This is a genomic window from Micromonospora vinacea, from assembly GCF_015751785.1.
GTDB lineage: Bacteria > Actinomycetota > Actinomycetes > Mycobacteriales > Micromonosporaceae > Micromonospora > Micromonospora vinacea.
This window is the reverse complement of sequence record NZ_JADOTY010000001.1, coordinates 3,646,967-4,108,339: the sequence shown is the minus strand read 5'-3', so window position 1 is coordinate 4,108,339 and position 461,373 is coordinate 3,646,967. Positions and strand designations below refer to the sequence as shown.

Annotated in this window: 413 protein-coding genes, 6 tRNA genes, 5 pseudogenes and 1 riboswitch (2 of these 425 only partly in view); of the genes and pseudogenes, 212 read left to right on the top strand and 212 right to left on the bottom strand. The window is 70.8% G+C overall.

Annotation, left to right across the window (positions count from 1 at the left end; genetic code table 11):
• From IW249_RS19445 to IW249_RS19430, 4 genes are all read left to right on the top strand, one after another.
• Positions 1–1,354 carry the 3' portion of a class I SAM-dependent methyltransferase gene (locus IW249_RS19445; RefSeq protein WP_196922062.1) on the top strand. The gene continues 473 nt to the left of window position 1, outside the view, so the window shows 1,354 of its 1,827 coding nt (coding positions 474–1,827); its start codon lies off the left edge, out of view; the stop codon is at positions 1,352–1,354.
• Positions 1,351–2,124: a cytidylyltransferase domain-containing protein gene (locus IW249_RS19440; protein ID WP_307788638.1), complete on the top strand. Its 774-nt coding sequence runs from the start codon at positions 1,351–1,353 to the stop codon at positions 2,122–2,124. The genes IW249_RS19445 and IW249_RS19440 overlap by 4 nt, the downstream gene beginning before the upstream one ends.
• Complete coding sequence (locus IW249_RS19435) at positions 2,121–3,224, top strand: PseG/SpsG family protein (protein WP_196924856.1); 1,104 nt, start codon at positions 2,121–2,123, stop codon at positions 3,222–3,224. The genes IW249_RS19440 and IW249_RS19435 overlap by 4 nt, the downstream gene beginning before the upstream one ends.
• A gap of 111 nt (positions 3,225–3,335) precedes the next feature.
• Positions 3,336–3,971 (top strand): alpha-ketoglutarate-dependent dioxygenase AlkB, encoded by a 636-nt coding sequence (locus IW249_RS19430; protein ID WP_196922061.1) that lies wholly within the window; start codon positions 3,336–3,338, stop codon positions 3,969–3,971.
• Positions 3,972–3,983: 12 nt separating this feature from the next.
• Here the strand turns inward: IW249_RS19430 and IW249_RS19425 are convergent, their stop codons facing one another.
• The gene (locus tag IW249_RS19425) at positions 3,984–6,731 is read right to left on the bottom strand and encodes an AfsR/SARP family transcriptional regulator (RefSeq protein ID WP_307788637.1); all 2,748 of its coding nucleotides are present in this window, start codon (positions 6,729–6,731) and stop codon (positions 3,984–3,986) included.
• A 415-nt stretch (positions 6,732–7,146) separates the two neighbouring features.
• On the opposite strand from IW249_RS19425, the gene IW249_RS19420 reads away from it, so the two are divergent.
• Positions 7,147–7,719, top strand: coding sequence for a peptidoglycan-binding domain-containing protein (locus IW249_RS19420; protein WP_231392577.1), 573 nt, complete (start codon positions 7,147–7,149; stop codon positions 7,717–7,719).
• Positions 7,720–7,841: 122 nt separating this feature from the next.
• On the opposite strand, the gene IW249_RS19415 is transcribed toward IW249_RS19420, so the two are convergent.
• From IW249_RS19415 to IW249_RS19405, 3 genes are all read right to left on the bottom strand, one after another.
• Entirely contained in the window at positions 7,842–8,360 is a 519-nt protein-coding gene (locus tag IW249_RS19415; RefSeq protein WP_307788636.1) for a TrmH family RNA methyltransferase, read from the bottom strand.
• Positions 8,361–8,564: 204 nt separating this feature from the next.
• A complete protein-coding gene (locus IW249_RS19410) occupies positions 8,565–11,048 on the bottom strand; it encodes a DNA gyrase/topoisomerase IV subunit A (protein WP_196922059.1) in 2,484 nt (827 codons plus the stop codon).
• A 38-nt stretch (positions 11,049–11,086) separates the two neighbouring features.
• Positions 11,087–13,144 (bottom strand): DNA gyrase/topoisomerase IV subunit B, encoded by a 2,058-nt coding sequence (locus tag IW249_RS19405; protein ID WP_196922058.1) that lies wholly within the window; start codon positions 13,142–13,144, stop codon positions 11,087–11,089.
• A 277-nt stretch (positions 13,145–13,421) separates the two neighbouring features.
• Here IW249_RS19405 and IW249_RS19400 point away from each other — a divergent pair, with 277 nt between their 5' ends.
• From IW249_RS19400 to IW249_RS19390, 3 genes are all read left to right on the top strand, one after another.
• On the top strand, positions 13,422–14,120 hold the full coding sequence (locus IW249_RS19400; protein WP_196922057.1) for a hypothetical protein: 699 nt from the start codon (positions 13,422–13,424) through the stop codon (positions 14,118–14,120).
• Between the two features lie 198 nt (positions 14,121–14,318).
• Positions 14,319–15,575 carry an SGNH/GDSL hydrolase family protein gene (locus IW249_RS19395; protein WP_196922056.1) on the top strand — a complete coding sequence of 419 codons (1,257 nt, stop codon included), beginning with the start codon at positions 14,319–14,321 and terminating at the stop codon, positions 15,573–15,575.
• 134 nt (positions 15,576–15,709) lie between these two features.
• On the top strand, positions 15,710–16,573 hold the full coding sequence (locus IW249_RS19390; RefSeq protein WP_196922055.1) for an alpha/beta hydrolase family protein: 864 nt from the start codon (positions 15,710–15,712) through the stop codon (positions 16,571–16,573).
• Positions 16,574–16,606: 33 nt separating this feature from the next.
• On the opposite strand, the gene IW249_RS19385 is transcribed toward IW249_RS19390, so the two are convergent.
• Positions 16,607–16,777, bottom strand: a complete 171-nt coding sequence (locus IW249_RS19385) for a hypothetical protein (protein WP_196922054.1) — start codon at positions 16,775–16,777, stop codon at positions 16,607–16,609.
• Positions 16,778–16,974: 197 nt separating this feature from the next.
• On the opposite strand from IW249_RS19385, the gene IW249_RS19380 reads away from it, so the two are divergent.
• Both IW249_RS19380 and IW249_RS19375 read left to right on the top strand, forming a co-directional pair.
• On the top strand, positions 16,975–17,604 hold the full coding sequence (locus IW249_RS19380) for a hypothetical protein (RefSeq protein WP_196922053.1): 630 nt from the start codon (positions 16,975–16,977) through the stop codon (positions 17,602–17,604).
• Between the two features lie 199 nt (positions 17,605–17,803).
• Positions 17,804–18,175, top strand: coding sequence for a hypothetical protein (locus IW249_RS19375; protein WP_196922052.1), 372 nt, complete (start codon positions 17,804–17,806; stop codon positions 18,173–18,175).
• A 36-nt stretch (positions 18,176–18,211) separates the two neighbouring features.
• On the opposite strand, the gene IW249_RS19370 is transcribed toward IW249_RS19375, so the two are convergent.
• On the bottom strand, positions 18,212–19,117 hold the full coding sequence (locus tag IW249_RS19370; protein ID WP_196922051.1) for a DUF72 domain-containing protein: 906 nt from the start codon (positions 19,115–19,117) through the stop codon (positions 18,212–18,214).
• Between the two features lie 134 nt (positions 19,118–19,251).
• Between IW249_RS19370 and IW249_RS19365 the strand changes: the two genes are divergently transcribed.
• Positions 19,252–19,755, top strand: coding sequence for a DinB family protein (locus IW249_RS19365; protein ID WP_196922050.1), 504 nt, complete (start codon positions 19,252–19,254; stop codon positions 19,753–19,755).
• Between the two features lie 51 nt (positions 19,756–19,806).
• Here the strand turns inward: IW249_RS19365 and IW249_RS19360 are convergent, their stop codons facing one another.
• Positions 19,807–21,864 carry an amylo-alpha-1,6-glucosidase gene (locus tag IW249_RS19360; RefSeq protein ID WP_196922049.1) on the bottom strand — a complete coding sequence of 686 codons (2,058 nt, stop codon included), beginning with the start codon at positions 21,862–21,864 and terminating at the stop codon, positions 19,807–19,809.
• Positions 21,861–22,268, bottom strand: a complete 408-nt coding sequence (locus tag IW249_RS19355; protein ID WP_196922048.1) for an SCP2 sterol-binding domain-containing protein — start codon at positions 22,266–22,268, stop codon at positions 21,861–21,863. The genes IW249_RS19360 and IW249_RS19355 overlap by 4 nt, the downstream gene beginning before the upstream one ends.
• Before the next feature lie 161 nt (positions 22,269–22,429).
• Here IW249_RS19355 and IW249_RS19350 point away from each other — a divergent pair, with 161 nt between their 5' ends.
• Positions 22,430–23,476 carry an NAD(P)-dependent alcohol dehydrogenase gene (locus IW249_RS19350; protein ID WP_196922047.1) on the top strand — a complete coding sequence of 349 codons (1,047 nt, stop codon included), beginning with the start codon at positions 22,430–22,432 and terminating at the stop codon, positions 23,474–23,476.
• Positions 23,477–23,485: 9 nt separating this feature from the next.
• On the opposite strand, the gene IW249_RS19345 is transcribed toward IW249_RS19350, so the two are convergent.
• On the bottom strand, positions 23,486–23,995 hold the full coding sequence (locus tag IW249_RS19345) for a mycothiol transferase (protein ID WP_196922046.1): 510 nt from the start codon (positions 23,993–23,995) through the stop codon (positions 23,486–23,488).
• 78 nt (positions 23,996–24,073) lie between these two features.
• On the opposite strand from IW249_RS19345, the gene IW249_RS19340 reads away from it, so the two are divergent.
• On the top strand, positions 24,074–24,589 hold the full coding sequence (locus IW249_RS19340; protein ID WP_196922045.1) for a 2'-5' RNA ligase family protein: 516 nt from the start codon (positions 24,074–24,076) through the stop codon (positions 24,587–24,589).
• Between the two features lie 209 nt (positions 24,590–24,798).
• Complete coding sequence (locus IW249_RS19335; RefSeq protein ID WP_091401337.1) at positions 24,799–24,984, top strand: hypothetical protein; 186 nt, start codon at positions 24,799–24,801, stop codon at positions 24,982–24,984.
• Between the two features lie 16 nt (positions 24,985–25,000).
• Here the strand turns inward: IW249_RS19335 and corA are convergent, their stop codons facing one another.
• Entirely contained in the window at positions 25,001–26,131 is a 1,131-nt protein-coding gene (gene corA / locus IW249_RS19330) for a magnesium/cobalt transporter CorA (protein WP_196922044.1), read from the bottom strand.
• A 172-nt stretch (positions 26,132–26,303) separates the two neighbouring features.
• Between corA and IW249_RS19325 the strand changes: the two genes are divergently transcribed.
• From IW249_RS19325 to IW249_RS19305, 5 genes are all read left to right on the top strand, one after another.
• A complete protein-coding gene (locus IW249_RS19325; RefSeq protein ID WP_307788635.1) occupies positions 26,304–28,244 on the top strand; it encodes an amino acid transporter in 1,941 nt (646 codons plus the stop codon).
• An 86-nt stretch (positions 28,245–28,330) separates the two neighbouring features.
• A riboswitch (SAM riboswitch) is annotated at positions 28,331–28,442 on the top strand.
• Between the two features lie 32 nt (positions 28,443–28,474).
• Entirely contained in the window at positions 28,475–28,615 is a 141-nt protein-coding gene (locus IW249_RS19320) for a hypothetical protein (RefSeq protein WP_196922042.1), read from the top strand.
• 99 nt (positions 28,616–28,714) lie between these two features.
• A complete protein-coding gene (locus IW249_RS19315) occupies positions 28,715–29,596 on the top strand; it encodes an ABC transporter substrate-binding protein (RefSeq protein ID WP_196922041.1) in 882 nt (293 codons plus the stop codon).
• Between the two features lie 39 nt (positions 29,597–29,635).
• Positions 29,636–30,409, top strand: a complete 774-nt coding sequence (locus tag IW249_RS19310) for an amino acid ABC transporter permease (protein ID WP_196922040.1) — start codon at positions 29,636–29,638, stop codon at positions 30,407–30,409.
• Complete coding sequence (locus IW249_RS19305; RefSeq protein WP_196922039.1) at positions 30,406–31,149, top strand: amino acid ABC transporter ATP-binding protein; 744 nt, start codon at positions 30,406–30,408, stop codon at positions 31,147–31,149. The genes IW249_RS19310 and IW249_RS19305 overlap by 4 nt, the downstream gene beginning before the upstream one ends.
• Positions 31,150–31,191: 42 nt before the next feature.
• Here the strand turns inward: IW249_RS19305 and IW249_RS19300 are convergent, their stop codons facing one another.
• Positions 31,192–32,769 carry a Na+/H+ antiporter gene (locus tag IW249_RS19300; RefSeq protein ID WP_196922038.1) on the bottom strand — a complete coding sequence of 526 codons (1,578 nt, stop codon included), beginning with the start codon at positions 32,767–32,769 and terminating at the stop codon, positions 31,192–31,194.
• A 112-nt stretch (positions 32,770–32,881) separates the two neighbouring features.
• Positions 32,882–36,244 carry an ATP-binding protein gene (locus IW249_RS19295; protein WP_196922037.1) on the bottom strand — a complete coding sequence of 1,121 codons (3,363 nt, stop codon included), beginning with the start codon at positions 36,242–36,244 and terminating at the stop codon, positions 32,882–32,884.
• A gap of 138 nt (positions 36,245–36,382) precedes the next feature.
• On the opposite strand from IW249_RS19295, the gene IW249_RS19290 reads away from it, so the two are divergent.
• The 3 genes from IW249_RS19290 (at position 36,383) to IW249_RS19280 (ending at position 38,455) form a co-directional block, all read left to right on the top strand.
• On the top strand, positions 36,383–37,261 hold the full coding sequence (locus tag IW249_RS19290; protein ID WP_196922036.1) for an alpha/beta fold hydrolase: 879 nt from the start codon (positions 36,383–36,385) through the stop codon (positions 37,259–37,261).
• 352 nt (positions 37,262–37,613) lie between these two features.
• Entirely contained in the window at positions 37,614–38,063 is a 450-nt protein-coding gene (locus IW249_RS19285) for a hypothetical protein (protein ID WP_307788634.1), read from the top strand.
• On the top strand, positions 38,060–38,455 hold the full coding sequence (locus tag IW249_RS19280) for a hypothetical protein (RefSeq protein WP_196922035.1): 396 nt from the start codon (positions 38,060–38,062) through the stop codon (positions 38,453–38,455). The genes IW249_RS19285 and IW249_RS19280 overlap by 4 nt, the downstream gene beginning before the upstream one ends.
• Before the next feature lie 14 nt (positions 38,456–38,469).
• Here the strand turns inward: IW249_RS19280 and IW249_RS19275 are convergent, their stop codons facing one another.
• From IW249_RS19275 to IW249_RS19265, 3 genes are all read right to left on the bottom strand, one after another.
• Positions 38,470–40,638, bottom strand: a complete 2,169-nt coding sequence (locus IW249_RS19275) for a hypothetical protein (RefSeq protein WP_196922034.1) — start codon at positions 40,636–40,638, stop codon at positions 38,470–38,472.
• Between the two features lie 9 nt (positions 40,639–40,647).
• Positions 40,648–41,850: a low temperature requirement protein A gene (locus IW249_RS19270; RefSeq protein WP_196922033.1), complete on the bottom strand. Its 1,203-nt coding sequence runs from the start codon at positions 41,848–41,850 to the stop codon at positions 40,648–40,650.
• 97 nt (positions 41,851–41,947) lie between these two features.
• On the bottom strand, positions 41,948–42,889 hold the full coding sequence (locus IW249_RS19265; protein ID WP_196922032.1) for an SDR family NAD(P)-dependent oxidoreductase: 942 nt from the start codon (positions 42,887–42,889) through the stop codon (positions 41,948–41,950).
• A 131-nt stretch (positions 42,890–43,020) separates the two neighbouring features.
• Here IW249_RS19265 and IW249_RS19260 point away from each other — a divergent pair, with 131 nt between their 5' ends.
• A complete protein-coding gene (locus IW249_RS19260; protein WP_196922031.1) occupies positions 43,021–43,842 on the top strand; it encodes a helix-turn-helix transcriptional regulator in 822 nt (273 codons plus the stop codon).
• Between the two features lie 28 nt (positions 43,843–43,870).
• Here the strand turns inward: IW249_RS19260 and IW249_RS19255 are convergent, their stop codons facing one another.
• The 3 genes from IW249_RS19255 to IW249_RS19245 form a co-directional block, all read right to left on the bottom strand.
• Positions 43,871–44,638 (bottom strand): TetR/AcrR family transcriptional regulator, encoded by a 768-nt coding sequence (locus tag IW249_RS19255; RefSeq protein WP_196922030.1) that lies wholly within the window; start codon positions 44,636–44,638, stop codon positions 43,871–43,873.
• An 81-nt stretch (positions 44,639–44,719) separates the two neighbouring features.
• Complete coding sequence (locus tag IW249_RS19250; protein ID WP_196922029.1) at positions 44,720–46,354, bottom strand: MFS transporter; 1,635 nt, start codon at positions 46,352–46,354, stop codon at positions 44,720–44,722.
• The gene (locus tag IW249_RS19245; protein ID WP_196922028.1) at positions 46,348–47,043 is read right to left on the bottom strand and encodes an SDR family NAD(P)-dependent oxidoreductase; all 696 of its coding nucleotides are present in this window, start codon (positions 47,041–47,043) and stop codon (positions 46,348–46,350) included. Before IW249_RS19245 ends, IW249_RS19250 begins: the two co-directional genes overlap by 7 nt.
• Before the next feature lie 162 nt (positions 47,044–47,205).
• Between IW249_RS19245 and IW249_RS19240 the strand changes: the two genes are divergently transcribed.
• The 4 genes from IW249_RS19240 to IW249_RS19225 all read left to right on the top strand — a co-directional run bounded on the left by IW249_RS19240 (position 47,206) and on the right by IW249_RS19225 (position 51,093).
• The gene (locus tag IW249_RS19240) at positions 47,206–48,498 is read left to right on the top strand and encodes a sensor histidine kinase (RefSeq protein WP_196922027.1); all 1,293 of its coding nucleotides are present in this window, start codon (positions 47,206–47,208) and stop codon (positions 48,496–48,498) included.
• Complete coding sequence (locus IW249_RS19235; RefSeq protein ID WP_196922026.1) at positions 48,486–49,151, top strand: response regulator transcription factor; 666 nt, start codon at positions 48,486–48,488, stop codon at positions 49,149–49,151. Before IW249_RS19240 ends, IW249_RS19235 begins: the two co-directional genes overlap by 13 nt.
• A 95-nt stretch (positions 49,152–49,246) precedes the next feature.
• A complete protein-coding gene (locus IW249_RS19230) occupies positions 49,247–50,308 on the top strand; it encodes a Gfo/Idh/MocA family oxidoreductase (RefSeq protein ID WP_196922025.1) in 1,062 nt (353 codons plus the stop codon).
• Positions 50,309–50,544: 236 nt separating this feature from the next.
• On the top strand, positions 50,545–51,093 hold the full coding sequence (locus IW249_RS19225) for a DUF1062 domain-containing protein (RefSeq protein WP_196922024.1): 549 nt from the start codon (positions 50,545–50,547) through the stop codon (positions 51,091–51,093).
• Positions 51,094–51,266: 173 nt separating this feature from the next.
• Here IW249_RS19225 and IW249_RS19220 read toward each other — a convergent pair whose 3' ends face one another.
• The 4 genes from IW249_RS19220 to IW249_RS19205 form a co-directional block, all read right to left on the bottom strand.
• The gene (locus IW249_RS19220; protein WP_167492920.1) at positions 51,267–51,425 is read right to left on the bottom strand and encodes a hypothetical protein; all 159 of its coding nucleotides are present in this window, start codon (positions 51,423–51,425) and stop codon (positions 51,267–51,269) included.
• Positions 51,426–51,552: 127 nt separating this feature from the next.
• Positions 51,553–51,804 carry a winged helix-turn-helix domain-containing protein gene (locus IW249_RS19215; RefSeq protein ID WP_124815697.1) on the bottom strand — a complete coding sequence of 84 codons (252 nt, stop codon included), beginning with the start codon at positions 51,802–51,804 and terminating at the stop codon, positions 51,553–51,555.
• A gap of 458 nt (positions 51,805–52,262) precedes the next feature.
• Positions 52,263–52,484, bottom strand: coding sequence for a hypothetical protein (locus IW249_RS19210; RefSeq protein WP_030335934.1), 222 nt, complete (start codon positions 52,482–52,484; stop codon positions 52,263–52,265).
• 202 nt (positions 52,485–52,686) lie between these two features.
• Positions 52,687–53,781: a PIN domain-containing protein gene (locus IW249_RS19205; protein ID WP_196922023.1), complete on the bottom strand. Its 1,095-nt coding sequence runs from the start codon at positions 53,779–53,781 to the stop codon at positions 52,687–52,689.
• Positions 53,782–54,000: 219 nt separating this feature from the next.
• Here IW249_RS19205 and IW249_RS19200 point away from each other — a divergent pair, with 219 nt between their 5' ends.
• Positions 54,001–56,037 (top strand): glycosyl hydrolase family 28-related protein, encoded by a 2,037-nt coding sequence (locus tag IW249_RS19200; protein ID WP_196922022.1) that lies wholly within the window; start codon positions 54,001–54,003, stop codon positions 56,035–56,037.
• 45 nt (positions 56,038–56,082) lie between these two features.
• Here IW249_RS19200 and IW249_RS19195 read toward each other — a convergent pair whose 3' ends face one another.
• From IW249_RS19195 to IW249_RS19180, 4 genes are all read right to left on the bottom strand, one after another.
• Positions 56,083–56,718: a CG0192-related protein gene (locus IW249_RS19195; protein ID WP_196922021.1), complete on the bottom strand. Its 636-nt coding sequence runs from the start codon at positions 56,716–56,718 to the stop codon at positions 56,083–56,085.
• A 13-nt stretch (positions 56,719–56,731) separates the two neighbouring features.
• Positions 56,732–57,826 carry a cellulose binding domain-containing protein gene (locus tag IW249_RS19190; RefSeq protein ID WP_196922020.1) on the bottom strand — a complete coding sequence of 365 codons (1,095 nt, stop codon included), beginning with the start codon at positions 57,824–57,826 and terminating at the stop codon, positions 56,732–56,734.
• A 68-nt stretch (positions 57,827–57,894) separates the two neighbouring features.
• On the bottom strand, positions 57,895–58,944 hold the full coding sequence (locus tag IW249_RS19185; RefSeq protein ID WP_196922019.1) for an NAD(P)H-dependent flavin oxidoreductase: 1,050 nt from the start codon (positions 58,942–58,944) through the stop codon (positions 57,895–57,897).
• A gap of 29 nt (positions 58,945–58,973) precedes the next feature.
• Positions 58,974–60,086, bottom strand: a complete 1,113-nt coding sequence (locus IW249_RS19180; RefSeq protein WP_231392576.1) for an NHL repeat-containing protein — start codon at positions 60,084–60,086, stop codon at positions 58,974–58,976.
• A gap of 145 nt (positions 60,087–60,231) precedes the next feature.
• On the opposite strand from IW249_RS19180, the gene IW249_RS19175 reads away from it, so the two are divergent.
• The 3 genes from IW249_RS19175 (at position 60,232) to IW249_RS19165 (ending at position 64,079) form a co-directional block, all read left to right on the top strand.
• Positions 60,232–61,197, top strand: a complete 966-nt coding sequence (locus IW249_RS19175; protein ID WP_196922018.1) for a hypothetical protein — start codon at positions 60,232–60,234, stop codon at positions 61,195–61,197.
• A gap of 131 nt (positions 61,198–61,328) precedes the next feature.
• Positions 61,329–63,632, top strand: a complete 2,304-nt coding sequence (locus tag IW249_RS19170) for a M64 family metallopeptidase (RefSeq protein ID WP_196922017.1) — start codon at positions 61,329–61,331, stop codon at positions 63,630–63,632.
• 174 nt (positions 63,633–63,806) lie between these two features.
• On the top strand, positions 63,807–64,079 hold the full coding sequence (locus tag IW249_RS19165; RefSeq protein WP_196922016.1) for an Rv3202a family protein: 273 nt from the start codon (positions 63,807–63,809) through the stop codon (positions 64,077–64,079).
• A 190-nt stretch (positions 64,080–64,269) separates the two neighbouring features.
• Here the strand turns inward: IW249_RS19165 and IW249_RS19160 are convergent, their stop codons facing one another.
• The gene (locus tag IW249_RS19160) at positions 64,270–65,538 is read right to left on the bottom strand and encodes an Nramp family divalent metal transporter (RefSeq protein ID WP_231392574.1); all 1,269 of its coding nucleotides are present in this window, start codon (positions 65,536–65,538) and stop codon (positions 64,270–64,272) included.
• A gap of 250 nt (positions 65,539–65,788) precedes the next feature.
• Here IW249_RS19160 and IW249_RS19155 point away from each other — a divergent pair, with 250 nt between their 5' ends.
• The 3 genes from IW249_RS19155 to IW249_RS19145 all read left to right on the top strand — a co-directional run bounded on the left by IW249_RS19155 (position 65,789) and on the right by IW249_RS19145 (position 68,158).
• Entirely contained in the window at positions 65,789–66,196 is a 408-nt protein-coding gene (locus IW249_RS19155) for a GntR family transcriptional regulator (RefSeq protein ID WP_196922015.1), read from the top strand.
• A gap of 85 nt (positions 66,197–66,281) precedes the next feature.
• Positions 66,282–67,172, top strand: a complete 891-nt coding sequence (locus IW249_RS19150) for an ABC transporter ATP-binding protein (protein WP_196922014.1) — start codon at positions 66,282–66,284, stop codon at positions 67,170–67,172.
• Positions 67,169–68,158 carry an ABC-2 membrane transporter-related protein gene (locus tag IW249_RS19145; protein WP_196922013.1) on the top strand — a complete coding sequence of 330 codons (990 nt, stop codon included), beginning with the start codon at positions 67,169–67,171 and terminating at the stop codon, positions 68,156–68,158. Before IW249_RS19150 ends, IW249_RS19145 begins: the two co-directional genes overlap by 4 nt.
• Positions 68,159–68,206: 48 nt before the next feature.
• Here IW249_RS19145 and IW249_RS19140 read toward each other — a convergent pair whose 3' ends face one another.
• The 8 genes from IW249_RS19140 to IW249_RS19105 form a co-directional block, all read right to left on the bottom strand.
• Entirely contained in the window at positions 68,207–69,295 is a 1,089-nt protein-coding gene (locus IW249_RS19140) for a DNA glycosylase AlkZ-like family protein (RefSeq protein ID WP_196922012.1), read from the bottom strand.
• Positions 69,296–69,365: 70 nt separating this feature from the next.
• Positions 69,366–70,196, bottom strand: a complete 831-nt coding sequence (locus IW249_RS19135; protein WP_196922011.1) for an ABC transporter permease — start codon at positions 70,194–70,196, stop codon at positions 69,366–69,368.
• On the bottom strand, positions 70,193–71,161 hold the full coding sequence (locus IW249_RS19130) for an ATP-binding cassette domain-containing protein (RefSeq protein ID WP_196922010.1): 969 nt from the start codon (positions 71,159–71,161) through the stop codon (positions 70,193–70,195). The genes IW249_RS19135 and IW249_RS19130 overlap by 4 nt, the downstream gene beginning before the upstream one ends.
• Before the next feature lie 147 nt (positions 71,162–71,308).
• On the bottom strand, positions 71,309–72,571 hold the full coding sequence (locus IW249_RS19125; protein WP_196922009.1) for an ROK family transcriptional regulator: 1,263 nt from the start codon (positions 72,569–72,571) through the stop codon (positions 71,309–71,311).
• Positions 72,572–72,683: 112 nt separating this feature from the next.
• Complete coding sequence (locus tag IW249_RS19120) at positions 72,684–73,787, bottom strand: substrate-binding domain-containing protein (RefSeq protein WP_196922008.1); 1,104 nt, start codon at positions 73,785–73,787, stop codon at positions 72,684–72,686.
• Positions 73,788–73,839: 52 nt separating this feature from the next.
• Entirely contained in the window at positions 73,840–75,138 is a 1,299-nt protein-coding gene (mmsB, locus tag IW249_RS19115) for a multiple monosaccharide ABC transporter permease (protein ID WP_196922007.1), read from the bottom strand.
• Positions 75,135–76,682 (bottom strand): multiple monosaccharide ABC transporter ATP-binding protein, encoded by a 1,548-nt coding sequence (gene mmsA, locus IW249_RS19110; protein WP_196922006.1) that lies wholly within the window; start codon positions 76,680–76,682, stop codon positions 75,135–75,137. The genes mmsB (IW249_RS19115) and mmsA (IW249_RS19110) overlap by 4 nt, the downstream gene beginning before the upstream one ends.
• 543 nt (positions 76,683–77,225) lie before the next feature.
• Positions 77,226–78,404, bottom strand: coding sequence for a glutathione-independent formaldehyde dehydrogenase (locus IW249_RS19105; RefSeq protein WP_196922005.1), 1,179 nt, complete (start codon positions 78,402–78,404; stop codon positions 77,226–77,228).
• Positions 78,405–78,544: 140 nt separating this feature from the next.
• On the opposite strand from IW249_RS19105, the gene IW249_RS19100 reads away from it, so the two are divergent.
• Entirely contained in the window at positions 78,545–79,129 is a 585-nt protein-coding gene (locus IW249_RS19100) for a TetR/AcrR family transcriptional regulator (RefSeq protein WP_196922004.1), read from the top strand.
• Complete coding sequence (locus IW249_RS19095) at positions 79,126–79,959, top strand: alpha/beta fold hydrolase (RefSeq protein ID WP_196922003.1); 834 nt, start codon at positions 79,126–79,128, stop codon at positions 79,957–79,959. Before IW249_RS19100 ends, IW249_RS19095 begins: the two co-directional genes overlap by 4 nt.
• 104 nt (positions 79,960–80,063) lie before the next feature.
• On the opposite strand, the gene IW249_RS19090 is transcribed toward IW249_RS19095, so the two are convergent.
• A complete protein-coding gene (locus IW249_RS19090; RefSeq protein ID WP_231392572.1) occupies positions 80,064–80,789 on the bottom strand; it encodes an SDR family NAD(P)-dependent oxidoreductase in 726 nt (241 codons plus the stop codon).
• Between the two features lie 68 nt (positions 80,790–80,857).
• Here IW249_RS19090 and IW249_RS19085 point away from each other — a divergent pair, with 68 nt between their 5' ends.
• The 3 genes from IW249_RS19085 to IW249_RS19075 all read left to right on the top strand — a co-directional run bounded on the left by IW249_RS19085 (position 80,858) and on the right by IW249_RS19075 (position 84,731).
• Complete coding sequence (locus IW249_RS19085; RefSeq protein WP_196922002.1) at positions 80,858–81,478, top strand: TetR family transcriptional regulator C-terminal domain-containing protein; 621 nt, start codon at positions 80,858–80,860, stop codon at positions 81,476–81,478.
• A 111-nt stretch (positions 81,479–81,589) separates the two neighbouring features.
• Entirely contained in the window at positions 81,590–83,275 is a 1,686-nt protein-coding gene (locus IW249_RS19080) for an ABC transporter ATP-binding protein/permease (RefSeq protein WP_196922001.1), read from the top strand.
• Entirely contained in the window at positions 83,265–84,731 is a 1,467-nt protein-coding gene (locus IW249_RS19075) for an aminotransferase class V-fold PLP-dependent enzyme (RefSeq protein ID WP_196922000.1), read from the top strand. The genes IW249_RS19080 and IW249_RS19075 overlap by 11 nt, the downstream gene beginning before the upstream one ends.
• Positions 84,732–84,749: 18 nt before the next feature.
• Here the strand turns inward: IW249_RS19075 and IW249_RS19070 are convergent, their stop codons facing one another.
• Entirely contained in the window at positions 84,750–85,148 is a 399-nt protein-coding gene (locus tag IW249_RS19070) for a hypothetical protein (RefSeq protein ID WP_196921999.1), read from the bottom strand.
• A 378-nt stretch (positions 85,149–85,526) separates the two neighbouring features.
• Between IW249_RS19070 and IW249_RS19065 the strand changes: the two genes are divergently transcribed.
• The 4 genes from IW249_RS19065 to IW249_RS19050 all read left to right on the top strand — a co-directional run bounded on the left by IW249_RS19065 (position 85,527) and on the right by IW249_RS19050 (position 89,723).
• Complete coding sequence (locus IW249_RS19065; RefSeq protein ID WP_196921998.1) at positions 85,527–86,786, top strand: glycoside hydrolase family 16 protein; 1,260 nt, start codon at positions 85,527–85,529, stop codon at positions 86,784–86,786.
• Positions 86,787–86,951: 165 nt separating this feature from the next.
• Positions 86,952–87,974 (top strand): DUF4331 family protein, encoded by a 1,023-nt coding sequence (locus tag IW249_RS19060; RefSeq protein WP_196921997.1) that lies wholly within the window; start codon positions 86,952–86,954, stop codon positions 87,972–87,974.
• Between the two features lie 203 nt (positions 87,975–88,177).
• A complete protein-coding gene (locus tag IW249_RS19055) occupies positions 88,178–88,723 on the top strand; it encodes a hypothetical protein (protein WP_196921996.1) in 546 nt (181 codons plus the stop codon).
• A gap of 76 nt (positions 88,724–88,799) precedes the next feature.
• Positions 88,800–89,723, top strand: a complete 924-nt coding sequence (locus tag IW249_RS19050; protein ID WP_196921995.1) for a COG1361 family protein — start codon at positions 88,800–88,802, stop codon at positions 89,721–89,723.
• Positions 89,724–89,899: 176 nt separating this feature from the next.
• Here IW249_RS19050 and IW249_RS19045 read toward each other — a convergent pair whose 3' ends face one another.
• From IW249_RS19045 to IW249_RS19035, 3 genes are all read right to left on the bottom strand, one after another.
• Positions 89,900–92,908, bottom strand: a complete 3,009-nt coding sequence (locus IW249_RS19045; protein WP_196921994.1) for a fibronectin type III domain-containing protein — start codon at positions 92,906–92,908, stop codon at positions 89,900–89,902.
• 160 nt (positions 92,909–93,068) lie between these two features.
• Complete coding sequence (locus tag IW249_RS19040; RefSeq protein WP_196921993.1) at positions 93,069–93,299, bottom strand: DUF2188 domain-containing protein; 231 nt, start codon at positions 93,297–93,299, stop codon at positions 93,069–93,071.
• A gap of 73 nt (positions 93,300–93,372) precedes the next feature.
• Entirely contained in the window at positions 93,373–94,032 is a 660-nt protein-coding gene (locus IW249_RS19035) for a M23 family metallopeptidase (protein WP_196921992.1), read from the bottom strand.
• 122 nt (positions 94,033–94,154) lie between these two features.
• Between IW249_RS19035 and IW249_RS19030 the strand changes: the two genes are divergently transcribed.
• The 7 genes from IW249_RS19030 to IW249_RS19000 all read left to right on the top strand — a co-directional run bounded on the left by IW249_RS19030 (position 94,155) and on the right by IW249_RS19000 (position 103,920).
• Positions 94,155–96,596 (top strand): PEP/pyruvate-binding domain-containing protein, encoded by a 2,442-nt coding sequence (locus IW249_RS19030; RefSeq protein WP_196921991.1) that lies wholly within the window; start codon positions 94,155–94,157, stop codon positions 96,594–96,596.
• Positions 96,593–97,258: a hypothetical protein gene (locus tag IW249_RS19025; RefSeq protein ID WP_196921990.1), complete on the top strand. Its 666-nt coding sequence runs from the start codon at positions 96,593–96,595 to the stop codon at positions 97,256–97,258. Before IW249_RS19030 ends, IW249_RS19025 begins: the two co-directional genes overlap by 4 nt.
• Positions 97,259–97,309: 51 nt before the next feature.
• Positions 97,310–97,876: a TetR/AcrR family transcriptional regulator gene (locus tag IW249_RS19020; protein ID WP_196921989.1), complete on the top strand. Its 567-nt coding sequence runs from the start codon at positions 97,310–97,312 to the stop codon at positions 97,874–97,876.
• 59 nt (positions 97,877–97,935) lie between these two features.
• A complete protein-coding gene (locus tag IW249_RS19015) occupies positions 97,936–99,120 on the top strand; it encodes a low temperature requirement protein A (protein WP_196921988.1) in 1,185 nt (394 codons plus the stop codon).
• 94 nt (positions 99,121–99,214) lie between these two features.
• The gene (locus IW249_RS19010; RefSeq protein ID WP_196921987.1) at positions 99,215–99,862 is read left to right on the top strand and encodes an ABC transporter ATP-binding protein; all 648 of its coding nucleotides are present in this window, start codon (positions 99,215–99,217) and stop codon (positions 99,860–99,862) included.
• A 78-nt stretch (positions 99,863–99,940) separates the two neighbouring features.
• Complete coding sequence (locus IW249_RS19005) at positions 99,941–102,979, top strand: FtsX-like permease family protein (protein WP_196921986.1); 3,039 nt, start codon at positions 99,941–99,943, stop codon at positions 102,977–102,979.
• Positions 102,976–103,920 carry an ABC transporter ATP-binding protein gene (locus IW249_RS19000; protein WP_196921985.1) on the top strand — a complete coding sequence of 315 codons (945 nt, stop codon included), beginning with the start codon at positions 102,976–102,978 and terminating at the stop codon, positions 103,918–103,920. Before IW249_RS19005 ends, IW249_RS19000 begins: the two co-directional genes overlap by 4 nt.
• On the opposite strand, the gene IW249_RS18995 is transcribed toward IW249_RS19000, so the two are convergent.
• The 4 genes from IW249_RS18995 to IW249_RS18980 all read right to left on the bottom strand — a co-directional run bounded on the left by IW249_RS18995 (position 103,907) and on the right by IW249_RS18980 (position 109,172).
• Positions 103,907–105,223, bottom strand: coding sequence for a hypothetical protein (locus tag IW249_RS18995; protein ID WP_196921984.1), 1,317 nt, complete (start codon positions 105,221–105,223; stop codon positions 103,907–103,909). The genes IW249_RS19000 and IW249_RS18995 overlap by 14 nt on opposite strands.
• 16 nt (positions 105,224–105,239) lie before the next feature.
• The gene (locus IW249_RS18990; RefSeq protein ID WP_196921983.1) at positions 105,240–106,766 is read right to left on the bottom strand and encodes an alkaline phosphatase D family protein; all 1,527 of its coding nucleotides are present in this window, start codon (positions 106,764–106,766) and stop codon (positions 105,240–105,242) included.
• A 115-nt stretch (positions 106,767–106,881) separates the two neighbouring features.
• Complete coding sequence (locus IW249_RS18985) at positions 106,882–107,865, bottom strand: TolB family protein (RefSeq protein WP_196921982.1); 984 nt, start codon at positions 107,863–107,865, stop codon at positions 106,882–106,884.
• Positions 107,862–109,172: an MFS transporter gene (locus IW249_RS18980; protein WP_307788633.1), complete on the bottom strand. Its 1,311-nt coding sequence runs from the start codon at positions 109,170–109,172 to the stop codon at positions 107,862–107,864. Before IW249_RS18980 ends, IW249_RS18985 begins: the two co-directional genes overlap by 4 nt.
• A gap of 220 nt (positions 109,173–109,392) precedes the next feature.
• Here IW249_RS18980 and IW249_RS18975 point away from each other — a divergent pair, with 220 nt between their 5' ends.
• Positions 109,393–110,769, top strand: coding sequence for a CBM96 family carbohydrate-binding protein (locus IW249_RS18975; protein WP_196921980.1), 1,377 nt, complete (start codon positions 109,393–109,395; stop codon positions 110,767–110,769).
• Between the two features lie 49 nt (positions 110,770–110,818).
• Here IW249_RS18975 and IW249_RS18970 read toward each other — a convergent pair whose 3' ends face one another.
• From IW249_RS18970 to IW249_RS18875, 20 genes are all read right to left on the bottom strand, one after another.
• Positions 110,819–111,928 (bottom strand): DUF3103 family protein, encoded by a 1,110-nt coding sequence (locus tag IW249_RS18970; RefSeq protein ID WP_196921979.1) that lies wholly within the window; start codon positions 111,926–111,928, stop codon positions 110,819–110,821.
• A 180-nt stretch (positions 111,929–112,108) separates the two neighbouring features.
• Complete coding sequence (gene mmsB / locus IW249_RS18965; RefSeq protein WP_196921978.1) at positions 112,109–113,359, bottom strand: multiple monosaccharide ABC transporter permease; 1,251 nt, start codon at positions 113,357–113,359, stop codon at positions 112,109–112,111.
• A complete protein-coding gene (gene mmsA, locus IW249_RS18960; protein WP_196921977.1) occupies positions 113,356–114,894 on the bottom strand; it encodes a multiple monosaccharide ABC transporter ATP-binding protein in 1,539 nt (512 codons plus the stop codon). Before mmsA (IW249_RS18960) ends, mmsB (IW249_RS18965) begins: the two co-directional genes overlap by 4 nt.
• Positions 114,895–114,977: 83 nt before the next feature.
• Positions 114,978–116,120, bottom strand: a complete 1,143-nt coding sequence (gene chvE, locus IW249_RS18955; RefSeq protein WP_196921976.1) for a multiple monosaccharide ABC transporter substrate-binding protein — start codon at positions 116,118–116,120, stop codon at positions 114,978–114,980.
• 312 nt (positions 116,121–116,432) lie between these two features.
• Complete coding sequence (locus tag IW249_RS18950) at positions 116,433–118,088, bottom strand: glycoside hydrolase family 27 protein (RefSeq protein ID WP_196921975.1); 1,656 nt, start codon at positions 118,086–118,088, stop codon at positions 116,433–116,435.
• Between the two features lie 322 nt (positions 118,089–118,410).
• Positions 118,411–119,397, bottom strand: a complete 987-nt coding sequence (locus IW249_RS18945) for a LacI family DNA-binding transcriptional regulator (RefSeq protein WP_181539476.1) — start codon at positions 119,395–119,397, stop codon at positions 118,411–118,413.
• A 411-nt stretch (positions 119,398–119,808) separates the two neighbouring features.
• Positions 119,809–121,914 carry a family 43 glycosylhydrolase gene (locus tag IW249_RS18940; protein WP_196921974.1) on the bottom strand — a complete coding sequence of 702 codons (2,106 nt, stop codon included), beginning with the start codon at positions 121,912–121,914 and terminating at the stop codon, positions 119,809–119,811.
• 338 nt (positions 121,915–122,252) lie between these two features.
• On the bottom strand, positions 122,253–123,755 hold the full coding sequence (araA, locus tag IW249_RS18935) for an L-arabinose isomerase (protein WP_196921973.1): 1,503 nt from the start codon (positions 123,753–123,755) through the stop codon (positions 122,253–122,255).
• A gap of 26 nt (positions 123,756–123,781) precedes the next feature.
• The gene (yjfF, locus tag IW249_RS18930; RefSeq protein WP_196921972.1) at positions 123,782–124,771 is read right to left on the bottom strand and encodes a galactofuranose ABC transporter, permease protein YjfF; all 990 of its coding nucleotides are present in this window, start codon (positions 124,769–124,771) and stop codon (positions 123,782–123,784) included.
• Positions 124,768–125,838 (bottom strand): ABC transporter permease, encoded by a 1,071-nt coding sequence (locus IW249_RS18925; RefSeq protein WP_196921971.1) that lies wholly within the window; start codon positions 125,836–125,838, stop codon positions 124,768–124,770. The genes yjfF and IW249_RS18925 overlap by 4 nt, the downstream gene beginning before the upstream one ends.
• Complete coding sequence (locus IW249_RS18920; RefSeq protein ID WP_196921970.1) at positions 125,835–127,376, bottom strand: sugar ABC transporter ATP-binding protein; 1,542 nt, start codon at positions 127,374–127,376, stop codon at positions 125,835–125,837. Before IW249_RS18920 ends, IW249_RS18925 begins: the two co-directional genes overlap by 4 nt.
• A gap of 187 nt (positions 127,377–127,563) precedes the next feature.
• Complete coding sequence (locus tag IW249_RS18915; RefSeq protein ID WP_372432980.1) at positions 127,564–128,568, bottom strand: ABC transporter substrate-binding protein; 1,005 nt, start codon at positions 128,566–128,568, stop codon at positions 127,564–127,566.
• A gap of 129 nt (positions 128,569–128,697) precedes the next feature.
• Positions 128,698–129,390 (bottom strand): L-ribulose-5-phosphate 4-epimerase, encoded by a 693-nt coding sequence (locus IW249_RS18910; RefSeq protein ID WP_196921969.1) that lies wholly within the window; start codon positions 129,388–129,390, stop codon positions 128,698–128,700.
• Complete coding sequence (araB, locus tag IW249_RS18905; protein WP_196921968.1) at positions 129,387–131,069, bottom strand: ribulokinase; 1,683 nt, start codon at positions 131,067–131,069, stop codon at positions 129,387–129,389. The genes IW249_RS18910 and araB overlap by 4 nt, the downstream gene beginning before the upstream one ends.
• 768 nt (positions 131,070–131,837) lie before the next feature.
• Entirely contained in the window at positions 131,838–132,626 is a 789-nt protein-coding gene (locus tag IW249_RS18900) for an ABC transporter permease (protein ID WP_196921967.1), read from the bottom strand.
• Positions 132,623–133,600: an ATP-binding cassette domain-containing protein gene (locus IW249_RS18895; RefSeq protein WP_196921966.1), complete on the bottom strand. Its 978-nt coding sequence runs from the start codon at positions 133,598–133,600 to the stop codon at positions 132,623–132,625. Before IW249_RS18895 ends, IW249_RS18900 begins: the two co-directional genes overlap by 4 nt.
• A gap of 50 nt (positions 133,601–133,650) precedes the next feature.
• Positions 133,651–134,493: a DUF4097 family beta strand repeat-containing protein gene (locus IW249_RS18890; protein WP_196921965.1), complete on the bottom strand. Its 843-nt coding sequence runs from the start codon at positions 134,491–134,493 to the stop codon at positions 133,651–133,653.
• Between the two features lie 70 nt (positions 134,494–134,563).
• The gene (locus IW249_RS18885; protein WP_196921964.1) at positions 134,564–135,088 is read right to left on the bottom strand and encodes a hypothetical protein; all 525 of its coding nucleotides are present in this window, start codon (positions 135,086–135,088) and stop codon (positions 134,564–134,566) included.
• Positions 135,089–135,178: 90 nt separating this feature from the next.
• Entirely contained in the window at positions 135,179–136,327 is a 1,149-nt protein-coding gene (locus IW249_RS18880) for an FUSC family protein (protein ID WP_196921963.1), read from the bottom strand.
• 57 nt (positions 136,328–136,384) lie between these two features.
• Positions 136,385–137,353, bottom strand: a complete 969-nt coding sequence (locus IW249_RS18875) for an SDR family NAD(P)-dependent oxidoreductase (protein ID WP_196921962.1) — start codon at positions 137,351–137,353, stop codon at positions 136,385–136,387.
• A gap of 84 nt (positions 137,354–137,437) precedes the next feature.
• On the opposite strand from IW249_RS18875, the gene IW249_RS18870 reads away from it, so the two are divergent.
• Both IW249_RS18870 and IW249_RS18865 read left to right on the top strand, forming a co-directional pair.
• The gene (locus IW249_RS18870; protein ID WP_196921961.1) at positions 137,438–138,409 is read left to right on the top strand and encodes an AraC family transcriptional regulator; all 972 of its coding nucleotides are present in this window, start codon (positions 137,438–137,440) and stop codon (positions 138,407–138,409) included.
• A gap of 142 nt (positions 138,410–138,551) precedes the next feature.
• Positions 138,552–140,777: a hypothetical protein gene (locus tag IW249_RS18865; RefSeq protein ID WP_196921960.1), complete on the top strand. Its 2,226-nt coding sequence runs from the start codon at positions 138,552–138,554 to the stop codon at positions 140,775–140,777.
• A 9-nt stretch (positions 140,778–140,786) separates the two neighbouring features.
• Here IW249_RS18865 and IW249_RS18860 read toward each other — a convergent pair whose 3' ends face one another.
• Positions 140,787–141,533, bottom strand: a complete 747-nt coding sequence (locus tag IW249_RS18860) for an SDR family oxidoreductase (RefSeq protein ID WP_196921959.1) — start codon at positions 141,531–141,533, stop codon at positions 140,787–140,789.
• Between the two features lie 118 nt (positions 141,534–141,651).
• Between IW249_RS18860 and IW249_RS18855 the strand changes: the two genes are divergently transcribed.
• On the top strand, positions 141,652–142,302 hold the full coding sequence (locus tag IW249_RS18855) for a class I SAM-dependent methyltransferase (protein WP_196921958.1): 651 nt from the start codon (positions 141,652–141,654) through the stop codon (positions 142,300–142,302).
• Positions 142,303–142,319: 17 nt separating this feature from the next.
• On the opposite strand, the gene IW249_RS18850 is transcribed toward IW249_RS18855, so the two are convergent.
• Positions 142,320–143,170, bottom strand: a protein-coding gene (locus IW249_RS18850; RefSeq protein ID WP_372432978.1) for an IS5 family transposase whose coding sequence is annotated in 2 segments (ribosomal slippage) — positions 142,320–142,832 and positions 142,835–143,170 — 849 coding nt in all. Because the reading frame shifts where the segments join, the coding sequence is not laid out codon by codon here.
• A gap of 364 nt (positions 143,171–143,534) precedes the next feature.
• Between IW249_RS18850 and IW249_RS18845 the strand changes: the two genes are divergently transcribed.
• Positions 143,535–144,647, top strand: a complete 1,113-nt coding sequence (locus IW249_RS18845) for an ice-binding family protein (RefSeq protein WP_307788632.1) — start codon at positions 143,535–143,537, stop codon at positions 144,645–144,647.
• Positions 144,648–144,818: 171 nt separating this feature from the next.
• On the opposite strand, the gene IW249_RS18840 is transcribed toward IW249_RS18845, so the two are convergent.
• The gene (locus IW249_RS18840; RefSeq protein ID WP_196921956.1) at positions 144,819–145,349 is read right to left on the bottom strand and encodes a P-loop NTPase family protein; all 531 of its coding nucleotides are present in this window, start codon (positions 145,347–145,349) and stop codon (positions 144,819–144,821) included.
• A gap of 171 nt (positions 145,350–145,520) precedes the next feature.
• Here IW249_RS18840 and IW249_RS18835 point away from each other — a divergent pair, with 171 nt between their 5' ends.
• Positions 145,521–146,708 (top strand): RNA ligase RtcB family protein, encoded by a 1,188-nt coding sequence (locus IW249_RS18835; protein WP_196921955.1) that lies wholly within the window; start codon positions 145,521–145,523, stop codon positions 146,706–146,708.
• Positions 146,705–147,319, top strand: a complete 615-nt coding sequence (gene prfH / locus IW249_RS18830; protein WP_196921954.1) for a peptide chain release factor H — start codon at positions 146,705–146,707, stop codon at positions 147,317–147,319. The genes IW249_RS18835 and prfH overlap by 4 nt, the downstream gene beginning before the upstream one ends.
• 4 nt (positions 147,320–147,323) lie before the next feature.
• On the opposite strand, the gene IW249_RS18825 is transcribed toward prfH, so the two are convergent.
• Positions 147,324–148,229: an alpha/beta fold hydrolase gene (locus tag IW249_RS18825; RefSeq protein ID WP_196921953.1), complete on the bottom strand. Its 906-nt coding sequence runs from the start codon at positions 148,227–148,229 to the stop codon at positions 147,324–147,326.
• Positions 148,230–148,391: 162 nt separating this feature from the next.
• Here IW249_RS18825 and IW249_RS35040 point away from each other — a divergent pair, with 162 nt between their 5' ends.
• From IW249_RS35040 to IW249_RS18805, 4 genes are all read left to right on the top strand, one after another.
• Entirely contained in the window at positions 148,392–149,762 is a 1,371-nt protein-coding gene (locus IW249_RS35040) for a bacterial Ig-like domain-containing protein (protein WP_196921952.1), read from the top strand.
• A gap of 23 nt (positions 149,763–149,785) precedes the next feature.
• Complete coding sequence (locus IW249_RS18815) at positions 149,786–150,607, top strand: PIG-L family deacetylase (protein ID WP_196921951.1); 822 nt, start codon at positions 149,786–149,788, stop codon at positions 150,605–150,607.
• Between the two features lie 352 nt (positions 150,608–150,959).
• Positions 150,960–152,153: an endo-1,4-beta-xylanase gene (locus IW249_RS18810; RefSeq protein ID WP_196921950.1), complete on the top strand. Its 1,194-nt coding sequence runs from the start codon at positions 150,960–150,962 to the stop codon at positions 152,151–152,153.
• A 190-nt stretch (positions 152,154–152,343) separates the two neighbouring features.
• Positions 152,344–152,685 (top strand): ArsR/SmtB family transcription factor, encoded by a 342-nt coding sequence (locus tag IW249_RS18805; RefSeq protein ID WP_030333934.1) that lies wholly within the window; start codon positions 152,344–152,346, stop codon positions 152,683–152,685.
• 21 nt (positions 152,686–152,706) lie between these two features.
• On the opposite strand, the gene argS is transcribed toward IW249_RS18805, so the two are convergent.
• A complete protein-coding gene (argS, locus tag IW249_RS18800) occupies positions 152,707–154,425 on the bottom strand; it encodes an arginine--tRNA ligase (protein WP_196921949.1) in 1,719 nt (572 codons plus the stop codon).
• A gap of 341 nt (positions 154,426–154,766) precedes the next feature.
• Between argS and IW249_RS18795 the strand changes: the two genes are divergently transcribed.
• Positions 154,767–155,531, top strand: coding sequence for a hypothetical protein (locus tag IW249_RS18795; protein WP_196921948.1), 765 nt, complete (start codon positions 154,767–154,769; stop codon positions 155,529–155,531).
• Positions 155,532–155,710: 179 nt separating this feature from the next.
• Positions 155,711–156,223: a nitroreductase/quinone reductase family protein gene (locus tag IW249_RS18790; RefSeq protein WP_196921947.1), complete on the top strand. Its 513-nt coding sequence runs from the start codon at positions 155,711–155,713 to the stop codon at positions 156,221–156,223.
• On the opposite strand, the gene IW249_RS18785 is transcribed toward IW249_RS18790, so the two are convergent.
• Positions 156,202–156,585, bottom strand: a complete 384-nt coding sequence (locus IW249_RS18785; protein WP_196921946.1) for a hypothetical protein — start codon at positions 156,583–156,585, stop codon at positions 156,202–156,204. The genes IW249_RS18790 and IW249_RS18785 overlap by 22 nt on opposite strands.
• A 418-nt stretch (positions 156,586–157,003) precedes the next feature.
• Between IW249_RS18785 and IW249_RS18780 the strand changes: the two genes are divergently transcribed.
• Positions 157,004–157,438, top strand: a complete 435-nt coding sequence (locus IW249_RS18780) for a DUF6223 family protein (RefSeq protein ID WP_196921945.1) — start codon at positions 157,004–157,006, stop codon at positions 157,436–157,438.
• Positions 157,439–157,537: 99 nt separating this feature from the next.
• On the opposite strand, the gene IW249_RS18775 is transcribed toward IW249_RS18780, so the two are convergent.
• The 4 genes from IW249_RS18775 to IW249_RS18760 all read right to left on the bottom strand — a co-directional run bounded on the left by IW249_RS18775 (position 157,538) and on the right by IW249_RS18760 (position 161,962).
• Entirely contained in the window at positions 157,538–158,200 is a 663-nt protein-coding gene (locus IW249_RS18775; protein ID WP_196921944.1) for a response regulator, read from the bottom strand.
• Positions 158,197–159,330, bottom strand: a complete 1,134-nt coding sequence (locus IW249_RS18770; protein ID WP_196921943.1) for a sensor histidine kinase — start codon at positions 159,328–159,330, stop codon at positions 158,197–158,199. The genes IW249_RS18775 and IW249_RS18770 overlap by 4 nt, the downstream gene beginning before the upstream one ends.
• 53 nt (positions 159,331–159,383) lie before the next feature.
• Entirely contained in the window at positions 159,384–161,252 is a 1,869-nt protein-coding gene (locus IW249_RS18765; protein ID WP_196924849.1) for an ABC transporter ATP-binding protein, read from the bottom strand.
• A gap of 218 nt (positions 161,253–161,470) precedes the next feature.
• Positions 161,471–161,962, bottom strand: a complete 492-nt coding sequence (locus IW249_RS18760; RefSeq protein ID WP_196921942.1) for a MarR family winged helix-turn-helix transcriptional regulator — start codon at positions 161,960–161,962, stop codon at positions 161,471–161,473.
• Between the two features lie 109 nt (positions 161,963–162,071).
• Between IW249_RS18760 and IW249_RS18755 the strand changes: the two genes are divergently transcribed.
• The 3 genes from IW249_RS18755 to IW249_RS18745 are packed head-to-tail and all read left to right on the top strand — an operon-like array spanning position 162,072 to position 164,885.
• On the top strand, positions 162,072–163,121 hold the full coding sequence (locus IW249_RS18755) for an LLM class flavin-dependent oxidoreductase (protein WP_196921941.1): 1,050 nt from the start codon (positions 162,072–162,074) through the stop codon (positions 163,119–163,121).
• Entirely contained in the window at positions 163,114–164,142 is a 1,029-nt protein-coding gene (locus IW249_RS18750) for an LLM class flavin-dependent oxidoreductase (RefSeq protein WP_196921940.1), read from the top strand. The genes IW249_RS18755 and IW249_RS18750 overlap by 8 nt, the downstream gene beginning before the upstream one ends.
• Before the next feature lie 26 nt (positions 164,143–164,168).
• The gene (locus IW249_RS18745) at positions 164,169–164,885 is read left to right on the top strand and encodes an NADPH-dependent F420 reductase (protein ID WP_196921939.1); all 717 of its coding nucleotides are present in this window, start codon (positions 164,169–164,171) and stop codon (positions 164,883–164,885) included.
• Here the strand turns inward: IW249_RS18745 and IW249_RS18740 are convergent.
• Positions 164,882–165,601 carry a tetratricopeptide repeat protein gene (locus IW249_RS18740; RefSeq protein ID WP_196921938.1) on the bottom strand — a complete coding sequence of 240 codons (720 nt, stop codon included), beginning with the start codon at positions 165,599–165,601 and terminating at the stop codon, positions 164,882–164,884. The genes IW249_RS18745 and IW249_RS18740 overlap by 4 nt on opposite strands.
• Positions 165,602–165,646: 45 nt before the next feature.
• A complete protein-coding gene (locus IW249_RS18735) occupies positions 165,647–166,408 on the bottom strand; it encodes a GNAT family N-acetyltransferase (RefSeq protein WP_196921937.1) in 762 nt (253 codons plus the stop codon).
• Positions 166,409–166,616: 208 nt separating this feature from the next.
• Between IW249_RS18735 and IW249_RS18730 the strand changes: the two genes are divergently transcribed.
• The 5 genes from IW249_RS18730 (at position 166,617) to IW249_RS18710 (ending at position 170,418) form a co-directional block, all read left to right on the top strand.
• Entirely contained in the window at positions 166,617–167,063 is a 447-nt protein-coding gene (locus tag IW249_RS18730; protein WP_196921936.1) for an iron chaperone, read from the top strand.
• 119 nt (positions 167,064–167,182) lie between these two features.
• On the top strand, positions 167,183–167,698 hold the full coding sequence (locus IW249_RS18725) for a hypothetical protein (protein WP_196921935.1): 516 nt from the start codon (positions 167,183–167,185) through the stop codon (positions 167,696–167,698).
• A 30-nt stretch (positions 167,699–167,728) separates the two neighbouring features.
• Positions 167,729–168,526: an inositol monophosphatase family protein gene (locus IW249_RS18720; RefSeq protein ID WP_196921934.1), complete on the top strand. Its 798-nt coding sequence runs from the start codon at positions 167,729–167,731 to the stop codon at positions 168,524–168,526.
• A 114-nt stretch (positions 168,527–168,640) separates the two neighbouring features.
• A complete protein-coding gene (sodN, locus tag IW249_RS18715; protein WP_091401080.1) occupies positions 168,641–169,045 on the top strand; it encodes a superoxide dismutase, Ni in 405 nt (134 codons plus the stop codon).
• A gap of 95 nt (positions 169,046–169,140) precedes the next feature.
• Positions 169,141–170,418: a radical SAM protein gene (locus IW249_RS18710; RefSeq protein WP_231392571.1), complete on the top strand. Its 1,278-nt coding sequence runs from the start codon at positions 169,141–169,143 to the stop codon at positions 170,416–170,418.
• A 100-nt stretch (positions 170,419–170,518) separates the two neighbouring features.
• Here IW249_RS18710 and IW249_RS18705 read toward each other — a convergent pair whose 3' ends face one another.
• Complete coding sequence (locus IW249_RS18705) at positions 170,519–172,081, bottom strand: pectate lyase family protein (RefSeq protein WP_196921932.1); 1,563 nt, start codon at positions 172,079–172,081, stop codon at positions 170,519–170,521.
• Positions 172,082–172,495: 414 nt separating this feature from the next.
• Between IW249_RS18705 and IW249_RS18700 the strand changes: the two genes are divergently transcribed.
• Positions 172,496–173,809, top strand: coding sequence for a hypothetical protein (locus tag IW249_RS18700; RefSeq protein ID WP_196921931.1), 1,314 nt, complete (start codon positions 172,496–172,498; stop codon positions 173,807–173,809).
• A gap of 60 nt (positions 173,810–173,869) precedes the next feature.
• Here IW249_RS18700 and IW249_RS18695 read toward each other — a convergent pair whose 3' ends face one another.
• The 8 genes from IW249_RS18695 to IW249_RS18660 all read right to left on the bottom strand — a co-directional run bounded on the left by IW249_RS18695 (position 173,870) and on the right by IW249_RS18660 (position 185,294).
• A complete protein-coding gene (locus IW249_RS18695; protein WP_196921930.1) occupies positions 173,870–174,949 on the bottom strand; it encodes a WxL protein peptidoglycan domain-containing protein in 1,080 nt (359 codons plus the stop codon).
• Positions 174,950–175,008: 59 nt separating this feature from the next.
• Positions 175,009–175,641: a hypothetical protein gene (locus IW249_RS18690; RefSeq protein WP_196921929.1), complete on the bottom strand. Its 633-nt coding sequence runs from the start codon at positions 175,639–175,641 to the stop codon at positions 175,009–175,011.
• 27 nt (positions 175,642–175,668) lie between these two features.
• Positions 175,669–178,089, bottom strand: a complete 2,421-nt coding sequence (locus IW249_RS18685) for a family 43 glycosylhydrolase (protein WP_196921928.1) — start codon at positions 178,087–178,089, stop codon at positions 175,669–175,671.
• A 171-nt stretch (positions 178,090–178,260) separates the two neighbouring features.
• On the bottom strand, positions 178,261–180,726 hold the full coding sequence (locus IW249_RS18680; protein ID WP_307788631.1) for a glycoside hydrolase family 43 protein: 2,466 nt from the start codon (positions 180,724–180,726) through the stop codon (positions 178,261–178,263).
• Between the two features lie 283 nt (positions 180,727–181,009).
• Positions 181,010–182,164 carry a serine hydrolase domain-containing protein gene (locus tag IW249_RS18675; RefSeq protein WP_196921927.1) on the bottom strand — a complete coding sequence of 385 codons (1,155 nt, stop codon included), beginning with the start codon at positions 182,162–182,164 and terminating at the stop codon, positions 181,010–181,012.
• A gap of 3 nt (positions 182,165–182,167) precedes the next feature.
• Positions 182,168–182,992 (bottom strand): carbohydrate ABC transporter permease, encoded by an 825-nt coding sequence (locus IW249_RS18670; RefSeq protein WP_196921926.1) that lies wholly within the window; start codon positions 182,990–182,992, stop codon positions 182,168–182,170.
• The gene (locus IW249_RS18665) at positions 182,989–183,942 is read right to left on the bottom strand and encodes a carbohydrate ABC transporter permease (protein WP_196921925.1); all 954 of its coding nucleotides are present in this window, start codon (positions 183,940–183,942) and stop codon (positions 182,989–182,991) included. The genes IW249_RS18670 and IW249_RS18665 overlap by 4 nt, the downstream gene beginning before the upstream one ends.
• Complete coding sequence (locus IW249_RS18660; RefSeq protein WP_196921924.1) at positions 183,939–185,294, bottom strand: ABC transporter substrate-binding protein; 1,356 nt, start codon at positions 185,292–185,294, stop codon at positions 183,939–183,941. The genes IW249_RS18665 and IW249_RS18660 overlap by 4 nt, the downstream gene beginning before the upstream one ends.
• 371 nt (positions 185,295–185,665) lie before the next feature.
• Between IW249_RS18660 and IW249_RS18655 the strand changes: the two genes are divergently transcribed.
• Both IW249_RS18655 and IW249_RS18650 read left to right on the top strand, forming a co-directional pair.
• Positions 185,666–186,691, top strand: coding sequence for a LacI family DNA-binding transcriptional regulator (locus IW249_RS18655; protein WP_196921923.1), 1,026 nt, complete (start codon positions 185,666–185,668; stop codon positions 186,689–186,691).
• A 54-nt stretch (positions 186,692–186,745) separates the two neighbouring features.
• A pseudogene (locus IW249_RS18650) lies at positions 186,746–187,705 on the top strand (family 43 glycosylhydrolase); the annotation flags it as partial.
• A gap of 63 nt (positions 187,706–187,768) precedes the next feature.
• On the opposite strand, the gene IW249_RS18645 reads toward IW249_RS18650, so the two are convergent.
• From IW249_RS18645 to IW249_RS18620, 6 genes are all read right to left on the bottom strand, one after another.
• Entirely contained in the window at positions 187,769–190,162 is a 2,394-nt protein-coding gene (locus IW249_RS18645) for an RICIN domain-containing protein (protein WP_196921921.1), read from the bottom strand.
• An 80-nt stretch (positions 190,163–190,242) separates the two neighbouring features.
• Positions 190,243–191,094 carry a sugar phosphate isomerase/epimerase family protein gene (locus IW249_RS18640; protein ID WP_196921920.1) on the bottom strand — a complete coding sequence of 284 codons (852 nt, stop codon included), beginning with the start codon at positions 191,092–191,094 and terminating at the stop codon, positions 190,243–190,245.
• Between the two features lie 6 nt (positions 191,095–191,100).
• Positions 191,101–192,285 (bottom strand): substrate-binding domain-containing protein, encoded by a 1,185-nt coding sequence (locus IW249_RS18635; RefSeq protein WP_307788630.1) that lies wholly within the window; start codon positions 192,283–192,285, stop codon positions 191,101–191,103.
• Between the two features lie 13 nt (positions 192,286–192,298).
• Complete coding sequence (locus IW249_RS18630; RefSeq protein ID WP_196921919.1) at positions 192,299–193,282, bottom strand: ABC transporter permease; 984 nt, start codon at positions 193,280–193,282, stop codon at positions 192,299–192,301.
• A 2-nt stretch (positions 193,283–193,284) separates the two neighbouring features.
• Positions 193,285–194,256, bottom strand: a complete 972-nt coding sequence (locus tag IW249_RS18625; protein WP_196921918.1) for an ABC transporter permease — start codon at positions 194,254–194,256, stop codon at positions 193,285–193,287.
• Positions 194,253–195,764: a sugar ABC transporter ATP-binding protein gene (locus IW249_RS18620; RefSeq protein WP_196921917.1), complete on the bottom strand. Its 1,512-nt coding sequence runs from the start codon at positions 195,762–195,764 to the stop codon at positions 194,253–194,255. Before IW249_RS18620 ends, IW249_RS18625 begins: the two co-directional genes overlap by 4 nt.
• A gap of 522 nt (positions 195,765–196,286) precedes the next feature.
• On the opposite strand from IW249_RS18620, the gene IW249_RS18615 reads away from it, so the two are divergent.
• Entirely contained in the window at positions 196,287–199,835 is a 3,549-nt protein-coding gene (locus IW249_RS18615) for a ThuA domain-containing protein (protein WP_196921916.1), read from the top strand.
• Between the two features lie 89 nt (positions 199,836–199,924).
• Here the strand turns inward: IW249_RS18615 and IW249_RS18610 are convergent, their stop codons facing one another.
• The 8 genes from IW249_RS18610 to IW249_RS18575 form a co-directional block, all read right to left on the bottom strand.
• Positions 199,925–200,914, bottom strand: coding sequence for an aldo/keto reductase (locus tag IW249_RS18610; RefSeq protein ID WP_231392570.1), 990 nt, complete (start codon positions 200,912–200,914; stop codon positions 199,925–199,927).
• On the bottom strand, positions 200,914–201,786 hold the full coding sequence (locus IW249_RS18605; RefSeq protein ID WP_196921914.1) for an amidohydrolase family protein: 873 nt from the start codon (positions 201,784–201,786) through the stop codon (positions 200,914–200,916). Before IW249_RS18605 ends, IW249_RS18610 begins: the two co-directional genes overlap by 1 nt.
• On the bottom strand, positions 201,783–202,544 hold the full coding sequence (gene kduD, locus IW249_RS18600; protein ID WP_196921913.1) for a 2-dehydro-3-deoxy-D-gluconate 5-dehydrogenase KduD: 762 nt from the start codon (positions 202,542–202,544) through the stop codon (positions 201,783–201,785). Before kduD ends, IW249_RS18605 begins: the two co-directional genes overlap by 4 nt.
• The gene (locus IW249_RS18595) at positions 202,541–203,566 is read right to left on the bottom strand and encodes a zinc-dependent alcohol dehydrogenase (protein WP_196921912.1); all 1,026 of its coding nucleotides are present in this window, start codon (positions 203,564–203,566) and stop codon (positions 202,541–202,543) included. The genes kduD and IW249_RS18595 overlap by 4 nt, the downstream gene beginning before the upstream one ends.
• A gap of 105 nt (positions 203,567–203,671) precedes the next feature.
• The gene (locus tag IW249_RS18590) at positions 203,672–204,895 is read right to left on the bottom strand and encodes a mandelate racemase/muconate lactonizing enzyme family protein (protein WP_196921911.1); all 1,224 of its coding nucleotides are present in this window, start codon (positions 204,893–204,895) and stop codon (positions 203,672–203,674) included.
• 1 nt (position 204,896) lies between these two features.
• Entirely contained in the window at positions 204,897–205,724 is an 828-nt protein-coding gene (locus tag IW249_RS18585) for a carbohydrate ABC transporter permease (protein WP_196921910.1), read from the bottom strand.
• On the bottom strand, positions 205,724–206,704 hold the full coding sequence (locus tag IW249_RS18580) for a carbohydrate ABC transporter permease (protein WP_196921909.1): 981 nt from the start codon (positions 206,702–206,704) through the stop codon (positions 205,724–205,726). The genes IW249_RS18585 and IW249_RS18580 overlap by 1 nt, the downstream gene beginning before the upstream one ends.
• Positions 206,705–206,708: 4 nt before the next feature.
• The gene (locus IW249_RS18575; protein WP_196921908.1) at positions 206,709–207,971 is read right to left on the bottom strand and encodes an ABC transporter substrate-binding protein; all 1,263 of its coding nucleotides are present in this window, start codon (positions 207,969–207,971) and stop codon (positions 206,709–206,711) included.
• Positions 207,972–208,118: 147 nt separating this feature from the next.
• Between IW249_RS18575 and IW249_RS18570 the strand changes: the two genes are divergently transcribed.
• Positions 208,119–208,889: a FadR/GntR family transcriptional regulator gene (locus tag IW249_RS18570; RefSeq protein ID WP_196921907.1), complete on the top strand. Its 771-nt coding sequence runs from the start codon at positions 208,119–208,121 to the stop codon at positions 208,887–208,889.
• 72 nt (positions 208,890–208,961) lie between these two features.
• Here the strand turns inward: IW249_RS18570 and IW249_RS18565 are convergent, their stop codons facing one another.
• The 3 genes from IW249_RS18565 to IW249_RS18555 form a co-directional block, all read right to left on the bottom strand.
• Complete coding sequence (locus tag IW249_RS18565; protein ID WP_196921906.1) at positions 208,962–210,359, bottom strand: RICIN domain-containing protein; 1,398 nt, start codon at positions 210,357–210,359, stop codon at positions 208,962–208,964.
• Between the two features lie 426 nt (positions 210,360–210,785).
• Complete coding sequence (locus IW249_RS18560; RefSeq protein WP_196921905.1) at positions 210,786–212,252, bottom strand: endo-1,4-beta-xylanase; 1,467 nt, start codon at positions 212,250–212,252, stop codon at positions 210,786–210,788.
• Positions 212,253–212,720: 468 nt separating this feature from the next.
• Positions 212,721–213,707, bottom strand: a complete 987-nt coding sequence (locus tag IW249_RS18555) for a PaaX family transcriptional regulator (protein WP_196921904.1) — start codon at positions 213,705–213,707, stop codon at positions 212,721–212,723.
• 250 nt (positions 213,708–213,957) lie between these two features.
• On the opposite strand from IW249_RS18555, the gene IW249_RS18550 reads away from it, so the two are divergent.
• Positions 213,958–215,307: an extracellular catalytic domain type 1 short-chain-length polyhydroxyalkanoate depolymerase gene (locus tag IW249_RS18550; protein ID WP_196921903.1), complete on the top strand. Its 1,350-nt coding sequence runs from the start codon at positions 213,958–213,960 to the stop codon at positions 215,305–215,307.
• An 82-nt stretch (positions 215,308–215,389) separates the two neighbouring features.
• Here IW249_RS18550 and IW249_RS18545 read toward each other — a convergent pair whose 3' ends face one another.
• A complete protein-coding gene (locus IW249_RS18545; protein ID WP_196921902.1) occupies positions 215,390–216,964 on the bottom strand; it encodes an arabinofuranosidase catalytic domain-containing protein in 1,575 nt (524 codons plus the stop codon).
• A 185-nt stretch (positions 216,965–217,149) separates the two neighbouring features.
• Positions 217,150–218,985, bottom strand: a complete 1,836-nt coding sequence (locus tag IW249_RS18540; RefSeq protein ID WP_196921901.1) for an RICIN domain-containing protein — start codon at positions 218,983–218,985, stop codon at positions 217,150–217,152.
• Between the two features lie 299 nt (positions 218,986–219,284).
• Between IW249_RS18540 and IW249_RS18535 the strand changes: the two genes are divergently transcribed.
• The 4 genes from IW249_RS18535 to IW249_RS18520 all read left to right on the top strand — a co-directional run bounded on the left by IW249_RS18535 (position 219,285) and on the right by IW249_RS18520 (position 224,103).
• On the top strand, positions 219,285–220,523 hold the full coding sequence (locus tag IW249_RS18535) for a sugar ABC transporter substrate-binding protein (RefSeq protein WP_196921900.1): 1,239 nt from the start codon (positions 219,285–219,287) through the stop codon (positions 220,521–220,523).
• Between the two features lie 150 nt (positions 220,524–220,673).
• Positions 220,674–221,513 carry a carbohydrate ABC transporter permease gene (locus tag IW249_RS18530; protein ID WP_307788629.1) on the top strand — a complete coding sequence of 280 codons (840 nt, stop codon included), beginning with the start codon at positions 220,674–220,676 and terminating at the stop codon, positions 221,511–221,513.
• Positions 221,510–222,334 (top strand): carbohydrate ABC transporter permease, encoded by an 825-nt coding sequence (locus IW249_RS18525; protein ID WP_196921898.1) that lies wholly within the window; start codon positions 221,510–221,512, stop codon positions 222,332–222,334. Before IW249_RS18530 ends, IW249_RS18525 begins: the two co-directional genes overlap by 4 nt.
• A gap of 56 nt (positions 222,335–222,390) precedes the next feature.
• Positions 222,391–224,103, top strand: a complete 1,713-nt coding sequence (locus tag IW249_RS18520; RefSeq protein WP_196921897.1) for an amylo-alpha-1,6-glucosidase — start codon at positions 222,391–222,393, stop codon at positions 224,101–224,103.
• 10 nt (positions 224,104–224,113) lie between these two features.
• On the opposite strand, the gene IW249_RS18515 is transcribed toward IW249_RS18520, so the two are convergent.
• Positions 224,114–225,127, bottom strand: coding sequence for a LacI family DNA-binding transcriptional regulator (locus tag IW249_RS18515; RefSeq protein WP_196921896.1), 1,014 nt, complete (start codon positions 225,125–225,127; stop codon positions 224,114–224,116).
• Positions 225,128–225,332: 205 nt separating this feature from the next.
• Between IW249_RS18515 and IW249_RS18510 the strand changes: the two genes are divergently transcribed.
• Positions 225,333–226,808: an arabinofuranosidase catalytic domain-containing protein gene (locus tag IW249_RS18510; RefSeq protein ID WP_196921895.1), complete on the top strand. Its 1,476-nt coding sequence runs from the start codon at positions 225,333–225,335 to the stop codon at positions 226,806–226,808.
• 254 nt (positions 226,809–227,062) lie between these two features.
• Here the strand turns inward: IW249_RS18510 and IW249_RS18505 are convergent, their stop codons facing one another.
• Positions 227,063–228,010 (bottom strand): alpha/beta fold hydrolase, encoded by a 948-nt coding sequence (locus IW249_RS18505; protein WP_196921894.1) that lies wholly within the window; start codon positions 228,008–228,010, stop codon positions 227,063–227,065.
• Between the two features lie 261 nt (positions 228,011–228,271).
• Here IW249_RS18505 and IW249_RS18500 point away from each other — a divergent pair, with 261 nt between their 5' ends.
• Entirely contained in the window at positions 228,272–228,868 is a 597-nt protein-coding gene (locus IW249_RS18500) for a VanZ family protein (RefSeq protein ID WP_196921893.1), read from the top strand.
• 29 nt (positions 228,869–228,897) lie between these two features.
• Positions 228,898–229,851, top strand: a complete 954-nt coding sequence (locus IW249_RS18495; RefSeq protein ID WP_196921892.1) for a hypothetical protein — start codon at positions 228,898–228,900, stop codon at positions 229,849–229,851.
• Between the two features lie 7 nt (positions 229,852–229,858).
• Here the strand turns inward: IW249_RS18495 and IW249_RS18490 are convergent, their stop codons facing one another.
• Genes IW249_RS18490 through IW249_RS18475 form a run of 4 tightly spaced genes read right to left on the bottom strand, consistent with a single transcriptional unit; the run spans position 229,859 to position 232,775 of the window.
• Positions 229,859–230,638 carry a MerR family transcriptional regulator gene (locus IW249_RS18490; RefSeq protein WP_196921891.1) on the bottom strand — a complete coding sequence of 260 codons (780 nt, stop codon included), beginning with the start codon at positions 230,636–230,638 and terminating at the stop codon, positions 229,859–229,861.
• 45 nt (positions 230,639–230,683) lie between these two features.
• Positions 230,684–231,445 carry an ABC transporter permease gene (locus IW249_RS18485; protein ID WP_196921890.1) on the bottom strand — a complete coding sequence of 254 codons (762 nt, stop codon included), beginning with the start codon at positions 231,443–231,445 and terminating at the stop codon, positions 230,684–230,686.
• Positions 231,442–232,239, bottom strand: coding sequence for an ABC transporter ATP-binding protein (locus tag IW249_RS18480; protein WP_196921889.1), 798 nt, complete (start codon positions 232,237–232,239; stop codon positions 231,442–231,444). The genes IW249_RS18485 and IW249_RS18480 overlap by 4 nt, the downstream gene beginning before the upstream one ends.
• A gap of 56 nt (positions 232,240–232,295) precedes the next feature.
• On the bottom strand, positions 232,296–232,775 hold the full coding sequence (locus IW249_RS18475) for a MarR family winged helix-turn-helix transcriptional regulator (protein WP_196921888.1): 480 nt from the start codon (positions 232,773–232,775) through the stop codon (positions 232,296–232,298).
• Between the two features lie 102 nt (positions 232,776–232,877).
• Here IW249_RS18475 and IW249_RS18470 point away from each other — a divergent pair, with 102 nt between their 5' ends.
• Both IW249_RS18470 and IW249_RS18465 read left to right on the top strand, forming a co-directional pair.
• Positions 232,878–233,759 (top strand): NmrA/HSCARG family protein, encoded by an 882-nt coding sequence (locus IW249_RS18470; protein WP_196921887.1) that lies wholly within the window; start codon positions 232,878–232,880, stop codon positions 233,757–233,759.
• Between the two features lie 108 nt (positions 233,760–233,867).
• Positions 233,868–235,322 (top strand): alkaline phosphatase PhoX, encoded by a 1,455-nt coding sequence (locus IW249_RS18465; RefSeq protein WP_196921886.1) that lies wholly within the window; start codon positions 233,868–233,870, stop codon positions 235,320–235,322.
• Positions 235,323–235,364: 42 nt separating this feature from the next.
• On the opposite strand, the gene IW249_RS34770 is transcribed toward IW249_RS18465, so the two are convergent.
• Entirely contained in the window at positions 235,365–235,487 is a 123-nt protein-coding gene (locus tag IW249_RS34770) for a hypothetical protein (protein WP_269215278.1), read from the bottom strand.
• 107 nt (positions 235,488–235,594) lie between these two features.
• Entirely contained in the window at positions 235,595–238,285 is a 2,691-nt protein-coding gene (locus IW249_RS18460; protein WP_196921885.1) for an RICIN domain-containing protein, read from the bottom strand.
• A 558-nt stretch (positions 238,286–238,843) separates the two neighbouring features.
• Here IW249_RS18460 and IW249_RS18455 point away from each other — a divergent pair.
• Positions 238,844–239,905, top strand: coding sequence for a LacI family DNA-binding transcriptional regulator (locus IW249_RS18455; RefSeq protein WP_307788628.1), 1,062 nt, complete (start codon positions 238,844–238,846; stop codon positions 239,903–239,905).
• Here IW249_RS18455 and IW249_RS18450 read toward each other — a convergent pair.
• Both IW249_RS18450 and IW249_RS18445 read right to left on the bottom strand, forming a co-directional pair.
• Complete coding sequence (locus tag IW249_RS18450; RefSeq protein ID WP_196921884.1) at positions 239,902–240,318, bottom strand: VOC family protein; 417 nt, start codon at positions 240,316–240,318, stop codon at positions 239,902–239,904. The two genes, IW249_RS18455 and IW249_RS18450, sit on opposite strands and share 4 nt — an antisense overlap.
• Before the next feature lie 89 nt (positions 240,319–240,407).
• On the bottom strand, positions 240,408–240,782 hold the full coding sequence (locus IW249_RS18445; protein ID WP_091400980.1) for a cupin domain-containing protein: 375 nt from the start codon (positions 240,780–240,782) through the stop codon (positions 240,408–240,410).
• 187 nt (positions 240,783–240,969) lie between these two features.
• Between IW249_RS18445 and IW249_RS18440 the strand changes: the two genes are divergently transcribed.
• Positions 240,970–241,485: a GNAT family N-acetyltransferase gene (locus IW249_RS18440; protein WP_196921883.1), complete on the top strand. Its 516-nt coding sequence runs from the start codon at positions 240,970–240,972 to the stop codon at positions 241,483–241,485.
• Between the two features lie 32 nt (positions 241,486–241,517).
• Here the strand turns inward: IW249_RS18440 and IW249_RS18435 are convergent, their stop codons facing one another.
• Positions 241,518–242,015 carry a YcxB family protein gene (locus IW249_RS18435; protein ID WP_196921882.1) on the bottom strand — a complete coding sequence of 166 codons (498 nt, stop codon included), beginning with the start codon at positions 242,013–242,015 and terminating at the stop codon, positions 241,518–241,520.
• A gap of 21 nt (positions 242,016–242,036) precedes the next feature.
• Between IW249_RS18435 and IW249_RS18430 the strand changes: the two genes are divergently transcribed.
• The 4 genes from IW249_RS18430 to IW249_RS18415 all read left to right on the top strand — a co-directional run bounded on the left by IW249_RS18430 (position 242,037) and on the right by IW249_RS18415 (position 245,976).
• Positions 242,037–242,987 (top strand): PaaX family transcriptional regulator, encoded by a 951-nt coding sequence (locus IW249_RS18430; protein WP_307788627.1) that lies wholly within the window; start codon positions 242,037–242,039, stop codon positions 242,985–242,987.
• A gap of 246 nt (positions 242,988–243,233) precedes the next feature.
• Positions 243,234–244,427, top strand: a complete 1,194-nt coding sequence (locus IW249_RS18425) for a cellulose binding domain-containing protein (protein ID WP_196921881.1) — start codon at positions 243,234–243,236, stop codon at positions 244,425–244,427.
• Positions 244,428–244,513: 86 nt separating this feature from the next.
• Positions 244,514–245,104: a DinB family protein gene (locus IW249_RS18420; RefSeq protein WP_196921880.1), complete on the top strand. Its 591-nt coding sequence runs from the start codon at positions 244,514–244,516 to the stop codon at positions 245,102–245,104.
• Positions 245,101–245,976, top strand: coding sequence for a DUF4253 domain-containing protein (locus tag IW249_RS18415; RefSeq protein WP_196921879.1), 876 nt, complete (start codon positions 245,101–245,103; stop codon positions 245,974–245,976). Before IW249_RS18420 ends, IW249_RS18415 begins: the two co-directional genes overlap by 4 nt.
• A 26-nt stretch (positions 245,977–246,002) precedes the next feature.
• Here the strand turns inward: IW249_RS18415 and IW249_RS18410 are convergent, their stop codons facing one another.
• Positions 246,003–247,040, bottom strand: a complete 1,038-nt coding sequence (locus tag IW249_RS18410) for a serine hydrolase domain-containing protein (protein ID WP_196921878.1) — start codon at positions 247,038–247,040, stop codon at positions 246,003–246,005.
• Between the two features lie 99 nt (positions 247,041–247,139).
• On the opposite strand from IW249_RS18410, the gene IW249_RS18405 reads away from it, so the two are divergent.
• Together IW249_RS18405 and IW249_RS18400 are read left to right on the top strand one after the other, a co-directional pair.
• On the top strand, positions 247,140–248,009 hold the full coding sequence (locus IW249_RS18405) for a fructosamine kinase family protein (protein WP_196921877.1): 870 nt from the start codon (positions 247,140–247,142) through the stop codon (positions 248,007–248,009).
• A gap of 127 nt (positions 248,010–248,136) precedes the next feature.
• A complete protein-coding gene (locus IW249_RS18400) occupies positions 248,137–249,387 on the top strand; it encodes an MFS transporter (protein ID WP_196921876.1) in 1,251 nt (416 codons plus the stop codon).
• Between the two features lie 357 nt (positions 249,388–249,744).
• Here IW249_RS18400 and IW249_RS34320 read toward each other — a convergent pair.
• A pseudogene (locus tag IW249_RS34320) lies at positions 249,745–250,566 on the bottom strand (MFS transporter); the annotation flags it as partial.
• 108 nt (positions 250,567–250,674) lie between these two features.
• Here IW249_RS34320 and IW249_RS18395 point away from each other — a divergent pair.
• Entirely contained in the window at positions 250,675–251,517 is an 843-nt protein-coding gene (locus IW249_RS18395; protein WP_196921875.1) for a LysR family transcriptional regulator, read from the top strand.
• Between the two features lie 28 nt (positions 251,518–251,545).
• Here IW249_RS18395 and IW249_RS18390 read toward each other — a convergent pair whose 3' ends face one another.
• Entirely contained in the window at positions 251,546–252,001 is a 456-nt protein-coding gene (locus tag IW249_RS18390) for a hypothetical protein (protein ID WP_196921874.1), read from the bottom strand.
• Complete coding sequence (locus IW249_RS34315; RefSeq protein ID WP_231392567.1) at positions 251,998–252,399, bottom strand: DUF6069 family protein; 402 nt, start codon at positions 252,397–252,399, stop codon at positions 251,998–252,000. Before IW249_RS34315 ends, IW249_RS18390 begins: the two co-directional genes overlap by 4 nt.
• Positions 252,400–252,530: 131 nt before the next feature.
• Between IW249_RS34315 and IW249_RS18380 the strand changes: the two genes are divergently transcribed.
• Together IW249_RS18380 and IW249_RS18375 are read left to right on the top strand one after the other, a co-directional pair.
• Positions 252,531–253,691: a sensor histidine kinase gene (locus IW249_RS18380; RefSeq protein WP_307788626.1), complete on the top strand. Its 1,161-nt coding sequence runs from the start codon at positions 252,531–252,533 to the stop codon at positions 253,689–253,691.
• A gap of 50 nt (positions 253,692–253,741) precedes the next feature.
• Positions 253,742–254,341 (top strand): response regulator, encoded by a 600-nt coding sequence (locus IW249_RS18375; protein WP_231393725.1) that lies wholly within the window; start codon positions 253,742–253,744, stop codon positions 254,339–254,341.
• A gap of 12 nt (positions 254,342–254,353) precedes the next feature.
• Here the strand turns inward: IW249_RS18375 and IW249_RS18370 are convergent, their stop codons facing one another.
• Together IW249_RS18370 and IW249_RS18365 are read right to left on the bottom strand one after the other, a co-directional pair.
• Complete coding sequence (locus IW249_RS18370; protein WP_196921872.1) at positions 254,354–254,824, bottom strand: VTT domain-containing protein; 471 nt, start codon at positions 254,822–254,824, stop codon at positions 254,354–254,356.
• Complete coding sequence (locus IW249_RS18365) at positions 254,821–255,414, bottom strand: CDP-alcohol phosphatidyltransferase family protein (RefSeq protein ID WP_196921871.1); 594 nt, start codon at positions 255,412–255,414, stop codon at positions 254,821–254,823. Before IW249_RS18365 ends, IW249_RS18370 begins: the two co-directional genes overlap by 4 nt.
• A 138-nt stretch (positions 255,415–255,552) precedes the next feature.
• Between IW249_RS18365 and IW249_RS35035 the strand changes: the two genes are divergently transcribed.
• The 4 genes from IW249_RS35035 (at position 255,553) to IW249_RS18345 (ending at position 258,871) form a co-directional block, all read left to right on the top strand.
• Entirely contained in the window at positions 255,553–256,659 is a 1,107-nt protein-coding gene (locus IW249_RS35035) for a sensor histidine kinase (protein WP_196921870.1), read from the top strand.
• Entirely contained in the window at positions 256,656–257,303 is a 648-nt protein-coding gene (locus IW249_RS18355; RefSeq protein WP_196921869.1) for a response regulator transcription factor, read from the top strand. Before IW249_RS35035 ends, IW249_RS18355 begins: the two co-directional genes overlap by 4 nt.
• Positions 257,304–257,372: 69 nt before the next feature.
• A complete protein-coding gene (locus IW249_RS18350) occupies positions 257,373–257,918 on the top strand; it encodes a DUF6000 family protein (protein WP_196921868.1) in 546 nt (181 codons plus the stop codon).
• 89 nt (positions 257,919–258,007) lie between these two features.
• Positions 258,008–258,871, top strand: a complete 864-nt coding sequence (locus IW249_RS18345; protein ID WP_196921867.1) for a TIGR03620 family F420-dependent LLM class oxidoreductase — start codon at positions 258,008–258,010, stop codon at positions 258,869–258,871.
• Positions 258,872–258,938: 67 nt separating this feature from the next.
• On the opposite strand, the gene IW249_RS18340 is transcribed toward IW249_RS18345, so the two are convergent.
• Positions 258,939–259,862 (bottom strand): SDR family NAD(P)-dependent oxidoreductase, encoded by a 924-nt coding sequence (locus IW249_RS18340; RefSeq protein WP_196921866.1) that lies wholly within the window; start codon positions 259,860–259,862, stop codon positions 258,939–258,941.
• 55 nt (positions 259,863–259,917) lie between these two features.
• On the opposite strand from IW249_RS18340, the gene IW249_RS18335 reads away from it, so the two are divergent.
• Both IW249_RS18335 and IW249_RS18330 read left to right on the top strand, forming a co-directional pair.
• The gene (locus tag IW249_RS18335) at positions 259,918–260,361 is read left to right on the top strand and encodes a MerR family transcriptional regulator (RefSeq protein ID WP_196921865.1); all 444 of its coding nucleotides are present in this window, start codon (positions 259,918–259,920) and stop codon (positions 260,359–260,361) included.
• A 216-nt stretch (positions 260,362–260,577) separates the two neighbouring features.
• The gene (locus IW249_RS18330; RefSeq protein WP_196921864.1) at positions 260,578–261,873 is read left to right on the top strand and encodes a GAF domain-containing protein; all 1,296 of its coding nucleotides are present in this window, start codon (positions 260,578–260,580) and stop codon (positions 261,871–261,873) included.
• A gap of 69 nt (positions 261,874–261,942) precedes the next feature.
• Here the strand turns inward: IW249_RS18330 and IW249_RS18325 are convergent, their stop codons facing one another.
• Positions 261,943–263,142, bottom strand: coding sequence for an MFS transporter (locus tag IW249_RS18325; RefSeq protein WP_231392566.1), 1,200 nt, complete (start codon positions 263,140–263,142; stop codon positions 261,943–261,945).
• 347 nt (positions 263,143–263,489) lie between these two features.
• Between IW249_RS18325 and IW249_RS34310 the strand changes: the two are divergent.
• Positions 263,490–263,579, top strand: a pseudogene (locus IW249_RS34310) (transcriptional regulator); the annotation flags it as partial.
• A gap of 3 nt (positions 263,580–263,582) precedes the next feature.
• On the top strand, positions 263,583–264,248 hold the full coding sequence (locus tag IW249_RS18320) for an MmyB family transcriptional regulator (protein ID WP_307788625.1): 666 nt from the start codon (positions 263,583–263,585) through the stop codon (positions 264,246–264,248).
• Positions 264,249–264,266: 18 nt separating this feature from the next.
• Here the strand turns inward: IW249_RS18320 and IW249_RS35030 are convergent, their stop codons facing one another.
• Entirely contained in the window at positions 264,267–265,109 is an 843-nt protein-coding gene (locus IW249_RS35030; RefSeq protein WP_196921862.1) for a helix-turn-helix transcriptional regulator, read from the bottom strand.
• A 70-nt stretch (positions 265,110–265,179) separates the two neighbouring features.
• Entirely contained in the window at positions 265,180–266,181 is a 1,002-nt protein-coding gene (locus IW249_RS18310; RefSeq protein ID WP_196921861.1) for an aldo/keto reductase, read from the bottom strand.
• 204 nt (positions 266,182–266,385) lie between these two features.
• On the opposite strand from IW249_RS18310, the gene IW249_RS18305 reads away from it, so the two are divergent.
• The 3 genes from IW249_RS18305 to IW249_RS34305 all read left to right on the top strand — a co-directional run bounded on the left by IW249_RS18305 (position 266,386) and on the right by IW249_RS34305 (position 268,378).
• Positions 266,386–266,736, top strand: coding sequence for an ArsR/SmtB family transcription factor (locus tag IW249_RS18305; RefSeq protein WP_307788624.1), 351 nt, complete (start codon positions 266,386–266,388; stop codon positions 266,734–266,736).
• 124 nt (positions 266,737–266,860) lie between these two features.
• Positions 266,861–267,868 carry a zinc-dependent alcohol dehydrogenase family protein gene (locus IW249_RS35025; RefSeq protein WP_196921859.1) on the top strand — a complete coding sequence of 336 codons (1,008 nt, stop codon included), beginning with the start codon at positions 266,861–266,863 and terminating at the stop codon, positions 267,866–267,868.
• Between the two features lie 312 nt (positions 267,869–268,180).
• Positions 268,181–268,378 carry a hypothetical protein gene (locus IW249_RS34305; protein ID WP_231392565.1) on the top strand — a complete coding sequence of 66 codons (198 nt, stop codon included), beginning with the start codon at positions 268,181–268,183 and terminating at the stop codon, positions 268,376–268,378.
• Between the two features lie 127 nt (positions 268,379–268,505).
• Here the strand turns inward: IW249_RS34305 and IW249_RS18290 are convergent, their stop codons facing one another.
• The 3 genes from IW249_RS18290 to IW249_RS18280 form a co-directional block, all read right to left on the bottom strand.
• The gene (locus tag IW249_RS18290; protein ID WP_196925111.1) at positions 268,506–269,108 is read right to left on the bottom strand and encodes a hypothetical protein; all 603 of its coding nucleotides are present in this window, start codon (positions 269,106–269,108) and stop codon (positions 268,506–268,508) included.
• Positions 269,109–269,192: 84 nt separating this feature from the next.
• On the bottom strand, positions 269,193–270,332 hold the full coding sequence (locus IW249_RS18285; RefSeq protein WP_196921857.1) for a glycoside hydrolase family 53 protein: 1,140 nt from the start codon (positions 270,330–270,332) through the stop codon (positions 269,193–269,195).
• Positions 270,333–270,341: 9 nt separating this feature from the next.
• Positions 270,342–271,511 carry a cellulose binding domain-containing protein gene (locus tag IW249_RS18280; protein WP_196921856.1) on the bottom strand — a complete coding sequence of 390 codons (1,170 nt, stop codon included), beginning with the start codon at positions 271,509–271,511 and terminating at the stop codon, positions 270,342–270,344.
• Positions 271,512–271,706: 195 nt separating this feature from the next.
• On the opposite strand from IW249_RS18280, the gene IW249_RS18275 reads away from it, so the two are divergent.
• Positions 271,707–273,467: a DUF1996 domain-containing protein gene (locus IW249_RS18275; protein ID WP_196921855.1), complete on the top strand. Its 1,761-nt coding sequence runs from the start codon at positions 271,707–271,709 to the stop codon at positions 273,465–273,467.
• Between the two features lie 131 nt (positions 273,468–273,598).
• Entirely contained in the window at positions 273,599–274,426 is an 828-nt protein-coding gene (locus tag IW249_RS18270; protein ID WP_196921854.1) for an SAM-dependent methyltransferase, read from the top strand.
• An 88-nt stretch (positions 274,427–274,514) separates the two neighbouring features.
• Here IW249_RS18270 and IW249_RS18265 read toward each other — a convergent pair whose 3' ends face one another.
• On the bottom strand, positions 274,515–274,922 hold the full coding sequence (locus tag IW249_RS18265; RefSeq protein WP_196921853.1) for a nitroreductase family deazaflavin-dependent oxidoreductase: 408 nt from the start codon (positions 274,920–274,922) through the stop codon (positions 274,515–274,517).
• A gap of 191 nt (positions 274,923–275,113) precedes the next feature.
• Between IW249_RS18265 and IW249_RS18260 the strand changes: the two genes are divergently transcribed.
• From IW249_RS18260 to IW249_RS18250, 3 genes are all read left to right on the top strand, one after another.
• The gene (locus tag IW249_RS18260; protein WP_196921852.1) at positions 275,114–275,704 is read left to right on the top strand and encodes a hypothetical protein; all 591 of its coding nucleotides are present in this window, start codon (positions 275,114–275,116) and stop codon (positions 275,702–275,704) included.
• Between the two features lie 9 nt (positions 275,705–275,713).
• A complete protein-coding gene (locus IW249_RS18255; RefSeq protein WP_196921851.1) occupies positions 275,714–276,097 on the top strand; it encodes a hypothetical protein in 384 nt (127 codons plus the stop codon).
• Between the two features lie 143 nt (positions 276,098–276,240).
• Positions 276,241–276,663: a GNAT family N-acetyltransferase gene (locus IW249_RS18250; protein ID WP_307788623.1), complete on the top strand. Its 423-nt coding sequence runs from the start codon at positions 276,241–276,243 to the stop codon at positions 276,661–276,663.
• A 199-nt stretch (positions 276,664–276,862) separates the two neighbouring features.
• Here the strand turns inward: IW249_RS18250 and IW249_RS18245 are convergent, their stop codons facing one another.
• A complete protein-coding gene (locus IW249_RS18245; RefSeq protein ID WP_196921850.1) occupies positions 276,863–277,495 on the bottom strand; it encodes a hypothetical protein in 633 nt (210 codons plus the stop codon).
• A 188-nt stretch (positions 277,496–277,683) separates the two neighbouring features.
• Here IW249_RS18245 and IW249_RS18240 point away from each other — a divergent pair, with 188 nt between their 5' ends.
• Positions 277,684–278,181, top strand: coding sequence for a hypothetical protein (locus IW249_RS18240; protein ID WP_196921849.1), 498 nt, complete (start codon positions 277,684–277,686; stop codon positions 278,179–278,181).
• Positions 278,182–278,730: 549 nt separating this feature from the next.
• On the opposite strand, the gene IW249_RS18235 is transcribed toward IW249_RS18240, so the two are convergent.
• Positions 278,731–278,919, bottom strand: a complete 189-nt coding sequence (locus tag IW249_RS18235) for a hypothetical protein (RefSeq protein ID WP_196921848.1) — start codon at positions 278,917–278,919, stop codon at positions 278,731–278,733.
• Between the two features lie 81 nt (positions 278,920–279,000).
• A complete protein-coding gene (locus IW249_RS18230; protein ID WP_196921847.1) occupies positions 279,001–279,240 on the bottom strand; it encodes a hypothetical protein in 240 nt (79 codons plus the stop codon).
• Between the two features lie 243 nt (positions 279,241–279,483).
• Between IW249_RS18230 and IW249_RS18225 the strand changes: the two genes are divergently transcribed.
• From IW249_RS18225 to IW249_RS18210, 4 genes are all read left to right on the top strand, one after another.
• Positions 279,484–279,945, top strand: coding sequence for a hypothetical protein (locus tag IW249_RS18225; protein ID WP_196921846.1), 462 nt, complete (start codon positions 279,484–279,486; stop codon positions 279,943–279,945).
• Positions 279,946–280,045: 100 nt separating this feature from the next.
• On the top strand, positions 280,046–280,648 hold the full coding sequence (locus IW249_RS18220; RefSeq protein ID WP_196925110.1) for a hypothetical protein: 603 nt from the start codon (positions 280,046–280,048) through the stop codon (positions 280,646–280,648).
• Between the two features lie 1,393 nt (positions 280,649–282,041).
• On the top strand, positions 282,042–282,167 hold the full coding sequence (locus tag IW249_RS35230) for a hypothetical protein (protein ID WP_372432974.1): 126 nt from the start codon (positions 282,042–282,044) through the stop codon (positions 282,165–282,167).
• A 358-nt stretch (positions 282,168–282,525) separates the two neighbouring features.
• Positions 282,526–282,774: a hypothetical protein gene (locus tag IW249_RS18210; RefSeq protein ID WP_196921845.1), complete on the top strand. Its 249-nt coding sequence runs from the start codon at positions 282,526–282,528 to the stop codon at positions 282,772–282,774.
• Positions 282,775–282,869: 95 nt separating this feature from the next.
• On the opposite strand, the gene IW249_RS18205 is transcribed toward IW249_RS18210, so the two are convergent.
• Both IW249_RS18205 and IW249_RS18200 read right to left on the bottom strand, forming a co-directional pair.
• Positions 282,870–283,490: an HAD-IA family hydrolase gene (locus tag IW249_RS18205; RefSeq protein WP_196921844.1), complete on the bottom strand. Its 621-nt coding sequence runs from the start codon at positions 283,488–283,490 to the stop codon at positions 282,870–282,872.
• A gap of 459 nt (positions 283,491–283,949) precedes the next feature.
• Positions 283,950–284,345, bottom strand: a complete 396-nt coding sequence (locus tag IW249_RS18200) for a CPCC family cysteine-rich protein (protein WP_196921843.1) — start codon at positions 284,343–284,345, stop codon at positions 283,950–283,952.
• Between the two features lie 290 nt (positions 284,346–284,635).
• Between IW249_RS18200 and IW249_RS18195 the strand changes: the two genes are divergently transcribed.
• The 3 genes from IW249_RS18195 (at position 284,636) to IW249_RS18185 (ending at position 287,301) form a co-directional block, all read left to right on the top strand.
• A complete protein-coding gene (locus tag IW249_RS18195; protein WP_196921842.1) occupies positions 284,636–285,184 on the top strand; it encodes an aspartyl/asparaginyl beta-hydroxylase domain-containing protein in 549 nt (182 codons plus the stop codon).
• A gap of 111 nt (positions 285,185–285,295) precedes the next feature.
• Complete coding sequence (locus IW249_RS18190) at positions 285,296–286,669, top strand: serine hydrolase domain-containing protein (RefSeq protein ID WP_196921841.1); 1,374 nt, start codon at positions 285,296–285,298, stop codon at positions 286,667–286,669.
• Positions 286,670–286,890: 221 nt separating this feature from the next.
• Complete coding sequence (locus tag IW249_RS18185) at positions 286,891–287,301, top strand: hypothetical protein (protein ID WP_196921840.1); 411 nt, start codon at positions 286,891–286,893, stop codon at positions 287,299–287,301.
• A gap of 370 nt (positions 287,302–287,671) precedes the next feature.
• Here the strand turns inward: IW249_RS18185 and IW249_RS18180 are convergent, their stop codons facing one another.
• The 3 genes from IW249_RS18180 to IW249_RS35020 all read right to left on the bottom strand — a co-directional run bounded on the left by IW249_RS18180 (position 287,672) and on the right by IW249_RS35020 (position 288,919).
• On the bottom strand, positions 287,672–287,845 hold the full coding sequence (locus IW249_RS18180; RefSeq protein WP_196921839.1) for a hypothetical protein: 174 nt from the start codon (positions 287,843–287,845) through the stop codon (positions 287,672–287,674).
• Positions 287,846–288,530: 685 nt separating this feature from the next.
• Positions 288,531–288,704 carry a hypothetical protein gene (locus IW249_RS18175; protein WP_196921838.1) on the bottom strand — a complete coding sequence of 58 codons (174 nt, stop codon included), beginning with the start codon at positions 288,702–288,704 and terminating at the stop codon, positions 288,531–288,533.
• A complete protein-coding gene (locus tag IW249_RS35020) occupies positions 288,701–288,919 on the bottom strand; it encodes a flavin reductase (RefSeq protein ID WP_307788621.1) in 219 nt (72 codons plus the stop codon). The genes IW249_RS18175 and IW249_RS35020 overlap by 4 nt, the downstream gene beginning before the upstream one ends.
• A gap of 416 nt (positions 288,920–289,335) precedes the next feature.
• Here IW249_RS35020 and IW249_RS18170 point away from each other — a divergent pair, with 416 nt between their 5' ends.
• Positions 289,336–289,575 (top strand): winged helix-turn-helix domain-containing protein, encoded by a 240-nt coding sequence (locus IW249_RS18170; RefSeq protein ID WP_088948848.1) that lies wholly within the window; start codon positions 289,336–289,338, stop codon positions 289,573–289,575.
• Positions 289,576–289,760: 185 nt separating this feature from the next.
• Here IW249_RS18170 and IW249_RS18165 read toward each other — a convergent pair whose 3' ends face one another.
• Entirely contained in the window at positions 289,761–290,081 is a 321-nt protein-coding gene (locus IW249_RS18165) for an immunity protein CdiI family protein (RefSeq protein WP_196921837.1), read from the bottom strand.
• A 361-nt stretch (positions 290,082–290,442) separates the two neighbouring features.
• Between IW249_RS18165 and IW249_RS18160 the strand changes: the two genes are divergently transcribed.
• From IW249_RS18160 to IW249_RS18140, 5 genes and pseudogenes are all read left to right on the top strand, one after another.
• A complete protein-coding gene (locus IW249_RS18160; protein ID WP_196921836.1) occupies positions 290,443–291,666 on the top strand; it encodes a PIN-like domain-containing protein in 1,224 nt (407 codons plus the stop codon).
• Positions 291,667–292,305: 639 nt separating this feature from the next.
• Complete coding sequence (locus IW249_RS18155) at positions 292,306–292,623, top strand: hypothetical protein (protein ID WP_196921835.1); 318 nt, start codon at positions 292,306–292,308, stop codon at positions 292,621–292,623.
• A 542-nt stretch (positions 292,624–293,165) separates the two neighbouring features.
• Positions 293,166–294,725 (top strand): replication initiator, encoded by a 1,560-nt coding sequence (locus tag IW249_RS18150; protein WP_196921834.1) that lies wholly within the window; start codon positions 293,166–293,168, stop codon positions 294,723–294,725.
• A complete protein-coding gene (locus IW249_RS18145) occupies positions 294,722–294,919 on the top strand; it encodes an excisionase family DNA-binding protein (RefSeq protein ID WP_089001262.1) in 198 nt (65 codons plus the stop codon). Before IW249_RS18150 ends, IW249_RS18145 begins: the two co-directional genes overlap by 4 nt.
• Positions 294,919–295,909: pseudogene (locus IW249_RS18140) on the top strand (tyrosine-type recombinase/integrase). The gene IW249_RS18145 and the pseudogene IW249_RS18140 overlap by 1 nt, the downstream one beginning before the upstream one ends.
• A gap of 88 nt (positions 295,910–295,997) precedes the next feature.
• Here the strand turns inward: IW249_RS18140 and IW249_RS18135 are convergent.
• Positions 295,998–296,069, bottom strand: a tRNA-Val gene (locus IW249_RS18135).
• Between the two features lie 50 nt (positions 296,070–296,119).
• Positions 296,120–296,770 carry a TIGR02611 family protein gene (locus tag IW249_RS18130; protein WP_372433042.1) on the bottom strand — a complete coding sequence of 217 codons (651 nt, stop codon included), beginning with the start codon at positions 296,768–296,770 and terminating at the stop codon, positions 296,120–296,122.
• A 294-nt stretch (positions 296,771–297,064) separates the two neighbouring features.
• Here IW249_RS18130 and IW249_RS18125 point away from each other — a divergent pair, with 294 nt between their 5' ends.
• The gene (locus IW249_RS18125) at positions 297,065–297,496 is read left to right on the top strand and encodes an SsgA family sporulation/cell division regulator (RefSeq protein WP_007457244.1); all 432 of its coding nucleotides are present in this window, start codon (positions 297,065–297,067) and stop codon (positions 297,494–297,496) included.
• Between the two features lie 113 nt (positions 297,497–297,609).
• On the opposite strand, the gene IW249_RS18120 is transcribed toward IW249_RS18125, so the two are convergent.
• Positions 297,610–298,386 carry a glucose 1-dehydrogenase gene (locus IW249_RS18120; RefSeq protein WP_196921832.1) on the bottom strand — a complete coding sequence of 259 codons (777 nt, stop codon included), beginning with the start codon at positions 298,384–298,386 and terminating at the stop codon, positions 297,610–297,612.
• A gap of 201 nt (positions 298,387–298,587) precedes the next feature.
• Here IW249_RS18120 and IW249_RS18115 point away from each other — a divergent pair, with 201 nt between their 5' ends.
• From IW249_RS18115 to IW249_RS18105, 3 genes are all read left to right on the top strand, one after another.
• Positions 298,588–299,580 (top strand): helix-turn-helix transcriptional regulator, encoded by a 993-nt coding sequence (locus IW249_RS18115; RefSeq protein ID WP_196921831.1) that lies wholly within the window; start codon positions 298,588–298,590, stop codon positions 299,578–299,580.
• A 7-nt stretch (positions 299,581–299,587) separates the two neighbouring features.
• Positions 299,588–300,043 (top strand): RrF2 family transcriptional regulator, encoded by a 456-nt coding sequence (locus IW249_RS18110; protein WP_030333674.1) that lies wholly within the window; start codon positions 299,588–299,590, stop codon positions 300,041–300,043.
• A 170-nt stretch (positions 300,044–300,213) separates the two neighbouring features.
• Positions 300,214–300,393: a DUF4236 domain-containing protein gene (locus tag IW249_RS18105; RefSeq protein ID WP_030333600.1), complete on the top strand. Its 180-nt coding sequence runs from the start codon at positions 300,214–300,216 to the stop codon at positions 300,391–300,393.
• 71 nt (positions 300,394–300,464) lie between these two features.
• On the opposite strand, the gene IW249_RS18100 is transcribed toward IW249_RS18105, so the two are convergent.
• Together IW249_RS18100 and IW249_RS18095 are read right to left on the bottom strand one after the other, a co-directional pair.
• On the bottom strand, positions 300,465–301,349 hold the full coding sequence (locus IW249_RS18100; protein ID WP_196921830.1) for a hypothetical protein: 885 nt from the start codon (positions 301,347–301,349) through the stop codon (positions 300,465–300,467).
• Between the two features lie 24 nt (positions 301,350–301,373).
• Complete coding sequence (locus IW249_RS18095; protein WP_196921829.1) at positions 301,374–301,895, bottom strand: VOC family protein; 522 nt, start codon at positions 301,893–301,895, stop codon at positions 301,374–301,376.
• A gap of 49 nt (positions 301,896–301,944) precedes the next feature.
• Here IW249_RS18095 and IW249_RS18090 point away from each other — a divergent pair, with 49 nt between their 5' ends.
• Positions 301,945–302,406 (top strand): MarR family winged helix-turn-helix transcriptional regulator, encoded by a 462-nt coding sequence (locus tag IW249_RS18090; protein WP_196924842.1) that lies wholly within the window; start codon positions 301,945–301,947, stop codon positions 302,404–302,406.
• Positions 302,407–302,463: 57 nt separating this feature from the next.
• Positions 302,464–304,065, top strand: coding sequence for a tetratricopeptide repeat protein (locus IW249_RS18085; RefSeq protein ID WP_196921828.1), 1,602 nt, complete (start codon positions 302,464–302,466; stop codon positions 304,063–304,065).
• A 249-nt stretch (positions 304,066–304,314) separates the two neighbouring features.
• Here IW249_RS18085 and IW249_RS18080 read toward each other — a convergent pair whose 3' ends face one another.
• The gene (locus IW249_RS18080; RefSeq protein ID WP_196924841.1) at positions 304,315–305,739 is read right to left on the bottom strand and encodes a sensor histidine kinase; all 1,425 of its coding nucleotides are present in this window, start codon (positions 305,737–305,739) and stop codon (positions 304,315–304,317) included.
• A 74-nt stretch (positions 305,740–305,813) separates the two neighbouring features.
• Positions 305,814–306,470, bottom strand: coding sequence for a response regulator transcription factor (locus IW249_RS18075; protein WP_196921827.1), 657 nt, complete (start codon positions 306,468–306,470; stop codon positions 305,814–305,816).
• Positions 306,471–306,565: 95 nt separating this feature from the next.
• On the opposite strand from IW249_RS18075, the gene IW249_RS18070 reads away from it, so the two are divergent.
• Positions 306,566–307,696 (top strand): LolA family protein, encoded by a 1,131-nt coding sequence (locus tag IW249_RS18070; RefSeq protein ID WP_196921826.1) that lies wholly within the window; start codon positions 306,566–306,568, stop codon positions 307,694–307,696.
• A 69-nt stretch (positions 307,697–307,765) separates the two neighbouring features.
• Here IW249_RS18070 and IW249_RS18065 read toward each other — a convergent pair whose 3' ends face one another.
• Positions 307,766–308,392, bottom strand: a complete 627-nt coding sequence (locus IW249_RS18065) for an SGNH/GDSL hydrolase family protein (protein WP_196921825.1) — start codon at positions 308,390–308,392, stop codon at positions 307,766–307,768.
• Between the two features lie 146 nt (positions 308,393–308,538).
• On the opposite strand from IW249_RS18065, the gene IW249_RS18060 reads away from it, so the two are divergent.
• Entirely contained in the window at positions 308,539–310,833 is a 2,295-nt protein-coding gene (locus tag IW249_RS18060) for a HelD family protein (RefSeq protein ID WP_196921824.1), read from the top strand.
• Positions 310,834–310,918: 85 nt separating this feature from the next.
• Here the strand turns inward: IW249_RS18060 and IW249_RS18055 are convergent, their stop codons facing one another.
• On the bottom strand, positions 310,919–311,338 hold the full coding sequence (locus IW249_RS18055; protein ID WP_196921823.1) for a hypothetical protein: 420 nt from the start codon (positions 311,336–311,338) through the stop codon (positions 310,919–310,921).
• Between the two features lie 191 nt (positions 311,339–311,529).
• On the opposite strand from IW249_RS18055, the gene IW249_RS34300 reads away from it, so the two are divergent.
• Positions 311,530–313,572: a glycerophosphodiester phosphodiesterase family protein gene (locus IW249_RS34300; RefSeq protein WP_307788620.1), complete on the top strand. Its 2,043-nt coding sequence runs from the start codon at positions 311,530–311,532 to the stop codon at positions 313,570–313,572.
• Positions 313,573–313,750: 178 nt separating this feature from the next.
• The gene (locus IW249_RS18045; protein WP_231392564.1) at positions 313,751–314,125 is read left to right on the top strand and encodes a hypothetical protein; all 375 of its coding nucleotides are present in this window, start codon (positions 313,751–313,753) and stop codon (positions 314,123–314,125) included.
• A gap of 67 nt (positions 314,126–314,192) precedes the next feature.
• Here IW249_RS18045 and IW249_RS18040 read toward each other — a convergent pair whose 3' ends face one another.
• The 4 genes from IW249_RS18040 to IW249_RS18025 all read right to left on the bottom strand — a co-directional run bounded on the left by IW249_RS18040 (position 314,193) and on the right by IW249_RS18025 (position 318,789).
• A complete protein-coding gene (locus tag IW249_RS18040; protein ID WP_196921822.1) occupies positions 314,193–315,140 on the bottom strand; it encodes a sporulation protein in 948 nt (315 codons plus the stop codon).
• Between the two features lie 282 nt (positions 315,141–315,422).
• Positions 315,423–315,911 carry a hypothetical protein gene (locus IW249_RS18035; protein WP_196921821.1) on the bottom strand — a complete coding sequence of 163 codons (489 nt, stop codon included), beginning with the start codon at positions 315,909–315,911 and terminating at the stop codon, positions 315,423–315,425.
• A gap of 72 nt (positions 315,912–315,983) precedes the next feature.
• Positions 315,984–316,760 (bottom strand): DeoR/GlpR family DNA-binding transcription regulator, encoded by a 777-nt coding sequence (locus IW249_RS18030; protein WP_196921820.1) that lies wholly within the window; start codon positions 316,758–316,760, stop codon positions 315,984–315,986.
• Between the two features lie 37 nt (positions 316,761–316,797).
• Positions 316,798–318,789 carry a beta-galactosidase gene (locus tag IW249_RS18025; RefSeq protein WP_196921819.1) on the bottom strand — a complete coding sequence of 664 codons (1,992 nt, stop codon included), beginning with the start codon at positions 318,787–318,789 and terminating at the stop codon, positions 316,798–316,800.
• Positions 318,790–319,071: 282 nt separating this feature from the next.
• Between IW249_RS18025 and IW249_RS18020 the strand changes: the two genes are divergently transcribed.
• The 7 genes from IW249_RS18020 (at position 319,072) to IW249_RS17990 (ending at position 327,171) form a co-directional block, all read left to right on the top strand.
• A complete protein-coding gene (locus IW249_RS18020) occupies positions 319,072–320,400 on the top strand; it encodes an ABC transporter substrate-binding protein (protein WP_196921818.1) in 1,329 nt (442 codons plus the stop codon).
• A 21-nt stretch (positions 320,401–320,421) separates the two neighbouring features.
• A complete protein-coding gene (locus IW249_RS18015) occupies positions 320,422–321,378 on the top strand; it encodes a carbohydrate ABC transporter permease (protein WP_196921817.1) in 957 nt (318 codons plus the stop codon).
• Positions 321,375–322,256 carry a carbohydrate ABC transporter permease gene (locus IW249_RS18010; RefSeq protein WP_196921816.1) on the top strand — a complete coding sequence of 294 codons (882 nt, stop codon included), beginning with the start codon at positions 321,375–321,377 and terminating at the stop codon, positions 322,254–322,256. Before IW249_RS18015 ends, IW249_RS18010 begins: the two co-directional genes overlap by 4 nt.
• Positions 322,253–324,388: an alpha-galactosidase gene (locus IW249_RS18005; RefSeq protein ID WP_196921815.1), complete on the top strand. Its 2,136-nt coding sequence runs from the start codon at positions 322,253–322,255 to the stop codon at positions 324,386–324,388. Before IW249_RS18010 ends, IW249_RS18005 begins: the two co-directional genes overlap by 4 nt.
• Positions 324,389–324,483: 95 nt before the next feature.
• Entirely contained in the window at positions 324,484–324,885 is a 402-nt protein-coding gene (locus IW249_RS18000) for a YciI family protein (RefSeq protein WP_196921814.1), read from the top strand.
• A 4-nt stretch (positions 324,886–324,889) separates the two neighbouring features.
• Entirely contained in the window at positions 324,890–326,152 is a 1,263-nt protein-coding gene (locus tag IW249_RS17995) for an RNA polymerase sigma factor (RefSeq protein ID WP_196924838.1), read from the top strand.
• 698 nt (positions 326,153–326,850) lie between these two features.
• A complete protein-coding gene (locus IW249_RS17990) occupies positions 326,851–327,171 on the top strand; it encodes a DMT family transporter (protein ID WP_196921813.1) in 321 nt (106 codons plus the stop codon).
• A gap of 55 nt (positions 327,172–327,226) precedes the next feature.
• On the opposite strand, the gene IW249_RS17985 is transcribed toward IW249_RS17990, so the two are convergent.
• The gene (locus IW249_RS17985) at positions 327,227–328,588 is read right to left on the bottom strand and encodes a cellulase family glycosylhydrolase (RefSeq protein WP_196921812.1); all 1,362 of its coding nucleotides are present in this window, start codon (positions 328,586–328,588) and stop codon (positions 327,227–327,229) included.
• Between the two features lie 375 nt (positions 328,589–328,963).
• On the opposite strand from IW249_RS17985, the gene IW249_RS17980 reads away from it, so the two are divergent.
• Genes IW249_RS17980 through IW249_RS34745 form a run of 3 tightly spaced genes read left to right on the top strand, consistent with a single transcriptional unit; the run spans position 328,964 to position 330,923 of the window.
• Positions 328,964–329,926, top strand: a complete 963-nt coding sequence (locus IW249_RS17980) for a TIGR03557 family F420-dependent LLM class oxidoreductase (protein WP_145793130.1) — start codon at positions 328,964–328,966, stop codon at positions 329,924–329,926.
• Positions 329,923–330,798, top strand: coding sequence for an alpha/beta fold hydrolase (locus IW249_RS17975; protein ID WP_307788619.1), 876 nt, complete (start codon positions 329,923–329,925; stop codon positions 330,796–330,798). The genes IW249_RS17980 and IW249_RS17975 overlap by 4 nt, the downstream gene beginning before the upstream one ends.
• On the top strand, positions 330,795–330,923 hold the full coding sequence (locus IW249_RS34745) for a hypothetical protein (protein WP_256443305.1): 129 nt from the start codon (positions 330,795–330,797) through the stop codon (positions 330,921–330,923). Before IW249_RS17975 ends, IW249_RS34745 begins: the two co-directional genes overlap by 4 nt.
• Positions 330,924–330,935: 12 nt before the next feature.
• On the opposite strand, the gene IW249_RS17970 is transcribed toward IW249_RS34745, so the two are convergent.
• From IW249_RS17970 to IW249_RS17940, 7 genes are all read right to left on the bottom strand, one after another.
• On the bottom strand, positions 330,936–331,763 hold the full coding sequence (locus IW249_RS17970; protein WP_196921811.1) for a hypothetical protein: 828 nt from the start codon (positions 331,761–331,763) through the stop codon (positions 330,936–330,938).
• A 65-nt stretch (positions 331,764–331,828) separates the two neighbouring features.
• Entirely contained in the window at positions 331,829–332,638 is an 810-nt protein-coding gene (locus tag IW249_RS17965; protein ID WP_196921810.1) for an endonuclease/exonuclease/phosphatase family protein, read from the bottom strand.
• An 11-nt stretch (positions 332,639–332,649) separates the two neighbouring features.
• Entirely contained in the window at positions 332,650–334,140 is a 1,491-nt protein-coding gene (locus IW249_RS17960) for a phosphatase PAP2 family protein (protein ID WP_196921809.1), read from the bottom strand.
• A 69-nt stretch (positions 334,141–334,209) separates the two neighbouring features.
• Positions 334,210–335,211: a YihY/virulence factor BrkB family protein gene (locus IW249_RS17955; RefSeq protein ID WP_196921808.1), complete on the bottom strand. Its 1,002-nt coding sequence runs from the start codon at positions 335,209–335,211 to the stop codon at positions 334,210–334,212.
• Complete coding sequence (locus tag IW249_RS17950) at positions 335,204–336,208, bottom strand: diacylglycerol/lipid kinase family protein (protein ID WP_307788618.1); 1,005 nt, start codon at positions 336,206–336,208, stop codon at positions 335,204–335,206. The genes IW249_RS17955 and IW249_RS17950 overlap by 8 nt, the downstream gene beginning before the upstream one ends.
• Before the next feature lie 93 nt (positions 336,209–336,301).
• A complete protein-coding gene (locus IW249_RS35340; RefSeq protein WP_196921807.1) occupies positions 336,302–336,880 on the bottom strand; it encodes a Clp protease N-terminal domain-containing protein in 579 nt (192 codons plus the stop codon).
• On the bottom strand, positions 336,880–337,116 hold the full coding sequence (locus tag IW249_RS17940) for an HTH domain-containing protein (RefSeq protein ID WP_030336062.1): 237 nt from the start codon (positions 337,114–337,116) through the stop codon (positions 336,880–336,882). Before IW249_RS17940 ends, IW249_RS35340 begins: the two co-directional genes overlap by 1 nt.
• A 144-nt stretch (positions 337,117–337,260) precedes the next feature.
• Between IW249_RS17940 and IW249_RS17935 the strand changes: the two genes are divergently transcribed.
• The 6 genes from IW249_RS17935 to IW249_RS17910 all read left to right on the top strand — a co-directional run bounded on the left by IW249_RS17935 (position 337,261) and on the right by IW249_RS17910 (position 344,583).
• Positions 337,261–337,800 (top strand): PadR family transcriptional regulator, encoded by a 540-nt coding sequence (locus IW249_RS17935; protein ID WP_307788617.1) that lies wholly within the window; start codon positions 337,261–337,263, stop codon positions 337,798–337,800.
• 35 nt (positions 337,801–337,835) lie between these two features.
• On the top strand, positions 337,836–338,525 hold the full coding sequence (locus tag IW249_RS17930) for an ABC transporter ATP-binding protein (protein ID WP_196921806.1): 690 nt from the start codon (positions 337,836–337,838) through the stop codon (positions 338,523–338,525).
• 1 nt (position 338,526) lies between these two features.
• Complete coding sequence (locus IW249_RS17925) at positions 338,527–340,290, top strand: ABC transporter permease (protein ID WP_196921805.1); 1,764 nt, start codon at positions 338,527–338,529, stop codon at positions 340,288–340,290.
• A 102-nt stretch (positions 340,291–340,392) separates the two neighbouring features.
• Positions 340,393–341,253, top strand: coding sequence for a universal stress protein (locus IW249_RS17920; protein WP_196921804.1), 861 nt, complete (start codon positions 340,393–340,395; stop codon positions 341,251–341,253).
• A gap of 67 nt (positions 341,254–341,320) precedes the next feature.
• On the top strand, positions 341,321–343,714 hold the full coding sequence (locus IW249_RS17915) for a phosphoketolase family protein (protein ID WP_196924834.1): 2,394 nt from the start codon (positions 341,321–341,323) through the stop codon (positions 343,712–343,714).
• Positions 343,715–343,725: 11 nt separating this feature from the next.
• The gene (locus tag IW249_RS17910; RefSeq protein WP_196921803.1) at positions 343,726–344,583 is read left to right on the top strand and encodes a universal stress protein; all 858 of its coding nucleotides are present in this window, start codon (positions 343,726–343,728) and stop codon (positions 344,581–344,583) included.
• Between the two features lie 49 nt (positions 344,584–344,632).
• Here IW249_RS17910 and IW249_RS34295 read toward each other — a convergent pair whose 3' ends face one another.
• Both IW249_RS34295 and IW249_RS17905 read right to left on the bottom strand, forming a co-directional pair.
• Positions 344,633–345,076 (bottom strand): hemerythrin domain-containing protein, encoded by a 444-nt coding sequence (locus tag IW249_RS34295; RefSeq protein WP_269215425.1) that lies wholly within the window; start codon positions 345,074–345,076, stop codon positions 344,633–344,635.
• A gap of 39 nt (positions 345,077–345,115) precedes the next feature.
• Positions 345,116–346,978, bottom strand: a pseudogene (locus IW249_RS17905) (heavy metal translocating P-type ATPase); the annotation flags it as partial.
• A 230-nt stretch (positions 346,979–347,208) separates the two neighbouring features.
• Here IW249_RS17905 and IW249_RS17900 point away from each other — a divergent pair.
• Together IW249_RS17900 and IW249_RS17895 are read left to right on the top strand one after the other, a co-directional pair.
• Entirely contained in the window at positions 347,209–348,192 is a 984-nt protein-coding gene (locus IW249_RS17900) for an Acg family FMN-binding oxidoreductase (RefSeq protein ID WP_196921801.1), read from the top strand.
• Between the two features lie 97 nt (positions 348,193–348,289).
• Positions 348,290–349,963 (top strand): sensor histidine kinase, encoded by a 1,674-nt coding sequence (locus tag IW249_RS17895; RefSeq protein ID WP_196924833.1) that lies wholly within the window; start codon positions 348,290–348,292, stop codon positions 349,961–349,963.
• Between the two features lie 15 nt (positions 349,964–349,978).
• Here IW249_RS17895 and IW249_RS17890 read toward each other — a convergent pair whose 3' ends face one another.
• Positions 349,979–350,617 (bottom strand): response regulator, encoded by a 639-nt coding sequence (locus IW249_RS17890; protein ID WP_196921800.1) that lies wholly within the window; start codon positions 350,615–350,617, stop codon positions 349,979–349,981.
• A 194-nt stretch (positions 350,618–350,811) separates the two neighbouring features.
• Between IW249_RS17890 and IW249_RS17885 the strand changes: the two genes are divergently transcribed.
• Complete coding sequence (locus IW249_RS17885) at positions 350,812–351,786, top strand: Acg family FMN-binding oxidoreductase (RefSeq protein WP_196921799.1); 975 nt, start codon at positions 350,812–350,814, stop codon at positions 351,784–351,786.
• A gap of 12 nt (positions 351,787–351,798) precedes the next feature.
• On the opposite strand, the gene IW249_RS17880 is transcribed toward IW249_RS17885, so the two are convergent.
• Positions 351,799–352,791: an NAD-dependent epimerase/dehydratase family protein gene (locus tag IW249_RS17880; RefSeq protein WP_196921798.1), complete on the bottom strand. Its 993-nt coding sequence runs from the start codon at positions 352,789–352,791 to the stop codon at positions 351,799–351,801.
• A 156-nt stretch (positions 352,792–352,947) separates the two neighbouring features.
• Here IW249_RS17880 and IW249_RS17875 point away from each other — a divergent pair, with 156 nt between their 5' ends.
• The 4 genes from IW249_RS17875 to IW249_RS17860 are packed head-to-tail and all read left to right on the top strand — an operon-like array spanning position 352,948 to position 360,521.
• On the top strand, positions 352,948–353,880 hold the full coding sequence (locus tag IW249_RS17875) for an ABC transporter ATP-binding protein (protein WP_196921797.1): 933 nt from the start codon (positions 352,948–352,950) through the stop codon (positions 353,878–353,880).
• Entirely contained in the window at positions 353,877–354,599 is a 723-nt protein-coding gene (locus IW249_RS17870; protein ID WP_196921796.1) for an ABC transporter ATP-binding protein, read from the top strand. Before IW249_RS17875 ends, IW249_RS17870 begins: the two co-directional genes overlap by 4 nt.
• Before the next feature lie 7 nt (positions 354,600–354,606).
• On the top strand, positions 354,607–357,771 hold the full coding sequence (locus tag IW249_RS17865; RefSeq protein WP_196921795.1) for a permease: 3,165 nt from the start codon (positions 354,607–354,609) through the stop codon (positions 357,769–357,771).
• Positions 357,768–360,521, top strand: a complete 2,754-nt coding sequence (locus IW249_RS17860) for an FtsX-like permease family protein (protein ID WP_196921794.1) — start codon at positions 357,768–357,770, stop codon at positions 360,519–360,521. The genes IW249_RS17865 and IW249_RS17860 overlap by 4 nt, the downstream gene beginning before the upstream one ends.
• A gap of 112 nt (positions 360,522–360,633) precedes the next feature.
• Here IW249_RS17860 and IW249_RS17855 read toward each other — a convergent pair.
• Together IW249_RS17855 and IW249_RS17850 are read right to left on the bottom strand one after the other, a co-directional pair.
• Positions 360,634–360,708, bottom strand: a tRNA-Val gene (locus IW249_RS17855).
• Positions 360,709–360,734: 26 nt separating this feature from the next.
• Positions 360,735–360,807 (bottom strand) — tRNA-Gly (locus tag IW249_RS17850).
• A gap of 147 nt (positions 360,808–360,954) precedes the next feature.
• Here IW249_RS17850 and IW249_RS17845 point away from each other — a divergent pair.
• Entirely contained in the window at positions 360,955–361,197 is a 243-nt protein-coding gene (locus tag IW249_RS17845; RefSeq protein WP_091400768.1) for a DUF6458 family protein, read from the top strand.
• A gap of 102 nt (positions 361,198–361,299) precedes the next feature.
• On the opposite strand, the gene IW249_RS17840 is transcribed toward IW249_RS17845, so the two are convergent.
• Positions 361,300–362,115 (bottom strand): isocitrate lyase/PEP mutase family protein, encoded by an 816-nt coding sequence (locus IW249_RS17840; protein ID WP_196921793.1) that lies wholly within the window; start codon positions 362,113–362,115, stop codon positions 361,300–361,302.
• 70 nt (positions 362,116–362,185) lie between these two features.
• On the opposite strand from IW249_RS17840, the gene IW249_RS17835 reads away from it, so the two are divergent.
• Positions 362,186–363,166 carry an ArsR/SmtB family transcription factor gene (locus tag IW249_RS17835; RefSeq protein WP_196921792.1) on the top strand — a complete coding sequence of 327 codons (981 nt, stop codon included), beginning with the start codon at positions 362,186–362,188 and terminating at the stop codon, positions 363,164–363,166.
• Between the two features lie 52 nt (positions 363,167–363,218).
• Here IW249_RS17835 and IW249_RS17830 read toward each other — a convergent pair whose 3' ends face one another.
• Both IW249_RS17830 and IW249_RS17825 read right to left on the bottom strand, forming a co-directional pair.
• On the bottom strand, positions 363,219–364,175 hold the full coding sequence (locus IW249_RS17830; protein WP_196921791.1) for an NADP-dependent oxidoreductase: 957 nt from the start codon (positions 364,173–364,175) through the stop codon (positions 363,219–363,221).
• Positions 364,176–364,221: 46 nt separating this feature from the next.
• Positions 364,222–364,803: a TetR/AcrR family transcriptional regulator gene (locus IW249_RS17825; RefSeq protein WP_196921790.1), complete on the bottom strand. Its 582-nt coding sequence runs from the start codon at positions 364,801–364,803 to the stop codon at positions 364,222–364,224.
• Positions 364,804–364,920: 117 nt separating this feature from the next.
• On the opposite strand from IW249_RS17825, the gene IW249_RS17820 reads away from it, so the two are divergent.
• The gene (locus IW249_RS17820; RefSeq protein WP_196921789.1) at positions 364,921–365,655 is read left to right on the top strand and encodes a GNAT family N-acetyltransferase; all 735 of its coding nucleotides are present in this window, start codon (positions 364,921–364,923) and stop codon (positions 365,653–365,655) included.
• A 118-nt stretch (positions 365,656–365,773) separates the two neighbouring features.
• On the top strand, positions 365,774–366,298 hold the full coding sequence (locus tag IW249_RS17815) for a winged helix-turn-helix domain-containing protein (protein WP_372432973.1): 525 nt from the start codon (positions 365,774–365,776) through the stop codon (positions 366,296–366,298).
• Between the two features lie 64 nt (positions 366,299–366,362).
• Here the strand turns inward: IW249_RS17815 and IW249_RS17810 are convergent.
• The 3 genes from IW249_RS17810 to IW249_RS17800 form a co-directional block, all read right to left on the bottom strand.
• Positions 366,363–366,437, bottom strand: a tRNA-Val gene (locus IW249_RS17810).
• A 13-nt stretch (positions 366,438–366,450) separates the two neighbouring features.
• Positions 366,451–366,521: transfer RNA gene (locus IW249_RS17805), tRNA-Cys, on the bottom strand.
• A gap of 34 nt (positions 366,522–366,555) precedes the next feature.
• Positions 366,556–366,628 (bottom strand) — tRNA-Gly (locus IW249_RS17800).
• 421 nt (positions 366,629–367,049) lie between these two features.
• Here IW249_RS17800 and IW249_RS17795 point away from each other — a divergent pair.
• From IW249_RS17795 to IW249_RS17785, 3 genes are all read left to right on the top strand, one after another.
• Entirely contained in the window at positions 367,050–367,652 is a 603-nt protein-coding gene (locus IW249_RS17795) for a TetR/AcrR family transcriptional regulator (RefSeq protein ID WP_196921788.1), read from the top strand.
• 101 nt (positions 367,653–367,753) lie between these two features.
• Positions 367,754–368,335, top strand: a complete 582-nt coding sequence (locus IW249_RS17790; protein ID WP_196921787.1) for a TIGR03086 family metal-binding protein — start codon at positions 367,754–367,756, stop codon at positions 368,333–368,335.
• A 357-nt stretch (positions 368,336–368,692) separates the two neighbouring features.
• Positions 368,693–371,623, top strand: a complete 2,931-nt coding sequence (locus tag IW249_RS17785) for a M36 family metallopeptidase (RefSeq protein WP_196921786.1) — start codon at positions 368,693–368,695, stop codon at positions 371,621–371,623.
• 43 nt (positions 371,624–371,666) lie between these two features.
• Here IW249_RS17785 and IW249_RS17780 read toward each other — a convergent pair whose 3' ends face one another.
• A complete protein-coding gene (locus IW249_RS17780) occupies positions 371,667–372,560 on the bottom strand; it encodes a hypothetical protein (RefSeq protein ID WP_307788616.1) in 894 nt (297 codons plus the stop codon).
• Positions 372,561–372,710: 150 nt separating this feature from the next.
• Here IW249_RS17780 and IW249_RS17775 point away from each other — a divergent pair, with 150 nt between their 5' ends.
• From IW249_RS17775 to IW249_RS17755, 5 genes are all read left to right on the top strand, one after another.
• A complete protein-coding gene (locus IW249_RS17775; protein ID WP_196921785.1) occupies positions 372,711–373,379 on the top strand; it encodes a class I SAM-dependent methyltransferase in 669 nt (222 codons plus the stop codon).
• Positions 373,380–373,388: 9 nt separating this feature from the next.
• Positions 373,389–374,567 (top strand): cytochrome P450, encoded by a 1,179-nt coding sequence (locus IW249_RS17770; protein ID WP_196921784.1) that lies wholly within the window; start codon positions 373,389–373,391, stop codon positions 374,565–374,567.
• A 35-nt stretch (positions 374,568–374,602) separates the two neighbouring features.
• Positions 374,603–375,451, top strand: a complete 849-nt coding sequence (locus tag IW249_RS17765) for a polysaccharide deacetylase family protein (protein ID WP_307788615.1) — start codon at positions 374,603–374,605, stop codon at positions 375,449–375,451.
• 89 nt (positions 375,452–375,540) lie between these two features.
• Positions 375,541–376,473 carry an ATP-binding cassette domain-containing protein gene (locus tag IW249_RS17760; RefSeq protein WP_196921782.1) on the top strand — a complete coding sequence of 311 codons (933 nt, stop codon included), beginning with the start codon at positions 375,541–375,543 and terminating at the stop codon, positions 376,471–376,473.
• Positions 376,470–377,258: an ABC transporter permease subunit gene (locus IW249_RS17755; protein WP_196921781.1), complete on the top strand. Its 789-nt coding sequence runs from the start codon at positions 376,470–376,472 to the stop codon at positions 377,256–377,258. The genes IW249_RS17760 and IW249_RS17755 overlap by 4 nt, the downstream gene beginning before the upstream one ends.
• Before the next feature lie 37 nt (positions 377,259–377,295).
• On the opposite strand, the gene IW249_RS17750 is transcribed toward IW249_RS17755, so the two are convergent.
• The 4 genes from IW249_RS17750 to IW249_RS17735 are packed head-to-tail and all read right to left on the bottom strand — an operon-like array spanning position 377,296 to position 381,516.
• Positions 377,296–377,913: a response regulator gene (locus IW249_RS17750; RefSeq protein WP_231393692.1), complete on the bottom strand. Its 618-nt coding sequence runs from the start codon at positions 377,911–377,913 to the stop codon at positions 377,296–377,298.
• 59 nt (positions 377,914–377,972) lie between these two features.
• Complete coding sequence (locus IW249_RS17745) at positions 377,973–379,544, bottom strand: sensor histidine kinase (RefSeq protein WP_307788614.1); 1,572 nt, start codon at positions 379,542–379,544, stop codon at positions 377,973–377,975.
• Between the two features lie 54 nt (positions 379,545–379,598).
• The gene (gene bioD, locus IW249_RS17740; protein ID WP_196921778.1) at positions 379,599–380,324 is read right to left on the bottom strand and encodes a dethiobiotin synthase; all 726 of its coding nucleotides are present in this window, start codon (positions 380,322–380,324) and stop codon (positions 379,599–379,601) included.
• A 55-nt stretch (positions 380,325–380,379) separates the two neighbouring features.
• The gene (locus IW249_RS17735; RefSeq protein ID WP_196921777.1) at positions 380,380–381,516 is read right to left on the bottom strand and encodes an 8-amino-7-oxononanoate synthase; all 1,137 of its coding nucleotides are present in this window, start codon (positions 381,514–381,516) and stop codon (positions 380,380–380,382) included.
• Between the two features lie 166 nt (positions 381,517–381,682).
• Between IW249_RS17735 and bioB the strand changes: the two genes are divergently transcribed.
• From bioB to IW249_RS17720, 3 genes are read left to right on the top strand one after another with little or no spacing between them, the layout of a single operon-like run.
• Positions 381,683–382,678, top strand: a complete 996-nt coding sequence (gene bioB, locus IW249_RS17730) for a biotin synthase BioB (protein ID WP_196921776.1) — start codon at positions 381,683–381,685, stop codon at positions 382,676–382,678.
• Positions 382,679–382,683: 5 nt separating this feature from the next.
• Complete coding sequence (gene bsaP / locus IW249_RS17725; protein WP_196921775.1) at positions 382,684–382,875, top strand: biotin synthase auxiliary protein BsaP; 192 nt, start codon at positions 382,684–382,686, stop codon at positions 382,873–382,875.
• Between the two features lie 4 nt (positions 382,876–382,879).
• The gene (locus IW249_RS17720; protein WP_196921774.1) at positions 382,880–383,386 is read left to right on the top strand and encodes a GNAT family N-acetyltransferase; all 507 of its coding nucleotides are present in this window, start codon (positions 382,880–382,882) and stop codon (positions 383,384–383,386) included.
• Positions 383,387–383,496: 110 nt separating this feature from the next.
• Here IW249_RS17720 and IW249_RS17715 read toward each other — a convergent pair whose 3' ends face one another.
• Positions 383,497–386,400 (bottom strand): glycoside hydrolase family 9 protein, encoded by a 2,904-nt coding sequence (locus IW249_RS17715; protein WP_231392561.1) that lies wholly within the window; start codon positions 386,398–386,400, stop codon positions 383,497–383,499.
• Between the two features lie 434 nt (positions 386,401–386,834).
• On the opposite strand from IW249_RS17715, the gene IW249_RS17710 reads away from it, so the two are divergent.
• The gene (locus IW249_RS17710; RefSeq protein ID WP_196921773.1) at positions 386,835–388,400 is read left to right on the top strand and encodes an aldehyde dehydrogenase family protein; all 1,566 of its coding nucleotides are present in this window, start codon (positions 386,835–386,837) and stop codon (positions 388,398–388,400) included.
• A 62-nt stretch (positions 388,401–388,462) separates the two neighbouring features.
• Here the strand turns inward: IW249_RS17710 and IW249_RS17705 are convergent, their stop codons facing one another.
• Positions 388,463–389,539 carry a GNAT family N-acetyltransferase gene (locus tag IW249_RS17705; RefSeq protein ID WP_196921772.1) on the bottom strand — a complete coding sequence of 359 codons (1,077 nt, stop codon included), beginning with the start codon at positions 389,537–389,539 and terminating at the stop codon, positions 388,463–388,465.
• Between the two features lie 89 nt (positions 389,540–389,628).
• Entirely contained in the window at positions 389,629–390,330 is a 702-nt protein-coding gene (locus tag IW249_RS17700) for an ACT domain-containing protein (protein ID WP_196921771.1), read from the bottom strand.
• Positions 390,331–390,480: 150 nt separating this feature from the next.
• Between IW249_RS17700 and IW249_RS17695 the strand changes: the two genes are divergently transcribed.
• Complete coding sequence (locus IW249_RS17695; RefSeq protein ID WP_196921770.1) at positions 390,481–391,560, top strand: phosphotransferase family protein; 1,080 nt, start codon at positions 390,481–390,483, stop codon at positions 391,558–391,560.
• Positions 391,560–392,774 carry an acyl-CoA dehydrogenase family protein gene (locus tag IW249_RS17690; RefSeq protein WP_196921769.1) on the top strand — a complete coding sequence of 405 codons (1,215 nt, stop codon included), beginning with the start codon at positions 391,560–391,562 and terminating at the stop codon, positions 392,772–392,774. The genes IW249_RS17695 and IW249_RS17690 overlap by 1 nt, the downstream gene beginning before the upstream one ends.
• Before the next feature lie 194 nt (positions 392,775–392,968).
• On the opposite strand, the gene IW249_RS17685 is transcribed toward IW249_RS17690, so the two are convergent.
• The 6 genes from IW249_RS17685 to IW249_RS17660 form a co-directional block, all read right to left on the bottom strand.
• Positions 392,969–394,015: a LacI family DNA-binding transcriptional regulator gene (locus IW249_RS17685; protein WP_091400709.1), complete on the bottom strand. Its 1,047-nt coding sequence runs from the start codon at positions 394,013–394,015 to the stop codon at positions 392,969–392,971.
• Between the two features lie 82 nt (positions 394,016–394,097).
• The gene (locus IW249_RS17680) at positions 394,098–395,519 is read right to left on the bottom strand and encodes a GH1 family beta-glucosidase (protein ID WP_196921768.1); all 1,422 of its coding nucleotides are present in this window, start codon (positions 395,517–395,519) and stop codon (positions 394,098–394,100) included.
• Positions 395,516–396,358, bottom strand: a complete 843-nt coding sequence (locus IW249_RS17675) for a carbohydrate ABC transporter permease (RefSeq protein ID WP_196921767.1) — start codon at positions 396,356–396,358, stop codon at positions 395,516–395,518. The genes IW249_RS17680 and IW249_RS17675 overlap by 4 nt, the downstream gene beginning before the upstream one ends.
• Positions 396,359–396,368: 10 nt before the next feature.
• Entirely contained in the window at positions 396,369–397,340 is a 972-nt protein-coding gene (locus IW249_RS17670; RefSeq protein ID WP_196921766.1) for a carbohydrate ABC transporter permease, read from the bottom strand.
• Positions 397,341–397,449: 109 nt separating this feature from the next.
• A complete protein-coding gene (locus tag IW249_RS17665; protein WP_196921765.1) occupies positions 397,450–398,739 on the bottom strand; it encodes an ABC transporter substrate-binding protein in 1,290 nt (429 codons plus the stop codon).
• A gap of 308 nt (positions 398,740–399,047) precedes the next feature.
• The gene (locus IW249_RS17660; RefSeq protein WP_196921764.1) at positions 399,048–399,611 is read right to left on the bottom strand and encodes a plasmid pRiA4b ORF-3 family protein; all 564 of its coding nucleotides are present in this window, start codon (positions 399,609–399,611) and stop codon (positions 399,048–399,050) included.
• Positions 399,612–399,761: 150 nt separating this feature from the next.
• Here IW249_RS17660 and IW249_RS17655 point away from each other — a divergent pair, with 150 nt between their 5' ends.
• The 9 genes from IW249_RS17655 (at position 399,762) to IW249_RS17615 (ending at position 410,377) form a co-directional block, all read left to right on the top strand.
• Positions 399,762–400,508, top strand: coding sequence for a pyrimidine reductase family protein (locus IW249_RS17655; RefSeq protein ID WP_196921763.1), 747 nt, complete (start codon positions 399,762–399,764; stop codon positions 400,506–400,508).
• A 148-nt stretch (positions 400,509–400,656) separates the two neighbouring features.
• Positions 400,657–402,411, top strand: a complete 1,755-nt coding sequence (locus IW249_RS17650; protein WP_196921762.1) for an ATP-binding protein — start codon at positions 400,657–400,659, stop codon at positions 402,409–402,411.
• Positions 402,412–402,429: 18 nt separating this feature from the next.
• Positions 402,430–403,578, top strand: coding sequence for an exonuclease SbcCD subunit D (locus IW249_RS17645; protein WP_196921761.1), 1,149 nt, complete (start codon positions 402,430–402,432; stop codon positions 403,576–403,578).
• Positions 403,578–406,052, top strand: a complete 2,475-nt coding sequence (locus tag IW249_RS17640; protein WP_196921760.1) for an AAA family ATPase — start codon at positions 403,578–403,580, stop codon at positions 406,050–406,052. Before IW249_RS17645 ends, IW249_RS17640 begins: the two co-directional genes overlap by 1 nt.
• Entirely contained in the window at positions 406,015–407,052 is a 1,038-nt protein-coding gene (locus IW249_RS17635; protein ID WP_231392560.1) for a hypothetical protein, read from the top strand. The genes IW249_RS17640 and IW249_RS17635 overlap by 38 nt, the downstream gene beginning before the upstream one ends.
• Before the next feature lie 18 nt (positions 407,053–407,070).
• Positions 407,071–407,928, top strand: coding sequence for a spermidine synthase (locus IW249_RS17630; RefSeq protein WP_196921759.1), 858 nt, complete (start codon positions 407,071–407,073; stop codon positions 407,926–407,928).
• Positions 407,929–408,053: 125 nt separating this feature from the next.
• Positions 408,054–408,746, top strand: coding sequence for a sigma-70 family RNA polymerase sigma factor (locus IW249_RS17625; protein WP_196921758.1), 693 nt, complete (start codon positions 408,054–408,056; stop codon positions 408,744–408,746).
• Positions 408,743–409,525: an anti-sigma factor family protein gene (locus IW249_RS17620; protein WP_196921757.1), complete on the top strand. Its 783-nt coding sequence runs from the start codon at positions 408,743–408,745 to the stop codon at positions 409,523–409,525. The genes IW249_RS17625 and IW249_RS17620 overlap by 4 nt, the downstream gene beginning before the upstream one ends.
• A gap of 204 nt (positions 409,526–409,729) precedes the next feature.
• Positions 409,730–410,377 (top strand): hypothetical protein, encoded by a 648-nt coding sequence (locus IW249_RS17615; protein ID WP_196921756.1) that lies wholly within the window; start codon positions 409,730–409,732, stop codon positions 410,375–410,377.
• A gap of 79 nt (positions 410,378–410,456) precedes the next feature.
• Here IW249_RS17615 and IW249_RS17610 read toward each other — a convergent pair whose 3' ends face one another.
• The 5 genes from IW249_RS17610 to IW249_RS17590 form a co-directional block, all read right to left on the bottom strand.
• Positions 410,457–412,217, bottom strand: coding sequence for a stealth family protein (locus IW249_RS17610; RefSeq protein WP_196921755.1), 1,761 nt, complete (start codon positions 412,215–412,217; stop codon positions 410,457–410,459).
• Between the two features lie 25 nt (positions 412,218–412,242).
• Complete coding sequence (locus IW249_RS17605; RefSeq protein ID WP_196921754.1) at positions 412,243–414,486, bottom strand: glycosyltransferase family 4 protein; 2,244 nt, start codon at positions 414,484–414,486, stop codon at positions 412,243–412,245.
• Positions 414,483–416,057, bottom strand: a complete 1,575-nt coding sequence (locus IW249_RS17600; protein WP_196921753.1) for a stealth family protein — start codon at positions 416,055–416,057, stop codon at positions 414,483–414,485. Before IW249_RS17600 ends, IW249_RS17605 begins: the two co-directional genes overlap by 4 nt.
• A 71-nt stretch (positions 416,058–416,128) precedes the next feature.
• Positions 416,129–418,069 carry a PIG-L family deacetylase gene (locus tag IW249_RS17595; protein ID WP_196921752.1) on the bottom strand — a complete coding sequence of 647 codons (1,941 nt, stop codon included), beginning with the start codon at positions 418,067–418,069 and terminating at the stop codon, positions 416,129–416,131.
• A gap of 16 nt (positions 418,070–418,085) precedes the next feature.
• On the bottom strand, positions 418,086–419,948 hold the full coding sequence (locus tag IW249_RS17590) for a stealth family protein (protein ID WP_196921751.1): 1,863 nt from the start codon (positions 419,946–419,948) through the stop codon (positions 418,086–418,088).
• A gap of 503 nt (positions 419,949–420,451) precedes the next feature.
• On the opposite strand from IW249_RS17590, the gene IW249_RS17585 reads away from it, so the two are divergent.
• Positions 420,452–421,372, top strand: coding sequence for a DNA-3-methyladenine glycosylase family protein (locus IW249_RS17585; protein WP_196921750.1), 921 nt, complete (start codon positions 420,452–420,454; stop codon positions 421,370–421,372).
• 46 nt (positions 421,373–421,418) lie between these two features.
• Here the strand turns inward: IW249_RS17585 and IW249_RS17580 are convergent, their stop codons facing one another.
• Positions 421,419–421,922 (bottom strand): DUF1990 domain-containing protein, encoded by a 504-nt coding sequence (locus IW249_RS17580; protein WP_196921749.1) that lies wholly within the window; start codon positions 421,920–421,922, stop codon positions 421,419–421,421.
• Between the two features lie 95 nt (positions 421,923–422,017).
• On the opposite strand from IW249_RS17580, the gene IW249_RS17575 reads away from it, so the two are divergent.
• Positions 422,018–422,512 carry a GNAT family N-acetyltransferase gene (locus IW249_RS17575; protein ID WP_196921748.1) on the top strand — a complete coding sequence of 165 codons (495 nt, stop codon included), beginning with the start codon at positions 422,018–422,020 and terminating at the stop codon, positions 422,510–422,512.
• On the opposite strand, the gene IW249_RS17570 is transcribed toward IW249_RS17575, so the two are convergent.
• Together IW249_RS17570 and IW249_RS17565 are read right to left on the bottom strand one after the other, a co-directional pair.
• A complete protein-coding gene (locus tag IW249_RS17570; protein WP_196921747.1) occupies positions 422,487–422,909 on the bottom strand; it encodes an SRPBCC family protein in 423 nt (140 codons plus the stop codon). The genes IW249_RS17575 and IW249_RS17570 overlap by 26 nt on opposite strands.
• 172 nt (positions 422,910–423,081) lie before the next feature.
• Positions 423,082–423,294, bottom strand: a complete 213-nt coding sequence (locus tag IW249_RS17565; protein ID WP_124858806.1) for a hypothetical protein — start codon at positions 423,292–423,294, stop codon at positions 423,082–423,084.
• 135 nt (positions 423,295–423,429) lie between these two features.
• Between IW249_RS17565 and IW249_RS17560 the strand changes: the two genes are divergently transcribed.
• Both IW249_RS17560 and IW249_RS17555 read left to right on the top strand, forming a co-directional pair.
• Positions 423,430–424,545 (top strand): ATP-dependent DNA ligase, encoded by a 1,116-nt coding sequence (locus IW249_RS17560; protein ID WP_196921746.1) that lies wholly within the window; start codon positions 423,430–423,432, stop codon positions 424,543–424,545.
• Between the two features lie 58 nt (positions 424,546–424,603).
• The gene (locus IW249_RS17555; RefSeq protein ID WP_196924829.1) at positions 424,604–426,175 is read left to right on the top strand and encodes an alpha/beta hydrolase; all 1,572 of its coding nucleotides are present in this window, start codon (positions 424,604–424,606) and stop codon (positions 426,173–426,175) included.
• On the opposite strand, the gene IW249_RS17550 is transcribed toward IW249_RS17555, so the two are convergent.
• The gene (locus IW249_RS17550; RefSeq protein ID WP_196921745.1) at positions 426,102–426,614 is read right to left on the bottom strand and encodes an ion channel; all 513 of its coding nucleotides are present in this window, start codon (positions 426,612–426,614) and stop codon (positions 426,102–426,104) included. The two genes, IW249_RS17555 and IW249_RS17550, sit on opposite strands and share 74 nt — an antisense overlap.
• 74 nt (positions 426,615–426,688) lie before the next feature.
• Between IW249_RS17550 and IW249_RS17545 the strand changes: the two genes are divergently transcribed.
• Complete coding sequence (locus tag IW249_RS17545; protein WP_196921744.1) at positions 426,689–427,141, top strand: GNAT family N-acetyltransferase; 453 nt, start codon at positions 426,689–426,691, stop codon at positions 427,139–427,141.
• Between the two features lie 64 nt (positions 427,142–427,205).
• Positions 427,206–427,421, top strand: coding sequence for a hypothetical protein (locus tag IW249_RS17540; protein WP_196921743.1), 216 nt, complete (start codon positions 427,206–427,208; stop codon positions 427,419–427,421).
• Positions 427,422–427,561: 140 nt separating this feature from the next.
• Here IW249_RS17540 and IW249_RS17535 read toward each other — a convergent pair whose 3' ends face one another.
• The 10 genes from IW249_RS17535 to IW249_RS17490 form a co-directional block, all read right to left on the bottom strand.
• Positions 427,562–428,287, bottom strand: coding sequence for an ABC transporter ATP-binding protein (locus tag IW249_RS17535; protein WP_196924828.1), 726 nt, complete (start codon positions 428,285–428,287; stop codon positions 427,562–427,564).
• Between the two features lie 11 nt (positions 428,288–428,298).
• Entirely contained in the window at positions 428,299–429,294 is a 996-nt protein-coding gene (locus IW249_RS17530) for an ABC transporter ATP-binding protein (RefSeq protein WP_196921742.1), read from the bottom strand.
• 1 nt (position 429,295) lies between these two features.
• Positions 429,296–432,004 (bottom strand): FtsX-like permease family protein, encoded by a 2,709-nt coding sequence (locus tag IW249_RS17525; protein ID WP_196921741.1) that lies wholly within the window; start codon positions 432,002–432,004, stop codon positions 429,296–429,298.
• Positions 432,001–435,183: an FtsX-like permease family protein gene (locus IW249_RS17520; protein ID WP_196921740.1), complete on the bottom strand. Its 3,183-nt coding sequence runs from the start codon at positions 435,181–435,183 to the stop codon at positions 432,001–432,003. The genes IW249_RS17525 and IW249_RS17520 overlap by 4 nt, the downstream gene beginning before the upstream one ends.
• 128 nt (positions 435,184–435,311) lie before the next feature.
• Entirely contained in the window at positions 435,312–435,476 is a 165-nt protein-coding gene (locus tag IW249_RS17515) for a hypothetical protein (RefSeq protein WP_196921739.1), read from the bottom strand.
• Positions 435,473–435,688, bottom strand: coding sequence for a helix-turn-helix domain-containing protein (locus tag IW249_RS17510; protein WP_196921738.1), 216 nt, complete (start codon positions 435,686–435,688; stop codon positions 435,473–435,475). Before IW249_RS17510 ends, IW249_RS17515 begins: the two co-directional genes overlap by 4 nt.
• The gene (locus IW249_RS17505; RefSeq protein WP_238662171.1) at positions 435,688–436,122 is read right to left on the bottom strand and encodes a DUF2975 domain-containing protein; all 435 of its coding nucleotides are present in this window, start codon (positions 436,120–436,122) and stop codon (positions 435,688–435,690) included. The genes IW249_RS17510 and IW249_RS17505 overlap by 1 nt, the downstream gene beginning before the upstream one ends.
• A 106-nt stretch (positions 436,123–436,228) precedes the next feature.
• Positions 436,229–436,843 carry a YdeI/OmpD-associated family protein gene (locus tag IW249_RS17500; protein WP_196921736.1) on the bottom strand — a complete coding sequence of 205 codons (615 nt, stop codon included), beginning with the start codon at positions 436,841–436,843 and terminating at the stop codon, positions 436,229–436,231.
• Positions 436,840–437,469: an HIT family protein gene (locus IW249_RS17495; RefSeq protein WP_196921735.1), complete on the bottom strand. Its 630-nt coding sequence runs from the start codon at positions 437,467–437,469 to the stop codon at positions 436,840–436,842. Before IW249_RS17495 ends, IW249_RS17500 begins: the two co-directional genes overlap by 4 nt.
• A gap of 120 nt (positions 437,470–437,589) precedes the next feature.
• Entirely contained in the window at positions 437,590–438,840 is a 1,251-nt protein-coding gene (locus IW249_RS17490) for an HNH endonuclease signature motif containing protein (protein ID WP_196921734.1), read from the bottom strand.
• Between the two features lie 82 nt (positions 438,841–438,922).
• On the opposite strand from IW249_RS17490, the gene IW249_RS17485 reads away from it, so the two are divergent.
• The 4 genes from IW249_RS17485 (at position 438,923) to IW249_RS17470 (ending at position 442,006) form a co-directional block, all read left to right on the top strand.
• The gene (locus IW249_RS17485) at positions 438,923–439,771 is read left to right on the top strand and encodes an MBL fold metallo-hydrolase (RefSeq protein ID WP_196921733.1); all 849 of its coding nucleotides are present in this window, start codon (positions 438,923–438,925) and stop codon (positions 439,769–439,771) included.
• Complete coding sequence (locus IW249_RS17480) at positions 439,768–440,223, top strand: MarR family winged helix-turn-helix transcriptional regulator (RefSeq protein ID WP_231392558.1); 456 nt, start codon at positions 439,768–439,770, stop codon at positions 440,221–440,223. Before IW249_RS17485 ends, IW249_RS17480 begins: the two co-directional genes overlap by 4 nt.
• A gap of 125 nt (positions 440,224–440,348) precedes the next feature.
• Positions 440,349–440,915, top strand: a complete 567-nt coding sequence (locus tag IW249_RS17475; protein ID WP_196921732.1) for an RNA polymerase sigma factor — start codon at positions 440,349–440,351, stop codon at positions 440,913–440,915.
• The gene (locus tag IW249_RS17470; RefSeq protein ID WP_196921731.1) at positions 440,912–442,006 is read left to right on the top strand and encodes a hypothetical protein; all 1,095 of its coding nucleotides are present in this window, start codon (positions 440,912–440,914) and stop codon (positions 442,004–442,006) included. The genes IW249_RS17475 and IW249_RS17470 overlap by 4 nt, the downstream gene beginning before the upstream one ends.
• A 63-nt stretch (positions 442,007–442,069) precedes the next feature.
• On the opposite strand, the gene ligD is transcribed toward IW249_RS17470, so the two are convergent.
• Complete coding sequence (ligD, locus tag IW249_RS17465) at positions 442,070–443,107, bottom strand: non-homologous end-joining DNA ligase (protein ID WP_196921730.1); 1,038 nt, start codon at positions 443,105–443,107, stop codon at positions 442,070–442,072.
• A gap of 47 nt (positions 443,108–443,154) precedes the next feature.
• Here ligD and msrB point away from each other — a divergent pair, with 47 nt between their 5' ends.
• On the top strand, positions 443,155–443,559 hold the full coding sequence (gene msrB / locus IW249_RS17460; RefSeq protein ID WP_091400676.1) for a peptide-methionine (R)-S-oxide reductase MsrB: 405 nt from the start codon (positions 443,155–443,157) through the stop codon (positions 443,557–443,559).
• A 61-nt stretch (positions 443,560–443,620) separates the two neighbouring features.
• Here msrB and IW249_RS17455 read toward each other — a convergent pair whose 3' ends face one another.
• The 3 genes from IW249_RS17455 to IW249_RS17445 form a co-directional block, all read right to left on the bottom strand.
• A complete protein-coding gene (locus tag IW249_RS17455; RefSeq protein ID WP_196921729.1) occupies positions 443,621–444,229 on the bottom strand; it encodes a DUF305 domain-containing protein in 609 nt (202 codons plus the stop codon).
• A 64-nt stretch (positions 444,230–444,293) separates the two neighbouring features.
• Positions 444,294–445,034, bottom strand: coding sequence for a lytic polysaccharide monooxygenase (locus IW249_RS17450; protein ID WP_196921728.1), 741 nt, complete (start codon positions 445,032–445,034; stop codon positions 444,294–444,296).
• Between the two features lie 108 nt (positions 445,035–445,142).
• Positions 445,143–445,418, bottom strand: coding sequence for an isoamylase early set domain-containing protein (locus tag IW249_RS17445; RefSeq protein WP_196921727.1), 276 nt, complete (start codon positions 445,416–445,418; stop codon positions 445,143–445,145).
• 155 nt (positions 445,419–445,573) lie between these two features.
• Between IW249_RS17445 and IW249_RS17440 the strand changes: the two genes are divergently transcribed.
• The 5 genes from IW249_RS17440 to IW249_RS17420 all read left to right on the top strand — a co-directional run bounded on the left by IW249_RS17440 (position 445,574) and on the right by IW249_RS17420 (position 449,265).
• Entirely contained in the window at positions 445,574–445,834 is a 261-nt protein-coding gene (locus IW249_RS17440) for a metallothionein (RefSeq protein ID WP_091400670.1), read from the top strand.
• Between the two features lie 210 nt (positions 445,835–446,044).
• On the top strand, positions 446,045–446,986 hold the full coding sequence (locus IW249_RS17435) for a DMT family transporter (RefSeq protein WP_196921726.1): 942 nt from the start codon (positions 446,045–446,047) through the stop codon (positions 446,984–446,986).
• A gap of 24 nt (positions 446,987–447,010) precedes the next feature.
• Positions 447,011–447,466, top strand: coding sequence for a GNAT family N-acetyltransferase (locus IW249_RS17430; RefSeq protein ID WP_196921725.1), 456 nt, complete (start codon positions 447,011–447,013; stop codon positions 447,464–447,466).
• A 117-nt stretch (positions 447,467–447,583) separates the two neighbouring features.
• Entirely contained in the window at positions 447,584–448,684 is a 1,101-nt protein-coding gene (locus tag IW249_RS17425) for a lytic polysaccharide monooxygenase auxiliary activity family 9 protein (protein WP_196921724.1), read from the top strand.
• 92 nt (positions 448,685–448,776) lie between these two features.
• The gene (locus IW249_RS17420; protein ID WP_196921723.1) at positions 448,777–449,265 is read left to right on the top strand and encodes a GNAT family N-acetyltransferase; all 489 of its coding nucleotides are present in this window, start codon (positions 448,777–448,779) and stop codon (positions 449,263–449,265) included.
• 136 nt (positions 449,266–449,401) lie between these two features.
• On the opposite strand, the gene hemQ is transcribed toward IW249_RS17420, so the two are convergent.
• Genes hemQ through hemE form a run of 3 tightly spaced genes read right to left on the bottom strand, consistent with a single transcriptional unit; the run spans position 449,402 to position 452,664 of the window.
• Positions 449,402–450,103: a hydrogen peroxide-dependent heme synthase gene (gene hemQ / locus IW249_RS17415; protein WP_196921722.1), complete on the bottom strand. Its 702-nt coding sequence runs from the start codon at positions 450,101–450,103 to the stop codon at positions 449,402–449,404.
• A complete protein-coding gene (gene hemG, locus IW249_RS17410) occupies positions 450,100–451,563 on the bottom strand; it encodes a protoporphyrinogen oxidase (RefSeq protein WP_196921721.1) in 1,464 nt (487 codons plus the stop codon). Before hemG ends, hemQ begins: the two co-directional genes overlap by 4 nt.
• A gap of 3 nt (positions 451,564–451,566) precedes the next feature.
• Positions 451,567–452,664, bottom strand: coding sequence for a uroporphyrinogen decarboxylase (hemE, locus tag IW249_RS17405; protein ID WP_196921720.1), 1,098 nt, complete (start codon positions 452,662–452,664; stop codon positions 451,567–451,569).
• A gap of 138 nt (positions 452,665–452,802) precedes the next feature.
• Here hemE and IW249_RS17400 point away from each other — a divergent pair, with 138 nt between their 5' ends.
• From IW249_RS17400 to IW249_RS17365, 8 genes are all read left to right on the top strand, one after another.
• The gene (locus IW249_RS17400; RefSeq protein WP_196921719.1) at positions 452,803–453,375 is read left to right on the top strand and encodes a DUF3000 domain-containing protein; all 573 of its coding nucleotides are present in this window, start codon (positions 452,803–452,805) and stop codon (positions 453,373–453,375) included.
• A gap of 95 nt (positions 453,376–453,470) precedes the next feature.
• On the top strand, positions 453,471–454,799 hold the full coding sequence (locus tag IW249_RS17395; RefSeq protein ID WP_196921718.1) for a ribonuclease D: 1,329 nt from the start codon (positions 453,471–453,473) through the stop codon (positions 454,797–454,799).
• Positions 454,800–455,057: 258 nt separating this feature from the next.
• Entirely contained in the window at positions 455,058–456,251 is a 1,194-nt protein-coding gene (locus IW249_RS17390; protein WP_196921717.1) for a thiolase family protein, read from the top strand.
• Positions 456,248–458,317, top strand: a complete 2,070-nt coding sequence (locus IW249_RS17385; protein ID WP_196921716.1) for a 3-hydroxyacyl-CoA dehydrogenase NAD-binding domain-containing protein — start codon at positions 456,248–456,250, stop codon at positions 458,315–458,317. Before IW249_RS17390 ends, IW249_RS17385 begins: the two co-directional genes overlap by 4 nt.
• 170 nt (positions 458,318–458,487) lie before the next feature.
• Complete coding sequence (locus IW249_RS17380; protein WP_196921715.1) at positions 458,488–459,327, top strand: hypothetical protein; 840 nt, start codon at positions 458,488–458,490, stop codon at positions 459,325–459,327.
• Positions 459,328–459,486: 159 nt separating this feature from the next.
• Positions 459,487–459,825, top strand: coding sequence for an ArsR/SmtB family transcription factor (locus tag IW249_RS17375; RefSeq protein ID WP_196921714.1), 339 nt, complete (start codon positions 459,487–459,489; stop codon positions 459,823–459,825).
• Positions 459,822–460,298, top strand: a complete 477-nt coding sequence (locus tag IW249_RS17370) for an SRPBCC domain-containing protein (protein WP_196921713.1) — start codon at positions 459,822–459,824, stop codon at positions 460,296–460,298. Before IW249_RS17375 ends, IW249_RS17370 begins: the two co-directional genes overlap by 4 nt.
• The gene (locus tag IW249_RS17365; RefSeq protein ID WP_196921712.1) at positions 460,295–460,921 is read left to right on the top strand and encodes a dihydrofolate reductase family protein; all 627 of its coding nucleotides are present in this window, start codon (positions 460,295–460,297) and stop codon (positions 460,919–460,921) included. Before IW249_RS17370 ends, IW249_RS17365 begins: the two co-directional genes overlap by 4 nt.
• A gap of 117 nt (positions 460,922–461,038) precedes the next feature.
• Here the strand turns inward: IW249_RS17365 and IW249_RS17360 are convergent, their stop codons facing one another.
• Positions 461,039–461,373, bottom strand: partial view of a VOC family protein gene (locus tag IW249_RS17360; protein ID WP_196921711.1) — the 3' portion only. It continues 85 nt past the right edge of the window; 335 of the gene's 420 nt are visible here — the last part of the coding sequence; the start codon falls outside the window, past its right edge; it ends in the stop codon at positions 461,039–461,041.

The window sequence follows — 461,373 nt, the reverse complement described above, 5'->3', positions numbered from 1 at the left end:
CCCCTGGTACGCCCGCCGGGACGACTCCGCCTGGGTGATCGGCGGTGTGCTGGACCGCGCCCACCCGGCCAACCGGGACCAACTGCGCGAGCGGCTCGGTGCGGCGGGGCTACGGCCGGCCGCCTGCTGGGCCGCGTACCCCGATGTCAACACCCCGACGGCCCTGCTGGACGCCGACCACCTCGACCGGGACGCCGGCTCCGGGCTGTTCGACGCGGTGCTGCACGGCGCCTGCGCCGGGGGTTTCACCAACGCCACGGTGCTCCAGGACCCGGCCCGGCTGGCGGTGGACGCACTGCATGCCGGGCGCGCCGCCGACCTCGCACCGGCCTGGCTGACCCTCGCCCACCGGCCCGCCGACGCCACCGACCCGACCACGCCGACCGTCGACCCGGACCTGCCGGTGGCCCTCGTGCAGACCGGTCGCCCGGGGATCGGCGTGCTGGAGGTGCTGCACGGCGCGTCCGGTTGGCGCTGGGGGCTCATCCCCGCCAGCGACGCGACGACGCCGGCCGGCGCGCCGTTCGCCAGCCGCGAGGCCGCGTACCGGGACGCGGACGCGCTGTCCGGGCCGGTGCCGTCCGGCCGGCTGCTGCGTACCCTGCTGCTCGACGCGGCCCTGCGCCGCGACCTGGCCACCCTGCGCGCGCTGCTGCACGGGTACGCGGGCTGGCTCGCCGACCAGGCCGACACCGACGGCCGGATCGCCGGCGCGGCGGCGCTGGCCGGCACCGACAACGTGGTGGTCGACGGCGAGCGGTACGCGGTGCTCGACCCCAGCTGGCGGGCCACCGCCGCGCTACCCGCCGACGTGGTGCTCGCCCGTGGCCTGTGGCGCTTCGCGGCGGGCCTGCTCACCGGTGGGTACGCCCACCCGTGGTCGTCCACTCTCGACGTCGCGGGCCTGACCGTCGTGCTCGGCGGACTCGCCGGCCACGACCTCGACCGCGCGACGGTCAGCGAGGCGGTCGAGGCCGAGGCGGCCATCGCCGCCGCGCTGCACGGGCTGGACGCCGGCGGCACTGTCGACCTCGCCACCGAGCTGCACGCCGTCGCGCCGACCGACCCTCCCGTCGGCGGGCACAGCTACCAGCAGCTACGCGAGGCGTGGCTGCGCCAACGCGAGGAACTCACCCGGTTGGCCGCGCTGACCGCGTGGACCGAGGAACTGCTCACCTCCCGGGAACGGGCGCTACGCCGGGCCGAAACCACGATCAGCCTGCTCAGCGGATCAATCAGCTACCGGGTGGGCCGGCTCGCCATCACCCCGGCCCGACTGGCCAAGCGAGGCGCTCGCGCCGCCAAACGCCGAGCCACCGCTGTGCTCGCCCCCAGGCAGGAGGAGCAGCAGTGACCGGCGAACCGCCGCCCGAGGCCGCCACGGACGACGCGGGGCCACGGATCGTCGGCATCGTGCAGGCGCGCATGGGTTCGTCCCGGCTGCCCGGCAAGGTGCTCCGCCCGCTCGCCGGACGTTCCGTACTGGGCCGGGTCGTACGCGCCGCCCGCGACAGCGGCGTCCTGGCCGACCTGGTGGTCGCCACCAGCACCGACACGGTCGACGACGCGGTGGCCGTCGAGTGCGCGCGGCTGGACGTGCCCTGCCACCGCGGGCCGGTCGACGACGTGCTGGACCGATTCGTGGGCGCCCTCGCGGCGCACCCCGGGGACGCCGTCATGCGGTTCACCGCCGACTGCCCACTGCTCGACCCGGAGATCATCACCCTGGTCGCCTCGGTGTACCGCGCCGTCCCCGGGCTGGACTACGCCAGCACGTCGATCGCCCGGACCCTGCCCCGGGGGCTGGACGTGGAGATCATCCGAGCGGAGACGCTGCGCACCCTGGGCCGGCTCGCCACCGACCACCACCGGGTGCACGTCACCTCGTACGCGTACACCCACCCCGAGCTGTTCCGGGTGCTCGGGGTGACGCTCACCCCGGACCGCTCCGCGCTGCGGCTGACCCTCGACACCGAGCAGGACTGGGCGCTGGTCAGCGCGATCATCGACCACTTCGGTGACGTCAGCGTGCCGCTGGCCAAACTCGCCGACTGGCTCGACGGTCAACCCCGGCTGCGCGCGCTCAACGCCGACGTCCGACAGAAGCACCTGGAGGAGTCCTGAGCACCCTGAGGGTCGGATTGCGCTGCGACGCCGGACCACGGCGCGGCGTCGGCCACCTCGTCCGCTGCCTGGCGCTCGCCGAGGAGTTCCTCGCCCGGGGCGCCCACGTCACAGTGTTCGGCACCGTCGAACGGCTCGACTGGGCCACCGCCGACCTGGCCGCGCGGGGCATCCCGCTGCTCCCCGGCCCGGACTCCGCTGCCGAACTGGTCGAGGTGGCCCGCCGACACGAACTGGACGTCCTGGTCCTGGACTCCTACGAACTGGACCCGGCCGGGGCCGGCGCCCTGCGCGCCGCCGGTGTGTACACCCTCGCCATCATCGACGGCGACAGCCGGGGCCAGGTCGCGGACCTCTACCTCGACCAGAACTTCGGCGCCGACCTGCCCGGCCTGGACGCGGCGCCGGAGCTGGCGGGGTTCGGAGTCGGGGCGGGGCTACCCGGCCGGTTGCTCGCCGGAAGCGGGTACGCCCTGCTGCGCGACACAGTGATCAGCGCCCGCCCGCCGGTCGCCCCGCCGGCCACGGCGGTCAGCCGCCCCCGGGTGCTGGCCTTCTTCGGCGGCACCGACGCGGTCGGCGCGGCCCCGGTCCTGACCCGGGTGCTGGTGGCCACCGGTCATCCGATGGACCTCACTGTCATCGTCGGACGACCCGAGATCGAGGCCGAGGTCGACGACGTCACCCCCGGCCGGGGGCAGATCATCCGACCGGTCCCGCCCACCACCTCACTGCCGGCACTGATCACCGAAGCCGACCTGGTGGTCAGCGCCGCCGGCACGTCAACCTGGGAACTCTGCTGCCTCGGCGCACCCAGCGCACTGGTCTGCGTGGTCGACAACCAACGTGAGTCGTACACCCGGGTGGTGCGGCACGGCCTGGCCGCCGGCCTCGGCGAGCTGCCGGAGCTGACCGCCGGTGGCGTCGCCGGACGAGCCGCCCGCGCGACGGCGGCGCGGACCCTGCACGGGCTGCTCAGCTCGCCGCAGCGGCGCGCTACCCTCGCCGCGCGCGGCTGGTCCACCGTCGACGGGCAGGGCCGGGCGCGGGTGGTGGACGCGGTGTTCGACGCCGTACGCGCCGCCGCCGTCCGCGGCTAACCGCAGCCGGGCCAGGCTCGCGGGCCGCAGGCGACGCGTCCGAGATCGAGCACGATCCGGCGCGGCTTCACAGCTAGCACGGGTGTACGAAAGTGCTGCTAGGGTGGCTGCATGACGCAGGCCGCCTACCAGCCGTCGATGCTCGACCTGGCCGACGCCGGGCCGACCCTGGGGCCGCTGCCCGGCCAGATCCGCCGGCACCAGCTCAGCCGGGGCGCCTGGGTCGACCACCTCCCCGGCTGGGTGCGCGGCTCCGACACGGTCCTCGACACCCTGCTCACCGAGGTGCCCTGGCGTGCCGAGCGGCGCACCATGTATGACGCCGAGGTCGACGTGCCCCGCCTGCTCTGCTGGTACGACCGCGCGAGGCAACTCCCTCACCCCGTGCTCACCGCCGCGCGGGCCGCGCTCACCGAGCACTATGCGCCCGAGTTGGGCGAACCCTTCGTCACCGCCGGCATGTGCCTCTACCGGTCCGGGCGCGACAGCGTGGCCTGGCACGGCGACACCATCGGCCGCTCGGCGCACACCGACACGGTCGTCGCGATCGTCTCCTTCGGAGCACCCCGACCACTGCTGCTACGCCCACGCGGTGGCGGCGAGAGCCTGCGCTTCCCGGTGGGCCACGGCGACCTGATCGTGATGGGCGGCTCCTGCCAACGCACCTGGGAGCACGCCATCCCCAAGACCACCCGCCCCGTAGGCCCCCGGGTGAGCGTCCAGTTCCGCCCCCACAACGTCGCCTGACCCTCGGGCTGGCTAGGACGCAACCAGACGTTCGAGGCGGCGGCGAACCTCCTCGGCCGCGGGGTCGCCCGCGTCCTCGTAAATCCGCGCGGCCAGGCGCCAAGCGGCGGCGGCAGCGTCGCTGTCGCCCATCCCCTCCCGGGTGTCCCCGAGTCGGATGAGGGTCTCCGCCTCGTGATACCGGTCCGCGGAGTCGCGAAAGAGTTTGATCGCCTGCTCGTAGCAGTTGGCCGCGCGGTCGCGTTCACCGAGGCGGTCGTAGGCGAAGCCGAGGCTGTCCAGCGTCGCGGCCTGACCGTTGCGGTCGTCGCTCCGTCGTTGCTGGTCGAGGGCCTCGGTGCAGCTGGCGATGGCCTGGACATAATCGCCGGTGGTGGCGAGCAGCCAACCGATCGCGTTGAGCGTCCGGGCTTCGCCCGCGTGATTGCCGACCAGCCGGTAGAGCCGCAGCGCCTCGCGACCGTGTGCGAGCGCTTCGTCGAGCCGGCCGTCCAGGTAGCAGAGTTCGCAGTAGTTGTGCAGCGTCTGGGCCTGGCCGATCGGGTCGCCGAGACGTTCGTGCAGCTCAAGCGCGCGCTTGAGCCGGTATTCGGCCGTGGTGTGGTCGCCCAGTCGGGTCAGCGCTCGGGAGACCAGCCGGTTGGCGACGGCCTGACCGGCAAGGTCGCCGATCTTCTCCGCGGCCCCCAGCGCGACCTCCTGGATGGCGAGCTGGTCCTGCCAGAGGCCACGCGGCGCCACGAAGGTGTTCAGCGCCCACGCGATCTGCCAGGCGTACCTTTCGAAGCCGCTCTCGGCGGCCTGTCGGACCAACCGCACCAGCACCCGATGCTCCGCCGTGAACCAGGCGAGGGCGCCGTCGTGATCGGTCACCGGCCGCCTGGCGGGTACGGGCAGCGGAGGCACCGGCTCGATCGGGGGCCACTGCGGCTGGAGCAGCAGGGCGGCCGGATACGCGGCGTGCAGGTAGTGGTCGTACAGGCGCTGTCGGGCTGCGACGTGTTCGTCGCCGCGCTCCGACGACTGTGCGAGCTCGGCCGCGTAGGCGCGCAGAAGATCGTGGAAGGCGAACCGGCCGGGCGCAATTTCCGCCAGCAGGTGAAGCCGGGTCAGTTCCCGCAGGATCGGCGTAACGGCGGTGGCCGACACACCGGCGAGCGCCGAGGCCGCGGCGGTGGTCAGGTCCGGGCCCGGATGCAGGCCCAGCAGGGTGAACAGCCGAGCCGCGTCCGCCCCCAGGGCCAGGAACGACCACGAGAAGACGCGCCGGACGTCGCCGTCGGCCAACGCGTCCAGCCTCGCCTCGGACGAGTGCAGTTCGGCGGCGATCGCGCTGAGCGGGAACGTGGGATGGGTCGCGACGCGCGCCGCCACTATCGACAGTGCCAGCGGAAGCCGGCCCGCGGCCTCGATGATGTCGGCAACCGCCACCGACTCGGACGCGAGCCGGCTGACCCCGAGACGTCTGGCGAGCAGGCTCCTCGACTCCTCCGCCGTGAGCACGTCCAGTGTCAACGGCACGGCACACTCGGCGGCGATCAGGCCGCCGAGCCGGTCACGGCTGGTGACCACGACCATGCAGCGGCCCGCACCGGGCAGCAGGGCGCGCACCTGGGCGGAGTCGCGGGCGTTGTCGAGCACCAGGAGCATCCGCCGGGAGGCCAGCAGGCTGCGGTAGAGACCGGTCCGGGCCTCCATGCCGGAGGGTATCCGGGCGTGGGGCACGCCGAGCGCCTCGAGGAAGACGGACAGGGCGTCGGGCGGGGACACCACGCCGGCTTCGTCGTAGCCGCGAAGGTTCAGATAGAGCTGGCCGTCGGGGAAACGGTCGGCAACCCGATGGGCCCAGTGCAACGCCAGGGCCGTCTTGCCGACTCCGGCCATGCCGGACACCACAGAGACGGCCACGCTCGGCCGCCCCTCAGCCCCGCCGTGCAGAAGCGCGTCGAGGCCCGCCAGCTCGACGCTGCGTCCGACGAACTCCGGCACCGCACGCGGCAGTTGCTCGGGGCGCTGAGGCAGCGGTCCTACTGCCGTGTCCGGCACCGGTCGGTCCGGCCCCGTCGGCGGTTGCACCGCCAGTCCCGGGCGGTGATGCAGGATGTCGTCGTACAGCGTGACGAGCTCGGGTGCGGGATCGAGGCCAGTCTCCTCCGCCAGCGTCTGTCGCGCCTGACGGAAAGCATCCAGTGCGCCGGCCACGTCTCCGATGCGGTACAGGCCCACCATCAGCTGGCCCCACGCCCGCTGCCGCAGCGGGTGCCGGTCGAGCAGGCCGCGCAACCGGTGCACGACGTCAGCCGACGCACCGAGGGCCAGCACCGCCTCGGCGTAGTCCTCCTCGACGAGCAGCCGGCGCTCCTCCAACTGCGCCACCCGCCGAGCCAGCGTCGAGCGCAGCGGCAGGTCGGACAGCGGTGCGCCACGCCACAGGCGCACCGCGGCGGAGAGTTCGGCCTCGGCCCGGTCCAGATCGGAAACGGCGAGCGCCTCGCGGCCCCGCGCCGCCGCGGCGTCGAACAGGTCCAGGTCCCGTTCGCCTGGGCCCACCCGCAGCAGGTAGCCGCCGGCCGCTGCGGTTATCCCATCCCAGGTCGCCCCATCGCCCAGCGAGCGCCGCAAACCGCGCACATAGGTACGCAGGTTCGCGGCGGCCGACGCCGGCTCTTCGTCACCCCACAGCATCGCGGCCAACTCGTCGGTGCCGACGACCTCATTCGGGCGCAGCAGCAGGGTCGCCAGCAGGAGACGCTGCTTCACCGAGCCCAGTGGAACCGGCCGGTCGCCGCGGTACACCCGGAACGGGCCAAGGATTTCGAAACGCAACCAGGCACCTCGCATGTGGGCGCTGCCATGTGCCGCCACGCGTACAGCACCCGGATAACGCGGGCGAGTAGATGATCTATGCCTGAGTTGTGCGGCGGTTGTACCGGCCCCACCGTACCTTCTCCACGGGGGGACCCGGAGCGGTGAGGACGGTTCTACCGTCCTCACCGCGCCATCCAGGTGCACCAATCGCCATGCCTGGTTTCACGACGATGGCGGGAGGTCGACGGGGCCGTCTGTCCACACCCGACGCGGGGCCACCTCGCCGCGTCTTCCGGACCTGACACCGCCGGCTGAGGCGACGCCCCAGCACCGTTGCCCCCTCATGATTCCCGACCAGAGGAGACACATGTCGTCGCTCCGCTCCACCCGCCGCATCCTCAAGAGAGTTGCCCTCCCCGCGATGGGCGCGGCACTGGCCATCGGCATCAACGTCACCATCGCCACGCCGGCCGCGGCCAGCGGCTCCTACACGGGCCGGGCGTACGTCCATGGCACCGGCGGGGTGTCTGACGACTTCGATGACGAAGGCGTCACCAACGTCACCACGCACCGCAGCTCGAACGTCGCCTGTCTCTGGCAGACCATTCTCTGGGCGAATGGCTACCTGCCCTCGTCCGGAGTCGACGGCGTCTTCGGCGACCAGACCGATGCCGCGACGAGGAACTTCCAGCGCGACAAGGGCCTCTCGGCGGACGGCTCCGCAGGCCGGAACAGCTGGACCAAGGCCGGCGACAAGCTGGTGCAGCAGGACAACCAGAACGGCTGGCTGTACGTGGTGTACCGCGGGGCGACGGGTTCCAGGAGCCCGTACGGCTCGCACCAATTCGTCCTACAGCGTTCGCCAGACGGGAACTACCGGTTCTACCCGCCGCAGGGCGGCGGCCCCTACTGGGCCGCCTACAACTCCCGCACCTGCTGACCTCGTATGCGGTGACCAGCGACTCGCAAGGTAGGTCCGGACGCGACGGGACCGGTTGTCCGGACCTACCTTGCGGCTTTCCGGCCTGGTCGCCACTGGTCCAGCGGCGACCGGACGCCCTACTAGAGGAGCCCAGCCAGTTTGTAGAGGACCAGGGAGCCGGCTACCGCGACGTTCAGGCTGTGGCCATGGCCGACCATGGGAATCTCCACCGCCACGTCCAGCTGGTCGAGCGCCTCGGGCGGAATGCCGGTCGCCTCGTGTCCCAGCAGCACCACGGTGCGGCCCCGAGCGGCGGGCAGATCACCGAGCCGGACGGCCTCGTCGGCCAACTCCACCCCGAGGACCCGGGTGCCGGTGGCCCGTTCGGCGGCCAGCCAGCGCAGCGGACTGCCGACCCGGTGAACGCAGCCCGGCTGGCGCAGCGTGTTGCCCCGGGCCACGGCCTCGTCCACCCAACGGAACGGTGGCACGGCGAGGCAGGCACCGACCGCGTCGCACGTCCGCAACAGGGTGCCAAGGTTCGCGCCGTGCATCGGCCAGAGTGGGGCGGCGATCAGGTGACCCCAACAGCGGTGTGGCCGGGGACGGCGGGCGGCGCGTAGCTCACGCCTGGGCCGGACCCGGATGGCGGCGCTCACGCCGCGCCGGCGACTCCGCCGGACAGAGAAGAAATCATGTTGAGGGGTGCTTAGCGGCGCACCCGGACCCTCACCGACAACAGAGGGCCCCACCATACCGCGCTGACGGACACCCCCACTGCCCAAGATCGTGCTCGATCCAGGATCGAGCACGATCTTGTTGCCGGGCGCGCCAGACGGGCCGGGCGCGACAACGCGGGTGGGTTAGTCGCGTTCGATCAGGTGGCCCACCACCGTTGGGCCGAGCATCACCGCGAAGCCGCTGCCGTCGCGGCGGGGGTCCGCAGCGGGCAGCTCCACCGGGTCGCCGGTGGCGGTCGCGCCGACCGGTCGCGGGCCCACCCAGGCGACGGCCACGTCCGTCTCACCCTTGAGGAAGCGGTGCGCGCGCACGCCGCCGGTCGCCCGGCCCTTCGCCGGGTACGCCTTGAACGGCGTCACCTTGACCGTCGCGCCGGTGGAGGTGACCACCATCGGCTCGCCGTGCCCCGGGTCGTCGGTGCGTACCGCGCCGAAGAACGCGACCCGCGCCCCGGCCGGCAGGTTGATGCCGGCCATACCGCCGCCCTTGAGGCCCTGCGGCCGGACCAGCCCGGCGGGGAAGCGCAGCAGCGACGCCTCCGAGGTGACGAAGGTCAGCGTCTCGGTGCCGTCGGTCAGCCAGGTCGCCCCGACCACCTCGTCACCGTCGCGCAGACCGATCACCTCGAACTCGTCGGAGCGTACCGGCCACTCCGGTGCGCAGATCTTCACCGCGCCCTGTCGGGTGCCCAACGCCAGCCCCGGTGAGCCCTCCGCCTGCCCGCCCAGCGGGGCAAGGCCGACGACTGTCTCCCCCGCCGCCAACGGCACCAGTTCGGCCGCGGACATACCGCCGCGCAGCGACACAGTGCCCGCCTGCTCGGGCAGCACCGGCAACGGCAGGACGTCGACCTTGAACGCCCGACCGGCGCTGGTCAACAGCAGCACCCGACCACGGGCGGTGGAGTGCACGATGGCGCGTACCGTGTCGTGCTTGACCCGGCCGTTGCGCCGGCGCCCCTCGGAGCTCTCCTCCGACTCGGCCGCGGTCCGGGCGACCAGCCCGGTCGCGGAGAGGATCACCTGGCACGGGTCGTCGGCGACCTCCAGCGGGCCGGCCGGCGCGGACGCGGCCAGCACCTCCTTCAGGTCACCGTCGACAAGCGTCGTACGACGTTCGGTGCCGAACTGCTTGACCACGGCCGCCAACTCGTCGGAGACGACCTTCCTGAGCACCCGCTCGTCGTCGAGGATCTTGCTCAGCTCGGCGATCTCGGCGCGCAGCCGTTCCTGCTCGGCCTCCAGTTCGATCCGGTCGAACTTGGTCAGCCGGCGCAGCGGAGTGTCCAGGATGTAGGTGGCCTGGATGTCGGAGAGGCCGAACCGGCTCATCAGCCCGTCCTTCGCGGCCTGCGCGTCGTCGCTGCCCCGGATCAGCCGGACCACCTCGTCGATGTCCAGCAACGCGATCAGCAGACCGTCGACCAGGTGCAGCCGTTCCTGACGCTTGCGCCGGCGGTACGAGGTGCGCCGGGTGACCACCTCGTACCGGTGGGCCAGGAAGACCTCCAGCAGTGCCTTGAGGCCCAGCGTGCGCGGTTGCCCGTCGACCAGGACCAGGTTGTTGACGCCGAACGACTGCTCCAGCGGGGTGAGCCGGTAGAGGTCGGCGAGCAGCGCCTGCGGGTTGACCCCGACCTTGCACTCGATGACGAGCCGGGTGCCGCTCTCCCGGTCGGTGAGGTCCTTGACGTCGGCGATGCCGGTCAGCCGCTTGGTCTTGGTGACCTCGTTGGTGATCGCGGCGATGACCTTCTCCGCGCCGACGCCGTACGGCAACTCGACCACTGTGATCGCCTGACGGCCCCGGCTGCCCTCGATCGGGCCGATCTCCACCTTGCCGCGCATCCGGACCACGCCGCGGCCGGTCTCGTACGCCCGACGGACCTCGTCCAGGCCGAGCAGCACCCCACCGCTGGGCAGGTCTGGGCCGGGGACGAACTCCATGAGTTTGTCCAGAGTGGCGTCCGGGTGGTTGATCAGCCAGCGGGCCGCGGAGACGACCTCCGCCAGGTTGTGCGGGATCATGTTGGTGGCCATCCCGACCGCGATCCCGGACGCGCCGTTGACCAGCAGGTTGGGGAAGGCCGCCGGCAGCACTGTCGGCTGGGTCAGCGACCCGTCGTAGTTGGGCTCGACGTCGACGGTGTCCTCGCCCAGCTCACCGACGAGCAGCATGGCTTCGCGGGACATTCGCGCTTCGGTGTATCTCGATGCAGCCGGTCCATCGTCTGGGGACCCGAAATTTCCATGCCCGTCGATGAGTGGAACGTTGAGGGAGAAGTCCTGCGCGAGGCGGACCATGGCGTCATAGATCGCCGTGTCGCCGTGCGGATGGTACTTTCCCATTGTATCCCCGACAATTCGGGCAGACTTCACGTGCCCGCGGTCGGGGCGGTAGCCCTGCTCGTACATCGACCAGAGGATGCGCCGGTGCACGGGCTTGAGGCCGTCGCGGGCGTCGGGCAGGGCGCGGGAGTGGATGACCGAGAACGCGTACTCCAGGTAGGAGTCGGAGACCTCGGTGACCAGCGGGTTGTCGAAGACCCGCGCGCCGGCCTGATCGAACGAGGAGAGGTCGACCTTGTTTTCCTTACGGCGTGCCATGACTCAGCTCTCCACTGGAACTGGAACGGAACGGGCGCTCATGCGTCGATCGCATCCCGGTCGACGCGGTCGGCGGAGTCGATGAGCCAGTTGCGGCGCGGCTCGACCTTCTCGCCCATCAGCAACTCGAGGATGCGTTCGGCGGCGTCGACGTCGTCGAGGGTGATCCGGCGGACGGCACGGGTGGCCGGGTTCATCGTGGTGTCCCACAACTCGTCGGCGTCCATCTCACCGAGACCCTTGAACCGTGGGATGGGCGTGACGATCTGCTTGCCGGCCTTCTCCAGCTTGCGGACCGTCGTCTCCATCTCAGCCTGCGTGTAGGTGTAGACGGTCTGCGGGCTGCGCCCCTTGGTGGTGATCTTGTGCAGGGGCGGCATCGCGGCGTAGAGCCGACCGGCCTCGATCAGCGGCCGCATGTACCGGGCGAAGAGGGTGATCAGCAGCGTACGGATGTGGGCGCCGTCCACGTCCGCGTCGGCCATGATCAGCACGCGGCCGTAGCGCAACGCCGAGAGGTCGAAGGTGCGCCCCGAGCCGGCGCCGAGGACCTGCACGATGGCAGCACACTCGGCATTGTCCAGAACCTGCTGGAGGTTGGCCTTCTGCACGTTGAGGATCTTGCCGCGGATCGGCAGCAGCGCCTGGTATTCCGAGGAACGGGCCATCCGGCTCGTCCCCAGGGCGCTGTCGCCCTCGACGATGAACAGCTCGCTGCGGTCGATGCCGGTGGCCCGGCAGTCGACGAGCTTCGGCGGCATGGACGCGCCCTCCAGGGCGGTCTTGCGCCGGGCGGCGTCCTTCTGTTGCTTCTGGGTGAGTCGCACCCGGGCGGCGTCGACGATCTTCTGCAGGACGGTGCGCGCCTCGGCCTTGGTGCGCCGGTCCTCCATCCAGGCCTTGATGTGCGCGTCGACCAGGGACTGGAGAACCTTGGTGATGCCGGTGGTGGAGAGTTCGTCCTTGGTCTGCGAGGTGAACTGCGGCTCCGGGATCCGCACGTGCACCACCGCCGTCATCCCCTCCAGGACGTCGTCCAGGGTGGGCGGCTCCTCCTTGGCCTTGAGCAGACCGCGGGTGTTGCGGATCGCGTCGGCGAGCGCGCGGACCAGTGCCCGCTCGAAGCCCTTGCGGTGGGTGCCGCCGTGCGCGTTGCGGATGGTGTTGGTGAAGCACTCGACGGTGCGCTCGTAACCGGTGCCCCACCGGAACGCCACCTCGACCTCGGCGCGCCGCTGCACGTTTGACTGCATGACGCCGTTGGCGTCGGCGGCGTTCTCCCGGTAGGTGCCCTCGCCGTTGACCAGCAGGGTGCCGGAGACCGGCCGGTCGCCGGCCGGGGCGAGGAACTCCACCATGTCGCTGAGCCCGTTGGGGTAGTGGAACCGCTCCTCGGCGGGCGCCTCGCCGGTCAGGTCGCGCAGCAGGTAGGTCACGCCGGGGACCAGGAACGCGGTGTTGCGCAGCTTCATCCGGACGGCGTCGACGTCGAGCGCCGCGCCGGTCTCGAAGTAGCGGGCGTCGTGCCACCAGCGGATCGAGGTGCCGGTGCGCTGGCCGCGCTTCATGGCGCCGGCCACCTGGAGCCCGGGGCCGGCGGTGAAGGGGGCGTCCGGCCCGTCGCCGTCGAAGATGCCCGGGACGCCGTGCCGGAACGACATCGTGTGGATCTTGCCGGCCCGGCGGACGGTCACGTCGAAGCGACGGGACAGCGCGTTGACCGCCGACGCGCCGACGCCGTGCAGGCCGCCGGAGGTCTTGTAGCCGGAGCCGCCGAACTTGCCTCCGGCGTGCAGCCGGGTCAGCACCAGCTCGACGCCGGAGATGCCGGACTTGGCGTGCACGTCGGTGGGGATGCCCCGGCCGTCGTCGTCGACCTGCACCGAGCCGTCGGCGTGCAGGATCACCTCGACGTGGCTGGCGTGACCGGCGACACCCTCGTCGGTGGAGTTGTCGAGGATCTCGTTGACGAGGTGACCCACGCCACGGCTGTCGGTGGAACCGATGTACATGCCGGGACGCTTGCGGACAGCGTCCAGCCCCTCAAGGTGGGTGAGGTCATCGGCCCCGTACAGGGTGTCAGGCTCTGCGGTCAACTGGTCGTACTCCCCGGTCTCGGCGGTGTGCTGCCGGTCGCCGGCGACATCAGCCGGCGTGGCGCGCCGCAGCGAGCCTAGCCCGAGGCTGGGACAACCACCGGAGGACCTACGCGACCCGCCGCGCGAGGCCCTCCGGACGTGAGCCAACGAACAGCCGGTGGGTGATCACGGGACCACGCAGAGACAGCGTCACCGATACTCTCACCCATGATCGCGGCCGGTTTGCGCGCGGGGTGCACGCCGTCCGGGTCGAGGAGATCAGGAGGCGGTCGAGATGGACGCAACGATTCGCGACGCCCTGCGGCGCTCCCTCGGCACCTGGGCCCGACGGTGGCTGCTGGTGGGCACCCTGGCGGCGGGGCTGCTGGCCGCCGTGGCGCTGGTCGCGACGGCGGCTCCCGCCGACCGGACCTTCGCCGAACTCTCGGGCACGGTGCAGAGCCTGATGTCGGTCGCGACCCCGCTCTTCGGCATCCTGCTGGTGCGCGACCTGCGCCGGGCGCCCGCCCGCCTCCCGGTCCTGCCCACAGTGCTCGCGGTGGGGCTGCCGGCGGTCGTCATCGGCGTGGTCGGTGTGCTGATCTGCGCCGCGACGCTGGCGCTCACCCCGGCCGACGTCGCCGACGAGCCGTGGCGGTTCGCCGGGACGGTAGCGGTGGGCGGTGTGCTGGTGCAGATCGTCGCGGGCCTGGTGGGCACCGGCCTGGGCCTGCTGCTGCGCTCGGTGGTGGTGGCGTTCCTGGCCACGATCGTCCTGCCGCTGGGCCTGTTCACGCTGCTGGGTGCCGTGGACGCCCTCCGTCCGGCGCAGCCGTGGGTCACCCCGTTGGGCAGCGTGCGCCACCTGCTCTCGGGAGAGATGAGCGCGCTGCGGTGGGTGCAGTGGCTGTGCGTACTCCTGATCTGGGGTGTCGGCCTGAACGCCGTGGGCGCGGCAGTGCTGCACCGCCGCGACCGCCCGGCCGGTCACTGACTCCCCGCGCCGACGGGCGCGGGTCGGTGGGTTCGCCAACCCGGAGCGCGGGTCCACTGTCGACGCTGTAGGCCCTCATGCCTACGGGCGCGTGTCTTTCGTCGAACGAATCTGTTACGGGCCATTGACGCCCGTCGTGCCGGGGTGATCTGATCGCGCTCTCAGAGAATCTTTCATCTTTCGATGGTTGGGGGCCCCATGCCCAGGTTCCGGCGTACCGCGCTCGCCGCGGGACTAACGATCGCCATGGCCGCGTTGTCGACCGCCGTCGCGCTGCCCGCACCCGCGTCCGCCGCGTTGCCCACCGCCGCGGTGGCACTCGGGGACAGCTTCATCAGTGGTGAGGGCGCCGGGGCGTACACCCCGGTGGTCGACGTCAACGGAGTCAGCCAGGGCTTCCCCGGTTGGACGGCGGCGAACAACAACGCGTTCTTCTGCCACCGTTCGGCCAACGCCTCGCTCAACCAGGCCAACCTGCCGGGCATCCAGAACCGGTTCAACCTGGCCTGCTCCGGTGGCCAGCCACACGACATCGCCAACGCCTCCCAGGCGCGGACCAACGGCCGTACCGTGGCCGCGCAGCTGGACCAGCTGCGCGCCGTCGCGCAGACCCAGGACATCGACCTGGTGCTGGTCGGCCTCGGTTCCAACAACAGCTCGTTCACCTTCGGCAGCGTCGCGGAGAAGTGCGCCAACCGGTTCATCGCCGACGCCTGGACCGGCTGGTGGGAGTTCTGGGCGTACCTGAACGGGCCGGTCGAGCAGAAGCCGTGCAGCGACGCCGACCTGGCCACCGCCGCGCAGCTCAGCGCCGCGACCGCGGAGACCACAGCGGCCGTACGCCAGATCCTGACCACCCTCGACCAGGTGGACGCGGACGGGCAGCACCGGGTGGTGTTCCAGGACTACACGAACCCGCTGCCGCTGGACCTGAACCCGCAGTTCCACGAGGAGGACAGCCGGGACGACACCCGGGACAAGTTCCGTGACCTGGGTGCCGAACGGTACGCGGCCGGCTGCCCGATCCACCGGGCCAGCCTGGCGCCGGGGCACCGTTTCTCCCAGGGCCTGGGCAGCATCGTGAAGTCCACCAGGGACACTCTGGCCGCCGAGTTCCCCGCCGACGACCTGGTGTACCTGAACGTGCAGCAGGCCTTCAACGGCGCCCGACTCTGTGAGCAGACCAGCAGCCCGAGCGGCGCGTTGGCCACTCCGATCCGGCTTCAGGACGGGGCGACCGGCACCTTCGTCACCAGCCTCGCCGGCAAGGACAAGATCGCCATCCAGCGGATCGCCAACACCTGCGTCAGCTACTTCCAGACCTGCCAGGAGTCGTGGCACCCGAACGCCACCGGGCACCAGGTGCTCGGCCAGTGCCTGAGCGGCGCGGCCTCCACCAGCGCCCGTTCGGTGGCCTGTGTCCGGTCCAGCAACGGGGCGATCTCGGTCTCCTGACCGCAGCGTCCTTCGGAGGGCTCCGCCAGTCGGCGGGGCCCTCCGTCGCGTCCGGCGAGCGCGCCGCGCACCGCGGTCGTCGACTCGAAGGCCTGCTGCTACCCGCCGGTAACGTCAGGCCGTAGGCTGGGCCGGTGAACGGGGATCCGGAGTACGCGCAGGAGTTCGTCGACGTCGACGGTGGCCGGCTGGGTGTGCAGGTCTACCCGGAGCCGGCCGGAGTGCCCGGCGCGCCGGTGGTCGTGATCTGGCCCGCGATGGGGGTCCGGGCCCGGTACTACCGGCCCTTCGCCGCCGCGCTGCGCGCCGCCGGGCTGGCCGTGGTCGTGGCCGACCTGCGCGGCACCGGGGAGAGCACGCCCGCGCCGAGTCGGGCGGACCGACACGGTTACTCCGAGCTGGCCGACGACGTCGGCGCCGTCCTGACCGCCCTCAAACCACGACTGGACGGACGCACCCGACTGCTTCTCGGGCACTCGCTCGGCGGGCAGGCCGCGCTGCTGCACCTCGCCCTGCACGGCGGCGACGAGGTGGACGGGTTGGCGCTGATCGCGGTCGGCATCCCGTACTGGCGGACCTACCCGGGCCGGCGCGGCCTCGGCGTGCTGCCCTACACCCAGGGGATCGCCGCCACCGCGGCCCTGCTCGGGGTCTGGCCGGGCTGGGGCTTCGGCGGTCGACAGGCACGCGGTGTGATCCGCGACTGGGCGCACACCGCGCGGACCGGTCGATTCCCCCGGCTCGACGGTACGGACACCGAGGCGGCGGTCCGCGCGGTGCGGACACCGGTGCTGGCCGTCAGTGTGGACGACGACCAGTTCACCCCGCACGAGACCATGGACCACCTCTGCGCGAAGCTCGCCGGCGCGCCGGTGACCCGGGAGCGGTACACAGTGGCGCAGGCCGGTACGACGTTGGACCACTTCACCTGGGTTCGCGCGGGCGTCCCGCTGGCGCGGCGGATCGCCGGTTTCGCCGGCGACCTGCCGCCCCGCTGAGCCGTACCGGCCGGTCGGCGGACGGCGGTCGGCTCACTCGTCCTGGTCGAGCGGCACCAGTTCACCGTCGCGCTCCACCTGGATCTCGCCGTGTTCCTTGCGGGGCGCGACCTCGGCGGTGTTCCGGTGTGGGTCGTTGTCGGGGTGCATGAGCACCGCGTCTGTTTTGGGGGTCTTCTCCCGGCTCTCGTCCGGCTGCGACATCGCGTTCCCCTCTCGTCGGCGTCGCTCAGGATCTACCCACCACCGGGCTAACGACTCCTGCCCGGGCGAGACCGACCCGCCGACGCCACGGATGTCCGGTAGTGGCCTCCCACGTCGCGGATCGGCCCGACCGGGGCGGGGTTAGCTACCCGACCGGCGGGTAAGCCGCACCGCCCGACACGGCGGAAGGGGATCACATGTCCGAACGGCACACGGCACTGCGCTCGATGCACGATCTGGGCCTGGCGGCCTGGTTTGGCGGCTCCCTCATGGGTGCCTTCGGCGTCAACGGCGCAGCGGCGAAAATCAGCGACTCGACCCAGCGACTCCCGGTCGCCTCGGCCGGATGGTCCAAGTGGACACCGGTCAACGCGGCCGCGATCGGCGCCCACCTGGCCGGCGCCGTCGGCGAGCTGGTGACCGAGAGCCCACGGGTGGCGGCCCAGTCCGGCGTGGGCCGGGCCAGCGCCATCAAGACGGCGTTGACCATCGGCGCGCTTGCGGTAACCGGCTACAGCCGGTTGATCGGCATGCGGCTGGAGAAGGCCGGCGGCCCGTCGGTCAGCGGCGCCACCGAGCCGAACCAGCAGACCCCGGCCAGTGTGGCGTCCTCGCAGCGGCAGATGAAGCTGCTCCAGTGGGCGATTCCGGCGCTGACCGGGACCCTGGTCGTGGTCACCGCGTACATGGGTGAGCAGCAGAAGCCCGGCCAGGTGTTCCGCGGGATGCTCGGCCGCGCCGGTGGGATGAAGGGCGCCTCCAAGACCATGATCAAGATGGCGGGAATGAGCAACGGCAAGCGGCCGATGGCGATGGCCGGACGCTGAACGTCGGGCCGGCCGGCGTCCCGCCGCCACCTCGACGGCGGGGCGCTGGCCGGCCCTGCGCGCGCACCAGAGCGATGACGGAGCTCACGCGCGCGGCGGCGGGCCGGCGAGATGTCGTACGCCGCGCTCGGGCGGGCCCTCCCGACCCGAGGACGGCACACCGTCCGCCGGTGGCGGCGGACCGACGAGCGGGGTGGCCATGACGGCGCACAAGGGACGCAGCGGTGACAACGACCGGCTGGAGCCGGAGGCGACCAAGCCGTGGGGCACCAGCGACGGCTTCGACGCCGACGCGCCCTGGGGCACTGACGACGACTCACCGATGGACGAGGGCAGCGAGGAGACGGCGGTGCCCGAGGGGCGGCGCGGGGAGCGTCGCGCGGGTGCCCCGGCGGGCCGGTCCGACCCGGCCGGACGACACGGTTTCGGTTCGGTGGAGCCGACCAGGACGCCGATGGCCGGGCCGGGTGCCCCACCCGATCCCGCCCCCAGCGGCCGGAGCTTCCCCGACGACGCGGACATCGGCGAGTCGACCCAGGACGCCCTGCGCAGCCGGGGACGGCGGTCCTGAGCGGACCGTCGCCCGACCGGGTGGCTCGTGCGGCGATCAGCCGGTCGCCGGCACGGCGCGGTCGGCGACCATCGTCTCGGCCAGCAGCTGCGCCAGCCGGGTGGCGTCGCGCTGGGCCTGACCGGCGCAGCAGTTGTTGAACAGCACGTGCAGTTCGTCCGGAAGGTCGGCGAACTCGGCCAGCAGCCCGGCCCACTGCCGGAGTTCGTCCTCGGCGTACGCGTACCGGAACTTCTCCTGTTTGTCGCCCTCACCCCAGGCGCCGCTGTGACCATGGAACCGGACGATGGCCGGCTCCGCCGTCATGCTCAGGATCGGCGGCACCGACGACGGGTGCCCCTGCGGCATGTCGACGCAGACCACTGACAGGTCGTGGGCGCGTAGCAGGTCCAGAGTGTCCGTCGCGGCGGCGTCGTCCAACCAGGAGCCGTGCCGCAGCTCCACACCGACCCGCCACGGCCGGCAGCGCTGCGCCAGCTCGACGATCCGGCGTTCGGCCGCGGGGCTGCGCACCAGCCACGGGGGGAACTGCAACATCACCGCACCGAGCTTGCCGGCCGCCGCGATCGGGTCCAGGGCCGCGCGGAACCGGGCCCACAGCTCGTCGTACGTCCGCTCCGGCAGGTCGCGGCGGCGGATCCGGCTCGGGCCGGCGGCCGGGCGCAGGTCCCGGGGCAGCACGGCGACCGGTGTCGGGTGACCGGTGAAGAGGCTGAACGCCTTGACGTCGAAGGTGAAGTCGTCCGGGGTGGCGTCCACCCAGCCCTGGGTCGTCTCCGGCACCGGGATGGCGTAGTAGGACGTGTCCACCTCGACCAACGGAAACTGGCTGGCGTAGAAGCCCAGCCGACGGGCCGGCGTGCTTGCCGAGCGCGGGTACCACCCGGAGCGCAGCAGGGACTGGTCCGCCCAGGACGACGTGCCCACCTTAATCACACCCATGTCATTCAGTGGACCGCCGTCGGCGCGGATCGGCAACCGCTGGCGGGTCTTCCGTCGACGCGGTGTGGTGCCCGGAAAGTGTCGGTGCCTCGCCCTACGGTGGCCTCGGTTGGACATCAATGAGGGGTGGCGGCATGACCAGCACCGAGCAGCTCACCGGTGAGCGCACCGATCTTCTACAGGCGCTCCGCAGGCACCGTGGTTTCCTCCTGCAGACCGTCGACGGGCTCACCGACGAGCAGGCGGCCAGCCGCCCCACTGTCAGCGGCCTCTGCCTCGGCGGCCTCATCAAGCACGTGACCGGCGTCGAGCGCCGATGGATGCTCTTCGCCGTGGGCGGCGCGGAGGAGATGGGCCGTGAGGAGGTCGACTGGGTCGGTCAGTTCCAGATGGCACCGGGCGAGACCCTCGCCGGGCTGGTCGAGCGCTTCCAGGCGGTGGCCGGCCAGACTGACGAGTTGGTCGCCACCCTCGACCTGGATGCGGCGCACCCGCTGCCGCAGGCGCCCTGGTTCGAGCCGGGGGCGAGTTGGACGGTCCGCCGGGTGCTGCTGCACCTGATCGCCGAGACGGCCCAGCACGCCGGGCACGCCGACATCCTGCGGGAGTCGATCGACGGCGCCAAGACCATGGGCTGATCCCCCGGCGCGCGTCGCCGCCGGGGGCGGGCTGGGCGGTGCTTCTCGGCCTCAGCGCAGGCGGCGCCTGCGTTCGGTGCTCCGGTCTCTCGCGTAGGCGTCGGAGTGACCCCAACGGCCCGGGATGTCCAGCAGTTCCAGCCGACCGAACCCCTCCGGCACCGCTGGGTTCACCAGCAGGTTGTCGCCGGTGGGTCGCAAGCCCAGCATGGTGCCGAGCAGCATCAGCAGCGCCCCCGACGCCCACGCCTGCGGGCGGCAGCTCGTCGTCAGCTGGACGGGGTAGGTCGTCAGGCTGCGCTCGTAACCGGCGATCACTCCCGGCGGCGCGCCGCCGAGCGTCTGCGCCATGTCGAAGATGCCGGCTGCGATCCGGGCCGCCTGCGCGTCGAGGCGGTAGCGACGCAACCCGGCGGCGATCAGCGCGTTGTCCGACGGCCACACCGCGCCCAGGTGTGCGCCCACCGGGTTGTACGTGCGCTGCCCCGCGGCGAACGTGCGCACCCCCCAACCGCTGAACAGTCGCGGCCCGACCAGGTGCTCGGCCACCGTTTCCGCGCGGTCGTCCGCGACGATCCCGCTCCAGAGCAGATGCCCGATGTTCGAGGCGAGCGCATCGACCGGTTCGCCGTACGGGTCGAGAGCCAACGCGTAGTACTCCCGTTGTGGCAGCCAGAAGTCCCGGTTGAAGCGCTCCTTCAGCGCTGCCGCCTCCCGTTCCAACCGGTCGGCGTACGCGGGGTCGCCCCAGAACTCCCGGGCCAGCCGGGCGCCACGCCGCTTCGCGTCGTACGCGTAGCCCTGCAACTCACAGGTGGCGCGGGGGAAGGCGGATTGCCGACCCTGGGCGTCGACGATGGCGTCCGGGGAGTCCTTCCAGCACTGGTTGATCGTGCCGTCGCGCTCGTTGCGGCGCTGGTAGCGCAGGTAGCCGTCCCCGGTCAGGTCGCCGTACTCGTCGATCCAGTCCAGCGCCATCCGGGCCGGGTGGCGCAGCTCGCGGACCAGGTCCGCGTCACCGGACCAGCGCTCGTACTCGTCGAGCAGCACGACGAAGAGCGGGGTGGTGTCCGCCGCGCCGTAGTACAGCGCGCTGGTCCGGTCGCTGAACGTCCCGGTCTCGCCGTACCGGAGTTGGGCCAGGATCTTGCCGGGCTCCTCGTCCAGCGCGTCGTCGAGCTGACCGCCCTGCATGAGCGCCAGCATCCGTAGCGTCGCCGGTGTCAGTTCGGGGGTGAACGCCATCGTCTGGAAGCAGGTGATGATGGCGTCCCGTCCGCACAGCCCCATCGCCCAGGGCAGACCACCGATCGGCACCCGTTCGCGGTACGACAACGGCTTGTACCGCAGTGCCTCCAGGTCCGCGAGGCTGCCGTGGTAGAGCTCCTCCAGGCCGCTGCGTTCGGCCACCAGCTGCGGCGCCCGGTCCAGCCACTGCGCCAGGTCCTCGCGCATCCCCGTCCGCACGGTCTGTTGGTGCGACTGCAGGTCGGCGCGGAGATCCCGGCCTTCCTCGCCGCCCATGGTCACGCTGACGTGCAGGTCGGTCTCCCATTTCCCCTCGGGTGCGATCCGGATCCGGAACGTCATCCCCTGTTCGTCCACCTCGGCGGGGACGGTGCTGCGCACTGTGGTCTCACGAACGAACCGGTCCCGCTGGTAGCGCAGCACGAGCCGCTGGCCCGCCGGGTCGGCGGTGACCTCGACGGCCCGCTGCCGGAGCTGCCCGACCTCGACGATGTCGGTGAAGTCGCTGGCCATCTCCACCCGGACGGTGTACTCGGCGGGCTGCGACGAGTGGTTGAGCACTGTGATGTTCTCGTGGAAACAGTCGTGGATCGAGCGGTGTCTGATGATCGACATGTCGGCGTCGACGTAGTGGCTCGCCGCACCGGGGACCAGGAAGAACCGGGTCTCGAAGTAGGTGAGGTCGTCGCGGGCAAGTGCATTGATCCGTTCGCCGTCGATCCTGAGCACCCAGTGGGACAGGAATCGCGTGTCGTACGCGAAGAGTCCGACCGGGGTCTGCGGATCGACCTCGATGTCGCCCTGGGCGTCGCTGATGGCGAACAGGTTGCCCGCAATGACGTGCACCAGCTCCTGCTTCACGACCGCTCATCCCGAGCGGTCGACGCGGCCCGGCCAACCAACGCGGCCCGGCCCAGCTCATGCGGATGGCGGGCGCCGTCCGGCCCGGCGAAGATCCGCCGCAGCAGCATCAGCAGTTGCATGTTGCCGTGCACGGTCAGCTCGTTGCGCAGCAGGCCCGCGCCCGGGTGCAGCTCGCCGCGGACCATCCGGTCGAAGACCGCCCGGTCGGCCCGCACCACGAGTTCGGCGTCGTCGGCCGAACGGGTCACCCGGACCTGTTGGTCGGCGATGGTCAGGTACCAGTGATCGGTGCTGCCGTCGTCGCGGACATCCAGCCGCAGCGTCCCCGCTGTGGTCTCCGGCAGGTCGGGCCGCCGACCGGTGTCCAGCTGCCGCAGGTACTGCTCCGCCGTCGCGTCCATCGGGTCCCCTCCCCACGGTTCCCCGCAGGATCACCCGCGTCGGGGTGAGCCCGGTTCACCCGAAACAGGTGAGGTGCCAGATCTGCCCTGGCGTCGGCCTGTTTGCTCTGGGACGAGATGGGCAGGCCAGTGGTTCAGCCGAGACGGACGGGAGCACCGGTATGCGCGCGCTGCGGTTGAAGGAGTGGAAATCGGAGCCGGAGTTGGTCGAGGTTCCCGACCCGACGCCCGGGCCGGGTCAGGTGGTGGTGCGGATCGGCGGTGCCGGCGCCTGCCATTCGGACCTGCACCTGATGGACGAGTTCGAGCCGGGCACGATGCCCTGGAACCCACCCTTCACGCTCGGGCACGAGAACGCCGGCTGGGTGCACGCCCTCGGCGACGGTGTGACCGGGCTTTCCGTCGGGCAACCGGTCGCTGTGTTCGGCGCATGGGGTTGTGGCACCTGCGCCCGTTGTCGGGTCGGAGTCGACCCGTACTGCGAGAACCCGTCCGCTGCGCCGGTACCGAGCGGAGGCGGCGGGCTCGGACTGGACGGCGGAATGGCCGAGTTCGAGCTGGTCCCGGATGCGCGGCACGTCGTGCCTCTTCCGGAGGGTCTGGATCCGGCGGAAGCCGCACCGTTGACCGACGCGGGACTCACCCCGTACCACGCCATCCGACGCTCCTGGCCGAAGCTGCCACCGGGCAGCACGGCCGTGGTGATCGGGGTCGGCGGGCTGGGGCATGTGGGTGTGCAGATCCTCAAGGCCACCACCGCCGCGCGGGTGATCGCCGTGGACACCCGAGCCGAGGCGCTGCGGTTGGCCGAGGAGTGCGGCGCCGACCGCACCGTGACGTCCGGACCGGCCGCCGCCGAGGAGATCCGGGACGCCACCGGAGGGCGGGGCGCCGACGTGGTGCTGGACTTCGTTGGCACGGACGCCACCCTGGCGCTCGGCGTGGCGGCGGCCCGCACCGTGGGCGACCTGACCGTCGTGGGGATCGGCGGCGGCACCCTGGGGGTGTCGTTCTTCTCCGTGCCGTACGAGGTGAGTATCGCGACCACCTACTGGGGCAGCCGCCCCGAATTGGTGGAGGTGCTCGACCTGGGTGCCCGGGGCCTGGTCCGCCCGAAGACCACAACCTTCGCACTCGGAGACGCCCTGGACGCGTACCGCCAGATGCGCGACGGCACCCTGGAGGGCCGGGCGGTGATCGTGCCGTGAGACCGGCGCTCAGTCGGCCTGGATGAGGCCGCGCACGTAGGCGGCCTGGCCCACGTGTTGCAGGTCGTCCTCGGCGACGCTGACCAACCGGACGCCGAGGGTGACCGGCGGGTCCCACGCCTCGTCGACCACGCGGTCCAGGTCCGCCGGGCCCAGACCGGCCAGGAAGCTTCCGGTATGCGCCGCGACCGCCTCGTAGTAGTCGATCAACGCCTGCGCGCTCTCCGGCCGCACCGCCGCGACCTGAGCGGGCGAGTGCCCGTAGCCGGTGTCGTCGGGGTCGGCGGCGAGCCCGAACCGGCCCGCCCAGTCGCCACTCACCCAGATCTGGTCGGCGTCGAGCAGGTCGGCGACGTGGTGGTCCTGCACCCGGGTGAGGTGCCAGACCAGCCAGCCGACCGTGTTGGCGCCCGGGCCGGGCTGGTGGCGCAGTTGCTCGGGGCTGAGGCCGTCGACGGCCGCGCGGACGAGGTCGGGCAGCCGGTCGTACGCCTCGGTCAGCAGGTCACTCACATCCACGGGTACGCCTTCCTGATCGGTTTCCGACCAGGTACCGCCGGATCCGGGCTCGCAAACCTCGGCCGCTACGGTGATCAAATGGTCGCCGCGGTGGAGTTGTACCTGGATCCGGACGCCACCCGCCGGATCCGGGTGCTCTGGGACGCGCTGGAGGCCGAGGGCGTGCAGAGCATGCGCTCGCTGCTGGAGCAGCGCCACCGTCCGCACGTCTCGCTCATGGTGGCGCCCCGCTTCGATCCGGAGCAGGTCGCCGAGGCGCTACAGGGGATGGTGGTGGCCGCCCCACTGCGGCTCGACTTCCAGCACGCCGGCCAGTTCGTCGGTCGGGTGCTCTGGCTCGGTCCGGCGCCCACCCCGGAGTTGCTGGCGCACCACCGGCTGGTGCACGACCGGCTCGCCACCGCCGGCATCCCCCTCGCCGAGCACTACCAGCCGGGGCGGTGGGTGCCGCACTGCACGCTTTCCATGCGGGTGCCGAACTCGCTGATGGCCGCCGCGGTGCGCCGCTGCCTGGAGGTGTTGCCGCTGGCCGCGACCGTGGTCGGCGCGGCGCTCACCGACCACGCCCGCGGCATCGCCCACCCGCTGCCTTGACCGTGCCTCGACCGTCGACGCGTAATGTCCGGTTTGGCGGGCCGCAGTCGGAAACCCGTAAACAAGCGGTGCGGATGTGGCCGGGCGTGGGAAGGTTCGGGTGGCTGTCGTACCGGTGGTGGGCTGCTCGCAGGCGGTTCGCCCGGCCGGTGCGGCGCGGGGTCACCCCGCGCCGCCCACGGCGGCTTCGACGAGGAGAGGCAGGGCCCATGCAGGCTCAGCGCAGGCCACCGCGCACGGAGCGGAGCCAGACCCGGGACGACCGGACCGGCGGCGGGATGACCGGGGCGGCCACACCACTGACGATCTGGGCGGCCGCCGTGCTGCTCGGGCGGATCGGTGCCGGCGACGACGACGTCGAGGACGAACGGCACATCCTGCGCGGCATCGAGTGAGCGTCGGCCGCACGGCTCACAGCCAGCCGCGCCGCTTGAAGATCACGTAGAGGGTGCCGCAGACCAGCAGCATCAACAGCAGCGCGAAGAGGTAGCCGAAGCGCCAGTTCAGCTCCGGCATGTGGACGAAGTTCATGCCGTACACGGTGCCGATGAGCGTGGGAGCGAAGAGGATCGCCGCCCAGGAGGAGACCTTCTTCAGCTCCTCGTTCTGGCTGTAGCTGGCCGCGGTGAGGCTGCGCATCTCCTCGTTCTGCTGCTGCGAGACGAGAGTGGCGTTGACGGTGAGGATGTTCTGCAACAGGTGCCGGAAGCCGTCCACCCGCTCCACCACCTGGGTCAGGTGGTCGGTCACGTCGCGCAGGTAGCGACGAAGCTCCTCGTCGGCGCTGGCGCTGCCGGCCCCGTCGGCCAACGCGTCGAGCACGCTGAGCAGGGGTCGGGCGGCCCGCTGGAACTGGATGACCTCGCGGCTGAGGCCGTAGATGCGGCGGCTCGCGTTCGGATCGCCACCGAACACCTGGGTCTCGATCTCGTCGATGTCGTTCTCCAGTCCGGCCACCACCGGCGCGTACCCGTCGACCACCTGGTCGAGGATCGCGTACAGGACCGCCTCCGGCCCCCGGGCGAGCATCTGCACCTCGGTCTCCAACCGCCGCCGCACCGCCGCCAGGTCGGGCGCCTCACCGTGTCGGACGGTGACCACGAAGCCCGGCCCGATGAACAGGTGCAGCTCGGAGAACTCGACCTCTTCCCGCAGGTCGTCGTAGCGGGCGGCGCGCAGCACCACGAACAGGGTGTGCCCGTACCGCTCCAGCTTGGGCCGCTGGTGGGCGTTGATGGCGTCCTCGACCGCCAGGTCGTGCAGCCGAAACTCGCGGGCCAGCGAGGTGATCTGCTCGATGTCGGGCCGGTACAACCCGATCCAGGCCATCGCGCCGTCCTGCTCCTGGAGGCAGCGGTACGTCTCGGCGAGGCCGGACGGCGAGGCGAACCGGTGCCCCTGGAGGTAGACAGCGCTGTCCACCAGGCCGCCGTGGGACGCAGCGGGCGACTCGGTGGAGGGCGGGACGCCGACCCTCGTCTCGTACTCGTCGAGTTGGCGGCCGAAGCCACCACCCGGGCGGAAGCGACGGCCGCCGACCATGCCCTGTCCCCTCCCCCGGTGCCGTCCGGTCCAGCCCGGAGCGCTGCTTCCCCCCTGTCCGGGGCCCAAAACCCGCCGCGGCGTGGGCTGGGTTCCGCGCACCGGCGGACGGCGGTGGCCCGGCGGGCGGATACTCACGGTGACCGTGGGCGGGATGACGGGGGACGCGCCGGTGAAGGTCGACAGACGGGCCGGCCGGTTGCGGGGGTGGCTGCTCGACGCCGGCTCGGACCAGGCCGTGCAGCACCCGGGGCCGCACGGGCGCCCGCCGGAGCACCGGCACCACCCGTGGTGGAAGGTGATGTGCCTGACCGGTGTCGACTACTTCTCGACACTGGGTTACCAGCCGGGCATCGCGGCGCTGGCCGCCGGGGCGCTCTCGCCGGTGGCGACCCTGGTGCTGGTGCTGGTGACCCTGCTGGGCGCGCTGCCGGTCTACCGGCGGGTGGCGGTGGAGAGCCCACACGGTGAGGGCTCCATCGCGATGCTGGTACGCCTGCTGAGCTACTGGCCGGGCAAGTTGCTGGTGCTGGTGCTGCTCGGTTTCGCAGCCACCGACTTCATCATCACCATCACCCTCTCGGCCGCCGACGCGACAGCGCACATCGACGAGAACCCGTTCTGGCCGAGCGGGCTCAAGGGGCACGAGGTGCTGGTCACGCTGCTGCTCGTATCGCTGCTGGGCGCGGTGTTCCTCAAGGGATTCACCGAGGCCATCGGGATCGCCGTCGTCCTGGTAGCGGTCTACCTGACGCTGAACGCGGTGGTGGTTGCCGACGCGCTGTGGCGGGTGGCGACGCACCCGAGCGCGGTCGGCGACTGGACCACGATGCTGACCACCGGGCACGGCGATCCGTGGTTGGTGGTCGGGCTGTCGCTGCTGGTCTTTCCGAAGCTGGCGTTGGGTCTGTCCGGCTTCGAGACCGGGGTGGCGGTCATGCCGAGCGTACGGGGAGACCCCCAGGACTCGGAGGCACGACCGCTGGGCCGGATCCGTGGCGCGCGCCGGCTGCTCACCACCGCAGCGGTGATCATGAGCGTCTTCCTGATCACCAGCAGCGTGACGACCACAGTGCTCATCCCACCGGAGGCCTTCCAGCCGGGTGGGCCGGCGAACGGGCGGGCGCTGGCCTACCTGGCGCACGCCCACCTCGGCGAGGTGTTCGGCACCGTCTACGACCTGTCCACCATCGGAATCCTCTGGTTCGCCGGGGCATCGGCGATGGCCGGTCTGCTCAACCTCGTGCCGCGCTACCTGCCCCGCTACGGAATGGCGCCGACCTGGGCACGAGCCGTCCGGCCACTGGTGCTGGTCTTCACCGCCGTGGCGTTCCTGATCACGATCCTCTTCGAGGCCAGCGTGGACGCGCAGGGCGGCGCGTACGCCACAGGTGTGTTGGTGTTGATCACCTCGGCCGCGACGGCGGTGACGCTCGCGGCGCGCCGGCAGCGTCAGCGCGGTCGCACCATCGCGTTCGGAGTCATCGCGGTGATCTTCGTCTACACCACGCTGGCGAACGTGGTGGAGCGCCCGGACGGTGTCAAGATCGCAGCTTGTTTCATCGGCGGGATCATCCTGGTGTCGGTGCTGTCCCGGCTGATGCGGGCCTACGAGCTGCGCGTCGACCAGGTCGAACTCGACCCGGCCGCGTCCCGGATGATCGACGAACGCGCCGGGCGGCGGATCCGCCTCATCGCGCACGAACCCGACCGGCGCGACGAGGCCGAGTACCGCGCCAAGCTGGCCCAGACCATGGCGGACAACGACTTTCCCGACGACGGCGACGTCATCTTCGTCGAGGTCAAGGTCACCGACCCTTCCGACTTCGAGACCGAACTGCTGGTCCGCGGCGGCGTGGTCGACGGCCGTTTCCCGGTGCTCAGCCTGGCCAGTTCGTCGGTGCCCACCGCGCTCGCCGCCCTGCTGCTGGAGATCCGCGACCGCAGCCGTCGGTGCCCCCACATCTACTTCGAGTGGTCCGAGGGCGGCCCGACTCGCAACTTCCTGCGCTACCTGGCGTTCGGGCAGGGCGCGATCGCCTCGGTGACCCGGGAGATCCTGCGCCGCCAGGAGCCCGACCCGCACCGTCGACCGCACGTGCACGCCGGCTGACCTGCGAGCCGACAGCCCGTCGTGCACGGTGAGCGTGGTCATAACGACTGGACGATCCACCCGTTCCTGCTGCTAGCCTCGGCGCAGGTCATGAGTGCCAGCGCGAAGCCCCGGCTCGCTGGCCGGCAACCCTCCTCCGCGGTGGGGTGCCCCGGGTGAAGACCAGGCACCGGCACGACGTCGGTGCAAGCGTGGCCTGGCACCCAGGTCAGCACAGACCCGGGAGAACCATGCGCATCCTCAGCACCGCCCCACCGGCCGACGTCGCGGACACCCGCACCGGTCGGCCCTCGCCCGCACTGACCCGGCGACGGCACGTGGACATGATGCGAATGTGCAGCGCCGCCTGTCGTCGCGGCATCGCGCTCTAGCACACCCCTTCCCGAGCTCATTCCCACCGGTACGCCCATCGGCGCGCCGTCGGTGGCGCACGCCCGTGCGCGCCGAGACACCACCCTTCGGAGACACCCGTGCGATTTCTTCCTGCCCTGACCCGCGCCGCCGCCCTGGGCGCGGCCACCATCCTCGCCGCCACCGCCCTCACCGCCTGCGGCGACGACAGCTCGTCCGACGCCACCGCCAACCCGTACGGCCTGGCCCAGCCGGGCGTGCTGCGCGCCGGAACGCTGACCGACGCCCCACCGAACGTGTACCTCAAGGACGGCAAGTTCACCGGCTTCGACAACGACCTGCTGACCGCCGTGGCCGGCAAGCTCGGCCTCACCGTCGAGTTCGTCGGCACCGACTTCTCCGCGCTGCTCAGCCAGGTCAACAACCGCAAGTTCGACGTCGGCAGCTCCTCGATCACCATCACCGAGGCCCGCAAGAAGACAGTCGACTTCGGCAACGGTTACGACTTCGGCTACTTCGGCCTGGACGTTCCGGCCGGCTCACCGATCACCAGCTTCGACCAGCTCACCGGCAAGCGGGTCGTGGTGGTGCAGGGCACCGTCCAGGACGACTACGCCACCGGCAAGCAGCTCAACCCGGTGCGGGTGCCTGACTACAACGGTGCGATCAACCAGCTCAAGGCGGGCACCGCCGACGCGTGGATCGCCCCGGCGGAGATCGGCGAGAAGTCGGCCGCCGACAGCAACGGCAAGATCACCGTGGCGGCCAAGCAGCTCAGCCCGGCACCGACCGCGTACGCCGTGGCCAAGGGCAACGACAAGCTGCGCGAGGCGCTGAACAAGAGCCTCGACGAGGTCATCGCCGATGGCACCTGGAGCCGGTTGCAGGCGCAGTACTACCCGGGTCGGCCGATCCCGGCGGACTTCACGCCGGGCAGCGGCACGGCGCAGGCCCCGTCCGCGTCGGCGGCGCCGTCGGCGTCCGCGTCGGCCGCGTCCTGAGCCGGTGACGAGCGAGCGGGGCGGTAGGAGGAGCAACCGATGGATCCGTTGAGCACCCTGTGGGAGACCTTCTTCGACTGGGACGCGATGCGCGAGGCGCTGCCCGAGATGCTGACCGTCGGGTTGCCCAACACGCTGATCCTGGCGGTCTCCGCCGCCCTGCTCGGCTCGGTGCTGGGCCTGCTGCTGGCCGTCGCCGGGATCTCCCGCAGCCGCTGGTTGCGCTGGCCGGCACGGGTCTACACGGACGTGTTCCGGGGGTTGCCGGCCGCGGCGACGATCCTGCTGATCGGCGTCGGGCTGGCTCCGCTGGGCATGCAGGTCTGGGGACCGGACCCGTACCCGTTGGGCATCCTGGCGCTGTCGCTCATCGCCGCCGCGTACATCGGGGAGATCTTCCGTTCGGGCATCCAGTCGGTGGAGGCCGCCCAGTTGGAGGGCGCCCGGGCCCTCGGCTTCTCCTGGACCGACGCGATGCGGCTGGTGATCATCCCGCAGGGCATCCGACGGGTGCTGCCGGCCTGGGTGAACCAGCTCATCGCGCTGATCAAGGACTCCAGCCTGGTCTACTTCCTCGGCCTGGTGGCCAGCCAGCGGGAGCTGTTCCGGATCGGGCAGGACTACGCGGCCACCACCGGCAACGAGTCGGCGCTGCTGCTGGCGGGGCTCTGCTACCTGGCGTTGACAGTCCCGCTGACACACGTCGTCAACTGGATCGACAGGCGGCTGCGCAACGGTCGGCCGGCCACAGCGCCGACCGAAGAGGACGACGACACCGCGTCGTACGCCGCGACGGAAGGAAATCGGCGATGACCACCGCCACGACGACCTCGGTCAGCCTCGACGTACGCGATGTGCACCTCGCCTTCGGCCCGAACCGGGTGCTGCGCGGCGTCGACCTCGCGGTGCCGCGCGGCGCGACGGCCTGCGTCATCGGCCCGTCCGGGTCGGGCAAGTCCACCCTGCTGCGCACCATCAACCGGCTCATCGAACCGGACCGGGGCGACGTGCTGCTGGACGGGCGCAGCGTGCTGGGCGACGACCCGGACGCGCTGCGGCAGCGGGTGGGCATGGTGTTCCAGCAGTTCAACCTGTTCCCACACATGAGCGTGCTGCGCAACGTCACGCTGGCGCTGCGCCGGCTGCGCAAGCTCGGTGCGGACGAGGCGGAGACCGTCGCCCGGGCCCAGTTGGAACTGGTGGGGCTGGCCGGCAAGGCGAACTCCCGGCCGGCGCAGCTCTCCGGTGGTCAGCAACAGCGGGTGGCGATCGCCCGCGCGCTGGCGCTGCGGCCCGAGGTGATGCTCTTCGACGAGGCGACCTCGGCGCTCGACCCGGAGTTGGTCAAGGGTGTCCTCGGGGTGATGGCCGACCTGTCCGCCGCCGGCATGACAATGGTGGTGGTGACCCACGAGATGGGCTTCGCCCGGCAGGTCGCCGACACCGTTGCCTTCATGGATCGGGGCGTCGTGCTGGAGGCCGGCCCACCCGAGGCCATCTTCGAGCAGGCTGAGCATCCGCGGCTTCGCCGCTTCCTCGACCAGGTGCTCTGAAACCAGGTGCTCTGAGCCGCGCGGTCGGACGACCGCCGAGGATCACTCGTTGGGCCCGCGCCCCAACAGCCGGATCTCCTCGTTGTCCAGCGCGGACTGCAGTTCCTGGAGCACCAGGTCGTCGATCTCCCGGTTGTCGCGCAGCCGGGTGACCTCCCGCCTCTTGTGGGCGAGGACGCCGAGGCGCAGTCGGCGTTCCAGCCGGCGCTCCTCGGCGGTGTTCCCACAGCTCTCGTCGAGGTCCTCCAAATGCCTCCGGTACTCGGCCTCCAGCCGACGCACCGATTCATCCTGGGCACCGATCTCCGCGGCGACCTGGGGAAGAGCGGCCAGGCCCACCTCGGTGGCCCGCCGCCGGGCATTGCGGGCCTCGTCGATGCGTTCCGGGTCGCCGCTCAGCCCGGCCCAGCGCACGACCAACGGCAGTGTGGTGCCCTGGAGCAGCATGATCAGCACGATCACCAGCGCGGTGACGAAGATGATCAGATCCCGTTCGACCACCGGTCGACCGTCGACCATCACCGTCGGGACGGCCAGGGCCGCGGCCAGCGAGACCGCGCCCCGGAAACCGGACCAGCCCGCGACGGTCCCCACCCGCCAACCGGAGGGACCTCGGCCGTCGTCGTCCACCATCCGGCGGCGCCGCAACCGCGCCGACTGGGCGATGAGGTAGATGAAGAGCAGCCGGGTGCCGATCACGACCACTGTCACCACCAGCACGATCAGCAGAGCCCGCTCGGGCGAGGTGCTGGTGATGCTCCGCACCGCCCGGGGAATCTGCGTGCCGAGCAGGACGAACAACCCGCCGTTGATCAGGAACGTGGACAGGTCCCAGAACGCGTACGCCAGCACGCGGGACCGGGCGCGGATCACCCGTGGGCCGGCGTAGGCCAGCACCAGGCCGGCGACCACCACCGCCAGCACACCGCTGGCGTGCACCGAGTCGGCGAGCAGGAAGGCGCCGAACGGGGTCAGCACGCTGAGCGCGCCCTCGCGCAGCGGATCGTCGAGCCGCTTGCGGATCAACACCACGGCGGCCCCCACCAGCAGACCGGCGACCACGCCGCCGACACTGGCGCCGACGAACTCCTCGCCGATGCCCAGCACACCCGGCTTGTCGCTGTGGCTGAGCAGACCCACTGCCACCGCGAAGACCACCAGAGCGGTTCCGTCGTTGACCAGGCTCTCCGCGTGCAGGGTGGTGAGCAGCTTCCGGGGCAGCCGCTTGGCCAGGCCGGTGACCGCGGCGGCGTCGGTCGGCGCGAGGACCGCGCCGAGCACCCAGGCGGCGGCGGGGTTCACCCCGAGCGCCTGCGCGGCCAACGACACCGTGGCCATGGTGAGCACCACCAGCACCACGGCGAGCAGCCCGATCACCGGCAGGTTGGCCCGGATCTCCCGCAGGCTGATGGTGAGGCTCTCCCGGTACAGGATCGCCGGCAGGAAGATCAGCAGGACCAGGTCGGGTTCCAGGGTGACCTCGGACAGCGGCGGCGTGAGCCCGAGCAGCACGCCCAACACGATGAGCAGGACCGGCGGGGCGACCCGGTACCGACCGCCGAGGGTGGTGCCGACCAGGACGGTGACGCCGAGCACCACGATCAGGATGAGCGCCTCCACGCGTACCCCCTCCGACCGTGGCCGACGGTGGACGCGCCGGTGGTTCCATCTGACCGCACCGGCCGGTGGGTTCCGGCGGAAACCGGCAAGTCGCGGTGTCCGCGGGCGAGGCTCAGTCGGTGGCGCGGGCGCGCGCGGTCACCGCACGGGCCGTACGACGGTGTTCGGCCGCCTCCTCGAGCCGGCCCAGTGCAGCGGCCAGGTCGGCGAGGTGCCCGGCCACCGGGCCGACGGTGAGCACCCCGCTGCCGGCGGCCAGCTCCTCGGCGGCCGGCAGCAGCTCGGCGTGGACCCGGGTCATCGTGGCCCGGTCGTCGAGGGCGCGCGCCGCCCGACCGACGAGGCAGAGCCGCACCTCACGCAGCAGATCGTGCGGCTCGTCGGGAAGCGCCAGCAGCGCGGCCGCGGCGGCCTCCCGGTCGCCGTCGGCGAGCAGCAGCAACGGCCGGACCCACGGTTCGTGCGGACCCCAGTCCAGGTCGGCCCAGTCGTCCGCGCCACGCACGGTGATCAGCCGATCGGGCCCGGTGGCCGGCCGGTCGACGTCGACAGCGTCGGCCAGCCGCAGGCCGAGTAGGGCCAGTGGGAGCAACCCCTGGGTCAGCCCCGGCATGCCGTCGGCGCTCACGCCCTCGGCCGCCGAGCGGTACGCCTGTGCCGCCGCGTCCGAGTCGCCGTCGAGTGCCAGCCGCAGCGCGGCGTACCAGCGGGTGAAGACGTCGACCAACGGCAGCTCGTACCGTTGCGCGAGGCGGTCGGCGGCGCGCGCGTGTGCGTCGGCGGCGGACCGATCGGCCAGCGCGCAACTGGCCTGGACCAGGACGAGGTGGCCGAGTACCTCGAAGGTCACCAGGTGGTGCCGGGCGGCCAGGTCGACAAGTTCGACGCCGATCCGGGCCCGCGCGTCGGCCAGACCGACGCGGTCGAAGGCGTGCATGAAGCGGGCGTTGAGCGCGAAGGCCAGCAGCCCGGGATCGCCGAGACCGCGGGCGATCGTCTCGGCCTCGTCGGCGGCGCGGCGGCCACGATCGGTGCTGGTGCCGCGCAGCTCCAGCGCGAGGGTGCTCAGCAGCCGGCTGCGCTGCGCCGTGTGGATCGGGCCGAGCGCGGTCAGGGCGTGTTCGGCGGCTCGCACGATGTGCCCGGAGAGCAGGTCGTCGTCGTTGCGCGTCCAGCTGGCGGGCACGTCGAAGCCGGCCAGCGCCTCCTGGATCAGCACCGGGTCGCCGGTGGACTCGGCGACGCTGATCGCCTCGGCGCGCCGTCGCCGCGCCTCGGCCAGCCGGCCCGTCACGGCCAGCGCCCGCCCCAGGCCGAGCAACGCGGTCACCCGCCCGTGCGGCTCGACCCCGCCGGCGCGGTCGTACGCGGCGATCGCCTGGCCCCACAGCCGGGCCGCCTCGTGCGGGTTGCCGTCCCGTTCGGCCCGCTCGGCCGCCACCCGGGCGTACGTCGAGGCCTCGGCGGCGTGGACCGGCCCACCGGCGCGCAGCAGGTGGTACGCGAGCGCCGCCGGCTCGACGGGTTCCCGCTGTCGCAGCACCTCGGCGACGGCCGCGTGCCAGGCGGCGCGACGCGACGCGGACAGGTCGGCGTAGAGCGTGTCGCGGACCAGGATGTGGGTGAAGCGCAGCCGCCCGTCGGACTCCCGTTCGGTGAGGAACCCTGCCGTCAGGGCGCGGTCCACGGCGTCCAGCGCTGCCGTCGGGTCACCGGTCAACGCGCCCAGCACGTCCGGGTCGAGGTCCCGGCCGAGCACGGCCGCCTGCCGCAGCACGGTACGGGTGGGGGCGGGCAGTTGCGCCAGCCGGTGCCGGATCACGTCGCGTACCCCGGGTGGCACGGCGGCCAGCGCCGCCTCCCCCGCGCCGGCGTAGAGCTGGGCCAGTTCGCGGACGAAGAACGGGTTGCCGCCACTGCGCTGGTGGATCGACCGGGCGGTGGCCGGGTCCAGGTCCGCCCCGACGATGGCGCCGGCCAGTTCACCGGTCGCCGACGCGGGCAGGCCGGCAAGGTACTCCCGGACCGGTTCCAGCCCGGCGGCGCGGCCCAGGGTGGCGGTCAGCTCCGGGCTGATCTCGGTGGCCCGGTAGGTGCCGAGGATCAGCATCGGGCCGCTGGCCGGCTGCGGGCCGGTGAGCAGTGCGGTCAACAGGTCCAGGGTGTCACCGTCGGCGCGGTGCAGGTCGTCGAGGACCAGCAGCACCGGCTCCCGGTCGGCGACCGCCGAGAGCAGCGACGCCACCGCACGGTGCCGGCGAAACCGCACAGTGGCCGGGTCAACCGAGCCGTCGGCCAGGTCGGCGGTGACGACGGAGGAGGCGGGTGCGGCGGTGACGACGGAGGAGGCGGTGACGACGGGGGCGGCGGGCCCGGCGAGCGCGTCGGTGATCTGGGTCCACGGCCAGGCTGGCGGGGCGCCCTCGTACTCCGGGCTGCGCCCCCACGCGGTGGCCCAGCCGTCGGCGGCGAGTCGCCGGGTCAGGGCCTCGGCCAGCGCCGTCTTGCCGACGCCCGGGTCGCCGCTGAGCAGGGCGAGCGTGGGCTGACGGCGTCGGGACGCGACCTCGGCGGCGCGCCGCAGCCGTGCCAGCTCCGCGTCGCGGCCGACGAACGGGCGCTGCCCCGCCTCGACGGGCCGAACGGGTTCCGCGAGGCCGGGGGTGGCGGCCCGTTCGAGGGGCGGGGTGAGGTGCGGCGCCTGGGCCAGGATGTCGGCTTCCAGCCGCCGCAGCTCGGGCCCCGGGTCCACACCCAGCTCGGTCACCAGGACGTGGCGGGCCTCCCGCAGCGCGGCCAGCGCGTCGCCCTGCCGGCCGGCGCGGTACCGGGCCACCGCGAGCAGCCGCCAGGCGTCCTCCCGCAGCGGATGGCTGGTCAGGTGTGCCGGTAGGTCCGCGGCGGCCTCGTCCGGTCGACCCAGCGCCAGGAGCGCGTCGGCCCGCCGCTCCACGGCGAGCATCCGCAGCTCGTCCAGCCGGTTGATCTCCGCGACCGCCCAGGACTCGGTGGCGCAGTCGGCGTACGCGGGGCCGCGCCAGAGCCCGAGCGCCGCGTCCAGCGCGGCCAGGGCCGGCCCGGGACGTTCCCCCGCCAGCAGCCGGGCCGCCTCCCCGACGGCCGCCTCGAACTGTCCCGCGTCCACCGCGTCCGGGGCGGCCTTCAGCACGTACCCGGGCGGTTCGGTGACCAGGAGCCGGGGCGGCTGCCGGGGTGGCCGATCGGGTTCCAGGGCCCGGCGCAGGTCGGCGACGAAGGTCCGGATCGCGCCCACCGCGCCGTCCGGTGCGACCTCCCACAGGTCGTCGACGAGACGGTCCACCGGCACCACCCGACCGTGGGCGATCAACAGCCGGCCCAGGACCAGGCGCTGCCGGTGTCCCCGCAGGGGGACCGGGCCGCGCTCGGTCGCGGCGGTCACCGGCCCGAGTACGCCGAAGGTCACCGCGACGGGTGCCGTCAGCTGCCTGGTCATGGGACCAATCTAGGCCCGTGGCTCGGCCGGCACTGATCCGACGCTGACCCGCCGCTGATCACCGCCGGGCAGGCTCGGTGAGGTACGACGGCGGCGGGCCACCGCCCCCGCCGGCACTCCTCACCAGGAAGGTTCCCCGTGGACCCGAAGATCAACGGATTCGACTACCGACGCGTCACCGTCGCCGACGGGGTGACGCTCAACGCCGCCGTGGGCGGTTCCGGGCCGGCGGTCGTACTGTTGCACGGCTTCCCGCAGACCCACCTCATGTGGCGGCACGTCGCGGCCGACCTGGCCGCCGACCACACGGTCATCTGCCCCGACCTGCGCGGCTACGGTGACAGCGACAAGCCCCTCGACACCGACGGCGCCCGGTACGCCAAGCGCACCATGGCCGCCGACGTGGTGGCGCTGGCCGGCGCGCTCGGTCACGACCGGTTCGCATTGGTCGGGCACGACCGGGGTGCGCTGGTCGCGTTCCGCGCCGGCCTCGATCATCCGGCGGCGATCAGTCAGCTGGCCCTGCTCGACGTGCTACCCACACTGGACATGTGGGACGTGCTGCACGGCGCCAGCGCCGCTGTGGCGTTTCACCTGTACCTGATGGCGCAGCCGCCCGGCCTGCCGGAAGAGCTGATCGCCGGCAGCCCGGACGCCTTCTTCGGTCACTTCCTGGACGTCTGGACCCGTGATCCGGAGGCCCTGCCGGCGGAGGTGCGGGCCGCGTACCTGCGCGCCTCCCGCGACGCCGTCCCCTCGATCGTCGCCGACTACCGGGCGTCGGCCGGGATCGACGTGACCCACGACGCCGCCGACCGCGCGGCCGGCAACCAGCTGCGGATGCCGGTGACGGTGCTCCAGCAGGACTGGGGCGCGGCGCTGGGCTACGACGCGGCGGCGGTGTGGCGGGCCTGGGCGCCGGATCTGGACCACCAGACGGTCAGCTGCGGGCACTTCATGGCGGAGGAGGCGCCGGCCGAGGTGCTCCGGGCGCTGCGCACCCTGCTCACCCGTTGATCGATCGGCGACCCGGCCCACCGTCGCTGGGCAAGATATCCGACAGTGGTCGTCACCGGGGTGATGCTGTGACCGGGTCGCCGTCCCACGGCTCGAAGACGACCCCAATAGCGGCGCTGACCTGCGGGAATGCGACTTACACCGGGTGGACGACAACCGGTCGTCGGTGATACACAGGCAGATATCGGCAGCCAACGACGGCACGTCGCCCATCTCCTCGACCATCGATCGTTCGCACGCACGGCCACCACGGGCTTCACCGCAGACCGCACGCTCGGTCGTAAAACTCGACGCGGTACCCGGCCCACCGGCCGCTGGCGGACGAGTGCTGGTTCTCGACCAGGGAGTTGCCGTGGGAAATCTCCGTATCCGCGCCAAGCACCAGCCGTTCGAGGTGGCCGCGCTGGTCACGACGCCGATCTGCGGTGTGCTGCTGCTCGTGCTGGACGTCCGACCGACGTCGGTCCAGCTGTCCATGCCGGAACCCATCCAGGTCGGCTGGGAGGTCGCCCTGGTCGTCGTCGGCCTGGGCGGCCTCCTGGGCATCCTGTGGCCTGGCCGGCTCTCCACCGGCCTCGGCGTCGAACTCGCGTCCGTCCTGATGCTCGGCACCATCACCGGCATGTATGCGGTGGCGTTGGTGGCGGTCGCGGGCCAACAGGGAATCGTCGCCGCGTCGCTGATCGCCGCGGTGCCGGCCGGGTCGTTCTGGCGGGCCGCCCAGATCGCCATCGATCTGCGCTGCCTCGCCAAGGGCCACCAGTGCTCGGCGCACCGACGGGTCGTGGAGGGTGTGACGTGATCTCCGCACCGACGCCCGAAGCACCACACTGGGTGCAGGTGCTGCTCAGCCTGCTCGGCGTTCTCGGTGGCACCACCGGTCTGGCTGCCATCGCCACCGTCGTGGCCCAGCGCGGCAAGTTCAAGGCCGACGCCGCCGACACCCTCACCGAGGCCGCCCTGACCCTGGTCCAGCCGCTACAGATGCGGATCACCGAGCTGGAGAACGAGGCGTTGAACGCTCGATCGGAGCTGGGGCTGCTGCGCGAGCAGGTCAACCAGTTGCAGTTCCTCGTCCGGGTGCTGAGCCGCACGCTCGACCGGTGGCGGACGGCGGTGCACGCCCCCGATGCCACGCTACGCAAGATCCGCTCGGTGGTCGCGGAGTCGGAACGGCTGGCGGAGGACCGCTGAGCGTCTTCGACGACTCAACCCCGACCACGGAGGCGTTCGGCGAGTTCGCGCACCGCCTCCCGGAACTCGGGGTCGGCTTCGCCCGGATGGTGCCCCCGTAGCGGCGGCGCAGACTGCTCCCCCGGTGCGGGCAGCAGGTGTGCCGGGTCCCGCAACCGCCTGTCGACCTGCCCGGCCGGATCGGCCGGATCCGGGGCCGGGTCGCCGGGGCGGTGTGCGGCGAAGACCCAGCCGCCGACCGGGTCGGTGTCCCGCCAGAGGTTGAGCCACCGCCACTCGACCCGTTCCCCCACCTCTCGCAGCACCTCCTCGTTGAGGTAGGCCGGATAGAGCCGGGCGTACAGGCGATCCAGCGGTGACCCGTAGGTGAGCAGCGCGACCCGTTGACGTACGCGCGGGGGCAGCCGCAGCACCGCGAGGGCGAGCAGGGCGGACCCGTGGCTGTGCCCACACAGCAACACCCCGACGTGCCGCTCGGTCAGTTGGCTGATCCGGTCGGCCAGTTCCGGCACGGCCCGGTCGGCGTAGCTCGGCGGCGCGAACGGGTGCGCGGCCCGCGGCCAGAAGGTGCCCAGGTCCCACAGGATGCCGACGTGCCGTCGAAACCACGCGGTCCGATAGGCGAACACGCCCCCGGTCACCAGTGCGAGCAGCAACGCGGCCAGGAGGAAGGTGCCGCCGCTGAGCCCCATCTGGACGGCTACGGCCGGCAGCCCGAGCAGCCGCCGCGCCACCTCCTCCGGTTCGCGTCCGGTGCGCCCCACCAGGCTCGTGATGAGCCCGACCACCGCGAGCGCCGCGTACGTGGCGGCCAGCGGACCCAACCACTCGGTGAACCGTGCCCGGGTGATGGTCTTCGTCGTCAGTCGCAGCCGACCGACGGCCTCCGGTGGCACGGCCGGGAAGTCACGGGTGGTGATCGCCGCCGCCGCACGCCGCCGGCGCCGCAGTGACACGACGCTCAGCGCGCCGCACAGCAGTACCGCCGCGACCACGTGCAGGAAGAAGGCCAGCAGCGTCCAGCGGTACGGCGACGGTGGTCCACCGTCAGCGCGGTAGCCGCCGAGCAGCTCCCCCGTCTGGTAGACGAGGCCGGCGGAGAGCGCGCCGGTCAGGCCGACCGCGATGGCGGCGAGGACCGCCGCGCCCAGGCCACCCGGCAGCGCGGACCGGCCGCCCACCCGACCGTGCTGCCACAGCACCACCCCGCTGAGCAGCACCAGCAACACCATCTGGCCGAACAGCGCACCACCCGCGATCCCGTCGTAGCCGGGAAGCCCGGACGCCGACGACCAGTCACGCCGGTCGCTGGCCACGGCGACCACTGTCGCCACGGTCAGGGCGACCGCCACCGCGCCCGCCGTGCGGGCGGCCCAGGTGGCAGTCCACGCGGTCGCCGCGCGGTCGATCATCCCCGGGACGGCGAGCAGACCGACGCAGACCAGCAGCACCGCCGCGCTGAGCGCCAGCAGCAGCGTCGTGGAGAACGTCGCGCCGCTGGCGCGACGGGCCGTGAGCAACACGACATCGAGTACGGCGAGAGCGGCGGCGACGTGGATGGCGCGCAGCCGGTGCACCAGCGGCTCCACTGCCCACAGTGGATTGTCGGCCGGGCCGGACCGACGGGTGCCGAGGAGACGCAGGACCCCGATGGCGACGATCGGCAGGAGCGCCAGCACGGCCAGCCGCTGCCCGACGTGCCGGCCGTCGAGCCCGGCCATGGTGTCGAAGGGCGGGCGGCAGCGGGCCGCACCGAGACACCGCCAGGCGAGCAGGTCGAGGGCGACTCCCGCGATGGACACCACGTACAGCACTGTGAGGTTGAGCGCGAGGAGCCGACACAGCACGCTGACCGCGGCGGCGCGGCGGCGGCCGGTGGGGCGCATCCACACGGCCACGTTGCTGAGCATGAACGGCAGCAGGAAGACCATGGCGAGGGTCCGGCCGACGGTGCCCGAGGGCAGGTCACCCCAGCGGTACGCCTCCAACGTCAGCCCGTCCGGGCCGACGCCGTCCGACCGGGCGGCACGGTGGAAGCCCCCGCTGTCGTCGCCGGCGACCTGTCGGACCTGCGGCTGGTCGAGGATGACGGCGGGTTCCGCCCCGGACACGCCGTGCACCCGCAACTCCACCACGTCGTGTCGTCGCGGTTGGTCGCCGTGCTGCGGTCTTCCCTCAGGCATCGGGGGGCGCTATCCGTGTCGCCGCTGGTTGGGTGCGGAGCTCTCCCCGGGCTGGCGGATGAACCGCCGCAGTGCCGGCATCGCGTCGAACAGGACGATCAGCAGCAGCACCCCGGCGACGACGGCGCTGTTGACCAGTTGCGGAGACCGCACGGTGGCCAGTCCGCCCACGATGATGGCCGGCACACCGACCAGACGCGCCCAGGGCCAACTGCCGTCGACCACCGCCGCGAGCAGGATCCGGGCGGTCAGGAACAACGCGGGGCCGATGACGCCCACGATCGTCTGCCCCGTTTCGTGTTCTCCCGGATGGTCGATCGTCATCTCCATGGCCACCGAGGTGGCCAGCACACCGGCGATCATGACGAGGTGCAGGTAGCCCGCCATCAGCGTCAACTTGCTGCCGGGCGGGCCCTCCGCCTCGATTCTGGCGCCGAGCCGCCCGCCGGCGGGCACCAGGTAGAGCCGGGCGAGGGCCACCGCGGTCACGAACGCCAGGGCGAAGGCCACAGTGCTGTCCCGGTCCAGGCCCGACCCGCTGTAGGTGACACCGGCGATCAGGATCAGCTCACCCAGGGCGATGATGAAGATCTGTTGGTACCGCTCGGAGAGGTGTCTGCCGTTCACCTGGAGTTCCGGCCAGGTGCTGCGTCCGAGCCACGGGAACGGCCAGCGCAGCCGTGCCAGGGAGTACTCCATGACGAGGGCGAGCGCCCAGAGCACCTCCCGGGCCGGGGTGACGGCCGCCCCGACCACCCAGAGCACACCGGAGATCGCGAACCAGACAGCCACCCGCAGGCTCCGCACCTGTAGCGGGTGCCCCCGCAGGGCGGGGATCAGGATCGCCGCCCGACCCAGGTGGATGGCCACGTAGGCGACGGCGAACACCATGGCGTGTCCGTCGAACACTGTGGGTACGGCCGCAGCCATCAGCAGGCCGCCGAACATCGTCCAGAGCAGCAGGGTGACGATCAGCGGAGCCCGGGGGTCGAACCAGTCCGCCGACCAGGCGGTCACGAACCACACCCACCAGAGCGCCGCCAGCATCAGCAGCACCTGGAGACCACCGTTGAAGCTGGGGTCGTCGAGCAGCGCCCGGGACAACCGGGTCAGCGCGAAGATGAACGCCAGGTCGAAGAAGAGTTCCAGGAACGACGCCTTGCCCGGGTTCTCCCGCCGGAGCAGCAGCCGTCCCGGAAGCCTGCCCGCCATCGCCATCCTTCCCCGGCCCGCAGCTGCCACCGCCGCCCCAGTCGTACCACCCGGGCTGCCGGGCCCGGGTCGGTTCCGCCGAGCCCGGCCGTCGTCGTCAGCGGCCGGTGGTGACGCCGCGCTGGGCGATCAGGTCGGACGCCACGGTCCAGAGCCGCTCGGCGTTGCCCCGGTCGACCGCGTACGCGGCCACACCGCTGTAGTCGGCGGGCCGTTCGGTGACGACCGGGGCCTCGGCGCAGTCCTCGAAGTAGCGACCGCCGACGCCGTCCAGCAACGGGGACGCCGCGAGCAGCACCGAGGTGGCGGCGCCCTGCTGCGGGGTCTTGTGCATCTCCTTGGGCGACTTGAGCCCACCGGTGTGCTTCTGCAGGCCGGTGGCGATCGCGCCCGGGTTCAACGCGTTGGAGTAGATGCCCTCACCGGACCAGCGGCGGGTCACCTCGACCGCCAGCAGGGCCTCGGCGCTCTTGGACTGCCCGTAGGCCAGCAGCGGATCGTACGGCCGGAACGCGAAGTGCAGGTCGTCGAAGATCACCGGGGAGAAGAGGTTGCCGCTGGAGCTGACCGACACCACCCGGGCGCCGCCGGCCGCGGCGAGGGCGTCGTGCAGGCCGACGGTCAACGCGAAGTGCCCCATGAAGTTGGTGGCGAACTGCATCTCCCAGCCCTCGGCGGTGCGCTCCAGCTCGGGCAGCGCCATGATCCCCGCGTTGTTGACGAGGATGTGCAGCGGCTGGTCCCAGTCGGCGACGAACTGGCGTACCGAGGTCTGGTCGGCAAGGTCCAGCGCGCGGACGGTGACCCGCTCCGCGCCGATGCTGGCCGCGATGTCGGCGGCGGCCTGCTCACCCGCAGCGACCCGGCGGACCCCGAGCACGACCTCGGCGCCGGCGGCGGCGAGCGAACGGGCCGTCTCGACGCCGATGCCGGCGGCACCGCCGGTGACGATGGCCCGCTTGCCGGTCAGGTCGACCCCGGCGATGACCTCGTCGGCGGTCGAGGCGAAACCGAAGGGGGTGGTGATGCGCTCTGTCATTGCTGTCCCGTCTGTCGATCACGCTTACCCCGACACTGTCACCCCGGTGGCAGGGGTTAGCCGGTTCCCTGTTTTTCCTGGTAGTGGCAGGACCAGGCTGGGTGGCCGGGGGTGGCTCCTACGATGGGCGGGTGAGCACGGCCGGCCCGCTCGGCGAATACCTGCGTGCCCGGCGCGAGCTGATCGGGCCGGGTGACGTCGGGTTGCCCGGGCACGGCCGCCGGCGGGTGCCCGGCCTGCGGCGCGAGGAGGCGGCCCTGCTCGCCGGCATCAGTGCCGACTACTACCTGCGGTTGGAACAGGGGCGCGACCGGCACCCGTCGACGCAGGTGGTCGAGGCCCTGGCCCGCGCGCTGATGCTGGACGCGGACGCCGCGGCACACCTGCACAGCCTGGCCCGGCCGGTGCCGGCCCGCCGCGCGGCGCGACCATCGGAGCGGGTGCCGGTGGGCATCCGGCAGTTGGTCGGCTCGTGGGCCGAGACGCCCGCCTTCGTGCACGGTCGGCACCTGGACGTGCTCTTCGCCAACCCGGCCGCGACCGCGCTGGCACCGATCTTCACCGTCGGGGTGAACCTGCTGCGCGCGGTCTTCCTGGACCCGAGCGTGCCGGCGCTCTACCCGGGCCTGACGGCGGTCGCCGCCAACGCGGTGGCGGGGCTGCGCGCACAGATCGGCCCGGAGGTGGACGATCCCCGCCTCATCGAGCTGGTGGAGGAGCTGACGGCCGGCAGCGAACGGTTCCGGCGGTTGTGGGCCCGGCACGACGTCACCGCCCGCGCAGGCGGTGGGGTGCGGGTGTTCCAGCACCCAGAGCTGGGCGAGTTGGCGCTGCGCTACGAGAAGCTCGCGATCAGCGGCACCACCCAGTCGCTGGTCGTCTACCACGCCGAGCCGGGCAGCCCGTCGGCGCGCTCGCTGGCCCGGCTGGCCCGACGGGCAGCACCACGCTAGCTTCGCCGGATCCGCAGACCCGGGCCGGCTATCGGCTGGCCGCCCGCTCGGCGACCACCACCGCGATCCCGTCGAGGACGCGTTGCAGACCGAACTCGAAGGCGTACTCCGGGCCGTACGCGGCGCCGTGCTGCTGGCCGGCAGCGGTGCCGACCCGCGAGGCGGTCGGGTAGGCGTCGGCCGTCATGAACGTCTCCAGCCAGGGCGCGTGCGACTGCCACCACTGGCCGTCGGTCATGCCGGTCTCGCGCTCCAGGTCGACCACCTCGGAGGCGGCCCGCGCGGCGCTCTTCACGTGACCCAGCACGAGGGTGAGCACCGCGTCGACCTCGACATCGGTGAGCCCGATGTCGACGATCGCGCGAAGCTCGTAGTCGTACTTGGCCATCAGGTGCGGGCCGAGCACCGGTCGGGTCGTCTCGGCTCGCAGCATCCAGGGATGCCGCTGGTAGAGCGCCAGATTGTCGCGGGCGATCCGTTCCAGCCGGGTGCGCCAGTCGCCCTCGACGGTAGGGCGCGGCATCTCGCCGTACGCGGTGTCGATCATGACGGCGACGAGTTCGGCCTTGCCCGGCACGTAGGTGTAGACCGACATCGTGCCGACCCCCAGCGCCTCACCGACCCGGCGCATGGTCAACGCGTCGAGCCCTTCGGCGTCGGCGATGTCGATCGCGGCCCGGACGATCCGATCGACGCTGAGCGCCGGACCGGCGCTGCGGCTGGTCGGCTCCCGGGTGCGCCAGAGAAGGGCCAGGCTGCGGGCCGGGTCCGCGGTGGCCTTGCGCTCACTCGCCATGGTGCGGCCATCCTAACAACGCGGCCGTACGCGGTACGCCCGCCTCGGCCTGCTCCCGGGCTCACGCCCGGGCGTGTGGAATCAGAGCGCCTCGCGCTCGTCCGACAGCGTCGGGCCGGCGGCGGCGGGCACCAGGTGTCGAACCTCCGGCTCCCCGTCGGTCAACTCCCGGGCCCGTTGCTCGGCCGCGCGGTCCTCACCGGTCAACCGGCCGCCGTGCTGGCGCAGGTGCTCGCCCCAGGACGGCACCAGATACACCTCGACGAACCGGTCCACCGTCTCGGCCGGGCGGAACAGCCCCCAGCGCATCGCGCCGGTCCGCTGCCGCGCGCCACGCACCAGGTCCATCGCCGCCAGGAACCGTTGGGTCCGCTCCGGCCGGACGGTGTACTGCACGGTCACCAGCACCGGCCCGACTCCCGGGTCGGGCTCGTGCGCCAGGTGCAGTTGCGGCCAGTACACCGCCGGTTCCCGGTTCACCGACCGCAGGTCCGGCAACGGCCAGATCCGACTCGTCACGGTGCCGACAAGCATCAGCGCCGCCGCCGCCAGGTACGCGAGGACCAGCCCGGCCATGTCGGCCACCAACCCCCAGAGCAGCGCGCCGACGGCCTGCCCACCGGCGAAGCACACCTGGTAGACGGCCAGGCCCCGAGCCCGTACCCAGCTGGGCAGGAAGAGCTGCATCTCGGCGTTGACGTTGGCCAGTACCGTCACCCAGGCCATCCCGGCGGGCAGCAGGGCGAGCAGCACCAGCGGCACCGACCGCACGGTGCCGAGCACTGTCAGCGCCACCGTGAACAGCGCCCCGGCGATCAGCAGCAACTGGTTCGCCGACAGTCGGGTGCGGATCACGGCCAACAGCACGCCACCGGCGATGGCGCCCACACCGAGGGCTGCCAGCAGCACCCCGTACCCGCCGGAGCCCAGCCCCAGCCGCCGGTTCGCGACCAACGGCAGCAACGCCCAGAGCGCGCTGGCCGGGACCACGAAGACCAGCGCCCGGCGCAACAGCCGGCGGACGGTCGGCGAGTGGCGTACGTAGCGGCTGCCGGCGCGCAACGCGGCGGTGAACCGCTCGGGCACCTCGACCGCGCGGGCGTTGCCGGGCCGCCAACGCCACAGCGCGTACGCGAAGACCCCGAAGGCGACGGCGTTGATGCCGAAGACCGGGGCGACGCCGGTACGGGCGATCAGCACGCCGGCCACCGCGGGCCCGACCGCCCTCGCCACGTTCACGCTTATCGAACCGAGCGCGGACGCCGACCGCAGCTGGTCCTGCGGCACCAGCTCCGGGATCACCGCCGCCCACGCCGGCAGGGTCAGCGCCTGCCCCACCCCGAAGGCGAAGGTGAGGGTGAGCAGCAGCGCCGGCGGCATCCGGTCGGTCAGGGTGAGCAGCGTCAACGCCACCGCCACCGCCACCAGGAACAGCTGCACGGCGATCAGCAGGTGCCGGCGGTCGAAGCTGTCGGCCAGCACCCCGGCGGGCAACGCCAGCAGCAGCACCGGCAGCAGACTGGCGGTCTGCACCAACGCGACAAGGGTGGACGCGTTGGAGTGGTTGATCAGCAGCCACTGCGCGCCCACGGTCTGCATCCAGGTGCCGATGTTGGCGGCGAGCAGGGCCAGCCACAGGTTGCGGTAGACCGCCGTCCGCAGGGGCGCCCACGCCGAGGCCGGACGGTCGGCTTGTCCGGCTGCGGCCGTCACCACCGCCCGTCCGCGCGCAGCACGCGCTCACCGGAGACGTACAGGTCGTCGGGTTCGAGCAGCAGCAGCCGGACGACCTCGCTGGCGACCTGTTCGGGCATGGCGAACACCTCGTCCAGGAACTCGGCGCCCACCCGTTCCTGTAGCCGCGTCGGCATCGGCCCGGGATGTAGCTGCATCACCTTGACCCGGTTGCTGTGCTGGGCCTCGGCCAGCGAGTCGACCAGGCTGTTGCCGTAGCTCTTGGTGGCCCGGTAGACGGGGATGCCGGGCCGGGGTGCCGCCAGCGCCAACGCGCCGATGTACACCACGTTTCCGTGGCCCTGCCGGTGCAGGTGCTGCACCGCCTCCCGCAGCAGGTACGTGATGCCCAGGACGTTGATCTCCACGGCCCGGCGGATGTGCTCCACCGACAGGTCCCCCAGCTCGCCGCCCGCCCACATGGAGGCGCAGGCCGCCACCCCGTCGATCGTGCCGTAGCGCTCGACCACCTCGGCGAACCCGTCGCGGACCTGCTCGTAGGAGGAGATGTCGCAGACGGCGCCGTCGCAACCCAGCTCGTCGGTCGCGGTGGCGACCTCGGCCGGCACGTTGCCGAACACCACGACCTGATGCTCGTCGACGAGCAGTCGGGCCACCGCTAGGCCGAGACCGCTGGTCCCGCCGACCACCACGAAGGTTCTGGCACCCATGTCTCTCCAGCCGCCGACAGCACAGGTCACGCGGGACGCGCGACGGCCCGTTCTTCCCGTTTCCGGACCCCGCACACCCGTCCGTCGGTAGTGCTGGGCATACCCCGAAGAGTGGATCTGGACGGCTGGGGCACCCGGTCGCTCCCGATTAGCGTCTGCTGCATGACCACGGAACACAGTTCGCACCTGGCCGAGGCGCTACGCCGCCGCCGCTGGCTGATCTCCGCGTGGCCCTGGCGCGCGCTGGCCTACCTGGTCACCACAGTGCCGATCGCCGGGTTCCTCGCCGTCGGGCTGCTCGTCATCGGCGGCCCCATGCTGCCCGTCTTCAGCACGCTCCGGCGGCACGGCCGACCGCCGAGCATCGCGCTGATGCTGTTCCTGATTACCGGCAGCGTCGTCCTGGTGGCGTTGGCCCCGCTCCTGAGCTTCGCGGTGGCCGCCGTCGAGCGGTGGCGGGTCCGGCTCGTCGACGGCCGTCCGTTGGCCTCGTCGCCGTGGCCGGGCCTGGCCGCCCGCTACCGCAGCGCCGCGACCTGGCGGGAGGTGGCGTACCTGTTCTGGCTGGGCGGCTTCACTCCTGTCGCGTACTGGGTGTTCCTGATCCTGGTGCTGCTCGACCTCGGGATGATCTCCAGCCCCTGGCTGGCCGGCGACGCCAACCAGCCGGTGGTGATCTGGCAGCCGATCGACAGCACCGGCGAGGCCATTCCGTACGCGATAGTGGGGGTGCTGCTGATCCCGGTGCTCTGGTACGCCATCGGTCTGCTCGCCGCCGTCCAGGCCGCCGTGGCCCGGTGGGCACTGGCCCATCCGGTGGACGCGGCGGCGCTGCGCGAGGTCGCCCGCTCCCGCACCCGACTGGTCGGCGCGTACGAGGCCGAACGCCGCCGCATCGAGCGCGACCTGCACGACGGCGCACAGCCCCGGCTCACCAGCCTCACCCTCCAACTGGGGCTGGCCCAGCTGGACGTACCCGAGGACTCCCCCGCCGCCCGACCGCTCGCCGTGGCGCACGACCAGGCCCGGGGCCTGATGGTGATGCTGCGGCAGTTGGTGCACGGCATCCGCCCGCAGAGCCTCACCGACCTCGGCCTGGCCGGCGCCGTACGCGAACTGGCCGACGCCGCCACCATCCCGGTCACCGTGCACGCCGACCCGCACGACGAGTTGCCGGAGATCGTGGAGACCACCGCCTACTTCGTGGTCTCCGAGGCGCTGGGCAACGTGGCCCGGCACGCCGGGGCGACCCGCGCCGACGTACGCCTCACCCGGGCCGGCGGTGACCTCGTCGTCGAGGTGACCGACGACGGTCACGGCGGCGCCGACCCGGCCCGGGGCACCGGCCTGACTGGGCTCGCCGACCGGGTCGCCGCCGTGGACGGCCGGCTGCTGCTGTCCAGCCCGCCCGGCGGGCCTACAGTGCTCCGGGTGGAAATGCCATGTCGTCGGTGACCCGGGTGGTGCTCGCCGAGGACGAGGTGCTGCTGCGGGAGGGTCTCGTCGCCCTGCTGACCCGCTTCGACTTCACAGTGTGCGCGGCCGTCGGCTCCGCGCCGGAGCTGCTGGCGGCGGCCCGCGACCACCGCCCGGACCTGGTGCTGACCGACATCCGGATGCCGCCGGGCCGCCGCGACGACGGGCTACGCGCGGCCGTCGCGCTACGCGCCGAGCGACCCGACCTCCCGGTCGTGGTGCTCAGCCAGTACGTGCAGACCGGGTACGCGGCGGCGCTGCTGGACAGCGGCGACGGCCAACGGGTGGGCTACCTGCTCAAGGACCGCGTCGCCGAGGTCACCGAGTTCGTCGACACGCTGCGCCGGGTCGCCGACGGCGGCACCGCCATCGACCCGGACGTGGTCCGGCAACTACTGCACCGCCCCCGCGACCCGCTCGCCGCGCTCTCCGCCCGGGAACGCGAGGTGCTGGCGCTGCTCGCCGAGGGGCGGTCCAACGCGTCGATCGCCGGCCGGCTGCACGTCAGCGAGGCGGCGGTCGGCAAGCACGTCGGCAACATCCTGCTGAAGCTCGACCTGCCGCCCAGCGACGACACCAACCGGCGGGTGTTGGCGGTCCTCACCTACCTGCGCGCCGACCCGGCGAGCTGACGGGCCGAGATCGGGCCCGACCGCCCCGGGCGTAGATTCTTCTCAGCGGTACCGGCGCCAGGTCAGGGCGCCGACCAGGGAGACGGGGGCATGGCATGGCGAAGGCGCTGCGGGTTGGTCTGCTGGGATACGGGCTGGCGGGCCGGGTGTTCCACGCGCCGCTGATCGCCGCGACCCCCGGGCTGCGGCTCGACGCCATCGTGACCCGCGACCCGCAGCGTCGCGAGCAGGCCCGACAGCACTTCCCGGACGCCCGCCTGGTCGACGACGCCGACGAGCTGTGGCGTACCCCGGACGCCCTGGACCTGGTCGTGGTGGCGACGCCGAACCGTCAGCACGTGCCGATGGCCCGCGCGGCGCTCGCCGCCGGCCTGCCGGTCGTCGTCGACAAGCCCCTCTCCCCGACCGCGGCGGAGGGCCGCCTGCTGATCGACGAGGCGACCGAGCGGGGGGTGCCGCTGACGGTCTTCCAGAACCGGCGCTGGGACGGCGACTTCCTGACCGTCCGCCGCCTGGTCGAGCAGGGCGAGTTGGGGCAGGTGCTGCGCTTCGAGTCCCGGTTCGAGCGGTTCCGTCCGACGATCAAGCCGGGCTGGCGGGAGCTTGCCGGTCCGGAGGAGGCCGGCGGCGCCCTCTTCGACCTCGGCGCCCACCTCGTCGACCAGGCGGTGCAGCTGTTCGGCAGTGTCGACCGCGTCTACGCGGAGGTGGACCGTCGCCGCGCGGGCGCAGCCGTCGACGACGACGCCTTCGTGGCGTTGACCCACGCCAACGGGGTCCACTCGCACCTGTGGATGGGCGCGGTGACCGCCCAACTCGGGCCGCGCCTGCGCGTGCTGGGCGACCGGGCCGGCTACACCAGCTACGGGCTGGACGTGCAGGAGGCGGCGCTGCACGACGGCGGCCGACCGGACCAGCCGGGCTGGGGCGAGGTCCCGCCGGAGCGCTACGGCCTGCTCGGCGTCGACGGTGACCTGCGGCCGGTGCCGACCGAGCCCGGCGCGTACCAGAGCTTCTACGCCCAGGTGGCGGCTGCGCTGCGCGACGGCGCCCCGATGCCGGTGGACCCACGGGACTCGGTGCACACCGTCGAGTTGATCGAGTTGGCGCACCGGTCGGCGGCCGAGGGCGTGGTCCTGCCGGTCCCGACCGCCTGACCGGGGCCTGACACCCGACCGGTCGGCACGTCCCGCCGGCCGGGCCGCCGCGTACGCGAAAACCAGTGGAACGGCGCCGCCGTGCGCCGTTACCGTGCTGCGCAACGTGGTCGTCTAGGCAAGGACGTGCCGTTGTACACCCTGTGAGACCTCCCGAGAGCTGATCTGTCGCGCGTCGCGCAGCTGCGCCGCGCTCCTTTTTGCTGCGGACTTCTCACTGAAACCGGTGTACTTCTGTGCTCAAAAATTGGGCCGTCGTGCCCACCTGCCTGCCCATCGTTCAGCGCCGTTGCCACGCGTGCCCGTCCCAACGCCTTCGGGCGAGCGGCAAGTTCCGTGTCAACGCCAACCACAAGCTCCTCGACGTCTGGCTTCTCGCGCTCTGCATCGAGTGCGGGGAGACGGCGAAGCTCACCGTCCTGGGCCGGATGACGGTGCGCTCCATCCCACCCGAACTGCTGGACCGGCTCCACGCCAACGACCCGGGCCTGATCGCCGAACTGCTCCAGGAGCCGGCCGTTCAGCACCGAAACCGGTTCGCCCTGGACTGGACCGACGCCTGGCGTCTCGACACCGGCGGATCGGAGCACCTGGACCTCGACGTGATCGACGTCGCGGTCCGCAACGCGGCGCGGATCCCGGTCCGGCCGACCCGACTGATCGCTGAGGGTTGCGGTCTCTCCCGGGGCGAGGTCGACCGACTGATCACGGAGGGGAAGGTCGTCTCGGCGTTCCGGTTGGGCGGCAAGCTCTCCGGCGACTTCACCTTCACCCTCAAACGCTGACCCCGCCCTCGGGGCCTGTCCGGCACGACGCCGGGCAGGCCCTGTTGACGGCGGTTGGGCGGCCAGCACATTGATCGACTCGGTTTCCGTGAAAGCGCGGGGTTAGTCCGCCTCCAACACCGCAATTTCACGGAAGTCGAGTGGATCTTGCCCGCCGTCCGGTTCCGGTGGCCTCAGTCGGCGTTCTGCTCGGAGCGAGCGTCGTCCGGCGCGCGAGCGTCATCGTCGGTCAGCGCGTCGTCCGACGATGTGGCCAGATCGGCGAGCCGCCGCTCGGCCTCTCGGATCTCCTCGTCGAGCCTGGGGTTCTCCTCGTCGGGACCCTGCGACATGGGGACCTCCATCGGGCGCGACTGGCAGACCTCCGTGTACGTGTACCCGAACTGACGGCGGGGACACGAAGGTCCGCCACATCCCCTGATCACGTGATGATGAGTAGTTGAATCGAGCCGCCAGCAACTACTCCTCATCAAGTGATCGAGGAGATCCCACGTCTTCGGCGACCCAGAGGCCACGGCCCTGGAGACCCACCACCAAGCCGCGTGTCTGAAGAACGATGATCGCCCGTTGGACCGTGGTCACACTGACGTCATAGAGGTTCGATAGTTCGCTGTAGGTGGGCAGACGCTCCCCTGCCGCGTACTCGCCGCTCTTGATCCGAGCGGCGAGGTCCTCGGCCACCTCGCGGTATCCGCCGGTAGGTATGGGCATGTGAAGGTTCCTTCGTTCGGCACCTTCCATCGGACCACGCCATCCACAGGCCTTCGATCCCGCCCAGGGGCGACGGCGAACAGGTCGACCCTGGGCGGGCCTGATCGCGTCTCGCGAAAGGCGTACCAATCATGCCGATCGACGAACCCGTGTCCAAGGCGACCGAGTTGTTCACGGCCGAACGAGTATTGGATACCCACTGGACTCGGGCACTAGAGCGGCCATGGCGAGCTGGCGGCTGCCTTGAGTGCCAAGGTCGCGACAACTGCTCGCAACTGGATTGGGCGTTGGCGCTTCTGGCAGACGTTGCTTCCGTCATGCTTCAAAAGCGGTGACCTGTGAGTCAGGCGGGTGAACCGCTCAGCGATTGCGGCGGACCAACGTACCGAGCGCCGGGCCGGTCGGCGGGCGCGCCGGGCTGGAGCCCGGGAGCGTTGCCGACCCGGCCCGGTGCCGGATCAGCGCTGCTTCAGCTCGCGCCAGGATGGGTGGGTGCCGCGCCAGGCGTCGGCGAGGATGGCCGCCGAGGCCCGGCTTGGGCACTGCTGCACCCGCTCACGACCCGACGCCCCACCGATCTGGGCGCGGACCTCCCAACCCTGCCCGTCAGTACGGATGTACACGTCCCTGCGCCCGCGCGGGGTCGTGTCTCCGTTCCACCAGTGTTCCTCCACCTTCATTCGCCGACCGTATAGCAATTCCCGCGCCGAGGGTACGGCGCAGGTATGCCCGGACCGGGGCAAGGGCGACATTTCTGGCGCATTTCAGCCCAACCGTTGACGGTTCGAAACCATAACGGGCGGTTCTCCCGCTCCTGACTTGCGAATCAGGAGCCCCGCCCCACTCTGCCCCCTCCCCGCAACCCCACCCCCGGCGGAGCGGTCAGGTCTGGGTTGTCAGCAGGTAGTCGTCGGCTTCGGGGCTCCAGCGCAGGTCCAGTACGCCGGCGGTGGCGGCGGCCTTGCAGAACTGCAGGAAGCTGCGGTAGCCGAGCTTCTTCTCGCTGAAGTCCGGGCGGGCCCGGCGCACCTGGTTCTTCAATCCGGACAACGCCACCGGGTTGCCGCCGCTGCCCAGGTCCGCCACGACGCCCCGGAGCAGGCCGAACGCCACCTCCCGGTCGCCGTGCTCGGGCAGCGAGACCTCCGGGTCACCCTTCGCCGGGCCCTCGCCCAACTCGATCACGTTGCGCTCGGCGAGGTGACGCAGCAGTTCGCCGAAGGTCCGGAAGCCGTAGTCGGACTCGCTGAAGGTCGGGTCCTTGCGCAGCAGGGTGCGCTTGAGTCGGGAGGCGGTGACCTCACCGTTGGCGCTGCCCTGCAACCCGGCGACCGACTGGGCGACGAAAACGGCGAGGGCGTCCACGTCCCGGCCGGGCTCCTCCCCCGCCGGTCGGCGGTCCACCTCGGGCTCCTGCTCCCGCTCCGGCTCGGGTGCGCGCTGCTCGGCACCGGCCTGTCGGGCGGCGGGACGCGCGCGCCTACCCCGGGCCGGCGGGATGTCCACGCCCTCCAGCCGGTCGTAGTAGAGGAACTCGTCGCAGGCCGGGGGCAGCAGCCCCGAGGTGGACCCCTCGACACCGACCCCGATGACCCGCTTGTTCAGCTCGCGCAGCTTGTGCACCAGCGGGGTGAAGTCGCTGTCACCGCTACAGATGACGAAGGTGGAGATGTAGTCGCGTTCGAACGCCAACTCGATCGCGTCGACGGCCATCTTGATGTCCGCTGCGTTCTTCCGGGACGCGCCCATCCGCTGCGGGATCTCGATCAGCTCGACGTGGGACCGGGTGAGCATTCGGCGGTCCTCGTCGAAGTACGACCAGTCGGCGTACGCCCGGCGGACCACCACCCGACCTCGTTCGGCCAGCGCGTCGGCGATGGGCCGGAAGTCGAAGGCCGCGCCGCCGCGATGGTCGCGCGCGCCCAGCGCGAGGTTCTCGTAGTCGAGGAAGAGGGCAATCCGGTCTTCTTGATCCACGCGGATCAGCCTACGCCCGGCGTGAGCTGGTCGGGGCGGGCGACGCGCGACACCTCAACTCGACGACCGTCCATTTCTTGCGGCCTGATAGTCGTTTATTTTCATTGTTCGATAGTTGTCTTGCAGTGCCATGTCTGGTGCTGCATCATGACGATCAATGTCGGGCGTCGGGGGAACGCCGGGCGGACCTCCACCACCACCCATCCAGGAGGGTCACCGATGTTTCGCAGCCTCATGCCGGCGCGGGGACGCCCCGGCCGGCCCAGCGGCGCCGCCGTCGCGCTAGCCGCCGGTCTCGCCGTGCTGGTCGCCGGGCCCACAGTGGCCGCCGCCAGTCCACCCGCGTCCGCTGGCGCGCAGCCGGTGGTCACCCGGGCCGCCCTCGATCCGGCGCTGGTCGCCGGACGTGGCGCGGACGTCGACTTCCTCGAGCAGGAAGCCGAGAACGCCCGCACCAACGGCGAGCTGATCGGGCCCGACCGGTCCGCCTACACGCTGCCCGCGGAGGCTTCCGGCCGCCGGGCGGTCCGGCTCACCCCCGGGGAGTACGTGGAGTTCGTCCTGCCCAGCGCGGCGAACGGGATCACCGTGCGGTACAGCATCCCGGACGCGCCGCAGGGCGGTGGGATCACCGCGCCGCTGCGAGTCGCGGTCAACGGCAAGCACCTGCGCACCATGACGCTCACCTCGCAGTACTCGTGGCTCTACAACCAGTACCCGTTCACCAACGACCCGCAGGCCGGGCTGCTGCACCCGGACTGGTGGATCACCGAGTGCCAGTGCGTGCCGTCGGCCACCACGCCGTACCCGAGCATCGACAAGCCGTTCCGGCCCACCCACTTCTACGACGAGCAGCGGCTGCTGCTCGGGCGCACCTACCGGGCCGGCGACAAGGTCCGGCTCACCGCGCCGCCCGGTAGCGCCGCCGCCTGGACCGTCATCGACCTGCTCGACTCCGAGTTGGTCGCGCCGCCGCACGTCCGGCTGCTCGCGGCGAACGTCCTCGCCTTCGGCGCCGACCCCACCGGCCGGCGGGACTCCGCCGACGCGCTGGACCGGGCCATCGCCTTCGCTCGACGCGCCCACCTCACGGTGTACATCCCACCGGGCACCTACCAGGTCAACCGGCACATCATCGTCGACGACGTGACCATCGAGGGCGCCGGCAACTGGTACACCATCATCAAGGGCCGCGAGGTCGCCCTGCCGACCCCCGCGCCGGACGGCTCGGTGCATACCGGAGTCGGGTTCTATGGTCGGGACGCCGCCGACGGCGGCAGCCGTAACGTGCACCTCGCAGGCTTCGCCATCGAGGGCGACGTGCGCGAGCGCATCGACACCGACCAGGTCAACGGGATCGGTGGGGCGATGAGCGACTCCACAGTCGACGGGCTCTACCTGCACCACACCAAGGCGGGCCTGTGGTTCGACGGCCCGATGCGCAACGTCCGCGTCACCAACAACATCATCGTCGACCAGATCGCCGACGCGCTCAACTTCCACACCGGCGTGACCGACTCCCTCGTGGCGCACAACTTCGTCCGCAACACCGGCGACGACGGCCTGGCCATGTGGTCGGAGAAGACGGCCAACGCGCGGAACACGTTCGACCACAACACCGTGCAGTCACCGACCCTGGCCAACGGCATCGCCATCTACGGCGGCACCGACACCACCGTCTCGCACAACCTGGTCGCCGACCCGGTACGCGAGGGCAGCGGTCTGCACGCCGGTGCCCGTTTCGGTGCGGAGCCGTTCACCGGGCACCTGCGGTTCACCAACAACACCACCGCCCGCGCCGGCACCTACGAGCTGAACTGGAACATCGGGCTGGGCGCGCTCTGGGTCTTCGCCCTGGATCGCAGCATCGAGGCGCCCATCGAGGTGACCGGCGACGCGTACCTGGACAACACGTACAACGCGATCATGCTGGTCAGCGACTGGCCGGTGAAGGATCTCTACTCGATCTCCGATGCGCGCTTCCGGGACGTCCGTGTCGACGGCACCGGCACCTCGGTGGTCAGCGCCCGCGCGGCCGGGTCGGCCTCGTTCGCCAACGTGGACGCCCGCAACGTCGGCGCGGTCGGCGTCAACAACTGCGGATCGTTCCACTTCACCCCGGCCGGTTCGGAGTTCACACTGACCGACCTCGGCGGTAACGACGGCGGGTGGCTCGCGCCGTGGCTGCTGCCCAACACCATCACCTGCGACGACCGGCCGCCCGTGTCGCCGCCCCCGCCTCCGGCGCAGTGGTGAGAGCGGTGGGCGGCCCGAGCGATCGGGCCGCCCACCGCGCACAGTTCAGCGCGTTCTGACGTACGCCAGCGGCACGGTAGTGGACTGACCGTGCCATCTGCCGCTCAGCGTGCCCCCGGCCGGCCCGTCGGCCCCGGCCCCGGGCCTGCGCACGACGACCAGCTCGACGGTGTCGGTGTCGATGAGCGTGCGGTCCTCGTCGACCACCCGTCGCACCGCGCCCACGGCCGGCACCTGGGCGTCGGCGGCGCCGTCGACGACGACCGTCACCGTCGGTTCACGCACCTCGCGCCGGCCGTCGACCTCGAAGTACTCCTCCGCCTGGCCGCTGCCGGTGAGGGTCGCGTGGGCGAGCGCGGCGGCGTACACCGGGTCGACGCAGCCGTCGTACACCCAGCGCCGGCCGAGCACCGAGTGCTCGGTGGTGCCGACCAGCCACCCGTCCGCACCGTCGAGGGGCGCGGCACGGTAGGTGAGCGGGACATGGTGGACCGGACCGTCGGCGGCACCGACCAGCATCGTCTCGATGCCGACCTCGCCGGCCGGGTCGTCGAAGCGGTAGGCGCCTCGGCTCACCAACTCGACGCCGGCCGGCCCGGCGAACCACTGTCGGTTGGGCAGCCAGGTGGTCAGCAGGTCCAGTTTCGTGGGGTGCAGGGTCGCCCTGTGCAGCAGTGCCATGACCGCAGCCTAGTCAGAGCCCCGCGCACTGTTGCCCGCCGATCGTGCAGCTCTCCGGTTCCCGGGCCTTCGGCCGGCTGTCGCGGACGTCGAAGCTGATCGTCCGGGATCCCCCGGCCGCCACGGCGCCGCCGGTGAAGGTGATCGCCCGTCCGTCCTGTCGCCAGTTCGCGCCGTCGACGTCGTCGACGGTGGTGCCTTCGGCGAGGGTGACCACCACGGCCCAGTCCGTCACCGGCGCGCCGCCGGGGTTGCCGACGACGATCTCGCCCGTGTAGCCGAACAGTCGGTCGGATTCGGTCTCGTAGCGGGCCGTGATGGACGGCGCCGATGGCGGAGGCGGGGCGGCCGACGCGGGTGTCCGCGAGGGCTTCGCCGACGGGGTCCGGCTCGGGCGGGTGGTCGCCGACGCGGTGGTCCGCGAAGGGCGCGCCGAGAGGGTCGCGGTGGGCGCCACTGCGGCCCTGTCGGCCGTCACTGTCGGTGACGCGGTGGCCGTCGGCGCGGGCGCGGCGGCGGGCTTCGCGTCGGGTGGCAACGTCACCCATGCCGCCGTCCCCGCCACCAGCACGGCCCCGGCGACCACGGCGACCAGCGTGCGACGCCGACGAGGGTTGCGGCCGGCCTTGCCGCGTACGCCGATCAGCGGCAGTTCCGCGGTCATCCCACCGTCGGCGCGGCGCAGGTCGACCTGCTGGAAGGCGAGCCAGTCGAGGATGGCCGGCAGCCGCACGGTCAGCGCCTGCCGGAGCTGTTGCTCCCGGGGGTCGTGCTGCTCGGCGGACCACGCGCCGTGCGTGCTGACCTCCCGTAGCTCCAGCCGGCAGCCCTGCTTCGTGACAGTGACCGCGCAGGTCAGCTCGCTGAGCCGGCCGGCCTCGTCGCAGGCCAGCACGAGGAGGTCCGGCTCCTGCCGCTCGGTCACCTCGACCTCGACGTTGGCCTCGAAGCCGGGCAGGCCGGCGGTGTGCAGCAGCATCCGGTCCGCTACGCCCTCGACAGTCTCGGCCTCGGCGAACCACCGGCCGAGCAACTCCCGATCGGTCAGGGCGCGCCAGACCCGCTCAGCCGGGTGGGACAGGTCGACCTGCGCACCGATCTCGATCACGGCGAGACTCTAACGGGTTGCCCGCCCGGCCTGTCCCCGCCCGCCCGAGCCGGTTACCGGCGTCCTGGTCAGCCCCAGCGGCGGGACCGCTCGACCACTGTGGCCAGCGCGGCCTGGGCGCCGACACTCACCTCGGCCACCACCTGCGCCGCCGGCAGGTCCCGGACCAGCGGGTGCGCCTGCCCGGCCCACAGGTTGGCCACCGACGCGTCCCCGTCGCTCCGGGCGGCAGCGAGCAGTGGACGCGTCAGGTGCAGCACCTGGGGGTAACCGCGCGGTGCCACCGCGTCGTGCTGGCGCAGGAAGTCGTTCGCCACGCCACGGGCCCGCTTACCGGTGTAGGACCGGGTCAACGCGGTCGGCGTGGCACTGGCCACCGCCGCCCGGTGCATCGGCGAGCTGCCCGCCTCCGGGCAGCGCAGGAAGGCCGTGCCGAGTTGCGCGGCGGCGGCGCCGGCGGCCAGCACGGCGGCCACCGAGGGGCCGTCGACGAGGCCACCCGCGGCCACCAACGGCCGGTCACAGCGGGCGGCGGTCAGCCGGAGCAGCGGCAGCAACCCGTAGTCGTCGTCGTCCGGTAGGCCGCCGCGATGCCCACCGGCCTCGGTGCCCTGTACCACCACCGCGTCCACCCCCAGGTCGGCGGCGGTGGCCGCGGCGTCCGGACGGGTCACGGTGGCCCACACCTCGGTGCCCCGCTCGCGCAGGGCGGTCACCGCCGCCCGGTCGGGCAGCCCGAACACGAAGGACACGACCGGGACCGGGTCCGCGAGCAGCGCGGCCAGCTTCTCCGGGTACGCGTCGTCGCCGCCCACCGGATCGCCCAGGCTCACCCCGCGCTGCGCTGCCTGCGGGGCGAGCCGTTCGGCGTACGCCCGAATGGCGGCCTCGTCGACGCCGCCGGGGTCGGGCAGGAAGACGTTGACGCCGAACGGCCGATCGGTACGCGCGCGGGCCTCGGCGACGTCGGCGACCAGCCGACCGGTGTCGATCATCCCGGCGGCGAGGAAGCCCAGCCCACCCGCTGCGGAGACGGCGGCCACCAGCGCGGGCGTGGACGGGCCACCAGCCATCGGGGCGGCGACGATCGGGTGGCGCAACGTGGACAGGACGGACATCCCCCCATCCTGCCGCAGGCCCGGCCCACTCACTGGCGCGCGGTGTGCCTCCACCAGAGCGCGGCGGCCAACCCGAGCAGGATCAGCAGTGTCCCCGCGCCGAGGGCCAGCGGCCAGGTCCGCCCACCCCCTCCGCCGACCTCCCCGGCGGCCGGACGGACCGCAGTGGGCGCCACCGGGTCGACGGACTCTGTGGAGGGCGCGGCAGTGGCAGCGCTGGCGGTCGCCGGGTAGCGCAGGATCGTCGAGCGGGTGCCGGCTGGTTGACCGGCGGACTCGGAGACCGTGAGCAACGACCGGCCGTCCCGACTGTAGGTGATCGACTCGCCCTGGGGCTCGTCCGGCAGCGGGGTGATCCGCGGGGTGCCGGTGGTCAACGCGCGGACCACGTCGCCGTCGGGTACGTCGTACTCGAAGGCGTCGGCGTAGCTGCGCAGCACCACCCGCCGTCCCTCGGGCGCGCTCGCCGCACCGGTGATCACCCCGCGCCCCAGGAACGAGAACGGGTTGCTGGTCGTGGTCGACGGCACTGTCACCTGGCCGAGCGCGGTCAGCGGCGTCGTCGCGTCCGGCCGCAACGCGGTGGCCGGCGCGTACAGGAAGACGGTGCCGCTGCCGCCCTTGGTGACGATCAGTGGTCGACCGGACCCGTCGAGCAGCAGCGCCTCGGCGTCGTGCGGACGGTCCGGGTAGCTCATCCGGTGCAGCACCGGCCGCTTCGCCCCCGGCGCGAGCCGCCACACGCCCACCGTCGGCCGGGAGCGGTCGTTGTCGCCGATGTCGGCGACCCAGACGGTGCCGTCCCGGCCGATGGCCAGGTCCTCGGTGTCGCGGGGGCGGGACGGAAAGGAGACGGTTCGCGTCACCGCGCAACGCTGGTTGAGGTAGAAGATCCGCCGGCGGGCCTCGTCGTCGGCCCCGTCGTTGATCACCACGTACCCGTCGTCGGTGGCGACCATGCCGGAGATCTCACGGAGCCGGTCGTCGCGCACCTGGCAGACCGGCGTCCCCGCCGCCGCGCCCGCCGTGGCGGCGCCCGGCGCCAGCACCACGGCCGGCGGCAGCACGCCCGCGAGCACCGCGGTCAGCACCGCACCCGCGCGAGCACGCCGCCCCCAGGTCAACCGTCCGCGTACCCGCATCGCCCACCCTCCTCGTCGCGGCCGTGACCGGCCACCCGCCTATCCTGGCCGATCCCGACCACCGGCGGCCGTCATCGGGGGGACGCGCCCGGACCCCTGGTCGATGTACTGTCGCTCGGCCTGATTCTCAAGCCGGAGGTTGGCCATGTCCGTGAGCGACACCGCGCCGACCAGTCCGTTCGGGCCGCGGCTGCTGCGCCGCCTCGGCCGCCCCGCCGGTGGCGCCGCCATCGCCTGGGTGCCACTCGCCGCGCTCATCTGCGGCCTCTTCACCGGCGCCCTGGCGAGCCGGGCCGCCTGGGAGACGTCCCGACCGCAACCCGACCGGGCCGAGGCCGCCGCCGTCCTGACCGAGGTCTTCCCCGGCCACGACCTCGGCGAGATCGACACCCCGCCGGCGCTCTTCGTCGTCTACGGGCACGCGCTGCGCCTGGGGACCGTCAAGACCCTGCTGTTCGGTGACGGCGGCGAGTATCAGGAGAGCGCCACCGGCGCCAGCGCCCTCGGCGCGCCGCCGGTGCCCGCCGCGCAGATCGTCACGGTGGCCCGGGAGCGCCTGACCGGTGCCGGCTGGCGGGTGTACGAGCCGCAGGCGTCCGACCGGGTCAGCTGCGCGGACAAGACGTGCGCCACCCCGCAGGAGGTCACCGACACCGCAGTGACCGCCCGCCGCGGCGACACCATCCTGAACGCCTCGATCTCCTCGCAGACAGCAGTCGACGCCAGCTACCTCTCGGTCGAGCTGCACCGCGCGCCGCCGCCCCTTGTGGTCCCCGCCGGAGTGCTCGGCACGGCGCTGGGCGCGGTGGCCGGTTGGCTGGTCTTCGGCTGGGCCAGTCGACGCACCGAGGGACGCCGTCGACGCGGCACTGTGAACGTCCTGGCCGGGGTGGCCGTGGTGCTGTGGTGGCTGCCGGTGTTGCTGGTCGCACCGCCGCTGCTGCACCACCACCTCGGCGAGCCGCACCCGGCCTGGCACCCGTACTGGGAGTGGCTGGGCCAGCCGGCCGCCTCGCTCCTCTTCGTGGTCGGTGCGGTGTGCGTGCTGCTGGCGCTGGGACTGGCCGCCGCTACCCGCCGGGGCGCCACATCCGAGGCGACGACCGACTGACCGCCGAGGGTTACCTGTCGGTCCGGAGACCGGTACGGTCCGAGATGTCCACGGTCACGGCAGGCCCGTACGACGGCGCCCCCGCCGGACCCGGCGCCGCCAGACCGACCGGCACAGGGGAGGGGCGCAGCGTGCGGATCAGAGCGGGGTTGTGCGTCGCGGCGCTCGTCGCGGCGGGGCTGACGGTCGGCACACCGGCCGCCGCCACACCGGCCGCGTCCCCGGCGGCCAGCGGCACAGTGGTGCCGATCCAGGTCACCGGTGACCCGGCCACGCGGTTCAACCTGGTGCTGCTGGGCGACGGTTACACCGAGGCCGACCTGCCCACCTTCCGAGCACACGTGGACCGGCACCTCAACACCCTGTGGACGATCGAGCCGTTCAAGTCCTACCGCAGCTACTTCAACGTCTACGCCGTGGAGATCGTCTCGGCCGAGTCCGGGGTGGACTGCGACCCCGGCCTGTCCGCGCCGCGGCGTGACACGGCGCTCGGCATGGGCTTCTGGGGTGGTTGCAACCCGGCGAGCGTGCAACGCCTGCTCACTGTCGACGGCACCGCCGCGAACGCGTACGCCGACCTGGCCGTCGGCACCAACCCCGGCAACCGGCAGCTGATCGCGCTGGCCAACAGCGGCACCTACGGTGGGGCCGGCGGCAGCAACGCCACCGCCTCCGGCGGCAACGCGCTCTCCGCGCTGATCAGTCCACACGAGCTGGGGCACTCCCTCGGTGGCCTGCAGGACGAGTACGACTACTACGGCCGGGGAGTGCCGGGCGACACCTACAGCGGGCCGGAACCGGACTCGGTGCACCACACGGTGCTGACCGAGCGGCAGATGCGCGAGACCCGCGCCAAGTGGTGGCGCTGGCTGGGTGAGCCGAGCGAGTCGGGCGGGACGATCGGCCGCTACCAGGGTGGCCTGTACCTCCAACGCGGGGTGTGGCGACCGAGCCGGCACTCGATGATGAAGTCGCTGGGCTTCTACTTCGATCAGGTCGGCCGGGAGCGGATGACCGAGCGGATCGCCGGTCGGGTCGGCATCGTGCAGGGCGGCACGGCCACCGGTGCGGCGGTCGGGGCGGACCGACTGCTCTGGGTGGACACCCTGCACCCGGTGAGCCACACGCTGACCGTGACGTGGTCGGTGGACGGCAGGGCGGTGCCGCGTACCGGCAACGCCCGCCACCTGGACCTGCGGAATCTACGGCTCTCCCCGGGTCGGCACACGGTCACCGCCACGGTGACCGACCCGACGGAGTTCGTCCGGGACCCGGCGGTCCGCAGTTCTCCCGCGTTGACCCAGACCCGCACCTGGACCGTGGACACCTCGCTGCGTACCCCTGCGGTGGAGTCGCCGCTGGCGATCACGGCGTCCACCGCGACCGACCGGGCGGTCGGCGCGCACGACGTGGTGTACGTGCGGACCAGCCAACCCACCGATCGGGCGCCGCGCGTGCGCTGGACGCTCGACGGCCGGCCGGTGGCCGACACCGGCACCGACCGGGACGTGGACCTGGGCGCCCTGCGGCTGTCGCGGGGCACCCACCGGCTGACCGCCCGGGTCAGCAACCCGGGCACCGGGAAGGCGGTGACCCGCACCTGGACTGTCGACGCGACGCGGCCCCAGGTCGCGTACGAGCTCTCCGAGCCGCTGCTCACCGTCACCCGGCCCGGCCGACCCACCGAGTACGTGTACAACGGCCCGTTCACCATGGGGCTGACTGGCACCGACGACGGCACCGGCCAGGTCACCTCGGAGTTCCGGCTCGACGGCGACGGGTGGCACAACTACTACGGCTGGCCCACCGACGCCCGGTCGCCGTTCCTGTTCACCGCCACCGGCACCGACGTGGACGGCCTGGTCTACGGCAACCTCGGCTCGGGCGGCCTGTCCGTGTCCCCGTTCGCTGAGCGGTCCCCCGGGTACGGCCGGCACCGCATCGAGTACCGGGGCATCGACGCCGTCGGCAACATCGGGCCGGCTCGCGGGTTCGTGGCCACGCTGATCCCGCCACCACCGGCCTGCACCACAGTGGTCACCGGCCGACACGCCGGCCCGCTGACCGTCGCCGCCGGTGTCACCTGCCTGCGCGCGGCCACCGTGACCGGCACGGTCACCGTCGCACCCGGTGCCACACTGGTCGCCCAGGGCTCCTCGATCGCCGGAAACCTGACGGCGTCCCGCGCCGCCGCCGTCGAGGTGCTGAACACCGAGGTACGCGGCTCGATGACCCTGACCGGCATCACCGGCCACGTCACGCTGGTCGGGACGCGGGTGGCCGGGCGGCTGGCGCTGACCGGCACCGCGTCGGCGCCCGTTCTGGCCGGCGGCCAGGTGGGCGCGCTGACCTGCTCGGGCGGTTCGGCCCCGGTCGACCTGGGAGCACCCACCACGGTACGGAAGCCGACCGCGGGCCACTGCCGCCGGGCGTGACGCCAGACCCTCCAGATCCGCGCAACTACCGGGATGGTGCCGCTTCCGCCGCTGGGGAGGCAGCACCATCGGGGAAACTGCCCAGATCTCGACCGGCGTGCCGGCCTGAGTGCGGCGCTGGCGGGTAGGCAGCGGCCCGGCGGCATGTCGACACCCGCCGGGTGGGAGGCTCCGATGAGCACATACCGGGACGAACAGGGCGGCACCTTCCCTCCGCCGGAGGCGGATGCCCTTGAGCAACGACAGGACGCGTTCGACGTCGGGCCGCCGGACCGGGTGTCGGGTGACGTGGACCCGGAGGCGTCCGAGGCCGACCTGGCCGAGCAGGGCGCCCTCCCCGCGGGCACCCTCGAGGAGGTGACGTCGCTGCCAGCCGACGCCAACCCGGCCGACGCCCTCGAACAGCGCCAGGAGATCCCGGCCCGCGACGAGGGGCGTCGCACCTGACCACGACCGCCCCGCCGGCCTGGCCGCGCACGGCGGTCCGGCCCGACATGCTCCCCAACGCCTGATGCCTGTGAGTCATCAATATGACTCACAGGCATCACGCTCGTGGGGATGCCTGGCCCCAGGCAGCCAGCCAGCTCAGCCGGCGACGCCGACCGGCCGGCTCAGCCGGCGACGCCGACCGGCCGGCTCAGCCGGCGACGACCTGCCAGAGGAGGAACGCGTTGAGCGCGACCACCAGCACGGCCACCAGGGACGCGGCGGCGGTGGTGAGCGGGTGGTTGACCAGGTTGCCCATCAGGTCGCGCCGGCGGGTGAAGGCGACCACCGGGATCAGCGCGAACGGGATGCCGAAACTGAGGATGACCTGGGACAGCACGAGCGCCCGGGTCGGGTCGAGGCCGATGCCGAGCACTACCAGCGCGGGCAGCAGGGTGACCAGGCGACGCAGCAGCAGCGGTACCCGCCGCCGCAGGAAGCCCTGCATGATGACCTCTCCGGCGTAGGTACCGACGCTGGTCGAGGCGAGCCCGGAGACCAGCAGCGCTACGGCGAACCCGAACGCGGCGGCGGTTCCGATGGTCTGGCCGAGCCCGGCGTGCACCCCCTCCAGGCTGTCCGCGCCACCAGGGCCGCCGCCCCGGAAGCTGGCCGCGGCGATCAGCAGCATGGCGAGGTTGACCGCGCCGGCCGCGCTCAGGGCGAGCAGCACGTCGGTGCGCTGGCCACGGAACAGGGTCCGGCGCTCGGTGTCGTCGGCGGCGGGGATGCGGTCGCGGGTGAGCGCGGAGTGCACGTAGATGACGTGCGGCATGACTGTCGCGCCGAGGATGCCGGCGGCCAACAGCACGCTGTCGGTGCCCTGTAGGCGGGGCACCAGACCGGCCATGGCCGAGGCGGGGTCGGAGCCGGAGGCGAGCAGGTTGGCGGCGAAGGCCAGCACGATCACCCCGAGCAGGACGGCGATGACGACCTCGAAGGCGCGGTATCCCCGCGAGCGCAGCGCGAGCACGGCGAACGCGGCAGTGCCGATGATGATTCCGCCGGGCAGCAGGGGGATGCCGAAGAGCAGGTACAGGGCGACAGCGCCACCGATCACCTCGGCCAGGTCGGTGGCCATGGCCACCAACTCGGCCTGCACCCACATCACCCGGTTCACCGGTCGCGGTAGGCGTTCCCGGCACAGCTCGGGCAGGCTGCGCCCGGTGGCAAGACCCAGCTTCGCGGTGAGCGTCTGCACCAACATCGCCATCAGGTTGGCCACCACCACGACCCAGACCAGCAGATAACCGTAGCGGGCGCCGGCGGCGGAGTTGGTGGCGAAGTTGCCGGGGTCGACGTAGGCGACGGCGGCGACGAACGCCGGGCCGAGCAGGATCAACCGCCCGCGTACGCGGCCCCGGGCGCGAGCGGCCTGTAGTGGAGTCGCCCTCGACGTCGTCAGTTCGTTGGTGACCATCGAACACCTCCCCGTCCACGCGGATCGCCTCCGGGCCCTTCCCGTCGGGCTGACCCTTGGGTGCCAACCCCTGGCCTGCCGGTGCCACCGGGCTCGGCCGCCGCGCCGAGCCGGGGCAGCACCCGGCGTGCCGGACGAGACGCGCCGCGCCGGGACGGAACCTGCCGCGGCGGGCTTGACAGCCGGTGGGTCACCGATGAAGCTGTCTATTAGTCCTACTGTCGTAGGACAACAGGAAGGATCATCGGGAGTGATCGAGTTCGTACTGGACAGCCGGTCGAAGGTGAACACCTACATGCAGCTCGTGCAGCAGGTGAAACAGGCGCTGCGGGTTGGCCTGCTGACGCCGGGCGACCAGTTGCCGAAGGTCCGGGACGTCGCGCAATCCCTGGCGATCAACCCGAACACGGTGCTGAAGGCGTACCGGGAGTTGGAGATCGAGGGTCTGGTCGGCGGCCGACCAGGGGTGGGCACGTTCGTCCAGCGCACCCTGGCCGGCGCGTCCCTGCCCAACCAGGCCGAGCTGCGCGACGACCTGGTCGAGTGGCTGCACCGGGCGCAAACGGCCGGCCTCACGGCCGAGGACGTCATCGCCCTGGTGGAGACGACGCTGCGCGCCACCCTCGCCGACGACGCCCCGCAGAAGGAGCCCGCGTGAGCGAGCAGAGCGAACGAACCATCAGGCACCGCCAGCGCTCGCGCCACAGCGGAGCGGCGGCGTGAACGGAACGAGAGGACAAGGGATGGACATGGTCTTGGAAGCAGACCGGCTCGGCAAGCGGTACGGCAGCACCTGGGCATTGCGGGACTGCTCGCTGCATCTGCCGGCCGGCCGGATCGCCGCCTTGGTCGGGCCGAACGGCGCGGGCAAGAGCACGCTCTTGCACCTGGCCGTCGGGCTGCTCAAGCCCGACGCGGGCACGGTCCGGGTGTTCGGTCGGTCCCCGTACGGCGACACGGAGGGCCTTGCCGACATCGGTTTCGTCGCCCAGGACACCCCGCTGTACCGGGACTTCACGGCGGCCGAGTTGGTCATCGCCGGCGGCAAGCTGAACAAGCGGTGGGACGCGGCGCTGGCCCGTACCCGGTTGGCGCAGCTCGGCATTCCACCGGACAAGCCGGTCGGCAAGCTCTCCGGCGGGCAACGGGCCCAGGTCGCGCTGGCCCTGGCACTGGCCAAGCAGCCCCGGCTGCTGCTGCTCGACGAACCGGTCGCCAGCCTCGACCCGCTGGCTCGCCGGGAGTTCCTCCAGTCACTGATGGGCAGCGTCGCGGAGTCGGGCACCACAGTCCTGCTCTCCTCGCACCTGCTGGCCGACCTGGAACGCGTCTGCGACTACCTGATCGTGCTGAACGCCTCTCAGGTGCAGCTCACCGGCGCTGTCGACGACCTGGTCACCTCGCACCGGCAGCTCGTCGGGCCGCGGCACGACGGCGGCGTCATCGGGGGCGTCGCCGCAGTGGTCCGGGCCAGCCACACCGACCGGCAGTCCACACTGCTCGTCCGCACCGACGGGCCGGTCACCGATCCGGCGTGGACGGTCCGCGAGGTCAGCCTGGAGGACGTGGTGCTGGCCTACCTGGCCGATGGCACCACGCAGACCAGTCACAGCGAGTGGGGGGTAGCAGCATGATCTGGTTGACCTGGCGGCAACACCGCAAGCAGGCGTTCTACACACTGCTGGCGCTCGCGGCGCTTGCCACCCTGCTGGTGCCCATCGGCCTGGCGATGCGCCACACCTTCTCCGACCTCGGGCTGGCGGACTGCGCACGCCAGCTCGCGGACACCAATGTGCCGGCGGCGACCAGGGATGCCTGCGACGCGGGTTTCCGCCGCTTCGGCAACCAGTACAGCAGCCTGAACCTGGTGGCCGTACTGCTGATCACCCTGCCGGCGCTGGTCGGCCTGTTCTGGGGTGCACCACTGGTCGCCCGCGAGGTGGAGCACGGCACGCACCGGTTCGTCTGGACCCAGGGCGTCGGCCGGACCCGATGGGCCCTCGTGAAGTTCGGGCTGGTGGGCGCTGCCGTCGTGGTCCTCGCGGCGGTCTACGGGCTGGGCATGTCGTGGTGGGTCGACCCGCTCACCCAGGCCGCCTACGAGGGCCGGCTCGGCATGATCGTCTTCGACCTGCAGGGCATCGCGCCGATCGGCTACACCCTCTTCGCCGTCGCGCTCGGCGTCTTCGCCGGCACGATGTGGAAGCGGATGCTGCCCGCCATGGGCATCACCCTCGCCGGTTTCATCGGCGTACGGGCGGCGGTGGAGATCCTGGCCCGACCGCACTACCAGCCGGCCCGCACCCAGACCTTCCCCATCGAGGGGGAAGGGCCACCGGAGGTCAGCCGGGGGGACTGGATCCTCACCCAGGGCGTGCGCAACCCGGACGGGACGATGATCGCGGAGGACACCCGGATCCAGTGCCCGCCGGGCGGGAAGGGGCCGGACGGTCGGGTCTGCGGCGCCGAGTTGGGCCTCGAACCGGGCGCGTACAACTGGCAGCTCTACCAGCCGGCGGACCGGTTCTGGCTGTTCCAGAGCATCGAGACGGGCATCTTCGTCGCCCTGGCCGTGCTGCTGCTCTACCTGGCCATCCGCCGGGTCCGCCGGATCGCGTAGCTGGGCGACGGGTGCTCGTCGGGGAGCGGGGGCCTCGGCGAGCACCCGTCAGCGCAGGCCCCCGACGGTCAGCGACAGCCAGGACGCCAGGTCGTGCAACTCCTCGTGCACGGCCCGGGTCACCTCGGGGCTGAAGGGCACGTCCTCGTGGATGGCGTGCACGGTGAGCGTGCCACGCCGGCGCTCGGCCGTGGCGTCCACCTTTCCGACCAGCCGATCGCCGTGCAGGATCGGCAGCGCGAAGTAACCCCACCGTCGATTCGCCCTGGGCTTGTACATCTCCAGCACGTACTCGTACTCGAAGAGGTCGGCGAGGCGGACCCGGTCGTGCACCAGCCGGTCGAACGGCGACAACAGCGCCGTACGCCCGGTGAAGGGCTGCCCGAGCGCGGCCGGGTCCACCCGCCACTCCCCCGCGACGCCCTCGATGATCGCCGGCTCGCCGGCGGCGCCGACCTCGGCCGGCTCGCCGGGGACCACCACCGCCTTCGCCCGTGCGATGCCCAGCGCCCGCAGCCGTCGCTCGTTGCGCAGCAGACGCGCCTGCTCCAGCTCGACGACGGGCACGTCGGCCGGGTAGACCCGCTCGGCCACGTCCCAGAGCCGCTGTCGGCCCTGGCGGCCGGCGATCGCGACCTCGCCGCGCAGGACCAGGAACTCCAGCATCTGGGTGACGTTGCGGTTGTTGGTCCAGCCCGACGACGGCCAGGGCACGACGCTCGTGTCCGGGATGTCGCGGGAGAGCAGCGGACCGGAGCGGCCGAGCAGGTCGAGCACGTCGCGTCGGAACGAGTCGTTGGCGCGCAGCCACTCGCGGTGGCGCTCATGACCGGGCGACGCCGCCATCGCCGCGAGGAAGAGCCCCAGGTCGTCCATCGGTCGCACCATCGCCTGGTGCTCGAAGAGCGTCCGGCCCCGTTCGAGGGCCTCCCGCATCTGCGCAGGCTGGTACGACGGGCCGAGCCTGCTCCAGCAGACCAGGTCGGCGCTGGGTGCGACGGCGGCGGTCGGGTCGATCTGCACCAGGGTCAGCTGGCGGACCACTGTCAGCAGGTCGGCCGGGCGCGGATCGGCCAACAGTTGGGCCCGGATGGCGATCCGCCGCGCCTGGGCCCGATCGATTCGGTGCACGTCCACGCCGGCGAGCCTAACGGCGCTCACCGACATCGACCGGGCCCAGAGAGTCGGATTCCTCGGCCGGCCGGGCTCAGCCGGCCAGCCGCCGGTACCGCGCGACCGAGAGCGGCAGGAAGACCGCGACCAGGACGAGCGGCCAGAGCACCGCCAGCCACGGGTAGTGCTGCGCCGCCCAGGAGTCACCGCCCCAACCGGGGTTGCCGAACAGCTCGCGGGTGGCGCCGACGGTCGCCGACAGCGGGTTCCACGCGGCCACCGCACCGAGCCAGGCGGGCATGGTGGACGGTGCGACGAACGCGTTGGAGAGGAAGCCGAGCGGAAACTCCAGGGTCTGCACGGCCACCACGGCCGTCTGCCCACGGGTGACCAGTCCGAGGAAGATGCCGACCCAGATCAGGGCGAAGCGCAGCAGCAGGATCAACCCCACCGCCGCCAGCGTGGCGCCGGCCCCGCCGTGCGCCCGCCACCCGATCGCCAGACCGGTCAGCAGCAGGACTCCGAGGGTGACCAGCGCGAACAGCATGTCGGCCACCGCCCGGGCCGCCAGCGGCGCCAGCGGGGAGACGGGCATCGATCGGAGCCGGTCGGTCACCCCGCGCTCCAGGTCCTCGGCGACGGCCATCGTGGTGAGGCTGATGCCGAAGACCATGGTCATCACGAACATGCCGGGCATCAGGAACTCGCGATAGCTGCCACCGCCGGGCACCTGCAACGCGCCGCCGAACAGGTAGGCGAACATCAGCACGATCAGGATGTTGAAGCCGAGCGAGGCGATCAGCGGGCCGGGATCGCGTCGCCACCGGGCCAGGTTGCGCCAGATCAGGGTGCCGCTGTCGGCCAGCAGGGCGGGCCGGCCGGGCGTCAGGTCCACCGCCGGTGCCGGCATGCTCACCGCGCTCATGCCGACACCTCGGCGGTTGCTGCCCGGCGGCCGGTGAGGTGCAGGAACACGTCGTCCAGGGTCGGTCGGCGCAGCGCGACGTCCGCCACCGGGACGTTGACGGCGTCGAGCGCCCGCAACACGTCGACGAGCGCACCGGCCTGGTGACCGACCCGGACGCTCACCATCCGCCGGTCCACGTCGACAGTCGGTTCGTCGTCGGCCGCCCGGCGTACCTCGGCGACGGCGGCGGCGAGGTCGGTGGGTGCCGCGACGACCACCTCGATCCGGTCGCCGCCGAGCCGGGTCTTCAGGTCGTCCGGCGTCCCCTCGGCGATCACCCGGCCGGCCTCGACCACCGAGATCCGGTCGGCGAGTTGGTCGGCCTCGTCCAGTTGCTGGGTGGTGAGCAGCACTGTGGTGCCGGTGCGCACCAACTCCCGGACCGACTCCCACACCTCGTTGCGCCCGCGCGGGTCGAGCCCTGTGGTGGGCTCGTCGAGGAAGAGGACCGCGGGGGCCAGGATCATGCCGGCCGCCAGGTCGAGCCGTCGGCGCATCCCTCCTGAGTACGTGCTGACCGGCTGCTCGGCGGCGTCGACGAGACCAAAACGTTCCAGCAGCTCGACAGCCCGCTGTTGGGCGCGGCGGCGACCGAGGTGGAACAGCCGACCGAAGAGCACCAGGTTCTGCCGACCGCTCAGCGCCTCGTCGAGCGCGGGATGCTGCCCCACCAGCCCGATGCGGTAGCGCACCTGGTCGGGCTGGCGGGTCACGTCGAACCCGGCGACCTCGGCACGACCCTCGTCCAGCCGCAGCAGGGTGGACAGGATCCGTACCGCTGTGGTCTTGCCGGCGCCGTTCGGGCCGAGCAGGCCGCACACCGTTCCCTGCGGCACCCGCAGGTCGAAGCCGTCCAGCGCGTAGCGGTCCCGATACCGCTTACGCAGCCCTTCCGCCGCTATCGCGTTGCCTCTTGTCGTCACAGCGCTCCCTCCCCGACGTTGCCAACGGCGCTACCGTACAACATACGGTAGGCGGTACGGGAATGGTGGGTCGTCGGCGCCCACCAGCACACCGAGGGAGTTCAGAGTGGGAGCCCGCAGGAACCGGCGGGCATGGGGTGGTCGCGACTAGCCGGGCTCGTTGGTCCCGACCTGGCCCGCGACGCCGACGTTCAGCGGGTCGGCCAGGAGTTTGTCGAATGCCAACTCGGCGGCACCGATCAGGACGGCGTCGCGGCCGAGTGCCGCCGCGCGCAACCGCAGGTGCTCGCGGGAGGCGGGCAGTGGCATGGTGTCCAGCCGGTCCCGAACCAGGTCCGCCCCGGCGGTGAAGATGTCGCGCAACGAGCCGCCGAACACCACGGCGTCCGGGTTGACCACGTTGACCAGGTTCGCCACGCCGAAGCCGAGCCAGTCCGCCACCTGCTCGACCGCCGCGCGGGCGGTCGGGTCGCCGTTCTCCGCCGCGCGCAGGACCTCGGCCACCGCCGCGCGGTCGCTCGGGTCACGGCCGGCGTGCCGCAACAGCGCGGCTTCGGAGATCTCGGTCTCCCAACAGCCGCGTGAACCGCAGCCGCAGGGCAGGCCGTTGGGGTTGACGACCATGTGGCCGACCTTGCCGCTGTGACCCCGGTGGCCGATCACCAGTCGGCCACCGACGATGATGCCGGCGCTGATGCCCAGGTCGCCGTGCAGGTAGATGACGTCGTCGATGCCGACCGCGACGCCCCGGACGTGCTCGGCCAGACCGGCGATGTCGGCCAGGTCACCGGCCACGAAACCGGGGCCGGAGCTGAACTCCGCCTCCAGCGCTGCGCCGAACGTCTCGTCGATGCTGGCGATCCGGATCCTGCCGTCCGGGTCACGGGTGGTGTCGGTGACCGCGGCGGCGCCGCCGACCAGCAGCGCGTCGCCGGCCACCGTGCGTTCCATGTCGCGGACCAGGTCGGCGAGGGGTCCGACGGCGTCGATCGCCGACATGCCGCTGGGTCGGGGGATCTCCCGCAGGTCGAGGATCTGCCCGCCGAGGCCGACCCGGGCGGCACGCAGCCGGTCCGCGTCGATGCTCAACGCGTGGGCGTAGACCCGGTCGGAGCGGGGGCTGACCACCAGTGAGGGGCGGCCGGCGCGGCGGGCGGTGGTCGGTGCCTCCTCGGTGACCAGGCCGCTGGTGACCAGGTCGGCCGCGAGGGCACCGATGGTGCTTCGGTTGAGGCCGAGCCGGCTCGTCAGCTCGGCCCGGGACGTCGGTCCGTGCAGGTGGACGTAGCGCAGCACAGCGCCGAGGTTCTGCCGCCGGATCTCCTCCTGGCTGGCGCCGGGGACCGACGGCAGCGGGGACTCGGCGTTGCGGCCGACGCCGGCTGGCCTGGCCCGTACTGGTATCGCCACGGTCAGACCTCCTTCCGGGTCGAGGCCGGTTGGTGCGGGGGTGCAGGGACGACGATGGGTCCCGGTAGAGGAGACCCGGGACCCATCGGCGTTACTACCTACCGTGCGGTGATTACTTGGTGAGCGGCGCGAGCTTCGGGTCGTTGGCGTACGCCTCAGCCGCGTTCGCCTTGGTGACGGCGACCGGCGGGAGCAGGTACGTGTCGACGACCTTGCTGCCGTTGTTGTAGGACTTGGTGTCGTTCACCTGCGGCTTGTCGCCGGCCTGGAGAGCCTTGACCATGTTGATGGTCTCCTTGACCAGGTTCCGCGTGTCCTTGTTGATCGTCATGTACTGCTCGCCCTTGACGATCGACTTGACCGACTCGACCTCGGAGTCCTGACCGGTGACGACCGGGGTCGGCTTGCCAGCACCCTTGACCGAGGTCAGGATGGCGCGGGCCAGCGTGTCGTTCGGGGAGAGGACGCCGTCCAGCTCCTTGTTGCCGTAGGTCGAGGTCAGCAGCTGGTCCATGCGGGCCTGCGCACCCTCGGCCTTCCAGCCCTGGATGGCGGTCTGCTTGACGTCCTTCTGACCCGAGGCGACGACCACGTTGCCCTTGTCGATCTCCGGCTTGAGCACGTCCATCGCGCCGTTGAAGAAGACACCGGCGTTGTTGTCGTCCGGCGAGCCGGAGAACAGCTCGATGTTGTACGGGCCGTTCGGCTTCTTGGCCTTCATGCCGTCCAGCAGGGCCTGGCCCTGGAGCTGGCCGACCTTGAAGTTGTCGAACGCGACGTAGTAGTCGAGGTCCGGGGTGTTCGTGATGAGCCGGTCGTAGGCGATGACCTTCACGCCGGCCGTGTGGGCCGCCGCGACCTGGGTCGACAGCTGCGCGGCGTCGGTCGCGCCGATGACGATGACCTTGGCGCCCTTGGTGACCATGGCGGTGATCTGAGCCTGCTGGTCGGCGACAGTGGTCGACGCGCCGGCGTACTGCACGTCACCCTGGAAGCCGGCCTCCTTGAGGCCGTTGCTGAACAGGTCACCGGCGAGGACCCAGTTCTCCGAGGTCTTGGCCGGCAGGGCCACGCCGATCAGCGAGTTCGCCGGGAAGCCCTTGGCGGCCTCGCCGCTGGAGCCGCTGTCGCCGTCGCGGCCGGAACCGCAGCCGGCGAGGGCCAGCATGGCAGCGGCGCTGATGGCCACCACCGAAGTGCCGAAGAATTTACGCATGGTGAGGACTTGCCTTTCTAGATGGTGAGGCGGGTGGAGAGGTCGGTGGCCGTCAGCCGGACACCGCTGCCTTGGCGGGCTCGCGCTCCGCGTCCGGCGGTGAGGTGGGTGGGGCGGAGTCGTCGCGGCGGAAGGGCCGCATCAGGCTCCCGATGATGGAGAAGCGCCCCTGGCTCTTGTTGTAGACGTCGATCGCGACGGCCAGCAACAGGACCAGACCCTTGATGATCTGGACGCGGTCGGTACCGACGCCCATCAGCTGCAGGCCGTTGTTGAGCACGGCCATGACGAGACCACCGACGATGGATCCGCTGATGGTGCCGATGCCGCCGGCGACGGCCGCGCCACCGATGAAGACCGCGGCGATGGCGTCCAGCTCCCAGCCGTTGCCGTCCTGCGGTCCGGAGGCCGCCGAACGGGCCACGAAGATCATGCCGGCCAGCGCGGCCAGGACGGACATGTTCATCATGACGAAGAAGTTGACCCGCTTGAGCTTCACACCGGACAGCTCGGCCGCCCGGGAGTTGCCGCCCACCGCGTAGATGTGCCGGCCACCGGCCGTGTTGCGGGTGTAGAAGGAGTACGCGATGACCAGGACCAGCAGGATGATGCCGGAGATCGGGAAGCTGGTGCCGACGCGACCGCTGGCGAAGCGCAGCGCCGCGAAGGCGATCACGCCGACCATGATGGCCATCCGCAGGATGGAGATCCACATGGGTGCCGGGTCGGCGTCCATCGCCCGTCGGGTCTTGCGGGCCTGGATCTCGCGCCACACCACCGCCAACGCCGCGGCCAGGCCGAGCAGCAGCGTGGCGTTGTTGTAGCCGGTGTTCGGACCGAACTCGGGCAGGAAGCCGGAGCCGATCTCCCGGAAGCCCTCCGGCACCGGGACGGTGCTCGCGTTACCGATGAACTGGTTGCCGCCCCGGAAGAGCAGCATGCCGGCCAGGGTGACGATGAACGCCGGCACCCCGATGTAGGCCACCCAGAAGCCCTGCCAGGCGCCGATCACCGCGCCGATGGCGAGGCCGAACACGATGGCAGCGGGCCAGGGCAGGTCCCACTCGGTCATCGACTTGGCGACCAGGATGCCGGCGAAGGCGGCGACCGAGCCGACCGAGAGGTCGATGTGCCCGGCCACGATCACCATGAGCATGCCGATGGCCAGGATCAGAATGTACGAGTTCTGCTGGAACAGCGCGATCAGGTTGTCCGACCGAAGGGTGAGGCCGTCGGTCAGGATCTGGAACAGGACGACGATCGCCACCAGGGTGAAGATCATCCCGAACTGGCGAGCGTTGGAGGTGGTGCCTCCGAACAGGTTCTTCTGAAGGTCCTTCAATCGGCTCATCGGGTGGCCATCTTCTTCGTCGAGGTCATCTGCTTCATGAGGTTTTCCGGGGTGGCGTCCGCCCGGGCGATCTCGCCCGTGATGGCGCCTTCGAACACGGTGTAGATGCGGTCGCAGAGCCCGATCAGCTCAGGCAGCTCCGAGGAGATGACGATGACGCCCTTCCCCTGGTCGGCGAGCCGCTGGATGATGCCGTAGATCTCGTACTTGGCGCCCACGTCGATGCCGCGCGTCGGCTCGTCGAGGATCAGCAGGTCCGGGTCGGTGAACATCCACTTGGCCAGGACGACCTTCTGCTGGTTGCCGCCGGAGAGCTTGGAGACGCTCTCGTCGACAGTCGGGGCCTTGGTCCGCAACTCCTTGCGGTACGCCTCAGCCGCCTGGTACTCCTCGACCTCGTTCAGGACGCCGTGGTGCGAGATCTTGGACAGCTTGGCGGCCACCGTCGACGTCTTGATGTCGTCGAGCAGGTTGAGGCCGATCGCCTTGCGGTCCTCGCTGACGTACGCGAGGCCGTTGTCGATCGCGTCGGCGACCGACTTCAGAACGATCTCCTTGCCGTCCTTGATGATCGTGCCCGACTCGTACACCCCGTAGGAGCGGCCGAAGACACTCATCGCGAGTTCCGTGCGGCCCGCGCCCATGAGACCGGCGAAGCCGACGATCTCCCCGCGGCGCACCACGAAGCTCTCGTTCTTGCAGACCTGCCGCTCGACGGAGATCGGGTGCCGGACGTTCCAGTTGCGGACCTCGAAGAAGACGTCACCGATCTTCGGCGTGTGGTCCGGGAACCGGCTGCTCAGCTCGCGGCCGACCATGCCCCGCACGATCCGGTCCTCGTCGACCCCGTCCGCCTTGACGTCGAGGGTCTCCACGGTCCGGCCGTCGCGCAGGATGGTGATCTGATCGGCGATCGCCTCGATCTCGTTCAGCTTGTGCGAGATCATGATCGAGGTGATGCCGCGGGAGCGGAACCCGCGCAGCAGGTCCAGCAGGTGCTTGGAGTCGGCCTCGTTCAGCGCCGCGGTGGGCTCGTCGAGGATGAGCAGCTTCACGTCCTTGGCGAACGCCTTGGCGATCTCCACGAGCTGCTGCTTGCCGACCCCGATGTCCTTGATCAGGGTGTCCGGGTCCTCTTCCAGACCGACCCGGGCCATCAGGTCCAGCGCCATCCGGTTCGCGGCCTTCCAGTCGATCGCGCCCCGCTTGCGCGGTTCGTTGCCGAGGAAGATGTTCTCGGCGATCGACATTCCTGGAATGAGCGCGAGCTCCTGGTGGATGATCACGATGCCGGCGTTCTCACTGGCCCGGATGTCGGAGAACTTGCTCTCCGACCCCTGGTAGGTGATCTTGCCGTCGTAGGTGCCGTGCGGGTACACCCCGCTGAGCACCTTCATCAGGGTGGACTTGCCCGCGCCGTTCTCGCCGCAGATGGCATGGATCTCGCCGGCGCGAACCACCAGGTTGACGTCGGAGAGGGCCTTGACTCCGGGGAACTCCTTGGTGATGGAGCGCATCTCAAGGAGGATGGGCACGTCGCTCATCGCTCGTACCACCTCGCCAACGTCATCGGTTGCCTCCGGAAGGTTGAACCTTCACTTGGTTTTGTTGTTGACGGCAACGTATTGCGGCCGGAGGGCCATCCGCAAGGCGAGGGACTGTTGAAAAGGTAACAATCCGGCAATATAGATGTCGCACAGTGTTCGCCCGCCACAGCGGCAACGACAGCCCCTCCCGGTACCCCAGGCGTGACCGCAGCACCCACGCCACCTGCGACAACGCGCCAATCGACCCCGGCCGCTCCCGCAGCTTTCCCACCAGGAAAGATGCCTCAGGGACGGTGCATCCGGTAACGCAGCGCACACGTCACGCCATCGAATGTTGGGAATCGGGCACCAGCTCAGCGCCGGACGCGAGGCGCACCACGAGCCGCTGGCGGCTGATGTGACCCACGCCTCTACCGACCGCCCGCATCGATGGTCGCCATCCTGCAGCGACGATCACCGGACGACGGGCCAGAGCCCCAACGTCCGTTACGCGCAGTTCGTGACGGCACACCGCGACCCGCAGGCCGGGGCGTCGGCCGATCAGCTCGGGCGCAGCACCGCCTTGATGACGCCGTGCTCCCGCCGGTCGAAGTGGCGATACAGCTCGGGGGCGTCGGCCAGGGTGCCGTGGTGGGTGACGATCATGCTGGGACGCGCCCGGCCCGCGACCACCAGGTCCCGCAGCAGGACTGTGTAGCGGCGGTCATGGGTGCGACCGAACCGGACCGCCACTCCCTTGCTGAACAGCGCTCCCCACGGCGCGACCAGGTTCTCGTGGCCGTCCGCGCCCGGGCCGGGGTGAGGGTCCCGGTCCGGGTACACCCCGGCCACCGCGATCGCGCCGGCGGCGTTGACGAGCCGGGCCGCGTCGGCGATGACCTGGTTCGGACGCTCCCGGTCGGGGTGCTCCCGGTCGCGGGCCTGGAAACCGACCGCGTCGATGACCTTGTCGACCCCGGCCAGTTTCTCCTCGCCGAGCGGCAACCCGGTCCGTGCCCGGTCGGCCCGGATCTGCTCGACCGGGTCGCCCCGGCGAAAGTCGATCGGCACGGCCCCGATCTCGCCGGCCTTGTCGAGTCGGGCGTCGACGCCGTCCACGGAGTACACGACCCGGGCACCTTTGAGCAGCGCCGAGTAGGCGCCGAGCAGACCGACGGCGCCGGCGCCGAACACCGCCACCGTGTCACCGGGCTCGACCTCGGCGAGGGTGGCCGCGGCGTGCCACCCGGTGACGAACGCGTCGGCGAGCAGCACGAAGTCGTCCTCGTACGCGTCCCCCGGCTCGCCGGGCAGGGGTACGCAGTTGGCGTCGGCCCACGGCACCCGCAGCAGGTCGGCCTGCGCGCCCCGGTACGGACCCATCCCCGCGTACCCGTACGCCGCGCCCGGTCCCTCGGCCCGGGCCCGCAGACAGGCCGCCGAGAGCCCGCGAGCACACATCACACACGTCCCGCAGAACAGGTGCGTGGGGATCACCACCCGCGTGCCCGGCCGTACGGTCTGCACCGCGGCGCCCACCTCCTGCACGACACCCAACGGTTCGTGACCGAGCACCATGCCGGGCTCGGCGCTGGTGCGTCCGTCGTACATGTGCAGGTCGGTGCCGCACAGGGCGGTGGAGGTTATCCGCACGAGCGCGTCGGTCTCCGCCTCCAGGGTCGCGTCGGGCACCTCCCGCACCGCGACCGTCCGGACGTCGGTGTAGACGACGGCTCTCATCCCGGCGCTCCTGTTCTGCTGTGGAACGGCCGGTCTTCCCCCGACTGGGACGTTCATGCCTGCCCGACCCAGCGGTCGACCGGCCGGGCGGTGCTATCTTAGGGCCCCTAAGTTATTTCCTAATGAAGCAAAGGTTCGGTATGCCACGGCAGGGTCTGACCAACGCGCGCGTCTCGGCCGCCGCAGCCGAACTGGCGGATTCGGTCGGCCTGTCCCGGTTGACCGTCGCGGCTGTCGCCCGGCACTTCGGCGTCTCCGACGCCGCCCTGTACGTGCACGTCCGCAGCCGGGAGGCGTTGATCGAGCACGTCGCGGTCCGGGCGGCGGCCACGTTCGCCGACGCACTCGCGATAGCTGTGGCGGGGCGGGCCGGCCGCCAGGCCCTGGTCGGGTTCGCCGACGCCTGGCGCGCGTTCGCCGTCACGCATCCGGGGCAGTACGCGGCGACCCAGCTTCAACTGCCGCCCGAGGTCGGCACCCGGTCGGCCGGGCACCTGCGCCTGATCGAGCTGAGCTACGCGATGCTGCGCGGGTACGGGCTCGACGAGCCAGCCCTGACCGATGCGATGCGATTCGTCCGCAGCACCTTCCACGGCTTCACGAGCCTCGAAACGGTCGACGGTTTCGGGCATCCCCGCGCTGTCGACGCGTCCTGGCAGTCGATCCTCGACGCGGTGCACACCACGTTGAGCAACTGGCCGACCGAGAAACAGGAGCAGCGATGAACAGCCACGATCAGTCGGTCGAATCGGCCGACGGCACCCGCCTGGTGGTACGACGCCTGGGCATCGGCGACCCCGTCGTCCTGGTGCACGGCTCGGGTGGTGGGTTGCACTCCTGGGCCGCCGTCGCCGAGCACCTCGCGCGCGACCACGAGGTGTGGCTGCCGGCCCGGCGCGGATACGGTCCCAGCGACGTCCCGGCCGACACCAAGTCCTTCCGCACCGAGACCGCCGACCTGATCGCCGTCACCGAGGCGGCCCGGCGATCCTCGGGCCGACCGGTCCATCTCGTCGGGGCGTCCTACGGGGCGACTCTGGCGTTGCACACCACCTCGGCCGATCCGCGCGACGTACGCTCCCTGGCGATCTTCGAGCCGCCGCTCTACGCGGCCGGGGCGGAGATCGTGCCGCTGCTCGACCGGTACCGCGCCGCCTTCGAGCGCGACGACGCCGCCGCGATGGCAGCGGCTCTGAACGAGGTGACGCGGGTTCCGGCCGAGATCGTCGCCGCGATGGCCGCCGGCGCGGGGAATCGGGTGCCCGACCCCGTCGAGGCGCGCCGCTCGGCGGTGGGCTGGCTGCACGATCTCGAGGCCCTCGCGCAGGACAGCACCGACATCACCCGGTGGTCCTCGATCACCGTGCCGACTCTCCTGCTGGCCGGCGCGGACACCTGGGAGCCGATGCCCACCACGATGAACGCCCTCGCGAGGACGATTCCGGCGGTCCGTCGCGTCACCTGGCCGGGTCAGTCGCACTTCGTGACCATGACGGCACCGACCCTGGTCGCCGACGCGCTGCGGCAGTTCTACGCCGCGTCACCCGCGGCTTAGCCAAGCCGAACGAGGCTGGCCCAGCCGGGCAGGATCCGCACTCGCGGTGCGGATCCTGCCCGGCGCATCGGCGGGAATCTGCGGCCAGCCCGGTGCGGGTAGGGTCAGTGACCGGCGTTCTGGCCGCCGTCGACGTGCAGGATCTCGCCGGTGACGAACGGGGCTGACTCGAGGTAGAGAACGGCGTCGACGACGTCGCTGGTCTCGCCCATCCGGCCGACCGGGTGCAGGCCCGCGAGCGTCTGGTGGGTCTCGACCGGGTGCATCGGGGTCTTGATGATGCCGGGCGCGACGGCGTTGACCCGTACGCCGCGAGCCGCGTACTCGATGGCCAGAGACTTGGTGGCGGAGCTGAGACCGCCCTTGGTCAGGGACGCGAGCGCCGACGGAACGTGCGAACTGGGCTGGTCGACGAAGCTGGTCGTGATGCTGACGATGTGCCCCGCGCCCCCGGCCAGCAGGTGCGGCAGGACGCGTCGGGTGAGGTGGAAGAACCCGGCGAGGTTGACCCCCGTGACCAGGTCGAACTCCTCGTCGGTGTAGTCGGTGAACGGCTTGGCGACGAAGACGCCGGCGTTGTTCACCAGTGTGTCGATCCGCCCGAAGCGGTCCAGCGCGGCACGCACCACCCGCTCGGCGGTGTCGGCCTCGGCGATGTCACCCCGGACCGTGACGATCTCCGGGTCGTCGGACGCGCCGATCGAGCGTGAGGTCGCCACGACGCCGTACCCGAGCTTGCGGTAGGCGTCCACGAGGTCGGCGCCGATGCCCTGAGAGGCGCCGGTGATCACAACGACCTTCTGGCCCTGGCTGCTGTTCATGCTGTTCATGACGGAACCACCTTCACTAGACGACTGGTCTACTAAAAGCTAGCCGACCGGTCGTGTATCGTCGAGGCATGGGCCGGACCAGTGACGCGAAGAACAAGATCCTCGACGCGGCAGCCACGCTGATCGAGCAGCGCGGCTACACGGCGCTCGGCGTGGCCGAGATCTGTGCGGCGGCGGGTGTGCCCAAGGGCAGCTTCTACTACTTCTTCGAGTCCAAGCAGGCGCTGGCCCGCGCCGTCATCGACGAGCACTGGGTCACCCAGCGCCGCCAGTGGGAGCAGTTGCTCGGCAGCGAGCGCGACCCGCTACAGCGGCTCCGGGACCTGTTCGAGGCCACGGAGGAGGTCCAGCGCGTCGGCCAGCAGAAGGCCGGCGTGGTCGCCGGTTGCCTCTTCGGCAACCTCGCCCTCGAACTCAGCAACCAGGCCGAGGAGATCCGCGGCCGGCTCCAGGAGATCTTCGAGGAGCAGATCAACCTCATCGAGCGGGTCGTCGTCGAGGCGAAGGAGCGAGGTCTGGCAGGCCCGGCGGTCGACAGCCGGGAGGCCGCCCGATCGATCGTCGCCCAGATCGAGGGGCGGGTCCTGCTCGCGAAGTTGCTCAACGATCCGGCCCAGCTGGAGACGCTGTGGCGCAACTGCCTGGATCTCCTCCAGGTGCCGGCGAAGGCGCGGACCACCACCGGCTGAACGGCGACGGTCGCTGACCGTCCACTCCGGGCACACTGCGCGGTCGCTCAGTAGCATCGGCGGGGCACGATATTCAGGCGGACCACTCCCCGACCGGATCGAGCACCCGACATGACGACCGAGCAGACCACGTCTCCCCCGCGTGCCGGTGTCGGCATCGCCGCTGAGGGACTGGGCCAGAGCGTCCGGAGCGGTCGCCAGATCCTGGCCGACGTCTCAGTGAGCATCGCGCCGGGCGAGCTGGTCGCGATCATCGGTGCCAGCGGCGCCGGTAAGACCACACTGCTGGAACTCCTCGCCGGAGTACAGCAACCGACGACGGGCACCGTGAGGTACGACGGCAACGCCGCGGCCGGCACCATCGGCCTCGTTCCGCAGGACGACATCATCCACCGCGAGCTGCCCCTGGCCCGCACCCTGCGGTACGCCGCCCGACTGCGCCTCCCCTCCGCCACCGGACCGGCCGAGATCAACGAACGGGTCGCGGAGGTGCTCGCCGAGCTGCGGCTCACCGACCGGGCCGCCACGCCGGTCGGCCTGCTCAGTGGCGGCGAACGCAAGCGCGCCAGCATCGCCGTCGAACTGCTCACCCGACCCGGCGTGTTCTTCCTGGACGAGCCCACCTCCGGGCTGGACCCGGCGATCGCCGTGGAGCTGCTCCGGGTGCTCCGCACGCTCGCCGACACCGGAGCCACGGTCGTGCTGACCACCCACCAGGTCACCGACGTGGACCACTGCGACCGGGTCGTCGTGCTGACCCGTCAGGGCCGCCTGGCGTTCACCGGCACCCCGGCCGCCGCCCGGGAGTTCTTCGGCCTGCGGTCCCTCGTCGAGGTGCACCTCCGGCTCGACGAAACGACCCAACCCGACGAGTGGCCCGATCGCTTCGCCGAGCGGCGCGAGGCCGAACAGCCGCGCCGTACCACCGACGACGGTGCGACCGCCGCGACGCCGTCCCGGCGCGTCGGCCGGCCGCGCCAATGGGCGATCCTCACCGCGCGCAATGCGGAGATCGTCGCCCGGAACCGGCTGACCCTGGCGATCCTGCTCGGCTCACCACTGATGGTGCTCGGCATGTTCGCGCTGCTGTTCCGTCCCGGGGCGTTCGAGCCGACCAGACCCAGCCCGACGGTGACCGTGATGATCCTGTTCTGGATCGCGTTCGGCGGCTTCTTCTTTGGGCTGACCTACGGGCTCCTGCAGATCTGCACCGAACTGCCGATCCTGCGCCGGGAGCGGCTGGCCGGTGTCCGGCTGGCCCCGTACCTGTTGGCCAAGGTCGCGGTGCTGCTGCCGCTGCTGGCCCTGGTGGACCTGGCCCTGCTCGGGGTGCTGCGCGGCATGGACCGGCTGCCACCGGTCGGCGGCGCCGACTTCGCCGCCCTGTACACGACACTGCTGCTCTCCTCGGCGGCGGCGCTCACCCTCGGTCTGCTCTGCTCGGCGGCCGTGTCCGACGCGGCCCAGGCGACGCTCATGCTGCCGATGCTCTGCTTCCCACAGGTGCTGTTCGTGGGCGCGATCCTGCCGGTGCCGACGATGGCGACCGGCGGTCAGTGGCTCAGCTACGCCATGTCGAACCGGTGGGCGTTCGAGGGCCTGGGGCACACCGCCGGGGTGGAGCGGCTCTGGCGCGACGGTGGCTCCCCGCTCGGCCCGCCGCTGTTGGCCACGTACGGCGACAGCTTCTCCCGGCCGGTCTGGGTCGACTGGCTGGTGCTCGGCGGTTTCGTGCTGTTCTTCCTGGGCGCGGCCTGGGCGGTGCTGGTCCGACGAGGCTCCCGACGTGCGTCCTGACCCGACACCGCACGCCTCCCCCACTGCGCTGCCGGGGTACGCCGCCACCGGCCGGATCGACGAGCTGCGCGCCACCGAGTACCGACACCTGGACACCGACGGGCAGGTGTACCTCGACTACGCCGGGGCCGGGGTGGCTGCCCAGGCCCAGGTTCGCGCCCACCACGATCGGCTGCTCGCCGGCCTGTACAGCAACCCCCACTCGGAGAACCCCACGAGCGTGGCGGCGGGTTCACTGGTGGAGTCGGCGCGAGACGCGGTACTCGACTTCTTCCGCGCCGACCCGGCCGAGTACGCGGTGGTCTTCACCCCGAACGCCAGCGGCGCCTGCCGGCTGGTCGGCGAGGCGTACGACTTCGGTCGGGCCGCGCCGCTCGTGCTGACCTGGGACAACCACAACTCGGTCAACGGCATCCGCGAGTACGCCCGGTCGGCCCGCGCGGCCGTACGCTACGTGCCGCTGAGCGGGCCGGAGCTGCGGGTCGCCGAGTCGGACCTGGTGGCGGCGCTCGACGCCGGCCGGGGCAGTCTGGCCCGCCGGTGGGGTCGGCCCGGTGGTCGCGGGCTGTTCGCCTATCCGGCGCAGAGCAACTTCTCCGGGGTGCAGCACCCGCTCGGCTGGGTGGAGCTGGCCCAGCAGCGGGGTTACGACGTGCTGCTCGACGCTGCCGCCTTCGCGCCGACGAACCGGCTGGACCTCAGCATCGTCCGCCCGGATTTCGTCTGCCTGAGCTGGTACAAGCTCTTCGGCTATCCCACCGGCGTCGGCGCGCTGCTGGCCCGCCGTACGGCGCTGGCCCGGTTGCGCCGGCCGTGGTTCGCCGGCGGCACGATCCGCGCGGTCAGCGTGCAGGGCGACTGGCACCGGCCGATGGACGACGAGTCGGCGTTCGAGGACGGCACGCTCAACTTCCTGAGCATCCCGGACGTGGAGTTCGGGTTGCGCTGGCTCGACTCGATCGGCGTGGACCTGGTCCACGCCCGGGTCGGCCTGCTCACCGAGTGGCTGCTGGCGAGGCTGGCCACCCTGCGGCACGACACCGGCGGGCCACTGGTCCAGGTGTACGGGCCGGCGACGGATGCGGGGCGCGGTGGCACTGTGACGTTCAACCTCCGCCACCCGGACGGCACGCTTGTCGACGAACGGCTCGTCGCGCGGGAGGCGGCAGCGGCCGGCTTCTCCCTGCGTACCGGCTGTTTCTGCAATCCGGGTGCGGGCGAGGGCGCGTTCGGCATCAGCCGGACGTCGACCCGGCAGCGGCTGTTGGCCGGGGTCGACACGATCGACCAGTATCTCGCCGCGTTGCGGCTGCCGACGGGCGGCGCGGTCCGTGTCTCGTTCGGACTGGCCTCCACGGCGACCGACGCGGAACGCTTCGTCGCCTTCGCCCAGTCGACCTACCTCAACCGGAACGCCGGCGCCGAGTCGCCGCTGCCACCTCGGCTGCGCTGCTGACCTGCCCGACCGCGCCGGTCAGCTGACCTGGGCCACCGGCGCCGGGCGGTGCTTGATCTCCTCCATGAACGGGAACCGGGCGGTCAGCTCGGCGAAGGTGAGGCCGGACCGCCAGGCCGCGGCCACCTGGGCGACCTGCACCAGGTCCATGACGTCACCGCGCGCCAGGACCTCACCCGAGACGCGAAGGTCGATCATGAAGTATCGGGCCTGCGAGCCCAGCCCCACGCAGACCACGCCCTCGTCGGAGTGCAGCTCGGCGCAGGTGAACCGGGCCCGCCCCTGCTCCGGCGCGGTCACCCGGCCGACATCGAGCCCGTGCCGGGCAGCGGTTTCGATGAGCGCGGGGGCCAGGCCACCCCGCTCGACCAGATCCGGGTAGAGGCGCACACCCAGCGCCGTCGACGCCTCGCTCATGACTGACTCCCACTTCCTTGTGACAGAGACCAGCAGCGCGCAGGTTACGGGAACGTTTCCGGCACGCCTCGTCATCCTGTCCCGCGTGGACGCCCCACGGCAATAGGAAGGGTCGATTCGACCGCTATCGAGTAACCCTCGGTCGCGCCGAACTCCTTCGATGGGTCGGCGCCGTCCATCTCGGAGGCATCGATCGATGCCACACTGACGACAGTGCTCGGCGCTCCGCCGCTCACTGGTCAGCATCGGGCGGTAACGGACGGTCGTGATATTGGAAACACTCTTGACAGAAAGACACGATATCGACATGCTTCGCTTTAGAGAGCGCTCTCTACCCTGGTAAACCGCCTCCATCACCCCCACGCTGAGGAGCCTCCCGTGTTCACAGCCCGGCCCAGCCTCCGCTTCCGCCCCCTCGTACTCCTGGCGGCCGCCCTCGTCGCGACCGCGACGGCGCTCGTCGTCCCGGCGCACCCCGACCGGGCCGAGGCCGCCATCGGCCCCATCAGTTGGCAGGACGAGTTCAACTCCCCCGCCGGCACGCCCGTCGACCAGAACAAATGGCGGTTCGACATCGGCGGCGGCGGCTGGGGCAACAACGAGCGGCAGTACTACACGAACAGCACCAGCAACGCCGTCCACGACGGTCAGGGCAACCTGGTCATCACCGCCCGCCGGGACAACCCCGCGAACTACCAGTGCCACTACGGGCGCTGCGAGTACACGTCGGCGCGGTTGCTGACGGCGGCCACCTTCACACAGACGTACGGGCGATTCGAGGCCCGGATCAAGATCCCGCGTGGTCAGGGCATCTGGCCGGCCTTCTGGATGCTCGGCACCGGTGGCGGGTGGCCCGACGCCGGCGAGATCGACGTCATGGAGAACATCGGCCGGGAGCCCAACACCGTCTACGGCACCGTGCACGGGCCCGGCTACTCCGGCGGCGGCGGCATCACGGGCAGCCGCACCCTCGGTGCGCCGCTCGCCGACACCTTCCACACCTACCGGGTGGACTGGGAGCCGAACGTCATCACGTGGTACGTCGACGGGGTGCAGTACCACCGGGTCGATCCGGCCCGGCTCGGCGGCAACCGCTGGGTGTTCGACCACCCCTTCTTCATGATTCTCAACGTGGCGGTCGGCGGTAACTGGCCCGGCTACCCGGACGGCTCGACCCAGTTCCCGCAGCAGATGCTCGTCGACTACGTCCGGGTGTCCAGCTACACCTCGGGTGGCGGGGGCGAACCGACCCCCGGCACCAACCGGATCAGGGGCACGCAGAGCGGTCGCTGCATCGACATCCCCGGCGCCGACCCGGTCGAGGGCGCCAAACTCCAGATCTGGGACTGCAACACCACTGCGGCCCAGAGCTGGACCTTCGCCTCCGACGGGACCGTCCGCGCGATGGGCAAGTGCATGGACCCGGCCTGGGCCGGCACCGCCAACGGCACCGAGGTCAACCTGGTCAGTTGCAACGGCAACACCGCGCAACGCTTCACCCTCAACGCCTCCGGCGACCTGGTCAACCTCAACGCCAACAAGTGCGTGGACGTACGGGAGGCCAACCCCAACAACGGCGGCAAGCTGCACCTGTGGGACTGCCTCGGCGCCGCCAACCAGAAGTGGTCTCGCATCTGACCACACGGGCACGAAGGAATGGGTCGCCCGAGGAGAACTCGGGCGGCCCACCGCCGTGAGGGCCTCCCTCCTCCTCGAACCGGATTGGCTCGATGCGCCGGGAGGCCAGGCTCACGCCCACTATGTTCGGATTAGTCCAAATCCGGCAGTTCCGGGAGTGAGCTCATGTCGCACCACCTCGATACCCCCCTGGCCGCGCAGGGCGGCCAGTTGTACATCGACGACCTGTACGTCTTCAACGGTGACCGCGCCACGGTCTTCGTCATGGACGTCAACAGCTCGGTGACCAAGGCCGACATCAAGCGCGGCTTCCACGCCGAGGCGCGCTACGAGATCAAGATTCACATCAATGGCGCCGAGGTGGAGGACCTGGCCTACCGGTTCGCCTTCGGCGAGCCGGACGGCGACGCCCGACAGGCCCTCCAGTTGTACGAACTCACCGGAGCGGACGCCCGCGACGACGCCGCGATGGGCACCCCCATCGCCGAGGGGCGCACCGGCGAGGTGACCACCGGCGTCAACGTCCGGATCTGGGCCGGTCGGATCACCGACCCCTTCTACGTCGACCTCGACGAACTCGCCACCATCAACGGCGCGGTCAAGAACGGTTCGCCTGTGGACCGCTCGGCGTGGCGGGTCGACCAGGCCAAGAACAGCTTCGCCGGCACCACGGTCGAGTCGATCGTCCTCGAGGTCTCCCATGACGAGCCGCTGCTGCGCGACGGCACCGAGATCGGCGTGTGGTGTCGCACCATGCTGGCCACCGACGCCGGCGGCTGGCGTCAGATCAACCGCGCCGGCCACCCGATGATGTGGCCGATCTTCTGGCCGCACGACACCGACTTCTCGAACCCCGCCAACTTCCGGCACCCCAGCAACGACCTCAGCGAAGGCGGCGAGGAGATCGCGAACGCGGTCGCCGGGGTGGTCAAGGCCAACGGCACCGCCCCGGACCCGCAGGCGTACGGCTGGAGTGTCACCCGGCAGCTCTACCCCGACCTGCTGTCGTACAAGGTCGGCACGGCAGCGAACTTCGGCTTCGCGGTCCGCAACGGGCGCACCCTGGCCGACAACGCGCCCGAGGTGATGTTCTCACTGGTCCTCAACACCGGCACCACGGCCGGCCTCACCTCGGAGGTCACGAAGGCCGCCCGTTCCGCCGCGTTCCCGTACGTGATCGCGGCCTGAAACTGCTCGCGGGGCTCGGCTGCCAACACGGCGCCGAGCCCTTGCCGTGCGCGCCTCCGCGACGACCACGAGCGGTGGTCCCGGACCACCCGGGATCGCGCACGACCACCGGGTGACGTTCGTACCATTCCGTCCGTTCTGAGTGTTTTGCGTAGTTAGTCTTCTAAGTGCTTCTAAGGGTTCTTTAGGACAAAGGAGACTCGATGCGTAGAAAGATTCTCGCGGGCTTGGCCGGCGTAGCCGCCGTCGTCGCGCTCGCCGGACCGGCCGCCGCGGACACGACGGGCGACACGATCGTGACCCTCACCGTGGACGCCGCCGGTGGCCTGTCGATCACGGTGCCGGCGACGGCGAACATCGGGCACGGCGTGGAGGGCTCCACCGTCTCCGGTCAGCTCGGCCCGGTCACCGTGCTGGACCAGCGCGGGTCGCTCACCCCCAACTGGACCGCCAACGTCATCTCCACCGACTTCATCACCGGCGGCGGCTCCTCCGGGGAGACGATCCCGAACATCAACATCCTGTACTGGTCGGGTCCCGCGACGGCGACCGCGGGTGGCGGCACCTTCACGCCGGGTCAGCCCACCTCCGCCCAGCAGGTGATCATCAACGTCCCCCAGACGGCGATGACCCACACCGGCGGGACAGGCAACAACTTCGCCACCTGGAACCCGACCCTGGTGGTGAACGTGCCCGACGGCACCGTCCAGGGTGTCTACACGGGGACGGTGACACATTCGGTGTTCTGAGCCGCTCGGCCGGCTGGTGCTGCTGTCCTCGGTCGCCCTCGTGGCGCTCGGGGTTTCGGCGGCACCAGCCGTTGCCGTGCGGGAGCAGCGACAGGAACCGGCCGAGGAAGCCGCGATCAGCATCCGGATGCTGGACATCCCGGCCAGCCGGGTGCAGGACCCCCGCGCCCAGGTCTACATCGTGGACCACCTGAAGCCCGGGACGACGATCAACCGCCGGGTCGAGGTGCAGAACACCTCCGCCGAGACGCAGAAGATCGAGTTCTATTCCGGTGCCGCGTCGGTCGAGAACAACGCCTTCACAGTGCCCGACGGGCGTACGGGCAACGAACTGAGCGGGTGGATCCGGCTGAAGACCGCCACGATGGAGCTGGACCCGGGCGAGCGACGACCTGTCGAGGTCGAGGTCGCCGTGCCGAGGAAGGCGTCGAAGGGCGAACGGTACGCCGCGATCTGGGCGCAGGTCACCAGCGCGACAGGGCGCACCGGCAACGTCACCCAGATCCACCGGGTGGGCATCCGGGTCTACCTCGACGTCGGCCCGGGTGGTGAGCCGCCCACGGACTTCCGGATCGAAGGGCTGGCCGCGGAGCCCGGCACCGGCGAGTTCCCCGTGGTCACCGCGAAGGTCACCAATACCGGCGAACGCGCACTGGACATGACCGGCACCCTGTCGCTGACCAAGGCGGCGGTCCAGGCCGGCCCGTTCAAGGTGACGAACGGCGTGACGATCCTGCCCGGCCAGAGCGGTCAGGTTCGGATCGAGGTCAACCAGGCCCTGCCCGCCGGGGCCTGGGACGTGCACGTGAAGCTCGCCAGCGGCACCGTGGAACGCACCGCGACCGGGAAGATCGTCCTGCCCGTCGCGGCGCCGATGACGGTCGCGACGTCCGGCGGGCCGAGTTGGCTGGTGTACACGATGGGCGGCATCGCGCTGCTGGTGCTGGTCACCCTCGGTGGCTGGTGTCTCGTCCGCCGGCAACGGACCCAGTTGGCCTGACGGTCCCGAACAGAGACTGCCCGGCCGTTCCGAAGGGAACGGCCGGGCAGCACCGTCTGGCCGAGTCGATCATGGACTTGTGGTGGCCGACTTGGGCACAACCAGAATAATTTGTCCCCCACCACAACTCCATGATCGACGAGGCGGGGCGGCGGGCGAGGAGTGTGGGGCGGGGTCTAGATGGCGGAGTGCGTCACGACCGCCACGTAGTCGCCGACCACCACCCCGGACGGAATGGTCACCAACAGGGTCGGGTTCCAGGTGGCGGAGTTCGGGCCTCCCGTCTGGCCGGACCACCCGGCGGCCGTACGCGGGGTGCTCAGCACCGCTCCGGGCTGCGGGACGAAGGATCCGACCCCGGTGCTGCCCAGGGCGGGCCCGGAGGCGTACGTGATGTTGCTGTTGGGGATGGTCTCGCCACCCGAGCCGGAGCCCGTGGTGAAGTTGGTGCTGGTGACGATGCTGACCCAGTTACCGGAGAACGGCCCGCGGTCGTCGGTGACGGTCACCGGTCCGAGTTGGCCCGAGACGCCGGTCGTGCCCGAGGTGACGGTGCCGAGCGCCGAGATCGCCGGAACGCTGATGGAGAGCCCACCGAGCGGGGTGATGACCAGGTCGACCGGTCGGGTCGCGGACTGGTCGAACGAGTCGGTCACCCGGACGGTGAACGGGAACGTCCCGGACACTGTGGGCGTGCCGGAGAGCAGTCCGGTCACCGGGTCGAGGGTCAGCCCGGCGGGCAGGCTCCCGGCGCTGACCGACCAGGTGAACGGGCCCGTGCCGCCGGTCACCGTCAGCTGGTACTGGTACGGGTCGTACGCCTTGCCGGGCGGGGGCGGTGGGAAGGTCAGCGTCGGCGACGCGTTGACCGTCACCGACGCGGAGGGGGCCGACTGTGGGCCGGTCCCGCCGGCGTTCGTCGCGGCCACCCGGAAGGTGTACGTCGCGCCGGCCGTCAGCCCGGTGACGATCTGGGTCGTGGCGGTCCCGCTGAAGACCTGAGGGGTCTGCGCCGTGGCACCGAGGTAGGGCGTCACTGTGTAACCGGTGATCGGCGACCCCCCGTTGGCCGGGGCCGTCCAGCTCACCGTGGCGGCGTTGGTCCCCGCGGTGGCTGAGGCGTTCGTCGGCGCCCCCGGCACTGTGTACGGGACCACCGCCGCCGAGGGTGGGCTGGCCGCGCCGGTGCCGTAGGCGTTCACCGCCGCCACCCGGAAGGCGTACGACGAGCCCGCGGTCAGCCCGGTCAGGGTGCGGCTGGTGGTGGAGGCGTCGAAGGTGACTGTCGGTTGGGTGACGCCGTCCCGGATCGGGGTGATCAGGTAGCCGGTGATCGGGCTGCCGTTGTTCGCCGGCGCGGTCCAGGTCACGGTGGCGCTGGTGACGCCCGCGGTCGCGGTCGGTGTGGCCGGGGTGCCCGGCGCGGACGCGTAGACGTAGTTCGCCGATCCCGCGGAGCCTCGGGTGACGACGCTGACCGTGACCGTCGCCGGGCTGGACCGGGCGGGCATGGCCGAGATGCCGAGCGTGCCGTTCGGGTTCACTGTGAAGCAGCCGGCCGCCGGGCCGGAGCTGCACGGCAACAGCACCACCGAGGTGCCGGCCTGCTGCTCGGCGGCCGTACCGATGGTGATCGCGGTCGCGCCGGTGAGATTGCTGCCGCCGACGGTGACCGCGATGCCCCCGGAGGTCGAGCTCTCCGCCGGCGTGACGGTGACGCCGCTCGGTGCGGTGGCCGGCGCGACGGGCGTGGTGAAGCTGGTGTAACCCGGGTTCGCGTCGATCGACGACGAGGTCGCCACCGTCGCGGTCTGGATCAGCGCCGGCGTCACAGCGGTGCCGGTGACGGTCGCCACGACCGTGATGGGCGGCAGGGACGTTCCTCCGGCGAACGGGCCGTTGCTGTTGGTGCAGGTGATGGTCTGTCCGGATGGTGCGGCGCAGACCCAGCCGGAGCCGAACGCGCCGCGGGGCACGACACCGGTGGGCACGGTCTGGGTGACCGAGATCGGTGACGTCTCGGTGGCGCCGGCATCGACCCCGGCGGTGATCGAGTAGGTGACCGGGTCACCGGGTTGCGGGTTGGCCCCGACCGCGCTGGTCTGCGACACGTTCAGGTCCGGCACCGGGTTGAAGCTGACCGCGCGGGCGTTGTCGATCTCGTGGAAGTCGGTGACCGAGCCGGTCGAGCCCACCCAGCCGAACGCGAGTTGCCGTGGGTAGCCGTTGGCGTTCAACCAGGTCGGTGACGGGTACAGGCTCGGCGACACCACCGGGAGCGCGCCCGCCAACGTGCGTGCCGCCCCGCCGACCGGGGTGAACCTGACCCGGTACTGACCTGCCGGGGTGGTGATGCCGGTGTCGGTGCTGAATGGGGACGAGGTGGTGTTGATGACGACTTCCACCGGCACCACGGACGCGGCACGGGTGGTGGCCCGCAACGGCAGCGCGGGCGACGACGTACTGGTGGCGGTGCTGTTGATCGCGCAGTAGCCGACCCCGTTGCGGCCCGGCCCACGGACCACCACCTGGCCGGGGACCCGCGTGTTGGTGGTCGAGATGTAGGGCGGATTCGTGCAACCGGTGCCCTGGTAGAGGCTGTTGCTGAAGTTGCCGAAGACGTCCAGGCCGATGCCCAGGTAACCATTGGACAGTCCCACCGAGCCGCCGTTGAACGCCGCCGAGTAGCCCAGCGATCCGCCCGACTGGCCGATCACCGACGGGGACCGCGGGTTGGCGGGGTCGACGGCGGCCAGCGCGAACGCCAGGCCGTCCGCTCCGGGGCTGATGCCGCCGTACTGGTAGGTGTTGAAGGTCAGATGCAGGCCCTGCGAGGTGGGCACGCTCACCGCACCGAACACGCCGCCCTGCCGGTTCGCGACGGCCGGGGTGAGGCGCAGCTTGCCCGCACCCTGCGGATCGGTGGAGGTGGTGCAACTCAGCAGCGGGCCGGTGGTGGAGTTGCCAGCCGCGCTCAGGCAGGCGGCGTTGGTAGCCCCGGCACCGGGCACGCCTGGCAGCGACACCGCGCCGATGCCGTTCGCGGTGTTGTTGTGAAAGGGCTGGTCGAACAGGACGGAGCCGGCCGCCGACGCCGGGAGTGGCGCGACCACGAGAGCTGCCACGGTCACGGCTACGGCCAGCGCTGCGCTGGTGCTCGACCGACGCCAGCCCCGAAACGGCATGCCCACTCCCAGCTTTCACTCCAGTCTCGATCCGGACTATATCCCCCAAATCACCTATATCGCTCACACTGCAACGAAGTCGTCCGACTTCGGACCACACGAAACCGGACCGACCCCCTCGATCGCGCCGAGGAGGCCGGTCCGCTGAGACTGGAACCTGTCAGCCCTCGATGTCCCGGGGGTCACGGCTGCGGGGGTAGGTGTTCTTCTCCCCGATCGTGCCGTCCTGCTTCTTGATCACGTGTTCGACGCCGCGGTCGGCCGCCATCTCGCGGCCCTGGGCCTGCGCGTCGGCCTTCACGTCATGCGTGCTGCTGGCCCGCTCCTGGCCCTCCGGCTTGTTCTTCCACTGCCCGTCCTCGTGGTACGTGTCGACGTCACCCTTGACCATGGCTGGCTCCTCCCTGCGTCTGCGCTGTCTCCCGAATCAGTGCCCCCGAGCCTCGCCGGGCAAACTGCGTTCCTCAGGAGACGGTCGGGCAGTTGTTGCTCACCCGCCGGAGGATCTGTTCGCGCTCGTCGGTGGTGATGCCCGACGGGACGCCGTCGAAGTGGGTCTCGACCTTCTCCCAGCCGCGGCGCTGCTCGTAGTGCAGGTGCGGTGCGCCGGAGTTGCCGGTGCTGCCGAGCCGCCCGATCTGGTCACCCTGGGCGACCTTCTGACCGACGGTGACCAGTGGCGGTTCAAGCATGTGCAGGTACTGCGTCTCCCACTTGCCGCCATGGTCGATCTTCACCCAGTAACCGCCGCCGCGCCCGCGTGGGCCGTCCGGGTCCTCCGGGGTCCGGCCGCCCAACGAACCGTTGATGCCCGCCACGGTGACCGTCCCGGCGTACGACGCGAGCACCGGACGTCCCCACGTCTCGCCCTCGACCGGGAAGAAGTCGACGTCGTAGTCGTCGTGACCGGGGTAGGTGCTGAGCTGCCACGTCTCGCCGCAGGTCACCGGCATCTGGAAGAGCGGGCGGGGCCCGGCCGGTCGCAGCATCGGCACCGCGACCACCGCGATGCCCAGGACGGCCGCCAGCGCGACGAGCGCGAGGAGGACGCGGATGGCTCGGCTTCGAGGGCGGCGGTGGGAACGGGCTCTGGGCGGGCGGCCGGTCGTCACCGGCCCGAGCATGGCAGATCCCGGCAAGACCCCGGCCCGGAGGTGGCGCACCCACGGCGGTGACATTGCAGTCGCATCGCCAAGCGGGTACGGTCAGATGCAATGCAGTTGTATTGCAAAGAGAGTGGGCCGCCATGCACGTGATCGCATTGTCCGAGGTGACCGCCGACATGACCGCCCTGGTCGGCGGCAAGGCGGCCGGGCTGGGCGAGCTGATCCGGCACGGCGAACGGGTCCCCGACGGTTTCTGCGTCACCACCGAGGCGCACCGACTCGGCGTCGTCCCCACGGCCGAGGTCGTCGCCGCGTACCAGCGGCTCGGCGCAGGCCCGGTGGCGGTGCGCTCCAGCGCCACCGCCGAGGACCTGCCGGACGCGAGCTTCGCCGGTCAGCAGGACAGCGTCCTCAACGTCAGCGGTACCGCCGAACTGATCGCCGCCATCGAGAAGTGCTGGGCTTCGCTGCACGGCGACCGCGCGACCGCCTACCGCGACGCCCGCGGCATCGATCACCAGACGGTGCGAATGGCCGTCGTCGTGCAGCGCATGGTCACCCCCGCGGTGGCGGGGGTGCTGTTCACCGCGAACCCGCTGACCGGGCGCCGCGACGAGATGGCCGTCGACGCCGCCGCCGGCCTCGGCACGACAGTGGTGGACGGCGCCACGGCCGTCGACCACTACGTCCTCGACGACGTCACTCGCGACGAGGCCGGCTGCCTGACAGCCACCCAACTGGCCCGCCTCCGCGCCGTCGGGGAACGGTTGCAGGCCCACTTCGGCTGCCCACAGGACGTCGAGTGGGCGATCGACGCGGACGACGTGCTGTGGCTCCTCCAGTCCCGGCCGATCACCAGCCTGTTCCCCGCCCCACCGCCGAGCGGAAAGCCCCTCCCCCGCGTCTACCTGGAGTTCGGGCACGTCCAGGGCATGCGGCAACCGGTCACCCCGATGGGCATGTCGACCCTGCGGGCGCAGATCGCCGCGATGCTCGCCGCCCTCGGGGTGCGGGTCGACATCGTCGACATCGGCGGCCGCCTCTACGGCGACCTGACCGACCTCGCCCGCGACCGGTCGTCCCGCAAGCGACTGGTGAAGCTCCTGGCTGTCGACTTCGGGCCGCGCGCCCAGGCGGTGATGCTGCACGTGCTCGCGGATCCCCGGTTCGCGCCGACCGGCGGCGGCGCGCGGCGCAGTGGGGCACCGGGGGGCGCGTCGCTGCGGACGGCAGGCCGCGCGGTGGTGGGGATCCTGCGGGCGCTGGCCCGTCCCGAGGCCGCGCGGACCCGGATGTTCGAGGCGATCGAGCAGCTGAGAGTACGCTCAGCCGCCCCCGCCGACCTGCGTACCACGGCGGACCGGCTGCGCTTCGTGCAGGCGCAGGACGCCGACCCCGACGACAGCGCCGACGCGATCATGTGGCCGATCGTCGCCGGAATGCTGGCCACCGCGCTGCCGACCGCCCTGCTCAAGGGCATCGCCGGGCCGGACGAGATCCACGCCGTGCTGGGCGGCATGCCGCACAACGTCACCATCGAGATGGACCTGGCCCTGTGGCGGCTCGCCCAGGGCGCGGGTGACCACCGCCAGCTTCTCCTCGACACCCCGCCGGCCGAGTTGGCCGCGCGCTACCGTCGCGGGACGCTGCCCGACATCGGCATGGCGGCCTTCCTGGACGTCTACGGTCACCGGGGCGTCGCCGAAGTCGACCTCGGGGTGCCGCGCTGGGCGGAGGACCCCACACCGGTCTTCGCCGCGGTCGCCAACTACCTGCGGGTCACCGATCCGCGGCAGGGCCCCGACCAACGCTTCCAGCGGGCCACTTCGGCGGCGGAGACGGCACTGCGGGAGCTGACCACGCGAGCCCGCCGTCGACGGCCGGTGCGGGGCAGGCTGGTCGGTTTCCTGTTGCGCCGGGCCCGATCGTTGGCCGGCCTGCGCGAGGCCGGCAAGTTCGCCGGGCTGTACCCGCTGCGGGAGACGCGCCGCCAACTGCTGCTCATCGGAGCCGACCTGCACGACTCCGGCCTGCTCGACCAGCCCGACGACATCATGTTCCTGACCCTCGACGAGGCGCACACCGCCGTACACCAGGGTGTTGATCTGCGCGGGACCGTGACCGCCCGACGGGCGGTGCACCGCCGGGAGTTGCGGCGTCGGACGGTGCCGGTGGCGCTGCTCTCCGACGGCACGGATGTCGAGACCGTCCTGCCGGTCGTGCCAGCCGGCGACGGGACGCTCGCCGGAGTGGGCGCGTCGGCGGGCCGGGTGACCGGCCCCGCCCGGGTCGTCCACGACCCGGGCAGCGCCCACGTCGAGCCCGGCGACATTCTGGTGGCCGCGACCACCGACCCCGGCTGGACCCCGCTGTTCCTCACCGCGGCGGCGCTGGTCACCGAGACCGGCGCGATCATGGCGCACGGCCCGACCGTGGCCCGCGAGTACGGCATTCCCGCAGTCATCTGCGTGCCGGACGCCACCCGGACCATCACCACCGGGCAGTTGGTCACCGTGGACGGCGGCGCCGGAACCGTCACGCTGCACGGACCGTCGGCCCCCGAACGAGAAGGACGACCATGACCGACACGAAGACACCGATCAGGGCGCGGGTGGGCCCGCTGCTGCGTCGGGCGGCCGAAGCCGAGGCCGCGACGTGGCGCAGCCTGTACGCGTGGGCGCGGCGTCGCCCACTGCCGCTGGGGCCCGGCGACGAGCCGTTCGGCTACCTCGGCGTGGTCAAGCCGATCCTTGGCATCTTCATCGGCCTGTCGGTCGTGGAGATCCCGATCTTCGACGTGGTGGTCACCCACGTGGTGCCGTGGCGGCCCGCCCGCTGGATCGTGCTGGGCCTCGGCATCTGGGGTCTGCTCTGGATGATCGGTCTGTTCGCCAGCATGACCATCCACCCTCACGTCGTGGGCGACCGGGGTCTTCGGGTACGGCTCAGCTGGGGCATCGACATCTGGATCCCGTGGACGGACATCGAGGCGTTGCGCAAGCGCTACCGTTCGCTGCCGTCGAGCAGATCGGTGCAGGTCGAGCAGGAGGGCGACCGACGGGTGGTGTCCATCTCGGTCGGCAGCCAGACCAGCATCGACGTCCTGCTGCGTCGGCCGCTGACCTTCGACCTGCCGAAGACCGGGTCCCTGCCGATGAACGAGCTGCGACTGTACGCCGACGACCCGGACGGCCTGCTGCGCAGCGCCCGGGGCACCCCCACGAGCCACCCCGTCAGCCGGTGACCGCCGCGCTGGCGGGGTCTCCGGGCCACCCACTGTGAAACGATCGAGGCCATGCCCAAGAAGGTCGATCACCAGGAGCGACGCACCCTCATCGCGGACGCGCTGATGCGGGTCGCCGCCGATCAGGGCCTGGAGGCCGTCAGCCTCCGACACGTTGCCGCCGAGGCCGGCGTGTCCGCCGGGATGGTCCAGCACTACTTCCGGACCAAGGACGAGATGATGGCGTTCGCGTTGAGTGTGGTGCGCGAGCGCAGCCAGCTCCGGGTCACCGAGGCGGTGGCGCGGCTGGGCGGGAACCCGCCGCCCCGGCAGCTGCTGCGCACCATGCTCGCCGCGCTGCTGCCGCTCGACGAGGGCACCCGCGACAACGGGCGGGTGGCGCTCGCGTTCCTCGCCTACACGGCGGTGCGACCATCGACCGCGCCCCGCCTGCACGAGGACACCGCCCAGTTCACCGGGTTCATCGCCAGCCTCCTGCCCGACCGCCACGGCGCCGCCGCCGCTGCCGGCCTGCTGGCGCTGATGGAGGGGCTCGGTGTCTACCTGCTGGGCGGGCAGTACACCGCCGAACAGGCGCTGGGCGCACTGGACGCCCATCTCGACCTGCTCTTCGGCTGATCCGGTCGCAGCTGCGCGTTGACCCCCGGCCAGGGTGGTCAGCAGACCAGGATGAGCGGATGAGCCGCGTCCACCGGTCCGGGCCGGTGCTGGTCGAGGAGGCACACCGGGCCACCACCTTCGAGATCTTCTTCGACCTGGTCCTGGTGTTCGCGCTCACGAGGCTCATCGGTTTCATGGCGGAGTCGCTGGGGCCGCTGACCCTCTACCAGGGGCTGCTGCTCCTGCTCTGGTTCTGGTACACGTGGAGCTGCTACGCCTGGCTGGGCAACCAGGTCCGCGCCGACAACGGGCCCGTGCTGGCCGGGATGCTCGTGGCGATGGCCGCCATCTTCGTGGCCGCGCTGGTGATCCCACAGGCGTGGCAGCGCCACGACGGGGTGCTGAGCCCGCCGCTCACACTGGCCATCGCCTACATCGTGGTCCGCGGGCTGCACCTCGGCCTGATGACCTACGCCTCCGCCGGCAACCCGCAGTACCGGCGGCAGACCCTGCGCTTCGCCGTGTCCACCACACTCGCCTGGGCCCCGCTGCTGGTGGGAGCCATCCTCGGCGGGACCGCACAGGCCGTGCTGTGGACCGTGGCGTTCGTCGTCGACTTCGGCGGCGGCCGGATCGCCACCGCCGCCAGCTTCGGCGAGGTCCGCAGCGGGGCTCACTTCGCCGAACGCCACGGTCTGGTGCTGATCATCGTGCTGGGTGAGTCCCTGCTGTCGGCCGGGGCCGGCGCGGGCCTGACCGTGATCGCCTGGCCGGTGCTGCTCGCCGCGGTGTTCGGCTTCGCCGCGACCGTGTGCCTGTGGTGGCTCTACTTCGTGGGCGTCGCCCCGGCCGCCGCGGAGGTGCTGACCTCGGCCTCGCCGCGTTCCCGACGCCGTCAACAGCTGGCGTCGGACGCGTACACGCTGGCGCACCTGCCGCTGGTCGCCGGGGTCGTCTACTTCGCCCTGGGCGTCCACCTGATCCTCGCGAGCCTGACCGATCAGCCCCGGCACCCCGCCGGGGAGCCGATGGGATGGCCGGGGGCCGCTGTGCTCTACGGCGGGACCGCGCTCTACCTCATCGGTCGTCTGCTGTTCCTCCGGCTGACCGTCGGTGGATCGCCGGGTCCGCTCGTCGCGATCGGCGTCGTCCTTCTGTTGGTGCCGGTGGCCCGGATCGTGCCCGCGGTCGCCGCCCTCGGCCTCCTGGCGGCCTTCCTCACCGCCCTGGTCCTCTACGAGCGGTTGACCCGAGCCGACTGACCATGGCGTACCGCAGACAGATCGACGGGATTGTGCGACTCCCGCTCGCCGTGGCAGTCTGCGCATCATCGGCGCCGGGGAGGGGCGGTGGCACGTGCTGAGCTTGCACGGGGTTTCGGTCGGCTACGGCGACGCGCCGGCCGTCCTCACTGACATCTCGGTGACGGTCCGACCGGGTCGGGTCCTGGCACTGACCGGGTCGTCGGGCGCCGGCAAGACCACCCTGCTCCACGCGATGGCGGGGCTGCTGCGGCCACGGGACGGCTCAGTGACTGTCGACGGGAAGCCGCTGCGCGACCGGGATCACGCGGTCGAGCACCGGATCGTCCTCATCCCGCAGGACAACGGCCTTGCCCCGATCCTCACCGCGGCCGAGAACCTCCAGGTGGCACTCACGGCCGACGGCGCGACACCACCCGAGGCCCGTCAACAAACCGCCGCGACCTTGGACCTGCTGGGCCTTTGCGGCCAGGCCAACCAGCTCGTCGAGGAGCTGTCCGGCGGCCAGCAGCAACGTACGGCCGTCGCCCGCGGCCTGGCCCTGCGCGGCGATGTGCTGCTGGCCGACGAGGTGACAAGCGAGCTGGACGCGGGGAACCGACAGCGGATTCTGAATCTGCTCCACGATGAGGCGCGGCGGGGCGCCGCCGTCGTGTTCGCCACCCACGACCCGGAGGTGGCCGCCGCCTGCGAGGCGGAACTGCACCTCCTCGAAGGGCGGGCGGAGATCGTTCGCGGTTGAGGGAGAGCCGTAACTGTTAGGTTTCGGTCCACTCGCCGGGACAATGGCCGATCGGTCACGTCAATACCCTCACCATCAATGCTGATCGTCATCTGGGGAGCGCTCGCGGCACGCCGGGCACACGCCTTGGCGGTGCTCCTGCTCGCGGTGCTCGCCAGTGCCGCCGCCGCGGCGGCCCCGAGCTATGTCGCCGCGGCCGGGCAGTCCCTGGCCAGCTACGAGATGTCGAAGGCGTCGCCGAACGAGCTTCGGGTGCGGCTCACCGAAGCCGTCGAATATCCGGGAATGCCGGCTGACCCCGCAGGCACCGTGTTCGCGGCCAAGGTCAGGCAACTCACGCCGGCCGGATTCGACGTCGTCCTGGGCGCGCAGAGCGGTGGTGTCGCCGCCGGCCAGGCCGGGAGCGTCACCTCGAATCTGACCTTCCGAGCGGGGGTCTGCGAGCGGGTCGACCTGACCGGAGCCTGCCCTCGGTCCACCCCGAGGGGTCAACTCCCCGAGGTCATGGTCAGCACGCACACCGCCGCCCGGCTCGGCGTCGTCGTCGGCGATCAGTTCACCTTCGGCGCGGTGCCGGTGCGGGTAGCCGGTGTCTACCGACCGCGGGACGTGACCGATTCGTTCTGGCTCGGCGGGGAGTTCATTCGGCCACCCGCCGCGGGGCCGCCCGGCACGTCGATCGCGGGCAGCGCCCAGGACGCGATCTTCACCGCCGAGGCCGCACCCCTGGCCGACGAACAGGCGATCCTGCACGTGTCGACGGCCGACCTCTACGTCACCGAGCACCTGTTGGACAGCCGGCGCGTGCAGGGCCTGCGAGACGCGATCACTGTGGTGCAGCGCGACGGTAGCCGCGAGGGCTTCGGTGCCGGCACCACAGTGCCGAGCCTGCTTGATCGCGTCACCGTGCAACGAGGGCAGTTGGCCGACGGCGTGACGCTGGGCGCCGGGCTGCTGGTCCTGCTCTGCTGGCTGGTGCTCTTCGTCGCGGTGAGTTCGGCCGCCGACCAGCGGCGACCGGAGCAGGGCCTGCTCCTGCTCCGCGGGGTGCAGCGCCGACGCCTGTGGGTGCTGGCGATCGGCGAGCACGCCGCACCCGCGTTGGTCGCGATCCCCCTCGGCTGCCTGGGTGGCCTCGCCGCTGCCACACTGCTCGCCGCGCGCACCCTTCCTGCCCGCGCCGACGTCACGATGGACGCCACCGTGATCGGCTTCGCCGCCATCGGCGCCCTCGGCGCGCTCGCCGCGGTACTGCTCGCCCAGGCGCGGATGTTGTCCGCACCGGTCGTCGACCTGCTACGCCGGGTGCCGGCACGGGTACGGGGATGGCGGGCGACAATCGGTGATGTCGTCGCGGTGTCCGTCGCCGTGGCTGCCGTCGTGCAGTTGCGCTCCGGCGGACCGCCCAGCGGACTGGCACTGGTGGCGCCGGTCCTCGGGGCGCTCGCCGCAGGGGTGCTGCTGGCGCGAGTCGCCATGATCGCCGGCGCGGCGGTGGGTGGTGCGCTGCTGTCGCGTGGCCGGACCGCCAGTGGTCTCGCCCTGGTGCAGGTGGCCCGGCAACCACGGTTCCGGCCCCTGATCGCGCTGCTCACGGTGGTCGTCGCGATGCTCGCATTCACCGTCGCCACGAGCGAGGTCGCGTCGGCCGCCTACCGTGATCGGGCGACCGTCGAGGTCGGTGCGCCGCGCGTGGTCGAGGTCGACGCGACGTCGCGTTCGCACCTGTTGGCAGCCGTTCGGGCGGCCGATCCCGAGGGTCGGTTCGCGATGGCCACGGTGGTGACGGCCTCGTCCTCCACGGTCGGCACACCGCTGCTGGCTGTGGACTCCGACCGGCTGGCGACAGTGGCCGGGCCGCATCCGTCCTACGGCGTGTCCCTGGCGGAGGTTGCACGAAAGATCCGCCCAGCTGCGCCCGGGGCACCTGTACGACTACGCGGGCGCCTGCTCACCGTTCAGATCTCCGCCAACTTCGACGCCAAGGTCTTCGGCGGCAACAAGGTCCGCCTCGCGGTCACAGTCTCCAGCGCCAACGGCACCCGAGTGGTCACCTCTCGCGATGACATCGAGCCCGGCCGCAAGGGCTACGTCCTCCAGGTGCCCGAGTGCGTGCAGGAATGCCGGCTGGTCAAAATCGACATCGTCGCACCGGTGGTTTCCGGGAACCTGGAGGTCCGCTTCGAGGCACTGCGAACCGGCGATGAAGACGGCGGTCGCGAGACGCTTGTGCTGACCGGTGCGCAGTTCGCCGATACGACGCGGTGGCGGCTGTCCGATCCGGATGACACCTTCCTCGACGTCGCGAGCGGCACGGATGCGGCGCTGATCCTCTCCGTGGCGGAGAACCGGCGTGCGACGCCGGCCGGCATCGCTGTTGTCGACGCGCCCTTTCCGCTACCCGTCTACCTGACCCGATCAGCGGGGACTCCGCTCGGCGGGATCCATGCGTACGACGGGGTCGACGGGACACCGACCAGGGCGTTGGTCGGGGGTCTGGCCGATCGTCTGCCGCGGCTCGGTCGATCCGGTCTGATCGTCGACCTGGAGTACGCGGATCGACTCGCCGTCGCCAGTCAGAACGGCAACGAGGAGGTCTGGTTGGCTCGGGCGGCCCCCACTGACGTCCTCGACCGACTTCGCGCACAGGGTCTGGTCATCGAGACTGACCGGACAGCCACGGCCCTACGCCAGGGATTCGATCGCCAGGCTACGGCGTTGGCAGTGCGCTTCAACATGTTCGCCGCGCTGGCGGGGGTGCTGATCGGGGCGGCCGGCCTGATCGCGATGGCGGTGGCCGAGCAGCGTCCCCGGGTGGCCATGTTGGTGGCGCTGCGTCGACAGGGGTTACCGCCACGCGCCCTCCGTGGCGGCTACGGGTGGCCGGTCGCTGTCGCCGCCGTCTCGGGCGCTCTCGTCACAGTGGTGATCTGGCTGCTCACGCGCGGCGGGCAGCGCCTGTTCAGTGACGGCCGCTCACCGGTCCCGTTGCCCGAGTGGCCGGACGTCGGTCGGCTGCTGTTGTTCGTCGTGCCCGCGGTCGCGTTGTTCGCCCTCACGGCGGTCGTGCTCGGTCGGGTGGTCGCCGCCTCGGTACGCCGCCGGAGCGGGCGATGACCGCCGCCGCGCGGCAGGACGAGCCGGTGACCGCGGCGCATTCGGCTGGCGGTCTGGCGGTCGCCTGCCACCGGCTGATCCACATCTACCCCACCGCCAGCGGGGACGTCGTCGCGCTCTCCGGCGTGGACCTGCGGATCTCGGCGGGCGAGATGCTCGCGTTGGTGGGGCCGTCCGGCTCGGGAAAGTCCACGTTGGTGGCGATCCTCGGCGGGCTCATGCAACCCTCTGCCGGACGCGTGTACGTGGGCGAGCACGAGCTGTCCCGGCTCTCGTCCAAGGGTCTGGCGGCCCTGCGCGGGGCCACGGTCGGCACCGTGTTGCAGGGCGCCGAACGCAACCTGCTGCCGTACGTGTCGCTGTCGCGCAACATCTGGTTGGCGCAGCGACCCGCAGCACGCCTCGCCGGGCGCCGGCTCGACCCGCCGGAGGCGATCCTGGACCTCGTGGGTCTCGCCGGCGCAGGCGCGCGGCGGGTGGGCGACCTGACCCCGGGGCAGCGTCAGCGGGCCGCTCTGGCGCAGGGGCTCGCGGCCGGGCCCGGGCTGCTCCTGGTCGACGAGCCGACCAGCCAACTCGACGCGTCCGGTCGGGACGAGGTGCTCGCGGCTCTCGCCGCCGTGAACGGGGAGCGCGGCACCACTGTGGTCGTGGTGACCCACGACGGTGAGGTAGGCGCCCGACTGGGCCGAGCGGTCACCATCCGGGACGGCCGGGTCGGCGCCGAGGGGCGCGACGGCCGTGACTTCGCCGTGGTGGCCGGCGACGGCACGATCCAGTTACCACCCGAGACGGTGGCGAGCTTCCCGGCCGGGACGTTGTTGGAGGTCGACCACACCGACGAGTCGATCACTCTGCGCGCCGTGGCCGCCCCGTCGTCCCTCGGCGGGGACGACGGGGTGGCGCGCGCCGGCGGCGAGCCGCGCCCTAGTGGGTCGTGACGCCCGCCCGCGCCTTCAGCCGGCGCAGCTCGTCCGCGGACATCAGCCAGGTGGAGTTCGTCGTCCCCAGGCCGAGGAGCACCTGGTCGAAGGAGTTGCCGTCGTTGTCGTCGGTGTAGCAGACGCTCACCTCACCCCAGGGCGACGCGGCGACCGCGAAGTGCTCCTGGCGACCTGTCGTGGTCTGGCTCAGCGCCTGGGCCGCCAGCCGGCCGCTGGACGTGCCGTCCGGGTTGAGGCCCCGCGCCCAGACGTCCGGGTTGGCGCCGGACACCGTCCAGCCCACCACGACGTTGTCCTGGTCGTCGATGCCGACGCCGGGAGCGATGGCACCGATGGCGGTGGAGACCGGGACCTCGTCGTGCCGGGCCACGGCCGTCGCGGTGAACGATCGAGCCCAGACACCCCGGGTGCCGGTGTGGTCGGACTCCCAGCCGACGGTGAAGTCACCGGCGAAGTTCGCCGCCACCGAGGCACGCTGCTGCTGCCCGCCGCTCTGGGCGTTGGCCGTCCGCCGCGACAGCGTCACGGCGCCGTTGGACCGGGCCAACCGGGTCAGCCCGATGTTGTACGAGCCGTTCGCGTCGGCGTCCTCGTCCCAGACCACCAGTGCCTCGCCGGAGGCGGACACCGCCACGTCGGGACGGTGGTGGGTACCAGTCGTCTGTGAGGCCGTCACCTCGTACGCCTTGGTGGTGGCCGCGGTGAACCCGGCGGCCTTGACTGTGGCGGGAGCGGTGCCCTGCACGTCCTCCCAGACCACCGTGAAGCCGACGGCGGCGGCGTTGGTGGGCGCGCCGTCCGGGTCGACCGAGACCTTCGGCCAGATCTGCTGCCCGGCGTCGCTGGCGTTGGCCTGCCCGGAGCCGAGCACCGCGCCGGCGGGCGACACCACCCGGTACTGGATGTTGTAGACGCCGTTGCCGTCGCCGTCGGCGGCCCAGACGACCACGGCGTTGCCCCGGTCGTCGAGCCCCACATCGGGGCTGACGTGCCGCCAGGCGGCCCCGCTGGTCCCCCCGGTGGAGAGCTTCAGCTCGTACGCGGGCGTGCCGTCGCGGAACAGCCGCAGGTAGATCTCGCTGTGGGTGTCGTCCTGCGGGGCGGTGCTGTCCCGGTCGTCCTCCCACGCCACAGCGACGTGACCGTTGCGGTTCATGGCGATGGAGGGCAGGTCCTGGTCGCCGGTGGCGACGCTGTTCGCGGTGGTCCAGGTGACCGCCTCGGCGGTCATCGCGGTCGGGCCGAGAAGCACGTTCGGGACCAGCAGGGACGCGGTGAGCAGTGCGGTTGTCACGGTCATGGTGGCTCTCTCTCCCTTACCCGGCCTGCAGGCCGGGCTGGCCGTCGAGGATGACGAACGACCGCACGGTGGACGCCGCCGCGCCGTGCTCGGTCACCGTGTTCACCGCGCGGAAGTCGGCCCGGACCTGGGTACGGCTGATGGTGGTACGGACGTAGCCGCGCCGGTCCGAGTAGAACTTCAGGTGCGGGTTGGCCGCCGCGTTCGGGACCGTGGTGCTGCCGCTGCCGTTGCCGGTCGAGCTGATCGAGGTGCAGACCAGTTCGGTGCCGATGGTGGCCGAGGAGGGGTTGGCGTAGTCGGCCTTGAGGTCGTTTGCCCACGACCGGTGCACGTCGCCGGTGAGCACCAGTGGGTTGCGTACGCCGCGCTGCTGCCAGCCGGTCTGGATGCGGCTGCGGGAGGCCCGGTAGCCGTCCCACGCGTCCATGCTCGCCGCCCCGTTCGCGTCGAGCTGCTGGGCGAAGAAGACCTGCTGGCCGAGGATGTCCCAGGTGCCGTAGCGCTGGGCCAGCCCGTCGAGCAGCCACGCCTCCTGGGCGGCGCCGGTCAGCGACCGGGAGGCCAGGTCGGCGTCGGCGCAGACCTTCCAGCCGTCCCCGCAGGCCTGGTCGTCGCGGAACTGGCGGGTGTCGAGCATGTGGAAGGTGGCGAGTTGCCCCCACCGGATGCGCCGGTACAGCGGGATGCTGTTGCCGTTGGCGGCGGACGCCGGTCGCAGCGGCATGTTCTCGTAGTAGGCCCGGTACGCGGCGGTCCGCCGGGCGGTCCACTGGGCGGCGGTCAGCGTCGGGCTGCTGTCGTTGCGGACCATGTTGGCGTAGTTGTTCTCCACCTCGTGGTCGTCCGGCACCACCAGCCAGGGAGCCGCCGCGTGGGCCGCCTGTAGGTCCGGGTCGGACTTGTACAGCGCGTACCGGCGGCGGTAGTCGGCCAGCGACACGATCTCGGCGCCGACGTGCTGCCGCACGGCGGAGGTGCCGACGCCACCCTCGTAGATGTAGTCGCCGAGGTGCAGGATCAGGCCGGGGTTGTCCTCGGCCATCCGCCGGTAGGCGGTGTAGTAGCCGGCCTCGTAGTGGGCGCAGGAGGCGAAGGCCATCACGAGGTCGCGGCCGAAGGCGCTGGGCGCCGGGGTGGTCCGGGTCCGGCCGACCGGCGAGATCTGGCCCTGGGCCCGGAACCGGTAGTAGTAGTCGGAGTCGGCGGCGAGCCCGCCCGCGATGGCGTGCACGGAGTGCGCGTCGGCGTAGCGGGCGACCACCGATCCGGAGGCGACCAGCGAGGTGAACCGGTCGGTGGTGGACACCTGCCACTCCACTGTCACGTCGGCGTTGGCCATGCCGCCCTGCCCGTCGGCGTTGAGCGGGGATGGTGCCAGCCGGGTCCAGAGGACCACGCTGTCGGGCGCCGGATCACCGGACGCCACACCGAGTTTGAAGGGGTACGGAACCGCGGCGCGGGCACCCTGGCGGGGTGTCACAGCGACTCCGGCGGTCACCAGTCCACTGAGGACGAAGATGCGACGGCTCAGCCTTGTCATGGTCAACAGCCTCGGGAACGTCGATGAACGGCGATGGGTACGGGGCGGAATCCGACATGGCGGAATGCTGTCCGCGCCAAGGCGTTCAGGTGTCCGAGCCGCCGGGGCCGGACCGTCAGGTGAGCGGGGACGGCGACTCGGCACCGGGGATCGCCAGCGTCGCCGCGCCGGACCCGTCCGCCGGGACGCTCCAGACGTCGGGCTGGCCGTCGTCCCGACGCAGCGTGTAGGCGAGTTTCCCGCTGTCCAGCCACGCGGCCTGATCATCGACGCTGCGGGTCTCGGCGGTCGCGGTGACCCGCATGGTCGCCAGGTCGAGGACTGACAGCCGCCAGCCCTTCGCCGGGTCGGCGCCGATCGCCTCCTTGAACGCGAGCCGGGTGCCGTCCGGTGACAGCGACGGGCACTCGACGTTGTCCTTCAGCGTCTCGACGGTACGGGCGGCGAGATCACCGCGGACGAGGTACCTCCTGCCCCCGGTCGCCATCGTCGCGTAGAAGCGGTTGTCGTCGGCGGTGAAGGTGACACCCCAGTAGTTGACGTCCGCGTTGCGGTAGCCCCGGCCGTCCCGGGTGATCGCGAACTCTTCCAGCGAGGCCACCGTGGTGCCGGTGCGGGTGTCGAGGATACCGCTGCGGGTGGAAAAGCCACTGGAGGTGTACGAGTCACCACCGACAAACGTGGTCCAGGAGACCATCCGGCCCGACGCCGAGACCCGGGCCCGGTTCGGCAGTCCCGGCACGCTGATCGCCCGGGTCTGGCGCAGCGCCGCGTCGAGCACGACCATCTGGTACGACCACGCGGTCTCCGGCTTCAGACAGACACCGGTGCCGGCGGCGGCGTACACCCGGAGGCATTCCAGGCCGGAGACCGTACGCGACCCGGCGGGATCGGCTGTCGCGACTGTGGACAGGTGCCGATCGGTGATCGCCAACAGGCGCGGGCCGGGTGCCAGGGTGAGCGCCTGGTCGCCGGTGGCGGGCGGCGGCGCCGAGGCGGGTTCCGCCGCCACGGCCACGTAGCCGGCGGCCACGCTGCCCAGCAGTACGGCCGAGGCGACCACCACGCCGAGCTTCGCTCGGTTCGACATCGCGGTCATCGGGGCACCTTCCGGGTGGTCAGACGGGACGGGGAGGCCAGCAGGAGGAGCGTGCCGACCAGCACGCCGGCGACGGCGACGGCCGCCGCGCGGATCGCGTTCTCCGGCCCCCACGCCTGCCAGGCGAGCCCGAACAGCACGGAGGAGACGAGGTACGCGAGGGCCTGCCCGGTCTGCACCAGCGCGATCCCGGTGGTCCGCAGCCGCGCCGGCAGCACCGGGCCGGCGAGCGCGATGAGCACGCCGTCGGTGGCCGCGTAGAACGCGCCGTACAGCGCCAGCGTCAGCGCGATCAGGGGCCAGCCGTCGACCGGGCCGGCCAGCAGCAGGTACGTCGCGCCGAGGGCGCTGTAGCCGCCGATCACCACGGGCAGGCGGCCGATCCGGTCGGCGAGTACGCCGAGCGGGGCGGCGAGCAGCAGGTAGGCCAGGCTGGTCCCCACGGCGAGCAGTGGGAACCAGCGCAGGCCGAGGTCCTCGCGGCGTTGCAGCAACAGGTAGACGAAGCCGTCGCCGATGGTGGCCAGCCCGAGCATGGCGGCGGCCAGCACCAGCCGGCGGGCGGGTCCGCCGCGCAGCAGACCGAACGCCTCGCGCACGGAGACAGTCGGGTCGCCCGGCCCGTCCGACGGCCCGCCGTCCACCGTTCCGCCGTCCGCCGCCTCGCCGGGTGGCCGCTCGCGGACGAAGAGCACGAGCACGACCACGGCGAGAGCCGCGATGCAGAAGCTGGTGACGAAGACCGCGTCGTAGGACTGCCCGACGACCAGCAGGACCGCGAACGCGGCGAGCGGCCCGAGGAACGCCCCGACGCTGTCCATCGCCCGGTGCACCCCGAACGCCCGACCCAGCGCCTCGGGTGGCGTGGAGAGCGTGATCAGCGCATCGCGCGGCGCGCTGCGTACGCCCTTGCCGATTCGGTCGACGGCGATGACGGCGCCGATCGCCGGTATCGACCGGCCGGCGAGCAGCAGACCGAGCTTCGCGACCGCCGAGAGGGTGTAGCCGATGCCGGCGATCAACTTGCGCCGCCGGAACCGGTCGGCGGCGAAACCACCGACGACCCGCAGCAGCGCTGTGGCGCCGGTGTGGACGCCGTCCAGGACGCCGAAGGCCACCGGGCTGAGGTGCAGGCCCAGCACCAGATAGAGGGGCAGCACGGCAGCCACCATCTCGGCCGATACGTCGGTGATCAGGCTGACCGTGCCGAGTGCGACGACGTTGCCGCTGACCAACGCGAACCGTCGGCGCCGTGGCCCGGGGTCGGGATCCTCGGCGGCCGGCCGGGAGACGGTCGACAGGTACACGCGCATCTCCTCGGATCGACGGTCGACGGGCAGCCATCGTCCGTACTCAGTGGAGGAGGCACAACGGACCGGGAGTGGCATCCGGGCGAGGGTCGGGTGAACGAGCTCCCAACACGGAGGTGTTCGCCTGGCGGGACGCACTGTTCACCCGCCCGTCGCCCGCCGGCTCATCGACCTTCCTACATTCCTTGCGCTCTTCCCACGAGGTAAGGAGTCCTGGATGGACATTCGATTCCCCCGTCCGTCGGTGACGCTGGGGGTGGTCACGGTGATCGTCGCCGCGACCGCCGCCGTCGTCGTGACCGGCGCTGGCGCGGCGTCGGCGGCGAGCGTGACGTTCACGCCGGTCGCCGACACCTACGTCCAGAGCGACACGGCCGCCACCAACTACGGCACGTCAACGCAGGTCGTGGTCGACAACTCGCCGGTGCGGCGCTCGTTCCTCCGCTTCACGGTGAGCGGTGTCAGCGGCACGGTGACCGGTGCCAAGCTGCGACTGCGCACGATCAGCGGCAACAGCGGCAGCGACGCCGGTGGTACGTTCCGCCGGATGTCCAACACGACCTGGTCGGAGACCGGCACCACCTGGAACAACCAGCCGGCCATCGACGGGGCCACCCTCGGCACGATCGGCGCGGTCAGCGGCAACACCTGGTACGAGGTCGACGTCACGGCCGCGGTCACCGGCAACGGCACGTACAGCTTCGGCGCCACCTCGGCCAGCGGTGACGGCGCCTACTACGACACGCGCGAGAGCGGCGCGGACGCTCCGCAACTGGTGGTCACCACTGGGACCACCCCGCCCCCGTCGGGCGACCCGGTGTTCGTGGGTGCCGGCGACATCGCCAACTCGGGCTCCGGCGACAGCGCCACCGCGGCGCTGCTCGACAGCATCCCGGGCACGGTCTTCACCACCGGCGACAACGTCTATGACAACGGGACGGCGTCGCAGTTCACCAGCTACTACGAGCCCACCTGGGGTCGGCACAAGTCCCGCACCCGCCCGTCGCCGGGCAACCACGACTACAACACGTCGGGCGCGACCGGCTACTACAACTACTTCGGCTCGTCCGCCGGTCCGAGCGGTCGCGGCTACTACTCGTTCGACCTCGGCAACTGGCACATCGTGTCGCTGAACTCGAACATCAGCATGTCGGCCGGTTCGACACAGGAGCAGTGGCTGCGCGCGGACCTGGCCGCCAGCAGCAAGCCGTGCACGATCGCGTACTGGCACCACCCGCTGTTCACGTCCAGCTCCAACCACGCGCCGTCGACGTCGACGCGTCCGCTGTACCAGGCCCTCTACGACTACAACGCCGACGTCGTGGTGTGGGGGCACAACCACGTGTACGAGCGGTTCGCTCCGATGAACCCGGCCGGTGGCGCCGACTCCAGCCGGGGTCTGCGCAGCTTCGTGGCCGGGATGGGCGGCGCCAGTCACTACGGCTTCGGCACCATCCAGCCCAACAGCGAGGCGCGCAACAGCTCGGCGTACGGGGTCCTGAAGTTCACCCTGCACTCCGGCAGCTACGACTGGCAGTTCGTACCGGTGGCCGGCCAGACCTACACCGACACCGGCACCACCACCTGCCACTGATCCGTCGGTCGCCTCCCCCAGGCCGGCGCCCGGGGGAGGCGACTCTCGCTCAGAGCTGCTGCACCCAGTACGGGGTGACGTCCATCCAGCCGTTGGCGGCCGCACCGTTGAGCCGGCCGGAGCTGCCGGTGCTGAGGGTGTACCAGGAGTCGACGTAATCCGGGTCGTCGGTCCACCAACTGGCCGGCATCGCGTTGATGATCGCGGTGACCAGCGGGGTGTAGGTGCCGTAGTCGACGATGGTCAGCAAGGCGGTGATCAGTGCCGTGGCCAGGTCGCGGTAGTTGGTGTCGCCGTCGTCCTCCCACATCACCACGTCGGCCAGGTTGTACTTGTAGGTGTTGAAGTGGACCAGCAGTTGGTTGGGGTAGTAGACCGTGCCGTCGTTGTCCAGGTAGGGCATCTCCACGACGTTGACCGTCGGCTGGCCGTCGAGCCCGAACCCGGCCACGACGTTGAAGATCTCCGCACTGCCCTTGATCCAGGTCTCCTGGTCGTTGCTGAGCCGGATGGCGTTGACCTTGGTGGCCCAGTAGCCGGCCTGCGTCGTCCGGGCAGCCCGCGCGCCGGTCAGCCCTCGGTCGGCCAACTCCTGCCGTACCTGCGCGAGACCCTGCTCCATCGCCCTGGCCACGTTGACCTCGACCACCAGCACCGCGCGGCCGGGCACCCGGACCGGGTCCAGCAGAATCCGTGCGCCCGCCGGGTCGTACGCGGCCACGCTGGTCATCGCATCATCGGTCGAGGCCGCCGCCACGAGCGGAAGGGCCGCAGACGCAGCCTTGGTGGCGGAGCTCGCGAGCCGGAGTTGCAGCACGGAACCGGTTGCTGCCGGGAGGCCCTTCGCCGCCAGCACCGCCTCGTTGGCGGCCTGGGCGGCACGGTCCGCCCGGGAGCCCAACCGGGCACGCAGCAGATCCACCGGACCGGCGGTCGTGCCGGCGAGCACTCGGCCCCGGGTGGCGGAATCGGCGAGCGCACCGGCCACCTCGCGGGCGAGTCGGTCGGTCGCCGAGTAGACCGGGCCGGTGTCGGACGGGGTGACGTCGGCGGCCGGGATGGTGCCGGCAGGACGGGCCTGGGCGGGGGTCGCGGCGATCAGGGTGGCTGCCGCCAGTGCCAGCGACAACGCGGCGAGCCGGATCGAACGGGGATGCATACGGGCTCCTCTCCAGTCGCGACGCCGGCTCGTGACCGGCGACGCGGGCGTGGCGAGATGATCGCATCCACGTATCGGGGTTGGTCAATGACAAGTATTACGGTCGCGATCCATGCTCAAACGGATTGTCCCGGCGGCCTGATCCACGTCAGGCTCACCGGGACGGTCCGTACCTCCGGGTCAGCGGGCCGTGCCGGCTCGACGCTTGTTGTAGACGTCGAAGGCGACCGCGACGAGCAGGACGAGACCCTTCACCACCGACTGGGTCGACTGGTCGATGCCCATCAGCTGCATGCCGTTGCTCATCACCGCCATGATCAGACCACCGACCATCGCGCCCACCACGGTGCCCACGCCACCGGTGACAGCCGCGCCGCCGATGAAGGCCGCGGCGATCGCGTCCAGCTCGAACATGTTGCCGGCGGCGGGCTGGGCGCCGTTCGACCGCGACGAGTAGATGACGCCAGCCACCGCCGCCAGGAAGCCCATGTTGACGAACATCCAGAAGTTGACGGTGCGGACCTTCACCCCGGACAGCGCCGCCGCCGACAGGTTGCCGCCGATCGCGTAGACCTGGCGACCGAAGACGGTACGCCGGGTGAGCAGGCCGTAGACCAGCACCAGGACCGCCAGGATGATCAGCACGATCGGCAGCCCTCGGGCGTGCGCCAACTGCCAGGCGAAGTACATGAGGACCGCGCCGACCAGCACGACCCGGGCGACGAAGAGCGGGAACGACTCGACGGGCTGCTGGTAGCGGATACGCGCCACGCGGGTGCGGAAGCCGCTCACCGCGTAGCCGGCCACGGCGATGGCGCCGATCAGCAACGTGAAGGCGTCGAAGCCCTGCCCGCCGAGCAGGCCGTTGAGGAAGCCCGCCGCGACCTGCTGGTACTCGGACGGGAACGGCGACAGCGAGATGTTGTCGAGCACCCGCAGGGTGAGACCCCGGAACAGCAGCATGCCGGCCAGGGTCACGATGAAGGCCGGAATGCCGGCGTACGCCACCCAGAACCCGTGCCAGGCGCCGACCGCGAGGCCGACGGCCAGCGCGGCCACGATGCCGATCCACCAGGGATGGCCCTGCTGGATCACCAGGACGGCGGAGACCGCCCCGGTGAGCGCGACGATCGATCCGACCGACAGGTCGATGTGCCCGCCGATGATCAGGATGACCATCCCGATCGCGAGGACCAGAATGTACGAGTACTGGAGGACGATGTTGGTGATGTTGCCGGGGCTCAGCAACACCCCGTCGGTCAGGACCGCGAAGAGCGCGACGATGACGACCAGGGCGACGTAGATCCCGCTCTGCCGCAGGTTGTTCAACACCAGCGCCCGCAGGTCGCTCGTCCCGCTGTGCAGGGCGGCGGTGGGCGTGCTGTCCGGCGGCGTGGGGCGCTCCGTCGAAGGGGTCTTGATGCTTGTCATCCGACGAGCTCCTTGTCCTTGGTCATCAGCTCCATGAGGCTCTCCTGAGTCGCCTCGGCCACCGGCATCTCGCCGGTGATCCGGCCGGCAGCGAGGGTGTAGATGCGGTCGCACATTCCGAGCAGCTCCGGCAGCTCGGAGGAGATGACGATCACCGCCTTACCGGCGGCCACCAGCCGGTTGATGATCGTGTAGATCTCGTACTTGGCGCCGACGTCGATCCCGCGGGTGGGTTCGTCGAGGATCAGCACGTCCGGGTCGGTGAACAGCCACTTCGACAGGACGACCTTCTGCTGGTTGCCGCCGGAGAGCTTGCCGACCACCGCCATGACGCTCGGCGTCCGGATGTTCATCTCCTTGCGGCTCGTCTCGGCAACCTTGATCTCCTCGTTGCCGTTCACCCAGCCCAGGCAGGACAGCCGGTCCAACGCGGCGGCGGACACGTTGCGCCGCACGTCGTCGATGAGGTTGAGGCCGTAGCGCTTGCGGTCCTCGGTGACGTAGGCGATGCCGTTGTCGATCGCCTCGGCGACGGTGCGCGCCTGCACCTCCCGCCCGTGGACGAAGAGCCGGCCCCGGATGTCACGCCCGTAGGACCGACCGAACACGCTCATGGCCAGCTCGGTCCGCCCGGCCCCCATGAGGCCGGCGATGCCGACGACCTCACCGGCGCGTACGGACAGGCCGACGCCCTCGACGACCATCCGGTCCTGGACCGGGTGCCGCACCGTCCAGTCCTCGATGCGGAGGACCTCGTCGCCGGGGGACGACTCGCGGTCGGGGTAGAAGCTGTCCAGGTCGCGGCCGACCATGCCCCGGATGATCCGCTGCTGGTTCACGTCGTCGGACTTCATGTCGAGGGTCTCCACCGCGCGCCCGTCACGGATGACAGTGGTCGAGTCGGCGATGGCGGTGATCTCGTTGAGCTTGTGCGAGATCATGATGCAGGTGATGCCCTGCTCCTTGAGTGCCCGCAACAGGTCGAGCAGGTGCGCCGAGTCGATGTCGTTGAGCGCGGCGGTCGGCTCGTCCAGGATGAGCAGGCGCACCTTCTTCGACAGCGCCTTGGCGATCTCCACCAGCTGCTGCTTGCCGACACCCAGCTGGATGACCGGGGTGACCGGGTTCTCGTGCAGCCCGACGGACGCCAGCAGCTTCGCCGCTTCGGCGTTGGCGAAGTTCCAGTCGATGAGCCCGCTGCGACCGCGCCGCTCGTTGCCGAGGAAGATGTTCTCCGCGATCGACAGGTACGGCACCAGGGCGAGCTCCTGGTGGATGATGACGATGCCGTTGGCCTCGCTGTCGCGGATGCCACGGAACTGCATCGGCTTGCCGTCGAAGAGGATCTCGCCGTCGTACGAGCCGGACGGGTAGACGCCGGACAGCACCTTCATCAGGGTGGACTTGCCGGCGCCGTTCTCACCACAGATGGCGTGGATCTCCCCGCGGCGCACTGCGAGGGTGACGTCCTCCAGCGCGGTCACGCCGGGGAAGGTCTTGGTGATGCGACGCATCTCGAGGATGGTGTCGTCCATTGTCACTGTCCTCCGTCAGGTCTGGACGCGGTACGCACCCAGGCGTCGGGCCCGGCGGGTGACCGCCGGGCCCGACGAGTGGCTTACTTCTTGGCCTGACCGGCGGCGACCTCTTCCGCCGTCCAGTAGCCGGAGTCGATCAGCGTCGCCTTGATGTCATCCTTGTAGACGGTCGCGATCGGCAGCAGGTACGCCGGGACGACCTTGACGCCGTTGTTGTACGTCTTGGTGTCGTTGGCCTGCGGCTGCTTCTTCTGCAGGAACGCCTCGGCGGCGTTCACGGCCTGCTCGGCCAGCAGTCGGGTGTCCTTGAAGACCGTGGAGCTCTGCACGCCGTCGTTGATCAGCTTGATGGAGGCGATCTCCGCGTCCTGGCCGGTCACCACCGGGAGCTTCTTCGCGCCCTTGCCGTAGCCGGCGTTCTGCAGGGCGGTGATGATGCCGCGGGAGATGCCGTCGTACGGCGAGAGCACCCCGTCGACCTTCGAGCCGTCGTTGTAGCTGGAGGTGAGCAGGTTCTCCATCCGCTTCTGCGCGGTCTCCTGCTGCCACCGCAGGATGGCTACCTGCTCGGGGGTGGTCTGCTTGGACTTGACGACCAGCGTGCCGTCCTCGATGAACGGCTTCAGCGTGTCCATCGCGCCACCGAAGAAGTACTGGGTGTTGTTGTCATCCAGCGACCCGGCGAAGAGCTCGACGTTCAGCGGCCCCTTGGCCGTGCCCTTCGAGCCGTCCTTGTTCAGCAGGCCGAGACCGACGAGCAGCGCGGTGCCCTGGGCGACGCCAACCTTGTAGTTGTCGAAGCTGACGTAGAAGTCGACGTCCTTGCTGCCACGGATCAGACGGTCGTAGGAGATGACCGGGATCTTCGCGGCCGCGGCGGCCTGCAGCTGGCTGCTGAGCGCGGTGCCGTCGATCGCCGCGAGGATCAGGACGTCCGCACCCTGGGTGATCATCTGGTCGACCTGCTGCGACTGCGTGGGGATGTCGTCGCCGGCGTACTGGAGGTCGACCTTGTAGCCCTTGGCCTCGAGCTTCGACTTCACCGCGTTGCCGTCGGCGATCCACCGCTCCGAGGTCTGCGTCGGCATCGAGACACCGATGGTCAGATCGCTGGGCTTCTCGTCGCCGGACTTCTCACCGCTGCCCGCACCCCCGCCGCTGCACGCCGCCAAACTCAGCGCCAGTGCGGCGCCGCCGAGAGCAACCAGGAATTTCCTGCCCACGGGCTTCTCCTCTCTGGACTCCCCCGCCGACTGCCGGGGCCAACTGTCATCTTTCGGGTAGTGTTAGCGCTCACATAGATTGCGTCAACACCAGATCCGAAATACCGGTGTCACGGTCTCGTAACGGAGCATCCAGGCGAGCGTAACCATGCCGCCGGTCCGCCGGAAGGGCAGGACGCGGCAACTCAGCGTGGTCGTCCGCAGCACTCTACAGACCGATGCCCGCGGATGACGTCTGTCGTCCGCGGGCATCGGCACTACCGCCGGATCAGGTGGGTCGCCGCGACCTCGGCGGTCGGCGGACCCGGTCGGCTATCGCTGCGACCACCGCTGGTTCGCCGCTCCGGTGCAGGTCCAGAGGATCACCGTGGTGCCGTTGGCAGTGGCGTTGGCGTTGACGTCCAGGCAGAGCCCCGACTGCGTGTTGCTGATCGTGCCGTTGGCGTTGACCGTCCACTGCTGGTTGGTCCCGCCGTTGCAGTCCCAGATCTGCACCTTGGCGCCGGCCGCGGCGTTCAGCGGCGCGTCCAGGCACTTGCCGAGGGCCTGCAGGGTCTGACCGCTGCTGGTCCAGCGCTGGTTGGCGGCGCCGTTGCAGTCCCAGATGACCGGCTGCGTGCCGTTGGCCGTGTTGCTGTTCGGCACGTCGAGGCAGCGGCCGGAGGCGGCGCTGGCGTACGCGCTCGACGTGGTCGGCGGCGGCGTCGTCGGAGGAGTCGTTCCGCCACCGCTGACCCGGTACACCACAGTCCCGTGCGCGGGGACGCTGGCGCTGATGGTCCCGCTGCTGGAGCTGGTGCCACCGGTCCAGGCGTCCACCAGCGTGAACGACGAGCCGGACTTGCCGATGGCCGCGGCCGTGGTCGAGATCGTCGTCGTCGAGCCGCCCTGGTTGAACAGGGCCACGGCGACGTCACCGTTGGCGAGCCGCTTGGCCAGCACCCGACGCGTGCCGTCGAACGACACCTGCGTCCCCTGCAACCCGAGCGAGTCCTGGTTGATCGCGATCAGGTTGGCGTTCTTGAGGATGGCCTGCGTCGCGGCGTTCATGTTCCGCACGTCGTTGCCGGCGATCAGCGGAGACGCCATGATCGCCCACATCGCGAAGTGGCTGCGCATCTCCGTGTCGTTCATACCGCCGCGACCGACCTCCATCATGTCCGGGTCGTTGAACCCACCCGGCCTCGCGTAGGACGCCAGCGGAACGGTCACGTTGATGATGTTCTGGATGCCCATCGGGTAGCCGTTGCTCTGACCGGTGTCCCACGCGTTGGTGATGTCCTCGGTGGTTCGCCACATGTTCGCCACGTCGCCCCAGTTGCGCTGCGGGCCGGTCTTGGCGTGGATGCTGTTGGAGTTGATGCTGTAGACGATCGGTCGACCGGTGGCGGCCAGAGCGTCCCGCATCTTGGCGAAGGTGGTCACCTGGTCGTTGATGCTGCCCTCCGGCGAGCACCAGTCGTACTTGAGGAAGTCGACGCCCCAGGCGGCGAACTGGCGTGCGTCCTGCACCTCGTGGCCGCGGCTGCCGGTCGCGCCGGGGTAGGCGCCGAAGTACTGGGCGCAGGTCTTGTCGACAGGCACCTGGTACAGGCCGAACTTCAGGTTCCGGGCGTGCAGGTAGTCACCGAGAGCCTTCATCCCGCTGGGGAACCGGCCGGGGTCGCCCTGGATGTTGCCGGAGCTGTCCCGGTTGGGGTTGAACCAGCAGTCGTCGACCACGACGTAGTTGTAGCCCAGGTCCCGCATACCGCTGCTGACGATCGCATCCGCCGTCTGCCGGATCAGCGCCTCGTTGATGTTGCAGCCGAACGAGTTCCATGAATTCCAACCCATGGGGGGAGTACGCGCCACGCCGTTGTCCAGTGCCTGCGCCGTGGGGGCGCGAAGGCCGACCAGGGCGCCGGCGAGCAGTATTCCGGCCGCCAGTGCGCTCCCCCAGCGACGACCTCGGGTAATGCGGTTCATCGAGCCTCCTTGTCGGTGACGCACGCCCGTAACGACGATCGCTGGTCGGTGCGCCGATAGTTGGACGCCAATTTTTGTTAGCGTTAACAGAGACGCCCATCATGTTACGGCGACATTTCACGAGGTTCAATACCTGCACGGCTCCGCATCGCCCGACATCGATTGATCACACTCCGCAACCCATCGAGTCACGTCTTATCGGCGGGGGCGGCGGGAATTGGCGCACTCCGGCGGGGACCGCACGGGCGTGCACCACTCAGCGGAGAGCGGCGGCGGGACAGATTCCCCGCAGCGGGCGGGGCGACCGCTGGTTGGCCGGCCGTCAGCGACGAGGTGGGGCCACGCTCTCGCGGGCGACCAGAGCCGGGGCGATGGTCTGCCGCAGCGCCCCACCGGTGCCCGACTCGATCTGGGACAGCAGCATCTGCAGGCTCGCCCGCGCCACCGCGTCGAAGTCCGGTCGGACGGTGGTCAGCGGCGGGATGAAGTACGCCGCCTCCGGCACGTCGTCGAAGCCGACCACGCTGATCTCGTGCGGCACCCGTCGACCGAACTCGTGCAGCGCCCGCAGCACGCCCAGCGCGAGATGGTCGTTGGCGGTGAAGACGGCGGTGACCTCCGGCATCCGCGCCAACATCTGCCCGCACCGGTAACCCGACGCCGCGGACCAGTCCCCCGGCATCGGCGGCGGCGGATCCAGCCCGGCGGCCAGCAACGCCTGCCGCCAACCGTCGATCCGGCCGACGCTGTCGAACCAGTCGGTCGGCCCGGAGACGTGCCAGACGGTGCGGTGCCCGGCGTCGAGCAGATGTTGCGTCGCCGCCCGGGCGCCCGCCACCTGGTCGACAGTCACCAGCGGCACCGGCCGGCTCGGATCACCATCGACAGTGACCAGCGGGACATCCTTGGGCAGGCGCTCCAGCGCCTCACCGGCGGACTCGACCGGGGCGATGACCACGATGCCGGCCACCCGGTGCGACAGGTGCCGCTCGACGGCCGCCGAGATGGAACGGTGGTCCAGGTTGCGCACGCTGCCGACGCTGACCGCGAAACCCTCTTCGGCGGCGGTCTGCTCCAAGGCGGCCAACAGCGACGCCGGACCGTAGAGCGTCGTGTTCTGCGCGACCACACCGATGACCTGTGATCGACCGGTCACCAGGGCGCGTGCCGCGCCATTGGGGCGGTAGCCGAGTTCGGCAATCGCCGCGCGTACCCGAAGTCGGGTCTGCTCACGGACGTTGGGATGCCCGTTGAGCACCCGCGACACCGTCTGATGGGAGACACCGGCGAGACGAGCAACGTCCGTCATCGCGGGACCGTGGACGGCCATTTCGCTCCCCCCGCTACATCTCCGGCCCGCGGCCCGTCGACGTCGACTGGAGCGGACCGGCCCGATCCCCCTCGCTCAGTCACCACGCCGGTGCTGAATCCCAGGTGACCAGCGCTGGATCGCCGACAGTCTACGCCAGCAACGGCCCCGAACATGGCGCGGCTGTGCGGGGACTGCGCGACGCGCCGAAGCCGCACAACGCGGTGCCCACCCGGAGTCCCCCGCCACCCGGTACGGGCACCGTCCTGATGTGGTGCGCCGGCCTGCCCTCGCTCCTGGGCAGAGCGTGGAGCAGGCCGGCGCGGACCTGACGCGGTGGCGCGGACCTCACAGGCCGTCAGGCCCGCGTCGCCAGCGCCACCGGTCAGAGCGATCATCGTGTGACTGGCGTCACGGGGTGGTCAGGTCGAAACGCCGCACGGTGACCGCGCCACCGAGCGCCTGCGTCGCGTGGTTGAAGATGGCGAACCGGTAGCCCATGAAGAACTGCCAGTTGTTCGCCAGCGTCAGGGCGTTGCCGAACGAGGTGAAGTTGACCCCGTCGGTGCTGTACGAGAAGCGGGCCTGTCGGCCGGAGCCGGGTCTGATGTCGGCGTTGGCGCGCAACCAGATCCGGCCACCGGAGACGGCGGTGCTCGCCACCTCGCTGCCGGTGCTGGTGGTGTTCCAGCTGCCGTCCATCGTCAGGCCGTTCTGCATGACCAGCCGGGTGGACCCGTTGTCCCGTCGGACTCCGATCCAGGCCGACGAGTTGCGCAGCACCGCCAGGCCGGTGCGATCACCGTCGCGCATGGTGGAGTAGTCCAGCTCGATGGTCGCGGTCGAGGTGGGCCCCTGGATGCGGTGGGTCAGCGTGTTACGCGCCTTGTACAGGTCGTTGGTGACGGTGGCGGTCTGCAGGTTCAGCCCGTTGTTGACCGACCACTTGCTGTTGTCCGGGTTGTGGTTCCACTCCCACTGCGGGCCGAGCGTGGTGCCGGCGAACGTGTCGGTGCCGGTGAGCGGCTTGACCGCCCGGGGCGGCGCGGGCAGGTTGGGCTTCGGGTACGAGCTGCCCCAGGTGCCGTTCACCGTCTGCAGCACCGGCCAGCCGTCGCCGGTCCAGGTGATCGGGGCCATGGCCGGCATCCGACCACCGGGGTACGCGTCGACGAAGGACATGTAGTACCAGTCGCCGTTCTGGGTCTGCACCAGCCCACCCTGGTGCGGCACACCGCCGCCGGAGATCGGACCGGGCAGGTTGAGCAGCACCTGACGCTGCTCGTACGGGCCGAACGGGCCGTTCGTCGACTTCAGCACGTACTGACCGTTGGCCGGGCGGGTGAGCCAGATGTAGTAGGCGCCGTTGCGCTTGTAGAAGCGGGCACCCTCCAGCGTCCCGATGCTCGACGGGGTCTGGTACACCTGCTGGGCGCGGACCTGGGACTTCCCGTCCGCGGACAGCTGCGCCACGCTGATGGTGCCGTTGCCGTACGCCACGTACATGGTGTCGTTGTCGTCGATCAGCATCCCCGCGTCGTAGTAGCAGTTGGGGATGGTGGTGTGCTTGCTCCAGGCGCCGTCGACGGCGGACGCGGTGTAGATGTGGGTCTGCGCGAAGTCGATGCACCCGGCCCAGTAGTACGTCCGGTTGCTCGGCCGGTAGTTCAGCGTCGACGCCCAGATCCCGTCGACGTACGCGTTGCCGCCACTCATGTCGTACTTCGACCCGAAATCGAGGCGGGGTACGGAGTGACCGGCGAACTCCCAGTTGACCAGGTCGTACGAGCGCAGGACCGGCGCGCCGGGCGAGTAGTGCATGGTGGACGCCGACATGTAGTAGGCGTTGTCCACCCGGATGATGTCGACGTCGGCGAAGTCCTGCCAGACCACGGGGTTCGGGTACGTGCCGTTCGACGGGGGTGGCGTCGTGGGGTCGGTCCCGCCGTCGACGCGGACGAGCTGCCACTGCTGGTTGGTGCCGTTCCAGTCGTCGTACTGCACGATGTTGCCACCGTCGGCGGTCGAGGCGCCCTGCACCTCCATCACCTTGTTGCTGTTGCGGTTGATCAACCGGACGTAGCCGCCGTCCGAGTCTGCCAGCCGGAACTGCTGGTTGGTGCCGTTGTTGTCGGTCCACTGCACGACGCTGGCGCCGTTGGCGGTCGAGCGGCCGGAGACGTCCAGTACCTTGCCCGACAACCTCGACTTGAGTCGGTAGTAGCCGCCTCCGGAGTCCACGAACTGCCACTGCTGCTGGTTGCCGTTGTTGCGCGTCCACTGGGTGATCCGCGCACCGTCGTTCGTGGCCAGGTTGTACACGTCCACGGCCTTGCCACTGTTGCGGTTCACCAACACGTACCAGGCGCTGGTGTCGACGGTGGCCGCTGACGCGGGCGACGAGGCGACGGCCGCAGCCGCGCCACCGACCACCAGCACCATCGCGGCGACGGCGAGTCTCGACAGCCACCCGCGCCGTCGTGGCGCACCCCGGGGAACCCGACCGATGGAAAGCATGATCCTCCTCTGCTGACGCGAACCGTGCGGTCTGGGTCGGCGTCCGCGGCACCGGGCGGGGCACCGAGCTGACCATGCCCGGCCATGTGATCGCTAACACCGATCGCCCGACCGTCGCGGTGACGAGGTGCCGAAACCGCTGGGTCAGGACGCGCGCGCGGCCGGACCAGCCAACGACATCGACCATCTTGGTTATAGACTGTGAGCGATAACATGCTGTTAGTCAAGGCGTAACACAACCGCCTCGTGGCCCGGCTGGCGCACACGCGAACGGGTGGCCCACCCCCGCCCGCAGGCAGGGGTGGACCACCCGTTTCCGTACGATCCGACAGCGCGAATCAGAAGCCGCGAGCCAGCCGGTGGTAGGCCTGGTTCCAGCGCAGCTCGTCGGCGAAGCGGCGGGGCTCCGTGTCGGCGTCGATGACGACCAGCTCGGTGCGGCTCATCTCCGCCAGGTCGTGCAGCTCCTCCACGCCCACCGCCTGCGACAGCACGGTGTGGTGCGGGGCGCCCGCGGTGATCCACGCCTCGGCCGAGACCGGCAGGTCAGGACGCGGACGCCAGACGGCACGGGCGACCGGCAGCCGGCGCAGCGGTTGCGGCGGGGCCACCACGTCGATCTCGTTGGCCACCAGCCGGAAGCGCTCACCCATGTCGGACAGCCCGAGCACCACGGCCGGGCCGGGTGCGGCGTCGAACACCAACCGGACCGGGTCCTCCCGGCCACCGATGCTCAGCGGGTGGATCTCCACGTTGGGCACGTCGGAGGCGATGGTCGGGCAGACCTCCAGCATGTGGGCCCCGAGCACCAACTCGTTGCCCGGGGTGAGGTCGTAGGTGTAGTCCTCCATGAACGACGTACCGCCGCTCACGCCCACCGACATCGCCTTGAGGGTGCGGACCAGGACCGAGGTCTTCCAGTCGCCCTCGCCGCCGAAGCCGTAGCCGTCGGCCATCAACCGCTGCACGGCGATGCCCGGCAGCTGACGCAGCCCCCCGAGGTCCTCGAAGTTCGTCGTGAAGGCCCGGAACCCGCCCGCGTCCAGGAAGGCCCGCATGCCCAGCTCCACCCGCGCGGCGTACCGCAGCGAGTCGTGCTGCTCGCCACCGGGCAGCAGCTCGCCGACGATGCGGTAGGTGTCCTCGTACTCCTTGACCAGGTCGTCCACCTGCGCGTCGGTGACCTCGCCGACCACCTCGACCAGGTCGTTGACGCCGTAGGTGTTGACCGAGACGCCGAACCGCAGCTCGGCCTCGACCTTGTCGCCCTCGGTCACCGCGACGTCGCGCATGTTGTCACCGAAGCGGGCCAGGCGCAGCGACCGCATCGCCGACCAGCCCAGCGCGGCGCGGGCCCACGCCCCGACCCGAGTGGTCACCCGCGGGTCGCTGACGTGCCCGGCCACCGTCTTGCGGGCCACACCGAGACGCGTCTGGATGTACCCGAACTCGCGGTCGCCGTGGGCGGCCTGGTTCAGGTTCATGAAGTCCATGTCGATGTCGTTCCACGGGAGCAGAACGTTGGCCTGGGTGTGCAGGTGCAGCAGCGGCGTCTGCAACGCGTCCAGACCGGAGATCCACATCTTGGCCGGCGAGAACGTGTGCATCCAGGCGATGACCCCGACGGCACCCTGAGCGGCGGCCTCCCGACAGACCTGCAGGATCTCACCGCTGTTGGTCAGGACGGGCTTCCAGACCACGCGGGCGGGAATCTGCGGCGAGTCGTCGAGCGCGGCCGCGATCTGGCGGGACTGCTCGGCCACCTGGCGGAGCGTCTCCTCGCCGTACATGCCTTGGCTGCCGGTGAGGAACCAGATCTCGGGTTCGGTGTGTGGTGCCATGGAGTTGCCTTCCGCGAGAGGGGCGGTCACTTGTAACGGATTCCGATGAGGCGCTGGAGGAGGATGAACGCGAAGAGCAGACCACCAATCACGATCTTGGTCCACCAGGAGTTGAGGCTCCCATCGAAGGTGATGAGGGTCTGGATCACGCCGAGGACCAGCACGCCGAGCACCGTGCCGAAGACGTAGCCCGCGCCGCCGGTGAGCACCGTGCCACCGATGACGACGGCGGCGATGACGTCCAGTTCCATCCCCACGGCGATCAGCGGCGCACCGGAGAGGGTGTAGAAGGACAGCAGGATCCCACCGATGGCCGAGCAGAGACCACTGATCGTGTAGACGGCGATCCGGGTCCGCCCGACGGGCAAGCCCATCAGCAGCGCCGACTGCGGGTTGCCGCCGATGGCGTACACATTGCGTCCCAGCCGGGTGTAGGCCAGCGTGTACGCGGCGATGCAGACCACCACGAAGGCGATCAGCACGCTGATCGACACGAAGTTGCCCTGGGGGTTGCCGATCCGCTCCTGCGACATCGAGGTCCAGAACCCGTCGGTGATCGGGATCGACGCGCCGGAGATGAAGGTGCACATGCCCCGGGCGAAGAACATCCCGGCGAGCGTGACGATGAACGGCTGGATCTCGAAGAAGTGGATGACGCAGCCCATCAGCAGGCCGAGCGTCGGGCCGATGAGCAGGGCGATGACCAGCACCAGCGCCGCCGGCATGCCGTCCTGGAGCAGCGCGGCCGACACCATCGCCGTCATGGCGACCACCGACCCGACCGACAGGTCGATGCCACCGGTGAGGATCACGAAGGTCATGCCCACCGCGACGACGAGCAGGAAGCCGTTGTCGATGAAGACGTTGAAGATGACCTGGACGTTGGAGAACGCCGTGTACTGCGAGACGCCGATGCCGTACATCACCAGCAGCAGGGCGAGCGTCGCCAGGACCGGTATCTGCTTCCTCGGCAGCCGGAACCGGGTACGACCGGCGGTAAGCGTTCCAGTGGTCATGCCGGCACCTGCTCCTTCGGCTTGTCGGCGATGGTGGCGGGCGGCGGGACGTTGCGCCTACGTCGGCTGAACCGGGCCCGGAAGGCCGGTGCCTGGATGAGGCAGACGGCGATGACGACGACCGCCTTGAACAGCAGCGAGGTCTGCGGCGAGATGTCCATGGCGTACACAGTGGTGGTCAGGGTCTGGATGATCAGCGCGCCGATGATCGTGCCACTCAGGAAGAACCGGCCGCCCGCGAGGGACGTACCGCCGATGACGACAGCGAGGATCGCGTCCAGCTCGACCCAGAGGCCGGCGGCGTTGCCGTCGGCGCTGGAGACGTTGGCCGTCATCATGAAACCGGCGACCGCGGCACACGCGGCGCTGATGACGTACGCGAGGAAGATGACCCGGCCGGACCGGATGCCGGCGAGCCGGCTGGCCGTGGCGTTGCCGCCCACCGACTCGATGATCATGCCGAGTGCGGTGCGACGGGTGAACGCCGCCACCAGCAGCGCCGCGGCTAGCGCGATGAAGATGGCAAGCGGCAGGGTCAACGCGTGGCCCAGGCCGATCGCCCGGTACGGCTCGGAGTTGATGGTGATGATCTGACCCTCGGTGATCAGCTGGGCGAGACCCCGGCCGGCGACCATCAGGATCAGGGTGGCGATGATCGGTTGGATCCCGATCACGGCAACCAGCACCCCGTTCCAGGCGCCGAGCACGAGCGCGACCCCCATCGCCATCGCGAGGGCGGTCACCACCACGCCGAGGCTGTTCTGGTCGGGCTGCTTGCTGATGTACATGCAGGCGATCGCGCCGCTGATCGCGCAGAGCGAGCCGACCGACAGGTCGATGCCGCCGGTCGAGATGACCAGGGTCATGCCCAGCGCGACGAGGATCAGCGGCGCGCTCAGCCGCAGGATGTCGATCGGCGTGCCGTACAGGTGCCCGTCCTTGAGCTCGACGGACAGGAACCCGGGCCGGTAGATCGTGTTCGCGGCGAGCATGACGAACAGCACGGCGGCGGGCCAGAACAGCCGGTGACCGATCATCGTCCGATAGCGGCTCATGGTGTCGTTCATCGGTCTGCCTCCTCCCGGTGGGATCCGCTGGCGATGGTCTGCATGATGCGGTCGGCGTCCAGGCTCTCGTCGTTGGCGAGCTGCGCGACCATCTGCCGATCCCGCATCACCGCCACCTTGTGGCTGAGGCGCAGCACCTCCTCCAGCTCGGCGGAGATGAACAGCACCGCCATGCCACCGTCGGACAGCTGCGTCACCAGCTTCTGGATCTCGGTCTTCGCCCCGATGTCGATGCCCCGGGTCGGCTCGTCGAGGATCAACAGTCGTGGCTCGGTGATGAGCCACCGGGCCAGCAGCACCTTCTGCTGGTTGCCGCCGGAGAGGTTGCGGACCGGCACCTCCGGGTCGGCGGGCCGGATGTTGAGCGCCTTGACGTACTTGTCGACCAGCTCGTCCTGGCGGCGACGCGGAATGGGCCGCAGCCAGCCGCGGGCCGCCTGCATGGCGAGGATCATGTTCTCGCGGACCGACAGGTCGGCGACGATCCCCTCGGCGCGGCGGTTCTCCGAGCAGAAGCCCACGCCGTGGTCGATGGCCTGCGCGGGGGTGCGCAGGCTGCTCGCCGTGCCGTCGATCGCGACCTGACCGCCGTCGGTCCGGTCGGCCCCGAACAACAACCGCGCGACCTCGGTACGCCCCGAGCCCAGCAGGCCGGCCAGGCCCACCACCTCGCCGGCGTGGATGGTGAGGCTGAACGGCTCCACCGCGCCCGACCGACCGAAGTTGGACACCGCCACCAGGGGAGTGCCCTCCTCCAGCACGGCCAGGTCTCGTCGGGAGTGCTCCTCGATGCCCTCCAGGACGTCGAGCTCCTTGCCGATCATCTTCTCCACCAGGGAGAGCTGGGGCAGCTCGGCGGTCTGGTACTCGCCGACGAGCCCGCCGTTGCGCAGCACCGTGATCCGGTCGGCGATCTCGTAGACCTGGTCGAGGAAGTGGGTCACGAACAGGATGGCGATGCCCTCGTCGCGCAGTTGCCGCATGATGCGGAACAGCTGCGCGACCTCGCTGGCGTCGAGGCTCGACGTCGGCTCGTCCAGGATCAGCACCCGGGCCTTGATGTCGATGGCGCGGGCGATGGCGACCATCTGCTGGATCGCCAGGGAGTACGAGCCCAGCGGCGCGCTGACGTCGAGGTCGAGGTCGAGGCGGGCCAGCAGGGCGCGGGCGCGACGGCGAACCTCACCCCAGCGGACGGCGCCGAGGAGCCGGGGCTCCCGACCGATGAAGATGTTCTCCGCCACCGAGAGGTTGGTGCAGAGGTTGACTTCCTGGTAGACGGTGCTCACACCGGCGGCGTTCGCCTGCATCGGCCCGCTGAACGACACGGGTTCGCCGTCGAGGGTGATCGTGCCCTCGTCGGTGTCGTAGACACCGGTCAGCACCTTGATGAGGGTCGACTTGCCGGCGCCGTTCTCGCCCATCAGGGCGTGCACCTCGCCGGGAAAGAGCTGGAAGTTGACGTCGTGGAGTGCGCGCACCCCGGGGAAGGACTTGCTGATCCCGGTCATCGTCAGGACCGGACGGCTATCCGTCATCCCATCAGACCTCTTCTGGGTTGTCGACACGGAAGGGCCGCTACGCGCCCGCAGCGCCCGCCCGGTCGTCCCTGGGGGCGCTCGGGCGGGCATCGTACGGGGGTGGTCGCGGGCCAAGCCCGGTCCGTTTCGGGTAGGAAAGCGACGCGGCGGGGCCGCCACGCGAGCGCGGCGACCCCGTCGTCGATCAGTACTTGCGGTTGGGCAGAGCTTCCTTGGCCTGCTCGGTCGTGAAGGTGGTCTCCTGCGTCTCGATCCGAGCAGGCACCTCCTGACCGTCCTTGACCTTCTTGGCGAGGTCCATCAGCTGTGGGCCGAGCAGCGGGCTGCACTCCGCGATGAAGTTGAACTTCCCGTCGGCGAGAGCCTGCATGCCGTCCTTGACAGCGTCGATCGTGATGATGGTGATGTCCTTGCCCGGCACCTTGCCCGCGGCGGTGATCGCCTCGAGCGCGCCCAGGCCCATGTCGTCGTTGTGCGCGAACAGCACGTCGATCTTCGGGTTGGCCTTGAGGAACTGCTCCATGACCTGCTTACCGCCGGCCCGGGTGAAGTCGCCCGTCTGGGAGGCGATGACCTTCAGGTTCGGGTTGGCGGCGATCGCCTCGCCGAAGCCCTTCTTGCGGTCGTTCGCCGGTGCCGCGCCGGTGCTGCCCTGCAGCTCGACGATGTTCACCGGACCCGAGGCGGTCTTCTTCTGCTCGACCAGCCACTCACCCGCGAGCCGGCCCTCCTTCACGAAGTCCGAGCCGAGGAAGGTCTTGTACAGCGACTTGTCGGCCGAGTCGACCGAGCGGTCGGTCAGGATGACCGGGATGCCGGCGTCCTTGGCCTCCTTGAGCACGGTGTCCCAACCGGACTCCACCACCGGCGAGAAGGCGATCACGTCGACCTTCTGCTGGATGTAGTTGCGGATCGCCTTGATCTGGTTTTCCTGCTTCTGCTGAGCGTCGTCGAACTTCAGCTCGATCCCGGCGGCCGTGGCGGCCTCCTTGATCGAGATGGTGTTCGCGGTACGCCAGCCGCTCTCCGCACCGACCTGGGAGAAGCCCATCGTGATCTTGCCGTCGTCCTTGGTGCCGCCGCCGCCGGTGTCGCTGTTGCCGCAGGCCGCCACGCCGCCGACCAGCAACACACTGGCGAGGACCGCGACAGCGCGCCACGGAGCGGACTGCGTTCGCATCTTTCCCATCGAATCTCCTTGGCTGGATGTGGTGGGTAACCGCGCCAACCGCCGAGGTGCGAAAGAGCGGCGTACGCGGGTGGTGCGTGCTGGTACGTCGTGGTGCAGACCGACGGGCCCCGGGTTATCGGTGCAGGGTCAGGAGCCCGCCGGTGCGACTGGTTGTTGGCCGTAGACGTTCTGGTAGCGGTCGTAGAGCGAGTCGATGTCGGCCTGTGCCATCGGGACCGGCTGCCCGAGGGTGTGGGCCAGGTGCGCGGTACGGGCCACGTCCTCGCACATGACCGCCGCCTTGACCGCCGCGCGGGCATCGCGGCCGATGGTGAACACGCCGTGGTTGCGCATCAGCACCGCCGGCGAGCGGTGCCCGGAGAGCGTGGCGACGATGCCCTTGCCGATGTCGTCACCACCGATCAGCGCGAACGGCCCGATCGGGATCTCCCCACCGAACTCGTCGGCCTGCGCGGTGAGGTGGCAGGGAATCGACTCCCCACACGCGGCCCAGGCTGTCGCGTACGAGCTGTGCGTGTGCACGACCCCGCCGACCTCGGGCATGGCCCGGTAGACGTAGGCGTGGGCGGCGGTGTCGCTGGACGGGGCGAAGTCGCCCTCGACGAGCACGCCGTCGAGGTCGCACACCACCATCGTGGCCGCGGTGAGGTCGTCGTAGCTCACCCCACTCGGCTTGATCACCATCAGATCCTGGCCGGGGACCCGCGCGGAGACGTTGCCGGACGTCCAGGCGACCAGGTTGTACCGGGTCAGCTCGGCGTGCAGGCGGGCGACGGTCTCGCGCAGCTCGCCGATCTGTCGGGTCACCTCGGCGTTCACGCCACCACCTCCAGCGGGGCCTCGTGCGGGGTCGCGGCGGTCTCGACCGCCGCGTTGCGGATCGCCCGCAGGCGGAGCATGACGTCGTTGCCGCCACGTCCGAAGTGGTCGTGCAGCGCCCGGTACTCGGCGTAGAGGGCGTCGTAGGCGCGCGCCCGCTCGGGGTCCGGACGGTAGACGGCCTCGTGCACCCGACCCATCGCCTGCGACGCCTCGTGGATCGAGGGGAACTCACCGGCGGCGACGGCGGCGTGGATCGCCGAGCCGAGCGCCGGCCCCTGCGCCGAGGCGATGATGTTCAGCGGTCGCCTGGTCACGTCGGCGTAGATCTGCATCAGCAGCGCGTTGTTGGTCAGACCACCGGCGATCACCAGGTCGTTCACCGGAACTCCGGCGTCGACGAACGCCTCGATGATCATCCGGGTGCCGTACGCGGTGGACTCCAGCAGGGCCCGGTAGATGTCCGCCGGCCGGGTGGCCAGGGTCATGCCGACGATCAGCCCGCTGAGGTCGTGATTGACCAGCAGGGAACGGTTGCCGTTCCACCAGTCCAGGGCGATCAGGCCGTGCGCGCCGACGGGCTGGCTCGCGGCCAGCTCGGTGAGGCGCTCGTGCGAGTCGACGCCCGCCGGGGCGGCGTGCTCGACGAACCAGCCAAAGATGTCGCCGACGCCGCTCTGGCCGGCCTCGTAACCCCACGCGCCGGGGCTGATGCCGCCGTCCACGACACCGCACATGCCGGCCACCTCAGCGACCTCCGCGCCGTTGACGACGTGGCAGGTGGAGGTGCCCATGATGGCGACCAGCCGACCGGGCTCCACCGCCTGCGCCGACGCCGCGGTGACGTGCGCGTCGACGTTGCCGACGGCGACCGCGATGCCCTCCGGCAGGCCGGTCCAGGCGGCGGCCTGGGCGGTGAGCGCGCCGGCCCGGGCACCGAGGGGCAGCAACGGGCCGTCCAGCTTGGCCACGAAGTCGCCGAAGTTGGGGTTGAGTGCGGTCAGGAAGCCCTCGGAGGGGTAGTGACCGTCCTGCAGGATGCCCTTGTATCCGGCCGTGCAGACGTTGCGGGTCTCGGTGCCGCAGAGCTGCCAGACGATCCAGTCGGCCGCCTCGATGAAGCGCTCGGCCCGGTCGTAGACCTCCGGGTCCTCCTCCAGGATCTGCAGGCCCTTGGCGTACTGCCACTCGGCGGAGATCTTGCCGCCGTACCGGCCGATCCACGGCTCGGCCCGCTCATGGGCCAGCGCGTTGATCCGGTCGGCGTGCGGCTGCGCGGCGTGGTGCTTCCACAGCTTGACCCAGGCGTGCGGTCGGTCGCGCAGCTCGGGGGTTTCGCACAGCGGCGTGCCGTCGGCGAGCGTCGGCAGCACGGTGCAGGCGGTGAAGTCGATGCCGATGCCGACCACCGCCGCCGGGTCCACCCCCGCGGCGGACACCGCCGCCGGGACGGCGTACCGAAGCACGTCGCGGTAGTCCTGCGGGTTCTGCAGGGCCCAGTCCGGGGGTAGCGATCGACCTCCCGGAAGCGCCGTGCTGATCACGCCATCGCCGTACTCGTGCACCGCGGTCCCCAACTCGGCACCATCGCCGACACGGACCACTAGAGCTCGCCCGGACAGGGTGCCGTAGTCGACACCGACGACGTAGCGGTCGTCAGCTCCGTCCACACGGTTCATGTTCACCTCCACCGTTAACGGGGATAGTGTTAACGCTCACATCCAGGCTCGTCAAGACATCTACCCGCAACAGCTCCGTAACGGAACGCGGAAGGCGGACCGACTCGGGAGGGTAGATAGCGGACCGGTGCAAACCGTGAGGTTCCGGGCCTCAACTGCGGTAGCCATCTGACGAATGGGGTCGACGTCCGGAACAAGCGCCGCCCGGAGAGCCGTCGACAGGCCGCGCGACAGGTCCAGTGCGTCGCACACCCCGGCGGCGCCGTCCGATAGCGACCACTTCTTTCTTGCGGATGATGGCAGCGATAACATCCCCGGGGTGTCGCGGTCGCGTGCTCGGATCGGCGCGACAGCCATTGATGACCATGCAGGCTCATGGCGGAGCGCTCCGGAGGGCGGCTCGCCCAGCGCGCGGCCGGACGGCGTGCCCGTGTTATCGATAACATTCAACGTCCTGGTGTGCACGGGTCGCGCGGTCGGCCCGCGTCGAACGGCGCGTCGGGCGCCGCCGAAGGCAAGATCCACTCGTGTTTCTTGGAGTCGCGCGGTCCGCCGCCACGTGATCGGCTGATGTCACGAAATCCGAGTCGATCACGCACTAAACGTCGGCGGTCCGCCGCCCGGTCACGCGCCGTGGCGCCGACCCGCCGGTCGATCACGCGCCCGCGTTGGCGGTCCGCCGGTCGTACGACGCCATGAGCCGGCGGCCCGGCCCCTGTGGGCCGAGCCGCCGGCTCATGTTGCGATGGCGCCACCGCGCCGGTCGGGTCAGGCCGTCCGGTTGCGGTTGTACAGGGCCTTGGCCCAGAGGAAGCAGCCCACGCTGATGACGGTGCACCAGATGACGGCGATGACCCCGTTGGCGCCGATCCCGGTGCCGAGGAGCAGGCCGCGAAGGGTCTCCATGACGGGCGTGAAGGGCTGGTAGTCAGCGAACAGCCGCACGGCGGTCGGCATGGAGTCGGTGGGGACGAACCCGCTGCCGAGGAATGGCAGGAGGATCAGCGGCATGGGCAGGTTGCTGGCCGTCTCGACGCTGTCACTGACCAGACCGAGGGCGACTGACAGCCAGGTGAGCGCAAAGGTGATCATGGCGAGGACGCCGACCGCCGCCAGCCATTCGACCGGGTTGGCCGTGGGCCGGAACCCGACAAGCAGCGCCACGACGGTGACGGCCACGAGGCTGAGCATGGTCTGCACCAGGCTGCCCAGTACGTGACCCGTCAGGACCGACGGTCGGAAGATCGACATTGTGCGGAATCGGGCGATGATCCCCTCGGTCATGTCCATCGCGACCGAGATGGCGGTGCCCTGCGCGGCGCTGACCACAGTGATGAGCAGGATGCCGGGGGTGACGTAGTTGGCGTACTGGGAACGGTCGCCGGACGGGCCGAGGCCGGCGCCCAGCGTGCCGCCGAAGACGTAGACGAAGAGCAGCAGGATGATGATCGGGATGCCGATGAGCAGGAACGTCATCGACGGGTACCGCCGCATGTGCAGCAGGTTGCGCCGCAGCATGGTGCTCGAGTCGCGGACGGCGAGGGAGAGGGTGCTCATCGCGCGGGAGCCCTTTCGTGGTCGGGTCGGCCGGCCCGCGTGTCGGGCTGACCGGTGAGGGTGAGGAAGACGTCGTCGAGGTCGGGGGTGTGTACGGAAAGCCCCGCCACGCTGATCGAGGCGCTGTCGAGCTGGTCGAGCAGGGATCGCAGCGACCCGACCCCGCCGTCACTCGGCACCTGGAGGGTGAGCGCCGCGTCGTCCCGGGTGCCGGTCTCGAACGTCCGGGCCGCCGAGTCGAGCCCCTCCTGGTCGGCGAACTGCAACACCACGTGGCCGCCCGGGATGAGCCGCTTGAGTTCGCGCGGGGTGCCTTCGGCGATCAGTCGGCCGTGGTCGAGGAACGCCACCCGGTCGGCGAGTTGGTCGGCCTCCTCCAGGTACTGCGTGGTGAGCAGGATGGTGACGCCCTCGGCAGCGAGCGCGCGGATGATGTGCCACATGGCCCGGCGGCTGCGCGGGTCGAGGCCGGTGGTCGGCTCGTCGAGGAAGATGACGCGGGGCTCGCCGACCAGTGTCATCGCGAGGTCGAGCCGCCGGCGCATGCCACCGGAGTACGTCGACACCGGCTTGCCCGCCGCCTCGGTCAGGTCGAACTGGTCGAGCAGGTCGGCGATCCGCCGCCGACCCGCGGCCCTGTCCAGGTGGCACAGGTCGGCCATCAGGGTCAGGTTCTCCCGACCGGTGAGCAGGTTGTCGACGGCGGAGAACTGGCCGGTGACACCGATCAGCGCGCGTACCGCGTCGGGCTCCCGGGTCAGGTCGTGGCCGAAGACGCGGGCGTTACCGCCGTCGGGGTTGATCAGGGTGGAGAGGATCTGCACGGTGGTGGTCTTGCCGGCGCCGTTGGGACCGAGCAACGCGAAGATCGTGCCTTCGCTGATCATCAGGTCGATGCCGTCCAGCACCACCTTGTCGCCGTAGGACTTTCGCAGGTCGGTGGCGACGATCGCGGGGTTCATGGAGCTGGTCATGGTCTCCTCATTTGTGGTCGGCGCGGTGATCGGTCAGACGCGGGGGTGGATCAGGCGCGGCGGATCATGACGTCGCCGTAGGAGGTGTTCGCCCGGACCTCGACCGTCTCGTCGGTCTGCGCCGGGCTGTCGGTCGACTCCAGCGCGTTGTGCACGCGGCCGTGCTTGGAACTGACGTCGAGCCAGGCGGCGGTCCCGCGACGGATGCCGACCTCGATCGCGCCGTAGGAGGTCTGCACGTCGATCGCGCCGCGGGTGACCTCACCGAGCCGCAGGTTGCCGTAGGCGGTGCGCGCGGTCACCGAGGCCAGCGACGCGTCCACGGTGATGTCGCCGTAGGCCGTGTTGATCCGGACGTCGCCACCGCTGCGGCCGATCCAGCAGTCGCCGGACGAATTCTTGATCTCGGCGGTGCCGTCGACAGCGCCGATGCGCACCTTGCCGGACGAGGCCTTCACCCGGGCGGAGCCCAGGACGTGCTCGACCGCCACCTCGCCGTGACTGCTGTCGATCTCCAACGGCCCGGTCTCGTCGAGTCGGATACCGCTCCCGGTCTTGATCCGGCACTCGCCGAGCCGACCCTCGCAGCGGAACGCCGCCCACGACGCCTCGGCGTGCACCCGTGACCCGGTCGGCACCTCGATCAGAACGTCGACCGACGGGCCGGGGCCGAACCCGTAGCGGCGCCAACTCTTCGGCACCCGGATCACCAGCTGCCCGGCGGCGAACTCGACTGTGGTCTGTTCCGCGGCGCTCACGTCGGCCTTGCTCGACGGGTCGCGGGGTCGCACCGTCACCGCCGTGTCGGTGCGGTCGCTCGCGGCGATCCAGGCATCGCCGATCGGCATCTCGATCTGGACGGAAATCGGTTCTGGCGTCTCGAAAACAGGCATGGTGGTCTCCCGAGATGTGGTCGGCGAAGGTCGCCGCTGGTCAGCGGCGTGGTGGAAGGGGTGCGGGAAGTTAGCGGGCCCAGCCGGTGAAGTGCTGGCCGGAGCGCGGCTCCGGCCGGCGGGGTGGACGACGCTCCGTGTCGCCGGCCCCGACGGCACCAGCGACGGCGCGCACCAGCCAGGCGTTCACCGAGAGCCCGGCGCGGCCGGCTGCGTCCTCGACGCTGGCCTTCAGGTGGTCGGGGAGCCGCAGGTTGATCCGCGAGGTGCCGCCCTCGTCCCCGTCGGGCGCGGACACCGGCACCGACAGTGGTGGCGGGCCGCTGGGCTCGCTCGCCGCCTCGACCGGCGGGCTGGCCGGTGTCACCACGAAGTCGGGCTCGCGCCCGCGCAACCGAACGTGCACCGACCCGGGTGCGAGGTCACGGGTGATCTCGTCGGCCGCGTCGGACAACGCTTCGAGCAGCGTGAGACGGGTGGCCGCCTCCAACTGCGCGAAGAGTCGTTCGGCCAGCGCCCGGGCCTCCGGGTCGACGCCCTCCGCGGCCACGGCGAACTCGTTACGCAGGTTCTCGACGTATGACCTCAGCTCCATGGCACCATCATGGCACCACTTTGGCTCAGAGCGCAACAGGCATGGCTCAGGAAGGCGTCTTGCCTGGCTCAGCTGACGGCCTTCCTGGTCTCAGAGGTCGCCGAAAACCCTCCGGACCAGGTGATTCGCGTCCTGCTGGCTCAGCCCGGAGGCGACCAGAAGGTCGCTGACGGTCGTCCGGACCTGTGCCACCACGACCGCACCGGAGAAGCCGACGCCGTCCCGGTAGGCGTGCCCGGCCGTCCGAACCGCCCGCAGCGCCTGTTCCCGCGCCCGGTTCGGCTCGGCGCCGACGGCGAACTGCCGCTTGAGCAGGCGGACGGCCTCGGCGAGATCGGCCACCGCCGTCGGCAACGGCTCCGGCACCGGCTCGCCGTCCTCGATGAGCGTCACCGACCGTCGGATCAGGGTGCCGCTGTTGCGCATCGCCCGGTCGATCGGCTCCGCCGCCTGCGCGTAGCGGCCCACCGGCCCGTGCCGTTGGTGCCAGTACACCGGTGACAGGGTGCTCGCCTCCCGGGCGCCCTGGGTCGCCTCGACGAACGCCTTCAACCGCCCCGCGCTCCGCCGCAGCTCACCCCGGGCGGCACGGGCCCGAGCGGCGTCCCGCTCGGTCAGCGCCTCGGCGGTGGCGTCGAGCTGGGTCGCGAGGAGATCAAACGCCGGCCGCGCGGCCCGGTTGAGCACCCGCAGCGGATTCAGCGGCAGCAACACGGCGGTGACCAGCAGCGCCACCCCTCCCCCGACGAGCGCGTCCACGAATCGGGGGATCTCCAGATCCCGGACGGCCGGGCTGAGCGTGGCGATCAGCACCGCCGTCGCCCCGGCCTGGATCACCACCGCCGCGCTGCCAGCGAGGAAGAGCGCGACGACGATCGCCAGCACCACGATCAGTGCGAGCTGCCACCACCCGGTGCCGATCACCACGAGCAGCAGGTCGCCGATCAACACTCCGACGGTGACGCCGATGATCAGCTCGACGGTGCGACGCAACCGCTGGCCGACGGACGCGGCGAGCGTCGAGACGGCGGAGATCGGCGCGAAGACCGGCTGCGACACCTGTAGCAGCGAGTGCGCCACCAGCCAGGACAGCGCCGCGGCCAGGCCGGCCTGTAGGGCGAGGCCGCCGATGCTCCGTACCCGACGGGCCCGGTCGCGCAACGCGGCCACCACCCGGTCCCACCACCGGGCGACGGTCGACGGGCCCGCGTCCGCTCCGCGCCGACCGGCAGCGACCATGGCGGCACCTACCCCGCCACGGCCGGATCAATCCTCGCCGGCACGGCCCGGCCGCCGTCAGCGCGAGGCGAGCGCCTTCTCGGCGTACGCCCAGAGCCGGTCGGACGCGGCCGGGTCCAGCGCGTGGGCGGCGACTCCGCCGGTAGCGTCGGGGCCACCGGGAATGACCTCTGCCTCCTGGTTGTCGTCGAAGTACCGGCCGCCAACGCCGTCGAGTAGGGGCGAGCCGGCGAGCAGCACGGTGGTCGACGCGCCCTGGGAGGGCTTCTTGTAGTACTCCGCCTCGATGAGGTTGCCCGCTTCGTCCATGGCGCCCATCGCCCGCATCGTGTCGTCGTCGATGTGGCGCTGGAGGTTGGTGAAGATGTACCCGGGGTTGAGGGCGTTCGCGGTGATCCCGTCCCTCGCCCACCGGCGGGTGATGCCGACCGCGAGCAGGACCTCCGCGGTCTTCGACTGGCCGTAGGCCGACCACGGGTCGTACGGGCGACGCTCGAACTGCGGGTCGTCGAAGTCGAACGGCGCGGCCAGGTGCGCCCCGGAACTGACCATCACTACCCGGGCCGCATCGGCCGCCCGCAGGTTGTCGTGCAGCCCTCGGGCCAGCGCGAAGTGGCCGAGGTGGTTCGTCGCGAGCTGGAGTTCCCAGCCCACGGCGGTCAGCTGGCGGGTCGGGATCGCCATGATTCCGGCGTTGGCGATCAGCACGTCGAGCGGGCCCTGCCAGGCCGCGACGAAGGCGTCGACCGACGCCAGGTCGGCGAGATCGAGGGCGGACGACCGAACCGTGCCCCGGGTGGCATCGGTGGCGAACTCCTCGGCGAGCCGGTCGGCCGCCCGCGGATTCCGGGTCGCGACGGTGACCTCGGCGCCGGCCCCGGCCAACGCGCGCACCGTCTCCACACCGATGCCGGAGGCCCCTCCGGTGACGATCATCCGGCGTCCGGTGAGGTCGACACCGTCGAGGACCTCGGCGGCGGTGGTGCGGGCGTTGAACGGGGTGGTGAGGCGTGGGTTCGCTGTCATGAAACCCAGGCTACGAACGCCCCGATCGGACTGCCTATAGTCTGGAGTCCTTCATACTTTCGTGAGCGTCCAGAAAAGGTGGGGATGGATCCGCTGGAGGATGTGCTGGCCCTGCTTGGCGCGACGAGCCACGTCTCCGCCGGCCTGGTCGGGGGCGGGCGCTGGGCAGTCGGTTTCGACCCACCGTCCGGGGCCAAGTTCAACGCCGTCCGGCGGGGCCGGTGCTGGCTGCGGGTCGACGGCCATGCCGAGCCGATCAACCTCGGTGCGGGGGACTGCTTCCTGCTGACCCGACCGGCGGCCTACACCCTCTTCAGCGACCCCGAGGTGCCGGTCGCGCCCGCGTACCCGATCTTCGCCGCCGCCACCGACGGTGTGGCGCACGTCGGCGACGGTGACGACGTGTTCCTCATCGGCGGCGCCTTCACCCTGGGCGGACGGGCGCGCAGCCTGCTGCTGGACAACCTCCCGCCGGTCATCCACGTGCCCGCCGACACCCCGGAGGCCGGTACCGTCCAGTGGGCCCTCGCCGAGATCGACGCGGAACTCCGATCGACGCGACTCGGCTCCCACCTCGTCGCCGAACACCTGGCGCTGATCCTGCTGATCCGGGTCCTGCGACTGCACCTGACCCGCGACGAACAGCCCACCACCGGGTGGCTGGCCGGTCTCACCGACCCGGTGGTCGCTCCCGCGCTACGTGCGATGCACGCGCGACCCGCGCACCCGTGGACGGTGGACGAACTCGCCCGGGCGGCCACCGTCTCCCGGTCGACGTTGGCGGCCCGCTTCAAGAAGGTCGTCGGGGTGGGCCCGCTGGAGTACCTGACCGGGTGGCGGATCGAACTCGCGGCGGACCGCATCCGACGCAGCTCCGACACGGTCGCCACCATCGCCCAGGCCATCGGATACGGCTCGGAGAGCGCCTTCAGCGTGGCCTTCAAGCGCACCACCGGCCTCTCGCCGCGGGCCTACCGCAACGAACTGGCGAAGGCGGGCCGAGACGACGTACCCGAAGCGACAAAGACCTCCGGTCGGGCCCTGCCTGGGCGGTAGCGCCCCGGCCCGCCGCGATTGAGGTCGTCTGGTTCGGGTAGACCCGGCTCTGCCGTCGGCGGCTCCGGCGTGGGAACGGGGCCGGGTCGCGCGGACAAGGGCTGTGAGACGCCTCGGGAGGACGTCGGATGGATCAGCGCGGTTGAGCGGGCCGGACGACTCCGGTGACGCCGTGGAGCTACGGGTGCACGGAGTCTCCGGCGCGAGCGCCGCGCAGGTGCTGGACCTGCAACAGACCGGGCAGGTCGCCGGTGACCGCAGTGGCGGGTTCTACCGGCCGCGCCCCCGGTGCTCGGACACCACCGGTGTGCGCGGTGTGACGTTGGAGGCGTACCGCTGGGGTGACCTGCCCTCCGGGACGGTGGCCCGCACCCTGGCGGTGGTCTTCCTGCTCCCCTTCATGCTGGTCAACGTCGCGATCTGGATGCGTCCGGCGAACCCCGGATCCGAGGCGGCGGTCAAGTCCCTGTGCCGGGTGCTGGCGCTCACGCTCACCGTGCTGTACGTGCTCGCCATCGCCGGCGTGGCAGTGGATCTCGTCGGTTGGGGGTGCCTGGCCTCACCGGACTGCCTCGCGGGACGTAGTTGGTTGTCCTGGTTGGGTGGGCGGCCGACCGGTCAGCGACTGGCGGTGCTCGCGCTGGTCCCAGCCGCCGCGATCGGCCTGATCTGGCGGGTCAGTTGCCGTCCGGGGAGGACCTTCGAGGCGTTTCGGGCACCCGATGAGGACGGCTCCGCGTCTCGGCTCGGGACGATCGGTCAGTGGGACGCCGAGCCGCTGGTGGGCCGGTTGCGGGCCATCCACGTCGCGGCGGCCTTCGCGACGCTGGACCTCGTCCTGCTCCTGGCCCGAGGCGCGAGTGACGCCTCGGCGGGCACGATCGCCCTGACGGCGATCACGGGCGTGATCCTGGCGGGCTGCGTGGGGGTGCTCTGCACACCGCCGCTAATCGATCGGGACCCCGGCGACCAACGGCTCGACCGGGTCACCCGCACCCTCCGGACCACTTCCGTCATCCTGACCGTGGCCGTCGTGGCGTACGTGTCCACCAGTTCCCAGCCGTGGACGCAGGAGCACGGGCTCCCCGGTTATGACGCGACTCTGGCCGGCCTCTTCGTGGCGCAGACGGCGCTGTTGGCCGCCCTGGGCGTGGTGCTGCTCTGGCACCGGCGCCGAGAGCGCGACGCCACCCCGCTGTTCGGGTTGGGCGCTCTCGTTGTCGCCGCCACCGGGATCAGCATGGCGGTGGCGTACTCCGCCGAACTGGTCTACCGCGTGGCGGACTTCCTGGACCGCGACGTGCCGACCGGTGACGGCATCGCCTCCGGCCCGCCCCGGGCCTACACCTGGGCGATCTACGGCTTCTTTCGGGCCCTGCTGATCACGGTGGTCGTCTCCGGCCTCGTCGTCCTGATCTCCCGCCGGAGTCGACGCCGGGCCGCGGCGGCGATAGTCGCGCGCGACTTTCCGGACCCGCCGGCCGAGGCGGGGCCCCGACTTCGGCAGGTCCGAGACGCGATAGCCCGGGCTCGCTTCACCGAGAAACTGGTGCCGCTGGCCGTGCTCTACGGCTGCCTCACCGGACTCGGGACGGCCACCACCACCATCGGTCTGCTGGGGCAGGTCCCGAGCGACGTCATCGAGCGGAACGTGAGGTTGCCGGCGGACGCGGTCACGTTCGGCATCGCGTTCGGTAGCTGGGTGATCGCGGCGATCATCCTCGGCCTGATCATCGGCGGCATCTTCGCGTACCGGACCGAGCCGTACCGCCGGCACATCGGTGTCCTCTGGGACCTCGGCACCTTCTGGCCCCGGGCCGCCCACCCGTTCGCGCCGCCCTGCTACTCGGAGCGGGCCGTGCCGGAACTGACCCGCCGGATCACCTACCTCGTCGAGCGCGGCGACGCGGTGCTGCTCACCGGGCACAGCCACGGCTCGGTCCTGCTCGCCGCCACGGTGCTCCAACTGCCGCAGCAGGTCGGCGACCGGGTCGCCCTGCTCACCCACGGGTCACCGCTGCGCCGCCTCTACGCACGGCTCTTCCCCGCCTACGTCAACGACGCGGCACTGCGCGAGATCGGTCGGCGGGTGGATTGGCGCTGGGTGAACCTGTGGCGCGACACCGACCCCATCGGTGGCTGGGTCTTCTCCCCGCGTCCCGCGTCGGCCACCAGCGGTGACCCGGCCGCCGCTGTGGATCGTCGACAGCGTGATCCCCGCGACGTGGTGACACCCCCCGGCGACAGCGTCGCCCCACCCATTCACGGGCACTGGCCGGGTGAGTCCGACGAACCGTTCACCGAGGCGGTACGGGAGTTGGTGCAGCGCCTCGGCAGGCGGGGCGGCCCGACCGGGACGACGGGGTAACGGGCCGGCTCACTGTCCCCGGGTACGCCAGTCGTCCAGGCTGGTGCCGGCGATGCGGGCGCCATCGGCGGGGACGAGCGAGCGTTCGCCCAGCTCGGCGCCGAAGTACCGGGCGTCGGGGTCGGCCACCACCGAACGACGGTCCTGCTGGTCGGCGAGGAGGGATCGGCCCAGTTCGTCGAGGCGGAACTGCTTCGGGCCAGCGATCTCGACCACGGAGTTCGTCGGCGCGTTGAGCACGACCTCGGCCACCGCAGCCGCGACGTCGTCCGCGGCCATCGGCTGGATGAGCACCGGCGCGAGGTGCACTGTGTCGCCGTCCGTGCCGGCGTCGATGATGCCCTGGAGGAACTCGAAGAACTGGGTGGCGTGCACCACCGAGTACGGCATTCCGGACGCGACGATGAGCTTCTCCTGGGCGACCTTCGCGCGCATGTACCCGCTGTCCGGGATCCGGTCGCACCCCACGATGGAGAGCGCCACGTAGTGGTTCACCCCGGCGTCCGACGCTGCGGCGAGGAGCGTCCGGGTGGACGTCTCGAAGAACTCCAGCACGGCGGCGTCCTCGAACGACGGCGAGTTCGACACGTCGACGACGACCTCGGCGTCGGTGAGCGCGTCGGCCACTCCCTCGCCGGTCAGGGTGTTCACGCCGGTCTTCGGCGACGCCGGCACCGCCTCGTGGCCCTGGGCGCCGAGGCGGTCCACCAGCTTGGAACCGATGAGGCCGCTGCCCCCGATGACGACGATCTTCATGGTCGAACCGCTCCTGTCTGCACTGGGTTGAGTCGTGCTGCCAATCAGTAAGACGGAAAGCGTGCGCGGATGCAGGACAATCGGCGCAGAACAGTTCAACGGAGATCAGGAGGTCGACATGGCCACGGTGTCCCACCCCGTGTTCGCCCGGGTGTACGAGCGGCTCAGCGTCGCCATGGACCGCGCCGGCACGGCGGCGTTCCGGCGGGACCTGGTCGCCGGCCTGTCCGGCCGGGTGATCGAGATCGGTGCGGGCAACGGACGGATGTTCTCCCACTATCCACCGGGGGTGACCCAGGTCGTCGCTGTCGAACCGGAGCGGCGTCTCCGTGCCGCTGCCGAGCGCGCCGCGGCGGACGCGCCGGTTCCGGTCACTGTCGTCGACGGTCTGGCCGATGCGCTGCCCGCCGGTGACGGCGAGTTCGACGCGGCGGTGGTCGCGTTGGTGTTGTGTACCGTGCCCGATCAGCCGAGCGCGCTGGCCGAGATCAGCCGGGTGCTGCGCCCCGGAGGCGAGGTGCGGTTCTTCGAGCACGTGGCCGCGGAGGAAACCACCGGTCTGCACCGCGCCCAGCGAATCGTCGACGCCACACTGTGGCCGAGGTTGTTCGCCGGCTGCCACACCGGCCGTGACACAGTCGCCGCCATCACGGCGGCCGGCTTCGAGGTGGAGGAGCAGCGCCGCTTCCGTTTCCCGGCCACCAGCAACAGCCCATCCTCCCCCTGCGTGCTCGGCCGTGCGATCAGGCCACTCCCCACGGGCCGCTAGGGCGTGTCTTCAAAGGTTCACAACCATTGGAGTAGCGCGGCGATAGTGACTGTGGCCTGGAACGAGGTCGCGGTCTTGTCGTAGCGGGTCGCGACGCTGCGGCACTGCTTGAGCCGGTTGAAGCAGCGTTCGACGACGTTGCGCCGTTTGTAGAGCTGCTTGTCGAACACCGGTGGTCGGCCGCCGCGGCTGCCTCGTCGGTGGCGGTTGGCCTGCTGGTCGGCGCGCTCAGGGATCGTGTGTCCGACGCCGCGTCGGCGCAGGTGCTCTCGGATGGCCTTCGAGCTGTAGCCCTTGTCGGCGATGACATGGTCGGGCCGGACCCGAGGTCGGCCGGGTCCGGACCGCTCGACCCGGATCGCTGCCATGACGTGCGTGAAGCGGCTGCAGTCGTTGACGTTGCCGCCGGTGAGCACGAACGCCAGGGTCCGACCCAGGCCGTCGCAGGCGAGGTGAATCTTGGTGGTCAGTCCACCTCGACTTCGACCGAGGGCGTGATCTTGTGGTTCGTCCGATTCGCTGGCCCCCCTTTAGCGCCCGCGGCGTGCTGGTGGGCGCGCACGATCGTGGAGTCCACCGACACCAGCCAGTCAATGTCCCCGGCAGCGTCCGCGTCGGCCTGGACCCCGGCCAGCATCCGCTCGAACGTGCCATCAAGGGCCCACCTGCGGAAACGGGTATAGATCGACTGCCACGATCCGTAGCGGACGGGCACATCACGCCACGCCGCCCCGGCTCGGATCTTCCACACGATCCCGTTGAGGACCCGCCGGTCATCGACCCGAGGCCGACCGCCGGTCACCACCGACGGCAGATACCGCGACAGCGCATCCCACTCGACGTCAGACAACTCGTAGCGACGACCCACGCCCTACATCATCCGACACCAAGATCCTTTGAAGACACTGCCTAGGCCGAGATCCGCTTGGGTGGTCCGGTCGCGCGCCTCGCCCGCAATTCGCGGAACCAGCAGAACGCGAATGCGAACGTCAATCAATTCGGATAGACAGGCGTGGGCTATTGTCCTGATTTGCCCCCATTGGAACACCTGACGTGATGTGGTGGTCAGCGCGCTTATCGGCGCCATACAGGCCGTATCACGCAGGACGCCGCTCGCTGGACGTCTCCTGCGAGTAGTACCCACGGAGGGGTGTTCTGTGACAGCTAAACCCACACACTGGCTACGGCGGCGGGTTGTCCTGCCGACGCTCGCGGCTGGTGCAGCCGCCACAGTGGCAGCCAGCCTGCTGCTCTTCAGCTCGACCGCCGCCAACGCGCAGGAAGCACCGGTCAACCTGGGGACGGCAGCCGACTTCTCCGTCCTGGCCGGGGCGGAGCCGACCAACACCGGCCCCAGCTTCCTGGCCCAGAGCCTCGGGCGGTTCCCCGGAGTCACCTCGTCCGGATTCGAAACGGCAACCATCGGCGGCGAGGTGCACCTCGGTGACGCGGTCGCGCTCCAAGCTCAGAGCGATCTGACCATCGCCTTCAACGACGCTGCCGGCCGAACCCCGTTCACCAACCTGCCGGCGGAGTTGGGTGGCAACACGCTCAACGAGGGGGTCTACCGGATCGGGGCCGCCCAACTGACCGGACCGTTGACGCTCAACGGTCAGGGCGACCCGTCGGCCGTATTCATCTTCCAGGTCGACTCCTCGTTGACGACGGCGTCGAACAGCAGCGTCGTGCTGATCAACGGAGCGTCGGCCTGCAACGTCTTCTGGAAGATCGGCAGCTCGGCGACGATCGGCACCGGCACCACCTTCGTGGGCACCATCATGGCTCAGGCCGCGATCACCTTGGCCACGGGCGCGACCCTCCAGGGCCGCGCGCTGGCGCGCACCGAGGCCGTCACCCTCGACACCAACGTCATCACCGCACCGATCTGCGCCGGGCCGACAGGCCCGCCCGGACCGACAGGCCCGCCTGGGCCCACCGGCCCACCCGGCCCGTCCGGCAGCCCCGGCGCACCCGGCAGCCCTGGCGCACCCGGCAGCCCCGGCGCACCCGGCAGCCCCGGAGCACCCGGCAGCCCCGGAGCACCCGGCAGCCCCGGCGCACCCGGAGCCCCCGGCGCACCCGGTAGCCCGGGAGCACCGGGTAGCCCCGGCGCACCTGGTCCGTCCGGACCCCCCGGAGCGCCCGGAGCGCCCGGAGCCCCCGGCAGCCCCGGTGCGCCTGGCAGCCCTGGCGCACCCGGCAAACCTGGTGGTGGCGGCAAGCAACCCATCCTGCCGGTCACCGGAGGCGGTGTGGTCCCGGCCATGACCGGCGTCGGAGGTGTGATGGTCGTCCTGGGTGCTGGCGCGTTCCTCCTCGCCCGGCGTCGACGCCTGGAGTCCTGATCGGTGGCCCGGCCGGTGTGATCCCGGCCGGGCCACGTCACGTCGTCGGCCCGCTCCCCACCGGAGCGGGCCGACGACGCATTCACGGACGGTCAGCCGATGCGCACCACGTAGGTCTCGCGCGCTGCCGGCCTTGCCCTGCGGCGGCGCGAAGTCCGACGTCCACTCGCCTCACCGACGGGGCAGCCCGCTCAGCCAGACGTCCAACTCCGCCGGGGAGCGCAGCAACACCACGGGCGGGGCGGACCGGTCGGCCTGCCAGGCCCGCATCCGCCGTCGGGCCCGGCCGAACGCGGTGACGTGCCACACCAGGATCGAGTCCGGGGACAGCACGCTGCTCAGCGACTCCCGGTTGCCGTTGCAGATGACCTCGCCCGTGACCACACGGCGGACGGTGCGGCGGAGCAACCGTCCGAACGAGCGCCATCGTGGATAGTCCAGGCCGACGACCAGGTCGGCGCGGGCCATCGGGACGTCCCGCCAGCCGTGGTACGCCCCGTCGATGATCCAGCGGTCCCGTCTGCAGATCTCCTCGATCCGGCTGCGTTGCTGGGCGACCGGCACCTCGACCCAGCCCGGCTGCCAGAGCAGGTCGTCCACCGGATACCAGGGCAGGCCGAGGTGTTCGGCCAACCGCGCGGCGAGGGTGGACTTGCCGGAGCCGTACACCCCGTAGACCAGGATGCGACGCGGTGCGCTCATCGCGGCAGCGTACGTCGTGAAGGAAAATCAGTTGTCGTGCCCGGCGCGCCTCGGCCAGAGTGACGTCCATGACGTACTGACGGACACCACACCTGCTCCGCGCCACCGGTGATGCCTCCCGGGGGCCGTGACGCCGTCCGTTTTCACGTTCGCAGCCAGAGATGAGCCTCCTTGTCCCAGCACCACCTCCCTCGGGAGCCCCTGCCCCCGTCCGCCCCGGCCACCGTCACGGTGTTCGCCTCTCCCGCGAGCTGGATCGAGTCCGATGCGCTCGCGCAGTGCCAACAGGTCGCCGCCCTGGACGGCATGCGGCACGTCGCCGCGATGCCGGACCTGCATCCCGGCAAGGGCGCGCCCATCGGCGCGGCCATGGCGTCGACAGTGCTGTACCCGTTCCTGGTGGGCTCCGACATCGGCTGCGGCATCGCCGTGTTTCCGATCAAGCTCAAGCGGGCCGTACCGGAACGGCTCGCCGCCCGGTTCCCCGACCTCGACCAGGCGCTCGACCCGGTACGGGACGCCGACGACCCCGCCTGGGCCGCCGTCGACGGTGACGTTCCGGCCGGCCACCTCGACGGTCTCGGGACGGTGGGCCGGGGCAACCACTTCGTGGAGCTGGCCCGCGTCGACACCATCCTCGACGTCCGGCACGCGGGCCGGCTCGGCCTCGACGCGGGCGATCTGGTGCTCATCGTGCACAGCGGTTCGCGTGGCCTGGGCGAGCGGATCCTGCGGGCGCACACCGAGGTCCACGGCGCCGGGGCGGCTCCCGATCCCGCCGCCTACCTGGGCATGCACGACGAGGCGGTGCGGTGGGGTTCGCTCAACCGCCGGGTGCTGGCCGCCCGGGTGGCGCACGCGTTGGGGGCCGAGCCCACCGCGCCGATCGTCGACCAGTGCCACAACCTGGTCGAGGTCCGGGACGGGGTCTACCTGCACCGCAAGGGCGCGGCACCGGGTGACGGGCGCGACGTGCTGATCGCCGGTACCCGGGGAACGCCCTCCTACCTGGTGGCCGCACACGCCGGGCCGGACGCCAACCACTCGGTGGCCCACGGAGCTGGCCGCAAGATGTCGCGCGCCGACGCCCTGCGGCGGGGCCGGGCCAAGCACACGGTCGAGGAGCTACGCCGTACCCCGGTGGGGTCGCTGGTGGTCTGCGGTGACCGGCAGCTGCTCTTCGAGGAGGCGCCCACGGCGTACAAGCGCATCGAGCAGGTGATCACCGACCTGGTCGCGCACCAGCTGGCTACGCCGGTGGTCAGCACGACGCCAGTGGTCACCTACAAGACGCCCGACCTCGGGTCCGCCGCACGACCGGACCGGCGGGGCCACCGCGGCCGGCGAGGCCGGTCGTGAACGCGTTCCTGCTGCTGTCCGCCGGGCGCGGGCCGCAGGAGTGCGCCTGGGCGGTGAGTCACCTGCTACGCCGCCTGCGGGACGAGGGCACCCGCCGAGGTCTGACGGTCCAGCAGGTCGAGGCGGTGCCCGGTGACCGCACCGGCACCTACCGGTCGGTGCTGATCCGGATCTCCGGCGCTGACGCCGAGGCGTTCGCGGCCACGTGGACCGGGACGCTGTGCTGGCAGGCCCCCAGCCCGTACCGGTCGGGCGTCGGCCGGAAGAACTGGTACGTCACCGCCCAGCCGCCCGAACGCGACGCCCGGCCCACGACGTTCCGCGAGGCGGACGTCGACATCGTCGGCTGCCGCACCGGCGGGCCGGGTGGTCAGCACCGGAACAAGGCCAGCACGGCGGTACGCGCAACCCACCGTCCGTCGGGTCTGGTGGTCGTGGTGGACGAGGAGCGGCAGTTCAGTCTCAACCGCCGGATCGCCCTGGACCTGCTGCGGCACCGCATCGAGCACGGCGACGAGGAGGCGCGGCGTGCCGTCACCGCCGCCCGGTGGCGCATCCACGACGGGCTGGTTCGCGGCGATCCGGTGCGGGTGGAACGGCCGACGCCCTGACGACTCAGACCTCCAGCACGGCGTCCGCGAAAGCCTGCGGCGCCTCCTGCGGCAGGTTGTGCCCGACACCGCCCCCGACGGTCCGGTGCTCGTACGGGCCGGCGAACTGCTTGCCGTAGACGGTGGGCTCCAGGTGCGGCGCTCCGTTGGCGTCCCCCTCCAGGGAGATGCTGGGGACCGTGATCTTCGGCTTCGCGGCCAGACGCTTCTCGATCTCGTCGTACTGCGGCTCGCCGTCGGCGAGGGCCAGCCGCCAGCGGTAGTTGTGGATGACGATGTCGACGTGGTCGGGGTTGTCGAACGCTGCTGCGCTGCGGTCGAACGTCGCGTCGTCGAACGTCCACTGGGGCGAGGCGGTGTGCCAGATCAGTTTGGCGAAGTCGCGCCGGTTCTTGTCGTACCCTTCGCGACCGCGCTCGGTGGCGAAGTAGTACTGGTACCACCACGCGAACTCCGCCTTCGGCGGCAACGGCACCGTGCCCGACTTCTGCCCGTCGATCAGGTAGCCGCTCACCGAGACCAGCCCCCGGCAGCGTTCGGGCCACAGCGCGGCGACGACATCGGCGGTGCGCGCGCCCCAGTCGAACCCGGCGAGCTTCGCGGTGTCGATCTTGAGGGCGTCCATCAGGGCGATGAGGTCGAGCCCCATGGCCGCCGGTTCGCCGTTTCGCATGGTGTCGTCGGAGAGGAACCGGGTCGTGCCGTAGCCCCGCAGGTACGGGACAACGACCCGGTGACCGACGGCGGTGAGCAGCGGTACGACGTCGGCGAAGCTGTGGATGTCGTAGGGCCACCCGTGCAGGAGGATCACCGCGTCCCCGTCGGGTGGCCCGGCGTCCACGTATCCGACGTTCAGGACTCCGGCCTCGACCTGTCGCAGGTCGGTGAACCCGCCAGCGGTCTTTGCCATCGACTTCTCCCCGCGTCCGAACCTGCTCGGAGGTGCTGATCACGGCCGAATCTAGCGACCGGCCCGGAGCCTGAGCACCGTTCACACAAGGACCCCTCGGGGGATGCCGAACTGGGTAGGATGCCAGCTCCGACGAGCCCAGTGGCGGCGGAAGGTGATCCGGTGACACAGACCGAGGAGCGCCCCGGGGTCCCGCTCGCCCCCTTCTCGCGCTACGGCATGGCGAACTTCGCCCGGTCCAACAGTCAGGCGGGGCAACAGCTCTACCTCGCCGCGAGCATCGGAAACGATCCGACCAGTTGGACCGCTGTCAACGACGGGCAGGCGGTGCTCCGGTCCACCAGGGGCATGCACGCAGTTCGCGACCCGTCCGTCGTCCGCTCCCCGGCGGGGGACCGGTTCTACCTCGTCGCCACCGATCTGAACGTCGATGGCTGGGCGTACGGCTGGCAGGGCTGGGACTGGGCGCAGAGCGGCGCGAGCCGGCACATCGAGGTGTGGGAGTCCACCGATCTGCGGACCTGGTCCGAGCAGCGACACGTGCTGGTGGCCCCGGAAGAGGCAGGCATGGCGTTCGCCCCGGAGGCCATCTGGGACGAGTCGATCGACGCCTACGTCGTCTACTGGACCTCGTCGATGTATCCCCCCGGGACGTACTACACACCTGATCGCACCGATCCGCGTGGCCGCTTCCCGGTCACCCGGAACCAGACCCTCTACTGCACCACCCGGGACTTCGTGACCTTCACTCCGGCACGGGTCATGAGTGACCGCCCCCACCACGGGACGCTGGACGCGGTGATCATCCGGGACGACACCGACGGGTCGTACCACCGTTTTGTCAGCGACCGCACGTCCACCGGTGTCGGGGTCACACCGTACGTCCCGTCGTGCGGCTCGGAGGACATCTACCAGGAGCGGTCGTCCTCCATCCTCGCTCCTGCGGAGGAGTGGGAACTGGTGGCGAGCTGCATCACCCACCGGGCGATGAACACCACCTACGCCGAAGCGCCGATGGTGGTCAAGGCCAACCCCGGTGACGTACGCGGGCCGGGCTACTACCTCTGGGCCGACCAGATCTGGGCCGGGTCGCCCTCCGGCAACCACCTGGAGGAGCAGCTGCACCCGTACTGGAGCGCAGATCTCGCGTCGGGCGACTGGACGCCCGTCGACTGGAGCCGGAAACCCGAATACGACCTGGCGGACGGCGTGCTGCGGCACGGGAGCGTCTTCGCCCTCACCCAGGCGGAGCACGCCGCGATGCGGGGTGCGGACCCGACGAGCGTCGCGGTACGGACGCCATTGACCAGGACGACGTACGCCGTCGGCGAGCCCCTCGACCTCACGCGTCTCGTGGTGACGGCCGACTACACCGACGGGGTGCGGGACGAGGTTCTGGCGCACGGCCACGGCGGGTACACGGTCTCGGGGTACGACCTCACCACCGCGGGGGCGCAGACCGTCATCGTGTCGTACTCGGTGGTCGGGGTGACGAGGACGGCCTCGTTCCCGGTGCAGGTCGTGGGGCCGTAACCGGATGACCGTAGGGTGATGGCATGGCTGAGCGACCTCTGACCCTGATGGCGGTGCACGCCCACCCCGACGACGAGGCGACGAGCACCGGCGGCGTCCTTGCCCGCTATGCCGCCGAGGGGGTCACCACAGTGCTGGTGACCTGCACCGACGGGCGATGTGGGGACGGCCCGGGTGGGGTCAAGCCGGGCGAGGAGGGGCACGACCCGGCGGCCGTGGTGGCGATGCGCCAGGCCGAGCTGGAGGCCAGCTGTGCGACGCTGAACGTCACCCACCTGGAGACCCTCGGCTACGCCGACTCCGGAATGATGGGCTGGCCGACCAACGACCTGCCCGGCGCGTTCTGGACGACGCCGGTGGCGGACGCCGCGGCCCGGCTCGCGGAGCTGATCCGGCGGTACCAGCCGGACGTGATCGTCACGTACGACGAGAATGGTTTCTATGGCCACCCGGACCACATCCAGGCTCATCGGATCACCATGGCCGCCGTCGAGCAGACGGACGTCCCGGCGAAGGTCTACTGGACCACGGTGCCGCGTACGGCGTTCGCGGAGTTCGGCCGGATCATGAAGGAGCTCGGCGTCGAGTGGGCCGAGCCGGACGCGGCGGAGCCGCAGCTCGGCCTGCCGGACGACGAGATCACCACCTGGGTCGACACCAGCAAGTACGGCGCGCAGAAGTTCGGCGCGCTGGCCACCCACGCCAGTCAGACCGAGAACATCTTCTTTCTGCAACTGGGCCAGGAGCGGTTCACCGAGCTGATGGGCATGGAGACCTTCCTGCGGGTCCGGGACCGGACCGGCTCGCCGACCCCCGAGGACGACCTCTTCGCCGGCCTGCGCTGACCACTCTTCCGTAGCGCCACCGGGCATCGTCGACCACCGGGTCGACGATGCCCGTTGGCGTGCGCCACGACGACCTCACCGCCCGAACCTCGCCGGTCGCCGGTCGCCCGTCGCTGGTCGTCGAAAGTTTCGGCCGCGAACGACGCAGCACCCCGCAGGTCATGTGATGAATTTCCGGAAGTTTTCGGCGTTGACGCCCAGACATAGATCGGCTTAACGTTTCGAACAAGTTTCCGGTTTCCGGCCGGAACTACCGGCAGCACCCGACCCCACCCGCACCTCCGTCCGTCAACACCGGACCCTCACCTCCTAGATCGACATTTGTCTATTGATCGTCTGGAAGGGAAGGCACATGAAGTTGAGACAGTGGTCGACAGTCGGCCTGGTCGCCGTCGCGACCGTCGCAACGCTGAACACGGTGCCGGCCACCGCGAGTCGGCCGTACGACCCCACGACGCAGAGCCTCGGCACCCTCGGCCTGCGCCACGGCCTGCACGTCGGCACCGCGGTGAGCATGGATGCCCTCAACGACGCCAGCGACCCGCAGTACCGCAAGCTGGCCTCCACCGAGTTCGCGTCGGTCACCGCCGAGAACGTGATGAAGTGGGAGAGCCTGGAGCCGACCCGCGGCACCTACAACTGGGCACCGGCCGACCAGTTCGTCGAGTTCGCCAAGCGCAACCGGCAGAGCGTGCGCGGCCACGTGCTGGTCTGGCACAACCAGTTGCCCGCCTGGTTGACCAGCGGCGTCGCCGACGGTTCCATCAGCAAGCAGGAGTTGCGCGAGCTGCTGCGCAAGCACATCACCACTGTCGTCAACCGCTACAAGGGCAAGATCTGGCAGTGGGACGTGGTCAACGAGGCGGTCAGTGACCCGTGGGACACCCCGTCGACCCTGCATTACAAGGGCTTCTGGGCGCAGAACCTCGGGCCCGGCTACATCGCCGACGCCTTCCGCTGGGCGCGGGCCGCCGACCCCAAGGCCCTGCTGTTCTACAACGACTACAACATCGAGGCGTTTGGCTCGGGTAACCCGGCGGACGACAAGACCCAGTTCGTGTACGACATGACCAAGAGCCTGCGCGCCCAGGGTGTGCCGATCGACGGCGTCGGCTCCCAGGGCCATCTGGGCACCCAGTACGGCAACTTCGACACCCTCCAGGTGACCGCCGCGCTGAAGAAGTTCGCCGGGCTCGGCGTCGCTACCGCGTTCACCGAGGTCGACGTCCGCAGCCAGCTGACAGAGGGCGTGCAGGCGGGCAACTCGGAGGAGATCAACCCCCGGCTACAGGCGTCGGCCGCCAACTTCAGCGTGCTGATGAAGGCGTGCCTCGCCGTGCGGAGCTGCCTGTCGTACACAGTCTGGGGTTTCAGTGACAACCATTCGTGGGTGCCGGGCTGGTTCGACGACCCGCCGGAGGGCCTGGCCACCATCTACGACGAGAACTACCAGCCCAAGCGGGCGTACCAGGAGTTGAAGTCCGATCTGATCTTCGCCGGGCCGCCGTACGTCCTGCCCCGCATCGCACCCAAACCGCGCCGCTGACGCACAGGGCCGTGTGGAGCTTCCCGAAGCTCCACACGGCCCCTGTGGCCACCACGGACGTCGACGTTCGACTCACGTTCGGCGGTTCCGTCGCGCCATCCGGACGCCATCGGAGGACTGGTGCCGGATCTGCCGGTTTATTGATGGTGTTGGTGTCACTATGGCAGGCGTGGGAACTGCGAAAACTGCCATGCCTGCGATCTCGCCGCTCACCGGCGATCCCATCAAGCGGGCCGATGCCGAACGGCTAGCGGGGGTGCTGAAGGCCTTCGCCGATCCGGCGCGACTCCGGTTGCTCAGCCTGATCCAGTCGGCGCCGGAAGGTGAGGCGTCCGTGAGTGACCTCACCTCGGCGCTCAACCTCTCCCAGCCGACGGTGAGTCATCACCTTCGGATCCTCACCGAGGCCGGCCTACTCGAACGCGACAAGCGTGGGGTCTGGGCGTACTACCGCCTGGTGCCCGCCGCCATCGCGCAGATTGCCGACCTGTTGACGCCGCCCCGGAAGCGGGCCACGAAGAGGGCCCGCTGACCGGGCCGGCAGGCGGGCTCGTCACATCCGCTCCAGCGTGCGGATGCCGAGCAGGTGCAGCCCCTGCCGCAGGGTCCGGGCGGTCAGCTCGGCCAGCAGCAGCCGGCTCTCCCGCAGCTCGTCCGGAGCACGCAACACCGGGCAGCGCTCGTAGAAGGCGTTGAATGCGGTCGCGAGCCGGTGCAGGTACCCGGCGAGCTGATGAAACTCGAGACTCCGCTCCACCTCGCCGACCACCGCGGCGAAGCCGAGCAGCTCGACCGCGAGCGCCCGCTCCGCCGGCTGCGCGACAACGATGGGCGCGTCCGGCCGCGCGGCCGTCCCAGCCCGCCGCAGCACCGACCGGATCCGGGCGTACGCGTACTGGAGGTAGGGCGCGGTGTTGCCGTCCAGCGCCAACATCCGCTCCCAGTCCAGGACGTAGTCAGTGGTCCGGTCGACGGACAGGTCGGCGTACTTGATGGCACCGATGCCCACCGCGCGGCCGATCTCGTCGGCGGTCCCGGCGTCCAGATCCGGGTTCCTGCTCCGGGCCAGGTCGGTGGCACGGGCGACCGCCTCCTCCAACAGCCCGACAAGCTTCACCGACTCACCGGCCCGGCTGCGCAGCATCCGCCCGTCGGCACCGAGGATGGAGCCGAAGCCCAGATGCTCGGCCCGGGCCGGCGGGTTGAGCCAGCCGGCCGCCTCGGCGACGGCGAACACCATCGCGAAGTGCTGCCGCTGCGGTAGGCCGACGACGTACAACAGCCGGGTAGCGCCCAGCTCGTCGACGCGCTGCCGCAGCGCGGCCAGATCGGTGGCCGGGTAGCCGTACCCACCGTCGCTCTTGCGCACGATCAGCGGCAACGGCTCGCCGTCCCGGCCGGTGAACCCGGGCGGGAAGACACAGTCGGCCCCACCGCTGGGCAGCAGCAGCCCCAGCCGGTCCAGGTCGTCGACGACGCTCGCGAGCCTGTCGTTGTAGGCGCTCTCGCCCCGGAAGTCGCCCTCGGACAAGGTCACGTCGAGCAGGTCGTAGACGGTCAGGAAGTACCGCTCCGACTGCGTCACCAGCAGCCGCCACAACCGCCGGGTCCGCTCGTCGCCGCCCTGCAACGCGACCACCCGCAGCCGCGACCGTTCCCGGAACGCCTCGTCAGCGTCGAACTTCGCCCGGGCCGCTCGGTAGAAGGCGTCCAGGTCGCCCATCGACAACTCGTGCGCCGCTCCGGCTTCGCCGACGTCGGCCAGGTGCTCGATCAACATGCCGAACGGCGTCCCCCAGTCGCCCAGGTGGTTGACCCGCACCACCCGGTGCCCGAGCCAGTCCAGCAGCCGTACCGCCGCGTCACCGATCACGGTGCCGCGAAGATGCCCAACATGCATCTCCTTCGCCACGTTCGGTGCCGAATAGTCGACCACCACGGTCTGCGGTGCGGCAGCCGACGGCACGCCGAGCCGGGCGTCGCCAGCCAGCCCGGAGACCATGTCGGCCAGTGCCCGGTCGGCAACTGTCAGGTTGAGGAAACCCGGCCCGGAGACCTCCGCCGACACGCAGATGTCGTCGAGCACCGCGTGCGCCAGCACCGCGGCGGCGACGTCCCGCGGCGGGCGGCCGAGCCGCCGGGCCAGCGCCAGCGCCGCGTCGGACTGGAAGTCCGCACGTGGAGACCGCCGCACGAGCGGGTCGACCGGGCCGCCGGCCACCGCCGCGAACGCCGGCGCCAGCCGGTCGGACAACAACTTTTCAAGATCCATGGGTACGCCGATCTCGCTCGGACCCGCGCTGTCACGCGAGCCGTTGACGGGGAGATACGGGCGGACCGAGGACGACCAGCGAACGACCGGCGGCTCGATCCGCCGGTCGCAGGAAACAGGTCAGCGCGGGCGGGCGACGGATCGCCGGCGTCGCCCCGCACCGACCTGGACGTCAGACGCCAGTCCGGTGCACAGAGCGATCACGCTGGTCATGCGGGACAGCCTAGCGCCCCGGCCGACGCGACGACACATCGATTCCGGTGGTCCGGTCGATGCCCGAGGCGTGGTCGTTTCGTTGGACATCGGGCAGGGAACTGCCAAGGGAGAGACGAGGGGTGACGATGAGCCGATACACACCACTGCCGGTGACCCGTACGCGACGCGCGCTCGCGCTGCTCCCACTGGTCGGCGCCATCACGCTCGCCGCTGCCTGCACCACCACCGAGGATCCGCCCGGCTCGGCCCCGGCGACCACCGCGCCGGCCGCCCCGTCGGCGTCAGCGCCCCCGACAGACCCACCATCTCCGAGCGCGAGCACCCCGGTGACCATCCCGACCTCGGCCTTCGTCGAGTTGCCCGCCGAGCTGCGGAAGTCTCCCCGACGGACGACGCCCGTCGAGGAGGCCCTGCCGAAGCTGTGTGGCAACGAGTTCGGCACCGGCGGCCGGCAGGTCACCGCGAGCGCCGCGATGACCGTCACCTACCAGAAGGCCGGCGAGCCATCCAGCAACGTGCCGCAGGGGATGATCCACCAGACCATCTTCACCTTCGACGGCGACGGCGCTTCGGGTTACCTGGGCCGTCTCCGCACCGCAGTGCAGGCGTGCCCCTCGTACGACCAGTCCGGATACCGCGTCACGGTCAAGAGTCAGGCGCTGCCCGGGGTCGGCGACGAGGCGCTGCTGCTGACCCGGACCTGGCCCGAGACGAGCCTGAACGGCGATCGCACCGGCGGCACCGCGTCCAGCCAGATCGCCGTGGCCCGGGTCGACAGCACCGTGACGGTCTTCGACGACCAGGGGTGGGAGGGCGCCAGCGGCAACCCCGCCATCCTGGACCGGGTCGTGCGCGACGGCGTCCGCGCCATCGACGCCTGGCAGCGGTAGCCCGCCCGCCACCGAAGCTGGGCTTCCACCGATCGGTTCGATCCTCGGTCGAATCATGGACACCCGGACGCGAGTCGCGCTCCCACCGGAAGACTTGAGGATCACGGTCCACAGTGGGTGCGGGGAACTGCGGCGGCAGCCCGCCGGGCCGTCAGCGTTGGTCGGTGGAGGAGGTCGTCATGTCGGACGCTCAGGGAACGAAGGCACCGTGGCTCCCACCGCGGTGGTTCATCCGGCTGGCCTGGTCGGTGCACCGGGGCCTGTACCGGGTCTCCGGCGGCCGAACCGGGCTGTGGCGACCCCGCGAGACCCGCTGGGGCACCCTGCGGCTGACCACGACCGGACGCCGCACCGGCCAGCAGCGCAGCGTCATCATCGCCTACTTCGAGGATGGCTCGAACCTGGTCGGCGTGGCGATGAACGGCTGGGGTGAGGGCGCCCCCGCCTGGTGGCTCAACCTCCAGGCACGACCGGACGCGTCAGTCGATCTGGTCGACGGACGGCGGCTGGTGCGCGGCCGCGTCGCCACCGACGACGAGCGGTCACGGCTGTGGCCCCGCTGGCGCGAGGCCGACAAGAACTTCGACGCCCACGCCGCACGGCGATCGTCGGAAACCACAGTGGTGGTGCTGGAGCCCAGATCGGATGGCGACTACTCCCCAACGCCAGATCAACTGCCGAACGCGAGGTAGAGACCCAGGCCGAAGTTCACGACCAGGATGATCGCGCCGACGACAGCGAACCAGCGCTGCCATGCCGTCCACCGGACCGTCCGCTGGGACTCGACGATGCCCGCCTCCTCCAGCCGCACCGCCGCGATCCTGTCCCGCTCGCTGGCGTCACGGCGGCCCGCGGTCACGTTGGCGCCGAGCAGGGTGACGTTGCCGCGGAGTTCCTCGGTGAGAGCCCGGAGAGCCTGCGTCATCGAGTCGATCGAGCCGTTGATCCTGCGCAGGTGCTCATCATGCCCCTGTAGACGCTGCTCGATCCGGCCCGCGTCGAGCCCGCGGGCGTAGGCGGCCGCCATCTCCTCCGCGTTTTCCGGGCCCGTCATTGGGGTCTCGGCAGCGACGACGACGTGAACCCGATCCCGCACTGGGGCGGGACCACCGCGGCCCTGAGGTCGAAGGGCCGGCGCCGGGGCGTGGTGTTCCTGAGACGCATCCGCCACCTCCAACTGACCCCGCACCACCCGGTCCGAGGTATCAGTCGTACCACTCCCCGGCCCCGAACACCACTGCTCGGATCCGACAAAACCGCAGGTCAAGACGTATTCGTGACCGGCCCGGGCGATAGGTGACAGGTGCCGGGCGACGGCCTGGGGAGCCCGGGGAGACAACTGCGGCGGTACGACGTGCCGAGCGCGTACATCCCGGGTGGTAGGCCCACTGGCAACTCCGGCATGACGACCCACGAGCAGTCCGGTACATACGCTGCCGCCTGTACCCGTCCTGCGACCGAGGAGATCCACAATGTCCGTCCGTCACCTGCTCGCCACCGCCGTAGCCGCCCCGTTCGCAGGGATCGAGCTGGCCGCACCGGCGGCCGCGCACGTCTCGGCCCAGCCGACCGCCGCCGCTGCTCTCTCCATGAGTTCCGGGCGTTTCGGCGCCAGCGCTGCGGTCCTGCTGGGGCTGGTCGGCATCATCATCGGCGGGCTGGCTCTGGCCCGCCCCGTCAGTCGGCTCGGTACCGGCTCGGGAAGCCTCGGAGCCGTCCTGGCCCTGGCGACAGGGCTGATCAGCATGGCGCTCGGCGGGCTGGTGGTGGTCACCTCCGACAGTGGCATCGGCACGGGCAACGGGCGAGGCGGGGCCTATGTGGCGCTGGCGGTCGGACTGGCCGGCGTGGTGCTCGGCGGGCTGGCCCTGGTTCGCGCGCGCCGCACCGGCCGCCTGGCGGGCTGACCCGACCGGTTCCGGCATGGGGATCGGCCTGGTTGATCTCGTTCCATCCGGAGGCCGCCCCACCGGTGGTCGTTCCAGCCGACCAGCCGACGGTGGTGGTCAGGACCGAGCGAGCCAACCAGGCACGGTCAGACCGGACTCATAGGCGAGGATCACCAACTGGGCCCGGTCCCGGGCCTGGGCCTTGGTCATGATCCGGCTGACATGTGTCTTGGCGGTCGCCGGGCTCAGCACCAACCGCGCCGCGATCTCGTCGTTGGAGAGGCCGGCGGCGACAAGCGTCAGCACCTCACGCTCCCGCTCGGTGAGCACGCTCAGTCGCGGCCCAGGGTCGGGATGCGTGGCCCGGGCCGCGAACTCGGCGATCAACCGTCGGGTGATCGACGGCGCGATCAGCGCGTCACCCCGGGCCACCACCCGCACTCCGTGGATCAGCTCAGCCGGCTCGGTGTCCTTGACCAGGAACCCGCTGGCACCGGCGCGCAGCGCGCCGTAGACGTAGTCGTCCAGGTCGAACGTGGTCAGAATGATGACGCGAGCATCGGAGTTCGCGACGATCTCACCGGTGGCGGCCAGGCCGTCGAGCCCGGGCATCCGGATGTCCATGAGCACGACGTCCGGTCGCAGTTGCCGGGCCAGCCGCACCGCCTCGAATCCATCGGCGGCCTCGCCGACCACCTCGAGGCCGTCCTCACCGTCGAGGATGGACCGGAAGCCGGCGCGTACCAGGGTCTGGTCGTCGACGATGAGCAGCCGGATCACAGCTGCTCCCCCACCGGCGCCGGGTCGGGTCGCATCGGCAGACGGGCACGGACCCGGAAGCCCCCGGCCGGCTGCGCGCCAGTGGTCAACGAACCGCCGAGTGCCCGCGCCCGCTCCCGCATCCCGAGGATCCCGCTGCCCGGTGAACCCGGCTGGCCGGTGCCGTCGTCCTCGATCTCCACGAGCACGTCGTCGTGATCGGGCCGGACCCGGACCACAGCGGTGGTGGCACGCGCGTGACGCGCCACGTTGGTGAGCGCCTCCTGGACGATCCGATACACCGCCAGGTCGACCTCCGGCGGCAGCGACCGCGTCTCGGCCAGCTCGGTGCGGATCTCCAACTCCGGTCGAGCGGCCGTCCTGATCAGATCACCGAGGCGGTTCAGACCAGGTACGGGCACGACCGCCGGGGTCTGCCGCAGCGCGCCCAGCGTCGCGCGCAACTCACTCAACGTCTCCTTGCTGGTCTGTTTGATAGCGGTGAGGGCCTGCTCGGACCGGACCGGGTCGGGTCGGTGCAACGCGGCGCTGGCCTGCACGTTGATCAACGACAGGTGGTGGCCGAGCACGTCGTGCAACTCCCGGGCGATGCGCAGCCGCTCCTCGGTGGCCCGTCGCCGGGCCTCCTCCTCCATCCGCTGCTCGGCGACGACCGCTCGGGCCTGCGCCTCGGCGAGGTAGGCGCGGCGATTGCGGGTCACACCCACGATGACCGCGACGAGCCAACCGGCGTGCAGCAGCGTCGCCCCGTTCATGGTGTTCGGGGACCGGTTGTAGCTGTCCGCCACGGCGAAGGCGATCACCGAGGCGAGACCGAGCCCGATGGCGACCGCGAGATATCCCTCGTCGACGACTGTGTAGAGCGCCACGACGAACACCAACATGATCGGACCGGGCCGGTGCAGCAGCGCCCCGTACGCGCCGATGGCAGCCAGCGCCACGACGCCCACCGGCACCGGGTGACGCCGCCGGACGTACAGCGCGCCGGTGGAGAGCAGCACCGCCAGCAGCGCCGCCCATTCGGCGACGGTGTCGATGCCGCGCGACTGCACCACCAGGCCCACGACGGCGACCAGACCCACGGCGGGCACCAGGGCCACGTCCGCCGTCCGGCTCCGCCACCCTGACATGGGCCGAAGCCTAGCCTCCCGCGATCCAGCGGGAGAAGGTCCGACTGGACGGTTCAGGTGTGCCGGTGACCCTCGGCCAGGTTCGCGTCGTAGCCGGCAGCCTGGAGGGCGAACAGTTCGGCGTACCGACCGCCGGTGGCGACCAGGTCGGCGTGTGTGCCCGCCTCGACCAGCCGGCCGTGGTGCAGGACGAAGATCCGGTCGGCATGCCGGACGTTGGCGAGCCGGTGCGTGATGAGGATCGTGGTGGCACGACCTCGGCGGTCCCGAATGGTCTGGAACAGGGCGTCCTCGGCCCGGGGGTCGAGCGCCGAGGACGGCTCATCCATGATCAGCAGTTCGGCGTCGCGCAGGAACCCACGGGCCGCGGTGATGCGCTGCCACTGCCCGCCGGAGAGGTCCTGGCCGCGCGCGAAGGTCCGGTCGAGCAGCGTCTCGTACCCGTGGGGAAGGTCGTTGATCATGTCGTGGGCGACCGCGCGGCCGGCGGCGGCCTCGATGCGATCCTGCCGGGCCTCGCTGTCGACGTCGCCGATGGCGATGTTGGTGGCCGCGGTGAACGGCCACTTGTGGTACTCCTGCGTCACCACCGCGATGCGGGCCCGCAGCCCGTCGACGTCCCAGTCCGACAACGGGCGGCCGTTCCACTCGATGCTGCCCTCCGTGGGGGCGCGGAGGCCGGCGATCATCGCGGCGAGGGTCGTCTTGCCCGAGCCGTTCTCCCCGACGAACGCGACAGTCTGCCCGGCAGTGATCGTCAATGTGACGCCGTCGACGGCGGGGACCTCCCGGTCGGGGTAACTCAGGCTCACCGCGCCGACTGTCAACTCGCGCAGCCGATCGGGGTCGGCCGCGGCTACCGATCCGGTGCTGTCGGGCAGGTACGCGTCGGCGCGGGTCATGAAGCCGGTGTAGTCGCCGAAGTGCTGCCCCTCGGTGTAGACGTGGTCGACCTGGAAGGTGGCGATGGCCAGCGACCGTTGCGCGGACTGCACCGCGATGACACAGGTCGCCGCCGCGGCGAGCGGGATCTGCCCGTCCAGGAGCAGCAGCCCGAGCAGGGCGTAGACGGTGCCGGTGGCGAGGCCACCGACGATCGCGCCGACAGTGGTGGTGGTGGTGACCCGCCGGGCGAGGGCGAGCTGGATGTCGGTCTCCACCTGCATCACCCGGTCGTACTGGTCGAGCAGGAAACGGCGCAGCCCGTAGGAACGCAACTCCGGGGCCGAGGCGCGTTCGGCCATCAACTTGTGCAGCAGCCACAGTCGACGTCGGCGCACCGAGCCGGTGGTGTACGTCTGGTAGCGCAGATGCCCGGCCCGCAACGACGCCCACGCGTTGGGCACCGTGGCGACCAGCAGCGCCAGCAGCAGCAGCGGATGGATGACGATGACGGCAGCCGCCACGGCGAGCAGCCCGGCCAGCCCGGCCAGCAGGTTCATCGACGCCTGCACCAGCCCGATCGTCGACTCGGTGCCTCGCGAGGCGCGTTCCATGTCATCGGCGAACGCGTCGGCGTCGAACGCCTCCAACCGGACCGCTGTAGACACCTCGAACAGGCCCCGCTCCACCTCACGGCTCACCCGGGGCGTCAACCCGTTCTGCGCGTACCCGGTGGCGATGCCCATCCCCGCGCGGAGCGCGACCGTCGCCGCCAGCACGGCCAGCGCGGGCAGCGCCGCCCGTACCTTGTCGGCGGTGGGTCCGCCGGCGAACAGTTCCACCAACACCCGCTGCGTGGCCAACAGGCCGAAGGCGGCCATCACCCCCGCGCCGACAGTCGCCGCGGCCACCACACCGGTACGGAGCCGGTCCGCGCGCCAACTGATACCGAGGGCCGTCCAGACGAGCCTGGGCAACTCCGCGAAGACGGCGAAGACGCCGGCCTCCGCGCGCGCCCGCACCCCTGTCTCCCACCACATCTCCCGCAGTTCCGGCAGCACCGACTCCGTACGCCCGGGGCCGGGTTGGCCCTGTCGAACGCGGCGGGCCTCTGCTGCGGCGGTCTCGATCATGGTCGTACCTCCCGGGGCGGCAGCCGTCGCCGTCTCAGCCAGGGCAGGCGGATTGGCGGGTTCCTGGAGGATTGGACCACCCGGGCATAGCCCTTAGCAATTGACCGATCACTATCCGTCAGGGGTCAGTCCTTGCCCAGGACGTCGAGCCGCGCTCGCAGCGCCGCGGCGATCTCGCCCGCAGCGGCGATCTGGTCCGGGGTGAGGGCGTCGACGAAGAGTTCACGGATGGCGCGCAGGTGCGGAAAGGTGGCCCCCTTGAACGCCTCGGCTCCGGCCGTCGTGAGCAGCACCTCCGCCCCACGGGGCACCGTCGCGCACTCCTGGCGGCGGATCAGGCCGCGCCGCTCCATCCGCCCGAGGTGGTGGGAGAGCCGGCTCCGCTCCCACCCGATGTGCGCGGCGAGTTCGGACGACCGCATCGCCTGACCCTCCGCCTCGGTGAGGGCGAGGAGCACGGCGTAGTCCCCCGTCGAGAGCGACGAGTCGCTCTGCAGGCGGGACTCGAGCCGGGAGCCGAGCGCTGCCGTCGTCTCGATGAAGTCCCGCCAGATCCGCAGTTCGTCGGCGGTGGGGAGTTGGCGCCCGCCCCGCCGGCCGGGTGTGGCCTCCGTCATCTCACTCTCCCGGGAATTGACGTGTCAATCGCCAAGTTAGCATCATTGACACGTCAACCGGTAGGTCCTCGTCCGTGGGCCGCCGCCGGATTGCACCGAGGAGGAGACGATGGCAGCTGCAGACTTCGAGCTGGGGCTCAACTCGTTCGGGGAGGTGGCCACCGACGGCGACCGCGTCCTCAGCGACGCCGAGACCGTACGGCTGCTGGTGGACGAGGCACGGCTCGCCGAGTCGGCCGGAATCGACGTGTTCAGCGTCGGTGAGCACTACCGCGAGGGTCACAACGACTCGGCGACACCCGTGTTGCTGGCAGCGGTCGCGACGGCGACCGAGCGGATTCGCCTCGGCACCTCGGTCACAGTGCTCAGCACCAACGACCCGGTACGGCTCTACCACGAGTTCTCCACCCTCGACGCCGTCTCCGACGGCCGCGCCCAGATCGTCCTCGGGCGCGCGTCGGCGACCGAGTCGTTTCCGCTGTTCGGTTACGACCTGGCCGACTACGAGCGGTTGTTCGAGGAGAAGCTGGACCTCTTCCTGCGGCTGCAGCAGGACGAACCGGTCACCTGGTCCGGCACGGTACGAAGCCCGCTGACCGCGCAGCGCCTGCACCCACGGATGCGGCCCGGCGGCATCCCGACCTGGATCGGTGTCGGGGGAAGCCCGAACTCGGTGATCCGGGCCGCCCGGCACGGACGTCCGCTCATGCTCGCGATCATCGGCGGGCGTCCCCAGCGCTTCGCCGGCCACGTCGACCTCTACACCAGGGCGCTCGAACAATTCGGGCATACCCTGCAGCCAATCGGGCAGCACTCACTCGGCCTTGTCGCAGACACCGACGAGGAGGCGGTGGAGACGTGGTGGCGATACTGGCAGCCGGTCGTGGCGGCTCTGGCCGCCGAACGCGGCTTCTACAAACCGGACCGCGCGCGCTACGAGGCCGAAATCGACCACGGGGCGCTCTTCGTCGGTTCACCCGAGACGGTGGCGCAGAAGATCGCCACTGTCGCTCGCGACCTGCGGCTGAGCCGCTTCGACCTGAAGTACGACATCATGCACCTGCCCCGCGAGGCACGCGCGCGCACCATCCAACTGCTGGGCAGTGAGGTCGCGCCGCGGGTCCGGGAGCTGCTGGCTAAGGAGCCCAACCATGTCTGATCTGCTGTTCGGCCTGGACACGTTCGGCGACGTACCGGAGGACGACGCCGGCAAGCTCGTCTCCCACGCGGCGGCGATCCGGCAGGTCGTCGACGAAGCCGTGCTCGCCGACCAACTCGGGGTCGACGTCATCGCGCTGGGCGAGCACCACCGGCCGGAGTACTCGGTCTCCACGCCGGAGACGGTGCTGGCCGGAATCGCCACCCGCACCTCGCGGATCCGGTTGGCCTCCGGCGTGACAGTGCTGAGCTCGGACGACCCGGTGCGGGTCTTCCAGCGCTTCGCCACAGTGGACGCTCTGTCGAACGGCCGAGCCGAGGTCATCCTCGGTCGCGGCTCGTTCACCGAGTCGTTCCCGCTCTTCGGCTACGACCTGCGCGACTACGACACGCTGTTCGAGGAGAAGATCGAACTGTTCGTGAAGTTGCTGGACGAGAAGCCGGTCACCTGGAGCGGCACCCTGCGGGCCCCGCTGGAGAACGCCGACGTGTTCCCGAAGACCGAGTCGGGTCACCTGGACACCTGGGTCGGTGTGGGTGGCTCCCCGCAGTCGGTCGTCCGCACCGCCCAGTACGGGCTGCCACTCATGCTCGCCATCATCGGCGGCGCCCCCGAGCGCTTCGCGCCGTACATCGACCTCTACCGCCGGGCCGCCGACCAGCTCGGTACGACCGCGCACCCGGTCGGCATGCACTCGCCGGGCTTCATCGCCGACACCGACGAGCAGGCCAAGGAGATCTACTGGCCGCACTACCGGATCATGCGAGATCGGATCGGCAAACTGCGGGGCTGGCCACCGATCCGCCGTCAGGAGTTCGACTCGGAGGTGGAGAACGGCTCCCTCTACATCGGTTCACCGGAGACGGTGGCCCGCCGGATGGCCGGCGCGATCCGCAGCCTCGGCGTCGGCCGGTTCGACCTCATCTACTCGGCCGGAGCGCAACCGGCCAGCGCCCGCATGCGGGCCGTGGAACTCTACGGCTCGAAGGTGATCCCCATGGTCCGCGACCTGCTGGCCTGATCAGCACTTCCCAGCGAGAGGACGACATGAACGACAACGACCGGAGCCGGCCTGCGACCCTCGGCATCCTCGGTGCCGGCAAGGTGGGCACGGTGCTCGCCCGGCTCGCCGTCGCCGCCGGCTACCGGGTGCGGGTGGCCGGCTCCGGCGACCCGGCGAAGATCGCCCTCACCGTCGAGGTCCTCGCCCCGGGGGCCGAGGCCACCACGGCGGTCGACGCGGCGACGGACGCCGACATCGTCATCCTCGCCCTCCCCCTCGGCAAGTACCGCAGCGTTCCCGTCGAGGCGTTGCGCGGCAAGCTCGTGGTCGATGCCATGAACTACTGGTGGGAGATCGACGGCATCCGCGACGACCTCACCAACCCGCGTACCTCGTCGAGCGAGACCGTCCAGGCGTTCCTGTCCGGCTCACGCGTCGTGAAGGCGTTCAACCACATGGGCTACCACGACCTGGAGGACGAGGCCCGGCCGGCGGGGGCGACCGGCCGCAAGGCCATCGCTATCGCTGGCGACGACAGCGCCGACCTCGCCGAGGTCGCGGCCCTGGTGGACGCGCTCGGCTTCGATCCGGTCGTCGCCGGCCGCCTGGCCGAGGGGGTACGACTCGAACCGGGCAGCGAGTTGTTCGGCGCCAACGTGAGCGCCGACGAGGTACGCGCCATGCTCGACCGCTTCGGAGAGTCGGAGCGGGGGCGCACCATCACCGCCGCCCGAGCCTCGACCTCACCCGAGGCCGCCTAGACGCCGAAGGCCGCCCGCGGCTCGAGGTGCTGGCCCACTGCGTACTTCTGGTCGAAGTCGGTCGGGCCGAGCGCCTCGACCGCGGCGGCGCGCATCCGGGCGAGGTCCGCCGCGTCGTCCGGGTCCGGCACCTGGCCGAGCGCCGCGAACGCGGCATCCGCGACGCCGATCATCCGCGCCGCGCGCGAGTGGTCTCCCTCGGCGGACGCGAGCGCGGCGCCGGCCACGCAGACGTACGGGACGAAGTCGGCCCACCCGTTGTCGAACACCCGCTCGCGGTTCTCGGCGAACAGCGTCCGCGCCACGTCGAGGTTGCCCAGCCCCAGCTCGCAGAACGCGAGGTTGTGATATTCGGAGTTGACCGTCTTGGGTTGGCCGAGGGCCTCGTTGAGCGCGATGCTCTCCCGGTAGAGGTCCCGGGCGCGGCGCAGGTCGCCGGACATTCGCGCCACGCCGGCGAGCACGTGCCTCGGTCGTTCCTCCAGGGCCCGGTCGCCGGAGCGCAGCGCCACCGCGAGAGCCTCCCGGGCCCGGGCCTCTCCGCCCGGCAGGTCGCCGCCGCGAATCGCGACCCGGGCGAGGCTGTACCGCGCCTCGACCTCGCCCGCCGGGTCGCCGGCCGCCTGGGCCCGCGCGATCTCGGCCTCGCTCATCCGCACCACGGCCTCGGTCTCGCCTCGGCGAAATGCCGAGCGCACGTTCTCACTGAAGGTCATCGCCCTCTCCCCCATCGCTGGCACCGCCCGGTCGAAAATCGTCCCTCACCGCGCGTGGAACATGGTCCAGGTCTCCACGAGCGCGAAGCCCATCGACTCGTAGAGCGGCCTACCCATCGCGCTGCTCTGCAGGTACGCGGCGTCCGCGCCGGCCGCGATGCCGTCCCGCAGAACCGTCTCGGTGATCAGCCGGCCCAGGCCACGGCCTCGGGCGGACGGGAGGACGGCGATGTTGAACACGCCGACCATGCCAGAGTTTCGCATCCCGAGCCCGGTGCCGACGGGCCGGCCGGACTCCTCGGCGAGGTAGCCGGTGATGGAGTCGGCGTCGAGCACCGCACCGCCCATCAGCGACCCGAAGAGGCCGTCGGGGGCCTCGAAGCTCCGCGTGAGGATCTCGGTGTAGAGGTCGCTCTCGGCGGCGCCGACCTGGCGCACCGACGGGTGCTGCGTCGAGCCGCCACTCAACACGATGTCCTCCGTGGCGCAGGCCAGAAAGGGCAGTTCACTACGTGCGAGCAGCCCGTGCCGGGCAGCGAGGTCAGCGACCTCGTCACCCGCCTCGCCCCGAACCATGATCGACCAGTGCGCGGCCTGCCTGCCGACCTCGGTCGCCATCTCGTCGAGCGACCCGGGATCCGGCTCGGTCGTCGTGTCGTAGGCCGCGTTGAGCGACGCGACGGCGGCCTGGGTCACCGCCGCGCGCGCGGTAGCCCGCTCGGCGTACCAGCCCTTCGGGTTCGTCCTGCACAGGGTCTCAATGGCGTCGGAGTATGCCGCTGCCATCCGATCGGCGGTGATGTTCATGGCGGGACTCCCTAGACCGGTCGTTCTGCTTCGGTCGACAACCTAGCCACCGATCACGCTGACCAGCAAATCACGGGCACGAGGACCGCCACCTGCGGTCCGGCTTCGGACCGGTCAGGAATCGAGAAGCCCGACAGCGTCGAGCGGCCTAGCCTTTCCCCAGGTGAACGGCAGCACGCCGACCTGGACGACGAGAGGGAGCCCGAGAATGTCCGCGAAGACCACGACGGTGTCCGACGGTTTCAGCCCCGAGGAGCGGGCCGCGATGAAGGAGCGCGCCGACGAGCTGCGCGCCGAAGGCAAGAAGGGCGCCAAGAAGGCGGACGGGCTGCAGGCGGTCCTCGACCGGATCGCGCAGATGGAGCCGGAGGACCGCGCGCTCGCCGAGCGGGTGCACGTGACGGTGACCGCCGCCGCCCCGGATTTGACGCCGAAGACCTGGTACGGGATGCCCGCCTACGCGAACGAGGACGGCAAGATCGTGGTCTTCTTCCAGGACTCCGGCAAGTTCAACTACCGGTACTCGACGGTGGGCTTCCAGGACCCGGCCAACCTCGACGACGGAGACCTCTGGCCGGTGGCGTACGCGTTGCAGCTGTGGAGCCCGGCCGTGGCGAAGAAGATCACCGAGTTGGTGCAGAAGGCGGTCTCCTGACCGACGCCCGCCCCCTCGTCGGCTGGCCCTCGGTGCGATGATCGAGGGCCGGTGAGCCGACGGAGACGGGTGGTGCGGACGATGCGGTACGGGCCGCCAGCGGTACGAGGAGTCCCCCGGTGACCGGCCGGGCCGGTGAGGTGTTCGACGCCGGTCGGACGGTGTCCGACATCGAGTCGCTGCTCGCCGCGGACCTGCCCACGGGCGGCGTACCGGTCGGCGAGGGGGACCCGGCCACCGGTGAGTGGACCGGCACCCGGGGCGAGGGCTTCCGGATCGCCCCGCTCTGGGAGAGCGAGGCCCTGACGGGTGTGTACGGCGCCGAATGGAACCAGGCCGAGGAGGCCGCCGAAGCGAACCTGGCCCTCGTTGTACGGGAGTTGGACCGGAGGTGGGGTACGCATCGCACGGTCTCCATGCGGGTGCCGCTGTTTCGGCATCAGGCTGGTGAACCCATGCCGGCGCTGTTCCAGTCGCTCTGCGGCCTTGACTGCTACGGCGATCTGACCGTCTGGGGGCCGACGGTGACCAAGGGCCGGTGGGTAGCGGTCTCGGTCAACCAGTGTGACGGTGACGCCCCCATGATCATGACGGCGGTCGTCAGTCAACTACCGATCATCGAACTGTCGGACTGACCTGTTGCCGGCGGCTCCTATGGTTCGGGCATGTCGATCACAGACCAGGCGCTGGCCGTCGAGGCGGCGGAAGTTGGAGCGGCAGTCGTCCGCTCCCGGTACGGCTCAGCCCTGACGCGCGTCATGAAGACCGCCGGCGACTTCGCGACCGCCGCCGACGTCGAGGCCGAGCGGGCCATCCTCGACGTCCTGCGCGCGGCGCGTCCGGACGACGCCGTGGTGGCCGAGGAGAGCGGGCGCACGGGTGCCGGCGACAACGGGCGAACGTGGCTGGTCGATCCGCTGTGCGGCACGTTGAACTTCGCCGCGCGGACCATGCTGGCCTCGGTCAACGTCGCCCTGCGCGTCGGGGCGGACGTCACAGTGGCGGCCTCGGTGGACCCGTTCGCCGACGAGGTGTTCTGGACCGACGGCACCGCCGCGTACGTCCGTGGCACGGGGACTGACGAGCGTCTGGTCCCGTCGGCCGAGTCGACGCTCGTGGACCTGAATCTCGATCCGCCCTTTCCCAACCGGGACGTCTTCCTGGCCGCCCGCATGCTCACCGACGAGGGCTTCCTCGAACAGTTCCGCCCCCGGGTGGTCTCCACCAGCCTGGCCGTGGCCTGGGTCGCCGCCGGCCGCCGCGCCGCCTATGTGACGGACCGCCACGACCTGCGGAACAGCGTTCACTTCGCGGCCGGAATCGCACTCTGCGAGGCGGCCGGCTGCGTGGTCACCGGGCTCGACGGTCACCCACTGCGCACCGGTGGGGACGGTCTCGTCGTGGCCGCGGACGAGCGGACGCACGCCGCCCTGCTGACGCTCATCCGGAAACAAGGCTCGTGATCGACCCCGTCTTGACATGAAGTGCGGTTGAGGTTCTAGCGTCCCTAGATGATCACGTCCGGGCCGCCGCGCCCAGACGTCCGTCAGCTGAGCACCACCGTCGAAGGGATTCCGATGTTCCTGTCCCGCCTTCTCCGCCCGCGCACCGTCGCGAGCGCGCACTGCGACCTCCCCTGCGGCGTCTACGACCCGGCGCAGGCCCGCATCGAGGCCGAGTCGATCAAGGCGATCTCCGAGAAGTACCAGGCCAGCGACGACCCGGAGTTTCGCACCCGCGCGCTGCTCATCAAGGAGCAGCGCGCCGAGCTGGTCAAGCACCACCTCTGGGTGCTGTGGACCGACTACTTCAAGCAGCCGCACTTCGAGAAGTACCCCCAGCTGCACGGCCTCTTCAACGAGGCGACGAAGCTGGCGGGTGCCGGCGGCGCGAAGGGCGCCGCGGACCCGGCGGTCGCCGAGCAGCTCCTCGGAAAGATCGAGGAGATCTCGAAGATCTTCTGGGAGACCAAGCAAGGCTGATCAGCCGGTGACCGGGTGGCACCAGCCACCCGGTTCGGCGTACCGCGTTCGGGAGGAACCGCATGGCGTCGCGCACCGACCTCATCGAAGACTTGATGAGCCGTTTCCCACACGTGCCGCGGGAGGCGGTCCTCAAGGAGGACCTGCTGCGGGGCGGGCTCGCCTTCGACGACGCGGCACTGACCGACAACGAGCACGGCGACGTCAAGCCGAAGTCGTACTTCATCTTCTCCTTCGATCACCGGACGCTGCCCGAGTTGGGGACTGCGGCGCTGCGCCGGCCGCCGGAGGAGATCGTGCTCACCGGAGGTCCGTACGAGCTGCGTCGTACGGTCGTCTCGGTCCGCACCAATCCCAGCTCGCCGTACCGCGTCGGCACCGACACCGACGGTCGACTGCGGCTGTTCCTGGACGGACGGCCGATCGCCGATGTCGGGCTGCCTCCCATGCCGGCGTACTACCGCCACACGCTGGCCAACGGCAAGTCGGTGATGGAGGTCGCCCCGACCATCCAGTGGGGCTATCTGATCTACCTCACCGCGTTTCGGGTCTGCCAGTACTTCGGCGCCAAGGAGGAGTGCCAGTACTGCGACATCAACCACAACTGGCGGCAGCACAAGCAGGCCGGCCGGCCCTACACCGGGGTCAAGCCGGTCGACGAGGTCCTCGAGGCCTTGGAGATCATCAACCGGCACGACGTCGATCGCGCGTCGCAGGCGTACACGCTGACCGGTGGCAGCATCACCTCGCAGGTCAACGGGCTGGCCGAGGCCGACTTCTACGGCCAGTACGCGCAGGCGATCGAGGAGCGGTTTCCGGGACGGTGGATCGGCAAGGTCGTGGCCCAGGCGCTGCCCCGAGCCGATGTGCAGCGGTTCCACGACTACGGGATCCGCATCTATCACCCCAACTACGAGGTGTGGGACAAGCGGTTGTTCGAGTTGTACTGCCCGGGCAAGGAGCGGTACGTCGGTCGGGAGGAGTGGCACCGGCGCATCCTCGACTCCGCCGAGGTGTTCGGCCCGCGCAACGTGATCCCGAACTTCGTGGCGGGCGTGGAGATGGCGGCCCCGCACGGCTTCACGAGCGTCGACGAGGCGATCGACTCCACCACCGAAGGGCTCGACTACTTCATGTCCCGGGGGATCACGCCCCGGTTCACCACCTGGTGCCCGGAGCCCACCACACCGCTGGGCCGGACGAACCCGCAGGGCGCGCCGCTCGAATACCACGTCCGCCTGTTGGAGGCCTACCGGGCGACCATGGACGCCCACGGCCTGTCCAGCCCGCCCGGGTACGGCCCCGCCGGGCCCGGGCGAGCGGTCTTCTCGGTCAGCTCCTTCATGGACACCCTGCCGTCAACGGATTCGTGACGGACACGATCGGCTGGCCAGCCCATGTCGATCCGCCGAGAAGCGGTATGCCTCAGAGGCATGTTCATACCTCTGAGGCATACCGCTCAGCGACACTCGTTCAACTGGCGTACGTCTCGAACTCACCGACCCGTGGCGTACCGCCGGAGCTGTTGATCTTGAAGTTGAGCTTGCTCGTCGCGGTCGGCGAGAAGGTGATCGAACCGGCCCCGCTGCCGGCGGCCAGGACGGCCCCGTTGTCGTTGTTGATGAGCTGCCAGGACCCGATGGAGCCCTGGGTGCCCGACGGTTCCCGGATCACCACCCGGGACACCTGGGTCGCGGAGCCCCACTTGATCGAGATCGTGCCGGTCGCTCCGGCCGGCGACCAGTAGGTGCTCAGGTTTCCGTCGCGCACGTTGCCGTAGCTGGTCCCGCTGGCCTTGCTGGAGCCGTCGGCGCCGGCGCCGAGGCTGAGGTTGGTCCCGCCGGTGGGCGGCGGCGTCGTGGGCGGAGGCGTGGTGGGTGGCGGGGTGGGCGGCGGTGAGGTGGTGGGCGGCGGGGTCTGCGGCGAGCAACTGCCGTTGGACACCCTCAGGCCCGTGTTGGCACCGACCGTCTGACGGACGATGTCCGGCACACAGCTCGCCCCGTCGAGGCTGTACGAGTACGGGATGCCGACAGTGGTGTTGGAGGTCGGATTGGGGCCGGCGGGGTAGTTCTCGCTGCCGGCGCTGGACCAGGTCACGTTGTCGAAGACGTTGCCGGCGACCTGCCAGTAGCCGCGCTCGTTGGTGTAGAAGGTCCCCAGGACGTCCTTGGAGTTCCGGAAGTAGTTGTTCTCCACCTTGGCCCTGGCTCCCGCCCGGGAGTTGATCCCGGACTCGTGCAGGCTCACGTAGTGGTTGTTGTAGATGTGGGCGACCCCGCCGCGCAGCAGCGGCGTGCGGGAGTCGATGTTCTCGTAGAGGTTGTGGTGGTACGTGATGAAGCCGTTCGACAGGTCGCTCTCGCTGGACCCGACGAGGCCGCCGCGACCGGAGTTACGCAGGATGCTGTAGGACAGCGTCACGTACTGCGTGTTGTCCTTCATGTCGAAGAGGCCGTCGTACCCCTCGGACTCCCCGCCCGAGGCCTCCAGGGTGACGTGATCGACCCAGACGTTGCGGACCGTGCTCTCCATGCCAATGGCGTCCCCACCGTTGGAGGTGGGTGAGCCCGACTTCTTGACGTTCCGCACTGTCACGTTCTGGATGATGATGTTGCTGGAGTCGCGGATGTGGATGCCGAGCTGGTCGAAGACGGCACTACCGACCCCGATGATGGTGACGTTGCTGATCTGCTTGAGCTCGATCACGCCCGCGGCGGTGTTGCAGCTCGACCCCGACACCTTGCTGGTGTTGCCGTGGTTGATGGTTCCGCTGACCTCGATGGTGATCGGGGTGCTGCTGCTGGTCCGACCACACAGCGCCGCGTGGATCGCCGTGCCCGTGGTGGCCCGTACCGTCTGCCCGCCCGCGCCGCCGGTGGTCCCGCCGTTCTGGGTGGCGTAGCCGGTGGCGCTGCCGACCGCCGCCGCTGAGGCCTGCGGGGCCGGTAGGGCCACCCCGACCCCGATCACCACGGCCGCCGCAGCTCCCGCGGCCAACACCGCCTGACGTCGCAGCACGACTGGTCGTCTCATGTCGCCTCACCTTCGTATTCGTCTCGTTCCAGGATTCGACTCGACGCACATCGCGACCACACCTGCCGACGAACATCATTCAGGAATTGGCGACAGTCAATCGCGGTGATGTCATCGAGGTGTCTCACGCCCTGGTAGAAGCAGGGATGTGCCGCGCAAGCAAGGTGCGCCCGGTGACATCGCTCGCCCGACAGTCAAATGAAACATCGATGCAACGCAATCGTAGGAAAGCGGTTTCCCTGAAGGCAATAGCTGGCGCTTGCAGGTTTGTTGCAGCGCTCGGTATTGACACCGCCGGGCCCGCCGTCGATGCTCTGCTAAATCAGTTTAGCGACCAGCTCGCGCCGACCCGTCCCACTCCCCGTCCCGAGCGGAATCGCTGGCTGAGGGCACCACCACCGAGAAAGGACCCGCATGAGACTGCGAAAAGGACTGATCCCGCTCGCCGCCACCCTCGTCCTGGCCGGAGCCTCCGGCACGGCGTACGGCAGCGCGAGCGGCAGCCGGGGCACCACTGACGGAATCCGCAGCATCACCCCCATCACCACCGTCTACACGTATGGCCAGAAGGTCTCGGCCGTGGCGATCGAGTACGCGGCCACCGTCAACCCGCGCACCCTCGACACCGCCACGTTCTCGGTGACCGACACCATCTACAACTTCCGCTTCAACCCCATCGAGGACCTGCCGAAGCTCGCCGACCGGACCGTCACCCACACCTACACCAACGGGACACCGGGCACCCGTGCCGACCACCGATCGGCGCCAGGCCGGTACGTCATCGTCGAACTCGACCCCGCCGACACCGGCGGCTCGACGGTCATCGTCTCCAAGTGCCCGACCTTCCTCTGCACTGTGAAGGTCAATCCCGAACTGCCGACCCGGGTCGTGCAACGCAGGGACGTGCACGCCCAGCCCGGTCGCGGGGCCGGCAAGGGACCGGTGCTCGCCCGGGCCACACCGCGCGAATCTCGACCGGTCACCGAGAAGCCGGTCAACCAACTGGTCGACGAGTTCACCTACGGCTCGTTCCTGAGTGGCGGGATGGTGTTGCCGTACCACTACCACCTGCCGAAGAACTACCAGCCGGGCCGCAAATACCCACTGATGGTCGTCCTGCCCGGTCACGGAATGGGCTGGGACGGTGACAACCTCGGCGTCCAACTCGCCGCCGACATCCCGGCGACCGCGTGGCTCCAACCGCAGTGGACCGGCACCGCCGAGGACGTCATCGTCCTGGCGCCCCAGCACCAGCGGGTCGGTGGGGTGGCCGAGGCGGACCTGCTGGTCAAGCTGCTCGATCAGTTCGTCGGTCAGTTCGCGGTGGACACCCGTCGGGTGTACGCGACCACCGTGTCGTACGGCTCCCAACTGCTCTGGGAGGCGTTCGCCAAGCGTCCGGACCTGTTCGCCGGCGGGCTGGTGACCGGCGGTTTCCCGGTCAACGCCACCCAGGCGACCGCCATCGCGGCGGCAGAGGTGCCGGTGTGGATCACGCACGGCGAGCACGACCACCTGCTCAACGTCTCGGGCGCGCGCAACTCCACTGCGGTGCTGCGGCAGGCGTACGCCGCCCGGGGCAAGACGCCGGAGCAGACCGCCGACCTGGTGCGCTACACCGAGTACGCCGACGCCGCCTTCTCGGTGCCGGACTACCACGCGGCGTTCGGACCGACCTACGAGGACGCCAGCATCCTGCGCTGGCTGCTCGACCAGTCCAAGCCCTGAGGCTGCGGCCGGGCGACGCCTCGCCGCGATCCGGCAGCGCGATTCCCTCGCGCCGACGGGTTACCGGCGGGCGTCGCCCGCGTCGGGCTCGCCGGGCGCGGACGCGCCGCCGACGAGCACTGACTCCTGACCCTCCTGCCGGCCCTCCTGCCTCGCGCGGGCGAGCAGCCCGGCCAACCGACGCCGTCGCTGCCGGGCCACCGCCCGTAGACCCAGGAGCAGGCCGGCGAGCAGACCCAGCAGCGCGAGCTGCGCCCACGGCACGACCCAGGTGGTGACGGTGGCGGAGGCCGGTCGGAGGTCGGCCCCGGCCTGGCCGTCGCCGAGCAGCGTCGGCGACGTGCTGACGGTCGTACGGAGGCGCCCCAGGGCCCAGACGCCGTCGGCCCGGGTCTCCACCGTCCGAGCGCCGCCGGGCAGCAACTCCTCGACGGCGCTGGTGGCGTCGTGGCTGGTCCGGCCGAGCAGGTCGGACATCTCCACCCGACTCGTTCCGCTGACCCAGACGTTGCCGTCGTTCCCGACGGTGTAGCGGACCCGCACCGTGCCACCGGCGAAGGGATTCCACGACGGGGAGTACGACGCGTCGAGACCCCGGACGGCCAGGGCCGCCTGCGCGGAGCCGTTCACCCGCAGCATGACCCGGAATCCGACGCGGCTCTCGACGTTGACAGTGCCTCCGGTGCTGGTGACCGTCGCGGCGATGCCAGCCGGGTGGTCGCCCGGTGAGGCCTCCTTGGGCACCGTGATCGTGAACGGCACCACCCGCGTCTCGTTCGGGCCGACGGTGACCTTCTCCTGCACGTCGATCCAGGTGCCGCCGTCGACCGAGGGTCGGTCGGAGGACAGCATGTTGAAGCGGCCCTTGTCGGTGAGGTAGCCGTCGGCGGCCTTCAGCGAGAAGGCGACGGCGGTGCGGCTGAGGTTTCGTACCGCCAGGTGCTCGGTCACGGTCTGCCCCGGGTCGAGGCTGGCGTTGATCCACCGGCGTTGGTCCGGCCCACTCGCGGTGGCCGGCTGGACCGTCCAGGTCAGGGCCTTCGGGTCTGGTTCCGCCGCCGCCGCGGTCGGCGCGGCCGCAACCGCGAGGAACGCGACGGCGAGGACGACGAGCGCCCGGCGCAGCGGGGTGACGGTCATGAGGCGGCCCTTCGGCACGGGGCTGGGCGGGGGCCCGATACGGGCCCCCGCCCAGACCACTACTCGAACAGTGAGAGCGTGAGCGTGGAGCTGTACTCGCCGGCGGCGACCTCAGCGGGGGTCCGCAGGTACAGGTCGGCGTTGACCGAGTACGAGTCGCTGACGACGGCCTTGGAGTCGAAGGCCGAGACCAACAGTTCCTGGTCGACGAGGCCGACGTTGTTGCCCGGCTGGGTCGGCTCGTCCAGGCTGGTCACCACCTCCTCGCCCTCGGTGACCAGACCGGTCTCGCCGCCGTCCAGCAGGCGCGGCTTCCAGCCGAAGTGGTCGGCGGTGATCGGCGCCTGGCCGGCGGTGCCCGCGAAGTCGGTCGCGCTGCCGAGCACCGCCCAGTTGGCGCCGTCGGGCACCTCGTCGGCGACGCGGGTGTCGGTGACCGTCACCGTCGGCAGCGTGCCGACGAACTGGCGAACCAGCACTGTCGAGCCGTCCTCGGACAGCGCGACGGCGTCACCGGCGATCGACAGGGCGAGCACGCCCGGTTCCCTGATCTCGTCGATGTCGACAGTGACCCGCACGCTGGCGTCGTCACCGGGCTCGGCCAGTGCGGGCGACGGCAGCACCGCCGCCCCGGCCAGCACGGCGCCGACGGCACCGGCCGCGAGCAGCTGCCGCCGTTTGTATGTGTTCATGTGATCTCCGTTCTCCGCCATCAGGGGTTATCCGCCGCAGGTGCCGGCGGGATGTTGCACGGTGCGGACGGTCGTCACGTCCTGTCCGCCGATCGCCCCGGTCACCCGGACCGTCGCCGAACCCGCCGGCACCGACCCGGCACGGGTGTTGAACGACTGGTAGGCGTTCGCGCCCGGCGTGACGGCCTCGAACGACCGCTCGCCGTACGGCGTCTCCAGCGTGATGCCCACCGGCGCGTCGTGGTCGTTGCGCGCCTGCACCGCCACGTACGCCTTGCCGCCCACGCACCGCGTCGACGCGCTGAGCGTGACGGGCAGGTCGGGGCTGGCCGCCGCGAAGGTCCAGTTGTCGATCTCGAAGAGGTCGGTGCCGGCCGGGCCGGTGTAGGTGAAGTAGACGTCGTGCACGCCGCTGATGCCGTCAAGCTCGGCGGTCACCTCGGCCCACTGTCCGACCGGGGTGTCCACTGCGACAGTGCCCACGACCGGCCCGTTGACGTCGTCCAGCCGGACCTGGACCTGCCCGCCGACGGCGAGCGCACGCACCCGCGCCGTCAGGCTCTGCGCGCCGCTGGCCCCGAAGTTCACCGAGGACAAGGCCGTCCAGTCCCCGTTGTCGATGTCGCGGACCACGAGGTTGGGCGCCGCGCCGCCGAACTGGGCGGAGCTGCCCTCGACCTTCGCGGTCGCGACACCCTTGCTCCAACCGAAGGTCTCCGCCTCGAAGACCCGGTACGGGTCGAAGTCCCGGACCTGGTCCACGCCCGCATAGGTGCCGACGACCTGCTGGATCGTGCCGTCCGCGTTGAAGGTCAGCTCCTGGATGTGCGGGCTGCGGTACCCCTGGGTGGTGTTGCCGTTGATGCGCTTGTTCAGGGTCGGGGCGTGGTAGGTGAAGTAGTACTTCCCCCCGAACTCGAACACCGACTGGTGGTTGTTACCGCCGGTGCCGGCCCCGAAGAACTGCGACTGGTTCGGGAAGAGCACACCGGCGTAGGTCTCCTTCGGCCACGACATCGGGCCGTCGGAGATCATGTAGCCGATCTGGCCACCCCCGGGGTAACCCGGAAGCGGCTGCTGGTTGCCACCGAAGTCGTTCCCGCCGAAGTGCGAGGAGTACGAGAAGTAGTACCTGCCCTGGCGCTTGAAGACGTGACCCGCCTCGAAGGCGACCGGGGCGTCGACCACCGCGGCCGTTCCCTCGGTCGAGATCATGTCGTCGCCGAGTTCGATCGACCGGATGTTCTTCGGGTTGTTGAAGCGCTCGGCCGGCGGCATGCTCGTCGACGCGGGACCACCACCGAAGTAGAGGTACGGCTGGCCGTCGTCGTCGACGAACGGGGCCGGGTCGAACTTCCATGCGACGGCCTCGGCACCGGGGGTACGGCCGTCGATCAGCGTGCTGGTGCGCTCACTGGTCCACGGACCGAGCGGCGACGCACCCGTGATCACGTTGCTGGAGCCGCCGCCGTTGGCGTAGTAGAGGAAGAACTTCTCCACCCCGTTCACCACCTTCTTGGTGATGCCCGGAGCCCACGAGTTGGCGGTGAACGGGGCCACCCCGTTCGGGCCGGCGACCTGAATCTCACCGTGGTCCGTCCAGTTCACGAGGTCCTCCGAGGAGATCACCGTGATCTGGTTGATGTCGCCGTAGTTGATCCCCGGCGAGACGCCGGTGGTCGGGTTCGGGGCGTAGCCCTGGGTGTCGTTGGTCATGTACATGTACACCCGGCCGTCGTGCACGAGGCCGAAGCCGTCAGCGCCGAACTTGTGCCCGATCAACGGGTTGTGCTCCCCGGGCAGCTTGCCGACGACCTCGATGGTCTTCGACGCGGGCGCGGGCGGCGCCGCGCCGACCACCGACACGTCGTCGAGCTTGAAGTCCATCAGATGCAGAGCCGGGTCGGTGGACGGCGTGCTCGTCCAGGGGGTCTCGAAGAAGAGGCGCGCCGTCGACACGCTCTGCGTCGTCGGGATCGTGAACGTTCCGCTGAACTGCGCCCACTGACCCTTCGTGGCGGTGACGCTGACGAGGTTGGTGTAGGTGCCACCGCCGTGGTGCATGGTGGCGAAGAACTGCTTCGTGGCCGGCCCGCTCTCGTTCTCGTACTTGATGCGGGCCGTGAGGGTGTAGGCCTGGCCAGCCTGCACCTTGCCGCTGAGGTCCTGCATCGGGCCGGACCCGGTGGTCGTCCGGCTGGTGACGAGCGCGGCGTTCGCGCCGGCGTAGGCGTCCGACGTGGCCGACAACTGGGCGCCGTCGGAGGCGTTTCCGTTGTTGACGAACCAGTTGGCCAGGCCGTCCTCGAACCCGCCGTTGACGACGAGGTTCGTGTCGGCGGCCTGGACCGGCGCCGCCGGGGCGACGAACCCGGTGGCCAGCATCAGGCCGACTGTCGCGAGCGCTGCGACCCGTCCTCGGGTCGCCCGTCGCATTCGTTGTTCCACGAGACATCCTCCTTCATCTCTGACGTGCGGTCATCGGTGTACGGGGGATCGGTGGTGTGCTTCCGTGGCTGGTCCGGACATCAGCTGTCGACTGCCACCACCGGTTGGCCGGTGGTGGCGGCGCCGGTCAACCGGTGGAGCTGGTCGGTGAGCCGAGGGCTCGTGGTGGGGTTATCCGCCGCAGGTGCTGGCGGGGTGCTGCGCGGAGTGGACGCTGGTCACGGCCCGGCCGGCGACCGTGCCGGTGACCCGGACCGTCGCCGAGCCGGCCACCACCGACGCCGCACGGGTGGTGAACGACTGGTAGACGTTCGCTCCCGGCGCGACGGCCGCGAACGACCGGTTCCCGTACGGGGTCTCGACGGTGATGTCGACCGGCTCGTCCGAGTCGTTGCGCGCCTGCACCGCCAGGTACGCCCTGCCGCTCAGGCAGCGCACCTGGGCGGTGGCCGTCACGGGCAACGCCGCCAGCACTCCGAGTCGGGCCAGTTGGTAGCTGAGCGCCCGCTCCGGTGCGTCGATCTGGTTCTGGGTGCCGAACTGGCCGGCCCGTGCCGACGTCGCCGCGGCCAGCGCGGACTGCGTGGCGGCCCAGGCGTCGGCCGGGTAGTGGCGCGGGTCGAGGGTCTGCGCGTGGGCGATCGCCGCGTCGAGGGCTGTGGTGTCCAGCGGCCGGGCCTGCGCGGTCAGCACGTCGCTGAGCAGGTAGTTGTCGAAGTCGACGTGACCACCGGTCTCCTGGGTCGCGTAGGTGAACAGGCCCACCCGGTGCCCCATGAAGTGCGCGAGGCTGCCGTCGAGCGCCTGCGGGCCAACCCGGTTGCCGAGCCGGGTCCACTGGATCCCGTCCAGGCTGTAGTAGAACGTCGTCCACAGCTGGCCGACCGGCGAGGAGAAGTCGAGGTCCGCCTTCACGTGCACCTCGGTCGCGGTGCCCAGCGACACCGTCGTGCCGGCGATGAAGTTCTCCAGTGTCGACTGGTCGAGGTCGACAGCGAACGGCTGCGAGCGGTTCACGACACCGAGGGTGTTGACGTCACCGACGCGCTTGACCGCCACGTACGAGAACCCGCGGTTGTAGGCTGCCAGACCCGCGACGTCGCCGTTCTTCATCCCGGAGATGTCCATCCGGGTCTGGACCGACTGCCGTGGCCCGAACGTCCGCTGCGAGAGCGTGTTGCGTGCCTCCTCGAACCAGGCCAGCTCGGCCCGGTTGGACAGCTTCGTGTAGACGTACTGGCCGGTGACCACAGTGCCGGCCGTCAACCGCAGCCAGCCGTCGCGGTCGGTGAGTGACCAGTACCGGTTGTCCGGGGCGTGGTTCCACTCCCAGGCCAGGTCCAGCCGTGAGCCGTTCGGGGCGATCTCCGCCGGGTCGAGCGGCGCGGGGACGGTCCACTGCTCGTCCTGGTACGCCCTGTGCGGCGCGTCGTTGGCGAAGTCGTCCGAGGCGACGATGCTCTTCTGCCGCTCGAACAGTTCCTCGGCCGGGCTGAGCCGGATCGGCTTGTCGAACAGGCCGTTGACCGGCACGACCCCGTTGGTGCCGAAGGTCGGCCACCCGTTCTGCCAGGTGGCGGGGATGAGCGCCGGGATCCGGCCGATCGGGAACGTGTCCCGGAAGAACATGCCGTGCCAGTCGGTCCCGCCACCCGCGCGGCTGATCGGCACCAGACTGCCCTGCGCGAAGCCGTTGGAGTTGAGCACTCCGCGCGCCTCGTAGGTGTTGACCCCACCGGCGGAGGTGTAGCGCCCGAGCAGGTCCTTGGACCGGAACATGACCACCTGACGCCCCTGCCCGGACGGCCAGGTGATGATGACGGCGTAGTACCAGCCGTCGATGTGGTAGACCTGCGCGCCCTCGAACAGGCCGCCGATGAACGGCTGCCCGGCGTAGTTGTTGGCGGTGAAGATGTTCGGGTAGTCCTGCGCGATGCCCGTCAGGTCGCCGTTGAGGCGTACGGCGCTGGTGCCGCCGGAGCCGTAGAAGATGTACGGCGTGCCGTCGACGTCGAAGAAGAGCGACGGGTCGTGCAGGCCGCGCCCGAGAGCGGTGCGCTGCCACGGGCCGTTCTCGATGTCGTCGGTGCGGTAGAGGTACGCCCCGCTGAGGTTGTTGGTGTTGAAGACGGCGTAGAAGGTGCCATCGTGGTAGCGCAGCGACGATGCCCACTGGCCCTGGCCGTAGGAGTTCTGGCCGTTGCGCAGCGAGAAGGAGTCGCCGATGCTCGCCCGGTCGAAGACGTAGTTGACGATCTCCCAGTTGACGAGGTCGTAGGACTTCATGATCGGTGCGCCCGGGCTCAGGTGCATCGTCGTGCTGATCATGTAGTAGAGGTCCCGGCCCTCGTCGTTCTCGGCGGCCGGCACCCGCTCGACGCTGATGTCCGGCACGTCGGCGTTGAGCAGCGGCACCGAGTAGGTGCCGGCGCCGGTGTCGGTCGAGGTGTACGAGGAGCGGGGCGACCATCCGTCGGCGCCGTGCGCGGCGGCGGGGGTGGCCACCAGGCTCGCACCGACGAGGAGGGCGGCCGATGCGAGCGCACACAGTGGACGGAGCCGGCCCGGGCACACGGTGGACGCCAGCCGGGTCAGTGTGTTCGCGGCGTGCCGAGCGACGACGTCCAGGCTGTTCACAGCGGATGCGCGGGAGAAGTTCAGGACACGCGAGCGGATCGACACGACCAAGGCGAGCTCCAAACGCGAGAGCGGCGTGAAGGCCATGGTGTTATCGCTAACAACGCCTGTCAAGACTATCGATGAAACGAGCCCGAACTATCCCCGCAACATGGCTTACCCACCACAGTGGACAGTCACATTGCGGCTCGAGCCCCGGTGATCATGAAGTTGTTGCGCCGACACGCTGTCATCGATGGCGATAACGTCATGATCACCGGGGCTGCCGGCGGGCCCGGGCGCCTCAGTCGTCGAGGCAGGCGCGGACTGCGGCGGTCAGACGGTTGGCGCGCTCGTCGCCCATTCCGCGCATCTGGTTGACGACGTAGCCGAAGCCCACCTGATGCTCGGCGTCGGCGAAGGCCAGATTTCCGCCCGCGCCGTCGTGGCCGAAGCTGCGCTCACCCAGCAGGGGCCGGGCCGGTGGCGAGTGCAGCAGGAAGCCGGTGCCCCAGCGCTGCCCGGTGTCCGGCGGGCCGTGCCGCTGCTGACCACGCGAACGGACCACTACCGCGTCGTCCACGGACGCCGCCGTGAGCAGTGGTCCACCCTGGAGGTCCGACACACAGGCCGCGTAGAGGCGCGCGAGGCCCTCGGCGGTGCTCACCGCGCCCGCGCCCGGAACACCGGCGGCCCGGATGGCGTCGTCGTTGAAGCTCACCAGGCCGTCGGCGTCGGCGGGGAACGCGAAAGCGCCCCCCATGGTGATGCCCCGTTCGGCGACCGGGTCCACGAACGGGTCGGGGTCCGGGGGTGGTGCCAGGTCCCAGGCGACGGTGTCGCTCTCGGCGGCCGGGAGCCCCAGCCAGGTGTGCAGGCCGAGCGGGCCCGCGACGGTGTCGGCGAAGAACGCGCCGGGTAGTTGACCGGTGATGCGGTGGATCACCTCTCCGACCAGCCAGCCGTAGGTCATCGAGTGGTAGCCGTGCGCGGTGCCCGGCTCCCACAACGGTGCCTGCGCCTCGATCGCCTTGATGACCGGATCCCACGCCAGGACCTCGTCGAGCGTCAGGGACCGGTCCACAGCGGGCAGACCGGCCTGGTGCGTGAGCAGCCAGCGCACCGGGATGTGCGCCTTGCCGTGCTGACCGAACTCCGGCCAGTAACGCGTCACCGGGGCGTCCAGGTCCAGCCGGCCCTGTTGGGCCAGCAGGTAGGCGCAGATCGCCAGGACCCCCTTGGTGCAGGAGAAGACGACTGCCGGCGTGTGCGCGTCCCAGGGTCGACCGGTACGGGTGTCGGCCACCCCGCCGTACAGGTCGACGACCTTGCGGCCGCGCACGTAGACGGTGACCGCGGCGCCGACCTCCCCGCGGGAGGTGAAGTTGTCGCGGAAGACGTCGGCGACGCGCCCGTAGCGATCGTCGACATCGCCGTGGATCTGCGGCTGTGTGGCCACTGCCTACCCCTTCACTGACCCCTGGATCAGGGCCTTGATGAACTGTCGCTGGAAGATCAGGAACACGATGAGGGTCGGGGTGAGGATCAGCAGCGACCCGGCGCACAGCAGCACCAGGTCGGTGCCCCACTGGCCCTGGAACGCGCCGAGCGCCCCGGCCATTGTGCGTTTGGTGGCGTCGTCGACGAGGACGATGGCGAGCAGGAACTGGTTCCAGGTCCAGAGGAACATCAGGATCGTCAGCGAGGCGATCGCCGGCCGGGCGAGCGGCACCTGGACCCGCCAGAACAACTGCCACGTGCTGCTGCCGTCCACCCGGGCCGCCTCGGACAACTCGACCGGCACGTTGGTGAAGTGTGCCCGCATCCAGAACACCGCGAACGGCATGTACAGGCCGACCAGCGGCAGGATGATGGCCCAGCGCGTGTTGAGCAGACCGAGATCCTGCATCTGGTAGTAGAGCGGCGTGACCACTGCCTCGAACGGCAGGGTCAGACCCAGCAGGAAGAGGCCGAAGACCAGTCGGCCGCCGGGCACCCGCAACTGACCGAGCCCGAAGCCGGCCATGGTCGCGATGAGCACCGACACCGGCACGACACCGGCCACGATGAGCAGGCTGGAGCGGAGCAGGGCGCCCATGTTCGCGGCGGTGAAGGCATCCGCGAAGTTGCCCCACTGCGGGTCGGACGGCCACTCGAGCCCGCTGGGCACCGTGCCCCGGGGCTGCAACGCCGCCGACAGCATGCTCACGAACGGCAGCAGGGTGACGACGATCAGGGCGATCAGGAAGACGCGGCCGGTCAGCTGTTCGCGTCGGCTCAGGTTCACGGCTTCTCCCCTCGGCTCAGGCGCTGGATCGGCAGCACGCAGGCCAGCACCAGCAGCATGAGGACGACGGCCAGCGCCGAGGCGAGGCCCACCTGCCGCTGCGAGAAGGCCAGCCGGTAGATCTCCAGGCCCGGCACTGTGGTCTGCAGGCCGGGGCCGCCGCTGGTCGAGATGTAGACGATGTCGAAGCTGGCCAGCGCCGCGATGATCGTCACGGTGAGGCAGACGCCGATCTCCTGGCGCAGGCTGGGCAGGGTCACGGCGAGGAACTCACGGACCGGCCCGGCACCGTCCAGGCGGGCGGCCTCGTACAACGCCGGATCGATCTTGCTCATGCCGGTGACCAGCAGGATCGTGCAGAGGCCGAGCAGGACCCAGGCGCCGATGACGCCGACGGCGGGCAGCGCCGTGTCGAAGTCACCGAGCCAGGCGCGGGCCACGCCGCCCAGCCCGACCGCGCGCAGCGCCTGGTTGACCAGGCCGTTCGACGAGAGCAGCCAGCTCCACGCGATGCCCGCCGCCACCAGGGGGATGACCTGCGGCAGGAACAGGATGGTCCGCACGACGGTGCCGAACGCGCCGGTGGTGATCCGGCGAACCATGCTCGCCACCAACAGTCCGAGCGCGACCGGGATGAAGCTGAAGAAGACGATCAGGACGATCGCGTTGCCGATGATTTTCAGCAGGTCGCTGTCGGTGAAGACGGTGAGGTAGTTGTCCAGGCCCACCCAGCGGGCCACCCCGATCCCGTTCCAGTCGTAGAGCGAGTACTGGAGCGTCAGGACGAGCGGGCGCAGGACGAACACCGCGTACATCACCAGGGCGGGCAGGACGTACAACCACCCGGTCCCGGCCGCGCGGGCCCACCGGAATCGGTGGGCCCGCGTGGGGGTGGGACGGGCGCGACTGTCGTCCCGCCCGGTTGGTGCGCTGCCGAGGGCAGACGTCATCGGGACAGTTCCTTCTGGTACTCGGCCTGGACCGCCTTCACGTACCCCTCGGGCGTCTGCTGGCCGGCGATCAGCTTCTGCATCTCCGGCGTGATCGCGGCGGCGAAGATGCCGCCGGTCGCGTTGGCGGTGAAGTCCACAGCGCCGTTCTCCGCGCCGAGCTGCTGCGACGCCTTCAGGGTCTCGGCCAGCACCGTGTTCGGGGCGGCGCTCGGCACCGGCAGGTCACTCGGGCCGCCGGGGCTGGAACCACCGACCGTCACCGAGATCTCGCGGGCCTTGGCGTTGGTGTGGACCCAGTTCAGGAAGTACGCGGCGGCGTCCGGGTTCTTGGCCTTGGCGGAGACGCCGAAGGTGTTGGGGGCGGACATCGCCACGTGCTTTCCACCGGGAGACTCGGTGGGGAAGAGGAAGAAGCCCACGTTGCCGGGCATCGACTTGTCGAGGTTGGCCGACTCCCAGTCACCGTTGAACATGAACAGGCCGTTGCCCTTCTGGAACTCCCCCACCATGCCCGCGTAGTCCAGGGCGTTGGCGTCCTTGGTGAAGTAGCCGGCCTGCGCCCACTTCTGGATGGTCTGGGTGGCCTTCAGTGCGGCCGGGGTGTCGAACGTGGCCCCCGGCTTCTGGAAGATCCAGTCGGCGACCTGGGTCGGGTCACCGAACTGGTTCTGCAGCGCCTGGTGCGGGAAGTTGATACCCGCGGTGTTCTTGTTGAACTGCATGATCGGCTGGACCCCGCCGGCCTTCGCCTTCGCCAACAGCTCCTCGAACTCGGCGACAGTGGCCGGCGGCTGGGTCATGCCGATCTGGCTGGCCAGCTTCTTGTTGTAGAAGACGCCGGTGACGCTGTAGCCGAGCCCCATCCCGTACAGCGAGCCGGTGCCCCGGGTGTTCTCGCCAACCCGCAGCTGCATGAGCTGGGAGGCGGGGAACTTGTCCCAGCCGTACGCGGTGAAGTAGGGGTCGAGGTTCTTGAGCAGGTCGTCCTTGACCAGGTCGACCATGGTCGGGAGCCGGATGATGTCGGGCGAGTTGTCCGAGGCCATCACCCGGGGCGCGTTCTCCACGATCACCGTGAACTGGTCCTCGCGGATGTTGAACGTGACGTTCGAGTGCTGCTTGGAGAACTCGTCGGCCAACGCCTTGGCCAGCGGGAAGCCGGTCTCGGCGTACATCTCCAGGGTGATCGGGTCGGTCCCCAGCTCCGTCTTGACGGCGGCATCGGACTTCTGGGTCGACGACCGGTCCTCGCCCGGCGCGCTGCAGGCCGTCGCGGTCATCCCGACCGCCAGCAGCGACGCGAGGAGCACCGTTCTCCGTCGCGGAAACTTTGTCAGCATATCTGCCATTTCATGACTCCTCGACATCTCCACGCGTCCCGCGGCCACGGCCGCGCGACGGCTCCACCGGGACCACCGCGACCGGGTGGTGGCCACGACACGTACGCCGTGACCTGTCGCCCGGGCGCAGCACCCGTACCGTCAGCAGAAAAGAACCCGGCACGGCCACCGAAGGCGCCTCTGGATGCACCAGAAGTGGTCGCTAAACTGATTTAGCAGAGCATGCGCGTGGCACGGGAAGCTGTCAAGGACAACTTGGCAACGGTGCGGAAACGTCTGGTTCACACCACGCCGACGTGACCGGCGCTCGATCCCGGACGGCGACGCATCATGATGAGCAGGAGCGGCGCCTGTGGCACCGCGCCTGATTCGGAGGACTGATGGGCCGCAACAGAGCAACACTCGCCGACGTCGCGCGGAAGGCCGGGCTGTCCAAGACCGCCGCGTCGATGGTGCTCAACGGCAGAGAGGGCACCCGGCTCTCGGCCGAGGCGCACCAGCGGGTGTTCGCGGCCGCCGAGGAACTCGGCTACCGGCCCAATCTCGCCGCGCGCAGCCTCCGCACCCGCAAGACGGCCACCATCGCGTTCGTCTCCGACATCGTGGCCACCACCCGGTTCGCCGGTGACCTCATCCGCGGCGCCCTCGACGCGGCCCGGGAACGGGACCACGTCCTGCTCATCACCGAGACGCAGGGCGACGCCACCTTCGAGCAGTACGCCATCGAGGCCGTCCTGGACCGGCAGGTCGACGGGGTGATATACGCGGCGATGGCGACCCGACGGCTGACCGTGCCCGCGGCCATCCTCGGCGGGCCGGTGGTGCTGCTCAACGCCACCAGCCCCGACGGGCTGCCCAGCGTGGTCCCGGACGACGAGGGCGCCGGTCGCTCGGTCGCCACCGCCCTGTTGGAGCTTGGCCACCGCGACGCGATCGCGCTCATCGGCCGAAACCGACTCAAGGAGGACGACCCGGAGGTCTCGCTCGCCGCCCGCGCCCGCCTGCACGGCATCCGGCAGACCCTGGACGAGGCGGAGGTCAGCCTCCTGGCCGAGTGTTTCTGCACGGAGTGGTTGCCCGAGCACGGTTACGCCGCCATGCGTGGCCTGCTGAGCAAGCCGAAGCGACCCAGCGCGATCATCTGCATGAACGACCGGCTGGCCTTCGGCGCCTATCAGGCGCTCGGCGAGGCGGGGCTGACCGTCCCGGAGGACATCTCGGTCATCTCGTTCGACGACGACCCCATCGCCGCCTGGTTGCGTCCCAGCCTGGCCACCACGGCGCTGCCGCACGAACAGATGGGGCGGCGAGCTGTCGAACTGCTTCTGGACGGGGGCGCCGCCGAGCCCTCGCTCGTTCCGATGCCCCTGCGCCGACGCCGGTCCCTCGCGCCCCCGGCCGGCTGAGCACCACCCCTCCGACCCGTACCGACGGGTTGGCTCTGGCCGACGCTAAAACGGTTTAGTGCTAGGTTTCCGGCCATGCTTCGTCTACCCGACCACTGGGTGTGGGACAGCTGGTACGCGCGGGACGACAACGGCCTCTGGCACGTGTTCTTCCTGCGCGCGTCCCGCGCCCTGCACGACCCGCACCGCCGGCACCGCCGGGCCACCATCGGCCACGCCGTCTCGGCGGATCTGCGCTCGTGGCGCCTGGTCGCCGACGCCGTGGTCCCCGCCGACGCGCCCAGCTGGGACGACCTGGCGACCTGGACGGGCTGCACGGTCCGCGGGCCGGACGAGCGGTGGTACCTGTTCTACACCGGCGTCGGTCGCGCCGAGGACGGGCTCGTCCAACGCATCGGACTGGCCGTCTCCGACGACCTCATGACCTGGCACCGGCACGGCACCGAGCCGATCGTCCAGGCCGACCCCACCTGGTACGAGCTGCTCGACAAGGACCTCTGGTACGAGCAGGCGTGGCGCGACCCGTGGGTGTTCCCCGACCCCGACGGCGAGGGTTGGCACATGCTCATCACCGCCCGCGCCAACACCGGGCCGGCGAACACCAGAGGCGTCGTCGGCCACGCCACCTCGACCGACCTCGTCACCTGGACGGTCGCGCCGCCGCTGTCGACACCGGCCGGCTTCGGCCACCTGGAGGTGCCCCAGGTCGCGGTCCTCGACGGGCAGCCGCTGCTGCTCTTCTCCACCGAGGCCACCGGCAGTGCCCGGCGCGACGACCACCGGATCTGGGTGGCGACCGGCGAGAGCACCCTCGGGCCGTGGGACATCGCGTCCGCCCAGCCGTTCACCCACCCGCACCTGTACGCGCCCCGGCTGGTCCCCGGACCCGACGACGACTGGTCCCTCATCGGTTTCCTCGACCACATCGACGAGACGTTCGTCGGGGAACTCACCGACCCCATCCCGGTCCGCTACAGCCTCTCGACCGGGCTGACAGTGGTCGAGGGGCAGTAACCGGACAGGTCCGGGCCGAGGCGTGTCGCCCCGACCCGGACCCGTCGGTGCCCAGCTGATGGATCAGCTGCGCAGCTGCCACTGCTGGTTGGTGCCGCCGGTGCAGGACCAGAGGATCAGCTTCGTGCCGTTCGCCGTCGCGGCGCCGTTGGCGTCCAGGCAGAGACCCGACTGCACCCCGGTGATCGTGCCGTTGGCGTTGACGTTCCACTGCTGGTTGGTACCGCCGTTGCAGTCCCAGATCACCACTGTGGTGCCGTTGGTGGTGCCCTGTCCGGAGGCGTCCAGGCACTTGGTGCCGTAGAGCATGAGCTGCCGGCTGGCGGTGTGGGTCCACCGCTGGTTGGCGGCGCCACTGATGCAGTCCCAGATCTGAGCCTGCGTGCCGTTGGTCGTGCTGGAGTTGCCGATCTCGGCGCAGCGGCCCGACTGGGCGCCCACGATCTGCACGTTCGTCGGGTTGGTGCTGCCGCCGCTCTGCACGCCAGCCGTGTTGATCACCGTCTGCGCGCCCGACGGCCAGCTGCCGTTGCTGACCACGACGTTGCCGTTGACCACGTTGCCGCGGTCGCCGTTGGTCACGTTCGTGGAGTTGTTCGTCGACCAGTTGTTGGTGACGGTGAAGTTGCCCATGTTCTCCGCGTACCAGTAGTTGGCGGTGGCCCAGGTGCCGGTGGAGGAGAACACGTTGTTGCGGGCGGTGTAGTAACGGGAGCCCTCGTCGAAGTAGAGCCCGAACCAGCCGTTGGTCCGCAGGCAGTAGTTCTGGTTGATCGTCCCGCCCGGGTTCGCCGACAACGTGTAGATGCAACCGCCGTCGGTCATCTGCTGCATCACGTCGTGTACGTAGTTGCCGATGACCTGGTTGTTGGCAGCGGTGGTCGCCGTGGTGTAGCGCGGCTGGTAGTTGTACAGGCCCCGGTTGGCGTAGTGCTGGCTGCCGCCGGCGTCGTTGGCGCCCCAGCCGTAGCCGACCGACAGGCCGGTGTACGGCATGTTGTAGACCTCGTTGTACGAGACCGTCGCCGTGTTCACGTAGGTGGTCAGGATCGAGACCACGCCCCGGTACTCCAGGCCGAGATCGTGCACCCGGTTGTTGCTGATGGTGATGTTGCGGTTGACCATCCGCTGGTCACTGGGGTGGTGGGCGTCGGCCCGCACGCCACCGACGACGACGCCACCGGCGGAGTTGCGGGCGATCTCGGAGCGGGTGACGGTGATGTTGCTGGCGCCCAGGCCGACACCGCTGGCGTGGGCGTTGGCGTCGTTGCCGATGCCGATCGCGGTCTGCCCGAGGTTGACGAACTGGGAGTCGCTGAAGGTGACGGTGTTGGCCGCGGAGACCTGCACGGCGGCGGGCATCTGGTTCCAGTTCGGCCGGGTGGCCTCGAACTGGGGGCAACCGGCCTGGCAGGAGGTCAGCGCGTCGGACGGCCGGGACCAGGTGCCGGTGATGTGGGCGCCGGTCTGCTGGTCGGCGAAGCCGTTGCTGCTGCTCGGGCCGAGCCAGCTGGTGCCGGTGAAGGTGATGCCGCTGAACGAGATGTGGTGCGCGGGCGCGTCGAGGGTGCCGCCCACGTTGACCAGGGACTGCAACTGCGGCAACTCGACGCTGACGGAGCTCATGTTCTGCCCGGCGAGCGGGATGTAGTTGAGCTGACCGTTGCTCGGGTTGAGATACCACTCCCCCGCCGCGTCCAGGAACTCGTACGCGTTGGTCAGGTAGAACGGACCGGCGCGGTGCGGGCTGGAGAGGGTGTCGAACCCGAAGGTGTTGTTGTTCCACGCGGGCTGCTGCATCGTCAGGAAGTTCCCGCTGATGCTCTGCACCGGCGAGTACCGGTCGGTGAACGAGCCGACGCTCTCCACCTCGATCCGGTTCTGGTTGCCGAGGTTGTTGAGGTAGTTGAGCGCGCTGTTGGTGAACCGCATGCCCGACGTGGTGAAGGTGAAGTTGGAGCGGGTCATTGCGGTGCGCGCCCGCGTGGCGACGGCCCCGTTGACGTAGAGCTGACGGGAGTCGAGCCCGGCGGGAACGTTGGCCCGCCAGATGTTCTTCGCGGAGTCGACGAGCGACCAACCGGTGACCGCCCGGGCGCCGGTGATCGTCGGACGCGCGCCGGTGGCCGCGCGCCAGATCACCTGATAGCCGTTGTTGCCCGAGTCGGCCGCGGTGAACCGCAGCGGCGACGAGAGCCGGTACGCGCCGTTGGCAAGCTCGACGACGATGTCACCGGACATCGTGCTGTTGATCGCCCGCACCGCGGTCTGGGCGGCGGTGAGCGAACACGGTTGGCTGGCGGAACACGCGGTGCCGGTGCCGGAGGGCGACGCGTAGAGGGTGGTGGTGGCCGCGAGGGCCGGGGACGCCGAGGCGGTTACCGCGACCAGGGCGGTCACCGCTGCCGCGGCGGCGCCGGCCAGCAGTCGGCGCAGCGGCGAGAGGGACGAGGACACGGGACGGTGCTCCTGACGTGAGAACGGGGTGGGGGTGGCGGAACGGCCTCGACCGGCGCGGGGGTGGCCGGTCGGGGCGGTCATCCGAGGATCTCCCGGAGATAGCGCAGGCCGTCCGTGGCGAGACGGTCCTGCGAGGGGGCCAGCGGACGCCAGATCGCGGCGGCGGTGGCGATGGCCTCGTTCTCCGCGGTGAACGACTCGATGCAGATCGCACCCTGGTAGCCGGTGTCCCGCAGGACTGTGAAGAAGCGGGGCCAGTCGAAGTGGTCAGCGCCGGGAGCGCCCCGGTTGGTGCCGCTGACCTGGACGTGCTTGATGTGCCGGCCGGCGACGGCGAGGGCCGCGTAGGGGTCGGCCTCCTCGATGTTCATGTGGTAGGTATCGATCATGATGCCGACGTTCGGCGGTAGCCCGTCGATCAGCTCGACCGTCTGCTCGATCGTGTTGACGACGCTGGTCTCGTAGCGGTTCAACGCCTCGACACCGATGCTCACGCCCACCTCGCCGGCCTGCTCGGCCACCGGCGCGAGAGCTCGCCGGAAATCCGCGTAGCAGGCCGCGCGAGCCGTTGGCGACATCCGCCAGGTGCGGCCCACCGAGGCGTACGCGGGGCCGCCGACGCACGGAGCGCCGACGGCCGCCGCGCTCGCCACGCAGCCCTTGAGGTACGCCACCGTCGACTCGACCACCGCAGGCGCGGCGTCGACCAGTTCCCGCCCCGGCGAGGTGACCACGCAGACGCCGGCGGCGACGAGGCCGTGCGCCGCCAACAGGTCCCGGGTACGGATCGGGTCCCAGTCACCGGGCTGCTCGATCGGCAACTCGACCGCGTCGAAGCCGAACGCGGCGATCCGCGGGATCAGCTCGGCCAGGGCCTTGTCGTCGACCGGAGAGGCCCAGACCCAGGGGTTGACGCCGATGGCGTACATCAGGCCCTACTTCCAGCGCTGTGGGTAACCGGGCAGGTCGGTGCAGCCGCACATGGCGTAGTGCAGCGGCGGCATACCCGGGTCGAGGTACTGGTCGAGGTTGTCCTGGGTGACGGTCGGCTGCGGCAGCTTCCACGGGTTGGACACCTGCTGGCCGTCGAGGATCCGCAGCGCCGCGATGATCGGCGTACGCCACTGGTAGGTCGGGTAGGTCGGCGCGATCGCGGTGAGCTTCTTGTCCTTCCAGATCTTCAGGAAGTCGAGCTGGTCCTCACCGTTCATCGGCGGAACGGGCTTGCCCGCGTCCTGGAACGCCTCGACCGCCGCGACGGCCACCGCTCCGGCGTCCATCCAGACCCCGTCGATCGTGCCGTACCGCTGGATGTAGTCGTCGACGATCTTCTTGGTCTTGGCCGGATCACCATCGGTGAACTCGACGCCGACGACGTCGACCTTCGCCTTGTCGAACGCCACCTTCGCCGCCGACCAGCGGGTCTCCAGGACGTCGACGCCGGGCAGGATCCGCAGGGCGAGGACCTTGCCGCCGGGCTTCATCTTCTGGCTGACGAACTCGGCCCCGACGTGACCGAACCCGTAACCGCCGATGGGGTTGATGAACGTCACCGGGCACTTCGTGTTGACACCACGGTCGAAGACGACGACCGGCAGCCCTGCCTTGCAGGCCGCCTCGACGGCCGGGGTGAGCGTGGCGGTGGTGTTCGGCGAGACGATGAGCGCGTCGCAGCCCTTGCCGAGCAGATCGTTGATGTCCGCGATCTGCTTCTGGTCCTTGCCCTCGGCGTCGACGTGCACGAACTCCTTGATGCGGCTCTTCTGCGCCTCGACCTCGGCCTGCATGGTCTTGAAGCCGACCTGCCGCCAGGGGTTGTTCAGGGCCGCGTTCGAGAAGCAGATCTTGTGCGGGCCGTTCTTCTTGAACTTGGCGGTGTCTACCATCGTCGGGTTGAGCACCTGCTCCCACGGCTTGTCGGCCGGGCCCGTCGGTGCCGCGTCGAGCAGCCCGAGCTCGGCGTCGTAGTCGGCCTGCACGAAGAACTTCGACTGGTCCCCGGTGCCGGACCCGGCGGCGGTGGAGGCACTCCCCGACGGGCCCGCGGCCGGCTCGTCGGTCGCACAGGCGGCGAGGGACAGCAGGGTGACAGCGGCAATGGCCGCCATGGAACGTCGCACTATGGATTCCCCTTTATCTCGAAGAAGAACGCGTTGCCGAGACCGCCACGGCGAGCAGGATGATCCCGCCCTGGACGGTCGACCTGAGGGCGCCGGAGACGCCGTAGAAATTCATGAGGGCGAAGAGCAGTTCGAGGGTCAGCGCGCCGAGCATCGCCCCGACGACCGCGCCGCGGCCCCCGCCGAGCGCCACCCCGCCGAGGACGACAGCGGTGATCGCGCCGAACTCCAGGCCCGCGCCGGCCTGGAACGACACGCCGCTGTAGCCGCCCAGGAGGATCGCCGCCACCGCCGCCGCGAGCCCGCTGAGGATGAAGGCGAAGGTCCGGGTACGCCACACACGTACGCCGCTCAGCTCGGCGGTGCGCGGGTTGTCGCCGACGGCGACCAGCGTCCGGCCGAAGTCGGACCGCATCAGCAGCACGGCCGCCACCGCCAGGACCACCAGGACCATCAGCGCGTACGGCACGCGGCCCAACAACGGCACGTCCTCGAAGGCCCGCCGGCCGAACCGCCGGAACTCCTCGGAGAGCCCACCCTTCGGGGCGCCGTCGGACCACAGGTAGACCGCGCCGACGAGGATCAGGAACATGCCGAGGGTGGTGATGAACGACGGCACCCGCAGCCGCGTGGTGATCAGGCCGTTGACCAGCCCGACCAGCGCTCCGAAGGCGAGCAGGAGCAACACCACCGGCCAGGTACGCGCCGGGTCGCTGTCGATCAGTCGGGCGGCGACCACCACCTGCGCGGTGACCAGGGATCCGACCGAGAGATCGAACTCGCCGGACACGATCACGAAGTACTGGCCGGCGGCGAGCAGGATGATCGGCGCCGAACGACCGAGGAAGGACATCAGCGACGGCGGGGCCAGGAAGTCGGGCTGCCGGATGCCGACGAGCACCAACAGCACCGCGAGGATCGCGAGGATCGGCAGGACACCACCGGGACGCACCCGCGGCAGACGCAGCGGCAGGGAACGGGGCTGGACGGTCTGCATGGCTAGGCCGCCTTTCGCATGGCCCGGCGGGCGTAGACGGCGACCGCGGCGATGATGATGACGCCCCGGATCACCTGCTTGAAGAAGGCGTCGACCTCGAGCTGGTTGAAGATGGCGTCGATGCTGGCGAGCAGCAGCACCCCGCCGACAGTGCCGATGACGCCGCCGCGCCCACCGGCGAGGGCGGTCCCGCCGATCACCACAGCGGCGATCGACTCCAGGTCGTAGAGGCCCTCGGTGCCGACGCGCGGGGCGCCCGAGCCGAGCCGACTGGCGAGGTAGATGCCGGCGAGCCCCGCGCACATCGAGCACAGGACGTGGGCGGTGACGAGGACCCGGTCGTTGCGGACACCGGAGAGCCGGGCCACCTCCGGATCCCCGCCGACGGCGACCAGATGGTGGCCGAAGCGGGTCCGCGAGAGCGCGAACCAGGCCGCCGCGGTCACCACCAGCAACAGCAGGAACGACACCGGCACCGGCCCGACCCGCTGGTAGCCGAGCGACTGCACCAGCGAGGGCGCGGTGGCGCCGGCCGGACCGTCGTAGCCGTTGTCGAGGTAACCCTTGAGCAGCAACCCGACGCCGAGGGTCGCGATGAACGCGTTGACCCGGAACCTGGTGACCAGGAGCCCGTTGAGCAGCCCGACGCCGGCGCTGACGACCAGCACCAGGCCGATCGCCGGCAGCACCGCGCCGTCGCTGCCGTTCATCGTCTCGGCCGCGACCAGGGTGCTGAGGCTGATCACGTACGCCACCGAGAGGTCGAGCGAGCCGCCCAGGATGACCAGGGTCTGGCCTACCGCTACCAACCCGAGGCCGGCGGCGACGTGCAGCAGACTCACGGTGGTGGACTGGTTGAAGAGCTGGCCGCCGTCGAGCAGGACGACAAGCCAGCCGATGGTGAGGGTCAGGGTCAGGGCCACGAAGACGCCGGGTACGGGGCGCCGGGCCGGCAGCAGCGACAGGGCGCTCATGGGGTGGTCTCCCGCACGGTGCCGACCGCCAACGCGACGACCTCCTCCTCGGTCGCGCCGGCGGGCAGCTCGCCCGCGACGTGACCGTCCCGCATGACGACGATCCGGTCACTCATCCCCAGCAGCTCCGGTAGATCGGACGAGATCATCAGCACGGCCGCGCCATCCCGGGCGAGACGGCGGACGAGGTCGTGGATGGCGGACTTCGCGCCCACGTCGATGCCGCGGGTCGGCTCGTCGAAGAGCAGGATCCGCGGACTGAGCGCGAGCCACCGGGCCAGCACGACCTTCTGCTGGTTGCCCCCGGACAGAAAGCGGATCTCCTGGTCGTCGCCGGCGCCGCGGATCTCCACGGCGGCCAGCAGCTCGCGCACCCGGGCGGTCCTCGCGGCCCGGCCGGACCGCGCGGCGAAGACGGCCCGGCTGGCGAGCAGCGCGTTGTCGAGCACCGACTGCCGGGGGACGATCCCCTCGCCCTTGCGGTCCTCGGTGACGTAGGCGATGCCGGCCCGCATGGCGGTGCGGGGTGAGCGCAGTCGGACCGGCCGGTCGTCGAGCGTGACGTCGCCGGTCGTGAACGGCGACACCCCGAAGATCGCACGGGCCAGCGCTGAGCGCCCGGAGCCCTGTAGGCCGCCGATGCCGAGCACCTCGCCGGCGCGCAACTGGAGGTTGACGTCCCGCAGCTTCCGGTTTCCCGCGTCGCGGAGGTTGAGCCGCACCGGGCCCCGGTCCTCGGGGGCGGCCCGGTCCGGGTAGTAGCTGGACAGCTCCCGGCCGACCATGTGCCGCACCAACTCGTCGGCGGTGGTGGCCGCCGTGTCCACTGTGGTGACGCGACGGCCGTCCTTGAGCACTGTGATCCGACCGGACAGGTCGAAGACCTCGGCGAGCCGGTGCGAGACGTACAGCAGGCCGATGCCCCGCTCCTGGAGGCGGCGCACCAGCCCGTAGAGCAGCTCGACCTCGTGGTCGGCCAGCGCGGCGGTCGGCTCGTCCATGATGAGCAACCGCGCGTCCAGGGCGAGCGCCTTGGCGATCTCGACGACCTGCTGCTGCGCGACACCCAACTGCCCCACCCGGGCGTCGGCTGGCAACGTGGTCTCACCGATCGAGGCGAGCAGCCGCGTGGTGCGGTCGACCATCCCCCGACGGTCGACGAGCCCGCGACGCACCGGCTCGTGCCCCAGGTAGACGTTCTCCGCGACGGTGCGCTCCGGGAGCAGGTTGAACTCCTGGTGGATGATGCCGATTCCGGCCCGCTGCGCGTCGCGCGGACCACGGAACGTGCGCGACTCACCGGCGAACTCGACAGTGCCCCCGTCCGGGGCGTACCCGCCCGAGACGATCTTCATGAGGGTCGACTTCCCGGCACCGTTCTCACCGACCACGGCGTGCACCTCGCCCGGTGCGACATCGAGGTCGACACCGTCGAGAACGCGTACTCCGAGGAACGACTTGCCGATGCCCCGAAGGGTGAGGAGCGGCGTCGGCGGCGGATCTGACATCCCGAAAGTCCTCACAGACAGTAGTCATTGACATGGTTGAATGCCACACTACGGCGGCTTTGAGGCGCCGAACATCAAGCTTTCGTGCCAACAGCGAGGACTTACGTTCTTGCGGTGCAAACATTTCCTTGACACCGGCGAAACATCACACGTATGAAGATAGATGTTTGGATGCGGGTCCGCAATCCTCGATCAAGCCCGACTGGCAGGTCGGGCCGGGATCGACAGGCGGCACCGCAGCGAGGGAGCCAGGCACGGACGCCGTCCACCGGGCAGGACGTCGGACGTTACTTCGCGGATTGACAGTCATCGATCTCTAGCTCATCCTGACCTCGTGGACCACGGGACGAGAACCACAGCAGCGGTCACGCTGTGTGACGTCCCGCAGGTCTGACTGCCGTTGCGGCGAACGGCACGAGGACAGACCAGCGCGCCCGTGTCCCCTCACGTGTCCAGGGTCAACCTGACGCGTCGTAGGGCCCGTGGGTCGCAATCCCTACGCCCGCCCAACTAGGAGACGGCATGCGTCGTAACACATTGCTCATCTCAGTGATCGCCGGCCTGTTGCTGGCGCTCGGACTCGCTCCACCCGCGTCGGCCGCCCCGGCCTTCCGCGCCCTGGTGTTCAGCAAGACCACCGGCTACCGGCACGACTCGATCCCCGCCGGACTCTCCATGCTCCAGCAGCAGGCCGCGGCGAACAACTTCGAGATGGTGGCGACCGAGGACTCGAGCGTCTTCACCGCTGCCAACCTGGCGACCTTCGACGTGATCGTCATGCTCCAGACCTCCGGCATGGTCTGGACCTCGGCGGCGCAACGCCAGGCGGTGGAGGGCTACCTCGCCAGCGGCAAGGGCATCGTCGCCATCCACAACGCCACCGACATGGGCATCGAGTCCGAGTACCCGTGGTGGGACCAGACCATCAACGGTGGCGCCCACATGCCTGAGCACTCCCCTGGAGTGCTGCCCGGCACCGCGATCGTCGCCGACAAGAAGCACCCGTCGACGGCCTCCCTGCCGGACCGGTGGAACCGCAGCGAGGAGTGGTACAACTTCGACACCAACCCGCGCGGCAAGGTGCACGTCCTGGTGACCGCCGACGAGCGCACCTACAACCCGGGATCCCGGGCGATGGGCCCGGACCACCCGATCTCCTGGTGCCGCGACACCGGCGGCGGGCGGGTGTGGGCCACCGCGATGGGCCACGCGATCGCCTCCTACAGCGAGACGAACTTCCAAAACCACGTCCTCGGTGGCATCAAGTGGGCCGCCGGGAACGCTGCTGGCGACTGCGGCGGCACCGTCTGGGGCAACTTCGAGAAGCGCACCCTGGACGACAACACAGTCGACCCGATGGCGATGGCCGTGGCCCCGGACGGGCGCGTGTTCTACGCCCAGCGCGGCGGGCAGCTGAAGATCTTCAAGCCCTCCACCAACAGCACGGTGACCGCCGGCACGCTGAGCGTCTACACCGGCGGTGAGGACGGCCTCACCGGCATGGCGCTGGACCCCAACTTCGCCACCAACGGGTACGTGTACCTGTACCACTCGCCGGCGAGCAGCTCGACCGACGTCAACCGGGTCTCCCGCTTCACGATGAGCGGCGACACGCTGAACACGTCCAGCGGCGTGACGATCATCGACATTCCCGCGTACCGGGACCGGACGTTCCCGGAGCCCGGCCACACCGGCGGTTACATCGAGTTCGGCCCGGACGGCAACCTCTACATCGGCACCGGCGATGACACGCCCCCGAACCTCGACCCGAACTGGCAGGGTTACGCCCCGCTGGACTGGCGCTCGGGCAAGTCCAACCTGGACGCCGCCCGGACCGCGGGCAACACCAACGACCTGCGCGGCAAGCTGCTGCGTATCCGCCCCGGAGCCAGCGGCAGCTACACCATCCCGAGCGGCAACCTCTACCCGCAGGGCACGGCACAGACCAAGCCGGAAATCTACGCGATGGGCTTCCGCAACCCGTTCCGCTTCTCGATCGATGCGGCCACCGGCTGGGTCTACCTGGCCGACTACGGACCGGACCGCAACCCGCCGACCACCAACCGGGGCCCGGAGGGCCTGGTCGAGCTGAACGTGATCAAGACGCCCGGCAACTACGGCTGGCCGTTCTGCCACGGCAACAACCAGCCCTACGCGCCGTTCAACCCCGACACCGGCGTGGTCGGCGCGAAGTTCAACTGCTCCGCGCCGGTCAACAACTCGCCCAACAACACCGGCCTGACCAGCCTGAAGCCGGTCGTCATGCCGAACATCTGGTACGGCTACCCCGCCTCGACGACCTTCCCGGAGCTCGGCTCCGGCGGCTCCGCTCCGATGGGCGGCCCGGTCTACCGGTACGACGCGTCGAACCCGTCCCAGACGAAGTTCCCGCCCTACTACGACGGGGTGCACTTCTTCTACGAGTGGTCGCGCAACTACATCAAGGAGGTGCACTTCGACTCCTCCACGGCGGTGACCCGCACCAACCCGTTCCTGCCCGGCGGTGGGTTCAACAAGCCGATGGACATGGAGTTCGGCAAGGACGGCTCGCTCTACCTGCTGGAGTGGGGCACCAACTTCGGCGGCGGCAACAGCGACTCCGGGCTCTACCGGGTCGACTACATCCAGGGCGGCCGGTCACCGATCGTCAAGGCCACCGGCACACCCACCAGCGGCACCGCACCGCTCACCGTCCAGTTCAGCAGCGCGGGCACGTCCGACCCGGACGGCAACACGCTGAGCTACCTGTGGACGTTCGGCGACGGCACCACCTCGACGGCGGCCAACCCGTCGAAGACGTACACCTCCAACGGCAACTACACGGCCCAGTTGAAGGTCACCGACAGCACCGGTAAGACCGGCTTCGCCAACGTCCCGATCACCGTCGGCAACAGCGCCCCGGTGGTCACCATCACGACACCGGGCAACGGAGGCATGCTGACCTTCGGCGACAAGGTGTCGTACCAGATCACCGTGACCGATCCGGACGGCGGCACTGTCGACTGTTCGAAGGTCATCCTCAACCCGGCACTGGGTCACGACGACCACGCGCACGAGACCACGGAGTACCCGGGCTGCTCGGGCACCATCTCCACCGACCTGCTCGGTGGGCACCCCGATGGCGCCAACCTGTTCTACGTGCTGAACGCGCGGTACACCGACAACGGCGGCTCGGGAGGCGGGTCCCCGCTCACCGGCACCGCGCAGGCGATCCTGCAACCGAAGCACAAGCAGTCCGAGTACTTCAGCAGCCAGTCCGGCATCCGGGTCGTCGACCAGGCTGCGGCGGAGAGCACCAAGCGCGTCGGTGACATCTCCACCAACGACTGGATCGCGTTCAGCCCGATGAACCTCTCGGGCATCTCGACGGTCAGCTACCGCGTGTCGTCGCCCTCCGGTGGCGGTTCGATCGAGCTGCGCGCGGGCTCGCCGACCGGCACCCTGCTGGCCACCACCACGGTGCCCAGTACGGGCGGCTGGGACAACTACCAGTCCACGACTCCGGTGAGCGTCGCCGCCTCCAGCGGGACGCAGACGCTCTACATGGTGTTCAAGAACAGCAGCAACTCGTTCGATCTGGACTCGCACACCTTCGGCGGAAACGGCGTCGGAACGCCCGGCAGTGGTAACGGCGGTGGTCTGGCGGGCAAGACCTACACGGTCACCGCGCAGCACAGCAACAAGCTGATGGACGTCAGCGGTGTCTCCACCGCCGACGGCGCCCAGATCACCCAGTGGGCGAACACCGGTGGCAACAACCAGAAGTGGCAGGCGGTCGACGCCGGCAACGGCGCGCTCTACCTCAAGGCGGTGCACAGCGGCAAGTGCGTCGAGGTGGTCGGCAGTTCGACCGCGGCGGGTGCCTTCCTCCAGCAGGCCACCTGCAACAACGGCAACCAGCAGAAGTTCACCGCCACCGCGACGGGAACCTCCGGCGTGTACACGGTGAAGAGTGTGCTGAGCGGTCTCTGCGTGGACGTCAACGGTGCTGCCACCACCGACGGCGCCCGGCTGTTGCAGTGGACCTGCCACAGCGCCGCCAACCAGCAGTGGCGGTTCACCGCGGTGTGACCCCGCGGCTGTCGCGGTAACAACTGACGTCCCGGTCGGGACCGGTATCCGAGGAACGGAGCCGGTCCCGGCCGGGACGTCGTCGTTGGTCAGGCAGGCCGACCGGGCAGCGTTGCGAGCAGCCCGGACGTCGCCAGGTCGTCCCACAACTCCTCCGGCACGACGATCCCGGACCGTCGTACCGTCTCGACCGCCTGCGCCTCGTTGCGGATCCCGACCACCGTCGACACCACGGCCGGGTGCCGGCGGACGAAGGCGAGGGCCGCCTGCGGCAGCGTCACCCCGTACGTCTCGCAGACAGTGGCGATCCTCCTCGCCCGCTCGATCAGCTCCGCCGGCGCCTGCTGGTAGTTGTAGACGGCGTCGGCCGGCGGCCGGTCCCGCGACAGCAGCCCCGAGTTGTAGACGCCCGCGATGACCACGCCCACCCCCCGGTTCTCGGCGGCCGGCAGCAGGTCGGCGACCGCACCCTGTTCGAGCAGGGTGTACCGCCCGGCGCACATCATCACGTCGACGTCGGTCTCCCGCACGAACCGCGCCAGCATCGCCGACTGGTTCATGCCGGCGCCGATGGCGCCGACGACGCCCTGGTCCCGCAGGTCGATCAGGGCGGGTACGGCCTCGTCCGCGGCCTGCTGCCAGTGGTCGTCCGGGTCGTGCAGGTAGACGATGTCGAGCCGGTCCAGCCCGGTCCGGTCCAGGCTCGCCTCGATGGAGCGGAGCACGCCGTCGCGGCTGAAGTCCCACACCCGCCGGTGGGTCGCTGGCACGTCGAACCCGTCGGAGTCCCGCAGGTGCGCGTCCTGGGGAGACGGCACCAGGAGTCGCCCGACCTTCGTCGACACCACGTACTCGTCGCGCGGCCGTTGGCGCAACGCGGCGCCGAGGCGGCGCTCGGACAGCCCGAGACCGTAGTGCGGCGCGGTGTCGAAGTACCGGACGCCCGCCTCCCACGCGGCGTCGACCGCCGAGGCGAACTCCTCGTCCGTCGTCGTCCGGTACAGGTTGCCGCCCTGGGCCGCACCGAACCCCAGCTCGGTGAGCCGTACCTCCGGGCGGCGCGGCAGTGCGCGCGCCATCATGACGCCGCCAGCCCGTAGACGCGGCGTGCCGTCTCGCCCCAGACCGACTCGGCCCCGTCCTTGCCCTCCAGCAGTTCCGCCAGGCTGTCGACCCAGCGCTGGTACGAACTGGCGAGCAGGCAGACCGGCCAGTCCGAGCCGAACATCAGTCGGTCCGGCCCGAACGCGTCGAGGGCGTCCTCGACTGCGGGTCGAAGGTCCTGCGGCGTCCAGTGCGGGAGCGGCACCTCCGTCACCAGCCCGGAGAGCTTCGCCGTGGTGTTCGGCGAGGCGGCCAACGACCGCAGGTCCCGGCTCCACTCCGCCATTTCCGGACGACCGACCGCGGGCTTGGCCAGGTGGTCGAGGACGAAACTCACCTCGGGCAGGTCGCGCGTGAGGCGCGCGGCCATGGGGAGTTGGTGCTGGCGTACCAGCAGGTCGAAGACGAGGCCGGCGGCTCCCACCGCCGCGATCCCCCGACGGACGTCCGCACGGTCCAGGTACGCCGGGTCGGTCTCGGACTGCACGAGGTGGCGGATGCCGACGAGGCGTTCCCCGCCCCGAGCGGCCTGGAGACGGTCGAGGCGGTCCGGAACGTCGTCGGCGGTCAGGTCCACCCAGCCGACGACCCCACGGACCAGTGTGTCCTCGGCCGCCACGCCCAACAGGTCCACCGTCTCGCTGTCGGAGGCGATGGACTGCACCACAACTGTCGCGGTGACCCCGGCCGCCCGGGCCGGCGGCGCGAGATCGGCGGGTTCGAAGTCGGCGTCGATGGCCGCCATCGTCACCGGGTCGATCCACGGCTGCGGGTGCCGGGCACGGACCCAGAGGTGGTGGTGTGCGTCGACGATCCCGGCGCGCCCGGGCACCTGTGCGCCCGTCATCGGCCCAACCAGCCGCCGTCGACGGGCAGCACGATGCCGTTGACGTAGTCCGACGCGGTCGACGCCAGGAACACGGTGGCACCGCCGAGATCGTCGGCCCGGCCCCACCGCCCGGCCGGGATCCGGCCGAGGATCGCCTGGTTGCGGTCGGGGTCGTCGCGCAGCGCCTGGGTGTTGTCGGTGGCGATGTAGCCCGGCGCGATGGCGTTCACGTTCACCCCGTGTGCCGCCCACTCGTTCGCCAGCGCCTTGGTCAGGCCGGCCACCCCCGACTTCGACGCGGCGTATCCGGGGACGGTGATGCCGCCCTGGAAACTCAACAGCGACGCGGTGAAGATGATCTTCCCTCGGCCACGCTCGACCATCGTCCGGCCGATCTCCCGGCTCAGGATGAACTGGCTGCTGAGGTTCACCTCGATCACGTGGTCCCACATCTCGTCCGGGTGCTCCGCGGCCGGGGTGCGGGCGATCGTGCCGCCGTTGTTCACCAGGATGTCGACCGGCCCGAGAGCGGTGATGTCGCGGGCCAACCGGTGCACGGCCGCCCGGTCACCGAGGTCCGCCCGCAGCGCGGTGAACCGCCGGCCGGTGGCCCGCACCCGACGTTCGACCTCGCTGCCCTCGGCTTCGAGTTGGGCGGAGACGCCCACGATGTCGGCGCCGGCCAGGGCCAGGGCCTCGGCCATGGCGAGGCCGATACCGCGCCGCGCCCCGGTCACGACGGCGGTCCGTCCGGACAGGTCGAACAGGGCCGTCACTGGTTACCCTCCCGCACATCGAGCAGCACCTTCATCACGCCGCCACCCTCCAAGGCCGCGAAGGCAGCGCCGGCCGCCTCGACCGGCTCGACCCGGGAGATCAGCCGCTGCGCCGGGATCGCACCGGAGGCGACCAAACGGATAGCCTCCACCATGTCGTCACGCTGATACAGCCGGGCGCCGAGAAGTTCCAGCTCACGCCAGAAGAACCGGTGCAGGTTGACCTCCCGGGGCTGGGGATGGATCGCCACCATGACCAGCCGCCCGCGAGTGGTGAGGACGTCGACCGCCGTGGTCACACCGGCCGGGGAGCCGGAGACCTCGAAGGCGATGTCCGCGCCCGCGCCATCGGTACGGTCATTGACCAGCGCCACGACATCGGTCGCTCGCGGGTCGACGGCCTCGATCCCGATCCCCTCCGCCACCTCGCGCCGGAACGGGTCCGGCTCGACCAGGAGCACCCGCGCGCCGCGACCCCGCGCGACGGTGGCGATGAGGACGCCGACCGGCCCGCCACCGACCACGACCACCTCGTCGTCGGCGGTCACGTTCCCCCGGCGTACGTCGTGCACGGCGACCGCCACCGGCTCGACGAGCGCCGCGTGGTCGAGGGGCAACTCCTCCGGGAGCGGCAGGACCAGCTCCACCGGCACCGTCCAGGAGGACTGCATGGCACCCGGTGAGTCGATGCCGAGGAAGTTCATCGCGTGGCAGACGTGGGAGTTGCCCCGCTGGCAGGCCGCGCACCGTCCGCAGGGTCGGGTCGGCATCACGGTGACGGGCTGACCGACGTTCCAGCCGGTCACGCCCTCGCCGACGGCCGCGATCCGCCCGGACATCTCGTGCCCGATGATCGCCGAGTCACCGACCCGGGCGTCCATGTCCCCGTGGTAGATGTGCAGATCCGTACCGCAGATCCCGGTGTACGCGACCTCGATCCGTACCTGGCCGCGGCCCGGTGGCTCCGGATCGCGGTTCTCGATTCCGAGGTCTCGCGCTCCCCGGTAGACGACTGCCTTCATCGTTCCTCCGTCTCGACGGTCGGTACGTCGGTCGTGCCGACCGGGCATGGCCGTGGGTGCATCGCGTCGCGATGCACCCACGCCTTCCCTGTTCTGGTGGTCAGCTCAGTGCCGTACGGTCGGCGACACCTCGTTGCGGGAGTTCAGCGGCACGACCGGCACCTGGCGGGTGGGGATCACCCCGTCGACCCCGGCCAGCAACCGTCGTCCGGCCCGCTCCGGCCGAACGTTGGGGCTGTCGGCCGTCTGCGCCTGCGGGCGGCGGTTGGCCGCCCGGATCCGCTCCTCGTCCACCCGGACCCCCAGCCCCGGTGAGTCGCCGAGGATGAAGGCGCCATCCTCGACGTGCAGGTCGATGGAGACACCAACCGGAGAGTGCAGGTCCTGCAACTCGCTGGTCAGGTGGTTCGGCACCGAGGTCGCGGCGTGCAGCAGCCCGACCGGGCTGTTGCCGATCGGGCTGACCGGCAGGTCGTGGGCGTGGGCCAGGGCGGACGCGCGCAGGAAGTGGGTGACCCCCCAGACGGCCGCCATCTGGACGATGTCGACAGCGCCGGCGGCGATCAGCGGGCGGAACTGTTCGAGCCCGGTGAGGTTCTCACCGGTGGCGACCGACGCGGACACGCCTCGGCTGACCGCGGCGAGGCCCTCGGCGTCCCAGCGCCGGACCGGCTCCTCGATCCAGATGAGATCCAGGGTGCGTTCCAGCTCGCAGACGTGCCGGACGGCCTGCTTGCGGGTCCACGCCTCGTTGACGTCGAGCATCAGGCCCGGCCGTCGACCGTGCCCGGCCTCGGTCAGGACCTCCTTGACCAGGCTCAGACGGTGCCGATCGCTCTCGATGTCGAGGCCGCCCTTGAGCTTGGCCGCTCGCAGGCCGTGGCTCGCGTAGACCTCGTACTCCGCGACGAGTTCGTCGTCGGTGAGCCCGATGTCCAGCCCGGACGCGTAGGCGGTGACCCGACGGTCCCGTCCGCCCAGCAGCCGCCACAGGGGTTCGCCGGCGGCCTGCGCCTTGATGTCCCAGAGTGCGGTGTCCAGAGCGCCGATGGTGCCGAACACCGGCCCCGCGTGACCCGCCTTGAAGGTGTGCCGCAACATGCGGTCGTACAGGGACGTCACGGCCCGGGGGTCTTCGCCCTCGATGGCTGGGAAGATCCGCTCGATCTCGACGTGCGGCCCGAGGCCGACTCCCGAGATGCCCTCGTCGGTGTCGACGATGACGATCGAGACCGGGACCACCCCGTCGGCGAACACACCGTTGGCGTCGCCGACTGGTCGGCCCCATTCCTGGACCGTGGAGAGCGTCCGATATCCCGTGATCCGCATGTCAACCCTTCGTGGAACCGGCGGCCACGCCGTCGGCAATTTGGCGCTGGAGGAACAGGTAGACCAACAGGACGGGTATCGCGGCGATCAGCACTCCGGAGGCAAAGGTGGGGATGTTGTCGGAGTACTGACCGCGCAACGAGGTCACACCGATCATGAGCGTCCGATGATCGGCCGACGGCATCATCACCAGCGCCATGAGGACGTCGTTCCAGCAGAACAGGGCGTTGAGGATGCCGACCGACAGCAGCGCCGGGGTGCCCAGGGGCAGCATGATCCGGCGGTACACGCCGTACACCGTGTTGCCGTCGATGCGCGCGGCGTCGACGATCTCCGGCGGAATGCCCTTGTAGTAGCTGGTCATGAGAAAGACCGTGAAGGGCAGGAACTGGGCCACGTAGACCAGGATCAGGCCCGGGTACGTGTCGATGAGCGCGGTGTCGGCCATGATCCGGGCGAGCGGCACCATGATCACCTGGAACGGGATGAAGAGCCCCGCGAGGCAACCCAGGAACAACGCCGACGAGCCGCGGAACCGCAGTTGGCTCAGGGCGAAGCCGGCCATCGACCCGAACAGCAGCAGCAGGAGCACCGACACCGTCACCACGAACAGCGAGTTGACGAAGTAACGGCCCATGCCGACGCTGTTCCACGCCGTGCTGATGTTCTCCCAGCGCAGGGCGTCGGTCAGGCCGAACCGGTCGAGGATGTAGTCACGCCGGGTCTTCATCGCGACATTGGCGGTGAACAGCAGGGGGTAGATCGTCGCCAGGGCGAGCAGCGACATGGGGATGGCGACCAACCACCGTCCCAGGTGGAGGCGAGACATCAATCCTCCTTTCCCGATCGTTCGAGCAGCTTGATCTGCAACAGCCCCACCACGAGCATGATCATGAAGAGGATCGTCGACGCGGCCGAGGCGAGAGCCGGACGGTTCATCTGGCCCTGCTGCTTCCAGATGTAGAACTCCGGCAGGTACGTCGACCCCTCCGGCCCGCCGCTGGTCATCACGTATAGCAGCCCGAACATCGAGGTCAACATGCCGATCATCGTGGTCACGAAGACGAACTGGATAGTGCGTGAGAGGCTCGGGACGATCACGTGCCAGACCACCTGGCGCAGCGACGCCCCGTCCACCCGGGCGGCGTCCAGCAGCGCGGGGTCCAACGTGGCGAACCCGGCGAGGAACACCACAAGAGCCATGCCGAAGGTGGCCCAGATGTGCACGCCGACCACCATGAACATCGCGATGCCCGGGTCACCGAGCCAGTCGATCGGCTCGACACCGACCGACCCGAGGACGGCGTTGAGCGGGCCGTCGAAGGCGAGCAGCAGGTTGAAGATCGCACCGACGATGACAGGTGAGAGCACCGCGGGGAAGAAGTAGACGCTGCGGTAGAAGCGGTGACCGGGCACCCGCAGGTAGATGAACGTCGCGAGCAGACCGGGGATCGCCACCGCCACCGGCAGCAGAAGAACCAGCAGCCCGACGTTCTTCAGCGCGGTCTGGAACAGCGGGTCGGCGAAGAGCTCGCGATAGTTGCCGAACCCGACCGCCGTCCCGTTCTGCGCACCGTCACCGGTGAAGGAGAAGTTGACCCCGAGGAGCAGCGGGTAGAGCCGCAGCAACACGATGATCAGGACGGCCGGAAGGACAAGGATGTAGGGGGCGAAGCGCTCGGCCCGCGGGCCGCCACGGGTGCGACGGGGTCGTGCTCCATGCCGCTGCGCGGCGGGGGTGACCGCCGCCCCGCCGGTCCGTCCGGCCGAAGCCGGACGGACCGTCGGTTGCGTGTTTCCGATCGGCACGAGGTCAGCCCGCCTGGTCGGAAGCGGCCAACTGCTTCACCACCTCGTCGACGGTGACCGAACCGCTGAGCAGCTGCTGGGAGAGGCGCCCCATCAGGTCCAGCGTCTTCGAGGAGAGCGCCACGTGCAGAGCGGGCTTGCCACTCTTCAGCTCGCTGACGATCGTGGAGACCGCGGGCCCGCCCGCCGACACGTCGATGGTGGTGTCGGCGGCGATCGCGCCGGCGTCGGCGTAGAAGGCCTTCAACGCGTCGGCCGAGCTCAGGGAGCGCGCCAGGTCGGCGGCCACCTTCGGGTCCTTCGTCCACTTGGCGACCGCGTAGCCGATGCCACCGTCGTACGGGAGACTCGGGGTGGTGCCGGCGGTGACGACCGGGGCCTTCATGACGCCGAGCTTCTCCGCGGTCAGGAACTCGTTGAAGTCCTGCCAGTGCCCCACGTCCGACATCAGACCCATGACGTGGGCGGCCTTACCGGACTGGAAGAGCGCGAAGGAGTCGTTGAACATGGCGGTCGAGTTGGCCCCGTCGCTGTTCATCTTCTTGTCGCCGGACTCCTTCCAGGTCTGGAAGATCCGCTTGACGTTGGGCGAGTTCCAGTCGCGCTTGCCGGCAATCCAGCCGTCGTACTCCGCGGCGGTGAGGGTGGTAGAGCCCAGGCTGGAGAGCCAGAACTGGATGCCGACGCCCTCCTTGTTGCCGAGGGCGAAGCACTTGGCGCCGGCCTTGGCGATGGCGGCGCAGTCGGCGACGAACTTGTCCCACGTGGTGGCCGGGCTCGCCGGGTCGAGGCCGGCCTTCTGGTAGATCTCCTTGTTGTAGTAGATGGGGTAACCCTGGAGCGTCACCGGGGCGGCGTAGGTCTTGCCGTCCTTGGCGAACGCCTCCCAGCCGGCCAACCGCTGCTTGTCCTCGGCCACGTACTCGTCAAGGGGCACCAGCGCGTCCACCCGGTCGCGGATCTGACCGCCACCGTTGAACAGCATGACGTCCGGGCCCTTGCCGGACTGGATCGCCGCACCGAGCAGGGTGTAGTACTGGTCGAAGGGCTGTGCGACGAACTCGACCTCGACGTCGGCGTGCTTCTTCTTGAAGTCGGCCTTGGCCTTGTCCAGATAGGATTTGGCGAATGGCTCACCGGACTTCCAGTCCCACACCACCAACTTGCCGTCCGAGCTGGTTGACTTGCCCGAATCGCTAGCACTTCCACAACCGGCCAGGGCCAGGCCCACAACGAGGACGGCCGACCATATTGCGCGCTGTCTCATCGATTGTCACCTCTGTATGGGGGGTGGCCGGCGGGTGCCCCGCGAGCCAAATGTTGACCGGAAGGTAACTCGTATGACGTGTGACGTCAACAGTCGGCCGTACACTGGCCCAGACGTCGTGCCACGGCGAGCCATTCGGAGGGGGACATGACGCCACCGCAGGAGACAGCCCTGAACAGCCCGGGGACCCCGGCGTGGGTGCGTCGGCCGACCAACCTCGCCAGGGCGGTCACCGCCGAACTGGTGGAACGCATCGTCCGCGGCGTACACCCGTCCGGAACGTCCCTGCCCCCCGAGCCGATCCTCTGCGAGACCTTCGGCGTGAGCCGGACCGTCGTCCGGGAAGCAGTGAAGATCCTTCAGGAGAAGGGGCTGGTGCAGGTCCGCCAGGGCGCCGGCACCATGGTCACCCCACCGTCGCACTGGGACATGCTCGACGAACTGGTCCTCGCGGCGACCATCGCCGTGGACGACAGCCTCGCCATCCTCGACGACCTGGTCGTCACCCGACGGGTGCTGGAGTCCGACATGGCGAACGTCGCCGCCCGCCTCGCCGACGCCGAGACCGTCGATCGACTACGGGCCATGGTGGACCGGATGGACGAACTCGTCGACGACCACGTCACCTACCACGACCACGACCGGGCCTTCCACGACACGATCATGCAGGCATCCGGGAACCGCATCGCCCGTGGTGTCGTACGCGCGCTGGAGAGCCAGGTCATCAACACCGCCCGGTACATGGGCCGCACCGAACGCGCGTTGTGCGTGGCGTCCAACCAGGGTCACCGACGCATCTACGAGCGCATCGCCGCCCACGACCCCAACGGTGCCGCCGAGGCGATGTTCACCCACATCACCGAGGCCTGGCTGGTCCGCCGCAGTGGCTCGGGGAGTCCCGTCCGCCTCGAACGCTGACCGTCCCCGGCAACCGACGGCGCCCACCCCCGAGGTACGGGAGTGGGCGCCGTCGGCTGAGGCCGACAGGTGTCACGAGAACTGGGCGAAGAACCTCCAGATCTCACCCTTGGTCCAGGTCGTGATGCCGCTCTCGGCGTAGGTGCCGTCCACCGGGCCGGGCATGTGGCCGTTGTCGTACGCGGCCCACTGCACCGGGTAACCGGCCCGGCAGCCCGAGTACGTGGTCGTGACGTGCGTGCGGCTGCCGGCCGCCGGCTCGCGCGGGCTCTGTGCTGTGCAGCCGTTGTTCCGGACGAACGTGTCGCGCAACGCCCGGCCACCCGAGATGCCCAGCACGTTGTCCGAGATGCCGTGCAGCCCGAAGTACGCGATCGGCTGCGTACCGCCACTGCAACCGCTGATCTGCCCACCGGAGATGACCGCCACGGCGCGGAAGACGTTGGCCCGCGCACAGGCGACGGCGTAGCTCATGCCGCCACCCCAGCTGAAGCCGAGCGCGAACCGCTGCCTCGGGTTGACACAGAGGCTGCTCTCGATCCGGCTGATCATGTCGTCGACGAAGACGATGTCCTCACCGCCGGAGTTGCCCCAGCCGTTGCCGAATCCCTGGGGCGCGACCAGGATCGCGCTGTTGTTCGACTGCTCCTGCTGCCCGTAGTAGGACCACGCGGTCCCGCTGGTGCCGCCGGAGGAGATCTCCTGCATGGTGCCGCCCCGCCAGTGGAAGGCGAAGATCAGCCGGTAGGGGTTGCTGTTGTTGTAGTTGGCGGGCACCCGCAGGATGAAGGTTCGGCTCTTGCCGTTGCTCTGGATCGTGTGCGTGCCGCTGGCCAGCGCCGGCGCCTTGCCGCACCCGCTGCCACCCGTCGGGGGTGGCGTCGTGGGGTCGGTCCCGCCGTCGACGCGGACGAGTTGCCACTGCTGGTTGGTGCCGCCCCAGTCGGCGTACTGAACGACGTTTCCGCCGTCGGCGGTGGAGGCGCCCTGCACCTCGACGGCCTTGTTGCTGTTGCGGTTGATCAGCCGAACGTAGCCACCGTCCGAGTCGGCCAGCCGGAACTGCTGGTTCGTCCCGTTGAGGTCGGACCACTGCACGATCGCCCCGCCGTCGGCGGTGGAGAAGCCGCTGACGTCGAGCACCTTGCCCGAGTGCCGAGACTTGACCCGGTAGTAGCCACCCCCGGAGTCGACGAACTGCCACTGCTGGTTGGCGCCGTTGTTACGCGTCCACTGGCTGATCCGGGCGCCGTCGTTGGTGGCCGAGGCGTACAGGTCCAACGCCTTGCCGCTGTTCCGGTTCACCAGGGCGTACCAGGCGTTGGTGTCCACTGTCGCTGCCGCCGCGGGTGCCGCGTTGACCGCGACGAGTGTGCTGGCTGCCATGACCGCGGCCGCCGCCACGGCCAACCCTGACTGCCAGCGACGTCTCTGTCGAGAGGCGGGACGAGCCTCACCGAGGGCTTTCATGGTCCACTCCTTCGATCGGGGTCACCCACGAGCGGAACGCCCGCGCGTGCCCTGGCGTGCGTGCCGGCGTCGTGGTGGTGGCGTCAGCACGTCTGGGGTGTTGGGTGCGGGCATCCGCGGCCGACGGCGTACGTCGATGGCGATGCCACGATCCGGGCTTCGTGGCAGGCCCGCGCCCAAGCCGCGCGGTGCGACGTCGTGGCTCCCGGCGGCCGGGTGGCCCGCGGGGTGAAAATTAGCGGGTAATACGTCATACGTCAAACGATCGGTATCGATCCGCGCGGTCACTGACAGCGGCAACCTGACGGCCACGGCGGCCCGCCCCCGAGAGGGCGGGCCGCCACTCGTCACACCTCGCCTGGGCGGGCGCCGGCCGGATCCCGAACGGCCGGCAGCTCCCGCTTCCCCAGTCGGTGACGGCGGTCGTCAGCCGATCCGGACCAGTTGCCACTGCTGGTTGTTGCCACCCCAGTCGGCGTACTGAACGACGTTCCCACCGTCGGCGGTGGAGGCGCCCTGCACCTCGACGGCCTTGTTGCTGTTGCGGTTGATCAGGCGTACGTAGCCGTCGGCCGAGTTCGCGAGACGGAACTGCTGGTTCGTGCCGTTGAGGTCGGACCACTGCACGATCGCGCCACCGTCGGCGGTGGAGAAGCCGCTGACGTCAAGCACCTTGCTGGAGTTGCGGGACTTGACCCGGTAGTAGCCGCCCCCCGAGTCGACGAACTGCCACTGCTGGTTGACGCCGTTGTTACGCGACCACTGGCTGATCCGCGCCCCGTCGTTGGTGGCCGAGGCGTACACGTCCAGCGCCTTGCCGCTGTTCCGGTTCAGCAACACGTACCAGGCGCTGGTGTCCACCCCGGAGCCCGGCGGGGGCGTGGTGGGCGGCGTCGAGCCGCCGTTGAGGGCGTCCAAGACGGCGGTGTACGCGGCCTTCTTGTTGCCGTTGCAGTCGAACAGCAGGGCGTTGTCGGACCCACGCCACGAGTCGCAGTCCCGCACGCCCCAGGTGGTGATGCCGGTGCAGCGCGAGACGGCCAGGCAGGCGCGGGTGACGGCGCCGTAGATGTTTGCCTGGTTGCCGCCGGTCATCACGTCCAGCTCGGTGATCTGCACATCCACACCGAGATCAGCGAAACGCTGCAGGTTGGCCTGGTAGTCACCGGCCAGCGAGGTGCCCAGGTGCGACTGGAAACCCACGCAGTCGATCGGCACGCCACGGGACCTGAAGTCCCGCACCATGTTGTAGATGCCCGTCGACTTCGCGTTGATCCCGTCGGTGTTGTAGTCGTTGTAACACAACTTCGCGCCCGGATCCGCCGCCCGCGCCGCCCGGAACGCCGCCTCGATCCAGTCGTTGCCCGTGCGCTGAAGGTTCGAGTCCCGACGTCCACCACCGCCGCCATCGGCGAACGCCTCGTTCACCACGTCCCACGAGTGGATCTTGCCCCGGTAGTGCGTCGCGACCTGCGTCACGTGGTTGATCGCCGCGTTCCGCAACGCGGTGCCGGACATGCCCTGCGCCCAACCCGGCTGCTGTGCGTGCCACAGCAGGGTATGACCCCGCACGCTCATCCCGTTGGCCTGCGCATGGCTGACCAGACGATCACCACCGGAGTGGTTGAACTGGCCCTGCGACGGCTCGTTGGATGCCCACTTCATCTCGTTCTCGGCCACGACACTGTTGAACTCACGGTTCAGGATCGTCGTGTAAGCGCCGGTGGAAAGCTTGCCGGTCGCGACGGCCGCACCGAAGTAGCGGCCCTTCTCGGCGGCGGCCGCCTTCAGGGTCGTGCCGGCGCCGGATGCGGGAGTCAGCGCCACCGTCATACCGGTGGTGAGGGCGACGGCGATGGTCGCCGCCGCCAGCATCGTTCTCATGGGTTTCATGGCGTTCCTTTTCAGTGGTTGCATCGGTGGTGGTGATGTGCCACTTCACTCGGGGCGACTGATCGGGACGGTCATCCTGGCCGCCCGGCATCAGCACGCACAGTCCGAGAGGGCTGTCACCGGCAACTGCCGGGTCCCGAGTGACGTCCGCATGCCCTTGCGGACGTTGTGATCGGAGGTACGACCCGTGCGGCTCGCCCGGTGAGCCACGGGAACGATCGTCCTCTATATCGAGAGTGAGCGATAACATGCCGTTCGTCAAGACGTAACGGGCCGTTCACGCCGATCTCCCGGAACGCCACGTTTCGGCCGGGTACCAAACGCCCAGGGCAACCACGCTCAGCCGCCCCGCGATCAGCGGACGAGTCGTACCACCGCGCCGCTCGGGGCACGCCGGACGGCAACCCTGTTATCGCTCACAGTCGCCGGCCGCGACTCGTCGCGGTTCACGAGCACCCGGTAGCCGAGCTACTCGGAGACGGCCTGCGCCGGGTCGGCGTCGGCGCGTATTCCGGCGACCAGGTCGGCGGTGGTGTGCGCCTGGATGCCGGGCTGCGTGGCGTCGGCGAACCGCTCGACGACCGCCCGGACGTGTCGCTCGGCGGGTGCGGCGAGGCCGTCGTAGACGGCCTCGAACAGTTCCCGCGCCGGACGTCGGAGCCAGTCCCGTGGAAGGAGCTCCAGGGGTAACTGCGGATCGAGGACGGGGAAACGCCGGAAGGTGTCCATGACCTCGGTACGGGCCCGCACCGCGGCGGCGCCGTCGACCTGCCCGGACACCACCCCGGGCAACAGGGGCGTCCAACGCCGGAGGAACGTGTCGTAGCTCCGGCTGATCGCCTCGATGTCCCAGGCCTCGATCGGCGCACGGTGAGTGGTCGAGGCGAGCGCGGTCTGCCGCCCACGAAACACCGTCACGGCACCGAGGGTGAGCCGGTCGAGTTCAGCCCGAGCCGCGGGAGTCAGCTCCTGCGGCGAGATCCACAGACCGTCGTACAGCGGCGCGTAACCGAGCCACCGCAGTTGCGCTCGCAGGGCCCGACGCTGCGTACTGCGATCCTGCGGCAGCGAGAAGGCGACGATCGTCCAGCACCCGTCCCAGCGCGCCGTGGAGGTGGTGGAGGAGAGGATCCAGTGCCCTCCGGCGGAGAGGTTGGCGGCGGCGGCGCGGCTGAGCCGGTAGGAGCTTCGCCGCCCCAGTCGACTGCCCTCCAACACGCCGCGGCGGGCCAACCGGCTGATCGCGGTACGCGCTCCGGCCGTCGTCACGCCGGTCTCCCCGAGCAACGCGACGATGGCGGCGGACGGGAGGGCGACCCGGGTCCGCAGCGTGTAGTCCGCCAACAGGGTCACCGCGACGCCCTGGGGTGAGTTGCCGACCTGCCTGCGGGGCAGCCGGAGCGGGTGGTCTCCATCGTCCGGATAGATCTCGTCGATGTCGAAGAGGCTTGCCACAGGCGCTCCGTGCTCCTCGGGGACGGTATGACGACTGTAGACGGACCTCCACGACCCGTCACAAATAGAGATTCCTCGATTGACACTTGTTGGACCGAGGGGAACACTAATTGCCACGCGACGCCATCCGAAGCCGGGCTGGGCGAGCCACAGGTAGCGGGCAGCGTGCGACCACCGCGGGAGTCGGGCAGACCCGCGACCGGATCGCACGGCCAATCCAGCCTGCACAGGCAATCGAAGGAGTCGTCAGTTGAGAATCAGAAGGAAACTGCTAATCGCCCTGGCCGCGTCACTGGTGGCGGCCGGCATGGTGGTCCCCACGGTCGGGCCCGCGTACGCGGCGTCACTGACCGAGGTGACCAGCTTCGGTGACAACCCGGGCCGAATGCGCATGCACGTCTACGTGCCGGACAACCGTCCGGCCCGGCCGGCGGTCGTGGTGGCCATGCACGGCTGCGGCGGATCCGGCCCGGGCTTCTACTCCGGGAGCGAGTTCGCCAGCCAGGCCGACCGGTACGGATACATCGTGATCTACCCGTCCGCGACCCAGCAGGCCGGCTTCGGCAACTGCTTCGACACCTGGTCGGACGCCGCCAAGCGGCGTGGCGGAGGCAGCGACCCGGTGTCGATCATCTCGATGATCCGGTACGTGCAACAGCAGTACGCTGCCGACCCGGACCGGGTCTACGCCACCGGCAGCTCGTCCGGCGGGATGATGACCAACCACATGCTGGCGCTCTACCCCGACGTGTTCAAGGCCGGCGCCGCGTTCATGGGCGTGCCGTTCAACTGCTTCGCCAACGCGGCGGACTACCCGCCCGGGAGCAGCCAGTGCACCGGCGGGAACATGAACCGGACCCCGCAGCAGTGGGGCGACGCGGTCCGCCAGGCGTACCCCGGCTACTCCGGGCCGCGCCCGCGGGTACAGCTGTGGCACGGCACCAACGACACGCTCGTGCCGTACTCGCTGTTGCAGGAGGCGATCGAGCAGTGGACCAACGTGTTCGGGCTGAGCCAGACACCCACCTCCACCGACACGCCCCAGGCCAACTGGAACCGGCGCCGGTACGCCGACAGCGGCGGCACCGTCCAGGTCGAGGCGTACAGCATCCAGGGGGCCGGGCACAGCCTGCCCTCCGGCGGCATGGCCGCGTCCGCCATCGCGTTCTTCGGACTGACCAACCCCACGACGCCGCCGCCGACCACCCCGCCGCCGACCACGCCACCCCCGACCACCCCGCCCCCCACGACGCCGCCGCCGACCACCCCGCCGCCGACTTCCGGCGCCTGTCGGGTGACCGTCGACGTCAACGCCTGGAACACCGGGCTGACCGAGAACATCACCGTCACGAACACCGGCACCAGCGCCGTCAACGGCTGGTCCGTGGTCTTCACCCTGCCGGGTGGGCAGACCATCACCTCGGGCTGGAACGCCACCTACTCGCCCAGCTCGGGCCAGGTGACGGCCCGCAACGTCGCCTACAACGGCGGCATCCCCGCCAACGGCTCGGTGAGCTTCGGCTTCCAGGCCACCCACACCGGTAACAACGCCCGACCGTCCTCGTTCACCCTCAACGGCGCGTCCTGCACTGTCGCCTGAGACGGTATCGACGTCCACCCGCGCGTGCGCCGGTCACCACCTGGTGGTGACCGGCGCACGACTCGTTCGGGCGTCGCCAGGATCAGCGGTATCCGGCGGTCACCACGCTGGCCTGCACGGCGTTCTCGGTCGCGTCGGACGGATAGCCGGAGACCATGGCCCCCTCGTAGAAGGTGCCGGCGCTCAGGTTCGCGCCGCCGTCGGGCTTGCAGCAGTCACCGCCACTGCCCAGGATGATCGCGCCCTGCTTCTTCATCGGGCTGTATCCCGGCGGGAGCGAGCCGTCGTACAGCGTGTAGAGGCTGCCGGCCTGCGCGTCACTGCCCTTGATGGCGAACCGGGTCGTGCCGTTGTTCTTGAGCGTCGCGGTGACGAACTTGCTGGTGAACGCCCGTTGGTTCGGGTTCCAGGAGCTGCTGCCGCCTGGGAAGAGACCCCACTCGAGGTCGGCCTGCACCCAGGGGCCGCTGCCGGAGCAGCCGCCGAACCAGCACTGCTTACTGAAGTTGATGGCGTCCATCGCCCCGGCGGCGTCGGCCTTCCTGGTCGTCTCGCTGTTGCCGTAGTCGAAGCAGCAACCACTGTTGACGTGCGTCCCGCTGGTCACCATGTACATGCCCTCGGGTGCCGCGCCGGTCGGCACGCCGGTGAGGTGCCCGTCGCGCCAGTAGCTGTTGCCGGGGTTGATGTAGAGCGAGTACGCCTTCGCGCCGCCCACGGTCAGCGACTCCGAGGTCGCGATCGCCGGCCTGCTCTGCGGGGAGCCCGGAACGACGCTCGACCCCTGGTACCAGAGGTCGTTGCCGCGCCCGGACTGGTCGAAGACGACAGTGATCACGCAGGTCGTGCCGGAGCAGAACGAGTCCTGCGTCGCCGCGTTGGCGGTGCCACCGGTCCCCGTGAGCCCGATGTTGCGGGTCGTGTTGTCCGACGAGCGTCGGACCTGGTAGAGGTTGCCGGCGTACGCCTCGTAGAGCGCCCGCGTGGTGCTGTGCGCCGCGATGCACGGGGTGCCGCCGGAGGCGTAGATGTCACAGGGCCGCGCGCCGGTCGGCGGGTTGGTCGGCGGCGGGGTGGTGGTCGGCGAGGCCCACTGCTGGTTGGCGCCGCCGTTGCAGGCCCAGAGGATGACCTTGGTGCCGTTGGCGGTGGCGGCGCCGTTGGCGTCGAGGCAGAGCCCGGACTGCACGCCGGTGATGGTGCCGTTGCTGTTGACGTTCCACTGCTGGTTGTTCTGGCCGTTGCAGTCCCAGATGATCACCTGGGTGCCGTTGGCGGTGCCGCGGCCGGAGGCGTCCAGGCACTTGTTGCCGTACACCTGGAGTTGCTTGGTCGACGTCCACGTCCAGGTCTGGCCGGCACTGCCGTTGCAGTCCCAGAGTTGCGTCTGGGTGCCGTTGGTGGTGCTGGAGTTGGGCACTTCGAGGCAGCGGCCGGACGGCGTACCGACGATCGGGGTGCTCTGCCCCGGCGCGATGGCGGCCGCCATCGGGGCGGCGGCTGCCTCGGCGATCGGCGACGGTGCGCCGGGGGCGGCGCCGATGCCGACGAGCACGCCGACCAGCGCGGCCGCCAGGGCGGTCAGACGTCGGGCGCGACGACGTCTCGGGACGAGATCACGGGCTGTTCCTGGCCCGAGGGGGGACGGGGTTCGCACGAGGTGGCTCCTCGGAGTCGTGGAAGCGCGGTGGGGGTGTCGACGCGCCACGGGGGCGGTGGCGGTGGCGAATCGATTCGGAGCGAATCGTATGACCTTTAATTAATTCATGTCAATGAATGCGGTGGCGAGGTGGTGCGCTGGCCGCTGGGCGGACGGCCAGCGCACCACCTCCCCCGGGACGCCTACCGACCCAGGAGCCGCCACGTCTGGTTCAACGGGCTGCCCTGGTTGGCCGCCCTGCAGGTCCACTGGTGGACAAGCGCGCCGGCCGCCGTGGAGACCGCGTTGACATCGACACACTTGCCGCTGTGCCGGGCGACGAGTTGGTAGTCGTGCGAGTCGTTGCCCGAGTAGGTCACCTTGCGCAGCGTGAACTGCTGGTTGAGGCTGTTCAGGCAGGTCCACTGGTGCACTGCCGCGCCGTCGGCGGTGGACACGCCGCTGACGTCGAGGCACTTGCCGCTCTGCTGGTTGACCACGGTGTAGGTGTTGGCCACACCGGCGACCGGGCGGAAGTTCCAGAGCTGCTGGTCACCGCCGTCGCAGTAGTTCTGCTGTTGGACGTTGCCGTCGGCGGTGCTCAGGCCGGCGTTGTTCAGGCACTGCTGCGAGTGTTGGGCCACCGCCACCGATTGGAAGCCACCGTCGGAGGGGGGCAGCAGCGTGACGGTGTAGGTGTCGGTCTGGTTGGTGTACGGCACTGTCACTGTGACGTTGTTGTTGGACACCCCGACCACGCTGTTCGAGACCGTGACCGGCCCCGCCACGGCGCCGCCACCGTTGTGCGGGATGCGTTGGGTGAGCACCCGGACCTGGCTGTTCTGCACGATGCCGCTGGTGGTGTCCAGGCGTTGCAGGTTGACGGTCAGGTTCCCGGTGGTACGGCCACCGCCGATGAGCACCTTCGCCACCCCGGCCGTCTTCGTGGCGTACGCGTCGTACGACTGACTGGGGGTCACCGCGACGTTCTCCCCGACCTGGGAGGCGTAGTAGCGGTAGTTCCACCACTCCCCCTTGGGCTGGTGCTGGCCGGCCGAGTTACGGATCAGCAGGTTGCCGAGGTCGTTGTGCAGGCTGCCGCCGCTGGCCCAGTTGGCCCGCAGACCGTCCGCCCGCGCCCGCTCCAGACGTGCGATGTACCAGGCGCCGTCGGCCGGGTTCTGCTCGTCGGGCGCGCCGTACTCGTTGATCTGGTACGGACGCGGGTGGGCGATGCCGCGCGGGTCGAGGGTGGCGTTGGCGGCGGCGACGTTCGCGACCGGGTCACCGGGCAGCGAGTGCCAGCTGATGATGTCGGGCACCGTGTTCGTCGAGCGGACGAAGTCCAGGTACTGGTTCCAGAAGGCGTGGTTGGTCGACGGTACGCAGGCACAGCTCGGCCCGACGATGAGCTGGCTGGGGAACTCCGCCCGGATGCGCTGGTAGGTCCGACGCCACAGTTCGAGGTACTGGGAGATCGGCCGGTTCCAGAAGATGGTGATGTTGGGCTCGTTCCAGATGTCCCACTGCACCGACAGCCCGGACGCCCGGACGTCGTTGATCAGGCGGGTCAGGAAGTTGTCGTAGTCGGTCCAGTTTCCGTTGTCACCAGGGAAGCGGGAGATTCCGGCGCCGTCGGCACCCCAGAGGTCGTGCGGCAGGATGATGAACTTCCCGCCGAGGGCTGTGGTCCGACGTGCCTGGGCGAGTGTGGAGTTCCAGCGCCGGTCGTAGGTTCCGCCGACCCAGCCACTCCCCGGCAGCTGCGCGCCGCCGGCGCGCATGTACTGGAACTTGACGTCCCGGTAGAAGTGGTCGGCGGGCCCGCTGGCGTTCTCGGTCATGCCGTAGATCCAGCCGGAGGCGCGGTAGGTCGGCGCGCCGTTGGTGGTGGCGAAGTTGACGCTGATCGACTCGTCGGCGGCCTGGGCGGGGGACGAGGCGACGGTGACGGCGGCAGCGGCGGCGAGCAGGCCGACGACGAGTCGGGCCACGAACACACGGGCTCGTCCTGACCTGCTGCGGGACGGGGTTTTCACGGGCGGCTCCTTGGTGGGGCGCGGGGGACGCTCTCCGGAGGGCAGCGCTTGCGAATCGATTCGCACGGATCGTAGGACCGGAGACTGAACCGTGTCAATGAAGTGACGGTGCGGTAACGCCCATGTTGCCCAGCGATCCCCCCAGCACGGTCAACTGACTCTTGACCCCTGGGCATGGCCAGACCTATCTTCGGGCGAACCGATTCGTCGAATCGATTCGCCGCATGGTTGGACTGGTCCAACCCGCGACGATCACCCCACACACCCCACCTGACGATCGATTTGAAGTGAGGCAACACATGACCGGACTCAGTCGTCGGCGGCGCCTGGCCGCCGTCGCCGTGATAGCTCTCGCCGCAGTGACAGGCAGTGCCTGCTCGTCGTCCGCCGACGGCCCCGCCGACGGCGGCGCCTACCTCGTCTGGGACCCGTATCCACAGTTCGCCGACGACTCCGAGTGGGTCGCGCTGCTCAAGAAATGCGGCACCTCCGCGGGTGTCTCGGTCGAGCGAACCGGCTACGACACGACCGACCTGACAAACAAGGCGCTGCTCGCCGCCCAGCAGGGAAACTCACCGGACGTGCTGATCGTGGACAACCCGGTCATCTCGACTCTGGCCGAGGCCGGTGCGCTCACCACCACCGACGACAACAAGCTGGACGTCTCGGCCATGGAGAAGAACCTGCTCGGCGCCGGCCAGAGCGACGGCAAGACCTACGGGGTGCCGATCGGGGCGAACACCCTCGCCCTCTACTACAACAAGGATCTCCTCACCGCCGCCGGCGTCGATCCCGCCGCCGTCAAGGACTGGACGTCACTGACCGCGGCACTGACCAAGGTCAAGGCCAAGGGGAAGAAGGGCATCACCTTCTCCGCGATCGGCACCGAGGAGGGCAGTTTCCAGTTCCTGCCCTGGTTCTGGGGCTCCGGTGCCCAGCTGACCAGCCTCGACTCCCCGCAGGCGGTGTCCGCGCTGACGCTCTGGACCGACTGGCTCAAGCAGGGTCACGCCCCGAACTCCGTCATCAACAACACCCAGACCACGAGTTGGCAGGAGTTCGCCACCGGCAACTACGCGTTCGCCGAGAACGGCACCTGGCAACTGGCCAACGCGGAGAAGCTCGGCTTCTCGTACGGCACGATCGCGATCCCGGCCAGCGCGGGCGGGCCCGCCCCGGCGCCCACCGGTGGTGAGTTCGTCTCCATTCCGGTGCAGAAGAACACCGGCCGGTACGAGACCTCGCAGAAGCTCGTCGCCTGCCTGACCAACGCCGACAACCTCCTCACCACTGACACCACGCTCTCCTACGTCGCACCCGTCGCCGCCGTTCAGGAGCGACAGGCCACCGCGGACCCCAAGCTCAAGGTCTGGGTGGAGGCGGTCCGGGCCGCCAAGGGCCGCACCGGTGACGACCTCGGCACGAAGTACCCGAAGATCTCCGAGGCGCTGTGGACCGCCGTGCAGTCGGCCCTCAGCGGGGGCAAGTCGCCACAGGAGGCGTTGACCGCCGCGCAGACCGCCGCCACGACCAGGTAAGCGAACCGAACCGACACCATGCCCCCCACGACAGAGACCTCCACCGCCGTACGAGACCAGGGTGGGGCGGCGACCGCCGCCCCACCCGGGCCTCCCCCGTCCCGTGCCCGCCGGCCCAGCCGATGGTGGGCGTGGGGCTTCCTGGCACCCGTGACCCTCTACCTGGCGGCCTTCTACGCCTACCCGCTCTACCGCAATGTCGAGTTGAGCCTGCGGGAGTACACAGTCCGCTCGTTCGTGCAGGGCGGTGCCCCCTTCGCTGGCCTCGACAACTACCGGGCCGTGCTGACCGACCCGGCCTTCGGGCCGACGCTGACGCACACAGTGGTCTTCACCGCGGCCTCGCTCGCCTTCCAGTTCACCATCGGCATGGCCCTGGCCCTCTTCTTCTACAAGCACTTCCCGCTGTCGCGCACGTTGCGGGCGCTGATCCTCGTACCGTGGCTGCTGCCGCTGATCGTCTCGGCGTCGACCTGGTCGTGGATGCTCAACAGCGACTCGGGGCTGGTCAACACGGCGCTCGGCGTCGTCGGGATCGGCCCGGTCAACTGGCTCACGTCGCCGGGCTGGTCGCTGACCTCGGTGATCATCGCGAACATCTGGATCGGCATCCCGTTCAACCTGGTGGTGCTCTACAGCGGCCTCCAGGCGATCCCGACGGAGATGTACGAGGCGTCCGCGCTCGACGGGGCGACGGGGTGGCAACGGTTCTGGGGGATCACCTTCCCGTTGCTGCGTCCCGTCTCCCTGATCACCCTGCTGCTGGGGCTGATCTACACGCTGAAGGTCTTCGACATCATCTGGATCATGACGAAGGGCGGTCCGACCGGTTCCTCGGCGACACTCGCCACCTGGTCGTACCGGCTCGGCTTCGGCAACCTGCTGCCCGAGTTCGGCCCCGGCGCGGCCATCGGGAACCTGCTCATCGTGCTGGCCCTGATCGCCGGCCTCCTCTACATCCGGATCGAGCGGAGGCAGCAGCTGCGATGACCACCTCGACGCCTCGGGCCTGGTGGAAGACCGGCGTCGGCCTGGTGCTGACCGGGCTGATGCTCTTCCCCGTCTACTGGATGATCAACGTGTCCTTCACCCGGGACCAGGACATGCGGGCCACTCCCCCGCACCTGTTCCCCACCAACGGCACCCTGGACGGCTACCGGGCGGTGCTCGACCAGCAACTGCCGTACCTCGGCACCAGCTTCCTGGTCGGTCTCGGCACCGTGGCGCTGACAGTGGCGCTGGCCGCCCCCGCCGGCTACGCGTTGGCGAAGCTCCGGCCGCCCGGCGGCCCGGCGCTGAGTTTCGTGCTGCTGATCGCGCAGATGATCCCGGGGATCATCATGGCGATGGGCTTCTACGCCATCTACCTCACCCTCGGCGTCCTCAACACACTGCCCGGCCTGATCCTGGCCGACACCACGCTCGCGGTGCCGTTCGCTGTCCTGATCTTCACGGCCTTCATGTCCGGCATCCCCGACGAACTGCTCCAGGCCGCCGTGGTCGACGGCGCAGGTCGACTGCGGACCTTCTGGTCGGTAGTGCTGCCGGTCAGCCGCAACTCGATCGTCACGGTGTCGCTCTTCGCGTTCCTGTGGTCCTGGTCGGACTTCATCTTCGCGTCGACCCTGGCCGGCGGCGGCGACCACCAGCCGATCACCCTCGGCATCTACCACTACATCGGCAACAACAACCAGCAGTGGAACGCCATCATGGCCACCGCCGTCGTCGCCTCGATCCCCGCCGCCGTCCTACTGATCCTGGCCCAGCGGTACGTCTCGATGGGCGTGACCGCTGGCGCCGTGAAGGACTGACCATCCGCGGCGGTCCAGGACCGACCACCCGCACCACAGAAAGGCACCCGCCACCCATGACCGTCGCCCCGTCCGGTCCGGAGTTCGGAATCCAGGACATCCCGTTCAGCTACCGCGGATCCTGGTTCAACATCTCCCCGGTGGTAGCCGAGAAGACGTACGCCGACGATCTGCACCTGGTCTCCCACCAGACCGGGCTGCACCCCGTCCTGCGGCTCGCCCCCACTGTCGCCGGCACCACTGTCGTCGCCACACCCGCGCTGCTGACCTGGCGCAACGGGGCCGACCGGATCGAGGCCGTCTACGACGGGGCGGACACCCTGCGGATCCGGGGCCACCGGCTCGGCCTGCGGGTGGCCGCCGCCGCGCACACCCTCACCCCGTTCAGCGGGACCTACCTGTACGCCGACCCGGTCGACGGATCACACGTGTTCACCTCGTACGAGACCGGTCGCCGCTACCGGATCACAGTGCTCTCCGGCGCTCTGTCGCGAACCGACGGCGCGCAGGCTCTCGGCACCGCCGACCGGTCCCTCGACCTTTCCGGCGACCAGCCCTGGGAGATCGCGATCGAGGAGTACGCAACGGCACGCCGCCCGTACACCCGATCCGTCAGCTTCGAGCAGTTGTGCCGCGACCGGATCGCGGAGTTCACCGCGTTCGTCGACGCGATCGCGCCCTGGCGCGGTCCGGAGACGCCGGCCGCCGAACTGGCCGCGTACGTCCTGTGGTCGGCAACCGTCGCCCCGGCGGGCTTCGTCACCCGGCCGGCCGTCCTGATGTCCAAGCACTGGATGGACAAGGTGTGGAGCTGGGACCACTGCTTCAACGCGATCGCCCTGGCGGCCGGCGAGCCGGAGCTGGCCTGGCACCAGTTCCAGTTGCCCTTCGACCACCAGGACGAGGCCGGCGCCCTCCCCGACTCGGTCACCCACTCCGAGGTCCTGCACAACTACGTCAAGCCCCCCATCCACGGCTGGGCCCTGCGTCACCTGCGCCGACGCCTTCCCCAGCCACCGGACCGGGCGGCGCTGGCGCAGACGTACGACCGGCTTGCCCGCTGGTCGGAGTTCTGGCTCGACGCGCGGCGCGCCCCCGGCCACGACCTGCCGCACTACCAGCACGGCAACGACAGCGGATGGGACAACGCCACCACCTTCGACGACAACCGGGTCCTCGAGACGGCCGACCTCGCCGCGTTCCTGGTCTCGCAGCTCCGCTGCCTCGCCGACCTCGCGACCGAGCTGGGCGAGCCCGCCGCCCGCTGGTCCGAAGAGGCCGACCGGATCCACGGGGCCATGCTGCGCGACCTGTGGGACGGCGAGCGCTTCTGCGCCCGTGACCCCCGCACCGGGCACTCGCGCAGGAGCCGCAGCCTGCTCGACCTGATGCCCGTCGCGCTCGGGGCCGACCTGCCGGCCCCGGTCGCCGCCGCACTGGCGCGCGGCGTCGAATCCCACCTCACCACGCACGGGCTGGCCACCGAGCCGACGGACTCGGCCCACTACCTCGCCGACGGCTACTGGCGGGGCCCGATCTGGGCGCCCTCCACGGTGCTGGTCGAGGACGGCCTGCGCCGGGCCGGGCAGACCAGGATCGCCGACGACATCAGTCGGCGTTTCCTCGCGCTGTGCGAGAAGTCCGGCTTCGCGGAGAACTTCGACGCCGAGACCGGCACCGGACTCCGGGACCGCGCCTACACCTGGACCGCCAGCAGCTATCTCATCCTCGCCGCCGCTCAGGAGGAACGGCGGGTCCGGGGCGGGTAGCCGGGTCGGATCAGCGGGCCCGGACCGGGCCGGTGCTGGAACGCAACGAGATGGGTGGGCTGTAGAGGCGGTGTCGGGGGACGGCGCCGGGAGCCGCGATGATCTCCAGCAGCAGCGACACCGCCTCGGCGCCCATCTCGACCATCGGCACGTCGGCGGCGGTCAGCGGCGGGCGGAAGTCCTCCGCCCAGTGCTGCGCGGCGACTCCGGTGACGGAGAAGTCGCGTGGCACCGACAGCCCGGCGCCGGTCAACGCGCGCTGCATTCCGGGCAGTGCGGCCTCGTTGATGGTGGCCACCGCCGTGACCTCCGGGTGCGTCGCGAGCAGCTGCTCCATACATGCCTCGCCGGAGGCGGTGTCGTCGCCGCTGCAGACCTCCACGCCGGTCAGCCCCCGCTCCGCCGCCGCCGCACGAAACCCGGTCAGCGCGCGATGACTGGGGCCGTAGCCGGCGGCCACCAGCTCGGCGGACCGGTTCACCAGTGCCACGTGCCGGTGCCCCAGGTCGGCCAGGTGCTGCACGCAACGGGCGATCAGCCCGGCGTAGTCGATGTCGATCCAGCTCATCCCGTGCGGCTCGGCGGTCCGGCCGATCGTGACGAACGGCAACCCGGCCTTGGTCAGGCGGGTCACCCGGTCGTCCGTCAACCGGATCTCCATGAGGACCACGCCGTCCACCCGGCGCCCGGTGACGATCCGCTCGAACGACCGGTCATGGTCGCCACCGGAGGGGGACAGCAGCACGTCGAGGTCATGGCGGGCGGCGGCCTCGACGACGCTGGCGACGAAGCCCAGCTGCATGTCGGTCAAGCGCTGGCTCGCCGGTGGGATGACCAGCCCGAGGGTGCGGGTGCGCCCCTCCTTGAGAGCACGGGCGCTGGCGTTCGGCCGGTAGTCCAACTCGTCGATGACCGACTGGATCCGCTGCCGGGTCGCCTCCGACACGCTGCGTTTTCCGCTGAGCACGTAGGAGACGGTGCTGCGGGACACCCCCGCCCGGCGAGCGATCTCCCCGATGTTCATCAATCGCCCTCGAATCGATTTCTGCCCCGACACGGGGACGCACCTTGCTCCGCTGACCAGCATATCCGTCCCCAGGCTCATCGATCGATGACCAACACGTGCCAACTAGCGCCAATAGATGGACGACCATTAATGTCACAGGTATGACGTGTGACGTCAATTCCTCCGCCACACCCCACCCCAAGACAGCACGGGAAAGGATCCGATGAATGTGAGGAGAAAGCTGGGCCGCCTGATGGCCGCCGCCGGGACCCTGGTGGTCCTCGTCGCCGGCGCCGGCGTCTACGTGGTCTCGGACGCGCCGGGCATCGCCCACGCCGCCGGCACCGGTCCGTGTGACATCTACGCCTCCGGCGGCACGCCGTGCGTGGCCGCGCACAGCACCACCCGCGCGCTGTACGGCGCGTACAACGGCCCGCTCTACCAGGTCCGACGATCGTCGGACAACACCACCCGCGACGTCGGTGTGCTCAGCGAGGGCGGCTACGCCAACGCCGCCACCCAGGACACGTTCTGCGCCAACACCAACTGCGTCATCACGATCATCTACGACCAGTCCGGCCGCAACAACCGCCTCACCCAGGCACCCCCCGGCTACTTCGTCGGCCCCGCTCCCGGCGGATTCGACAACCTCGCCGACGCGAAGGCGGCGCCGGTCACCGTCGGCGGGCAGAAGGCGTACGGCGTCTACATCGCCCCCGGCACCGGCTACCGCAACAACAACACCAACGGCGTCGCGACCGGCGACCAGCCCGAGGGCATCTACGCGGTCGTCGACGGCACGCACTACAACCAGTGGTGCTGCTTCGACTACGGCAACGCGCAGACCAACAACCTCGCCGACGAACGCGCCATCATGGAGACGGTCTACTTCGGCGCCAACAAGCAGTGGGGCTACGGGGCGGGAGCTGGCCCCTGGATCATGGCCGACCTGGAGTGGGGGCTCTTCTCCGGAGTCAACGCGGGCTACAACAACATCGCGTCGATCAACCACCGCTTCGTCACCGCCATGGTCAAGGGCGAGCCGAACCACTGGGCGATCCGGGGCGGCAACGCCCAGTCGGGCAGCCTGACGACCTACTTCGACGGGCCACGCCCCAACGGCTACCACCCGATGAAGAAGGAGGGCGCGATCCTGCTCGGCATCGGCGGCGACAACAGCATCACCGGCCGCGGCACCTTCTTCGAAGGCGTGTTGACGTCGGGCTACCCGACGGCGGCCACCGAGAACGCAGTCCAGGCCAACATCAACGCCGCCGCCTACGCGCCGGCCGGCGGCGGCAACCCGCAACAGAACGTCCAGGTCGTCGGCGCCCAGTCCAACCGCTGCATCGACGTACCCAACGGCAGCACCACAAACGGCACCCAGGTCCAACTCTGGGACTGCGTCGGCAACACCGCACAGCGCTGGACCTACACCGCCGGCAAACAACTCCAGGTGTACGGCAACAAGTGCCTCGACGCCAACGGCCAGGGCACCATCAACGGCACCCAGGCCATCATCTGGGACTGCCACGGCGGCACCAACCAACAGTGGAACCTCAACTCCAACGGCACCATCACCGGCGTCCAGTCCGGGCTCTGCCTCGACGCCAACGGCGCCGCCACCGCCAACGGCACCAAGCTCATCCTCTGGGCCTGCAACGGGGGCACCAACCAGCGGTGGTCCACCCGCAGCTGACCCACCGCCGGATCGGTCGTCGTGCCGCCCCCGCAGCGCCGCCGGGGGCGGCACGACCATGAGTTACCTGGCGGCCTGCACCGTGCGCTCGGCTGGCCCGCCCTGTCGATCTGCCGGCAACGTCGGATATCAGAACCACCGGAATAGGGTGACCTCGTCGCAGATCGGCTTGAGGGCGTCGCGAAGAGTGGCGCGCCGGGGCAGCGCCGGTCAACCAGGCTCGCCGGTCCTGTCAGCCGTCGGCCCGATGGCCTTTACTTGACGGTGGCGGTCATCTGTTCGATTTCCTTGAGCACCAGGGCGGGCTTGTCCTGGGGAACGTCGTGCGAGCTTCCGTCGGCGATGACGAGTGTGCGGTCGGGCCCCGCCTTGGTGAACGCCGCTGCCGCGTCGCGCCAGGCCTGAGCGTCCTGCGGAGATCCATCGAAGGGCGTCTTGTCCGACACGATATAGATGACGGGGACGCCGTCGGGCCAGGAGACCTTGTGGTACGCCTGGTGCGTGGGACCGAAGTTGTCGGCCGTGGCGATGAGCTGGCGGTTCGCCTTCGTCGACGGCGCCTTCTTGAGCTCTTCGATCTGCGGCGCGGTTAGCGCGACGAGGCGTTGGGTCTGGGTGTCGGTGAAGAATTGCGGCACGTTGGCATCGATGAGCACCGCCCCGGAGACAACGCCGGGGTTCGCGAGGACGAAGTAGTGGGCCACCTCTCCTGCCTGCGAGTGGCCCGCGAGGACCACGTTCTGGGTGACGCCGAGTTCACGCAGACCGGCCTGCAGGTCGGAGGCGGCGGCCTTGGGGTCCCATGGGCCCTTCACCTCCTCGCTGGCGCCCAGACCGGCCCGGTCGTAGGTGATGATCTGCGATCCGGTGGCCTGCGACAGCTGCGGCACCAGGGCATCCCAGTACGAGGAGTCCTCGCCACCGCCGGCGTCCAGCACGATGGTGGGAGAACTTCCGGGCGTGACGTGGAAGGCAAGCTGATGCCCGTTGTTGGCGATCATATGCAAGCCCGCTGCGGGGGCCGCACCTGCCGGGCCGGCCGCGCTTGTCGAGGTCGAGGGAACCGCGGCTACCGAACTGGCCGCGGGCGCGGCCTTCGGCGCCGCCGAGTCATCACACCCGGCGACTGCCGCTATCACGGCGACGGGAAGGACGAGGGCCAGGGCAGCCCGATGGAACCGGGAGATCTTCTGCGTGGTCATGGAAATGAGCTTCCACGGTTTCTGGATCTTGCTCGATCCTGCTACCCCCCAGTCGGGTTGGGAGTTACCCCTACCCTCGCCAGGGGCACGGTCACCGGCCCAGCCGCCAGCACCGATGAACGGGGCGGCGATCAGCGCGATCGCCCCGAGCGCCCGCTCCGGTGGCCGCTCGGCGAGCGTGTGGGTGCGGTGCCACGAACGGGCGATCGCCCGCCGCCCGGGCGGGGTAGGTTTCGGGGCTGGGCGAAAAGCGGGGGTCGCATGGTCAAGGGTTGGCACGGCTGGCTCGGCACGTTCAACGGCGTCGTCCTCATCACGGCGATCGTCCTGCCGTTGGCCGCCCTTGCGGTGTGGGCCCTGGCGCGCCGCCGACGTGCCGCCGGCGCCAGGTCGGCGTGGCGGACGTCGCTGGCCGACGTCGGCATCGTCTACGGCACGGTCCCCTGGGTCTGGATGATCATGTTGCCGGGTGAGCAGGCCGGCACCGTCTCCGGCCGGGTGACACTGGTGCCGTTGCGCGACCTGCTCACGATCTTCTCCGACGGGGGTCCGGTGACGGCGACGTTCCAGGTCGTCGGCAACCTGCTGGTCTTCGCGGCCCTCGGGTTCTTCGCCCCGCTGCGGTTCCCGGCGCTGGCATCGGTGCCGCGGATCCTGGCGCTCGCGGCCGGCTGCTCGGTCCTGGTCGAGACCGCCCAGTACGTCCTGCGGCTGGACCGGGTGTCGTCGGTGGACGACGTCCTGCTCAACGCCGCGGGCGCCGGGCTGGCGGCACTGGCGTCCCGTCGCTGGTGGCGCGACACAGCCGACACGTCCACTGATCGTCGACCTCAGCCGGCCGGGGCAGCGGGACGCTGAGCGTCGGAGGGAAGAGCTAGCATCCGCTCGTGATCGAGGAGTTGATCAGGAGAGCGGCGGACGAGGACGACGACGCGATCGAGGAGTTGAGCGAGATCGCCGCTGCCGATCCACAGAGGCTGTCGCCGTACCACGGGGCGCTGCTCGACCTCGACCTTCTGTGGCCGGCGACGTTGTACCGGGCGGCGGGCGCCGAGGTGGTCGGCCGGGTCATCGAACAGGTCGACGACGGGCGGACGCCGGACCGACTCAACCATCTACTCCTCATCCTGGCCCACAGCGCTCACCCACTCGCCGAGGACGCCCTGCGTCGCTGGTCGACGCGCCCACCAGCCGGCGCGGACGACCTGCACGTGGGGGTGCTGGCCTACGCGGCCGAGGGCGGTTGGACGATCGGCCCGGACGGCAACCGACGGGACCTGTGCGCTGACGTCGCGTACCGGTGGGTCATGCGGGACGCGCCCGCACCGGCGGACCGCACCGCCTGCCCCTGGTGCGCGTCCCGGCTCTGGGTCGCCGCCGACCTCGACACCACCGACCCCGCCGTCGGCGCCGCGCTGGCCCACGCCGGCTGGTCCGGCCGCCTGGTCATCGAGACCTGCCACTTCTGCGCCTGCTACACGACCTTGTACAGCCGGGTCACACCGTCCGGTGCCACCACCTGGTGGGCCGACAACACCCGGCCGAGCTACCTGGGCGGCGACGCCGGACCGGAGGACCCGCCGACGCTGCTCCCGGTTGCGGGGCCGGCGCTGGCGAGCCCGTACCAGGCCAGCGCCTGGAACCGGGGCGGCTCCACCCTGGGCGGCCGACCGGACTGGATCCAGGACGCCGAGCACGCCGACTGCCCCGGGTGCGGGGAGCCGATGGACTACCTGGGTCTGATCGGCGGCGCGGACCTGGACGAGGTCGGCGAGGGTGCCTACTACCTGCACCTGCACCAGCCGTGCGGGTTCGCCGCTGTGAACTACCAACAGAGCTGACAGTCGATCAGGTGGGCGACTCTGCCAGCCGCTCCAGCCGGGCCAGACCATCCCAGCCGCGCTCGCGCATCAAATTCAGCAGTCGCTCCACCCGCGGGTCCGCCTCGACGGCCAGCGCGTCCAGCAGGTCGAACGGTAGATCGTCCTTTGCCACCTCGCCGAGGTCGACCTCACCAGAGCGGTACGCCTGCTCGGCGAGGCTGGCCAGGATGTCGGCGGCCTCCACCAGACGCGCGTCGTCGCCGGTGTCGCTTTCGAAGATCTCCGACAGGATCCGATAGAGCCGAACGAGTTGCGGGTCGTCGAGCTGCGCGATCTTGCTGGGCATCCATTCGCGGACGCGATCGGGCCAGCGAGCCGACATCAGGATCCAGCTGTCCCGCTCACCCGCCACCACCCGCTCGGCGACGCCAATGTCCCGGAGCCGGTCGAGGTAGGTGATCACCTCTGGTGGGAGCGCCAGACGATCCCCGGCGGCGAGTTGCGCGATCTGCCTCCGGCTGACCTCCAGTCGTGCGATCTCGTCGCCCAGTTGTCTGTCGATCTCCTCGACCGCGGCCGCGAAGGTCGACGCGTCGGCCTCCAGCATCTGACCGATCTGGGACAGCGGCACGCCGGCGTTGGCGAGAATCCGGATCCTGATGAGGGACACCACCGCCCCCGCGCTGTACCGCCGGTAGTCCGAGGCGTCCCGCTCGGGCTCCGGCAGCAGGCCGATCTGGTGGTAGTGCCGTACCGCCCGCACCGTGACGCCGGCGTACGCCGCGAGTTGACTGATCGTCAGCATGGTCTGATCCTGCCCTCACAGTGCGCGGCCCCGGTCGACAGCGGGTCAGGAGATCTTGCGGCGGTAGGTCAGGTTGGCGAACTGGTAGGCCACCACGAGGATGCCGACGCACCAGGCCAGGGCGGTCCAGATGCCCGACCCGATCGGTTTCTGCGCGAAGAGGTCTCGGATCGCGTTGACGATGGCGGTCACCGGCTGGTGCTCGGCGAAGGCGCGCACCGGGCCGGGCATCGACGCGGTGGGCACGAAGGCAGAGCTGACGAACGGCAGGAAGACCAACGGGTACGAGAACGCGCTCGCACCATCCACGGACTGGGCGGTGAGGCCGGGGATGATGGCGATCCAGGTGAGCGCCAGGGTGAACAGCACCAGGATGCCGGCGACGGCGAGCCAGCCCAGCACGCTCGTGCCGGTGCGGAAGCCCATGAGCAGGGCGACGAGGACGACGACGACGAGCGAGATCAGGTTGGCCACCAGCGAGGTCAGCACGTGCGCCCAGAGCACCGAGGATCGGGCGATCGGCATGGACTGGAACCGTTCGAAGATGCCGCCCTGCATGTCGAGGAAGAGCCGGAAGGCGGTGTACGAGATTCCCGAGGCGATCGTGATGAGCAGGATGCCGGGGAGCAGATAGTTCACGTACGAGTCGGAGCCGGTTTCGATCGCGCCGCCGAAGACGTAGACGAACAGCAGCATGAAGGCGATCGGCATGACCGCCGTCGTGATGATCGTGTCCGGGCTGCGGGCGATGTGGCGCAGCGAGCGTCCCAGGAGGACGGTGGTGTCGCCGAGGAAGTTCCTGTTCATCGTTGTTCCTTCTCCGTCTTGGCGCCGACGAGGGTGAGGAAGACGTCCTCGAGGGTGGGCTGCTTCTCGACGTACTCGACCTCGGCGGGCGGCAGGAGCTGCTTGAGCTCACCGAGGGTGCCGTTCACGATGATGCGTCCCTCGTGGAGGATCGCGATCCGGTCGGCGAGTTGTTCGGCCTCGTCGAGGTACTGGGTGGTGAGCAGCACCGTGGTGCCACCCCGGGCGAGTTCCTTGATCGCCTGCCACACCTCGATGCGCGCCTCTGGGTCCAGCCCGGTCGTCGGCTCGTCGAGGAAGATGACCGGCGGGTTCCCGATCAGGCTCATCGCGATGTCGAGGCGGCGGCGCATTCCGCCGGAGTACGTCCGCACCCTCCGGGTGCCCGCCTCGGTCAGCGAGAAGCGCCTCAGCAGGTCGTCCGCGATCGCACCGGGCTCCGTGAGGTGCCGCAGCCGGGCGACCAGGATCAGGTTCTCCCGCCCGGTGAGGATCTCGTCGACCGCCGCGAACTGCCCGGTGAGGCTGATCGACCGCCGTACGTCGGCGGCCTGGGTCGCCACGTCGAAGCCGGCGACCCGGGCCGTGCCGCCGTCGGCCCTGAGGAGTGTGGCCAGGATCTTCACCACTGTGGTCTTGCCCGCCCCGTTGGAGCCCAGCAGGGCGAAGATGCTGCCCCGCGCCACGTCGATGTCGACGCCGCGCAGCACCTTCAGCTGCTTGAACGACTTCTCCAGGCCGTGCACGTGGATCGCGGGTTGCTCGGCCTGAGCCGTCGGGTGCGAATTGCTCATGCCGGCAGCATGGAGGGTTGACGCAGCGTCAAGGTCAAGCCCGCGGGCCGCCTGTCTCAGTCGGGCTTCGGTTGGGACCGCAGGCGACGCATCTGGGTGTGGCTGAGGTCGTGCGCTCGGTTCATGTGGCGGGTGATCACCTCCAGCTCCTCGTCGGTGTGCTCGTCGAGGAGTTCCTGCCAGGACTGGCCGAGGTCGTCCCAGACCGCTGTGACCCGGTCGAGGCGGTCTGGCACCGGGGTGACCAGCACCCGGCGCCGGTCCTTCTGATCGGGCGTCCGTTTGACGTAGCCGCCGCGTTCGAGCCGGTCGACCAAGCGGGTGGCCGACCCCGTGGTCAGGCCGGTCATCTCGGCGATCTCTCGGACCGTGGGCGGCGCGGAGGCCGCCGAGAGCAGGCTCAGGAACTGCACGTCGGTCGGGTGGAGCCCCAGGTGGTCGGCGATGGCCTGGTTGAACAGGACGTACGCGGCCAGATAGCGCCGGGACGCCATCGACAACTCCTCGAACAACCGGGTCCGGCGCTTCGCCGTCATCCGCATCACATCCCAACTAGTTGCGTGACGCAGCGGTTCGCCATGATCTGCTGCGTGACGCAGTTAATGCGTTACGCAGCTATATTACCTCTCGGAGGACCCATGCTCACCATCGCCGTCACCGGCGCCACCGGGGCCCAGGGCGGTGCCACCGCCCGCGCCCTGCTGACCGCCGGCCACCGGGTACGCGCCATCACCCGCCATCCCACCTCGCCGGCCGCCGAAGCCCTGCGTGACCTCGGCGCCGAGGTGCGCCAGGCCGACTTCGACGACCGAACGTCCGTCGACGCCGCGCTCGCCGGAGCCGACTCGCTGTTCGCTGTCACCACACCGTTCGGCACCGACCTCGCCACCGAGGTCCGGCAGGGCAGGACCCTCGTCGACGCCGCGGCGGCCGCCGGCCTCGGCCACCTCGTGTTGACCACCGTCGCACACGCCGACCGCGACACCGGCGTCCCGCACTACGAGAGCAAACACCTGGTCGAGCAGCACCTGCGCACCTCGACGGTGCCCTGGACGGTCATCGCGCCGGCCGCCTTCATGGACAACTACGCCAGTGGCTGGACGCTCGACGGCCTGGGCAGGGGTAGCTTCGCCTGGCCGATGCCCGCGGACCGGCCGCTCGCCCTCATCCCGGCGGTCGACATCGGCGCCTTCGCCGCGCTGGTCCTCCAGCGCTCGGGCGAATTCGTCGGCCGCCGCATCGACATCGCCTCCGACGAACGCACACCCGCCCAGCTGGCCGAGATCCTCACCGATGCCATCGGCCGCCCAATCACCCACGTGCAGGTGCCGCTGGCCCAGGTTCGACGGCGGTCCACCGACCTGGCGGCCATGTTCGACTACTTCAGCACCGTGGGCCTGACCGTCGACGTCGCCGCGCTGCGCCGCGACCACCCAGAGGTCGGCTGGCACAGCTTCGCCGACTGGGCCGCCGCCCAGGACTGGCCCGCACTGCTGCCCGCGACGCGTGCCCGACCCTGACTCTTAACTCCGATGTCACCCCCCGATCCCACGGGTGACGTGTCGCTGTCCGCCCGCAGGAGTTGGCTGCCAGTCGTCGCACTACGTCTTGACCAGGAGTTGATCCGCGTGCCTTCCTCTCGCCGTACCTTCCTCGCTGGCGGCGCCGCCGCTGGCGTCGGCCTTGCCGTCGCTGGCGGCCTGCCGTCCCTGGCCCAGGCCAGCCCGGCCCGGCCGCACCCGCCGGTGAAGCCCGGCAACGTGCCCTTCCCGCCGCTCGTGGACGACCCCAAGGGAATCCTGGCCCTGCCCAAGGGCTTCAGCTACACAGTGGTCACCCGGACCGGCGTCACCCGACTCGACCGCGGCCAGGGCACCACCCCGTCCGACCACGACGGCATGGCCGTCTACGACGCCGGCCACGGCCGGTACACCCTGATCCAGAACCACGAGATCGACCCGGGCGCCGAGTTCGGCGTGCCGCACGTCAAGGGAACGGTCTACGACGCGGGCGCCGTCGACGCCGGCGGTTGCACCGTGATCAAGACCGACCTCGCGGGCCGCAACCTGGGTGAGTTCGTGGCGCTCTCCGGCACCATCTCCAACTGCGCCGGCGGGCCGACCCCCTGGGGCACCTGGCTCACCTGCGAGGAGACCGAGGACCGGGCCGGCGACACGTGGGAAGAGGGCGGCCGGTCCGGCGTCTACCAGAAGGACCACGGCTACGTCTTCGAGGTGTGGTCCGACGGCAGCGCCGACCCGAAGCCGATCAAGTGCCTGGGACGCTACTCCCACGAGGCGCTGGCCGTCGACAAGGACCGCACCCGGATCTACCTCTCCGAGGACGCCGACGAGCCCAACGGCCTCTTCTACCGCTGGACGGCGCCACACGGCGTCAAGCTGGGCCCGGGCGTGCTCACCCGCCTCGCACCGAACGCCGGTGTCCTCGCCGCGATGCAGATCATCATGGATGACGGTTCGGTGCTGCCGGACGTCGCGTACCTGACCTCCGCCCAGCTGGGCCGCCCCTTCCCGGTCCGGTGGATCGAGGTGCCGGACCGCGACGCGCGCACCAAGTCGGTACGCGAGCAGTTCGCCGACGGCCAGGTCACCCGCGGACGCAAGTTCGAGGGCGTGTGGGCCACCGACGAGGGCGTGTACGTGGTCAACTCGTACGCCTGGGACGAGGGTGACCTGCCGGCGGACGCGGCGCCGCACGACGGAATGGTCTGGTTCTACAACTACAGGAACCAGACCATCCAGCTGGTGACGTACTTCCCGCACCAGACCGCCTCCGAGGAGGGTACGCCGGTCAAGTACACCGACCTCACCTTCGACGGCCCGGACAACGTGACAGTCACCCCGTGGGGAAGCCTCGTGCTCGCCGAGGACGGCACTGGCGCCTCGCACGTGCTCAGCACGATCCCGGGTGGGCCCACCTACGCGATCGCCCGCAACCAGCTCAACGACTCGGAGTTCTGCGGGCCGACCTTCAGCGCGGACGGCAAGGTGCTCTTCGTCAACATGCAGGACCCGGGCCTCACCCTGGCCATCACCGGTCCGTGGGAGAAGTACCTGGGCTGACCGAGCCCACACTGGGGGCCAGGCGATTTCGCCTGGCCCCCATCAGGTTCGGCCGCCCGACTGGGTCAGCGGGACGGCGATCGACGCCAGCCACGGGTACGGATAGTTGAGGTCCGGGGCCGACACCCGGTCGAGTTCGCGTAGGCCGTCCTGCGGGATGGTCACCGATTGGATCGCGGCCGATTCGGGGGCACAAACCGTGCCCCCGAATCGGCGCGACAATCGGCAGCTCGTTACCGGCGGCCGAACTTGACACTCACCTCTGCCACTGGTCAGGCGGGTACGAACTGCCATTGCTGGTTGGTCCCGCTGTTGGCGGTCCACTGGACGACCTGCGCGCCGTCGCTGGTGGAGGCGGCGTAGACGTCGGCTGCCAGTCCGCTGCTGCGGCTGACGATGGTGTAGTAGCCGTTACCGGTGGGCCGCAGGTACCACGACTGGTTGGTGCCGCCGTTGGCCGACCACTGCTGCAGTTGTAGGCCCTGCGTGGTGCTGCCGGCGTTGACGTCGAGCATTTTTCCGGAGGCGGTGTAGCGCAGGGTGTAGGCGTCCTGGGTGGTGCTGATCGTCCAGGTGGGGGTGCCGCTCTGCTGGACCGCCTTGGCGCCGTCGGCGGTGGAGTTGCCGGCGATGGCGAGGGGTTTGCCGCTGTTGCGGTTGACGATGCGGTAGGTGCCGGGCGTCGGTCCGGTTCCGCCGCTTCCACTGAGGTTGAGGTACTCGACCGCGTCGGTGAAGACGGTGCTGCCGGACTTCGTGGTCGACAGCTGCAGGTACACGCGGCTGCCGGTGGCGGGGGCGGTGAAGGACACCGGTTGGGTGACCCGTGAGCCGAGCGGGATGGTCAGGTTGCTGCTGCCGGACGCGACGACCGCGCCGGTCGGGCTGTCGAGCCGGGCGGTCCAGGCGAAGTTCACCGAGGTGTTGGTGAAGTCGTCGTTGAACACGGTGATGTTGCGGGTCACCGTGGCGTTGCGGGCGTAGCTGGGCACGGCCTGCGGCAGCGGGAAGCTGCCGTTCGAGTCCGAGTTGCCGGAGGCGGACCAGTACGGGAGGTCGACCGCGGCCACCGGGTTGAACGCCGCCTGCACGCGCTGGATCTGCGGGTTGCTCCACGGGTCGGGCAGATTGTCGACGCCGTAGATCGGGTGACCACCCTCCTCCGGGGTGAAGTCGGTGCTCCGCACGCCGGGCACGACGCTGGCCCAGGCGGACAGCAGCGTGTACGGACGCAGGTCGGTGGCGCCCTTGCCGCGCTTGGCCAGGGTTGCCGTGGCGAACCACTCGAAGCCTTGCTTGTTGTTGCAGGCCGGCCAGATGTACTCGCCCTCACCGTCGGGCCGCCCGTTCACGGTGATCAGGCCCTCCCCGTACCTGCCGAAGCCGTCGACGTAGTGCGGGATCACCGCGAAGTTGGCGTACGTCATCCCGGGATACAGGCTGACATTCCCGCCGACGCCCACCTCGACAATGATCGGCCGGGTGCCGTCGGCGCCGTTCATCGCCGCGTACAGGTCCTTTTCGAACTGTTCGGAATCCTGGCCGCTCTGGTTCGGCTCGTTGTTCTGACTCCAGCGGATGATCGCGGGGTGGTTGCGGTCGCGCAGGACCAGCGCACGGGCGTGGTTGATCATGTTGTCGCGCCCGACGGAGTTCTGCCACTCCTGCGAGGATTGGGAGCCGCGAATCGCGACCTCGTCGATGATCATCAGGCCCATCTCGTCGGCGACATCCAACATGTATGGGCTCCCGGGCTCCTGGTGGATGCGCACCACGTTGTAGTTCAGCCGCTGGTAGTTGTCCACCGCCTGCGGCCAGCCGCCGTTGCCGGACGACGGGGGCAGGAAGCCGGGCAGGGTGTGGTACGCGTCGCCCTTGCCGCCGTTGTTGATCCGGTCGTAGTCGGCACCCTGGAGGTTGTCGCCGCGGAAGTTCGCGCGCACGCCGTTGAGGTAGTAGTAGTCACCGTTCTGGGTGGCCTCCCGGAACCCGAACCGGTAATCGGCGTCGCTCGTCCGGCCGTCGTCGGTGACGGCATGCACCGTCAGCCCGTGCAGCTGCGCCCGGTACCCCGACCGGTACGGCACGTTGGGCCACCAGTACGAGGTGCTGTCGAGGTTCCACGCGACCGGCCCGACGGTCACGGTCACGGTCGAGCGGGCCGCCACGGTGACCGTACGGCTGGGCAGTGCCGGGTAGTTGAAAGCCGTTCCGTTGTTGGACGACAGCGACCCGGTCAACGTCACCGACCGGGAACTGCCCGACGTGTTCCGCACCGTCACGTCGTAGGTCAGCGTCTTGTTCGCCACCGACGTACGCACGAAGGTGTCGCTGACATACACCGCCGGGTACACCCGCAGGAACGCGGACCCGAAGATCCCCTGCGGTATCGCCTCGGACCACGTGGCGGCGTCGGGCACCAGGTACCGGCCGTTGGATGCCTTCAACGCGCCGCGGCCCTTCACGTTCACTGTGATCGTGTGGGTGGTGCCGGGCGCCGCGTATGCGCTGATGTCGAAGTTCGACGGGGTGAACGCCGTCGTCTGGGTGGCGACCACGCGGCCGTCGACCGACAGTGTCGCCTGGTGGTTGACGGCGCCGAACTCGATCCAGGTCGACTGCGGCTGCCCCGAGTCCGGCACGGTGATGCTGCGCGAGTACACCGCCTCGTTCACGTCGGTGAAGCCCTGCTTGTACCAGCCGCCACCGGGTACCGCGATCGTAGTCGCCGCCCGACCCGCGGGCGTGAAGTTCCACGTCCCGGCCAGGTCGACCGAGGCGATCGCGGCGTTCCCGGCCGCCACACCGTCAACACCAGCGGCCGCGGCACTCTGCGTCGCGACCGGCGCGGCCAGGGCCGACCCGTGGATCGCCAGGGCCACGCTCGCGGCGACCACGGCTACGGCCAGCCCTCCAGCCGCTGCCGGCAACCAGCCGCGCCAGCGGGCGTTCGAACGATGCATGCCAACCTCCTGTGACTCATCCGCCAGCTGCACGACACCGGTTCAGCGCACAGCCTCTAGGCCGAGACTCGAACCGATTCGACGAATCTGCCGGCGTCGCCGACCACCCGGGAAGGGTGACTACGGCCCAATACATAGATATGTATTAATGGGTGCATCGAGCGTTAAGTCAAGGTTTCAGGACGGTTACTTCCTGTTCCTGACGCCTCGCAGGCTCCGAGCGGCCACTGATGAGTACGACCCTTCCGGAGTGCTGGGGCATCGCGCTCAGGCATTCCGTGTCGCCGGCCCACCGACACCGCGCCGATCGATAGCGAATCGATTCGCCTCTGCGGCAGCCGGCCGCGTGACTCGTCGAAGGCGTGGACAGCACTGCGGTCCTCGGCGAAGTCGGCGGGCGGCCCCGCCTGACCTGTTTCGAAGCTGCGGTTAGGGTGTTGGCCAGGAGCGCGCTTCGCCGGCGTCAGGGGCGGGTTACGGGATCTTGATGGCGAGTTTCTGACTGCGTAGACATGACTGCGCAATCATACAGGACTATGGCCGGCGATGGGAGGTGCCGTGACGCGACTGGCGAGGCCGGGTGGAAGCCCTCCGACGCCGCGCAGCGTGGACGTCGCGCGGCTGGCCGGCGTCTCCCAGAAGACGGTGTCCAGGGTCCTCAACGACGAGCCGTATGTCTCGGCCGACGTGCGCCGGCGGGTCCTGGACGCCGCCGCGGAGCTCGGCTACCGGCGCAACCAGGCGGCCCGGGCGCTGGCCTCCGGGCGGACCCGGTCGATCGGCGTGGTAACGCTCGGCAGCGCCTTGTACGGGCCGGCGTCGTGGCTCTTGGGCATCGAGCGGGCGGTCCGGAAGGTGGGCTACACGCTGCAGGTGGCCACCACGATCGAGGGCGACCCGGGCGGCATCGCGAGCGCCCTGGCGTCGCTGCTGGACCAGGGCGTGGACGGCGTCGTCATCTCCGAGCCGATCGACGAGGGCGTCGGCCTCATCAGCGTCGACGTGCCGGTCCTGGTCCTCGGCGCGCCGCCCACCTTCACCGCGCCGCAGGTGGTGACCGCCAGGGTCGGCGCGGGCCGGCTCGCGCGGGCCGCGACCGAGCACCTGCTGGAGTTGGGGCACGCGACCGTCCATCACCTGGCCGGCCCGCAGCGGTGGTATTCGGCACGGGACCGTCTCGCCGGCTGGCGCGAGGCGCTGCGAGCCCACGGCGCGGACGAGCCGCCGGTCGTCGAGGGCGACTGGTCGGCCGCGTCCGGCTACGCGGCGGGCCGGGAACTGGCCGGCGACGGCACCGTGACCGCGGTGTTCGCCGCAAACGACGACATGGCGATCGGTCTCATCCGCGCGCAGCTCGAGGCCGGGCGCCGGGTGCCCGAGGACATCAGCGTCGTCGGGTTCGACGACATCCCGGTCGCCGCCTACGTCACTCCCCCGCTCACCACCGTGCGGCAGCCGTTCGACGAGGTCGCGCGGCAGGGCCTCGCGCTGCTGGTACAGGTCATCGAGAAGCCGGACGCCGAGCTTCCACCGGCGCCCGACCAACCGGTCGAGCTCGTCGTCCGCAGCTCGACGGCGCCACCACCGCCCCGGCCGATCCCGGGACGTGGCCGCCACTAGTCGAGACAGAACTCGTTGCCCTCGACGTCCTGCATGTTGAGGCACGACTCGTTCTCGCCGTCGGCGAGCAACAGCTGCCCGCGTACCGCGCCGAGCGGGATCAGTCGCGCGCATTCGGCCTCGAGGGCGGCCAGGCGCTCCTCGCCCACCAGCCCGGTGCCGACCCGCACGTCGAGGTGCACCCGGTTCTTGACGACCTTGCCCTCGGGCACCCGCTGGAAGTACAGGCGCGGACCCACCCCCGACGGGTCACTGCACGCGAACCACGAACCCTGCTCGGAACTGACATCGTCCCAGGTGGCGAACCCCTCCGGGGGCGGCGGCGGGACGTACCCCAACACCTCACACCAAAAACGGCCGACGCGCACAGGCTCGGCGCAGTCGAAAGTCACTTGTACCTGCTTGACCGACATCCGCTCACCTTACGAGTCGCGCTACCGCCGCTGTCCTCGTACCCCGGGGCTAGGAGGTGACACGCTGGCCACGGCCGGCCGTGGAGATCTCACTCCACCTTGGTGAGAAGTGGTTTCCCCTTCTCGACGACGTACGTGGCCAGTTCGACAGCGATACCGTCGCCAACGTTGCGGGCCTGGTGGTGCACACCGTATGGGACCGTGAGCGCGTCGCCGGGGTTGCACACCATGGGTGGCTGCCCCTCAAGCCGATATTCGAGCGTGCCCTGCAGAACGCAGATGATTTCCTCGCCCGGGTGGAAGTGCTTGAACGGCGGCGAATCCGGCGTGAACTCCACCCGAGTCTGGATGACCTCTCGCCCGGGGATGCTGAGGTCGTGCCGTTGCAGATCGATCCGCCACAGCCCTGGTGCTGACTCCACCGCTGTGGGGCTGATCCCCTCGGGTCGGTCCTTGGTGCTCATGACGGCCTCCTGTGAGCCGTCGGGCCGACGGCCACTACTCGGATTGGTGCATCCCCGTCGAGGATAGGTAGCCGCAGACGATCAGGGGCGGGGATGCCGACACGGAGGTTCGATTCCGCGAAGCCGGCCTGTGCCGGGCGCGTAATTCGGCTTGTGCTGTTTCCTGAGGGCTGCTTCGCTGTTGCCCGTGACCGAGCTTCGTACGCCTCGACTGCGTCTGTACCCCATCGACACCGCAGAGGGTGAACGCATCGTCGGGCGACGCCCCGGGGCCGGGGATGACTGGGCCGAGGACTTCCCTTTCGACGGCGACGTCCTCGGCGTGCGGGGCTTTCTCGCCGCCACCGCCGCCTACGGCGACCGACGTCCGTTCGGGCACTACCGGATCACCCGCGCCGCCGACGGCAAGGCCATCGGAGGAATCGGCTTCAAGGGTCAGCCGGAGGACGGACGCATCGAGGTCGGTTACGGTCTCGCCCCGTCAGCCCGGGGAAACGGCTACGCGGCGGAGGCGCTCGCCTCCCTGCTCGACCTCGCGACCGTACACGGACTGTCCCGCGTCGTCGCCGAGACCACCGGCGACAACGTCGCCTCCCGGCGGACCCTCGAACGTGCCGGCTTCCGGCACACCGGCACCGACGATGAGCTCTACCAGTACGAGGTATTCCTCGGTGCCCCTTCGCGACCGACTCGGACGCGGTAGTCCGATCCCCCGGCGGCCCGCGGCAGCCGAGTTCACCGATGGGGCAGCAGCCCTCGTTCGGTCATGTGGGCGCGCAACGTCTCGGCATCCTCGGCGGACATCAGCCAGCGCGGGATCACGGTCGCGGGCATTCGGCCGACGTACACGACCCAGAAGTCTCCGGCGTCCCGCACCTGGGCAACCCCGTCCCAGGCGATGCCGCCGGACTCCGAGCCGCTGCGCATCATGATGTTGTCGTCGGTGATGTCGTAGGCGCCCTCGACGGCGTAGCTACCGGAACGGCGCCGGGCGCGAGCCAGCACCCACGGCCGGTACAGCATCGACAGCACGCCGGCCACGACCAGCGCGGTCCACAGCGGCGAACTCCGCTCGCCCCACCCGAACCCCCGCGAGACGACGAGGCCGATGACCCCGACCGCCGTCAGGACCGCCCCGATGTAGCCGAATCTGCGGAGCCGAGCGTTGCCGAGCGCAGCGGCCACCCGGCCCGGGTAGGCGGGATCGGCGGGGACGTCAAAACGGATGTGCACGCCAGAACGATAGTGCCTCCGGTGCGGCAGTCTGATGAGGTGAACGCCGACGACGTCCGAGTGCCCCGGGCCCAGGCCGGGTCCAGCCCGCAGCACCTGCTGACGACAGTGCTCGGCGAGTACCTCGACTCCTCGGATGCCGACCTGCCGTCGACGGCGGTCATCGCGATTCTGCGGGAGTTCGGGATCAGCGAGTCCAGCGCCCGTGCAGCGCTGTCCCGGCTGGTCAAGCGTGGTCTCATCGCGACACGAAGGAAGGGGCGGTCGCCGGTCTACCACCTCACGCCGCAAGCGATCGCCAAGCACCGCTCCCGGATGCGACATTTCCTGAACTTCGGCTCCCGGCCGACGCCGTGGACCGGCGAATGGGTGCAGGCGTCCTTCTCCGTTCCGAGCGCCGGCCAGGCGTCCCGTCATGCGCTCCGCAGGTCGTTGACCGCACTGGGGTTCGTGGGCCTGTACGACAGTGTGTGGATCCGGCCGGGATCCGAAGCGACACCGGTGAAGGAGGCGCTGCGCGAGCTGCTGCACCACGTCGAGGGTGCCCGGTGGTCCGTCATGCGGGTCCGGTTCGACGAGGAGGCGGGGCCCCATGGCCCGGCCTCCGCGTACGACCTGTCCAGTCTCGCCTCCGCGTACTCGAGCTTCATTCAGCAGTACGCACCGCTGCGCGCGGCCGCGCGCAGCGGTGCGGTGGATGCGACCCGGGCGCTGGTGGCTCGGACCTCGGCGATGGATTCCTGGCGGAGGTTCGCGGACATCGACCCGGACCTTCCCCCGCATCTGCTGCCGCAACCCTGGCCTCGCCAGGAGGCCAGGGAGACCTTCCTGGACATCCACTCCGCGCTCGGTTCACTCGCTCAAGCGCGTCTGGTCCAGGTGGCAACTCCGCACTGGCCGGATGCCGCCTCGTGGATCACCCACTTCCAGGCTTCGCGGAACCCCGCGCGCCCGGAGCCGACCAGACATTGACACTTTTCGTTGCGGCAGTGATAGTAACTGCACACAGCTCCCATCGGAGCGCCTGTTGGGACCGCGGCCGGGCGGTCGCCGGCGCTGAATGAGCGGGCAGTGGCGACCGAGGGCACGGCCGCCACCCAGGCCGCGACGCGCCCACGTCGACCAGACCCGTGGCCAGCGCTGACCACTCTCGTCGGGGCGCGAGTGACACCACCGCCACCGCGGGGAGCGCCACCGTGACTGTTCCTGGAGGGTGCAATGAGAAGGCGAGCAAAGATCTACGCGGGGATGGCGGCCGCCATCGTCCCGGTCACCTCCGTGATCATGGCGCTCGGCGGGACACCGGCGTCCGCCGCCATCGGCGGTTCCGGCCCCTATCCCGCCGACTACGAAACCTCGGCCACCCTGGCCAACCACACCATCTTCCGGCCGCAGACCCTCCCTTCCGAACGCCTGCCCATCGTCGTGTGGGGCAACGGCGGCTGCTCGGCCAACGGCCTCTCCCAGGGCAACTTCCTGCGCGAGATCGCCTCCCACGGCTTCCTCGCCATCGCCAACGGCGCCCCGAACGGGTCCGGCTCCACCACCTCCCAGATGCTCACCCAGTCCATCGACTGGGCGGTCGCGGATAACTCCCGGCAGGGCAGCAAGTACTACAACAAGCTCGACACGAGCAAGGTCGCCGTCGCCGGCTTCTCCTGCGGAGGCCTGGAGGCGTACGCCGTCTCGAACGACCCGCGGGTCACCACGACCGGCATCTTCAGCAGCGGTCTGCTGAACGACGCCGACGACTACCAGCTCAGGAGACTGACCAAGCCGATCGCCTACTTCGTCGGCGGGCCCAGCGACATCGCCTACCCGAACGCGATGGACGACTGGGGCAAGCTGCCCGCCGGCCTGCCCGCCTTCATGGGCAACCTGAACGTCGGGCACGGCGGCACCTACGACCAGGCCAACGGCGGCGAGTTCGGCCGGGTGGCGACGCTCTACCTCAAGTGGCGCCTGAAGGGCGACGCCACCGCCGGCCGCAATTTCGTCGGCGTCGACTGCGGTCTGTGCCGCAGCCAGTGGAGCGTCCAGCAGAAGAACCTGACGCTCGACGACGGCACGCCGCCGCCCACCACCCCGCCGCCCACCACACCGCCCCCGACCGGTACCCCCGGCTGTACCGCCGTCTACTCCGTCCAGGACCAGTGGAACGGCGGATTCGTCGCCAACGTCAGCGTCACCGCGGGAACCACAGCGCTGACCGGCTGGCGGGTCACCCTCACCCTGCCGAGCGGCGCGTCGGTCAGCTCGCTCTGGAACGGGGTCAGCAGCGGCACCAGCGGAACCATCACTGTCGCGAACCAGAGCTACAACGGCCGGCTGCCCGCAGGTCAGGCCACCAGCTTCGGCTTCCAGGGCACCGGCAGCGGCAGCGGAACCACAGCGAGTTGCACCGGTAGCTGACGCCCCGGGGCAGATCGAGTCGTTCGGCGGGCCGGTGCCCCGGCACCGGTCCACCGAGGCCCGGCGGATAGGGAAGACTGGCGCGCATGGCTGACCTGAGCGATGCGAAGACCGCGCTGCACGAATACCTCCGCGAGAACCGCGAAGACCTCATCTGGAAGCTCGACGGGCTCAGCGAACGCGAGGTCAGGCTGCCCCGCACGGCGACCGGCAACAACCTGCTGGGCGCGCTCAAGCACTGCCTCAATGTCGAAGCCGGCTACTTCGGGCCCACCTTCGGCCGCGAGTTCCCGACACCCGACGAACTGGTCCCCATGGCCGCGTTCGACGAGGACCCGCAGGCAGACTGGTACGCCCGCGAGGACGAGACGAAGGACGGGCTGATCGACCTGTATCGCCGCGTCGGCGCGTTCGCCGACCAGACGATCGACCAGCTACCGCTGGATGCGCCGGGGCAGGTGCCGTGGTGGCGGCCGGGTCGGCAGGACGTGACGCTACAGCGGATCATCATCCACGTGACCTGCGATATCGCCCGGCACGCCGGGCACGCCGACATCATGCGTGAACAGCACGACGCGGCGATCGGCCTCCGGCAGAACAACACCAACATCCCCGACGAGTACGACTGGCCGGCGTACGTCAGCAAGCTGACGAAGCTCGCCGACCAGTTCGGATGATCGGAAAAGCTGCCAGCGCGAGCGACGACCTCGACCAGATCGAAGCGGCTTTCCTGGGTACGCCACTGGCCGGCCTGCCGATCGGGTACGGCCCGTCGGGCACCGTCCTCGTCACCGACGTCGACCCCGACCGTCTCCACGAGGTCTGGCAGGCCGCCGAGGCGCTGGTGCCGGTCACCGGGCACCGGCCCGTCATGGTCAGCGACGACTTCGACGACGCGCTGACGATCCGGTCCGAGCCCGAGCAGGGTCCGTCGGAGTCGGAGCTGCGTGCGTTCGCCGAGGCGGCGGCATCGTCCGAACCCTGGTTGACCTTCCGCCACTACGGCGAGGACCAACAGGTCGACGAGGATGAGATCGAGTTCTGGGCGCGTGGCACGACCGGCGTCGACCTGACCGATCTGGCGTCGGATGTGGCACTACCGACGCCGCGGCCGGTGCTGGCGCGGGTGCTGTACGACCGGCTGCTCACCGACGCCGACCTGCACGCCCAGGTGCTTGGCAACGTGCGGCTCGTGACGCAGACCGACTACTGGTATACGCCGGACAGCGTCCTGCTCATGTTGCTGCCCACCAGCGACGTCCGCAGCTCGGCGTACTGGCTGGACTTCTTCGGTGCGCTCACCGAGGAGGATCGGCAGGGGCTCGCCGAAGTGCTGGCGCAGTGGCGTCACCGGTGGGACGCCCGCCTTGTCGCCTCGTGGGGCACCATGCTGCAGTTTCAGGTGGGTCGTCGCCCGACGCCGGGTGACGAGGCGTGGGCTGCCGCCGGTCAGCTCAAGGCCCTCGCTCCGAACCTCGAACTGAGCCGGTGGGAGGTCGCCGTCGCCCTACCGGCCGGCGACGCGTGGTTCGTCCACAACCGGCCCTGACCACCCGACGACGCGGCCCTACCCGACTATTCCGCTTGCTCGACGACGGTATGAGAAACCTCGTGGATCAGGTCGAGCGGTTCCTCGGTCCAGTGGGAGACGAGGACGAGCTCCCGGGCCGGATCGACCCACAGCAGGTGTCGTCCGCCGTTGCCCCGGGCGCTGCGGCCGGTCGCCGGTGCCCCGGGCCACGGCACCTGCTCATCGTTGAGCCACCACAGATAGCCGTACTCCCGCTTGACCGGGCACGGAGCCCAGGACTGGTCAACCCACTCGGCGCTCAGCAGTCGGGTCCCGGCACGGGTCCCCCGGTCCAGGAAGAGCTGCCCGATCAGGGCCAGGTCCCGGGCGGGGACGATCAGTCCCCCGCCCCAGTGCGCGCCGCCGGAGACCACCTCGACCCGGCGGCCGTCGAGGTCGACGACGCTCGTCCGGTACCCGTGCCACGACCACCGGTCCGTGGCACCCAGCGGGTCCATGATCCGCTCCCGCAGCACCTCCGGCAGCGACCGACGAAACAGCAGCGTCAGGGCGTACGCGAGCAGGTTCATCCGTACGTCGTTGTACGCCCACCCCTGGCCCGGGGGTGTGCCGTGCACCTCGGTCCGCTCGCGGAAGCTCTGCGCGTCGACGCTCGTCGGCTTGCCCCACAGCTCGCCGTCCCACTGACTCGACTGCTGCAGCAGATGGCGCCAGGTGATCTGCTCGTTGTGCGGCCCCCGGAACTCGGGAACGTCGACGACCTGGTGCACCGGTTGGTCCGGCACCAACAGCCCGTCGTCGAAGGCCAGGCCGGCCACCACCGACACGACCGACTTGGTGACGCTGAACGCCATCTCCGGGACGTCCGGGTCGCCCCAGGCCGCGACCTCCCGACCCCCGACCCGGACCACACCACTGGCTCCACTGGCGGCAAGCAGCGGGCCGACCACCTCGCGGTGACTCACGTCGGAGACCTGTGCCGCCCGGTAGGTCTCGATGTCGGCCGCGTCTGTCGTCCACCGGGCGCCGAACTCCCGGACGACCCGCTCCAGCCGCTGCTGATCCACCGACACGTGACCCATGCCCAGCAGTCTCCAACACCCCCGCCACCGGCAGGCCGAGCCGTGACCAGCCACATAGGATCGGGCGACCTCGTACGCCGGAACTGAGGAGCGTCAGGGATGACCCTGCTGGAGCGTCTACACCTGGCCGGTATGCGTGAGGTCGTCGCGGTGCAGCCGGTGACCGGTGGGCTCGCGGCGCTCGCGGGCATCGCCACCCGCCGGGACGCTCCGCCGGTGTTCGTCAAGGCCTTCGCCGACCCTCCGGCCGATGACGTCTTCGTCGCCGAGGCCGAAGGGCTGGCCGCCCTGCGTGAGCTCGGCGGTGTGGCGACGCCCGAGGTGATCCTGGCGGACCGGGACGTACTGGTCTTGTCGGTGTTGCGCCCGAGGCCGCGGAGCGAGGCCTTCTGGGAGCGGTTCGCGCACCTGCTCGCCCACCTGCACCTGAGTACGACCCATCCCCGCTTCGGCTGGCACCACGACAACTGGCTGGGCCGTCGCCGCCAGGTCAACACCTGGAACGACGACGGCTTCGCCTTCTTCGCACAGCACCGGCTGCTGCGCTGGCTCGACCAGCCCCGCGTCGAGGCGGCGCTCGACGCGGAGGACCGGGCGGCGCTGGAGCGGCTCTGTGACCGGCTGCCCGACCTGCTGCCGGAGCGTCCGGCGTGTCTGACGCACGGCGACCTGTGGGCGCAGAACGTCCTGGCCACCGCGGATGGAGAGCCGGCTCTGATCGACCCGGCCGTGTCGTACCTGTGGGCCGAGGTCGACCTCGCTCACGTGTGGTCCACCTCGCCCCCGCCCGAGGCGCGACGGATGTTCGAGGTCTACGCCGAGCTGACCTCGCTCGACGCCGACTGGGAGGCCCGGATGCCGGTCATCCAGCTGCGACAACACCTCGCCGTGCTGGCCCAGTTCGACGACGACTGGGGCGCGGCCGACCAGATCCGCGCCGTCCTGGCCCCGTTCCGGACGCGATCCTGACCACAGGGCCGGTCGCCGAGCGCGGCGACCGGCCTGGCCAGTCGATCCCGTCGACGGCAGCCGAGGCCCGCGCGCGGAGCGGGGGTCGGGCCCCTCCACTACGGTGACCCCTGAATGGGGGTGGGCCATGGCACCGGAGGTGTCGCTGCGAAGGGCCAGGGCCGTGCTCGTCACGCTCTCCCTCGCCGCGTTCGCGTTCATCACGACCGAGCTGCTGCCCGTCGGTCTGCTGACCCGCATCGCACCCGATCTGGACCGGTCCCGCTCACAGGTGGGTCTGCTGGTCACCGGGTACGCAGTGGTGGTGGTGCTGGCGTCCGTGCCGCTGACCCGACTGACCCAACGGGTCCCCCGGCGGCAGCTGCTCGGCGTCACGATGCTCCTGTTCGCCGCCGCGAACGCCGCCGCCGCGCTCGCGCCGACGTACGCCGTGCTGGCCGGCACCCGCCTGGTGACCGCCCTCGCCCAGGCGCTGTTCTGGTCCGTGGCCACGGCGACAGTGATCGGGCCGTTCCCGGTCGCGGTGCGCGGTCGGGCGGTGGCGCTGTTCGCGACCGGGGCGACGCTGGCCCCGGTGCTCGGCGTACCTCTCGGCACCTGGCTCGGGCAGCAAGCCGGCTGGCGCGCGGCGTTCGCCGTGCTGGCCGGGATCGGTGTGGCGATCGCCGCCGCAGTGCTGCTCCTTCTCCCCTCCTATCCTCCGGCCGCCGGCGGTGCCGCCCGGGGCAGCGCGCCGGACGGCCGGCGCTTCGCCATCCTGCTGATCGCCACCGCCCTCGGCATCGGCGGCCTCATGACCCTGCAGACCTACGTGGCTCCGTTCCTGCTCGACGTCAGCGGCTTCGCCGACGCGGTGCTGGCGCCGCTGCTGTTCGTCTCCGGCGCGGCCGGCGTCGTCGGCACCCTGGTCGCGGCCCGGACTCTGGACACCCGGCCGATCGCTTCGCTGCTGACGCCGTTGGCCATCGGCACGGCCTCGCTGCTCGGGCTCTACGCGCTCGGCGAGCTCAAGCCGGGCGTGGTCGCGCTCCTCGCCGGGATCGGCCTCGCGTACGCGGCGTTCGGCTCCGCCGTGCAGAACCGGATGCTGCAACTGGCCCCCGGCAGCACCGACATCGCGTCGGCCGGTGTCGGCACCGCCTTCAACGCCGGCATCGCCGGCGGATCACTGCTCGGTGGCGCTCTCCTGCCCACAGCGGGGGCACGCCCGCTGGCACTCGCCGGCGGGCTGCTGACGCTGGCCGCGCTCACGCTGCTCGTCGTGGACACGCGTCGTGGCCGCGCCGTCGCGCCGGAGCCGACCGTCGCCAGTCCCCCAGCTACGCGCCGGTCCGGCTCGCCTGCCGTCGGAAAACCCTCCGGTACGCGCCGGGCGTGACGCCGAGGAGTTTTGTGAACTGAGATCGGACGTTGCTCGACTCGTTCCCGCCGTCCGCGTGGGTGAGCGGCGGGACAGCAGGTATCCGGTGCCCGCGGCGGCGAGCCCGGCGAGGCCGGCCGTCGCGAACCCGCCCGCCGGCACGGAGAGGTCGATCGCCACGCCGACGAGCGGGGATCCGAGCGCGAAACCAGCGCTCTGCGCCGACGATTGCAGACCGATGACCTCGCCTCGCACACCGGGCGGCGCCAGCCGGCTCACCGCGTCGGCCACCGTGCCAAGGGTCGGCGCGGTGAGGAGCCCGCTCCCGACGACTGCCACGCACAGCCAGGGCCAGTCGCGGGCCAGCCCGGCCGGAATCGTCACGAGCCCGAGCAGGCCGAGCAGCAGCCACGTGGGCAGCGGCCGGGTCAACGCGCCGTAGATCAGTCCGCCGACGACGGACGACACGCCGAACACCACGACGACCACGGCGGCCCAGGACACCTGACCGGCCTCCCGCAGCGTGGCGACGATGGCGAGGTCGACGCCGCTGAGCAGCGTCGTCGTCCCGAACGCCATCGTCAGCGCGGCGATCATCCTGGCGCCGAGCCATTGCCGGCGTGGAGGTCGTTCCGCGGCGGCGGCGTCCGCCTCGTCCCGGGCGCGCATCGGCGGGTTGAGCACGGCGATACCGACGCCGCCGGCCAGGATCGCGGCGCCGACCCCCCACGCCACCACGTCGGGGGACACCGTCGCCGCGCCCAGGATCACCACCGCCGGCCCCACGATGTACGACAGCTCGCCCTGCACCGATTCCAGCGCGAACGCGGCCCGGCGCTGCTCGGCCGTCGTCATCGCGGCGATCGCCTGTCTGCCCACCGCCTGGGCCGGCACCATCAGCAGGCCCGCCACGAAGCTGGCGACCAGCAGGAACCCGTACGGCAGGACCGGCACGCCCAGCCAGAACACGACCTGCGCGGTGACGGTCACCAGCAGGACGCGCCGCAGGCCCCGCGAGTCGATCATGCGGCCGAGCAGCGGCCCGCCCAGCGCCACTCCGGCGGTCAGGGCCGCCGCGACGCCACCGGCTGCCGCGTAGCTCAGCTCCAGGTCGAGGACGACGAAGAGGGTCAGCGCCATGACATCGGCCGTTATCGCGGTGCGGGCGAGCAACGAGACGCCCAGCAGCGGTGCCATCCCTGGCACGGCGAGCACCTGCCGGTAGCTGGTCACCAGGTCGACGCTAGTTCCGCCCGCACGCCATAAGAAGACGTCATTTCGTTGAGGTCGGCATAATGATTGCTTATGGCCAGGGACCTGGAGACCGCCCTGCTGCGGTCGTTCGTCGCCGCCGTGCGGGAGGGCAGCATCAGCCGTGCCGCCACAGCGCTCGGGCAGACCCAGCCCGGTCTCAGCCAGCAGTTGCGCAAGCTGGAGAGCGTCGTCGGCCGTCCACTGCTGCACCGGTCGTCGGCCGGTGTCTCCCCGACCCGGGCGGGCGAAGAACTCCTGCCGTACGCCGAACGCATCCTCTCGCTCTCCGCACAGGCACTCGCCGAAACCGGACGCGCACTCACCGGCCACTGCGGCGTCGGCCTGCTCGAAGACCTCGCCGCGTCCCACCTTCAGCAGGCCCTCGCCGATCTTGCCCGGCTGCACCCCGGCGCGACGCTGGAGGTGCTCAGCTGCTCCAACGCCGCAATGCGGGAGGCCTACGACGCGGGCCGCGTCCAACTCGTGCTCGACGCGGTACCGGACATTCCGGGGCCGCCGCGTTGGACGGTGCGTGCCCCACTGGTCTGGGCGACCGGGCAGGGTGTGGACGTGTCCGCCGATCCGCTGCCGGTGGTGCTCTTCTCCAACCCCTGCTCCTGGCGGACGTCCGTGCTGGACGCGCTGGAGCGTGCCGACCGGCGCTGGCGGGTGGCCTTCGAGAGCAACAGCCTGGCCGGGGTGCTCGCCGCGGTACGGGCCGGGCTCGGCGTCGCGGCGCTCATGCCCGCGAACCTCGAACCGGCCATGATCTGCCGCGGCACGGATGCCCTGCCCGCCCTGCCGGACGTCGAGTTCGGTCTCGCCCGGCATCCACGGACCGAGGGTGATCCGCTGATCGACGCCGTGGAGGCGGCGCTGCGTCGCATCGTCTGAGCAGGCGTCCTCGTCGTCGGGCCGGCGGTCACCCACTCCCCGCGCTGACGACCGCCATCACGATCAGGGTGCGTCGCCGCCGCTGACTCATCAGCGCGAAACAGGCGGTGAGCACCACCAGCTCCAGCTCGGCCCACTCGCCGGTGACGTCGACACGGATCGGTCCACCGCGTCGGCCGGGGAGGCGCACCGCGAGACGGTGCCCGTCGCGTACCAGCTCACCGCCGCAGCGATCGGGCGACCAACGCGCCACCCCGCCGGGCCCCGGCACGTGCGACCGGCCCGGGTCGAGCCGCACCGGCACGCCGTGCTCGCCCCGGGCGGTGAACCCGATGCGTCGGCGGCCGGTCGGTTCGACAGTCCAGCGGCCGGTGCCGGTGCGGATCTCGCCGCACCGCCAGGTCCAGCCGGTACGCAGCGAGGCGCGCGCCCCGGATTCGAGGACGAAGACCCCGTCCTGCTTGCGGACGGTCAGCGCGGTCATCGGTTCGCCCTGGCCGGGCGAGGCCGGGGCAGGCCGAGGATGAGGATGACGCCGACGCTCAGGTGCAGCAGCGCGAGGGTCGCCTTCGCTCCCCCGCCGACGCCACTCGGTGGGCCGACCACGAGCGACAGCAGCAGCACGGCGACCGCTATCGACGTCCACCAGACGCGGGGGCGGTTCGTGAGGCGTTCCAGCGCCGCGAGCAGCGCCCAGCCGGCCAGTGCCGCGACCACCGTGGCCACGATGACCGCGGCCACCGTGATCTGCCGGGTCGAGCTTCCGGACGTGACCGCCAGGTCGACGCCGGCCGCCGAGTGCAGGAGCGCGAACTCGACCACTGCCACCACGATCGCGCCGGCCGCCACCGCGGCCCGTCCGAGGAGAAGGTTGTTCGTCATGGTCTGAGTCTGTGGACCGGGCCGGGCCGAGCGCGTCGGCCCGGACGCCGCGGCGGGTACGTCCGCCGGCTGCTCGGCGTACTACCAAAGGAGGTGGTCCGGCCCGCCGCCAGCCCAGTAGCGTGCGCGATGTGGATGCGGCGACGTGCGAGGTCAAGCCGCCGCGGACGTGGCGTTCCGTCCCGGTGGCCGCGACGACAGTGGCGGTCGGCGTCCTCGTCGCGACCATGCTGTGGTCCGCCACCCGGTCCAGCTCCGCCGGCCTGGTCGGCGTCGACGTCGCGCTGGCGCTGGCCGCCCTGGCCCTCGTTCCGGTTGTCCTCCGCCGACCGCGGATCGGTGGCGTGCTGGCCGGCGTGCTCGTCGCGCTGTCTCCGGTGGCCACGCCGGTGGCCAGCTTCGCGGTGCTGTTCACCGCCCGCAACCGACCGTTTCGGCAAGCGGCGGCGGTGGCGGCGGTCGGGGTGGCGGGCGAGGCGGCGCAGGCGCTCTGGCGGCCGGTGCCCAGCCTGCCGTACGGGTGGAGGCTGGTGCTGATGACGATCGCGTACGCGGCCCTGCTGGGTTGGGGCACCTGGGCGCGGGCCCGCAACGCCCTGCTGGCGGCGCTGCGGGACCGGGCCCGGCGGGCCGAGCAGGAGCAGGAACGGCGGGTCGGCGAGGCGCGGGCGGCGGAGCGTAACCGGATCGCGCGGGAGATGCACGATGTGCTGGCCCACCGGCTGTCCCTGCTGGCGGCGGCGGCCGGCGCGATGGAGTACCGGCCGGACGCGCCGCCGGAGCGGCTCAGCGCCGCCGCCGGTGTGATCCGGGCCAGCGCACACCACGCCCTCGACGAGCTGCGCGAGGTCATCACCCTGCTGCGCAGCGACGACGCCGAGTCGCCGACCGACGCGCCACCCGGGCAGACCCTCGCCGACCTGCCGCGCCTGGTCGACGAGGCACGGGCCGCCGGGCAACAGGTCGAGGTCGACGACCCGCTCGGCCCGCCGGTCGAGATTCCCCCGCAGGTTGGCCGCACCGCGTACCGGATCGCGCAGGAGGCACTGACCAACGCCCGCAAGCACGCCGCCGGCCAGCCGGTCCGGCTGGTGCTCGGCGGAGCGCCCGGCTCCGGTCTGAGCATCGCGGTGAGCAACCCGACCACGCCCGACAGCGGCGCCAACGGCAGCGCCGGCACCGGCCTGATCGGCCTCGCCGAACGGGCTGCGCTCACCGGTGGACGCGTCACCCACCACGTCGACGCCGCCGGTCGGTTCCACCTCACCGCGTGGCTGCCGTGGCCGACGTGACGGGCCCGATCCGGGTCGTCATCGTCGACGACGACCCTCTCGTACGGGGAATGCTCACGCTGATGCTCGACGGCGCCGACGGGATCGTCGTGGTGGGCGAGGCCGCCGACGGCGCCACGGCGATCACGGCGGTGGACCGACACCTGCCCGACGTGGTGCTGATGGACATCAGGATGCCCGGCGTCAACGGCATCACCGCCACCGAGCGCCTACGCCGCCGCCACCGGCCACCCGAGATCATCGTGCTCACCACGTTCGACACCGACGAGCACGTGGTGCGAGCCCTCCGAGCCGGCGCGAGCGGCTTCCTGCTCAAGGACACCCCGCCGGAGCAGATCAGCCAGGCGGTCCGCGCGGTGGCGGCCGGCAACCCGATGCTGTCTCCGGGCGTGACGCGCCGCCTCATGCGGCGGGTCGCGTCGGGGGCCGAGACCTACGAGCAGGCGCACGAGCGGTTGGCGCTGCTCACGCCCCGGGAACGCGAGGTCGTGCTGGCCATCGCGCAGGGGCACTCCAACGCCGAGATCGCCGGCGAACTGCTGATGAGCGTGACGACGGTGAAGGCCCACGTCTCGCACATCCTGACCAAGCTGGATCTCGACAACCGTACCCAGATCGCCCTGCTGGCCCACGACGGTCGGCTCCTTTGAGGGAGCCGGCGGTCAGGCCAGCACCGCCGGCAGAAGGAGGAGGGCGAAACGGATCACCCGCCCGGAAAGGCACGCGCCAGCGAACTCCCAGCGTCGAATGCCCGCGGTGCCGGCGGCGAGGCTGACGACGGCCAGCGGTGGAACCCCGACCGCGGCGGAGACCAGCACCGTCGGTACTGCGGTGCGGCGGCGGGAGAGCCAGCGCCGGATCGGCTCGGTCCACCGTGCGGCCCGGGCCGCCGGGCGACCCGACTTTCCCCGTTTCGCGACTCTCCGGGCCAGTCGCCCCGATCCGCGGCGCGCCGACTCGAACAGCAGCAGCTTGCCGGCGGTCTGCCCGAGCGCCAGCGCGACCACGGCGACGAGAGCGTGGCCGGCGCGCTGACCGGCGACCACTGCGTACGCCTCGGCGTTGACGACCGGGACGAGCGCCGAAGCGACACCGTAGCCGAGCGCCACCACGGCCTCGGCGAGGCCGCTCATGCCCGGCCGTCCCGTTCGAGCAGCCGGACCACCGCTGCGACCGACCAGAGCTTGACCGCGACGACGGCGACGGCGACGCCCAGCGCGAACAGGTACTGCCCGAAAGCGATGGCGCCGATGACCCCGGCGGTGTTGGCGACCTTGGCCACTGGCGACCAGTTCAACGCCCACACCCGCCGGTCGACAAGGTGGAAGTAGTTGGGGCTGAGCACCGGCCAGCACAGGAACGCCAGCGACAGCATGGTGTCCAGCACCAGGAACGAGAGCAGGAAGACCACTGCCACGACCGCGACGTCCGGCACGAGGGAGACCAGGCCCACGCAGAGTACGGCGGTGCACGCGCGGTCGCTCACGATGTCGAAGACGGCCCCGGCCCGGGTCTCCTGTCCGAGCCGGCGGGCGGCCCAGCCGTCGAGCACGTCGCCAAGCCAGTAGATACCGTACGATACCGCCATCAATGCCACCGACCCGGAGACGAGGGCCACGATACCGACGGCGACCGCGGCGACAGTGCGAATGGCGGTGATGTAGTTGGGAACCGTACGAAGCGGGCCGACGGTGATGGCGGCGCGGGAGTCGACGAGAGTCACCAGTGCAGAGTCGTCCGGTGAGCGTCCTCGCGGAACGTGCCGCGGTGCCGACCTGACCCGGAGGGCGGTACCGGGGTGCCGACCGATCCGGTACCTGGGTACTGGCCGGTCTTCCGGCTGGTCACGGAGACTGTGCGGGTGCTGACTGGAATCCGCGAACGGTTGAGCGACCCCGAGCGAGTGCGCCGGCTCGCGTACGCCGCTGTGGTTTTGATCATCGCCGCGGTGGTCACCACAGTCGAGGACGGCGTGTCCGTGCCGTCGGGCTGGGCGTGGCTGGTGCTGCCGGTCGGCCTCGGAGCCACGGCGCTGCGCCCCCGCTACCGAACCCTCATCTTCGCGGTCTGCGCGGGGTTCGTGGCGATCGTGAGCACCGGCGAGTCGGTGCAGTTGGGCCTCGCAGCCGCCGGCCTGGTGTTCGTCTCGGTCTGCGAGGACCCGGCCCGACACCCGTGGCTGGGGTGGGTGGGTGGCTTGGTCGGCGCGGCCGGCGCCCTCACCATCGCGCTGCTCAACGGGCGCGGGCTGTACGAACAACCGTTCTTCTTCGTGACCGCCGGCTACCTACTGGCGATCCTGTTGCGATCGTGGTCACGCGGCTACGCCCTCACCCGGGAGACCGACGACCTGCGCGACCAGGCCGCCTGGCTCGAACAGCGCACCAACCTGGCCCGCGAGCTGCATGACGTGGTCGGTCACCACGTCACAGCGATGGTGGTACAGGCCGAGGCGGGCCAGCTCAGTGACGACCCGGGGGCGGCGCTGCGGGCGATCGCGGACAGTGGCCGCACCGCACTGAGCGAACTCGACACGCTCGTCGTGCACCTGCGCGATCCGAACGCGTCGATCGCGGTGAGCGCCCCGCCCCGCCTGTCCGACATCGACGAGCTGCTCGCCCAGCCGCTGCGCCAGCAGGGCGTGACAGTGCGCGTCCAACTGGACCCCGAGCCGGGCCTGGACGAGATCGGCGTGTTGACCGCCTACCGCATCGCCCAGGAGGCCCTCACCAACATCGCCCGCCACGCGAAAGCCACGTCGGCCTGGGTCGAGTTGGCCCGCGTCGGCGACCACGTCCGCCTGCGGGTCAGCGACGACGGCATCGGGCCGCCCCGTGCACCCACGAGCGGCTCGGGCCTGCTCGGCATCGGGGAGCGCGTCTCCGCGCGTGGCGGGAACTGGGAGCTGAGCCAGCGCCCCGGCGGCGGCACAGTGGTCCAGGTCAACCTGCCGGTGGTGAACCCGTGATCCGCGTCGCGATCGCCGACGACCAGGAGCTGGTGCGCGACGGCTTCAGCCTGATCCTGCGGTCCCAACCCGACATCCAGGTCGCGGCCGAGGCGGCCGACGGCCGGCAGTTCCTCGACGCCGTGCGTCGCGACTCCCGCATCGACGTCGCCCTCGTCGACATCCGCATGCCGGTCCTCGACGGTCTGCAAGCCACCCGCGAGCTGGCCACGATCCCGCACGCCCCGGCCGTTCTCGTCGTCACCACCTTCGACGACGACGCGTACGTCCTGGACGCCATCGCCGCCGGCGCACGGGGGTTCCTGCTCAAGCGGTCCAGCGCCCGGGACCTGATCGCCGCGGTGCGCACCGTCGCGGCCGGCGAGGCGGTCCTCTCCGCCGAGGTCACCGGTGCCGTACTCGACCGGGTCCGCACGACCGGGCCGGCCACCCGCGTGGAGTTGGCGGCCTACCAGCTGACCGCTCGGGAGACCGACGTGCTCGCCCTGATCGGCGCCGGACTCAACAACAACGAGATCGCCGAACGCCTCTACCTGTCGATGAGCACCGTCAAGACCCATGTCACCAACGTGCTGGCCAAGACCGGCAGCCGTGATCGCGTACGAGCCGCCATCCTGGCGATCCAGGCCGGCCTCGCGCCCTGACCGCAACCAGTCGGTGGCCCGGCATGGGCGTCTTCGTCACCGAACAGACTCCTCGGCTATCTTGCCGACGTGGATCAAGGGGATATCGACGACGTGATCGACCGCTGCGTCGTGCCGTTCTACCTCGACATGATGGGAACCAATGCCGTCAGGCACGGGCAACCGTTGATAACGGCACTCGCCGAAGCGGGCCGAGGAATCACCCCAGCCCAGGTGACGGCGCTCCTGCGGGACGGCTGGCGTCCACAGGTCATGGGTGCCTGGTACTCGGTGACGCTTGCCGGACCCGAGGTGGCCGCCGCCGTCCTCCACGCCCTCGCCACGTCGTGGGGCGCCCTCGACGCACCGCCGCTCGCGACAGCCGCCGTTGTTCTGGCCGGCCCCGAGTCCATCGAAGCCCTGGAGCGGTACTTCGCCGCGGACCAGGCCGCGGGTTGGGGGGCGAGTGGGATCATCGCCGCCGCAGCGGACCACGTCCGTCGTCATCACCATGCCGCCACCTCGCTCCCAGCGGCGACCAAGACGGACCAGGAGACCTTCGCGGCTCTGCTCGACGTCGCACGTCGGCTCCAGGCCGCCAGCCGTGGTGACGCTGTTGACAGTCGACCAGCCTGATCTGAGGGCTCGGGCCGATCCACGGCTCGGTGGTGCACGTCGCCTCTGGCAACCGCGTCGGGGGCGGGTGATGCTCGTAGGGTGGCGGTATGGCACAACGACTCGTCAGCGTGTGGCAACCGTTCTTCCTTGCTAGCGAGAGTCAGGGCGCGGCCGTCGACGCCGCGACCGAGTTGGAAGACCTCGGCTATTCACGGATCTGGTTCTCCGGTGGTTTCGGCGAGAACGTCGCCCCCCGCTTCCGGGAGATCCTGGACGGGACCACGCGCATCGGGGTCGCGACCGGGATCGTCAGCATCTGGCACTCGTCGCCACCCGAGGCGGCGGCGTTCGCCCAGGACGCGGAGCAGGCGCATCCCGGCCGGTTCCTGCTCGGTCTCGGTGCCAGCCACGCGGTGGTGGTGGAAAGTGGCGGCACCGACTATCGCAAGCCGTACTCGCGGATGGTGCAGTACCTGGACGGCCTCGACGCGGCCGGGCTTTCGCCAGAGCGGCGCATCCTGGCGGCACTGGGCCCGCGGATGCTCGAACTCTCCCGCGACCGCTCCGCCGGGGCGCACCCGTACTTCGTCCCTGCCGAGCACACCGCCGAAGCCCGAGCGGCAATCGGGCCCGACCGACTGCTCGCCCCCGAGGTCGCGGTGGTCCTCGACGCGGACGCCACCACCGCACGCGCCACCGCCCGTCAGTACACGAGCGGATACCTCGCACTGCCGAACTACACCAACAACCTGCGGCGATTCGGCTGGACCGACGAGGACTTCGCCGACGGGGGCAGCGACCGCCTCATCGACGCCCTGATCCCGTGGGGCAGCGTCGAGACGGTGGTGGCCGGGCTGGAGAAGCACTACCAGGCCGGCGCGGACGAGGTGGCGATCCAGGTGCTCAACGGCGGCGACGACACGGCGTTCCCCGCCGACGCGTTCCGCGCCCTCGCCGCAGCCCTGATCTGACTTCCGAAACCCGTGCGAACTGCTGACGGCGGCGCTTCAGGGTTGAGCGTGGTGACCGCGAGACCACTCAGGATCGCCCGACGAGATCGAGGCCGGTCAGGTCCGCCGACAGCGCCCAGAGGCGGGCTGCCTCGCTGCTGTCCGTGGGGCTGCCGTCGGTGATGCGGCAGTCCGCGCAGTAGTCGCCGCCGTTCGCGTCGAGGTGGGGTGATGTGGCGGCCCAGACCTGGGTCGCCGCGCCTTGCTCGACGGTCTTGAACAGGCCCGGCGCGGGAGTGCCGTCGGCGTCGATCCAGCCGGCGGCGACCATCTCCTCGACTGCGAGGTGCCGTTGCAGGGGGGTGAGGATCCAGCCGGGGTTGACGGAGAAGGCGCGGACGCGGTGCGGCCCGCCGAGCAGGTCGAGGTGGCGGGCGAACAGGATGTTCGCGAGCTTGGACTGGGTGTACGCCTCCCACTTGTCGTACCCGCGCTCGAACTGCACGTCGTCCCACCGGATACGCCACGCCGGGTTGCGCCCGGAGGCCACCGAGACGACGCGAGCCGTGTCGGGGGCGGTGAGCGCGGGCCACAACAGGTTCGTCAGCGCGTAGTGGCCGAGGTGGTTGATCGCGAAGTGCCCTTCCCAGCCGGGTCCAACCCGTGTTTCCGGGCAGGCCATGATGCCGGCGCTCGCGATCAAAATGTCGAGGGCGGGATGGCTGCGGAGGAACCGTGCGGCGAATCCCTGGACGGAGGCGAGGTCGGCGAGATCGAGGTGGTCGACCTCGACCCCGGGTACGTCGGCGAGTACCTGCTGCGCTGCGTCCGGCCGGAGAGCTGGGACGACGACCCGAGCCCCGGATCGGGTGAGCGCGCGGGTCGTGGCGAGACCGAGGCCGGAGTAGCCGCCCGTGACGAGGGCCGTCTTTCCGGTGAGGTCGATCCCGGCGAGGACGTCTCCGGCCGTACTGTGGGCACCGAACCTGGTGTGGGTCGTGTCGCTGGTCATGCCGCGGACGCTAGGTGCTAGACCGAGGTCTAGGTCAATGGCTACGGTCGACGCCATGGCGGACAGCGGCCTGAGCATCGGGCAGGTGGCGCAACGCACCGGGTTGAGCGTGCACACCCTGCGGCTCTACGAGCGTGAGGGCTTGTTGGCCAGCGAGGTGCGGCGCGACGGGTCAGGCAGGCGCGTCTACAGCGCCTGGGACGTCGAGTGGCTGGCGAACTGCGTGAAGTTCCGCGCCTCCGGCATGCCGCTCACCACGATCAGCCGCCTGGCCCAGCTCGTCCGCGAGGGCAGCGGCAACGAGAGCGAGCGGCTCACGTTGCTCCGCGAACACCAGCGCCACATCACCGATCAGCTGACGCAGCTGCACGACACACTCGAACTCATCAACGGCAAAGTGGCCAGCTACGAACAACACCTCGCCGCCGGTGCCTCCGGTGATCCCTGGCAACAGCAGCCCCAGCCCGCCCCGACGGAGCACACACCTCAGCTGGGTTGACGAACACCGCCAGCCGGACGGGGTTCGCTGGCTCTCGTGGCCGTTCGAACGACGGGTTGCGGTGCCTGGTTGGTGGGTAGGACCTGAATGTCGGGCACGTGGGTACGCTGCACCGGCGGTGGCCTCAGCCAAGCATCTCCGCACCACCGCCACCCTCAGCGCCCGGGTGGCACCACCGGCGTTCCCGTATCCGCAGACGAGAGGCGAGACCACACCATGACCGCGGTACCCGGCCAACGGTCTACTGCTGCTGCGGGTCCGGCGGCTGCCGAGCAAGCAGCGGAGGAGGACCTGCGGGCGTTGTTCGGGCAGTCCATCGCGGTCTTCGCGTCGCTGGCGGGGCCATCACATCTGGTGGAGACGGCGAACCCGGCGTTCTTCGCCACCATCGGCGAAGAGCGGGCCCGTGTCGGGGTCGCGCTCGCCGAGTTGATGCCCGAACTGGACGGTCAGGGATTCATCGCTCTCCTGGACCAGGTCTTCCGCACGGGTGAGCCGTACACCGGCCGTGACGTCCGGATCATGCTGGGCAGCGGCCCGCAGGCGCGGGAGTCGTTCTTCGACTTCACCTACGAGCCGCGGCGGGACGCCGACGGCAACGTGACCGGGATCCGGGTGCTCGGCGTGGAGACCACGCAGGTCAAGCAGGCCCAACGGCTGATGGCCGAACACCGTGCCCTGCTGGAGCAGATCGCCCGTCAGGCACCCCTGACCGAGGTGCTCGACGGAATGGCCCGCTGTATCGAGAACCTCGCACCGCAGGAGGTGCTCGTCTCCGTCCTGCTCGCCGACCCCGACGCCCGTCACCTGCGCCACGGCGCCGCGCCGAGCCTGCCCGACTTCTACAACCAGGCCATCGACGGCATCGCGACCGGCGAAGGTGTCGGCTCGTGCGGCACCGCAGCCCACCGGCGGGAACCGGTCATCGTCACCGACATCGCCACCGACCCGTTCTGGGACGACTTCCGGGACCTGGCCGGCCGGGCCGGGTTGGCGGCCTGCTGGTCCACACCGATCCTGGCGCGTGACGGTGGCCTGTTGGGCACCTTTGCGATGTATCACCGCACCCCGCGCGTCCCGCAGGACACCGACCTCGCCCTCACCCGGCTCTTCGCCGGCACCGCGGCCCTGGCCATCGAACGCCACACCATCGAGCAGGCGAAACTCGCCGCCGAGGCACGCGCCAAGTCGGCCAATGACGAGCTGGCCAAGGTGCTACGCGTGGAGCGGGAACTGCGCGCCGAGGCCGAGCAGCGCGCGTCCGTCGCCGCGGAACTCGCCGCCCAGATGCGCGCCGCCGCGGCCGCGCAGGCCGCGGCGCCGCACCCGGAGCACTGCCAGCTCGGCGGCGCCGACGGGTGCACCGCGCGAGCCGAGATCAAGATCGCCGATTCATGGGGCGACGCGGCGTGGGGCTGCCCGGCCCACGTCGAAGAGGCCATCCTCAACGTACGGTCGGTGTTCATCGCCAGCGAAGAGCTCGGTGGCCTGACCGCTTACCTCAACCGCTGACCACTCGCGAACGCCTGCGGAGCAGTTGGGGACGCCACTCCTTGCGGTAGTTGCCGCTGCCGCCCGGCTTCAGCCGTTCCTGGGGAACGCGTACTTCTTGCCGCCGACGACAGTTGCGGCCGCGACGATCAGGAGGACGAGTGCCGCCCAGGTGATCGAGGCGGTGCCCAGGCCGGCGAGCAGGAGACCGCCGATGAAACCGCCGGTTGCGATAGAAGCCGAGAAGACCGTGATGGTGATCGACTGAGCGACGTTGGCGGCTTCTCCGGTGGCGTTGATCGTGGCACCCACGAACAGGCTCGGGGAACTGCCGAACGCCAAGCCCCATGCGGCGACGGCGACGTAGACCAGCGCCGGTGCGTCCGCGACGACGCCCAGGACGAGCACGCTGGCCCCGAAGAGCAGGGTGCTGCCCACGGCTAGCTTGCGCAGGTGTCGGTCGATGTGGGTTCCGACCACGAGAACGCTGAGCACGGAGGTGACTCCGAAGACGAAGAGCACCCAGCCGGTCTGGTCGGCCATCCCCAGGTGAACCAGGAGGTCGGTGATGTACGTGTAGAGAAGGTTGTGAGCGATCATGTACGTGGCCAACGCGAACAGAATGGGCCGCAGTCCGGGCACAACCAGGACCTGCGAGATCCTGAAACGGGCGTCGACCGGTTGGCCGGGCAGGTTCGGAACCGCCACCAGGACCCAGGCCATGGTCATGACGGTCACGGCAGCAGAGGCGTGGAAGGCGAGTTGCCAGCCACCGAGACTGCTCAGCCAGGTCCCCAGTGGGATGCCCAGGGCCAGCCCGATCGGGGTCCCGGCAAGGGCGATGGCGATGGCACGGCCTTGTCGTCCCGCTGGCGCGAGCCGGGCGGCGTAGCCGCCGAGAAGAGGCCAGATGAGTCCGGTTCCCAGACCGGCGACGAAGCGCAGCACCATCGTCAGGCTGTAGTCATCGGACAGCGCGGTGAACGCGTTGGTGACGGCGACCACGGCCAGGGCAAGTTGCAGGACGTGCTTGCGCGGCCAGCTGGCCGTCGCCCACGCGAGAGGGATGGCGCCGAGCGCTGTGGCGAGCGCGTAGATCGTCACCGTCTGGCCCGTGAGCGAGACGCTCGTGTTCAGAGTGCGGCTCATTTCCGGCAGCAGGCCCGCCGGCAGGCATTCGGTGAGGATGCTGATAAAGCCGGCCAAGAAGAGGCCGAACAATGCTTTTCCCGGAAGGCGGCCCGGCCGTGCGGTCGTCGGACTCGGGCCTGTGAATGCGGTAGTGGTCATGGTGCTCTTTCAGAAATAGGGCGGTGAGCCCATCCGGGCGGATCGATGACGGAAATCCTGCGTGGCCCGGATGGGCTTGAAACTGTTTCCTCAGGACACGTCGAGCCTGCTTCAGGCGCGCGGAGCTAACCAGCCACCTGCTTGGTCTACGTCTCGTGTGACTATCACTGGCAGGGACAGGCTGGGCTGCGCACAGCGTGGAACAATTGAGATATGGCAACTGGCCACGCCGCCCACAGCGATTCCTCAGCCACGGAGCTGAGTGAGTTTCTGCGCACCCGCAGGGCCCGCCGGAAACCGGCAGATGTTGGGCTGACCGACTACAGCCGACGCCGCCGCTCCCGGGCCTGCGCCGGGAAGAACTCGCGCAACTCGCGGGGGTCTCCGCGGCGTACTACACGCGATTCGAGCAGGGCAACGCCCGCAACGTCTCGCGTGAGGTGCTGGACGCGATCTCCCGCGTACTCGAACTCTCCGAAGTCGAGCACGCCCATCTGGTGCGACTGGCCCAGCCCAAGCGGCCTCAGCGCCGGCCCGGGCCACCGCGCCACCAGGTGCGGCCCGAGATCCGAGACCTGCTCGCCGCCCTGGAAGGTGTGCCAGCGTACGTATGGGGCCCTCGCACCGATGTGCTGGCCTGGAACCAGACCGCCTCCGCCCTCTTCGGTGACTGGGCGGCTCGCACCTCAGCGAACCGGAACTGGGCCAGGATCACTTTCCTCGACCCGGCGTCCCGGACGTTGTTCCCCGACTGGGAAGCCAAGGCGTACGACGTGGTGGGACAGCTACGGCTGGGTGCCGGCCTGCACACGGACGACCCGTCGCTGGCGTCCCTGGTCGGCGAACTGTCCTTGAAGAGCGAGGACTTCCGCAGGCTGTGGGCCACCCACGACGTCAAGAAGAAGACGCACGGCATCATGCGCCTGTCACACCCACTCGTGGGTGAGTTGACCCTTCGCTACGAGACACTCGCGCTCCCCGGTGATCCGGAGCAGTTGCTGAGCACCTACCACGCCGAGCCCGGGTCGCTCTCGGAAGAGGCGCTTCGGCTGCTGGCTAGTTGGGGAGCAGACGCCGCACAGGAGCGGGCCGCCGCAGCACAGTGACGGAATCCGCCTAGCGATTCAGGAGCGATCGAAGGATTGTTCGCCGAGGACGCGCAGGAAGTCGAAACTGTCGGCGGTGGCCGTGCCGGGTTGCGGCCGGAAGATGACCAAGCGCTGACCCGTGGTGGTGCTGAGAACGAAATCGCACTGTACGTCGAGCCGCCCGGCTTGCGGATGGACGAGGATTTTGCGGGTGGTCTGTAGCGGGGCGACCTGCATGTCGGACCAGTACTGGGCGAACTCCGGGCTGACGGTGGTGAGATCGGCGATCAGTTGCTCGGATACGGGGTCGTGGCCGCCGCGCGCGGCGGCTGCTCGTAGGTCGGCCGCGTATCCGCGGCCGATCGCCTCGTGTTCCTCCGGCACGTTGAGCGCGCGGGATTCGGGGTGGGTGAACCAGCGCCAGGTCACGTTCGAGTGCCGGTCGTCGCCGTCGGTCCAGGAGCCCAGCAGCGCGCGACTGAGGGCGTTCTGGGCGAGGATGGTGGTGCGGTCGTCGATGACGTGCGCGGGCACCGTGGTGAGTGCGTCGAGGAGGAACATCATCGCGGGATCGACGTACCCGCTGATGGTGGAGGCCGTCGGCGCCGGATGTCCGGCGAGGCGGTAGAGGTAGTCCCGTTCGTCGACGGAGAGTCGCAGCGCCCGGGCCAGGCTGCCGAGTAGAGCCTCCGAGGGGCTGGTGTTGCGCGACTGCTCGAGTCGTTCGTAGTAGTCGACGGACACATTTGCCAGTAGTGCGACCTCCTCACGGCGGAGGCCGGGGGTGCGACGCCGCCCGCGTGAGGGGAGCCCGACGTCAGCCGGGCGAAGCGCTTGTCGGCGAGCTCGCAGGAAGTCGCCGAGTTCGGTTCGTGCCACGAACTGCCCTTCCGGATCGCGGCGCCACCAGCACCGCTGGTGGCGCCGCCAATCCCGTCGATGTCGGAAGCTACTCCTGGATCGCGGCCATCGCCGGTCCGGTGTAGCGCTCGCCGACGGCGGCACCGACCGGAGCGGCGGCGCTCAGTTCATCGAGCAAGCCGGCGTCAATCTTGAGCTGCGCGGCGGCGACGTTCTCCTCCAGATACGTGCGGCGCTTGGTGCCCGGAATTGCGGTGACGTGGTCACCTTGCGCCAACACCCAGGCCAACGCGAGCTGGCCGGGCGTGACACCCGCCTGTTCCGCGATGGCGCGGATCCGGTCCACCAGGAGCAGGTTCTGCCGCAGGTTCTCCTCGGCGAACCGGGGCCAGGTACGACGCCAGTCGTTCTCGGGCAGGTCTTCGAGACTACGAACTGAGCCGGTGAGGAAACCACGGCCCAACGGTGCGTACGCCACGAACCCGATGCCCAGTTCACGCACCGTGTCGAGCACACCGTTGGTCTCCACGTTGCGGGTGAACAGCGAGTACTCGGTCTGCACCGCCGACAGCGGCGCGGTGGCGTGCGCGGCACGGATGTTCTCCGGCGACGCCTCGCTGATCCCGAGGTAGCGGATCTTGCCTTCGGCGACGAGTTCGCCGAGCGCGCCGAAGGTCTCCTCGACCGGCACGTTCGGGTCGACCCGATGCTGGAAGTACAGGTCGACGTAGTCGGTGCCGAGCCGGCGCAACGATCCGTCGAGCGACTTGCGGACGTAGTCAGGCTGCCCGTTGGCGCCGCCGATGATGCGGCCGGCATCGTCGAGCGTCACGCCGCCGAACTTTGTCGCGACTACGGCCTGGTGGCGACGCCCTCTCAGTGCCCGGCCGAGCAGTTCCTCCCCGGTGAGGGGGCCGTACATGTCGGCGGTGTCGAACAGGGTCACGCCCAGTTCGAGTGCGCGGTGAACGGTGGCGGCGGACTCGGTGTCGTCCGGGGTGCCGTACATCGCGGTCATGCCCATGGTGCCGAGTCCCTCGACCGAGGCCACCAGCCCTTGACCACCGATCGCGTGCTTCTGCAAGATCATGTTGATTTCTCTTCCTGGATGCCACGAGCGACTTCCGATCGCTCGTCACCAGCCTGCGACAGATCGTCGCCGTTATCGGCGTTCTGCCTATCCCCGGCCCGACAGGGCGACGATCCGACGGGGCCCGGGTCTGATCGGTCCGGGATACTTTGATCAGCGTCGTACGATGGCTGGGTTGCGATGCGCCCGTTCCAAGGAGTTGCCGTGCCCCGCCCTCGTAGTGCCGCCCGGACCGTGGAGCACCCCGACCTGTCCGAGGTCTCCCTCCAGCAGGTCATGGAGGCGTTGGCGGATCCGGTACGACGGGCGGTGGTGTCCCAGTTGGCCAGCAATGGCACGGACATGAGCTGCGGCACGTTCGAGACGCCCGTGTCGGTCTCGACGCTGACGCACCATTTCAACACGCTGCGCGAGGCCGGCGTGATCCGCCAGTACTACGTGGGAACAACCAAGATGAACGCCCTGCGCGCGGACGAGATCGAACGCCGGTTTCCCGGCCTGCTCTCGGCGGTGGTGGCTGCCGCCGGCACCGAGACGCGGGCAGGCGCGGCCTGAGCTCGTGTCATTACTACGACGACCGTCGTAGTTTGATCGCAATCGAGATTAGCGGTAGCGTGCGGGACGGCGGCACGTTGGTTCGGCGCCGTCCCGTGACTCCTATCGCTAGGACTGATGCACCGTGGCAAAGCTCGTACAGTTCAATCGGATCGGTGGCCCCGAGGTCCTCACCCTCAACGACGTCGAGGTGGTCGCACCCGGCGCGGGCGAGGTCCGGATCCGCGTCGACGCCATCGGCCTGAACCGGGCCGAAATCATGTACCGCGACGGCGCCTACTTCGACCAGCCGGTGCTTCCCTCCACCCTCGGCTACGAGGCGGCCGGCGTGATCGAGGCGGTCGGCCAGGGTGTGGATGGCCTCGCCGAGGGTGCCACGGTCAGCGTCGTGCCGGCGTTCCTGCAGAGCAGGTACGGCACGTACGGCACCCATATCATCGTTCCGGCCTCGGCTGTCGTGCCTCGCCCCGTCCACGTCGAGCCCACCCAGGCGGCGGCCGTCTGGATGGCCTACATCACCGCCTACGGACCCCTCATCGAGTCCGGAAAGGTGCGCCCTGGCGACCACGTGCTGATCGCGGCAGCCTCCAGCAGCGTCGGCCTCGCCGCCATCCAGCTCGCCAACCACATCGGCGCGATCCCGATCGCCACCACGCGCGGCTCCGGCAAGAAGCAGCGTCTGCTGGACGCCGGCGCGGCCCACGTGATCGTCACCAACGACGAGGACCTTCCTGCCCGCATCAAGGAAATCACCGGCAGCGAAGGCGTCCGCCTGGCGTTCGACCCGATCGCCGGGCCCGGCGTGGAGACCCTCGCCCTGGGCATCGCCCCGGACGGGTTCCTGGTGGTCTACGGAGCGCTCGACCCGCGCCCCACCCCGCTACCCAACGCGCAGTCCTACCCGGCTCTGAACAGCAGCACCTACACCCTCTTCGAGATCACGATGAACCCGGAACGCCTGCGCCGCGCCGTCGCCTTCGTCAACGCGGGACTCGCCTCAGGCGCCATCGCCCCGGTCGTCGATCGCATCTTCGACCTCACGGAGATCGCCGAGGCCCACCGCTACATGGCCGCCAACGGCCAGGTCGGCAAGATCGTCATCACCGTCACCCACGACGACGTCACGGCCTGAGCCGGTGCCGATGGAGTGATCGGACGATTGCGCAGGTCGTCGCACCCCGTTGCTTGACCCTTCAAATTTCCACCGGTAGCCTTTTGGCATTCATCCATGAATGTCTATTCAATGAGGTGAACCGTGCTGTTGAAATCCATCGCCCTCGCCGCGTCCGTCGCCGGCGTGCTGGCCACCGCCCCCGCCGCTTCGGCGGCAAGCTCCCAAGCGTCAGACGAAGCCTGGCCACCCGGGAACTGTCCGCAGGGCACGTTCTGCATCTGGCCCAACTGGGATCACCCGGCAGAGGGTCCGACCGCGACTCCGTCTCTGGTGACCACTACCGAATGGTCCGGTAACGTCCCGGCCTTCAACTTCTACAACCGCACCTCCCGCAACGCCGAGATCACCTGGTCGTACAACTACCTCGGGACGCAGCTTTCCGGCGCGATCTGTGCTCGCCCCGGCGGCGGGGACCTGTACGTGCCAATGTTCGCGACGAAGGTGAGTTGGCAGACGCACACCTGCTGATCATCACCCGCCGCCTGATCGTGGCGCCGATCGCCGTCCACGACGCCCGTTGAACCTGCGAAACGCTTCTCGCCGACCTCGACGTCCACCCGAGTGTCAGTGAACAACGACCCTTCCAGACCGTGGTTCAACTCCCGCGATTCGGGTCGGTGAGAGCGTTCCAGTCCTCGGCGCTCATCGGAAACGGGCCCCAGTGCGGCAGGTAGAAGGGCCGCCGCGGTGGGTCGGCCACGGTGAACGGCTTGAACGCCGGATCCGCGATCACCCGGTAGACGAACTCGGCCGTCGACATGTCGAGTTGGTGCCACGACTCGATGCCGTCCCGCCGCGCGACCACAGGCCACCGATCGGGCTCCACTGAGCGGTCCGCCAGCCAGTAGTACTCCCCTTCGGTCTGGTCACTGCCCCACTGGATCAGCCCAGGCCCCTTGTCAGGCTCGTACAGCTCGTAGGGGCCCCACAGCTGCGCCGACTCATGGCCAACTGCCCACTGCCGACAGGAGGCCCAGGTCCGCAGCAACGGCTGGGCGTGGCTGTCGGTCGGCCGCAGAAGGTCGAGGTACGCGTAGAACGCCCCCGGCACGAACCGCCGGCACAGCTCTTTGAAGTCCGACGGCAGCACGACCCCCAGTTCGGCTTCCGCCTGCTCCCAGCCGGCATCACCCTCAGGATCGTGGCACCATCCGGTCGCTTCGACGATCCGGTCGATCCACGTCTGCTGATCATCCACGGCCGGCAAGGTAACAGCACACGCGGACATCTCCTCGCCTGGACGGCACCCGCCGGCTGCCCGATGCTGGCTCAGCTGCTGCAGTCAGGGCGTCCAGCGCACGCCCGGGTTCACCCGCCCGGACCAGTCGAAGACGGCCATGTTGTCCCACTGGTTTCCGGTGCCGTTGATGTTGGCCGGGTCCCAGCCGTTGCCGCGCACCGCGTACCAGGTCGGTTCCCAGTAGAAGACACCGATGGCACCCGCGTTGCGGGCGGTGTTCTGGACCCAGTCGAACTCCTGGGCCTGCCCGGACCAGGTCGCGCTGATGCCGTCACAGGTCGCGTCGCCGATGGCGTTCGGCTCGCTGTCCGCGTTGTTCCGGGTGAACGGGTACGCGGTCTCCACGATCACCACCGGCTTGCCGTAGCGACCGCGCAGGTCGACGATGTTGTTGTAGAGGTTCGCCAGGCTGCCGTGCCACATGCAGTAGTACGACTGGGCGGTGATGTCCCACTGCACACCCTGGGCGCGGATGCCGTCGTAGAACCATCGGGCGTTGGCGTTGCTGTCGGCGTTGGCGGTATGGATCATCACCGGGATCCCGCTGCCGCACGCCTTGGTCGCGTTGTAGCCCTGCTTCAGCAGCCCTGCCAGCGGGGCGAAGTCGTTGTTGACGACCTTGCCCTCGTTCCACAGCATCCCAACGTTGATCTCGTTGCCGATCTGCACACTGTCCGGCGGGGTGCCCTGCCCCCGGAGGCTGGCGCAGACGTCGTAGGTGAAGGTGTAGACGTCGGTACGCAGTTGGCTCAGGCTGTGGCCGGCCCAGGCGGCCGGCTTGTACTGCTTGCCAGGGTCGGCCCAGGTGTCGGAGTAGTGGAAGTCGATGAGCACCTTGAGGCCCTTCGCCCTGGCCGCCCTCGCCTGGCCCAACACCGCGTTCTTGTTGTTGTAGCCGCTGATCGGGTTGTTCCAGACGCGCAGCCGGACGTAGTTGACGCCGACGGACTTCAGGATGTCCAGCGGGTCGCGGGCCACCCCGCCGGCGTCGTAGTACTTGGCGCCCAGGTCCAGGCTGCGCTGCAACGAGGAGACGTCGGCGCCCCGCATGGTGAGCGTGTTAGCGGCGGAGACAGGCGCGGGCGCGCCGCCGAGCGTGGTGGCGACGGCGAGGAGGCCAGCCGCGACAGCCCCGAGCAGGGCCCGAGTGCGGCGGTGGGAGGTGACCGGATGTGTGCTCACGAGACTCCTTCAGCCCACAGTGCAGGGGGCGCCGTTCAGCGAGAAGCCGGTCGGTGGCGCGTCGCTGACGTCCCACCGCCCCTGGACGCCGAACGTCGCGGAGCTGTTCGGCGCGAGGACGCGGTTCCAGTCGACGTTACGAGCGGTCACGGTGGCCCCGGTCTGGCCGATCGCGGCGTTCCACCCCGAGGTGACCTGCTGGTCTCCCGGGAAGTTGAAGGTGACGGCCCAGCCGTCGATCGGTGCCGCCCCGGCGTTGTGGACCGTCGCCGTGGCTACGAACCCGCCCTGCCACTCGGACTGGTTGCGGTAGGTCACCCGGCAGGTCGAGGGCGGCGGGGGCGTCGGAGTGGTCGTCGTCGTGGGCAGAGTGACAGTGTTCGACGCGATCGACACGTTGCCCACCGCGTCCCGTGCCCGCACGTAGTACAGGTTCCGCAGCGGCGTCGACGCAGGTAGCGGCGTCGTGTACGTCGTACCCGGCACGGTGGCGACCAGTTGCGAGGTGAACCAGCCGTCGAACCGGTAGACGTTGTACCCGAGCACGCCGACGTTGTCCGTCGACGGCGACCAGGACAACGTGCCGGTCGAGGCGGTCACCTCGCCGACGGTCAGGTTCTGCGGCGCGCTCGGCGGGGTGGTGTCCGGGCCGGTGTCCGTCACCGGTGTGACCACTGTCAGCGCGTTTGACCAGTTCGACCGTTGTCCGAGGCTGTCTCGGGCGATCAATCGGAACGTGTACTGCTGGCCCGCTGCAAGGTGGCCGGTGATCGTGGTGCTGGTGACCGCCCCGGCGCTGGCGCTGAAGACGATGTCGCCGAACTCCTGGTAGTACGTGATGTCGTACCCGGCGATGGCGCAGCAGCCGGACGTGGCGGCCGTCCAGGTGAGGGTGACCGACGCGCTCCGGACCTCGCTGGCGGTCAGGTTCGTGGGCGCACTCGGGGGGACGGGCGACGTACTCGGCGTACTGGACGGCGTAGTCGGCGCTGCGACAGACACCGCGGCCCCAGCGGGCACCGGCGCGACCCCCGGATGCGCGGCGGGCGCAGCCGTGCCGGCGTCGGCCGCCGGTACGGCGCTCAGAGCGGTGCCGAGCACCGCCGCGGAGAGCACGACGGCGGCCAGCAGACCCGACCGCAGACGGCGGAACAGCGAGGACGAGCGAACGCCTGTCATACGTCGACGATGGCGCAGTAGATCGATGATCGCCAACGTGTCTCACGCCTCGGCCGGCGATCTGCCCGGCTCATTCCCGACTTCTTACCGAACCATGACGTGCCCGGTAACCGTTGACCGTTGGCCGCGCGCCGGCCCGTACCGAGGGGAGACAGCCCATCACCGGAGCCGCTTTCCGGCTTTGAGGAGATTCCGATGAACCGCAGAAAGAACGGGACCGCACTGGTCCAGACCCGGCCGGCCAGGCTCGCCATGGCCGCGCTCGTGCTGGCGGCCACCGGCGCGCTCACCGCCACCTTCGTCTCCAGCGGCGGCAAGGGCACCGCGGATGCCGCCACCAGCCTGGACCAGTTCGTGTCGATCGAGAACGTGCCGCCGAACGTGCGAGACCCGCGCCCGGCCGCCGGCGCGTCGACCGGCCGGTTCACCGTCGACTGTGGCACGAACGGCAACGGCAAGTTCAGCCCGGACAATCCGGTGGCTCAGCCCGGCATCCGCAACGGCGCCGAACACGTCCACGACTTCGTCGGCAACCTGGCCATCACGGCGAACTCCTCCAACGCCGATCTGGACGCCTCCGGCACCACCTGCCGCAACGGTGACAAGTCGTCCTACTTCTGGCCGGTGGTACGCATCGACAAGACCGTCCGCAGCGGCAAGCAGGTCCAGCAGGCCCTCGCCCAGACCCAGCCGATGGTCGTCTGCCCCTCGGTCGGCAAACGGCTGCGGGCAGTCCCCACCGGGGCCCGCAGCACCGTCGACCGCCTGCTGGCCGAGCTGGATCGCCAGCAGGCCGCCGCGAACCAGCGGATGACCGCCAGCCGGGGCCGCATCGACCCCTCCTTCAACCGGGAGGTCATCGACTCCCTGCGGGCCCGCCGTGCCGCGATGATCAAGCAGATCAGCACCACGATCACCGCCGCCGGCGGCACCCAGCCCGGCCTGGTCTCGCTTGTCGACTGTGACGTCAGCTACGACGACATGCATGCCCGGATGCCCGGCAGCGCCCACCGGTCGAGCGTCGAGGCGGCCCAGGCCGCGAATCCGCGAATCCAGTGCCCGGCCGTGCGGGACAGGCTGCCGGGCATACCCGATCGGGCGCTCGCCGAGGTGAACCGCAACCTCGACGACCTCGACCGGCAGATTTCCGAGGCCAACGAACGCCTGGTCACCAGCCGTGGCCAGGGCGGCCCGGCCTTCGTCGACAACGCCATCCTCGGACCGCTGCGCGCCAAGCGGGTCGCCGTGCTCGACCGGATCGCCACCGCGATCGGGCGGCAGGCCGCCCGCCCGCAGGGTCTCGAAGCGCTCGCCGGCTGCACGCTGGACCAGGCCCCCAGCACCCCGGCGGCACCGAGCAGCGCACCCACCAGCGCCGCCGCGCTCCCCGACCCGCAGGGACCCAACTTCGAACTGCCCGGCAACACCGGCGGCATCGTCCGCCCGGCGCAGGTGCTGATCGAGTACCGCGGCAACCCCGTCAGCAAGGTCGTACCGATGCCGAAGTTCCTGCGGGCCCTCACCGGCGACGCCAAGCCCACCAGCCGTGGTCCGGCCAACGCCCGCGCCACCTGGACCTGTTCGGGCTTCACCGACCGGCTTTCCGACAAGTACCCGATCTGCCCCGCCGGCAGCCGGGTGCAGCGCGTACACGACTTCCCCGGCTGCTGGGACGGCAGGAACATCGACAGCGACAACCACCGCAACCACGTCGCGTTCGCCGACAAGGCCACCGGCGCCTGCCCGCAGGGCTTCCGCGCGATCCCGCAGCTGCGGATCACCGTGGCCTACGACATCGCCCGCGACGTGCAGGTCAGAGGCCAGTACGCCCTCGACTCCTTCCCTGAGGAGAACCACAACCCCTTCTCCGACCACAACGACTTCGTCAACGTCAACTCCGCCCAGACGATGCAACGCATCGCCACCTGCATCAACAAGGGCAAGAACTGTTCCTGACGCCCGGGCCGCGTCGCTGGGAGCGATACCAGTGGGGCAAAATTCGATGCCCCCGATCGTTACACTCGCCGAAACGCCGGCACCGCCGCAGACCTCAGCCTGCGCCAATCCCCCTTCGATAGGAGACGCCTGTGACCCGCGACAAGGCGGCACCCCCCGGCATCGACCCCAACATTCCCAGCGTGGCCCGGGTCTATGACTTCTTCCTGGGCGGCAAGGACAACTTCGAGGTCGACCGGAAGGTCGCCGAGCACGCCCTGCGGATCACACCGGACGGGCCGGCAGCCGGCCAGGCGAACCGGGCCTTCCTGCGTCGAGTGATTCGCTTCCTCGTCAGCGAGGCGGGCATCGACCAGTTCCTCGACATCGGGTCGGGGCTGCCCACCCAGGGCAACGTGCACGAGGTCGCCACCGAGCAGAACCCGAAGGCTCAGGTGGTCTATGTGGACAATGACCCCATCGTCCTGACACACGGGCGGGCCCTGCTCGCCGCTGAGGGCACCGCGACGGTGATCCAAGCGGACATCAGGGAGCCGGAGGCGATCCTCAACCACCCGGACGTACGTCGGTTCCTCGACTTCGACCGGCCGATCGGGTTGCTGCTCTTCGCGATCCTGCACCACCTCGGCGACGACGAGGACCCGCGAGCGGTGGCAGCCGCGTTGATCGACGCACTGCCCTCCGGCAGCTACGTGGCGATCTCGCACTTCCGTGACCCGGGCGAGCGAGACCCCGAGGGCTCCCGCAAGGCCCGCGAGGTCGAGCGGATCTTCAACGAATCGTTGGGCACCGGCCGCTGGCGTACCGACGAGGAGATCCTCTCGTTCGCCGACGGGCTGACGGTGCTGGAGCCGGGACTGGTGCCGCTGGCCGAGTGGCGTCCAGAGCCGGACGCACCGGCTGGGGTGCAGACCGACACCTATCACACTTTCGTCGGGCTCCTCGCCCGCAAACCGTAGGCGCCGTCTTCTGGTGAGGTCCGTCGGCGGGGGCGCCCCCGCCGACGGGCTCGCGCGTCAGATCTGCACTCGGTTGTACCGTCCCTGCCTAGGGCGCGGGTTCCAACACGACGACCGGGATCTGGCGGCTGGTCTTCCGCTCGTAGTCGGCGAAGCCTGGATACGCGGCCTTCTGCGCGCTCCAGATCCGTTCCCGTTCGTCCCCGGCGGCAACTCTGGCGACCAACTCGACCTTGTCCGTACCGATCTCCGCTTGGGCTTTCGGGTGGGCGAGCAGGTTGTAATACCAGTCAGGATTGCTGGGCGCACCGCCCTTGGAGGCGAACACGGCATATCCGCCGTCGACCTTCTGGTACATCATCGGGCTCACGCGAGGCTGGCCGCTCTTGGCACCGACCGTGTGCAACAGCAACAGCGGGGCGCCAGCGAACTGACCGCCGACCTGCCCACCGTTGGCGCGAAACTCCGCGATGATCTTGTCGTTAAAGTCGCTCATGCTTCTCCCCGCGTCCGCACACCGGCTCCATCGACACATTCTGACAGTCCCATCGATGCACGGCACCGCGACCACGCGCCAACAAGCCCGGCGGCGACGACGCGTACCGCCCTGTCGCGCGGCTGCGGCTGGCGCCCGCTGCTGCTCACGAAGGCTGCAGTCGCCACGTGTGCCCACGTAGAGTCTCAGCCGTGAGTGCGGGCCGCTTCGAGCGTTATGACCGCTACGAACGCGCCCTTCGTGACGTACTCAAAATTCTCAACCTTGCGGCGCCGCCGGCACCTTCCGGCGACGCGCGCAACGACCCGCGGGCCCGGCGGCACTGGCAATGCAGTGTCAGTCTGCTGATCATGCGGGCGGCGCTGCCGCCGCAGCCCGAGGAGTTGTTCGAACCGCTGGTGCTCGCGGCCGTCTACGAACCTGACCCAAGTCACACCCAGTGGCACATCAGACCAGCGCTCGCCGCCTTCGGCCGCCGACGCGTCCAGACCAGGCTGCTCGAACATCTCCGAACGGGGACGGACTACGAGATCATCGGCGCGGCCGACGCCTGGTACTGCACATACCTGCGCGTCGCGGGCAGTGATACCGAGGACGATCGGTGCACCGACCTGCGGCATACCTTCCAAGAAGTCGGCCTGCACATTTTCCTGGCAAACGACAACCCGAGAGTCCGCCGAGCCATCCTCACCCTGCTGAACCTTCGCGCCAACGAAAGCCCACCGGAGCTGCGCCCACTGGTCTCCGAGGTGCTCCACATCGTTCGCGCTCACGCCGGATAGCGTTCCACCGTGCGATACCTCAGCCGGTCGCTTCTCCTTGGCGCGTTGCGTCGCAGGAAGGAGGTCGAGCAGTTCCTCGGACCCGTAACGCGGGAGGGCGCTGGCGGCATCTGCTGGGTTGCCATCTGGCCCTGGCAAGACGGCTACAACGTGTCCGTCCATGATGTCGAGGACCTGAACGACGAGAGCTGCCGGGACCTTTCGGTGTTTCCGTCGCTCGATCGGGACCGCGAGGACGGCCCTGGGCCTGGTCGCGTGATCGGTCACGTTCAGGACCCGGCCGAAGCTCTGGATCTGGCAGAGCGGACGACCGGGGCGTTGCCGCATCGCTGGGTCAACCATGGCGTCGCCGGGGAGGACTATGCGGACTTCGTCCGCGCCAAGAACTCCTGACGCCACTCCCGCACCGACACTCCGAAACCCGAGCCCATCGATCCAGATCACGCCGCCATGCCGACTGGCACCAACCTTTCACCCTCTGCCGGCCGGGCCGGCTGGGGGCACCGCCAGCGACCGACTCGCCTAGACTTCGCCGGGTGATCGTGCGGAGGGCCATCGCGGCAGACGTGGCGGCGCTCGCGGAACTACGCGGCATCGACAGGGACAATTTCAGCGCGTACGCCGACTGGGTGGCCTCCCACACGGACACGCATCTGCCGTTCGTCGCCGAAATCGACGGGCACGTCGTCGGCGCCGCCTGGCTCCTCGTCGCAGAACGAGTGCCCAGTAACGATTCGCTAGACCGCCGGTACGGCGATATCCAGTCGGTCGAAGTCCGCGAGGAGTACCGCAACCGCGGCATCGGTGGTGCCCTCGTGGCCGCGATCCTGACCGAGGCCCGTGCGCGAAGGCTGCTGCACGTAACCGTCCACTCCGGCCGCCGCGCTGTCGACTTCTACCTGCGTAACGGCTTCAGCCACCACCGCGAGATCCTGCTCTGGAAGCCGGACGTTTCCTGACCAGACCCGTCGACCGGTACCGCCACGACCGCCGGACAAGAGGGCCATTCGGCCCGCAGCAGCCCAACTGCTGTGCACAGCAGCGCAAATCAATCCGACCTCACCGCGGTACCACCAAGCGCCCGAAACCAACGATAGGAAGATGGCCCTGGCGCTAAGCGCCAGGGCCATCCCAATCCATCGTCGCGGAGGCTGGTCATCAGCTCCCGGAGTCGGGGTACAGGTACAGGTCGAAGTGCCACTTCTGGTGGTCAAGCTCGAACTGCTGGCTGCTGCCGTAGAGGCTGGGCGGGCCAGCGTAGGTGCCGACGAGGTTGTACAGGCCCGGGTCGACAGCGAACCGGAAGGCACCATCGGGACCGGTCACGAACTCGATCCCAGCTGGCTCCAGTCGAATTGTCGCCCCCTCCAGCGGCAGCCAGGTGGTCATGTCCAGCGCTTGGCCCTCGAGGTTCCAGATGGCGGACACAGTGAAGCTTCCCTGCGTCATGGGGCTCAGCCGGCCGCGGCGGTCGACCGCCACCGCGTAGACCGGCCGCTGACCCGTCACGCTGCCGACGTCGATCGTCACATTAGCCGTACCGTCCGAAGCCGCGAGGACCTCGCTGCCCAGGTTCGTGTCGCCGACGCTGTACCGGAACCTGGTCACCCGGGTGTCGCCGTTCGCGTCGAACCTGATGGCAATCTGGCCACCTTCGCCGGCACTGTCCCCGTCCGGAAAGCTGATTGCCGGCTGAACAGGCGCCTTCGTCTCGGACGGTCCTCGAACTGCCGCCGACGCAGGCGATGCCACCAGCATCGAACCGGCGGCCAGGGCCAGCGACGCGGCCAATGCAGCAACACCACGGCGAGTGAGACGGGTACGCGCACCCAAGGTTGATCCGACGAACATTCCAGCCCCCGCATCATCAGAACGTCATGGCGCGCTCACCCTAGACAGCAAGATGATCTCCGTCAACGTCTTTCAATGCGTTGCCAAAGGACTGTCGTGCGGCATGCCGCTGCTAGCCTCGCGGGCTGATGAAACGTTGCTTCGGTGACCGGGCCACCTTCGCTGTGGAGGTGGGCGAGGTCCAACCGCCCTCACTCCGCGTTGTCGACCTCTGGATGGCTGGCAAGCGGCTGACCACCGACGACAATTCGGTCTTTGTCCCGTCCTTCGCTCACGCGATGCGGGCGAGCGCTGCCCGGGTGAACCGACGTGACGTCAAGCCCTGTCCGTCCCCCGGCCGTGCCCCGGAGGAAATCTTCCGAATGCTTGACGCCGACGAGACAGGGTTCCGGGAGCAGTTCTGGTTCATACAGTGGGGCGAGACCGTCGACAACGTGTCCACGTACGCCTACCTCGAAGACGACCTGGTGATCGTCTTCGCGTTCTGGCGGGCAAGCCATCCCTTCGCGGAGGATCTGGGGAAGGTCTTCGTCGCCAGGATCCCGCCGGACGAGTTTGCGGTCACCGTCGAGGAAGCAGCCGATCTCCTGGACAAAGAGTTCGTTGACGTCGATCCGCGTCGGTGAAGGAACACGTCATGCCTGGTTCGCCGCGCTCGTCTCCGGACTCGCTCGCTCGTCGGAGTAGGCGTTGCCCCGCGACGACGCCGATCTCGATTTCCAGGCTCGACGGCCAACGGCTGATACGGGCATCATCCGTTGCCACCAGGGCTGGTACGACACCCGCCGCGTCGTCCCGGCCGTCCTCGTCTCGGTCGCCGCTGTCACTGTTGCTACCGGCCGGCGGTAATGGGAGGGCGAGGTTCGCCCTTTGGGGCCTAGAGTGCGATCCATGTCGGGCCGGCGGGAACGCATACGTCGAGAGCTGGGTGGCTTCCTCAAGCAGTACGGCCGCAGTTCTCGATCTCGCAACGGAATGAATCCCAACGATCGTCAGTACAGCCGCAAACTGGAAACCCAGATCAAGCGGTTGCGCCCTGAGGACCTCGACTGTCTGATGCGAGACGACGAAGGCGACGAAAAGTAGCAGGCACCAGGGCTTGGGGACGGCGCAGAGTCCGAGCTATGACGGGAAGATCGCGCCGTTCGCCGTCAGACGGGGCGGTGGTTCCAGGCTCACACCACCAGCCGACCATTGACCGGTCGATCGACCACAGCTCGCGGCCCATAGGCATCCCGCAACCAGGCAAAGGCATCCGGCGAGACGTCTACCTCGTCACGGTCTGCCGCCTCAACCACGACAGACACGTCCGCCGCGTGCCCAATCCCGGTAATCACCTGCCGAAGGCGAAACTCTCCCTGCACCGCCAGAGGATACCGGCACCGGCTTTCTGTCCCGAATGGATATCAGCCGATGATCAACTGGGTGAGTGGTCGGTAATCCACTCACAAGCCGCTCAGACGGCTTTGCTTCCTCACCTCTGCCGCGCAACTGAGCAAGGCCCTGGCCACCGCCTCGGCCCGGTCTGCCGACAACCACAACGAGCCGTGTGGCACATCGTCATCAGGACCGGTGAACCCGTCCGTCAGAGTCTCTGCTGGCACTTCGACGTCGAGCCGAACGAAATGGCGGCCTCTGCTGTAGTCGACGAAGGCATCCAGATACCGGTCATCATCGAACGTCACCGCTGCATGCTGCCACGGCACCGGCCCGCCTCACCCCTCATCCGCGACTCCTTCGTCCCGACAGGTCAATGAGGAGACCCCACCCAGGCGGGATACTCCGCTCTGCCTGCGGGAACAGGCGCCCACTATCCGTGGTCGTCCGCCACCGCACGCTCCGGTCGTCACGCAGTTCGTCACTCACCACGTAGAGCGGGCCTCACTGCGGGGGTAGTCGGGCTGATCGAGTTCTGCCATTCTGGCCCGGTGAAGCCCAACCTCGAGAGGATCCCGGGGAAGCAGGACCGGCTGGCAGAGGCGATTCTGGCCCGCGCGCCGCGACGCATGGATCAAGGATTCATCAGTTCCCTCGACCCCTCTGCTTCACTCGCCCTGGGACGGTACGGCGTCCGTCTCGCCACACTGGCGCTGAGGCAAGACTCTCCCGGCCTGCTACGCCGTTCATTGCTTGCAACAGGGCTCGCCGGATGTTTGGAACCCGGCGATGTCCGGGACCTCATGACGGGTTTGGCATTGCCGTGGATCGTGGCACAGCAGCTTGGCGCGTCCCCGGCCACAGTGTTCGCCGACGTCGCCGACAGCCTTCCGGACGGCCCGGTCGCCAAACTGTTCAAGACCTTCGGTGCCCGGACAGACATCACGTTGGAAGCCTTTGGCTGGGAACTGGTCGCAACCGCCAGCGGCCCAGACTTCCGCCCGCTGTACTGACCACAAGGAGCATTCGACGGCTTTAAACCCGGCTCTGCCACTCGTCACCCTTGCCCGTCGGCTGGCTTGGCTGTACGGCCACGCTCTCTACGATCAAGGTGTGTGGATAGACCGGATCGTCGAAGTGACCGGATGGCGCCAGGGTACTGAGGGTCCCGGCTGGAAGCAGGTGGAAGCCGAGCTCGGCGTTGCGCTGCCGGCCGATTTCAAGGAGTTGAGTCGACGGTTCGTGCCGGGGGCGTTCTCGGGCTACCTCAGCCTGCTGCGGCCGACGGACGACCACTTCGATACGCCGTTGCTGTCGATGTGGCACGGTGGTCGTCAGGTGGCGGGTCAGGGTGAGTCGGGCGCCCAGATCTTCGAGCCGTACGGGATTTACAGGCCGGATGCGGAGCCAGGGCTGCTTCAGTGGGGTACCGACATCAGCGAAGGCGACCACTTCTGGCTGGTGGACCGCTCGGCGGAGCCGGATCGGTGGCCCGTGGTCTCTCGCAGGGAGGCCGGCGAGTCGTGGCACCAGTTCGACATGTCGACGGCGGAGTTCGTCTACCGGATGATCGCGGATCCCGAGTTCAAGCCGTTTACGGTGGCCAACCCTCCGCGGCTACCGTTCTACCTGCCGCACTGGGCGCCATACCCGCCCAGCGTTGAGGAGTGGGAGGCTCTCAGCAACCCGAACCGCGAGGGCCGAACACGTTGGTAGCTGGCATGGCAGCCGGAGAACCCACCTGCTGACGCGCTTCCTGGCTCGGTTCGGCCGGCACCCTTGCTCCACCTCGCTGCTGTACCGCTGACGACAACTCTGCCTCCTGGTCCATCCGAGAAACCGGCGGTGCAGCACGCCGGCCGGGGTCCACGGCATGTCCTCGGTTGCCTGAACGAGGTAGGACCCGAGGTAGAGAGCCAGCGACACGGGAGCATCCGCATACTCCGCCCGCAGCTCGCGCTTCCGAGTCAGGCAGGGCCAGGGCAGGCCGCAGCCACCGCAGCTCCAGATCGGCATGACCGGACCGTGGACGGTCGCCGCACACCCGCCAGGGAGCGGGCGGTGATCGCCCGCGCCTGCCGGCTGGTTGCCCATTCCACCTGCCAGCACGGGTACGGCGTGAGCCGTGCCCACCACGCTCGGCAACCGCGGCACATGCCGTCCGACCCTCGGACGTGCACACCAGTCGGGAGGCAGGGCTCCGGCAAAGTCCGGCCACTAGACTCCGCGCATGCAGCATTGCCGACCTTCCTCTGCCACACGCACAGCGATCGGGGCATTACTGCTGGTCTTGGCCGTATCCGGCTGCAACTCCAAGGCGGAATCGTCCGCCGATGCCACGTGGTCGAGCCCTGACACCGCCGCTACCGCGACCGTCTCCCGCGCTGCTTCCCCCTCAAGTCCCCGCGACGCCGAACCTTCCGCATCTTCCTCCCCCACCGCGGACGAGTCACGGGAGGCCGAAGCGGCACCGGAGCCCAAAGCGGCACAGAGGACGGAGGCGCCGAGCGGGGGCGGCACCAAGTACACGGCGTGTGCCGACGGCGACTGCAAAGTGTCCTTCTCCGGTTCGGTCGAATTCCCACTCGGCAAATGGACGGTGTCGTCCTCCGTGGAGAATGGCGGTGTCAGGGTGCGACTGACCGACGCCAATGGCAGGGGCGGCGGTGGCGGCTTCATGGCAGGCCCCGGGTGCACTGTGGCGATACGCGCCGACGGCGGTGGGCGAGTCGGATGCGACCAACCCGGAGCCGAGCCCAAACCGGGAGGGTGGGTCGTACACCTGCTGGAACTGGACGGGGACACCGCAGTCATCCGAGCGATCCTGGGCTGACTGTGAGGATCGCTGTCGCAGCCTGACTGTGCTGGGCTGTGGTCTGGTGGCCGTGCGACTACCCGATTTGCGCCGCTGCTCCTCGACCAGCCGAAACGCTTCGCCGCCGAGACCGTCTACGCCATCACCGATCTCCGCTTCCACCAGGCAAAACCGGCACAACCGGCCAGCTGGATCCGCGGGCATTGGTCAATCGAGAACAAAATCCACTGGGTACGCGACGTCACCTACGACGAAGACCGCAGCCAGATCCGCACCGGCACCGGACCCGAGGTCATGGCCGCGTTACGCAACGCCGCGATCGGTGCCCTGCGCCTGACCGGAGCCACCAACATCGCCGCCGCCAACCGACATCACGCCCGCGACAGCACCCGCCCGCTGGCACTGCTCGGCATCACCTGACGACTTTGCCGGGGGCCCTGAGTCGGGAGGGCCCGCGAATTCACTGGGTCGTGTTCGCCTCAAAAAGTCCGCCCGCTCCGCGAAGAGGTCGATCGCCTGCTGGAGGCTGCACGCGTCAGTCTCACGTATAGCCTTGATCGCCACGATGTTCCGCCGTTGCACAATGAGTTCGTCAATCGGCTGCCAAGCATCCACCTGGTCATCCTGCCTGAGGATTGCCAGCTTGGTCGACTCGCCCGGAAGCGGGCATGCACCGCGCTCCGACCCAACCGGGGTATCGGCCGGCCCGGTTTCAGGAGCCTCCGGGGCGGCGGAACGATCAAGGCTGTGGGAGCCTGTCGCGGTGTCCCGTGCGCGCATGCTGACGGTCCTCGGGGTCATTCTTATGTTGGCCGCCTGTCTGCTTCCCTGCCTTACGTTCTGGAACGGAATCACCCTGCCTGATCAGGACCCGACACCCGAGGCCATCCAGCAGGAGAACGCGGACGCCCTGGCCTTCGAGCAGAGGTTTCAGTTCGCAGCATGGATCGCCGGCGCTCTGGCGACCCTTGGTCTGGCTGCCTTCATCTATGCACGGAAACTCCAGCGGAGGGCTGGCAGAGCCTGACGCCTTCGCCCCGAAGAACCACCTACGTTCATTGACCTGTCGTCACCTAGTTCGTCACTCGTCCCACAAGTTGTCGCAGCAGCAAACCAGGGCGCTCAGGCTGGCAAGGACTTGATCGCCCGGGCTAGCTCGTTGAGATTTTCGATCACGACGTCTGCGGTCATCAGCGATTCAGGGGCGTGGGTACCCGCAAGAGCTACGACAGCGGCCCCTGCGGCTTTGCCTGCGGCGACTCCGGCAGGGGAATCCTCGACGACAACACACGACATTGCGTCAACGCCCAATTGACTCGCCGCCAGCAGGTATCCCTCCGGGTGTGGCTTCCCTTGGCTCACGTCATCGGCGGCCACGAAGACGGTCGGGATTTTTAGCCCAGCACCACGCATCCGTGCGGTCATGAGCGCTCGGGATCCGGAGGTGACGACGGCCCATCGGCCCTCGGTAACGCTGTTCAGGACAGAAGCGGCCCCGCGGATAGGCTCCACAAGGTCGGCCTGGAGAAGCTCAAGGTCAGCTATTTCCCTCACGACCGACGCTACAAGATCGGGCGAGAAGAATTCTGGGACGACATCTTCGTCACGCCGGCCGTGGCAGACCTTCAAGATGGGGTCGGCATCGACCCCGTAGCGGGTTGCAACTTCCCGCCAGATGGTGGTGACCACCTGAGTCGAGTCCACCAACGTCCCGTCGATATCGAAGAGGACAGGCCGATCCATACTGATTCACCCAGCTCTCGGCTTAATGCGGTACCTCCCGATTCACGACCCTACCGGCCTTGTTTGGCCAGGAGTGGCCAAGTTTTGTCGCCGTCGCACCGCACTCGCCCCACTGCAGGGCGGTGCGACGGCCGCCGCGCCCCGGCCGACTGCCGGCCCACGGACATCAACCACACTCGGCGCTACTGTCTGCGGCGGCCCCCTTGGGCTTCCGCTCTCCGCGCCAGCCGCCGGGCGTGTTGCGTGGCCGGAGTCGGAGCACCAGCGGAGCGGCGGACGCGTGCCCAGGCGGCTACGCTTGCGGCCCGTCTCGGCCCGCCTTGAAGAGGTACAGAAAGTCCTCCCACACCGCGGGCAGCGGCAGTGTCCGGTCGCATGACCTGCCTGACAAACCGCTATCAGGATCTGCGTTACACGCCGCGAGAGGGTGGAAGCGGCCGGCTAAGCGGTCCAAGCACGTCAACCTGTTTCGGGCGCCGATCGGCGGTGTCTGCGCTTCCAACGGGCTTGTCGCTCGGCATAGGCACTCCGCGCATCCGCCAGACTGACCGGCCGTTCGGCATAGGCACGACGTGCCTCCGTCAAACTGAGCGAACCGTTAGGGCCGCCTCGCACCGTGTCAGCGTCTTCGTCATCCTGCCCGTCGTCTTCCCAGCCACAGGCGAAGCAGATCTGGAACTGACCTCGCCCCTCAAGCGTCGGATGCCGGCAGCATGGACACGCGTACGTTCCGCTACCCGCTTCAACCACCACAGATCGCAGGGTCAACGCCTCGACGTACTGATCAAGCCACCTAGCGCGGCTTGCGAGTTCCTCTGCGGACGGTCCCTCCTGCTTACCGGCCTGCTCGTCCATCCCCTGCGCCTCTCGTGGTCGATCCACTTCGAGTATCGGACTCAACACCGGAAGGCCCTACCTCAGGGAGGTGGTGCCACCGCCTTCGCTGACGATGACCGTCCGCAGCTCTGCCGACACGAACCGCCTGAGGCACACCAAGATCGTCCAGCCACGTCCCGAGACGATCTGTTAGGACGTGCTGAGACCCAAAAGCGCCGGGCAGCCGACCACCCCGCCTTCATCCGGCTTGGCTCCAGGGAGCGGCGTCGTAGCCCACACCACACGACGTTCGTGCATCATGGTTTCCCATGTTCGTGGACCAGCGGCAGTTCCCCTTCCTGGCCGACCTTCGGGCACGGTGGGCTGCCATTCGGGATGAATGCCTTGCTCTCCCGCTTGAGACCTACCAGCCGTGGGTCCAGCGCGAGATGTACGGCCAGGGCTGGAGTGTCTATGGACTTGTCGCCTTCGGGGAGCGGATCGAGGAGGCGCTTGAGGCATGCCCGAACACTGCCTCCGCGTTGACGAAGGTCCCTCACCTGACGACCGCTGGGTTTTCTCGGATGGCTCCTGGCACCCACATCAAGCCACATCAGGGATGGGTTACCACCGTTTACCGCGCGCATCTCGGACTCGTCGTGCCACAGGACTGCGCGCTGCGAGTGGGCAACGAGACTCGACAGTGGCGCGAGGGTGAAACCTTCGTCTTCGACGACACCGTCACGCATGAGGCGTGGAACTACGGCACCAGTGACCGCGTTGTGCTCCTGTTCGACTTCGTCCGTCCCGGCTCCGAGCACATGCCGCAGGATGAACTGCCGACCTCAGTGGCCGGCTTCGTACGGCGCAGCGGATGAGCCAGACCACACCATCACTGGCCGCCCTCACGGACGCCACGCCTCATCAGCGGCAGATCCACACGCGTCAGATCGTTACGAGGCAGTGCGGGCACCGGTAGGTTTGCCCGCATGTCACCGATCCCGACGCCGCTGCTACCCGAAACCCGACGTGCGCTGGTCCACCGGCTGGCCACTGGTCAGGTAGCGGGTCGGGCGCCTTCGGTCGTCGCTGCCGTGGTGCGTGATGGCCGTCCCGTGTGGGTGGACGGGTGGGGAGAAGTGGACGGCAGGGTGCCGGATGGCAACCTCCAATACCGGATCGGCTCGATCACCAAGACTTTCCTGGCGGTGCTGGTACTGCGCCTGCGCGACGAGGGGCGACTCGCGCTTACCGACCCGCTGGCAGACCATCTCCCCGGCACGGCCGCGGGCCAGGCCACGGTCGGTGCACTACTGGCGCACACCGCTGGGCTGATCGCTGAGGCGCCCGGCCCGTGGTGGGAACGAACCCCGGGCACGCTACGACCCGACCTGGCCGACGTGCTGGGCAGCGATCCGCAGATCCATCCGCCCGGACAGCGCCACCACTACTCCAACCCCGGCTATGCACTGCTCGGCGCGCTGGTGCAACGGGTTCGGGGCCAGGCGTGGGGCGAGGTGCTACGGCGCGAGGTGCTGGAGCCACTCGCGATGACCCGCACCACCCTGCTGCCGGTCGCGCCGCATGCCACGGGCTGGGCAGTGCATCCCTGGGCCGACGTGCTCCTAGCGGAGCCCGCCGTGGACACCGCTCTGATGGCGCCCGCCGGACAGCTGTGGTCGACCGCAACGGACCTGGCCAGGTTCGCCGCGTTCCTCATCGACGGCGATGACCGGGTGCTCCATCCGGACACCGTCGCGCAGATGCGCAACCCGGCGAGCCCACCGGAGGCGACGGACTCAGACAGCGGCTACGGGCTCGGCATGCAGCTGCTGCACCGCGACGGCCGACTATTGTCCGGGCACACCGGCTCGATGCCGGGCTTCGTCGCAACCGTGTGGGTCAGCCCCGATGACGCTCTGGGCGCGGTCGTGATGGGAAACGTGACCGCCGGCCTGTCCGCCGGCACTCTCGCCGCCGATCTCCTGCAGACGGTCGCCGAGCGGGAGCCGCGGATCCCGGCGCCGTGGCGACCGCTGCCCTCAATTGACTCACAGCTACTGGATCTCGCCGGCCCGTGGTACTGGGGGCCGGCCCCTTATGTGCTTCGCCCGCAAGCTGATGGCTTCCTGGAGTTGACCCCGCTGTCCGCCGGGCGCGGCACACGGCTACGCCCCATCGACGACGGCGGCTGGGAGGGAATCAACGGCTACTTCGCCGGCGAACGACTGCGGGTGCAACGCGACGCCGCTGGCGCCGTCAGCCACCTCGATCTTGGCACCTTTATCTTTACCCGGCAGCCCTACGACCGCGCGGCGCCAGTGCCCGGCGGTATCGACCCGGCCGGTTGGCGAGCCGGCTGATCTCACGAACGCACCGATCTCGCCATGTGCGTACATGAGGTCCTCGCCAAACGCGTACGGAGAGTGACGGAGGTTTGTGCCTCTCAGCGAGCAACGGTCGGCTGCAGATCCGGCTGTGACCGCTGTGAAACAGGACGCAATACCGACTCTGACCCGCCTCGGCCATCACCGGCCCTCTTCTCGAATGCCGCGCCTTATCACGGCATGACAGGCTGTTCGACATGGGCGCTGCCGACGATCGTCCCCATCTGACGTTAAAGGTCAGCAACGGCCTGCTCCTCGTGCGGGATGGTGCCGGGACCTGGCTGATCCAGGGCGCTGCCGACGGGTTGGTCTACCCGGCCGTGGACCGGCTGGTGTGGCTGTTGCCACTGCTGGAGCGCACCCCGAGCGAGGTCAGGGCGGCATTTTCTGACGTGCCTGTTGCCGACACGCCGCTTCCCGCTCTCGTGCGGTTCGCGCTCACCGCTTGGGGGGAGCACTGGCCGAACCTGGCACTCGATTGGTTGGACGCCGGATGGCCCACCCGGGATCTGCTGGACGTACTGGCCGACATGAAGGACTCGCGCGAACTCTCCCAGCCCCTTCGCTACCGAGCACTTCGCCTCTGGCGCGCCTCGGCACATGCCTGACGGCCTGACAAGCCCGCATCTGGGAGCCGCCCCGACCGACGCCGACCCTGTGTCGAACTGAACGCCGAGTACTCGCGGTAGGGCCGGCAGCCATGGAGGCGGCAGCGACGGTGAGCACTCCGCGGCCGATGAGGATTCTGATCGCCGGCGGCTCACCCTGGCGAACCCGCTACTACCACCAGTGGACTATGTCGATGCCGCCGCTTCGTGCGGGGCGCTGATGTCGGACAGTCCGTCTGGGGTGAGGGCGCGGCGGGGTGCCGGGTAGCCGTCGGCGTATGCGGATCCGGCGGGCGGCGCCCGACGTGTCGAGCGCCGTCGGCGGCGGCGTCGGCGGTCGGGCTGGTGTCGCGCTCGTTCGCGGAGGGATCTATGCCGGCTCGCGTACGCCGCCGGCGTTGCCACCATCGTCCGGCATCGGTTCAGCTGGGGCTTCGGGCAGTTCGTCCGCCGCGCCCGGCAGAAGGAGGCCCGCGTCGTCGGGCACCGGTTCGCGCGGGTCGATGGGCGGATATTGTTCGGGGTCGAGTTCCGGTCCAGTCATCAGGCGAGTATCCGTCGTCTCCCGGACCGCCGCTCGTCAGGCCCGCGAGCTGGGCGGCCTACTCCTCGTCTTAGGGGACTGGCGGCACTGGTTCGTTGGCTGCCTGCCACCTCGGACAATGCCCGTCGGCTCCGGCCAGAGCCCACTCGCCCCGATGACCGCGGCGGCGCGGGTCGCGCCATGAGGCCGACCGCCCGTTCGGTCGCCGCTCCGACTGTCGCGAAGAGAACCGGAGGAACCCTCGTCGTCGGTCGGGAGGGACAGGGCCTGCCGTTCGACCAGAAGACTGGCGCTTGACCAGTGTGATCCCAGCCGCGCCGACGCGCGGCGAGCCGCCCGTGTTGACACCTTCGGATTCGCCGAAGAGGTCAGCACAGAGAATGCGCTGTTCACGGCGTCGCGAGTGGGATCGCTGTCTCGGTTAACGGGACCAGCTACTGGTCCGGCACAGCGGGAGTACCCGACCGGACATCGATGTATAGAGGACCTGTCAGTGTGACGACCAGCGACCCGCGACCGCGGACCACAAGCAATGCTAGGAGCACCGAGCCCTGACCACTTTCGGTGTGAACTCTCGGCAAGCGGGTCGGATCCGGCTTGATGCGAGGTCAGACGGCCTGCTCGCGCGCTTCTCGGCTCGGTTCGACCGGCACCGTTGCTGTACTTCGCTGCTGTACTGCTGGCATCAGACTAGGCGTTGGACCCGCACCTTCGGGTGCACGTTTCTCAGGTGTCCATGCTTGTGTTGGCGGACCTGCTCGTCCCAGACCTCCTGGTCGTAGTCCGGGTCCGGTGCGATCCACTTATGGGAGCCGTCGCTGTAGTGGAACTTCTCGTCACCGCGTCGCAGGATGCTCATCGGGTCCAGCCGAGGAAGCGGTAATGCAGGTGACCGGCGGGAACGTGGGCCAGGTCTTGGGCGGCGTCGACGAGTTGGGCAGCCAAGTAGAGGGCCAGTGACACCGGGGCTCGGTCGTACTCGGCTCGCAGCTCTTGGCACCGGGTCGGGCATGGCCAATCCCCCGCACAGCCGCCGCACGTCCAGGCCGGCTTGATCGGGTGGTGAGTCGTCACTGCGGGCCATCCTGGCTCGGCCAGTGGCCGCGGTTAATCGGGATGCGATGGCGACTTCGGCATGGCAGCTCGCCTCCGCAGCGGCAGATACGCCGCCAGTGTCGCCAGGACCAGACTGGACGATGACGGCGAGCGAGAGTCAGCGCCACCGCCAGCACGTATTCGTCGTACGAAACTCGCTCCACTGGCTCGCGTCGCCCGCTCGCGCCAGGGTCTGCCCCTGTCCTTGCCGAAGGGAGCACTGCCGTCTCCTTGTGCCAGAGCAATCTGGAGGCGTGGATGCCCGAACGCGGGGGACACGCCGAACATCCACGCCGGCGAGGACGGCCCACAGCGCCAACCGAGGGAATCGACCTCCTCGGCAACCTCCCATAGGTACCGTTGGGTAGTCAAGGGCTGACGTAGGTGGTCTACTCGTGTTGCCAACCGAGGAGAACCACGTGCCACCGCGTTACCGCTACGAGCAGATTGCCGACGACCTCGCCGAACGCATCGCGTCAGGCGAGTTCCAGCCCGGCTCCAAGCTGCCCAGCCGGCGAGAGCTGATCGAGCACTACGGGGTCACCGAGCCGGTAATCGACCGTGCCATGCAGGTACTACGGATCAAAGGGATGACCGAAACGCTACCCGGCGTTGGCGTCTTCGTCGCTGAGTAGATCTCTCGCAGAGCCGGCCGCCACGCCCGCGACATCTCGCTTACAAGTTCTAGGCGCTTCGTCTGGACGTGTCCGTCCGCATCCGTGAGCTCGGGCGACTGTCCGCGCCCGGCGGCTGCTGACCGTCCTCGTCCGGGCCTGTTGCTGTCGCCGTTGCTGTCGATGTCCGCACCCCGGGGCCGTGCTCAGTCCGACCCGGCGGTGTCGGCGCTGCTGTCGTCGTAGTACCAAACCACCGCATGCGGTAGTTCTTCCGCAACACGCGCCGCCAGCAGACGCCCCTCGGCGACGAAGGCCGCGTCCTCATCTGCCCCGACTGCTCTGCTGTCGCCTGGATCGGCGATGTTGACCATGGATTCCGACCACTGCTGCCAGGCCGACAGTCTCCCCACGAGGCCGGCGGAGACCCCGAGGGTGGCAGGATCGCGTGGCTCGTAGACGCCGCTGGCCTCGTCACGAACCCACAGGGGCCAGCATCCGTAGTCGTCCATCACCTTGACCAGCACGACGACAGGCTACGTCGTGGAGTTGAAGCGGAACTTAGAGCCGCTGTCCCGCCACCAGCCAGAACAGCGCCCGACGCCTGCCCACACGGCGTTTCGGGCTGCCAACGTTGGTGGCTGGTTGACGACTTTTGATGGTGTCTTGTGCCCCGTGTGTGCCCCACACCGCCGAAGACGGCCACCCTCCAAGCCCTTGGATGACTGCCCGCTATGCCGCCTGAACCGAAGTCTGGGCCATCAAGCACTTCTCGAAAACCAAACCCTGTAGGCCCCGGGGCGGGGCAGGACAGCAAGCTGACCCGCCGGCCCTTACCCTCGTCTTTCAGCGGTTAGAGCATTGCCCTGGACATATACGGAGCAAAAGGTGACAAAAGGCTTCAGCACGGGCTTCACGCATTTCCTCGCCCCGTCAGACCAGACGCTTCGCGAGGCGCTTACGGGCGGCATGGTGGTCCTCGACACCAACGTCCTGCTATCAGCCTATAGGTTCGCACCTAAAGCACGAGAAGAACTGCTTTCCACGCTTGAGGGTTTGAAAGAGCGCCTATGGGTGCCCCACCAGGTCGGACTTGAATTTCATAGGAACCGACTTGAGGTGATGGCGGATCGACGCGCAACGTATGATGCGGTCCTCAATGCAATCGCCGCGCATGACGCAACGGTTGGAGCAGACCTAGAAAATAAGATCAAAAGCCTCTCCAACCGAGCAGCCCTCATCGACGCCGAGCGCGATGAACTGCTAGCGCAACTGTCCGGGGTGTTCGCGCCACTACAGGCATCTGTCAGGCGCTTGAGCAACGATCACGCCCCAACGGACGGCGAGAACGAAGACCCGATCCTGACGAGATTGCAGCAGATCATTTCCGACCACGTCGGTGACGATTTCGATGCGCCAGCCAGGGACGACGCGATGGAAGAAGCCGAGCGGCGAATAAAGGAACAAGTCCCGCCGGGATTCAAGGACGGGGATAAGCCCACCAAACATGGTGACTACTTCGTATGGCGCCAGACGTTAGACGAGGCCAAAAAGAAAGCGCCGCAATATCTCGTGCTGGTCACGGGCGACCAGAAAGAGGACTGGTATCTCAAGGTAAAGGGCAAGATCATCGGGGCGCGCCCAGAGCTAGTAGAGGAAGCGAATCGTGTGTGCGGTGTCCAGCTAGTAATGATGAACACCCAGAGTCTTCTATACCACGCTAAGGCGTACCTGGATGCCAATGTAAGCGCGGAAACAATCCGGCAGGCCGGCGAACTTCCTACGGATGAATCACAGCTAGAGAAGCCAGTCAAGCTCAGGTTCAGGCGCCGCCACCTAGCCGACAAGCGAGATTTCCTTCAGGCAGAACAGTTTTACCTCCACAAAAAGATCTCGGAAAGTCGCGCGCGGCTAGTGCAATTAATCGTGCAATTCGATGAAGCGCTCACCCCTAATGAGCTAAACAAGCTGTTCTTCGAGCGACAAGACCTGGAATCCGAGATTGAGGAAATGGACAGACGGCTAGTACACTTGAGCGCCCAGTTGGCAGACATTGAAGAGCAACTTGAATACGTGCAGGGCGGCATTCGCAGCAGTTCGGGAGACGGTTAGTCCTGCGTGCCCCTTCCAGCTTCCACCGGTGTCACCGGCGTTTCAGCGAGATCAAGCCTGCCCGACACCATTTCGCGCCATCCCGTCTGCCGTCGACCCGCCCTCCTGGGGAGCGGGCCGCCGCCCGGCCCGCCATGTCAAGACGGCCTTGACGCACGGTCGGACGCTGGCGGGTCGGGCGGCGGGCTGCTCGGCTTGTCCGGGTCGTCGGTGGGCGGGATGGCTCCCACCGCAACCGCCCACGGACCGCTACCCGCCGACGGGTTGCAACCATCTCGGAGCCCGAGCGCCCCGCCGGAGGCGCAGTAGCAGCAACCCCGCAATCACCGTTAGCTCGCCGACGCGGCCGGCGTGCGCTGCCCAACGCCGCGCGGGCTCGTGGCCGCGTGGCCCGGCCGGCTGCCGGCCGACATCTCACCGGTCAACGGCCTGTCGCGCTGCGGCGGCCCCTTGGGCTTCCCCGCTTCGGCGCCAGCCGCCGGGCGTGTTGCGTGGCCGGAGTCGGAGCGTCAGCGGAGCGACGGACGCGCGCCCAGGCGGCGGCGCGTGCGGCCCGTTGCGGGCCGCCTTGATCGATGTAAGGAAAGTTCTCCCACTCGATCGGCGGCCAGCCGGGCCCCGCCCTGAAAGGATGACGCCATGGACCGCTTCGAGGGTCGGTGCTGGCTGGACTGGTGGGCGAACTCATCCACCCTGCTTGGCAGCGTCGAGGTGGCCGTCGTGATTGCCGCCGCCACCGCCGGCTGGGAGGCCGACGGCCGCTTGATCAGCGACATCGAAGAGGACCGCGAAGCGTTTGCGTTCCTGTGCGACCTCGATCCCGTCTTCACGCTGCGATTCGAAGACGGGAGCACTGTCACCGTCACCGTGCATCCCACCGATGGGCATCGCCGCTTCGGTCTCACCGAGTACAACGGTCCGGCACAGCGATTGGTCGACAATCGCATTGCCCTGTAGGCAGCGCCCAACCGAGCCTGCAACCGCGTTGGTTCGACAGCAGTTTCACGGCGGGTTGACGTGTCGGCACGCGGTGCTACTGTGGCGCTCGTCGAGCACGCCAGCGCGACCTTCCTGCCGGATCGCTGGACTCGACTTCGGAGATGCCGAGCGGCCTTCCTGCCGCTGATGCGGGTCACGGCCCGCCGGCTCTCGATCGCACCGGCCGCTGCGCCGGTTCTCCGAATCCACTGAGCGGCCCAGCACGGCTTCACTGCCGTCCACGATGGCCCGGATTCGCACACCTACACGGGTGGGGGAAGCCTCCGGCAACCGCTCGAATGCCGACAACCCAGGTTCCCCACCCGTGCCGCCCTTCGTCACCAGCTCGACGAGCGCGAGAGGACACAACCATCGGCGGGACGTGGCACCACCACGAACCCGCCCTCCGGCGTCAGCCGCCCTCCCGGCGGTGCCAGGAGACGCGACGAACACCAGCGGACCAACGTCGACGGCTGGTGGTGCTTCGTCTCCCGTCCCTGCCACCCCCGAAGGAGAAGACCGTGTCCACCCCGCTCACCCTGCACCGGCCCAGCGTCGCCAGCGGCCGGAACGCCCAAGCCCTATACCGCGCTGCCACGCCGGAGTTCTCCGGCTGGCTTGAGCACACCGCCGCTGCCGGCGGCTGTTCCCGGCCAATCCGCCTTACCGGCGCCATCGCGTCCGTCGAGATGACCACCGGCCGCATCACAGGCCAACTCCGAACCGACGAACTGCCCGACCAGGCGCTCTATAAGGCGTGCGGCAACCGCCGCGAATCGCAATGCCGAGACTGCGCCTGGGTCTACGCCGGTGAGGCCTACCAGGTCGTCCGCTGCGGCCTGACCGGCGGCAAAGGCGTCCCCGACTCGGTCGCCCGGCACCCGGTCGTCTTCGCAACCTTCACCGCACCATCCTTCGGCGCGGTCCACCACCGGCACGTCGCCCGCCACACCTGCCGCAGCCGGCCGCACTGCGACTGCCGGCCCGCTCCCTGCCGCGCCCGAGGTGCCGCCGGCACCTGCCAGCACGGGCAGCCCGCGGCGTGCTTCGCCCGCCACGACACCGACGATCCGCAGCTCGGGCAGCCATTGTGCCTGGACTGCTACGACCACGAGCACCAAGTGGTCTGGAACCACTTCTCGGGCGAGCTGTGGCGGCGCACCAAACAGGCAGTCGAACGTCACCTCGCCGCGCTGTGCCGACGTCGCGGCATGCCCTTCGTACAGGTCGTCACCGGCTCCGGCAAGGTGCGCCGGGTGCCGCCGGTGCGGGTGTCGCACGGCAAGGTCGCCGAGATGCAGAGGAGGGCGGCCGTGCACTTCCACGTCCTGCTGCGCCTCGACGGTGTCGACCCTGACCCGAATGCTCTCGTGCCGCCGCCGGCCGGCATCACCGTCGACGACCTGGAAGCCGCAGTCCATGCCGCCGCGCGGCAGATCGTCGTCACCACACCTCCGCATCCCGACCGTCCGCACGGCTGGGTGGTGGCCTGGGGCGAGCAGGTCGACGTGCGACGGATCAACGCCGCCGACGGCGAGTTGACCGATGGCAAGGTGGCCGCCTACCTGGCCAAGTACGCCACCAAGGCCACTGAATCCACCGGGCGCTCCTTCACCCGGCTCACCCCGGCCACCATTGACGACTACGCCGATCCGGAAGGCGACCACCTCGCCCGCCTCATCGACGCCTGCTGGCACCTCGGACGGCCCACCGGCACCGCCTGCGGCGCCACAACGGCCGGCGACCGTCAAGGCAGCCTTGACACGGAATCGAACGCCTACGCCAGACTGCGCCGCTGGGCGCACATGCTGGGTTTCGGCGGTCACTTCCTCACCAAGGCCCGCCGCTACTCCGTCACCTTCGGCCTGCTCCGCGACACCCGCGCCACCTACCGCCGCGAAGAGAACGACGAACCGTTAGACACGATCACTGTCGGCACCCTCACCTACAGCGGGTCCGGCTGGCTCACCGAAGGTGACGCCCTGCTTCTCAACACCGCCGCAAGTCAGCGACGCGAGAGCAGACGCATTGGTCGGGAAGAACTTGCCCACGAAGCCTGGCTCACCGAGGCCGCCGCATGAACCACGACCTTCGCCCCCGCTGGTACTCCCCCGCCGAGGTCGCCGTCCTACTCGGCTTCGGCATCTCCAAGGTCAAGATGAAGATCGCTACCGGCGAGCTGCGCTCTATCAAGGACGGCAAGTACCGCCGCATCCTCCCGGAGTGGGTTGACGACTACATCCGCGAACAGGTCGAACGCCAGGAGGCCGCCTGATGCCCGCCCGCACACGCGCCAACGGCGAAGGCTCCATCTTCCCCTACCGCAACGGCTTCGCCGCGTACGTCTGGGTCACCAAGCCGGACGGCAGGCGCACTCGGAAGTACGTCTATGGCAAGACCCGCGAAGCAGTGCACGACAAGCCGCACCTGCCAGTGCTGCGCGCAAGGCAAGGACGCCGCACGGCCCAAGGAGAAAGGCCGCTGCTGCGCCCTCGGTCGCTGCTGTCAGGCCGTCCCGTCGACGCGCTCGGTCAGCGACATCCGGGCCGCACTGCGGGCCGCCCTCACCCGCGCCCAGTCCGAAGACCTCATCACCAAGAACTCGGCCGTGGCGGTCACCCTAGCCACGGTTCGCCGTCGACGAGGCAAGTCGTGGTCGAGCGATGAGGCCCGGAAGTTCCTGGAGTCCGCCCGCCACGACGAAGACCCGCTCTACGCCGCCTACGCCCTGGTCCTCGTCACCGGCCTGCGCAAGGGCGAGGCCCTGGGACTGACGTGGGAGGACGTCGACCTCGACGCTGGGGAGCTGACCATCGGCCGTCAACTGCAACGCGTACGCGGGCAGCTCCTGCACCGCGACACCAAGACCCAGGCATCCGACGCCACACTCCCCCTGCCCGATATCTGCCTGACCGCCCTCAAGCTCAGACAACAGCAACGCGATCAGGCTGAAGCAGCCGCCGGAAAGGCGTGGCACGAGACCGGGCTCGTATTCACCAACCGCTACGGCACACCCATCGAGCCGCGCAACTTCCAACGGTCGTGGCAGACAAGGTGCGAGAAAACCAGCATCAGGCCGATCACCCTCTACGACGCCCGCCGCACCTGCGCCACGCTGCTCGCTGACCTCGACGTCCACCCCAGAGTCGCCATGCAGGTGCTGAGGCACGCCCGCTTCTCCGTGACGATGGAGATCTATACCCAGGTATCCAACAAGGCGACCAGAGACGCCCTCAAGCGCCTTGGCGATTCACTCGACCACTGACGCCGTTGCTGTACTTAGCTGCTGTACGACAGCAGAAAGGCCACCTCCCGAACTCGGGAAGCGGCCTCTGACCTGTGCGAACTGAGAGTGGGCGATGCTGGTATCGAACCAGCGACCTCTTCGGTGTGAACGAAGCGCTCTCCCACTGAGCTAATCGCCCTCAGCGCCACTGACTCTACCCGATCGTGGAACCGGACCGGAAATCCGGGGTCAGTGCGTCGCGAGGTAGTGCATCGCCGCAGCCACCACGTCGATGCCGAGGCTGTACTTGAGGGACAGCCAGACCACCGTGGCCACGAAGACCAGGCCGACGGACCCGAGCACGATTCGCACCAGCGGCGACTGTCTCGTCACCCAGCGCGTCCATCCGTGGACGTGGCGACGGGTGAAGCCGAGCAGCCGTCGCGCCCAGTGGTATTCGACGGCCCAGATGCCCAGGCCGGCGATCACCAGCAGCCAGCCCGGCCCAGGGAGCGGGATGAGGGCGATGCCGATGGTCACCACCAGCGCACCGGCGATCGCGATGAAGATCTTGAGTGCGATCCGGCCGGTGGGGTTGGCGCGGATGAGGTCGAGGGTCAGCGAGATCCGCTCACGCCAGCGGGGGTGTCGCGGCCGGTCCTGCATGGCGATTCCGCCACCACGGCCAGCATCGGCGTCGCCACCGCCACCAACACCGGTGCCACCGCCACGACCAACGGCGGCGTCGCCACCACGACCGGCGCCATCACCACCGGGACGACCGGCGTCGGACGCCGGCCGACCGGCCCGTTCGGGCTGCTCCATCGGCACTCCGTACCCCCGCTTTTCGGCTGCTCGGACCGCGACTTTCGGCGTGCCGGGCGCCGCCGCCGGATCCACTGAGGATTGCTTCGTCACCATTTCACCCCCCAGTGTCGCTCGGGCCCGTCACTGCAACGGCCGACTGGACGTTACCGGAGTAAGTCGACGACTGAGCCACCCGATACCGGGCGGGATCACGCACTGGGCAGAACCGGAAATCCTACATGAATGCTCACATTCACGCGGCCTTTCCGTCCCCCTTCCCACCACTGGGTGAAGTCAGCGTATGGCGGAGCGTAGCCAGGAGTAGCACCTGAGTATGGGAAAAGCGGGACACGCGCGTTCCGCAGCGGTGCCGGGGGGAGAACGTCCATGAGTGTCATCCGACCGACGACCGTAGAGGTCGAGACGTCGCTAAGGCTCGTCGCACCTGACGCCACCGCCTTGCCGGTGCGTGCCAGTCTGCGTTACGACCCTGCTGACCCGTATGCGGTCCATGTCCTGTTCCATGCCGAATCGGCAGGGGGCGAGGCGGTGAGTTGGTCGTTCGCTCGCGAACTTCTGGTCACCGGCCTGGACGAGCCGGCCGGCATCGGGGACGTTCGGGTCTGGCCCTGGGCCACACCGCGCGGCGACTTCGTCGCGCTGGCCCTCTCGTCACCGGACGGCAACGCCCTCTTCGAGGTGCCGCGCAGCGTCCTGGTGCGTTTCCTTCGACGGACCTACGTCGTCGTCCCGCGCGGCCGTGAGGCCGAGCACCTGGACGTCGACACGGCGGTGAACCGGCTGCTCGCCGGTCGCTGACCGCCCGAACGGGTAACACCGGCCACACCGGGGCCGCGCGGATCTGCCGAGTCCGCGCGGCCCCGGCACACACCCAGGGATACGCGGACAGCCTTCCCCGGGTCGGCCGGTGCTCAGCCGTGCGTGGTGATGCCGCCGTCGACGGGAATGACAGCGCCGGTGAGGTATGCGCCGGCGCGCGACGAGAGGTAGATGGCCGTGCCGGCCATGTCCTCGGGGCGTCCGATGCGGCCCAGCGGCACCTGCTGCTCGATGGCGGCCCGGCTCGCCGGGTCGTCGAGCGCGAACGCCATCATCTTGCTCTCGAACGGGCCGGGCGCGATCGCGTTGACGGTGATCTGCTCACCGGCGAGTTGGTGGGCGAGGCTGCGGGTGAGCATGTGCACGGCCGCCTTGGTGGCCGAGTACGCGTACACCTCCATCATCGGCACCCGGATGCCGTCGATCGACCCGATGTTGATCACGCGGGCCGGGTCGTCGGCGCTGGCGGCGGCGCGCAGCGCCGGCAGCAGCGCGGTGGTGAGCCGGAAGACGGCCTTGACGTTGACCGCCCAGAGCTTGTCGAACGCGGCCTCGGGGTAGTCCTCCAGCGGTGCGCCCCAGGTCGCGCCGGCGTTGTTGACCAGCACGTCGAGGCGGCCGAAGCGTTCGCGTACGGCGGCGGCCAGCGTCTCGGCGCCGGCGTTGTCGCCGAGGTCGGCGGGGATGGCCTCGCAGCGGCCCTCGGCGGAGAGGGTCGTGGCGACCGCCTCGCAGACGTCCGCCTTGCGCGACGAGATGATCACGTGTGCGCCGGCCCGGACGAAGCCCTGGGCGATCATCAGCCCGATCCCCCGCGACCCGCCGGTGACCAGGACCGTCTTACCTTCGACCGAGAACAGCTGCGTCATGCCCATCCCATCGCGAGTCGGCGGGGGCCGTCGGTCGGTCGGGTGGCCGGCGGATGCCGGTTGGACCGCGGACCGACGGCGCTACCGCCGGGTAACGTAGCCCGGCTGCCGGGACCGGGACAAGCCCGTGGCGTGCCGCGGATCCGCTACGAACGTCGATCGGGATGCGGTGACCTGCGGTTCGGGCTACCGTCGCAGGCGATGGTCTCCACCGATCCCTCCCCCGTGCCATCGATCGGAACGGCGTCTCCCGTCACCGACGAGATAGCCACGTTCGCGCTGGCCGATCTTGCCGGTGCCCCGGGCTGGCGTCGGCCGGTGATCGTCGAGCGGGAGCTGTTGATTCTCACCACGCGTGGGCACGGCGACGCGGAACTCGACTTTCATCTGCTGCCGTGTCGCCCCGGCACACTGCTGCGGGTCCGCCCCGGCCAGGTGCTGCGCTGCGCCGGCCCCCAGTTCGACGCCACCGTGGTCGCCTGGGATCCCGAGGCACTGCGCGACTTCGACGTCGACCTGACCACTACCGCGACCTGGCGGCAGTTGGCCGGGGAGGACGAGGACGCGGTGATCAGCGAGGTGAGCCAGTTGGCGGTGGACTGCCGGCGGCACCCCGACGGCCCCACCGCCCGCGCGCTGCTCCGGCATCAACTGGCAGTCCTGCTGCTGCGGCTTGCCGTGGCCCACGACGACCGGTCGCCGTCCCGGCCCGAGGACGAGACGTTCCACCGGTTCCGCCGCGAGGTGGAACACGGCTACCCGCACACCCGGCGGGTGGAGGACTACGCTGCCGAGCTCGGCTGCTCGGTGCGGACCCTGACCCGGGCCTGCCTGGCCGTCACCGGTCGCAGCGCCAAACAGGTCATCGACGAGCGGGTCGCGTTGCAGGCCAGCCGGTTCCTCGCCGCGACGGATCAGCCCATCGCCCAGATCGGCCGGCGGCTCGGCTTCTCCGAACCCACGAACTTCGGCCGCTTCTTCACCCGAGAGGTCGGGCTCAGCCCCGGCGCGTTCCGGGCCGCACGGGACCAGCCTGCGGCCGGCCGGGTGGTCCGACCTCGACCGCCGTCCGAGCCGACGGGCGTCAACGGCGGCCGGTTCCGCCCCGGCACCCCCGGCGAATCCGCGAACGGCGGGTACGCCACGAGGTCCGGGCCGCCCACCGGCGGGCCGGGCGGCGCCGGCCGGGCATGATGGCACTGTGCAGATCTCCGCGCGCGGCGACTACGCGGTACGGGCGGCGTTGAGCCTCGCCACCGCGTATCCCTCGTTGCTGTCCACCCAGGCCATCGCCGCGGAGCAGGACATGCCCCGAAAGTTCCTGGAGGCGGTCCTGGCGGATCTGCGTCGGGCCGGCATCGTCCGCGCCCAACGCGGCGCCGAGGGCGGCTACACGCTGGCCCGCCCGCCACGCGAGGTGACAGTCGGCGCGGTGCTGCGCGCCGTCGAGGGCCCACTCGCCGGGGTACGCGGGCTGCGCCCCGAGGAAACCCGGTACGAGGGCTCGGCGGAGAACCTGCCCGGCCTGTGGGTGGCGGTGCGCGCCGCCGTGCGGCGGGTCGTCGACGAGGTGAGCCTCGCCGAGATCGTCAGCGGTCGACTCCCCGCGCACGTTCGCAAGCTCACCGCGCTGCCCGACGCGTGGGAACCCCGCTGACCCAGTCTCTGATCTGTCCACAATGGCAGCCGCAAGACCTATCTGGTTAGTAGAGGTTGGGCGTCCGGTGGTCACCGTCCAGGACGGACAGCGAGAGGGTTTCAAAAGTTGTCGGTTCGGGCATGTTCGATATCGACACGGCAGGGAACGGTGACGAGGGGAGACCTCCGATGGGCCTCATGTTTCGCAAGCGCAAGAAGTACGGTCCGATCATCCTGAACTTCACCGAGAACGGCTTCTCCTCGTGGAGCATCAAGATCGGTCGCTGGTCCTGGAACTCCAAGGCCCGTGCGCACCGGGTCGACCTGCCGGGTCCGCTGTCCTGGAAGCAGGACAAGTCCCGGTCGTAATCATCCCGGGAGTCGAGCGGGGTGCCGGTGGATCCACCGCCACCCCGCTCGGCGTCTGTGGGGTGGGGCGCTCAGCGCGCCAGGGAGATGATCTCGTCGCCGGCCAGCCTCCCGGACTCGCGTTCCCGCCGCACGTCACCCGCGTCGAGCAGGTCGACGAGCGCCTGGTTGGCGTCGGCGGCCCGGTAGACGGTCGCGGTGAGGGTGTGCCGGCGTAGCTCGGTGACCGGCCGTGAACCGCCCGCACCCAACTCGGCCAGCAGCTCGCGGGCCAGCGGCTCGAGGTCGGGTTCGCCGACCACGTCGACAGTCGTGCCGGTCGGGTCCAGCGGGTCGCCGTAGCGCAGGTCGAGGTCCGCGCCGACCGCCCAGAGCGCGTCGCGGACCGCCTCGAGACTCCGGTCGGAGCGGCTGCCGAACGCGACAACACCGGCGGCCTCGCCGCCGGGCAGCACCGGCGCCACCTCGGCGACCAGGGGGAAGCCGGCGGAGACGAGCACGTCTCGGGCACTGTCGGCGGTGTGCAGCAGCAGCTCACCGGTCCGGCCGTTGGTCGCGGCGGTGAGCAGCTTCGGTGTCACCGCGCCGGGCAGGTCCACGAAGGAGAACAGCGGCGCGCCGGCCGCCCCGCCGGCCTTCACCGCGACCGGCAGCCGGTACGCGTCGCCGGGCAGCAGGTGCACTGTGACCTCGGCGGGCAGCTCCGCCTCGATCGGGCCGAGTCGGGCCGGCAGGTCGGCGGCGGCGTCGGCCAGCACCAGCACCGTCACCTGCCGGCCGCGCACCTGGTCGCCGTGCGTGGCGACCAGGCGCAGCGCGGCCTCCGCGCTGCCCGCGTCGGCGCCCGCGAGGGCGACTGTGGCCCGGCGGGAGCGGTGCAGGGCTGCGGGCAGCCAGGTCGTCAACTGGCGGACCAGCAGCTCGCGGAGGAATTCGGTGGTCCGGTCGGTCGGCATCGGTCCGTTCTACCGTACGGGCGGTCAGGCCGGGACGGAGATCCCCACCCCGCCCCGGGTCTGACCGCCGTAGCGCTGCCGCTCGGCGTCCAGGTCGAGCCGACCGATCTGCTTGCGGGCGGCCAGGGCGGTGTCGTCGAGCAGGTCGGCCGGGATCAGCCAGACCACCTCGAACTCCAGACCGTCCGGGTCCTTGCCGTAGAGGCTCTTGGTCGTGCCGTGGTCGGAGGTGCCGACCAGAGCGCCGGCCGCGACGAGCCGCTCGGCGGTGGCGGCCAGCTCGTCGAGCGTGTCCACCTCCCAGGCGAGGTGGTAGAGGCCGACGGTGGACCGGCCGGCGGTGGACCGCCCGGCGCCCGCGCCGACCTCGAAGAGGCCGAGGTCGTGGTCGTTGGTGGAGTCGGGGGCCTGGAGGAAGGTGGCGCCCCGGAAGCCGTCCGGGGTCATCGCCACCGGGCGGAAGCCCAGCACGTCGCTGTAGAACGCGACGCTGCGGGCGAGGTCACTGACGTAGAGGACCGCGTGGTTGAGCCGGTGGATACCCATGACCCGAGACTAACGCGGTTTAGTTGAACATTCAACCATCGGTTGTATGATGGCGGTCATGACCCGCTGGTTGGACCCCGACGAGCAGCGCACGTGGCGCGCGTACCTGACCGCCTCCCGGGTGCTGATGGACACTCTCGACCGCGAGCTGCAACGCGACGCGGGCATGCCGCACGCGTACTACGAGATCCTGGTCCAGCTCTCCGAGGCCCCCGACCGCCAACTGCGCATGAGCCAGCTGGCCCAGGCGGCGGGGTCGTCCCGCAGCCGGCTCTCGCACGCAGTGGCCCGACTGGAGGCCGCCGGCTGGGTGCGCCGCGAGGACTGCCCCACCGACCGGCGCGGGCAGATCGCGCTGCTCACCGACGAGGGTTTCGCCACCCTCGCGGCCGCCGCACCCGGCCACGTCGAGGGGGTACGCCGACACCTGTTCGACGCGTTGAGCCCCGCCCAGGTCGACCAGCTGCGCCGAATCAGCGAGACCCTGGCCGAGCACCTGACCGGATCCTGACCAATCGACACCGGCGCGGGTCTTGTACTTACCGTCGTCGGATGAGCACGATGGGGCGTGTCTTCCGGCTTCGGTGAACTGACTGATCAGGCGCACCACCTCGTGTCCTCCGGCGATCTGGCCGGCGCACAGCAACTGCTGTCCGACGCGCTCACCGACGCCGACCCCAGCCCGGCCAACGCCACCCCCGAACTGGCCGAGGCGGCCAGCCTCCAGGCGCGGGTGCTGATCGCCCTCGGTGAGCCGCACTCGGCCCGAGGGTGGGCCGCCTTCGCGTACGCGGCCACCACCCGCCTGCACGGCCGCGCCGACCCGCGCACGGTGGCCGCCGCGGCGACCCTGGCCGCGGTGCTGCACCGGGTCGGCAGCCACTCGCGGGCGGCGCGGCTCTACCAGGAAGTCATCATCGAGCTGACCGCACAGGACGGCCCGGAGTCGCTGCGGGTGCTCGCCGCGCACGCCGACCTGGCCACCGTCGAGTACGCGCGCGGCCAGTGCACGGTGGCCCGCGACCGCCTCCAGGACGCCTGGGAGCTGCACCGCGAGGTGTACGGCGACGGGCACCCCAGCGGCATCAAGATGCTGGCGCGGCTCGGGGCGATGCAGCGCGACTGCGGTCAGTTCGCCGAGGCACACGACAATCTGGCGCTCGCCCGTGAGCTGTGCCGGCAGCACCTGCCCGCCGACGACCCGCTGGCCACCCAGGTGGCGGCCCTGGCCCGGTCGGCGGCGAATCCCGACCATGCCTGCGCCGACAACCCGGCCACGGCCCGGGACACGCCTGTCGTGCCGGCCGCCCGCGTCCCACCGCACGGCGACGGACCGGCCGAATCCGTCTACCACCCGCCGGCTGCCGCGACCCATCACGCCGGGGCGGTTCCGAACCCCCGGCTACCCTCCGACGAAGCGGTCGGATCGACGGGCGGCAGATGGTCGACCGAACCGGTGGACGAGCCCTCGCCCCACCCCACCGACCCTCCGATGCCCCCGTCGGTGGTCGGGCTGGCCGGCGGCACGGAGGAGCAACCCGGGGTGTACCGGCTGCACCGACCCGCCGCCCCCACCGACCCGTACGCGCCGTCCGACCCGTACCCGCGGGCGGACCCCTACGGGCAGGTCGAGCCGTACACGCCGTCGCGACTGCTGCCGGTGCCCGTGCACCGCGCGCCGCCGGAGCAGCGCAACCGGCTGGTGCCGGTGCTGGTGGCCGGCGTGGTCGTGGTGCTCCTCGGCGCGGCGGCGGTGATCGCCGGGGTGGCCCGGGTCGACGGCGACGACGAGCCGACCCCGCCGCCGGCCAGCGCCTCCCCCACCGCCGGCGCGTCGGCCAGCACTGCCCCCGGCCCGGGCGGCACGGCACCCACGTCCGCTGCCGCCGCGGCACCGCCCGGCACCCCACCCAGCGCGGTGACCCTGCGCGACAACCGGGACAGCATCGCGCTGAACTGGACCTACCCGGCCGGCAGCGAGGGCCCGGTGGTCATCGCGGGCGGCCGCACCGGCCAGACCCACAACATCTTCGCGACGCTGCCCGCCGGCACCACCAGCTTCGTCATCTACGCGCTCAACCGCACCAACGACTTCTGCTTCACCGTCGCGGTCGCCTGGTCCACCGACACCGTGGCCCGTTCCAAGCAGGTCTGCACCCGCCGCCGCTGACCTGCCAGCCACCGCCCCGCCGGCTGCGCCCCGCAGACCTGACTCAGCGTGGGCTCGCTCGGTGGCGAACCCGCCGTGACCCACCGTGGCATCCGACGCACCCAACAGCACTGTCGCGCAGCCTTTGCTCTGCTTACCTATATGCACCACCTCGGGTGAGCAGCTGAAACGTCGGGGGCCGCCGCTTCGACACGCGTCGGCGAGCATCACGTTACGTAGCTGTCGCCTCCGCGGGTGCAGAGCAAAGGGTCAGTGGTGGGCGGGTGGGGGCAGGTCGTCGTCACGCGCCGTCGACCTTTGGCCGTCGTCGGCCGGCAACGCCGGCAGCAGCAGGCACACCCGTAGCCCCTGCTGCCCCGGCGCGTCGGTCAGGGTGATGCTGCCGCCCGCGCGTCGGACCAACTCCCGAACGATGGCCAGCCCCAGGCCGGCGCCCCCGTCGTCGCGGGCCCGTCCGTCATCCAGCCGGGTGAACCGGTCGAAGACCCGCTGCCGGTCCGCCACCGGGACGCCCGGGCCGTCGTCGGTCACCGTCACCAGGTGGTACGCCCCGACGCCAGACCCGGTCGTCGTCCCCGCCACCCCCGTCGTCGACGTCGTCGCCTCGGCCGCGAGCACGACATCACCCTGCGCGTGCCGTACCGCGTTGTCGACCAGGTTGGTCAGCACGCGCCGCAACTCCTCGACGGTGCCGATCGTCCAGAGCGGGCCCGCAGGCAGCGTCACCCGCACCGGCGGCGACGGGTAGCGGGCGGCCACCTCGGTGAGCAACACGCCCAGCTCCACCGGGCCGGTCCCCCGGGTTGGCGGGGTCTCGTCCAGCCGGGCCAGCAGCAGGAGATCGTCGACCAGGCGGCTCAGCCGCTCGGTGTCGGCGAGCAGGTTGGCGGTCACCGCCGTCCAGTCCGTCCGGTCGGCGAGGCGCTGGGCCACCTCCAGCTCCGTCCGGATGTTGGCCAACGGGCTGCGCAGCTCGTGTGCGGCGTCGGAGACGAAGGCCCGCTGCCGGACACGGGCGGACTCCAGCCGGCCCAGCATGCCGTTGAGGGTGACCGCCAGGCGATGGATCTCGTCGGCCGACGCCGGCACCGGCAGCCGGCCGGTGCCGGCCCTCCCGGTGATCTCCTCGGCGCCTCGACGTAACGCCTCCACCGGCCGCAGGGTCGCGCCCACCACCCGCCACGCCACCGCGGCCAGCACCGCCACCAGCAGCGGGAACGCCACCAGCAGGATGGTCCGGACCACATGGGTGCTGTGCCGCACGTCGGCCATCGAGCGGGCGACCAGCACGGTGAGCGGGTCGGCCGCGGTGCCGGCGGGTACGGCGACCACCCGGACCGGGCCGTTGAGCCCGACCCGCTCGGCCGGCACCTCCAGCCGCTGCCGACCGTCGCGGTTCAGCCGCTCCGGACGGACCATCGGCACCAGACGGTCGGCGTCGATCGAGGCCGCCCGGATCCGCCCCTGCGCGTCGACCACCTGCACGCGGACCTGCCCGCCGGCCACCGGCAGCGGATCGGGCAACGCGTCCTCGGCGGCGAGCAGGGCGACCGCGTCGGCGGTACGGAACGCCTCGGTGTCGACAGTGCGCTGAAGCACGAAGCCGAGCGCGCCGAGCAGCACCACCCCGCCCAGGGCCAGCCCGACGGTGAGGCCGACCACACCGATCGCCAGGAGCCGCCCGCGCAGCCCGAGCACCGGCATCCGACCCGGCCTGGGCCGACGGGTGGGTGCCGAGCCGTCGACTGTCACGTCGCCAGCCGGTAGCCGGCGCCCCGGACCGTCTCCAGCCGGTCCCGGCCGAGCTTGCGGCGCAGGTAGCCGACGTACACCTCGACGGCGTTCGGCGCTGTCTCCAGGCTCGCGTCCCAGACGTGGTCCAACAACTCGATCTTGGAGATCACCTGGCCCGGCCGGCGCATCAGGTAGTCCAGCAGCGCGAACTCCCGCGCCGTCAGCACCACTTCGGCGTCCGCCCGGGTCACCCGTCGGCGGGCCGGGTCCAGCCGCAGGTCACCGACCGCCAGCACGGTCGGGCGCTCCGGTGCGCCCCGACGTAGCAGCGCCCGCAGCCGGGCCAGCAGCACCACGTACGAGAAGGGTTTGGTCAGGTAGTCGTCGGCGCCGCAGTCGAGGCCGTCGGCCTGGTCGTACTCGCCGTCCTTCGCCGAGAGCATCAGCACCGGCAACCAGTGCTGCTCCGCGCGCAGGCGCCGGACCAGCTCGTACCCGGAGAGGCCGGGCAGCATCACGTCGAGGATCATGGCGTCGTACCCGCCGTGCCGGGCAGCGTCCAGGCCAGCAGGGCCGGTCGCCGCCACGTCCACCGCGAACCCCTCCGCCTGCAGACCGCGTTGCAGGGCGGCCGCCAGCCGGGCCTCGTCCTCCACCACCAGCACGCGCACAGGTCAAGGGTGCCACCCGGGTCAAAGGGCGCGGTTCGGTGTCCTCAGCGCGTTCACAGCACGGAGGGGGCAGGATGGCCCCAGGAGGTGCCACCATGTCCGTCCTGAGAAGCCGTCCCGTCCTTCGTTGGCTGGTCCCGGCCACCGCGGCCGTCGCCGTCATCGGCGGAGGCGCGGCGATCGGCACGTTCGCCGCCGAGGCCGAGCCGAGCCTGCCGCCCCGAACCGCCGCTCAGCTCCTGGTCGACCTACAGACATCCCGACTGGAGGGGCTGTCCGGGACCGTTGTGCAACGCGCCGATCTCGGTCTGCCGCCCCTCGTCGGGCTGATTCCCGGCAACGAGCTGACCACCCTGCTGACCGGCACCCACACCCTGCGGGTCTGGTATTCCGGGCCGGACAAGCAGCGGGTCGCGCTGATGGACACCCTGGGTGAGCAGGACATCATCCGCAACGGCCAGGACCTGTGGACCTGGCAGAGCCGCGGCAACACCGCCACCCACCGCACGCTGGGCGACGACGCCGGGGCCTGGAAGCCGGCCCCCGAACCGGCAGCGAGCCTGCCGGCCACCCCGCAGCAGGCCGCCGACCTGGCGTTGGGCGCGATCGACCCGAGCACCGAGGTCAGCGTCGGCCGGTCCGCGACAGTCGCCGGCCAGGACGCATACGAGTTGGTGCTCCAGCCGCGCGACGGTGACTCTCTGGTACATCAGCTGCGGATCGCCATCGACGCCAAGCAGCACGTGCCGCTGCGCTTCGAGGTGCTCGCGAAGGGCAGCGACCGGCCGGCGTTCGAGGTGGCCTTCACCCAGGTCGACTACCGCCGCCCGGACGCCGACCAGTTCACCTTCAACCCGCCGCCCGGTGTGACGGTCGACGAGGAGAAGGCCGAGCGGCCGGCCGCCGGTAAGCCCGGCCACGCCGAACCGAAGGGTGACCCGCAGGTGCGCGCCGTAGGCACCGGCTGGACGACAGTGCTGGTCGGCCGCCTCGACGGCGCCAACGCCGACCGGAAGACCCCCGCGAAGCCGGCTGCGGCACCGGGCGGCTCCGCGCCGGACGTCGACATGTCGAAGCTGCTCGGCGGGCTGCCGGCGGTCAGTGGCGACTGGGGCAGCGGTCGGCTCCTCACCAGCAAGCTGTTCAGCGTGCTGCTCACCGATGACGGCCGGGTGCTCGCCGGAGCCGTCACTCCGGAGCGGCTCTACCAGGCTGCCCGCGGCTGAGATCTCCGCGCTGATCGCGCCGGGTCGACCTGACGGTCGGCCCGGCGCTTCCCTGTGGTCAGGCCAAGCTCAGGAGACACTGAGGGCGGTGAGGTACGCGTCGGCGAGGACCGCGTGGCCGGGCAGGTGCGGGTGGACCCGGTCGTCGGCCCAGCGCGTCGCCGGACTCACCGTTAGCACCCGGTCGAACGCCGCCTGGTTGGCCACGTGCACCGCGTCGAACTCGGTGGCCAGCCCCGCCACGACCGCCGCGTACCGGTCGGTGTCGGCGCGTTGCGGGACGCTCCGGTCCGGCTCGATGAAGAACGGGTCACCAAGGATCAGTCGGCAGCCGGTCGCGGCGACCGCCCGACGGAGCAGGTCACGCAGGGTGCGCTCGTACTCCTCGATGCCGACTGCCTCATCCGGCCGGTCGCCGTAGTGCCGCCAGATGTCGTTGATGCCGATCATCACCGCGAGCCAGTCGGGGCGCTCGGCGATGGCATCGTCGTCCCAGCGGGCGGCCAGGTCCCGCACCGTGTCGCCGCCCACACCCCGGTTGACCCACTCCAGCTCCAACTCGGGGTGCCGCGCGTCGACCAGGGCGCGCACGAGGCTCACATATCCGCTGCCGTAGGGCGCGGCGACGTCGCGTCGACCACAATCGGTGATGCTGTCCCCGATGAAGACCACCCGTTGCCCGGTCCGCAGGATCATCCGCCGCCACCTCGCGATCACCGGCGCGCCGGACCGCCCGGCTTGGTGAGAACCGGCGGAACGCGCTATCTTCAACAGTTCGAAGGCACAAAAAAGAACGGCTAAAAGCCGTTCCTGCAAAGGATTCTAATCTTTAGGGAGACGGCTTGTCAAGGCACTCCGGCGGTTCCGGCGAATTGCCGCTCGACGACGAGACCGGTCGCGAGCAGGAGTACGTCTCGATGCTCTACAACCGGCTGGACGAGCTGCGTGAGCAGGCCGCCCACCGGCTCACCGCCGAGCTGCACAACACCGGCGGCACCCTCCAGGACCGCTCACAGCGCGACAGCTCGGTAGCGATGTACGCCGATCAGGTCGAACAGTTCTCCGCCGTGGAGAACGGGCTCTGCTTCGGCCGTCTCGACGGCGACGACGACTCCCGCCGCTACATCGGCCGGATCGGCATCTTCGACACCAGTGGGGACTACGACCCGTTGCTGATGGACTGGCGGGCCCCCGCCGCCCGCCCGTTCTACCTCGCCACCGCCGCGAACCCCCAGGGCGTACGCCGTCGTCGGCACCTCCGCACCCGGCAGCGCAAGGTGACCGGGCTCAACGACGAGGTGCTCGACATCGACACCGCCTCCCCCGGCGGCCACGAGGAGCTGACCGGTGAGGCTTCGCTGCTCGCCGCGCTCAACGCGGGCCGTACCGGCCGGATGCGCGACATCGTCGAGACCATCCAGGCCGAACAGGATGAGGTCATCCGGGCGGAACTCCCGGGCGTCATGGTGGTCCAGGGCGGCCCCGGCACCGGCAAGACCGCTGTCGCGCTGCACCGGGCGGCGTACCTGCTCTACACGCACCGCCGGGAACTCTCCAGCCGCGGCGTGCTGCTGGTCGGCCCGAACGCGACCTTCCTGCGCTACATCTCCCAGGTGCTGCCGACGCTGGCCGAGACCGGCGTGCTGCTGCGTACCCAGGGTGATCTCTTTCCCGGGGTGAGCGCCCAACGGACCGAGCCGGCCGAGACCGCGGCGCTCAAGGGCCGGGGGGTGCTGGCCGAGGTGTTGGCGCTGGCCGTACAGGACCGGCAGTGGGTGCCGGACGAGCCGCTGGAGATCGAGGTCGAGCGGGAGACGCTGACCCTCGACCCGGAGATCGTGCGCGCCGCCCGGGACCGGGTCCGCCGCGCCGACCGGCCGCACAACCTGGCCCGCGCGCTGTTCGACGTGGAGATCGTGCACGCGCTCGCCGAGCAGGTGGCCGAACGCATCGGCGCCGACCCGCTCGGCGGGGACAACCTCCTCGACGAGGCCGACCGGGCCGAGATCCGCCGTGAGCTGCGCGAGGAGACGGAGATCCAGGCCGCCCTCGACCAGCTGTGGCCGGTGCTCACCCCGCAGCGACTGCTCGCCGACCTGTACGCCGACCCGGACCGGATCGCCGCCGCCGCACCGATGCTCAGCGAGGACGAGCGGGCGCTGCTGCGCCGCGAGCGCGGCGGCTGGACGCCGGCCGACGTCCCGCTGCTGGACGAGGCCGCCGAACTGCTCGGCGAGGACGAACGCGCCGCCGCCGCCCGGCGGGACCGGATCCGGATGATGGAACGGGAGTACGCCGAGGGCGTGCTGGAGATCGCCCGGGGTTCCCGCTCGATCGACGTCGAGGACGAGGCCGAGGGCGGTGAGATCCTGGGCGTGACCGACCTGATCGACGCGGATCGGCTGCTGGAACGGCAGGAGGAGGCCGACCGGCTGACCACGGCGCAGCGGGCCGCCGCCGACCGCACCTGGGCGTTCGGTCACGTCATCGTGGACGAGGCACAGGAGCTGTCGCCGATGGCCTGGCGGCTGCTGATGCGCCGCTGCCCGAGTCGGTCCATGACGATCGTCGGGGATGTGGCACAGACCGGTGCGCTCAGCGGCACGCCGTCCTGGTCGGAGGCCCTCGCCCCGTACGTGGAGCAGCGGTGGCGGCTCACCGAGCTGACTGTCAGCTACCGCACCCCTGCCGAGATCATGGCGGTCGCCGCCGACGTACTGGCCGAGATCGACCCGACGCTGCGGCCGCCGCGCTCGGTGCGGGAGAGCGGCGTACCGCCGTGGGACCGGACGGTGCCCGACGGGCGGTTGGCGGCGGAGTTGGTCGCCGAGGCCAGCCGGGAGGTGGCCGGGTTGACCGAGGGTCGACTCGGGGTGCTCGTGCCGGCCGGCCGGGTGGGCGAGTTGGGCGAGGCGGTGACCGCCGCCCTGCCCGAAGCCGCCGTCGGTGAGCATCCGGAGCTGGAGAGCCGGGTGGTGGTGCTGACCGTCGCGCAGGCCAAGGGGTTGGAGTTCGACTCGGTGCTGGTGGTCGACCCGGACCGGATGCTGGCCGAGTCCCCCCGCGGACGCAGCGACCTGTACGTAGCCCTGACCCGCGCAACCCAACGCCTGGGCATCCTCCGCCCCACCCGCTAAGTCGATCATGAGGTTGACGTGGACTGTGATCTTCCACAGCCACGTCAACCTCATGATCACGCTGCCAAGGGGGCAGGTGGGTGGGTTAGTCGGTGGATTTGTCCCTTGTGGACTTTGCTGGGCCGGTTGCGGAGGTGGACTGGTCGCTGGTGCCACCGCCCATCGGGGTGCTGAGGCCACCGGTGGTGGCATCGCCGGTCGTGGTCGGTGCGACAGTGCCGGGGTGTCGCTCCGGCTGCCGGGCCACCCGACGTACGCTCGCCGGCCCGGCGGTGCCACCGGTGGTGGTCACCGCACCCTGCCCGCCGACGGGGCCACCGTCGCGCAACACCTGTGGGTCGATCCGTTCCTTCGCCGGATCGAACGGGTCATCGCGCTGGATCTGACTCTCCACATCGGTGCGGGGCAGCGTCACCTCGTCGAGGGCGCCCTTGCCGTACACGCCGCCGGCGATCCGATCCTCGGCCTCGCGGGCGGCGTCCTGCCGCATGTCGTCCTCACGCACGTCCATCACCTCGCAGAAGCTGTCGAACTGACTGCGTGCCCGGCCACCGGCCGGCCAAACCCGGCGTGACCGGGAGGTCGTACCCGGCGGTTCACCGTGACGCCGCCCGCTGGCCGCCTGCCCGCAGTCCGAGATGTCCATGCTGTCCCGCGACCGGTGGGAGATGCCCGCCGGCAGGAGGGGATGACAGCGTGCGCACAGTACGCCGTACCGCCGTCGCGGCCCTGGTGGCCGCGACGGTGACGACCGGGCTCGCGGTGCCCGCCCAGGCGAAGCCGCGACCGGACCGGACATTCGACGTGCAGGCCCACCGGGGTGGCCTCGGGCTGCGGGTGGAGAACACCCTCGCCTCCTTCGGCAACGCCCTCCAACTCGGGGTGACCACCCTCGAACTGGACGTGCAGATCACCGAGGACGGCCAGGCCGTCGTCACCCACGACCGCAAGATCAGTGGTGCCAAGTGCGTCGACACCAGCCCGGTGACGCCCGGCGACCCGGAGTTCCCGTACGTCGGGAAGTACATCAACACGCTCAGCCTGGCCCAGGTGCGCTCGCTCGACTGCGGCTCGAAGACGCTGTCCGACAAGCCCGGCCAGCTCGCCGTCCCCGGTGCCCGGATGCCGCTGCTGCGTGAGGTCTTCGCGCTGGTCAACCGCTACCGGGCGAAGGACGTGAAGCTCAACGTCGAGACCAAGGTGGAGGCGGGCGCGCCGAGCGAGACCGCCCCCCGCGAGCAGTTCGTCCGGGTGACCGCGGCCGAGATCCGCGCCGCCGGGCTGCTCAAGCAGGTCACCATCCAGAGCTTCGACTGGGGCGCGCTGATGCGCATGCGTCAGGTCGAGCCGAAGCTGCCGCTTGTCGCCCTGACCAACTACGACTTCCTCCAGACCGGTCAGCCGGGTGCCTCGCCGTGGCTGGGCGGGCTGGACATCGACGACTTCGGCGGCGACCCGATCAAGGCGATCCGCAGCTTCGGCGCCAGCGCCTTCTCGCCGGTGCACGGCATGCCGCAGAACGGCACGGTCACCGACCCGGGCTACAAGCCGTACGTCACGAAGGAAATGGTCGCCCAGGCGCACCGCTACGGGATCAAGGTGATTCCGTGGACTGTCGACGACGTGCCGACCATGACCAAGCTGATCGACGACGGCGTGGACGGCATCATCACCGACTACCCGGACCGGTTGCGTGGCCTGCTGGCGCAGCGCGGTTACCGGCTGCCGAAGGCGTACACCGCGCCGTTCGACATCCAGGCGCACCGGGGTGGTCGGGCCACCCGGCCGGAGAACACCCTGCCGGCGTTCGCGAACGCGCTCGCCAACCGGGCCATCTCCACCCTGGAGCTGGACACCAACGTGACAGCCGACGGCAAGCTCGTGGTGCTGCACGATCGCACGGTCAACGGCTCGCACTGCATCGACACCGCCCCGGTGCGCCCCGGAGACCGGAAGTTCCCGTACGTGGGCAAGCCGGTGCACGAGCTGACCCTGGCGCAGCTCAAGACCGTCGACTGCGGCACGAAGACACTGCCCGAACTGCCCGCCCAGGTGCCCGCACCCGGTGCCCGGATCCCGACCCTGGACGAGGTCTTCGCCCTGGTGAAGGCGAGTGGCCGCACCGACATCGGAATGAACATCGAGACGAAGATCAGCCCGGTGGTGAACGACACCGAGCCGTACCGCAGCTTCACCCGCAAGCTCGTTGACGCAATCCAGCGGGCCGGCTTCACCAGTCGGGCCACCATCCAGTCGTTCGACTGGCGCACCATCACGTACGCCCGGCAGCTCGACCGGCGGATCGGCACTGTCGGCCTGGTCTGGCAGTACGGTCCGGCCGAGTGCACGACCCTCGCCGACGAGTGCTCGCTGGAGGCGGTCTACGGCAACCCGTCGGTGAAGAGCCCGTGGACCGGTGGGCTGGACTGGTGGAAGTACCAGGACCTCGGCAAGCTGACCCGGGCCGCGGGCGCCGGCACGGTGTCCGCCAACTGGCAGGTGCACGACCCGAACCAGGGCACTGTCACCTCGACCGACTGGTACCTGCGGGAGAACCCGGCATACTTCCACGGACCGGACGTTCGGACCCTCCAGACGCGGTACGACCTGAAGGTGATCCCGTACACCGTCGACGACGCGACGGTGATGCAGCGGGTCATCGACCTCGGCGTCGACGGCATCATCACCGACGACCCGGACCTTCTGGTGAGCGTGGCGACCCGCAACGGCCTGCGCTGACCCGTCTCCCACCCGATCGCCGGCCGGATTTTTCCGGCCGGCGATCGGTGTTACCTGCTCGGGGGCCTCGGGTAGTCGGGGGTTGTCCCCGCCACGAAAGCGAACCGTGCCGTGGCCGACACGCGGTAGCGGGGCGAGGGAATGCAGGTACGACTCATCGCATCCTGAGGAGGACCAGATGAGCACGCAGGCTGCTTCCACCCGGCCGATGAACCGGCCCATGAACGATCCGCAGAATCCCGCGTCGATGCGGGACATGCCGACCCAGCAGATGCCGTCCATGCGGGACGGGCATCGAGACCCGATGCCGTCGCCGGGTACGGAGACCAAGCAGGCGTTCCTGACGACGGAATTCTGGGTCTATGCCGCCGCGGTCGCGCTCGTGGTGATCGCCGCGTTCTGGAAGGGCACCACCGCCAACGGGCTGAACATCAACAACCCGAACCAGGCGTGGCTGTTCCTGACCATTCTGACCGGTGGTTACCTGGTCAGCCGTGGTCTGTCGAAGGCTGGCTCCGCGCGCCGGTCCGGCCGGGAACGCAACAAGCACTGACGCGTCACGCGTAGAACAGTGGCCTCCGGGAGCATCCCGGAGGCCACTGTCGTCGTTTGTGGACCGCTTACTCGTCGCCGCCGAAGTCGCCGAAGTCGCCCTCGAACGCGTCCTCGATCATCTCGCCGGCGACCATGCCGCCCGCGACGCCGAGCGCCGCCCCGGCCACCATGCCGCCCATGCCGTGCCCGCGGCCGCGACCATGACCGTGGCTCGGGCCGTACTGCGAGCGGAGGCTGCCGTAGCGGGACGTCGTCTCGCGCAGCCAACCGTCGACGACCTGCGCCCAGTCCACCCGGTCGGCGTCGGTGTGCGCCACCTGGTAGCGACCGAACGCGTCGTGCCCGGCGCTGAGGAACCCGCCGCGCTTGTCACACTCCAGGATGACCTCGACACCGCGCTGGCTGGTCACGAAGGTCAGCTCCACCTCGTTGATCGAGTTCGCGTACTGCGGCGACGCGAAGAACTCAATCTCCTGGTAGAACGGCAGCGTCTGCTGCACGCCCCGGATGTGACCACGCTCCAGGTCGGCGTGCTTGAACCGGAAACCGAGCCGCTGGAACGCCTCCAGGATCCGCTCGTGCACCGGCAGCGGGTGCACCGCCACCTGGTCCAGGTCGCTCTTGTCGACCGCGCGGGCGATCGCCAGCTCGGTGCGCAGACCCATCGTCATGCCGTGCAGGCGCTGGCCGTACACGTCGGTGATCGGGGTCTCCCACGGCACCGGCAGTTGGAACGGGATCGAGAGCTGCTGCTTCGGGGCGAGCTGGAGCGGACCACTGACCGCCATGCGGTGGAACTCCATCGTGCCCGCGTACTCGGTGTCGTGTCCCTCGACCTCGACCCGGGTGACCAGGCCGATCACCACCTGCTCGATGGCTGCCTCAGCGTCGCCACCGACGAGGTTGACCTGCCCGTCGAGGGTCAGGCCGGGCCGGGTGTTGGGGTTGGTCAGCACGGTGTCCACGCTGGGACCGCCCACACCGAACGCGCTCAACATCTTCTTGAAGACCATCGGAACTCCTGTGCGACGCCGACCGCTCCAGGCTGGAGTCGGACGTTGACTCGAACGGCACCCTATCCAGCACCCCTGTGAGGTGGCTGTGAAGCGCCCGTGCCCGCGGCGCCGGCGTCGGTGCGCCGGCGTCGCGCTTGATCGACACGGGTTCCTGAAAACCCGGGTGTCCCGGTGACCTGGACACCCCGACTTCCGTGAACCCGAGTCGATCACGCATCAGGGCGCGAAATCAACGACCACTAGGGCCCAGGTCCGGCAGCCCGTACGGCATGCGTGCTGTCAGGCGGGCGTGGCGCTCGAGCCGGCCGGCACGCCATGCGCCGACCTCGACGCCTTGACCGTCGCGGTGATCAACCAGGCGAGGGCGGCCAGCAGCGCCACGAGGCCGGCGGGGACGAGACCCCAGGGCAGGGCACGCGGCGACAACGTCCATGCCTGCCGGGTGTCGGCGAGTACGCGTGGCTGTCGAGCCGAGGCCGGGACGACCACCTCCCACTCGTACGCACTGTTGGGCTCGTCGTTGATGACCTTCCAGGACTCCTGGACGTCGACGCCGTGGATCGGCCCCTGCTGCCCGCGGCCGCTGCGGGTCCAGTTGCCGACGCACCGGCTGTGCATGGCCTCCAGCCGATCGTGGGTCACATAGCAGTGATCGACTGTCGCCCGGGTCTGGTCGGCGGGCCACACGCCGGCCACCCAACTCAGCATCCCGACGAGGGCCAGGGCCACGACGGTGATCGCAGCGAGTAGCACCTTGACCGCAATCATGGCCGTGCTCCCTTGTTCGAGTCCTGACCGCCGGAGGGGTGGGCGTGCGGGTCGTCCGACGAGGACGCATGGTCAGTCGGGTTCCACGATGACCAGTTCGCCGACCTGTTCGCCGATCGTGGTGCGTGCCTCGCTCGGCAGCCCCCGGTCGGTGATGAGCACGTCGGCGGCCTCCAGCGGGGCGATGGTGGCGATGCCGATCGTCTCCCACTTGGTGTGGTCGGCGAGCACCACGAGCCGGCGGGCCGCGCCGATGAGGCAGCGGTTGACTCCGGCTTCCAGCAGGTTGGGTGTGGTGAAACCGGTCCGTGGGCTGAGGCCGTGCACACCGAGGAACAGCAGGTCGACGTTGAGCGCACTGATCGCCGCCTCGGCCACCGGCCCGGTCAACGCGTCCGAGGGGGTGCGGATGCCGCCGGTCAACACGACTGTCTGGTCGGCGCGCGGGTTCTGATAGAGCGCGTCGGCCACCGGGATCGAGTTTGTCACCACGGTCAGGCCGCGTACGTCGGAGAGCAGCGTGGCAAGCGCGGCGGTGGTGGTGCCGGCGGACAGCGCGATGGCCATCCCCGGCTCCACCATCGTCGCCGCCCGCTCGGCGATGGCCCGTTTCTCCGCCTGCTGGCGGATCGACTTCGCGGCGAAGCCGGGTTCCTCGGCTGAGCCCGGCCCGGCGAGGGTCGCGCCACCGTGCACCTTGTCGACCAGGCCGCGCTCGGCCAACACCTCCAGGTCACGCCGGATCGTCATGTCGGACACGCCGAACCGACTGACCAGGTGACTCACCCGCACCCCGCCGCGTTGGCGGATCAGATCGAGGATGGCGGTCTGCCGCTGCTGGGCGAGCATGGGGGGAACCTCCTTCGCGCCGTGACTGTCGTCAGAATCAGGTCCGATCCTCACGGACCACCGCCACCTCACCGGCCGGCACTGCCAGCTCACCGGTGCAGTGTCCTCCGGTCAACAGCTCCACGCCGTGCGCCGGCAGGCGTACCTCGGTGTCGGTGTGGTTGATCGCGAAAAGCCAGGTCCGGTCGCCGTCGCGGCGGCGGACCACCTCCACCCCGGTCGGCGCCGACGCCGCCGGGCGGACGCCGGCCTCGGCGAGCAGCCGGGCCACCAGCCGATCGGTGGCCGGCTCGTCCAGCCGGGTGCCGACGTACCAGGCGGCGCCCGCGCCGACCGGGTGCCGGGTCAGCGCCGGCACGCCCGGCAAGGGCCCATCGGTGTACGAGGCGAGCACCTCGGCGCCGTCGGGGTGCACCCACTCGGTCCACACGTCGGCGGTGCTGCCGTCGTCGAGGTTGACCTGCTCGCCGTCGCGCAGCGGGAAGAACTCCTCGGTCCGGACGCCGAGCAACTTCCGGAACGCGCCCGGGTAGCCGCCGAGCCGGATGTGGTCGTTGGCGTCGACGATGCCGCTGAAGTAGGTGACCGCCGCCGTGCCTCCGGCCTCGACGTAGCGGTGCAGCGCGGCGACGTCGGCGTCCCGGACCAGGTAGAGGGTCGGCACGAGGACCAGCCGGTAGCCGCTGAGGTCGGTCGACGGGTGGACGATGTCGGCCGTCACGCCGGCCCGCCAGAGCGAGTCGTACAGGGCCTTGAGCCGGTCGGTGTAGGTGACGTCGACGCTGGGGTGCGAATCCAACTCGACACCCCACCACGCCTCCCAGTCGAACAGGATCGCCACGTCGGCGTCCACCCGACTGCCGCGTACCTCAGCGAGGGCCTTGAGGTCCGCGCCGAGCTGGCAGACCTCGCGGAACACCTTGGTGTCCGGCCCGGCGTGCGGGACCAGCGCGGAGTGGAACTTTTCCGCGCCGGCCCGGGAGGCACGCCACTGGAAGAAGAGCACCCCGTCGGCGCCGCGGGCGACGTGCGCGAGGCTGTTACGGCGCAGTTGCCCGGGCAGCTTGGCCACGTTGCGCGGCTGCCATTGGACGGCGCTGGTGGAGTGCTCCATCAGCAGCCACGGGTCGCGGCCGGCGACGCCCCGGGTGTGGTCGGCGGCGAGCGACAGACCGAGGTGCGCCTGCGGGTCGGCGGCGGTCAGGTAGTGGTCGTTGGATACCAGGTCCACATCGTCGGCCCAGGACTGGTAGTCCATGTGCTTGACGCCCATGCCGATCATGAAGTTGGTGGTGATCGGCTGGCGGACCAGCGTCTTCAGGACCTCACGTTCGGCGCGCAGTTGGGCGCGCAGCTCGTCGGAGGAGAAGCGCAGGAAGTCGAGCTGCTGCGTGGGGTTGGCGAAGGCCGTCACCGTGCGGGGTGGGTTGATCTCGGCCCAGTCGCCGTAGCGCTGACTCCAGAACGCGGTGCCCCAGGCGTCGTTGAGCCGGTCCAGGTCGCCGTAGCGCTCCCGCAGCCATCGGCGGAACGCCTCGGCGCTGACGTCGCAGTAGCAATGCGCGTTGTGGCAGCCCAGTTCGTTGGAGACGTGCCACATCACCACGGCGGGGTGCTCGGCGTACCGGCCGGCGACAGCGCGTACCAGCTCCAGCGACCGTTCGCGGAACACCGGTGAGCTGGGGCAGTACGCCTGTCGTCCACCGGGCCAGAGGATCGCGCCGTCGGCCCGGCGGGGCAGCGTCTCCGGGTGCGCGCGGGCCAACCACGGCGGCGGGCTGGCCGTGGCGGTGGCCAGGTCGACCTGGATGCCGCCGTCGTGCAGCAGGTCCAGTACCCGGTCCAGCCAGCCGAACTCGAACCGCCCCGGGGTGGGCTCCAGCAGCGCCCAGGAGAAGATGCCGACGGAGACCAGGTTGACCCCGGCCTGGCGCATCAGGTCGATGTCCTCGGACCAGGTTTCCTCGGGCCACTGCTCCGGGTTGTAGTCGCCGCCGAAATAGATGCTGTCACCCTGCCATCGCCGCATGACAGCTGAGGGTGCACCCGCTGGCGTACCGAAGTCAACAGGTTCCAACATCGAGGATCTTTCCAACGTTTACCTGGTAACGGCCGTGTCACGACTGGGTTATCAGAGGCGTTCTGCCCTCTTGACAGCCACTGACCGCAGGGTAGCTTGAGGCCCCAATGGCCGTTCGTGTTCGCCAATGTGGATTCTCGGTGGATCTCAATGTGTGATCACGACGCTGGACCTGCCTTCACCACCCTGAGGCCCTTGGGCGTAGCTCCTTCTCATCCGCAGGAGGCACAGATGTCCCGTCCCCAATCCCAAGCCGAGTACCTGGCTCGGCTCGTACCGCCCTCAGTCGCCGGCATCAACCGTCGATCGTTGCTGGCCGGCGCGGCCGGCACGGGCGCGCTGCTCGGCACCGGACTGCTCGCCGGCTGCGGCGACGACTCCGGCTCCGGCGGGTCCAGCAAGGACGTTTCGCTCGGCTCGAACCAGTCCGACCCGAAGCCGAAGGACGTCCTGGTCAAGGTCACCGACGGCTTCAAGACCTCGTCCGGCGTGCAGGTCGCGATCAATACGGTCGACCACAACACGTTCCAGGAGAACATCAACAATTACCTACAGGGCAAGCCGGACGACGTGTTCACCTGGTTCGCCGGCTACCGGATGCGCTTCTTCGCGCAGAAGGGCCTGGCCAGCGACATCAGTGACGTGTGGGGCAAGCTCTCCGGCTACTCCGACGCCTTCAAGAAGGCATCCACCGGCGACGACGGCAAGCAGTACTTCGTGCCGGCGACGTATTACCCGTGGGCGGTCTTCTACCGCAAGTCGGTGTGGCAGCAGCACGGCTACCAGGTGCCCACCACCCTGGACCAGTTCACCGCGCTCGGCGAGCAGATGAAGAAGGACGGCCTCACCCCCATCGCCTTCGCCGACAAGGACGGCTGGCCGGCGATGGGCACCTTCGACATCCTCAACCTGCGCATCAACGGCTACCAGTTCCACGTCGACCTGATGGCCGGCAAGGAGGCCTGGACCTCCGACAAGGTCAAGAAGGTCTTCGACACCTGGGCCGGCCTGCTCCCCCTGCACCAGACGGACAGCCTCGGCCGCACCTGGCAGGAGGCCGCGCAGTCGTTGCAGCAGAAGAAGAGCGGCATGTACCTGCTGGGCCTCTTCGTCGGTCAGCAGTTCAGCAACGACGAGCAGGACGACCTCGACTTCTTCACCTTCCCCGAGATCGACCCGGCCATCGGCGCGAAGGCGCTGGACGCCCCGATCGACGGCTACATGATGGCCCGCAAGCCCAAGAACGAGGACAGCGCGCGCAAGCTGCTGGAGTACTTCGGTGGCAAGGCCGCCGCGGACATCAACCTCAAGAACGACCCGGCCGTCCTGGTCGCCAACAGTGGCGCGGACGTCGGCGGCTACACCGCGCTGCAGAAGAAGGCCGCCGAACTGGTCGGGTCGGCCACCGAGATCGCCCAGTTCCTCGACCGGGACACCCGGCCGGACTTCGCCTCCACGGTGATGATCCCGGCGCTCCAGCAGTTCATCAAGAACCCCAAGGACATCGACGGTCTCACCTCGTCCATCGAGAACCAGAAGAAGTCGATCTTCACTGACTGACGGCGGAAGGGGGAGGACATCGTGTCCGACCTGCCCCTGATCCAAGCGGATCGCGCCGTGCCACCGCCGGCCTCGACCACCTCCACGGGTGGTCGTCGCCGGCGGCTACGGCTCCTGTCCCGCACCGACCGCGTGGTCATCACGCTGATGGTGCTCGTCCCGCTGCTGCTCGTCACCGGGTTCGTCTGGTTGCCGGCGGCGGCCACAGTGCTGCTCTCCGGCACCAACTGGGACGGCATCGGCCCGCTCAACGAGATCGAGTTCGTCGGCGCACGCAACTACAGCGACGTGGTGAACATCTACCCGCCGTTCGTGCCGGCGATCCAGCACAACCTGCTCTGGCTGGCGGCGCTCTTCGTGGTCGCCACCCCGTTCGGCATGTTCCTGGCCGTGCTGTTGGACAAGGAGCTGCGCGGCAGCCGCTTCTACCAGACCGCGCTCTACCTGCCGGTGGTGCTCTCGCTGGCGCTCATCGGCTTCGTCTGGCAGCTGCTCTACTCCCGGGACCAGGGCCTGATCAACGCCGTCTTCGGCAGCAGCATCGACTGGTACGGCGACTCGAACGTCAACATCTGGGCGGTGATGGTCGCCTCCGGGTGGCGGCACGTCGGGTACATCATGCTGCTCTACCTGGCCGGCCTGAAGGGTGTCGATCCGTCGTTGCGCGAGGCAGCGGCGGTCGACGGCGCCTCGGAGAGCCGGACGTTCTTCCGGGTCGTGTTCCCGGTCATGCGGCCCATCAACATCATCGTGCTGGTGGTGACCGTGATCGAGTCGCTGCGCGCGTTCGACCTGGTCTGGGTGGTCAACAAGGGCCGCAACGGGCTGGAGCTGATCTCCGCGCTGGTCACCCAGAACGTGGTGGGTGAGGCGAGCCGGATCGGCTTCGGCTCGGCACTGGCAACGATCATGCTGGTCGTCTCGCTGGTCTTCATCACCATCTACCTGGCGACCGTGATGAGGGAGAACCGGGAATGAGCGTGGACACTCCGGTTCGTCGGCGCAGGCTGACCCCGTTGCGGATGCTGCTGCACGGCTTCCTCATCGTCGTCTCGCTGGCCTGGCTCTTCCCGATCGCCTGGGCGGTGCTGACCTCGCTGCGCTCGTACGACTACACCGCCGCGAACGGCTACGTGTCGTTCGGCGGCTGGACCTTCGACAATTACGTCACCGCCTGGCGGACGGCGGAGTTCGGCCAGCACTTCCTCAACTCGGTGTACATCACCGTGCCGGCGGTGCTGCTGACCCTCTTCCTCGCGTCCTGCGTGGCGTTCGTCATCGCCCGGTTCAGTTGGAAGCTCAACCTCGTCCTGCTCGGGGTCTTCACCGCGGCCAACCTGCTGCCCCAGCAGGCGCTGCTCATCCCGCTGTTCCGGCTCTTCACCGAGGTGCCGCTGCCGGAGTTCATGAGCGACTCGGAGCTGCTCTACGACAGTTACTGGGGCCTGATCCTGATCAACGTGGCCTTCCAGTGCGGCTTCTGCGTCTTCGTGCTCAGCAACTACATGAAGGCACTGCCACGTGACCTGTACGAGGCGGCGATGGTCGACGGGGCGAGCATCTGGCGGCAGTACTGGCAGGTCACCATGCCGCTGTGCCGGCCGGCCCTGGCCGCGCTGGCAACGCTGGAAGTGACCTGGATCTACAACGAGTTCTTCTGGGCCACCGTCCTCATGCGCACCGGCGACAAGTTCCCGGTGACCAGCTCACTCAACAACCTGCGTGGTGAGTTCTTCACCGACAACAACCTGGTCTCGGCGGGCAGCGTGCTCGTCGCGATCCCCACCCTGGTGATCTTCTTTATGCTCCAGCGGCACTTCGTTCGGGGCCTGACCTTGGGAGCCTCAAAGGGATGACGATCCTGCACCTGCGCCGCGCGCGGACCAGCCTGGTGCTCGACGCGCGCGGCCCGGGGCTGCCCCGGGTCGTGCACTGGGGCGGCGACGTGGGCGACCTCGACGACGACGGCCTGCGCCAGCTCACCGACGCGACAGTACCGCCGGTGGTGCCGAGCAGCTTCGACCAGCCGACAGTGCTGTCAGTGCTGCCGGAGGCGAGCGCCGGCTGGAGCGGACGGCCCGGCCTGGCCGGGCACCGCGACGGGGCCGGCTGGTCCACCGCGTTCCGGTTGGACGGTCTCGACGTCGACCAGCCCGCCGACGGACCGGCGCGGGTGACAGTGCGGGCGTCGGACCCGGCCGCCGGGCTGACAGTGACCATCGAGATCACGCTCGACCCGTACGGCCTGCTGACCGTTCGGCACCGGCTGCGCAACGACGGCGACGGCGCGTACGAGCTGCGGGAGCTGACGCCGGTGCTGCCGGTGCCGGCGGTCGCCACCGAACTGCTCGACCTGACCGGCCGGTGGTGTCGGGAACGGTCCCCGCAGCGGCACCCCTGGCAGCACGGCGCCTGGGTCCGCGAGGGCCGGCACGGCCGTACCGGGCACGACGCCACGCTGCTGCTGGTGGCCGGCACCACCGGGTTCGGCTTCGGCCACGGTGAGGTCTGGGCGGTGCACACCGCGTGGAGCGGCGACCACGTCACGTTCGCCGAGCGTCGCCCCACCGGCGAGTCGACCCTCGGTGGCGGCGAGCTGCTGGCACCCGGGGAGATCCGGCTCGACCCCGGCGAGTCGTACGAGAGTCCCCTGCTCTACGCGGTCTGGTCCGATGCCGGGCTGGACGGGCTCAGCGACGTGCTGCACACCCACCTGCGGGCCCGCCCCGGGCACCCGCGCTCCCCGCGTCCGGTGACCCTGAACGTCTGGGAGGCGGTCTACTTCGACCACGACCTGGACCGGCTGCGAGCGCTCGCCGACCGGGCCGCGCAGATCGGCGTGGAGCGGTTCGTGCTCGACGACGGCTGGTTCCGGGGCCGGCGCGACGACACCGCCGGGCTCGGCGACTGGTACGTCGACGAGGGCGTCTGGCCGGACGGCCTGCAACCGCTGATCGACCACGTCACCGGTCGGGGCCTCCAGTTCGGCCTCTGGGTCGAGCCGGAGATGGTCAACCCCGACTCGGACCTGTTCCGTGCGCACCCCGACTGGGTGCTCGCCGTGCCGGGGCGGCTACCGCCGGCCTGGCGTCACCAGCAGGTGCTCGACCTGGGTCGCCCCGAGGCGTACGACCACGTGCTGGAACGTCTCGACACGCTGCTCACCGACCACCCTGGCATCCGGTACCTCAAGTGGGACCAGAACCGGGACCTCACCGAGGCCGGGCACCATGGCCGCCCCGGGGTGCACGGGCAGACCCTTGCCGTCTACCGGCTCTTCGACGAGTTGCGCGGTCGCCACCCGGGCGTGGAGATCGAGAGCTGCTCGTCCGGCGGGGCTCGGGTGGACCTGGCCATCCTGGCGCGTACCGACCGGGTCTGGGCCAGCGACTGCAACGACGCGTTGGAACGGCTCAGCATCCAGCGCTGGACGGGGCTGCTGCTGCCACCGGAGCTGATCGGCACCCACGTCGGCCCGGAACGCTCGCACACCACCAACCGCGTACACGACCTGGGTTTCCGGGCGGCGACGGCGCTCTTCGGCCACCACGGCATCGAGTGGGACATCGCCTCGATCAGCGCTGCCGAGCAGACCGAACTGGCCGCCTGGGTGGCGCTGCACAAGCGGCTGCGCCCGCTGCTGCACGCTGGCCGGGTGGTCCGGGTCGATCACCCCGACCCGGCCGTCTGGGCGCACGGCGTGGTCGACCACGACAACACCCGGGCGGTGTACGCGGTGGCCCGGCTGGCCACCTCGGTGACGCAGGTGCCCGGCGCGGTGCGGCTGCCCGGCCTCGACCCGGGCCGGCGGTACCGGGTGCGACAGGTGTCGGGCGTACCGGCCCCGGCGACCATCGACCTGTCCGCGCCCACCTGGCTGGCGGCTGGTCTCACCCTCAGCGGGGCGGCGCTGGCCCGGGTGGGTGTGCAGCTGCCCGCCCTGCACCCGGAGCAAAGTCTGGTGCTGGAGGTCGACTCGGTCGGCTAGAAATTTCTTTGCTCGGGGTGTCGAGAACGGTGTCGGCGGCTTCTACCTCACTGTGAGAGCACCGACAATGGTGCGCGGTCGTGAGGAGCAAGACGATGAAGTACATGCTGCTGATGCAGTTCAGCGCCGCTGGCACCGACTTCCCGAGCATCGACACCTGGACCCAGGACGAGGTCCGGGCACACATCGCCTTCATGGGCGAGGTCAACGCCAAGCTGACCGCCGCCGGTGAGTGGGTCGACGCGCAGGGTCTCGGTGGCCCGCAGCAGGCACGGATCGTCCGGGCTGGCGAGGGCGGGACGCCGGTGGTCACCGAGGGTCCGTTCGCCGAGACGAAGGAGTTCCTGGCCGGCTACTGGATCGTCGACTGCGAGAGCCCGCAGCGGGCCGTGGAGTTGGCCGCGCACATCTCCACGGCGCCCGGCCCCGGCGGCCGGCCGCTGAACATGCCGGTCGAGGTGCACCCGGTGATGTCCGCCCCGGCACAGGAGCTGTGAGGGGCTGAACACCGATCCCCGCGTCGAGGACCTGCTGCGCGAGTTGGCGCCGCAGGTCCTCGGCGTGCTCAGCCGCCGCTTCGGTGACTTCGCCACGGCGGAGGACGCTGTGCAGGAGGCGCTGCTGGCCGCCGCCACCCAGTGGCCGACCGATGGACTGCCGGCGAACCCCCGTGGCTGGCTGATCCAGGTCGGTTACCGCCGGATGATCGAACTGGTCCGCGGTGAGCGGGCCCGACGCCGCCGGGAGGACCTGGTCGCCCGCCGGGATCCGGACGACCAGCGGTACGCGCCAGCCCCGGACGAGGAGTTGACCGCCGAGCGGGACGACACGCTGGTCCTGCTCTTCCTCTGCTGTCACCCGGCACTCGCCCCGACGGCGGCGGTGGCGCTGACCCTGCGCGCCGTCGGTGGGTTGAGCACCGCCGAGATCGCCCGCGCGTTCCTGGTGCCCGAGGCGACGATGGCGCAGCGGATCAGCCGGGCCAAGCAGCGCATCCGGTCATCCGGGCTACCGTTCCGGATGCCCGAGCCGGCGGAGCGGGCGGACCGGTTGGTCGCCGTCCGACAGGTGCTCTACCTGGTCTTCACCGAGGGGCACACCAGCACCACCGGCCCGGACCTGCGCCGCATCGACCTCGCGGCGGAGGCGATCCGGCTGACCCGCGCGCTGCACACGCTGCTACCGAACGACAGCGAGTCGGCCGGGCTGCTGGCATTGATGCTGCTCACCGAGGCCCGTGGCCCGGCGCGGACCGGGCCGTCCGGCGAGCTGATCTCACTGGCCGATCAGGACCGTGGTCGCTGGGACGCGGCGGCGATCGCCGAGGGCGTCGCACTGGTCACCCGGGCCCTGCCGCGTGGGCCGGTCGGCCCGTACCAGGTACAGGCCGCCATCGCCGCCCTGCACGACGAGGCGCCGAGCACCGAGCAGACCGACTGGCCGCAGATCCTGGCGCTCTACGAGGTGCTGGAGCGCATGGCCGGTAGCCCGGTGGTGGCCCTCAACCGTGCCGTGGCGACGGCCATGGTGCACGGACCGGCCGCCGGCCTGGCCGCCCTCGACGCGTTGGCCCACGACCCGCAGATGGCCGGACACCACCGGCTGGCCGCCGCCCGCGCCCACCTGCACGAGATGGCCGGTGACCAGGCCCAGGCGATCGCCGACTACCGGACCGCCGCCGCCCGTACGAGCAGCCGCCCCGAACAGCTCTACCTGACGATGCGGGCAGCCCGACTGGCCGCCCAGCCCGTTGATCTCCCGTGAAGACAGAGATCAACTGATCCTCCGCGGCGAGAACCAGGCAGCTTCACCCGCCACAGTTGGCAATCTTGGACAGTTTCCGTTCGCGCGGCGGGCACTGTCCAAGATCTACCCTGCGAGCCTCTCCCACGCCACTACCGGGGGCGACAGCGCGAGGAACGGCGGCGCGGCCCGCAACAGCGGCGCGGCCCAAAACAGCGGCCTGCCCGCGACGGCGGCGCGGCCCGCAACAGCGGCCTGCCCGCGACGGCGGCGCGGCCCGGAACAGCGGCGCTGGTGGGTGGGTTGTGCCGGACCGGCTTTGGAGCTGATGCCGTAAACGATTCATCCACTGGGCGGGTGCCGGGCGCAGGGTGCCGGGCACCGGACGCCGGGCCGGGCGCAGGGCCAATCTGATGGCGAAGTCTGATTCGTCAATGGGGTCTGATTCGTTGGCGAGGTCTGCTTCGTCGCCACAACCGATTCGTTTGTGACATCAGCTCCAAAGGCGTTCTGTGACAGGTGCCAAGGCCGCACGGACACCACCCGGCCCGCACGGACACCACGCGACGGGTCGGCCGCTGCTGTGGCCGCGGGCCAGATGAGCCGGCAGGGGATGCCCACGGATCGATTCGACCTCGACAGGTCGGGCGGGCGGGGACATCGCTGGCACTAGCCTGGGCGGCGACGGGTTCATCGACCACGAAGGACCAAGGGGACGCATGGCGTACGTGCTGCTGGGGATCGCCATCATCGCCGAGGTGGTGGCGACCAGCCTGATCAAGAGCACCGCCGGGTTCAGTCGGCTCTGGCCGACTGTGGCGTGCCTCGGCGGCTACGCGGTGGCGTTCCTCCTGCTGGCCCAGGCCGTCAAGGAGATCCCGGTGGGGGTGGCGTACGCCCTCTGGTCGGGTCTGGGCACCGCGGCCATCGTGGCGATCGGGGCGGTGTTCCTGGGTGAGTCGGTGGGGCTAGCCAAGCTCACCGGCATCGCGCTGATCATCGCCGGGGTGGTCATCGTGAACCTGGCCGGGGAGCACTGACCAGGACGGGTTCCGGTGGCCGGGTCCGACGCGGACCCGACCACCGGCCCGACGGTCAGCTCGCCGTGCAGCTCACCGCCGGAAGGCTGTTGGTGCCGGTCCAACTGCCGAGGAAGCCGAAGCTGGCGCTGGCCCCGGCTGCCAACCGTCCGTTGTAGTCCGTGTTGCGGGCGCTCACAGTGGTGCCGCTGCTGGAGAGGGCCACATTCCAGGACTGGGTGACGCGCTGGCCGTTGGCGAAGGTCCAACCGGCGGTCCAGCCGGTGATCGCCCTCGCGCCGGCGGTCACCCGCACCTCACCCTGGAAGCCGCCCTGCCACTGATTGGTCACCGTGTACGTCGCCGTGCAACCACCGGTGGGCGGGGGCGTGGTGGGCGGCGGCGTGGTGGGCGGGGGCGTCGTCGGGGGTGGGGTGGTCGGCGGAGGGGTGCCGCCGAAGACGCTGGCCTCACGGGCGGTCTGCCGGATGCCGTTTGCGCCGTTGAAGAGACGCTGACCCCAGTCGGTCAGGCTCGCCGGGTTGAAGTTGGTGGCCAGGTCGAGATACTCGACGCCGCCACCGTTGCCGCTCCACGACCAGCCCAACCAGCCGATCCCGTTGGCCTGGCTGTACGCGAGGATGGCGTCCTCGTCCGGGTTGCCGTCGGAGTGGTTGAAGCCGAACTCCCCGACCACGATCGGCAGCCCGGCGGTGCGGAACCGGCCCAGATAGTCGCTGATCTCCGCGGCGGTGTCGAACACCCCGTACATGTGGATGGAGAACACGGTGTTGCGGGCCGGGTCGGCGGCGAAGACCGACGCGGCGTTGTCGCGCATGGTGAACGACCAGTCCTGCCCCCAGTTCGGCGCGTCCACCATGATCGTGTGGGTCAACCCGCCGGCCCGCAGGCGCTTGATCGCATTCGCGTTGTCGGTGGCCCACGAGGCGTAGTTCTGGTTGCCGTACGGCTCGTTGCCGATGTTGACGATGACGTACCTCTCCTGGCCGGCGAGGACGTCGGCGAGGCTGAGCCAGTAGTCGACGGCGCGGTCGAGGGTGATCGCGCCGCTCTGCTCGCCGTACCCGGTGGTGTCGTGCACCTCCAGCACGCAGATCAGCCGGTTGGCCTTGCAGAGCGAGATGACGTTGGCGACGTCGGCGTTGGTGTTACGGGTCCACCGGTCACCACTGGAGAGCACCACCCGCACGGTGTTCGCGCCGAGCGCCTTGACGTCGGCGAACGAGCTGGTCTGCTGCGGGTACCAGGTGTGCGCGTGGTTGACACCGCGCATGATGAATTCGGTGCCGTTGGCGTCGTACAACTTGCCGCCGGCGACGGAGAAGCCAGCCGCGGCGTGCGCCGGCTGGCCGAACGCCAGCACGGTGACGAGCAACGCGAGCAGTGTCGCGCCGGCGGCGGAGAGTCGAGTCTTCATGGCCTTCCTCAGGGAGGACCCCCGGTGCCCGACAGGGGTGGGGACGTGACAGGGAAGGCGGCTGCAGCCCGGCAGCCGCGCCCGGCTCCCGGCGCAGGCATCAGCGTAGGACGATGGATTGGTCCTCGCAACCGGTTCAGTTGACGGGCCCGAAGCCCGGACAGCCGCAACGGCCCACGCAAGACGCGGGCCGTCACGGGGCGGTCATCCCCACCACAGGATGTGCGCCACACCCGGCTCTTAACCGGTTAAGAGCGACGGTAGGCAGGTGACCGCGATCCGTCAAGCACCCCGACAGCCGAACCGGACGAGAGGGTTGACCGCCGTGCACCGGGGTATCCCGGGAACGATCCGTCAGTGAGAGGGGATACCAGGATGGTCAGCGTCGGCTACACCCTGATGAGCGAGCAGGCCGGGCCCAAGCAGCTGGTGGACCATGCGGTACGGGCCGAGGCGGCTGGGTTCGACCAACTGGTCATGTCCGATCACTACTACCCCTGGCTGGACTCCCAGGGCCACTCCCCGTACGCCTGGTCCGTGCTCGGCGCGGTCGCCCACGCCACCTCCCGGGCGCAGCTGATGTCCTTCGTGACCTGCCCGATCCGCCGTTACCACCCGGCAGTGGTCGCGCAGAAGGCCAGCACGATCGGGGCGCTCTCGGACGGCCGCTTCACCCTCGGCCTGGGCGCCGGGGAGAACCTGAACGAGCACGTGGTCGGCGGTTGGCCGCACGTCCAGCAGCGGCACGAGATGTTCGAGGAGGCGTTGCAGATCATCCGGCCGTTGCTCAACGGGGAGACGCTGACCTTCTCCGGCAACCACTTCGACGTGCCCGACGCCTACGTCTGGGACCGCCCGGACCAGCCGGTGCCGATGGCCATCGCCGCGTCCGGTCGACAGTCCGCGACGCTGGCCGCCGAGTACGGCAACGGCCTCATCTCCACCGAACCCGACCGGCACATCATCGAGATGTACGACGACGCCGGGGGCGCCGGCCAACCCCGCTACGGCCAGGTGGCCATCTGCTACGGCCCCGACGAGGCGGAGTGCCGCAAGATCGTGCACGACCAGTTCCGCTGGTTCGGGATGGGGTGGAAGGTCAACGCCGACCTGCCCGGCCCGGAGTCCTTCGCCGCCGCCACCCAGTTCGTCCGCGAGGAGGACGTCGCCGAGGGCATCTCCTGCGGTCCGGACGTGGACGCGCACGTCGAGGCGTTCCGCAAGTTCGTCGACGCCGGCTTCACCCACGTGGCGATCATCCAGGTCGGTGGGGAGAGCCAGCCGATGTTCCTGGACTGGGCGCAGGAACAGCTGCTGCCCCGGTTGCGCGAGCTGTGAACCGAGGTGCGGCACCTCCGCCGCCCGGGTCGCCCCGCCGCAGCGCCGTCGGCCGGTTCGGGCCGGCCGAGCTGCGGCTCGCCATGGCCGCGCCCCGGGCTGCCGGCGGACTGACCAGCGAATGGCGGGTCGTCGACGGACTGCGCACCCACACCCGCCGCAGCGCCGACCCGGGGACCGGGGCGCCACCCGTGGTGCTGGTACACGGCCTGGCGGTCTCGCACCGGTATCTCACCCCGCTGGCCGTCGCGCTCTCCACCACCCATCAGGTGTACGTGCCGGACCTGCCCGGCTTCGGGCTGACCGAACACCCCCCGGGCGCGTACGACGTCCGCCGGCACGCCGACCACCTGGCCGCCTGGCTGGCCGCGTACCAGTTGCCGCCGGTCTGCCTGCTGGGGCACTCGTTCGGCGCGGAAGTGGCCGCCGCGGTCGCCGCGACCCACCCCGACGCGGTACGCGCGCTGGTGTTGGCCGGACCGACGAGTGACCCGGCGGCCCGGTCCCGACAAGCCCAGTTCGGTCGTTGGCTGGTGGACAGCCTGCGCGAGGCGCCGCTACAGGCCCCGATCCTGGTGCGGGACGTCTGGAACGCCCGGCCCTGGCGGGTTCTCGCCACCCTGTCGCACTCGGTGCGGAACGCGATCGAGGCGGACCTCGTCCGCGTCAGCGCGCCGACCGTCGTCGTGACCGGCGACCGTGACCCGGTCGTGCCGGAACGGTGGCGGGACGAGGCGACACGGCTGGTGCCGGAGGCGGCCCTGGTGGTCGTCCCCGGAGCCGCGCACAACGTGGTCACGACCGCCCCGACTGCCGTCGCCGACGCGATCCGGCACCTGCTCGCCCCTCAACCCGCACTCACGGACAGGTGACCATCATGCGCTTCGGCAACACGGAGATCCGCCCGCTCGGCGGGGGCCTCGGCTGCCTCCTGATGATCCTTTTCTCGATCGTGGCCTCGGTGGTGCTGACCGTCCTGCTGAATCTGGTGCTCTGAGCCCCGTACGCCTCAACGGCGCAGGCCCAGGGCGTTGAGCACCTCCCGGACGGCCAGCCGGGCCGGGGCGAGCACCGAACGGCGGGCCCAGCGGGCCGCGGGCGCGACGGTGGCCCGCCACACCGCTCTGAGGCCCCGCGCCACCGGCACGACCGTCACCGACCAGACCCACCGGACTCCGGACAGCAGCGGGCGTACGGTGTGCCGCCACAGCCAGCGCAAACCTCGCCCGAGCGGGCGCAGCAGCAGTCGGTGCAGCAGTCGCAGCACCCGGCCGGCCGTCCGCCACGCGCCGACCACCGCGTCGACGACCAGCCGACCGACGGGCGTGAGCACCGCGCCCAACCATTGCAGCGGCCACAGGACCAGGTACGTGGCGAGCCAGACCAATACCCGCCCCAGGACCACGAGCACCGGACGCAGCCCATGACGGGTCACCCAGAGCAGCGCGGGCCAGATCACCGTGCGGGCGACCCACACCAACGGGAGCCACAGCAGGTGCCGGGCGCACCAGACCAGCGGAAGCCAGACCAGCCGGTGCAGCACCCAGGCCAGCGGGGCCAGCAGCCAGCGGCGCAGGAACCGACCCACCGGGCGGAGCAGGTACCGGTGCAGCAGCCGGCCGGCAGCCGCGATCAGCTCCCAGAGCAGGCGTACCGGCAGCACCACGACCAGCGCCACACCGCGCGCGACGGCCGAGACGAGCGGAGGCGCGACGGCGGCCGGCCGCATGGTGCCCGAGGCCAGCGGGTCGCCGGCCGGACGCGCCCCTGTCGGCGTGGCCCGGTGCTCGTTGGGCGGGCCGGGCAACGACGAGCGGAGGGTGCGGCGGTCGGTCACGGTGGCACGGTAATCGGCCCGCGCCACGCCGTGGGGGTGTCGGCAGCGCGGACCGACGGGTGGCGTCAGCCGGGAGACAACTGCAGCGTGGCGAGCAGCGGATAGTGGTCGGAGGCGGTGGCCGCCGCGCCGTCGCGGATCACCCGACAGTCGTGCGCCCGCTGCGCCACCGCCGTGCTGCCGAGCAGGTAGTCCAACCGCATCCCGGCGAACTCGGCACCGCCGAGTCGGGTGGGCACGGTGTGGCCGGCGGCCTCCGGCGCGTCGACGTTGCCCGACGGCCAGAGGTCGACCAGGCCGGCGGCGAGCAGGCGGGCGATCGCGCGGGTGTCCACGGCGCCGCCGGAGCGACGCAGGTGCCGCCGCCGGTAGAGGGCCGGCATGCCCGCCAGCCGGGCGGTGTGGTCGACGGTCGGGTCGAGCGAGTTGAGGTCACCGGCGACCAGCGTCAGCGGCCGCTGGTCGCGACGCATGGCGGCGGCCAACCAGTCGACCTCCATTCGCCGCCTACCCCCGGAGTACGGGTAGAGGTGGGTGCCCACCACTGTGAACGGACCGGCGGACGTGGCCACCACGACGCGGGCGGCGGCGTGGTGGAACGGGCGGCGCACCGACCCGGCGTCGACCACCCGGTACGGCGGCCGGACCAGCACCGCCACCGGCTGCCCGAAGCAGGACCGGGCCAGGTGGGGCGTCATCCCCACCCGGCCCGCCACTGTGGCCATCAGCCCGTCCCGGTCGAAGCCGCGCAACTCCTGGAGGGCCAGCACGTCAGGTGCCTGCTCGTTGACGACCTGGACCACCTGATCCAGCCGGTCGGGGCCGCCGCGATCCCGGCCGCCGGTGCGGATGTTCCAGGTCATCACCCGCAGCACGACGGCGGCGCCTAGTCGGCTCGGCCGGCCCGCGCCAGCTCGTCGTCGAGGGTGTCCACGTCCTCCGACTCGATGGCCGGTTGGTTGCCTTCCTTCAGGTCCTCGTTCGGGCGGATCACCAGGTACAGCAGACCGATCCAGAGCGCGGAGAGCAGGATCGCGCCCATGAAGTCGGTCGGGTGGTGCATGCCCCGGTACATCCGCGAGGTGGCCACCCCGACCGGCATGAGCACGGCCAGCGCCACGAAGATCCAACGCCACCACCGGTCGGTACGCGGGAACACGATGAGGGTGATCGCCAGCCAGACACAGATCGTTGCCGCGATGTGCCCGGACGGGAACGACGAGGTGGGCATCTGCCCGTCCAGGTTCTCCACCGGCGGACGCGGCCGGTCGATCGCGCGGGCCGACGCGAGGAAGAGGGTCAGCTCACCCACCATCGCCAGCGCCACGAAGAGCACCGGGCGCCAGCGCCGCCACACCGCCAGCACCAGCGGGCAGAACACCAGCGAGATCAGCAGGATGGCATGGGTGTCGCCGAACTTGCTCCACCACCAGCTGACCTCGGTCAGCACCTCGGTGTGCCGCTCGGCGAACCACCGCGGGACCTCGGTGTCGAGGGTGTCGAAGAAGGTGCCCTTGGCGTGGTAGCTGACGTACATACCGAAGCCGTACAGCGCGCCGAACACGATCACCCAGCCGACCAGCAGCTCAGCCACCGCCGACCGGGGGTGGGCCAACACGTGTTCCTCGGCCGGGGCGGGGGCGATGTCGTGCCCTGCCTCCGGCTCCAGGCCCTCGGTCAGCGGCGGCACCGGCCGGCCCCGCTCCCGCCGCCACAGTCGGAAGGCGTACGCGGTGACGCCCAGCCAGGCGGCCCCGAGGAGCCAGGCGGCCAGCACGTCGGAGACGAAGTGCACGCCCAGCGCGATCCGGGTCAGCCCGACCAGTGCCACCAGCACACCGACGCCGACGATGGCCGGCTTGCGCCAGCGGGGGGCCATCGCCGGCAGGAACACCAGCAGCAGAGCTCCGTACGCGACGAACGAGCCGAGCGCGTGCCCGCTCGGGAAGCTGTTGCCGGGCGCGCTGGCGATCGGCACGTCCACGACCGGGCGGAGCCGGCCGACAAGCGTCTTCAGCGACGGGTCGAGGATCAGACCACCGACCCCCGTGATGATCAGATAGACGGCGAGTCGGGGCTGCCGCCGGATCAGCAGCCCGACCACGGCGATGGTGACCAGCCAGATGAGGATCGGCCGACCGCCCAGGTCGGTCACCGCCTGGAGCACTGTGACTAGCGCGTGGTGCGGGGCGACGAGCCCGTTGAACCACTCGGCGAGCGCGTGGTCGGCATCCTGCAGCGGGCTCCAGCGCACCCGGACGAGCAACAACAGCAGCCCGAAGGCCACCCCGGCACCGGTGACGGCCACCAGGCCGGCAATGCTCCGTTCGGCGAAATGACCGATCGGACGGCGCGCCACCTCTTTGACCGCGGTCACCCCGCACCTCCCTTGTCTGTCTGGCGAGGCGCTTTACCCGATCCGCGTCCGTCGTACACGCCGGTGCCCCTAGAGCGCCGACATGTCACCGGTGTCGTACAGCTCGGCGCGGTCCGGGTCGGGCTCCCACAGGTCCGGTTGGGCGGGCTCCCGCGCACCGATGCGCAGCGCCTCCAGTTGGGCGGCGAAGGACAGCCCGCCGAAGAGCGCCATCCCGGTCAGGTTGGCCCAGAGCAGCAGCGCCATCATGCCGGTCAGGGCACCGTAGGTCTGCCCGAAACCGTCACTGAACCGCACGTACGCGGCGAGCAGCAGGCTGGCCAGCCACCACAGCGCAGTGGCGATGCCGGCGCCGAACAGCAGCCAGGACAGGCCGGGCTGGTTGCGGCGCGGCGCGTGTCGGAACAGCACGGCGACGGCGATGACGGTCAGCCCGAGGCTCAGCGGGAAGCGGATCACGTCCCAGATGCCGTGGGCGAGTTCGCCCCACTCGTAGTGTTCGCGGACCGAGTCGCCCATCGCGCCGCCGCCGACCAGGATGAGGAAGCCGGCGAGCGCGGGCAGGCCGGCGGTGACGGCCAGCACGGCGGCTCGCAGGTACTTGCGCAGCGCCGGGCGGTCCCGCTCGACGCCGTAGATGCGGTTGGCACCCCGCTCGATCTGGGCCATCGTGGTGGTGAGCGCGAACAGGCCGGTGAGCAGACCGAGGGTGAGCGCCAGCTCCCCCGCGTCCTCGACGCGTTCGCCCTCGCCGAGCAGCTCGGCGACCATCTGCGAACTCTGGCCGGGGGTGAGCGCCAGGACGGTGTCGGCGACCACCTGGCCGCCCTCCTCGACGCCCAGCTCGCTGATCAGGCCGGTGAGGGCGATCAGGAACGGCACCACGGCGAGGCAGAGTTGCAGCGCGAAGGCCCGGGAGTGGCTGAACCCGTCGCCGTAGCGGAACCGGATGAACGCGTCCCGCAGCAGGTGCCAGCCGCCCTGCCCGCGCAGTGTGTGCCAGGCGTCGTCGGCGGACAGCTCCTCGTCGGCCATCAGCCGGGTCTCCGGCACGATGCGGGTGCTACTCACGGCGTGCTTCCTCGATCAGCTGCTCGCCCCGCTCCCCGGCACCTTGCGCGTCGACGGCCAGGTCGGGGGCGCCCTCGGGCTGGGGGACGCAGAGCCAGAGCGCCTGGGGCCGGATCTCCGCCCGCAGTTGCCGGCCCGGGGTGATGAGGTCGCCGTCCAACTCCCGAGGCTGCGCCCGGTTGCTGGTGACCACCACTCGCCGACCCCGGAAGATCTCCAGCTGCGGCACCTGGCCGCTGCGGCGGATCACCGCCCAGCCGAGCGCGAGCCAGTGCCGCAGGTTGCGCGGGGTGAGCACGGCGACGTCGAGCCAGCCGTCGTCCGGCTCGGCTTCGGTCAGCAGGGTCACACCGCCCTGTAGCCGGCCGACGTTGGCGATCAGGACCGAACGGGCCCGGCGGCGCACCGCGGGTCGGTCGTCGATGCGGATCTGCACCCGCATCGGCCGGTCCCGGAGGTGACGGGCGGCGCCCATCACGTACGCCGGCCAGCCGATGCGGGCCTTGGTGGTCTCGTTGGTGGCCTCGAGCATCTGGGCGTCGAAGCCCATCCCGGCCATCACTGTGAAGTACCTGTCCTCGACAGCGCCGACGTCGAGCAGCCGTCGGCCGCGCTCGACAGCGACCTGCAACCCGGCGGCCAGGTCGGTGGAGAGCCCCAGGTTGGCGGCGAGCAGGTTGCCGGTGCCCTGCGGCAGCACGGCGAGGGCGACGTCGGTGCCGACCAGCCCGCTGACGCAGGACATCACCGTGCCGTCGCCCCCGCAGGCGAAGACCAGGTCGACGCCGGCCTTGACGGCCTGCTCGGTCTGGCCGCGGCCCGGGTCGTCGACTGTCGTCTCGTACCACTGCGGCGCGGGCCAACCGGCCGCGGTCAGGGCGTCGTCGACGGTACGGCGCAACTCGTCGAGATCGTCGACCTTGACCGGGTTGACCACCACCGCGGAGCGCAACCCGCCGTCGCCGCCCGAGGGCCGCCTGTCCTGTCCAGCATCCACGGCGCCAGTGTGCAGCACCCGGACGGCTTCAGCGACCCGGCGAACGGCGCGCGTCGGAAGTGCCACAGACAGGTTTCAACCCGGCCCCGCCCGTCAGGCCGCGGCCCGCAGTGCCAGCTCCACCCGCCGGCGCAGATCGTCGAGGTCGACTCCGGACTCGGTGAGCACCAACGCCCCCAGCCCGTTGCCCTCCCGGAGCACCCCGAGCAGGATGTGCTCGGTGCCGATGTGGCGGTGGCGCAGCCGGATGGCCTCGCGCAGGGACAGCTCCAGCGCCTTCTTCGAGCGGGGCGAGAACGGGCCTCCGAGGTAGCGCTTACGCCCCCAGCGGCGGCGCTGTGCCGGCACCGCCTCCCGTAGCGCGTCCGGGCCGAAGGACTGCTCGATGCGGGCCACGATCGCAGCGAGGTCGATGCCGATCTCCCGCAGCGCCGCCGCGTCCGCGTCGCCGAGGCCGACGCCGCCGCTGGCGGTGTGCCGTCGGACGCGTTCGCGCAGGTCGTCGGCGCGAACGCCGGCATCGGCGAGCACCCGGCTGGCCAGCCCGGCGTCGTCGGCGAGCAGGGCGAGCAGCAGGTGCTCGGTGCCGACCGGCCGCTGGCCCTCGACCCGCGCCTCCTCCAGTGCCCGTTTCACCACGTCGCGCGCCCGGTCGGTGAACCGTTCGAACATCACGCCTCCCAGGATGAGTTGACCGCCGGTCGCCCGGCGTGCTTCTTGTGCACGGCCTGCCGGCTGACCTCGAGCGTGTCGGCGATCTCCTGCCAGGACCAGCCCTGTCGTCGGGCGTTGTCCACCTGGACCACCTCGAGCCGCTCGAGTAGCCGGCGTAGCGCGCGGACGGCGCGCAGCCCGACCCGGGGGTCGGTGCTGCCGGCTGCCGCCGCGAGTTCTGTCGCCTGACTCATGCCGTCAACATACGTTGACAACTCCTCCCGTGTCAACCTCGGTTGACGAACGCTTGCCCGTTCCGCCCGCCGCACCCCACCTCAGACTTGACAGCTGTATAGATAGCCGTTATCCATTAACGATCTAGACGGAGGACATATCTGGTGCAGGACGTGGTGCTGGCCATGCTGGCCAAGGAGCCAGCGCACGGATACGAGCTGCGCAGCCGGCTGCGGGCCGCGCTAGGCCCGTTGGGCGAGACGATGAACGCCGGGCAGATCTACGTGACGCTGACCCGCCTGGGCAAGGCCGGGATGGTGACCTCACAGCGGGCTGAGGGCCTGCCAGACCGGCCCGAACGCCGGGTGTACGCGCTCACCCCGGAGGGGCAGCAGCGAGTCGCCACCTGGCTGGCCGAAGTGAACTGGCCGAAGCCGGACCTCGCGGAGTTTCACCTCAAGTTGGTGGCTGCCGCGACAGCCCGGCTGGCCGATCCGGTGGCCCTGGTCGACGCGCAGCGGCGTGAGGTGCTGCGCCGGCTGCGCGACGCCCAACGGGCCGCGTTGGAGCGGTCGGTGGATCCGGTCGCCGGGCTGCTGTTGGAGGGGGTCGTGCTGCGGCTGCGGGCCGACCTGGAATGGCTGGAGGCGTGTGAACGCCTGTGGGCTGAGCTTGATCCGACCGGACGGAAGGCGGGCGCGTGACCGGGTCGACGGTTTTGCAGGCGCATGGCCTCAGCATGCTTTACGGCGACGAGCACGCGCTGGTCCGCGCGGTCGACGAGGTCGATCTGAACGTGCCGGCCGGGCAGTCGCTGGCTGTGATGGGGCCCAGCGGCTGCGGCAAGTCCACCCTGCTGTACCTGCTCGGCGGGCTGCAGCGCCCGACCGACGGCCAGGTCTGGCTGGCCGACCGTCGGATCGACACGATGAGCGAACGGGCGCTGGCCCGGCTGCGGCGTGACAGCCTCGGGTTCGTCTTCCAGTCGTTCCACCTCATGGACGAGCTCACCGCGGTGGAGAATGTGGAGCTGGCCGCACTGCTGGCCGGCCAGTCACCGGGGCGGGCCCGCAAGCGGGCGATGTACCTGCTAGACCGGGTAGGGCTTGCCGACCGCGCCACGCACCTGCCCGCGGCGCTGTCCGGTGGGCAGCGCCAGCGGGTCGCCATCGCCCGCGCGTTGAGCAACGAGCCACTGGTCGTGCTGGCCGACGAACCCACCGGCAACCTGGACAGCTCCGCCACCCTTGACGTGCTGCGGCTGTTCGAAGAGCTGCGCACCGCAGGACAGACCCTCGTGGTGGTTACCCATGACCCCCGCATCGCCGCGGTAGCCGACCGGGTGATCGCCATGCGTGACGGCGCGTTCGTCGACGACAGCCGACTTGCCGGCACCGCCAGTGGCACCCTCTACGACGGGCGGCGCTGACATGGCCGGCCGCCTCCTGCTCGTCTGCCGGCTGCTGATGCGGGACCTGCGCCGCCGCCGAACCGACACCATCCTGCTGCTGACCGCAATCACCGCCGCCACCGCCACACTGACCATCGGCCTCACCCTCAACGAGATCGCCGACCGGCCGTACCAGCAGACCCGGACCGCCACCGCCGGCCCGGATGTGATCGTGACACCCCGGGCCACCGGCCAGGCCGCATTGGACGAGCTCGCATCGCTGACCACCGGGGCCGGCGTCACCGATCACAGTGGCCCCTTCCCGATCGCCTACCTAACGATGACGGCCCATGGGAAGTCCGCGCACACCGTCGTAGCGGGCCGGGACACCACACCCGCATCGATCGACCGGCCCGCCGTGACCGACGGCACCTGGGTACGCCGCGGCTGCGTGGTCGTCGAGCGCGCCTTCGCCGACGCCCTCGGCATCCGCATCGGCGACACGGTCAACATCGGCGGCCATCGGCTGCGCGTGATCGGCACCGCGGTCACCGCCGCGAGAGCGACGTACCCCTACGCCGGGTGGCACTACCCCGGCAGCGTCCTGGTCGAGCGCGGCGGCCTGGTCTGGGTCGACCACAGCGACATCGCCACGCTCGCGGGCAGCCAGCCGCTGTCGTACACCCTCAACCTCAAACTCGCCGACCCGGCGTCCAGCAGCGCGTACCCCATCGGTGACCAACTCACCACCTGGCAGGCGATCAGCTACCTCAACGGTCGGCTGTACAGCGACGCACAGATCGCCCTGCTCGTCGGCAGCTGGCTACTCAACGGCCTTGCGCTGGCCGGCGTCGCCGGCATCGTCGCGGGTCGGATCATCGGCCAGCGTCGCCGGGTGGGGCTGCTCAAGGCCGTCGGCGCCGGACCGGCCATGATCGCCGCCGTCCACCTCGCCGAGTACCTCGCGATCGGGCTTGCCGCCGCCGCCACGGGCCTGGTCGCGGGCTGGCTCGCCGCACCCGCGCTGATCCGCCCCAGCGCCGGACTCATCGGCTCCGTCAACGCCCAGCCACCTGCGCTGCGCATGGTGTTCGCCGTCACGGTCCTTGCCCTCGCGATCGCTGTGGCGGCGACTCTGGTGCCGGTGTTGCGCGCCGCCGCCACCAGCACCGTTCACGCGCTGGCCGACGCCGCAACGCCACCGCGGCGCCGGCGGTGGCGCATCTGGCTGTCGCGGCGGCTGCCCACCGCCCTACTGATCGGGGTGCGTATCAACGCGCGCCGACCGCGCCGCGCCCGGCTGGTCACCGTGAACACCCTGATCACCACGACCACTCTCGTCGGCATTCTCATGGTCAACACCCAGGCGGTGCGCTTCGACCTCGGCTACACCGAACTCGCCAATCCCCGGGTGGAACGGGGCGAGCAGGCCACGCTCGTGCTCACCGTCGTGCTGTGCATTCTTGCGCTCATCAACGCCGTCGTGAGCGCCTGGACCGCAGTCCTCGACGCCCGGCAACCACTGGCTGTCGCGCGGACGCTCGGTGCGACGCCCGCGCAGGCCGGCCTGGGCCTGGCGGTGGCGCAACTGCTTCCAGCCATACCGGGCGTCGCCGTGGGGATCCCGGCCGGCGTCGGGCTTGTTACGTTCGTCAGCACCGGCGAGGTCCAGTACCCGCCCGATTCCTCGCTGCTCGCCACCGCGCTCGGAGTCCTGCTCGCCATCGCCGCGCTCACCGCCATCCCCGCGATGATTGCCACCCGGCGTCCGGTCGTGGACACACTCAGATCCGCACCGACCTGACCGCCGAGCCATCCGATCCCGCCCGCCGCGGTGCCCATCCGACTACCCTCGGTCAGGGACAGCTTGGTCGTGCCGGGCGCGACGCCCGGGAGGTGATATCGGATGGCCGCACCCGCCGACGCAGCGGTGCTGGTCGGCCTCGGGTCGGAACTCGACCTTCCGGTCGTCGAACAGGCCGCGCAGGAGGCCGCCGGACACGGCCGGCCACTGCACCTGCTGCATACCTTCGACTGGCGTGCGGCCTTCGCCGCGGACACCGTCGCCGCACCCCGCGACCAGGCCGAACACCTGATCACCCGCGCCGCCCAACTGGCCCACCAGACCGAGCCGGGGCTGACCGTACGCGGCGAGATCGTCGAGAGCTCGATGCTGCCCACCCTCATCCGCCGCTCGGAGGTCGCCTTCCTGCTGGCCGTCGGTGACAGCGGCATGGCGGGCAGCGGCCAGTGCGTACCGGCCGAGACGACAGCCGTGCAGTTGGCCGCACGCGCCGGCTGCCCCCTGCTGGTGGTTCGGCGTGAGCCGCCGCCACAGGGCCCGGTGCTGGTGGGCGTGGACGGCTCCCCCAGCTCACACCTCGCCCTCCAGTGGGCCGTGGAGTGCGCGGCCCGCCGCGGCGCCCGACTGCTGGCGCTGCGGGTGGTGGAGTACGACGAGGACACCGACGCGGTCGCCGACCAGCTCAGCGAAGCACTTGCCCGGCACACCGGCCGCGACAACACAGTGCCGACCGAGTGTCGCGTGGTACGCGGTGACCCCGCCGAGGTGCTGATCGACACGTCCCGCAACGCGCAGGTGGCGCTGGTCGCCGCCCGCGGCGACGAACCGGGCCGGGCCATGCTGGGTGCTGTCGCCCAGTCCCTGCTCTACCACTCGCCGGCCCCGGTGGTCGTCGTCCGCGGCCTGGCCGAGGCGCCGCTGACCGGGCCTGACGCCCGCCCGGAGCGGGACCAACGGCCCTGAACCCGGGGCGTCCGCAGCGGCCAGGCTGAACGCCGGGCGCCCCACTCCTACCGCGAGAGGCAGCATGATGGAGACCGCTCTCGACGTGCACCGCGCCCTCACCGACGACGAGCTGCGCCGGTTGGACGCCTACTGGCGCGCCGCGAACTACCTCACCGTCGGGCAGATCTACCTGCTGGACAATCCGCTGCTGCGGGAGCCGCTGACCCCCGACGACATCAAACCCCGACTGCTCGGGCACTGGGGCACCAGCCCCGGCCTCAACCTGATCTACGCCCACCTCAACCGGGTGATCGTGGCGCGCGACCTCGACGCCATGCTGGTCACCGGCCCCGGCCACGGCGGCCCGGCCATCGTGGCCAACACCTGGCTGGAGGGCACCTGGTCGGAGCGCTACCACGACGTGGCGCGCGACGAGGCCGGGATGGCCCGACTGTTCCGCCAGTTCTCCTTCCCGGGCGGCATCCCCAGCCATGTCGCGGCGGATGTTCCGGGTTCGATCCACGAGGGCGGCGAGCTGGGGTACGCCCTGAGCCACGCCTACGGCGCCGCGTTCGACCACCCGGACCTGCTGGTGACCTGCGTTATCGGCGACGGCGAGGCGGAGACCGGGCCACTGGCCGGGAGTTGGCTCTCCGACGTGTTCCTCAACCCGGCGCGCGACGGCGCGGTGTTGCCCGTCCTGCACCTCAACGGTTACAAGATCGCCAACCCGACCGTGCTGTCCCGGATCCCGGAGACCGACCTGCTCGACCTCATGCGCGGATCGGGTTACCAGCCGTACGTGGTGGCCGGCGACGATCCCGCCCAGGTGCATCGGACCCTCGCCGCGACGCTGGACCGGGCGCTGGACGAGATCGCCGAGATCCAGCGGCGGGCCCGCTCCGGGGGTGTCGTCGAACGCCCCCGCTGGCCGATGATCATTCTGCGGACGCCGAAGGGCTGGACCGGCCCACGTGAGGTCGACGGCACCCAGGTGGAGGGCACCTACCGCGCCCACCAGGTGCCGCTGTCGGGTGTCCGCGACAACCCGGCGCACCTGGCCGAGCTGGAGCACTGGCTGCGCAGCTACCGGCCGGAGGAGCTGTTCGACGCCACCGGCGCGCCGGTGGACGAGCTGCTGACGCTGCCGCCGAGCGGCGACCGGCGGATGAGCGCCAACCCGGTCACCAACGGCGGCGTGGTGCTACGCGACCTGACCCTGCCGGACTTCCGCGACTACGGTGTGGAGGTTCCCGAACCGGGTACCCCGATCGCCGGCGCGACAGGGGTGCTCGGCCCGTGGATCCGCGACGTGATCAGCGCCAACCCGGAGACGTTCCGGCTGTTCGGCCCGGACGAGGTCGCGTCGAACCGGCTGGGCGCCGCCTTCGAGGTGACCGACCGGGCCTGGGTTGCCGCCACCGTGCCCGGCGACGACCACCTCTCCCCCGACGGGCGGGTCATGGAGGTGCTCTCCGAGCACCTGTGCCAGGGCTGGCTGGAGGGCTACCTGCTGACCGGCCGGCATGGCGTGTTCACCAGCTACGAGGCGTTCATCCACATCGTCGACTCGATGCTCAACCAGCACGCCAAGTGGCTGAAGGTGACCCGGGCCATCCCCTGGCGGCAGCCCATCGCCTCGCTGAACTACCTGCTGTCCAGCCACGTCTGGCGGCAGGACCACAACGGCTTCTCCCACCAGGACCCGGGCTTCATCGACCACGTCGTCAACAAGAAGGCCGAGGTGGTGCGGGTCTACCTGCCGCCGGACGCCAACACGCTGCTCGCCACGATGGACCACTGCCTGCGCAGCCGGCACTACATCAACGTGGTGGTGGCCGGTAAGCAGGCCGCCCCGAACTGGCTGACGATGACCGAGGCGATCCAGCACACCCGGCGTGGCCTGGGCATCTGGGAGTGGGCCAGCAACGACGGCGGCACCGAGCCGGACGTGGTGCTCGCCTGCTGCGGAGACGTGCCCACCCTGGAGACGTTGGCGGCCGTCGAGCTGCTGCGGCAGAACCTGCCGGCGTTGAAGGTGCGCCTGGTCAACGTGGTCGACCTGATGCGACTCCAGCCGGACACCGACCACCCACACGGCCTGACCGACAACGAGTTCGACACCATCTTCACCCAGGACCGGCCGATCATCTTCGCGTACCACGGTTACCCGTGGCTGATCCACCGACTCACCTACCGCCGCAGCAACCACGACAACCTGCACGTGCGCGGTTACAAGGAGGAGGGCACCACCACCACCCCGTTCGACATGGTGATGCTCAACGACCTGGACCGCTTCCACCTGGTCATCGACGTCATCGACCGGGTACCCGGGCTGGCCGCCAGCGCCGCGCACCTACGCCAACGGATGGTCGACGCCCGGCAGGCGGCCCGCGACTACACCCGCCAGTACGGCGAGGACGATCCCCAGGTCGCCGAATGGCGCTGGGTCCGCGAAACCGACCCGACCACCCCCTGAAGGAGGACGACGTGCGCGACGCGGAGATCCTGGTCGGCTACGACGGCTCCACCGACGCCTCGCTGGCCCTGGGCTGGGCCGTGGAGGAGGCCCGGCACAGCGGCCAGCCGGTGCGCCTGGCGTACGTCTTCGAATGGTTGACAGTGGCCAGCTGGGTCGGCCCGGGGGTGGCCCCCGGCGTGTGGCCCGACGACACCGCCCGTCGGCAGGTCGAGGACCTGGTCCGCAAGGCCGCGGCGGATGCCACCGCGGCGAACCCCGGCCTGGAGATCACCGGCGAGGTGTACGACGGGCCACCCGCGCTGGTGTTGCAGGAACGCTCGGCCGAGGCCGGGATGCTGGTGCTCGGCAGCCGGGGCCACGGCGGATTCGGCGGCCTGCTGGCCGGGTCGACGGCGGTGTCGGTAGCCGCGCACGCCCACTGCCCGGTCGTGGTGGTCCGGGACGGGGCCGGCAGCGCCGCTACCGACCAGTCGAGCGGACCGGTGGCGGTCGGGGTGGACGGCTCCGAACCGTCGCTGGTGGCGCTCGGCTTCGCGGCCGAACGGGCGGCGCAGCGGCAGCTGCCGCTGCGCGTCCTGCACGCCTGGACAGCGGGCCCCGGCGGGGCGGCCGGGGTGCCCGACGAGCGGGCCGCAGTGGAGCAGGCGCTGGAGCCGTGGCGGCGGACGTTCCCCGAGCTGGCGGTGACCGTCGACCTGGTGTCGACCAGCCCGGCGGCGATGCTGATCGAGGCGAGTCGGGGCGCGCGGTTGATCGTGGTCGGCAGTCGGGGACGGGGCGGGCTGGCCGGCATGCTGCTCGGCTCGGTCAGCCAACAACTCATCCAGCACGCCGCCTGCCCGGTCGCCGTGGTCCGCGAACGCTGACATCAGCCGGGCGGGGCCGCACCCGCGGGCACGGCGGCCTGGCCCGGGGTCACCGCCGCGCGGTCGTCGGGTCGGACGGGTCGAGGGAGAAGAACTCCTCCTCTTCCTGAGCCAGGTGCAGACGCAGCACCGCGTCCAACCCGTAGAGGGTGGCCAGCAGGTCGGGAACCTGGTCGGGGCGCAGCCGACCGTCGGCGGTCTGGGCGAGTTGGGCGCCGAGCAGGTCCACCTGGCGGCGGATCTCCACGTGTGCCCGGCTCATCGTGGACGTCGCCTCCCCGCTGCCCAGCGGGGAGGCCAGCGCGGGGTAGAGCTGTCGCTCCTCGGCAGCCTCGTGCGGCAGCACGTGTTCGGTCAACCGCCGGTGCGTCTCGCGTACCGCCGGCAGGCACCTCGGCGACGCCGGGTCGGTGGCGACCAGGTCGGCCGTGTCCCGCAACCCGGCCAGCACGTCGCGTACCACCTGGTGTTCCCCCGCGTAGTGGGCGAGCAACTCCCGGGTACGCGGCGGGACGTCGCGCCGGCGCAGCCCACCCCCCAGTGCCCGCAGCGCGTTGAGGATCACCAGCACGTCGATGCCCTCCTGCAGGAACGCGCCAGCGACCGGGGGCAGCCGTCCGACCGCCGCCACGAGCATCGCCAGCACAGCCAACCCCATCCCGACGGTGGCGCTCTGCACGGCGATCCGCCGGGCGTACCGGGCGATCTCCACCGCGTCGGCGAGCCGGTCCAGCCGGTCCACGGTGAGCACCGCGTCCGCCACGTCCGCTGAGGCGCTCGCGCCGGTCGCCCCCATCGCGACGCCCACGTGCGCCTCAGCCAGCGCGGGAGCGTCGTTGACCCCGTCGCCGACCATCACCGTGACCGCCCGGTCGGCCTCCGCCCGGACCCGGGCCACCTTCTCCTGCGGCGTGCAGCGGGCAAGCACGTCGTCCACCCCGACCATCGCCGCGACCTGCGCGGCGGTGGTCGGTTGGTCGCCCGTGACCAGCACGATCCGCCGCAGCCCCGCCGCACGCAGCCGGCGTACAGTCCGGCGAGCGTCGGAGCGCACCGGATCCTCCAGCAGGATCGCGCCGAGCGGTCCACCCTCGTCGCTGACCCACACCGCGGACCAACCGGCCAGCTCGGTGCGGGCCCGCGCCCGATCTGCCCACTCGGGCAGCTTCCCGGTGACCTGACCGACCCGGACCACTCGGCCGTCGACCCGGCCGCTGACCCCCCGTCCCGGCTCCTCGGTGACGCCGGTCGGCTCGGTCAGTGTCAGCCCTCGATCGCGAGCCTGCCGGACCAGCGCGGCGGCCAGCACGTGCGGAGACAACTGCTCCACCGAGGCCGCGAGGCGCAACACCTCGTCACGATCACCACCCGGGGCGACGACCGTCTCGGCGGCGCGCGGGCGGCCGGCGGTCAGCGTGCCGGTCTTGTCCACCAGCAGTGTCCGAGCCCGGCCGAGCAGTTCCAGCGCTCCACCGTCGCGGACCAGGACCCCGCGCCGGGCCACCCGGGACAGGCCGGACACGATCGCGATCGGGGTGGCCAGCAGCAGCGGGCAGGGGGTGGCCACCACCAGCACCGCCACCGCCCGGACCACGTCGCCGGAGAGCAACCAGCCCAGCCCGGCCAGGACCAGCGTGAACGGCACGAACGCCGCGGCGTACCGGTCGGCCAGCCGCACCATCGGGGCCTTGCGGGCGGTCGCCTCCTGGGCCAGCCGGACGATCCCGGCGTACGTGCTCTGCGCCGCGTTCTTCGTCGCCCGCATGCCGAACCCCGCACCGGCGTTGACCACACCACTGGCCACCGCCTCCCCGGCGGCCCGCTGGACCAGCCGCGACTCCCCGGTCACCACCGACTCGTCCAGCGTGGCCGCCTCCTCGACCGTCCCGTCGACCGGCACCACGTCCCCCGGGCCGACCAGCAACCGGTCCGCCACCGCCACCCGGTCCAGCGGCACCACCTCGATCGCGCCGCCAGGCCCACGCCGACGGGCGGTACGCGGAGCGCGCGCCAGCAACGCCCGCAGGTCGCGGGTCGCCCGGCGCTGGGCGTACGACTCCAACGACCGCCCGGTCGCCAGCATCACGGCGATGACCGCCCCGGCCAGGTACTCCCCGACGCCGAGCGCACCGGCCAGCGCCAGCACGGCGATCACGTCCACTCCGAAGTGCCGGCGCCACAACGAGCGCAGCATCGACCACGCCGCCGGCAGCAGCGCGGCCACCGTGACGGCCGCCCAGATCAGGTTGGCCGCATTCGGTCGGTCCGCGATCCGCAGCGCCACGCCGGCCAGCACCCCGAAGCCGAGCCCGAACAGCGGCGCCCACGCCCACCACCGCCGCACGCGTGCGCGGACCGGCTGCTCCGGTACGCACTCGCTCGGCTCGGCCCCCACCTGCGCATCGTCGCAGCCGGTGGGCGGCCAACGGCCGGACAATGGGCGTTTCGCCCGGTCGACGGAGGTCGTGACGGTGCCGGACCTGGTGCGGCGGGCGTAACGGCCCGGCGGGGTCGGGACCTGCGGCCCCTGCGCGCGCACCACTAGATGACCCAGGATGAGGCGGCAACCCCCGACGCGGCGACGTGTCGTACGGCACGATGAGCAGAGACGGAAAGGTCGTGACCATGAGTCAGGAAAGTCGACTGACCACCGCGCTGGCGGAGGCCGCCGCCACCGCCGGCCACGCTCCCTCGGTGCACAACACCCAGCCGTGGCGCTGGCGGGTGCTGCCCGACGCGTTGGAGTTGCGCTCGGTCGCCGACCGACAGCTCGCCGCCACCGACCCCGAGGGGCGACTGCTCGCGATCAGCTGCGGCACCGCCCTGCACCACGCCCGACTGGCGCTGGCCGCCGAGGGGTGGCGCGCCGTGGTGGAACGGCTGCCCGACCCCGCCGACAGCGAGTTGCTGGCCCGGCTGACCGACCTCAGCCACACCACTGCCGACCCGGACGCCATGCGCCTGGTGCAGTGCATGCAGGTGCGACACACCGACCGGCGGCCGGTCAGCGACGAGCCGGTTCCGCCCACGGCGATCGAGGAGATCACCCGGGCGGTCAGCGCGGAAGGTTGCCGGTTGCAGATCCTCGACCGTGACCAGGTGCTGGAGCTGGCCGCGACCGCCGCGCACGCCGACACGGTCGAGGCCGAGGACCCGGAGCTGCGTACCGAGCTGGCGTACTGGACCAGCCGGGCCGGCTCGGGCACCGGCCTGCCGGCGGAGGTGCTGCCCGAGCAGCCCGCGCAGACCACAGTGCCGGGCCGCGACTTCGGCCGGCCCGGCAGCCTGCCGGTGGGCCCGGGCCACGACCGGATGGCGGTGTACGCGATGCTGCACGGCGACGAGGACGAACGGGACAGCTGGTTGCGCGCCGGCGAGGCGCTCTCCGCCGGTTGGCTGACCGCCACCCGCCTCGGCGTGTCAGTGGTGCCGCTCAGCGCGGTGGTGGAGGTGCCGGGCACCCGGCAGACCCTGCGGCAGCTGCTCTCCGGGATCGGCTTCCCGTACCTCGTGGTGCGTCTGGGCATCGCGGACCCGGCACACTCCGGTCCGCCGCACACGCCGCGGTTGACCACCGCGCAGGTGGTCGACACCTCCGCCGTCCGTTGACGGGTCTGGCGACGAGCGGCACCGGCGCTACCATCCCCCGGTGACCAGCAGCGCTCCGTCGCCCCGTCAGGAACCGTCCCCGACACCGTCGCTCGGGCTGAGCCCGCTGTCCCGGGTCCGTCTCGACGAACTGCTCCAGGAGATGCTGGTCCGGGTCGGCGAGGTGGTGACCAGCCGGGAGCGCCTGCGGGCCCTGCTCGACGCGGTGGTCGGCATCGGCACCAACCTGGACCTGCGCACCACCCTGCAACGCATCGTGCAGGCGGCCTGCGAGTTGGTCGGTGCCCGGTACGGCGCGCTCGGCGTGGTCGGCCCGGACCGGCTGCTGCACGACTTCATCGTCCACGGCATCACGCCCGAGCAGCATGAACAGATCGGCGACCTGCCGCACGGGCGGGGTGTGCTCGGCCTGCTCATCGACGAACCCCGGCCGCTGCGGATGCCCGACATCACCCAGCACCCCCGCTCCTACGGGTTCCCGGCCAACCACCCGCCCATGCACAGCTTCCTGGGCGTGCCGGTCCTCATCCGCGACCAGGTCTTCGGCAACCTCTACCTGGCGGAGAAGCAGGGCGGCGCGCAGTTCACCGAGGACGACGAGGAGATCGTCGTCGCGCTCGCCGCCGCCGCCGGCGTGGCCATCGAGAACGCCCGCCTGTACGCCCTGGCGCACCGGCGGGAACGCTGGCTCGCCGCCACCGCCGAAATCACCACGGTGCTACTCGGTGAGGTACGCCGTACCGACGCGTTGGCGTTGGTCGCCCGCCGAGCCCGCGAGGTCGCCGAGGCCGAGCTGGCGCTGGTGCTGCTCTACGACACCGACGCCGAGCAGTTCTCCGTGGAGGTCGTCGACGGCGCCGACGAGCAGGCCCACGCGCTCGTCGGTGCGGTTCTGCCCGCCGCCGACACCAGCTTCGGCGCGGCGGTCGCCGAGGGCCGGCAGGACCAGGTGGACGACCTGGCGCACGCCGCGCCCTGGCCGGCGCTGCTGCACACCGGCCAAGCGATGATCTCGCCACTCACCACCGCCGAGACCCTGCACGGCGTGCTGATCGTGGCACATCGGCCGGAGCGCGGCGGTGGCGCCAGCGAGGAGGACCTGACGCTGCTGGGCAGCTTCGCCGGGCAGGCCGCGCTGGCGATGGAACGGGCGCGCGGCCAGGAGGAACGGGAACTACTGGTGGTTCTCGAGGACCGCGAGCGGATCGCCCGCGACCTGCACGACGTGGTGATCCAACGGCTCTTCGCCACTGGCCTGCAACTTCAGAGCGCCGCCCCGATGGCCCGCCCGGAGGTGGCCAAGCGGATCAACGCGGCCGTCGACGATCTGGACGCCACCATCCGCGACATCCGCCGGACCATCTTCGAGCTGCGTACGCCGATGACCTCGGAGCTGCGCACCGAGATCCGTGAGGCGATCGAGGCCGCCGCCGAACCGCTGGGTTTCAGGCCGCACCTGGAGCTGACCGGGCCGGTGGACAGCGCCGTGCCGGACGCCATCCGCCCGGACCTCACCGCCGTGCTGCGCGAGGCCCTGTCGAACGTGGTCCGCCACGCGCGGAGCACCCGCGTCGACGTCGCCGTACGCGTCGACGCCGGCCAGGTCACGGTGACGGTCACCGACAACGGGGTGGGCTGTGACCCGGCCGCCGCCCGGGGTGGCCTGGTCAACCTGCGTGAACGCGCCAACCGCCTCGACGGCACCTTCACGATCACCGGGGTCGATCCGCACGGCACCGAGGTGCGCTGGGCCGTGCCGCTGCGCGACTGACTGCCGCGACCCCGGTCAGGGCGTCTTGCCGAGCAGACGCGTGGCCAGAACGGCGGCCTGTGTGCGGCGCTCCAGGCCCAGCTTGGCCAGCACGCTGGAGACGTAGTTCTTCACCGTCTTCTCCGCCAGGAACATCCGCCCGGCGATCTCCCGGTTGGTCAGCCCCTCGGCCACGTACTCCAGGATCCGCCGCTCCTGCTCGGTGAGCGACTTCAGCTCGCGCGGCTGTTCGACGCCGTTGCGGATGCGCTCCAGCACCCGGGTCGTGATCGCCGGATCGAGCAGTGACTGCCCGGCCGCGACGCGACGCACCGCGTCGACCAGGTCGGTGCCACGGATCTGCTTGAGCACGTACCCGGCGGCACCCGCCATGATCGCCGCGAACAACGCCTCGTCGTCCTCGTACGAGGTGAGGATCAGTCCCTTGATGGACGAGTCGACGGCGCGGATGTCACGGCACACGTCGATGCCGTTGCCGTCGGGCAGCCGCGCGTCGAGGATCGCCACGTCGGGCCGCAACGCCGGGATGCGGCGGGCCGCCTCCTGCGCCGAGCCGGACTCGCCGACCACCTCGATGTCGCCGCTGCTCTGCAACAGGTCGGCCAGGCCACGGCGGACGACCTCATGGTCGTCGAGGAGGAACACACGGATCATTCCTCGTTTCTACAGGCTGCCGGTGGCCCACCGCACGGGCCGAAGGTCCCGACCGGCCCGCAGCGAGCGGGCGCTCGGACCCGGCTGGTCGGGACGTCCGGCCCTGCTCGGCGACCACCGAACGATGGACCGTGAACGTACGCCGGCCAGCGCGGCACCACCCGCCGCCGGCCCAGCCGGAGAGGAGCACCGCCATGGACATCGGCTACACCGCAGCCCAGCTACGGACCGCCGCCGTGGACGCGGTCCGGGCACCGTCGTTGCACAACACCCAACCGTGGCGGCTGCGGCTGCGCGACGGCGGCATCGAGGTGCTGGCCGACCCTTCCCGCCGGCTACCGGCGACCGACCCGAGCGGGTGGGGCGTCCGGATCGCCTGCGGCGCGGCGTTGTTCAACCTGCGGATCGCCCTGGCCGTGGCCGGCATCCCGGCCCGGGTACGGCTGCGCCCCGACCCGGCCGAGCCGGACCTGCTGGCCCGGCTGGTACCGGACCTTCCGCGCCGACCCACCCCCACCGAGCAGAGCCTGTACGCGGCAATGCCACGCCGATTCAGCAACCGCCAGCCGTTCTGGCCGGACCCGGTGCCGGCCGACGCCCGGTGGCGCCTCGGCGAGGCGGCCCATGCCGAGCAGTGCTGGTTGGAACTGCTGATCGGGGTGAGCGCGGTCTCCGCGTTCGGAGAGCTCGCGCGCAGCGCGCACCGGGTGCTGGAGCGCGACCCCGCGTACCGGGCCGAACGGGAACGGTGGCTGCGCCGGGAGCCGACCCCGGACGGCGTGCCCAGTTCGGCCGGAGGTCCGCAGGGCGAGCCGCAGGACGTCCTCCCGACCCGCGCCTACGGTGGGCGTGACCGCGCCCCCGGGCGGGACTTCGAACCGGAACCCCTGGTGGGGGTGCTGGGCTCGGTGGGCAACACCGCCGTGGACCAGGTGATCGCCGGGCAGGCCCTGCAACGCCTGCTGCTCACCGCCACGGACGCCGGACTCAGCGTGTCGATGCTGTCCCAGCCGATCGAGGTGCCCGCGGCGCGGGAGCAACTGCGGCTGTCACTGGGACGGTTCGGCACACCGCAGATGGTGCTGCGGATCGGGTACGGCCAGCCAGGTCGGCCGACCCCGCGACGTGGCGTCGACGAGGTGTTGGACCTGCCGGTGGCGCAGACCTGAGCGGCCCAGGGCTCAGACGGCGAGCAGCGCCGCCTCCCGCTCGGGGTCAAGGCCCACCGGCTCCCGGGCCGGTCGACCGGCGCGCGGCGGCACCGACCCCACGGCGGTCAGCCAACGCCAGGTGTCGGCGACGGTTTCGGCCACCGGTCGGCAGGTCAACCCCGCGGCGTACGCCTTCTGCACGCCACGCTCCTGCAACCACCGGAACTCGTGACCGCGCGGTACCCAGATCGGCAGGTCGTTCCACGGGACCACGCCAGCGGCCAGGATCGGCTCCGGGTCGGTCCACCGCAGTCGGGCGTCGGAGCCGGTCACCGCGACGACCGAGTCCAGCAGCTCGCCCATGGTGGTGTGCCCCGGGTGGCTGATCACGTTGAACGCGCCGCCCGTTCCCTCGACGGCCCGGTCCAGCGTCCACCGGGCCAGGTCGCGCACGTCGACGTACTGCACGGGCAGGTCGGCCGGGCCCGGCGCGAGCACGTCACCGCCCCGGGACACCCGCCGCAGCCACCAGGGCAGGCGGCCGATGTCCTCCCCCGGCCCGAGGATCAGCCCGGCACGCACCAGCAACGCCCGCTCGCCGTAGACCTCCGTCGCGGCCAACTCCCCGCCCGCCTTCAACTGCGCGTAGTCCCCCTCGGTGGCGTCGGCGCGGGCCTCCACCGTGGACGCCTCCTCGCCGACGTTCGCCGGGACCGGCGGGGCGTAGACCGAGCCGCTGGAGACGTAGGCGTAGTGCGCGACCGCGCCGGCCAGCGTGCGGGCCGCGTCCCGTACCGCCCGTGGAGCGCCGTCCCAGGTGTCCACCACGACGTCCCACTCGCCTCCGGCCAGAGCCGCCAGGCCGTCCGGGGCGGTGCGATCACCACGCAACCGGTGTACGCCGGGCGGCACCATGCCGTGCAGCCCGCGGTTGAACACCGTCACCGACCAGCCACGGCGGACCGCCTCAGTGACCGTCGCCCCGCCCACGAAACCCGTACCGCCCAGCACCAGCAGTCTCATGCGCTCCACACTGCCGGCCCGGGTCGGCGGAGGACACCCCTGTTCGCCGGCAGCGGATCTGCCCGTGGCAGAACCCCGAGGCGGTGCCGTCCAGCATGCAGGAAAGCCGCCCCGGGCATGGTCGACGAAGCCGCCGATTGCGAAACTGCTTCAATCATGTCCAGCTCACCGCTGTCCCTGCCGCAGCCATCCGCGCGGGCCCCCGAGTTCGGCCGGGACGCGCTCATCGTCTGCGAGAACCTGGTGCGGATCTACCAGACCGGTTCGATCGAGGTGCAGGCACTACAGGGGCTGGACCTGGCAGTGCAGAGCGGTGAGCTGGTCGCCGTCGTCGGCGCCTCCGGATCGGGCAAGTCGACGCTGCTCTCCATCCTGGCCGGCATCGACGCCCCCACCGCCGGGCGGGTCCGCGTCGACCGGTGGAATCTGCTGGCCATGTCCCGCGCCGACCGGGTGGACTACCGGCGGCACACCGTCGGGTTCGTACGGCAGCAGACGGCGAGCAACCTGATCCCCTACCTGACCGCACGGGAGATGGTGGACCTGCCGATGACGGCGGCCCGCACCGCTAAGAAGGAGCGCCGGGAGCGCGCGGCCGAACTGCTGGACAGCCTCGGTGTCGCCGACTGCGCCGATCGGCGCCCCGGGCAACTCTCCGGCGGGCAGCAGATGCGGGTCGCGATCGCTGTGGCGCTGGCCAACCAGCCGCGGGTCCTGCTCGCCGACGAGCCGACCGGCGAGCTGGACGCCGCCACGTCGGCTGAGGTCTTCGGCGTGCTGCGGGACGTCAACCGGCGCTACGGCGTCACAGTCGTCGTGGTGACCCACGATCCGGAGGTCAGCGGCCAGGTCGAACGGACCGTCGCGATCCGGGACGGGCGCACCAGCAGCGAGGTCCTGCGGCGCACCACCACCAACGCGGAGGGCGACACGCACATGACCGCCGAGGAGTACGCGGTGATGGACCGGGCCGGGCGGGTCCAGGTGCCCCGCGAGTTCCGCCAGGCGCTGGCGCTGACCCGACGGGTCCGGCTGGCCCTGGAACCCGACCACATCACGATCCACCCCGACTCGGGAAGCGGCGAATGAGCAACGAGCCGCTGCTGAGCGTGCGCGGTGTACACCGGCGCTTCCGCACCGGGCCGACAGTCGTCCACGCCCTGAACGGCGTGTCGTTCGACGTGGCCGCCGGTTCGATGGTGGCGCTCGTCGGCCGGTCCGGTTCGGGCAAGACCACCCTGCTCAACGTCATCGGCGGCCTGGACCGCCCGGACGCCGGCACCGTGCACGTCGACCGCACCGACGTCACAGCGCTCGACGAGGACGGCCTGTCCCGGCTGCGGCGCGAGAAGGTGTCGTACGTCTTCCAGAGCTTCGGGTTGATCCCGGTGCTGTCGGCCGCCGAGAACGTTGCGGCCCCGCTGCGGATGGCCCGCGTCGCCCCGGCCGAGCGCGAGCGGCGGGTCGAGTTGCTGCTGGAGCTGATCGGCCTGGCCGACCACGCCCGGCAGCGGCCGGCCGAGCTGTCCGGCGGCCAGCAGCAGCGGGTGGCGATCGCCCGCGCGCTGGCCGCCTCGCCCCAGCTTCTGCTCGCCGACGAGCCCACCGGGCAACTGGACGCCGAGACAGGCCTGTCGGTGATGGCCCTGCTGCGCGGGATAGTGGAATCCGAAGGCGTCACCGTCCTCGTGTCGACGCACGACGCGGTGATGATGGCCCTGGCCGACCGGGTGATCCGCATCCACGACGGGCACCTCGACGAGCAGGCGGCCGAGCAGCCGTACGCACCCGTGCCGGACGCCGGGTGACGCGACGATGAGGCTGGTCAGCCGGCGCGCCCGCGCGCAGTGGCCGTTGCTGGCAGCCCTCCTCGGGGTCGTCACGATCGGCGCGACAGTGCTGGGTACCTGCACCCTGCTGGTCACCCGCACCGCCGAGCGGGCGCTGGAGGTCGCCATGTCCCGCGCCGCCCCCGCCGCCGTCGACGTGACCGTCTACACCGGCGCCGTCGAGGGCCAGCACACGCCGTCCGTCGCCGCCGACACCCGCACCGTGGTGGCCTCCGCGCTCACACCGTTCCCGGCGACCACGACCGCACGGGCGTCCACGGTGCTGCGGGCGCTGCCGCCCGGGCTCGCCAAGGGCACCACCGTCCCGGCCCAGGCGTACCTGTCGGGGCTGGACGACCTGCCCACCCGCGGCGAGTTGGTCACCGGGCGCTGGCCACAGCACCCTGGCGACGCGGTGCTGCTGGAATCCACCGCACAACTGCTCGGCCTCGCCCCCGGTCGCCGGGTGCGCCTCGGCGCCGAACTGGCCCACGCGCCCGTCCCGGCCATCGACGTGACAGTCGTCGGTGTCGTACGCCCCCTGCCGGGACGCGGCTGGGACCGCGACCCGCTCGCCGCGGCCGGCTCCGCCACCGGCTACCGGGACGGCCGCTTCATGCAGCCGGTCAACGCCTACGGCCCGTTCCTCGTCGACCTCGCCGACCTGGTCACCACCGGTGCCACAGTCGACCGGATGGAGGTCACCGCCCATCCGGACCTGTCCCAGCCCAACCGCCACGACCTGGAGACCGTGGCCGGGGCCATCCGCACCGCCGACCGCCGGCTGGCCGGCACCCTCGGCGACCGTGTCGGGCTCGCACGTGTCTCCTCCGACCTGCCGCTGACCCTGCGGTCCGCCGACGATCAACGGCAGGTCACCGCCGCCGTCGTGCTCGCCGTCGCCGTCCTCGGCGGTGTCCTGGCCGCGACGGCACTCGTCCTCGCCGGCCGGCTGACCACTGGCATACGCGCCGACGAGACCGCCCTGCGGTCCGCCCTGGGCACCAGCCGTCGCCAACTCGCCGCCACCGCGGCACTCGAGGCCGGGCTCGTCGCCGCCGTCGCCGCCGCGCTCGCGATACCGGCCTCGTCGGCTGTGCACGCCGGCTTGACCCACCTGCCGCCGATGGACGACGCCGGCCTGACCGTCCGGCCGGCCATCGCCGGTGCCCAGGTCCTCGCGGTCACCGGCGGCGCGCTGGTGCTCGCCGCTGTCCTCACCGTCCTGGCGATCCGGCCCGTCCCGGTCGCCGGCGACCAGCGCACCCGCCGCGAACTGCTGGCCCGATCCGGCGCCGACTTGATGCTCGCGGTGTTCGCCGCCGCCGGCTGGTGGCAGCTGTACGCGCAGCCCTCCACCGCCAGCCCACGCGCCGACACGGTCCGGGTGCTCGCGCCGGCGCTGCTGCTCACCGCGGGCGCCGCCCTGGCTCTCCGGGTGGTACTGCCGGCCCTTCGCGGCGCGGACCGGCTGGCGTACCGCGCCCGCGGGCTGGTCCTTCCGCTGGCGGTCTCCGAGACCGCCCGCCGGCCACAGGCGGTCGCCGCCGGGCTGCTCGTCGGACTGGCCTGCGCGGCCGGAACCTTCGGCCTCGCCTTCGACAACACGTGGCACCAGTCGCAACGCGACCAGGCCGCGCTCTCCGTCGGCACCGACCTGGCACTCACCCTCAGCACGGCGCCGGTGCCCGGAGAGGGCGCGCTCGTCGGCGCGGCCACCGCGGGGGCCGTGAGTCCGGTCCTCGACCGTGGTACCGCCGTCGGTCAGTGGCTCGGCGGCGCCGGCGATGCGCCGCGCCTGGTAGCCGTCGACACCACCCGCGCCGACGCGCTGCTGCGCGGGCGGCTGGACGGCGACCGCGGATGGGCGGACGTGGGCACCACGCTGGCGCCACGCACCCGGGTCACCGGCCTCGCCGTTCCGACCGGGGCCCCGCTCGTCCTGAGCGGGACAGCCGCCGGTGACACCCCGCTCGCCGTGACGCCCCGGCTGCTGCTGCAGGACACCACCGGTCTCCGGACGTCCTGCACCGGTCCCGCCGTACCGCTCGACGGTCAGGACTTTCGGCTGCCCGCCTGCGCGACGGCTGACGGGCAGCGCCTCGTCGCGGTCGCCCTGCCGATCACCTCCGACGCGGTCGGCCGACCCGTCGCCGTAGCCGTCACACTCACCGTGCCGTCCGCCGGGTCGGCGGAGAGGCCCACCCACGGATCGGATTGGACCGCCACGTCCGCGCCGCCGGTCCCGAGCAAGGTGAACGACCTGACCGTCACGGCGTCCGCCACGCCGACGGGAACCGCGCTGCGGATGGCCGCGACCGTCGACCTCGGCGGCGCCGACGACGCCGCCCGGACCCTCGTCGCCACCGCTTTCCCGGACCCGGGCCCGGTGCCCGTCGCCGTCTCCGCCCGCTTCGCCAGCGAGGTCGGCGCCCAGAGCGGCAGCCAGCTCAGCGTCACGGTCGGCACCACGCCCGTCCCGGTCGTCGTCGCCGAGGTCGTCCCGACCGTACCGTCCGCCCCGGGCGCCGTCGCCGTCCTGGCCGACCTGGACGCGCTGTCCCGGGCACGCGCCGTCATCGGCGACCTGACGTTCCCGGTCGACGCCTGGTGGGTCGGCCACCCAGCCGGTCCCGGTGCCGCCGAGCGGGCCACCGCCCTGCACCTGGGCACCGTCGCGACCCGCGAGGCGGAGACCGCCCGCCTCACCGGCGGCCCGCTGAGTGCCGGGGTGCCGGCCGCGCTCCGGCTCATCGTCCCGGCCGCGGCCCTGCTGCTGCTCGCCGGCGTCGTCCTGCACGTCACCGGTGATCTACAGGTCCGGGCCGTCGAGGTGACGCGGCTGCGCGGCCTGGGGATGTCCCGACGCGGCATCCGGGCCGTGCTGCTCGGCCAGCACGCCGGCGTTCTGCTGCCCCTGCTCGCGGCGGGCGCGGCCGTCGGCACGCTCGCCACCCGCGTCGTCGCTCCCCTGCTCGTGCGCTCCGACACCGGCGCCGCGCCCGTTCCGGCCCCCCAGCCACACTGGCCGTGGCCAGCCGAGGCCGCACTGCTCGCCGTCCTGCTGGCCGGATGCATGCTGGCGGTCGCCGTCGTGGTCACCGTCCAGGTCCGCCGGGCCGACGCCGCGCACCTGCGGGTGTCGCCGTGAACAGGTGGCTGACCCGCCGGTGGCCGGCGCCGCACTGGCCCAGCATCCGCGGCCGAGGCCGTACCGACGCGGGGCCGCTGCTGCTCACCGCCGCCGTCATCGCGGCCGTCACGCTGCTCGCCGGGGCCGTGCCGGCGCTGCTCCGCGCCGCCGCCGACGACGCCGTCCAGGACACGGTCCGCCGCGCTGGCACCGACGCGAACGTCCTCGTCCATGCCAACTGGGAACGCGACGACGGGCCGACCGGCGGGCGGGTGCGGATGCCCGGCCTCGCCGAGGCCATAGACGACTTCCGCGCCCGGGCGACCGACGCGCTCGGGCCCGACCTGGACGCCGCGCTGCTCCCGCCCGTCGCCGCCGTCAACGGCCCGATCCTCAGCATCACCGGCGGCAGCGTGCCGCGTACCTTCCAGTTCACCTACCTGGCCGGTGACCTCGGCGGCCCGGACGTGACCTGGATCGCCGGCAGCCGGCCCGGCCCCGCCGTCTCCGACGAGTACGTCGAGACCCCCTACGACGGACCGCCCTGGCCGGTGCAGGTCGGCCTGTCCGAGGAGGACGCCACAGCACTCGACCTCGGCCCCGGCGACCGCATCCCGGTCAGCGACGGCCAGGGTCGCGACAAGGACGTCCGGATCAGCGGGATCTACCGACCCGCGGACAGCGCCGACCCAGCGTGGCGACTCGCCCCGGCGCTACTGCGCCCCGTACCCGGCGCCGACGGCGTGGGGACCACCCGGTTCGCCGGCCTGCTGTCGCGCGAGTCGTTACCGGACGCCCGGCTCGCCGTCGACGAGGACCAACTGCGGCGCACCGTCCACTTCGCACCCGTTCCCGAGGCGCTCACCTGGGACGCCACCGCGGCGCTCGCCAGCCAGGTGGTCAAGCTCAAGGCGGCTTCCGGCTCATCAGGCGACCGCGAACAGTCCCTGCTGTGGGAGTCGCAACTCGACACCGCCCTGCGCGACGCCCGTACCCGGAACAGCGCCGCTTCCGCACAGGCCGCCGTCCTGCTCGCCGGGGTGCTGACCGCCACGGTACTGGTCCTGCTGCTCGCCGCCGACCTGCTGGTCCGCCGCCGTACCCCGGTGCTGAGCGCCGCCCGGCAGCGTGGGGCGGCGCTACCCGACCTCGGCGCGGAACTGATCATCGAGTCCACAGTGGTGTCCCTGTCGGCCGCCGCCGTCGGGCTCGCGCTCGCCCGCGCGGCCGCACCGGGCGTCTCCTGGACCTGGGCCGTTCCCGTGGTCCTGGCCGGTGCCGTCGCCGGGCCGACGTTCGGCACCCTCACCGCCGCCCGCGCCAGCCGCGACCGGCGCCAACCCGCCAACCCGGCCGCTCGGCGCTGGATCCGGGCCACCGGCCAGTTGCGCCGCGCCGCCGTGGAGGCCGCTGTCCTGATCGCCGCGGTCGCCGCCTTCGTCACACTGCACCAGCGCAGGCTCCTGCCCGTCGCCTCCGACGGCGACACCGGTGAGCTGACCGGAGACCTGATCCTGCCGATCAGCGCCCTCACTCTGGGCGCGCTCGTCGGCTCGCTCGTCCTGCTCCGGCTACTACCCCTCGGGGCACGGTTCGCGCTCCGACGGGCCCTGCGCTCGCGCCGCCCGCTGGCCGTGTTCAGTGCCGCCCAGGCGGCCACAAAGGCCGGGCGCGCGCTGCCGCTGCTGGTTCTGGTCAGCACCACGGCGCTCGCGTCGTTCGCGCTCATCCTCGGCACCACAGTCACCCGGGGCCTGGCCGACGGCGCGTGGAGCACCGTCGGCGCCGACGCCCGCCTCGACGTCGGCGCCGACGCCGCCACGCCCGCACTCGCCGAACGCGTCGCCGCCGCACCGGGGGTGGAGCAGGTCGTCGTCGCGCAGGTCACCGACTCGGCACGCGTCTTCACCGAGTCGACACTGCTCACCCCACGGCTGGTCATCGTGGACACCGCCGCCTTCCAGCGCCTGCTGGCCAGCACTCCGCTGCCCGACGCACCGGCGCTGGCCCGGCTCACGGCACCCGGTCCCGGCCCCGGGGACATCCCAGCGTTGGTCCGATCAAGCGACGGTGCTCTGCGGACCGGCACGCGGCTGCAACTACCCCGGGACGGCGCCCCGGCGATCCGTCTCGCCGCGGTCGGTACCGCTCCCTCCGTCGGCGGCGCCAACGACGTCGTCATAGTGGACACCGCAGCCCTCGCCGAGGCCGGGCTGCCCGCCGTTCCGAACACCGTCTGGGTGACCGGTCCCGGCGCGGCGCGGGCCGTGTCGAACACCGGCGTCGCCGCCGACGTCGTGCTGCGCGCGGACGCCCTGCGGGCGCAGCGAGTGGCTCCGCTGACCGAAGGGCTACTACGACTGGCGTGGACGGCCGCCGCGGTGCTGCTGGCGCTGGGAGTGCTCGGCCTCACGCTCGCCGCAGCCGCCGGTGCGTCGGAGCGGTGGCAGACCCTGACCCGGCTGCGGACCCTCGGCCTGCGACCACGCGACGTCCGCTGGGTCGCTGCCGGAGAGCTGCTGCCGCCGGTCGTGGTCGCCGCGGTGTGCGGCCCGCTACTCGGGGCCCTGCTCGCGCGCCTGACGCTCGGCCCGCTCGACCTGCGGCTGCTCACCGGCCAGGGCGACGACCCGGCGACGGTCCTGCCGTGGTGGCTGCTGGGCCTGGCGAGCGTGGCGCTGCTGGCGGCGGCCGCCACCGTCGTACCTGTCGAGTCGGCGCTGCGGCGACGCGACCGGCTGAGCGAGGTACTCCGCGCCGGCGAGTGACGGGCCCGATGGCCAGGTGGCGCTCGACCGCATCGCCTCGGACGCCGAAGCAGAAAAGCCGAGGCCCGTTACCGGATATCCGGTAACGGGCCAGCCGATCAACTTGCATAGATGGTGGGCGATACTGGGTTTGAACCAGTGACCTCTTCCGTGTCAAGGAAGCGCGCTCCCACTGCGCCAATCGCCCGTGGCGGCCCCGTGGGGCGCATCGCGAGCGGACGACGGGATTCGAACCCGCGACCCTCACCTTGGCAAGGTGATGCGCTACCAGCTGCGCTACGTCCGCACGTCCCCGGCAAGCGCCGGCGACAGGTGAACTCTACCCGACGCCAAGATCGCTTGGCACGGCGCCCTCGTCGGTCGTGGTTGCGCTGGTCCCGGCCGGGGTACTGAAGGGTCCGACAGCGCACCACACCCCCTTAAGGAGGCTGTCGTGGGTATCGGCACCAGCATCTTCCTGATCGCGCTCGGCGCGATCCTCACCTTCGCACTGGACGCGAGCGTCGGCGGCATCAACCTCGACGTGGTCGGCTGGATCCTGATGGGCGCCGGCGTCCTCGGCCTGATCATGACCACGCTGATCTGGGGTCGCCGCCGCCAGGTGGTCACGACCACCGAGCAGCCGGTGGAGTACCGGCAGGTCGAGGAGCGGCGGGACATCGCGCCTCCGCTGTGACACGACCACTTCCATCGCTGGCGGAGCCGCCAGATCAACGTGATTCCGGGTCGGCCGCCTTCGGCGAGGCGGCCGACCCGTCTCACCCGCAGCCCGCACCGCTCACCGCATCAGCTCATTGAGCGTGCCGTAGTCGAGGGCGTCCGCCAGCGCGCCGTACGTACCCGCGCCGAGCGCCTCGTCGGCCGCGCGGCGGGCAACCGCGTACGCGGCCTCGGCCACCGAGGAGCCGAGGCTCACCCGGGCCACCCCCAGCCGGGCCAACTCGTCCACCGTCGGCGCACCCGGCCCGGCCAGCACGTTCAGCGGCGCCGGCACCGCCTGCACCAACACCCGGATGGTCACCGGGTCGACCACCCCCGGCACGAAGATGCCGTCTGCGCCAGCGGCGAGATAGGCGCGAGCCCGGGCCACGGTCTCGTCTACATCCCCGGCACCACTGAGAAACGTGTCGATCCGGGCGTTGACGAAGAGTGCCACGCCCGCCGCGTCGGCCGCGCCCCGCACTGCGCCGATCCGGGCGCACTGGTCGGGCACGTCGCGCAGCGGCGGGCCGGCCCCCCGTCGGGCGTCCTCGACGTTCACTCCGACGGCGCCCGCGTCGATCACCGCTCGGGCGGTCACGCCCACCTCCGCCGGTGTCGCCCCGTACCCCGACTCGATGTCCGCGGTGACCGGCAGCGACACGGCGGCGGTGATCCGGCCGATCAGCTCGACGGCTACGTCGCGACCGAGGACGTCGCCGTCGGACGCCCCCAGGCTCCAGGCGACGCCAGCGCTTGTGGTGGCCACCGCGCGGACGCCGGCCGCCGCCACGATGCGGGCGCTCGCGGCATCCCAGGCGTTGACCAGGACCAGCGGCGACCCGGCGGTGTGCAGGGATCGGAACAGTTCAGCTCGGGTGTGGTGTTCGCTCACCCGGCAAGTCTCGGGTGACCCCGAGCCTGGCGATAATGTTTCAGTCCCAGCTAAATCCACCGGGGGTGCCGTGGTCGCCATCAGCCTGTCGGCGGGCGCTGTCGCCCGCGTCCGGTTCGCCGTCTCCTGCCTGTGGGAGGTGGTCGCGAGCGTCCGTGTGCTGCGCGACCCCGGCGACCATGCCGTCCATCTGCCCTGGGTACGCCGGGTCCGTCCACCGCTGCTGGACGCCGGGTTGGTCGGCCCGAACGGCGGGCTGCTCTGGCAGCTCGTTCCGGCCCCGCCCGGCTACCTGGCCGACTTCCTCACCCCGCCACACACCGGCCTCATCCCGGATCTGGCCGCCGAACTCGCCGCCCTGCGCGCCACCCCGGCCGCCACCGTGCGCGCGCACCTGGACCTGTACCCGGGTGAGCGCACTCCAGCGCTCGCCGCCCTGTACGCCGACCCGCCGGCCGGGCTGCGCCGGCTTTCCGAAGAGATCGAGGCGTACTGGCGGATCGCCCTGGCCCCGCACTGGCCCCGGCTGCGGCTGCTGCTCGACGCGGACGTCACTGCCCGCGCCCGCATCCTCGCCGAGGACGGCGCCGCGGTGCTCCTCAACGACCTGCATCGGCAGGTGCGGTGGGAGGATGACACCCTGCTCGTCGCCCAGCGGCACTGCCTGGCCCCGGACGTCACGGACGGCCCGGGCCTGGTGCTGGTTCCGTCCGTCTTCGTCTGGCCGTCGGTGCTGAGCGTGTCCGCCGGGGACGCGCCACAACTCGCCTATCCCGCCCGCGGGCTCGGCGCCGTCTGGGAGCGTCCGAACGGCGTGCCGGAAGCGTTGGCCGCCGTGATCGGTCGGGGGCGGGCACGGCTGCTCGCCGAGCTGACCTCGCCGGTCAGCACCACCGAGTTGGCCCGCCGTAGCGAGATGTCACCCGGCGGGGTCTCCCAACACCTCACCGCACTCCGCGCGGCCGGTCTGGTGGTGACCCACCGAAGGGGCCGGACGCTGCTCAGCGCCCGCACCGACCTCGCCGAGGCGCTGCTCTCCGCCAGCGGGTAGGCGTCGCGGCCGGCGAGTGGGCCAGCATGCCCCGGTGGTGCCGGCGGCGGAATCAGAACTCGATGACCAACCGGCCGCGCACCCCTCCGGCCTCCAGGAGCTGATGCGCCCGGGCCGCCTCCTCCGGCGGGAACCGGCCGGCGACCCGCAGGGTCAGCGCACCCTCCTCGGCAAGCCGCCGAAGCAGGTCGAGTTTGTCACGGCGGCCGTCGTACTCGTGCACGTACGCGGACACCATGTCGATCCTCCGCTGGTCGGCCTGCGCCCGCAGCACCGGATCCGGCCCGCCGCGCAGCAGCGCGACGGCACCACCTGCGCGCACCGCCGGCAGCAACGCCCCGCCGAGCAACGCGGCGTCGACAGCGGCGTCCACCCCGTCCGGGGCGTGCTCCCGGAAGCGGTCGGCGACATCGGGACCTCGGGTCACCGTCACGTCGGCGCCGAGCGCATTGACCAGTTCGATGTCGTCGGGCGCCGCGTCGGCCAACACCCGGTGCCCGGCGGCCTTGGCGAGCTGTACCGCGTACCCGCCGACGGCGCCGGCCGCTCCGGTCACCGCGAGGGTGCTGCCCGGTGGCAGCCGCAACTGGTCCAGGGCGTGCAGGGCGGTCAACCCGTTCAACGGCAGGGTGGCCGCCTCGGCGGGTGACACGCCCGCCGGCGCGGGCGCCACCCAGGTCTCCGGGAGCACTACCCACTCGGCGTACCCGCCGCCGGCCGCCCGGGTCGGATTGATCATGGCCATCACCGGGTCACCCGGGGCGAGAGCACCACTGGTCCCGGAACCCACCTCGTCGATGGTGCCGGCGATGTCCTGACCGGGCAGCAGCGGGTCGCCGCCGCGCAGTCGCACCGGCGTCATGCCGGCCCGGATCAGCGTGTCCGCGGGGTTGACCGCCGCGGCGCGTACCCGGATGCGGACCTCACCAGGGCCGGCGTGCGGCGTCGGAAGGTCGACCACCCGCAGCACCTCGGGCCCGCCGTAGCGCAGCAGTCCAACCGCTCTCATGCTCGACTCCTCATTCGGGTGACCGGCCGACCACCGTGTCCGGCGGTCAGTCCAGGCAGGTGAGCGCGACTTCCGCGTAACGCGTCAGCGCTGCCCGGTCCGGGTTGATGGCACCCATCACCCGCAGACCCTGGAGACTGGTCACCAGGAAGCCGGCCAGGTCGGTGGCACTACGGTCGGTGGTGACCTGACCGCGCAACTGCGCCTCGGCGAGCAGGTCGTAGAGCGCCAACTCCAGGGACTGGGTGGTCGAGCGGAGCCGCTCGGCGACCCGCACATCCTGGTGCGCCCGTTCCATCGACGCTCCGACGATCAGGCAGGCGAGGTGCCGGCCGTCTCCGGTGATGTCGTCCACGGTGCCGATGAACACCTCACGGATGACCTCTCGCGCGTCGTTGCCCGAGCGCAGCAGGTCGACCATCGGTGTGGCGTAGCGCTGTCGGTACAGGTCGAGCACCGCCAGGTAGAGGCCGTCCTTGCTGCCGAACGCGGCGTAGAGCGAGCCGCTGCCCAGGCCGGTCGCCTCGGAGAGGTCCCGCATGGAGGTGCCCTCGTACCCCTTGCGACGGAACACGTCCATGGCAGCGTTGACCGCGGCGTCGAGGTCGAACTCACGAGTGCGGGCCATGGCTGAACGCTACCCGCTATCTGGAACGATCGACAAAGTACCGCCGGTCACAGCCGTCGAATCGAGCTGTTTCCGCTGGCCGAAGGGGTTGCCGGCCGCCGCGTTACGATCCAGATCATGGAGCCTCTCGACACGGTGCTGGCCGCGCACCGGGCGTACCTGCTCGGTTGGAACATCGGCGTCGCCGGGGGCCCGGACCTCCCGACCTACCGCAGTGAGGTGCCGCACGCACCCCTCAACGGCGTGCTGCGGGTCGCCGGGCGCACACCGCAGGACGCGCTCGCCGAGGCCCGAAAGCGCCTGCACGGCGTACCCCGAATCTGGTGGGTTGGCCCGGACAGTGACGCCGGCACCGCGGACGGCCTGGTCTCGCTCGGTGCGCTACAGGTCGCCCGGATGCCGATCATGACCGTGGGGGTCGGGGAGGTGTCCGATGCGCCGACTCCCGCCGGCGTACGGATCGCCGAGACCGCCGACCTCGCCACGTTCGTCCCGGCGTATGCCCGAGTGTCCGGAATTCCGGCGGACGGCGTCGCGGCGACGATCGAACGGGAGAAGGCGTTCACCGGCGACGGCAGTGTGCTCCGGCTGGCCGGTCGCCTCGACGACGGCCGGATCGTCGCAACGGCCGTCGCCTGGATCAGCCACGGTCTGGTCACCCTCTACTTCGTCGGCACGCAGCCGGAGCAGCGACGCAGGGGCATCGGCGCGGCCATGACCAGGGCCGCCGTCGAACTGGCTGGCGAACGGGGTGCCCGCACCGCCGCCCTCACCTCGTCGGCCGTCGGCGAGTCGGTCTACCGCGGCCTCGGCTTCCGGCCGGTGGGCGAGTTCCGCCTGTTGACCTTCTGAAGGCGATCGCGAGGCTGCCCGGCAACCAGACTGGATCACGGGTGACCACCCGACGGAAACCATTGACTACGGGGTTCAGACAGCGTTGTCTTTTACTGGCTCCCGGGGAGGTGCGACAGTGATCGACGATGTGTCCCTCGTGTTCTGCGTGACAGCTGACGTGTCGGTGCGCGAGCGGATGGTCCGGCGCCTGGACGGCCTCGGCACCCTGGTGATCTGCACCGACCTCGCGGAGTTGCAGGCGATGATCGGCGGACCGGTCATCAGCGGGCCGGCGCGACTCCCCTCCGCCGCCGCCTCCGCCCCCGCTCCGATCGCAGCCGCTCCCGCCGTCGGCGTCGCCGGCCAGATCAACCTCGGTGACCTCACCATCGACCCCCTCGACCACCGGGTGACGTGGCGCGGAGAACCGCTGGCCCTGACCCGACTCGAGCGCAACCTGCTCACCCAGCTCGCCACCGCACCGGTCGGCGTCTGGACGTACCAGAGGCTCTTCGAATCGGTCTGGGGATGCGCGTTCCTCGGCGACACGTCGATCCTGCACTCGGCCGTGAAGCGGTTACGTCGCAAACTGCATGCCGTCGACGACACCCTGCGCGTGCACACCGTCCGAGGTATCGGCTACCGACTCAGCGTCGACTGACGACCGTCTCACCACAAGCGAAACGGCTCGTCACCGGGTCTTCCGGTAACGAGCCGTTCTCCTCTGGTGGGCGATACTGGGTTTGAACCAGTGACCTCTTCCGTGTCAAGGAAGCGCGCTCCCACTGCGCCAATCGCCCGTGCTTGTTGCCGAGGTGGGGACGGGATTTGAACCCGCGTACACGGCTTTGCAGGCCGTTGCCTCGCCTCTCGGCCACCCCACCGAGGTTGCCCCCGTCATGCGTGGCGGCAGCTCCGAGCGGACGACGGGATTCGAACCCGCGACCCTCACCTTGGCAAGGTGATGCGCTACCAGCTGCGCTACGTCCGCACGCCCCCGGACGTTCCCGGGTGACGGATGAGAACTTTAGCCGAGCCGGTGTTTGACTGCCAACTCGGGGTCGCCTCGGCGCGTCTCCGATGTTCGGCGGGACCGGAGCCGCCCCGGTCCGGCATGGCCGGAGCTGGGCCGGAGCCACTCCCGGCAGGCTTCCTAGGGGGCTGCCCTGATATCCCGATCCAGCACGGACCGTCACACTCCGACATCACTAGGCAATGATCGTCATCACCGCGTCGCACGCCGGACCATCGACGCCTCCTCCCCCCGACACCGGGCGGCGGACCTCCACTAACAACCTCCGTGAAACGACCGAAGACACCCGAAGGAAGTGTCCGGCTTCCGACTGTCACCGCGCCGATCGGCGGGTGGCGGTAACTGTTCGTGTTCGTTCGGATGGGCTACGGTAACGGTCGTGACGAGACGTGCGGCCGAGATCCGCCTGGATGCCCTGCTGCGCACCGCCTGTGACGTGATCGTTGAGCGCGGTCTGGCCAACACCCGGACGGCGGACGTGGCGAATGCCGCGGGCGTGAGCCAGGCCTTGGTTTTCTACCACTTCGCCACCAAGGAGCGGTTGCTCGCACAAGCCTTCGCGTACGCGGTCGAGCAGGACCTGGCCCGACTGGACGTGGTGACCCGCTCCTCGGCCCCACCGCTGACCAAGCTCCGCCGAATCCTCAAGCTCTACACACCGGCCGGGCGGGCCACCTCCTGGTCGATGTGGATCGACGGCTGGTCCGAGTCGCTGCGTACTCCCGAGTTGGAGAAGGTCTCCCGCCGGCTCGACCTGCGCTGGCGGCAGGACCTGGCCGCGGTGATCACCGCCGGGGTGGCCGACGGCACCTTCCAGTGCGCCGACCCCGACGGGGCCGCCTGGCGGATCAGCGCGGTGATGGACGGCCTTGCCGTCCAACTCGCCGTGCACGACCGGGTGATCTCCCGCCGGCAGTTCGGCGAGTGGGTCCGGCTGGTCACCGCCCGAGAGCTCGGCCTGGACCCGGCCGACCTGGACTGAGCTGGGCCGAGTTGGGCCGAGCTGGGCAACCAGCACGATCCGCCGCACCAGGCCGGGCAAAACGGGCTCGGCCCGCCTCGCCGACCGGAACAATCGGCAGCATGGATCTACTGGAGGCGTACCGCCGGAGCCTGGCCGAGTTCATCGACCGGGTGGACCAGATCGAGCCCGGCCAGTGGTCCGACCCGACGCCCTGCTCGGACTGGGACGTCCGCACCCTGGTCAACCACGTGGTGACCGAGGACCGGTGGAGTGTGCCGCTGCTCGCCGGCCGGACCATCGACGAGGTCGGCGACCGGCTCGACGGTGACCAACTCGGCGCCGACCCGATCGCGACGGCGCGGGAAGCCGCCGCGCAGGCCGAGATCGCCGCCACCCACCCCGGCGCCATCGACCGAACCGTGCACCTCTCCAGCGGCGAAACCCCGGCCACCGAGTACCTCCGGCAACTCCTCGCCGAGCACCTCGTGCACGGGTGGGACGTGGCGGTGGCGATCGGCGCGCAGCCGCGGCTCGACCCGGACGCGGTGCACGCCGCCGCCCAGTGGTTCGCCGGCCAGATCGACGCCTACCAGCGCAACAACCTGGTCCACACCGGCGTACGGGTGCCCGACGACGCCGACGAGCAGGACCGCCTGCTGGCCTCGTTCGGCCGTGACCCCGACTGGGCGCCGAGCCACTGACCACGCACGGCGCGCCGAGCGCCTGACCACGCACGGCGTGCCAAGCGACTGACCACCGACTGACCACACTGCGGCGGTCAGCTCCGCGCGGGTCCCGCCAGGCGGCCAGCTCGACGGGCCGATCGACATCGACGGCCACTGCCAACGTCCGCTCCAACATCCTGCGTCGACTCCGGCTGCCCTCCTGCTTTTACAAGCGTGGCTGTTTCGTAAAGTCGAGTTATCTCGATCTGTTGGTGTGGCGACGGCCCGGGACCTTGCCGCGACCTCGACGGACTGATATCCACAGATGCGCATGCGTCACCGCGCAGCGACGGTCGGCGATCGCCGGCCATCCCGCTCCCACGAGGAGGTCCCGTGCCACAACCGGAATGGTCACCCCCGATGAGCCGGCGTCGACGCCGGCTCATCGCCATCCTGGCGACAACGGCGACGGTCGCCGCGCTGCTCCCCACCGGCGTGAGCACCGCGGCCCCCACCGGCGGCGCGGCGTCCGCCGAGCGCCGGTCCGGGCCGTTCGCCGAGGGGCACGCACCCGCCGACGCCGACAACCGCACCGGTACGGCGGCACCTGACGCCCGCCAACGCGGCATGGCCCGCGCCGTCGACCCCGACGTCCGGTGGAACCGGCTCGGCACCCCACAGGCGCTCGGCCCCGGTCGCACCCCGCTGGCCAGCGGGCTGCCCGCCGACCCGGAGGCCGCGGCCCGCGCCTACCTGGCCGCCAACCGCGACCTGTTCGGCATGGACGCCGCCGCGGTGGCCAACATGGAACGAGTGCTGGTCCGGCCGATCGGCAGCGGCACAGTGGTCACCCTCCGGCAACGCTTCGGCGACCTGCCAGCCGGGCCGGACGGCCTCGTCACACTCGCGGTCGCCGACGGCGCGGTGCTCTCGGTCAGCTCCTCACTGGCCCGAAACACCGACGCACCAGCACCGGCCACCCGCACCGCCGAGCAGGCGTACGCCGCCGCGCTCGCCGACGCCAAGCTGACCGCCACCGCGGTGGCCAGCCACACCGTCCGGGCGGTGGCCGTGCCCACCCCGCTGGACGGGCCCCGCGCCGCCTACGAGGTGACAATGATCGGCGCGGACACCGAGCACCCGGCCGCGTTCACCAGCTACGTGGACGGCAGCACCGGGCAGGTGCTGGTCCGCGAGGACCTCGTCGACTACGACTCCGACAACCCGAGCTGGGCGGTCTTCCCGGCGACCCCGCCCCGCGACCTCGGCCCCGGGCAGGACCCCCGGGTGCGCTGGTGCGGTGACCCGGCCCCCGGCTGCCAGGCCGCCTTCCGCGACCCGGCCACCGACCAACCCTGGGACGTCGACGCGGCCACCGGCACACCGACCTTCACCTCGCGCGGCAACTCGGCCAACACGGTGCTGTCCTGGGGCGCGAACACCCCGATCGTGCCGGCCCCCACCAGCCCGGAACGCCGCTACGAGTACCCCTTCACCGACCAGTGGCACCAGGCCCGGTGCAACCCCGGGGTGTTCACCTCCGCCCAGCGCAACGACGCGGACGCGTCGATCGCCAACCTCTTCGCCATGCACAACCGGATGCACGACTGGTCGTACCAGCTGGGCTTCACCGAGTCGGCGTGGAACCTCCAGGCGGTCAACCTCACCCCGTCCGGGCTGGGCGGGGACGCCGAGCAGGGCCGCGCCCAGCAGGGCGCGTTGAGCGGCAACCGGAACAACGCCAACCAGGGCACCCCGCGCGACGGGCTGCCGCCGACCACCAACATGTACCTCTGGCAGCCGCAGGCGGGCGGGCCGTACCCGCCGTGCGTGGACGGCGACTACGACATGACGGTGATCGGCCACGAGTACACCCACGCGATCACCAACCGGATGATCGCCGGCCCGGACAGCGGGATCGGCGGCCACCAGGGCGGAGCGATGGGTGAGTCGTGGGGCGACCTGCTCGCCGCCGAGTACCTCTTCCAGCACGGGCTGCGGGCGCCCGGCGAGACGCCCTTCATCACCGGCGGCTACGTCACCGGCAACCTGGTCAGCGGCATCCGCAACTACGACCTGAGCCGCAGCCCACTCAACTACTCCGACATCGGCTACAACACGGCCGGCCCGGCCGTGCACGCCGACGGGGAGATCTGGGGCGCCACCAACTTCCGGGTCCGCTCCGCCCTGGTCAAGCGGTACGGCCTCGGCACACCGCAACGGCAGCTCGACTGCGCACTGGGCAAGGTCGCGGCCGATCAGTGCCCGGGCAACCGGCGCTGGTCGCAGCTGGTCTTCGACTCGTTCCTGCTACAGGCCGCCAGTCAGGTCAGCATGCTCGACATGCGGGACAACATGCTCACCGCCGACCTGCTCCGCTTCGGCGGCGCGAACCAGGACCTGATCTGGGCCGAGTTCGCCCGCTCCGGCATGGGCCGGGACGCCGCCACCAACGGTGCCGGCGACACCGACCCGACGCCCAGTTTCGCCTCACCGAGTGGCGGCAACGCGACGCTGACCCTGCGCCCGCGCGGGGACAGCGCCGAAGCGCCGATCCGGGTGTACGTGGGGGCGTACGAGGCGCGGGCCGTGCCGGTGGCGGACACCGACCCGGCGACGCCGATCCCGGACACCGTGGAGATGGTGGCCGGCACGTACGACCTGCTCGCCGTGGCCCCCGGCTTCGGGCACCAGCGGCTCAGCGTGGTCGCCAAGGCCGGTCAGGACGGTTACGTCGACCTGCGGATGAGCCGCAACCTCGCCTCCACCGCGTCCGGCGCCACCATCACCGGCGACGGGGTCAACCTGGACCGGGTCGCCGACGACACCGAGGCGACGAACTGGGCCTCCCTGGACGGGGTCGCCGGCCGACAGCTCACGGTGGCGCTGCCGGGGGACGCCCCGCAGACGGTCAAGCGGGTGAACGTCAGCGCGATGCTGCGCCCGGCGATCACCGGCGACGCCGACACCGGCGCCCAGAACGCGCTCAGTGCCCTGCGCTCGTTCGCGGTGTCCGCCTGCAACGCGACGACCACCGACTGCGCGGACCCGGCGCGCTGGCAGCGCATCTACACCAGCGCGGGGGACGCGTTCCCGGGCGGGGCGTACCGGGCGTACAGCCGGGACATCAACCTCCGGACGTTCGCGGTACCCACCACCCTCGCCACCCACCTGCGACTCGAGGTGCTGGCGAGCCAGTGCACCGGCGGCCCGCACTACGCGGGCGAGCAGGACGACGACCCGGCCACGACGACGGACTGTGCGACCGCCAGCCCGGCCCGGAGCCAGGTCAGGATCGCCGAGTTCCAGGCGTTCGCGAAGTGACACAGTGGGGCCGGCGGGTGTCCGCCGGCCCCACTGTCCTCGATCAGCGGTGCGCCCGGCGCCAGGGGTCGGCGGCGGCCGGACGCTCCCAGCGCCGGTCCACCGGGGGGTCGTCGTCAGCCTCGTCGGCGTCCCCGGCCGCGGCCCGGGTCAGCTGCCGCAACCGCAGCAGCAGCCCCACCCCGAGGAAGAGCAGCAGCCCGCCGAGCAGGAACGCCGCCTGCACCACGCCGAACGCGCCGGACTGCGAGACCGGACGGTTGGCCGCCGGTGGCGCCGCGTCGGCCGGGTACTCCTCGACCGGCTCCTCGGTCGCCGCGCTCTCGTCCTCGGCGGGCGCACTCGCCGATTCGGTGGGCTCCGGTGGGGTCGCCGTCGGCTTCGGCGTACCGGTCGGCACGCCGCCCACCCCCACCACGGAGCGGGTGGCGGTCTGCCGGGCCAGTAGGCGCAGGTTGGCGTCGTACGCCTCGGCGGCGAGGGTGACCCGCCCCTGGGTGACGTCCTCGGCGAAGGCCACCCGGTAGCGGGCCGTGACCGTGCGGCCCGGGCAGAGCGTGCCCGGGTCGAGTTGCCGGTCGGTCAACCGGGCCACGTCACCCTCGGCACGGATCTCCAGCGGAAAGTCGCCGGTCTCCTCCACCCGGTCCATCTTCACCTGGTCGAGCCGGAGGCCCTGCACGCTGAGCACCATCGACCAGCGCACCTTCGCGCACCTGGCGCGTCGATCCGTCTGGGAGACCACAGCGGAGATCGTCCGCACCTGCTCGCCGGCCGTGAACCGTCCCGGCAGGCCGCTCATCTCGGTGGTGAAGGCCGCCTGTGCCGGGGCGGCCACCGCCAGCTCCACCCCGCTCAGACAGGCCAGCACCACCCCTGCCCTCAGCGCATACCGCCACACCGTCACCACCGCCGTCCTCCGTTCGGTCGCCTCCACCCCGCAACGCTAGAAGCGGGGCACCGGCCCGACCAGACGGGTGTGTTCGCACCGGACGGCAAGGACGGGGTGGGTTTTCACCGACCGTGGTGAACCGGTCACCGCTCCCCCGCGACACGCCGGGAGTCGGGCCGCTGGGAGAATCACGCCGTGTCCGAGCTCTCCAGCACCTTCGTCCGGCTGCACGCCCGGCTCGCCCCGGTCCCTTTCGTGCCCGAGGTACGGCTGCACCAGGCGGACGAGCCGATCGGGCTGTGGGAGCTGACCGAGGGCGAGTTCTCCAGCGACCGGCCGCCGCCGTTCTGGGCGTTCGCCTGGGCCGGTGGGCAGGCCCTCGCCCGCTACGTGACCGACCACCCGGAGCTGGTCGCCGGCCGCCGGGTGCTCGACCTGGCCTCCGGCTCCGGTCTGGTCGCCATCGCCGCCGCCCGCGTCGGCGCGGCGTCGGTGCGGGCCGTCGAGGTGGACGAGCTGGCGGTGGCGGCGGTCGCCCTCAACGCCGAGGCCAACGGGGTACGCGTCGACGCCGAGTTCGGCGACATCCTCGACGGCGACGCCGGGGACGCCGAGGTGGTGCTCGCCGGGGACGTCTTCTACAGCGAGGCGATGGCCCGCCGGGTCCTGCGGTTCCTGCTGCGCGCCGCCCGGGCCGGCGCGCCGGCGCTGGTCGGTGACCCCGGCCGGGCGTTCCTGCCCCGGGACCGCTTCGACGAGGTGGCCTCGTACGACGTGCCGGTGCCGGAGGCGCTGGAGAGCGTGCGGGTGAAGCGCACCACCGTCTGGCGGCTGCGGGCCGGGCTGCCGGGGGCCTCCGGCTAGCGTGTCCGGGTGCTGTTCCGCAGCTGGGCGCAGGTGGCTGACCCCGCATGGCCGGACGTGGCCCGGGTGCCGGACCACGTCGGCGGCACCCACCTGGTCGTGACCCGGCACGCGCTGGTCCGCCAGGTCCTCGCCGACCCGGTCACCTACCGGCCGGACAACGCGCTGGACGCGGTGACGCCGATGCCGGTGACCGCGCTGCGGGTCCTCGCCGGGCACCGGTTCCGGCTGCCGCCGACCCTGGCGAACAACTCGGGTGTCAGCCATCCGCAGATCCGGGCGATCGTGGCGGAGGCGTTGCACCCGGCCCGGGTCGCCGCGCAGCGGCAGTGGCTCACCGCGCTGGTCCGGGACCGGGTTGCCCGCATCGGCGCCGCGCTCGACGCCGGCGAACCGGTCGACCTGTACGCGGACCTCGCCGCCGACCTGCCGCTGCTGGTGCTGGCCCGGCTGGTCGAGCTGCCGGACGCGCCGGTCGGCGCGGTCAAGGAGTTCGCCCGCGCCGCGCTGGAGTTGTTCTGGGCGCCACTGGACGCCGACCGGCAGGTGGCGCTCGCCGCCGAGGTGGGCCGGTTCCACCGGGTACTGCGTGACTTCGCGGCCGTCGGTGGCGGGTTGGCCGCCGAACTGCGCGCGGCCGGGCACCCGCCGGACGTGGTGGTCGGCGCGCTCTTCTTCCTGTTGGTCGCCGGGCAGGAGACCACCTCGCAGTTCCTCACCCTGCTGCTGCACCGGCTGGCCGGCGAGCCCGCGGTACGGGCCGGGTTGCGCACCGGCGAGGTCGCGGTGGCTGACGTGGTGGAGGAGGGGTTGCGGCTGGAACCACCGATCGTCACCTGGCGGCGGGTGGCGACGACGGAGAGCACCCTGGGCGGCACGGCGGTGCCGGCGGGCAGCAGCCTGGTGCTGTGGTTGGGCCGCGCCGGCCGGGACCCGGCGGTCGTGGAGTCACCCGACGAGTTCCGTCCGGGCCAGCGTGGATCACGCCGACACCTGGCGTTCGGGGCGGGCGCGCACCGCTGCGTCGGTGACGTGCTGGCCCGGATGGAGGCGGCCGTGGTGGTGGCCGAGACCGCGCCGCTGCTGGACGAGGTGACAGTGGTCCGTCCGCCGTGGTGCCCGGACAATCTCACCTTCCGGATGCCGGACGCGTTCGTGGTCCGCCGCTCCCCGGGGTCACCGGGCTGACCGGATCCTGACATCCGCTCGGTATGTTTCCGGGCGTGTCAGCCATCCCCACCCGCCGGATCCCTGCTGCCGTAACGCTTCTGGCCCTGCTGGCGTTGACTGCCTGCACAGTCGGTCCCAGCCATGCGGCCCACGCCCGGCAGGTCACCGCGGCTCAGCCGAGTCCGTCCGCCCCGGCGTCCACGCCTTCGGCCGCGCCGTCCGCGACGGCGAAACCGGCGTTCAAGAGCCTGGCCTGGTATGTGTCGCAGGTGCCGACGTTTCCCGAGGCACCGCCGCCGCAGCCGATTCCGCTGACCGCTACCGGTTCGGCGGCGTTCTGGCACCGCCTGCCGACCGACCAGAAGGTCGCCTTCATCACCATCGACGACGGTGGGCTGGCCCGCCCGCCGGGAGTGATCGACTTCATCTGGGAGGCGCGCATCCCGGTGACGATGTTCCTCAACTCGCCGGCGGCGGAGGAGCACACCGACTACTTCCGGCAGATCGAGGCGGTGGGCGGGGTCGTGGAGAACCACACCATCACGCACAACTCGCTGGCCGGCCGGTCGTACGACTACCAGAAGCAGGAGATCTGCGGTGCCGCGGACAAGCTGGAGGGGCTGTTCGGCAAGCGGCCCACCCTGTTCCGGCCACCGTTCGGCGAGCACGACAGCACCACGTTGCGGGCCGCGCACGACTGCGGCGCGAAGGCGGTCTTCCACTGGACCGAGACCGTCCACGAGGGGAAGGTGCGCTACCAGACCCCGGAGAAGGTGGTCCAACCCGGCGACGTGCTGCTGATGCACTTCCGACCGGCACTGATGGACGACCTGCTCGCGGCGTTGAAGGCGATCCACCGGGCCGGGCTCACCCCGGCACTGCTGGAGCAGTACGTACGGTGACCAGTCCGCCACCGGCCTGACGAAAGTCAGGGGTGGCTGGTGCCGTTCGGGCGCGGCGGGGCGGCAGGTCGCTCGCCTAGCGTCAGCGCATGATCACATTACGTGGGTTGACGAAACGGTTCGGGTCGACAGTCGCTGTCGACGCGTTGACAGTCGACATCGCGCCCGGCCGGGTCACCGGCTTCCTCGGCCCCAACGGTGCCGGCAAGTCCACCACCATGCGGATGATCCTCGGGCTGGACCGTCCCACCGCCGGGCAGGCCCTGGTCGGCGGGCGCGCGTACCGGGAGCTGCACCGGCCGCTGCACGAGGTGGGCGCACTGCTCGACGCCCGGGCCATCCACCCGGCCCGGTCCGGCCGGGCGCACCTGCGGGCCATGGCGCACAGCAACGGCATCCCCACCCGCCGGGTCGACGAGGTGCTGGACACCGTCGGGCTGGACGGACGGGCCGCCGGTAAGCCGGGGCGGACGCTCTCCCTCGGCATGGGCCAACGGCTCGGCATCGCCGGCGCGCTGCTCGGCGACCCGCCGGTGCTGATGTTCGACGAGCCGGTGAACGGTCTCGACCCGGACGGGGTGCGCTGGGTGCGGCAGCTGATGCGCTCGCTGGCCGACGAGGGACGGACGGTCTTCGTCTCCAGCCACCTGATGAGCGAGATGCAGCTCACCGCCGACCAACTCGTGGTGATCGGTCGGGGACGGCTGCTCGCCGACTCGCCGATCGGCGAGGTGATCGCCCGCGGCACTGTCGCGGTCCGGGTCCGCAGCCCGCACCCGGACGGGCTGGCCGCCCTCGCGGCGCGCCTCACCGCCTCCGGTGCGAGCGTCGAGGCGGCCGACCGCAACGAGCTGACCGTCACCGGCGCCACCGCCGACCAGGTCGGCGACCTGGCCCACGAACTGGGGGTACGACTGCACGAGCTGAGCGCGCACGCCGCGTCGTTGGAGCAGGCGTTCATGGAGCTGACCGCCGACAGCGTCGAGTACGCCGGCGGCACGACCGGAGGTGGGGCACGATGAGCGTCAGCACCCGCACCCGCACCCGCACCCGCAATGGTGCCGTGGCCGCCGAGTGGACCAAGCTCTCCTCGGTGCGGAGCACCTGGTGGACGGCGCTGGCCGGGCTGCTGGTGATGGCCGCGAGCGCCGGCCAGCTGGCCATCTACGCCGCTAACGACAACACCAACGACGACCCGACCGACGACCGGGGGATCGTCACCGTCGGCAGCGTGCTGATCGACTCGGTCGAGCTGACCCAGTACGTGGTGCTGGCGCTGGGCCTGCTCGCGATCACCGCCGAGTCCACCAGTGGCACCATCCGGACGACGTTGCAGTGCACCCCGTCCCGCGGTCGCGTACTGCTGGCCAAGGCCGCCGTCACCGGCGCTGTCACCTTCGCGCTCGGGCTGCTGCTCGGCGGCGTCGGCGCCCTGGTGGCCCGGCCGGTGCTCGGCGAATGGGGCAGCGCCCCGGCCGCCGACACCGTCGGCGACATCGTGGCGGTGGCGGTCTACCTGGCGCTGATCGGCGTGCTCGCCCTGGGCCTCGGTGCCGCGCTGCGCAGCGCGGTGCTCACCCTCACAGTGCTCCTCGCCACCCTGATGATCGTGCCGCTGTCGTTGCAGGAGCCAAACATCGACGTGCTGAACCGGATCGCCGACGTGTTCCCCGGCGTGGCCGGCGGGCACTTCCTGGCCGGCGACACCGAGCCCTATCCGCCGCTGGTCGGGCTGCTCCTACTCGCCGGGTGGGCCGCCGCCGCACTGCTGCTGGGCCGAGCCGCACTGCGCCGCCGAGACGCGTAGGGCCCGGCGAGCTGGGCGGGGGCCGACTGGCCCCCGCTCAGCCGTCGACCAGGCCCGCCTCGTACGCGAGGATCGCCGCCTGCACCCGGTTGCACACATCCAGCCGGGTGAAGATGCTGGTCAGGTAGCTCTTCACGGTGCCCTCCACGAGGTGCAGCCGGCGGGCGATCTCGGCATTGGAGAGACCCGCGCCGACCAGGGCCAGCACCTCCCGTTCCCGTTCGGTCAGCCCCGCCGTCCGGTCCCGGGCGGCGGGTCGGCGGGCCAACCGGCCAGCCCCCAGCTCGATCACCCGGCGGGCCACCCTCGGCGACAGGTACGCCCCACCGTCGGCCACCGCGTGCACACCGGCGATCAGCTCACGCGGGTCGCCGGCCTTGAGCAGGAAACCGCTGGCGCCGTGCCCGAGCGCCCGGGCCACGTGGTCGTCCTCGCCGAACGTGGTCAGCATGATCGTCGCGGTGTCCGGCACGACCCGGCGGATCTCGGCGGCGGCGGCCAACCCGTCCAGCCGCGGCATCCGGATGTCCAGCAACGCCACCCGTGGTCGGTGGGCACGGACCAGCTCCACCGCCGCGTGCCCGTCGCCGGCCTCGGCGACCACCTCGATGCCGGGGTCGCTGGCGAGGATGGCCCGGACGCCGGCCCGGATCATCGCCTCGTCGTCGGCCAGCACCACCCGGATCGGCGGTGCCCCCGTCGTGTCGGTGTCCACTAGGCGATCCACTCCTTGCTGACCAGCCGGCCATCGGTGAAACAGAGCCGCCAGGTCGGCGCGGCGAGGGGAAAGTTGCCGTCGGTGTAGTACTCGCAGCCGGCCCGGTCGACCGGCGTCGGGCGTTCCAACTGCCGCCGGGGCAGCCCGACCAGCTCCGACCGGGTCGCGCCGACGCGCAGCTGGTCGAAGGTGGCCCGGTCCAGCACCGTCCCAGCGGTCGCCACCGGGTAGTAGACGAACGAGAGCACCAGAGCGAAACCGACAGGTGCGACGAGCGCCACCAGCAGGCTGCGCCGAACCCGCCGCCGGGCGTCGAGCAGCCGCCGCTCGGCGTCCACCGGCCCCTCCGCCGGACCCTGTCGCTCGTCGGACCACGCCGTCGGCCCGACCTCCGCCGCCGACCCGATCGCCTCCGGCGACGGCGCGGTGGCCGGCAACACCGCCCGTACCGCGAACCCGCCGTCGGCCCGGTGGCCGGCGTCGAGCGTCCCGCCGGCGAGGCGGACCCGCTCGGCGAGGGCGAGCAGCCCACTGCCCTGCGAGGGCGAGGCGGGCAGTGGCCCGGCCGGTGGGGGGTCGTTGACGACTGTCACCTCGACCCGGTCACCGTCGCGGATGAGGCGTACGTCGACCGGTGCGCCCGGCGCGTACCGGGCCGCGTTGGTCAGCGACTCCCGGACGATCCGGTGCGCCGCGTGACCGGTCATCGCCGGTAGCTCCGTGACCGCCGGGGCGGCGTCCAGCCGTACCTCCATGCCGGCCTCCCGCGCACCGTCGACAAGGTCGGCGACGGTCTCCCCGCTCGGGCGCAGTGACGCGCCCGCCTCCTCGCGGAGCACCCCGATGATCTCGTGCAGTCGCTCCGTGGCGGCGGAGACGCTGGCACGCAACTCCCCCGCCGCGGCCCGGTGCCGGTCGTCCAGGTCGGCGGCGACCTCCAGTGCTGCGGCGCGCAACGCGATCAGGCTGAGGTCGTGACCGAGCGAGTCGTGCATCTCCCCGGCGATCCGGGCCCGCTCCCGCAGCCGGATCCGCTCGGCGGCGCCCCGCTGCTCGCGGGTCAGCGCGTCGACGTGTCGGCGACCGGCGTCGGCCAACTCCTGCTGCTGGCGGCGGTATCGACCGACCAACCAGGGGAACACGGCGGCGAAGAGCAGCACCGAGGCGAGCAGGAACCAGGTGGCCGCGCCGGTGCCGAGCAACCCCAGGTTGAGCGCCGTGCCGCCGCCCGTGATCAGCACGAAGACCATGATCGCCGGTCCCACTGTGGCGCTGCGCCGCCCGGCGAGATAGCTGAAGACCGGAATGGCGAACACGAAGTTGCCATCGATCAACGACCCGAGCACCACCAACACCAGGGAGACCAACGGCTGACGTCGACTCGCCGCCACCGCCACACCGAGCAGCAGCAGCTTGCCGACCAACAGCGGCACCGTGTACCGCGAATAGGGCGGGCTGACCTCGGCGTAGCCGACGGGGGCGGCCACCACCGCCCAGAGCAGCACGTCCAGCAGCAGGCGACGCCACCGGTGCAGCCAAGCCGGCGGCGGGGAGTCGAGGATCCGCACGGCGGTCAGGCTACCCACGCCCGACCTGGGCGGACACCGACGAAAGTCAGGTGTTCAGCCGCTCTCCTCGGCCCATACCCGCCAGTCGTCGAGCACGCCGTGCAGGGCCGGGGTGAGCCAACCCGGCGCGGACCGCCGGAACACACCGGGGTCCATCGCGCCCGCGCCGTCGGGCAGCGCGCCGAGCAGGTTCGGCACCAGATCGGTGAGGTTCGTCCAGTGCACCAGCTCCGGCCGGGCCGGCCAGGCACCGATCACCACACCGGCCGGCACCGCCCTACGGTCCAACGCCTCCAAGGTCAACGCGGTGTGGTTGAGCGTGCCCAACCCGGCGCGGGCGACCACCACCGCGGGCGCACCGAGCGACACCGCCAGGTCGGCCATCGTCCACGGCTCCCCCGACGGCCGCAGCCCCATCGGAACCAGCAACCCACCCGCGCCCTCGATCAACACGAGGTCGTGCTTGTCGGCCTCCGCGCGGACGGCGTCCACCGCGGCGTACAACTCCAGCGGCGGAAGGTCGGCGACCCGCGCGGCGGCCAACGGGGCGAGCGGATCCGGATAGCTGGCCAGAGTCCGACCGGTCAGCGGCGCGGCCAGCCGGTTCACAGCATCCACGTCGCCCGGCTCACCGCCGGCCGTACCGGTCTGACCCGGCTTCACCACCGCCACCCGCAACCCGGCCGCCTGCGCGGCGGCCGCGATCGCCGCGGTCACCACCGTCTTACCGACCTCGGTGTCCGTCCCGGTAACCAGAACCGACCCCGCCCACCCGCTCACGGGGCGGTCTCTGTTCGCGACTGCGGGGCTCGCAAACCCGGCTCACTCCTCGCGCTCACGGGGCGCAGTCCACGATGACGTCCAGCGCCCGCTCGAACGCCGCCCGGGGCACTCCCGCGCTCACCGTGAGGCGCAGACGGGAGCGGCTGTCCGGGGTGGACGGTGGCCGGAAACAGCCCACCGCGACGCCCCGGTCCCGGCAGTCCGCGGCCCAGGCGGTCGCCGCCTCCGGCCCGGGGGCGGTCACCGAGATCACCGCCGCGTCCGGTGCGGAGACGGTCAGCCCTGCCGCCCGCAGCCGACCGACCGCCAGCCTCACCCGGTCGGACAGTTCGGCGCGCAGGTCGTCGCCGACCTCGGCGAGCCGCAGCGCGGCGTGCACACCGGCGGCGACCGCCGGCGGCAGCGCCGTGTCGAAGATGAACGTGCGCCCCGTCTCGACCAGATGCCGAACGAACTCGGCCGGGCCGGCGACGACGCCACCCGCGCCACCGAGCGCCTTGGACAGGGTGGCGGTGACCACCACGTCCGGCTCGCCGGCCAGCCCGGCGGCCGCCACCGCGCCCGCGCCGGCCGGGCCGGTCAGCCCCAGCGCGTGCGCGTCGTCGACCAGCAGGAGCGCGCCGTGGCGGCGTGCCACCGCGTGCAGTCGAGCCAGCGGGGCGAGGTCACCGTCGACCGAGAAGACCGACTCGGTCACCACCACCGCCGGGCGGCCGGGTGCGGCCGCGAGCGCGGCGGCGACAGCGTCGACGTCGGCGTGCGGGGTGACCACCGTCTCCGCGCCGGAGAGGCGGCAGCCGTCGATCAGCGACGCGTGGTTGTGCGCGTCGGAGACGAGCAGCGTCCGAGGTTGGACGAGCGCCCGCAGCGCACCGAGGTTGGCCAGGTAGCCGGAGGAGAAGACCAGGGCCCCGTCGGTGCCCAGCCAGCGGGCCAGGTCCTCCTCCAACGCCCGGTGCGCGTCGGTGGAGCCCCGCACCAGGCGCGACCCGGTCGCCCCCAGCCCGTACGCCGACAGGGCCGCCGTGGCCGCGGCGGTGACCTCCGGGTGGGTGGCCAGGCCGAGGTAGTCGTTGCCGGCCAGATCGGTCATCTGATCGTCGGCCGGACGCGGATGCAGTCGCCGGGTGAGCCCGGCCTTCGCCCGCAGCTGCGCGCGGCGGTCGAGCGCCGCCAGCCAGTCCGCCACCGTCACCCTCCCCCGCTGTGCGTGCCGGTCAGCCCGACACCCGCCGGGCGAAATTACCACCCGCCGCCACCGCCCCGACGATTCCACTCGGTGCGAGCTGTCCGCGAACTGCCAGGGCATTCCGGCTGATCGGGGGCTCTCGCACAGGCCTAGTAGGGTACGAGCCATGCCAGAGATCCTCGACCAGGCCCGGACCCAGGTCCTGGGTGACGGTGTCGGCCTCGATCAGGCCGGCATCCTCGCCGTGCTGAACCTGCCCGACGAGCACCTGCCCGCCGCCCTCCAGCTCGCTCACGACGTGCGGATGCGCTGGTGTGGCCCGGAGGTCGAGGTCGAGGGGATCGTCTCGCTCAAGACGGGCGGTTGCCCGGAAGACTGCCACTTCTGCTCCCAGTCGGGCCTGTTCACCTCGCCGGTGCGCTCCGTCTGGCTGGACATCCCGTCGCTGGTCGAGGCTGCGAAGCAGACCGCCGCGACCGGGGCGACCGAGTTCTGCATCGTCGCCGCGGTCCGCGGTCCGGACGCCCGGCTGATGAAGCAGATGCGCGAGGGCGTCGCCGCCATCAAGGCGGAGGTCGACATCCAGGTCGCCGCGTCGCTGGGCATGCTCAGCAAGGAGCAGGTCGACGACCTGGTCGACATGGGTGTGCACCGCTACAACCACAATCTGGAGACCTGCCGGTCGTACTTCCCCAACGTGGTCACCACCCACTCGTGGGAGGAGCGCTGGGAGACGCTGCGGATGGTTCGCGACTCGGGCATGGAGGTGTGCTGCGGTGGCATCCTCGGCCTCGGCGAGACCGTCGAGCAGCGGGCCGAGTTCGCCGCGCAGCTCGCCGAGTTGAACCCGCACGAGGTGCCGCTCAACTTCCTCAACCCTCGCCCCGGCACCCCACTCGGTGACCGCCCGGTGGTGGAGGGCAAGGACGCGCTGCGGGCCATCGCGGCGTTCCGGCTGGCCATGCCGCGCACCATCCTCCGGTACGCCGGTGGTCGCGAGATCACCCTCGGCGACCTCGGCACCCGCGACGGTCTGCTCGGCGGCATCAACGCGGTGATCGTCGGCAACTACCTGACCACGCTGGGTCGGCCGGCGACTGCCGACCTGGAGCTGCTGAACGAGCTGAAGATGCCGGTCAAGGCCCTCTCCGACACGCTGTGACGACGATGACGACGACGCAGCTGTGGTGCGACCGGTGCGGTGAGTCGGCGACGGCCACCGCCCACCCGGCCTGCGCGTCGGCCCGCCAGTTGGAGCCGCCCCGGTTCTGCCCCTCGTGCCGACGCCGCATGAAGGTGCAGGTGCTGCCGGTGGGCTGGTCGGCGGTCTGCGTCGAGCACGGCGAGATCCGGGGCTGAGCCGGTGCTGCGAGGGCGGGCGGTGACGCTACGACCGGCAACGGGCGCGGACGTGCCGGCCCTCGCGGCGATCCGGGCCGACCCGGAGGTACGCCGGTGGTGGCGGGGCGGCGACGACCTGGCCGATTCGGTGCGCGCCGACCTCGCCGACGACGACCTGCACGTGTACGCGATCGAGCACGACGGCCGGGTGATCGGCGCGATCCAGTGGTACGCCGAGGCGGACCCGGACTACCGACACGCCAGCCTGGACGTCTTCCTCGACCCGGCGGAGCGCGGCGCCGGCCTCGGCGGTGACGCGATCCGCACCCTGGCCCGCCACCTGATCGACGAGTACGGCCACCACCGTTTCACCATCGACCCGGCGGCGGCGAACAGCGCTGCCATCCGGGCGTACGCCAAGGTCGGTTTTCGTCCGGTGGGGGTGCTGCGCCGCTACGAGCGCGGCGCGGACGGCCGCTGGCACGACGGCCTGCTGATGGACCTGCTCGCCGACGACCTCACCGGCTGACGCCGAGCCGCGGATCAGCCACGTTGCAGCAGATCTGGACAGTTACCGTCCGCACGGACTATTCAGCTCGCGCGGAACGGTAACTGTCCAGGATCTCGTCGCGGTGCCGGTCAGGCGATGGTGCAGGGGATGTTGTTGACGGTGAAGGCGGTCGGTTTCGGGTTGGTGCCGCTGTACGTGCCGTTGAAGCCGAAGCTCACCGACGCGCCCGCCGCGATCGTGCCGTTGTAGGACAGGTTCGTGGCGGTGACCGCCGCGCCGCTCTGACTGAACGACGCCGACCAGCCCTGACTGACGCTCTGCCCACCGGGGAAGCTGAACCGCACTGTCCAACCGTTGATCGCTGTGGTGCCGGTGTTGGTGATCGACACGTTGGCGGTGAAGCCGCTGCCCCAGTCGGTGGTGGCGTACCCCACAGTGCAGGTGCCGCCGACCGGCGGGGCCGCGGTGGTCACCGCGACCGGCGCGGACGCCGCGGACGTGTTGCCGGCCGCGTCCACTGCCACCACGTAGAACTGGTACGCCGTCGAGGCGGTCAACCCGGACACCGCCTGGGTGGTGCCGGTCGGCGAGCCGACCAGCACGTCGGTGGCGCCGGCCTCGCGGTAGACCCGGTAACCGGTGACGCCCACGTTGTCGGTCGACGGGGTCCAGGCCAGTGTGAGCCCGGTGGCGGTGACGGCCGAGGCGACCGGAGTGCCGGGCGTGCTCGGTGCTGTGGTGTCGGCGGTGCCGGCCGGTGGTGTGGTCACGCTGAGCACCGGTGAGGCGGCCGACGTGTTGCCGGCACCGTCGCGGGCCACGACGCTGAACTGGTACGTCTGCGCCGGCAGCAGCGTCGAGATGGTAAGCGTGGTGCCGGTGACGGGCCGGTTCACCACCGTGTCGCCGCCGACCAGGATTTCGCGGACGTCGTAGCCGGCCAGGCCGCTGCCGCCGCTGTCGGTGGACGGCGCCCAGGTCAGGGTGACAGTGCGGGGGCCGAGGTTGGACGCAACCGGGGTACCCGGGACGGTCGGCTTGGTGGTGTCCGGCACGACCGGGCCCGGCTCGTCGCCCCAGACGCGGGTGGCGCCGGAGTAGAGCGGCACCTTCCGGTTGGGCCCGGCGGTGGCCTGGTACGACGGGTCGTTCGTCGGGTCCCAGGTGCCGCCCTCCGGCACGCCGATCTTGAACTGGACCTCCATCCGGTGCTGCGACTGACCCGCCGGGGCGATGGTGTGCCCGGCGCAGTCCACCTCGACGTACCAGATGTCACCGCTGAACTGCTTGGCGGTGGTCGGGGACGGGCAGCCCTGGGTGTAGCCGGCGGTGACCTGCACCGGGCCGGTGCCGTCGGGCCGGAAGTAGTACCGGAACCGGCCGTCGGTCAGCGCACGGGCCGGGAACGCGGACTTGTTGTAGACCATCACCTTGAGCCCGGTGGCCCGTGGTTCGGCCTGCGTCACAGTGGTCTCCACTGTCAGCTCGTCGATGTCCGGCGTCTCGGCGACCGGGAAGTTCGCCAGCGGCGTGCCGCCGTACTCGGAGGTCAGCCGGACCAACGCGGACGTGAAGCCGGCGTTGTAGTCGGTGGCCACCTCGTTCATCACGTAGTCCGAGCGGCTGTCGCTGTAGGCGTCGTTGGCCGAGGACGGGCCGCCGACCAGCGCGCCGTAGAGGGTGTGCCGGGTCTCCACGGGCACTGTCTGGCTGTCCCACCAGGAGCCGTGCGCGGTGCGGTGGTGCGGGTTCTTCGGCGAGTTGGCGCCGAACCCGATGACGTAGCTGGAGTTACGGGGGTTGTCGCCGAGCGCGTAGTTGATCTGCCGGACGGCGAAGTCGTGGTAGCGCGCCTTGCGGGTGGTGTCGGTGGTCTTGTCGCTGTAGACCAGCGCGGCGAAGGAGGTGTTCGCGGCGTAGCGCAGCGCGCCCCAGGAGTCGAGCACCGCCATCCCGCCGGGTGAATACGGAACCCGCTGCCCATTCACCCCGACGGTCCAGTAGTCCAGCCACCGGTTGGCGTCGTCGACGTACTTCTGCTTGCCGGTCAGGTTGGCCAGCAGCACGTACGCGCCGAACTGCTTGTTGTCCCAGGCGATGGTCCACTTGTAGGAGCGGGTGGTGGACTGGTTCTCGGTGCCGAGCTTGTCGTACTCACTCTCGGCCTTGGCCAGATAGCTGGCCTCGCCGGTGGCCCGGTGCAGCCAGATCGCGGCCCAGACCAGCTCGTCCTGCCAGCCGCTCCACGAGCGGTAGAAGCTCGTGGCGTCGGTGATGCACTCGTGGTAGGCCTTCCGAACGGTGTCGGCGAAGGTGTAGAGCTGCCGGGCGTGCCCGAGCAGCCGGTCGGCGTAGGCCGCGTCGGTGGGCCGGAACACCATCGACGAGGCGGCCATCGCGGCCGCCGTCTCCCCCGCCAGGTCCGCGCCGCCACAGCTCGCATCGATCTTGTACGCGGGCCGCGCCATCTGCATCACCTCGGCCGGGCCCCACCACTTGTGGTCGTCGTCGCCCTTGCCGACCTGTCCGTAGAGGACGTTGGCCGACGGGTGCGCCTTGATGAAGTAGTCGTTGACGAAGCGCAGGTTGTTGAGCAGGTGCGGCAGTTGCCCGGAGGAGGTGTAGCCGCTGCGGTATTCGACAGCTCCCCAGGCGAGCATTGTCGCGCTGAACGCCATCGGGAAACCGAACTTCACGTGGTCGCCGGCGTCGTACCAGCCGCCGGTGAGGTCCACCCCCGCGCTGGCGCCGTCGGTGAGCGCGCTGTCTCCCCGCCAGGAGACCCGGTTCCAGTCGGGCAGTCGACCGGACTGCTGCGCCTCGTAGAAGAGCAGCGACTTCTGCAACGCCTCGGCGTAGTTGTAGGTCGCGGCCGGCGCTGCGGAGGCGGGCGCGGACGGCGGCGCGGTCACCGCGAGGGACGCGCCGGTGAGCAGCGCGACGCCGATGGCCAGCAGCCGCCGCGGCCAGGGCTGGTCGGCGGCCGGTGACCGGCCAGGCTGGCCGCTGAACGGCCGGGTCAGGTGGCGCATGGCGGGCTCCTGTCGGAGGCGCCGCCGGCGGTCGCACCGACGCGGGACGGCGTACGGGCGGCACGGCCACCGGCGACAGCGGGGGTGGCGGTGTGACCACGGGTCATGGAAGCGCTCCCATGGATAACCGACAATGTAATGGTCGGGTCGGCGGTTGGGAAGCCCGCCAGTTGCGGCCGAGGCACGCCGCGTCGCTTTCGTACTCACGAGTAACCACTGCGGAGCATCTCACACCATCGAGCTAGCTCAATATGTATTCAGCGTTTGCGCAGCTCACCGCAGAAGCCTCCGGAAAGATCCTCACGCCGCTGGAGCGCGTCGGCGGCCAGCCAGACAAACGTACTGTTGCTGACCCGTCACCAGGCGCGAGACAGTACGGCTCACCAGCGGTGCCGTCGACGCCGCCGCTCCCCGGTCAACCCTGAGGAGAAGCGATGGCACTACGACTCGCCGACGACACCGCCTGGACCGACATCCTGGCCCGCGCGGTGGCCGTCACCCCGGAGGCGTTCGGCGCCGAGGTCGACGGCGTCACCACACTGCACAACCTGGTCGAGGGCGAATGGCGGGCGGTCGGCCAACCCGCCGCGATCCGCACCCCGGTGGACAACACAGTCCTCATCAACCTGCCCCGGATCGACGCGACCACCGCGCGCGCCGCTGTCGCCCACGCCGCCGCCGCGCACCGGACCTGGGCCTGGACCCCGCTGGCCGACCGCAAGGCCCGGGTCGTCGACGCCCTGGACTCGCTCACCGCCCACCGCGACCTGCTCGCCCTGCTGCTGGTCTGGGAGATCGGCAAGCCGTGGCGGCTGGCCTGCGCCGACGTGGACCGGGCGCTCGACGGCGTCCGCTGGTACGTCGGCGAGATCGACCGGATGCTCGCCGACGGCCGCCAGCCACTGCCCGGGCCGGTCAGCAACATCGCGTCGTGGAACTACCCGATGAGCGTGCTGGTGCACGCCGAGTTGGTGCAGCTCCTGGCCGGCAACGCGGTAATCGCCAAGACCCCGTCCCAGGGCGGCGCGGTCTGCCTGACCGTCGCGCACGCGCTGATGCGCCGGGCCGGACTGCCCGCCACGCTCGTCTCCGGCAGCGGCGGGGAGTTGTCCGAGGTGCTGGTCCGGGCACCCGAGATCGGCGCGGTGGCGTTCGTCGGCGGCCGGTCCAACGGCGGCAAGGTGGCCGCCGCGCTGCTCGACAGCGACAAGCGGCACTTCATCGAGCAGGAGGGTCTGAACGCCTGGGGCATCTGGAACTTCTCCCAGTGGGACCTGCTCGCCACCTACCTCAGGAAGGGCTTCGAGTACGGCAAGCAGCGCTGCACCGCGTACCCCCGGTTCGTGGTGCAGCGCGACCTGGTCGACGAGTTCCTCGACATGTACCTGCCGGTCGTCCGCTCGGTCCGCTTCGGTCACCCGCTCGCCGTCGGCGACGACTGGGCCGCCGGTGACCCGCTACCCGAGCTGGACTTCGGGCCGCTGATCAGCGCCGCGAAAGCCGACGAGCTACGCCGCACTGTCGACGAGGCGGTCCGCGGCGGCGCGATCCCGCTGCACCGGGGCAAGCTCACCGGCGCGCCGTTCCTTCCCGGGCAGGACACGTCGGCTTACGTGGCGCCGTCGGTGCTGCTCGCCCCGCCCGGACGGTCCCGGCTGATGCACGCCGAGCCGTTCGGGCCGGTCGACACGATCGTCGTGGTGGACACCACCGACGAACTGCTGGCCGCGATGAACGCCTCCAACGGCGCGCTGGTGGCCTCGCTGGCCTGCGACGACACCGACGAGGCCGGCAAGCTCGCCGTGGACCTGCAGGCGTTCAAGGTGGGCATCAACAAGCCGCGCTCACGCGGTGACCGGGACGAACCGTTCGGCGGCCGGGGCGCCTCCTGGAAGGGCGCGTTCGTTGGCGGCGACCTGCTGGTGCAGGCCGTCACCGTCGGCGGCGACAGCCGGCTCTACGGCAACTTCCCCGACTACAGCAGCTACCCCACCACCTGATACCGGGAACGCGAGAGGCCCCCTTGTGGACGTTCGGCGCGCGCAAGGGGCCCTCGTCGGGCCTAGACGCCGGGCGCGGCGAACGCGCCCTTCCGGTCCGCCGGGGCGGCGACAGCGAGCGGCACGGTGAGGGTGAGCAGCCCACCGTCGCGCTCCGTCGCGGCCGGCCGACCGAGCCGGTGCAGCGTGCGCAGCATCGGGTCGTTGGTGGCCTGGATGTGCAGCACCAGCGCCGCGTACCCGGACCGGTCGGCGTGCTGGACCAGCCGGCGCAGCAGCGCCGACCCGAGCCCGCGCCGCTGCCAGTCGTCCCGCACCAGCAGCGCCACCTCGGCCTCGTCGCCCTCGCCGAGCAGGTTCGCCATGGCGACCACCGACTCGGCAGTGCCGTCGGACCCGGTGGTGCTGGCGATCAGCGTCAACCCTCGGCTCGGCTCCAGCAGCCGACGCAGGCGGGCCGGCTGCGGCAGCGCCGCCCCGCCCAGGTAACGCCGCTGCCGGCTGCGCGGTGAGCACGCCTCGTGCAGCTCGACGACGCCGGACAGATCGCGGGCGCTGGCCGGTCGGACGGCCACCTCCGCGCCGTCGGGCAGCACCACTGTGACCTGTTCGGCGGCTCGGCGCGCCACTGTGGCGGCCAGCTCGACCAGGGCCTGCGCCCGCGCGTATTCCGCCGGGGTGAAGTCGGGCGCGGCCCGGCGCAGCGCGAACGAACCGCCCGCCGGGTCGGCCAGCAGCATGCTGGCCCCGGTGATTCCCCGTTCGACGCCCACCGACGCCGGCCGCCAGCTGACGACGTCGGCGGCGAGCAGGGTCCGCAACGCCTCGCCCGTGGCGTCCGGGTCACGGACCAGCCGGTTGGCCAGCCCGAGCACCCGGGTGGGCTGGTCGGCCAGACCACGCGCCTCGCTGCGCGCCACCCAGCAGTCCCGCCCCCGGCCCCGCTCGACGGCGGCGATCAACTCGGCCTCGTCGAGCGCGTCCGGCGCGTCGACCAGGAAGTCGTCCACCGCGCCCTGCTCGGTGGGCTGCACCTGCACGGTGAGGATGTTGACCCCGCGCAGCGCCAGGCTTGCCGTGAGCACCGACAGGTAACCCGGTCGGTCGTCCACCGTCGCTCGGATCCGCCACAACGTCATGGTTGGCTCCCTTCCCCGGTAAGAGCCTCACCCCCGCCTGTTGCCGCCCGGTTGCCCGGCGGTGTCGGCCCGGGAACTCCTCGGGCCGGTCAGGGGCCGGCGACCACCGGCGGCGCGCCGACGAGGTCGAGTCGGTCGCCGAGGATCACCGCGCAGGCGCGGACGAGCTGGGTGAGCCGGTCCACCTCGGTGCTGTGGAACGCTGCGGCGGAGAGGGTCTCGCTGCGCTCGCGGGCCACCACCAGCACCAGGCCCGCCCGGCCGAACGGCGCGATCGCGTGGTGGGTGCCGTCGGGCGTGGTCATCGACCGGCCGCGCAGCGGGGTCACCTCCGGCAACCGCAGGGGCACGGGGGTACGCCAGCTGGCGTGCCCCACTGTCGCCCCGCCACCGCTGGTGCGCGAGGCCCAGTCGACCGGCACCACTGCGGCCACGGCCCAGTCGGCGGCCAACAACCCGGGCACCGCGTCGACCAGGGTGGCCAACCCGTCGGCCGGGTTGGCCGCGACCTGGGCCAACAGCTCCGCGTCCTGGCCGGTGGTGGTGGGCGCGCCGATCGCCCGCCACACGCCGTCCACCCGCACGCCCGGTATCGCCGCGAGGCCGGCCAGCAGCCGCTCCACACGCGCCGCACCCGGCCAGACGACAGTGAAGTCGTCCACCGCGCGCCCGCCGAGTCGTTCGAGGACCACCACCTGGACGATGTCCGCCCCCGAGACGCCCAACGTGCGGGCGACCTGACCGAGGGTGCCCGGACGGTCCGGCAGGGTGACCCGAACTCGCAGCAACATGTCTGTCCCTCCGCTCGGCGGGCCGGCGAGAGAGCGGCCGGCAGGCTGACCCCAGCCTGGTAGTTGACCATTTCGTCCCTGTTGCAGGGGCATGTCCCGAGCGGAAATTCTGACCTTGACAACGTGAGCGGGCTGCCATCAACTAGTCGGATGAGCGATCCGGCCGTCGACGCGTCACGGCCGGGGGCCGTTTCCCTCTCGCCGGCGGGGCTGGCCCTGGACCGTCTCGCCGAGCATCTGGCGGAGCACCGACCCGAGCTTGCCGTCGGGCCGCTGCGTGCCACGCTGATCGCGGGCGGCAAGTCCAACCTCACCTACCTGCTGCGCCTCGGCGACCACGAGGTGGTGCTGCGCCGCCCACCGCTGGGCCACGTGTTGGCGACCGCGCACGACATGGCACGCGAGTTCCGGGTGATCTCGGCGCTGGCGCCGACCGATGTGCCGGTCCCGGGCACGCTGCTGCTCTGCACCGACCCCGAGGTGATCGGCGCACCGTTCTACCTCATGGAGCGGATGCCCGGCGAGGTGTTCCGCACCCGCGCGCAGACCGACCCGCTGGGCGACGAGCGCCGCCGGGCCCTCGCCATGGCGATGATGGACACCCTCGCCGCGCTGCACAGCGTCGACCCGTCCAGCGTCGGGTTGGCCGACTTCGGCCGCCCCGAGGGCTACCTGGCCCGGCAGGTCCGCCGCTGGGCCGGGCAACTCGACCGCTCCCGCAGCCGCCCACTGCCCGGCATCGACGAGCTGCGCGACCTGCTCGCGGCGACCGCCCCGGAGGGCGCGAACGCCGGCCGGATCGTGCACGGCGACTACCGGCTGGACAACCTCCTCGCCTCAGCCGACCCGGTGGCCGTGCACGCGGTGCTCGACTGGGAGATGGCCACCCTCGGCGACCCCCTCGCCGACCTGGGGCTGCTGCTGACGTACTGGGACGTGCTCGGTGGCAGCGACACCGCAGCGGGCAACCCCGTCGCCGACGGGCTCGGCCCGCGCGCCGGCTTCCCCACGGGCAGCGAGCTGATCGACAGGTACGCCGGACGCAGCGACGTGGACGTCGGCCCGCTGCACTGGCACGTGGCACTGGGCTGTTTCAAGCTCGCTGTCATCTGCGAGGGCATCCACTACCGCCACACGCTCGGGCAGACGCTCGGCGAGGGCTTCGACCGGATCGGCGAGATGGTGGCACCGCTGGTCGCGCACGGGCTGACCGCCGCCAGGGAGCGGTGATGGACTTCTCATACGACAGCCGGACCGAGGAGCTGCGCGACGAGCTGACCCGGTTCCTGACCGAGCATGTCTACCCGGCCGAGGCCGTGCACGCCGAGCAGGTGGCCGCCGGGGACCCGTGGTCGCGTACCCCGGTGTTGGCCGAACTGAAGGCGGAGGCCCGCAAGCGCGGCCTGTGGAACCTCTTCCTGCCCGACCCGCGCTACGGCGCCGGCCTGACCAACCTCCAGTACGCGCCGCTGGCCGAGCTGACCGGGCGCAGCCCGCACCTGGCGCCGGAGGCGGTCAACTGCGCGGCACCGGACACCGGCAACATGGAGTTGCTGGCCGAGTTCGGCTCGGAGGCGCAGCAGAAGCGCTGGCTGATGCCGCTGCTGGAGGGTGAGATCCGCTCGGCGTTCTGCATGACCGAGCCGGAGGTCGCGTCCTCCGACGCCACGAACATCGCCACCCGGATCACCCGTGACGGCGACGAGTACGTGATCAACGGGCGGAAGTGGTGGTCGTCCGGGGCCATGGACCCGCGCTGCGAGATCTTCATCGTGATGGGCAAGACCGACCCCACCGCCGACCGGCACCGCCAGCAGAGCATGGTGCTGGTCCCCCGGGACACCCCCGGGGTGACAGTGCGCCGGGGCATGACCGTCTTCGGCTACACCGACGGTTCGCACGGCGGGCACGCCGAGATCGACTTCACCGACGTCCGGGTGCCCGCGGAGAACCTGATCGGCGCCGAGGGCACCGGCTTCGCCATCGCCCAGGCCCGGCTGGGGCCGGGCCGGATCCACCACTGCATGCGATTGATCGGAATGGCTGAGCGGGCATTGGAGCTGGTCTGCAAGCGGGCGCTGGAGCGGATCGCGTTCGGCCGGCCGCTGGCCGAGCAGGGCGTGGTCCGGGAGTGGATCGCCGAGTCCCGGGTCCGCATCGAACAGGCCCGGCTGCTGGTGCTGAAGACGGCCTGGCTGATGGACACCGTGGGCAACAAGGGCGCGCACACCGAGATCCAGGCCATCAAGATCGGAACGCCGGCGATGGCGGAGTGGGTGATCGACAAGGCGATCCAGGGGTACGGCGGCGCCGGCGTCAGCCAGGACACCCCGCTGGCCGCCCTCTGGGCGCAGACCCGCACCCTGCGCCTCGCCGACGGCCCCGACGAGGTCCACCGCAACTCACTGGCCAAGCGCGAACTCCGCCGCTGGGCCCCCGCCTGACCGCCAGGCAACAACCCGGCCCACTCACCCACCCGCCCCGCAGGCCCACACGCTCAAGATCGCGCTCGATCCTGCCCGCCAGCCTTGTTGATCATGTGGTTGGCGAGGCGAGATGCCGGAAATGTCCAGGCCAACTCCATGATCGACCGCAAAACGTGGGGACGCGCCGCGCGGGCTTCTTGGGGCGGGGGGGGTTAGGCGGAGGCACGGTGGACCAGTTGGGTGTCCAGGAGGATGTGGGAGGCGGGTAGCTCCTCGCCACGGATCCGGGCCACCAGCAGGCGGGCCATCTGCCGGCCCATCTCCTCCACCGGCTGGAAGACAGTGGTCAACGGCGGTTCGGCCTGTCGGGCGATGGTCGCGTCGTCGAAGCCGATCACCGCGACGTCCTGCGGAACGCGGCGGCCGGCCTCGCGCAGGGTACGCAGTGCGCCGAACGCCATGAGATCGGACGCGACGAAGACCGCGTCCAGGTCCGGGCAGACCTCCAACAGCCGGCGCATTCCCGCCGCGCCGCTGCCCTCGCTGAAGTCGCCGTACGCGATCAGGTCGGGGTTGACGCTGGCGCCGGTGGCCTTGACCGCGTCGGTGTAGCCGGCCAAACGGGCCAGGCCGGCACCCATGTCCTGCGGACCGGCGATGGTGGCGACGCGTCGCCGCCCCTGCCTCGCCAGGTACTCCACGGCCTGCCGGGCCCCGCCAACGTTGTCCACGTCGACAAACCAGGCCGGTTGGGCGCCGGGTTGCAGCATCCGGGCGGGCCGACCGCCGAGCACGGCGGGCAGGCCGCGCTCCTCCAACAGCGTCGGCAGCGGGTCGGAGTCGTGCAACGACAGCAGCAGGACGCCGTCGACGTGCTGGTTGGTGAGGTGGTGCTCGACCCGCTCCCGTTCCACGGGCGACTGTGCCATGGCCAGCCAGAGCTGCATCGGCGTCTCCAGCAGCCCGGAGCTGATCCCCCGCACGATCGAGGCGAAGAACGGCTCGGTGAAGACCCGCTCACCGGATTCGGACACCACCAGCGCGACGGAGTCGGTCCGCTGGGTGACGAGCGCACGGGCGGCCCGGTTCGGCACGTACCCCAGCTCGGCGATGGCCTGTTGGACCGCGGCGCGGGCCTCCGGGCTGACCTGGGGCGAGCCGTTGACGACGCGGGAGACCGTGCCCCGACCGACGCCGGCACGCGCCGCGACCGCGTCGAGGGTCGGGCGCCCGAGCGACCGGGTGCGCTGCGTTGTCATCGTCTGCTCCTCCGACGGCGGGCGGACCCGGCGCCACCTGCGGGAGGTGGACGCCGGGGCCGTCCTGATGGCTGGCCCGAGCCTATTGTGCGGCCAGACCGTTGCGCCGGATCACCGAGGCGTACCACTTGGCGCTGGACTTGGGGGTGCGGACCTGGCTGTCATAGTCGACGTGGATCATGCCGAACCGCTTGGTGTAACCCCAGGCCCACTCGAAATTATCCATCAACGACCAGGCAAAGTATCCCCGCAGAGGCACTCCGGCGTCGATCGCCTGGTGGGCGGCGCGCAGGTGGGCATCGAAGTAGGCCAGCCGATCGACGTCGTCGACCTGCCCGTCGACCACAGAGTCGACGAACGCGGAGCCGTTCTCGGTGACGTACAGGGGCAGGTCGGTGTAGCCGTGTACCCGACGCAGCGTCTCGGTCAGGCCGGGGGCGTCGATCTCCCAGCCCATGTCGGTGACCGGGACGCCACGGGTGACGAACCGGACGTCCTCGCTGCCCGGCCAGCACGAGGGGGCCGGGTCGGCCTCGACGCCCTCGACCGGTGCGGCGACCACGTGCCGGCTGTAGTAGTTGACCCCGACCAGGTCCAGCGGCGTGGAGATGGTCGCCAGGTCGCCGTCGCGCACGTGGTCGAAGTCGGTCACCGTGCTGAGGTCGGCCACCAGGTCCTCCGGGTACGACCCGCGCAGCAGCGGGTCCAGGAAGAACCGGTTGGCCAGCCCGTCGATCCGCCGGGCGGCGTCCCGGTCGGCGGGGGCGTCGCTGGCCGGGTCGACGGGGTAGAGGTTGACGGTCACGCCCACCTCGGCGGTCGGCCGGGCGGCCCGCAGGGCCTGCACGGCCAGGCCGTGACCGAGCATCAGGTGGTGTCCGGCGCGCACCGCGTCCGCTCCGTTGGTGCGGCCGGGGGCGTGCACGCCGGAGCCGTAGCCGAGGAACGCGGAGCACCACGGCTCGTTCAGCGTGGTCCAGTAGCGCACCCGGTCACCGAGCGCGTCGGCCACCAGCGTCGTGTAGTCGGCGAAGCGGGCCGCAGTGTCCCGGGCCGGCCAGCCGCCGGCGTCTTCCAACGGCTGCGGCAGATCCCAGTGGTAGAGGGTGAGCCACGGCTCGATGCCGTTGGCCAGCAGCTCGTCCACCAGTCGCCGGTAGAAGTCCAGGCCGCCCGGGTTGGCCGCGCCGGTGCCGGTGGGCTGCACCCGGGACCAGGAGACCGAGAAACGGTACGACTTCAGGCCCAGCTCGGCCATCAGCGCGACGTCGTCGCCGAGGCGGTGGTAGTGGTCGCACGCGACGTCCCCGGTGTGCCCGGCGACGACCCGACCCTCGGTGTGGCTGAAGGTGTCCCAGATCGACGGGGCGCGGCCGTCCACGGCCGCGGCCCCCTCGATCTGGTACGCCGCCGTCGCGGCCCCCCAGAGGAATCCGGGTGGAAAGGTCAGCCCGGGGCGCTCGTCGAGGACGTCGACGGCGGGTGGGCTGGCGGGGTTGCTCACGACTTGACGGCACCTTCCATGATCCCGCCGATGATCTGGCGGCCGAACACGAGAAAGACGAGCACGAGGGGGATGGTGCCGATCGCCGTGGCGGCGAACACCTGGGAGTAGTCGGTGTAGTAGGCGTACGACAGGAAGGAGAGCGAGACCTGGAGGGTCGGGTTCTCCGGGGTGAGGATGGCGTACGGCCAGATGAACGAGTTCCAGGTCTCCATGAAGGTCAGCAGACCGAGCACGCCGGCGGCGGGACGTAGCGCGGGCAGCACGATGCTCCAGTAGATCCGGAAGGTGCTCGCCCCGTCGACGCGGCCGGCCTCGATCAGCTCGTCGGAGATGGCCTGGCTGGCGTACTGCCGCATCATGAACACGCCGAAGGCGCTGACCAGGAACGGCACGGTGACCGCGTACAGGGTGTCGTACCACCCCAGGTCCTGCATGATGGACCAGAGCGGGATGAGGCCCATCTGGGTCGGGATCATCATGGTGACGATGATCGCCAGCAGCAGGGCGTTGCTGCCCCGGAACTTCAGCTTGGCGAAGGCGAACCCGGCCAGTGAACCGGTGAGCACCACCGACACGGTGACCACCGAGGAGACGATGATCGAGTTCATCATGCCGGTGAGGAAGTTGGCGGCGTCGTTGTCGAGCACCCGCCCGAAGTTGTCACCGAACGCTCCGCCGGGGGTTACCGGTGGCGGGACTTCGTTGATGGAGTCCAGGCTGCGAGTGCCGATCACCAGCATGTAGTAGAACGGGTAGATCGACAGCAGTGCCGCCAGGACGAGCGCAACGTAGGTCAGCGGACTGGTGCGCCACAGGCGCTGGGAAGCCGAGATCATCGATCTCTCCTCACTTCGCCGAGCGGCGGACGAGTAGGAAGTTGAACAGCGACACCAGGATGATGATCATGAAGATGGCCCAGGCGACCGCGGCTCCGTAGCCGGCGGAGTTCAGGTTCACGATGCCCATCTCGTACATGTACATGGCCAGCGTCTGGAACTCCCGCTGGCTGCCGCCGAGAATGTTGCCGTTGGCGAAGAGCAGCGGCTCGGTGAAGAGCTGCATGCCGCCGATCGTGGACAGGATGACCACGAAGATGAAGGTGGGCTTGAGCATGGGCAGGGTGATCTGCCAGAACTGCCGCCACGGGCTGGCGCCGTCGATCGCTGCGGCCTCGTAGAGATCCTTCGGGATCGCCTGCATGCCGGCGAGCAGGATCAGGGTGTTGTACCCGGTCCAGCGCCAGTTGACCATCGAGGAGATGGCGAACCACGAACTCCACCGCTGCCCGTCCCAGTCGACCGGGTCGACACCGACGAGGCTCAGCAGCCAGTTGAACAGGCCGAACTCCCGCTGGAACAGCATCCCGAAGACGATCGCGACCGCGGCCACCGACACCACGTTCGGCATGAAGATGGCCATCCGGAAGAAGGTCTTGGCGCGCAGGAAGGTCCGGTTGAGCAGGTTCGCCAGGAAGAGGGCGAGCAACAGCTGCGGGATGGTCGACAGGGCGAAGATGCCGAACGTGTTGACCAGCGCGTTCCAGAAGTACTCGTCGGAGAACAGCCGGGTGTAGTTGTCGAAGCCGATGAACGAGTGCTCGCCGATCATGTCCCAGTCGTGCAGCGACATCCAGGCGGTACGCACCATCGGGTACAGCCCGAACGCACCGAAGATCAGGAAGAACGGGGCGATGTAGAGGTACGGCGAGTACTTGACATCGAGACGGTTGAGTAATCTTCCGCGGCTACGTCGGCGATCGACGTCGGGAGAAGGCGGTGCTGCTGGCGACGGCGGTGCCGTCGTGGCCGACAGGCTCATGCGAATTTCCTTTTCCGGCGAGGCCCGGGGGCCCTCGCGCAGGGCGCTACGCGGAGGGGACCGGCCGGTGGCGTCCGGGAAGCCCCGAACGCCACCGGCAGGGAATCACTCAGAAGGCACCCTGAGTCTTGGCATCCTTCGTGAACTGCTCCCAGGCCTTCGCCTTGTCGGCCTGCCCGCTCTCGAACGCCCGCAGGGCCGGCTCGAGCGCGTTCTCCTTGACCGCCTGGTGCTTCGGGCCCAGGTGGGTCGGCTGGATCTTGGCGACGCTCTCCCCGAAGATCTTGCCGGTCGGCGCGTTGCTGAAGTACTCGTTGGTGTAGCCGATGAACGCTTCGTTCTTCAGCGCCTCCAGGTTGGTGGGCAGCGGGCCCTTGGCCTTGAAGGCCTCCACCTGGCTCTTCGCGTTGGTCAGGTACTCGGCGAGCTTCGCCGCCTCCTTCGGGTACTTGCTCTGCGCCGGAACGGCGAGCCACGAGCCGCCCCAGTTACCGCCGCCACCCGGCACGGACGCGACGTCCCACTTGCCCTTGTTGGCCGCACCGGAGTTCTCCGAGACGATGCCGAGCATCCAGGACGGGCAGAAGGTTGCCGCGAAGGTGCCCTGCTTGAAGCCACCCGACCACTCCGGCGACCAGGTCTGCGCCTTGGCGGAGATGTCCGCCATCGACGTGGCGGTGTCCCAGGCGTTCTTCACCGCGGGGCTGGTGTCCGCGATGATGTTGTCTTCCTTGTCGTAGAACAGGTCACCGTTGCCCTGGAACATCACGCCGTTGGAGACGGCGGTGATCGAGTCGATGAACGCCTTGCCGCCGCTGCCCTGCTTGTACTTCAGACCGGCGTCGTGGAAGCCCTTCCAGTCCGGCCAGAGCGCCGACACCTGGTCGCGCTCGGTGGGCAGGCCGGCAGCCTGGAACAGGTCCTTGCGGTAGCAGACGGCGAGGCTGCCGACGTCGGTCGGGAGGCCGATCAGCCGGCCGTCCGGCGCCTTGCCCAGCTCCCACTTCCAGGGCAGGAACTCCTTGGAGTGGTCGGCAACCAGCGGGTTGAGGTCGGCCCAGTTGCGCGCGTTGGGCTTGAACTCGTTGAGGATGCCCTCTTCCAGGGCGGTGACGTCCGCCGCGCCCTTGCCGGTGGCCAGGTAGCGGACCAGCTTCGGCCGGTACTCGGCGAGCTGCGCGGTCTTGCGCAGCTCGACCTTGATGCCGGTGTCCTTCTCGTACTGCTTGACAAGCTCTTCGTAGCCGAACTCGCCGAACGTGTCGACGACCAGCTTGGCCGGCTTCTCGCCGGCCGCCGGCTTGTCGTCGTCGTTGCCGCAGGCTGCGAGACCGCTGACCGCGGTGATCGCGGCCAGGGCAGCGGCCGCCAGGCGGGTACGCCGCGTGGTGACACTCATTCGCTGACCCCTCTTTCCGGTGGTGAGGCTGATGTGTGTGGTGGGGGGGTGCTCATCGCGCCGGGCCGGGGTCCGTGAGTGACACACACCACCTCCGGGAGCGCTCCCATGAGATTGCCGGCGGGTAACGGGAGTGTCAATAGGGCGTTGGGAGCGTTCCCAGATCGTTACCGCTGATCACTCCGGCCCCGCCTACCCCACCAACAACGCCGCCCATCCCGGGTGATCAAGAGGTTTCGGTCAGGGATCGCGGCTCTGCTGACGCCAACCTCTTGATCGACAACGCCTCCCCCGAGGGGACGGGCGGGTCAGCAGAAGCGGTGGAGGAGGGTGGTTGCGCGGTCGGGGTCGAAGCTGCCCGGGTCGAAGGTGGAACCCGCCCAGTCGCGCAGCATCGCCTGACGGGGGCCGACGAGGTCGACCGGGGCGGTCTGGTCGACCAGTGCCTCCAGGAGCGCCTGGTAGCCCGGCGGCCCGCCGATACCCTCCGGCGGGCAGGCCCGCTCGCCGGCCACGCAGACCGGGTACCGCTCGTCGGGGTCGGCGGTCAGCGCGTCCTCCACGACCAGGTCGTGCTCCCACCAGTCGCCGAAGTCGTACGTGTAGGAGAACCGGCTGCCCTTGCCGAGCACCGCGTCGAGCCGCACGTCCAACTCGTCGTGCAGCGCCAACTCCCCATCCGGGTCGGGCTCGCCGTACTGCAACGCGTCGATCTCGAACGAGTGCAGGTGACAGTCCCGCCAACCCATCGCGTGCTGCACCACACGGTGCAGCCGGTCCAGCGTGTAGCCGGCCGGCACGAGCACCCGGCGCCACACCGGCGGGCGGGTCCCGGCGAGGGACATCTTCAGCTGGAAGATCTGACGCGACATGCTGTCCTGTCCTCCCGCGGCTTAGGCTGCCAGCATGATCTGCCGAGCGTGCCGGGCCCGGCGACACGACGACTGCCCGGGCCGGAACTGGTGCGACTGCCAGCACCGTACCGCCGAACCCACCCCTCCGGTCACTGGTCCGGCCGGCGAATGACCGTCGGAATTCCGATCCGGCGGCTCTGGCCCCAGCCGTCGACGCAGCCGATCGACGACGCCGCGCTGACCGCCCTCTACGACCGCGCCGACAAGCCCCGACTGCGGGTGAACTTCGTGGCCAGCCTGGACGGCGCGGTCACCGTGGACGGCTACTCCGCCGGGCTCTCCGGCGAGCCGGACAAGCGGGTGTTCGGCCTGCTGCGGATGGTCTGCGACGCCCTGGTGGTGGCCGCCGGCACACTCCGACACGAGGGGTACCGGGCGGTCCGCCTCGACGAGCGCCGCCGCGCCTGGCGTCGCGCCAACGGGCTGGCCGAGTACCCGACGTTGGTGGTCGTCTCCAGTTCGCTCGACCTGGATCCGGCGCAGGCTGCCTTCGCCGACGCGCCGACCCGCCCGGTGGTGCTCACCCACGCCGACGCCGACCCGCCGGCCGGGCTGAGCGACGTCGCCGACGTGCTGCGCTGCGGCACCGAGCGGGTCGACCTGGCCGCCGGCCTCGCCGAACTGCACCGACGCGGGCTTACCCAACTGCTCTGCGAGGGCGGGCCCCACCTGCTCGGCGCGCTCACCGCCGCCGACCTGGTGGACGAACTGTGCCTGACCGTCTCGCCACTGCTGGCCGGGCCCGGTTCGGGCCGGATCACCGCCGGCGACGCCGCACCGCCCCGGCACCTGCCACTGCGGCACGTGCTCGCCGCCGAGGACGGTGTCCTCCTGCTCCGCCACGCCCGCCCGTAACCCGCCGTCGCCCGGTCACACACCCACCGTCGTGAGTGTGACGGCGCATGGTGTCGTCCGCCGCGTCGCGTGGCGACCTGTCGTACTCCTCGGGCAGGATGCACAGCATGGTTCCCGACCGTGCTGCCCGACCGACCCGAGTCGCCCGATGACCGACGCCGACCTCGACAGCCCTGGCGAGGCGGTCGGGCGGGTGCTGGGCACCGCCGACGCCACCCCGTTGCAGTTCTGGACGGCCGTGGCGCCCGGCAGCTACCTCCAGCTCGACGACGTGGTGGTCACGCGACGGGAGCTTCCGGACCGGGAGCCCGTGACGATCGCCGGGGTGGTCACCCAGGTCCGCGCGCGGCACGAGGGCGCCCAGTTCGACTCCGACGTGTTCGCCATCGCCGACGGCACGCTGCCCGCGCAGGTGCAGGAGGCGGCCGAGGTCACCACCACCCGGGTCGATCCCGAGCTGTACGTGCCGCCGACGCCGGGCGCCGTGGTGCACCGGGCCGAGGGTGACGCTCGGGCGCGCGCGCTGCACTTCGACCGGATGGAGCGGCGCATCCCGATGGGGATGGGTCGGGACGGCGTCCCGGTCTATCTCAACGCCGACTTCCTCGACGGCAGTCGGGGCGCGCACGTCTCCATCTCCGGCATCTCCGGGGTGGCCACCAAGACCAGCTTCGCCACCTTCCTGCTCTACTCGGTGTTCCGCTCCGGGGTGCTGGGCGGCGACGCGGTAAACGCCAAGGCGCTGATCTTCAACGTCAAGGGTGAGGATCTGCTCTTCCTGGACCACCCCAACACCCGCCTCGACGAGCCCACCCGCGCGGCGTACGCGAAGCTCGGGCTGAGCGCCGGTGCCTTCCCCGACGTGCGTGTGTACGCCCCACCCCGGGTCGGCGACGCGGCCGGCACGCCGGATGTGAGCAGCCGGCTCACCGGGGTGGATTCGTTCTACTGGACGCTGGACGAGTTCTGCGCCGACCGTCTGCTGCCGTACGTCTTCGCCGACGCCGACGATGAGCGCCAGCAGTACACGATGGTGGTCCACTCGGTGGCCGCGCACCTGGCCCGCTACGCCCAGCCCGCCGACGGTGGGGTGAGCATCGACGGGGTTCGGCTGGGTTCCTACGGCGACCTGGTCGACCACATCGTCGATCAGCTCAACGACGACGAGACCCGCTCCGACTGGGCGGGCAGCGCGGTAGGGCTGGGCACCGTCAACGCGTTCGCCCGGCGGTTGATCGGCAGTAAGAAGGACCTGGCCCGGCTGATCCGCGGTGACCTCGCCACCCGTCGCCCCCACTCGATCAACACGAGCGAGTCGGCGCAGGTCACTGTGGTCGACCTGCACAACCTGCCCGACCGCGCGCAGCGGTTCGTGGTGGGTGTGACGCTCAAGAGCGAGTTCGAGCGCAAGGAGAAGTCCGGCACCGCCAAGCCGCTGCTCTTCGTCGTCCTCGACGAGCTCAACAAGTACGCCCCCAGGGAGGGCTCCTCGCCGATCAAGGAGGTCCTGCTGGACATCGCCGAGCGGGGCCGCTCGCTCGGGGTGATCCTGATCGGCGCGCAGCAGACGGCGAGCGAGGTGGAGCGGCGGATCGTCACCAACTCGGCGATCCGGGTGGTCGGCCGGCTCGACCCGGCCGAGGCGTCCCGCCCGGAGTACGGTTTCCTGCCGCCCGCGCAGCGCCAGCGGGCGTTGTTGGCCAAGCCGGGCACGATGTTCGTCAACCAGCCGGACATCCCGGTGCCGCTCTGCCTGGAGTTCCCGTTCCCGGCCTGGGCCACCCGGGTCTCCGAGGCGGGCCGGGCACCATCGGAGACGCTGCGCTCGATCACCCAGTCCGCCGACCCGTTCGCCGTGGTGGGCTCCGGCGGCGGCAGCACCGACGACGACATCCCGTTCTAGCTAGGGGCCAGCACAGCCATGAAGATCCTGCACACCTCCGACTGGCACGTGGGAAAGGTGCTCAAGGGGCAGTCCCGGGCCGACGAGCACAAGGCCGTGCTGGCCGGGGTGATCGAGATCGCCCGTGCCGAGCAGCCGGATCTGGTGATCGTCGCTGGTGACCTCTACGACACCGCCGCACCCAGTTCGGAGGCGACCCGCCTGGTCACCCGGGCGTTGACGGCGCTGCGGCGCACCGGCGCGGACGTGGTGGCGATCGGCGGCAACCACGACAACGGCCCGGCGCTGGACGCGCTGCGCCCGTGGGCCGACGCCGCCGGCATCACGCTGCGCGGTGGGGTGCGGGAAAACCCGGACGAGCACGTCATCGACGGCACCACTGCCGGTGGCGAGCGGTGGCGGCTGGCCGCGTTGCCGTTCCTGTCCCAGCGGTACGCGGTGCGCGCGTTGGAGATGTACGAGCTGACCGCCGCGGAGACCAACCAGACGTACGCCGACCACCTGGGCCGGGTGCTGGGGCGACTGACCGAGGGTTTCACCGAACCGGACCGGGTGCACCTGGTCACCGCGCACCTGACGGTGACCGGCGCGGCCACCGGTGGCGGCGAGCGCGACGCGCACACCGTGTTGGGTTACGCCGTTCCGGCCACCGTCTTTCCGGCCACCGCGCACTACGTGGCGCTGGGTCACCTGCACCGGGCGCAGCGGGTCGCGGGCCCCTGCCCGGTGCGGTACAGCGGCAGTCCGCTCGCTGTGGACTTCGGCGAGCAGGAGAACATCCCCTCGGTGACGATCGTCGACGTGACGGCCAGCACCGCCGCCCGGGTGCGGGAGGTGCCGGTGACGGCGGCGAGCGCGCTGCGGACGGTGCGGGGCACCCTGGCCCAGCTCGCCGAGATCGAGGCACCGGACGCGTGGCTGCGGGTGTACGTGCGGGAGCAACCCCGCGCCGGCCTGCGCGAGGAGGTTCAGGAGCTGCTCCCCCGGGCCCTGGAGATCCGGATCGACCCGGAGCTGTTGGCCGCGCCGGGCAGTGGCGCGCGCATCGCCCAGCGGTCGGGGCGTTCGCCCCGGGAGTTGTTCGCCGACTACCTGGACAGCCGGGGCCACGCCGACGAGGGTGTCCGGGAGCTCTTCGACGAGCTTTTCGAGGAGGTCGAGCACTGATGCGTCCGATGCGGTTGGACATGGCGGGGTTCACCGTCTTCCGGGACGAGACCACAGTCGACTTCACCGACGCCGACTTCTTCGCGCTGATCGGCCCGACCGGTTCGGGCAAGTCCACCGTGCTGGACGCGATCTGCTTCGCCCTCTACGGCATGGTGCCCCGCTGGGGTGGTGCCCGAGGGTTGGCGAACGCGCTCGCGCCGTCGGCGACCGAGGCGCGGGTGCGGTTGGTCTTCGAGTCCGGCGGCGCCCGGTACGTGGCGACCCGGGTGGTCCGCCGGGACGGCCGGGGCAACGTGAAGACCGCGAACGCCGGGTTGCAGTTGATGCCGGCCGGCTTCGACGTGACCAAACTGGACACCGGGTTGAGCCCGGACGACCTCGGCGAGGTGGTGGCCGGCACCCCCGCCGAGATGGAGCAGGCGGTGCTGGAGGCGGTCGGGCTGCCGTACGAGCAGTTCACCAGCTGTGTGGTGCTGCCACAGGGGCAGTTCGCCGACTTCCTGCACGCCAAGCCGGCGACGCGGCAACAGATCCTGGTCAACCTGCTGGGCCTCGGCGTCTACGAGGACGTGCAGAAGAAGGCGACGGCGCGCGCCGCGCAGGCGGAGGCCCGGCTGGAGGCGGTCGACCAGGTGCTCGCCGGGTTGACAGGCGTGGACGACGAGGCGTTGGCCGAGGCCGACGCCCGGGTGGAGCGGATGGCCGAGCTGGCAGCCGCGGTGGCCGAGGCGGTGCCGGAGCTGGCGGCGGCCCGGGTCACCGCACGGGAGGCCGCGGCGGCGCTGACCGCGCTGGACGGCGAGTTGACAGTGCTGACCGGGGTGCGCGCGCCGGGTGGGGTGACCGCTGTCGCTCGGGCGGTCGCCGCGGCGCGGGCCGAGGCCGAGGCGGCGTCGACCGGGGTGTCGCTGGCCGAGGAGCGGGAGGAGAAGCTGCGCGGCGAGTTGGCCGGCGCCGGTGACGAGAGCGCGCTGCGGCTGCTGCTGCGGGCGTACGACGATCGGGACCGCCTGTCCGGCGAGGCCGACACGGTCCGCGCGGCGGTGCGCACGGCGAACGACGAGCACGCCGCTGCGGTGGCGGCCCTGGCCGCCGCACGCGTGGTCGCCGACCGGGCCGACGCCGAGTTGGAGGCGGCCTTCCGGGCGCACGAGGAGGCGAAGGCCACCGATCTGGCGGTGAGCCTGCGGGTGCACCTGCATGCCGGTGCGGCGTGCCCGGTGTGCGAGCAGCCGGTCGTCGAAGTGCCGGCGGTGCCGGCCGACTCGGCGGTGGCGGCCGCGACGGCGGCGGGCAAGGCCGCGCGGGCAGCTACCAAGGCCGCGCAGGCGACGGTGCAGGAGCGGGACACGGCGGCGCGTGAGCTGGAGCGGCTCCTGGTGCAGGCGCGGGCCCGGCAGGAGCAGGTGGAGGCTCGGCTGGCCGAGCTGGCCGGTCAGCTTGCCGGCGCGGCCGAGCCGGCCGTGCTGCGGCGGGAGTTGGCCGAGCACGCCCGGTTGCGGCGCGCGCTGGAGGAGGCGGCGACGGCGGTCCGGGCCGGCCGCGAGACCGCTCGGCAGGCCCGGGCCGGGGTGGACGCCGCCGAGGAGCGGCTGCGGGCGGCGTGGCGGGCCTTCGACACCGCTCGTGACGGGTTGGCCCGGTTCGGCCCGCCGGCGACCGATCGGGACGACGTGGCCGCCGCGTGGGCGGCGCTGACCGACTGGGCGACGACCGAGGCGGATCGCCGCCGTGCCGATCGGGCCGTCCGGGCTGCCGCCGTGGCGGAGGCCGAGTCGTTGGCCGACGGGGTGCAGCGGGCCATCGCGGGCATCTTCGCCGCCGCCGACGTGCCGGTCGGAGACGATCCGGTGCACGCGGCGACAGTGGCGGTGGAGCGGGCCGACGCCGAGCGGCGGCGGCTGCACGAGCGCCGCGAGCAGGCCGGGACGTTGCGCGAGCAGCGGGCCGGGCACGAGCGGGAGGCGCAGGTGGCGCGCGCGCTCGCCGGGCACCTACGGGCCAACAACTTCGAGCGGTGGTTGCTGGCCGAGGCGTTGGACCTGCTGGTCGACGGCGCGTCGGGGATCCTGCGGGAGCTCTCCTCCGGGCAGTACGAGCTGGTGCACGACAAGGGCGAGTTCGTGGTGGTCGACCACCACGACGCGGGGCTGCGTCGGGGCGTTCGGACCCTCTCCGGGGGTGAGACGTTCCAGGCGTCGCTGGCGTTGGCGTTGGCGCTCTCCGAGCAGCTGGCCGGGATGTCCACCACGGCGGCGAGCCTGGAGTCGATCGTCCTGGACGAGGGTTTCGGCACGCTCGACGCCGCCACCCTGGACACGGTGGCGGCGACACTGGAAAACCTGGCGGCCCGGGGCGATCGGATGGTCGGCGTGGTCACCCACGTGCCGGCGTTGGCCGAGCGGATCCCGGTCCGCTTCGAGGTGCGCAAGGATGCCCGGTCCGCGCGCGTGGAGCGGACGGGCCGGTGAGCGCGAGGAGTGCAGCGCGGCGGATGGGACGGGCCGGCCGGTGAGCGACGCCGCGTTCTTCGTGGATTCGTGGGATCCGGCGTACGGTGCGTCGTTCGAGGCGTCCGCCGCCGGGCCGGCCGCGCCGAGCAGCGCCCAGGTCGACGCGGACGTGGAGTTGCCCGCAGTGGACTGGCGGGCCATCGGGGTACGCCCCGGGGTGCGGGCACCCGACGTGGTGTTGCTGGTCGACGGGGTCCGCCGTATCGACGCGAGCATCTGGACGGCGGAGACGGACGGCCTGTCGTTTCCCGGGTTGGCCGCCTCGTACGCCGCCGGGGTGGTCCGGTGCGACCTGGGCCGGGGTGCGGCGCAGTTGGCGGGCACCCGGGTGGGCCGGGGCCTGTTCACCGCGAGCCCGTCGGCGCAGGATGTGGTGGCGGGCGCGATCCGTTACCCGGTGCACCGGGTGGGTGGCACCGGTGAGCTGGCGAAGCTGCCGGCCGCCGTGCAGGGTCCGCTGACCGCGTTGGAGGTGGCGGTGTCGGACGCCGCCCGGGTCGACGGTGACCTGTTGGTGGTGGACGGCCCGTTGCGTAGTCGCCGGCAGTTGCCGCGCACCCTGGGCTACATCAAGACGCAGCACAGCCAGTACCTGGATGCCCGGTTGACCGCTGTGGTGACCGGGATGGCGTCGGGTGAGCGGTCCCCGGTGTTCCGGCTCGGCACCGCCTGGGGTGGTTGGTCGTGGTATTTGCGTCTGCCGGTGGCGATCGGCGCGCCGTGGGCGGGCATCGTTCGGGTGGAGTGCTCTGCCGACCTGCCCGTCGAGGCGGCGATCGAGCTGGCCGACCTGTCGCTGGTCACCCTGCCGCGTTTCGCGTCCACCCCGTACAAGGATCCGCGGGCCCCGCAGAACCTGATCCCGATCGCCGGCCTGGAGCGTCGGCTGCGGGCCCTGCTCGGCGATTCCCGGCTGCTGCACCGCGCGTTGACCGCAGCGGCCCGCGCGGCCCGGTGAGCGCGGATACTGGTTCCGGTGGGGCGTAAACGGGCAGGTGACCGGGTGGTCGAGCAGGTGGACACCGGGCTGGCGGAGCTGGTGCCGGATCCGGACCGGGCCGGCTCGTGGACGTTGCTGTTGGACGGCGCGCCGCAGTCGCACGTCGACCTGACCGACCCCACCCACCTGGAGTTCGAGTACGTGCGGCGGTTGGCCGCCGCAGTGGATCTGATCGCACCGGCCGGGGATCCGCTGCGGGTGCTGCATCTGGGTGGCGGCGCCCTGACCCTGCCCCGGTACGTCTCCGCCACCAGGCCCGGGTCCACCCAGCGGGTGTCCGAGGTGGACGGTGCGCTTGTGGAACTGGTCCGTCGGGCGTTGCCGTGGCCGTCCGACGCCCGGTTGCGGGTCCGGGTGGAGGACGCTCGGGCGGTGCTGGCGTCCACTCGGGAGGCCAGCTACGACGTGGTGGTCGCCGACGTGTTTGCCGGTGCGCGTACCCCGGCCCACCTCACCTCGGTGGAGTACGCGGCCGAGGTGGCCCGGGTGCTGCGCCCCGGCGGTTGGTACCTGGCGAATCTGGCCGACGGCCCGCCGCTGCGGCACGCCCGTGGGCAGGTCGCCACTGTCCGTTCGGTGCTGCCGCAGGCCTGTCTGGTCGGGGACGCGGCGGTGTTGCGCGGACGCCGGTACGGCAACCTGGTGCTGGTCGCCGGCCGGTCCACACCCCCGGTGCCGGAGCTGACCAGACGTGCTGCCGGCGACTGGTTCCCCGGGCGGGTGGTGGCCGGTGACGAGCTGGACCGCTTCGCCGGTGGTGCGCCTGTCGTGCGGGATGCCGACGCGACCGGCTCGGATCCGCCACCGCCGGGGCTGTTCTCGGTGCGCCGCTGACCGTCCGAGCAACGGCGGCGCGGAAATTTCTTCCCCGTTTGTTGATCCGTTGGGGCCGGCGCTGCGTACCACCGGGCGGCCCACCTTGTGGGCCGGCGTTGGTCACGGACATCCCGGAGGTCTGCATGCACGCGGTGGCGGCCGGTTGGCATGGCGACGCGGTACGCGCTGACTGGTTGTCGGCGCGACCCTCGTCACGGTCAACTTCGTCTGCCCGGGGGGTCGACTCGCGGGCGACGTCTCGCCAGAATGGTCCGGTGACGCCGCGACCGGCGCCCGGGCGCCATCAGGCGACGTCAACCGAGGCGAGCCACTCCGACCAGTTGATCCGTCAGCTCTACGCCGAGCACGCCGGCCCGTTGCTGATGTTCGTCATGCGCCTCACCGGTGGGGACCGGCAGCGCGCGGAGGACATCGTCCAGGAGACGCTACTGCGGGCCTGGCGCAACGCGCACCGGCTGGGCACGCAGGGGCAGGGTTCGTTGCGGCCGTGGTTGGTCACTGTGGCCCGCCGGATCGCCATCGACGAGCATCGCAGCCAGGAGGCCCGGCCGCCGGAGACGTACGACCGGGACCTCACCGCGTTCGCCGAGGCGGACAGCACCGACCGGGTGCTGCGCACCATGACGGTGGCGGACGCCCTGCGTACGCTCAGTCAGTCGCACCGGGAGATCCTGATCTCGACGTACTTCCGGGGGCGGACGGTGCCGGAGGCCGCCGAGGAGTTGGGGCTGCCCCTCGGCACCGCCAAGTCGAGGGTCTACTACGCGCTGCGCGCGCTGCGCACGGCTCTGCAGGAGCGGGGGGTGACAGAATGAGCCGGCCGGACCACATGGACGTCGCGGCGTACGCGCTCGGTGTGCTCGACGAGCAGGACACTGAGCGGTTCGAGGAGCATCTCGCCACCTGCTGGGCGTGCGCGGCCGAGTTGGAGACGATGGTGCCGGTGGTCGGGCTGCTCTCCGACATCGACGGCGAGACGATGATGGCGCTGGAGCAGACGGCGACCGACCCGGCCCTGCTGGATCGGACGCTCGGCGCGGTCCGGGCCGACCGGCGGCGTACCCGGTTTCGTCAGTTGCTCGCGACGGCCGCCGCTGTGGTGGTCTTCGGCGGTCTGACCGGGTACGGCTTCTCCAGCGTGGCCGGCAACGAGCAGTCGCCGGGGGTGCTCGCCGAGTCGACGCCGAGCGCACCGAACGATCCGCCGACCAGTGGGCCGACGGCCGCGCCGAGTGGCCCGGGTGTGGGCGGCACCGAGGAGGAGGGTGACCAGGTCGAGGCGACCGACCCGACGACCGGTGTGCAGACCACCATGTTCCTGGTGACGAAGGACTACGGCACCCGGATCAATTTCAGCCTGCGGAAGCTGCCCGGCCCGCGTATCTGCCGACTGGTGGTGGTGCGCAAGAACGCCACCACGGAGGTCATCTCGACCTGGTCGGTTCCGGAGAGTGGCTACGGCACCAACACCCGACCGCAGGGTCTGGAACTGAGTGCCTCGACGTCGGCTCTGCCGGCCGACATCAAGCAGCTCCAGGTGCAGTCGGTGGATGCCAACGGCGTGGCGAGTCCGCTGGTCACCGTACCCATGTAAGCGTTTCTGCCGCATCGGCGCCGGTCATTGTGACAATGACCGGCGCCGATCTGTCGTTGCGGGCGGCCCGCCTCGCGGGGGGCGCACGCATGGCAGCCGGAAATGGTTCAATAGATTTACGTGAAATTGACCACTGTTACTACTTCAACCTTGACAGCCCGCCCGCCGTACCTATGGGTGAACTGTCAAGAATGAGGAGGGCACGTGGCACAGATGAAGCGGACCGTCATCGTCGCGAGCGCGATGGTCGCACTAACGGCCTGCGCTCCCGCGGGTTACGACGGGGCGAACTCGAGCGCGGCCGAGCCGGTCGCCGTCGCCGCGGCCGAGCCCACCGCGACGGTTGAACCTGAGGTCTCGGCGTCCGCGGAGGCGCCGGCCGCCGACGCCCCGCCCGCGGACGTCGACCTGACCGAGAAGTTGGTCGGTAAGAGTGTCGCCCGGATGGGCAAGGTGGTCACCGACCAGGACGGCTGGATCCTGTACCGCTTCGACAAGGACACCGCCGACCCGCCGTCGTCGAACTGCGTCGACAAGTGCGCCGAGGTGTGGCCTCCGGCGCTGACCGACGGCAACCCGGAGCTCACCGGCGTCTCCGACGACAAGGTCGGCAGCGTGACCCGGCAGGACGGCACCCGTCAGCTCACCATCGCCGGCTGGCCGGTCTACCGCTACATCGGCGACAAGAAGCCCGGCCAGTGGAAGGGCCAGGCTGTCGGTGGCACCTGGTTCGTGGTCCAGCCGGACGGCAAGAAGAACCTGAGCTGCCTGCCCAAGGGCACCCCGAAGGCTGTCGCACCGCCGGCGGACAGCGGTTCGAGCGACGCCGGGGGCTCGGGCTACTCGTACTGAGCCCGATCGCCCGCGAGGGCACGGTGGTCGGTCGTCGCCGGGGAGGGCGCGACCGGCCACCGTCGTGTCCGGGGTGGGTTCAGGCCCGTTCCCACGGGCTCGGCACCGGGAAGTACGTCTCCAGGAACGGGATGAGCAGCGCCAACTGCGCGTCGAGGTCCTCCTCGACGGAGAACGCGTCGTTCAGGCAGAACACCTGCCGGTCCCGACGGGCGAGCAGGTGCGCCAACCGGGCGGGTGTGTCCGGGTGGGACAGCTCGGCGATGGTGTACCGCAGGTTCCCCGGTGCCGCGCGACCGGTGTGGAACGCGTAGTAGTGGTGCAGCGACGAGGCGACCGACAGGTCGTCCATGCTGCGGAACTGACTCGCCGCGGTCCGCCGGTACTGCTGCGGGAACGTCTGCTCGATCTCCTGGAGCACGCTTCGCCGCAGCGCGTGCGGCATGTGCTTCATTTTCTGGGTCAGCACGGTGCCGAACCGCTCCGCGATCAACGCCCGGTTGTTCTTTCCGGCCGCCGACGACGGGATGTCCCCGGCGGTGGGTGGGCCCGGCGGTACCAGCGCCGGCGAGGGAAAGAACCGGGAGATGCCGTTGGCCAGGAAGAAGTCCTGGGGCAGCACCTCGGTGCCGAGGAAGACGTCGTCGTTGAAGTACAGGAAGTGCTCGGAGAGCCCGTCGATGTGGTGCAGCTGGCTCTCGATGGCGTGCGAGTTGTACGTCGGCAGCACGGTCGGGTCGGTGAAGATCTCCCGATGGCTGACCACCCGCAGCCCGGTGGCGGACGGGTCCAGCCAGGTCGGCACCTGGTCGTCGGTCACCACGTAGACGTGGCGCACCCAGGGCGCGAACAGGTGCAGCGACCGGAGCGAGTAGCGCAGCTCGTCGCGGCTGAGGAAGCGGGCCGCGCTCGCCGCCTCCGCGTGGTACGGCACCCCGGCCACCTCGGCCCGTCGGCGCAGCCAGGCCGGGTCGGTGCCGTCGACCCAGGTGTAGACCACGTCGACCGGGAACGGCACGTCGTCGGGTCGCGGCGCGGCGAACTCCGCACGGGTCCGGGCCGTCGCGGGGGCGGCGGCGGGCGCCAGGCCGGTGAACCGCGACTCCGGTACGAGGACCAGAGGCGCCGCCACCGTCACCTGTTCGGCGACGGCGTTGGGTCGCGGCGCGACGAGTGTGTCACCGTCCCGGGTCCAGAACTCGACGTCGCACCCGTACGCCTGCCCCAGCACCAGCCGCCGCTGGGGGTCCGTCCAGTACCAGGTCAGCCGCAACACCGGGGCGTCGGCCAGCCGGTCCCAGGTCTTCGGTTCGAAGCCGGCGGCCGGCTGCCCGGTGTCGTCCGGCACGCCGACGTAGCCGGGGATCCGACCGCAGGCGGCGGCGAGTGCGGCGTACGCCCGCGCGCGGTGCTCCGCGTCGACGGCGACCACCGACGAGCGGTGGCTTTCGCCGCGTACCCGGAAGTGGGGTACGCCGGCCTCGTCGAGCGCCGCCGTCACAGTGGTGAGGTTGTCCAGCCGTGCCATCAGCGGGGTGACCGCCGCCCCGATCCGGGCCACCCGGGGTCCCCGGTCGGCGGTGACGACCACCCGGTCCGCGCCGGCCAGCAACTCCGGCTGGCGGCGGGCCAGCCGCTCGCCCCGGCGCTCGGAGAGGTGACCGTCCCGCGCGGCCCGGGCGACCCACTGCTTCAGCTGGTGTCGGGCCCGGGGGCTCACCTTCGTGGCGATGGCACGCCGGGTCTGCGGGCTGAGCACCCGGCGGTACACCTCCACGAACCCGGTGGGTTCGGCCAGCGCGCGGGGTGCTTCTCCGGGCGTGGGCTTCGACTCGGTCACCGCTCGTTTCTCCTCGTGTCCGTACTCATGGGCGGTCGACGACGACGATCGACAGTTCGCTGTCGCGGGTGTAGTACGGGCGGACCCGCAGCAGCGGCGCCGGGTCCTCCTCGACAAGATCCAGCCCCGGATCGTCCACCAGGTAGATCTCCGGGTAGTTGTAGACGAGCTTCTTGTCGACGACGTCGTCGACGAGCAAACCCAACCGGACCTGACGGTCCGTGCCGGCCTGCCGCAGCCACAAATCCCAGTCCTCGTACCGGCCCAGTCGATGTGCGGCCAACTCGTCGACAGCCACGTCGATACGCAGGTGGCCGCCGCGGGTTCGTACCACCGGCACAGACACCGCGCACTCGTGGTGACCCCGTCGGTGGAGCACGGCCTGCTCGGGAATGCCGGATCCGCACCAGACGGCCTCGATCGACACCCGCTCACCGCTGAGGGCGATCCGCCGCACCTCGGCGTGCTCTGCCCGGACCCAGCTGCGCACCGCCAGGAAGCCGTCCGCCGTGCGGTACGGCAGGTGTGAACGGACCGCGTACCCGCCGGCCGGATCATCCGCCGGTCGATGACCGCCGGCGAGTACCCGCGTGTCGATCCGGTCCGGGCACAGGCGGAGGCGCGCCCCCGTCAGCGGTTGCAGGTACGCGTTCCAGCGGCCCTCCGGCAACTCGTCGGCGGGCAGCACCGCCACCTGGCGTGCCCCGTCGTCCCGTGCTTCCAGCGGCACCCGCACCTTGTGCCCGCTGTCCCGGTCGCGCAGCAACAGGTGCGCGCCCGCGGCAAGGCCCGGTGCGGCGATACTCAGGCTGAGGCCGTGGTCCGGCAGCACCTGACAGTCCACTTTCGGCCCGGCGGCTGGAGCGGCGGCCCGCCGCCGGATCGCCTTCTGCAATCTGGCGGAGGTGGCCCGGGCCTGCCGAATGCGGGAGAGTCGCACCAGTGCCCCGATGCTCGCCCGACGGGCCAGGTCACTACCCGCGATCCCGCGAAGGACCGGGTCGCCCAACAGCCGGACCAGATCGGGTTCGCGAACCAGGTCACCGCCGCGTGCCAGCACTGAACGCCCGGTTCGCGGCCCCTTACCCGACCGGGCGACCCGCGAGGAACGCCCGGGCGCCGGGCCCCGCTCGACGAGCACGGCGTCACACTGCCGGGCGAAGGAGTCGGCGAGTGTATCCGGGTCGAACCGCGCCGCGTTCACCAACGCCTGCTGGGCCAGTCGGGCCCGGAGGTCGTCGTCGTGCATCAGCGTCCGCAACGCCGAGGCGTACGCGTCGAGGTCGTCCATCGGGACCAGCAGACCATCGACCCCGTGCTGGATGATCTCGCGGGGTCCGACCGGGCAGTCGGTGCTGATCACCGGCAGGCCGAGCCGCATCGCCTCCACGATGGTCATGCCGAACGATTCCCGCTCCGAGGAGACCGCCGCGATCGAGCCCTTGACCCACTCCGTGGACATGTCCTCGCGCCGGCCCATCAGTTGGACCTGGTCGGACATCCCCAGCTCGCGGACCTGCGCGACAAGCGCCGGGCGTTGTGGACCATCTCCGTAGATCCGCAGTTTCCAGCCCGGATGATCGCCGGCGACCCGCGCGAAGGCGGCGATGAGCCGGTCGTACCGCTTGATCGGGTCGAGTCGTCCCGCGCTGACCACGATCCGGTTGGTTCCGTCGGCCGGCGGCACGGTGGGCTGGGGAACGCTGTTCGGCAGTGCCACGACGCGGGTGTGTGGCACCGGATTGCCCGATCGGAACGCAGCGGCGTCGGCCTCCGTCACCGTGAAGGCCAGGTCGATCCGGTGGTACGAGAGCCGGATCTCCTCCTTCAGCGCGTCGTCGATCAGATCCTGCGTCATGTGTTCCTGCGCCACGCGGACCGCATGGTCGGGGCCGTGCCGCGCCACCACCATGTTGATTCCCGGACGGGTACCCACAATCACGTCGGCCGCGGTCGAGCGCAGGTAGTCGATCATCCGTTCGTCGGTCAGCCGGCTGTACTGGGTGTGGAACTCCTCGCTCTTCGGCACCAGCAGGGACGGCTCCCGGAGGCGAGGGTCGGCTCGGTCGGGACGCCGGGGTCGGGTGTCGAGCAGCGGCACGAGCGCGATCCGGTCGTCGATGGCGAACATCGGCTCGTCGGTGCGGCGGAACACAGAGACGATCTCCACTCCGTGCCCCCGGCCCACCAGGGCGGTCGCCAGGTTCAGCACGGCCCGGTTGGTGCCACCGACGCCGTACATGTTGTGGATCAGGAAGGCGAACTTCACCCGGAGGTCCTCAGTTCGTAGGGGCTCGGCACCGGGAAGTACGCCTCCATGAACGGCTCGAGGATGGTCATCTGGTGTTGCAGTTGGGCGAACGTCGAGAAGGCGTCGTTGATGCAGAAGGTGTCCCAGTCCCGCCGCGCCTCCGCGCGCCGCAGCCGCGCTTCGAGGTCGGGTACCGCGAGCTGGACGTAGCCGTAGTTGACGCGTCCGGGCAGCGCGCGGCCGGTCAGGAACGCGTAGTAGTGGTGCAGCGAGTACGTGATGGTCAGGTCGTTTGCGCTGCGGAACCGACTGCGCATGGTGGCCTCGTGCTCGACCGGAAACTCCCGCTCGATCTCCGCGAGGATGCTGCGCCGCAACGGGTAGGGCACGTGCTGGGAGCCCTGGGTGAGGGTGCGGCCGAACCGCTTCTCGATCAGGGCCCGATTGTTCTTGATCATCGCGTCCACCGGGCTGTCCAGCTCGGTGATATCGCCGAGCGGGATCCGGTTCTGGGACAGGAAGAACTTGGTGTTGCCATTGGCCAGGAAGAACGTCTGCGGTGCCAGCGGCCGACCGAAGAACATGTCGTCGTTGAGGTACAGGAAGTGCTCGGCGAGCCCGTCGATGCGGTGCAGCTGACTTTCGATGGCGCACGAGTTGAAGCTCGGCAGGGCATCCGGGGCCGCGAAGATCTCGTCATGGTTGACCAGGAAGATGTTGTCGGCGCTGAGGTCCAGCCAGGCCGGACGCTGGTGGTCGGTCACGATGTAGATGTTGCGGACCCACGGGGCGTTCAGGTGGAGCGACCGCAACGAGAACTTCAACTCGTCACGGTTGATGTACCGCGACTCACTCGCCGCCTCGGCGTGCAGCGACTCGCCACGGACGCTCGCCCGACGTTGCTGCCACTCCGGGTCCGCGCCGTCCACCCAGGTGTAGACCACGTCGATGGGAAAGTCGATGTCGTCCGGAAGCAGGTGGTCGAACTCCGCGCGGCTACGCCGGGGTGGGTGCCACTTCGCCGGAGAGGCGAGGCGGGTCAGCCGGTGCTCGTCCACCTGCACCGGAGTACCCTCCAGTGCCACCGCCCGCATCATCCGGTTGGGCCGGGGCGAGCGGAGCAGCCCGGCCGACCGGTCGGGTTTCCAGAACTCGATCTCGCAGCCGTACGCGGGGCCCAGGATCAGCTTGAGGGTCGGGTCGGCGCGGAACCAGGTCAGCTTGATCGCCTGCGCGGCGTACAGCTCGGTCCAGGCCGGCGCCTCCGACGCGTCGGTGAGGCCGCCGACGATCGGCGGCCGGGGTAGAACCTGGCTCACGTAGCACGTCTCGACCCCACCCAGCTTCTCCAGTGCGCTCAGCGTGGCGAGCCGATCAACCTCGCTGACGCCGATCACCGGCGTCCGGTCGTCCATGCCGCGGACGAGGAAGTAGTCCACCCCGTGCGCGTCCAGCGCGCCGCTCACCGCGTCGACGTTCAGCTGACGTCCCAGGATCGGGGTCAGGTCGGCATGCACGTGCGCGGTACGACGTCCACCGTCGACCAGGACCTCGCGAAGCGCGGGAAGGTCTCGTCCGACGCTCCCCACCGACGCGCCCCTGGCCCCTTCGGCAGTCCGGGATGGCTCTCCCGCGCGCTGCGGTACCACCGGCGTGTTGTTCACGGCACTTCCTTCATCGGGTTCAAGGACGATCCGAGTCGGTCCGGTCGGGAGGCGAGAAGCCCGCCCGCTGTCGACACAGCCAGGAGAACGGGGCAGCCGGCCTCGTCGATCTGCACCGCGTGACCACCGACGATCGGCGTCGACTCGCGCAGCCAGCGGCAGGGCGTCCCCCCGGCCGGGTCGAGCCAGGCCACGCTGGAGCCGGACGCGTCGTCGCGGACGGCTACCAGGACCGCGCCCGCCTCGGAAACGAACCGGGCGGTCAGTGGGCCGGGACCGCCGTGACCACCGAGGTCAGCGGCAGTCGAAAGGTCCCACTCCCCGCCGCGGGTGCGGTACGACAACACGGACGCCGAGTCCCGTCGCCGAAACAGGAGTAGTCGCTCGCCGTCGGGCAGCCACGTCACGGCAGGCGGACCTGCCGGCGCCTCTGTCTCCAGCGGGGCGTACTCGGCGACGAGTTCCGGCACGGAGACCAGCCAACGTCCGGTTCCAGTGCGCCCGGCAGCCAGCACCTCCACGTGGTGGTCGTCCACCACGACCGCTGCCAGGCCGTCCTGGATGTCCCGGCCACCGAGCTCCTGCCACTGCGTCCAGGACGTTCCGTCGTACCACCGGACGCTCAGTCCCTTGCCGGCGTTCCGTGCCAGCAACAGGACACCGCCGTCAGGCAGGGAGACCGCGTGCGGCATGCCGATGTTCCGTCGATCCGACGGGGCATTGCGCCGGGCGGGGTTGCCCAGCGACTCCCAGCGAACGGTGGCGTCGCCGGCGGCGGGCAACACAGTTGTCCAGATGTCGCGGACGTGCCGATCGGGCTCTGCCGTGAGTTCTTGACGCACCGCGAAGAGCCGCCAGTCGCCGTTCGGGGTGGCCAACGCGGCGACGTGCGGAAGGAGTCCGCCGCCGGGAATCACCCGGCTCGGGGCAAACCCGCCCGAGCCGGTCTGCTGCCAGTGCACCACCTGGCCGCCCCGCACGGCGAAGGCCGACAACTTCCCGTTCGGGCCGGGCGCCGCCCACGTTCGCGAGCCGGGATAACGCAACGTGGTTCCGGAGGCGTTCCCAGTGCCGATCGCGTCGCCACCGACCTTACGGTCGCCGTGACCCACGGGTCCGTCGGCGGGGCGGCCGTCGGCCCACCCGTAGATGTCCTTGTACCGCTGCTTGAGCGCCCGCGCCTCGGGGCTGAGGTTGGACGGCCACCGGCGGACGTAGTAGCCGCGGAACGCCTCGACGGTCGTGGCGCTGCCACCACCCTCGGCGAACCATCGTTGGGCCGCCTCGTGCGCAAACAGCCCGGTGATGGTGTGGGCGAGGTGGTCGGAGTAGTCACCGGTGTCGGCGTGCTGGGGGTTGGCCTTGTCGTGCAGTTGACGGTCGGGATCCGGGTCCATCGTCCACAACAGCGTCGGCTCGACGTCGCGCAGCAGGTGCAGCAGCGCCTCGATCAGGTTCTCCCGAGAGTAGGCGAACGTTTCGGAAACCGGCGAACCCAGCGGAACCATGGTGGGCGTGACAGTGGCTTTGCCGGTCCACAACTGCGGCAGCGACCCAGCTCCGACCGGCGATCCGGGGGGCGGCGCACACCAGAGGTTCAACGACACCAACCGGATCCACGGCGCGTCGACAAGCGTCGAAACGTCCGCCTCGGCGGTCGAGCCCACGGTGATCGCCGCACGCCGCCACTTGGCGTTCCGATCGCCGAGAACCATCTCCCCGTACGCCGAGCGGAGCCCGTTGAACCGCGCGGCCGCGAAGCCCTCGAAGTCGACCGGCAGCGCGGCGTGTGCCGCCGACCCACCGGGGGCGTTACGTCCGTCCGCCTCACCGGCGGTCAGGCAGACCGTCAGGTGCGTCGCGCTGTGGTGCAGCTGGCTGGCGAGCAGCGGGTTCAGGAAGTAGAGATCGTCGTCCTGGTGAGCCATGACGGCCATGGACCGAGGACGGCCCTCAGACGTCATGGCGCTCCCCAAACGGATCGGATCGCCGCAGGCCCGGTTGCTCTCGTGAGCCGAGGACGGCCTTGAAGTCGGTGACCGTGTTGAGCATGTTGTTGGGCATGGTGGGCGCGTCGACCGGGGCGTTCCGGCGGGCATCCCGCACCGGGCGGTACGAGCGCCGCCACAGCTCCCCGGCGCCCACGTTCCGCCGCTCCGCCACCACGTCGTCCGGCAGCTCGAACGGGGCGGGGAAGGGCAGGTAGCGGGGCAGGAAGTCGGCCAGCATGCGCTCCTGCTCGGCGAACGACCGAGGGTCGGAGTCGGTGTCGTTGAGGCAGAACACGTCGCGGTGCCGGCGCGCCAGCAGCTCGGCCAGCCGGGCGGGGGTCGAGGGGTGACCCAGGTCGGCGTACTCGTACTCGATGTCGCCGGGGACGGCCTGCGCGGTCAGGAACGCCCAGTACTGGTGCAGCGACGACGGGATGGACAGGTCGCCGTGGTGCCGGAACCGGTGCCGCGCGGTGGCCGTCACCTCGTCCGGCAGCATGCCCTCGATCTGCTGCATGATGCTGCGGCGCAACGCGAAGGGGGTGTGCTTCATCTTCTGCGTGATGGTCACGCCGAACTGCCGTTGGATGTGCCGACGGTTGTTCTTTCCGGCGGCCTTCACCGGCGGGTCCTCCGGCTTCGCCTCCCCCAGGCCGAACTGGGCCGGGGAGGGGAAGAACTTCGCGATCCCGTTGGCGTGGAAGAAGTGGTTCGGCAGCAACGGACGACCGAGGAACACGTCGTCGTTGAGGTAGAGGAAGTGTTCGGCCAGTCCGTCGATGCGGTGCAGCCGGGACTCGATGGCGTGCGAGTTGTACGACGACCGGCCACCGAGGTCGGCGAAGAGCTCGGCGTGCGAGATGACAGTGATCATCGGATGGCTCGGGTCGAGCCAGCTCGGCAGTTGACTGTCGGTGATCAAGAATATCCGCCGCAGCCAGGGCGCGAAGCTGTGCAGCGAGCGCAACGAATACCGCAGCTCGTCGCGGTTGTGGTAGCGCGACGAGTTCGCGGCGACCGCGTGCAGCGGGCCGTCCGGAGCGCCGAGCGCCAGCGACTTCCGCTTCAGCCACTGCGGGTCGGAGCCGTCCACCCAGGTGTAGACGGCGTCGATCGGGAAGCCGACCCGGTCCGGCGCCCGGACGGCCAGGTCCCGCCGGGTGCCGTAGGTGTGGTCGTCGGCCTCGGGCACGAAGTGGCTCATCAGCGCCGCTGCCACCCGGACCGGCTGGGCGCGGGCGGGCGCCTCGTCGACGACCCCGTTGCGCCGGGGTGCCCGGACCATGTCCCCGTGCCGGCTCCAGAACTCGATCTCGCAGGCGAACTGGGCGCCGAGGACGACTCCGGCGCGGGCGTCGGTCACCGGGAAGCAGACCTGGATCACCTCGGTCGGGGCGGCGTCCGGTTGGTCCCGACGGGGTTGGATCTGCACCACCCGGACGTCCGCGCCGGAGAGCGCCGGCGCGGAGCGGATGAGGCGTTGCACCGCCGGCCGTTGGTCGTCGAGGACCGCGACGGTGCTGCGCAGGTGGTCGTCGTTACGAATGCAGTGGTATTCGATGCCGGCGGCGTGCAGCGCGGTGGTGACGGCGGTGAGGTTGCGGTGCCACTGCTCCAACGGGGTCGCCGTGGCGACGACCTCGGCCCGGGTCCGAACGCCACCGTCGGTCACTGCCACCCGGGCGCCAAGGTGGTGCACGGTGTCGCTGCCGCGCGGTCGGGAGAGCGTCTGCACCAGGCCGATCCGCCGGTGTGCGGGCAGCAGACCCAGCAGCCGTCGCCGTGCCGACGACGGTAGGAGTCGATAGACCTTCAGAGCGATCATGCGCTGGGCCGTCCGCTCGGGACGGCCGCCTCGTCGGCGGGCACCCGTCAGCCCTGCGAACGGGTAGCGGGGTGAGATCCCACTGGCGATGATTCGACACAGACTCGCGCAGCCATCACTGCATGCCCTTCCACAGATCCCCCGTTGGCACTGCGTGGCGATCCGGCGTCGGCCGCGCGCCGCCTGGTGGCGGCTGCCGACGGAGACCGGTCTCCGGGCCGGACCGGGTTCTCCCGCGAGTGGGAGTTGCTGGCCGCCGCAGGTGGCCCGGGGCAGTGCGTTTACCTGCAGGCCATCAAACAACCACATGATCGATACCTGGCCCACCGCCAAAAATGGCATAAGGGCGGTATGCGCCTGTTCGCCAAGATAATCCTGGCCATTCGGGTGGTTCAACGACACCGGGACGGTCGGCCGAACGTACCCCCGCGAAGCTCCTCAACCCCGGGCGCGACCGGTACGGCCGGTCGTCAGCCCCTACCGTGACCTGGCAGAGTAGCGGGGTGACCGAGACCGGACCCGCCGCGACCAGGGTGCTGCACCCACCGGCCGGCTACCGGCTGGCCGCCTCGGTCCGCGCGCTCACCTTCAGCCCGTACGACCCGTGCGCCCGGGTGGCGGCCGGCACCTTCTGGTGGGCCACGCGCACCCCGGACGGGCCGGCGACGCTCGCGCTGCGACCGGCCGGCGGCGAGTTGCTCGCGGAGGGGTACGGGCCGGGCGCCGAGCACGTCCTCGCCCGCGCCGACGCGATCGCCGGGCTGCGCGACGACCTGACCGGCTTCACCGAACTGGCCGCGGCGCACCCGCTGGTGGCCCGTCTGGCCCGGGAGCACCGAGGGCTACGGATGCCCGCCACCGGGGAGGTCTTCCCCCGGCTGCTGCGCGCGGTCTTCGAGCAGAAGGTCACCGGCAAGGAGGCCTACCGGGCGTACGCGGCGATGGTGCGGCACTTCCGGGAGCCGGCTCCCGGCCCGCTCCAGCCGCTGCTCCTGCCGCCCGAGGCCGCCGCCGTGGCCGCGACCCCGTACTGGGTGTTCCACCCGTTCGGAGTGGAGCAGCGCCGCGCCGACACGCTCCGTCGCGCCGCGGCACTCGCCGACCGTCTGGAGCGCAGCACCGACGCCACCGACGCCACCCGCCGGCTGACCGCGATCCCCGGCATCGGGCCGTGGACGGCCGCCGAGGTGGTCCGGATCGCGTACGGCGACCCCGACGCGGTCAGCGTCGGCGACTACCACATCCCGAACACGGTGGCCTGGGCGCTCGCCGGCGAACCGAGGGGCGACGACGCCCGGATGATGGCCCTGCTGGAGCCGTTCCGAGGTCACCGGGGGCGGGTGTGTCTGCTGCTGGAGGCGGCCGGCATCCGGGCACCGAAGTACGGCCCGCGCGCCCCGATCCGCTCGTTCGCCCGGTTCTGAGTCGCTCCGCCGCCACGACCTTCTGGTCGCTCCGGCGCCGCGGTGGTCAGCGAACCGCGCAGAGCCGACGTAGGGTGCGCCCGAGCCACCAGGCGTACGTGTGCTGCACGGCCCGAACCGCCGGGCCTCCGACGCGGGTGAACCAGCGGTCCGGCAGGCTGAACGCGCGGACCTCGAACCAGACCCCGCCGGTGTCGTCGCGGACGACCTCGAAGGCCTCCTCGCCCCGCTCCGGGTGCCCGGGCAGCGTGCCGTAGCCGAAACCGGCGAGCGTTGGCGAGTCCACACTCCAGACCACCTGACACGGCCCCCAGAGGCGGGCCGGGCCGACGCCGAGGCCGGCGGTCACCAGCACACCGTCGGTGGCCCGCGGAGCGTCGGTGCGCATCCGGACACCGGCGGCGCGGTGCAACCGCCAGCTCAACACCGCCTCGGCGGCCGTCTCGAAGCAGCCGTCGGGCAACGGATACCGGTGGCGCAGGTGGTGGTACCCGCCGGGCAGCGGCCCGTGCCGGGTCGACCCCACCTCCGGGTACGTCAGCTCGGCCACCGTTCCCCCTCGACCTCGACCGGACACGGCCAGGGTACGGCCGGCGCGGTCGGGCCGCCCATCGATGGCGACGGCGGCTGTGATGTGCTGCCCCGATGAGCGCCGAGGCGAACATCGTCCCGGCCGGCGTCCTGGACGCCGGCGAGATCCTCACAGTGCAGCGCGCCGCGTACCTGAGCGAGGCGCAGCACTACACCGACCCGTTCCTGCCTCCGCTGACCGAGACGGTGGACGAGGTCGCGGCGGTGCTGGCCGGCCCGAGCATCGTGCTCGTCGCCCGGTCGGGGCACCGGCTGGTCGGCTCGGTGCGGGCCCACCTGGACGGGGACACCGCGCACGTCGGCCGCCTCTCGGTCGCCCCCGACCAGCAGGGGCGGGGCGTCGGGGCGCAGCTGCTCACCGCCATCGAGCGGGCCTGTGCCGGCCGGGTGGCCCGGTTCACCCTGTTCACCGGAGCGGACAGCGCTCACAACCTGCGGCTGTACGAGCGGCACGGCTACCGGATCGTGGCGCACCGTCCGTCCCCGCGCGGCATCTCGTTGGCGGTGCTGGAGAAGCCGGCCGTCAGCCCCGTTCGCAGCGACGCCTGAGCCCGTCGGCCTCCATCCGCACGTAGCGGCGGAACAGCTCGCCGTACAGCCAGCCGATCAGGCCGGCCAGCGGACCGGACTGGTCGATGACCAGCTCGACGCGGGTACGCCCGTCGGGCAGCGGCAGCAGCCGGTGCTCCCCCGTGGTCCGCGCGCCCGGAGCGGCGGAGACCCAGACGAACTCCCGCCGCTCGGTCAGCTCGGTGACCCGCCACACCGCCGGGCGCAGCTTCGGCTGGGTCAGTCGGGCGGTCGCGCCGACGGCGAGCGGCCCCGGCTCCCCCCGCTCGGCCCGGGTCACCGAGTCCGTCCACTCGGGCCAGCGCGGCACGTCGACCAGCACCGCCCAGACCTGTTCGGCATCCGCGGCTATCTCGGCATCGGCTACGAACCGCATGGTGTCCCCTCCCCTGCGGCGCCGCTCGGCACCGCCACGGGTGCAGACGAGGCCGCCGGGAGGAGTGTGACACCGATGTGCGATCCCGTCCGACCCTCCTCAGTGGAGGTAGACCGGGCCTGGCACCCGTGGTTCCCGGCCGCACACACACCGTCCTCGGCCGCCGCGCGGATCAGGCGGCCTCGCGCAGGTCGGCCAGTGTGAGCGGGGTACGCCGCCGCAACAGCTCCTCCAGCTCGGGCACCGAACCGACCTCGCCGAGCACGTTCCGGCCGCCGCCGAACCTCTCCGGGTAGCGGCGGGTCAGCCGGAAGCGGTAGCGGCCCCGGATCAGCTCGACGCTCACCCGCCACCGCCCGCAGCAGTCACAGACCCACTCGGACACCTCGCGAAAGTAGCTCTGACCTGCGGTTATTCGATTCGCCCGGTCGGGACGAGCGACGCGTAGGCGGACACGCCGCCCCGCCGTCCACGGTGATCTGCCTCACGACTGTCGGTACCGTCTGATTGACTGGTCGGCGTGGACCTGCCGATCAACCCGCCGGTCGAGCCGATGCTGGCCAAGAGCGTTCCCAAGCTGCCCACCACGCCGGGGGTGACCTACGAGCCCAAGTGGGACGGGTTCCGGTGCATCGTGTTCCGCGACGGCGACGAGGTCGAGTTGGCCAGCCGGGGCGGCAAGTCGATGACCCGCTACTTCCCGGAGGTGGTCGAGCAGGCCCGCCGGCAGTTGCCGGAGCGGTGCGCCGTCGACGGGGAGTTGATCGTGATTCGGCGCGACGGGCCGAGCGGCCAACCTCGGTTGGATTTCGAACTGCTGGCCCAGCGTGTCCACCCGGCCGCGTCCCGGGTGAAGATGCTGGCCGAGACCACCCCGGCCGACTTCGTCGCGTTCGACCTGCTGGCGATCGGTGACGAGGCGCTGCTCGACCAGCCCTACCCGCGCCGCCGCGAACGTCTGGTCGAGGCGCTGGCCGGGGTGCGCCCGCCGATGCACGTCACCCAGGTCACCACCGATCCGGACACCGCGCGTCGCTGGTTCGACGTCTTCGAGGGCGCCGGGCTGGACGGTCTGATCGTCAAGCCGGCCGACCTGCCGTACGAGCCGGGCAAGCGACTGATGTTCAAGGTCAAGCACGCCCGCACCGCGGACGCGGTGGTGGCCGGCTTCCGCTGGCACAAGTCCGGCCCGGTGGTGGGCTCGCTACTGCTCGGCCTCTACGACGACGCCGGGGTCCTGCACCACGTGGGCGTGAGCGCGTCGTTCAGCATGGCCCGCCGCGCCGAGTTGCTCGACGAGCTGGCGCCCTATCGGGACACCGGCGGCGAGCACCCGTGGGTGCACGGCGACCACGAGCGTGGCCAACGCATCCCGGGTGGGGTCAGCCGGTGGACCGGCACGAAGAACCTGGAGTGGGAGCCGGTGCGTCCGGAGCTGGTGGTCGAGGTGGGCTACGACGCGATGGAGGGTGAACGGTTCCGGCACACCGCCCAGTTCGTTCGGTGGCGTCCGGACCGCGACCCCCGATCCTGCCGCTACGACCAGCTCGACCGGCCGATCCGTTTCGACGTGGACCAGGTGCTGCGCGGCGACCCGACGGCCACCGTGGACCGAGCCGCCACCGGCTCGGCGTAGCCTGGCCGTCGACCCGACTCCGGAGGACCACGTGACCCGCACCGCCGACCAGCCTCGGATGGCGACCAGCCGCCGGGTCCGCCGCACTCTGGCCGCCTTCGGCGTCGCCGCGCTGCTCACCGCCGGCTGCACGCTGCCGGCGTTCGCGCCGCGTACCGAGGTGGAGGGCGCGGCTGCCCCGACCGGCAGCGCGCCGACCTGGCGGGCCTGCCCGGAGGTGGCCGACGAGTTGGTCGGGCGGAGCGCACCGAACATGCGCTACGAGTGCACCCGGATCGCGGTGCCCCGTGACTGGGGCACCGGCGGTGGGGCGAGCGCCGGCCCGGGCGCCGGGGAGACCTTCGAGATCGCCCTGCTGCGCGCCCGGTCGACGAAGCAGCGCGACCGGGTGGGCTCGTTGGTGATCAACCCGGGCGGCCCGGGCGGCTCCGGTGTCGACACGGCCGTCTACCTCTCCTTCGGTCCCCAGTTCGGTGGGCTGCCCGCCTCGATCACCGAGCGCTTCGACATCGTCGGCTTCGACCCGCGCGGGGTCTCCCGGTCCAGCCCGGTGAAGTGCATCTCCGACGCCGACCTGGACGCCAGCTTCGGCTTCGACCCGGACCCGGCGAGCCAGGCGACGTTCGACGGCTTCGTCGGCCTGAGCCAGCGGATCGGGCGCGGCTGCGGCGACCGTTACGGCGACCAGTTGCCGCTGTACGGCACCGAGCAGGCAGCCCGCGACATGGACGCGGTACGCGCCGCCGTGGGCGACGACAAGCTCACCTACCTGGGCTACTCGTACGGCACCCTGCTCGGCGCCACCTACGCCCAGCTCTACCCGCAGCGGGTGCGGGCGCTGGTGCTCGACGGCGCTGTCGACCCGCAGCAGCGGCTGGTCGAGGGCTCGGAGAGCCAGGCCCGCGGCTTCGAACGGGCCTTCACCAACTTCACCCGCTGGTGCGCGGCGAACGCCGGCCGCTGCCCGATCGCCCCGGACGCCCGCGCCGCTGTCACCTCGGCCATCGACAAGGCCAAGGTCTCCCCGGTGCGCGGCGCCGACGGGCGGGAGGCCACCGCCGGCTGGGTGTTCTACGCGGTCATCTCCTCGCTCTACACCGAGTCCGGCTGGCAGGAACTGGCCCAGGCGATCGACAAGCTGGCCGAGGGCGACCCGAAGGACGTGTTCCGGCTCGCCGACGCGTACGCCGGTCGGGAGGACGACGGGCACTACTCGAACCTGTTCGACGCCAACCTGGCCATCAACTGCGCCGACGAGACGGAGAAGCCGAGCCGGGCGCAGATCCGGCAGTTGCAGTCCGAGTGGCGCGGCAAATACCCACTGTTCGGGCCGGCGTTGGCGGTCGGCATGTTGAGCTGCGTCGAGTGGCCGGGCGGTCGCGACCCGTACCCGACCGGGAAGGCGAACGGCGCGCCGCCGATCCTGGTGGTCGGCACCACCGGCGACCCCGCCACACCGTACGAGCAGACCCCACGGCTCGCGTCGATGCTGGGCGTCGGTCGGGTGCTCACCTGGGAGGGCGAGGGGCACACCGCCTACCCGCAGACGTCCTGCATCACCGACGCGGTCGACGCGTACCTGCTCGACCTGACCGTCCCACCGGAGGGGAAGCGCTGCCCGGCCCGCTGACCGGCTGGGTCGGCGGCAGTGGGGGCAGATCGATCCCCTGCCGGGTGGCCAGCTCCTCCAGCAGCGCCCGCATCCGGCGCACGTCGGCCTTGAGCTGCTCCTGCTCCTCATGCTCGAAGGCGTTGTCGTCGACGATGAGCCGGCTCGCGAAGTGCGCGGTGATCAGCGGGATGACCAGCAGCACCATTGTCGAGATGAGCAGCGCGGCCAGTGTGCGGCCCGCCCAGGTGGTCGGCGAGATGTCGCCGTATCCGACGGTGGAGGCGGTCACCACCGCCCACCAGACGGCGTCGGCCGGGCTGCGCTGCTCGACCTCCCCGTAGATGATCCCGGCCACCACGATCATCAACAGGTACGAGGTGATCAGCGTGCGGGGCGAGTTCGCGAACCACACCAACGCCCGGTATATCCACCGGAACGGCAGTAGCAGGAGCTCCATGCCGCCCCATGCTGCCCGTTGCCCGCAACCGGCACACGCCCATTCGCCGGTTTCGCTGTGTCAGGATCGCCGGCATGACCGACGTGATCTACCGGGAGGCGGTCCGGGCTGACCTGCCGGCCGTCATCGCCCTGCTCGCCGACGACGTCCTGGGTAAGGCCCGCGACTTCACCGAGGTCGACGAGGCGTACGAGAGGGCGTTCGCGGCCATCGACGCGGACCCCCGCAACCAACTGATCGTGGCCGAGCGGGCCGGTGAACTGGTCGGCTGCCTGCAGATCACCTACATCCCGGGCCTTGGTCGGCACGGCAGTGAGCGGTCGCTGATCGAGTCGGTCCGGGTCCGCTCCGACCAGCGCGGCCGAGGGCTGGGCCGGGACCTGATGACCTGGGCGGTCGAGCAGGCCCGGCAGCGTGGCTGCGCGCTGGTACAGCTCACCACCGACAAGACCCGCGAGGACGCGCACCGCTTCTACCTGGGCCTCGGCTTCGTGGCCAGCCACGAGGGCATGAAGCTCGCGCTCTGACCCGGCGTCACGCCCACCCGGTGGGGGCAGCGGTTGTCGCCGCGACCGCGTTACGTTCGCTGCCATGAGCAGGCCGACGATGCCCGGTACCGCTCCGTCGCGCCCGCCATGGCGGCGAACCGGCTCGGCGCTGTTGGCGGAGCTGATCTCGACCGGGCCGGGCTCCGGTCTTCTCCTCGCCCTGCTGGGCTGCCTGCTGATCCCGCTCGCCGGGTCCCTCCCTGACGGCCGGAAGCGCACCGACCGACCCGGAGACGACCGGCCCGACCAGGCGCAGTAGAGAGTCCCGGAGAAACGCTGTGGAGCTGATGTCGTCGACGAGTCACGCCGGCGATTCGTTTACGACATCAGCTCCACAGCGAGCGACAGACCACCATTCGCCATCCGCCAACCCGCCGAGGGCCAGCCCGCAGTCAGCGGTCAGCCGTCGACCAGGCGACCGTCGCGCAGGACGAGCACCCGGTCGGCGAGGTCGATCAGGGCCGGGTCGTGTGTGGCCACCAGGGCCGTCATGCCACGGGCGTGCACCACCGCGCGCAGCAGATCCATGATGGACCGTCCGGTCTCCGAGTCGAGCTGACCGGTGGGCTCGTCGGCGATGAGCAGGTCCGGCTCGTTGGCCAACGCACGCGCCACGGCGACCCGCTGCTGCTGGCCACCGGACAGCTCGTACGGACGCTGGGCGGCGTGGCCGCCCAGGCCGACCATCTCCAGCAGCACGGAGACGCGTTCTTCTCGCTCCGCGGCCGGCACCTGCGCCAGCCGCAACGGCACGCCCACGTTCTCGGCGGCGGAGAGGATCGGCACCAGCCCAAAGGTCTGGAACACGAACCCGACAGTGCCCCGGCGCAGCCGCAGCAACTCCGCCTCTCCGGCCGAGGTCACGTCGTGTCCGGCCACCACCACCTGACCGCTGTCCGGCCGGTCCAGCCCGCCGATCAGGTTCAGCAGCGTGGTCTTGCCGGCCCCGGACCGACCTCGGATGGCCACCAGCTCACCCCGGTTGGCGGTGAACGACACGTCCCGCACCGCGTGCACGGCGTGCTCACCCCGGCCGAAGGTCCGGCTGACCCCGCTGACCCGGACCACCTCGTCGGTGCCCGCCGGGGGCGCACCGCCGAACCCGGCCGCGCCGGTCACCACCATGTCCTGCCGGCTCATGCCCGCGCCCCCCGCTCCTCCGAGGCCCGGTCGCCGGGCCGTACCTGCACATGGTCCGGCTCCAGGTCGAGCCGGACCCGCTCCTTCAGCGAGAGCGCGTCGACGAACGCAGCCGGCAACTGCATCCGACCGTTGCGGTCCAGCACCGCGTACTCCTCGCTGACCAACTCGGTGTTGCCGTCCGCGTCGATCCGCGCGGTCCGGCGTACCTCGGAGGCGGTCCGGCCGTCGCGGATCGCGACGGTCCGGCGGACCTGCGTGGCCACGGCGTGGTCGTGGGTGACGACCACGATGGTGACGCCCAGTTCCGCGTTGATGGTGCGCAGCGCCGCGAAGACCTCCGCGCCGGTCGCCTCGTCCAGCTCGCCGGTCGGCTCGTCGGCGAAGAGCACCTCCGGGTCGTTGGCCACCGCCACCGCCACCGCGACCCGCTGCTGTTCGCCACCGCTGAGCTGCCCGGGCCGCCGGTCGGCGCAGTAGCCCACACCGACCAGGTCAAGCAGTTCCCGGGCCCGCTCCCGACGGGCCTTGCGGCTGCGCTTGCCGGCCAACTGCATCGGCAGCTCGACGTTCTCCGACGCGTTGAGGTACGGCAGCAGGTTGCGGCCGGTCTGCTGCCAGACGAACCCGACCAGCTGCCGCCGGTAGCTCAGCCGTCGCTTGGCCGAGAGCGAGAGCAGGTCGTAGTCGGCCACCCGGGCGATACCGGCGGTCGGGGTGTCCAGGCCGGAGAGGATGTTGAGCAGGGTCGACTTGCCCGAACCGGAGGCACCGACGATCGCCACCAGCTCGCCCCGGTCGATGACCAGGTCGAGTCCCTGCAGGGCGACCACCTCCACCCCCTCGGTCTTGAAGATGCGCACCAGGCCGTCGCAGACGATGTGCCCGCGGAGGCGGTCCTGCCCGCCGGCCCGCTCGGCGGCGCGTTGCGCGGCCCGCTGTTGCAGGGCGGCCAGGTCCGGCACCAGTGGAGTCTGGGCGGTAGCGGTCATCTCAGCTCTCCTCTCCGAGCCGAAGCACCTCTCCGAGGCGCAACCGGCGGTTGTTCAGGGCCTCGACGGCGACCGCGAAGCCGAGGGCGATCGCCCCGAGCGCGAGCACCGCGGCGACCAGGCTGGGCTCGAAAGCCACCCGGACGGGCACACCACTGGTGAACGCGGACAGGCCGAGCACCGGGTTGAGCAGCAGGGGCAGCGCCGTCCCGACCAGCGCACCGGTCAGCACCGACACCGCGACCAGCGGGGTCAACTCGACCAGCAGCAGCCCACGCCACTGCCGGCGGGACAGGCCGAGCGTGCGCAGCCGGGACAGCACCTGGCCCCGCGAGCGAGCGCCAGCCAGCACTGTGAACGCGATGGCCAACAGCCCGAGCAGGGTGCCGCCGACGGCCCCGGCCACGAACCCGAACGCCAACACCCCGTTCGCCCCGCCCTCGCCAAGCTCCCGGCGGACGTCCGCCCGGGTGTCGACGGTGACCCCGATCGGCCGGGCCCTACCGGTGACCGTGCCGTCCCGCTGGTAGCGCACCTGCCCCTGGTCACCGACGACGCGCAGCGCCTCGGCGTCCAGCGAGTCCCCGGCGATCAGCAGGCTGGTCGGCACCGGAATGGTGGTACGCGTCGGCAGGGCCTGCCAGGGCAGGATCACGAACCGGCCGGTGTCCGCCGCCAGCAACGGGAAACCGTCCTGGGTGCCGGCCACCCGGAACTCGTACCGCTGGCCCTGCACAGAAATGAAGGCCGAGTCGTCCAGCCCGGCCTTCGCCAGGTCGGCGGCGACCGCCGGTGAGACGATCGCCGGCAGCGGACCCGAGCCGGGCCCGGCGGCGCGCAGTGCGGCCGGAACCGGGAGGTCCACCTCGGATTCGCGAGCGACGGTGTCCAACCCCGAGCCGTCGACCAGCAGCACGTCCGTCTGCCCGATGAAGGCGTCGGTGCCGACCTCGTCGGACGCGAACCGCTCATCGTCCTCGTACAGGACCGGGGTGACGGCCCGGACCCCCGGCAGACGGCCCAGCTCGTCGACGGTGTCGGGTGCGAAGCGCTCCCCGCGGATCACCGCGTCGGCGGGGACGATCTGCTCGGCGGCCCGTTCCCGGCTCGCGTCGACGCCGGCGGCCACGACCGCGCAGAACGCGGCGGTGCCGATCGCCAGCACCACCACGACCAGCGGGGCGGCGACCGCCGCGCGGCCGGCGCGGGCCGTGCCGAGGAAGGCCACGCTGCCCCGGGTCCGTGCGGCCAGGCGGCTGACCAGCAACAACGGCCAGGGGTACGCCCGCAGCGCCAGCACCGCCGCCGCGACCGCGAGGAGCACCGGCACCGACACCAGCAGTGGGTCCACCTCGCCGAGCGTCAGGCCACGTCGGCGCAGCAGCACCGCGGCGAGCCCGGCCAGGAGCAGCAGAGACACCTCCACTGTGAGCCGACGGGCCGACGGGCGCACCCGGATCAGGTCCCGGCGCGCCGCCCCGCCGGCCGGTACGGCCAGCGTCGCCAACGGCAGCGCCAGCGTGACCAGCACGGTCACCACGATGACGTACGGCGTGGTCGGATCCGGGGCGCCGGGGAACAGCGTGCCCAGCCACCAGCCCAGCGCGGCGGCGACCGGCACCACAAGCACCGACTCGGCGAGGCTGCGCCGGGCACCGGCGGTGGCCCCGCCGCCACGGGCGCGCAGCAGCGCGAACTCCGAGCGACGCCGTCTGGTGGCGAGACCCGCCGCGAGCACGATGAGCCCGGCCAGGGTGGCCAGTACGCCGGCCGCGATCACCGCGAGCAGGGTCCGGACGGCATCGATCTGGGCGGCGAACGCGCGCAACGGGACGTCGACGCCCTGGGTCAGGGTGATCCCCGTCGGCTGGTTGCGCTGCATCACCTGCAGGCCGTCGATCAGCTGGTCCAGCTCGCGTGCGTCGAGCCGGTCGACGCCCAGTCGGTAGCGCCAGTTGGACTGGATCGGCCAACCCGCGGCGGCCCGCTTGTTGAAGGGCGACTGCGCGACGACGCCGACGATGACGAACGGCTCACCATCACCCTGCGGTTCGATGACCCGCAGCAGCTGTGGCAGCCCGTCCCAGATGCCGTTGGCGCGGTCGACAGGGCGGAACAGCCCGGTCACCACCAGCGGGGCACCGTCGATGAGCCTGCCCTTGTCGTCGGTGTTGCCGATGCGCAGTTGGCTGCCGGCGCGCAGGTTGAGCTTGCCGGCCACGTCGACGTCGAGCGCCACCTCGATCGGCCGTTCGGGAACGTACGTCTCGCTCGGCCACGTCCCCTCGACGAGGGTGCTGGCGCCCTGTATGTCGGGCATGGCCCGCAGGCCCAGGTCGACCAGCAGGTTGCGGGCCGCCAGGTCCGGTCCGGCCACGCGGGCCGCCGCGGTCTCGACGCTGTACCACCGCTCGGTCACTGCCGAGCGCACCGGCGGCGGCATCTCCGCGGCCAGGGCGTCGAACCGTTCGGCGGCGTCGCCCATCGCCGTCCGCCGTGACGTCGCCGGCTCCAGGCTGGTGGCGTACGAGAGGTCCCGCCGGGCGGCCGGCTCGCTGTTGAGTTGCGCTCGCAGTCCCTGTTCGGCGAGCCGGTTGACCAACCGGGGCACTCCGCTGATCAGCAGCGTGACCACCAGGGTCAGCACCGCCAGCAGCAGGAACTGCCCCCCGTACGCCCGGACCCGCCGGACGGCCGCCCCGACGTTCATCGTTCTCCCCCGATTCGCAGCTGCACCGCCGCCACCCGCTGACGGATGCCGGTGGCGATGAACGCGCTGAAGGCGAGCGCCGCCAGCAGCAGACCGACCGCGGTCAGGCCGATGGGCACCCAGGGCAGCACGAACGCCGCCGGGGGTGTCGGCCGGCCGGCGGCCGGGGTGAGGATGACAAGTGGGGCCATCGTCGCGCCGACCGCGGTGCCGAGCAACAGCCCGACGCCCACGCCGATGCCGGCGAGGAACGTCTGCTCGGCCAGCAGCGCCCGGGCCATCAGCCGGGGCGTGGCACCGAGGGTGTGCAGGACCGCGAACTCGCCGAGCCGACGCCGGGCGGTGGCCCACACGTCCACCATCAGGCCGACGAGGGCGAGCAGCACCGCGCCGAGCGCGGCGGCGAGCATTCCGGTACGCGAGCCGCGCCAGTACGGGTCGTCGGCGGCCGCCTCGATCGCCGCCTCCCGGTTGAGCACTGTGACGCCGGGGAGTGCGCTGGCCGCCTGGGCGGCGGCGTTCGCGTCGGCGGCGCCGACCCACCATTCCGGTACGGGTCGCAGCGTCCCGCCGGCACGGATCAGCACGTCGACCGCCGCGGGCAGGTCCAGCAGCACGCCTGCCGCAGTGGTGGTCGGCACGGCGCTCAGCTCACCGACCAGGCGCACCGGCACCGTCACCCCGGAGAGCGTGAGGTCGACTGTGTCGCCGACGCGCAGGCTCAGCGCCTCGCGTACCTGGGGGGTCATCAGCACCGGTACGACCGCCTTCGCGGCCGGAACGACAACGAACCGGGTCGGGCCCTGGTCGATGCGCTCCAGGCCCGGCCAGCGTTGCACCGGACGGCTGGCGACGAATCCGCTGCCGCTCTTCTGCACCGGCACGCGCGGTCCGTCGGCCCAGGTCGCCGCCCACTCACCGGTGAGATCGGCGGGGCGAGCCTCACCGCCCGCGTCGACGAGCGTCAGCCCCTCTATCTGAAGCCCGTACGAGTCGCCGCCGGCCCGCCCGCCGTCGGCTTCGAACCCGGCCACCCGGAGCGGCACTCCTCCCACGTCCGGTAGCTGGACCGTGAAGCGCGTAGCCCGCCCGTCGCTCGGGGCGTCCACCGCCGGCAGCCGGAAGGCGAGGCCCCCCGCGCTGGTGACCAGCAGCGCCACGGAGATCCGGTGCGGTTCGTCGGGCGTTCCCACCGGCGTACGGACGTTGCCGGTGATCGTGCGGGTGCCCTCAGGTAGCTCGACGCCCCCGACGGCTTCACGCGCCCCGACCATCCGCTGGTACTGCTCCGAGGCCGACCCGTCGGCGAGCCGGTCGGCGAGCCGGACGACACCCGGGGCGCTGGCCGGGTCGACGCCGATCACAGTCACTGGCAGGTTTTCCCGCCCGACGCGCACCTCGTCCCGCCACGCCGGCAGCACCCGGCTCACACTCGGCAGCGCGGCGAGCTGAGCGGCCCTGTTCGGCGGGGCGACACCAGCCCGTTCGGTGACCCGAACGTCGGCGCCGACCGTGTATCCGGCTTGTTCGACCTGGGACCGCTCGCCCGTGCTGATCAGCGACCAGGCCAGGGTGCTGCCGCCGACGGCGAGGGCGAGCAGCAGGACCGGGCCGGCGTGCGGACGCCGGCCGGCCTGCCACATGCCGAACATGGTGGCGGTCCAGGGACGTCGGTCGACGAATCGCTCCGCGAACCGGGTGAGCGGCGGGAGCACCCGCAGCGCCAGCACGGCACCGGCCAGCACACCGAGCGTCGGGGCGGCGACCAGCAGCGGGTCGAGCCCGAGCCGGCCGCCCGAGCCCGCCAGCGGGGAGGCGTACCGGCGTAGCTGCACCCAGGCGAGCACGGCGAGCGCCACGAGCATCAGGTCCACGCTGGCGCGTTGCACGCTCGCCGCCCGGTTCGGCCGGGATCGGGCCGCCATGTCGGCGACGTACGTCCCGGCGCCGCGCAGCGCCGGAAGGACCATGGCGACGAGGCAGCCGGCCGCGGTGGCCGCTGCCGCCGCCCAGACAAGGGTGGCGTTGCCGCCGGCGGTGGAGAGGTCAGCCGAGCCGCCGGGTCGGATGTAGCGCAGCGCCTCACCGGCGATCAGCGGACCGAGCACGGCGGCCGGGGCGACCACCAGGGTCGCCTCGCGGGCGGCCAGGCCGGCCAACTGCCGACGGGCGGCGCCGCGGGCACGTAGCAGCGCGGTCTGTGGGCGGCGGTCCTCGTGCAGCAGCGCGGCGACCAGCACCAGCGCGTACCCGGCGAGCACCAGGATGAGCAGCAGCGGGGTGGCCAGCGACGAGCGACCCACCAGGTCGGCGCGGGCGATCCGGTCCAGCAACTGCGGCATCTTCGTCACCGTCTGCCCGGAGCTGCCCAGTTGGGCGGCCTCGGGCACGGCCGAGACCGCCTCGGTGAGGGCTTTCCGAACGGCGGGCAGGTCGGCGGTGTCGACGCCACCGAGGTCCGGCTGGGCCAGCCAGGACGCCGACACCGAGCCCGGGAAGGTGGCCGCGAAGTCGGCCGGGTCGAGCGTGAACGGTCCGTACGAGGTGCCGGAACCGGCGCTGCCCGTGCCCACACCGGGGGCCAGCAGCCAGTACGCGTCCGCCGGGTCGCGGGGCCGCCAGGTACCGGCGAGCACCAACTCTCCCCGTCGTTCGGTGGCCCGGTCGCGCACCGGGACGCGTTCGCCGACGGTCAGGCCGAGGGCGCCGGCGACCCGCTCGGGCAGACTCACCTGGACGGGGTTCGCTCCGGGGCGGGGCCAGGCGCCACTGGTCAGCTCCGCGTGGGTGGCGAGGTCGGCGAGCGTGGCCAGGTTCGCGAAGACCGGTTCGTCGGCCGTACGCGGGATCTGACCGAGGTCGCCGGTCAGCTCGCGGCCGGTGCCGTAACGGGCGGCGGTGACGCTGACCGGGACGCCGCCGAGCCCGGTGGCGAGCTCGGCTCGGACCGCCTTGTCCCGGCTTGCGAACTCGGCCGCGTCCCGCCCACCCGAGCCACTGACCAGAAGGCCGCGCTCCTCGGCGGGCGAGGCGGCGACCAGTGCCCGCTGCCCGGCGTCCACCGCCCGACGGTTGTAGTCGGACAGCCCAGTGACCAACGCGACGGCGACGAGGGCAGCGATCACCGCCGCGACCAGCAACCCTCGCGCCTCGCGGGCCCGCCTCCACACCAGCTTCATCCGACGCCTCCCCTGGCCCTGGCGGGCCGACGACCATCAAGACAGGCCATCTACCGGGAAAGGTTCGCGCCCGTTACATGATCGTTATTACGGAAGGGTCAGCTCAGGCGGTGAGCACGCCTGGACGGCTAACTGCCGCCCCGAAGGTTGCGGATGCCGAACACCACCGCGCCGAGCACCAGCACGACGCCCAGGAGTTGGAGGCCCGGCGAGTCGTCGGCCTCCCCGTGCACGATGCCGGCGACGCCGAGGGCGACCACGAGAACGGCGGCGACGGTCAGGACGTACCTCATGAGGTTTCCTCCTCGACCCACTCCAGCAGGTCTCCGGGCTGGCAGTCGAGCACGCGGCACATCGCTTCGAGGGTGCTGAAGCGGACCGCCTTGGCGCGGCCATTCTTCAGCACCGCCACGTTGGCGGGGGTGAGCCCGATGCGCTCGGCGAATTCACCGACGCTCATCTTGCGCTTGGCCAACTCCACGTCGATGCGGACGACGATGGGCATCAGATCACCGCTTCCATGTCGGTCCGCAGGGTGGTGGCCTGCCGCAACAGCGCCCGCATCACCACCATGAGGAGCCCCAGCACGCTGACACCCACCGTCAGCAGGAACAGCAGCAGCGGCAGCCCTGGGTCGTCCGCGTTGAACCCCACATAGAGGAAGACACCCACGAGCACCAACCATGCGGCGGCGATGGCCCACACGATCGCGTCCACCCACTTCAGGGACGCTTCGGTGAAGATGCGGTCGCTCTTGACCAGGCTGAGCAACTTCCAGGTCGCGACGATGACGACCTGGACGCACAGCACCCAGAACACCGCCACGACCGTTGCCGGCCACCTGAGGTAGGCGTCCTGCGGCGATTCCTGGGCCATGTGGGCGAACTGCCCGGGCAGGGAGAAGGTCTGGAACAGGACCAGGACCCCGAACAGCACCACGAGGAAAACTCTGAGAGCGGCTACCGCTCGATGCTCCGTAACCATGCATCGAGTTTCGCTCGTTACCTATCGAAAGTCAATCGGTTGCCTCAGTGTCGACTCCGACTCACGGCAGCGTCGGCCCGGACACCGGCCTCGCCTTCTGGGGGTAGAAAGTCTCGTGACGGGCCAGCATGGCGACGAATTCGCCGATCTTGCGCTCGCGGGTCTCCGCCCGCTTGACGGCATTGAGGCGGTGGATGAGAGCGAACCGGTTGGCCTTGGTGAGCACATCGAGCATGGCCTGGGCGGCGGGCTCGGCGGCGATGGCGGCGAGCAGGTCGGGCGGCACCTCCGCCTCCGACGGCGGGGCGTAGGCGGCCGCCCACCGCCCGTCCGCCTTCGCGGCATCCACAGCGGCGCGGCCCGCCGGCAGCATCCGCCCCTGCTCCTCCAGCCGGGCCACGTTGGCGACGTTGCGCTGGGACCACGAACTGCGCTGCCGACGCGGGGTGAACCGGATCCAGGAGGACTCCTCATCCCGCTTACGGGCCTGCCCGTCGATCCAGCCGACACACAGGGCCTCGTCGACCGCCTGCTGCCAGGTCACCGTGGTGACCGTGCCGCCCTTCCTGGTCAGGGCGAGCCAGACGCCGGGCGACGTGGCGTGGTTGGCCGCCAACCATGCGCGTAACGCGTCGGCGTCCGCGACGACCAACTCAGCCAGCTCGGTGCTCGTCATGCGGGCAAACTATCCCCCGGGTCCGACAGCCGGTGCCCGCCGTGCGACGCGACCAACGCGTCTACCACGGCGTCAGCGTCAGCGTCAGCCACGTCCGATGGGTACTCCGGCAGCAGGTCGTCCCAGGCGATCAGCCACGACCCGAACAACTGAGCCTGCCCCTCGGGCCGAGCGAAGAACCAGACGTGCAGGTGGGCGCCGCCATCTCCGAAGCGGTAGACGTGGGCTCGCGAGATGTTCGGCAGCGCCTGCACGTGGCGAGCGATCCGAGTGCTCAGCAGCCCCAGTTCGGCCGCCAGTTCGTCGGGGAGATCCTCCATGTCGTGGTGGTCGCGCGGCAACAGCATGAGCACCAGCGGGACGCCCACGCCCGGGATTCGGATCAAGCGCCAACGCTCGTTGAACCAGATTCCTTCGTCCCGATCGCGGCAGGTGTCGCAGTCTGCCGGATCCTCGCCGTGCCGCGCCGGCTCCGGGAGCACCGGCGGCCGCAGCGGCACCACTCGAAGCCCGTCCGGCTCGAACGGACTGATCTCCCACCCGGTCATGCGCGCCAGGGGAAGGCGGTGCTCGTCGTCCGCGGCGGCGATCGCGTGGTCGTAGAACTCGTCCGGTCGCATGGCCATGTGGCACAGATTAGTACGACAAGATCCACATTGGTCGACGGCAGATCATCACCGAGCGGCAACCGCCGGAGGCCCGCCCCACACCCCAGCCGCTTTCCCGCCTGGTGGATGCCGATCGGCCTACGTTCGTCGGTGGTAGTGGTTGCGGCGCGGGATCTGGTCGGGGTCGAGCCAGGCCGGCGGGACGAACTCCGGGTGGCCGTCGTGGCCCAACTGAACCGCCCACTCGGTCTGGTGGATGTGCCGGTGGTGATGGCCGCAGAGCAGCACCGCGTTGTCGAGGCTGGTCGGACCGCCGTCGGCCCAGTGCCGGAGGTGGTGGGCGGCGCACCAGCGGGGTGGCCGGTCGCAACCCGGAAAGGCGCAGCCACCGTCGCGCAGCACCAGCGCACGACGCAGTGGGCCGGTGACGAGGCGACGTTGTCGGCCCACATCGAGCACCTGCCCAGCACCGCCAAGCACGGCGGGCAGGATGGCCGCATCGCAGGCGAGCCGGCGCACCGTGCCGGGAGTGAGCCGCAGGCCGATGTCGAGGGTGCCGGCACCCAACTGCCGCGCCAGTGCGTCGTAGCCGGTGGTGACGACGAGCTGGGCCGGGTCGCCGCCGTTCTCCGGGAGCTCGCCGGTACGCAGCGCCAGCCGACACACGTCCGCGAGGGCATCGTGGCGACGTTGCCCGGCACACCGGGTGTCGTCAGGTCCGGTGGGTGCGCTGAGCGGGTCGGTGACGGCACGCAGCAGTGCTGCGGCCTCCGCGTCGAGGGTGCCGCTAAGCCGAAGCCGCCCGTCGGTCTGCTCGGAGATGGTGAGGTGCCGGTCGCGGGCGGCCCGGGCGGCCTCGGCGGCCAGGGCCGCCGCAGCGGCGGCGTCGGCGACGTCGGGTGCGACATGGTCGAGGATGCGGGTGCCGACTTTGCGCAGTAGCACGGGGTCGAATCTCGCGGCCCAATCGACCAGCACGCCCACGGCCTTGTCGGCGATCTCGGCCCCGGCGGAGGCCGTCACGGTCGCGACCGTGTCGGCGATGACCCGGGCCTGCTCCACGCTGACCGCCCCACTCGCCAGCGCCTCGCGCACGGCAGGTGGGGCCACGTCGACGGAGGCGGCGAGGCCGACCAGCCGACGGGCGGCGGAAACATCGAGTCGCAGGCGGTGGCGCAACCACACCGCCGTCGAGGAGGCGCCCTGCGCGACCGCGGTGCCCCGACCGTCCAACTCCCGGACGACCGCCAGCTGCACCGCCGCGAGCCGCTGCTGAAGCCGGTGGGTGGCGTCGAGCGCCGCGATCAGGTCAGGCTCGGAGAGCGCCCAGACGGAGGCATCAGCGCAGGTCGCCACTGCACTGTCCGCCCGTGCCAGCTCATCGATCACACACAAATCCTAGAACAGGTGTACGACAACGCCGCCACGGATTCGTCTGGACTCGGATGATCCGAGACCATACGATCTAGTCATGAGATCCCTCCCTGCCCCCGACCTGTGGACGGATGCCCTCCCCACGGCGACGCCGCCGCCGGACATGGCGATCTACCAGCTCCCCACGGGCACCTACGAGACCCGAGCGGCGTTTGCCATTCGGGGCGGCTCGTTCCGGGACAAGCGGCAGTTCGCGGCCACCGCCATCCTCGTGCAGCACCCCAACGGCGACTTCCTCATCGATGCCGGCTTCGGGGCCAACGTCGCCGCACACGTAGCCATGCAGCCGCGCTTCGCCCGCGCCCCCTTCCAGACCACCCGAACGGTGCGCGAGCAGCTCGACGACAGTGGTTACGACCGCACGAGGCTCAGCGGAGTCTTCCTGACGCACTCGCACTGGGACCACGCCAGCGGCCTGGACTCGCTCGACCTCCCGATCTGGATGAACCGGGGCGAACTTGAGTACGCCGCCAAAGACGGTGACGGCAAGGTCTTCCGCGCCGTCTCGCCCGGCCACGAGATCCGCGAATACTCCTTCGAGGGTCCCGCCTACCTCGGCTTCTCCGCGAGCTTCGACGTCCACGGCGACGGGTCACTGGTGTTGGCGCTGGCCGGGGGCCACACAACGGGGTCCGTGGTCGCGTTCGTGACCCTTCCATCGGGGCAGCGCTACGCGTTCATCGGCGACCTGACCTGGCAACTGGACGGCGTCCAGCGAAGGGTGGAACGCCCCTGGTTGCTCCGGACCCTCGCCGACAGCGACGCCGGGCAGGTGCGACAGGGCATCCTGCGATCGGCCGCATTGACCGAGTTGATGCAGGTCGTCCCCGCCCACGACCAGCGCGCCTACCAGGGAATCCCGCTCCTTGAGGGTGCGGCGCGATGACTGCTGGACCAGCGCCGTCACTCGACTCCGAGATCACCTGGCTGTTGCATCGCGCCGCCCAACGAATGCACGTGGTGACCGGCGAGCAGGCCGAGAAGCACGGCCTCCAGCTGCGCGACTACATCGTGTTGAGCGCGCTCGACAAGACACCGGGGCTGACCCAGGTCGAGCTGGCCAGAGCGCTCGGCCTCGACAAGACCACGCTGATGACCCAACTGGATCGACTCGAACAAGAAGATCTCGTCGTACGCCACGCCGACCCCAACGACCGCCGACGACGCATCCCGGCGATCACCGCCGTCGGGGACGACGTACGGGCGCGGGTCGCTCGCGCCAGCGAGGAGGCGGAGCGCAGCGCGATGGCCGACTTCAGCCAGGCCGAGGTCGACATGTTCCGCCGGATGCTGTTCACGATCATCGGCACCACTGTGGACCCGGGCTCATGCCTGTGACGCACGGCCGCGGACGTGCGAACCGTCGATGCTCACGTCGCTCGTGACATCGACGGACCGCGTGCCGCGATTATTCTCGGCTCGACCGCTGTCACGAGAGGCGCCGGACCGGACATGGAATAGACGTGAGCTCCGGGACTGAACACGAGAAACGCTTCCAACGCGTCTACGCGGCCAACTTCGAACCACTGCTGGCGTACGCGATGCGACGCGTCGAGCAGCCCGAGGACGCGGCCGACATCGTCGCCGAGACCTTCCTCGTCGCCTGGCGGCGCAGCCACGAGATGCCGCCGGAGGCCGAGGTCCGGTTGTGGCTGCACGGCGTGGCTCGGCGGGTGCTGGCCAACCACCACCGCAGCGGGGCCCGCCGGGGGCGGCTTGGCGACCGGCTGCGGCAACGATTCCGGTCGGCCCTCGCCGTCGACCCGGGCAGCGAGGTGCCCGAACTACTCACCGTCCGGGCGGCGCTGGCCCGGCTCAACGAGGTGGACCGGGAGTTGCTGATGCTGACCTTCTGGGAGGGGCTGGAGCCGCGCGAGGTCGCCGTGGTCCTTGAGTTGAACCCGGCTGCGGTCCGTACCCGACTGTCTCGTGCCCGAGCCCGGTTGCGAGACCTCATCGGTCACGACCTCGACCCACCCGGACATGTACTCGACGTCATGGCCGTACGCGCCCTTGAGGAGGGCAGATGACCGACGAACAGTTCGACCGGAGGGTCCGCGACGCCGACCCGTACCGCCCCGAGGTCATCGCGCACCTCGGCGGGGCCGCACAGGAACTCCTGGAGGAGATCATGTCCACGCCGATCCTCGAATCCGTCACCGAGCCTCCGGGCCGGCGCTCCCGCCCGCGCCGCCGCCTGACGGGGGGCCTCGCCACCGCAGGCGTCGCGGCCGCCGTACTCGCCGTCGTCTTCGGCATCTCGATGGTGAAGACCGGGCAGCCGGGGGGCCAGGAAGCGGCACCGGAGACGAGCTCCAGCTCCGTGGCTCCGGGAATGGGCTCCTACTCGGCGATGGTGCTCAAGGCAGCCGAGCAGAACCCGCGGCTGCTGGTCGACCAGCCCGGCTGGAAGGCACAGCACGTCGACGGGTTCGCCAAGAGAACGGGCAGCATCACCTACAGCAAGGGTGAGCGAGGCCTCAGGATGAGCTGGTACGAGGCCACCGAGTACGCCGTGCGTCACAAGGATCGGCTCCAGGTCAGCAAGCCGGAGTCCGTGCAGGTCGACCGCTGGCCGGGTGATCTGTTCCGATACAACGAGCGCGAGTTCGAGGTCCTGCTCAAGCCTCGCGACGGGTCCTTCGTCGAGGTGCGTACCGTGGGTGCCTGGACGCGAGCCGACTTCGACCGGGTTCTCGCCAGTGTGGTCCGCGTGGATGCCCGTACGTGGCTGGCCTCGCTCCCGGCGGAGATCGTCACGCCGGAGCGGGTGAACGAGCGGGCGGCCGCGGTGCTCGCCGACGTGCCGCTCCCTCCGGGCTTCGACCCCGCCACGCTGAACGTCGAGGGCATCAACGACCCCTCCCAGTTCGGCATCCGGGTGATCGGCCCGGTCGGCTGCGCGTGGATCACCGAATGGAAGCGCGCGAAAGAGAGCAACGACGAGGACGCTCTCCGGCGGGCAACTGACGCGTTGCGCAGCAGCCACAACTGGAAGGCACTCCAGCAGATCGACATCGACGGTTACTGGGCGGACGGTTTCTGGGAGACCGCCGACAGGTTGGCCGCCGGCGGCCCTGTCCACCCCAAGATGTTCAATCCCTGCAACGCAGAGCAGTAGCAGACGTCGGGCTGCTCGGGGACGACGACCTGCCGACCCCGGGCAGCCCGGCACCCAGCGCGCTCAGGCGCTCTCGTCCTCGGGAGGGCGCTTGGCGCGGCTCGGCTGCACGCGCTTGGGCTCGCCGGGCATCTTCGGGTGGTCCGGCGGGTACGGCAGGTCACCCTGGCCGGCGGCGGCGTCACGCTCCGCCCACTCCAGCAGCGGGGTGATGTCCCACGGTGCGTCGTCGATGCCGGCGTGCGGATCACCTCGCTCGGCGAGCCGGGCCGGCACGGTGCGCAGGTCGAAGTCGTCCGGGTCGACGTCGGGTAGCTCGTCCCAGGTGACCGGGGTCGAAACGGTGGCCCGCGCGTTGGCCCGCAGCGAGTACGCGCAGGCGATCGTGCGGTCGCGCGCCATCTGGTTGAAGTCGACGAAGACCCGGGTGCCGCGCTCCTCCTTCCACCAGGCGGTGGTGACCAGGTCGGGGTTGCGGCGCTCCACCTCCCGGGCCAGCGCGATGGTGGCCCGGCGCACCTCGGTGAACGTCCAGCGGGGTTGGATGCGCAGGTAGACGTGCACGCCCCGGCCGCCGGAGGTCTTCGGCCAGCCGGTCGCGCCCAGCTCGTCGAGGAGCGCGCGGACCTCACCGGCGGCCCGTGCCGCGTCGGCGAAGTCGGTGCCGGGCTGCGGGTCCAGGTCGATGCGCAGCTCGTCGGGGCGGTCGACGTCGGCGGCCCGCACGGGCCAGGGGTGGAAGACGATGGTGCCCATCTGCGCCGCCCAGGCCACGTGCGCCAGGTCGGCCGGGCAGAGCTCCGCCGCGTTCCGCCCGCTCGGGAAGGTGATCTGCGCGGTCGTCACCCAGGGCGGCACGCCCCGGGTGGGAACCCGCTTCTGGAAGAACGCCTCACCCTCGACGCCCTCGGGGAAGCGTTGCAGGGTGGTCGGCCGGTCCCGCAGGGCGCGCATGATCCCGTCGCCGACCGCGAGGTAGTAGTGGAACACGTCCGCCTTGGTGAACCCCCGCTGCGGGAAGATCACCCGATCTGGACTGCTCAGCCGGACGGTGTGCCCGGCCACCTCGACCTCGGCGGCCGCAGCCTTGGTGCCACCCATCCCGCGACCTTATGCCAAGCCCCCGACGTTCGACGTACCGTTGACGGGTGAGTCTTGACGACAACGAGCTGCCCCGTACCGACGAAGAGTGGCGGGTCCGACTGACCCCCGAGGAGTTCCACGTCCTGCGGGAGGCCGGCACCGAACGCCCGTGGACGGGCGAGTACGTGGACACGAAGACCCAGGGGGTCTACCACTGTCGCGCCTGCGGGCTGGAGCTGTTCTCCAGCGACACCAAGTTCGACTCGCACTGCGGCTGGCCGAGCTTCGACGATGCCATCCCGGGCCGGGTCAAGGAGATCGAGGACCGCACCCTCGGCATGGCCCGTACGGAGATCCGCTGCGCCCGCTGCGACAGTCACCTCGGGCACGTCTTCCACGGCGAGGGCTTCACCCCGAAGGACACCCGGCACTGCGTCAACTCGGTCTCCATCAAGCTGGAACCCCGCTGACCCGGGCACCCAGGGCGTGACGGCACTCAAGGCGTGACCGGGCTAAAGGCGTGACCGCTGCTCAGGGCGTACCCCTGAGCAGCTCGACCTCGGCGGTCCGGGACTGCTCGATCCGCCGGGCCAGGTCGCGGACCCGTTCGTTGCGTCCGACGCCGACGTGGGACCGGGCCAGGTCGGCGGCCGACCGCTGGTGGTCGGCGAGCACCTCGCGCAGCACGCTGTCGACGTCCGCGTCCGGCGCGGTCCGCAGCCGGTCGAGCGCGGCGTCGTCGCCGTGCCCGTCGTGGTGGTGTGCGGCGGCGCTGGCGCCCGGCCCGGTCGTGGGCAACCAGCCGCGCATGGCGGCCAGTTCGTCGCCCTCGGTCGCCTCGATGGCGGCGGCCAGGGTGCGCAGCGTCTCGTCGCGCACCCGGTCCCGGACCAGCCCGACGATCTGCAGGGTGCGTTCGCTGTGCCCGACCATCGTGCTCAGGAACACCACGTCGATCCCGCTCATCGCGTCCGCCCCGACTGCGGACCCGACGCCCGAGGACCCGGCCGCCGCCGAGCCGGCCGGGGAGGCGGGGGCCGGCTGCGGCAGGGTCGGCGGGCTCGACGTGGGCGGTCCGGCGCAGGCTCCGATGAGCAGCAGAGCGGCAACGACTGACGCCAGCGGGGTACGGCGGGGCATGCCGGTGGCTCCGTTCACGCGAGGGCGGCGACACGGGTGCAGCCAGAGGGCCGCACCCGTGCGGTCAGACCTGGAGCCAGAGCGCCGGTACGTTCGGCGGCTCCCAGCCCGGGATCGCGGTGTGCGCCTGCCGGCAGCGGTACGTCGCTCCGCCGTAGGTGACCTGGTCGCCGACCTGGTACGCCCGGCCCGTCGTCCAACTGCCGCCCGGCGCGGGCGGAGTGGTCGGCGTGGCGGTCGGGGTGGGCCGTGGGGTGGGCGAGGTGGTGGGGGTCGGGGTCGGGGTCGACCCTCCGCCGCCGATCTGCACGTCGATGCAGGAGTAGAAGGCGTTCGCAGTGTCGGAGATGTTCCACACCGCGAGGATCTTCTGTCGGCCGGAGAAGCCGCCGAGATTGACGTTGTGGGACACCGTGGCGCCCGGCTGTTGGCCGTTGCCGTTGACCACGCCGACCCGGGTGTTGCCGATCCAGTACTCCCAGTTGCTGGTGGCGTGCCGGGCGGTGTTCACCCAGGTGAAGGTCAGCGAGCTACCCACCGAGGTGGCCGGCCAGCCCCGACTGTCGTCGTTGAGGACGGCGAACTGGGCGATTCCGGCATTGCAGCTGCGCAGGCCCTTGGGGCCCTCGACGCTCTGCGGCTCGTACTTGATCTGCCCGCAGTCGGGCACCCGGCCCTGCGCGCAGAGCGCCTGCCGGCTCGGTGGGGCGGAGACGTATCCGTGCGCCTGCGCGGGGGCGGCGACGGTGAGGGTGGCGGCGACGGCGCCCGCCGCCACCAGCGGGACGGTGATTCTTCGACGCATGGGGGCAGCTCCTTCTCCAGGTGCGGTGAGGTGCCCTCAAGGTAATTTAAACATTGTTAACAGTAAAGACTCTCATCGATAAATCCATCGATGGCGGCAGTTTTCTTCTCAGAGCCGGAGCAGGCAGCCCCGGTCGTCGACCTGGTCGGCCGACTCGTCGTCCAACCAGACGCCCCCGGTGCCGAGGTAACGGAACCGGTACTCCCCCGGCGGCAGCTTCACCGTCACCGTCCTGGTGCCGTCGCGGCGGGCCACCAGTTCGTGCCGGCCCGGCTGCCAGCCATTGAAGGAGCCGACGACACTCACCGGGCCGGGCGGGACGTCGCGGGGCAGACAGAAGGTGACCCGGGTCTGGTTGCCGAAGAGCTTGTTGCGCTTGATCACGATGATCCTCCGGGGGTTGCGGCGGTTCACCCGGCATAACGGACAACACGCCGACGCCGACACGCCGTCGACATGGCCAGGCGTCGGCGTTCCGCCCCACGTCGCGGCACCCGGGGGGATTCTGTAGGTACTTGTTCACTTAACGGAGGTTTTCGGTGGCAACCTGCGAGGTCTGCGGCAACGACTACTGGATGGCGTTCGAGGTGCACACCGTCAGCGGCGACGTGCACACCTTCGACTCGTTCGAGTGCGCGATCCAGCGCATGGCACCGATCTGCGAGCACTGCCAGGTCAAGATCGTCGGGCACGGCGTCGAGGTCAACGGCCGCTTCTTCTGCTGCGCACACTGCGCCCGCGCCGTCGAGGGCGCCGTGGGCGCGGAGATCCGCGACGCCGTCGGCGCCCGCCCGGCCTGACCGCGCCAGCCCGGCCGCGGGCCCTCCGGACCGCCACGCTGGGGTACGGTCGTCGCCATGCGGCCATTCCTGGGCGTCCTGCCCCCGCCGCGCTCCTGAGCGGAGCGCCGCGCCTCTCGCCGACCGGGTGACCTGACCCCGCTCGGCCACCCTGTCGTACGCGCTCCGTCGACGTCGTCCCCGTCAACGGCTCACCTTCGGAGCGCTCCCGTGTCCACGACCCGTACCTCGCTGCCGGCCGCCTCGGCCGCCCGCCACGCCGCCCGCAGCGGCCTCATCCAGATCAGCGTCACCGGCGTGCTGTGGGGCACCACCGGCGTGGCGGTGCAACTGCTGCGCGAGAGCACCGGGCTCAGCCCGGTGAGCATCGGCTTCCACCGCCTCGCCATCGCCGCGCTCGTGCTGCTGGCGTGCACCGCCGGCCGGCTCCGCACGATAGTGGCCACAGTGCGCGCCGCACCCGTACCGCTGCTGCTCACCGGCGTCGGCCTCGGCCTCTACCAGGCGCTCTACTTCGCCGCCGTGGCCTGGGCCGGCGTCAGCGTGGCCACCATCGTCAGCCTGGGCCTAGCCCCGGTGCTCGCCGCGGCCTGGGAGTCGGTACGCGCCCGCCGACTCCCCGGCCCGCTGCGACTCGGCACGCTGGTCGCGGCGGTGGCCGGCCTCGTCCTGATCACCGGTGCCACCGAGCACCCCGGCGCGGCGGCGCCCGCCCCGCTGCTCGGCCTGCTCGCGGCGGCCGGCTCCGGCCTCGGGTACGCGGTCACCACCCTGATCAGCCGCCAGGTGTCGCAGCGCACCGCGCCGATGGCGCTGACCACCATCTCCACAGTGGTCGGCGCGTTGACCCTGGCGCCGTTCGCAGTGGTCGCCGGGGTCGGCCTGCCGGTACGCCTCGACACCGTGGCGCTGCTCCTGCACCTCGGCGTGATAACCACGGCTGTCGCGTACGCGCTGTTCTACGCCGGACTGCGCACCACACCGGGCAGCGTCGCGGCCGTGCTCACCCTGCTCGAACCGCTCACCGCCGCGGCCCTGGCGGTGGCCCTGCTACACGAACCGCTCCCCCTGCCGGTGATCGGCGGCGGCGTCCTGCTGCTCACCGCCGTGGCCGCCACCTACCTGGCACCCGACCGGGCGGAACCCCGGTGAACCCACCCGACCTACCATCGGTGGATGCCCCAACAGACCACCGAGCTCCGGACGGCCTCCTTCGCCGACCTGAACGCCCGCACCTTCCACGACCTGCTCAAGCTGCGCATCGACGTGTTCGTGGTGGAGCAGAACTGCCCGTACCCGGAGCTCGACGGGCGCGACGTCGAGCCGGGCACCCGGCACCTCTGGCTCACCGACGGCGGCGCGCCACTGGCGTACCTGCGGATCCTGGCCGACCCGAACGGCGACGCCCGGATCGGTCGGGTCGTGGTGGCCCCGGAGGCGCGCGGCGGCGGGCACGCCGGCCGGCTGATGACCGCGGCGCTGGAGGTGGTGGGCAACCGGGCCTGCGTGCTGGACGCCCAGTCGCACCTGGTCGCGTTCTACACCCGGCACGGCTTCGCGGTGAGCGGCCCCGAGTACGTCGAGGACGGCATCCCGCACACCCCGATGCGGCGCGATGCCATTGACGGCTGACGATCGAGCTGGCATGGTGCCGGTAGAGCCATCGCGGGAGCCAGCGATCAGGCACGGGAGTGGGCAACTCCCGGCGATCCGGGTGTCGACGTCCGACCTCATCCCCCCGGGGGCTCCATGTTCACTCCCACCCGATCACGACGCGTGCTCTGGTTGTTCGCCATCGCGGCGACCACCACGCTCCTTTTGACGACCGCAGTGACCACCATGCGGGCCGAACCCGCCTCGGCGCACGGTTCGGTCGTCGACCCGGCCTCACGCAACTACGGCTGCTGGCAACGTTGGGGCAGCGACTTCCAGAACCCGCGGATGGCCACCGAGGACCCGATGTGCTGGCAGGCCTGGCAGGCCGACCCGGCCGCCATGTGGAACTGGAACGGCCTGTACCGCGAGGGTGTGGGGGGCAACCACCAGGCCGCCGTCCCCGACGGCCAACTCTGCAGCGGCGGACGCACCCAGAGCCCGCGCTACAACGCGCTGGACACCATCGGCGCCTGGAAGACCACAGCGGTGTCGAACAACTTCCGGCTCCGCTTCGTCGACCAGGCCCGTCACGGCGCCGACTACATCCGGGTGTACGTGACCAAGCAGGGCTTCAACGCGGCCAGCCAAACACTCGGCTGGGGCAACCTGGAGTTGGCCGGCCAGATCGGCAACACGCCCGCCTCCCAGTGGAGCCCGGACCCCAGTGGTGTCTCGATCCAGATCCCGGTGAGCGCGCCGGGCCGCACCGGACGGCACATCGTCTACACCGTCTGGCAGGCCAGCCACCTGGACCAGTCGTACTACCTGTGCAGCGACGTCGACTTCGGCGGCGGCTCGACGACCCCGCCGCCGACCACGCCCCCGCCGACGACCCCGCCACCGACCACGCCCCCGCCCACCACGCCGCCGCCGACGACCCCGCCGCCGGCCGGTGCCTGCACGGCGACGTACCAGGTCACCGGTCAATGGTCCGGTGGCTTCCAGGCCGAGGTGAAGGTGACAGCGGGCGGTTCACCGACCCAGGGCTGGTCGGTGAGCTGGAACTACAACAACGGCCAGCAGGTCACCTCGTCGTGGAACGCGACGGTCGGCGCCAGCGGCACGCTGGTCACGGCACGTAACGCCAACCACAACGGCACCCTCGCCGCCGGAGCGAGCACCACGTTCGGTTTCCTCGGCTCGTGGAACGGCAGCAACCCAGTTCCGCTGGTCTCCTGTACGACGACCAGTTGATCCCCGTCCGGCGCCGCACCCGGGCGGGGGTGCGGCGCCGGCCGGTGGGAAATGCGGTGGTGCCCGGCGGTCCGTCCGGGCACCATCCCCGCATGATCGAGATCAGGGTGCTCACCCCCGATGACTGGCCCACCTGGCGCGAACTGCGGCTGGCCGCCCTCAGCGAGGCGCCGGGAGCGTTCGGCTCCCGGCTCGCCGACTGGCAGGGCGACGGCGACCGCGAGCAACGCTGGCGCGACCGGCTGAGCATCCCCGGCTCACACAACCTGGTAGCCGTCCTGGACGGGAGTCCGGTCGGGATGTCGAGCGGCGTGCCGACTGCGGACCCGCTGATGATGGACCTGATCTCGATGTGGGTGCACCCCGACGCCCGCGGCAAGGGTGTCGGCGACTGCCTGGTGGATGAGGTGGCGCGCTGGGCCCACGAGCGCGGCGCCGACCGGCTGCGCCTCAGCGTCATGCCGGACAACACGCCCGCAAAGGCCCTCTACGAGCGCGTGGGCTTCACGCAGACCGACGAGCTGGGCGATCTCCTACCCGACGGCGTAGGCCGCGAACAGGTAATGCAACGCACCCTCTAACCACGCCCCCACCACGCCTCCGCGCCCTCCCCGCCCCTTCCCTCCCCGCGATCTTGCACTTTCGGTCGCCGGATCGCGACTTATGCCCTTTTCGTCGGGACAGAAAGTGCAAGATCGCGGGGAGGGGTGGGGTGGGTCAGACCAGGCAGTTGACGATCTCGGCTACCGAGCGGCGGCGGCCGGTGTAGAACGGGACCTCTTCGCGGACGTGCCGGCGGGCGCCGGAGGCGCGCAGGTCCCGCATCAGGTCGACGATCCGGTGCAGTTCGTCGGCCTCGAAGGCGAGCATCCACTCGTAGTCGCCGAGCGCGAACGAGGCGACGGTGTTGGCCCGCACGTCCGGGTAGCCGCGGGCCATCTTCCCGTGCTCGGCAAGCATCTCCCGCCGCTCGGCGTCGGGAAGCAGGTACCACTCGTAGGAGCGGACGAACGGGTACACGCAGATGTAGGGGCGGGCCTCCTCGCCGGCCAGGAACGCCGGGATGTGGCTCTTGTTGAACTCCGCCGGCCGGTGCAGCGCCATCTGCGACCACACCGGGGTCAGCGCCCGGCCCAGCGTGGTGCGGCGGAACCGCAGGTACGCGTCCTGGAGCGCGTCCGGGGACGCGGAGTGCCACCAGATCATCACGTCCGCGTCGGCGCGCAGCCCGGAGACGTCGTACACGCCTCGGACCACGACGTCCTTGCCGGCCAGCTCGTCGAAGAGGGACACCACCTCGCCGGTGACGTTGTCCCGCAGCGACGGCAGCGGGGAGCTGGCCCGGAACACCGACCACATGGTGTAGCGGATGCTGTCGTTCAGCTCCCGCAACCGGGCCGCGTTGGTCTGCTCGGTCATCTCGCCGATCCTCCCAGTGCTGTGATGATCTCTTCGGCCGCCGTCTCGCCGGAGCGGACGCAGACCGGGATGCCGACGCCGTCGTAGCCGGCGCCGGCGAGGACCAGTGTGGGGTGCGCGGCCCGCAACGCCGTCCGCGCGGCGGCGAGCCGGTCGGCGTGCCCCGGCGCGTACTGCGGCAGCGCACCGCCCCACCGCTGCACGTGCCCGTCGACCGGTGCGGGCAGCGGGGTGCCGAGCACCGCCGACAGCTCGCGGTGCACGGTGGCCGCCAGGTCCGCGTCGGGGCGTTGCAGGTGCGCCTCCTCGCCGTACCGGCCCACCGAGGCGCGCACCAGGGCCAACCCGTCCGGCCGGCGCAGGTGCCCCCACTTGGTGGTGAAGAAGGTCGCCGCCTTGATCAGCAGGCCCTCGGTGCTGGGCACCAGGAAGCCGGACAGCTCGGGCAGTCGCGGCTGCGGCAACGCCATGGTGACCAGGGCGACGCTCGCGTAGTCAAGCGCGCCGACGCCCGCCGCCACCGCCGGCGCGGGGCCGGCGAGCAGCCGCGCCGCCGGTCGGGCCGGCACCGCCAGCACCACCGCGTCCACGTCGACCATCGACGACTCCAGCTCGGCGCGTCTACCGCCGCGCCGCGACCTGGAGCCGTCGTCAGGGTCGCGGGTCGGGCCGACGGTGAGGCGCCAACCGGTGCCGGTAGGCGTCAACTCGCGCACTGCGGCGTCCCGCCGTACCGTCGCGCCGCTGGCCGTCACCGCCGCCTCGACCAGGGTGCTCAGCCCACCGGCCAGGGTGCCGAAGACCGGCGCGCCGGGCGCACGCGGCGCGGCGGCCTGCGCGGCCCGGACCGCGCCGACCAGGGTGTGCTCCACCCGGGCCGCCCGGGCCAGCGCGGGCATCGTCGTGACCAGGGAGAGATCGTCCGCGCGGCCCGCGTACACGCCACCCAGCATCGGGTCGACCAACCGCTCGACCACCTCGTCCCCGAAGCGGGACCGGACCAGCGCACCCACCGAGACGTCCGCGTCGGGCCCGACCAGCGGCCGACCGCCGTCGGTGTCGGCGTCCGCGGCCGGGCGGGCGACAGCGGCCACCCGATCCAGATCCCCGGGTACGCCCACCAGGGTGCCGCCCGGGATGGGGCGCAGCCCCCCGTCGACGACCAACGCGGCCTGCCCCACTGTGGGGTGCACGATCCTCTCGGCCAGCCCGAGCCGGCGGGCCAACGCCACCGCCGCGCTCTCGGCGCCGGTCGGGTCGCGCATCAGGAACGATTCCGCGCCGAACTCCACCGGCTGGCCGGCCAACTCCCCGGTGCGCAGCTTTCCGCCCAGCGCACCGGACTGCTCGTACACGGTGATCTCGGTGCCGGCCGGTGCGCGGTCGCGCAGGCGGACCGCGGCGGCCAGGCCGGCGATCCCGCCGCCGACAACCGCCACCCGCCAGGGCTGCCGCGTCACCGGTCAGCCCTGGTCGGCCCGGCGGCTGGACAGCTCGTGCACCAGCGCGACCACCCGGGTCAGCACCTCCGGGTCGGTCTCCGGCAGCACACCGTGGCCGAGGTTGAACACGTGCCCGGGGGCCGCCCGGCCCTGCTCCAGGATGCGGCGTACCTCGGCCTCGACGACCGGCCACGGCGCCAGCAGCACGCACGGGTCCAGGTTGCCCTGCACCGCCTTGTCCGCGCCGATCCGGCCGGTGGCCACGTACAGCGGCGTACGCCAGTCGACGCCGACCACGTCCGCCCCGGCCTCGCCCATCGCGCCGAGCAGCTCGCCGGTGCCCACCCCGAAGTGGATCCGGGGCACCCCGGCGTGCGCCAGCCCGCTCAGCACGGCGGTCGAGTGCGGCAACACGAAACGGCGGTAGTCGGCCTCGGAGAGCGCGCCGGCCCACGAGTCGAACAGCTGCACGGCGGAGACGCCGGCCTCGATCTGCACCCGCAGGAAGGCCAACGTCACCTCGGCGAGCCGGCCGCAGAGCGCGTGCCACAGCTCGGGATCGCCGTACATCAGGGCCTTGGTCTTCGCGTGGGTGCGCGACGGCCCGCCCTCAACGAGGTAGCTGGCGAGCGTGAACGGCGCGCCGGCGAAGCCGATGAGCGGGGTGTCGCCCAGCTCGACCACCAACTGCCGGACGGCCTCGTCCACGTACGAGACGTCGTCGCGGGTGATCGGGCGGATCCGCTCCACGTCGGCGGCGGTGCGGATCGGCTCGGCGACCACCGGGCCGGTGCCCGGCACGATGTCCAGGTCGATCCCGGCCGCGGCGACGGGCACCACGATGTCGCTGAACAGGATGGCCGCGTCCACGCCGTGTCGGCGCACCGGCTGGAGAGTGATCTCGGTGACCAGCTCCGGTCGGCGGCAGGACTCCAGCATCGGCACGCTCGCCCGGATCTCCCGGTACTCCGGCAGGGAGCGGCCGGCCTGGCGCATGAACCAGACCGGGGTGTGCGGAACGGGCCGACGTCGGCAGGCCCGGATGAAGGGCGAGTCGGCCGGTCCGCCGGGGCGGGATTCTCCGTCTCGGGCGACAGTGCCCGTGGTGTCCGTGGTCATCGCCGCAATCGTGCCACGCCCGCCACCCCCAACCGGGTGGGGGTGAGAGGAAGGGCACCGTTCCTTACGCCCGGTGCCCTTCGCTGAGCGTCGGCGCGCCGTCGAAGCGGGCGACGGACGGCGGCATAGGCTGCCGACATGGCCCCCCCGATCGCGCTCCCGGAGACGTTCGCCCGAGCGGTCGCCGGGCTGCGGTCGGCCGCCCCCCGGCCGGAGATCACCCTGGAGGAGGTCGGCGCCCCCCAGCGGCTGGCCCCGTACACGTTCGCGCTCGCCGCGACAGTGCTGCGCGACGACGACGAGGTCGCGACCGGCCGGCTGATCCTGCTGCACAACCCGGTCGGGCACGAGGCGTGGCAGGGCACCCTGCGGCTGGTCACCTACGTGACCGCCGAGTTGGAGGTCGACCTGGCCGCCGACCCGCTGCTGCCCGGGGTCGGCTGGACGTGGCTGACCGACGCGCTGGACGCCCAGGACGCCGGCCACCGGGCGATCGGCGGGACGGTGACGCAGACCATGTCGACCCGGTTCGGCGACCTCGCCGGGCCACCGACCGTCGGTGACATCGAGATCCGCGCGTCCTGGACGCCGATCGACGACGACCTGACCCCACACCTGCTCGGCTGGTGCGCGCTGCTCGCCTCCACCGCCGGCCTCCCCCCACCGGGCGTGACGGCCCTCTCCGACCGCCGCCCGGCCGGCGCGGCCTGATGTTCGGCGCTCGGAACGACACTTCGCGGACACCTGATCGACACACGCCGGACCGGCTGCACCCGTCGGATCTCCGCGCGCACTAGGGTTGGCAGGTGACCGACGAACCACCCCTGCGCCGTCGGCCCACCGAAGAACTTCCGGGAAACGCACCCCAGCACCCGCCGTCGGCCCAGCCGCAGCCGGCGGGCGAGGGGGCCGACCCGGCCGACGGTGGGCCCGTTCCGCTGATCGCCCCGCGTGACGGCACCCCCGATCCGGTGGCCGCCCCGGCCGAGCTTGCCGAGGTGGTGGCCCGCTTCGCGGCGGGCACCGGCCCGGTCGCCCTGGACGCCGAGCGGGCTTCCGGCTACCGCTACAGCCAGCGCGCGTACCTGGTGCAGTTGCGCCGGGCCGGTGCGGGCACGGCGCTGATCGACCCGCTGCCCCTGCCCGACCTCAGCGCGCTGGACGCGGTGATCGGCGAGGCCGAGTGGGTCCTCCACGCGGCCAGCCAGGATCTGCCCTGTCTGGCCGAGGTGGGGTTGCGTCCGCGCCGACTGTTCGACACCGAGCTGGCGGCTCGACTGGCCGGCTTCGAACGCGTCGGGCTGGCCGCGCTCACCGAACAGTTGCTCGGGTTCACCCTGGAGAAGCACCATTCGGCGGCCGACTGGTCGAGCCGACCGCTGCCCGAGTCGTGGTTGACGTACGCCGCCCTCGACGTGGAGCTGCTCACCGACCTGCGGGACGCGCTGGACGCCGAGCTGACCCGGCAGGGCAAGTCGGCCTGGGCCGCGGAGGAGTTCGCCGCGCTGGTCCGCACCGGGGCACGTCCGCCCCGGGTCCGTGCGGAGCCGTGGCGGCGCACCTCGGGCATCCACCGGCTGCGGGGCGCGCGGGCCCAGGCCCGGGTCCGCTCGATGTGGTACGCCCGGGACCAGATCGCCTCCCGGCGGGACGCCGCTCCCGGTCGGGTGCTGCCCGACTCGGCCATCATCGCCGCGGCCGAGCTGGATCCGAAGGACGAGAAGACCCTGCTGACCCTGCCCGGTTTCGGCGGCCGGTCGGTCCGTCGGCTGGCCCGCACCTGGCTGGCCGCGCTCGACGACGCCCGGCAGCTGCCGGAGGATTCCCTGCCGGTCTCGCCGGCCGTGGAGGGTCCGCCCCCGCCGCACCGGTGGGCCGAACGGGACCCGGTGGCGGCCGGTCGGCTGGCCCGCTGCCGGGAGGTCGTGATCCGCATCGCCGGTGAGCACAACCTTCCGCCGGAGAACCTGATCACTCCAGATTCGATCCGCCGGCTGGCGTGGACCCCGCCGGAGGAGATGACCGAGGCTTCGGTCGCGGAGACCCTGCGCGGCCTCAACGCCCGCGAGTGGCAGATCGGGCTCCTCACTCACGACCTGACCGAAGCCCTGACCCCCACCCCGCCCCTCCCCTGACCCCCTCCCACGAACCCGGGTGATCATGAGGTTGACGGGCCTCCAGGAGATCCACAGCCCCGCCAACCTCATGATCGTCGGAAGTTGGACGATCCCAAGGTGACGGTGGGGTGTGGGGTGGGCCACAGCGGGGGGTGGGGACGGGGTTGGTTACTGGCGAGTAGCATCCGAGGGAAACGTGCCCGTGTCCGCGACCCTCGTTCGGTCCGGCGTGCCGCCTGGCGCGAAGGCCGAATCACGGTCGAATAGGAGGCTCAAGTGCCCCGTGAAGTTCGCGATGTCGTCTTCGTCGACGGCGTCCGTACCCCGTTCGGCAAGGCGGGTGGCATGTACGCCAACACCCGCGCCGACGACCTGGTGATCCGCTGCATCCGGGAACTGCTGCGCCGCAACCCGCAGCTGCCCCCGGAGCGGGTCGAGGAGGTCGCCATCGCGGCCACCACCCAGATCGGCGACCAGGGCCTCACCATCGGCCGCACCGCCGCCCTGCTGGCCGGGCTGCCCAAGACCGTTCCCGGCTTCGCCATCGACCGGATGTGCGCGGGGGCGATGACCGCCGTCACCACGGTGGCCAGCGGCATCGCGATGGGCGCGTACGACATCGCCATCGCCGGTGGCGTCGAGCACATGGGCCGCCACCCGATGGGTGAGGGCGTCGACCCCAACCCGCGCATCATCGCGGAGAAGCTGGTCGACCCGTCCGCACTGGTGATGGGCTCCACCGCGGAGAACCTGCACGACCTGGTCCCGCACATCACCAAGGCACGCACCGACGCGTTCGCGCTCGCCTCGCAGCAGAAGACCGCCAAGGCGTACGCCAACGGCAAGCTCCAGGACGACCTGGTGCCGATGTCGATCCGCGACGCCGAGGGCGGCTGGGGTCTGGCCACTGTGGACGAGGCCCCGCGGGACACCTCGCTGGAGAAGCTCGCCACCCTGAAGACCCCGTTCCGCCCGCACGGCAAGGTCACCGCGGGCAACGCGGCCGGCCTGAACGACGGCGCCACAGCGAGTCTGCTGGCCGACGAGGCCACCGCCCGCGAGCTGGGTCTGCCGGTCGCCATGCGGCTGGTCTCGTTCGGCTTCGTCGGAGTCGAGCCGGAGGTGATGGGCGTCGGCCCGATCCCGTCGACGGAGAAGGCGCTGCGCCTCGCCGGCCTCAGCATCGACGACATCGGCCTGTTCGAGCTGAACGAGGCGTTCGCCGTGCAGGTTCTCGCCTTCCTCGACCACTTCGGGATCGCCGACGACGACGCACGGGTCAACCCGTGGGGCGGCGCGATCGCCATCGGTCACCCGTTGGCCTCCTCCGGCGTGCGGCTTATGACGCAGCTGGCCCGCCAGTTCGCCGAGCACCCCGAGGTCCGCTACGGCCTCACCGCGATGTGCATCGGCATCGGCATGGGCGGCACTGTCATCTGGGAGAACCCGCACTGGGAGGGAGCTAAGTGAGCGCGCTCGCCGCACCGAACGAGGTCGTCACCAGGGCGTTGCTGCGCCAGGTGAACGTGCCGGGGCTGGACCGGCCCGCCGCCCTGATCACCCTGGACAACGGCTTCGACCACACCAAGCCGAACACCTTCGGCCCTGGTGGGCTGGCCAGCCTGGACGAGGCGATCACCGCCGCGCTCGCCGCCGACCCGGCGTTCATCGCGGTCACCGGCAAGCCGTACATCTTCTGCGTGGGCGCGGACATCGTCGGCCTGCCGCAGCTCGCCGACCGCGCGCAGGCGCTGGAGATCGGCCGGCTCGGCCACCGGGTCTTCGCCCGGCTCAAGGACAGCAGCGTCCCCACCTTCGCGTTCGTCAACGGCGCGGCGATGGGCGGTGGCCTGGAGTTGGCGCTGCACTGCCACTACCGGACGCTCTCCGGCGGGGCGGCGGCCCTCGCGTTGCCCGAGGTCTCCCTCGGTCTGGTGCCCGGCTGGGGCGGCACGCAGCTGCTGCCGAACCTGATCGGCATCCCCGCCGCGACCCAGGTGATCATCCAGAACCCGCTGATGCAGAACAAGATGCTCAAGCCGAAGCAGGCGGCCGAGCTGGGCATCGCGGACGTCCTGCTGGAGCCGGCGGACTTCCTGGAGCGGTCCCTGGAGTGGGCGGCCGGCGTGGTCCGGGGTCAGGTCACAGTGACCCGGCCCGAGGTCGACAAGGACATGTGGGCGGGCGTGCTCTACTTCGCCCGGGAGACCCTGAACCAGCGGCTACACGGCGCGGTCCCGGCCGCGTACAGGGCGCTCGACCTGTTGGAGACGGCGAAGGACGGCGACTTCGCCGCCGGCACCGCCGCCGAGGACGAGGCCCTCGCGGATCTGGTCTTCTCCGAGGAGTTGCGCAGCGGCCTGTACGCGTTCGACCTGGTGCAGCGGCGGGCCAAGCGCCCGGCCGGCGCACCGGACAAGGGCCTGGCCCGGACGATCACCAAGGTCGGCATCGTCGGCGCGGGTCTGATGGCCAGCCAGCTGGCGCTGCTGTTCGCCCGCCGCCTCCAGGTGCCGGTGGTGATGACCGACCTCGACCAGTCCCGCGTGGACAAGGGCGTCGGCTACGTGCACACCCAGATCGAGAAGGCCGTCACCAAAGGCCGGATGGACAAGGGCACCGCCGCCAAGCTGTACGGCCTGGTCAGCGGCACTGTCGACAAGAGCGCCTTCGCCGACGCCGACTTCGTCATCGAGGCGGTCTTCGAGGACCTGGGCGTCAAGAAGCAGGTCTGGGCCGAGTTGGAGAAGATCGTCTCTCCGGAGGCGGTGCTGGCCACCAACACCAGCTCGCTGTCGATCACCGAGATGGCCGCCGAGTTGGAGCACCCCGAGCGGGTGGTCGGCTTCCACTTCTTCAATCCGGTGGCGGTGCTGCCGCTGCTGGAGATCGTCCGGGGCGAGCGCACCGACGACGTCACGCTGGCCACCGCGTTCGCGGTCGGCAAGCAGCTCAAGAAGTCGAGCGTGCTGGTCAAGGACGCACCGGCGTTCGTGGTGAACCGGCTACTCACCCGCTTCCTGGGCACCGTCTTCGCCGCCGTCGACGCCGGGACGCCGCTGGACGTGGCGAACAGCGCACTGGACCCGCTGGGCCTGCCGATGCGCCCGCTCGCCCTGCTCCAGTTGGTCGGGCCGGCCGTGGCGTACCACGTGGGCGGCACTCTGCACGCCGCGTACCCGGACCGGTTCGGGGTCAGCGAGAACCTCAAGCGGATCGCCGACTCGGGCCAACCGATCGTGGTCGACGACCAGGTCAACGAAGAGGTCGCCAAGCTGCTCGTGGTGGGTGACCAGCCGCTGACCGCCGAGCAGGTACGCCAGAACGCGCTGGACGCGCTCGCGCAGGAGATCCGGCTGATGCTGGACGAGGGTGTGGTCGCCGAGGCGCAGGACATCGACCTGTGCATGATCCTGGGCGCCGGTTGGCCGTTCCACCTGGGCGGTGTCACGCCGTACCTGGACCGGACCGGCACCTCCGAGCGGGTCACCGGCCAGCGGTTCCTGCCGCGTGGCGCGGCGAGCCTGCCGGCCTGATCGATAGCGTTACCACAGTCGCGGTGGTCGGACCGTCCCTCGTGGACGGCCCGGCCACCGCGACCGTTTGTGATCAGTCGATCGCCGGTTGCGGGTTTCCGCAGGGACAACGACGGACTCCGCACCGGGTTAGGATCACGCGTTTTGCACACCCATCTTGGAGCTGACTGATGTCCCAGCCGCCGGCCAATCCCTACGGCCCGCCGCACGATTCCCCCGACCCGTCGCAGCAGCCGGGCCAGCAGCCTGGCGGTTGGCCGCCGCCACAGCAGCAGGGACAGCCGCAGCAGCCCGGTGGCTTCCCGCCCGCGCAGCCGGGCTTCCCACCGGCGCAGGGTGGCTTCCCGCCCGCGCAGTCGGGTTTCCCGCCCGCGCAGCCGGGTCAGCCGTACGGTGACCCGAACCTGGCCGGCGGCCCGCCGCCGGCGAAGAAGTCGAACGTCGGCAAGATCGTGCTGATCGTGTTGGCAGTGGTGCTGGTGCTCTGCCTCGGCGGCGTGGCGATCACCTGGTTCGCCGTCAAGGACGACGTGGGCGCCGTTGTGGATGCCAGCAAGACCCGGGTGGTCGCGCCGGCCACCCTCGCCGGCCGGCCGAAGCTCACCAACCCGGAGCTTCAGACGGCCGCCGACCAGGCGGTCAACGAGATGAAGACGGCTGCGGGGAACGCGACGAGCACGGTCGCCGCCTTCTACGGTGACCCGACCAAGCAGGATCTCGTCATGATCACGGGCGTGTCCGGGCTGCTGACGGACCCGAAGAAGGAGCTCGACGCCTATGTGGACGGCCTGTCCAAGCAGCTGACCGTGGGCGAGATGGCGGCCGTCGACGCCGGCCCGCTCGGCGGTGAGGCGCGCTGCGGCGACGGCAAGGCCGAGACCGTGCCGCTGGGCATCTGCGTGTGGGCCGACCGGGGCAGCCTGGGCATGGTGGTGATGTACTTCAAGACCGCCGACCAGGCGAAGGCCGAGTTCGCCACGATCCGGGGCCAGGTCGAGCAGCAGTCCTGATCGGTACGAGACCGGGGCCCCGGCCACCCTCGGGTGGCCGGGGCCCTGCTGCTGTTCCTGAAGCGCGCCGATCGGCAGCCGTCGTCGCGGCGGTCACCCCGTGGGGCCGCCAATACTTTGCCCTTGCGCTAACTGTCATCCCCGGCGATACTTAGCCGCATGGCACAGTATTCGGCGCAGCTCGACGGCGTGTTCGTCGCCCTCGCTGACCCGACCCGGCGCTGGGTCATCCGACGCCTCGGCCACGGCCCGACGAGCGTCGGTGATCTCGCCCGCGAGTTTCCGATGACCCTTCCCTCGTTCATGAAACACGTGCAGACGCTCGAGTCGAACGGACTGATCCACACGACCAAGTCCGGCCGGGTGCGCACCTGCGTGCTCAACCGCGAGCGCCTCGCCGTCGTCGACGACTGGCTCGCGGAGCAGCGCCGGATCTGGGAAGAGCGCACGGATCGCCTGGAACGCCTCGTCACCGATCAGCAGGAGAACCAGCAGTGAATCCCGACCTGGACCTGACCATGGCGCGGGTCATCCGTGCCCCTCGCGCCTCCGTGTGGAGCGCCTGGACCGACCCGTCCCGCTTCGAGAAGTGGTGGGTACCGTCGCCAGCCCTGTGCCGCGTCGATCGCTTGGACGTCCGGCCCGGTGGCGCATTCGTCACCCGACTGAGCGAGGACGGGGTGGAGTTCGTCCCACACCTCGACGCGTGCTTCCTCGTCGTCGACGATCTCGAACGGATCGTGTTCACCAATGTGATCGACAGCGCCTGGCGGCCCGCGAACCCTGCCCCGGTCCCAATGACCGCGGAGATCACCATGAGAGATCATCCGGACGGTACGGACTACCGGATCATTGTCCGCCACGGTGATCCCGCCGCTCGTGACCTGCACGAGAAGATCGGCTTCGCGGACGGCTGGGGCTCTGTCACCGAACAACTCGCCGGGGTCGCCGAGAGCCAGGGTGCGCCGTGAAGCTCGTCCTTACCGAGTTCGTCACTCTCGACGGCGTCAGCCAGGGTCCCGGCTCGCCGACCGAGGATCCGAGCGACGGCTTCACCCGCGGCGGCTGGCTCGTGCCCTACCTGGATGAGGCGTTCGTCCGCCGCACCTCTGACTGGTTGGGTCTCGCCGACGGTCTGCTGCTCGGACGGCGGACCTACGAGGCGTTCGCTCGCGACTGGCCGCAGATCACCGACCCGAACGATCCGTTCACCGAACGGATGAACTCACTACCGAAGTATGTCGTGACCAACACCCTGGCGGAGGGTTGTTGGCCCCCGACGACAGTGCTCCACGGTGACCCGATCCACACCGTCGGGGAACTCAAGGCGCAGCCAGGACGGGAGCTCCAGATCCACGGGAGCGCACGGCTTGGCAGGGCACTGTTGTCGGCCGGCCTCGTCGACACACTCCGACTCGTCGTCGCCCCCACCGTGGCCGGTGCCGGGCGTCGGCTGCTCGACCAGCCGAGCGCATCCGTCGGCCTCCGGCTGGTTCGCCACGAAGCGACGGCGAAGGGTCTGCTCCTGCTCGAGTACGAGCATGTCGGCGCCGCCCCGGTGGCGGAATACGAGGGCGTGACAGCCTTCGTCTAGTCACCGCGCAACGACACGGCCACCGCCTGAATCCTGCGGGCAAGTCCTGCCTCCGCAGCGTGGCACGCGGCCCCGGCAACCCGAGGGTGGCCGGGGCCCCGTGCCGTACGAGGACGGTCAGGCCTGTTCGGCAACCGCTGCCGCGGCCCGCGCGGCCGCCGCGGCCGCCCGCTCGTCGGCGTTGCCGAGCACGCAGAACTCGTTGCCCTCCGGGTCGGCCAGCACCACCCAACCCCCGCCGGTCGGGCCAACGTGGTCGGCGACGAGCGTCGCGCCGATGCCCAGCAGTCGCTCGACCTCCTCGGCCCGGGTCCGGTCGGCGGGTTGGAGGTCCAGGTGCAGCCGGTTCTTCACCGTCTTGCCCTCGGGCACCGCGAGGAAGAGCACCTCCGGGCCGCCCGGCGGCAGGAGCATCGCCTCCGGGTCGCCGGGGAAGTCGTCGGGCTGCCGGG

Excerpts from the sequence above, each read along its gene's own strand:
- IW249_RS19430 (WP_196922061.1), top strand. The coding sequence starts at position 3,336 with ATGACGCAGGCCGCCTACCAGCCGTCGATGCTCGACCTGGCCGACGCC.
- IW249_RS19420 (WP_231392577.1), top strand. The coding sequence starts at position 7,147 with ATGTCGTCGCTCCGCTCCACCCGCCGCATCCTCAAGAGAGTTGCCCTC.
- IW249_RS19410 (WP_196922059.1), bottom strand. The coding sequence starts at position 11,048 with ATGGCACGCCGTAAGGAAAACAAGGTCGACCTCTCCTCGTTCGATCAG.
- IW249_RS19400 (WP_196922057.1), top strand. The coding sequence starts at position 13,422 with ATGGACGCAACGATTCGCGACGCCCTGCGGCGCTCCCTCGGCACCTGG.
- IW249_RS19395 (WP_196922056.1), top strand. The coding sequence starts at position 14,319 with ATGCCCAGGTTCCGGCGTACCGCGCTCGCCGCGGGACTAACGATCGCC.
- IW249_RS19385 (WP_196922054.1), bottom strand. The coding sequence starts at position 16,777 with ATGTCGCAGCCGGACGAGAGCCGGGAGAAGACCCCCAAAACAGACGCG.
- IW249_RS19380 (WP_196922053.1), top strand. The coding sequence starts at position 16,975 with ATGTCCGAACGGCACACGGCACTGCGCTCGATGCACGATCTGGGCCTG.
- IW249_RS19375 (WP_196922052.1), top strand. The coding sequence starts at position 17,804 with ATGACGGCGCACAAGGGACGCAGCGGTGACAACGACCGGCTGGAGCCG.
- IW249_RS19370 (WP_196922051.1), bottom strand. The coding sequence starts at position 19,117 with ATGGGTGTGATTAAGGTGGGCACGTCGTCCTGGGCGGACCAGTCCCTG.
- IW249_RS19365 (WP_196922050.1), top strand. The coding sequence starts at position 19,252 with ATGACCAGCACCGAGCAGCTCACCGGTGAGCGCACCGATCTTCTACAG.
- IW249_RS19355 (WP_196922048.1), bottom strand. The coding sequence starts at position 22,268 with ATGGACGCGACGGCGGAGCAGTACCTGCGGCAGCTGGACACCGGTCGG.
- IW249_RS19350 (WP_196922047.1), top strand. The coding sequence starts at position 22,430 with ATGCGCGCGCTGCGGTTGAAGGAGTGGAAATCGGAGCCGGAGTTGGTC.
- IW249_RS19340 (WP_196922045.1), top strand. The coding sequence starts at position 24,074 with ATGGTCGCCGCGGTGGAGTTGTACCTGGATCCGGACGCCACCCGCCGG.
- IW249_RS19335 (WP_091401337.1), top strand. The coding sequence starts at position 24,799 with ATGCAGGCTCAGCGCAGGCCACCGCGCACGGAGCGGAGCCAGACCCGG.
- corA (WP_196922044.1), bottom strand. The coding sequence starts at position 26,131 with ATGGTCGGCGGCCGTCGCTTCCGCCCGGGTGGTGGCTTCGGCCGCCAA.
- IW249_RS19320 (WP_196922042.1), top strand. The coding sequence starts at position 28,475 with ATGCGCATCCTCAGCACCGCCCCACCGGCCGACGTCGCGGACACCCGC.
- IW249_RS19310 (WP_196922040.1), top strand. The coding sequence starts at position 29,636 with ATGGATCCGTTGAGCACCCTGTGGGAGACCTTCTTCGACTGGGACGCG.
- IW249_RS19305 (WP_196922039.1), top strand. The coding sequence starts at position 30,406 with ATGACCACCGCCACGACGACCTCGGTCAGCCTCGACGTACGCGATGTG.
- IW249_RS19295 (WP_196922037.1), bottom strand. The coding sequence starts at position 36,244 with ATGACCAGGCAGCTGACGGCACCCGTCGCGGTGACCTTCGGCGTACTC.
- IW249_RS19275 (WP_196922034.1), bottom strand. The coding sequence starts at position 40,638 with ATGCCTGAGGGAAGACCGCAGCACGGCGACCAACCGCGACGACACGAC.
- IW249_RS19270 (WP_196922033.1), bottom strand. The coding sequence starts at position 41,850 with ATGGCGGGCAGGCTTCCGGGACGGCTGCTGCTCCGGCGGGAGAACCCG.
- IW249_RS19265 (WP_196922032.1), bottom strand. The coding sequence starts at position 42,889 with ATGACAGAGCGCATCACCACCCCCTTCGGTTTCGCCTCGACCGCCGAC.
- IW249_RS19255 (WP_196922030.1), bottom strand. The coding sequence starts at position 44,638 with ATGGCGAGTGAGCGCAAGGCCACCGCGGACCCGGCCCGCAGCCTGGCC.
- IW249_RS19245 (WP_196922028.1), bottom strand. The coding sequence starts at position 47,043 with ATGGGTGCCAGAACCTTCGTGGTGGTCGGCGGGACCAGCGGTCTCGGC.
- IW249_RS19240 (WP_196922027.1), top strand. The coding sequence starts at position 47,206 with ATGACCACGGAACACAGTTCGCACCTGGCCGAGGCGCTACGCCGCCGC.
- IW249_RS19235 (WP_196922026.1), top strand. The coding sequence starts at position 48,486 with ATGTCGTCGGTGACCCGGGTGGTGCTCGCCGAGGACGAGGTGCTGCTG.
- IW249_RS19230 (WP_196922025.1), top strand. The coding sequence starts at position 49,247 with ATGGCGAAGGCGCTGCGGGTTGGTCTGCTGGGATACGGGCTGGCGGGC.
- IW249_RS19220 (WP_167492920.1), bottom strand. The coding sequence starts at position 51,425 with ATGTCGCAGGGTCCCGACGAGGAGAACCCCAGGCTCGACGAGGAGATC.
- IW249_RS19215 (WP_124815697.1), bottom strand. The coding sequence starts at position 51,804 with ATGCCCATACCTACCGGCGGATACCGCGAGGTGGCCGAGGACCTCGCC.
- IW249_RS19210 (WP_030335934.1), bottom strand. The coding sequence starts at position 52,484 with ATGAAGGTGGAGGAACACTGGTGGAACGGAGACACGACCCCGCGCGGG.
- IW249_RS19200 (WP_196922022.1), top strand. The coding sequence starts at position 54,001 with ATGTTTCGCAGCCTCATGCCGGCGCGGGGACGCCCCGGCCGGCCCAGC.
- IW249_RS19195 (WP_196922021.1), bottom strand. The coding sequence starts at position 56,718 with ATGGCACTGCTGCACAGGGCGACCCTGCACCCCACGAAACTGGACCTG.
- IW249_RS19185 (WP_196922019.1), bottom strand. The coding sequence starts at position 58,944 with ATGTCCGTCCTGTCCACGTTGCGCCACCCGATCGTCGCCGCCCCGATG.
- IW249_RS19180 (WP_231392576.1), bottom strand. The coding sequence starts at position 60,086 with ATGCGGGTACGCGGACGGTTGACCTGGGGGCGGCGTGCTCGCGCGGGT.
- IW249_RS19175 (WP_196922018.1), top strand. The coding sequence starts at position 60,232 with ATGTCCGTGAGCGACACCGCGCCGACCAGTCCGTTCGGGCCGCGGCTG.
- IW249_RS19165 (WP_196922016.1), top strand. The coding sequence starts at position 63,807 with ATGAGCACATACCGGGACGAACAGGGCGGCACCTTCCCTCCGCCGGAG.
- IW249_RS19160 (WP_231392574.1), bottom strand. The coding sequence starts at position 65,538 with ATGGTCACCAACGAACTGACGACGTCGAGGGCGACTCCACTACAGGCC.
- IW249_RS19150 (WP_196922014.1), top strand. The coding sequence starts at position 66,282 with ATGGACATGGTCTTGGAAGCAGACCGGCTCGGCAAGCGGTACGGCAGC.
- IW249_RS19145 (WP_196922013.1), top strand. The coding sequence starts at position 67,169 with ATGATCTGGTTGACCTGGCGGCAACACCGCAAGCAGGCGTTCTACACA.
- IW249_RS19135 (WP_196922011.1), bottom strand. The coding sequence starts at position 70,196 with ATGAGCGCGGTGAGCATGCCGGCACCGGCGGTGGACCTGACGCCCGGC.
- IW249_RS19120 (WP_196922008.1), bottom strand. The coding sequence starts at position 73,787 with ATGCGTAAATTCTTCGGCACTTCGGTGGTGGCCATCAGCGCCGCTGCC.
- mmsB (WP_196922007.1), bottom strand. The coding sequence starts at position 75,138 with ATGAGCCGATTGAAGGACCTTCAGAAGAACCTGTTCGGAGGCACCACC.
- mmsA (WP_196922006.1), bottom strand. The coding sequence starts at position 76,682 with ATGAGCGACGTGCCCATCCTCCTTGAGATGCGCTCCATCACCAAGGAG.
- IW249_RS19105 (WP_196922005.1), bottom strand. The coding sequence starts at position 78,404 with ATGAGAGCCGTCGTCTACACCGACGTCCGGACGGTCGCGGTGCGGGAG.
- IW249_RS19100 (WP_196922004.1), top strand. The coding sequence starts at position 78,545 with ATGCCACGGCAGGGTCTGACCAACGCGCGCGTCTCGGCCGCCGCAGCC.
- IW249_RS19095 (WP_196922003.1), top strand. The coding sequence starts at position 79,126 with ATGAACAGCCACGATCAGTCGGTCGAATCGGCCGACGGCACCCGCCTG.
- IW249_RS19090 (WP_231392572.1), bottom strand. The coding sequence starts at position 80,789 with ATGAACAGCATGAACAGCAGCCAGGGCCAGAAGGTCGTTGTGATCACC.
- IW249_RS19085 (WP_196922002.1), top strand. The coding sequence starts at position 80,858 with ATGGGCCGGACCAGTGACGCGAAGAACAAGATCCTCGACGCGGCAGCC.
- IW249_RS19080 (WP_196922001.1), top strand. The coding sequence starts at position 81,590 with ATGACGACCGAGCAGACCACGTCTCCCCCGCGTGCCGGTGTCGGCATC.
- IW249_RS19070 (WP_196921999.1), bottom strand. The coding sequence starts at position 85,148 with ATGAGCGAGGCGTCGACGGCGCTGGGTGTGCGCCTCTACCCGGATCTG.
- IW249_RS19060 (WP_196921997.1), top strand. The coding sequence starts at position 86,952 with ATGTCGCACCACCTCGATACCCCCCTGGCCGCGCAGGGCGGCCAGTTG.
- IW249_RS19055 (WP_196921996.1), top strand. The coding sequence starts at position 88,178 with ATGCGTAGAAAGATTCTCGCGGGCTTGGCCGGCGTAGCCGCCGTCGTC.
- IW249_RS19045 (WP_196921994.1), bottom strand. The coding sequence starts at position 92,908 with ATGCCGTTTCGGGGCTGGCGTCGGTCGAGCACCAGCGCAGCGCTGGCC.
- IW249_RS19040 (WP_196921993.1), bottom strand. The coding sequence starts at position 93,299 with ATGGTCAAGGGTGACGTCGACACGTACCACGAGGACGGGCAGTGGAAG.
- IW249_RS19035 (WP_196921992.1), bottom strand. The coding sequence starts at position 94,032 with ATGCTCGGGCCGGTGACGACCGGCCGCCCGCCCAGAGCCCGTTCCCAC.
- IW249_RS19030 (WP_196921991.1), top strand. The coding sequence starts at position 94,155 with ATGCACGTGATCGCATTGTCCGAGGTGACCGCCGACATGACCGCCCTG.
- IW249_RS19025 (WP_196921990.1), top strand. The coding sequence starts at position 96,593 with ATGACCGACACGAAGACACCGATCAGGGCGCGGGTGGGCCCGCTGCTG.
- IW249_RS19020 (WP_196921989.1), top strand. The coding sequence starts at position 97,310 with ATGCCCAAGAAGGTCGATCACCAGGAGCGACGCACCCTCATCGCGGAC.
- IW249_RS19015 (WP_196921988.1), top strand. The coding sequence starts at position 97,936 with ATGAGCCGCGTCCACCGGTCCGGGCCGGTGCTGGTCGAGGAGGCACAC.
- IW249_RS19005 (WP_196921986.1), top strand. The coding sequence starts at position 99,941 with ATGCTGATCGTCATCTGGGGAGCGCTCGCGGCACGCCGGGCACACGCC.
- IW249_RS19000 (WP_196921985.1), top strand. The coding sequence starts at position 102,976 with ATGACCGCCGCCGCGCGGCAGGACGAGCCGGTGACCGCGGCGCATTCG.
- IW249_RS18995 (WP_196921984.1), bottom strand. The coding sequence starts at position 105,223 with ATGACCGTGACAACCGCACTGCTCACCGCGTCCCTGCTGGTCCCGAAC.
- IW249_RS18990 (WP_196921983.1), bottom strand. The coding sequence starts at position 106,766 with ATGACAAGGCTGAGCCGTCGCATCTTCGTCCTCAGTGGACTGGTGACC.
- IW249_RS18985 (WP_196921982.1), bottom strand. The coding sequence starts at position 107,865 with ATGACCGCGATGTCGAACCGAGCGAAGCTCGGCGTGGTGGTCGCCTCG.
- IW249_RS18975 (WP_196921980.1), top strand. The coding sequence starts at position 109,393 with ATGGACATTCGATTCCCCCGTCCGTCGGTGACGCTGGGGGTGGTCACG.
- IW249_RS18970 (WP_196921979.1), bottom strand. The coding sequence starts at position 111,928 with ATGCATCCCCGTTCGATCCGGCTCGCCGCGTTGTCGCTGGCACTGGCG.
- mmsB (WP_196921978.1), bottom strand. The coding sequence starts at position 113,359 with ATGACAAGCATCAAGACCCCTTCGACGGAGCGCCCCACGCCGCCGGAC.
- mmsA (WP_196921977.1), bottom strand. The coding sequence starts at position 114,894 with ATGGACGACACCATCCTCGAGATGCGTCGCATCACCAAGACCTTCCCC.
- IW249_RS18950 (WP_196921975.1), bottom strand. The coding sequence starts at position 118,088 with ATGAACCGCATTACCCGAGGTCGTCGCTGGGGGAGCGCACTGGCGGCC.
- IW249_RS18945 (WP_181539476.1), bottom strand. The coding sequence starts at position 119,397 with ATGACGGACGTTGCTCGTCTCGCCGGTGTCTCCCATCAGACGGTGTCG.
- IW249_RS18940 (WP_196921974.1), bottom strand. The coding sequence starts at position 121,914 with ATGCTTTCCATCGGTCGGGTTCCCCGGGGTGCGCCACGACGGCGCGGG.
- araA (WP_196921973.1), bottom strand. The coding sequence starts at position 123,755 with ATGGCACCACACACCGAACCCGAGATCTGGTTCCTCACCGGCAGCCAA.
- yjfF (WP_196921972.1), bottom strand. The coding sequence starts at position 124,771 with ATGACCACTGGAACGCTTACCGCCGGTCGTACCCGGTTCCGGCTGCCG.
- IW249_RS18925 (WP_196921971.1), bottom strand. The coding sequence starts at position 125,838 with ATGAACGACACCATGAGCCGCTATCGGACGATGATCGGTCACCGGCTG.
- IW249_RS18920 (WP_196921970.1), bottom strand. The coding sequence starts at position 127,376 with ATGACGGATAGCCGTCCGGTCCTGACGATGACCGGGATCAGCAAGTCC.
- IW249_RS18915 (WP_372432980.1), bottom strand. The coding sequence starts at position 128,568 with ATGGGAAAGATGCGAACGCAGTCCGCTCCGTGGCGCGCTGTCGCGGTC.
- araB (WP_196921968.1), bottom strand. The coding sequence starts at position 131,069 with ATGAACCGTGTGGACGGAGCTGACGACCGCTACGTCGTCGGTGTCGAC.
- IW249_RS18900 (WP_196921967.1), bottom strand. The coding sequence starts at position 132,626 with ATGAGCACCCTCTCCCTCGCCGTCCGCGACTCGAGCACCATGCTGCGG.
- IW249_RS18895 (WP_196921966.1), bottom strand. The coding sequence starts at position 133,600 with ATGACCAGCTCCATGAACCCCGCGATCGTCGCCACCGACCTGCGAAAG.
- IW249_RS18890 (WP_196921965.1), bottom strand. The coding sequence starts at position 134,493 with ATGCCTGTTTTCGAGACGCCAGAACCGATTTCCGTCCAGATCGAGATG.
- IW249_RS18885 (WP_196921964.1), bottom strand. The coding sequence starts at position 135,088 with ATGGAGCTGAGGTCATACGTCGAGAACCTGCGTAACGAGTTCGCCGTG.
- IW249_RS18880 (WP_196921963.1), bottom strand. The coding sequence starts at position 136,327 with ATGGTCGCTGCCGGTCGGCGCGGAGCGGACGCGGGCCCGTCGACCGTC.
- IW249_RS18875 (WP_196921962.1), bottom strand. The coding sequence starts at position 137,353 with ATGACAGCGAACCCACGCCTCACCACCCCGTTCAACGCCCGCACCACC.
- IW249_RS18870 (WP_196921961.1), top strand. The coding sequence starts at position 137,438 with ATGGATCCGCTGGAGGATGTGCTGGCCCTGCTTGGCGCGACGAGCCAC.
- IW249_RS18860 (WP_196921959.1), bottom strand. The coding sequence starts at position 141,533 with ATGAAGATCGTCGTCATCGGGGGCAGCGGCCTCATCGGTTCCAAGCTG.
- IW249_RS18855 (WP_196921958.1), top strand. The coding sequence starts at position 141,652 with ATGGCCACGGTGTCCCACCCCGTGTTCGCCCGGGTGTACGAGCGGCTC.
- IW249_RS18840 (WP_196921956.1), bottom strand. The coding sequence starts at position 145,349 with ATGAGCGCACCGCGTCGCATCCTGGTCTACGGGGTGTACGGCTCCGGC.
- IW249_RS18825 (WP_196921953.1), bottom strand. The coding sequence starts at position 148,229 with ATGGCAAAGACCGCTGGCGGGTTCACCGACCTGCGACAGGTCGAGGCC.
- IW249_RS18815 (WP_196921951.1), top strand. The coding sequence starts at position 149,786 with ATGGCTGAGCGACCTCTGACCCTGATGGCGGTGCACGCCCACCCCGAC.
- IW249_RS18810 (WP_196921950.1), top strand. The coding sequence starts at position 150,960 with ATGAAGTTGAGACAGTGGTCGACAGTCGGCCTGGTCGCCGTCGCGACC.
- IW249_RS18805 (WP_030333934.1), top strand. The coding sequence starts at position 152,344 with ATGCCTGCGATCTCGCCGCTCACCGGCGATCCCATCAAGCGGGCCGAT.
- argS (WP_196921949.1), bottom strand. The coding sequence starts at position 154,425 with ATGGATCTTGAAAAGTTGTTGTCCGACCGGCTGGCGCCGGCGTTCGCG.
- IW249_RS18795 (WP_196921948.1), top strand. The coding sequence starts at position 154,767 with ATGAGCCGATACACACCACTGCCGGTGACCCGTACGCGACGCGCGCTC.
- IW249_RS18790 (WP_196921947.1), top strand. The coding sequence starts at position 155,711 with ATGTCGGACGCTCAGGGAACGAAGGCACCGTGGCTCCCACCGCGGTGG.
- IW249_RS18785 (WP_196921946.1), bottom strand. The coding sequence starts at position 156,585 with ATGACGGGCCCGGAAAACGCGGAGGAGATGGCGGCCGCCTACGCCCGC.
- IW249_RS18780 (WP_196921945.1), top strand. The coding sequence starts at position 157,004 with ATGTCCGTCCGTCACCTGCTCGCCACCGCCGTAGCCGCCCCGTTCGCA.
- IW249_RS18770 (WP_196921943.1), bottom strand. The coding sequence starts at position 159,330 with ATGTCAGGGTGGCGGAGCCGGACGGCGGACGTGGCCCTGGTGCCCGCC.
- IW249_RS18765 (WP_196924849.1), bottom strand. The coding sequence starts at position 161,252 with ATGTGGTGGGAGACAGGGGTGCGGGCGCGCGCGGAGGCCGGCGTCTTC.
- IW249_RS18760 (WP_196921942.1), bottom strand. The coding sequence starts at position 161,962 with ATGACGGAGGCCACACCCGGCCGGCGGGGCGGGCGCCAACTCCCCACC.
- IW249_RS18755 (WP_196921941.1), top strand. The coding sequence starts at position 162,072 with ATGGCAGCTGCAGACTTCGAGCTGGGGCTCAACTCGTTCGGGGAGGTG.
- IW249_RS18750 (WP_196921940.1), top strand. The coding sequence starts at position 163,114 with ATGTCTGATCTGCTGTTCGGCCTGGACACGTTCGGCGACGTACCGGAG.
- IW249_RS18745 (WP_196921939.1), top strand. The coding sequence starts at position 164,169 with ATGAACGACAACGACCGGAGCCGGCCTGCGACCCTCGGCATCCTCGGT.
- IW249_RS18740 (WP_196921938.1), bottom strand. The coding sequence starts at position 165,601 with ATGACCTTCAGTGAGAACGTGCGCTCGGCATTTCGCCGAGGCGAGACC.
- IW249_RS18735 (WP_196921937.1), bottom strand. The coding sequence starts at position 166,408 with ATGAACATCACCGCCGATCGGATGGCAGCGGCATACTCCGACGCCATT.
- IW249_RS18730 (WP_196921936.1), top strand. The coding sequence starts at position 166,617 with ATGTCCGCGAAGACCACGACGGTGTCCGACGGTTTCAGCCCCGAGGAG.
- IW249_RS18720 (WP_196921934.1), top strand. The coding sequence starts at position 167,729 with ATGTCGATCACAGACCAGGCGCTGGCCGTCGAGGCGGCGGAAGTTGGA.
- sodN (WP_091401080.1), top strand. The coding sequence starts at position 168,641 with ATGTTCCTGTCCCGCCTTCTCCGCCCGCGCACCGTCGCGAGCGCGCAC.
- IW249_RS18710 (WP_231392571.1), top strand. The coding sequence starts at position 169,141 with ATGAGCCGTTTCCCACACGTGCCGCGGGAGGCGGTCCTCAAGGAGGAC.
- IW249_RS18705 (WP_196921932.1), bottom strand. The coding sequence starts at position 172,081 with ATGAGACGACCAGTCGTGCTGCGACGTCAGGCGGTGTTGGCCGCGGGA.
- IW249_RS18700 (WP_196921931.1), top strand. The coding sequence starts at position 172,496 with ATGAGACTGCGAAAAGGACTGATCCCGCTCGCCGCCACCCTCGTCCTG.
- IW249_RS18695 (WP_196921930.1), bottom strand. The coding sequence starts at position 174,949 with ATGACCGTCACCCCGCTGCGCCGGGCGCTCGTCGTCCTCGCCGTCGCG.
- IW249_RS18690 (WP_196921929.1), bottom strand. The coding sequence starts at position 175,641 with ATGAACACATACAAACGGCGGCAGCTGCTCGCGGCCGGTGCCGTCGGC.
- IW249_RS18665 (WP_196921925.1), bottom strand. The coding sequence starts at position 183,942 with ATGACGTCTGCCCTCGGCAGCGCACCAACCGGGCGGGACGACAGTCGC.
- IW249_RS18660 (WP_196921924.1), bottom strand. The coding sequence starts at position 185,294 with ATGGCAGATATGCTGACAAAGTTTCCGCGACGGAGAACGGTGCTCCTC.
- IW249_RS18655 (WP_196921923.1), top strand. The coding sequence starts at position 185,666 with ATGGGCCGCAACAGAGCAACACTCGCCGACGTCGCGCGGAAGGCCGGG.
- IW249_RS18640 (WP_196921920.1), bottom strand. The coding sequence starts at position 191,094 with ATGTACGCCATCGGCGTCAACCCCTGGGTCTGGGCCTCTCCGGTCGAC.
- IW249_RS18630 (WP_196921919.1), bottom strand. The coding sequence starts at position 193,282 with ATGCAGACCGTCCAGCCCCGTTCCCTGCCGCTGCGTCTGCCGCGGGTG.
- IW249_RS18625 (WP_196921918.1), bottom strand. The coding sequence starts at position 194,256 with ATGAGCGCCCTGTCGCTGCTGCCGGCCCGGCGCCCCGTACCCGGCGTC.
- IW249_RS18620 (WP_196921917.1), bottom strand. The coding sequence starts at position 195,764 with ATGTCAGATCCGCCGCCGACGCCGCTCCTCACCCTTCGGGGCATCGGC.
- IW249_RS18615 (WP_196921916.1), top strand. The coding sequence starts at position 196,287 with ATGCGTCGTAACACATTGCTCATCTCAGTGATCGCCGGCCTGTTGCTG.
- IW249_RS18610 (WP_231392570.1), bottom strand. The coding sequence starts at position 200,914 with ATGGCGCGCGCACTGCCGCGCCGCCCGGAGGTACGGCTCACCGAGCTG.
- IW249_RS18605 (WP_196921914.1), bottom strand. The coding sequence starts at position 201,786 with ATGACGGGCGCACAGGTGCCCGGGCGCGCCGGGATCGTCGACGCACAC.
- IW249_RS18595 (WP_196921912.1), bottom strand. The coding sequence starts at position 203,566 with ATGAAGGCAGTCGTCTACCGGGGAGCGCGAGACCTCGGAATCGAGAAC.
- IW249_RS18590 (WP_196921911.1), bottom strand. The coding sequence starts at position 204,895 with ATGCGGATCACGGGATATCGGACGCTCTCCACGGTCCAGGAATGGGGC.
- IW249_RS18585 (WP_196921910.1), bottom strand. The coding sequence starts at position 205,724 with ATGTCTCGCCTCCACCTGGGACGGTGGTTGGTCGCCATCCCCATGTCG.
- IW249_RS18575 (WP_196921908.1), bottom strand. The coding sequence starts at position 207,971 with ATGAGACAGCGCGCAATATGGTCGGCCGTCCTCGTTGTGGGCCTGGCC.
- IW249_RS18570 (WP_196921907.1), top strand. The coding sequence starts at position 208,119 with ATGACGCCACCGCAGGAGACAGCCCTGAACAGCCCGGGGACCCCGGCG.
- IW249_RS18565 (WP_196921906.1), bottom strand. The coding sequence starts at position 210,359 with ATGAAAGCCCTCGGTGAGGCTCGTCCCGCCTCTCGACAGAGACGTCGC.
- IW249_RS18560 (WP_196921905.1), bottom strand. The coding sequence starts at position 212,252 with ATGAAACCCATGAGAACGATGCTGGCGGCGGCGACCATCGCCGTCGCC.
- IW249_RS18535 (WP_196921900.1), top strand. The coding sequence starts at position 219,285 with ATGACCGGACTCAGTCGTCGGCGGCGCCTGGCCGCCGTCGCCGTGATA.
- IW249_RS18525 (WP_196921898.1), top strand. The coding sequence starts at position 221,510 with ATGACCACCTCGACGCCTCGGGCCTGGTGGAAGACCGGCGTCGGCCTG.
- IW249_RS18520 (WP_196921897.1), top strand. The coding sequence starts at position 222,391 with ATGACCGTCGCCCCGTCCGGTCCGGAGTTCGGAATCCAGGACATCCCG.
- IW249_RS18515 (WP_196921896.1), bottom strand. The coding sequence starts at position 225,127 with ATGAACATCGGGGAGATCGCTCGCCGGGCGGGGGTGTCCCGCAGCACC.
- IW249_RS18510 (WP_196921895.1), top strand. The coding sequence starts at position 225,333 with ATGAATGTGAGGAGAAAGCTGGGCCGCCTGATGGCCGCCGCCGGGACC.
- IW249_RS18505 (WP_196921894.1), bottom strand. The coding sequence starts at position 228,010 with ATGACCACGCAGAAGATCTCCCGGTTCCATCGGGCTGCCCTGGCCCTC.
- IW249_RS18500 (WP_196921893.1), top strand. The coding sequence starts at position 228,272 with ATGGTCAAGGGTTGGCACGGCTGGCTCGGCACGTTCAACGGCGTCGTC.
- IW249_RS18490 (WP_196921891.1), bottom strand. The coding sequence starts at position 230,638 with ATGCTGACGATCAGTCAACTCGCGGCGTACGCCGGCGTCACGGTGCGG.
- IW249_RS18485 (WP_196921890.1), bottom strand. The coding sequence starts at position 231,445 with ATGAACAGGAACTTCCTCGGCGACACCACCGTCCTCCTGGGACGCTCG.
- IW249_RS18480 (WP_196921889.1), bottom strand. The coding sequence starts at position 232,239 with ATGAGCAATTCGCACCCGACGGCTCAGGCCGAGCAACCCGCGATCCAC.
- IW249_RS18475 (WP_196921888.1), bottom strand. The coding sequence starts at position 232,775 with ATGACGGCGAAGCGCCGGACCCGGTTGTTCGAGGAGTTGTCGATGGCG.
- IW249_RS18470 (WP_196921887.1), top strand. The coding sequence starts at position 232,878 with ATGCTCACCATCGCCGTCACCGGCGCCACCGGGGCCCAGGGCGGTGCC.
- IW249_RS18460 (WP_196921885.1), bottom strand. The coding sequence starts at position 238,285 with ATGCATCGTTCGAACGCCCGCTGGCGCGGCTGGTTGCCGGCAGCGGCT.
- IW249_RS18450 (WP_196921884.1), bottom strand. The coding sequence starts at position 240,318 with ATGTCGGTCAAGCAGGTACAAGTGACTTTCGACTGCGCCGAGCCTGTG.
- IW249_RS18445 (WP_091400980.1), bottom strand. The coding sequence starts at position 240,782 with ATGAGCACCAAGGACCGACCCGAGGGGATCAGCCCCACAGCGGTGGAG.
- IW249_RS18425 (WP_196921881.1), top strand. The coding sequence starts at position 243,234 with ATGAGAAGGCGAGCAAAGATCTACGCGGGGATGGCGGCCGCCATCGTC.
- IW249_RS18420 (WP_196921880.1), top strand. The coding sequence starts at position 244,514 with ATGGCTGACCTGAGCGATGCGAAGACCGCGCTGCACGAATACCTCCGC.
- IW249_RS18415 (WP_196921879.1), top strand. The coding sequence starts at position 245,101 with ATGATCGGAAAAGCTGCCAGCGCGAGCGACGACCTCGACCAGATCGAA.
- IW249_RS18410 (WP_196921878.1), bottom strand. The coding sequence starts at position 247,040 with ATGGGTCACGTGTCGGTGGATCAGCAGCGGCTGGAGCGGGTCGTCCGG.
- IW249_RS18405 (WP_196921877.1), top strand. The coding sequence starts at position 247,140 with ATGACCCTGCTGGAGCGTCTACACCTGGCCGGTATGCGTGAGGTCGTC.
- IW249_RS18400 (WP_196921876.1), top strand. The coding sequence starts at position 248,137 with ATGGCACCGGAGGTGTCGCTGCGAAGGGCCAGGGCCGTGCTCGTCACG.
- IW249_RS18395 (WP_196921875.1), top strand. The coding sequence starts at position 250,675 with ATGGCCAGGGACCTGGAGACCGCCCTGCTGCGGTCGTTCGTCGCCGCC.
- IW249_RS18390 (WP_196921874.1), bottom strand. The coding sequence starts at position 252,001 with ATGACCGCGCTGACCGTCCGCAAGCAGGACGGGGTCTTCGTCCTCGAA.
- IW249_RS34315 (WP_231392567.1), bottom strand. The coding sequence starts at position 252,399 with ATGACGAACAACCTTCTCCTCGGACGGGCCGCGGTGGCGGCCGGCGCG.
- IW249_RS18375 (WP_231393725.1), top strand. The coding sequence starts at position 253,742 with ATGCTCACGCTGATGCTCGACGGCGCCGACGGGATCGTCGTGGTGGGC.
- IW249_RS18370 (WP_196921872.1), bottom strand. The coding sequence starts at position 254,824 with ATGAGCGGCCTCGCCGAGGCCGTGGTGGCGCTCGGCTACGGTGTCGCT.
- IW249_RS18345 (WP_196921867.1), top strand. The coding sequence starts at position 258,008 with ATGGCACAACGACTCGTCAGCGTGTGGCAACCGTTCTTCCTTGCTAGC.
- IW249_RS18340 (WP_196921866.1), bottom strand. The coding sequence starts at position 259,862 with ATGACCAGCGACACGACCCACACCAGGTTCGGTGCCCACAGTACGGCC.
- IW249_RS18335 (WP_196921865.1), top strand. The coding sequence starts at position 259,918 with ATGGCGGACAGCGGCCTGAGCATCGGGCAGGTGGCGCAACGCACCGGG.
- IW249_RS18330 (WP_196921864.1), top strand. The coding sequence starts at position 260,578 with ATGACCGCGGTACCCGGCCAACGGTCTACTGCTGCTGCGGGTCCGGCG.
- IW249_RS18325 (WP_231392566.1), bottom strand. The coding sequence starts at position 263,142 with ATGACCACTACCGCATTCACAGGCCCGAGTCCGACGACCGCACGGCCG.
- IW249_RS18310 (WP_196921861.1), bottom strand. The coding sequence starts at position 266,181 with ATGATCTTGCAGAAGCACGCGATCGGTGGTCAAGGGCTGGTGGCCTCG.
- IW249_RS18280 (WP_196921856.1), bottom strand. The coding sequence starts at position 271,511 with ATGACAGGCGTTCGCTCGTCCTCGCTGTTCCGCCGTCTGCGGTCGGGT.
- IW249_RS18275 (WP_196921855.1), top strand. The coding sequence starts at position 271,707 with ATGAACCGCAGAAAGAACGGGACCGCACTGGTCCAGACCCGGCCGGCC.
- IW249_RS18265 (WP_196921853.1), bottom strand. The coding sequence starts at position 274,922 with ATGAGCGACTTTAACGACAAGATCATCGCGGAGTTTCGCGCCAACGGT.
- IW249_RS18240 (WP_196921849.1), top strand. The coding sequence starts at position 277,684 with ATGAAACGTTGCTTCGGTGACCGGGCCACCTTCGCTGTGGAGGTGGGC.
- IW249_RS35230 (WP_372432974.1), top strand. The coding sequence starts at position 282,042 with ATGGCCGCGTTACGCAACGCCGCGATCGGTGCCCTGCGCCTGACCGGA.
- IW249_RS18210 (WP_196921845.1), top strand. The coding sequence starts at position 282,526 with ATGCTGACGGTCCTCGGGGTCATTCTTATGTTGGCCGCCTGTCTGCTT.
- IW249_RS18205 (WP_196921844.1), bottom strand. The coding sequence starts at position 283,490 with ATGGATCGGCCTGTCCTCTTCGATATCGACGGGACGTTGGTGGACTCG.
- IW249_RS18200 (WP_196921843.1), bottom strand. The coding sequence starts at position 284,345 with ATGGACGAGCAGGCCGGTAAGCAGGAGGGACCGTCCGCAGAGGAACTC.
- IW249_RS18195 (WP_196921842.1), top strand. The coding sequence starts at position 284,636 with ATGTTCGTGGACCAGCGGCAGTTCCCCTTCCTGGCCGACCTTCGGGCA.
- IW249_RS18190 (WP_196921841.1), top strand. The coding sequence starts at position 285,296 with ATGTCACCGATCCCGACGCCGCTGCTACCCGAAACCCGACGTGCGCTG.
- IW249_RS18185 (WP_196921840.1), top strand. The coding sequence starts at position 286,891 with ATGGGCGCTGCCGACGATCGTCCCCATCTGACGTTAAAGGTCAGCAAC.
- IW249_RS18180 (WP_196921839.1), bottom strand. The coding sequence starts at position 287,845 with ATGACTGGACCGGAACTCGACCCCGAACAATATCCGCCCATCGACCCG.
- IW249_RS18175 (WP_196921838.1), bottom strand. The coding sequence starts at position 288,704 with ATGAGCATCCTGCGACGCGGTGACGAGAAGTTCCACTACAGCGACGGC.
- IW249_RS18155 (WP_196921835.1), top strand. The coding sequence starts at position 292,306 with ATGGACCGCTTCGAGGGTCGGTGCTGGCTGGACTGGTGGGCGAACTCA.
- IW249_RS18145 (WP_089001262.1), top strand. The coding sequence starts at position 294,722 with ATGAACCACGACCTTCGCCCCCGCTGGTACTCCCCCGCCGAGGTCGCC.
- IW249_RS18125 (WP_007457244.1), top strand. The coding sequence starts at position 297,065 with ATGAGTGTCATCCGACCGACGACCGTAGAGGTCGAGACGTCGCTAAGG.
- IW249_RS18120 (WP_196921832.1), bottom strand. The coding sequence starts at position 298,386 with ATGACGCAGCTGTTCTCGGTCGAAGGTAAGACGGTCCTGGTCACCGGC.
- IW249_RS18115 (WP_196921831.1), top strand. The coding sequence starts at position 298,588 with ATGGTCTCCACCGATCCCTCCCCCGTGCCATCGATCGGAACGGCGTCT.
- IW249_RS18105 (WP_030333600.1), top strand. The coding sequence starts at position 300,214 with ATGGGCCTCATGTTTCGCAAGCGCAAGAAGTACGGTCCGATCATCCTG.
- IW249_RS18100 (WP_196921830.1), bottom strand. The coding sequence starts at position 301,349 with ATGCCGACCGACCGGACCACCGAATTCCTCCGCGAGCTGCTGGTCCGC.
- IW249_RS18095 (WP_196921829.1), bottom strand. The coding sequence starts at position 301,895 with ATGGGTATCCACCGGCTCAACCACGCGGTCCTCTACGTCAGTGACCTC.
- IW249_RS18090 (WP_196924842.1), top strand. The coding sequence starts at position 301,945 with ATGGCGGTCATGACCCGCTGGTTGGACCCCGACGAGCAGCGCACGTGG.
- IW249_RS18070 (WP_196921826.1), top strand. The coding sequence starts at position 306,566 with ATGTCCGTCCTGAGAAGCCGTCCCGTCCTTCGTTGGCTGGTCCCGGCC.
- IW249_RS18065 (WP_196921825.1), bottom strand. The coding sequence starts at position 308,392 with ATGATCCTGCGGACCGGGCAACGGGTGGTCTTCATCGGGGACAGCATC.
- IW249_RS18045 (WP_231392564.1), top strand. The coding sequence starts at position 313,751 with ATGAGCACGCAGGCTGCTTCCACCCGGCCGATGAACCGGCCCATGAAC.
- IW249_RS18040 (WP_196921822.1), bottom strand. The coding sequence starts at position 315,140 with ATGGTCTTCAAGAAGATGTTGAGCGCGTTCGGTGTGGGCGGTCCCAGC.
- IW249_RS18035 (WP_196921821.1), bottom strand. The coding sequence starts at position 315,911 with ATGATTGCGGTCAAGGTGCTACTCGCTGCGATCACCGTCGTGGCCCTG.
- IW249_RS18030 (WP_196921820.1), bottom strand. The coding sequence starts at position 316,760 with ATGCTCGCCCAGCAGCGGCAGACCGCCATCCTCGATCTGATCCGCCAA.
- IW249_RS18025 (WP_196921819.1), bottom strand. The coding sequence starts at position 318,789 with ATGCGGCGATGGCAGGGTGACAGCATCTATTTCGGCGGCGACTACAAC.
- IW249_RS18020 (WP_196921818.1), top strand. The coding sequence starts at position 319,072 with ATGTCCCGTCCCCAATCCCAAGCCGAGTACCTGGCTCGGCTCGTACCG.
- IW249_RS18010 (WP_196921816.1), top strand. The coding sequence starts at position 321,375 with ATGAGCGTGGACACTCCGGTTCGTCGGCGCAGGCTGACCCCGTTGCGG.
- IW249_RS18005 (WP_196921815.1), top strand. The coding sequence starts at position 322,253 with ATGACGATCCTGCACCTGCGCCGCGCGCGGACCAGCCTGGTGCTCGAC.
- IW249_RS18000 (WP_196921814.1), top strand. The coding sequence starts at position 324,484 with ATGAAGTACATGCTGCTGATGCAGTTCAGCGCCGCTGGCACCGACTTC.
- IW249_RS17990 (WP_196921813.1), top strand. The coding sequence starts at position 326,851 with ATGGCGTACGTGCTGCTGGGGATCGCCATCATCGCCGAGGTGGTGGCG.
- IW249_RS17985 (WP_196921812.1), bottom strand. The coding sequence starts at position 328,588 with ATGAAGACTCGACTCTCCGCCGCCGGCGCGACACTGCTCGCGTTGCTC.
- IW249_RS17980 (WP_145793130.1), top strand. The coding sequence starts at position 328,964 with ATGGTCAGCGTCGGCTACACCCTGATGAGCGAGCAGGCCGGGCCCAAG.
- IW249_RS35340 (WP_196921807.1), bottom strand. The coding sequence starts at position 336,880 with ATGTTCGAACGGTTCACCGACCGGGCGCGCGACGTGGTGAAACGGGCA.
- IW249_RS17940 (WP_030336062.1), bottom strand. The coding sequence starts at position 337,116 with ATGAGTCAGGCGACAGAACTCGCGGCGGCAGCCGGCAGCACCGACCCC.
- IW249_RS17930 (WP_196921806.1), top strand. The coding sequence starts at position 337,836 with ATGCTTTACGGCGACGAGCACGCGCTGGTCCGCGCGGTCGACGAGGTC.
- IW249_RS17925 (WP_196921805.1), top strand. The coding sequence starts at position 338,527 with ATGGCCGGCCGCCTCCTGCTCGTCTGCCGGCTGCTGATGCGGGACCTG.
- IW249_RS17920 (WP_196921804.1), top strand. The coding sequence starts at position 340,393 with ATGGCCGCACCCGCCGACGCAGCGGTGCTGGTCGGCCTCGGGTCGGAA.
- IW249_RS17915 (WP_196924834.1), top strand. The coding sequence starts at position 341,321 with ATGGAGACCGCTCTCGACGTGCACCGCGCCCTCACCGACGACGAGCTG.
- IW249_RS17900 (WP_196921801.1), top strand. The coding sequence starts at position 347,209 with ATGAGTCAGGAAAGTCGACTGACCACCGCGCTGGCGGAGGCCGCCGCC.
- IW249_RS17890 (WP_196921800.1), bottom strand. The coding sequence starts at position 350,617 with ATGATCCGTGTGTTCCTCCTCGACGACCATGAGGTCGTCCGCCGTGGC.
- IW249_RS17885 (WP_196921799.1), top strand. The coding sequence starts at position 350,812 with ATGGACATCGGCTACACCGCAGCCCAGCTACGGACCGCCGCCGTGGAC.
- IW249_RS17880 (WP_196921798.1), bottom strand. The coding sequence starts at position 352,791 with ATGAGACTGCTGGTGCTGGGCGGTACGGGTTTCGTGGGCGGGGCGACG.
- IW249_RS17875 (WP_196921797.1), top strand. The coding sequence starts at position 352,948 with ATGTCCAGCTCACCGCTGTCCCTGCCGCAGCCATCCGCGCGGGCCCCC.
- IW249_RS17870 (WP_196921796.1), top strand. The coding sequence starts at position 353,877 with ATGAGCAACGAGCCGCTGCTGAGCGTGCGCGGTGTACACCGGCGCTTC.
- IW249_RS17865 (WP_196921795.1), top strand. The coding sequence starts at position 354,607 with ATGAGGCTGGTCAGCCGGCGCGCCCGCGCGCAGTGGCCGTTGCTGGCA.
- IW249_RS17830 (WP_196921791.1), bottom strand. The coding sequence starts at position 364,175 with ATGAGAGCGGTTGGACTGCTGCGCTACGGCGGGCCCGAGGTGCTGCGG.
- IW249_RS17825 (WP_196921790.1), bottom strand. The coding sequence starts at position 364,803 with ATGGCCCGCACTCGTGAGTTCGACCTCGACGCCGCGGTCAACGCTGCC.
- IW249_RS17820 (WP_196921789.1), top strand. The coding sequence starts at position 364,921 with ATGGAGCCTCTCGACACGGTGCTGGCCGCGCACCGGGCGTACCTGCTC.
- IW249_RS17790 (WP_196921787.1), top strand. The coding sequence starts at position 367,754 with ATGGATCTACTGGAGGCGTACCGCCGGAGCCTGGCCGAGTTCATCGAC.
- IW249_RS17760 (WP_196921782.1), top strand. The coding sequence starts at position 375,541 with ATGATCACATTACGTGGGTTGACGAAACGGTTCGGGTCGACAGTCGCT.
- IW249_RS17755 (WP_196921781.1), top strand. The coding sequence starts at position 376,470 with ATGAGCGTCAGCACCCGCACCCGCACCCGCACCCGCAATGGTGCCGTG.
- IW249_RS17750 (WP_231393692.1), bottom strand. The coding sequence starts at position 377,913 with ATGATCCGGGCCGGCGTCCGGGCCATCCTCGCCAGCGACCCCGGCATC.
- bioB (WP_196921776.1), top strand. The coding sequence starts at position 381,683 with ATGCCAGAGATCCTCGACCAGGCCCGGACCCAGGTCCTGGGTGACGGT.
- bsaP (WP_196921775.1), top strand. The coding sequence starts at position 382,684 with ATGACGACGACGCAGCTGTGGTGCGACCGGTGCGGTGAGTCGGCGACG.
- IW249_RS17715 (WP_231392561.1), bottom strand. The coding sequence starts at position 386,400 with ATGCGCCACCTGACCCGGCCGTTCAGCGGCCAGCCTGGCCGGTCACCG.
- IW249_RS17710 (WP_196921773.1), top strand. The coding sequence starts at position 386,835 with ATGGCACTACGACTCGCCGACGACACCGCCTGGACCGACATCCTGGCC.
- IW249_RS17705 (WP_196921772.1), bottom strand. The coding sequence starts at position 389,539 with ATGACGTTGTGGCGGATCCGAGCGACGGTGGACGACCGACCGGGTTAC.
- IW249_RS17700 (WP_196921771.1), bottom strand. The coding sequence starts at position 390,330 with ATGTTGCTGCGAGTTCGGGTCACCCTGCCGGACCGTCCGGGCACCCTC.
- IW249_RS17695 (WP_196921770.1), top strand. The coding sequence starts at position 390,481 with ATGAGCGATCCGGCCGTCGACGCGTCACGGCCGGGGGCCGTTTCCCTC.
- IW249_RS17690 (WP_196921769.1), top strand. The coding sequence starts at position 391,560 with ATGGACTTCTCATACGACAGCCGGACCGAGGAGCTGCGCGACGAGCTG.
- IW249_RS17685 (WP_091400709.1), bottom strand. The coding sequence starts at position 394,015 with ATGACAACGCAGCGCACCCGGTCGCTCGGGCGCCCGACCCTCGACGCG.
- IW249_RS17675 (WP_196921767.1), bottom strand. The coding sequence starts at position 396,358 with ATGATCTCGGCTTCCCAGCGCCTGTGGCGCACCAGTCCGCTGACCTAC.
- IW249_RS17670 (WP_196921766.1), bottom strand. The coding sequence starts at position 397,340 with ATGAGCCTGTCGGCCACGACGGCACCGCCGTCGCCAGCAGCACCGCCT.
- IW249_RS17665 (WP_196921765.1), bottom strand. The coding sequence starts at position 398,739 with ATGAGTGTCACCACGCGGCGTACCCGCCTGGCGGCCGCTGCCCTGGCC.
- IW249_RS17660 (WP_196921764.1), bottom strand. The coding sequence starts at position 399,611 with ATGTCGCGTCAGATCTTCCAGCTGAAGATGTCCCTCGCCGGGACCCGC.
- IW249_RS17655 (WP_196921763.1), top strand. The coding sequence starts at position 399,762 with ATGACCGTCGGAATTCCGATCCGGCGGCTCTGGCCCCAGCCGTCGACG.
- IW249_RS17650 (WP_196921762.1), top strand. The coding sequence starts at position 400,657 with ATGACCGACGCCGACCTCGACAGCCCTGGCGAGGCGGTCGGGCGGGTG.
- IW249_RS17645 (WP_196921761.1), top strand. The coding sequence starts at position 402,430 with ATGAAGATCCTGCACACCTCCGACTGGCACGTGGGAAAGGTGCTCAAG.
- IW249_RS17640 (WP_196921760.1), top strand. The coding sequence starts at position 403,578 with ATGCGTCCGATGCGGTTGGACATGGCGGGGTTCACCGTCTTCCGGGAC.
- IW249_RS17635 (WP_231392560.1), top strand. The coding sequence starts at position 406,015 with ATGCCCGGTCCGCGCGCGTGGAGCGGACGGGCCGGTGAGCGCGAGGAG.
- IW249_RS17625 (WP_196921758.1), top strand. The coding sequence starts at position 408,054 with ATGCACGCGGTGGCGGCCGGTTGGCATGGCGACGCGGTACGCGCTGAC.
- IW249_RS17620 (WP_196921757.1), top strand. The coding sequence starts at position 408,743 with ATGAGCCGGCCGGACCACATGGACGTCGCGGCGTACGCGCTCGGTGTG.
- IW249_RS17595 (WP_196921752.1), bottom strand. The coding sequence starts at position 418,069 with ATGGCCGTCATGGCTCACCAGGACGACGATCTCTACTTCCTGAACCCG.
- IW249_RS17590 (WP_196921751.1), bottom strand. The coding sequence starts at position 419,948 with ATGATCGCTCTGAAGGTCTATCGACTCCTACCGTCGTCGGCACGGCGA.
- IW249_RS17575 (WP_196921748.1), top strand. The coding sequence starts at position 422,018 with ATGAGCGCCGAGGCGAACATCGTCCCGGCCGGCGTCCTGGACGCCGGC.
- IW249_RS17570 (WP_196921747.1), bottom strand. The coding sequence starts at position 422,909 with ATGCGGTTCGTAGCCGATGCCGAGATAGCCGCGGATGCCGAACAGGTC.
- IW249_RS17555 (WP_196924829.1), top strand. The coding sequence starts at position 424,604 with ATGGCGACCAGCCGCCGGGTCCGCCGCACTCTGGCCGCCTTCGGCGTC.
- IW249_RS17550 (WP_196921745.1), bottom strand. The coding sequence starts at position 426,614 with ATGGAGCTCCTGCTACTGCCGTTCCGGTGGATATACCGGGCGTTGGTG.
- IW249_RS17545 (WP_196921744.1), top strand. The coding sequence starts at position 426,689 with ATGACCGACGTGATCTACCGGGAGGCGGTCCGGGCTGACCTGCCGGCC.
- IW249_RS17540 (WP_196921743.1), top strand. The coding sequence starts at position 427,206 with ATGAGCAGGCCGACGATGCCCGGTACCGCTCCGTCGCGCCCGCCATGG.
- IW249_RS17535 (WP_196924828.1), bottom strand. The coding sequence starts at position 428,287 with ATGGTGGTGACCGGCGCGGCCGGGTTCGGCGGTGCGCCCCCGGCGGGC.
- IW249_RS17530 (WP_196921742.1), bottom strand. The coding sequence starts at position 429,294 with ATGACCGCTACCGCCCAGACTCCACTGGTGCCGGACCTGGCCGCCCTG.
- IW249_RS17525 (WP_196921741.1), bottom strand. The coding sequence starts at position 432,004 with ATGAACGTCGGGGCGGCCGTCCGGCGGGTCCGGGCGTACGGGGGGCAG.
- IW249_RS17520 (WP_196921740.1), bottom strand. The coding sequence starts at position 435,183 with ATGAAGCTGGTGTGGAGGCGGGCCCGCGAGGCGCGAGGGTTGCTGGTC.
- IW249_RS17515 (WP_196921739.1), bottom strand. The coding sequence starts at position 435,476 with ATGAGGTACGTCCTGACCGTCGCCGCCGTTCTCGTGGTCGCCCTCGGC.
- IW249_RS17510 (WP_196921738.1), bottom strand. The coding sequence starts at position 435,688 with ATGCCCATCGTCGTCCGCATCGACGTGGAGTTGGCCAAGCGCAAGATG.
- IW249_RS17500 (WP_196921736.1), bottom strand. The coding sequence starts at position 436,843 with ATGACGAGCACCGAGCTGGCTGAGTTGGTCGTCGCGGACGCCGACGCG.
- IW249_RS17495 (WP_196921735.1), bottom strand. The coding sequence starts at position 437,469 with ATGGCCATGCGACCGGACGAGTTCTACGACCACGCGATCGCCGCCGCG.
- IW249_RS17485 (WP_196921733.1), top strand. The coding sequence starts at position 438,923 with ATGAGATCCCTCCCTGCCCCCGACCTGTGGACGGATGCCCTCCCCACG.
- IW249_RS17480 (WP_231392558.1), top strand. The coding sequence starts at position 439,768 with ATGACTGCTGGACCAGCGCCGTCACTCGACTCCGAGATCACCTGGCTG.
- IW249_RS17470 (WP_196921731.1), top strand. The coding sequence starts at position 440,912 with ATGACCGACGAACAGTTCGACCGGAGGGTCCGCGACGCCGACCCGTAC.
- ligD (WP_196921730.1), bottom strand. The coding sequence starts at position 443,107 with ATGGGTGGCACCAAGGCTGCGGCCGCCGAGGTCGAGGTGGCCGGGCAC.
- IW249_RS17455 (WP_196921729.1), bottom strand. The coding sequence starts at position 444,229 with ATGCCCCGCCGTACCCCGCTGGCGTCAGTCGTTGCCGCTCTGCTGCTC.
- IW249_RS17450 (WP_196921728.1), bottom strand. The coding sequence starts at position 445,034 with ATGCGTCGAAGAATCACCGTCCCGCTGGTGGCGGCGGGCGCCGTCGCC.
- IW249_RS17430 (WP_196921725.1), top strand. The coding sequence starts at position 447,011 with ATGCCCCAACAGACCACCGAGCTCCGGACGGCCTCCTTCGCCGACCTG.
- IW249_RS17425 (WP_196921724.1), top strand. The coding sequence starts at position 447,584 with ATGTTCACTCCCACCCGATCACGACGCGTGCTCTGGTTGTTCGCCATC.
- IW249_RS17420 (WP_196921723.1), top strand. The coding sequence starts at position 448,777 with ATGATCGAGATCAGGGTGCTCACCCCCGATGACTGGCCCACCTGGCGC.
- hemQ (WP_196921722.1), bottom strand. The coding sequence starts at position 450,103 with ATGACCGAGCAGACCAACGCGGCCCGGTTGCGGGAGCTGAACGACAGC.
- hemE (WP_196921720.1), bottom strand. The coding sequence starts at position 452,664 with ATGACCACGGACACCACGGGCACTGTCGCCCGAGACGGAGAATCCCGC.
- IW249_RS17400 (WP_196921719.1), top strand. The coding sequence starts at position 452,803 with ATGGCCCCCCCGATCGCGCTCCCGGAGACGTTCGCCCGAGCGGTCGCC.
- IW249_RS17380 (WP_196921715.1), top strand. The coding sequence starts at position 458,488 with ATGTCCCAGCCGCCGGCCAATCCCTACGGCCCGCCGCACGATTCCCCC.
- IW249_RS17375 (WP_196921714.1), top strand. The coding sequence starts at position 459,487 with ATGGCACAGTATTCGGCGCAGCTCGACGGCGTGTTCGTCGCCCTCGCT.